At 32.6% G+C, this 461,373-nt stretch carries 424 protein-coding genes, 2 tRNA genes and 1 riboswitch (2 of these 427 cut by a window edge); of the genes, 224 read left to right on the forward strand and 202 right to left on the reverse strand.

What is annotated here, in order from left to right:
• Positions 1–130 carry the 3' portion of a CHAT domain-containing protein gene (locus Q0975_RS07695; protein ID WP_299435011.1) on the forward strand. It extends 2,639 nt beyond the left edge of the window, so the window shows 130 of its 2,769 coding nt (coding positions 2,640–2,769); its start codon lies beyond the left edge, outside the window; it ends in the stop codon at positions 128–130.
• 3 nt (positions 131–133) lie between these two features.
• On the opposite strand, the gene Q0975_RS07700 is transcribed toward Q0975_RS07695, so the two are convergent.
• The 3 genes from Q0975_RS07700 to Q0975_RS07710 form a co-directional block, all read right to left on the reverse strand.
• Positions 134–1,252 carry a hypothetical protein gene (locus Q0975_RS07700; RefSeq protein ID WP_299435013.1) on the reverse strand — a complete coding sequence of 373 codons (1,119 nt, stop codon included), beginning with the start codon at positions 1,250–1,252 and terminating at the stop codon, positions 134–136.
• A gap of 126 nt (positions 1,253–1,378) precedes the next feature.
• The gene (locus tag Q0975_RS07705; RefSeq protein ID WP_299435015.1) at positions 1,379–1,861 is read right to left on the reverse strand and encodes a hypothetical protein; all 483 of its coding nucleotides are present in this window, start codon (positions 1,859–1,861) and stop codon (positions 1,379–1,381) included.
• 167 nt (positions 1,862–2,028) lie between these two features.
• On the reverse strand, positions 2,029–3,525 hold the full coding sequence (locus Q0975_RS07710; RefSeq protein ID WP_299435017.1) for a hypothetical protein: 1,497 nt from the start codon (positions 3,523–3,525) through the stop codon (positions 2,029–2,031).
• Positions 3,526–3,911: 386 nt separating this feature from the next.
• On the opposite strand from Q0975_RS07710, the gene Q0975_RS07715 reads away from it, so the two are divergent.
• The 3 genes from Q0975_RS07715 to Q0975_RS07725 all read left to right on the forward strand — a co-directional run bounded on the left by Q0975_RS07715 (position 3,912) and on the right by Q0975_RS07725 (position 7,236).
• Positions 3,912–4,808 (forward strand): metallophosphoesterase family protein, encoded by an 897-nt coding sequence (locus Q0975_RS07715; RefSeq protein WP_299435019.1) that lies wholly within the window; start codon positions 3,912–3,914, stop codon positions 4,806–4,808.
• A 9-nt stretch (positions 4,809–4,817) separates the two neighbouring features.
• On the forward strand, positions 4,818–5,996 hold the full coding sequence (locus tag Q0975_RS07720; RefSeq protein WP_299435021.1) for a helix-turn-helix domain-containing protein: 1,179 nt from the start codon (positions 4,818–4,820) through the stop codon (positions 5,994–5,996).
• A 109-nt stretch (positions 5,997–6,105) separates the two neighbouring features.
• On the forward strand, positions 6,106–7,236 hold the full coding sequence (locus tag Q0975_RS07725) for an acyltransferase family protein (RefSeq protein ID WP_299435023.1): 1,131 nt from the start codon (positions 6,106–6,108) through the stop codon (positions 7,234–7,236).
• Here Q0975_RS07725 and Q0975_RS07730 read toward each other — a convergent pair.
• The 3 genes from Q0975_RS07730 to Q0975_RS07740 form a co-directional block, all read right to left on the reverse strand.
• Positions 7,233–7,784, reverse strand: a complete 552-nt coding sequence (locus Q0975_RS07730) for a hypothetical protein (RefSeq protein ID WP_299435025.1) — start codon at positions 7,782–7,784, stop codon at positions 7,233–7,235. The genes Q0975_RS07725 and Q0975_RS07730 overlap by 4 nt on opposite strands.
• Positions 7,785–7,870: 86 nt before the next feature.
• Positions 7,871–8,110, reverse strand: coding sequence for a NifU family protein (locus Q0975_RS07735; protein ID WP_299218812.1), 240 nt, complete (start codon positions 8,108–8,110; stop codon positions 7,871–7,873).
• A 3-nt stretch (positions 8,111–8,113) separates the two neighbouring features.
• Complete coding sequence (locus tag Q0975_RS07740) at positions 8,114–9,256, reverse strand: Mrp/NBP35 family ATP-binding protein (protein ID WP_299435028.1); 1,143 nt, start codon at positions 9,254–9,256, stop codon at positions 8,114–8,116.
• Between the two features lie 195 nt (positions 9,257–9,451).
• On the opposite strand from Q0975_RS07740, the gene Q0975_RS07745 reads away from it, so the two are divergent.
• A complete protein-coding gene (locus Q0975_RS07745; RefSeq protein WP_299435030.1) occupies positions 9,452–10,282 on the forward strand; it encodes a hypothetical protein in 831 nt (276 codons plus the stop codon).
• 12 nt (positions 10,283–10,294) lie between these two features.
• Here the strand turns inward: Q0975_RS07745 and Q0975_RS07750 are convergent, their stop codons facing one another.
• Genes Q0975_RS07750 through trmB form a run of 3 tightly spaced genes read right to left on the reverse strand, consistent with a single transcriptional unit; the run spans position 10,295 to position 11,946 of the window.
• Positions 10,295–10,633, reverse strand: coding sequence for an MGMT family protein (locus Q0975_RS07750; protein WP_299435032.1), 339 nt, complete (start codon positions 10,631–10,633; stop codon positions 10,295–10,297).
• Entirely contained in the window at positions 10,623–11,258 is a 636-nt protein-coding gene (locus Q0975_RS07755; protein WP_299435034.1) for a LysE family transporter, read from the reverse strand. Before Q0975_RS07755 ends, Q0975_RS07750 begins: the two co-directional genes overlap by 11 nt.
• Before the next feature lie 13 nt (positions 11,259–11,271).
• On the reverse strand, positions 11,272–11,946 hold the full coding sequence (gene trmB, locus Q0975_RS07760) for a tRNA (guanosine(46)-N7)-methyltransferase TrmB (RefSeq protein WP_299435036.1): 675 nt from the start codon (positions 11,944–11,946) through the stop codon (positions 11,272–11,274).
• Positions 11,947–12,255: 309 nt separating this feature from the next.
• On the opposite strand from trmB, the gene Q0975_RS07765 reads away from it, so the two are divergent.
• Positions 12,256–13,311, forward strand: a complete 1,056-nt coding sequence (locus tag Q0975_RS07765) for a glycosyltransferase (RefSeq protein ID WP_299435038.1) — start codon at positions 12,256–12,258, stop codon at positions 13,309–13,311.
• Here Q0975_RS07765 and Q0975_RS07770 read toward each other — a convergent pair.
• The 5 genes from Q0975_RS07770 to chrA form a co-directional block, all read right to left on the reverse strand.
• Positions 13,249–14,328: an ATP-binding protein gene (locus Q0975_RS07770; protein WP_299435040.1), complete on the reverse strand. Its 1,080-nt coding sequence runs from the start codon at positions 14,326–14,328 to the stop codon at positions 13,249–13,251. The genes Q0975_RS07765 and Q0975_RS07770 overlap by 63 nt on opposite strands.
• Entirely contained in the window at positions 14,328–15,011 is a 684-nt protein-coding gene (locus Q0975_RS07775; protein WP_299435042.1) for a response regulator transcription factor, read from the reverse strand. The genes Q0975_RS07770 and Q0975_RS07775 overlap by 1 nt, the downstream gene beginning before the upstream one ends.
• A 219-nt stretch (positions 15,012–15,230) precedes the next feature.
• Positions 15,231–17,624, reverse strand: a complete 2,394-nt coding sequence (locus Q0975_RS07780; protein WP_299435044.1) for an inorganic phosphate transporter — start codon at positions 17,622–17,624, stop codon at positions 15,231–15,233.
• Between the two features lie 80 nt (positions 17,625–17,704).
• Positions 17,705–18,904, reverse strand: coding sequence for a porin (locus tag Q0975_RS07785; RefSeq protein WP_299435046.1), 1,200 nt, complete (start codon positions 18,902–18,904; stop codon positions 17,705–17,707).
• A gap of 281 nt (positions 18,905–19,185) precedes the next feature.
• The gene (chrA, locus tag Q0975_RS07790; RefSeq protein WP_299435048.1) at positions 19,186–20,316 is read right to left on the reverse strand and encodes a chromate efflux transporter; all 1,131 of its coding nucleotides are present in this window, start codon (positions 20,314–20,316) and stop codon (positions 19,186–19,188) included.
• A gap of 269 nt (positions 20,317–20,585) precedes the next feature.
• Here chrA and Q0975_RS07795 point away from each other — a divergent pair, with 269 nt between their 5' ends.
• From Q0975_RS07795 to Q0975_RS07815, 5 genes are all read left to right on the forward strand, one after another.
• Positions 20,586–20,948: a nicotinic acid mononucleotide adenyltransferase gene (locus tag Q0975_RS07795; protein ID WP_299435050.1), complete on the forward strand. Its 363-nt coding sequence runs from the start codon at positions 20,586–20,588 to the stop codon at positions 20,946–20,948.
• 382 nt (positions 20,949–21,330) lie between these two features.
• On the forward strand, positions 21,331–24,138 hold the full coding sequence (locus tag Q0975_RS07800) for a TonB-dependent receptor (protein WP_299435052.1): 2,808 nt from the start codon (positions 21,331–21,333) through the stop codon (positions 24,136–24,138).
• 28 nt (positions 24,139–24,166) lie between these two features.
• Entirely contained in the window at positions 24,167–25,495 is a 1,329-nt protein-coding gene (locus Q0975_RS07805; RefSeq protein ID WP_299435054.1) for a hypothetical protein, read from the forward strand.
• 986 nt (positions 25,496–26,481) lie between these two features.
• Positions 26,482–29,331 (forward strand): TonB-dependent receptor, encoded by a 2,850-nt coding sequence (locus tag Q0975_RS07810; protein WP_299435056.1) that lies wholly within the window; start codon positions 26,482–26,484, stop codon positions 29,329–29,331.
• A 26-nt stretch (positions 29,332–29,357) separates the two neighbouring features.
• The gene (locus tag Q0975_RS07815; RefSeq protein ID WP_299435058.1) at positions 29,358–31,277 is read left to right on the forward strand and encodes a hypothetical protein; all 1,920 of its coding nucleotides are present in this window, start codon (positions 29,358–29,360) and stop codon (positions 31,275–31,277) included.
• Between the two features lie 82 nt (positions 31,278–31,359).
• Here the strand turns inward: Q0975_RS07815 and Q0975_RS07820 are convergent, their stop codons facing one another.
• On the reverse strand, positions 31,360–32,766 hold the full coding sequence (locus Q0975_RS07820; RefSeq protein WP_299435060.1) for an MATE family efflux transporter: 1,407 nt from the start codon (positions 32,764–32,766) through the stop codon (positions 31,360–31,362).
• Positions 32,767–33,074: 308 nt separating this feature from the next.
• On the opposite strand from Q0975_RS07820, the gene Q0975_RS07825 reads away from it, so the two are divergent.
• The 5 genes from Q0975_RS07825 to Q0975_RS07845 all read left to right on the forward strand — a co-directional run bounded on the left by Q0975_RS07825 (position 33,075) and on the right by Q0975_RS07845 (position 36,846).
• The gene (locus Q0975_RS07825) at positions 33,075–33,401 is read left to right on the forward strand and encodes a T9SS type A sorting domain-containing protein (protein WP_299435062.1); all 327 of its coding nucleotides are present in this window, start codon (positions 33,075–33,077) and stop codon (positions 33,399–33,401) included.
• Between the two features lie 123 nt (positions 33,402–33,524).
• Entirely contained in the window at positions 33,525–34,505 is a 981-nt protein-coding gene (locus Q0975_RS07830; protein WP_299435064.1) for an acyl transferase, read from the forward strand.
• A 103-nt stretch (positions 34,506–34,608) separates the two neighbouring features.
• Entirely contained in the window at positions 34,609–35,058 is a 450-nt protein-coding gene (locus Q0975_RS07835; RefSeq protein ID WP_299435066.1) for a YHS domain-containing (seleno)protein, read from the forward strand.
• A 270-nt stretch (positions 35,059–35,328) separates the two neighbouring features.
• Positions 35,329–35,778 carry a YHS domain-containing (seleno)protein gene (locus tag Q0975_RS07840; RefSeq protein ID WP_299435068.1) on the forward strand — a complete coding sequence of 150 codons (450 nt, stop codon included), beginning with the start codon at positions 35,329–35,331 and terminating at the stop codon, positions 35,776–35,778.
• 216 nt (positions 35,779–35,994) lie between these two features.
• The gene (locus tag Q0975_RS07845) at positions 35,995–36,846 is read left to right on the forward strand and encodes a M12 family metallopeptidase (RefSeq protein WP_299435070.1); all 852 of its coding nucleotides are present in this window, start codon (positions 35,995–35,997) and stop codon (positions 36,844–36,846) included.
• 85 nt (positions 36,847–36,931) lie between these two features.
• On the opposite strand, the gene tyrS is transcribed toward Q0975_RS07845, so the two are convergent.
• From tyrS to Q0975_RS07860, 3 genes are all read right to left on the reverse strand, one after another.
• Positions 36,932–38,230, reverse strand: a complete 1,299-nt coding sequence (gene tyrS, locus Q0975_RS07850; RefSeq protein ID WP_299435072.1) for a tyrosine--tRNA ligase — start codon at positions 38,228–38,230, stop codon at positions 36,932–36,934.
• A gap of 93 nt (positions 38,231–38,323) precedes the next feature.
• The gene (locus Q0975_RS07855; protein ID WP_299435074.1) at positions 38,324–39,070 is read right to left on the reverse strand and encodes a hypothetical protein; all 747 of its coding nucleotides are present in this window, start codon (positions 39,068–39,070) and stop codon (positions 38,324–38,326) included.
• 4 nt (positions 39,071–39,074) lie between these two features.
• The gene (locus Q0975_RS07860; protein ID WP_299435076.1) at positions 39,075–39,656 is read right to left on the reverse strand and encodes a sigma-70 family RNA polymerase sigma factor; all 582 of its coding nucleotides are present in this window, start codon (positions 39,654–39,656) and stop codon (positions 39,075–39,077) included.
• Between the two features lie 206 nt (positions 39,657–39,862).
• On the opposite strand from Q0975_RS07860, the gene Q0975_RS07865 reads away from it, so the two are divergent.
• Positions 39,863–40,876, forward strand: a complete 1,014-nt coding sequence (locus Q0975_RS07865) for an NAD-dependent epimerase/dehydratase family protein (RefSeq protein ID WP_299435078.1) — start codon at positions 39,863–39,865, stop codon at positions 40,874–40,876.
• Here the strand turns inward: Q0975_RS07865 and Q0975_RS07870 are convergent.
• From Q0975_RS07870 to Q0975_RS07880, 3 genes are read right to left on the reverse strand one after another with little or no spacing between them, the layout of a single operon-like run.
• The gene (locus Q0975_RS07870) at positions 40,833–41,387 is read right to left on the reverse strand and encodes a DUF4296 domain-containing protein (protein WP_299435080.1); all 555 of its coding nucleotides are present in this window, start codon (positions 41,385–41,387) and stop codon (positions 40,833–40,835) included. The two genes, Q0975_RS07865 and Q0975_RS07870, sit on opposite strands and share 44 nt — an antisense overlap.
• Positions 41,384–42,724, reverse strand: a complete 1,341-nt coding sequence (locus tag Q0975_RS07875; protein ID WP_299435082.1) for a dihydroorotase — start codon at positions 42,722–42,724, stop codon at positions 41,384–41,386. The genes Q0975_RS07870 and Q0975_RS07875 overlap by 4 nt, the downstream gene beginning before the upstream one ends.
• A 2-nt stretch (positions 42,725–42,726) precedes the next feature.
• Positions 42,727–43,458 (reverse strand): polyprenol monophosphomannose synthase, encoded by a 732-nt coding sequence (locus Q0975_RS07880; protein ID WP_299435084.1) that lies wholly within the window; start codon positions 43,456–43,458, stop codon positions 42,727–42,729.
• Between the two features lie 175 nt (positions 43,459–43,633).
• Between Q0975_RS07880 and Q0975_RS28495 the strand changes: the two genes are divergently transcribed.
• Both Q0975_RS28495 and Q0975_RS07885 read left to right on the forward strand, forming a co-directional pair.
• Positions 43,634–44,287, forward strand: coding sequence for a DUF4271 domain-containing protein (locus tag Q0975_RS28495; RefSeq protein WP_366888379.1), 654 nt, complete (start codon positions 43,634–43,636; stop codon positions 44,285–44,287).
• A 32-nt stretch (positions 44,288–44,319) separates the two neighbouring features.
• Complete coding sequence (locus Q0975_RS07885; RefSeq protein ID WP_299435086.1) at positions 44,320–45,066, forward strand: uroporphyrinogen-III synthase; 747 nt, start codon at positions 44,320–44,322, stop codon at positions 45,064–45,066.
• A gap of 83 nt (positions 45,067–45,149) precedes the next feature.
• Here Q0975_RS07885 and pckA read toward each other — a convergent pair whose 3' ends face one another.
• Both pckA and Q0975_RS07895 read right to left on the reverse strand, forming a co-directional pair.
• On the reverse strand, positions 45,150–46,766 hold the full coding sequence (gene pckA, locus Q0975_RS07890; protein ID WP_299435088.1) for a phosphoenolpyruvate carboxykinase (ATP): 1,617 nt from the start codon (positions 46,764–46,766) through the stop codon (positions 45,150–45,152).
• A gap of 67 nt (positions 46,767–46,833) precedes the next feature.
• A complete protein-coding gene (locus tag Q0975_RS07895) occupies positions 46,834–47,217 on the reverse strand; it encodes a DUF423 domain-containing protein (RefSeq protein WP_299435090.1) in 384 nt (127 codons plus the stop codon).
• Between the two features lie 153 nt (positions 47,218–47,370).
• Here Q0975_RS07895 and Q0975_RS07900 point away from each other — a divergent pair, with 153 nt between their 5' ends.
• The 3 genes from Q0975_RS07900 to Q0975_RS07910 all read left to right on the forward strand — a co-directional run bounded on the left by Q0975_RS07900 (position 47,371) and on the right by Q0975_RS07910 (position 50,625).
• Positions 47,371–48,741 (forward strand): saccharopine dehydrogenase family protein, encoded by a 1,371-nt coding sequence (locus Q0975_RS07900; RefSeq protein WP_299435092.1) that lies wholly within the window; start codon positions 47,371–47,373, stop codon positions 48,739–48,741.
• Between the two features lie 68 nt (positions 48,742–48,809).
• Positions 48,810–49,280 (forward strand): Lrp/AsnC ligand binding domain-containing protein, encoded by a 471-nt coding sequence (locus Q0975_RS07905; RefSeq protein ID WP_299435094.1) that lies wholly within the window; start codon positions 48,810–48,812, stop codon positions 49,278–49,280.
• A 706-nt stretch (positions 49,281–49,986) separates the two neighbouring features.
• Entirely contained in the window at positions 49,987–50,625 is a 639-nt protein-coding gene (locus tag Q0975_RS07910; protein WP_299435096.1) for a hypothetical protein, read from the forward strand.
• On the opposite strand, the gene Q0975_RS07915 is transcribed toward Q0975_RS07910, so the two are convergent.
• From Q0975_RS07915 to Q0975_RS07940, 6 genes are all read right to left on the reverse strand, one after another.
• On the reverse strand, positions 50,614–52,032 hold the full coding sequence (locus Q0975_RS07915; RefSeq protein WP_299435098.1) for an NAD(P)/FAD-dependent oxidoreductase: 1,419 nt from the start codon (positions 52,030–52,032) through the stop codon (positions 50,614–50,616). The genes Q0975_RS07910 and Q0975_RS07915 overlap by 12 nt on opposite strands.
• 118 nt (positions 52,033–52,150) lie before the next feature.
• Entirely contained in the window at positions 52,151–52,843 is a 693-nt protein-coding gene (locus tag Q0975_RS07920; protein ID WP_299435100.1) for a zinc metallopeptidase, read from the reverse strand.
• 126 nt (positions 52,844–52,969) lie between these two features.
• The gene (gene ald, locus Q0975_RS07925; protein ID WP_299435102.1) at positions 52,970–54,085 is read right to left on the reverse strand and encodes an alanine dehydrogenase; all 1,116 of its coding nucleotides are present in this window, start codon (positions 54,083–54,085) and stop codon (positions 52,970–52,972) included.
• A gap of 133 nt (positions 54,086–54,218) precedes the next feature.
• On the reverse strand, positions 54,219–54,479 hold the full coding sequence (locus tag Q0975_RS07930) for a SemiSWEET transporter (protein WP_299435104.1): 261 nt from the start codon (positions 54,477–54,479) through the stop codon (positions 54,219–54,221).
• Positions 54,480–54,595: 116 nt separating this feature from the next.
• Positions 54,596–57,616: a class I tRNA ligase family protein gene (locus Q0975_RS07935; RefSeq protein ID WP_299435106.1), complete on the reverse strand. Its 3,021-nt coding sequence runs from the start codon at positions 57,614–57,616 to the stop codon at positions 54,596–54,598.
• A 59-nt stretch (positions 57,617–57,675) separates the two neighbouring features.
• Positions 57,676–58,608: a 2-dehydropantoate 2-reductase gene (locus tag Q0975_RS07940; RefSeq protein WP_299435108.1), complete on the reverse strand. Its 933-nt coding sequence runs from the start codon at positions 58,606–58,608 to the stop codon at positions 57,676–57,678.
• A gap of 230 nt (positions 58,609–58,838) precedes the next feature.
• Here Q0975_RS07940 and Q0975_RS07945 point away from each other — a divergent pair, with 230 nt between their 5' ends.
• The 6 genes from Q0975_RS07945 to Q0975_RS07970 all read left to right on the forward strand — a co-directional run bounded on the left by Q0975_RS07945 (position 58,839) and on the right by Q0975_RS07970 (position 62,699).
• A complete protein-coding gene (locus Q0975_RS07945) occupies positions 58,839–59,717 on the forward strand; it encodes a permease-like cell division protein FtsX (RefSeq protein WP_299435110.1) in 879 nt (292 codons plus the stop codon).
• A gap of 14 nt (positions 59,718–59,731) precedes the next feature.
• On the forward strand, positions 59,732–60,139 hold the full coding sequence (locus tag Q0975_RS07950; RefSeq protein ID WP_299435112.1) for a hypothetical protein: 408 nt from the start codon (positions 59,732–59,734) through the stop codon (positions 60,137–60,139).
• Entirely contained in the window at positions 60,120–60,383 is a 264-nt protein-coding gene (locus Q0975_RS07955) for a DUF3098 domain-containing protein (protein WP_299435114.1), read from the forward strand. Before Q0975_RS07950 ends, Q0975_RS07955 begins: the two co-directional genes overlap by 20 nt.
• 63 nt (positions 60,384–60,446) lie before the next feature.
• Complete coding sequence (locus Q0975_RS07960; protein WP_299435116.1) at positions 60,447–61,241, forward strand: undecaprenyl-diphosphate phosphatase; 795 nt, start codon at positions 60,447–60,449, stop codon at positions 61,239–61,241.
• A gap of 9 nt (positions 61,242–61,250) precedes the next feature.
• Positions 61,251–61,958: a tRNA pseudouridine(55) synthase TruB gene (truB, locus tag Q0975_RS07965; protein ID WP_299435118.1), complete on the forward strand. Its 708-nt coding sequence runs from the start codon at positions 61,251–61,253 to the stop codon at positions 61,956–61,958.
• A gap of 33 nt (positions 61,959–61,991) precedes the next feature.
• The gene (locus tag Q0975_RS07970; protein ID WP_299435120.1) at positions 61,992–62,699 is read left to right on the forward strand and encodes a hypothetical protein; all 708 of its coding nucleotides are present in this window, start codon (positions 61,992–61,994) and stop codon (positions 62,697–62,699) included.
• 2 nt (positions 62,700–62,701) lie between these two features.
• Here Q0975_RS07970 and Q0975_RS07975 read toward each other — a convergent pair whose 3' ends face one another.
• Positions 62,702–63,313 carry a thioredoxin family protein gene (locus Q0975_RS07975; protein WP_299435121.1) on the reverse strand — a complete coding sequence of 204 codons (612 nt, stop codon included), beginning with the start codon at positions 63,311–63,313 and terminating at the stop codon, positions 62,702–62,704.
• Between the two features lie 104 nt (positions 63,314–63,417).
• On the opposite strand from Q0975_RS07975, the gene Q0975_RS07980 reads away from it, so the two are divergent.
• A complete protein-coding gene (locus Q0975_RS07980) occupies positions 63,418–63,981 on the forward strand; it encodes a DNA-3-methyladenine glycosylase I (protein WP_299435123.1) in 564 nt (187 codons plus the stop codon).
• A gap of 2 nt (positions 63,982–63,983) precedes the next feature.
• A complete protein-coding gene (locus tag Q0975_RS07985) occupies positions 63,984–64,388 on the forward strand; it encodes an ACT domain-containing protein (RefSeq protein ID WP_299435125.1) in 405 nt (134 codons plus the stop codon).
• A gap of 9 nt (positions 64,389–64,397) precedes the next feature.
• Here Q0975_RS07985 and upp read toward each other — a convergent pair whose 3' ends face one another.
• The 4 genes from upp to Q0975_RS08005 all read right to left on the reverse strand — a co-directional run bounded on the left by upp (position 64,398) and on the right by Q0975_RS08005 (position 67,231).
• Positions 64,398–65,051: a uracil phosphoribosyltransferase gene (upp, locus tag Q0975_RS07990; RefSeq protein WP_299435127.1), complete on the reverse strand. Its 654-nt coding sequence runs from the start codon at positions 65,049–65,051 to the stop codon at positions 64,398–64,400.
• Between the two features lie 27 nt (positions 65,052–65,078).
• Complete coding sequence (aat, locus tag Q0975_RS07995; protein ID WP_299435129.1) at positions 65,079–65,717, reverse strand: leucyl/phenylalanyl-tRNA--protein transferase; 639 nt, start codon at positions 65,715–65,717, stop codon at positions 65,079–65,081.
• A 254-nt stretch (positions 65,718–65,971) separates the two neighbouring features.
• A complete protein-coding gene (locus tag Q0975_RS08000; protein ID WP_299435130.1) occupies positions 65,972–66,346 on the reverse strand; it encodes a DUF3127 domain-containing protein in 375 nt (124 codons plus the stop codon).
• Between the two features lie 9 nt (positions 66,347–66,355).
• Complete coding sequence (locus Q0975_RS08005) at positions 66,356–67,231, reverse strand: flavin reductase family protein (protein ID WP_299435132.1); 876 nt, start codon at positions 67,229–67,231, stop codon at positions 66,356–66,358.
• A 135-nt stretch (positions 67,232–67,366) separates the two neighbouring features.
• On the opposite strand from Q0975_RS08005, the gene Q0975_RS08010 reads away from it, so the two are divergent.
• Positions 67,367–68,584 (forward strand): HAMP domain-containing sensor histidine kinase, encoded by a 1,218-nt coding sequence (locus tag Q0975_RS08010; protein ID WP_299435134.1) that lies wholly within the window; start codon positions 67,367–67,369, stop codon positions 68,582–68,584.
• A 37-nt stretch (positions 68,585–68,621) separates the two neighbouring features.
• A complete protein-coding gene (locus Q0975_RS08015; protein WP_299435136.1) occupies positions 68,622–68,981 on the forward strand; it encodes a hypothetical protein in 360 nt (119 codons plus the stop codon).
• Between the two features lie 104 nt (positions 68,982–69,085).
• Here the strand turns inward: Q0975_RS08015 and Q0975_RS08020 are convergent, their stop codons facing one another.
• The 3 genes from Q0975_RS08020 to greA all read right to left on the reverse strand — a co-directional run bounded on the left by Q0975_RS08020 (position 69,086) and on the right by greA (position 70,491).
• Entirely contained in the window at positions 69,086–69,502 is a 417-nt protein-coding gene (locus Q0975_RS08020; RefSeq protein WP_299435138.1) for an acyl-CoA thioesterase, read from the reverse strand.
• A 2-nt stretch (positions 69,503–69,504) separates the two neighbouring features.
• A complete protein-coding gene (locus Q0975_RS08025) occupies positions 69,505–69,894 on the reverse strand; it encodes an HIT family protein (RefSeq protein ID WP_299435139.1) in 390 nt (129 codons plus the stop codon).
• Positions 69,895–70,014: 120 nt separating this feature from the next.
• The gene (gene greA / locus Q0975_RS08030; RefSeq protein WP_299435141.1) at positions 70,015–70,491 is read right to left on the reverse strand and encodes a transcription elongation factor GreA; all 477 of its coding nucleotides are present in this window, start codon (positions 70,489–70,491) and stop codon (positions 70,015–70,017) included.
• Positions 70,492–70,657: 166 nt separating this feature from the next.
• Between greA and Q0975_RS08035 the strand changes: the two genes are divergently transcribed.
• Complete coding sequence (locus Q0975_RS08035; protein ID WP_299435142.1) at positions 70,658–71,092, forward strand: hypothetical protein; 435 nt, start codon at positions 70,658–70,660, stop codon at positions 71,090–71,092.
• On the opposite strand, the gene Q0975_RS08040 is transcribed toward Q0975_RS08035, so the two are convergent.
• The 10 genes from Q0975_RS08040 to Q0975_RS08085 all read right to left on the reverse strand — a co-directional run bounded on the left by Q0975_RS08040 (position 71,089) and on the right by Q0975_RS08085 (position 81,081).
• A complete protein-coding gene (locus Q0975_RS08040) occupies positions 71,089–72,150 on the reverse strand; it encodes a HesA/MoeB/ThiF family protein (RefSeq protein WP_299435143.1) in 1,062 nt (353 codons plus the stop codon). The two genes, Q0975_RS08035 and Q0975_RS08040, sit on opposite strands and share 4 nt — an antisense overlap.
• 32 nt (positions 72,151–72,182) lie before the next feature.
• Positions 72,183–73,322 carry a 2-iminoacetate synthase ThiH gene (thiH, locus tag Q0975_RS08045; RefSeq protein ID WP_299435144.1) on the reverse strand — a complete coding sequence of 380 codons (1,140 nt, stop codon included), beginning with the start codon at positions 73,320–73,322 and terminating at the stop codon, positions 72,183–72,185.
• A complete protein-coding gene (locus Q0975_RS08050) occupies positions 73,322–73,672 on the reverse strand; it encodes a four helix bundle protein (protein ID WP_299435145.1) in 351 nt (116 codons plus the stop codon). The genes thiH and Q0975_RS08050 overlap by 1 nt, the downstream gene beginning before the upstream one ends.
• A gap of 61 nt (positions 73,673–73,733) precedes the next feature.
• Entirely contained in the window at positions 73,734–74,507 is a 774-nt protein-coding gene (locus Q0975_RS08055) for a thiazole synthase (protein WP_299435146.1), read from the reverse strand.
• A gap of 8 nt (positions 74,508–74,515) precedes the next feature.
• Positions 74,516–75,094 carry a thiamine phosphate synthase gene (locus Q0975_RS08060; RefSeq protein WP_299435147.1) on the reverse strand — a complete coding sequence of 193 codons (579 nt, stop codon included), beginning with the start codon at positions 75,092–75,094 and terminating at the stop codon, positions 74,516–74,518.
• 8 nt (positions 75,095–75,102) lie between these two features.
• Complete coding sequence (locus Q0975_RS08065) at positions 75,103–75,891, reverse strand: bifunctional hydroxymethylpyrimidine kinase/phosphomethylpyrimidine kinase (RefSeq protein WP_299435149.1); 789 nt, start codon at positions 75,889–75,891, stop codon at positions 75,103–75,105.
• 7 nt (positions 75,892–75,898) lie between these two features.
• Complete coding sequence (locus Q0975_RS08070; protein ID WP_299435150.1) at positions 75,899–76,507, reverse strand: thiamine phosphate synthase; 609 nt, start codon at positions 76,505–76,507, stop codon at positions 75,899–75,901.
• Positions 76,508–76,532: 25 nt separating this feature from the next.
• Positions 76,533–78,392, reverse strand: coding sequence for a phosphomethylpyrimidine synthase ThiC (gene thiC, locus Q0975_RS08075; RefSeq protein WP_299435151.1), 1,860 nt, complete (start codon positions 78,390–78,392; stop codon positions 76,533–76,535).
• A gap of 68 nt (positions 78,393–78,460) precedes the next feature.
• Entirely contained in the window at positions 78,461–78,661 is a 201-nt protein-coding gene (gene thiS, locus Q0975_RS08080; protein ID WP_299435153.1) for a sulfur carrier protein ThiS, read from the reverse strand.
• A gap of 78 nt (positions 78,662–78,739) precedes the next feature.
• Positions 78,740–78,835: riboswitch (TPP riboswitch) on the reverse strand.
• Positions 78,836–78,897: 62 nt separating this feature from the next.
• Positions 78,898–81,081, reverse strand: a complete 2,184-nt coding sequence (locus Q0975_RS08085; protein WP_299435155.1) for a TonB-dependent receptor — start codon at positions 81,079–81,081, stop codon at positions 78,898–78,900.
• A gap of 324 nt (positions 81,082–81,405) precedes the next feature.
• Between Q0975_RS08085 and Q0975_RS08090 the strand changes: the two genes are divergently transcribed.
• On the forward strand, positions 81,406–83,847 hold the full coding sequence (locus Q0975_RS08090) for a hybrid sensor histidine kinase/response regulator (protein WP_299435156.1): 2,442 nt from the start codon (positions 81,406–81,408) through the stop codon (positions 83,845–83,847).
• Here Q0975_RS08090 and Q0975_RS08095 read toward each other — a convergent pair.
• The 9 genes from Q0975_RS08095 to Q0975_RS08135 all read right to left on the reverse strand — a co-directional run bounded on the left by Q0975_RS08095 (position 83,844) and on the right by Q0975_RS08135 (position 90,415).
• Positions 83,844–85,196, reverse strand: coding sequence for a sigma-54 dependent transcriptional regulator (locus Q0975_RS08095; protein ID WP_299435158.1), 1,353 nt, complete (start codon positions 85,194–85,196; stop codon positions 83,844–83,846). The genes Q0975_RS08090 and Q0975_RS08095 overlap by 4 nt on opposite strands.
• 184 nt (positions 85,197–85,380) lie before the next feature.
• On the reverse strand, positions 85,381–85,695 hold the full coding sequence (locus Q0975_RS08100) for a hypothetical protein (protein ID WP_299435159.1): 315 nt from the start codon (positions 85,693–85,695) through the stop codon (positions 85,381–85,383).
• A gap of 212 nt (positions 85,696–85,907) precedes the next feature.
• Complete coding sequence (gene arfB / locus Q0975_RS08105; RefSeq protein ID WP_299435160.1) at positions 85,908–86,309, reverse strand: alternative ribosome rescue aminoacyl-tRNA hydrolase ArfB; 402 nt, start codon at positions 86,307–86,309, stop codon at positions 85,908–85,910.
• The gene (locus Q0975_RS08110; protein ID WP_299435162.1) at positions 86,306–87,871 is read right to left on the reverse strand and encodes a DUF4301 family protein; all 1,566 of its coding nucleotides are present in this window, start codon (positions 87,869–87,871) and stop codon (positions 86,306–86,308) included. The genes arfB and Q0975_RS08110 overlap by 4 nt, the downstream gene beginning before the upstream one ends.
• 1 nt (position 87,872) lies before the next feature.
• Positions 87,873–88,436 carry an ATP-binding protein gene (locus Q0975_RS08115; protein ID WP_299435163.1) on the reverse strand — a complete coding sequence of 188 codons (564 nt, stop codon included), beginning with the start codon at positions 88,434–88,436 and terminating at the stop codon, positions 87,873–87,875.
• On the reverse strand, positions 88,397–89,029 hold the full coding sequence (pnuC, locus tag Q0975_RS08120) for a nicotinamide riboside transporter PnuC (RefSeq protein WP_299435165.1): 633 nt from the start codon (positions 89,027–89,029) through the stop codon (positions 88,397–88,399). Before pnuC ends, Q0975_RS08115 begins: the two co-directional genes overlap by 40 nt.
• Positions 89,013–89,273 carry a thiamine-binding protein gene (locus Q0975_RS08125; RefSeq protein ID WP_299435166.1) on the reverse strand — a complete coding sequence of 87 codons (261 nt, stop codon included), beginning with the start codon at positions 89,271–89,273 and terminating at the stop codon, positions 89,013–89,015. The genes pnuC and Q0975_RS08125 overlap by 17 nt, the downstream gene beginning before the upstream one ends.
• 100 nt (positions 89,274–89,373) lie before the next feature.
• Entirely contained in the window at positions 89,374–89,658 is a 285-nt protein-coding gene (locus Q0975_RS08130; RefSeq protein WP_366888531.1) for a GxxExxY protein, read from the reverse strand.
• 124 nt (positions 89,659–89,782) lie between these two features.
• A complete protein-coding gene (locus Q0975_RS08135) occupies positions 89,783–90,415 on the reverse strand; it encodes a 4'-phosphopantetheinyl transferase superfamily protein (RefSeq protein ID WP_299435168.1) in 633 nt (210 codons plus the stop codon).
• A gap of 137 nt (positions 90,416–90,552) precedes the next feature.
• Here Q0975_RS08135 and ahcY point away from each other — a divergent pair, with 137 nt between their 5' ends.
• Positions 90,553–91,869 (forward strand): adenosylhomocysteinase, encoded by a 1,317-nt coding sequence (gene ahcY, locus Q0975_RS08140; RefSeq protein WP_299435169.1) that lies wholly within the window; start codon positions 90,553–90,555, stop codon positions 91,867–91,869.
• Between the two features lie 94 nt (positions 91,870–91,963).
• On the opposite strand, the gene Q0975_RS08145 is transcribed toward ahcY, so the two are convergent.
• From Q0975_RS08145 to Q0975_RS08160, 4 genes are all read right to left on the reverse strand, one after another.
• Positions 91,964–92,251: a hypothetical protein gene (locus Q0975_RS08145; RefSeq protein WP_299435170.1), complete on the reverse strand. Its 288-nt coding sequence runs from the start codon at positions 92,249–92,251 to the stop codon at positions 91,964–91,966.
• A gap of 135 nt (positions 92,252–92,386) precedes the next feature.
• Positions 92,387–92,647 (reverse strand): 50S ribosomal protein L27, encoded by a 261-nt coding sequence (gene rpmA, locus Q0975_RS08150; protein ID WP_299435171.1) that lies wholly within the window; start codon positions 92,645–92,647, stop codon positions 92,387–92,389.
• Between the two features lie 35 nt (positions 92,648–92,682).
• Positions 92,683–93,375: a 50S ribosomal protein L21 gene (gene rplU / locus Q0975_RS08155; protein ID WP_299435173.1), complete on the reverse strand. Its 693-nt coding sequence runs from the start codon at positions 93,373–93,375 to the stop codon at positions 92,683–92,685.
• A gap of 99 nt (positions 93,376–93,474) precedes the next feature.
• On the reverse strand, positions 93,475–93,948 hold the full coding sequence (locus Q0975_RS08160; RefSeq protein ID WP_299435175.1) for a DUF4199 domain-containing protein: 474 nt from the start codon (positions 93,946–93,948) through the stop codon (positions 93,475–93,477).
• 172 nt (positions 93,949–94,120) lie between these two features.
• Here Q0975_RS08160 and Q0975_RS08165 point away from each other — a divergent pair, with 172 nt between their 5' ends.
• Together Q0975_RS08165 and Q0975_RS08170 are read left to right on the forward strand one after the other, a co-directional pair.
• Positions 94,121–95,440: a pitrilysin family protein gene (locus Q0975_RS08165; protein WP_299435177.1), complete on the forward strand. Its 1,320-nt coding sequence runs from the start codon at positions 94,121–94,123 to the stop codon at positions 95,438–95,440.
• 17 nt (positions 95,441–95,457) lie between these two features.
• A complete protein-coding gene (locus Q0975_RS08170) occupies positions 95,458–97,524 on the forward strand; it encodes a pitrilysin family protein (RefSeq protein ID WP_299435179.1) in 2,067 nt (688 codons plus the stop codon).
• Between the two features lie 54 nt (positions 97,525–97,578).
• On the opposite strand, the gene Q0975_RS08175 is transcribed toward Q0975_RS08170, so the two are convergent.
• From Q0975_RS08175 to mutY, 5 genes are all read right to left on the reverse strand, one after another.
• On the reverse strand, positions 97,579–98,454 hold the full coding sequence (locus Q0975_RS08175; RefSeq protein WP_299435181.1) for an EamA family transporter: 876 nt from the start codon (positions 98,452–98,454) through the stop codon (positions 97,579–97,581).
• Between the two features lie 82 nt (positions 98,455–98,536).
• Positions 98,537–99,109 carry a gliding motility lipoprotein GldD gene (gldD, locus tag Q0975_RS08180; RefSeq protein WP_299435183.1) on the reverse strand — a complete coding sequence of 191 codons (573 nt, stop codon included), beginning with the start codon at positions 99,107–99,109 and terminating at the stop codon, positions 98,537–98,539.
• Positions 99,099–100,433: a gliding motility-associated protein GldE gene (locus Q0975_RS08185; protein ID WP_299435184.1), complete on the reverse strand. Its 1,335-nt coding sequence runs from the start codon at positions 100,431–100,433 to the stop codon at positions 99,099–99,101. The genes gldD and Q0975_RS08185 overlap by 11 nt, the downstream gene beginning before the upstream one ends.
• 23 nt (positions 100,434–100,456) lie before the next feature.
• Positions 100,457–100,918 (reverse strand): single-stranded DNA-binding protein, encoded by a 462-nt coding sequence (gene ssb, locus Q0975_RS08190; protein ID WP_299435186.1) that lies wholly within the window; start codon positions 100,916–100,918, stop codon positions 100,457–100,459.
• A gap of 43 nt (positions 100,919–100,961) precedes the next feature.
• Positions 100,962–102,014, reverse strand: coding sequence for an A/G-specific adenine glycosylase (gene mutY / locus Q0975_RS08195; protein WP_299435187.1), 1,053 nt, complete (start codon positions 102,012–102,014; stop codon positions 100,962–100,964).
• 131 nt (positions 102,015–102,145) lie between these two features.
• On the opposite strand from mutY, the gene Q0975_RS08200 reads away from it, so the two are divergent.
• The 3 genes from Q0975_RS08200 to Q0975_RS08210 all read left to right on the forward strand — a co-directional run bounded on the left by Q0975_RS08200 (position 102,146) and on the right by Q0975_RS08210 (position 104,805).
• Positions 102,146–102,436 (forward strand): HU family DNA-binding protein, encoded by a 291-nt coding sequence (locus tag Q0975_RS08200; RefSeq protein ID WP_024768281.1) that lies wholly within the window; start codon positions 102,146–102,148, stop codon positions 102,434–102,436.
• Positions 102,437–102,728: 292 nt separating this feature from the next.
• The gene (locus tag Q0975_RS08205; RefSeq protein WP_299435188.1) at positions 102,729–104,267 is read left to right on the forward strand and encodes an Rne/Rng family ribonuclease; all 1,539 of its coding nucleotides are present in this window, start codon (positions 102,729–102,731) and stop codon (positions 104,265–104,267) included.
• 58 nt (positions 104,268–104,325) lie between these two features.
• A complete protein-coding gene (locus tag Q0975_RS08210; RefSeq protein ID WP_299435190.1) occupies positions 104,326–104,805 on the forward strand; it encodes a regulatory protein RecX in 480 nt (159 codons plus the stop codon).
• Positions 104,806–104,813: 8 nt separating this feature from the next.
• Here Q0975_RS08210 and Q0975_RS08215 read toward each other — a convergent pair whose 3' ends face one another.
• The 5 genes from Q0975_RS08215 to Q0975_RS08235 all read right to left on the reverse strand — a co-directional run bounded on the left by Q0975_RS08215 (position 104,814) and on the right by Q0975_RS08235 (position 110,962).
• Entirely contained in the window at positions 104,814–106,199 is a 1,386-nt protein-coding gene (locus Q0975_RS08215; RefSeq protein WP_299435191.1) for a S41 family peptidase, read from the reverse strand.
• A gap of 162 nt (positions 106,200–106,361) precedes the next feature.
• Positions 106,362–107,498: a helix-turn-helix domain-containing protein gene (locus Q0975_RS08220; protein ID WP_299435193.1), complete on the reverse strand. Its 1,137-nt coding sequence runs from the start codon at positions 107,496–107,498 to the stop codon at positions 106,362–106,364.
• A 70-nt stretch (positions 107,499–107,568) separates the two neighbouring features.
• Positions 107,569–108,435, reverse strand: coding sequence for a cupin-like domain-containing protein (locus tag Q0975_RS08225; protein ID WP_299435195.1), 867 nt, complete (start codon positions 108,433–108,435; stop codon positions 107,569–107,571).
• A 145-nt stretch (positions 108,436–108,580) separates the two neighbouring features.
• Positions 108,581–109,687, reverse strand: a complete 1,107-nt coding sequence (bioB, locus tag Q0975_RS08230; RefSeq protein ID WP_299435197.1) for a biotin synthase BioB — start codon at positions 109,685–109,687, stop codon at positions 108,581–108,583.
• A 105-nt stretch (positions 109,688–109,792) separates the two neighbouring features.
• On the reverse strand, positions 109,793–110,962 hold the full coding sequence (locus Q0975_RS08235) for a beta-ketoacyl synthase N-terminal-like domain-containing protein (RefSeq protein WP_299435198.1): 1,170 nt from the start codon (positions 110,960–110,962) through the stop codon (positions 109,793–109,795).
• 187 nt (positions 110,963–111,149) lie between these two features.
• Between Q0975_RS08235 and Q0975_RS08240 the strand changes: the two genes are divergently transcribed.
• Positions 111,150–111,587: a cytochrome c oxidase assembly factor Coa1 family protein gene (locus tag Q0975_RS08240; RefSeq protein WP_299435199.1), complete on the forward strand. Its 438-nt coding sequence runs from the start codon at positions 111,150–111,152 to the stop codon at positions 111,585–111,587.
• A gap of 26 nt (positions 111,588–111,613) precedes the next feature.
• A complete protein-coding gene (locus tag Q0975_RS08245; RefSeq protein ID WP_299435201.1) occupies positions 111,614–112,636 on the forward strand; it encodes a hypothetical protein in 1,023 nt (340 codons plus the stop codon).
• Between the two features lie 60 nt (positions 112,637–112,696).
• Here Q0975_RS08245 and Q0975_RS08250 read toward each other — a convergent pair whose 3' ends face one another.
• The 4 genes from Q0975_RS08250 to Q0975_RS08265 form a co-directional block, all read right to left on the reverse strand.
• On the reverse strand, positions 112,697–113,458 hold the full coding sequence (locus Q0975_RS08250; protein WP_299435203.1) for a hypothetical protein: 762 nt from the start codon (positions 113,456–113,458) through the stop codon (positions 112,697–112,699).
• A 132-nt stretch (positions 113,459–113,590) separates the two neighbouring features.
• The gene (gene bioA / locus Q0975_RS08255) at positions 113,591–114,856 is read right to left on the reverse strand and encodes an adenosylmethionine--8-amino-7-oxononanoate transaminase (protein WP_299435204.1); all 1,266 of its coding nucleotides are present in this window, start codon (positions 114,854–114,856) and stop codon (positions 113,591–113,593) included.
• A complete protein-coding gene (gene bioD, locus Q0975_RS08260; protein ID WP_299435205.1) occupies positions 114,853–115,494 on the reverse strand; it encodes a dethiobiotin synthase in 642 nt (213 codons plus the stop codon). The genes bioA and bioD overlap by 4 nt, the downstream gene beginning before the upstream one ends.
• Positions 115,495–115,508: 14 nt before the next feature.
• Entirely contained in the window at positions 115,509–116,663 is a 1,155-nt protein-coding gene (locus tag Q0975_RS08265) for a pyridoxal phosphate-dependent aminotransferase family protein (RefSeq protein WP_299435207.1), read from the reverse strand.
• A gap of 150 nt (positions 116,664–116,813) precedes the next feature.
• Here Q0975_RS08265 and Q0975_RS08270 point away from each other — a divergent pair, with 150 nt between their 5' ends.
• The 4 genes from Q0975_RS08270 to Q0975_RS08285 all read left to right on the forward strand — a co-directional run bounded on the left by Q0975_RS08270 (position 116,814) and on the right by Q0975_RS08285 (position 119,549).
• Complete coding sequence (locus Q0975_RS08270) at positions 116,814–117,323, forward strand: hypothetical protein (RefSeq protein WP_299435208.1); 510 nt, start codon at positions 116,814–116,816, stop codon at positions 117,321–117,323.
• Between the two features lie 3 nt (positions 117,324–117,326).
• The gene (locus Q0975_RS08275; protein WP_299435210.1) at positions 117,327–117,845 is read left to right on the forward strand and encodes a DUF2975 domain-containing protein; all 519 of its coding nucleotides are present in this window, start codon (positions 117,327–117,329) and stop codon (positions 117,843–117,845) included.
• 2 nt (positions 117,846–117,847) lie between these two features.
• On the forward strand, positions 117,848–118,051 hold the full coding sequence (locus Q0975_RS08280; RefSeq protein WP_299435212.1) for a helix-turn-helix transcriptional regulator: 204 nt from the start codon (positions 117,848–117,850) through the stop codon (positions 118,049–118,051).
• Between the two features lie 184 nt (positions 118,052–118,235).
• Positions 118,236–119,549 (forward strand): metallophosphoesterase, encoded by a 1,314-nt coding sequence (locus Q0975_RS08285; RefSeq protein WP_299435214.1) that lies wholly within the window; start codon positions 118,236–118,238, stop codon positions 119,547–119,549.
• Between the two features lie 125 nt (positions 119,550–119,674).
• Here Q0975_RS08285 and Q0975_RS08290 read toward each other — a convergent pair whose 3' ends face one another.
• Together Q0975_RS08290 and Q0975_RS08295 are read right to left on the reverse strand one after the other, a co-directional pair.
• Positions 119,675–120,124, reverse strand: a complete 450-nt coding sequence (locus Q0975_RS08290) for a KTSC domain-containing protein (RefSeq protein WP_299435215.1) — start codon at positions 120,122–120,124, stop codon at positions 119,675–119,677.
• A gap of 118 nt (positions 120,125–120,242) precedes the next feature.
• Positions 120,243–121,583: a DEAD/DEAH box helicase gene (locus Q0975_RS08295; protein WP_299435217.1), complete on the reverse strand. Its 1,341-nt coding sequence runs from the start codon at positions 121,581–121,583 to the stop codon at positions 120,243–120,245.
• Between the two features lie 66 nt (positions 121,584–121,649).
• Between Q0975_RS08295 and Q0975_RS08300 the strand changes: the two genes are divergently transcribed.
• Complete coding sequence (locus tag Q0975_RS08300) at positions 121,650–122,198, forward strand: GNAT family N-acetyltransferase (protein WP_299435219.1); 549 nt, start codon at positions 121,650–121,652, stop codon at positions 122,196–122,198.
• A gap of 107 nt (positions 122,199–122,305) precedes the next feature.
• Here Q0975_RS08300 and Q0975_RS08305 read toward each other — a convergent pair whose 3' ends face one another.
• Positions 122,306–123,001 carry a LytTR family DNA-binding domain-containing protein gene (locus tag Q0975_RS08305; protein WP_299435220.1) on the reverse strand — a complete coding sequence of 232 codons (696 nt, stop codon included), beginning with the start codon at positions 122,999–123,001 and terminating at the stop codon, positions 122,306–122,308.
• A 2-nt stretch (positions 123,002–123,003) separates the two neighbouring features.
• A complete protein-coding gene (locus Q0975_RS08310; protein ID WP_299435222.1) occupies positions 123,004–124,314 on the reverse strand; it encodes a histidine kinase in 1,311 nt (436 codons plus the stop codon).
• Between the two features lie 206 nt (positions 124,315–124,520).
• Between Q0975_RS08310 and Q0975_RS08315 the strand changes: the two genes are divergently transcribed.
• Together Q0975_RS08315 and Q0975_RS08320 are read left to right on the forward strand one after the other, a co-directional pair.
• Entirely contained in the window at positions 124,521–125,390 is an 870-nt protein-coding gene (locus Q0975_RS08315) for an ABC transporter ATP-binding protein (protein ID WP_299435223.1), read from the forward strand.
• A 26-nt stretch (positions 125,391–125,416) separates the two neighbouring features.
• Positions 125,417–128,989, forward strand: coding sequence for a M1 family aminopeptidase (locus tag Q0975_RS08320; protein WP_299435225.1), 3,573 nt, complete (start codon positions 125,417–125,419; stop codon positions 128,987–128,989).
• Positions 128,990–129,069: 80 nt separating this feature from the next.
• Here the strand turns inward: Q0975_RS08320 and Q0975_RS08325 are convergent, their stop codons facing one another.
• From Q0975_RS08325 to atpD, 4 genes are all read right to left on the reverse strand, one after another.
• Entirely contained in the window at positions 129,070–129,930 is an 861-nt protein-coding gene (locus tag Q0975_RS08325) for an alpha/beta fold hydrolase (RefSeq protein ID WP_299435226.1), read from the reverse strand.
• 130 nt (positions 129,931–130,060) lie between these two features.
• Positions 130,061–130,654, reverse strand: a complete 594-nt coding sequence (locus Q0975_RS08330; RefSeq protein ID WP_299435227.1) for a LytTR family DNA-binding domain-containing protein — start codon at positions 130,652–130,654, stop codon at positions 130,061–130,063.
• A gap of 284 nt (positions 130,655–130,938) precedes the next feature.
• A complete protein-coding gene (locus tag Q0975_RS08335; RefSeq protein ID WP_280933543.1) occupies positions 130,939–131,214 on the reverse strand; it encodes a F0F1 ATP synthase subunit epsilon in 276 nt (91 codons plus the stop codon).
• Between the two features lie 95 nt (positions 131,215–131,309).
• On the reverse strand, positions 131,310–132,818 hold the full coding sequence (gene atpD, locus Q0975_RS08340; protein ID WP_299435229.1) for a F0F1 ATP synthase subunit beta: 1,509 nt from the start codon (positions 132,816–132,818) through the stop codon (positions 131,310–131,312).
• 263 nt (positions 132,819–133,081) lie between these two features.
• On the opposite strand from atpD, the gene Q0975_RS08345 reads away from it, so the two are divergent.
• Positions 133,082–134,356: a sterol desaturase family protein gene (locus Q0975_RS08345; protein WP_299435230.1), complete on the forward strand. Its 1,275-nt coding sequence runs from the start codon at positions 133,082–133,084 to the stop codon at positions 134,354–134,356.
• Between the two features lie 57 nt (positions 134,357–134,413).
• On the opposite strand, the gene Q0975_RS08350 is transcribed toward Q0975_RS08345, so the two are convergent.
• The 7 genes from Q0975_RS08350 to Q0975_RS08380 form a co-directional block, all read right to left on the reverse strand.
• The gene (locus tag Q0975_RS08350; protein WP_299435232.1) at positions 134,414–136,000 is read right to left on the reverse strand and encodes a G-D-S-L family lipolytic protein; all 1,587 of its coding nucleotides are present in this window, start codon (positions 135,998–136,000) and stop codon (positions 134,414–134,416) included.
• Between the two features lie 33 nt (positions 136,001–136,033).
• Positions 136,034–138,796 carry a TonB-dependent receptor gene (locus Q0975_RS08355; RefSeq protein ID WP_299435234.1) on the reverse strand — a complete coding sequence of 921 codons (2,763 nt, stop codon included), beginning with the start codon at positions 138,794–138,796 and terminating at the stop codon, positions 136,034–136,036.
• Positions 138,797–139,110: 314 nt separating this feature from the next.
• Complete coding sequence (locus tag Q0975_RS08360; protein WP_299435235.1) at positions 139,111–139,308, reverse strand: hypothetical protein; 198 nt, start codon at positions 139,306–139,308, stop codon at positions 139,111–139,113.
• A gap of 151 nt (positions 139,309–139,459) precedes the next feature.
• Positions 139,460–142,135 (reverse strand): TonB-dependent receptor, encoded by a 2,676-nt coding sequence (locus Q0975_RS08365; protein WP_299435236.1) that lies wholly within the window; start codon positions 142,133–142,135, stop codon positions 139,460–139,462.
• Between the two features lie 200 nt (positions 142,136–142,335).
• Entirely contained in the window at positions 142,336–144,183 is a 1,848-nt protein-coding gene (gene glmS / locus Q0975_RS08370) for a glutamine--fructose-6-phosphate transaminase (isomerizing) (RefSeq protein ID WP_299435238.1), read from the reverse strand.
• Between the two features lie 20 nt (positions 144,184–144,203).
• Entirely contained in the window at positions 144,204–145,940 is a 1,737-nt protein-coding gene (locus Q0975_RS08375) for a DUF4270 domain-containing protein (RefSeq protein WP_299435239.1), read from the reverse strand.
• A 14-nt stretch (positions 145,941–145,954) separates the two neighbouring features.
• Positions 145,955–146,764, reverse strand: coding sequence for a glycogen/starch synthase (locus Q0975_RS08380; RefSeq protein ID WP_299435240.1), 810 nt, complete (start codon positions 146,762–146,764; stop codon positions 145,955–145,957).
• Positions 146,765–146,872: 108 nt separating this feature from the next.
• Between Q0975_RS08380 and panC the strand changes: the two genes are divergently transcribed.
• The 5 genes from panC to radA all read left to right on the forward strand — a co-directional run bounded on the left by panC (position 146,873) and on the right by radA (position 151,830).
• Positions 146,873–147,721, forward strand: coding sequence for a pantoate--beta-alanine ligase (gene panC / locus Q0975_RS08385; RefSeq protein WP_299435241.1), 849 nt, complete (start codon positions 146,873–146,875; stop codon positions 147,719–147,721).
• Between the two features lie 19 nt (positions 147,722–147,740).
• Positions 147,741–148,091, forward strand: coding sequence for an aspartate 1-decarboxylase (gene panD / locus Q0975_RS08390; protein WP_118388009.1), 351 nt, complete (start codon positions 147,741–147,743; stop codon positions 148,089–148,091).
• Positions 148,092–148,095: 4 nt separating this feature from the next.
• On the forward strand, positions 148,096–149,109 hold the full coding sequence (locus tag Q0975_RS08395; protein WP_299435244.1) for a lysylphosphatidylglycerol synthase transmembrane domain-containing protein: 1,014 nt from the start codon (positions 148,096–148,098) through the stop codon (positions 149,107–149,109).
• Positions 149,110–149,194: 85 nt separating this feature from the next.
• Positions 149,195–150,343 carry an alpha/beta hydrolase-fold protein gene (locus tag Q0975_RS08400; RefSeq protein ID WP_299435245.1) on the forward strand — a complete coding sequence of 383 codons (1,149 nt, stop codon included), beginning with the start codon at positions 149,195–149,197 and terminating at the stop codon, positions 150,341–150,343.
• A 119-nt stretch (positions 150,344–150,462) separates the two neighbouring features.
• Positions 150,463–151,830, forward strand: coding sequence for a DNA repair protein RadA (gene radA / locus Q0975_RS08405; RefSeq protein WP_299435246.1), 1,368 nt, complete (start codon positions 150,463–150,465; stop codon positions 151,828–151,830).
• 3 nt (positions 151,831–151,833) lie between these two features.
• Here radA and Q0975_RS08410 read toward each other — a convergent pair whose 3' ends face one another.
• Complete coding sequence (locus Q0975_RS08410; RefSeq protein WP_299435247.1) at positions 151,834–152,865, reverse strand: aldo/keto reductase; 1,032 nt, start codon at positions 152,863–152,865, stop codon at positions 151,834–151,836.
• 517 nt (positions 152,866–153,382) lie between these two features.
• On the opposite strand from Q0975_RS08410, the gene Q0975_RS08415 reads away from it, so the two are divergent.
• Complete coding sequence (locus Q0975_RS08415) at positions 153,383–153,601, forward strand: hypothetical protein (RefSeq protein WP_299435249.1); 219 nt, start codon at positions 153,383–153,385, stop codon at positions 153,599–153,601.
• Positions 153,602–154,060: 459 nt separating this feature from the next.
• On the opposite strand, the gene Q0975_RS08420 is transcribed toward Q0975_RS08415, so the two are convergent.
• From Q0975_RS08420 to Q0975_RS08430, 3 genes are all read right to left on the reverse strand, one after another.
• Positions 154,061–154,357, reverse strand: coding sequence for a hypothetical protein (locus tag Q0975_RS08420; RefSeq protein WP_299435250.1), 297 nt, complete (start codon positions 154,355–154,357; stop codon positions 154,061–154,063).
• Between the two features lie 209 nt (positions 154,358–154,566).
• A complete protein-coding gene (locus Q0975_RS08425) occupies positions 154,567–155,280 on the reverse strand; it encodes a DUF434 domain-containing protein (RefSeq protein WP_299435253.1) in 714 nt (237 codons plus the stop codon).
• Positions 155,281–155,312: 32 nt separating this feature from the next.
• On the reverse strand, positions 155,313–155,822 hold the full coding sequence (locus tag Q0975_RS08430) for a hypothetical protein (protein ID WP_299435255.1): 510 nt from the start codon (positions 155,820–155,822) through the stop codon (positions 155,313–155,315).
• Positions 155,823–156,104: 282 nt separating this feature from the next.
• Between Q0975_RS08430 and Q0975_RS08435 the strand changes: the two genes are divergently transcribed.
• The gene (locus Q0975_RS08435; RefSeq protein WP_299221500.1) at positions 156,105–156,506 is read left to right on the forward strand and encodes a hypothetical protein; all 402 of its coding nucleotides are present in this window, start codon (positions 156,105–156,107) and stop codon (positions 156,504–156,506) included.
• 65 nt (positions 156,507–156,571) lie between these two features.
• On the opposite strand, the gene Q0975_RS08440 is transcribed toward Q0975_RS08435, so the two are convergent.
• The 5 genes from Q0975_RS08440 to Q0975_RS08460 all read right to left on the reverse strand — a co-directional run bounded on the left by Q0975_RS08440 (position 156,572) and on the right by Q0975_RS08460 (position 165,815).
• Complete coding sequence (locus Q0975_RS08440; protein ID WP_299435257.1) at positions 156,572–157,531, reverse strand: OmpA family protein; 960 nt, start codon at positions 157,529–157,531, stop codon at positions 156,572–156,574.
• 80 nt (positions 157,532–157,611) lie between these two features.
• Entirely contained in the window at positions 157,612–158,376 is a 765-nt protein-coding gene (locus tag Q0975_RS08445) for an exodeoxyribonuclease III (RefSeq protein ID WP_299435259.1), read from the reverse strand.
• A gap of 265 nt (positions 158,377–158,641) precedes the next feature.
• On the reverse strand, positions 158,642–162,004 hold the full coding sequence (locus tag Q0975_RS08450; protein ID WP_299435261.1) for a CHAT domain-containing protein: 3,363 nt from the start codon (positions 162,002–162,004) through the stop codon (positions 158,642–158,644).
• 45 nt (positions 162,005–162,049) lie between these two features.
• Positions 162,050–165,319 (reverse strand): CHAT domain-containing protein, encoded by a 3,270-nt coding sequence (locus Q0975_RS08455; protein WP_299435263.1) that lies wholly within the window; start codon positions 165,317–165,319, stop codon positions 162,050–162,052.
• A gap of 67 nt (positions 165,320–165,386) precedes the next feature.
• A complete protein-coding gene (locus Q0975_RS08460) occupies positions 165,387–165,815 on the reverse strand; it encodes a cytochrome c oxidase assembly factor Coa1 family protein (RefSeq protein WP_299435265.1) in 429 nt (142 codons plus the stop codon).
• Positions 165,816–165,926: 111 nt separating this feature from the next.
• On the opposite strand from Q0975_RS08460, the gene Q0975_RS08465 reads away from it, so the two are divergent.
• Complete coding sequence (locus tag Q0975_RS08465) at positions 165,927–169,391, forward strand: hypothetical protein (RefSeq protein ID WP_299435267.1); 3,465 nt, start codon at positions 165,927–165,929, stop codon at positions 169,389–169,391.
• Between the two features lie 70 nt (positions 169,392–169,461).
• A complete protein-coding gene (locus Q0975_RS08470) occupies positions 169,462–169,830 on the forward strand; it encodes a hypothetical protein (RefSeq protein WP_299435269.1) in 369 nt (122 codons plus the stop codon).
• On the opposite strand, the gene Q0975_RS08475 is transcribed toward Q0975_RS08470, so the two are convergent.
• The 4 genes from Q0975_RS08475 to Q0975_RS08485 all read right to left on the reverse strand — a co-directional run bounded on the left by Q0975_RS08475 (position 169,827) and on the right by Q0975_RS08485 (position 175,798).
• Positions 169,827–172,838: a GEVED domain-containing protein gene (locus Q0975_RS08475; RefSeq protein ID WP_299435271.1), complete on the reverse strand. Its 3,012-nt coding sequence runs from the start codon at positions 172,836–172,838 to the stop codon at positions 169,827–169,829. The two genes, Q0975_RS08470 and Q0975_RS08475, sit on opposite strands and share 4 nt — an antisense overlap.
• Positions 172,839–173,015: 177 nt before the next feature.
• The gene (locus Q0975_RS28500; RefSeq protein WP_366888533.1) at positions 173,016–173,159 is read right to left on the reverse strand and encodes a T9SS type A sorting domain-containing protein; all 144 of its coding nucleotides are present in this window, start codon (positions 173,157–173,159) and stop codon (positions 173,016–173,018) included.
• A 78-nt stretch (positions 173,160–173,237) separates the two neighbouring features.
• On the reverse strand, positions 173,238–174,773 hold the full coding sequence (locus tag Q0975_RS08480) for a glycine--tRNA ligase (RefSeq protein WP_299435273.1): 1,536 nt from the start codon (positions 174,771–174,773) through the stop codon (positions 173,238–173,240).
• Between the two features lie 143 nt (positions 174,774–174,916).
• A complete protein-coding gene (locus Q0975_RS08485; protein ID WP_299435276.1) occupies positions 174,917–175,798 on the reverse strand; it encodes a hypothetical protein in 882 nt (293 codons plus the stop codon).
• 159 nt (positions 175,799–175,957) lie between these two features.
• On the opposite strand from Q0975_RS08485, the gene Q0975_RS08490 reads away from it, so the two are divergent.
• Together Q0975_RS08490 and Q0975_RS08495 are read left to right on the forward strand one after the other, a co-directional pair.
• Positions 175,958–176,557 (forward strand): ComF family protein, encoded by a 600-nt coding sequence (locus Q0975_RS08490; RefSeq protein ID WP_366888425.1) that lies wholly within the window; start codon positions 175,958–175,960, stop codon positions 176,555–176,557.
• Between the two features lie 59 nt (positions 176,558–176,616).
• A complete protein-coding gene (locus tag Q0975_RS08495; protein WP_299435280.1) occupies positions 176,617–178,230 on the forward strand; it encodes an Ig-like domain-containing protein in 1,614 nt (537 codons plus the stop codon).
• Here Q0975_RS08495 and Q0975_RS08500 read toward each other — a convergent pair.
• The 3 genes from Q0975_RS08500 to Q0975_RS08510 form a co-directional block, all read right to left on the reverse strand.
• A complete protein-coding gene (locus Q0975_RS08500) occupies positions 178,217–179,005 on the reverse strand; it encodes an amidohydrolase (protein WP_299435282.1) in 789 nt (262 codons plus the stop codon). The genes Q0975_RS08495 and Q0975_RS08500 overlap by 14 nt on opposite strands.
• Positions 179,006–179,061: 56 nt before the next feature.
• Positions 179,062–180,270, reverse strand: coding sequence for a tRNA modification GTPase (locus Q0975_RS08505; protein WP_299435285.1), 1,209 nt, complete (start codon positions 180,268–180,270; stop codon positions 179,062–179,064).
• A gap of 281 nt (positions 180,271–180,551) precedes the next feature.
• Positions 180,552–181,004, reverse strand: a complete 453-nt coding sequence (locus tag Q0975_RS08510; RefSeq protein ID WP_299435287.1) for a hypothetical protein — start codon at positions 181,002–181,004, stop codon at positions 180,552–180,554.
• 232 nt (positions 181,005–181,236) lie between these two features.
• On the opposite strand from Q0975_RS08510, the gene ileS reads away from it, so the two are divergent.
• From ileS to Q0975_RS08550, 8 genes are all read left to right on the forward strand, one after another.
• The gene (gene ileS, locus Q0975_RS08515; protein WP_299435289.1) at positions 181,237–184,641 is read left to right on the forward strand and encodes an isoleucine--tRNA ligase; all 3,405 of its coding nucleotides are present in this window, start codon (positions 181,237–181,239) and stop codon (positions 184,639–184,641) included.
• Between the two features lie 4 nt (positions 184,642–184,645).
• Positions 184,646–185,029, forward strand: coding sequence for a TraR/DksA C4-type zinc finger protein (locus Q0975_RS08520; protein WP_299435291.1), 384 nt, complete (start codon positions 184,646–184,648; stop codon positions 185,027–185,029).
• A 128-nt stretch (positions 185,030–185,157) separates the two neighbouring features.
• Positions 185,158–185,691 carry an RNA polymerase sigma factor gene (locus Q0975_RS08525; RefSeq protein WP_299435293.1) on the forward strand — a complete coding sequence of 178 codons (534 nt, stop codon included), beginning with the start codon at positions 185,158–185,160 and terminating at the stop codon, positions 185,689–185,691.
• Between the two features lie 4 nt (positions 185,692–185,695).
• On the forward strand, positions 185,696–186,487 hold the full coding sequence (locus Q0975_RS08530) for a HEAT repeat domain-containing protein (RefSeq protein ID WP_299435295.1): 792 nt from the start codon (positions 185,696–185,698) through the stop codon (positions 186,485–186,487).
• Between the two features lie 32 nt (positions 186,488–186,519).
• Positions 186,520–187,278, forward strand: a complete 759-nt coding sequence (locus Q0975_RS08535; protein ID WP_299435297.1) for a DUF4097 family beta strand repeat-containing protein — start codon at positions 186,520–186,522, stop codon at positions 187,276–187,278.
• Between the two features lie 32 nt (positions 187,279–187,310).
• Positions 187,311–188,024 (forward strand): DUF4097 family beta strand repeat-containing protein, encoded by a 714-nt coding sequence (locus tag Q0975_RS08540; protein ID WP_299435299.1) that lies wholly within the window; start codon positions 187,311–187,313, stop codon positions 188,022–188,024.
• An 82-nt stretch (positions 188,025–188,106) separates the two neighbouring features.
• Entirely contained in the window at positions 188,107–188,727 is a 621-nt protein-coding gene (locus tag Q0975_RS08545) for a hypothetical protein (protein WP_299435301.1), read from the forward strand.
• 42 nt (positions 188,728–188,769) lie between these two features.
• Positions 188,770–189,381, forward strand: a complete 612-nt coding sequence (locus Q0975_RS08550) for a lipoprotein signal peptidase (RefSeq protein ID WP_299435303.1) — start codon at positions 188,770–188,772, stop codon at positions 189,379–189,381.
• A gap of 4 nt (positions 189,382–189,385) precedes the next feature.
• Here the strand turns inward: Q0975_RS08550 and Q0975_RS08555 are convergent, their stop codons facing one another.
• From Q0975_RS08555 to Q0975_RS08575, 5 genes are all read right to left on the reverse strand, one after another.
• Positions 189,386–189,775, reverse strand: a complete 390-nt coding sequence (locus Q0975_RS08555; protein ID WP_299435305.1) for a response regulator — start codon at positions 189,773–189,775, stop codon at positions 189,386–189,388.
• A gap of 75 nt (positions 189,776–189,850) precedes the next feature.
• Complete coding sequence (locus Q0975_RS08560; protein ID WP_299435307.1) at positions 189,851–190,417, reverse strand: 5-formyltetrahydrofolate cyclo-ligase; 567 nt, start codon at positions 190,415–190,417, stop codon at positions 189,851–189,853.
• 3 nt (positions 190,418–190,420) lie between these two features.
• On the reverse strand, positions 190,421–191,398 hold the full coding sequence (locus Q0975_RS08565; RefSeq protein WP_299435309.1) for a succinylglutamate desuccinylase/aspartoacylase family protein: 978 nt from the start codon (positions 191,396–191,398) through the stop codon (positions 190,421–190,423).
• A gap of 5 nt (positions 191,399–191,403) precedes the next feature.
• Positions 191,404–192,276, reverse strand: a complete 873-nt coding sequence (gene rimK, locus Q0975_RS08570) for a 30S ribosomal protein S6--L-glutamate ligase (RefSeq protein WP_299435311.1) — start codon at positions 192,274–192,276, stop codon at positions 191,404–191,406.
• Positions 192,273–192,704 carry a RimK/LysX family protein gene (locus tag Q0975_RS08575; protein ID WP_299435313.1) on the reverse strand — a complete coding sequence of 144 codons (432 nt, stop codon included), beginning with the start codon at positions 192,702–192,704 and terminating at the stop codon, positions 192,273–192,275. The genes rimK and Q0975_RS08575 overlap by 4 nt, the downstream gene beginning before the upstream one ends.
• A 163-nt stretch (positions 192,705–192,867) precedes the next feature.
• Between Q0975_RS08575 and uvrC the strand changes: the two genes are divergently transcribed.
• From uvrC to Q0975_RS08625, 10 genes are all read left to right on the forward strand, one after another.
• Positions 192,868–194,667: an excinuclease ABC subunit UvrC gene (gene uvrC / locus Q0975_RS08580; RefSeq protein WP_299435316.1), complete on the forward strand. Its 1,800-nt coding sequence runs from the start codon at positions 192,868–192,870 to the stop codon at positions 194,665–194,667.
• 7 nt (positions 194,668–194,674) lie between these two features.
• A complete protein-coding gene (locus Q0975_RS08585; RefSeq protein ID WP_299435318.1) occupies positions 194,675–196,954 on the forward strand; it encodes a patatin-like phospholipase family protein in 2,280 nt (759 codons plus the stop codon).
• A 179-nt stretch (positions 196,955–197,133) separates the two neighbouring features.
• Entirely contained in the window at positions 197,134–198,291 is a 1,158-nt protein-coding gene (locus Q0975_RS08590) for a homogentisate 1,2-dioxygenase (protein WP_299435320.1), read from the forward strand.
• A 142-nt stretch (positions 198,292–198,433) separates the two neighbouring features.
• The gene (gene hppD / locus Q0975_RS08595) at positions 198,434–199,573 is read left to right on the forward strand and encodes a 4-hydroxyphenylpyruvate dioxygenase (RefSeq protein ID WP_299435322.1); all 1,140 of its coding nucleotides are present in this window, start codon (positions 198,434–198,436) and stop codon (positions 199,571–199,573) included.
• 401 nt (positions 199,574–199,974) lie between these two features.
• Positions 199,975–200,751 (forward strand): DUF3108 domain-containing protein, encoded by a 777-nt coding sequence (locus Q0975_RS08600; RefSeq protein WP_299435324.1) that lies wholly within the window; start codon positions 199,975–199,977, stop codon positions 200,749–200,751.
• Positions 200,751–201,716 carry a tryptophan 2,3-dioxygenase family protein gene (locus Q0975_RS08605; protein ID WP_299435326.1) on the forward strand — a complete coding sequence of 322 codons (966 nt, stop codon included), beginning with the start codon at positions 200,751–200,753 and terminating at the stop codon, positions 201,714–201,716. The genes Q0975_RS08600 and Q0975_RS08605 overlap by 1 nt, the downstream gene beginning before the upstream one ends.
• Before the next feature lie 6 nt (positions 201,717–201,722).
• Entirely contained in the window at positions 201,723–202,979 is a 1,257-nt protein-coding gene (locus Q0975_RS08610; protein WP_299435328.1) for a peptidoglycan DD-metalloendopeptidase family protein, read from the forward strand.
• 4 nt (positions 202,980–202,983) lie between these two features.
• Positions 202,984–204,621, forward strand: a complete 1,638-nt coding sequence (pgi, locus tag Q0975_RS08615; RefSeq protein ID WP_299435330.1) for a glucose-6-phosphate isomerase — start codon at positions 202,984–202,986, stop codon at positions 204,619–204,621.
• A 175-nt stretch (positions 204,622–204,796) separates the two neighbouring features.
• On the forward strand, positions 204,797–207,400 hold the full coding sequence (locus Q0975_RS08620; RefSeq protein WP_299435332.1) for a TonB-dependent receptor: 2,604 nt from the start codon (positions 204,797–204,799) through the stop codon (positions 207,398–207,400).
• Between the two features lie 98 nt (positions 207,401–207,498).
• Positions 207,499–207,939, forward strand: coding sequence for a hypothetical protein (locus Q0975_RS08625; protein ID WP_299435334.1), 441 nt, complete (start codon positions 207,499–207,501; stop codon positions 207,937–207,939).
• On the opposite strand, the gene Q0975_RS08630 is transcribed toward Q0975_RS08625, so the two are convergent.
• The 3 genes from Q0975_RS08630 to Q0975_RS08640 all read right to left on the reverse strand — a co-directional run bounded on the left by Q0975_RS08630 (position 207,936) and on the right by Q0975_RS08640 (position 209,989).
• Complete coding sequence (locus Q0975_RS08630; protein WP_299435336.1) at positions 207,936–208,358, reverse strand: secondary thiamine-phosphate synthase enzyme YjbQ; 423 nt, start codon at positions 208,356–208,358, stop codon at positions 207,936–207,938. The genes Q0975_RS08625 and Q0975_RS08630 overlap by 4 nt on opposite strands.
• On the reverse strand, positions 208,355–209,686 hold the full coding sequence (locus Q0975_RS08635) for a hypothetical protein (RefSeq protein ID WP_299435338.1): 1,332 nt from the start codon (positions 209,684–209,686) through the stop codon (positions 208,355–208,357). Before Q0975_RS08635 ends, Q0975_RS08630 begins: the two co-directional genes overlap by 4 nt.
• Positions 209,687–209,767: 81 nt before the next feature.
• Positions 209,768–209,989 carry a hypothetical protein gene (locus Q0975_RS08640; RefSeq protein ID WP_299435340.1) on the reverse strand — a complete coding sequence of 74 codons (222 nt, stop codon included), beginning with the start codon at positions 209,987–209,989 and terminating at the stop codon, positions 209,768–209,770.
• 272 nt (positions 209,990–210,261) lie between these two features.
• Between Q0975_RS08640 and Q0975_RS08645 the strand changes: the two genes are divergently transcribed.
• Entirely contained in the window at positions 210,262–211,080 is an 819-nt protein-coding gene (locus tag Q0975_RS08645; RefSeq protein WP_299435342.1) for an HAD family hydrolase, read from the forward strand.
• A 316-nt stretch (positions 211,081–211,396) separates the two neighbouring features.
• Here the strand turns inward: Q0975_RS08645 and Q0975_RS08650 are convergent, their stop codons facing one another.
• Together Q0975_RS08650 and lepA are read right to left on the reverse strand one after the other, a co-directional pair.
• Positions 211,397–212,755 (reverse strand): carboxypeptidase-like regulatory domain-containing protein, encoded by a 1,359-nt coding sequence (locus Q0975_RS08650; protein WP_299435343.1) that lies wholly within the window; start codon positions 212,753–212,755, stop codon positions 211,397–211,399.
• Positions 212,756–212,855: 100 nt separating this feature from the next.
• Positions 212,856–214,652, reverse strand: a complete 1,797-nt coding sequence (lepA, locus tag Q0975_RS08655) for a translation elongation factor 4 (protein ID WP_299435344.1) — start codon at positions 214,650–214,652, stop codon at positions 212,856–212,858.
• A 275-nt stretch (positions 214,653–214,927) separates the two neighbouring features.
• Here lepA and dusB point away from each other — a divergent pair, with 275 nt between their 5' ends.
• A complete protein-coding gene (gene dusB, locus Q0975_RS08660; protein ID WP_299435346.1) occupies positions 214,928–215,920 on the forward strand; it encodes a tRNA dihydrouridine synthase DusB in 993 nt (330 codons plus the stop codon).
• Positions 215,921–215,932: 12 nt separating this feature from the next.
• Here the strand turns inward: dusB and Q0975_RS08665 are convergent, their stop codons facing one another.
• Both Q0975_RS08665 and rbfA read right to left on the reverse strand, forming a co-directional pair.
• Positions 215,933–217,138 (reverse strand): FtsX-like permease family protein, encoded by a 1,206-nt coding sequence (locus Q0975_RS08665; protein ID WP_299435348.1) that lies wholly within the window; start codon positions 217,136–217,138, stop codon positions 215,933–215,935.
• A 99-nt stretch (positions 217,139–217,237) separates the two neighbouring features.
• A complete protein-coding gene (rbfA, locus tag Q0975_RS08670; RefSeq protein WP_299435350.1) occupies positions 217,238–217,630 on the reverse strand; it encodes a 30S ribosome-binding factor RbfA in 393 nt (130 codons plus the stop codon).
• A gap of 309 nt (positions 217,631–217,939) precedes the next feature.
• Between rbfA and mce the strand changes: the two genes are divergently transcribed.
• The 3 genes from mce (at position 217,940) to Q0975_RS08685 (ending at position 218,813) form a co-directional block, all read left to right on the forward strand.
• Positions 217,940–218,341, forward strand: coding sequence for a methylmalonyl-CoA epimerase (mce, locus tag Q0975_RS08675; RefSeq protein WP_299435903.1), 402 nt, complete (start codon positions 217,940–217,942; stop codon positions 218,339–218,341).
• A 162-nt stretch (positions 218,342–218,503) separates the two neighbouring features.
• Positions 218,504–218,740 (forward strand): GIY-YIG nuclease family protein, encoded by a 237-nt coding sequence (locus tag Q0975_RS08680; protein WP_299435352.1) that lies wholly within the window; start codon positions 218,504–218,506, stop codon positions 218,738–218,740.
• Positions 218,740–218,813, forward strand: a tRNA-Ile gene (locus tag Q0975_RS08685). Before Q0975_RS08680 ends, Q0975_RS08685 begins: the two co-directional genes overlap by 1 nt.
• A 60-nt stretch (positions 218,814–218,873) precedes the next feature.
• On the opposite strand, the gene Q0975_RS08690 is transcribed toward Q0975_RS08685, so the two are convergent.
• A complete protein-coding gene (locus Q0975_RS08690) occupies positions 218,874–219,617 on the reverse strand; it encodes a LytTR family DNA-binding domain-containing protein (protein ID WP_299435354.1) in 744 nt (247 codons plus the stop codon).
• Positions 219,617–220,642 carry a sensor histidine kinase gene (locus Q0975_RS08695; RefSeq protein ID WP_299435356.1) on the reverse strand — a complete coding sequence of 342 codons (1,026 nt, stop codon included), beginning with the start codon at positions 220,640–220,642 and terminating at the stop codon, positions 219,617–219,619. Before Q0975_RS08695 ends, Q0975_RS08690 begins: the two co-directional genes overlap by 1 nt.
• Before the next feature lie 208 nt (positions 220,643–220,850).
• On the opposite strand from Q0975_RS08695, the gene Q0975_RS08700 reads away from it, so the two are divergent.
• Complete coding sequence (locus Q0975_RS08700; protein WP_299435358.1) at positions 220,851–221,726, forward strand: ABC transporter ATP-binding protein; 876 nt, start codon at positions 220,851–220,853, stop codon at positions 221,724–221,726.
• Positions 221,727–221,739: 13 nt separating this feature from the next.
• Positions 221,740–225,369 (forward strand): M1 family aminopeptidase, encoded by a 3,630-nt coding sequence (locus Q0975_RS08705; protein WP_299435360.1) that lies wholly within the window; start codon positions 221,740–221,742, stop codon positions 225,367–225,369.
• 223 nt (positions 225,370–225,592) lie between these two features.
• On the opposite strand, the gene Q0975_RS08710 is transcribed toward Q0975_RS08705, so the two are convergent.
• From Q0975_RS08710 to Q0975_RS08720, 3 genes are all read right to left on the reverse strand, one after another.
• Complete coding sequence (locus tag Q0975_RS08710) at positions 225,593–227,764, reverse strand: prolyl oligopeptidase family serine peptidase (protein WP_299435362.1); 2,172 nt, start codon at positions 227,762–227,764, stop codon at positions 225,593–225,595.
• Between the two features lie 67 nt (positions 227,765–227,831).
• A complete protein-coding gene (locus Q0975_RS08715; protein WP_299435364.1) occupies positions 227,832–227,984 on the reverse strand; it encodes a hypothetical protein in 153 nt (50 codons plus the stop codon).
• A gap of 130 nt (positions 227,985–228,114) precedes the next feature.
• Complete coding sequence (locus Q0975_RS08720; RefSeq protein ID WP_299435366.1) at positions 228,115–229,851, reverse strand: helix-turn-helix domain-containing protein; 1,737 nt, start codon at positions 229,849–229,851, stop codon at positions 228,115–228,117.
• Positions 229,852–230,470: 619 nt separating this feature from the next.
• Between Q0975_RS08720 and Q0975_RS08725 the strand changes: the two genes are divergently transcribed.
• The 22 genes from Q0975_RS08725 to Q0975_RS08825 all read left to right on the forward strand — a co-directional run bounded on the left by Q0975_RS08725 (position 230,471) and on the right by Q0975_RS08825 (position 253,175).
• Positions 230,471–231,160, forward strand: a complete 690-nt coding sequence (locus tag Q0975_RS08725) for an AraC family transcriptional regulator (RefSeq protein ID WP_299435368.1) — start codon at positions 230,471–230,473, stop codon at positions 231,158–231,160.
• A gap of 229 nt (positions 231,161–231,389) precedes the next feature.
• Positions 231,390–231,902, forward strand: coding sequence for a cyclic nucleotide-binding domain-containing protein (locus Q0975_RS08730; RefSeq protein ID WP_299435370.1), 513 nt, complete (start codon positions 231,390–231,392; stop codon positions 231,900–231,902).
• An 11-nt stretch (positions 231,903–231,913) separates the two neighbouring features.
• On the forward strand, positions 231,914–233,482 hold the full coding sequence (locus Q0975_RS08735; protein ID WP_299435372.1) for a TolC family protein: 1,569 nt from the start codon (positions 231,914–231,916) through the stop codon (positions 233,480–233,482).
• 24 nt (positions 233,483–233,506) lie between these two features.
• Positions 233,507–234,769: an NHLP bacteriocin system secretion protein gene (locus Q0975_RS08740; RefSeq protein ID WP_299435374.1), complete on the forward strand. Its 1,263-nt coding sequence runs from the start codon at positions 233,507–233,509 to the stop codon at positions 234,767–234,769.
• A 12-nt stretch (positions 234,770–234,781) separates the two neighbouring features.
• Positions 234,782–237,022, forward strand: a complete 2,241-nt coding sequence (locus Q0975_RS08745) for an NHLP family bacteriocin export ABC transporter peptidase/permease/ATPase subunit (protein ID WP_299435376.1) — start codon at positions 234,782–234,784, stop codon at positions 237,020–237,022.
• A gap of 9 nt (positions 237,023–237,031) precedes the next feature.
• A complete protein-coding gene (locus Q0975_RS08750; RefSeq protein ID WP_299435378.1) occupies positions 237,032–239,944 on the forward strand; it encodes an NHLP bacteriocin export ABC transporter permease/ATPase subunit in 2,913 nt (970 codons plus the stop codon).
• A 12-nt stretch (positions 239,945–239,956) separates the two neighbouring features.
• On the forward strand, positions 239,957–241,129 hold the full coding sequence (locus Q0975_RS08755) for a hypothetical protein (RefSeq protein ID WP_299435380.1): 1,173 nt from the start codon (positions 239,957–239,959) through the stop codon (positions 241,127–241,129).
• Positions 241,123–243,270 (forward strand): adenylate/guanylate cyclase domain-containing protein, encoded by a 2,148-nt coding sequence (locus Q0975_RS08760; protein ID WP_299435382.1) that lies wholly within the window; start codon positions 241,123–241,125, stop codon positions 243,268–243,270. Before Q0975_RS08755 ends, Q0975_RS08760 begins: the two co-directional genes overlap by 7 nt.
• Before the next feature lie 114 nt (positions 243,271–243,384).
• A complete protein-coding gene (locus Q0975_RS08765) occupies positions 243,385–244,233 on the forward strand; it encodes a hypothetical protein (RefSeq protein ID WP_299435384.1) in 849 nt (282 codons plus the stop codon).
• A 167-nt stretch (positions 244,234–244,400) separates the two neighbouring features.
• Positions 244,401–244,739 (forward strand): NHLP leader peptide family RiPP precursor, encoded by a 339-nt coding sequence (locus Q0975_RS08770; protein WP_299435387.1) that lies wholly within the window; start codon positions 244,401–244,403, stop codon positions 244,737–244,739.
• A gap of 16 nt (positions 244,740–244,755) precedes the next feature.
• Positions 244,756–246,738, forward strand: coding sequence for an adenylate/guanylate cyclase domain-containing protein (locus Q0975_RS08775; RefSeq protein ID WP_299435389.1), 1,983 nt, complete (start codon positions 244,756–244,758; stop codon positions 246,736–246,738).
• A gap of 104 nt (positions 246,739–246,842) precedes the next feature.
• A complete protein-coding gene (locus Q0975_RS08780; RefSeq protein WP_299435391.1) occupies positions 246,843–247,181 on the forward strand; it encodes an NHLP leader peptide family RiPP precursor in 339 nt (112 codons plus the stop codon).
• Positions 247,182–247,280: 99 nt separating this feature from the next.
• On the forward strand, positions 247,281–247,622 hold the full coding sequence (locus Q0975_RS08785) for an NHLP leader peptide family RiPP precursor (protein WP_299435393.1): 342 nt from the start codon (positions 247,281–247,283) through the stop codon (positions 247,620–247,622).
• A 50-nt stretch (positions 247,623–247,672) separates the two neighbouring features.
• Positions 247,673–247,990 (forward strand): NHLP leader peptide family RiPP precursor, encoded by a 318-nt coding sequence (locus Q0975_RS08790; protein ID WP_299435395.1) that lies wholly within the window; start codon positions 247,673–247,675, stop codon positions 247,988–247,990.
• 65 nt (positions 247,991–248,055) lie between these two features.
• On the forward strand, positions 248,056–249,966 hold the full coding sequence (lanM, locus tag Q0975_RS08795; RefSeq protein ID WP_299435397.1) for a type 2 lanthipeptide synthetase LanM: 1,911 nt from the start codon (positions 248,056–248,058) through the stop codon (positions 249,964–249,966).
• Between the two features lie 117 nt (positions 249,967–250,083).
• Positions 250,084–250,254 carry a class I lanthipeptide gene (locus tag Q0975_RS28505; RefSeq protein ID WP_366888445.1) on the forward strand — a complete coding sequence of 57 codons (171 nt, stop codon included), beginning with the start codon at positions 250,084–250,086 and terminating at the stop codon, positions 250,252–250,254.
• Between the two features lie 91 nt (positions 250,255–250,345).
• Complete coding sequence (locus Q0975_RS08800; protein ID WP_299435399.1) at positions 250,346–250,507, forward strand: class I lanthipeptide; 162 nt, start codon at positions 250,346–250,348, stop codon at positions 250,505–250,507.
• 274 nt (positions 250,508–250,781) lie between these two features.
• The gene (locus Q0975_RS08805; RefSeq protein ID WP_299435401.1) at positions 250,782–251,519 is read left to right on the forward strand and encodes a DUF3667 domain-containing protein; all 738 of its coding nucleotides are present in this window, start codon (positions 250,782–250,784) and stop codon (positions 251,517–251,519) included.
• A gap of 144 nt (positions 251,520–251,663) precedes the next feature.
• Entirely contained in the window at positions 251,664–251,816 is a 153-nt protein-coding gene (locus Q0975_RS08810) for a class I lanthipeptide (RefSeq protein WP_299435403.1), read from the forward strand.
• Between the two features lie 284 nt (positions 251,817–252,100).
• Positions 252,101–252,277: a class I lanthipeptide gene (locus Q0975_RS08815; RefSeq protein ID WP_299435405.1), complete on the forward strand. Its 177-nt coding sequence runs from the start codon at positions 252,101–252,103 to the stop codon at positions 252,275–252,277.
• Between the two features lie 290 nt (positions 252,278–252,567).
• Entirely contained in the window at positions 252,568–252,726 is a 159-nt protein-coding gene (locus Q0975_RS08820) for a class I lanthipeptide (RefSeq protein ID WP_299435407.1), read from the forward strand.
• A gap of 275 nt (positions 252,727–253,001) precedes the next feature.
• A complete protein-coding gene (locus Q0975_RS08825; RefSeq protein WP_155839739.1) occupies positions 253,002–253,175 on the forward strand; it encodes a hypothetical protein in 174 nt (57 codons plus the stop codon).
• Positions 253,176–253,244: 69 nt separating this feature from the next.
• On the opposite strand, the gene Q0975_RS08830 is transcribed toward Q0975_RS08825, so the two are convergent.
• Together Q0975_RS08830 and Q0975_RS08835 are read right to left on the reverse strand one after the other, a co-directional pair.
• A complete protein-coding gene (locus Q0975_RS08830; RefSeq protein ID WP_299435409.1) occupies positions 253,245–253,949 on the reverse strand; it encodes a hypothetical protein in 705 nt (234 codons plus the stop codon).
• Positions 253,950–253,996: 47 nt separating this feature from the next.
• On the reverse strand, positions 253,997–254,584 hold the full coding sequence (locus Q0975_RS08835) for a riboflavin synthase (RefSeq protein WP_299435411.1): 588 nt from the start codon (positions 254,582–254,584) through the stop codon (positions 253,997–253,999).
• An 86-nt stretch (positions 254,585–254,670) separates the two neighbouring features.
• Between Q0975_RS08835 and pdxA the strand changes: the two genes are divergently transcribed.
• From pdxA to Q0975_RS08895, 12 genes are all read left to right on the forward strand, one after another.
• Positions 254,671–255,738 carry a 4-hydroxythreonine-4-phosphate dehydrogenase PdxA gene (gene pdxA / locus Q0975_RS08840; protein WP_299435413.1) on the forward strand — a complete coding sequence of 356 codons (1,068 nt, stop codon included), beginning with the start codon at positions 254,671–254,673 and terminating at the stop codon, positions 255,736–255,738.
• A gap of 329 nt (positions 255,739–256,067) precedes the next feature.
• The gene (locus tag Q0975_RS08845) at positions 256,068–256,343 is read left to right on the forward strand and encodes a hypothetical protein (RefSeq protein WP_299435415.1); all 276 of its coding nucleotides are present in this window, start codon (positions 256,068–256,070) and stop codon (positions 256,341–256,343) included.
• 172 nt (positions 256,344–256,515) lie between these two features.
• Positions 256,516–257,055, forward strand: a complete 540-nt coding sequence (locus Q0975_RS08850; RefSeq protein WP_299435417.1) for a DUF177 domain-containing protein — start codon at positions 256,516–256,518, stop codon at positions 257,053–257,055.
• Between the two features lie 10 nt (positions 257,056–257,065).
• Positions 257,066–257,263, forward strand: coding sequence for a 50S ribosomal protein L32 (gene rpmF / locus Q0975_RS08855; protein ID WP_027394691.1), 198 nt, complete (start codon positions 257,066–257,068; stop codon positions 257,261–257,263).
• A gap of 272 nt (positions 257,264–257,535) precedes the next feature.
• A complete protein-coding gene (locus Q0975_RS08860) occupies positions 257,536–258,531 on the forward strand; it encodes a beta-ketoacyl-ACP synthase III (RefSeq protein WP_299435419.1) in 996 nt (331 codons plus the stop codon).
• Between the two features lie 28 nt (positions 258,532–258,559).
• Positions 258,560–259,054, forward strand: a complete 495-nt coding sequence (accB, locus tag Q0975_RS08865) for an acetyl-CoA carboxylase biotin carboxyl carrier protein (RefSeq protein WP_299435421.1) — start codon at positions 258,560–258,562, stop codon at positions 259,052–259,054.
• Between the two features lie 90 nt (positions 259,055–259,144).
• On the forward strand, positions 259,145–260,497 hold the full coding sequence (gene accC / locus Q0975_RS08870) for an acetyl-CoA carboxylase biotin carboxylase subunit (protein WP_299435423.1): 1,353 nt from the start codon (positions 259,145–259,147) through the stop codon (positions 260,495–260,497).
• Positions 260,498–260,545: 48 nt separating this feature from the next.
• A complete protein-coding gene (locus Q0975_RS08875) occupies positions 260,546–261,658 on the forward strand; it encodes an FAD-dependent oxidoreductase (protein ID WP_299435425.1) in 1,113 nt (370 codons plus the stop codon).
• A gap of 22 nt (positions 261,659–261,680) precedes the next feature.
• Positions 261,681–262,355, forward strand: a complete 675-nt coding sequence (gene mtgA / locus Q0975_RS08880; RefSeq protein WP_299435427.1) for a monofunctional biosynthetic peptidoglycan transglycosylase — start codon at positions 261,681–261,683, stop codon at positions 262,353–262,355.
• 86 nt (positions 262,356–262,441) lie between these two features.
• The gene (locus Q0975_RS08885) at positions 262,442–263,014 is read left to right on the forward strand and encodes a hypothetical protein (protein ID WP_299435429.1); all 573 of its coding nucleotides are present in this window, start codon (positions 262,442–262,444) and stop codon (positions 263,012–263,014) included.
• 132 nt (positions 263,015–263,146) lie between these two features.
• Entirely contained in the window at positions 263,147–263,599 is a 453-nt protein-coding gene (locus Q0975_RS08890; protein ID WP_299435431.1) for a 3-oxoacyl-ACP synthase, read from the forward strand.
• Positions 263,600–263,733: 134 nt separating this feature from the next.
• A complete protein-coding gene (locus tag Q0975_RS08895) occupies positions 263,734–264,666 on the forward strand; it encodes an alpha/beta hydrolase (RefSeq protein WP_299435433.1) in 933 nt (310 codons plus the stop codon).
• Between the two features lie 6 nt (positions 264,667–264,672).
• Here the strand turns inward: Q0975_RS08895 and Q0975_RS08900 are convergent, their stop codons facing one another.
• Both Q0975_RS08900 and recJ read right to left on the reverse strand, forming a co-directional pair.
• A complete protein-coding gene (locus tag Q0975_RS08900) occupies positions 264,673–265,026 on the reverse strand; it encodes a hypothetical protein (RefSeq protein WP_299435435.1) in 354 nt (117 codons plus the stop codon).
• 61 nt (positions 265,027–265,087) lie between these two features.
• Positions 265,088–266,773: a single-stranded-DNA-specific exonuclease RecJ gene (gene recJ / locus Q0975_RS08905; RefSeq protein WP_299435437.1), complete on the reverse strand. Its 1,686-nt coding sequence runs from the start codon at positions 266,771–266,773 to the stop codon at positions 265,088–265,090.
• A gap of 290 nt (positions 266,774–267,063) precedes the next feature.
• On the opposite strand from recJ, the gene Q0975_RS08910 reads away from it, so the two are divergent.
• Positions 267,064–267,654: a carboxymuconolactone decarboxylase family protein gene (locus Q0975_RS08910; RefSeq protein ID WP_299435439.1), complete on the forward strand. Its 591-nt coding sequence runs from the start codon at positions 267,064–267,066 to the stop codon at positions 267,652–267,654.
• Positions 267,655–267,765: 111 nt separating this feature from the next.
• Here Q0975_RS08910 and Q0975_RS08915 read toward each other — a convergent pair whose 3' ends face one another.
• Together Q0975_RS08915 and Q0975_RS08920 are read right to left on the reverse strand one after the other, a co-directional pair.
• Positions 267,766–267,951, reverse strand: a complete 186-nt coding sequence (locus tag Q0975_RS08915) for a hypothetical protein (RefSeq protein WP_299435441.1) — start codon at positions 267,949–267,951, stop codon at positions 267,766–267,768.
• A gap of 35 nt (positions 267,952–267,986) precedes the next feature.
• On the reverse strand, positions 267,987–268,856 hold the full coding sequence (locus Q0975_RS08920) for an AraC family transcriptional regulator (RefSeq protein WP_299435443.1): 870 nt from the start codon (positions 268,854–268,856) through the stop codon (positions 267,987–267,989).
• Between the two features lie 486 nt (positions 268,857–269,342).
• Between Q0975_RS08920 and Q0975_RS08925 the strand changes: the two genes are divergently transcribed.
• Positions 269,343–270,215, forward strand: coding sequence for an AraC family transcriptional regulator (locus tag Q0975_RS08925; RefSeq protein WP_299435445.1), 873 nt, complete (start codon positions 269,343–269,345; stop codon positions 270,213–270,215).
• Positions 270,216–270,420: 205 nt separating this feature from the next.
• Here Q0975_RS08925 and Q0975_RS08930 read toward each other — a convergent pair whose 3' ends face one another.
• The 4 genes from Q0975_RS08930 to Q0975_RS08945 are packed head-to-tail and all read right to left on the reverse strand — an operon-like array spanning position 270,421 to position 273,319.
• On the reverse strand, positions 270,421–271,074 hold the full coding sequence (locus Q0975_RS08930; RefSeq protein ID WP_299435447.1) for a response regulator transcription factor: 654 nt from the start codon (positions 271,072–271,074) through the stop codon (positions 270,421–270,423).
• Between the two features lie 42 nt (positions 271,075–271,116).
• Positions 271,117–271,896: an ATP-binding protein gene (locus Q0975_RS08935; RefSeq protein WP_299435449.1), complete on the reverse strand. Its 780-nt coding sequence runs from the start codon at positions 271,894–271,896 to the stop codon at positions 271,117–271,119.
• Complete coding sequence (locus Q0975_RS08940; protein WP_299435451.1) at positions 271,872–272,522, reverse strand: hypothetical protein; 651 nt, start codon at positions 272,520–272,522, stop codon at positions 271,872–271,874. Before Q0975_RS08940 ends, Q0975_RS08935 begins: the two co-directional genes overlap by 25 nt.
• Before the next feature lie 20 nt (positions 272,523–272,542).
• Entirely contained in the window at positions 272,543–273,319 is a 777-nt protein-coding gene (locus Q0975_RS08945) for a hypothetical protein (RefSeq protein WP_299435453.1), read from the reverse strand.
• Between the two features lie 394 nt (positions 273,320–273,713).
• Here Q0975_RS08945 and Q0975_RS08950 point away from each other — a divergent pair, with 394 nt between their 5' ends.
• The gene (locus tag Q0975_RS08950) at positions 273,714–274,046 is read left to right on the forward strand and encodes a hypothetical protein (RefSeq protein ID WP_299435455.1); all 333 of its coding nucleotides are present in this window, start codon (positions 273,714–273,716) and stop codon (positions 274,044–274,046) included.
• A 47-nt stretch (positions 274,047–274,093) separates the two neighbouring features.
• On the opposite strand, the gene Q0975_RS08955 is transcribed toward Q0975_RS08950, so the two are convergent.
• A complete protein-coding gene (locus tag Q0975_RS08955; RefSeq protein ID WP_366888535.1) occupies positions 274,094–274,813 on the reverse strand; it encodes a M50 family metallopeptidase in 720 nt (239 codons plus the stop codon).
• 53 nt (positions 274,814–274,866) lie between these two features.
• Between Q0975_RS08955 and Q0975_RS08960 the strand changes: the two genes are divergently transcribed.
• Positions 274,867–275,223, forward strand: a complete 357-nt coding sequence (locus Q0975_RS08960) for a hypothetical protein (RefSeq protein WP_299435457.1) — start codon at positions 274,867–274,869, stop codon at positions 275,221–275,223.
• Positions 275,224–275,235: 12 nt separating this feature from the next.
• Here Q0975_RS08960 and Q0975_RS08965 read toward each other — a convergent pair whose 3' ends face one another.
• Genes Q0975_RS08965 through Q0975_RS08980 form a run of 4 tightly spaced genes read right to left on the reverse strand, consistent with a single transcriptional unit; the run spans position 275,236 to position 277,459 of the window.
• Positions 275,236–275,577, reverse strand: a complete 342-nt coding sequence (locus tag Q0975_RS08965; protein ID WP_299435459.1) for a HopJ type III effector protein — start codon at positions 275,575–275,577, stop codon at positions 275,236–275,238.
• Between the two features lie 3 nt (positions 275,578–275,580).
• Positions 275,581–276,252, reverse strand: a complete 672-nt coding sequence (gene rsmI, locus Q0975_RS08970) for a 16S rRNA (cytidine(1402)-2'-O)-methyltransferase (protein WP_299435461.1) — start codon at positions 276,250–276,252, stop codon at positions 275,581–275,583.
• 3 nt (positions 276,253–276,255) lie between these two features.
• A complete protein-coding gene (locus Q0975_RS08975) occupies positions 276,256–276,603 on the reverse strand; it encodes a DoxX family protein (protein ID WP_366888458.1) in 348 nt (115 codons plus the stop codon).
• 55 nt (positions 276,604–276,658) lie between these two features.
• Complete coding sequence (locus tag Q0975_RS08980) at positions 276,659–277,459, reverse strand: hypothetical protein (RefSeq protein ID WP_299435463.1); 801 nt, start codon at positions 277,457–277,459, stop codon at positions 276,659–276,661.
• Positions 277,460–277,629: 170 nt separating this feature from the next.
• Between Q0975_RS08980 and Q0975_RS08985 the strand changes: the two genes are divergently transcribed.
• The 4 genes from Q0975_RS08985 (at position 277,630) to Q0975_RS09000 (ending at position 281,130) form a co-directional block, all read left to right on the forward strand.
• Positions 277,630–278,277 (forward strand): thymidine kinase, encoded by a 648-nt coding sequence (locus Q0975_RS08985; protein WP_299435465.1) that lies wholly within the window; start codon positions 277,630–277,632, stop codon positions 278,275–278,277.
• Complete coding sequence (gene alr / locus Q0975_RS08990; RefSeq protein WP_299435467.1) at positions 278,270–279,382, forward strand: alanine racemase; 1,113 nt, start codon at positions 278,270–278,272, stop codon at positions 279,380–279,382. Before Q0975_RS08985 ends, alr begins: the two co-directional genes overlap by 8 nt.
• A 100-nt stretch (positions 279,383–279,482) precedes the next feature.
• Complete coding sequence (gene mscL, locus Q0975_RS08995) at positions 279,483–279,902, forward strand: large conductance mechanosensitive channel protein MscL (RefSeq protein WP_299435469.1); 420 nt, start codon at positions 279,483–279,485, stop codon at positions 279,900–279,902.
• Positions 279,903–280,137: 235 nt separating this feature from the next.
• Entirely contained in the window at positions 280,138–281,130 is a 993-nt protein-coding gene (locus Q0975_RS09000; RefSeq protein ID WP_299435471.1) for an aspartate-semialdehyde dehydrogenase, read from the forward strand.
• A gap of 84 nt (positions 281,131–281,214) precedes the next feature.
• Here Q0975_RS09000 and Q0975_RS09005 read toward each other — a convergent pair whose 3' ends face one another.
• Positions 281,215–283,761, reverse strand: coding sequence for a M14 family zinc carboxypeptidase (locus Q0975_RS09005; protein WP_299435473.1), 2,547 nt, complete (start codon positions 283,759–283,761; stop codon positions 281,215–281,217).
• A 142-nt stretch (positions 283,762–283,903) separates the two neighbouring features.
• Between Q0975_RS09005 and Q0975_RS09010 the strand changes: the two genes are divergently transcribed.
• From Q0975_RS09010 to Q0975_RS09025, 4 genes are all read left to right on the forward strand, one after another.
• Positions 283,904–284,275 carry a DoxX family membrane protein gene (locus Q0975_RS09010; RefSeq protein ID WP_299435475.1) on the forward strand — a complete coding sequence of 124 codons (372 nt, stop codon included), beginning with the start codon at positions 283,904–283,906 and terminating at the stop codon, positions 284,273–284,275.
• Between the two features lie 264 nt (positions 284,276–284,539).
• Positions 284,540–286,708: a prolyl oligopeptidase family serine peptidase gene (locus Q0975_RS09015; protein ID WP_299435477.1), complete on the forward strand. Its 2,169-nt coding sequence runs from the start codon at positions 284,540–284,542 to the stop codon at positions 286,706–286,708.
• Between the two features lie 80 nt (positions 286,709–286,788).
• On the forward strand, positions 286,789–287,766 hold the full coding sequence (locus Q0975_RS09020) for an ABC transporter ATP-binding protein (protein WP_299435479.1): 978 nt from the start codon (positions 286,789–286,791) through the stop codon (positions 287,764–287,766).
• 211 nt (positions 287,767–287,977) lie between these two features.
• Positions 287,978–289,516: an Ig-like domain-containing protein gene (locus Q0975_RS09025; RefSeq protein WP_299435481.1), complete on the forward strand. Its 1,539-nt coding sequence runs from the start codon at positions 287,978–287,980 to the stop codon at positions 289,514–289,516.
• 57 nt (positions 289,517–289,573) lie between these two features.
• Here Q0975_RS09025 and Q0975_RS09030 read toward each other — a convergent pair whose 3' ends face one another.
• The 7 genes from Q0975_RS09030 to Q0975_RS09060 form a co-directional block, all read right to left on the reverse strand.
• Positions 289,574–290,335: a UDP-2,3-diacylglucosamine diphosphatase gene (locus Q0975_RS09030; protein WP_299435912.1), complete on the reverse strand. Its 762-nt coding sequence runs from the start codon at positions 290,333–290,335 to the stop codon at positions 289,574–289,576.
• Between the two features lie 83 nt (positions 290,336–290,418).
• Positions 290,419–291,027, reverse strand: a complete 609-nt coding sequence (locus Q0975_RS09035) for a response regulator transcription factor (RefSeq protein ID WP_299435483.1) — start codon at positions 291,025–291,027, stop codon at positions 290,419–290,421.
• Between the two features lie 72 nt (positions 291,028–291,099).
• Positions 291,100–293,961 carry a two-component regulator propeller domain-containing protein gene (locus Q0975_RS09040; protein ID WP_299435485.1) on the reverse strand — a complete coding sequence of 954 codons (2,862 nt, stop codon included), beginning with the start codon at positions 293,959–293,961 and terminating at the stop codon, positions 291,100–291,102.
• Between the two features lie 254 nt (positions 293,962–294,215).
• Positions 294,216–294,668, reverse strand: coding sequence for a 6-carboxytetrahydropterin synthase (locus tag Q0975_RS09045; RefSeq protein ID WP_299435487.1), 453 nt, complete (start codon positions 294,666–294,668; stop codon positions 294,216–294,218).
• A 138-nt stretch (positions 294,669–294,806) separates the two neighbouring features.
• Positions 294,807–295,574 carry an enoyl-CoA hydratase/isomerase family protein gene (locus Q0975_RS09050; RefSeq protein WP_299435489.1) on the reverse strand — a complete coding sequence of 256 codons (768 nt, stop codon included), beginning with the start codon at positions 295,572–295,574 and terminating at the stop codon, positions 294,807–294,809.
• A 214-nt stretch (positions 295,575–295,788) separates the two neighbouring features.
• Positions 295,789–297,120: an MATE family efflux transporter gene (locus tag Q0975_RS09055; protein WP_299435491.1), complete on the reverse strand. Its 1,332-nt coding sequence runs from the start codon at positions 297,118–297,120 to the stop codon at positions 295,789–295,791.
• Positions 297,117–297,617: a GNAT family N-acetyltransferase gene (locus tag Q0975_RS09060; RefSeq protein WP_299435493.1), complete on the reverse strand. Its 501-nt coding sequence runs from the start codon at positions 297,615–297,617 to the stop codon at positions 297,117–297,119. Before Q0975_RS09060 ends, Q0975_RS09055 begins: the two co-directional genes overlap by 4 nt.
• Before the next feature lie 188 nt (positions 297,618–297,805).
• On the opposite strand from Q0975_RS09060, the gene Q0975_RS09065 reads away from it, so the two are divergent.
• Together Q0975_RS09065 and Q0975_RS09070 are read left to right on the forward strand one after the other, a co-directional pair.
• Positions 297,806–298,612 (forward strand): universal stress protein, encoded by an 807-nt coding sequence (locus Q0975_RS09065; protein WP_299435495.1) that lies wholly within the window; start codon positions 297,806–297,808, stop codon positions 298,610–298,612.
• A gap of 77 nt (positions 298,613–298,689) precedes the next feature.
• Positions 298,690–298,766: transfer RNA gene (locus tag Q0975_RS09070), tRNA-Ala, on the forward strand.
• 61 nt (positions 298,767–298,827) lie between these two features.
• On the opposite strand, the gene Q0975_RS09075 is transcribed toward Q0975_RS09070, so the two are convergent.
• From Q0975_RS09075 to Q0975_RS09150, 16 genes are all read right to left on the reverse strand, one after another.
• Positions 298,828–301,893, reverse strand: a complete 3,066-nt coding sequence (locus Q0975_RS09075) for a glycosyl hydrolase family 8 (RefSeq protein ID WP_299435497.1) — start codon at positions 301,891–301,893, stop codon at positions 298,828–298,830.
• Between the two features lie 530 nt (positions 301,894–302,423).
• The gene (locus Q0975_RS09080) at positions 302,424–303,404 is read right to left on the reverse strand and encodes a glycoside hydrolase family 16 protein (protein ID WP_299435499.1); all 981 of its coding nucleotides are present in this window, start codon (positions 303,402–303,404) and stop codon (positions 302,424–302,426) included.
• Complete coding sequence (locus tag Q0975_RS09085) at positions 303,404–305,071, reverse strand: glycoside hydrolase family 43 protein (protein WP_299435501.1); 1,668 nt, start codon at positions 305,069–305,071, stop codon at positions 303,404–303,406. Before Q0975_RS09085 ends, Q0975_RS09080 begins: the two co-directional genes overlap by 1 nt.
• Before the next feature lie 23 nt (positions 305,072–305,094).
• Positions 305,095–306,162 (reverse strand): endo-1,4-beta-xylanase, encoded by a 1,068-nt coding sequence (locus tag Q0975_RS09090; RefSeq protein WP_299435503.1) that lies wholly within the window; start codon positions 306,160–306,162, stop codon positions 305,095–305,097.
• A 145-nt stretch (positions 306,163–306,307) separates the two neighbouring features.
• Positions 306,308–307,666, reverse strand: a complete 1,359-nt coding sequence (locus tag Q0975_RS09095; RefSeq protein ID WP_299435505.1) for an endo-1,4-beta-xylanase — start codon at positions 307,664–307,666, stop codon at positions 306,308–306,310.
• Between the two features lie 51 nt (positions 307,667–307,717).
• Positions 307,718–308,986, reverse strand: a complete 1,269-nt coding sequence (locus Q0975_RS09100; protein ID WP_299435507.1) for a carbohydrate binding domain-containing protein — start codon at positions 308,984–308,986, stop codon at positions 307,718–307,720.
• A gap of 295 nt (positions 308,987–309,281) precedes the next feature.
• The gene (locus tag Q0975_RS09105; RefSeq protein WP_299435509.1) at positions 309,282–310,571 is read right to left on the reverse strand and encodes a TIM barrel protein; all 1,290 of its coding nucleotides are present in this window, start codon (positions 310,569–310,571) and stop codon (positions 309,282–309,284) included.
• On the reverse strand, positions 310,564–313,908 hold the full coding sequence (locus Q0975_RS09110; RefSeq protein ID WP_299435511.1) for a VCBS repeat-containing protein: 3,345 nt from the start codon (positions 313,906–313,908) through the stop codon (positions 310,564–310,566). The genes Q0975_RS09105 and Q0975_RS09110 overlap by 8 nt, the downstream gene beginning before the upstream one ends.
• 232 nt (positions 313,909–314,140) lie before the next feature.
• Positions 314,141–315,625, reverse strand: a complete 1,485-nt coding sequence (locus Q0975_RS09115; protein ID WP_299435513.1) for a RagB/SusD family nutrient uptake outer membrane protein — start codon at positions 315,623–315,625, stop codon at positions 314,141–314,143.
• Positions 315,626–315,635: 10 nt separating this feature from the next.
• A complete protein-coding gene (locus Q0975_RS09120) occupies positions 315,636–318,638 on the reverse strand; it encodes a TonB-dependent receptor (protein WP_299435515.1) in 3,003 nt (1,000 codons plus the stop codon).
• 124 nt (positions 318,639–318,762) lie between these two features.
• A complete protein-coding gene (locus Q0975_RS09125) occupies positions 318,763–321,438 on the reverse strand; it encodes a glycoside hydrolase family 3 protein (RefSeq protein ID WP_299435517.1) in 2,676 nt (891 codons plus the stop codon).
• A gap of 556 nt (positions 321,439–321,994) precedes the next feature.
• Positions 321,995–326,161 carry a hybrid sensor histidine kinase/response regulator transcription factor gene (locus Q0975_RS09130; protein WP_299435518.1) on the reverse strand — a complete coding sequence of 1,389 codons (4,167 nt, stop codon included), beginning with the start codon at positions 326,159–326,161 and terminating at the stop codon, positions 321,995–321,997.
• Between the two features lie 14 nt (positions 326,162–326,175).
• Complete coding sequence (locus Q0975_RS09135) at positions 326,176–329,010, reverse strand: DUF5060 domain-containing protein (protein ID WP_299435520.1); 2,835 nt, start codon at positions 329,008–329,010, stop codon at positions 326,176–326,178.
• Between the two features lie 55 nt (positions 329,011–329,065).
• The gene (locus Q0975_RS09140; protein ID WP_299435522.1) at positions 329,066–330,682 is read right to left on the reverse strand and encodes a sodium:solute symporter; all 1,617 of its coding nucleotides are present in this window, start codon (positions 330,680–330,682) and stop codon (positions 329,066–329,068) included.
• A 371-nt stretch (positions 330,683–331,053) separates the two neighbouring features.
• Positions 331,054–331,902 carry a formylglycine-generating enzyme family protein gene (locus Q0975_RS09145; protein WP_299435524.1) on the reverse strand — a complete coding sequence of 283 codons (849 nt, stop codon included), beginning with the start codon at positions 331,900–331,902 and terminating at the stop codon, positions 331,054–331,056.
• A gap of 83 nt (positions 331,903–331,985) precedes the next feature.
• Complete coding sequence (locus Q0975_RS09150; protein WP_299435526.1) at positions 331,986–332,708, reverse strand: glycoside hydrolase family 11 protein; 723 nt, start codon at positions 332,706–332,708, stop codon at positions 331,986–331,988.
• A 562-nt stretch (positions 332,709–333,270) separates the two neighbouring features.
• On the opposite strand from Q0975_RS09150, the gene Q0975_RS09155 reads away from it, so the two are divergent.
• A complete protein-coding gene (locus Q0975_RS09155) occupies positions 333,271–334,299 on the forward strand; it encodes a LacI family DNA-binding transcriptional regulator (protein ID WP_299435528.1) in 1,029 nt (342 codons plus the stop codon).
• Between the two features lie 15 nt (positions 334,300–334,314).
• Here Q0975_RS09155 and Q0975_RS09160 read toward each other — a convergent pair whose 3' ends face one another.
• The 10 genes from Q0975_RS09160 to Q0975_RS09205 all read right to left on the reverse strand — a co-directional run bounded on the left by Q0975_RS09160 (position 334,315) and on the right by Q0975_RS09205 (position 346,505).
• Positions 334,315–336,438: a thioredoxin domain-containing protein gene (locus Q0975_RS09160; protein ID WP_299435530.1), complete on the reverse strand. Its 2,124-nt coding sequence runs from the start codon at positions 336,436–336,438 to the stop codon at positions 334,315–334,317.
• A 178-nt stretch (positions 336,439–336,616) separates the two neighbouring features.
• A complete protein-coding gene (fsa, locus tag Q0975_RS09165; RefSeq protein WP_299435532.1) occupies positions 336,617–337,270 on the reverse strand; it encodes a fructose-6-phosphate aldolase in 654 nt (217 codons plus the stop codon).
• A gap of 43 nt (positions 337,271–337,313) precedes the next feature.
• Positions 337,314–338,639 (reverse strand): xylose isomerase, encoded by a 1,326-nt coding sequence (gene xylA / locus Q0975_RS09170; protein WP_299435534.1) that lies wholly within the window; start codon positions 338,637–338,639, stop codon positions 337,314–337,316.
• 500 nt (positions 338,640–339,139) lie between these two features.
• Entirely contained in the window at positions 339,140–339,829 is a 690-nt protein-coding gene (locus Q0975_RS09175; RefSeq protein WP_299435536.1) for an SDR family NAD(P)-dependent oxidoreductase, read from the reverse strand.
• A gap of 107 nt (positions 339,830–339,936) precedes the next feature.
• Complete coding sequence (locus Q0975_RS09180; protein WP_299435538.1) at positions 339,937–340,947, reverse strand: XdhC/CoxI family protein; 1,011 nt, start codon at positions 340,945–340,947, stop codon at positions 339,937–339,939.
• 74 nt (positions 340,948–341,021) lie between these two features.
• The gene (locus tag Q0975_RS09185; RefSeq protein WP_299435540.1) at positions 341,022–341,489 is read right to left on the reverse strand and encodes a (2Fe-2S)-binding protein; all 468 of its coding nucleotides are present in this window, start codon (positions 341,487–341,489) and stop codon (positions 341,022–341,024) included.
• Entirely contained in the window at positions 341,486–343,753 is a 2,268-nt protein-coding gene (locus tag Q0975_RS09190; RefSeq protein ID WP_299435542.1) for a molybdopterin cofactor-binding domain-containing protein, read from the reverse strand. The genes Q0975_RS09185 and Q0975_RS09190 overlap by 4 nt, the downstream gene beginning before the upstream one ends.
• Before the next feature lie 5 nt (positions 343,754–343,758).
• Entirely contained in the window at positions 343,759–344,424 is a 666-nt protein-coding gene (locus tag Q0975_RS09195; RefSeq protein WP_299435544.1) for a hypothetical protein, read from the reverse strand.
• A gap of 2 nt (positions 344,425–344,426) precedes the next feature.
• Complete coding sequence (locus tag Q0975_RS09200; RefSeq protein ID WP_299435546.1) at positions 344,427–345,233, reverse strand: DUF481 domain-containing protein; 807 nt, start codon at positions 345,231–345,233, stop codon at positions 344,427–344,429.
• A 27-nt stretch (positions 345,234–345,260) separates the two neighbouring features.
• Positions 345,261–346,505 (reverse strand): epoxide hydrolase family protein, encoded by a 1,245-nt coding sequence (locus Q0975_RS09205; protein WP_299435548.1) that lies wholly within the window; start codon positions 346,503–346,505, stop codon positions 345,261–345,263.
• Positions 346,506–347,076: 571 nt separating this feature from the next.
• Between Q0975_RS09205 and Q0975_RS09210 the strand changes: the two genes are divergently transcribed.
• The 67 genes from Q0975_RS09210 to Q0975_RS09540 all read left to right on the forward strand — a co-directional run bounded on the left by Q0975_RS09210 (position 347,077) and on the right by Q0975_RS09540 (position 395,336).
• Positions 347,077–349,740, forward strand: coding sequence for a sigma 54-interacting transcriptional regulator (locus tag Q0975_RS09210; RefSeq protein WP_299435550.1), 2,664 nt, complete (start codon positions 347,077–347,079; stop codon positions 349,738–349,740).
• 425 nt (positions 349,741–350,165) lie between these two features.
• Entirely contained in the window at positions 350,166–352,358 is a 2,193-nt protein-coding gene (locus Q0975_RS09215; protein WP_299435552.1) for a tetratricopeptide repeat protein, read from the forward strand.
• Complete coding sequence (locus tag Q0975_RS09220; RefSeq protein ID WP_299435554.1) at positions 352,358–353,095, forward strand: LytTR family DNA-binding domain-containing protein; 738 nt, start codon at positions 352,358–352,360, stop codon at positions 353,093–353,095. The genes Q0975_RS09215 and Q0975_RS09220 overlap by 1 nt, the downstream gene beginning before the upstream one ends.
• A 170-nt stretch (positions 353,096–353,265) precedes the next feature.
• The gene (locus Q0975_RS09225) at positions 353,266–353,835 is read left to right on the forward strand and encodes a hypothetical protein (protein ID WP_299435556.1); all 570 of its coding nucleotides are present in this window, start codon (positions 353,266–353,268) and stop codon (positions 353,833–353,835) included.
• 153 nt (positions 353,836–353,988) lie between these two features.
• Entirely contained in the window at positions 353,989–355,470 is a 1,482-nt protein-coding gene (locus tag Q0975_RS09230; RefSeq protein WP_299435558.1) for a T9SS type A sorting domain-containing protein, read from the forward strand.
• Positions 355,471–355,562: 92 nt separating this feature from the next.
• Positions 355,563–355,949 (forward strand): hypothetical protein, encoded by a 387-nt coding sequence (locus tag Q0975_RS09235; protein ID WP_299435560.1) that lies wholly within the window; start codon positions 355,563–355,565, stop codon positions 355,947–355,949.
• Positions 355,949–356,326 (forward strand): DUF3592 domain-containing protein, encoded by a 378-nt coding sequence (locus Q0975_RS09240; RefSeq protein WP_299435562.1) that lies wholly within the window; start codon positions 355,949–355,951, stop codon positions 356,324–356,326. The genes Q0975_RS09235 and Q0975_RS09240 overlap by 1 nt, the downstream gene beginning before the upstream one ends.
• A gap of 72 nt (positions 356,327–356,398) precedes the next feature.
• Positions 356,399–357,685, forward strand: a complete 1,287-nt coding sequence (locus tag Q0975_RS09245; protein ID WP_299435564.1) for a hypothetical protein — start codon at positions 356,399–356,401, stop codon at positions 357,683–357,685.
• An 18-nt stretch (positions 357,686–357,703) separates the two neighbouring features.
• Positions 357,704–358,063, forward strand: a complete 360-nt coding sequence (locus Q0975_RS09250) for a hypothetical protein (RefSeq protein WP_299435566.1) — start codon at positions 357,704–357,706, stop codon at positions 358,061–358,063.
• A complete protein-coding gene (locus tag Q0975_RS09255; RefSeq protein ID WP_299435568.1) occupies positions 358,057–358,599 on the forward strand; it encodes a hypothetical protein in 543 nt (180 codons plus the stop codon). The genes Q0975_RS09250 and Q0975_RS09255 overlap by 7 nt, the downstream gene beginning before the upstream one ends.
• The gene (locus tag Q0975_RS09260) at positions 358,596–358,940 is read left to right on the forward strand and encodes a hypothetical protein (RefSeq protein ID WP_299435570.1); all 345 of its coding nucleotides are present in this window, start codon (positions 358,596–358,598) and stop codon (positions 358,938–358,940) included. The genes Q0975_RS09255 and Q0975_RS09260 overlap by 4 nt, the downstream gene beginning before the upstream one ends.
• Positions 358,941–359,202: 262 nt before the next feature.
• Positions 359,203–359,862 (forward strand): hypothetical protein, encoded by a 660-nt coding sequence (locus Q0975_RS09265; protein ID WP_299435572.1) that lies wholly within the window; start codon positions 359,203–359,205, stop codon positions 359,860–359,862.
• A 10-nt stretch (positions 359,863–359,872) separates the two neighbouring features.
• Positions 359,873–360,229, forward strand: a complete 357-nt coding sequence (locus tag Q0975_RS09270) for a hypothetical protein (RefSeq protein WP_299435574.1) — start codon at positions 359,873–359,875, stop codon at positions 360,227–360,229.
• A 6-nt stretch (positions 360,230–360,235) separates the two neighbouring features.
• Positions 360,236–360,814, forward strand: coding sequence for a hypothetical protein (locus Q0975_RS09275; protein ID WP_299435576.1), 579 nt, complete (start codon positions 360,236–360,238; stop codon positions 360,812–360,814).
• On the forward strand, positions 360,811–362,769 hold the full coding sequence (locus tag Q0975_RS09280; protein ID WP_299435578.1) for a hypothetical protein: 1,959 nt from the start codon (positions 360,811–360,813) through the stop codon (positions 362,767–362,769). The genes Q0975_RS09275 and Q0975_RS09280 overlap by 4 nt, the downstream gene beginning before the upstream one ends.
• Entirely contained in the window at positions 362,762–363,490 is a 729-nt protein-coding gene (locus Q0975_RS09285; protein ID WP_299435580.1) for a hypothetical protein, read from the forward strand. The genes Q0975_RS09280 and Q0975_RS09285 overlap by 8 nt, the downstream gene beginning before the upstream one ends.
• Before the next feature lie 5 nt (positions 363,491–363,495).
• Positions 363,496–363,819, forward strand: coding sequence for a hypothetical protein (locus tag Q0975_RS09290; RefSeq protein WP_299435582.1), 324 nt, complete (start codon positions 363,496–363,498; stop codon positions 363,817–363,819).
• A gap of 41 nt (positions 363,820–363,860) precedes the next feature.
• Positions 363,861–364,193, forward strand: coding sequence for a hypothetical protein (locus Q0975_RS09295; protein WP_299435584.1), 333 nt, complete (start codon positions 363,861–363,863; stop codon positions 364,191–364,193).
• A gap of 17 nt (positions 364,194–364,210) precedes the next feature.
• On the forward strand, positions 364,211–364,504 hold the full coding sequence (locus Q0975_RS09300; RefSeq protein WP_299435586.1) for a hypothetical protein: 294 nt from the start codon (positions 364,211–364,213) through the stop codon (positions 364,502–364,504).
• A 138-nt stretch (positions 364,505–364,642) separates the two neighbouring features.
• Positions 364,643–365,446, forward strand: coding sequence for a hypothetical protein (locus Q0975_RS09305; protein ID WP_299435588.1), 804 nt, complete (start codon positions 364,643–364,645; stop codon positions 365,444–365,446).
• Positions 365,447–365,534: 88 nt separating this feature from the next.
• The gene (locus Q0975_RS09310) at positions 365,535–365,780 is read left to right on the forward strand and encodes a hypothetical protein (protein WP_299435590.1); all 246 of its coding nucleotides are present in this window, start codon (positions 365,535–365,537) and stop codon (positions 365,778–365,780) included.
• Positions 365,781–365,782: 2 nt separating this feature from the next.
• Complete coding sequence (locus tag Q0975_RS09315; RefSeq protein ID WP_299435592.1) at positions 365,783–366,262, forward strand: hypothetical protein; 480 nt, start codon at positions 365,783–365,785, stop codon at positions 366,260–366,262.
• Position 366,263: 1 nt separating this feature from the next.
• Entirely contained in the window at positions 366,264–366,683 is a 420-nt protein-coding gene (locus tag Q0975_RS09320; protein WP_299435593.1) for a hypothetical protein, read from the forward strand.
• A 13-nt stretch (positions 366,684–366,696) separates the two neighbouring features.
• Positions 366,697–367,149 carry a hypothetical protein gene (locus Q0975_RS09325; protein WP_299435595.1) on the forward strand — a complete coding sequence of 151 codons (453 nt, stop codon included), beginning with the start codon at positions 366,697–366,699 and terminating at the stop codon, positions 367,147–367,149.
• Between the two features lie 9 nt (positions 367,150–367,158).
• A complete protein-coding gene (locus tag Q0975_RS09330) occupies positions 367,159–367,608 on the forward strand; it encodes a DUF6756 family protein (protein WP_299435597.1) in 450 nt (149 codons plus the stop codon).
• An 8-nt stretch (positions 367,609–367,616) separates the two neighbouring features.
• The gene (locus Q0975_RS09335; RefSeq protein WP_299435599.1) at positions 367,617–368,036 is read left to right on the forward strand and encodes a DUF6678 family protein; all 420 of its coding nucleotides are present in this window, start codon (positions 367,617–367,619) and stop codon (positions 368,034–368,036) included.
• Between the two features lie 30 nt (positions 368,037–368,066).
• Positions 368,067–369,383, forward strand: a complete 1,317-nt coding sequence (locus tag Q0975_RS09340) for a hypothetical protein (protein WP_299435601.1) — start codon at positions 368,067–368,069, stop codon at positions 369,381–369,383.
• Between the two features lie 19 nt (positions 369,384–369,402).
• Positions 369,403–370,032, forward strand: coding sequence for a hypothetical protein (locus Q0975_RS09345; protein ID WP_299435603.1), 630 nt, complete (start codon positions 369,403–369,405; stop codon positions 370,030–370,032).
• 204 nt (positions 370,033–370,236) lie between these two features.
• Positions 370,237–370,725: a phosphate ABC transporter permease gene (locus tag Q0975_RS09350; RefSeq protein ID WP_299435605.1), complete on the forward strand. Its 489-nt coding sequence runs from the start codon at positions 370,237–370,239 to the stop codon at positions 370,723–370,725.
• A gap of 172 nt (positions 370,726–370,897) precedes the next feature.
• Complete coding sequence (locus Q0975_RS09355; protein ID WP_299435607.1) at positions 370,898–371,371, forward strand: hypothetical protein; 474 nt, start codon at positions 370,898–370,900, stop codon at positions 371,369–371,371.
• On the forward strand, positions 371,364–372,743 hold the full coding sequence (locus Q0975_RS09360) for an SH3 domain-containing protein (protein WP_299435609.1): 1,380 nt from the start codon (positions 371,364–371,366) through the stop codon (positions 372,741–372,743). Before Q0975_RS09355 ends, Q0975_RS09360 begins: the two co-directional genes overlap by 8 nt.
• A gap of 148 nt (positions 372,744–372,891) precedes the next feature.
• On the forward strand, positions 372,892–373,380 hold the full coding sequence (locus Q0975_RS09365; RefSeq protein WP_299435611.1) for a hypothetical protein: 489 nt from the start codon (positions 372,892–372,894) through the stop codon (positions 373,378–373,380).
• 47 nt (positions 373,381–373,427) lie between these two features.
• Positions 373,428–373,880, forward strand: coding sequence for a hypothetical protein (locus Q0975_RS09370; RefSeq protein WP_299435612.1), 453 nt, complete (start codon positions 373,428–373,430; stop codon positions 373,878–373,880).
• 36 nt (positions 373,881–373,916) lie between these two features.
• A complete protein-coding gene (locus Q0975_RS09375; protein ID WP_299435614.1) occupies positions 373,917–374,270 on the forward strand; it encodes a hypothetical protein in 354 nt (117 codons plus the stop codon).
• Positions 374,271–374,301: 31 nt separating this feature from the next.
• A complete protein-coding gene (locus Q0975_RS09380; RefSeq protein ID WP_299435616.1) occupies positions 374,302–374,811 on the forward strand; it encodes a hypothetical protein in 510 nt (169 codons plus the stop codon).
• A gap of 38 nt (positions 374,812–374,849) precedes the next feature.
• A complete protein-coding gene (locus tag Q0975_RS09385) occupies positions 374,850–375,185 on the forward strand; it encodes a hypothetical protein (protein ID WP_299435618.1) in 336 nt (111 codons plus the stop codon).
• 80 nt (positions 375,186–375,265) lie between these two features.
• A complete protein-coding gene (locus Q0975_RS09390) occupies positions 375,266–375,469 on the forward strand; it encodes a hypothetical protein (RefSeq protein ID WP_299435620.1) in 204 nt (67 codons plus the stop codon).
• Between the two features lie 23 nt (positions 375,470–375,492).
• Positions 375,493–376,053, forward strand: coding sequence for a hypothetical protein (locus Q0975_RS09395; RefSeq protein WP_299435622.1), 561 nt, complete (start codon positions 375,493–375,495; stop codon positions 376,051–376,053).
• 27 nt (positions 376,054–376,080) lie between these two features.
• On the forward strand, positions 376,081–378,123 hold the full coding sequence (locus Q0975_RS09400) for a leucine-rich repeat domain-containing protein (RefSeq protein ID WP_299435624.1): 2,043 nt from the start codon (positions 376,081–376,083) through the stop codon (positions 378,121–378,123).
• A gap of 24 nt (positions 378,124–378,147) precedes the next feature.
• Positions 378,148–378,408: a hypothetical protein gene (locus Q0975_RS09405; protein WP_299435626.1), complete on the forward strand. Its 261-nt coding sequence runs from the start codon at positions 378,148–378,150 to the stop codon at positions 378,406–378,408.
• A gap of 2 nt (positions 378,409–378,410) precedes the next feature.
• Positions 378,411–380,468: a leucine-rich repeat domain-containing protein gene (locus Q0975_RS09410; protein WP_299435628.1), complete on the forward strand. Its 2,058-nt coding sequence runs from the start codon at positions 378,411–378,413 to the stop codon at positions 380,466–380,468.
• Positions 380,469–380,509: 41 nt separating this feature from the next.
• Positions 380,510–380,713, forward strand: coding sequence for a hypothetical protein (locus Q0975_RS09415; protein ID WP_299435630.1), 204 nt, complete (start codon positions 380,510–380,512; stop codon positions 380,711–380,713).
• Between the two features lie 60 nt (positions 380,714–380,773).
• On the forward strand, positions 380,774–381,571 hold the full coding sequence (locus tag Q0975_RS09420) for a hypothetical protein (protein WP_299435632.1): 798 nt from the start codon (positions 380,774–380,776) through the stop codon (positions 381,569–381,571).
• 96 nt (positions 381,572–381,667) lie between these two features.
• Positions 381,668–381,979 (forward strand): hypothetical protein, encoded by a 312-nt coding sequence (locus tag Q0975_RS09425; RefSeq protein WP_299435634.1) that lies wholly within the window; start codon positions 381,668–381,670, stop codon positions 381,977–381,979.
• The gene (locus Q0975_RS09430; RefSeq protein WP_299435636.1) at positions 381,976–382,455 is read left to right on the forward strand and encodes an imm68 putative immunity domain-containing protein; all 480 of its coding nucleotides are present in this window, start codon (positions 381,976–381,978) and stop codon (positions 382,453–382,455) included. Before Q0975_RS09425 ends, Q0975_RS09430 begins: the two co-directional genes overlap by 4 nt.
• A gap of 1 nt (position 382,456) precedes the next feature.
• Positions 382,457–382,891, forward strand: a complete 435-nt coding sequence (locus tag Q0975_RS09435; protein ID WP_299435637.1) for a hypothetical protein — start codon at positions 382,457–382,459, stop codon at positions 382,889–382,891.
• Between the two features lie 18 nt (positions 382,892–382,909).
• The gene (locus Q0975_RS09440) at positions 382,910–383,404 is read left to right on the forward strand and encodes a hypothetical protein (protein WP_299435638.1); all 495 of its coding nucleotides are present in this window, start codon (positions 382,910–382,912) and stop codon (positions 383,402–383,404) included.
• A gap of 316 nt (positions 383,405–383,720) precedes the next feature.
• Positions 383,721–384,437 (forward strand): hypothetical protein, encoded by a 717-nt coding sequence (locus Q0975_RS09445; protein WP_299435640.1) that lies wholly within the window; start codon positions 383,721–383,723, stop codon positions 384,435–384,437.
• A gap of 5 nt (positions 384,438–384,442) precedes the next feature.
• On the forward strand, positions 384,443–385,054 hold the full coding sequence (locus tag Q0975_RS09450) for a DUF6714 family protein (protein WP_299435642.1): 612 nt from the start codon (positions 384,443–384,445) through the stop codon (positions 385,052–385,054).
• A 2-nt stretch (positions 385,055–385,056) separates the two neighbouring features.
• Positions 385,057–386,091 (forward strand): hypothetical protein, encoded by a 1,035-nt coding sequence (locus Q0975_RS09455; RefSeq protein WP_299435644.1) that lies wholly within the window; start codon positions 385,057–385,059, stop codon positions 386,089–386,091.
• A gap of 39 nt (positions 386,092–386,130) precedes the next feature.
• Positions 386,131–386,781 carry an ElyC/SanA/YdcF family protein gene (locus tag Q0975_RS09460; RefSeq protein WP_366888487.1) on the forward strand — a complete coding sequence of 217 codons (651 nt, stop codon included), beginning with the start codon at positions 386,131–386,133 and terminating at the stop codon, positions 386,779–386,781.
• A gap of 4 nt (positions 386,782–386,785) precedes the next feature.
• Positions 386,786–387,010: a hypothetical protein gene (locus Q0975_RS09465; RefSeq protein ID WP_299435646.1), complete on the forward strand. Its 225-nt coding sequence runs from the start codon at positions 386,786–386,788 to the stop codon at positions 387,008–387,010.
• A gap of 31 nt (positions 387,011–387,041) precedes the next feature.
• Positions 387,042–387,353, forward strand: coding sequence for a hypothetical protein (locus tag Q0975_RS09470; protein WP_299435648.1), 312 nt, complete (start codon positions 387,042–387,044; stop codon positions 387,351–387,353).
• A gap of 10 nt (positions 387,354–387,363) precedes the next feature.
• Positions 387,364–388,065 (forward strand): hypothetical protein, encoded by a 702-nt coding sequence (locus Q0975_RS09475; RefSeq protein ID WP_299435650.1) that lies wholly within the window; start codon positions 387,364–387,366, stop codon positions 388,063–388,065.
• A 15-nt stretch (positions 388,066–388,080) separates the two neighbouring features.
• Positions 388,081–388,617 carry a hypothetical protein gene (locus tag Q0975_RS09480; protein ID WP_299435653.1) on the forward strand — a complete coding sequence of 179 codons (537 nt, stop codon included), beginning with the start codon at positions 388,081–388,083 and terminating at the stop codon, positions 388,615–388,617.
• A gap of 17 nt (positions 388,618–388,634) precedes the next feature.
• A complete protein-coding gene (locus Q0975_RS09485; protein WP_299435655.1) occupies positions 388,635–389,087 on the forward strand; it encodes a hypothetical protein in 453 nt (150 codons plus the stop codon).
• Positions 389,088–389,123: 36 nt separating this feature from the next.
• Complete coding sequence (locus tag Q0975_RS09490) at positions 389,124–389,429, forward strand: hypothetical protein (protein ID WP_299435657.1); 306 nt, start codon at positions 389,124–389,126, stop codon at positions 389,427–389,429.
• Positions 389,430–389,490: 61 nt separating this feature from the next.
• A complete protein-coding gene (locus Q0975_RS09495) occupies positions 389,491–390,117 on the forward strand; it encodes a hypothetical protein (RefSeq protein ID WP_299435659.1) in 627 nt (208 codons plus the stop codon).
• A 35-nt stretch (positions 390,118–390,152) separates the two neighbouring features.
• Positions 390,153–390,605: a DUF6210 family protein gene (locus tag Q0975_RS09500; RefSeq protein WP_299435661.1), complete on the forward strand. Its 453-nt coding sequence runs from the start codon at positions 390,153–390,155 to the stop codon at positions 390,603–390,605.
• Positions 390,606–390,712: 107 nt separating this feature from the next.
• The gene (locus Q0975_RS09505; RefSeq protein WP_299435663.1) at positions 390,713–391,069 is read left to right on the forward strand and encodes a hypothetical protein; all 357 of its coding nucleotides are present in this window, start codon (positions 390,713–390,715) and stop codon (positions 391,067–391,069) included.
• Positions 391,070–391,074: 5 nt separating this feature from the next.
• Positions 391,075–391,464, forward strand: coding sequence for a hypothetical protein (locus Q0975_RS09510; protein ID WP_299435664.1), 390 nt, complete (start codon positions 391,075–391,077; stop codon positions 391,462–391,464).
• On the forward strand, positions 391,461–391,967 hold the full coding sequence (locus tag Q0975_RS09515) for a DUF6678 family protein (protein WP_299435665.1): 507 nt from the start codon (positions 391,461–391,463) through the stop codon (positions 391,965–391,967). The genes Q0975_RS09510 and Q0975_RS09515 overlap by 4 nt, the downstream gene beginning before the upstream one ends.
• 9 nt (positions 391,968–391,976) lie before the next feature.
• Positions 391,977–392,480, forward strand: coding sequence for a hypothetical protein (locus Q0975_RS09520; RefSeq protein ID WP_299435666.1), 504 nt, complete (start codon positions 391,977–391,979; stop codon positions 392,478–392,480).
• 20 nt (positions 392,481–392,500) lie between these two features.
• A complete protein-coding gene (locus tag Q0975_RS09525; RefSeq protein WP_299435668.1) occupies positions 392,501–393,028 on the forward strand; it encodes a DUF4303 domain-containing protein in 528 nt (175 codons plus the stop codon).
• 14 nt (positions 393,029–393,042) lie between these two features.
• Positions 393,043–393,603, forward strand: a complete 561-nt coding sequence (locus tag Q0975_RS09530) for a hypothetical protein (RefSeq protein ID WP_299435670.1) — start codon at positions 393,043–393,045, stop codon at positions 393,601–393,603.
• 8 nt (positions 393,604–393,611) lie between these two features.
• A complete protein-coding gene (locus Q0975_RS09535; protein ID WP_299435671.1) occupies positions 393,612–394,310 on the forward strand; it encodes a DUF6304 family protein in 699 nt (232 codons plus the stop codon).
• Positions 394,311–394,313: 3 nt separating this feature from the next.
• Positions 394,314–395,336 carry a hypothetical protein gene (locus tag Q0975_RS09540; RefSeq protein ID WP_299435673.1) on the forward strand — a complete coding sequence of 341 codons (1,023 nt, stop codon included), beginning with the start codon at positions 394,314–394,316 and terminating at the stop codon, positions 395,334–395,336.
• Positions 395,337–396,074: 738 nt separating this feature from the next.
• Here Q0975_RS09540 and Q0975_RS09545 read toward each other — a convergent pair.
• From Q0975_RS09545 to Q0975_RS09575, 7 genes are all read right to left on the reverse strand, one after another.
• Positions 396,075–396,620, reverse strand: a complete 546-nt coding sequence (locus Q0975_RS09545; RefSeq protein WP_299435675.1) for a type 1 periplasmic binding fold superfamily protein — start codon at positions 396,618–396,620, stop codon at positions 396,075–396,077.
• Positions 396,621–396,623: 3 nt separating this feature from the next.
• On the reverse strand, positions 396,624–399,023 hold the full coding sequence (locus Q0975_RS09550; RefSeq protein WP_299435677.1) for a TonB-dependent receptor: 2,400 nt from the start codon (positions 399,021–399,023) through the stop codon (positions 396,624–396,626).
• A 74-nt stretch (positions 399,024–399,097) separates the two neighbouring features.
• On the reverse strand, positions 399,098–399,382 hold the full coding sequence (locus Q0975_RS09555) for a hypothetical protein (RefSeq protein WP_299435679.1): 285 nt from the start codon (positions 399,380–399,382) through the stop codon (positions 399,098–399,100).
• 57 nt (positions 399,383–399,439) lie between these two features.
• Positions 399,440–400,288, reverse strand: a complete 849-nt coding sequence (locus Q0975_RS09560) for an alpha/beta hydrolase (RefSeq protein ID WP_299435681.1) — start codon at positions 400,286–400,288, stop codon at positions 399,440–399,442.
• 1 nt (position 400,289) lies between these two features.
• Positions 400,290–403,025 (reverse strand): PD-(D/E)XK nuclease family protein, encoded by a 2,736-nt coding sequence (locus Q0975_RS09565; RefSeq protein ID WP_299435683.1) that lies wholly within the window; start codon positions 403,023–403,025, stop codon positions 400,290–400,292.
• A 73-nt stretch (positions 403,026–403,098) separates the two neighbouring features.
• A complete protein-coding gene (locus tag Q0975_RS09570) occupies positions 403,099–404,493 on the reverse strand; it encodes an OmpA family protein (RefSeq protein ID WP_299435685.1) in 1,395 nt (464 codons plus the stop codon).
• Between the two features lie 284 nt (positions 404,494–404,777).
• Positions 404,778–407,930, reverse strand: a complete 3,153-nt coding sequence (locus Q0975_RS09575; protein WP_299435687.1) for an exodeoxyribonuclease V subunit beta — start codon at positions 407,928–407,930, stop codon at positions 404,778–404,780.
• A 201-nt stretch (positions 407,931–408,131) separates the two neighbouring features.
• Between Q0975_RS09575 and Q0975_RS09580 the strand changes: the two genes are divergently transcribed.
• Positions 408,132–408,740: a superoxide dismutase gene (locus Q0975_RS09580; RefSeq protein WP_299435689.1), complete on the forward strand. Its 609-nt coding sequence runs from the start codon at positions 408,132–408,134 to the stop codon at positions 408,738–408,740.
• Positions 408,741–409,017: 277 nt separating this feature from the next.
• Here the strand turns inward: Q0975_RS09580 and Q0975_RS09585 are convergent, their stop codons facing one another.
• Positions 409,018–410,916, reverse strand: a complete 1,899-nt coding sequence (locus tag Q0975_RS09585; RefSeq protein ID WP_299435691.1) for an amidophosphoribosyltransferase — start codon at positions 410,914–410,916, stop codon at positions 409,018–409,020.
• A 92-nt stretch (positions 410,917–411,008) separates the two neighbouring features.
• On the reverse strand, positions 411,009–411,935 hold the full coding sequence (locus Q0975_RS09590) for a PfkB family carbohydrate kinase (RefSeq protein ID WP_299435693.1): 927 nt from the start codon (positions 411,933–411,935) through the stop codon (positions 411,009–411,011).
• Positions 411,936–412,231: 296 nt separating this feature from the next.
• Here Q0975_RS09590 and Q0975_RS09595 point away from each other — a divergent pair, with 296 nt between their 5' ends.
• On the forward strand, positions 412,232–413,305 hold the full coding sequence (locus tag Q0975_RS09595) for a carbohydrate-binding protein (protein ID WP_299435695.1): 1,074 nt from the start codon (positions 412,232–412,234) through the stop codon (positions 413,303–413,305).
• A gap of 243 nt (positions 413,306–413,548) precedes the next feature.
• Entirely contained in the window at positions 413,549–414,619 is a 1,071-nt protein-coding gene (locus Q0975_RS09600; protein ID WP_299435697.1) for a matrixin family metalloprotease, read from the forward strand.
• Between the two features lie 106 nt (positions 414,620–414,725).
• Here the strand turns inward: Q0975_RS09600 and Q0975_RS09605 are convergent, their stop codons facing one another.
• Both Q0975_RS09605 and purN read right to left on the reverse strand, forming a co-directional pair.
• On the reverse strand, positions 414,726–415,361 hold the full coding sequence (locus Q0975_RS09605; protein ID WP_299435699.1) for a ribonuclease H family protein: 636 nt from the start codon (positions 415,359–415,361) through the stop codon (positions 414,726–414,728).
• A gap of 231 nt (positions 415,362–415,592) precedes the next feature.
• Positions 415,593–416,171 (reverse strand): phosphoribosylglycinamide formyltransferase, encoded by a 579-nt coding sequence (gene purN / locus Q0975_RS09610; RefSeq protein WP_299435701.1) that lies wholly within the window; start codon positions 416,169–416,171, stop codon positions 415,593–415,595.
• Positions 416,172–416,352: 181 nt separating this feature from the next.
• On the opposite strand from purN, the gene Q0975_RS09615 reads away from it, so the two are divergent.
• The 5 genes from Q0975_RS09615 to pyk all read left to right on the forward strand — a co-directional run bounded on the left by Q0975_RS09615 (position 416,353) and on the right by pyk (position 420,717).
• Positions 416,353–416,586, forward strand: coding sequence for an acyl carrier protein (locus Q0975_RS09615; RefSeq protein ID WP_027394586.1), 234 nt, complete (start codon positions 416,353–416,355; stop codon positions 416,584–416,586).
• Positions 416,587–416,603: 17 nt separating this feature from the next.
• On the forward strand, positions 416,604–417,857 hold the full coding sequence (fabF, locus tag Q0975_RS09620) for a beta-ketoacyl-ACP synthase II (RefSeq protein WP_299435704.1): 1,254 nt from the start codon (positions 416,604–416,606) through the stop codon (positions 417,855–417,857).
• Between the two features lie 2 nt (positions 417,858–417,859).
• Positions 417,860–418,597 (forward strand): ribonuclease III, encoded by a 738-nt coding sequence (rnc, locus tag Q0975_RS09625; protein WP_299435706.1) that lies wholly within the window; start codon positions 417,860–417,862, stop codon positions 418,595–418,597.
• Between the two features lie 198 nt (positions 418,598–418,795).
• On the forward strand, positions 418,796–419,290 hold the full coding sequence (locus Q0975_RS09630) for an IPExxxVDY family protein (RefSeq protein WP_299435708.1): 495 nt from the start codon (positions 418,796–418,798) through the stop codon (positions 419,288–419,290).
• Positions 419,290–420,717: a pyruvate kinase gene (pyk, locus tag Q0975_RS09635; protein ID WP_299435710.1), complete on the forward strand. Its 1,428-nt coding sequence runs from the start codon at positions 419,290–419,292 to the stop codon at positions 420,715–420,717. The genes Q0975_RS09630 and pyk overlap by 1 nt, the downstream gene beginning before the upstream one ends.
• 234 nt (positions 420,718–420,951) lie before the next feature.
• On the opposite strand, the gene Q0975_RS09640 is transcribed toward pyk, so the two are convergent.
• From Q0975_RS09640 to Q0975_RS09720, 17 genes are all read right to left on the reverse strand, one after another.
• Entirely contained in the window at positions 420,952–421,359 is a 408-nt protein-coding gene (locus Q0975_RS09640) for a response regulator (protein ID WP_299435712.1), read from the reverse strand.
• A 21-nt stretch (positions 421,360–421,380) separates the two neighbouring features.
• Complete coding sequence (locus tag Q0975_RS09645) at positions 421,381–422,832, reverse strand: PAS domain-containing protein (protein WP_299435714.1); 1,452 nt, start codon at positions 422,830–422,832, stop codon at positions 421,381–421,383.
• Positions 422,833–422,876: 44 nt separating this feature from the next.
• A complete protein-coding gene (locus Q0975_RS09650; protein WP_299435716.1) occupies positions 422,877–423,272 on the reverse strand; it encodes a DUF2721 domain-containing protein in 396 nt (131 codons plus the stop codon).
• A gap of 181 nt (positions 423,273–423,453) precedes the next feature.
• Positions 423,454–424,008, reverse strand: coding sequence for a hypothetical protein (locus tag Q0975_RS09655; protein WP_299435718.1), 555 nt, complete (start codon positions 424,006–424,008; stop codon positions 423,454–423,456).
• 183 nt (positions 424,009–424,191) lie between these two features.
• On the reverse strand, positions 424,192–424,893 hold the full coding sequence (locus Q0975_RS09660; protein WP_299435720.1) for a hypothetical protein: 702 nt from the start codon (positions 424,891–424,893) through the stop codon (positions 424,192–424,194).
• A gap of 118 nt (positions 424,894–425,011) precedes the next feature.
• Positions 425,012–425,734 (reverse strand): hypothetical protein, encoded by a 723-nt coding sequence (locus tag Q0975_RS09665; protein ID WP_299435723.1) that lies wholly within the window; start codon positions 425,732–425,734, stop codon positions 425,012–425,014.
• A gap of 129 nt (positions 425,735–425,863) precedes the next feature.
• A complete protein-coding gene (locus tag Q0975_RS09670; protein WP_299435725.1) occupies positions 425,864–426,466 on the reverse strand; it encodes a zinc-ribbon domain-containing protein in 603 nt (200 codons plus the stop codon).
• A 139-nt stretch (positions 426,467–426,605) separates the two neighbouring features.
• Positions 426,606–427,190: a hypothetical protein gene (locus tag Q0975_RS09675; RefSeq protein WP_299435727.1), complete on the reverse strand. Its 585-nt coding sequence runs from the start codon at positions 427,188–427,190 to the stop codon at positions 426,606–426,608.
• Between the two features lie 123 nt (positions 427,191–427,313).
• Complete coding sequence (locus Q0975_RS09680) at positions 427,314–427,460, reverse strand: hypothetical protein (RefSeq protein WP_299435729.1); 147 nt, start codon at positions 427,458–427,460, stop codon at positions 427,314–427,316.
• A 37-nt stretch (positions 427,461–427,497) separates the two neighbouring features.
• Entirely contained in the window at positions 427,498–428,133 is a 636-nt protein-coding gene (locus Q0975_RS09685) for a hypothetical protein (protein ID WP_299435731.1), read from the reverse strand.
• Positions 428,134–428,153: 20 nt separating this feature from the next.
• The gene (locus Q0975_RS09690; protein ID WP_299435733.1) at positions 428,154–428,738 is read right to left on the reverse strand and encodes a hypothetical protein; all 585 of its coding nucleotides are present in this window, start codon (positions 428,736–428,738) and stop codon (positions 428,154–428,156) included.
• Positions 428,739–429,083: 345 nt separating this feature from the next.
• A complete protein-coding gene (locus Q0975_RS09695) occupies positions 429,084–430,394 on the reverse strand; it encodes a hypothetical protein (RefSeq protein ID WP_299435735.1) in 1,311 nt (436 codons plus the stop codon).
• 112 nt (positions 430,395–430,506) lie between these two features.
• On the reverse strand, positions 430,507–432,069 hold the full coding sequence (locus tag Q0975_RS09700; RefSeq protein WP_299435737.1) for a fibronectin type III domain-containing protein: 1,563 nt from the start codon (positions 432,067–432,069) through the stop codon (positions 430,507–430,509).
• Between the two features lie 164 nt (positions 432,070–432,233).
• Positions 432,234–433,502, reverse strand: a complete 1,269-nt coding sequence (locus Q0975_RS09705) for a helix-turn-helix domain-containing protein (RefSeq protein WP_299435739.1) — start codon at positions 433,500–433,502, stop codon at positions 432,234–432,236.
• A gap of 202 nt (positions 433,503–433,704) precedes the next feature.
• Entirely contained in the window at positions 433,705–437,583 is a 3,879-nt protein-coding gene (locus Q0975_RS09710; RefSeq protein WP_299435741.1) for a two-component regulator propeller domain-containing protein, read from the reverse strand.
• Positions 437,584–437,708: 125 nt separating this feature from the next.
• Positions 437,709–439,400 carry a helix-turn-helix domain-containing protein gene (locus Q0975_RS09715; RefSeq protein WP_299435743.1) on the reverse strand — a complete coding sequence of 564 codons (1,692 nt, stop codon included), beginning with the start codon at positions 439,398–439,400 and terminating at the stop codon, positions 437,709–437,711.
• 103 nt (positions 439,401–439,503) lie between these two features.
• A complete protein-coding gene (locus tag Q0975_RS09720) occupies positions 439,504–442,356 on the reverse strand; it encodes a glycosyl hydrolase (RefSeq protein WP_299435745.1) in 2,853 nt (950 codons plus the stop codon).
• Between the two features lie 182 nt (positions 442,357–442,538).
• Here Q0975_RS09720 and Q0975_RS09725 point away from each other — a divergent pair, with 182 nt between their 5' ends.
• The 3 genes from Q0975_RS09725 (at position 442,539) to Q0975_RS09735 (ending at position 444,774) form a co-directional block, all read left to right on the forward strand.
• Complete coding sequence (locus tag Q0975_RS09725; RefSeq protein WP_299435747.1) at positions 442,539–442,820, forward strand: hypothetical protein; 282 nt, start codon at positions 442,539–442,541, stop codon at positions 442,818–442,820.
• Positions 442,821–442,955: 135 nt separating this feature from the next.
• A complete protein-coding gene (locus Q0975_RS09730) occupies positions 442,956–444,248 on the forward strand; it encodes an aminopeptidase P N-terminal domain-containing protein (RefSeq protein ID WP_299435749.1) in 1,293 nt (430 codons plus the stop codon).
• Positions 444,249–444,399: 151 nt separating this feature from the next.
• Positions 444,400–444,774: a VOC family protein gene (locus Q0975_RS09735; RefSeq protein ID WP_299435751.1), complete on the forward strand. Its 375-nt coding sequence runs from the start codon at positions 444,400–444,402 to the stop codon at positions 444,772–444,774.
• On the opposite strand, the gene Q0975_RS09740 is transcribed toward Q0975_RS09735, so the two are convergent.
• Both Q0975_RS09740 and brnQ read right to left on the reverse strand, forming a co-directional pair.
• Positions 444,771–446,111: a cytochrome c peroxidase gene (locus tag Q0975_RS09740; RefSeq protein ID WP_299435753.1), complete on the reverse strand. Its 1,341-nt coding sequence runs from the start codon at positions 446,109–446,111 to the stop codon at positions 444,771–444,773. The genes Q0975_RS09735 and Q0975_RS09740 overlap by 4 nt on opposite strands.
• A gap of 124 nt (positions 446,112–446,235) precedes the next feature.
• Positions 446,236–447,513, reverse strand: coding sequence for a branched-chain amino acid transport system II carrier protein (gene brnQ, locus Q0975_RS09745; protein WP_299435755.1), 1,278 nt, complete (start codon positions 447,511–447,513; stop codon positions 446,236–446,238).
• A 62-nt stretch (positions 447,514–447,575) separates the two neighbouring features.
• On the opposite strand from brnQ, the gene Q0975_RS09750 reads away from it, so the two are divergent.
• The gene (locus Q0975_RS09750; protein ID WP_299435757.1) at positions 447,576–448,355 is read left to right on the forward strand and encodes an alpha/beta hydrolase; all 780 of its coding nucleotides are present in this window, start codon (positions 447,576–447,578) and stop codon (positions 448,353–448,355) included.
• A 218-nt stretch (positions 448,356–448,573) separates the two neighbouring features.
• Positions 448,574–448,843, forward strand: coding sequence for a hypothetical protein (locus Q0975_RS09755; protein ID WP_299435759.1), 270 nt, complete (start codon positions 448,574–448,576; stop codon positions 448,841–448,843).
• Position 448,844: 1 nt separating this feature from the next.
• On the opposite strand, the gene thiL is transcribed toward Q0975_RS09755, so the two are convergent.
• Positions 448,845–449,891 carry a thiamine-phosphate kinase gene (thiL, locus tag Q0975_RS09760; protein WP_299435761.1) on the reverse strand — a complete coding sequence of 349 codons (1,047 nt, stop codon included), beginning with the start codon at positions 449,889–449,891 and terminating at the stop codon, positions 448,845–448,847.
• A gap of 293 nt (positions 449,892–450,184) precedes the next feature.
• Here thiL and Q0975_RS09765 point away from each other — a divergent pair, with 293 nt between their 5' ends.
• The 9 genes from Q0975_RS09765 to Q0975_RS09810 all read left to right on the forward strand — a co-directional run.
• On the forward strand, positions 450,185–451,399 hold the full coding sequence (locus tag Q0975_RS09765) for a choice-of-anchor B family protein (RefSeq protein WP_299435763.1): 1,215 nt from the start codon (positions 450,185–450,187) through the stop codon (positions 451,397–451,399).
• 58 nt (positions 451,400–451,457) lie between these two features.
• Positions 451,458–452,891 carry a choice-of-anchor B family protein gene (locus Q0975_RS09770; RefSeq protein WP_299435765.1) on the forward strand — a complete coding sequence of 478 codons (1,434 nt, stop codon included), beginning with the start codon at positions 451,458–451,460 and terminating at the stop codon, positions 452,889–452,891.
• A gap of 229 nt (positions 452,892–453,120) precedes the next feature.
• Entirely contained in the window at positions 453,121–455,607 is a 2,487-nt protein-coding gene (locus tag Q0975_RS28510; RefSeq protein ID WP_366888506.1) for a choice-of-anchor B family protein, read from the forward strand.
• 21 nt (positions 455,608–455,628) lie between these two features.
• Positions 455,629–456,984, forward strand: a complete 1,356-nt coding sequence (locus Q0975_RS09785) for a hypothetical protein (RefSeq protein WP_299435767.1) — start codon at positions 455,629–455,631, stop codon at positions 456,982–456,984.
• Positions 456,985–456,986: 2 nt separating this feature from the next.
• Entirely contained in the window at positions 456,987–457,742 is a 756-nt protein-coding gene (locus tag Q0975_RS09790; RefSeq protein ID WP_299435769.1) for an MbnP family protein, read from the forward strand.
• Complete coding sequence (locus Q0975_RS09795) at positions 457,743–458,795, forward strand: cytochrome c peroxidase (protein WP_299435771.1); 1,053 nt, start codon at positions 457,743–457,745, stop codon at positions 458,793–458,795.
• Between the two features lie 132 nt (positions 458,796–458,927).
• A complete protein-coding gene (locus Q0975_RS09800; protein ID WP_299435773.1) occupies positions 458,928–459,257 on the forward strand; it encodes an iron-sulfur cluster assembly accessory protein in 330 nt (109 codons plus the stop codon).
• A gap of 44 nt (positions 459,258–459,301) precedes the next feature.
• On the forward strand, positions 459,302–460,747 hold the full coding sequence (gene sufB, locus Q0975_RS09805) for a Fe-S cluster assembly protein SufB (RefSeq protein ID WP_299435775.1): 1,446 nt from the start codon (positions 459,302–459,304) through the stop codon (positions 460,745–460,747).
• Positions 460,748–460,787: 40 nt separating this feature from the next.
• Positions 460,788–461,373 carry the 5' portion of an N-acyl homoserine lactonase family protein gene (locus Q0975_RS09810; protein ID WP_299435776.1) on the forward strand. Its footprint extends 293 nt past the window's final position, so the window shows 586 of its 879 coding nt (coding positions 1–586); it begins with the start codon at positions 460,788–460,790; its stop codon lies beyond the right edge, outside the window.

The raw sequence follows: 461,373 nt of genomic DNA on the forward strand, positions 1-461,373 counted from the left end.
TCTTGTTTTACACGGAAATACCGATACCTTACTACTATCCAATAATTCACAGATGAATCTTTGGATATACCCTTTTCTATTCATTTTGTTATTTTTTATAATCTTCTTTGTAAAAAAGAAGTTTTTTTAAATCTCATTCAAAATCATATAATGCGTAGGTGTTTTTATCATAGGTCGCCACATCTCTTAATGTCTCATAATAGTTAGAAATCAATAAGCCCTTGGAAGAAATAAGTCCATAATATGCGTATTTAGAATCATCCATCAGATACTCATCTATTTTATTAAAATCATTATCCAAAATAATGACTGACCAACTAGTCCGCAATTCTTTGGGTTTATGAGAAACAAAAACAAGATAGACTTTCTCATCATTATCATATTTAACGCTTCTGATCTGACCATTAGTTGTAAAATTTTGATTTACTAAATTAGGATTTTGAGCTTGTTGTTTATTCGCAATAGGATCAATATATATCCGAGAATAATCTGATGAGATTTTTATTTTTTGTTTTATTCTCAGATGATCCGGATCTATAATATACAATGAATCACTATATGCAGTATTAAATACTATCTGATCATTTATAAATGCAAAATTATTTCCCTCTATATTAGCATGGTTTGCATCAGAAAAGTGATTATATAAATTTCTTAATCCAAACTGTACATCAAGAGTATCTTCAAAAATATCTTCAATTTTTAATAGTATTGGAGCAGCATTTCGCTTTTTTCGATAATCATAGACATCGTATGCTATTTCTGTATCCATTAGGTATTCTAATGAAAATATGAGTGAATTATTATTGTAATGGAATGGTGTTGCGGATCGCTTTAACTCGAACCTTCCTTCCTTTTCTAAATATGGATTTAAATCAATTGTCTTCCAGACATCACCTTTTTGATTCATGCAATAAAGAATGTTTGAATAATAAGGTAATACTAAAATTGTATCTAAGCTTAAAATCTCGAAGGCAAGAACACGCTCATTAAAAAGATCTAATCGACTGATATCTATAAAAATTGATTCCTTACCATCCAATGGATGTAGCGCAATTCTTTTTTCTTTTTGATACTCCCCAATACAAAGAAACTCTTTCCCATTAATAAATTCAATTTGAGCATTTCCACTTTTAAACCCAGAGTCAAAAGTCATATTTTTCACATATTTAAACTGAGCATCTTTATTATTTTTCTTGTCTTGACATGAAAAAAGAATAATAAAAATAATCGCTCCTAATATTGATTTCATATTTAAATTGATTCTTAAAATTCTTTGTAATTCTTCTATAATGAAGTCTACCTTAGCCTTAGTAATCCTATATAGTCTATAATTGGTTTACGACAAGCTTAGGTAGACAACAACTTTTCCTAGAATTTATTTTCTCAATGGAATTACGCTTTTAGTATTTCCTCTTCTATCATTAAAGTTAAGATAGACTATTTCATTTTTTTCAAAAGTTCCTTTATTAGAAACTTGTAGTTCTCCTCCTATTACACCTTCTATTAAATTTGCAGGTATTACCTCAGATAACTCTCTTCCATAGTGCTTAAAAATATCTATTACTGCTCCTGTATTACCAGATCCAACAGTATCAACAAGATCTCCTGCTATTTCAGGACTTGCCATAGAAGCGGTAACAACCACAGTATCTAAACAATTTCCTCCAGATCCTTTACATCCATAGTCTACACCATCTTGTCCAGGTTGGTTTCCATTATCATACCACACTCTATATGATCCCGCAGCTTTTTCGATATCTACTGTGATTACAGATTCTTCTATAGTTTCAATTTCTTCTTTATTGCAAGATGTTAGTATTAAACCAAGTGCCAAAGCACCAACTATTAAATATTTCATTGTTTTTAGTTTTAAGAATTCACCTACTCTATTAAATAATACCAAGAAATCTTCCTGAAGTTTTTAGAATTCATCCAAAAAAAATCAGGATGATTTCAAGTATTATATATCCCACAAAGGCATTTTCGGTAAACTACCTTTGTGTTTTATTATAAACCCTCTATTCTTTAAGGTTCCATTCTGTAGTAGAAATTGATATTTCCGGTATTATACTGATAACCTGAACCATCAGCTTCATCACAGTACTGTACTAAAGAACCTCCTAAAGGATCATTTTCATTGGCAAAAGGAATCGTAAAACTAATAGGAATACTTACTGGACCTAACGTAAATGTAACTCCCAGTGATAATGAAGCTGTAGTATCTGGATTATCTTCTTCATACCAATACACATAAGCTTGTTCTCCATATGTACAATAATCCCAAGTAAATGTTTCCCAATTTACGGTTACCCAATTCGTAGATTGGCAAGTACCCCAAAAATTAGCATCTCTTAATGTATTTTTAGAAAAACTCCCTGCTTTCAGAATTGTAGATGTTTCTGCAACTCCTGTTAACGTATTTAAAGATGCATAGGTAACAGATGCTCTCATCTCTCTATCTCCTTCGAATAAGTTTGTAGTTGATTGATATGCGTCACAACTAGAGAACTTAAATTTATAGATTTCATCTTTATCATTACGATTTGTTCTATCACATCCAGCTGGTGCAACACAACCCGGAGCTTCTGGACAACCATTATTAGATGCTGGCCCTACTTCATTAGGACAATCATCTTCATTATCAGGAATACCATCACCATCCGTATCAGGATCATCGCAGTCACCTAAACAGATGCATTGGTATAATTCATTTAGCTCCATCACTTGGATGATTAAGAAATCATTACCTGTAATTACTGCGGTAGTAAAAAGAGCTACAATGGCATTTAAAAGATCATCACAAGGATCTGTTGGAGGAGGAAAAAACAAAATACTATTGATACTATTTCCATTAATAGTTCTTAATGTCTTCTTATTTACTAATACAATTCTCTCATTTTCTTTAATACCAAAAATTGCATCTTCTCTTGTATACTCAGTTACTTTAACCTCTTGTCCTTTAGAATTATATCCTTTATAAAACTCAATCTTTGTATCATCAATCTCTGCTGCTTCAAAAGCTACAGTTACCGGATTAGATAGTAATTCTGGGCTTCTAAAGTAGATTTCATCAATATATATCGTCATATAAGGATCTGCCTTTAATACTTCCTCTGAGAAGAAATCTCTTGGAATTTCTTCTCTAAAATTCTGCATGTAACTTTTTTGTAATACATCAGAGAGTTTACCTCCTTTTACTTCTGCATCTTTTACCATAAGGTATAAGATTTCGTAATCACCATTGAATTTCTTACCAGCTTCTTTAACTAGTAATTCTTTTACACTTGGATTAGATGCTATGGCGGTTGCCATGGCTTTAGAAAAAATGTTTCTTGCAGCAGACTTAGAATATTTAGAACCCAAAGCAGAATATACTGATCCTCCTTCATTGGATTCATTTCCTCTTTTTAGAAGAATTTCTTCGTCTTGAGAAGTCTGATCAGACAACTCATCGTGATCACAAGACCACACGAATAAGCCCAGTGCTAACAACATTGTTAATTTAATAAGATTTGTTTTCATTGTGAATTGGTTTTAAGAATACCTACTCTATTTAAGGCTTTTCGGTTTCCGCCTCTTTAGTGATTCTATACTAAAGGGGGAGAAAAAAGAATTCATTACCCATTTTTTTGAAAAAAAATAATTTTATTTTCCCTTTTCTTCGTTAACTCCTTAATTCATTGATGAAATTCTGTATTAAAAACAAAAACATTATACCAGTTCTTATATGAAATTACTGAAATACTAAATTGAAATATTTTGATTTCAGATAAAGAAGAAAATTTATGGATAGCCTGAGCTATCGGTCAATTTTGTAACGCAGTATGAGATTAAAAGAAATAATTTTATCCGGTAATTTTATATAGGAAATGGTATTAGCTATATTTATACCTAAAACAAACACTAATATGTCATCCCAATTCCGACTGGATCGCGCTTATAAGAATGCAAAAGTCATTTCTTTTGATGACAGTTCTAAGTTTATCTTATTTAGTGATTGTCACAGAGGAGATAATAGTTTTGCAGATGAATTTGCCAACAATCGGAATATTTACTTTCATGCATTAAAGCATTATTATAATGAAAATTTTACGTATTGCGAATTAGGAGATGGAGATGAACTATGGGAGAACCTACATTTCGAAACTATACTGAAAGCTCATAAAAATGTCTACGAATTGCTTCAACAATTCTATTTTGAAAATAGATTGGAGATGATTTGGGGAAATCATGATATGGTCTATCGCGATCCTAAATATGTAAAAAAACACTTGAGCACTTATTTTGATCCAAAGACAGATAGTGATGTACCTCTTTTTCCAGAAATAAAGTTCCAAGAAGCAATTATCCTAAGACATCAGGCTTCTAAGCAAGATATCTTCTTATTACACGGGCATCAAGCAGATTTCATGAATTATGTAGGATGGAGAATCAATAGATTTTTGGTACGTGTATTATGGAAACCACTACAAGTTGTTGGTATTGCCGATCCAACAAGTCCTGCCAAAAACTACAAAGAAACTATCAAAGTAGAACGGAGAATCAAAAAATGGATTGCTAATCATAAAAATCAATTTACCATTATTGGTCATACACATCGTCCTCGTTTTCCTGAAGCAGGTGAGTTAGCACTGTTTAATGATGGAAGCTGTGTACATCCAAGATCAATTACTGGAATCGAAATCGAAAATGGTAATATTACCCTAATCAAATGGCAAATCGCAACTACTGAAGATGGTACTTTAAAAATTATAAGAGTCCCTCTCGAAGGACCACAAAAACTAACAGACTTTATTACAGAATAATAGATCGGTATGGAAAATGTTTATGAGATAATAGATCAAATTCCTATACGCCATAATTTTGTGTCTTATTTTATCAGTCTGGGTATTTTCATAGGATTATTAGTAAGTTTGGTTATTTTATTTAGGACATCAAAAAAAAGTAACTCATTTAAAATCTATGGCTGGTCATTATTGATACAATCAATTATTGCTACAGATATTTTCTTATGCTACACGGGTCTTATAAAATATATTCCACATTTTAATGATAGTACAGAACCACTTGTATTACTGTTAGCACCATCCATATATCTTTTCGTAAATACCTTACTCACTCGAACACCAATTACCATAAAAAAACATTGGTTACATTGTGTACCAGCTACCTTATATTTTCTAACCCAAATACAATACTATCTTCAGCCTATAGCTGTTAAGGTCAATGCATATTTAGGGGCGTATTATCCAGATGTTCCTAGAGCGTTTGTTCCTGATGATATGGATTATAGTTATCAATGGGTCAAAGATGAATTTAGGTGGTTGATTTTATTAAGTTTTGTTTTTTACATCACATTATCTATTCGTCTTATTGTAATAAATAAAACAAAAAAGAAAATTGTTAGCGCAGAAAGTACAAGAATTAACAAATTTGATTTTTCTAAAAACACCTCTATAGGACTTCTTCTACTTTTCTTACTTATATTCATTGTATATCTAAATTTTGAAGACGATGGTGGGGATCATTACATTTTCATTTTTAATACAATTATAGTTAGTATCACCTGTATTGTATTATTATCAGAATCTCGTTTTTTTGAAAATTCTTGGATTGCCGATAAATATGAAACTTCTAGTTTTAGAGATCAAGGAATCTCAATAAATAAAATTACGGAGTTTGTAGAAACAAATAAATTTTACCTTCTTAATACTGCCTCATTAAAAATTCTAGCTGAAGAGTTAGATTCAAGCTCTAATTATATCTCTCAAATCATTAATACATCCACAGGACTCAATTTTAATGATTTCATCAATCAATATCGAATTGAAGTTTCTAAAATACGTTTAATAGATCCTAACTATAATCATCTAACGATAGAGGCTATTGGAAACTCCGTTGGTTTCAACTCTAAATCAACATTTTACAGTGCATTCAAGAAACACGTAGCAATGTCTCCAAAAGCATTTATTGAGCTTCAAAAATCTTCTTAGATCCATACTAAAGAGTTCAAAATTACAATTCTGGACGTAATTGGGGTCATTTTTTATCTAATTAGAATGGAATTATTACACTTTTGACAAAACAATTATTTCAAAAGTTATGGATAAAAAAATTCGCCGTTATGATTTAGATTGGTTACGTGTAATCGTATTTGGATTACTAATTTTTTATCACGTAGGCATGTTTTTTGTTCCTTGGGGATGGCATATTAAGAACAACATAATTTATGATTGGATTCGTTGGCCAATGTTATTTCTAAATCAATGGCGTTTACCTATTCTTTTTGTCATTTCGGGCATGGGAACTTTTTACGCCTTATCACATAGAAATCTTTGGCAATTTAATTGGGAACGCATCAAAAGACTTTTGATTCCTTTATTATTTGGTATGTTATTCATTGTGCCTCCACAAGTTTATTTTGAAAGATTAGTTACTAATGAATTCATCGGGTCTTATTTTTCTTATATCAGAACTGAAGCCTTTATTGGAATATATCCTGAAGGAAACGTTAGCTGGCATCATCTATGGTTTTTGCCTTACTTACTTATCTTTTCTATTATTTTATCTCCTCTATTTATACAGATCAAAAGAAAAACATCAAGTTTTACGAATTGGACACAGCAACAAGTTCAAAAAACATATGGATTGTACTTATTCATTATACCATTATATTTTATAGAAGTTTTAATAGAACCTTTTTTCGATATTACGCATGCTTTGATTGATGATTGGTTTAATTTTATAAATTCTTTAACCTTCTTTCTATTTGGTTTTATACTTATCGCTGCAGGTAAGGTATTCTGGAAAAGTCTTGACTTTATAAAATCCAAAGCTCTGATAATAGGAATTATTGCTTTTTCCGTTCAACTTTTTATATGGATACAAGGAGAAGATAGCCTTCTTATTCATTGTACTGAAGCATTCATAAAAGTAACTAATCTATGGTCTTGGATTCTGGTCATCCTTGGATATGGTGCTAAATTTCTAAATATAAAAAGTAAAATACTTGCTTATTGCAATAGAGCTGTCTATCCTTTTTATATTTTACATCAAACAATTACCATTACCATCGGATATTATATCATGAGTCTTGATTGGGGGTTGTTACCAAAATTCATCATACTGGTTCTAGGTACTTTTGGTGGTAGTTGGATGATCTATCACTGGATTATTCTAAAGATTCCAATATTGCATCCGTTCTTTGGTTTAAAAAAAACAAATAGTTATTAATCTATTATCGTATTAGGTATTGATAACTCATTGTCATTTGGAATGCTATATTCAGTACAAGATTCTTTTTGAAGGTTATATTTTTCAGATGAAACCTCTGCCCAATAATCATCTCCAAAGAATTTAAAAAAGTAACGCTTATCGATATAGACTTCGAATACATCCTGAACCACATAATAACCATCTTTTTCAACTATATTTCCAATTGAATCTTTAGATTTTACTGAAATGTATTTTTCTTTGAGATAATGAATATAAATAGAATCCTTACAAAAAAGAAGATGTTTCGGTTCTGCTGTGCCTCCGTCCCAATTTATATCTCCATTATTCACTGTAAGTTTATAGCTATAACTATGACTTGTTCCATAATCAGAGTTTGTTATAATACCTTTATGAGTTGTGCTTTTATTCGTTTTTTCGACTTCCAGATGTTTGTCATTTCCTAATAGCGTATTTGTTATATCGATACGTTCCGTAGTTTTTGATCTACAACTAGTAAATAAAAAAACGAAACTAAGAATCGGTAGATAAATTAATTTTTTCATCATTCTATTAGAATTGGAATTAAAAAACATATGCTCAAGAAAAACATTTTTCTTGAGCATATAGTTTATAAAATTTAATAAAAACGATATTATTCGATATTTAATACCTCTTCAATTTGAGGAGCATACTTCTTGATTGTCATCTCCACTCCTGATTTTAGTGTCATTTGATTTACACTACAACCTACACAAGCACCTTCAAGTTGTACCTTGACTCTCTTATCATCTTCTATGCCTACCAATGAAATATTTCCTCCATCACTTTCTAAGAAAGGACGAATTTCATCTAGCGCTTTTTCTACATTAATTCTTAATTCTTCAGAAGTCATTTACTATTTTTTTACAGCAGAACATCCTGCCATTGTTGTTATTTTAATCGCCTCAGTAGGTGGTAAATTTTCGTTTCTATCTACTACTTCCTGTACAACATTCCTTGTTAATTCTTCAAAGGCCTTTTCAATAGGAGTTGCTGTTTGCAATGCAGCTGGACGACCTACATCTCCTGCCTCACGTATACTTTGTATTAAAGGTATTTCTCCTAAAAACGGAACATCAATATCCTCTGCAAGATGTTTAGCGCCTTCTTTACCAAAGATATAATATTTATTGTTAGGAAGTTCTTCTGGAGTAAAATATGCCATATTTTCTATGATCCCTAGCACAGGCACGCTAATACTTTCCTGTTGAAACATCGCTACTCCTTTTCTAGCATCAGCAAGTGCTACATTCTGCGGTGTACTAACTACAACGGCTCCTGTTATCGGTAAAGATTGCATAATCGATAAGTGAATATCACCCGTTCCTGGAGGTAAATCCAATAGTAAGAAATCCAATTCTCCCCAAGCTGCATCAAAAATCATCTGATTTAATGCTTTTGCAGCCATAGGACCTCTCCAAACTACTGCTTGGTTAGGTTGCGTAAAAAATCCTATGGACAATATTTTAACCCCATAATTTTCTACGGGTTTCATTTTAGATTTATCGCCTACTTTAACAGATAATGGTCTCTCTCTTTCTACATCAAACATAATAGGTGCAGAAGGTCCGTAGATATCTGCATCCAATAGCCCAACACTAAAACCCATTTTTGCTAAAGTAACGGCTAAGTTAGAAGTCACAGTAGATTTACCAACTCCTCCTTTTCCAGAAGCAACCGCAATAATATTTTTAATTCCAGGAATCGGCTTCCCTTTAATTACATTTTTTTCAGGTTGTTTAGCTACAGGAGCTTCTACTTTAACATTCACCTTTACTTTCGCCTTTTCATACACTTTATCATGAATAGCTTTCATGACATCAACTTCTGCTCTCTTTTTGATATGTAATGCAGGTGTAGATAACTCCAAATCAACAATTACTTCATCTCCAAAAGTAATCACATTTTTCACTGCACCACTCTCCACCATGTTCTTTCCTTCTCCGGCAACCGTAATAGTCTCCAAAGCCTTAATTATATCAGATTTTTCTAACTTCATGAGTATTATTTCTTTTTCTAAAGAATAGTCGTAACGGCTATTCTATTCTTGCAAAGATACTCTGAAAAGTTAACAATCTAAAACCTACAAATTGAAATACTTTATACAGCTATCGGTATACACAATGAAGTAATTTTCTTAAAGCGGTACGATTTGTGATCACTAAGAATTTCTATAATAAATCAATCATCCATTATGAAACGAACAGTATTTGTTGTCTTATTATTTCTAATCATATCCTCTGCAGGTTTTAGTCAGGGCAAACTAGAAAAAGCTGAGAAAGGTTTATCTAAGAACAACAATTATAGTTCATCAAGATCAAGCTCCAGAAGTGCTAGAAACTCCTCATTTGATAATGATCCTCTTTGGGGTGATCTCGCCATGGTTTTTATTGAAATCGGGCTATATGCTACATATTATGGTTTAATAGAAAGTCCTGAAGAACAGGGAAGAAGTGCTAGCAAAGCTTTTATTACCAAATATCCTTATTATAATTCTAACAAAGGTAATTACGCATATGAATGGGGAGGAGACACTAACCATTCTAGAATTACATTAACCAATCGCTTTATTGCAGAAAACAAGGAACTCTATGGTAATCACGTCAATGCAGATTTTAGGTTTTTCAAGAGAGTAAGTATCGAGGCAGATTATCTACAGCTATGGGAGAATAATACTTTTTTTGGAGATAACTCTTTGGCTACTTTTACATTTTTAGCAAAGTATCATAGAGTACGCACAGAGAAATTTAATGCTTATTGGGGTATGGGTGCTACTTATATCGCAGGAGATGTAGATGAATTAGGTTTTACCTATGGTATCGGAGCAGAATACTTCTTTGCTAAACCTATGAGTCTGGAGCTTAATTATAATCAGACATTAATAAACACACGATCTTCTGACAAATTAAACGTACTGTTAAATTACCACGTTAATAGGTTAAAGATAAATGGTGGATATGAATACCTAAGAATCGGAGGTGTTAGTTTTTCTACTTTTTCTGTTGGTATTGGAGTTTTCCTGTAAGCTCATCAAAAATTACAATTCCTTCATTGGATCCCAGAATAATTTCTCAAAATCTTGTATCTGATTATCAATCACTTCTACGCCTTCGTTTTCGAGTAGTTGTTGCATTAAATTTGTTCCATCAAAATGATGTTTCCCGGTTAGGATCCCTTTTCTGTTCACAACACGATGAGCAGGTACATCTTCTTGTTTACCAGAAGCATTCATGGCCCAACCAACCATTCGAGCACTTCTTGCTGCTCCAAGGTATTTGGCAATAGCTCCATATGAAGTTATTCTACCATATGGAATAAGTTTTGCTACTTGATAAACTCTATCAAAAAAATTTTCGTCTGTATTCTTATCCTTCATCCCAAGTATAAATTATTCTAGCCAAAGTTAACATTACTAAAATCAACATCAATATTCCCATAAAATAGTTAGAATATTTAGTTATAGACGCCGTTTTCTTTTCGATCTTAAGAAAAGAGAATACATAAAAATATAAGGTTACAAAAGTTCCTATTCCCGCAGCAATACCAAATATTATAATCCTTGGTGCATCATACTCTATTTTTCCACTTACACTCATAGCTGCAGCAATCGTACAAAAATAAGGTATAGGTAGTACATTAATTGCAGACATCATCATCCCTTTAAAAAGACTCCGAGAACCTGCATGTTTATATACCTTAATTTTCGTTCTTCTTTGTTTTGCTTTAACAAAAAAGTAAATAGCCATTAGAAAAAATATAACTGCTCCTGTTCTGAGTAGCATATTTTTCACAAAAGGATTAAAAAATATATATTTTGCCAGTAAAATAGCGAATAATGCTTGGATAAAAACAACAACCGAAGCTCCTATTGCCACTAAGATTCCGTTTTTCTTTCCTCGTTCCAGACAGGTCTTAGCTACAGTCATATTAATTAATCCTGGCGGGATTACTCCAACTAAGGATGCAAAAAAAGTGACGAGAAAGAGTTTAGTTGTTTCCAAATCGATGACGCAATTAGGTAATTTTAAACTGAATGTAAGTTATAGGTTTATTTTTTTCTAAATATTGTTTTTCATAAAAAGTCTGGATGGTTGTCACCTCCTCAGGCGAACCTTCTTGATGATACACATTATGGTTAGCATAAAGTACCTCATGTCCTTCTCCATGTAACAACCCTAATGTATATCCATGCATAAATTCACTGTCTGTTTTAAGATGCATGATCCCATCTGGTTTAAGAACTTTCTTATAGCGTTGCAAGAACTCATGGTTAGTCATTCTATGCTTTGTTCGCTTGTATTTGATCTGAGGATCTGGAAATGTTATCCATATCTCATCAATTTCGTTTGTATCGAATATATGATCTACTAATTCTATCTGTGTTCGAATAAAACCTACATTGTTCATTTCTTTCTCTATAGCCGTCTTAGCACCACGCCAGAAACGAGCTCCCTTTATATCAATTCCTATAAAATTCTTATCAGGATACTTTTCTGCTAATCCTATGGTATATTCCCCCTTACCGCATCCTAATTCCAATACAATCGGGTTTTCATTTTTGAAAAACTTCTCTCTCCATTTTCCTTTAAATCCTAAGGAGTTATTTAGCACCTCTTCTCGAGTAGGTTCTACTACATTCTGAAAGGTTTTGTTCTCGTTAAAACGTTTTAATTTATTCTTGCTTCCCACGTACTATATACTTCTATATCTATTCGACTCTTTAATCCATTTTATGTTACATCTAGCGTTTAGATTTTTTACCTATAACAGAAATTTACAATCCTAAGCTCCAAAAACATAACTACAATGCGAATCCCGTTCTGTAACGGGATTAGTTCAGCTAATACATTCAATGTGTTTCACTTTTAAATATAAGCTTCACTAACCTAAACATAATTTTTTGGTAAAATTAAGGAAATATATAGACAGAAGAATACTATTAATTTTAAAATACAGAGAATACACTTATGGATCTCTATTTATTAAAACTAATTAATTGTGGGTAAAAAAGTATTGATAGCACCGTTAAATTGGGGATTAGGTCATGCGACTCGTTGTATCCCTATAATCAACGCATTAAAAGATCAAGGTTTTGAACCAGTGATCGCTTCTGACGGTATTGCTCTGGCCTTATTAAAAAAAGAATTTCCACGTTTAAAAACGGAAGAACTTCCATCCTACAATGTAGAATACGCTAAAAAAGGTAGTAACTTCAAATTAAAGATGTTACTCAATAGTCCTAAAATAGCACACGCAATTTCTGCCGAAAAGAAAGTAACCAAACGCATTCTGGAATCTGATGATTTTTATGGTATTATCTCTGATAATAGAATGGGAGTAAGACATAAAAGTATTCCTTCTGTATTCATTACACATCAGCTCACGGTTCTTAGCGGAAAAACAACATCTATTAGTACAAAACTCCATAAAAAATATATAAAGAAATTTGATGTATGCTGGGTACCTGATATGGCGGATGATCCTAATTTAAGTGGTGAACTTGGCCATCCCAAAAGAAATAATATTCCTGTTACTTATCTTGGACCTTTAAGCAGGTTTACCTATCAAAACCTACCAAAAAAGTATGATATCATGGTATTACTCTCGGGTCCTGAACCCCAAAGAACCATGTTGGAAAAAAAGCTTTTTCAAGAATTCGAACGGAGTGATAAAAAAATAGTATTTGTTAGAGGTATTATTGAGGAAACGCAAAAAACATATGTAAAGAATAACATAATCGTTCATAATTATCTCACTGGTAATGCACTACAGGATACTATTAACAGTAGTAATGTCATTATTTCCAGATCAGGATATACTACGGTAATGGATCTTGCAAAACTTAAGAAAAAAGCATTTTTTATACCTACTCCAGGTCAATTCGAGCAAGAATATTTAGCGGAACGCCTTACGATTAATAAATTAGTGCCAAGTTGTAAACAGCATGAATTTACATTAAAAAAATTATATGATCTTAATACTTATAAAGGATTAAGCAGTTTTAGTACTGACATCGACTACGGGGAACTTTTTCACTTTTTCCAAAGTAAATGAAAATTCACTTCCTATTCGATAATCACTTTCTACATAAATACGTTCGTGATGAGCTTCTATAATGTGTTTAACGATTGCCAACCCAAGACCTGAACCTCCTTCTTTACGTGATCCGCTTTTATCTACTCGATAAAAACGTTCAAATAATCTAGGGATATGAGCTTGTGCAATCCCTTCTCCATTATCGGTAACTCTAACAATCACTTTATTTCTTATTAAGTTCTCTATACTAACTTCTGTGGTACCATCTTCTTTTCCGTACTTAATAGAATTTACTACCAAATTTGATAGTACCTGTTGAATTCTCTCCTTATCTGCGTGAACCATAACAGCTTCCTGGTAGTTCATATCAAAAGTCAACGCTATATTCTTTTTTGACGCTTTCATTTCGAATAGATCAAAAACACTTTGTATTACTTCTATAATATCAAAATTGGTATAATTAAGATTCAGATCTCCTACTTCTAGTTTAGTAATCATGTCAAGATCTTTCACAATATAAATCAGACGTTCAACACCCTTATTAGCGCGATTAAGATATTTATCCAGAATTGCCGGATCACTCATAGCTCCATCGAGAAGGGTAAGAATATATCCTTGTACTGTAAATAATGGAGTCTTTAATTCATGAGAAACATTTCCCATGAATTCTTTACGATAGTCTTCTCTAATCTTTAGAGTTTCTATCTCAGTCTTCCGTTTCTGGGCGAATCTTTCAACTTCTTTAATTAACGTCCTCATATCGGTAGTTACTGGACTATCACCTATAGTATCCATATCCAGCATTTCAATATCATCATATATTTTCCGAACTCTACGATAAATAAATCTCTGAACCCGATACTGTATGATTAAAAAACAAACCGCGTAACATACAATAATGAAACCTGCTATAACTAGAAAGTTGAATTGAGATTGAACATATAAAAAAACGCTCAATAAGAGCGTTAATACTAACGTTATATATAAAGACGACAGGTATGCAAACCTATACGATCTCTTAAAATTTTCTGCCATTATACAACAAACTTATAGCCAACTCCTTTAATAGTTTTAAAACTATCATCGCCAAGTTTTTCTCTTAACTTTCTGATATGCACATCAATGGTACGACCTCCGACGATAACTTCATTACCCCAAACCTTGTCCAAAATATCTTCTCGTTTGAATACTTTGCCCGGTTTAGAAGCTAATAAAGATAATAATTCGAACTCTTTTCTTGGTAATATAATTTCTTTTTTATCCTTAATGATCTTATATTCATCCCTATTAATAACAAGGTTTCCGATCTTCACTACCTCGTCAGAAGAATCATCCTCTTTTAATCTACGTAATAAAGCTTTCACCTTGCTTACCAACACTTTAGGACGAATGGGCTTTGTAATATAATCATCTGCTCCTGCATCAAAACCTGCTACTTGTGAGTAATCTTCTCCACGTGCAGTTAAAAAGGTGATAATCGTGTTTTGTAAATCTGGTATTTTACGAATTTGCTCGCAAGCTTCAATACCATCCATCTCTGGCATCATTACATCCAATATGATTAAATGAGGCTTTTTCTTTTTAGCAATTTTCACAGCTTCTAAACCATTTTCTGCTGTTAAAACACTATAACCTTCTGCCGTAAGATTATATCCAACGATTTCCAAAATATCTGGTTCATCATCTACTAGTAGAATTGTAATATCTTTTTTATTCATTATAATTTAGAATTATATAACAATAAAGGTAAATATACTACATAATACGAAGTATCCATATTACACAGTGCTTGGTAACAATAAGCTAACATTAAAAGCGTATGATCATAACATTGATTTAACTTTACTAAGATACAATACATAGTTATGTATCAATTAGAATCAAAAAAGGCTGAATATGATATCCAGCCTTTAAAGTCTTATATGTATAAATATTTATTATTTATGATCTCTATATGTTTCTAACAAGTTCATGGTTGCGGTTATCAAATCCTTAGTTTCTAATAACAACCCAAAATACAAGGTAGTATTTTTAGGACTACTTTCTTCTGTTCTGGTTCTTGCAACCTGTTTGTCAATTTTCTCATTAACTCTATTGAATAATTCCTGCTTTTCACTAAGAATAGTATCAATTTGATCAAATTCTCTATCACTAAATGCCTTTTTTATTTGTCCGAACAGCTCATTTAATTGCTCTTCGATTTCCTTCAGATCTTTAATTTGATTAAATCGAAGTTTCTTATGATTGTTGTTTACATGCTTATGACTTGCCTTAGAGATATAATCTAATGATTGAGACATGTCCTGCAAATATCCTAAGATATTAATATAAAAGTTACTCGCACCTACACTGGATTCATCCAGATTCTTAATAAAATAAAAGATATTATCTCTTAAATCCTCTACCTCAGCTTCTAGCTTAGCGATTCCTTTTTTAGTTTTCTTTAAGGCTGGCAAATCATATTTCACAAGACTTTCTATGGTACTTGTATAAATCTTAGTTCCTCTACTTACAAAGGATTTGATATTATCCGCACTTTCTTCGATCACTCCTTGAACAGAACTACTCTCAGAATTTTTAAGGCTATCTTCTGCCTTCTCTGCTTTAACTTTTTTCCTATAACTTATGGTATTTCTTGCTAAAAGCAATATCGCGACTAACAGAAGTACTGCTATCATCGGAGCACCACCAAGGTTAATCAAAAATGCTACTGCTCCTGCAGCAATAAAAGCACTAATCGCAGTCATAAACCATCCGCCTATTACATTAAGTACTCCAGCCACACGATATACAGCACTCTCAGTTCCCCAAGCTCTATCAGCTAATGAGGTACCCATTGCTACCATAAAGGTCACATAGGTAGTAGAAAGTGGTAATCCCATAGATGTGGCAATAGAAATCAGAATTCCTGCTACTACCAGATTTACTGCTGCCCGCACCATATCAAAGGCTGGCATCTCATAGGTCTTATCTTTTGGTAATTCTATTACAGGCTTTGTGAATCTTTTTTCTATAAAATCCATCGCAGGTTTTGGTGTAATCGCTCCTAATCCTTGTGATATTAGTACCGTACCTCTTACAACACCTCTAGATAAAAAATTAGGTTTAAAACGTTCTTTAGCTTCTCCTTCTCTCGAAAGGTTTATTTCGGTTTCAGCAACATAACGTGCCTTTTTAGATAACCATAATGTAAGAACCATGATAGCTCCTGCTGCAAACAATAATAATACCGGAGTCTCACTTTTCTTAGCTAAGCCATCCATAGCAAATTCTGCCGCCGGAATACCCGAAGCTATCCAAGCCTCATAGGATTGCCAACCAGCAATAGGTACTCCAATAAAATTTACCAAATCGTTACCTGAAAAAGCCAACGCTAATCCAAATGTACCTACGACAATAATAAGTTTATAAATATTTACTTTAACGAAGTTAATAAGGACATAAGATAGGGATGAAAATATCACAAAACCAGCTGCAACAATTTCGAGTACATGAGTTTCTAATAACCCTCTTAATGTCATTTTAATAGTTCCTGCATCTCCATCAATCTTAAACAAATCTTTCTGATCTTTTGCTAATTCTTTTACAGTCTCATATGAAGTTCCAAAATACTCCTTCGCAGCAGCTAACAATCCTTCTGAACCTCCACTATAAATAACATCAACTACTGATTTAGCATATGCGGTCCCTTTAATACCTTTCATAAAAATGAAATACAACAAAGCTGTTAATGCAATCCCCCCAAATAAGGCACCAACCCACTTAGCTTTCTTTTCAAAATTATAGGATAATAATAATCGGGTAATAAACTGTACGACGGCTCCAACTGAAAAGGCTATCACAACCGAGAGTAAAATCCCACTAATAATCTTTTTTGCAGTCTTAGTATTAATATAATTTTCTAAATCAGCAAATGTTTGTCCCTGATCTGCTCCTATTTTAATTAATGCAACACATACTGCAGCTCCCAAAAGGTTAAATACAATAGACACTGTTGTAGAAGTAGGCATCCCAAGCGTATTAAAAAAATCGAGCAGTAATATATCGGTAATCATAACCGCCATAAAAATGATCATGATTTCATCAAAATAAAATTCACCAGGATTAAATATTCCTTTACGAGCTACTTCCATCAATCCACTAGAAAAAATGGCACCAGCCGCAATACCAATACTGGCAACAATCATAATCGTTCTAAAAGAGACGGCTTTAGAACCAATAGCTGAGTTTAAGAAGTTAACTGCATCGTTACTAACTCCCACCACAAGATCCGCAATTGCTAATACTGCAAGAGCAACCACCATTAATAAATAAATAGTATTCGTATCCATTATTTTTTTTGTTTAAAGTGCAAATATTAAAATCAATTCCCAGTCCAATGTTACCATACTGTTATGTATTAGCACATTACTTAGAAATGTATATCAAATTGTAATCGGTACATTAATCCACTTGCTTCTCCTGCCTCTGTAGTATAACTTATATCTGACTGGACTTTTAGGTTATGTCCAGCAACATATTTTGAAACCCCTAAAGTATATTGTTGTTCTAAGTCTCTCCCAACTACAGCGTCATAATTAAGATTAGTATATCTTCCTGCAATTTCCCAATTATTTTTGAATAAATAGCCCGCTTGTAAGTTTAAAGCATTACCTACCTGAACAATATCTCCTGTAGGTGTTCCATCCTCTTCTACTGCAATCGCTTCATCTGCGTCTCTATCAGCAAATTCTCCCATAAAAGAGAAACCTTTATATTTAAATACTGCATCAACAAAAAGCGTAGAGATATTAGTTTCGTAAAAACCGGTGCTAGTGGTCATATATGACCCTTGGTTACTTCTGTTTTTAACAGCATCTGCATTAAAATCATAAGTAGCTGCAAGCATTAACTTAGGAGTTTGCTCTCTCTTAAGATCTCCTCCTTTATAATCTCCTTTACTTTTAAATTTTCCAAAAGGCAACAATTCTACTCTACCAGTATATTGATGACCTCCTAGGTTACCACTAGTAATATTTCTTCCTTCTCCCTGAGAAACCGCAAATGCTTCTCTTACTAGAAATTTTTCTGACAGCTTAAAGTGATGTCTTAATTGTACACCAAGATCACGATCAATATTAAATCTACTATTTAATCTGGAACGGTCAACTAACTGTAAATTTGCAGAAGAAATAACACGCTCTACGTTACCGGGTAGTTTTGTTTGTCCAGCCCAAAGTGTGAAGTTTTTATAGAAATTCCATTTGATAACCGCATCCAAAATATAACGTGGTGCATTATTAGTGAATTCTGAAGCTCCGGATATATCTCTGTTAGATAAACCAAGTTCTATTTTATATTTAAGTTTTGGACTATAAGCAAAACCGTCAAACTTTAAACGTGCTCTTCTTACTAAAAATGAAGTTTCGGGTTTGCTATAATCTCCATCATTGATACCCCATTCTGACGTACCAAGTAATTGGAATCTTGTTGCAAATCGCATGCTCCATGAGCTATCTTTTGCAACTACATTTAGGATTCCTTTTCCGAATTTAGTCTCAGTTGTTTCCTGAGCTTTTACAGAACAAAGCGTAAATATAGCAACCGCTATAAGGGTAATCTTTAATTTCATGATCGATATTAATTTTTGTCGCTGCAAAGAACCAATATCAATGTTAAGTTAATGTTATCTTAATGTTTTAAAATAATTATTTTAAAACATCCTTTTTTTTGAGTACTTATGTAAAATCAAAAAAGGCTGACCAGATTGGTCAGCCCAGTATTTCAAAAATCTAAGTCGACAAAAACTAATACGATTTTTTGAAATTACTATGTGTCTTCCGACTCGTCAAAAATATTTTTTTTGGCGAGTTTTTATGTTATCAGAACTTTAAGCTATTGTTAAAAATTACACTAAATAAGATTCAGTAAGTACCCCAATATTGATCCACCCAATATTATCCACATCACATTCACCTTTTTAATCCCAAAAATCAGGAATGCACTTAGCAAAGCGATAAGTATTGCTCTCCAATCTATTAGCGTATCTACAGACATCACATATAATACTGAAAGCATAATAGCCACCGCCGCAATATTAACAGAGTCTAAGAAATAACCCAATACTTTAGATTTTCGCATTTTAGGAACCAATGGATTTAGAACTAAGACAAAAAGAAAAGAGGGAAGGAAAATCCCTAATGTTGCACCAACAGCTCCCCAAAATCCGGCTAATTGATACCCTATAAAGGTGGCTGTTGATAATACGGGACCTGGTGTAAATTGTCCAACCGCAATAGCATCTATCAGTTCAAGTCTTGTCAACCATCCTTTAGTTACTAATTCTGCATCAAGATACGCAAACAACACATAACCGCTACCATATAGTATAGCGCCCACCTTTAGAAAAGTCCAAAACACTTTTATAGAAGATAGTTTAATAAAAGTAGCTGTCGAAATCTTGAATATAAAAAAAGGAGCAATAGATTTAGGAGTAGTTGCGAATTTAGATTTGGAATAAAAATATAGTACTCCTAAAACACCTGCGCTTAATAACGCTATAATTTCATTAACCCCTAAAAGGCTAACAATTAGTACTAAAAAACCTATAGCACCAATCTCCCGGCTTTTTAAAGCTTTTTTACCTAATTTTAGAATAGCAGATGCAATTATAGCCAATACAGCCGGCTTAATCCCAAAAATAAAAGGAGCAACTTCTGGCAATTGTCCATATGAAGTATAAAACCACGCCAAAACTCCTGTAATAACAACTGCTGGAAAAACAAAACAAGCGCCCGCGACAAATAAACCTGCAATTCCAGCTCGTTCATGACCACAATGCATGGTCATTTCAGTAGAGTTAGGGCCAGGAATTAAATTAGTTACACCAATAAGATCTAAAAAGTGTTCTCTGTCCATCCATTTCCTTTTATGAACCACTTCTTCTTCCATCATAGCGATATGAGCAGCTGGGCCTCCAAAAGCAAAACAGCCCAATCTAAAAAAAACCATTGCAACCTCTATAAGTCTTTCCTTTTTATTCATTCAAATAGTAATGTTTTAGGATTATGTTTAAAAACAAGATGATCAAAAATATGAATATAATAGTAACTTTTAGTGTCTAAAATTATAAGAAACTAGGGCGCTCGTTTTAAAGAGTAAGTTAAATTTATTGTTTTACAAAAACCTGAAAAACAATATTTTACAGATTCAATGTTAATTTAATGTTATGCAAATGTTGTTTAAATGTAAAATAAATAGTACTTTTATACTATAGGTCGACATCCCAAAATAATTTTAAAGTATTTAGAATCATGAAAAACATATTAGTAGCAATAGCCATTTTATTTTCAGGAACTATGATGGCTCAGGATGTAAAACCTACTTTCGAAAAACAAGGAGATGTAATAAAAGGAACCTTCTTTCACGACAATGGAGAAATCCGTCAACAAGGATTCTATAATAAGGAAGGGAAATTACAAGGAGAATGGAAATCATATGATGTTACCGGTAAGAAAATTGCCATGGGACAATATAAAAATGGAGTAAAAACTGGTAAATGGTTCTTCTGGAATAATGAGAAGTTATCAGAAGTAAACTATACTGATAATACAATCGCATCGGTAACAACATGGTCTAATAAAGATGATGTTGTGGTAAATTATCCAAAAAATTAAGTATATCAACATAAAATAATTATGGCGCTTCGAGAATTCGAAGCGTTTTTTTATGTGAACAATTCAAAAAAAAAAGATCCTCTTTTATTCAATTTAGAATATAAAGAGATCACTGCATTAATATTTATTTTACATACTTAATACGCTAAAACATTTTCTTAACATAGAAAACAATATACTAAATACAATTACTACTCTTCTTCATCCTTTTAAAATCAATTATTTCGAGATTTTATTCCTCTATTTTTCTTTCACTAAAAAGGAATCTCTTATTCAATTCTGATAACAATTACCTAACATTAATATCATTCTTATTTAATTTTTCAGTAACACACAGGTAACAATTGCTATCGTTATTTGCCTCAAAATTAGAACACGTTACATGAGAAAAATTGTAATTCTCTGTGCACTATTCGTTGTTGGAATAGTTAGTGCGCAGGAAACCGGCTCCATAGCTGGTACTTTGCTTGACAAAGAAGCAAATGATCAACCTTTACCCTTTGCCAATGTATTGATAAAGGGAACTAGTAAAGGAACAACCACAGATTTTGATGGATTATATACCATCGAAAATTTAGAACCAGGAACCTATACCATAGAGTTTAGTTTTGTTGGTTATGAAACCTTAGATAAAGAAGTTGTCGTTACCGCTAATCAAACTACTACGCTAAATGCATCTTTAGGAGCAAGTGCTGCTGCATTAGACGAGGTTATTATTAAAACCACTGTTAAGAAAGAATCTGAAGCTGCTATCCTACTTGAACAAAAGAATGCGGTAACTATTCAGCAAAAAATTGGAGCACAAGAGCTTTCTAAAAAAGGAGTAAGTGATGTAGCCACAGGTTTAACCAAAGCAACCGGTATTTCTAAACAAAGTGACAAATTATATGTTCGTGGTTTAGGAGATCGTTATAACAATGCATACTTAAATGGTTTACCCATACCTTCATTAAATCCTAAGTTAAAATTGATCGATTTAGGAATCTTCCCAACTGATATTGTGGAAAACTTAGGTATCTATAAAACCTACTCTCCTAATATCTACGGTGATTTTGCAGGAGCAAGTGTAAATATCGACACCAAAGATCGTCCTGGAAAAGGTTTCTTAGAAATTGGTTTCAGTTCTGGCGCTAACACAAATGCTATCAGTAATGATTTCTTTTTATTAAATGGAGGTCAGTATGATCAATGGGGAATTGATGACGGATCCAGAAGAGTACCAATCTTTTTAGATATCCCTAATTATAATTACAATAGTACCGAAATTGACTATTACCCTTTTGACACTTCCTTTAACCCAAAAAAGAGATTTAACGGTCCAGATGGAGGAGTTAGTGTTACAGGCGGAAAAACGTTTACATTTGGAGAGGATAGTCCTCATAAATTAGATTTTCTTTTTACAGGATCCTTTAGTCAAGAACATAAAACTGCTTTAGATGGTGTAGAAGCAGCCTATAATTCACAAGGTGAATCCGTAGTTGGTATTGGTTTCTTTGAAGATGTAGATCGCTACAGATATACAACAAATACTACTATACTTGGTAGCTTAGGATACCGATGGAATAGTAATAACAAAATTCTTTCTACTACACTATATGTAAATGACACACAAGACGAGCTAAGAGAATTAAGAGGTCTTAGTAGTGAAGATACTGATGTATTTATCAGAATTAGAAGAGGAACTTATGAGCAGAATAACCTATTTACGCAACAGTTCACGGGTGACCATAAGTTTAATGAAGACAAATATTCATTAGGTTGGGGAGTTGCTTATAACAAGGCACAAGGTTTAATCCCAGACAGACGTCAATTAATTTTCACCGAAGTGTCTAATGGAAACTTAATCCTTGGTGATGCAACGAGTCCTGATTTTGCTAATAACCAACGTTTTTATCAAGAATTAAACGAAAATGATTATTCTGGTAAAGTAGATTTTGATATCAATTTTGGAAAAGACGAAGATGATAACTTCAAAAATAAAGTTACGATAGGTACTTTCTTTAGATCAAAAGATAGAGATTTTGAAGCAAATCAGTTAAACTACAACCTAAACAACCTTAATAACCTTAATGTAGATTTTAATAATCCAGATGCACTGCTTAACGAGGAAAACTTCCTTGCTGGTGAGTATATCGTATTAGAAAACTTAAACTCTACCCGTATTTACGAAGCAGATTTTACAAATTTCGGAGGATATGCTAATTTACAATATGCTCTAGGTGAAAAATTAATCTTCAATGGAGGCGTAAGAACCGAAATATTCGAACAAAATATAAACTTTAGGCTTCAGCAAGATTTAGAAACGAGTCCATTTAGAAACAGTGTATTAGATGAAACTTTTATCTTACCAAGTCTTAGTCTAAAATATTCACTTAACGAAAGATCAAACCTTCGATTTGCTGCAAGTAAGACTGTAACCTTACCAAAGTTTACAGAGGTTGCTCCTTTCTTAGATGAAGATGTAACCGAATCTACGGTAGGTAATCCAGAACTTAAGAACTCAGACAACTACAATGTAGATATTAAATGGGAGTATTTCCCTGAACAATCAGGAGAATTATTAAGTGCAACAGTATTTGGTAAGTATATAGATAAACCAATTGAAAAAATAGGACTAGCATCTGCATCTAACTTTGTTTCTTTTGGTAATACATCTAACGCTACTGTTTTTGGTTTAGAATTAGAATATAGAAAGAATCTTGGTAATCTTTTTGAATTAGAAGAAACCGTTTGGAACGATCTTAATTTCGGGGTGAATACTACCCTTATGTATTCTAAAGTAGAAATAGATGAAAATCTTCAGATCAATGGAGTAAATATTGCACCTACTAATAATGATCGTCAGCTACAAGGAGCTTCTCCATTCTTAATCAATGCAGATATAGCATATACCAAAGAAATCAAGAATCATAAAATTACTTCGGCATTAGACTTCAATATTTTTGGAGATCGAATCTATGCAGCAGGTAGTAATGGTAGAGGAGACATTTTTGAAAAAGGATACGGAACCTTAAACTTTAATTTTAAAGATGAAATCGGAAAAAATATTGAAATCAGCTTTAAAGCTAAAAACTTATTAAATCCTTCTATTACCAGATTTCAAGATCAAGAAAACTTAAACCAAGAATTTACAACATACAATTTTGATAATGGTATCAACTTCAGTCTTGGAGTAACATTTAAACTTTAAAAAAAAACGAACACAAATAATATTAAAGATGAAAACTAAAAATTTATTTACGGGAATATTACTTGGGACGGCAGTATTGTTTTCTGCCTGTACTATTCAAGAAGACAATATTGGTGATGTAATTATCAACCAAGGTGGTAATGGAGATACTGATGGGAGCATTCTTCTTGAAGGTCAAATTACAGAAGATATCACACTAACAGCAAACGAAGTGTATGAATTACGTGGTGGTGTATCTGTCGTTGATGGAGTTACTATGACTATTGAAGCAGGAACAAGAATAATAGCAGGTGACGTTGGCGGAGTATTCTCTTACTTAGCTATCGAGCAAGGAGCAACTATTATGGCAGAAGGAACTGCAAACCAACCTATAGTGTTTACTTCTAACAAATCCACTCCTAATGCTGGAGATTGGGGAGGGTTGTTATTAGCAGGAAAAGCTCCTATCAATAGAGGAACTACAGCTACCACAGAGGTTGCTAATCTCACCTATGGTGGTACTGATGCTACAGATAACTCAGGAATATTGCGTTATGTGCGTTTAGAATATACCGGTGGAAAAATTAACGATGATGCTGAATATAATGGCCTTTCTTTATACGGAGTTGGTAGTGGAACTACAATAGAATACATCCAGGCTTTTAACGGTAACGATGATGGTATTGAGTTTTTTGGTGGAACTGTAAACCTAAAATATGCCATAGTAACTGGTGCTGGAGATGATTCTTTTGACTGGACAGATGGATGGATTGGAAATGGTCAATTCTGGATCGCACAACAAACTTCCGTTGCTGGCGATAAAGGTATCGAAGCAGATAATTTCTCTGATAACCCAGGTGCTGCGCCTTTCTCTAACCCAACATTGTCTAATATTACTTTAATCGGTGCAGAAGATGGTGATGGTGAGAATAAAGGAATCGAGTTTAGAGCAGGTACCAAAGTATCTATGTATAACACAATCATCAAAGCTTTTCCAGGAAAAGGAATCGAAGTAGATGATGACCAAACCTTAGTAAACCTAAATAACAATGAAGTAATCGTGAGAAACTCTATCATCGATAACGTAAACTCTTTTGATTTAGATCACGAAGATGTTGCAACGGTAGATTTAGCTGACTTTGCTACATTTAACAACTTTACTGTAGATGGCTCTGGAAACCCGTTTAATAGTATGGGAGCTGCAATCCCTTCTGGGTTCGAAATTAATGGTTTCAGAGGAACTTACCAGTATACAACTGCTATTGATGGAGTAGATAATTTTGATCCTTCTACGTTAGATCCTTTCTTTACTGCTGCTAACTATGCAGGAGCTTTACAAGAGAGTGATACTTGGACATCTGGCTGGACAAGACTATAAGTTATAGTAAATTCATATAAAGAAAAGCACCTTGATTATTTACAAGGTGCTTTTTTTATCCCATATCTGTTTTAAAAAATTGTAAACAGTTTTTTGAGTTTTAATCCTTTTTAACTTTGAGGCAATATTTTTTTAATACTTCAAAAACAAAAGAAACTAAAAACAAAAATTATAACAATCACCAAAACTCTTTTATAAACAACAATTTACTAACTATTATAGTATCATAGCGTATTCAAACTACTATCATTAGCCTAAACTAAACCGTAAATCTTACTCGATAAAGAAGTTACAGTTCCTTAATCCAAGAATAATAATAGGTTAAAACTAATGACGGTGAAACTTTATTTATTTGCAATAAGATTTTGAAATAATACTCTATTAAAATACAGAATACTACGCGTGATACTTTCTTGAATATTTTGAGTTAGCTATTAGACATAAAGAAACGTGTTCGTAGAAGGCTGGAAGATCATTATTATCCAACAACAATAATGTTTCTCTTCAGCCTTCTCTTTTTTATAAAATCTTAAAAATGAATATTTTTAAGATTTTAGCTGCGAAGTAATTGTTGTCTAATGCAAATTCTCGTATGATTCTTAAAAAAACACAAAAACATTACAACTATTCGTATTGTAAGTTTATCCAATTGTTAAGACAGATATATGCATTTTCACCCGTTTAACGTTGTCATAATGTTTATGTAATATCTTATAAAACTACCAAAACCTAAGGTTGCTCTTTTTCTGAAACAAATTCCCAATTTAGTACAGCAGAAAGGAAAAATCAAAACTTACGGTAAACAAAGGGTTTACAAGGACTAGTATCCTGTAACAATACAACAAAGAAGGTTAAAAAAATCATCAAAAACTCCTCTTCTCTTTATTTTCTCCAAAATTACAATCCCTTAAACTAAGGATAATAGTAGGATAAGATTCCTTACTGTAAAACCGTATTTATTTGTAACAGAATTTTACGAATACGAAATGAGAAAAATTTTCACAGTAATTGCACTGTTTTATCTTGGATTAAATTTTGCACAAGAAACCGGATCAATCTACGGAACACTTCTAGATAAAGAAGTAAACAATCAACCACTACCTTTTGCTAATATTGTAATCGTTGGAACCACCTTAGGTACTTCGACAGATTTCGATGGAAAGTATGAAATAAATAATATTCCTACAGGAACCTACACCTTAGAGTTTAGCTTTACCGGTTATGAAATCATACGTATACCAGAAGTTGTCGTAGCGCCTGATAAAGTAACCGTAATTGACACAGCATTAGGTGCTACTGCTGCTGCACTGGAAGAAGTAGTTATAAAAGTTCAAACCAATAGAGAGAGAGAAGAAGCTTTATTACTGGAACAAAAGAATGCTGTTCAAATAAAAGAGAGTATAGGTGCAGAACAATTAACAAGACTTGGAGTTTCTAACGCCTCCGCTGCTACCACAAAAATATCTGGTGTATCTAAAGCAGAAGGATCCGGAGATATTTATGTACGTGGTTTAGGTGATCGTTATCTAAGCACTACTCTTAATGGATTACCAATACCATCAGACAATATCGATAAAAAAAATATAGACTTAGAATTATTCCCAACAAGATTTATTGGAAATGTTTCAATAAGTAAAACCTTTGCTCCTTCTAACTCGGCCGATCTTGCTTCTGGAAATATAGATATCGTTTCTAAACAGGTTACAAAAACCAAAGATATTGGTGTAAGTGTTAGTGCAGGAGTTAATTCTAATGTAGCCGATAACGATATTTTTAGCAATTTTAAAGTCACAGCGAATAATGATGATATTTCTTTAGGAATATATAGTCGTGAATTTGAAGCCAGCAACCTTGTAAATGCCATAACTCAGCAATCGTGGAACACCGCAGAGATATCTACTCCTATCAGCTATGGATTTGGGTTTAATATTGGAGGAATATTAGGTGAAGCTAGAAATTTTAAACTTTATTTCAGTGGAGGTCAATCAGTTGATCACGAATATAGAGAAGGTTTGTTTAGAGAATATGATCAGGGGAACCTAAGAGACGTAGTACCAGAAGATGATTTAAAACGTTGGTTACGTACTGTTAACTCCACAGCAATGTTACACAGTCAATATAAGATTAGTGATGATCATAAATTATCTTTTAACAGTTTTGTCATTAACAAAGTTTTTGAAGAAACCTTAGAAGCTGGACGTGAACGTACTACAGAATTTTTCGAAGAACTAGATAATATTGAAGAAGGATCTCAGTTTCTTAGAGATCAAAATATAAAGAATACTTTTCTATCCGCAACACAGCTTATAGGAGAACATAAACTTTCTGAAAAGAATAACTTAGAATGGGCAGCGGGATTTAATTATTTAGTGGCTAATGAACCTAATAGAATTCGTAATGAAGTAAATATTCTTAACGATAATTCAAATACACCTGAGAACGAAGATGGGGCTATAGAACTTGGATTTACTGGAGGATTTCAACAAAGAAAATCTGTTCAAGAAATTACCGATCAAGAAATTAATGCTAGAATCTCTGATAAATGGGTTCTTAAGCAAAATGAGGATGAAGAAGATATTTTTGTCTTAAATGTAGGTGGAGATTTTAGAAATAAAACCAGAGATTTTTTATCACAATTTTTTGGAGTTGAAGAAGGTAATGTAGCAATCAACCCCACATCAATAGATGCTATAGGTGATATCTTCACTCAACAAAATTTTGACACTGGCGCACTGCAACTTAATACACAGCCAATAGATACTTATGACGCAGAACTTCTTTCTTACTCTGGAAACGCAAACTTTACAGGAACATTTAACAAGTTCACAGCGCAAGTTGGTGTTCGTTATCAGAAAGATGAAATCGATGTTAACTTTGATGTAGGAAACTTTGTAAATCCTCTTACAGGACAAGCAAGAATTGGATCTTCGAATAAAGAATACGATAATTTCTACCCGTACTTGAACCTAAAGTATTCAGTAAACGAAAAATTAGCATTACGTCTTTCAGGAAGTTTAGGGCAAACATTACCTGAATTTAAGGAAATTGCACCTTTTCAATATGTATCTCAAGTTGGGCAAGTATTTCAAGGAAATCCTAATGTAGAAAGATCTCAGAACTACAACGTAGATTTTAAAATAGAATTTTTTCCGAAAAACGATGAGTTAATATCTTTCAGTGCCTTCTATAAGAGAATAGAAGATCCAATAAACCGTGGTTTACAAAGAGGAGGAGAAGATATCTTCTCTTACTTCAATACAGGTGATAGAGCTCGTATTTTAGGATTCGAACTAGAAGGAAGAGTTTATATAATTAAGAAACGAGAATCAAATCCTAATTTAAGGCTTAGTGGGAACATATCTTATTTAGATCACGTGCAGGATTTAAAAGATGTTATTAGAGAAGATGGAACACTTCAACAAACTTTCAAGTATGGAGACAGAACTGAAATTGGATTAGAAGGTGCATCTGATTGGATCTCTAATCTATCATTAACTTTTAACTCTGGTGAAAAATTTCCATATGAACTTACGCTTATAGGAAACTATACATCAGATAAGATTTTTGCTTTAGGAGCTCCTAGAAATCAACAGCAACCAGATACTTTCTTCAATGGCGAAATTATAGAAAAGGGGTTTGTTACGTTAGATTTTATCGCTAACAAACAGATAAATGACAATTGGAGCATTGGATTAACTGCTAAAAACTTATTAAATCCTACAATAGAAAGAACACAATTTATTCAAGAAGTTGTAAGTGGAGATCAATTTGAAGATACCATCTTATCATATTCTACAGGAATAAACACCTCTTTAAGTGTTAGTTACAAGTTTTAAAACTTTATTTTAATTAAATATAAACAATGATGAAAACGTTAAGTAAATTATTAAGCTTTGCACTAATTACAGGGTTACTTTCAGTTTCCTGTGGTAGTGATGATGACAATGGTGGACCAATAACACCTATTGATGATTCTATTTTAAATGGTCTTATCAGTGAAGATCTTACATTAGACGCTAGTGTTGAATACTCAATTACAGGAACTGTAACTGTTGCATCAGGAGTTACTCTTACTATACCTGCAGGTACTGAAATCGTATCAGAACCAGGAGTAGATAATTACCTGGCAATATTAAAAGGAGCTGATATTGATATTCAAGGAACAGCAGCTAATCCTGTAATTATGCGTTCTAATGGCCAAGCAGGAGCTTGGGGTGGTTTAGTTATTTGTGGTGATGCTACGACTACGGAAGGAGCAGATGCGATAGCGGAAGTTGGAGGGCTTATCTATGGTGGAAATAATGACACCGATAGTTCTGGTAATATCGATTACTTAATCGTTAGAGATGCTGGTGCACAAATTACTACAACTTCACAATTCAATGGTCTTACACTATATGCTGTAGGTTCTGGAACTACAATCGACAATGTAGGTATCATTAATGGTACGGATGATGGTGTTGAATTTTTCGGAGGAACCGTAAATGTAAATAACTTATACCTACAAAACAATGAAGATGATGCTGTAGACTGGACAGAAGGTTGGAATGGAACACTTACTAACGGATATGTTTTAAACACTATCCCAAATTTCTCCACTGCTATTGAGGCTGATGGTGTAAATAATAACCCAACACTTGTTAACTTTACTGCAATCTCTTCTACTGGAGGAACTGCAATCCAAATCAAAAATGATTCTGGTGCTACTATCAACGGTTTAACTTTAACTGGATTTGATACATCTTTCGATTTTAGAGATAACGCTCCAGCTTCTAACTTACAAATTGACGGTGCTGATGCGGACACTGCTGCTGATGCTGTATTTAGCACATCTTCTACAAATGCAAGTTTATTTGCGTGGGTAATTGATGCAGGAACTGGTTCTGGTAACGTACTTCCAGCTACTATTTCTAGCGATCTTACACTTGATGCTTCTGTAGCATACGAAATAAGTGGACCTGTTTTAGTAAGTAATGGTGCTACTTTAACAATTCCAGCTGGAACTACAATTGTTTCTGAATCTGGAACTGCAAACTACTTAGCTGTATTAAAAGGAGCTTCTATCGATATCCAAGGTACTATGACTAATCCAGTAGTAATGGAATCAAATGATGGTGAAGCTTGGGGAGGATTACTTATTTGTGGTGACGCCACTACCACCGAAGGTGTAGATGCTATCGCTGAAGTAGGTGGTCTTGTTTACGGTGGTACTAATGATACAGATAATTCTGGTACTATCAACTACTTAGTTCTTAAAAATACTGGTGCTCAGATCAATGCTGATTCTCAGTTCAATGGCCTAACTTTATATGCAGTAGGTAATGGAACTACAATTACCAACGTAGCAGTAATTGGAGGTTCTGATGACGGAGTTGAATTCTTCGGAGGCACTGTAAATATGACGAATTTCTACGCAGAAAACCTTGAAGATGATGCTGTAGATTGGACTGAAGGATGGAACGGTACACTTACGAACACATTCGTAAACATAACAATCGCTAATTTCTCTACTGCTATCGAAGCTGATGGTGTAAACAACAACCCAACACTTGTTAACTATACTGCCGTTTCTACGATGGGAGGGACAGGAATCCAAATCAAAAACAATTCTGGAGCAACTATCACTGGTATTTCTTTAACTGGATTCGACACACAGTTTGATTTTAGAGATAGCGCACCTGCTTCGAACTTACAAACAGATGGTGCTGACGCGGTAGAGACCTCAACCTATAATACTTCTACAACGATAGCTGCTGATTTTTCCTGGGCTACTTCCCTATAAAGTCAGATCATAAAAGATAAAGATAAAAATCTCATTTTATATAGAAAACACCCTCAATTGAGGGTGTTTTTATATATCATAGCTACACTTTCACCGATTTCCAAGTACCTTTTCTAAACCATATAATTCCAACTACGGCTATTAATATTTCGGCAAAAGTAATTGCTAAAAACACTCCCATTGCTCCCCAATCAAAAACAATTGCGGCCAAATAAGCAAACGGAAGTTGAAATACCCAGAAGCAGAAAAAGTTAATAATAGTTGGTGTTTTAGTATCTCCAGCACCATTAAATGATTGAATCACCACCATGCCGTATGCATAGAATACGTATCCAGCAGCAATTACACGCAGACTTAATGCCCCGTATTTTACGACTTCAGGTTCTACGCTAAAAATTCTGATAATAACCTCAGCAAAGATTAAGTAAAGTACGGATACTAATATCATAAAATAAGCATTGTACTTTCCTGTTTTCCATACGGATTGTTCTGCCCGTTCAGGTTTACCAGCTCCAAGATTCTGACCTACAAGTGTTGCTGCGGCATTACTCATTCCCCAAGAAGGCATGAGTGTAAACATCAATACTCTGATAGCAATGGTATATCCCGCCAAAACTTCACTACCAAATTCTGCCATGATCCTCATCAAAAACACCCAACTAGAGGTTCCAATAATAAACTGTCCAATCCCTCCAAGAGATACTTTGATCAAGTTAATCATTACTTTAGATCGCAAAACAACATCCTTAAAAGTTACCTTAATGGTACTCCATCCAAAGAAAAGAATCATCAGTTGCAATAGCACTGCACTACCTCTACCAATTGTGGTAGCAATTGCAGCTCCCTGTACTCCGAAACCTGGAATTGGTCCAAATCCAAAAATAAAAAGTGGATCCAAAATGATATTTAGAAGATTTGAAACTATTAATACTTTCATAGCAACCGACGCATCACCCGCTCCTCTGAAAACTGCATTAATCAAAAACAATAACATAATTGTAATGTTTCCGCCTAATAAAATTTGTGTATATCCATATCCATCAGCTATTAAATCCGGTTCAGCTCCCATAAGAGCTAAAATTTCTTTCGGGAAAAGTATTCCAATTATACTTATAATAATTGCAACAGAAATACCTAAAAATATAGATTGTATGGCTGCCTGTGAAGCTCCATCAATATCTTTCTCACCAACCCTTCGTGCTACAATAGCAGTAACCCCCATACTAAGACCAATTGCAACAGCATAGATTAATGTGATTACCGATTCTGTTAATCCAACTGTAGCTATAGCATTAGCTCCAAGACTGGAAACCCAATACGCATCTACTAATGCAAAAATGGATTCCATCATCATTTCTAAGATCATAGGGATAGCAAGCATGAAAACCGCTTTTCGAATACTACCAGATGTGAACTGTTGTTCTTTGCCAGTAACTGCTATTTTAAAATAAGAGAATAGTTTAGTAAGGGTAAGTTTATTTTGTCTCATGAATAAGAAGAATTACGTTTAAAAAAAGAAAAAAAATGGAGTTAGCTAAAGAGATTTCTCTAGCTAAATAATACCCAGGTCGGTATTTCCAAAAAGACGTACATAATTCCTTATAACTTCATAATGAAACAAATATCCGTTTTTTTTATGAAACAACAAAACAAATGATAAACCCTGCCTACAAAATTACAATTCCTTAAATAGGAAAAGAAATTTGCTTTTTTGTAGAGATTTAACATATAAAAACGAACAGCCTAACTCAATTATTAATAAAATATTGTATTTTTATAGTCCCAAAATAAAGTTTTATGAAAAAAATCTACTTACTACTCATACTTATTGGTGTTTTTGTCCTCTCCTTTTCTACTGGAGCTAAGGCACAATCTACTTTTGATAGAAACAATGAAAAAGAGTTTCAGGTATTTCCTAATCCTGTCTCTGGCAACACCCTGAATATTACCTCTAAATCAGGTAAATCAATAACCTGTAGAGTTTTTAATGTTTTAGGTAAAACGGTATTATTTAAAGTAATCACAACTAAAGAACTAGACATTTCTTCACTACCTACTGGAGTTTATGTCCTTAGAATTAAAAGTGGTGAACACCAGACTGTAAGAAAACTGCTTAGACAATAATAGTTTTATTTTAAATTAAACAAATTTTTGGCAAAGCCAAGATTTACAATATACAAACACTCTATTAATAATACAGAGTGTTTTTTTATACCTTTGCTTTAAACAAAACACCTATCCATTTATATGCTTGCTGAGACAATTTTTACAATTGAGAATGATCAGGATTTTGAAAAGGCAGCATTAAGAGTTTTTCATCACCAGTATATAAACTGTAACGTTTATCAACGATTTTGCAACCTTTTAGGAGTTATTAAAAGTTCCATAAGAAATAGCAGTGAAATTCCGTTTCTACCTATTGAGTTTTTTAAACAAGAAAAAATTGTTAGTTCTCCATCTAATATACAGCAAGTTTTTACCAGTAGCGGAACCACCGGAAGTATTACCAGTAAACATTATGTAACGAATTTGAGTATTTACGAAAATAGCTTCAGAAAAGGGTTTCAATGTTTTTATGGAGACATCAAAGATTATACAGTATTAGCACTTTTGCCATCTTATTTAGAACGCGATGGCTCTTCTTTGGTTTATATGGCTGATAAATTAATTACAGAAAGTCAGCAATTAGATAGTGGGTTTTATCTTGATGAAACTAAAAAACTGATAACAACTCTAAAACGACTTACTGAACAAAACAAAAAAATAATACTTATTGGCGTTTCTTTTGCCTTATTGGATCTTGTAGAACACAATCATATTCAGTTGAATAACGATACCATAATCATGGAAACGGGCGGTATGAAGGGTAGACGAAAAGAAATGATACGTGAGGAATTACATAAAGTTCTAAAAGGCGGGTTTGGAGTATCACAAATTCATAGCGAATATGGTATGACTGAGTTATTATCTCAAGCTTATTCTAAAGGTAATGGGATTTTTCAATGTCCTCCATGGATGAAGGTTTCAACACGTGACCCTGAAGATGCCCTAACTTCTCTGGAGGATGGTAAAACAGGAGGGATAAACATTATTGATTTGGCTAACATAAATTCATGCTCTTTTATTGCAACACAAGATCTTGGCAAAATCTATGATCATGGCAGTTTTGAAATCTTAGGTAGGTTTGACCATAGCGATATTAGAGGATGTAATCTAATGGCATTATAGATATACTTTCTTTCACAATTATTCTATCTTAATTTATCAATTTCGTAAGGTCTTCTTCTTTTCACGATCTAATACCCCATACTAACAATACATAATTATAACAATGAAAAATTTAATAACAACGCTGTTACTCGCATTTACAATAACCCTAAGTGCACAACAAATAGATTATAATACGGATGACGGATATATTGCAGAGGGATATGATGTTACTGAATATTTCAATAACAAAGCGATAGAAGGAAAAAGCAACTATGTTGCTACTCACGACAATGTAAAATTCAAATTCGCAAGTCAGGCGAATCTGGAAAAATTCAAAAGTAATCCAGGAAAATTTACTCCTAAGTATGGAGGATATTGTTCTTATGCCCTTGCAACCAAAGCAGATAAAGTAGATATAGATCCAGAGACTTTCGAAATTAACGATGGCAAATTGTATTTATTCTATAATTCCTGGGGAACTAACACACATAAGAAATGGAAAGCTGAAGGTGCAGCAAAGCTAAAGCCAAAGGCTGATGCTAATTGGGAAAAAATAAAAACGAAAAAATAATCGAGCATATCGATACTCATATATAAGATTACGTTTTTTTCAATAATTGATTGATTGATAAAGTCTGCAAAGAATAAATTCTGGCAGACTTTATTTTTTTTATGCAACTTTTACTTTTAGAACACGTATTTATAAGTGTAAGTGATTTTAGCTTAAAAGAGTGTTCGATTTCACATCTGTTTTTCTAAAAACTTATAATTATGTTAAAGTTGTAATGTTCTGATTTTTTCACGACTGAATTGATGTAACAAAAAAACAATTACATACAAAATGAAAAAGTTCTTTGTCTTACTGTTTTTAGGATTAACAATTGGTATAAGTGCTCAGCAAATTGATTATAACCTTAAAAAAGGATTTGTAGCTCAAGGATATGATGTTACAGAATACTTTAATAATAAAACTATAAAAGGAGAAAGCAAATTCATTGCTACTCATGATAATGTGAAATATAAATTTGCAAGTCAGGCAAATCTGGAAAAATTTAAAAATAACCCAGAAAAATTTGCACCGCAATATGGAGGTTACTGCGCCTATGCTGTTGGAGCCAAAGCAGAAAAAGTAGATATTGATCCTGAAACATACGAAATAAGAAATGGCAAATTGTATTTATTCTATAATTCTTGGGGAATAAACACTTTAACCAAGTGGAATGATGAAGGTGCTGTAACATTAAAAAATAAAGCTGATGTAAATTGGCAAAAAATTAAAATAAAAAAATAATCGAGTATATCGATGAACATATAGAACGCTAAGTTTTTTTCAATAATTGATTGGTTAGTTGACAAAGCCTACTAAGAAGAGATTCTGGTAGGCTTTGTTTTTTTCGTTACTATAGAATATTATAACCTGATAAAATCCCTTTACAAACTAATTCATTTATTTAAAATATTAAGTCCAAATTATTCGTTATAAATATCCAACTTAAATTTTAACACAATGAAAATCAACAAGTTTTTAAGCGTAACTGCTTTAGGAGTATCTGTACTATTATTTGTGAATTGCCAAAACGATTCAATATCAGAAGAGGTCGTACAAGAATTACCAAAATCCAACACCTCATTAGAAAAGTATCCATTAACTTCGAATGAACAAACGGTTATCAAACCTTTTTTTGGTACTGAAACCGAATTTAACAAAATAGACGGTAACTTAGTTTTAGGAGATATGATTCTATCTCCAGAACAAGTAGAAGAAACTAATGATTTCCAGAAAGGAACTATCCTTAACAATTCTTCCAGAAGATGGCCAAAATCTGGAAACACCTATGTAGTACCTTATGTAATAGATAGTCGTTTACCGAATAAAGGTCGCGTAACCAATGCCATGAATCATTGGAAAAACAAAACTAAAATTCGTTTTGTGAAGAGAACTAATCAACGTAATTACGTTTATTTCACAGATGATGGCGGTTGTTATTCTTATATTGGCAAAATCGGAGGACGTCAGATCATATCTCTTGCTAGTGGATGCACCACAGGAAATACAATTCATGAAATTGGACATGCTGTAGGGATGTTCCACGAGCAATCCCATCCAAAACGTGATCAAAATGTTACTATTAACTTCCAGAACATACAAACTGGTAGAGAGGGTAATTTCAGAAAAGAATCTTCCTCTAATGTAAAAACTACTAATTTTGATCTAGGATCAGTGATGATGTACGGCTCTTTCTTTTTCTCTAAAAACGGAAGACCAACCATTGTAAGAAAAAATGGTAGCACATTTAATGTACAAAGAAATGGTCTTAGTAATAGAGATGTGAGAGTTGTAAACAAGATTTATAAGTAACAACCATTATTCGGCACTAGCCAAATAACAAAAAGGCGTATGTATTATGATAGTACATACGCCTTTTTGTTATTTAATAGCTGTCTTAACCTTTAATTCTGATCACAAAATAGTTTTTCTTTCCTCTCTGTAATAAAATGAATTGGTCATTAATTAAATCTTCTGAAGTGATAACATATCCTTCTTTTACTTTTTCCTTATTTACCGATATAGAATTCTCTTTAAGAGCTCTTCTTGCCTCTCCATTAGATTTCAGAAATCCTGTATGTTCTGCTAATGCTCCAATAACATCTAATCCTTCATTAATTAGGTCCTTAGAAATTTCAGCTTGAGGTACTCCTTCAAAAATATCCAGAAACGTAGCTTCATCCAAACCTTTTAAATCTTCAGAAGTAGATTTTCCAAATAATATATTTGATGCCTTGATTGCATTATCTAGATCTTCCTGAGAATGTACCATAATGGTAATTTCATCAGCTAATTTTTTCTGAAGAATTCTTTGATGGGGAGCTTCAGCATGCGCTGCGACCAAACTTTCGATTTCGTCTTTAGTCAAAAATGTAAAAATCTTAATATACTTCTCTGCATCCTCATCACTCGTATTTAACCAGTATTGGTAAAATTTATATGGTGATGTTCTTTTAGCATCTAACCAAACATTTCCTCCCTCTGATTTACCGAACTTAGATCCATCTGATTTTGTAATTAATGGACAGGTCAATGCATATCCTTTTCCTCCGCCAATACGTCTAATCAGCTCTGTTCCTGTAGTAATATTTCCCCATTGATCACTACCACCCATCTGCAGCGTACACTGGTGTTCTTTATATAAATGTAAGAAATCATACCCTTGTACCAATTGATATGTAAACTCAGTAAAAGACATCCCATCAGAAGATTCAGAAGAAATTCTATTCTTTACGGAATCCTTGGCCATCATATAGTTTACGGTTATATGCTTCCCTACATCTCTGATAAAATCCAGGAATGAAAAGTCTTTCATCCAATCATAATTATTAACGAGAACAGCAGCATTAGCAGCAGCACTTTCAAAATCTAAAAACTGTGCTAACTGTGATTTAATAGCGTCTTGATTATGGCGTAAGGTTTTTTCGTCTAAAAGATTACGCTCGGATGATTTACCAGAAGGATCTCCAATCATTCCCGTTGCACCACCAACTAATGCAAAAGGTTTATGACCTGCTCGTTGATAATGTGCCAATAACATAATTGGTACTAGATTACCTATGTGTAAAGAATCTGCAGTAGGATCAAACCCTACGTAGGCAGCTCTCATTTGTTCCATTAGATATTCTTCTGTGCCAGGCATAGCATCGTGCAACATTCCTCTCCAGCGTAGTTCTTCTATAAAGTTTACAGCCATTTTAATATAATTCAATTTAGATGCGGCAAAGATAAAAATATGGATTATATAGCACTATGAATAATGGAGAAATCGTTTTATCAACTTAGCCAGTTACAATTCCTTAAATTTCTCCATCAATTGAACTGCTTTTTCTTTGTAGATTCCATCATATTGAATGATTACCGTAAGGAGTTCCGAAGATTTTTTAATTTCTCCTAACTTAAGATATGTAAGTGCGCTATACCAAATAGCATCTTCGTAATATTTGCTGGTATCACTTATTTTTTTAAACTGCAATAATGCTTCCTGTTCTTTTCCTATATTAAGATAACTATTCCCCAGATATAATGTAAATTGTTCTGATGCAACAAGGGAGGTAGTTTTGGTAAGTTCAGAAATCACCTTCTCATAATTACCTTGAGTATAGTTTTTCATGATCTCACTCAGTTCATTTGCAGTATCCCCTCTGGTAACATCTTCTAATGGATACGGCTCATAATAAAAAGCATAGAGCTCAGAAAAATCATCTGTCTTATTAATATTATTCCATAATAAAGTTCCTATTCCTAATATTACAATAATTGAGGCAACTATTTTCCAATATGAGAATTGAGAAATTTTCGTATTACTAACAGATCGTTCTTGTTTTACTTCTGCACTAATTTTTTGTAACTTTTCCTTAAAGTTTAGTGTGTCCGTGTCACTTAACACGTGATGTAGCTCGCGTTGTTTTTCAACTTCATGAATAAGTTCTGAATTAGTCTCCATTTCTTTCTCAAAAGCCAGCAACTCTTCTTTGGATAATGTCTTAGCAAGATACCCCTCTATTTTTTCAAATAATTCCTGAGTTCTCTCCATAATACTATTGTTTTTCAGAAGTTAATTTTAGCTCCTGATACATAGGATCCTTTTCTATTTTTTCTAGTAGCGTTTTTTTACACTCAAACTTTTTTTTTCGTGTATATCCCTCTGAATATCCAGTAATACCAGCAATTTCTTTCATATTCTTACCCGCAAAAACAAGGTTTAACACTTCTCTACAAGTGCCACTTAATGTAAGAAAATATCTACGATATACATCTTCACGTTCATTGTTTTCTATTTCTTCTGCAATAGATGCTTCTACCTCTTCATTAATTACTACCACTTCATTATCTATAATTAATTTTCTTTTCTTTCGTAGTCGAGTTCTCCACTTATTCTTACATATAGCATAAAAATAAGTTAGCACCGAGACATTTATATCCAGTGTATCTGATTTTAATTTCTGATAAATCACAATCAAAGCATCCTGAAATACGTCCTCCGCATCTTCCTCCTCACCAGAATTCTGAAGAATATAACTTCGTATATAATTAAAATTATTTTCATAGAAAGTTTTTATAACTGCAGTATCCCCTGCTGCAATTCCTTCTAAAATTTTACGGTCTTCGAGGTCACTCATAAGTTAATGTCATACGGCAGCAATCTGTTACCTTAAAATTGTAAATTTTATTTCGCAATGTAAAAGTAACATTTTTACGTTCTTTGTTCTTAATAAATATCCTTTTAAGCTATGAAACGATTGAAATATCTTTTTAATATAAAGGCATTAAGTTTTTCTTACAAATATCTTCGAATTGTTTACATTAGTATCACAGAACAAAAGCTATGATATTAGTTACTGGAGCGACAGGTTTAGTAGGGACACATTTATTAATAAAACTGGTAAAAGAAAAACATCAGGTACGTGCCTTATACAGAACAGAAAATAAAAAAGAATATGCAAAAAGTATTTTCTTACAATGCTGTTCTTCTGAAGACCAGAAGACTTTTAATACTATCGAATGGGTGCTAGGTGATCTAAACGATATCCCTGCACTTACGATTGCCTTTAGAGGAGTAACTCATGTATACCATTGCGCTGCAATGATATCTTTTAATCCATCACATTACAAAAAATTACGAAAGACTAATATAAAAGGAACCGCTAACATTGTGAATTTATCCTTAATCAATAAGGTACAAAAACTGTGTTACGTAAGTTCTATAGCAACATTAAGCGAAAATACTTCGCAAAACCCAATAAATGAAACTGCAGAATGGAATCCTGAAGTCTCTGATTCTGTTTATGCCATTACAAAATATGGTGCGGAGATGGAAGTATGGCGTGGTACTCAAGAAGGACTTAACGCAGTAATTGTAAATCCAGGAATTATTATTGGTCGTGGTTTTTATAATTCCGGAAGTGGATATCTATTTAAGAAAATCTACAAAGGAATGAAATACTACACCACCGGAACTACGGGATATGTTGCTGTTGATAATGTTACTGAGATTATGTTTCGTCTTATGAATAGTGAAATAAAAAATGAAAGATACATCTTAGTCGGTGAAAACCTGAGTTTTAAAAATGCCTTTGCGCTAATTGCTGAAGCACTAAACAAATCTATCCCAAAGAAGAAAGTTTCTACATTTTTAATGAAAATCGCGTATTATGGACAAAAGTTTAGCCACATCTTTTTCCGAACTAAACGAACCATATTTAAATCTTCAATAAAAAGTGCTTTCTCCAATTCATTTTATGAAAACGAAAAAATAAAAAAAGAACTCACCTATAGTTTTACTCCTATTAAAAAGGCTATTGAGGAGACTGCTTCTTTTTTTTTGAAACAAGAGGAATAGATTTACTTCTTTTATTAATTGCACTTTCAATCTCTTCTTCAATTGACTCTTCATTAATTGTTTCTAGTTCTTCTAAACTAGCAGGTATTAATTTTTCACCTTTATAACCATCTTTTGCTTTTCTGATTGAATCTTCTATCTTTTTAATAGAATCTTCTTCTTTTTTAAGCTTTTCAAATTTCGTTTTTGACACCTCTAGGTTATTTTTTACCTTATTAAAAATCTTCTCGTATTCATCTAATTGGTTAGCATACCAACTATTATTTTCCGAAAACACTAAACTATCAATCCCATGTTTTTGTAAAATATACGCTTCTGGATTTATTTTTTCAATATCAAAAACCTTCTTATAACTTCCTTTTGCCGCTTTTACAAAAGCAATATCCGTAAGTATCTCAACCATTTTATCCTCTGCTATTAGATTCTCGGGTCTAGATGTCTTATCCAACTTTTGGCAAGAAAAAACGATAAGAACTAAAGCAAAAAAACTACATACTATTCTTTTTTTCATCGGTTAAAAGTTAATCGTTGCGCATTCTTAACGTCATAGAATTTAAAATTCTTATATACTAAGCTACCGTTTACAAAAGTATGAGTAATCCTTGATTTAAAAGTAGTCCCTTCAAACGGAGACCATCCACATTTATATGCAATATTATCAGCATTAACAGTCCAAGGCGCATTAAGATCAACTAAAACAGCATCAGCAGCATATCCTTCTTTTATATAACCTCTCTTCTCAATTCGGAACAAGATGGCAGGATTATGACACATTTTTTCTACAATCTTTTCTAATGAAATCTTATCCTTATGATAAAATTCTAGCATTGCAGGTAATGCGTGCTGAACTAATGGTCCTCCAGAAGGTGCTTTGGTATACACATTATCTTTTTCTTCTTTCGTATGTGGTGCATGATCCGTAGCAATTACATCCAATTTATCTTGGAGCAAAGCCTTAAATAAAGCATCTCTGTCTTTTGCTGTTTTTACAGCTGGATTCCATTTTATTAAGGTTCCTTTTTCTTTATAATTTTCTTCAGAAAACCAAAGATGATGTATACAAACTTCTGCTGTAATTTTTTTATCCTTTAACGGAATCTTATTTGTAAATAATTTTAGTTCCTTTGCTGTAGAAAGATGAAAAACATGCAATCTTGCACCCGTTTTTTTAGCAAGAGCTACTGCGTTAGAAGAAGATATGTAACAGGCCTCTTCGCTTCTAATTATAGGATGCATCTCAATAGGTATATCATCTCCATACTGCTCTTTATATTTTGCAGTATTATTTTTTATTGTCTCTTCATCCTCACAATGTACCGATATTAGTAAATCTGTGGAAGAGAAAATCTTTTCTAATACTTCAGGGTTATCTACCAACATGTTTCCTGTGGAGGAACCCAAAAAAAGTTTAAGCCCTGCAACCTTACTAGGATCTACCTTCAAAATCTCTTCAAGGTTATCATTAGTTCCTCCAAACATAAAGGAATAGTTCGCATAGCTAGTTTTTTCAGCTATTTCAAACTTTTCTTCTAACTTTTCTATAGTTGTGGTTTGAGGATTTGTATTCGGCATTTCAATAAAAGAAGTAATTCCTCCGGCTATTGCTGCCCTTGATTCAGTTTCTATGGTAGCTTTATGTGTTAACCCTGGTTCTCTAAAATGAACTTGATCATCAATAACACCTGGCAAAAGATACTTGCCTTCTGCATCAAAAACTTGCACGTCAGGAGATTTCGCACTAATCTGTGCAGCGATTTCTTTAAAAAAACCATTCTCTATATATACATCACCATTAAAAATCTTTCCCTCATTAACAATGTTGGCATTCTTAATCAATACACTATTCATGATCATATTTCATAACTATTAAACAAACTCTTTAATTTCATCCTTAACACCCCAAAAACTGCTTCAGAGATTATTCCTTTACTCATTTTAGAAGTTCCTCGCGTTCTATCCGTAAACACTACTGGAACTTCTTTTATTTTAAATTTTAACAGGTATGCTTTAAATTTCATTTCAATTTGAAAAGCATATCCTACAAATTTGATTTTATCAAGATTAATCTTTTCTAAGACTTCTCTTTTATAACAGATAAAACCTGCTGTAGTATCATGAATATCCATTCCTGTAATAAAGCGAACATACTTTGACGCCAACCAGGATAATAATACTCGACTCATTGGCCAATTTACCACATTAACTCCTGTAACATATCTTGATCCAATTGCCACCTGTGATGTACCTTTAGCACAGGCATTATATAATCTTATCAGGTCATTAGGATTATGAGAGAAATCAGCATCCATTTCAAAAACATACTCATAAGTTCGCTCTAATGCCCACTTAAATCCTTTAATATATGCTGTTCCTAATCCTAACTTTCCTTTTCGTTCTACTAAAAAAAGACGTTCTGGATACTCCTCTTGTAGTTCTTTAATCTTTGATGCTGTACCATCTGGAGAGTTATCATCTACAACCAGAATATCAAAATCACGCTGAAGTGCAAGCACATTTTTAACGATACGCTCTACATTTTCAATCTCATTATAGGTAGGTATAATTACTAAGGCGTCTACCATTTAGGGTATTTTCAGGCAAATATAACTAAATAATCACTAGATTATTTTCAGTTTTTTGCTCTAATATTATAGTTTTCATAAATAACTATGTATTTAAATAAGTGTTGCATCCTTATTTACTGTGCTTTATTTTCTTATGTAATAAGTATGACTTAATTTTAGCCCTTTGCAGTATATGGAAATTATTACAAGAGAAATCATAGCAACCGACTGGATCACAATCATAATTATGGTGTGTCTAACATTATTAGCGACCGCTAAGCTGATGAACTCAGCTCGGTTTTCTGAATTTGTAATGCTTTTTAACACGAACAAATATGTCGTTCTAAATCAAAAAGGAAACAAATTATCTACGCTTTTTAATGGAATTCTAATTTTGGTTCAGGTATTATCGGTATCATTATTCATATATCTATGTGTAGATGTATTACAATGGCAATCAGGCACTATTGACATGATGTTCTATTTTAAGATAGTATCACTGTATTTGTTTGTTCTAATATGTAAAATCTTAATTGAAAAAATCATCTCGACCATTTTTTCAATAGAAACTTTAATAGAGGATTATTTATTCTATAAAGTATCATATCGCAATTTTTTGGGTGTAATTTTATTACCTCTTAACTTATTATTCGTTTATACTGCGAAACCTTCAAAAATTGTTTTGATTGTGTTAGTAGTTTCTTTACTGATTCTGAACTTAATCATACTTTTTTCTATTTACAAGAAAAACGAAAACATCATTTTAAACCATATGTTTTATTTTATTTTGTATCTTTGCGCTCTTGAAATCGCACCCTATTTTATGCTATACAAGCTTATTATATAATTTAGGAAGACGTTTACAAATAAAGACTATATATGAAAGTGAAAACGATTTTGGTCTCACAGCCAGAGCCTAAAGTAGAAAATTCACCTTATTTCGAACTTGAGGAGAAAGAAAAGGTAAAAATTGACTTTATACCGTTTATTCACGTAGAGGGCGTAGATGCTAAGGAAGTGAGACAACAAAAAGTGGATTTATCACAATACACTGCCATAATTCTTACAAGTAGAAATTCTGTGGATCATTTTTTTAGAATCGCTGAGGAAATGCGTTTCAAAGTTCCGGATTCTCTTAAATATTTTTGTCAAAGTGAAGCTGTAGCTTATTACTTGCAAAAGTATGTTGTATACAGAAAAAGGAAAATATATGTTGGTAAACGTACTTTTCAGGAGTTGATGCCATTGGTTAAGAAGTATAAAAACGAAAAGTTTTTATTACCCTCTTCCGATAAATTAAAACCAGAGATACCAGATACGTTAAACACCTTAAAAGTAGAATGGAAGCAAGCAATTTTCTATAGAACTGTTGTTAGTGATCTTTCTAATTTAAGAAATGTATTTTATGATATTTTAGTGTTTTTTAGTCCTTCTGGAATAAAATCATTATTTGAAAACTTTCCTGATTTTAAACAAAAAGACACTCGTATTGCTGTTTTTGGAAATTCTACGGTAAAAGCTGCAGAAGAACATGATTTGGTAGTAAATATTCAAGCTCCAACTCCCGAAACTCCTTCGATGACAATGGCGCTTCAAAAATACATTAAGGAAGCGAACAAAAAATAATCTAATCTTCTTTTAGAATAGAGCAAAAAAAAATCCTGAAATTAAATTTCAGGATTTTTTTTACTCTATAATAATCTTATTCACTAAAAAGCATAACGTTGTGGTCCTCCTCTACGAATTTCCTCATTGGCATACGATTCGAATTTTTTGAAATTCTCTCTGAATGCATTCGTTAACTTAAATGCTGTTTTATAATATTCTTCATCATTATTCCAAGTTGTTCTAGGACTCAGTACACTTGAAGGAACTCCAGGGCACTCCCTTGGTTGTGCCACTCCAAATACTGAATGAATATGATAGTTATCATAAGAATATAATCCTAAATCACCATTAAGCACTGCTTGGATCATTGCACGAGTATATTTTAATTTGATTCTGGTTCCTACTCCATAAGGACCTCCAGTCCATCCGGTATTCACTAACCAAACATTTACTCCAGTATCCTTCATCTTTTTGACCAACATCTCAGCATACTTAGCCGGATGTAATGGCATAAAAGGAGCTCCAAAACAAGCCGAAAACGAAGGAGTTGGCTCTACTACACCAGCTTCTGTACCAGCAACCTTAGCAGTATATCCCGACATAAAATGATACGCCGCCTGACTTGGAGTCAATTTAGAAATAGGTGGCATTACACCAAAAGCATCCGCTGTTAAAAAGAAAATATTCTTTGGATTTTTACCTATAGAAGGCTCCTGAATATTTTCAATATGATAAATTGGATAACTTACTCGTGTATTCTGAGTAATTGATGTATCGGCATAATCCACCTCACCATCGTCTCCAAAAATTACATTTTCAAGAATTGCTCCTTTTTTAATAGCTCCGTATATCTCTGGTTCTTTTTCTGCAGACAGATCAATTACCTTTGCATAGCAACCTCCTTCAAAATTGAAAATAGTATTTTCTTTTGTCCAACCGTGCTCATCATCTCCGATTAATTTACGATTAGGATCTGTAGATAATGTGGTTTTTCCTGTACCTGAAAGTCCAAAAAATATTGCTGTATCTCCTTCTTCTCCCACATTGGCAGAGCAATGCATCGGAAGCGTCTCTTTATACACTGGTAATATAAAATTCAATGCAGAAAAAATACCTTTTTTAATTTCACCCGTATATCCGGTTCCACCAATAAGTGCTATTTTTTTAGTAAAATTTAATATTGCAAAATTATGTTGACGTGTACCATCCACTTCAGGATCTGCCATAAAACCAGGAGCATTGACAACAGTCCATTCCGGATCAAAACCTTTTAACTCTTCTTCAGTTGGTCTTAAGAACATATTATAAGCAAACATGTTAGACCAAGGATATTCATTGATCACTCGTATGTTTAATTTATAATCAGGATCTGCACAAGCATAACTATCTCGTACAAATATCTCTTTACCCGAAAGATACGCAGTAACCTTATCGTATAATGCATCAAATGCATTCGACTCAAAAGGAATGTTGATATCACCCCACCATACTTTATCAGTGGTAATTTGATCCTTTACAATAAAACGATCCATTGGAGAACGCCCTGTAAACTCACCTGTATTTACTGCAAGTGTTCCTGATTTCGTGATTTTTCCTTGTCCTTTTTGCACTGTTTCCTCCTGAAGATCATCTGGAGTTAACTGGTAGCGTATTGTAGCATTTTCAATACCGTAATGCTTTAACGAAATCGTTTTCGTAATTGGATACAGTGGTTCCATAAAAATATGTTGTGTTTGTTATGTCTGGCAAAATTATAAATAAAAACTAAACCAACCGTCAAAAAAATCACTTAATCTTAACCAATGAAATTACAAAGAAAATCCATCCTAAAATTAACATAAACCCTCCTAAAGGTGTAATAAAACCAATACTTGACAAAGAAATTCCTAAAACTTCGTCAATCACCAAAAGATAAATTGACCCCGAAAAAAGGATCATTCCACCCAGAAAGAAATAAAAAATTCGTTTTTTGACAACATCCTTAATAACGGCCATATTTCCCAAAATAATGCAAACGATTGCATGATACATCTGATATCTAACCCCAGTCTGAAAAGAATCAATACTTGTCTTATCCACAAGTTTCTCTAAACCATGTGCTCCAAATGCACCTAATAATACAGCTAATAACGCTGTAACTGTTCCGGTAATCAAAATTGTTTTATTCATTCCTCTTTTAGTAATAATTGATCATTTTTTTAAACAAAAAATGAATTTTATACATATTTTATTTCAAAATGTAACGAATACGTCAAAATTGAGAACTTACTTTTTGATGTATTTACTACATTCGCATCAAAGTTATCAAAATAATTATTAGGTATGCAAAAGATACTGGTCATCGGTGCAGGTAAATCAACAGCTGTTTTAATCAAATATTTTCAGGATAAATCCAAATCCGAAAATTTACACATCACTATAGGAGACATTTCCATCCAAAATGCTAAATCATTAGCTGGAAATCATCCTAATACTAATGCTATTGCATTAGATGTTTTTGACAAAAACTCTAGAGAAGAAGCTATCAAAAAAGCGGACATTATAGTATCTATGCTTCCTGCCAGATTTCATATCGAAGTAGCTAAAGATTGTCTTAGACTTGAAAAATCAATGGTTACCGCCTCTTACGTAAGCGAAGAAATGCAAGAGCTTCATGAAGAAGTTAAGAATAAGGGACTCATTTTTATGAATGAAATTGGTGTAGATCCTGGTATTGATCACATGAGTGCTATGCAGGTTATTGATAGAATACGTAATCAAGGAGGAAAAGTTATCTTATTCGAATCCTTTACCGGAGGACTTGTAGCTCCAGAAAGCGACACCAATCTTTGGAATTATAAATTTACCTGGAACCCCCGAAATGTAGTAGTAGCAGGGCAAGGAAGTGCCGCAGAATTCCTACAAGAAGGAACCTATAAATACATTCCTTATCATAAACTATTCAGAAGAACCGAATTTTTAGAAGTAGAGGGATATGGTCGTTTTGAAGCATATGCTAATAGAAATTCTCTAAAATACCAAAGTATCTATGGACTAGAAGATATTTTAACCCTTTATCGGGGAACCATCAGAAGGGTAGGGTTTTCTAAAGCCTGGAACATTTTTGTACAATTAGGTATGACTGCTGATGATTATACGCTAGCAAATTCAGAACATATGAGTTACCGTGATTTTACAAACTCATTTCTTGCTTATTCTCCTACAGATTCAGTAGAATTAAAGCTTCGACATTATCTAAAAATTGATCAAGATGATATTATATGGGATAAATTATTAGAACTAGATGTCTTTAACACGGATAAAAAAATAGGCATTCCAAATGCCACTCCTGCACAAGCACTACAGAAGATCTTAATGGACAACTGGACACTTGATCAAGGAGACAAAGATATGATCGTCATGTATCATAAATTTGGATATGAACTGGATGGAAAGCGAAAACAGATAGATGCAACTATGGTATGCACAGGTAAAGATCAAAAGTACACAGCAATGGCAAGAACCGTTGGATTACCTGTTGCCATGGCTACATTACGAATTCTGAATAATGAAATCACATCAACTGGGGTACAAATACCGATTCAGGAAGAAATATACACTCCAATTCTAAAAGAACTAGAGGAATACGGAATTATATTTAAAGAAAAAGAACAGGAATATCTAGGCTACAATCCTGACGGTGTAAAAGGATAATTCTCTAAAAAGTTTCGATTTTAAATCTTTACCGCTATTTTTGATTATTAATTGTAACTTATCTCTTTATGAAAGGGCAATATGGTAGTTTAAAAATAGATGGTATTGATAAGGAAATTCTTCGAAACCTCATGGAGGACGCTCGAAGACCCATCTTAGAAATTGCAAGAAAGATCGGAATTTCTGGTGCTGCTATTCATCAAAGATTAAGAAAACTAGAAGCTTCTGGTTTAATTGCAGGCTCTAAATTCATTATTGATCCAAAAGTATTAGGATACAAAACCATGGCGTTTGTTGGCGTGTATTTAGACAAAGCAGTTAGTAATCCTAAAGCAGTTAGACAATTAAAAGATATCCCTGAGGTAATTGAATGTCATTACACCACAGGAAACTGGTCTATTTTCATTAAGATTCTTTGTAGAGATAATGAACATTTAATGAATGTCCTAAACAAAGAAATTCAAGCTATTGAGGGAGTTTCTAGGACAGAGACTTTTATTTCATTGGATCAACAAATTAATAGACAGATTAAGATATAAGCCAATGCAAAACAAACATCGCACCTTTATTCTTTGCCTTATAGCTATCCACATTTTATTCTTTGTAACAAAAATTATAATTGGAGATTTTTTTATTCTAGACTCATATGAATACTATCAATTGGCTGAAAACATTCTGCATAAGTTTCAATTCTATTGCGGAGATTTAAATGCTGATATAGATTTTCGAAACTACACTAGGCGACCTCCCTTATACGCTATTTTTATTATTATTTCTTCTGGTTTTCTTAATTCCACTATAGGAATATTACTATTTCAAAATACCATTTCAATTATATCACTGCTTTTGGTTAAAAAAATTTTTGAAGAGAATTTTTTTAAAATAAACTATCTATGGTTTTTCATTTTTATTGGAACTTCCATAAATCAATTTGTTTACAGCAATATGATAATGAGTGAAATATTCTTTCAGTTCTTGATTGTTCTTTTATTTTACAACCTTCACAAAGTAATTAAGTTACACTCCTGGAAGTATCTGGTCTTTTTTCAAATAAACATTATCTTATTATTTCTAACAAAACCGGTATTCTATCTATTTATAATACCAAATATCATACTAACAGTATTGATATACAGAAAAACTAAGATAAAATATGGGTTCCTAAGCTCCATATTACCTATATTAATCTTCTTATTATATAGCAATTGGAATCTTAATAGGACTGGTAGTTACGACTTTTCTAGCATGCAAAATTTCAACTTATTAGAATGGAATCTTAAGTATTTTCATCAAAATAAATATGGATATAAAAAATCAAAAAATATAAATGACCAAATTTTATCAGAAGCAGCGAAAATCAAAAATTACAATGAAAATCAAAGCTATATAAAAAACGAAATATTCACATACTTAAAAAAAGATCCTATTGGATATGGAATTTTTCATTTAAAAGGATGCTTAAGAATTTTTATAGATCCAGGAAGATTTGATTTGGTAAATTTCTTTAAGATAAAAGATGATAATAATGAAGGTATTTTACATCATATTAATGAAGAAGGTATTAGGGGTGTGATTAAATTTCTACGAACTCAACCAACTATTATACTCTTATCTCTTTTTATAATTCTGATATTTAACTTTCTTAAACTAACAGGGTTTATTTGGTTTTGGATAAAAAATTACAAAAGGTCAAATTTATTAATATTATCTTTTTTGTTTGTGATTCTCTACATTGTAGCCTTAACAGGACCGTTAGGTGCTTCTCGATTTTTTGTTCCAATACTACCAACATACCTTATGTTTTCTGTATTAGGCTTTACTGATTTAATACACAAACTAAAACATTTCAGGTTTTACAAAAAAGATAAAACCCTACTGAACTAAAACGTCCTTAACTTCTCCATCTTCTTGATATTCAGTGTCCGTATTAATCTTCCAAAGATCAACGTTAGTTCCATTAATAATATTTTCTGCAGCAAGAATTCCCATCAATATAGAATGATCTTGATTATTGTATTTAAAAGCACCATATCTACCAATAGGAATCAACTTGTCAATATTGGTAAGATAATTTTCTATAATATCTAGATGCTCACGATACCCTATTTCATAAACCGGATAACATTTCGGGACTCTTACTATTTTATAATTCTCTACAATTTCATTAGAGTCAATAAGGTTTAATGTTTTAAGCTCTTTAATTGCCAAATCATTAAGATACGCGTCATCAGCTTCCCAAATTTTATCAGTATCAAATGCCCAAAATTCCATACATAAAATTGTACTGGTTTTTCCTTTATTTATACTTGAACACCAGTTCCTAAAATTAGTTATTCTTCCGTGTTGCACTTCGGGGGAATGAACATAAATCCAATTATCTTCAAACAGATTTTCTTTATTTATTTCTAGGTATACTAAAATCGTATTTCTGAAGTATAACTTTTTACTAGCTTCCAAAACAGCAATAGGAGTAGTGTCAATTCCCTTAATTAAAGATGTTAAAGGCATAGATGATATAACATAATCTGCATAATGCTCGATACCATCAGTTGTAATTACACCTTTGCATATGTTATTCTCAGTAATAATTTTTTTTATTGGCGTCTGCATATGAACAATCCCGCCTTTACCTATCACAAAATCTTGCGCCTTTTCATACAAAGTTCCAGTTCCGTTTTTAGGGTATGCAAATTGATCTACAAGGGTTTTATGCTTATTCCCCTTATTGCTCTTTAATGCGCTAATCACTGCTTCAAACAACGACAACCCTTTTATTCTTTGTGCCGCCCAATCTGCATCAATTCTAGAACAAGGAATACCCCAGAGTTTTTCCGTATAATATTTAAAGAAAATAGTGTATAATTTTTCTCCAAATCTATTTGTGACCCATTTCTCAAAGGTTTCAGGGTTTTTTATTGGAAACAAACGTTGTTTTCCATAATAAAATAAAATACTAAAAATGGTTGCAATCGATAGGTTACCTAGTACATTCAATAATTTAAGCGGGTAATCAAAAAATCTTTTCTTGTAATATATTCGAGTAAGACGATTTACTAATGTATAATCCTCTTTAATTATTTCATCAAAAAAATTATTAATTTTTGGCTCTTTTGAAAAGAATCTATGTGGTCCCAAATCTACTCTTTGACCCCATAAATCAAAACTTCTGGACATACCTCCTACATGCGGAGATGCTTCAAAAATTTCTACATTTATATCATTCTTGCTAAGAGTATAAGCTGCACTTAAGCCCGCAGGTCCGGCACCAATGATAATTACCTTCTTTACCAATTTATTTTATATCTAAAATTAGTGCCAAAAGATACAGAAATAAAAACAAGACAAAGCTTAATACTTTATCATATTAGTTAATATTTTTAATTCAATCCATCTTAGGGTATTTTATTAACTAATCTCTTCTTCCTAAAAACATTGAAATAAAGTATAGCAACGTAGCTAAAGAACCTAATGCAGCTACCAAATAAGTTCTTGCTGCCCATTTTAACGCATCTTTTGCTCCATCATACTCATTACTTGTTACCATATTAGCATTTTCTAGCCAAGCTAAAGCCCTATTACTGGCATCGTATTCCACAGGAAGTGTTATAAAAGTAAATAAAGTTGTAACAGCAAATAGTATTATCCCAACCAAGAAAACTAAATTTCCAAATACACTACCTGCTACTGATAACCCTAAGCCCACCATTATTACGATATTGGACAATTTACTAGAAATCCCCACTGCGGGAACAATCTTAGACCTAAGAGTTAACCAGTTATAAGCTGTAGCATGTTGAACCGCATGACCTACTTCATGGGCTGCTACTGCAGCTGCAGCTGCATTTCTTTGATTGTATACCCCTTCACTAAGGTTAACCGTTTTATCTCTTGGATTATAGTGATCCGTTAGCATTCCTGGTGTAGAAATTACTTTTACATCTCGTATCCCATTATCATTCAACATTTTTATAGCAATCTCTGCTCCACTCATTCCATTCTGTAAACGCACATTAGAATAATGCTTGAATTTGCTTTTTAGTTTGTTACTCACAAATGAACTTACTAAAAAGATAATTCCCGCTATGACATAATATCCCATCATAATTAAAATCTTTTTTGTTATTAAACTCTACTCGAGCTCATTAAATTTACAATAATAAAAGCAAAAACCTCGCCATAAAGACGAGGTTTTCAGTTAAATAAACTTGAGTTAGCCAATAAGTCGAGTTTAACTTAAATAGTTATTTACATCTTCCAAAGGAAGGTTAAATGCTTCTGAAATAGCAGGATAGACCACATCTCCATTGATTACATTCAATCCTTTTTTCAGTGGTTCGTTATCTGCACAAGCCGCTTTCCAACCTTTATTTGCTAATTGGATCGCATATGACAAAGTAACATTCGTAAGTGCCAAAGTTGACGTATATGGCACTGCTCCTGGCATATTTGCCACAGAATAATGTACAACATCATCGATTATGTATACCGGATCTTGATGCGTAGTTGGTTTTGTTGTCTCAAAACAACCTCCTTGATCCACTGCAACATCTACCAATACCGTTCCTGTGCGCATATCCTTTAGCATATCACGAGTAATAAGTTTTGGCGCTTTTGCTCCCGGTATTAAAACACCTCCGATAATTAAATCAGATGTCTTTATATGTTTACGAACTGTATATTCGTTAGAGAATTCTGTATTTACATTAGCTGGCATTACATCATCAAGATAACGTAATCTCTTCATACTAATATCAAGAATTGTTACATCAGCTCCCATTCCTGCTGCCATTTTTGCTGCTTGAGTACCAACAACACCACCACCAAGTACTAATACTTTAGCAGGAGCAACTCCAGGTACACCACCAAGAAGAATTCCTCTTCCCTTTAATGGTTTCTCTAAATATTTAGCTCCTTGTTGGATTGACATACGCCCAGCCACTTCACTCATTGGAGTTAATAATGGTAAGCTGCGATCAGGATCTTCTACAGTTTCATATGAAATACAAACTGATCCACTTTCGATCATTGCTTTAGTCAACGGCTCACTAGAGGCAAAGTGAAAATAAGTGAACAACAATTGATCCTTCTTAATCAATTTATATTCAGGCTCTATAGGTTCTTTTACCTTAATGATCATTTCTCCTATCTCATATACCTCTTCTATAGTAGGTAAAATCTTTCCTCCAGCATCTATATATTCTTCATCACTAAAACCACTCTGAAGACCAGCATTTTGCTGAATGAAAACAGTGTGACCATGTCTAACGAGCGCCATTGTTCCTGCAGGGGTAACACCCACTCGGTTTTCGTTATTCTTGATTTCCTTAGGAACACCAATTATCATATTCTTATTTTTTGGTCGAAAATAAATGTTTTCTTGAAATAAAACAATAAAATGATCCTAAAAAATATCTTATCCGTAATTTAGGGAAATTCAATGAAAGTTGTTAAAAAACAATCAGAATTAGCATTTTATACTAGTTTTTGTAACGAAATTTAAAATAAAGCAATAAAAAACCAGATACTAAAGTAATCAGGTTGCATAAAATTATCGGTAAACTATTTATCAAAAAGCCATAACCCAACCAACAAGACACTCCAATCACAAAAATTAACAACATTGACATCGATAAACTTTCTGCAGATTTTGTTTTCCAGGTTTTATAAACTTGTGGTAAAAAAGCAGCCGTAGTTAATGTGGCTGCTACAAATCCAAGAATTTCTATTGGGTTAATCATATATTATTATTTTGAAAAGAAAATAGAATAAGAAAGTTAGTGTGAAATCCCCTCATCCTAACCTTCTCCCCAAGGAGAAGGAACTCTCATGGTTAATCCTTATAAAAATCGATAAATTACCCAACCACATTCACAATCTTACCAGGTACTACGATCACTTTTTTGGGCTCTCGTCCTGCTAGTTGTTGTTGTGTTTTTTCGTGTGCCATAACCGCAGTTTCAATATCCTCCTTACTCATATCTAATGGAAGTTCCATCATAAAACGCATCTTACCATTAAAGGATATAGGATATTGTTTTGTGCTCTCGATCAAATGCTTTTCATCAAAAATTGGAAATGCAGCCGTTGCAATTGAAGTTTCATGCCCTAATTTACTCCATAATTCTTCTGCAATATGTGGAGCATAAGGTGAAACTAATATTAATAACGGTTCTAAAATTCCTCTAGCATTACATTGCTGATCTTTTAATTCATTAACTGCAATCATAAAAGTACTTACAGAAGTATTAAAAGAAAAGTTCTCTATATCTTCTTCTACCTTTTTGATCGTTTTATGTAATGTTTTTAGATTATCCGTAGAAGGTTCTGTATCGGCCACACCAAACACATCTCCATTATGGTATAGTTTCCATAATTTCTTTAGAAAAGAATGCACACCCGTAATTCCAGCAGTATTCCATGGCTTAGCTTGCTCTAATGGGCCTAAAAACATTTCGTATAATCGTAAACTATCTGCTCCATATTGATCACAGATACCATCTGGGTTTAATACATTGTATTTGGACTTAGACATTTTTTCCACTTCCCTGGAAGCTAAAAACTTACCATCATCCTCAAAAAAGAACTTCGCATTTTTAAACTCTCTTCTCCATTCTTTTAGTTTCTCAATATCGATTTCCTCTTGACCTTTAAGAATACTTATATCAATATGAATCTCTGTTTCTGAATACCTTACTTCTTTAATTACCTCATCGGACAATCCGTAATTTCTTAGAAATTCATAAAATTCATTCCAATGCTTAGGGTTTTCAGTATTATCTTGGTGAAATAATTTAGCTGAAATATAAATATTCGGAATATTCTTGTCTTCAAGCACAGCCTCATAAACAATAGCACTTGTTCCCAAAATCATTCCTTGGTTGATCAACTTCTTTGCAAATTCATTGACAGGCACAATACCTTTATCAAATAAGAACTTTTGCCAAAAACGTGCATACAATAAATGACCAGTTGCATGTTCACTTCCTCCTATATATAAATCTACATCTTTCCAATACTTAATAGCATCCTGAGAGAATACCTCATCATCATTATTAGGATCCATATACCTATTAAAGTAATAAGAACTTCCCGCCCAACCTGGCATGGTATTTAATTCTAATGGAAAAACAGTAGCATGGTCTATCAAATCATTAGATACAACTTCATTTTTAGTAGTATCCCAAGCCCAAACATCGGCGCGACCTAATGGCGGTTCACCGGTTTCGGTTGGTAGATACTTTTCTACTTCAGGCAGTTCAATTGGCAAATGTTTTAGATCAATCATTTGCGGCATTCCGTCTACATAATATACCGGGAACGGTTCTCCCCAATATCGCTGACGACTAAATACTGCATCACGTAATCTATAATTGATCTTACCTTTTCCTTGACCTAATTTCTCTAATTCATAGATAGCAGTTTTAACTGCTTTTTTATATTTCAAACCATTTAAAAAGTCTGAATTAGCTATAATCGTATTGTCTTTATCTGCAAAGGCTTCTTCAGAAATATCGATTCCTTCAAAAATATTAGGAATATCAATCCCAAAATGTTTTGCAAAATCATAATCACGTTGATCTCCGCAAGGCACAGCCATGACAGCTCCGGTACCATATCCTGCTAGCACATAGTCTCCAATCCAGATTGGAACTGGCTCTTTAGTAAACGGATGCTCTGCATAAGCTCCTGTAAATACACCACTAATGGTTTTTACGTCAGCCATACGATCGCGTTCACTACGTTTTGCAGTTGCTTCTATATATGTATTTATTGCTTCTTTTTGTTCTGGAATAGTAATTTTAGACACCAATTCATGTTCTGGAGCCAATGTCATAAAACTTACTCCAAAAATAGTATCAGGACGTGTAGTAAACACATCGATAACCTCATCATGATCTTTCACATTAAAAATCACGCTTGCCCCTTCAGAACGACCAATCCAATTGGTTTGGGAATCTTTTAATGGCTGCGGCCAATCAATAGTATTTAATCCATCAATTAAACGTTGCGCATATGCAGAAATACGCATACTCCATTGTGTCATCTTTTTACGAATCACTGGATAACCGCCACGTTCAGAAACTCCGTTTACGATTTCATCATTGGCTAATACCGTTCCTAATTGTGGACACCAGTTTACCTCTGTTTCTGCTAAATACGTTAATCTATACTTTAATAATACTTCTTGTTTTTCTTTAGATGAATACCCATTCCAATCAGCAGCAGTAAATTGAGCTATATCTTCATCACAAACAGCATTGATATTTGCATTTCCTGTTTCAGAAAACAACTGCTCTAATTCACTAATAGACCTTGCCTTATCAGCATCATTATCATACCAAGAATTAAAAAGCTCTGTAAATATCCATTGTGTCCATTTATAAAATGTAGGATCACTAGTACGCACTTCACGGCTCCAATCAAAAGAGAAGCCTATTTTATCCATTTGCTTCCTGTACCCCGCAATAATATTTCCTTCAGAATTATAAGCTTCCTTCTTTATATCTCCCTTTTCGTCGATGAATTCTGGTCTAATTTTTCCTTCATCATCAAAACACCCTTCAATATTGATATAGGTTGTTCTGCTTGGATGCTGACCTGTTTGGATCGCATATTGTTCTGCTGGCAAGCCGAATGAGTCATATCCTTGTGGATGCAATACATTAAAACCTTTGTGACGTTTATATCTTGCATAAATATCACTGGCAATATATCCTAATGGATGCCCAACGTGTAGTCCTGCTCCAGAAGGATAAGGAAACATGTCCAGTACATAATATTTTGGTTTATCGCTGTTATTTTCAGCTTTAAACGTTCCATTCTCTGCCCAATAGGCTTGCCATCTGGCTTCAATCGCATTAAAATCGTAACTCATCATCTGAAATTAAGACCGCAAATTTACGATTTTATGCGAGTTTAGTGCACTTTTTTACTTTAGTTTTTAGGCATTCTAGCTTTTGCTTCCATCGGCTGTAAACAACTATAAATAAATGCGTTCACAGGAGTATCTATACTAAGTTTTTCTCCTTCTTTCACAATAAAACCATTAAAATTATCTAATTCAGAAGGTCTGCCTTCCATAATATCTCTTTGTGTAGAAGCAGTTGCGGTATAAGGTTGCTTCCCTATTAAAATCATTATTCCATCTACAATGGCTGAAGGCATTTCAACACCTTTGGCTATGGCTATTTTATAAATCTCAGTAGCTGTTGCTCTAAGCATCTTATTTAATTCAGGATGCTCACACATTTCTCCAATAGTTGCCCTTGTGAGTGCTCCTAATCCACTTACTGTAGCAATGAACATAAATTTACTCCAGATATCAACTTGGATATTTTCAGAGATTTTATTCTTAAATCCAGCTTTATCAAAAATTAACTTTACCTTTTGTAAACGATCCGATTTACTCTTATCCAACTCCCCAAAAATGACTTCAGGTGTATGACCAAAATGCGAGATAATTCCAGGAACCTCTATTTTACTATAAATCTTACACAAACCACCAAGCACACGTTTTTTATCAATCACTGACATTACATTTTCTGCATTATCTGCGCCATTCTGCAATGGAATCACAATAGTATCATCTTTCAGGATTGGTCTTATAAGTTCTGCTGCATCTTGTACTTGCCAAGATTTGGTGCAAATCAAAACTAAATCTGCTTTATCAACTTTGTGTATATCATCAGTAGCTAAAAAAGGTCTCGTAACGAAATCCCCATCAATACTTTTAACTTGCAATCCATTCTGAAGTATCGCTGCAAGGTGTTTTCCTCTAGCGATCATAGTTACTTTTTGCCCTGAACGAGCAATTTTTCCTCCAAAATATCCTCCAACACCACCAATACCAATAATTACTATATGCATATTCTTTTTAGATAAATTAGATTTTTAGATCATTAGATCACTCTGCTCTTAGAAACTTAGGTAATTCCAAAATTCCTTTTACGAAATATAATCTTTATTGTGATTTCAAAAAATTTTAATCCTTATTAGACGTTACCTGTATAGATCAAAGTTAATTAAAACATCATAATCCTGCGATCTTCTTTTGCAACAGGATTAATTTATTATTTTTACCTGCAAAACAAACTTCTATGAGTTCATCTTTTGAAAAATATCAGAAACGTAGACTAATTTCCTCGTACTTCTCTGTGGTCATTAGTATTTCTCTGGTACTTTTTTTATTAGGCTTATTGGGACTTTTAGTATTGAATACAAAAAAAGTTGCAGATCATTTTAAAGAAAAAATTGCGCTCACTATCTATTTAAAGGACACTGCAAAAGAAGTGGAGATCAAACAAATGGAGAAAAGCTTAGCACTAGCAGAATACACAAAATCCACTACTTATATCTCCAAAGATGAAGCAGCAGAAGAACATAGCAAAGATATTGGAGAAAATTTTATGGATTTTCTAGGCTATAATCCACTACAAAACTCTATTGATGTATATCTAAAAGCAGATTTTGTAGATCAGGTAAAAATTGATGAAATCACTACATCTATTACTAAAAAGGATTTTGTTGACGAAGTAACATATGACAAGCCTTTGATATCTCTATTAAATGATAATATCAAAAAAATAAGTTTTTGGGTTTTGCTAATTAGTGGAATTTTTACATTCATAGCAGTACTTCTGATTAATAGTTCTATTCGACTATCTGTTTATTCTAAACGTTTTATTATTAAAACTATGCAGATGGTAGGTGCTACAAAAAAGTTTATTCGCAGACCTTTTGTGTGGAAGAGTGTTCGGCTAGGGATGATTGGTGCTTTTGTAGCGCTTATTGGAGTTGCCATAGTATTGTTTTATTTAGACAAGGCATTCCCTGAATTAGCTTTACTTAGTGATGAAATACTATTGATAGGATTATTTGTAGGTGTTTTTGGGATTGGAATACTAATTACCTGGATTAGTACGTTCTTTGCTACTCAGCGTTTTCTGAATCTCAGAACTGATGAATTGTATTATTAAAGTAAGTTTGTAAAATGCAAAAAACAGGTAAAATATTCTTTTCTATATCTTTCGTATTGTTTGTGATTTTTATGTGGATAATGATTCAAACATTTAAACCTATACGTAATGTACAACCAGATGAAGTAATAGAAATTACTGGAAAAGTTACCCAAATAAAAGATGGAGGTGGTTTTGACATTGCCATTACCTTAGAAAATGATGACCATTATTATTATATTAATAGAGGTTTAGAGCAAGGGTTAACCATAGAGGAATTACAAAAGGAACTACTGAACAAAAAAGTTACTTTGTATCCTATTCATAGATGGACTATATTTACACGTGATAAAATTATGGGACACATCTCTAAATTGATGATCGAAGATCGCGTGATTTTTAATGAACTTAATAACGATATTCATGAGCAAACAATCCAATAATAATGTGCAACACAAACCAGATTTCGTTTTTGGGAAAAAGAACTATGTCATGATGGCGATCGGTATTGCTGTAATCGCACTTGGATTTATTCTTATGGCAGGAGGAGGAAGTGATGACCCTAATGTCTTTAATCCCGATATCTACAATTTTAGAAGAATTCGACTTGCGCCTACAATTGTTTTAATTGGTTTTGGGATTGAGGTATATGCTATTTTATTAAATCCTGACAAGAAGAAAAACTAGTAATTAATCAATTTATCTTCTGGTAATTATATATTTGCATCGAATTTTTAGAAACCTTTTTCTATGGAAATCATTGATGCAATTATTTTAGGTATTATTCAAGGGCTTACAGAATTTCTTCCTGTTTCTTCTAGTGGCCATTTAGAAATAGGAAAAGCTATTCTTGGTAGCGAAAGTGTTCCTGAAGAATCACTGCTTTTTACGGTAGTTCTACATTTTGCAACAGCGCTTAGTACCATTGTAGTATTTAGAAAGGACATTCTGCAAATTATAAAAGGACTTCTCCAATTCAAGAAAAATGAAGAAACAATGTTCTCTCTAAGAATAATAGTTTCTATGATTCCTGCAGTTATGATAGGATTATTTTTCGAGGAACAATTAGAACAACTTTTCGGAGGAAATATCATGTTTGTTGGTTTTATGTTGATCATCACGGCTATACTTCTATGGCTAGCAGATAAAGCAAAGGATACGGCAAAAATAGTTACCACTTCTAATGCGTTTATTATAGGAATTGCTCAGGCAATAGCCATGTTACCAGGAATTTCGAGAAGTGGAGCTACGATATCCACTTCAGTATTACTTGGTAATGACAAGACAAAAGCGGCTAGATTTTCATTCTTAATGGTAATTCCATTAATTTTTGGCAAGATTGGTAAAGATCTTTTAAGTGGAGATCTTACTATTTCTGCAGAAAGTAGTACTCCTTTGATTTTAGGCTTTATAGCTGCCTTTATTTCTGGTCTTTTTGCTTGTACCTGGATGATTTCTTTGGTAAAAAAGAGTAAATTATCATATTTTGCCTTATATTGTATTGTTGTTGGCGTTGTAGCCATCATCTTTGGTTTTATTAAATAGTCCCCAATAATGCTAACCGAACAAGATTATAAAGACGGTCAAGTTCTTTTGATCGATAAGCCTCTACAATGGACATCCTTTCAGGTTGTTAATAAACTACGATGGCTAATTCGTAAGAATTTTGGAATAAAAAAAATAAAAGTAGGACATGCAGGAACATTAGATCCTCTTGCTTCTGGATTACTTATTATATGTACTGGTAAGTTCACAAAGCGCATACAAGAGTTTATGGGACAAACCAAGGAATACACAGGAACCATTACACTAGGAGCAACTACTCCTTCATACGACTTAGAAACTGAGGTAGATCAGACTTTTGCGATTGATCATATTTCTGAAGATATTATAAAAGCAACCACCAAACAATTTATTGGTGAAATAGATCAATATCCTCCTGTTTTTTCTGCTTTAAAAAAAGATGGAAAACGCTTATACGAATATGCTCGGGAAGGTGAAAAAGTAGAAATAGCGGCAAGAAAGATTACTATTAACGAATTCGAAATTACTAGAGTTCAATTACCAGAAGTAGATTTTAGAGTTGTCTGTGGTAAAGGAACGTATATTAGATCCTTGGCACATGATTTTGGTAAAGCATTACAAAGCGGAGGTCATTTAAGTGTTTTAAGAAGAACCAAAATAGGAGAATTCTCAGTAGCCAATGCCATTAGCCCAGAAGTGTTTGAAAATCAGATGAAAACAGAAATTGAAACAGCATAAAATATTATAGAAGAAAAGGAGTTATAGATACCTATGGAATTTATAGAAAAACATAAAGCTTTGATTATCACCTCCATGTTGATGGGGATTTTTGTGTTGACGCTCTATAACATTAATATGGTTAATAGAAAAAAGCAGCAGTCTGAAATCATGATGGAAATTCCAGAGGAATTGATGGAAGAACTTACCAAAGAAGAAGAACCGGAGACCGCACCCGAAGAAGACAGACAATTAATAGCATCTAAGAGAACTCATGATGCTTTTAATGAGGATTTTGAAGATTCAGAAGATTTTGAGGAAAGAATAAAATCTTTAACCGAGACAGAAGAAGCTACAGAAGAAACTTCTGATAAAACTCAGCTAGCAGAAGGTCAAGAAACTATCAATGAAGACATCATTAATGAAGAAGTTGCTGAAGCTAAGAAAAATGAAAAACCTATTAGCGAAGAAACTAATAACAAATACAGCTCGTCAAGTTGGAGTCTAAAAGGTCGTGATATTATTGGCAAAGTACCTAATCCTGTATACACTTGCAATGGAAGCGGAAAAGTTGTTGTCAAAATTGAGGTAAACCAAAATGGTTATGTCATTGACGCCAAAATAGACAAAAAGAAATCTACCACCAGAAACGAGTGTCTTTTTGATAACGCATTAGATTATGCGCAGGATGCATTATTCTCATCTTCGCAAACAAAAGAGCAAAAAGGTTTTATTACTTACTATTTTAATTACGGAGGTTAGATTTAAAGCAGCTTTAACAAATCTTCAGCTATATTGCTTCCTTTATCTTTATTATACCAAACTTGCAGGTCTTCTTTAAATTGTGGATCTAAACTACCGTGTGCTATCTTATAATCATCTACCATTTTGGTAGCAACTGATGGTCTTGGACCCCAAGTATCAACTACTTCCTTAGTTTCTGTATTATATGCTATTAATTTTGGAATTGACTTTCCTCCATTAGTTAGAAAATTATTCATTAACTCATCATGTTCATCTCTAGATATAACTCTCAAATCAATTCCTTCATTCATTTCAGAAAGCTTATTGATAACTGGCAGTGATTGCGCAGCGTCACCACACCAACCTTCTGTTAGCACTAACCACGTAATATTTGTTTTAGCTTCAGAAAACGTCTCGGCTACAACACCATTAATTTTTAGTGTTTTATCCAGACGCTTCATTCTTCTATCATTAAGCATACTATAATTAGTAAGCGCTTCTGATTGCTCATTACCTGTAGATTCACCCTTAGCTAATAAATCACTTACTATGCCTCTATATTCTTGATAGGAATATGAATTGCTTATTCCTTCTTCTATTAATTCATTTATTGTCATTGTGGTCGTCTCCATAATTTTATCTATATATTACCATATAGGACGATATAGATATCTAAAACTTACAAAATCGAAATTTGCCGCTAATGTAATATCTTTATGCATTAAAAAATATTTTTATGGAAAAACATAGATGTGGTTGGTGTGCTGGTGATTCTTTATATGAGTCTTATCACGACAACGAATGGGGAGTGCCATTACACGATGAACAACTTTTATTTGAATTCCTTATTTTAGAAACCTTTCAGGCTGGATTAAGCTGGATTACTATTCTAAAAAAAAGAGAGAATTTCAGGCTTGCTTTTGATAATTTCGATTATAAAATTGTTGCCCAATATAATGATGTTAAGAAAGACGAATTACTCCAGAATGCAGGCATAATTCGTAATAAACTTAAGGTTAATTCGGCTGTTACCAATGCCCAAAACTTTATGAAGATCCAAGAAGAATTTGGCAGCTTTGACTCTTATATATGGAGCTTTGTAGATAAAAAACCTATTGTAAATACCTGGAAACATCATAAAGAATGTCCTGCTAATACAGAAATTTCTGATCAAATTAGTAAAGATCTAAAAAAACGAGGTTTTAAATTTGTAGGTTCTACTGTGATCTATGCTTTTATGCAGGCTATCGGAATGGTAAATGATCACACTATTCATTGCTTTAGATATAAAGAAGTTTAGAAATGGCTGGCGAAAAGAATTTAATAACTCTGATCCAAAAAATGACTCCAGAGCTACAGCCTGGAGAATATGTTTTTGCTACAGTAAAAACAATAGATACGATCCCAAGAAAAGATACAATTTGTGAATTCAAAGAAAAAGAGGGTATTACAATTGTTCTAGAACGTAAAAAAGCCGACAACCTTAACTTGGACTATAAATTTGTTGCCTCGTGGATAACTTTAAAAATACATTCTTCACTAGATGCGATTGGTCTTACCGCTGCATTTTCAGCAGAATTAGCAGCCCATCAAATAAGTTGTAATGTGATTGCAGGTTATTATCATGATCACATTTTTGTTAATAAACGTGATGGCAAAAAAACAATTGAAGTTCTTAAAAACTTATCTAAAACCTATAAAGGTTAGTTATTAGTCTCACAGCTTTACTCCAAAAGACAAATCTCCTGCATCTCCCAATCCAGGAGTTATATAACCTCTATTACTTAATTCCTCATCTATTGCAGCGATCCATAAATGTGTATTTTTCGGAAAAACATCTTTAATGTACTCAACCCCTTCTCTAGAACCAATAACAGATATGATATGAATCTGTTTAGGTTCTCCATGGTTCTTCATAGCCTTAATAGTATTCTCTAAGGTTTTCCCGGTAGCCAGCATTGGATCGGCTAACAATAATGTCTTATTTTCTAAAGATGGTGATGCTAAATAATTAACTACAACATCAAAATCATCTGTGCCTTCACGATGATCTCTATATGCTGATATAAATGCGTTCTCTGCAGTATCAAAATAATTAAGAAGCCCCTGATGTAATGGCAAACCTGCTCTCAAAATAGAACATAATACTAGTTCCTTTTCTGGAATTGAAATTTCCTTGGCACCTAAGGGAGTTTGAACAATTTCTAGGGTATATGCTAATGTTTTACTTAATTCATACCCTAAAACCTCGCCGATACGTTCTATATTCTTTCTAAAGCGCATAGTATCTTTTTGTATGGTACTATCTCTAATTTCGCTAATAAATTGATTTAAAATAGAGTTTTCAGTTTCAAGGTTATGAACAATCATACAGGATAAAATTTAATTTGCATAAAACTACTTTAAAAATTCCATAAACGTATCTCTAGGAACTTCTTTTGCTCCTAAACTAGCTAAATGATCTGTATACACCTGGCAATCTATTAATCGTACCCCTTTTTGTTTTAAAAGTTCAATCAACTTAATAAAACCATATTTCGAAGCATTACTTACCTTGGCAAACATACTCTCTCCACAAAACACTTTTTTTTCTTCTAACCATATTCCATATAAGCCTCCTACTAATTTCTCATGCTGCCATACTTCTACAGAAATAGCACACCCTATTTCATGCAATTGTATATAAGCCGTTTGCATGTCTGATGTAATCCAGGTTCCAAATTGTTCAGGGCGGCTTATCGTCGCACAATTATCAATTACTTGTTTAAAATCCTTATTAAAAGTAATCTCGAAACAATTTTTACGTATCAATTGTCTCATGCTTTTACTTATTTTGATGTCTTCAGGATAAAGCACCATTCTGGGATCAGGACTAAACCATAAAATAGGTTGATCCTCATCATACCAAGGAAAAATTCCATTATGATATGCATTTAACAATCTAGGTATGGAAAGATCTCCTCCTATGGCCAATAAACCATCTTCATTAGCAGCAGATACCGTGGGAAAATCTATGGAATCATTAAGTATATACAAAACAGAATTCTAAATGTTTCTACAACGTTAAATATCAAATAGTTGTTTGAATTGACCAAAAAAATCGCAATATTTGTTAGAACCTTTTAAGATAAATTTTGTTCATCATTGCTTTTTTGAGTTTTATTAAAAGGTTAACCTAAAACCACAATATGAAAAGTCCGATACTTATGTATCGGACTTTTCGCTTTTATATTTCGACAAACCTGCCTTACTGGCTGGGTTCCGTATAATATCTATAGGTATTGATTTATCTAAAAAGGTAAATCATCATGATCTTCTTCTTTAAGATCTGTTGCAGGTTCAAATGCATCTGCTGGTGGTACTGCAGAAGGAGCAGAAGGAGCTGCTGCTTGTGCACTTTCTATTCTCCATCCCTGGATCGAGTTAAAATATTTAGTCTCTCCCTGAGGATTTACCCATTCGCGACCACGTAAATTAATACTTATCTTTACATCCTGACCTACCTGAAAGCTGTTTAATAAATCACATTTATCCTGAACAAACTCTACCATTATATGCTGTGGATATTGTTCCTCTGTAGTAACCACTACCTCACGTTTTCTGAAACCATTGTTTCCAAAAGTTTGTGTCTCACCGACCATCTTTACTTTACCTTGTACTTCCATCTTTGTTAATTATTGTATTGCTACTAAAATATTCCAGGCAGTATTAATATCATCCTTATCTAAATACTGCTGTGCAAATTTATGAATTTCTATTAGGTTAGCATCCTGAATTTTATCCTTAATATCACTATTGTTATTAACAAATTCGTCTACCTCTATGTTTGTGGGTATTCTTTCCACATTTGCTAACTTACCAAGGTCATTACCAGTTAACACCTTGCTGTTTTTTACGCTTTTTGGTAACATATCTATACCAATACCTATAGTACTTAAGGGTTTTGGCACTTCGAACATCCCCATATTAGCTCTTGAATACCAGTTACCTCCCATACGAGCGACCTGATCAATTTTATGTTGATCAATTTTACCATCACTATCCAATATATCTTTTTTAACGTGCATCAGCAATACCTCGCAAATAATAAGATTTCCTGCTCCTCCTTCATCGCCCATTGGCAGTATCTGATTCACCTTACATTCGAATTGCACTGGAGCTTCACCAACTCTAAGAGCTTTTACTTTCTCTGAAGCTACCATCGTTAAACCAGCTTTCTCAAACTCATTTACTCCTTCAGGATACTCTGTACTTGATAAAGACATTTGCTGCACTATATCATAATTAACAATATTTATCACAACCTCTTTGGTAGCTATTGCATTGTCCAACGTATGTTTAGTAGTATTATCCCTAACTCTCCGTGCTGGTGAAAAAATAAGAATCGGCGGATTGGCACTAAAAACATTAAAAAAGCTAAAAGGAGAAAGGTTCGGATTACCTTCTTTATCAATAGTACTTGCAAAAGCGATGGGCCTTGGCCCAATTGCTCCTAGCATCATTCCGTGTAATTTTCCGGTGGAAACTTCTAAGGGATCTATACGTAACATAAACAAATCTATTGCACAAAGATAATTAAAGTTTGGAGCTCTTAACACACTATTGTTTGGTTTTACTTACCTTGTATTAAAACAATAAATTAGTTTTAAAACGTTTATATTTAAGATTTAGTAACACAACTTTTTATGAATTTTTCTGATGAGCGTAATCTAGCTAGTTATTTTATAATATTCGCGGTTCTTGTGATTACTGGTCTTGTATTATGGAATACCTCTTTATTTCTTCAGCGATTAAAAAAAGATGAAACCATCAAAACGCAAGTTTGGGCGCAATCATTTAAAGCGTTAAGCAGTTCGGGCATAGATGGATCAAGTGATATTAGCTTAGATGATTATCTAGAGCTATCTAATCTAATTAACAGCACCAATACTACAATTCCTACGATTATAACAAATTCTGATGGTAAACCCAGAAGAGATCCATCTTCTGGCAAAATAGATATTTTAGGATCTACACTTAATATACCTGATGATATTACAGAAAAAGAATTAATAAATTATTTAGAACGGATGAAATCCGAAAATGAGCCCATTGCTCTGGACCTAAAAGGTTCGGTTCAATATGTGTATTACGGAAATTCTTCTATTCTAAATAAATTGAAATACTATCCGATAGCTATTGCATTAATTATTTTTCTATTAATTGGTGTTATCTATTTCTTTTTTACCACCTCTAAAGCTAGTGAACAGAATAAACTGTGGGCAGGTATGGCAAAAGAAACTGCTCATCAGATTGGAACACCTCTTTCTTCCTTAGTCGGATGGAATGAAATACTAAAGGTAGAAAACGTGAATCCAGAATACATAGTGGAAATAGAAAAAGACATTTCCAGATTAAAAGTAATTACCGAACGTTTTTCTAAAATAGGATCTATTCCTAAATTAGAAGAAGTAGATATTGTGCAAGAAACCAGAGAAGCATATACTTATTTGCAATCCAGAAGTTCTAAATTAATTAATTTCTCTATCAACTTACCTGAAGAATCTATTCCTGTGCATCTAAATTCTCAACTGTATAGTTGGACCATAGAAAATCTAGTGAAAAATGCAATTGATGCCATGCGTGGTAAAGGAGATTTAAATGTTGATCTATCTTATGATTCAAAACGTGTTTTTATAAGAATTAAAGATACCGGAAAAGGGCTTCCTAAAAGTAAGTTTACTAAAGTTTTTGAACCTGGCTACACCTCTAAAACTAGAGGCTGGGGACTTGGACTTTCGTTAGCCAAAAGAATCATTGAAGATTATCATTCCGGAAAAATTAAAGTGCTTAGATCTGAAATAGGTAAGGGTACTACTTTTCAGATTACATTAATCAAATCTGATACTCCTATTATAACATAATTCTCTTCTAAACGTTATATATTCTAAATTAAGAAAAGTGAAAACCGAGTATATCATTTTAAAAGAAGCTGTGCTTAACAACAACTGCCCTGAATGTTATTCTAAGGAAAGTTTATTACTATCATTTAAACAAAGAAGACAGTTTTCCAAGTTTTTTAGTAAAACTAGAGGAGAGATTATCGAAAGTATGGATTGCAAAAAATGTGAAACCACAATTTTTCCTGGACGCTGGACTGATGATATTGAAAGGGTTTATAATTATCATAAAAAAACAATAAACTCTATACCTTCTGGTATTCGTTTTACCAGATCATTCTATCTTTTAATACTTATAGCTATTATCCTAACAGCGGCATTATATATCTTCCTAAATCATCCTGAACTTTTTCAACAATAGCGTATTCTTATAACCCGAGTTTGGCGTAAGAAAATTTATGTCAGTCAGATTTCTATGACGTAGCCAAACGATTTTGATAAAAAGTCTCTAGATCAGACTGAAGTTTATAAATATTGACCCATTACTTTTCGTAATTCATCAGAAATTTTAAAAGTTTTATCTATATTAAAATCAAAACAAACCGCTACATCGTGACCAATGGCGCATAATGTACCATCATCATTGTACAATTCGTGATACAAGCCAAAACTAGAGTTCTTTATGAATTCCACTTTTGTTTTAATCAATACATTTCCCGGAAAAAATAATGGATTCTTAAAATCACATTTGGTTGATACTAACATAGGTCCTTTTTTAGTTTCGGCATGTAATTTAGCCAATCCAGACACCTCCCAGAACTGAACACGAGCACTTTGCATGTATTTCATGAAATTCACGTTATTCACATGCTGATATGTGTCCATCTCGCTCCAATCAATTCTTAGCTGTAAGGACAATTTAAACTCTGATGTAGTATTCATTTTTATAAATTCGATTGAATCTTTGCCGCTAATTCCTCAAACTCATCTCTCGTCATCGATACTTTATGCTGAAATGTCATTTCCTTCATATCATTAAGTGGTATGAGATGCACATGGACATGAGGAACTTCAAGACCTACTACAGCAATACCAACACGCTTACACGATATTGATTTTTCTATAGCCTTAGCTACTTTACGAGAAAAACGCATTAGCTCGATATACGTTTCTTCATCGAGATCAAATATTTTATTCTCCTCTTTTTTAGGAATACATAGGGTATGTCCTTTGGCATTAGGATTTATATCCAAAAAGGCATAAAAACTATCATCTTCGGCAACTTTATAAGAGGGGATCTCGCCATTAATGATTTTAGTGAACAGGGTAGACATTCGTTAAAATTTTAGTCGGTTTATCAACACGAAATATAGGGTATTTCCGTCAAAATAAAGGCCGTAAAAAAACCTTTCTCATTTTTTTAAGAAAGGTTTTTCGTAATAATAAGCTATATTTTACTTTCTTGTAATTTCTACTATATCGAATTTCATAATTCCATTAGGAACTTGAATTTCGGCTACGTCACCCACACTCTTACCTAAAAGTCCTTTACCGATAGGTGAGTCTACGGATATTTTACCTGTTTTAAGATCGGCCTCACTTTGTGCTACCAATTTATAGGTCATCTGCGCTCCATTCGTTTGGTTTTTAATTTTAACCGTTGAATGTATCAATGCTTTTGAGGTGTCTAATTGAGACTCATCTATTAAGCGTGCTCCCGACAAGGTTTCTTCTAATTTAGAAATTCTCATCTCTAATAATCCTTGTGCCTCTTTTGCTGCATCATACTCAGCATTTTCACTTAAATCACCTTTATCACGAGCTTCCGCGATATCCTGTGATGCCTTTGGCCGCTCTACGTCTTTAAGGTTATTTAATTCGTCTCTTAATTTTTTTAGCCCCTCTGCAGTGTAATAAGATACTTTGCTCATAACTTCATCGTTTATATAAATACAAAAAATCCCATGGCCATGGGACTTTAACTATAAACAAATATAATAAAAAATAATACCGAATCACATTTTTACCTAATTTGGTCGTTTAAAAAAAATACGCATAGATTCATAAAGAATATTTTTATTTTTAATTCAACAAAAAATGAAAAAAATAATAGTAATAGTTTGCTTTTCAATACTTATAATTTCTTGTAGCAATGATGATGGTCGTTCTAACAATCCTAATCTTCCATCTATCAGTTTTAATCATACTATAAATCTAGATTTACCTCAATTTAATAGTCTTAAATTCCCTGGCAACTCTGAAGTGATTCGGATTGACGGCGTAGGCATAAAGGGAGTCATCATTTATAACGTGGACAATACGCTATATTCTGCTTTTGAGTTAAGTGATCCTAATATGATCCCTAGCAGTTGCTCTGCACTAAATATAAATGGAATTCGAGCAGAATCAAATTGTGGGAATGATAACGCTTACGAAATCATAAATGGTCAGCAGTTAGAAGGAGAAGGCGGGTTTCCTCTTCTAAGATATCGAATCAGTAGAGAAGGAAATACTTTATTTATATCTAACTAATAGGAAGACAATCCATTTTTCAGATTAATAAGGTGAAGATCTTTTCTTTGCTCAGTAATAATTTGGATCGCCTTTTTGCTTCTCAGACCAGATTGGCAGCAAACTACAATTGGTTTGTGATTATTTAATTCTAACACTCTTTCTGAAAGAGTGTTTAGTGAAATATGTATTCCTCCAATATTAAAATTTTCATGTTCCTTTGATGTTCTAACATCTAAAACTTGATAATTTTCAGGATTTTGTTTAAGTTCCGTATTGGAAATTTCTTCAATAATATTTGAATTTATCCCACAGAAGAAGTCGTAATCATCTTCTAATTTACTAACTTCTATATCTTTATTTTTTTTGAAGTTTAGAATTTGCTGTTGCATTGTTAAGGTATCGAAATACAGTAGTTTCCCACGTAGTACCTCACCTAAACCGGTAATCATTTTAATCACTTCATTTGCTTGCAAACTTCCAATAATTCCTGGTAGCACTCCTAAAACTCCTATATCTGAACAATTAGGAACTGCTCCTGGCGCTGGTGGATCTGGAAACAAACAACGATACGTAGGACCATCGTTATAATTAAGTACAGAGACTTGCCCTTGAAACTTAAAAATTGATCCAAAAACCAATGGTCTCTCGGTTAGAACGCAGGCATCATTTACTAAATATCGTGTTGGAAAATTATCGCTTCCATCTACGATAATATCATATGCTTCGAAAAGGCCTAATGCATTATCAACATCTAATTTCTCTTCATATACCTTGAAAAAAACAAAAGGGTTTAACCTGGATAGTTTTTCTGAAGCTACTTTAGCTTTGGATTTACCAATGTCATCAATTGTATATAATATTTGCCTTTGAAGATTGGTTTGATCTACCTCATCATCATCAATAATTCCAATCGTACCAATCCCAGCTGCTGTAAGGTACTGTAAAATGGGGCAACCCAACCCACCAGCACCAATAACTAATACCTTAGCTGATGCTAGTTTATTTTGTCCTTCTTCTCCTATTTCATCAAGGATGAGATGACGGTTGTATTGTATTTTTTCTTCTTTGCTCAGCATATTACAAAACTAGCCTATAAAGATATTACAATTTATTGCCAATTATTAGCCCAATCTTTCCAAACCACCTCTAATCCTTTAGATTTTAACATGGTCACAACCTCTTCTGTAGAACGTTCATCAGAAATCTCAAATTGTTCTAAAGATTTTGGTTCAACTATGTATCCTCCAGGGTTTGTTTTTGATTCTGCACTAATAGATGTGATCCCTAGGTTTACAACATTTTCTCTAAACACTTCACTCTCTCTAGTAGACATGGATAATTCTACATCTTCATCTAACAATCGAAAAGCACAGATTAACTGAACCAAATCAGAATCGGTCATTTCCACTTTTGGTTCTAAACCACCACTATGCGGTCTTAATCTTGGAAATGATATAGAATACTTTGTTTTCCAATACGTTTTCTGTAAATATTGAAGGTGTAATGCTGTAAAAAAACTATCTGCTCTCCAGTCTTCCAATCCAAAAAGTGCTCCCAATCCTATTTTATGAATCCCCGCACGTCCTAATCGATCCGGTGTTTCTAATCGATAATCAAAATTGGATTTTCTTCCTTTAGGGTGATGTTTCTTATATTCTCCTTTATGATATGTTTCTTGATATACTAATACTGCATACAAACCATTATCGATTAATAATTCATACTCCAATTGATCCATTGGCTGGACTTCTATGGTAATATTAGCGAACTTAGATCTAATTAAACTGATGGCATTATTAATATAATCTACTCCAACGGTTCGATTTGCTTCTCCCGTAACCAATAAAATATGATCATATCCTTTAGTTTTCAAAAAACCTACTTCTAGTAAAATTTCTTCATCTGATAAAGTTCTTCTTGGGATTTTATTAGTCATACTAAATCCACAATACGTACAAATGTTTTGGCATTCATTACTTAAATACATCGGAGCATACATCTGAATAGTATTGCCGAAACGTTTCTTAGTAATCTCAGAGCTTATTTGAGCCATCTGCTCCAAATACGGTTTAGCTGCAGGAGAAATCAAAGCTTTAAAATCTTCCATCTCTCTTTTAGAAGTATTTAATGCGCTTAGAACATCTTGATCAGTTTTACCTAGTATATCAAATAGCGTATTATCCCAATTATATTGATCAAATATGTGTTTAAAACTGGTATCCGGTATGAGGTATTTGGTATCAAACATTATACAATTGCTTTTACTAAGTTGAACAACATTTTTCTTATTTGTATTGCCTGATTTAGCAAATCTGAAGCTTGTTTTTCATTTATATAATTTAGATCTTTCGATAAAATCAAGAGGTATTCTACTTCTGAAATTGATCCAGAAGCGATTCTCAAGTACCTCGCAAATTCTTTACTAGAATCGTATCCGCAACCTTCGGAAATATTTGTTGGAACAGAGGAAGAAGCTCTTCTAATTTGTGATATAACTCCAAACTTTTCTTCATTGGGAAACCCATTAGTAACATCATAAATTGACAAACATAGCTTGTGACTTTTCTCCCAAACTTTTAATTCTTTAAAATTCCTCATTCCTAAGCTCTTACTTTTTTCATAACTACACAGCTACTCAAAGCTGATACCCGTAACCTTTTTAACCTTCAATTAAAAAACTTGTTAAAGGACTGCTTGCTTCTGCATATCGTTTTACTGGTGCTAACTTTGCATTATAAGCAATTCTACCAGCTTCTACAGCCATTCTAAATGCATTTGCCATCTCCACCGGTTGCTGGGATACTGCTATAGCAGTATTCACTAACACAGCATCCGCACCTATTTCCATTGCATGCGATGCGTGAGATGGACTACCGATACCAGCATCAACAATTACAGGAACATTACTCTGATCTATGATTATCTCTAGGAAATCTATTGTTTTTAAACCTTTATTACTTCCTATTGGTGCTCCTAAAGGCATTACGCATTGCGCACCTACCTCTTCTAATCGTTTACACAAAACAGGATCAGCATGTATGTACGGCATCACTACAAAACCAAGTTTTACAAGTTCCGAAGCAGCTTTTAAGGTTTCAATCGGATCTGGCAATAAATATTTAGGGTCTGGATGAATCTCTAATTTAATCCAATTTGTTTCTAGAGCTTCTCTAGCTAATTGAGCTGCAAAAACAGCTTCCTTAGCATCTCTCACACCCGAAGTATTGGGTAATAAATTAATTCTAGGGTGATCTAAATGATTTAAAATATCATCATTCTCATTCTCTACATCAACACGCTTAAGTGCCACAGTAATCAACTCACTCTCAGAAACAATTAATGCTTCTTTCATTACCTTAGATGAACTAAATTTTCCTGTTCCCGTAAACAATCTAGAGGAAAACTCTCTATCTGCAATTTTTAATATATCCATTGTTCTTTTTAGCTTTCAGTTACAGCTATAAGCTTTGTTATATCGCTTATTCTTTTTTCTAAGTCATCGTGATCCGTTAACATTTCAGATACTGCAATTCCATTAATCCCTTTTTCCAAAATTTGGGGGATATCGTTTTTCTCTATTCCACCAACCACAACTATCGGAATACTAATATTATTAATATTCAATTCTGAAATAACTTTCTGATATCCTTCTAATCCTATATAATCAACTCCATTCTCTATATGTTTTAAACAATCTTGAATTGTATTAGCTGTTCCACCTATAATAAAATTATCGCCCAAAATAGCTCTAGCTTCTTTAGAGCTTATATCGCTTAACTCTAAATGAACGCCATCTGCTTGAGATGCTTGCGCAATACTTACTTGATCATTTACAATCATAATAGCACCATACTGATCGCAAACTTCTCTACATTTTATTGCTGTTTCTAAATAAACAGCTAAGTCAACATCTTTAAGTCTTAGCTGAATCCATCTACAACCAGCTTCGCAGACCTCTCCGATATTTATCAAATGTTCTTCAGGAGTGTTTCCTTGTGATATATATTGTAATCGCATCATATTCTTAATTATATTCTATGATATCCCAACAGAGTTTTATTAGAGCTTAAAACTTTCTCAGTATATCGCTTTGCTCTATAGCAAGCTTTTAATATAGGAAATCCTAGTGCTAATTGAGCAGTTATGGCTGATGATAATACACAACCGCTTCCGTGCTTTTCTGTTATATTTTTATTTTTTGGATTCAACACAAAATATCCTCCTTCTCTGGTAAATAATTCATCTTTCCCTACCTTTTTCTTTCGGTGTCCTCCTTTTAACAAAAGATTAGTTTTACTACCAACATGCCTAATTGTTTCTTCTATGGTTTTATCTGTATAAAGCTTCTCTATTTCATCATAATTGGGAGTTAATAAGTAGATTTTCTTCAATACTCCCTCAAAGTGGTTTTCGATATTAACTCGATTTAAATCGGGATCATTCGAACTGGTATTTGAAGAATGGAAATCAAAATTAGAACTCGATTTTAACACAGGATCCAAAATTATTTTAACAGTTGAATTTTGCTCAATCAAAAAGCCTACAATTTCTTCTAAAGCTTTCCAATCCTTGACAATTCCAATTTTCACATAATCAATAGAGAACTTTTTAAACAAAATTTTTATTTGCTTTTTTATAATCTCTATATCGATCCAATGACACTCCTCAAAATCTGTATCATTCTGAATTGTATTTCCTGTACAGACAGCAAACCCATAACATGTTAAAGCTTCAAAAGTTTTAACATCAGCTGTTACTCCAGCTCCAGAAGATGGATCAAAACCTGCTATTGTGAGTATATAGGGGCGATTTTGCATTTACACGTTAGTTTAAACCTTTTACTACTTGATTATTGGTTTCCTTTATTTTTAAAAAGCTATCTATAGGATCTTCAGTATTCCAAACACCTCCTAAAACCCCAACTCCTTTAAATCCTAAATCATAGGTTTTTTGTAATGTAGACTCATTAATCCCTCCCATTCCAATAACAATATGATTCAGATCATTTACATCGAATCCTTTCCCTTCATAACCCGCTTTAGAAATTGACCCAAAAACAGGACTTAATAAAACATATTCAAAATCAGCAGGGCACTCTATAATAGCTGATTTAGAATGAAAAGAACTTGTCACCGAGAAACCCTTATTCCTATAGATCTGAATAGTTACTTCTAATGCATCTTCTAAATCTATTCGAGCTTGTTCTTGTAAATGTATTCCTCGCAATCCATATTCCTGAGTCAGTTCCGGAAATTCGTGTATCATGATTCTATTATGATACTTTGTTTCTATTTGATCCAATAACGAACGATATCCATCGATCGTAAATGTTGGTTTACGAAGATGTAATATTTGTAAACCAGCACTGAACAATTCATTAATCTGATCTGCTTCATCGGATACTAGTTTTTCTGAGGTAAGTACAATTATCATTTTTTCAATATCTAATGTTTAATTGCTAAAGATACACTTCACTTCCTTTTTCTTTAAACTCTTCCGCTTTTTCTTGCATACCTTCTTCTATAGCTTTTTGATCTTCGATTTCTTTCTTCGCTGCATAATCACGCACCTCTTGCGAAATCTTCATTGAACAAAATTTTGGGCCACACATACTACAAAAATGCGCTATTTTTGCCCCCTCAGCTGGTAACGTTTCATCATGATATTCTCTAGCTCTTTCAGGATCCAATGCCAAATTGAATTGATCTTGCCAACGAAATTCAAACCTGGCCTTACTCAATGCATCATCTCTATGTTGTGCTCCTGGATGTCCTTTTGCCAAATCCGCAGCATGTGCTGCCAATTTATAAGTAATTACACCAACGCGAACATCTTCTTTGTTTGGTAATCCCAAATGTTCTTTTGGCGTCACATAACACAGCATAGCAGTACCATACCAACCAATCATTGCAGCACCAATTCCTGAAGTAATATGATCATATCCTGGAGCAATATCTGTTGTTAAGGGTCCTAACGTATAAAAAGGAGCCTCTCCGCAAGCCTCTAATTGCTTGTCCATATTAGCCTTAATCATATGCATCGGTACATGACCTGGTCCCTCTATAAAAGTTTGCACATCATGTTTCCAAGCGATTTTCGTTAATTCACCCAAGGTTTCTAATTCTGCAAACTGTGCTTCATCATTAGCATCTGCAATACATCCTGGACGTAATCCGTCTCCTAAAGAAAATGCTACATCATAAGATTTCATAATCTCACAAATATCCTCGAAATGTGTATACAAGAAACTTTCTTTATGATGCGCTAAACACCATTTTGCCATAATGGATCCTCCTCTAGAAACAATTCCGGTAATTCTTTTTGCAGTCATAGGAACATACGCTAAGCGTACTCCTGCATGAATTGTGAAATAATCTACTCCTTGCTCTGCTTGTTCTATTAATGTATCTCTAAATATTTCCCATGTTAGATCTTCTGCTTTACCATTTACTTTTTCTAATGCTTGGTAAATAGGAACGGTCCCGATTGGTACTGGAGAATTACGGATAATCCACTCTCGGGTTTCATGAATATTCTTTCCCGTTGATAGATCCATAATATTATCTGCTCCCCAACGACAGGCCCAAACTGCTTTTTCTACTTCTTCTTCTATACTTGAAGTAGTTGCTGAATTACCAATATTGGCATTTATTTTCACTAAAAAATTACGCCCCAAAATCATGGGTTCAGCTTCAGGGTGATTAATATTAGATGGTATTACGGCTCTTCCTCTAGCTACTTCTTCTCTTACAAACTCTGCTGTAATTACTTCAGGTATACTAGCTCCAAAATCTTGACCTGGATGTTGCTTAGCTAATCGCTTTGCTTCTTGTATTTTTTGATTTTCTCGGATTGCAACATATTCCATTTCTGGAGTAATAATTCCTTGTTTCGCATAATACATTTGTGAAACATTTTTTCCTGATTTTGCTCTCTTTGGTTTACGCAAATGGTTAAATCGCAAATGATCTAGGGAAGTATCATTTAATCGTTGGTTACAATATTCTGAAGAAAAACTATCCAACTCCTCCACATCACCACGATCTAACACCCATTGTTCTCTAATAGGTTCTATACCATTATGAACATTTATTGTTTTAGCGGGATCGGTATAAGGCCCGCTCGTATCATAAACTGTTATAGGCTGATTCGGTATTTTCTTGCCCGTAAAACTATCCAGTGTATCATCCAATGCTATTTCTCTCATTGCCACATTAAGCTGTGGATGAATCGTTCCTGATACGTATATTTTTTTAGAACTAGGAAATGGTTTTGTTGTAATTGTATTTCCTTGTGGCGCAGTATCTTTTTTCTTCATAGATAGTAAATTTTGAAAGACTCTTTGTTATCTTGATTTTTATTTTGTGAATTTTAAATAATCATATTTTAACCTCCTTGTGTAGCTTGTATAATTGTAACAATATCATGTTCTCTAACGACCTTCTGATTCCAATTTTCTTTAGTAATAATTTCATTATTAATAGCTATTGCAATTCCGTTAGTAACAATACCTAATTGCTCCAATAGTTTTTCTATTGAACAATTTTCTGAAATAGAGTAAATTTGATTATTAACGTTTATGGTCATCTATTTAGATTTAAATCCATAAACTTTAGGTAAAGACCTATTTTGAGAAGAAACATCAAATTCTTATAACTTATATAAGAAATGATATTAACTTTTCCCTTCGTCAGTATTAACTGCATCAGGTTCAAAGGGTATTTCTCAGACTCCTTTTTGGAGACACCCCTAAAGTTTATGTTATAAAGGTAATGAAACTCATAAAAACTGCAGAAAATACTACAGTTTTTATGAGATATTTACTAAAATTTTAACGTCGCTCCAATTAAGAAGTTAATTCCTGCTTGTGGGTAAAAACCTGCTCCTTCAACTGTAGTTACTGTTCCTGGGTTTGTAAAATCATCATCAAAGGTGAAAAAATACCCATTCGACACATATTTCGTGTCAAAAATGTTATTTACCAAACCGGTTAGTACAATAGATTTAAAAACAGGAATATTTTTAATTTCATAAACTACATTCAAATCATTGATAAAGAAACTATCTAATTTAGATGTTTCACTATCTATATTCCCCATATATTGCTCTCCCACAAATTTAGAAAGAAATCCTAGTTGAAGATTTTTAACGGGTTGATAAATAAACATATTACCTGCTACAATATTCGGAGAATAGGAAATATTTGTATTTCCCAGATTTACTAAGCTACCATCTCTAGAAGTAACAAAATCTTTATTTTTATTAGTACTTATTGCTATATTAGGTTTTACTATAAATTTATCTGTGATTGTAATATCTGCATCAATTTCAACCCCAAGACGAAAGCTTTCTCCACTAGTAGCTCTTATGGGTGCTCCTACATCATCCAATGCTCCAGTAAGTACTAACTGATCCTTATACCACATATAGTATACATTAGCATTTACAATGGTTCTTTTTTTATTAAATCTCCAACCTAATTCTATATCATTTAATCTTTCTGCGGTATTAATGCCATTTTCAAAATCACTCCTTCTTGGCTCTCTATTAGCTCTTGCATATGATGCATACAATTGATGCGCGTTATTGATCTGATAGGTCGCTCCTAATTTTGGATTAAAAAAATCATAGCTCTCATCAACTTCTAAAGGAACACGGTCTGATGTTAATCCTGAAGTTTCATAACCTACAAAACGGCCTTGTAGATCTAGAAATGCATTCCATTTATCATTAACTCTATAGGTAGTTTTTCCAAAAATTGTGAATTCGTTTTTCTGTCCGTTACCAAAATAATAATTATCTCTAATCTCTGATCCTCCAGCATTTTGAGCCCAAATCACTTCTCCAAAATGATCTCCATCATAATGGCTATAAAATGCACCAAAATCTACATCTAGATTGTTGTTTTTGTAATTCGCAGAAGCATTTACCACGTAAAAATCATTATCCAACCATCTACGACGAATTAAGTCTGTAGTATTAATTGTCTCTCCACCCAAAACAATTGGAGTAAAATCATAATCCGCAAAATCTTCATCTTCTTTATACTGCTCAAAAAACCCTCTACCATAGGTATAGTTAAGTCCCAAGTTTGTAGACCAATTGTTGTTATACTTTTGGTTCCAATGCAATTGATAGTGATCCTGCTTATAATTATCTACTTCATTATCATAAAAACGAGTATCTCCATTCTCATCAGTATATTGACCTGCAGGATTAAAAGTACGATCACTATCTAAAGTTGCTTGATCAATCCCAAACCAAGATTGATACGTAATTTCATGTCCTCCAAAAGCTACTGCTTTAATCAATGTATTATCATCCACATAAGAACCTTGTAAAAAATAAGATTTAAGGTCAGACGAAGCTCTGTCGATATATCCATCTGATGCAATCGCAGATAAACGACCTGCAATCTCTATATGGTCGTTTAGCAATCCTGTACTAAATTTAAGATTATGTCTTCTTGTTCCAAAGGAACCAAATGAATTAGAAATTTCTCCATTTGCTGTTTCTGAAACAGCATCAGTCAATAAATTCAAACTTGCTCCGAAGGCTCCAGAACCATTGGTTGAAGTTCCAACTCCTCGCTGAAGCTGTAAATTCTCTATTGAAGATGCAAAATCCGGTAAATTTACCCAAAACGTTCCCTGACTCTCTGCATCATTAAATGGAATACCATTTAAAGTCACATTAACTCTAGAAGCATCACTTCCTCTTACACGAATGTAGGTATATCCAACTCCTGCTCCTGCATCGGTAGTAGTCACAACTCCTGGCAAATAATTTAATAAAATCGGAATGTCTTGCCCTAAATTACGAGTAGCTAATTCTTTTTTAGATAGATTGGAATGAGTAATTGGTGAATCTGCTTCTACACGAACAGATTTTACTAGAACTTCGTCCAGTTTTTCGATTCCATCAGTTATAGAATCTTTTTGCTTTTCTTGAGCAGATACGCTTATACTCAACAAAAAAATAGTAAAACAAAATAATACGTTTTTCATTCGTAAAAAATTATTACGAATAAAAGGGGTAATTACTCTAATGTTAAAAATTAAATTTATAAAATGTACTGACTATACACAATACTACTTACTATTCCCCTATAGTAACTAATACATCAAAATAGAGATATTAGCTTTCGGCTGTCCCTTGGCAGCATTACCTGCCCAGGTTCATCGGGTATGATCTCAGCTTCGCCCTAAAAATAATTTTCAGGTTTCGGCACCCCTTTGAGATTTTGCCCCAAAAATACTATGTTTAATTCATTTATCGTAACTTTATTCTGTTTAAAAACAATGCTTCAGTTTTTTTGAAGTTAGTATACTATGAAAAACACAAAACGTTCTATTACGTTAAAAATAATTGCCGGCTATACTTTGGCAATTGTTCTTGCGGTTATTGCCTTCTGGATTATCTATAGACAGTTTCGTAATTACTCTGAAATTACGAAAATCAAAAATGATAATAATGAAAAGTTAGTACTTGTCGGAGAAGCAATAACTGGACTATATGAGACGGAAAGTTTAACCAGGAATATAATTCAGACTTCAGATACCGAAAAATTTGAAGCATACAAAATAAAGATTGATTCTATCATCACAACCATTGACCAGGTGGGAGGAATGTCTTTCGATGAATTTCAATCTAATAAAATAGATAGCATCAAAATACTTATTGATAGTAAGAACAAAAATTTCGAGAAACTTATTGCTATATACGAACAGCGAAAACAAAAAGGTTTAAAAGAAAATGTAATTGATCAACTTAAGAAATCTAGTAAAGAATATGGTAATTATCTTGATCTAGATAAACGGATTAAAAATATTAAAAAACAGAATCCTGCTACAAAAAGACTTGTTAAAAAACTAATTGACTGGTCTAAAGAAGACAACCAAGAAAGACTTACCAATCAAACACTAGATTCCGTTGCCAATCATTTTTACAAAGTATTAATAGAGGTAGAAGAAAAAGACAGGAGATACGAGCGTCAGATTACAGCTCGAGAGAATAAGCTCTTAAAAAACGATCAAATTATCACCAAGCAACTTCGTGATTTAATGGCCGCAATAGAGGATAGTGAAAGAAAAGAATATGTAGCAAAACTAGAACGATCCAATAATATTCTTGACGGAACTGCTAGGTTCATCATTATTATCACTGCTATAAGCTTATTAATTGCAATCCTATTTCTCTTTCTAATTACTAAAGATGTATCCAAGAGTCAAAAGTACAGAAACGAATTAGAAGCGGAAAAAACGTACAAAGAATCCCTTTTAAAAACCAGAGAATCCCTAATTAATACTGTAACGCACGATCTACGTTCCCCTTTAAATACTGTAATCGGATATTCTGATTTGTTAGAAAAAACAGGCTTAAATAACAAGCAAAAACATTATTTGGGTCATCTTAAAAAATCATCCGATTATATTCTACATTTAGTAAACGACCTCCTCGATTTATCTAAACTTGAAGCGGGTAGAATGGTGATTGAAGAATTACCGTTTTCTCCTAAAAAACTAATCGAGAATACTATTACAAGTGTTATTCCTGTAAATGATAATAAGAATTTAGAAATCTTTACAAATTCAGACAAAGAGCTTAACAAGAGGTATTTAGGAGATCCTTTTAGAATTAAACAAGTACTCACTAATTTATTGAATAACGCTTACAAATTTACGGATCAAGGATCCATAACAATTGATAGTAAAATTACACAGAATGGTCTTGCCGAAAAGGAGCTTATCATTTCTGTAAAGGACACTGGTATTGGAATAACAAAAGAGCAACAGAAATATATTTTTGAAGAATTCTCTCAAGGAGATGATGATACTGAAAAAAAGTATGGTGGTTTTGGCCTAGGATTAGCTATTACTAAAAAAATAATCAAGCTTCTTGATGGTAAAATCAAGCTAGAAAGTGAACTTGAAAAAGGAAGTGATTTTAGTTTTTGTATTCCTATTAAGCTTGCCAAAACGCAAATTCCTGAGGAAGAAAATGAACCCGTAGAAATTCAACATTTCACCAATAAAAAAGCTCTTATTGTGGATGACGACCTTAGCCAATTAGATTTAACCAGTGAAGTTGTATCCTTGATCAGCTTATCATATGATATCTGCGAAAATGGTTTAGACGCTTTAGAGCTTTTAAAGAAAAACAATTATGATCTAATTCTTACGGACATACAAATGCCCAAAATGGATGGATTTGAACTTCTAAAGAACATTCAAAATAATCCAAGTTATTCAGACTTGCCAATTATTGCCTTATCAGGTAGAACAGATACCTCTGCATCAGAGTACGAAAAAGCTGGTTTTTCAGGAAGTCTCCGAAAACCGTATGCTCCACAGGCTTTGATTGATTTGATCGCAAGTATTTTAAAAATCGATGCTGTCGATCTTGATCAAGAAAACGCTATATCTGATCACGATAAAGAAGCTAACTACTCTTTAAGTGACCTGATGCTTTTTGCTCAAGGAGACACAGAATCGCTTTATGCTATTTTAGAAACTTTTTGTAATAGTACAGTTGATCATATAGCGGAGCTAAAATCCGCCATTAATAATCAAGATTTCGAACAGATTAAAAGGCTTGCTCATAAAATGCTGCCGATGTTTAAGCAAATAAAAGCAAAAGAGATTGTACCAATTTTGGATACCTTAGAACATCAGGATAATTACGAACTGAACTCTAAAGAAATCCTTGCACTTACAGAAGAAGGAGTGTATAAAATAGAAGATTTAATAGATAAGCTAAAAGTTAAAAACTAAAGACTTATGTCATATTGTTTTAACTTATTATAAAGTGTCTTTCGATCTATATCTAGCATCCGCGCCGCCTTTGCCTTATTACCGTTTGCTTTCTCTAAAGCATCCAAAATTAATTCTTGTTCGTTTTGATTCTTAAATAAACCATAAGTTTGTTTAGCATTATGAGAAGCATAGGCAACATCATTAGGCAACACATCCATAGTAATCATATCATTCTGGGAAAGCAATACCGATCTTTTTACAATATTTTTTAACTCTCTTAGATTTCCTGGCCAATCGTATTTCTTAAATGTATCTAATACTTCATCAGCAAAACCAACCACATGCTTATCCAACTCCTCATTAGATTCTTCTAAAAAATAATTTGCAAACAACATCAAATCTTCAATTCTATCCTTTAGTGGTGGTACTTTTATTGAAAACTCATTTAGCCTATGGTATAAATCCTCTCTAAACTCTCCTTCTTTTACTGCATTACTGAGATCTTCGTTTGTAGCTGCAATAACACGGATATCAACTTCTATTTCTTTATTACTACCTACGGGTTTAATTTTTCTTTCTTGCAATGCTCTCAGTAGTTGAACTTGCAATTCATAACTAAGATTACCTATTTCATCCAAAAACAACGTTCCACCATTAGCAGCTTCAAAATGACCTACTTTATCGTTTACTGCTCCAGTAAAAGATCCTTTAATATGACCAAAAAACTCACTTGATGCAATTTCTTTAGGAATCGCTCCGCAATCAACCGGAACAAAAGGTTTATCTGCTCTTTTGCTAGTCTTATGGATACTACTAGCCACATACTCTTTTCCCGTACCGCTATCACCAATAACAAGCACGGACATTCTAGTCGGAGCCACTAAAGCAACATATTCATTCAATTTTTTAGAAGCATCGCTTATGCCCTTTACAAAAGAATTGTTTGAAGGAGTAATCTCTTCATCTTTCCTAGCTACTTTCTTCTGATTTGGTTCAGGTTCATCAACATGAACTTTTAACGCTTTTTCGATAATCTGAAGTATCCTATCAGGATTAAATGGTTTAGAAACATAGTCAAAAGCACCTTGTTTGATAGCGCTAACGGCCATATTTATCTCTGCATAACCCGTCATAATTACTACTTGGGTCTTAGGATTTTTGACTCTAATATCTTCTAACAAAGTGATACCATCTCTATCTGGTAATCTTACATCTGTAAGTACAATATCAAATATATTCTCTTGGATCTGTAAAACGGCTTCATTACCAGAAAACGAAGTAGACACCTCATATCCTTTTTTTTGCAAAAAAGTCTTAAGCATCGTGCAGAAAGCTACATCATCTTCAACTATTAGTAATTTGGACATATTGATATCATTTAATTCTAAATGTATTCTATAAAATTAAACATTAAAAACATTTAATTATTCTCTAACATCAAAGAAACGTAAAAAATAAAAAAGAGACCCTTGGGATTGGGTCTCTTTTTAGCACTAAACAACTTTATATCGTCTTTTGGTTGCAAAACGATATCCTTTTCTACCCCTAGATTTAAGATTTGTCGTCTGGCTTTATCCATTCGCCATTAGCGCTTGCAAATACAACTTTTGTATAGTTATCTTTACCTTTAAGAATAATTTTATAAGTATTATCCTTTGAAATATATGCTTTGTATATACGTAAGTTTTCAAAATCTCTTGCTGCCGCATCTTGAATACTCATCGGCAATTCTACAATTTCAATCTGAGTATATTCCTGTAGTTCATATTCATAATCCATAAACTCCCATCCATCATTTTCAGCCAGCTCATCTTGTGCAATCACTCCTTGTGCTGATATAATACTAACTACTATAGCGATGATCATTTGTAAATTTTTCATTTGATTATAATTGTAAAAACTATTTTACGATTATATATAGAGGAATAATTGTTCCAAAAAACAAAACTGTCTAAAAAAAAATTAAACACTTGATTTTAAGCGTTTTAAATACAGTCCCAAGGATTCAAAAACTGTAGAAAGCTGTAGAATCCACACAAAAGTGTAGAAATTTTACACACTTATGTTTACAGAAATGGTTACTCTAGAGGTTTTTTGCGATTGGATTTTTTTAATGCCTGTCTTTTTTTACTATCTAATCGTTTTCTAATAGAAGATTTAGAGGGTTTAGACGCTTTTCTTGGCTTAGGAATATACAGGCTTGCTTTTAAGATATCCAAAAACCTACTAATTACAAACTCTTTATTTTTGTGTTGACTTCTTGTATCACCGCATTGTAAAATGAGTTCTCCTGATTTAGTAATTCGTGACTTCAACTTATTGCTAATTCGTAACCTTTCTTCATCAGTAATTCCTTGAGAATCGGTTAGATTAAAACTAAGTTCCACTTTAGATGATACTTTATTTACATGCTGTCCTCCAGCGCCTGAACTTCGAATCGCTTTGAATTTTAATTCACTTATAATAACAGAAATATTCATGAAAAAAGTCTTACTTGATGCGCGGACTTTAATAAATCATTGACTGTTTTTACTGGATTAAATGTGGTCAACGGAACTTCTACAAAAACACTAATCCAATTTGCCATTGCCCCATTCCACAATCCTGGTAACTCTAAAGCTTTAAGCACTTGACCATTAAGAGACTTTGTTGTTATAAAACCTGCATCAGGATCAACAAAATCAAGTAAATTAAATTTATTCCCTTTGTAATCACGAACACCGCAAACGAGATCTACAGGGTTAAAATGAGTGGCACTTTTCAAAATATCTCGTTGTCTATTATCCTTTATATTTATCTGTGGTGTTTCTATTATCTGTAAAATCAATCTTCCATTTTCTCTTTTTATCCAAAAAGGACCTCCTCCAGGTTCTCCTTCATTGATTACCATACCACACACTCTAATAGGCCTGTTTAATGATTCTTTTAAAAATTGAAGTTTATACTTTTCTGAAAACTTATCAAAATCCAAAGGCAATCTCACATTAAGCTGTTCTACCAAAAACTTCTTAATATCCTTTAATTCTGCTTCCGTTGGAACCTTTTTATCAATAGCGTTTAAAACCCTAAACGCTTCATCCTGAATCTCAATTAATTTACCTGCCAATATCTTTTTATATCCAGATACCTCATCCTGATATTTACGCACTACTACATTATCAATATTTTTAATATATATAATGTCTGAATCTAGATCATTTAAATTTTGAATTAACGCACCATGTCCACCTGGTCTAAATAATAGTGATCCATCTTCTGTTCTAAATGGATCATTATTTTTATCCACAGCTATAGTATCTGTTTCTGGTTTCTGAAAAGAATATGTAATTATGAAATTAGTATTTGTTTCTGCTTCTACTTTTTTCTTTATTCTTTCAAATTCATCTTTAAATGCATCCAAATGCTCTTTAGAAATAGTAAAATGTAGTTTGGAATCACCTTTGACATTTTTATTATACCCAGCCGCCTCAAACAAATGTTCTTCAAAAGAAGTCGATATACTATTGGTATACTTATGAAAAGGTAATAATCCTTTTGGGTATGCTCCAAAATTCAATCCCTTTTCTTTCAGCATCATTTCTACAAAAATATGAAGTTGCCTTCCTTCTGACAAAGATTCGAAATTAGGATATGAGCTTTTAACTTTTTGCATTACAATATCATAAAAAGGAAATTTTTCTAGCCCGATCAAAAAGAGCCTTATTGCATTTGCCTTTTCGTGATTCGTATATGAATTCAAACTTTCTTTTTGATATTCATAATTATCCAAAAATTTAAATAATTCTTTGAACATCCTAGTAGCGGCTCCAGAAGCTGGAACAAACTTAGTGGTATCTAGATCCGAAGATCTCGATTCATACAGCTTTGTTAACTCGGTTTGATAATGCTCAGAAAATCTTAAAATTCCATTATCCAAAGTAGCTGGACTTCTTAAAGCCACAAAAGGAATTTCATTTTTAAATGTTTCTATCTGAGATAATATTTTCTCAACAGTTAATCCTTTTGATGTAATCAGTTTAATATCTTTATCCGTAATATTCACTTTACTCCTGTATTAGTTGGTCAATGATATTTTTAGCTTTTTTAAAACGAGATTCTGAATCTCCTTTTAGGGTAATATAATTACAATTATATTTTTCCAGAGATTCTTTAAAACGCAAAAACATTTCTTCTCTCTGATGTGGTTTATCTCTTAGGTCATCAGGAACCCAAGGTGTGTCAATATAAGTCAAAAGATACAAATCATAGGTGTTTTCTAATGAAAATTTACGTATCACTTCCGGTACCGATCCATTATAATATGCTTCAGAATACACTTCTATTTCAAGAAGATTAGTGTCGCAAAATAGTATTTTATCTGATTTTTTAGCAAATTCGTTTTCTAACTTCATTTGTCCTTCAGCGATTGGGATCAAATCTTCATAAGTACAAACTTCTTTGGTAACATCCCACTTTGACTGAAGGTATTCCCGCATATATTCTGGTACCCAAGAGCCTTCATAGTGTTCTGCCAATTGCTTAGACAATGTTGTTTTACCTGTTGATTCCGGACCAAACAATACTATTTTTATGCAATTACTAGGGGTTTGTTTAAGCTTTTCTTCCATGCTAAATATCCAAAAATTGCCATAATTGTAAAGATTAAATACTGAAAACTGGTAAATGTAAATCCTTTATAAAAGTACAAGGGAATTGAAATAATATCACCTATTATCCAAAAAATCCAATTTTCAATTTTCCTTCTCGCCATCAACCACATACCAACAAAAAATACTGCAGTGGTGAACGTATCTACATAAGCAGTCCAATCATTCCATTTATCAAAAGTTTTATAAACGATATAAACAAAAATTAATGTTCCTACAAAAATCATTAATTCAATTATCTTTTCTTTAGAATTTGTTCTAGAAATAGGAGTTGTATGCGTTTCATCAACTTTTCTAGTCCAAACATACCAACCATAGATACTCATTATAAAATAATACGCATTGATCATCATATCCCCTAACAAGGACCATTTTAAAAGTAAATACACATAAATCGATGTGCTTACTATACCAGTGGGATACACCCATATTTTATTAAACCAGGCAAAAAAAACGCTTGTTATTCCAAACAATACAGCAATAATTTCTAAAGAAATATCAAGTGTAGAATATTCTGCATACTGTCCAAACAAAAAATCAAAAATTTGGCTCATAATCACTTCTATTGCTTTTTACCATTTTCATGTACACTAAGACATGCTCCATATCTCCGAAAGCTTGCTTAATTTCTTCTGTCAGAAACGGCATCACCTTATCATACTCTCCATATACCTGAGTACTTAATGGATTTTCTAAAATCTCAAACTCTGAAGCACGTAACCTTTTAATAAATCTAATTATGTGCTCTTCGAAATCACTTTGTAAAGGTGTAAGTGTTAATTCTACTGATATTTGCATATTTATTTATTTGCCACGAATACACGAATGTTTTTTATAACTTTATTATTGTTTGCATAATTAGTTCTTATATAACATCCAAAAACTAAGTTTCAGATTGTCATAAAACAATCCTTTGATAATCTAATCTTTCAGATTCGAAATTAGCAAGAATCGCTAATTTATTTCCTGAAACTTTTAAATAATTTAGACATTGCGCTATATGAGCTTCATGTGTGTATTTCACAGATTTAATTTCCAGAATAATTTTGTCATAAACCACAAAATCAGCATAAAAATGATGTTTCAAAACAATATCTTTATAGTTAACATCATATCTCTTTTCTCTTTCAAAGGGAATGCCTCTTGCATTAAATTCGTACTCTAATGCATCTCCATAAACAATTTCTAAAAATCTCCTCCCAAATTGTTATGAACCTCAAACAAAGCACCTAACACCTCATAGCTTTCTTTTTTGTGTATTATAATCCCCATAAAATATTCGTGCATTCGTGGCTTAAAAATTATCACTATTCATACGGTAAAGCATATACACAGGTAAAGCCATCAAACTCTGTAAATGTAATATCATAATGACTAATCTTATCCTTATGATGAATACTTCCCGCTGTAAATGGCATATTAAGATCAAAAGGCATAATATGAATATTTTGTTCAAAACTTAATCCTGCTGTTCCATATAATTTATACAAAGACTCTTTTGCTCCCCAAATGATGGTCAATACACGTGTTTTTTCTTCTTTTTGTTGATCGACAAATTCTTGCTCTGACTCCACAAACTTATGAGCGATTCTATGAATTTTTTCACGTTGTTTTTCGATATCAATCCCCACCAATTTATCACTAATAATGACTCCTGCATATTCATAAGAATGTGTTATAGAAATTTGTTTTCCATCTTTTAGGTGAGGTTTCCCAAAATCATCATAATATAAATCATGGTCTGTATATCCAAAAATTGCCAATAAATGTCTAATACTCATAAAACCGCGTTTATGCATATCAGACTTCATATTATCTACCCTTTTCTGACAATGATCAGTTAACTTGATTCCTTCAGACAGAAGTTCAAAAGATTCTTCTATCTTCCAAATCAATATATTAGTACTATCATCTACTGTTATAGTTTTGTAAAGAGGCATGTGAATTATTAAAGTTATTATGTACCTTTGCAAACCGAAAATCAAGAACCAGTGTCTTGATTTTCAGGAGACGAATTTAGAATAATTTAGTGCGAAATACTAAAAATATTGCACTTCATAAACATAAAATAGATACTATGAGTACCAAAACAATGCCTTATGTTCCTTACAAGGTTAAAGACATTTCATTAGCTGCCTGGGGAAGAAAAGAAATCGAACTAGCAGAAGCTGAAATGCCAGGTCTAATGTCACTTAGAGAAGAGTATAAAGATGAACAACCACTGCAAGGTACGCGTATTGCTGGTTGTCTTCATATGACTATCCAGACGGCAGTGTTAATAGAAACTTTACAAGCCCTTGGAGCAGAAGTTACTTGGAGTTCTTGTAACATTTTTTCTACACAAGATCAAGCAGCTGCAGCTATTGCCGACGCAGGAACAGCTGTTTACGCTTGGAAAGATATGACAGAAGAAGAATTTGACTGGTGTATAGAACAAACATTATTTTTTGGTGAAGACAGAAAGCCATTAAATATGATTCTTGATGATGGTGGAGATTTAACAAATATGGTTTTAGATCGTTATCCAGAATTATCTGCTGGGATCAAAGGATTGTCAGAAGAAACAACTACAGGTGTTCACCGTTTATATGAGCGTGTAAAAAATGGAACTTTAACTATGCCTGCTATCAATGTTAATGATTCTGTTACTAAATCTAAATTTGATAACAAATACGGATGTAAAGAAAGTGCAGTGGATGCTATTCGTCGTGCAACAGATCTTATGCTAGCTGGAAAACGTGTAACCGTTTGTGGTTATGGTGATGTTGGTAAAGGTACTGCTGCTTCTTTTAAAGGTGCAGGAAGTATCGTTACTGTAACAGAAATTGATCCTATTTGTGCTTTACAAGCAGCTATGGATGGTTTTGAAGTAAAAAAACTAGAAACTGTTATTGGAAATAGTGATATCGTTATTACTACAACCGGAAACAAAGATATTGTTCAAGGACATCATTTTGAAGCTTTAAAAGACAAAGCCATTGTATGTAATATTGGACATTTTGACAATGAAATCGATATGGCCTGGTTAAATAAAAAATACGGTCATACTAAAGATACTATCAAACCTCAAGTAGACAAATACAATGTAAACGGAAATGATGTAATCATTCTTGCTGAAGGTCGTTTAGTAAATTTAGGTTGTGCAACAGGTCACCCAAGTTTTGTAATGAGTAATTCATTTACAAATCAAACTTTAGCACAAATTGAGCTTTGGAAAAACAGTGAAAAATATGATAATGATGTTTATATGCTACCAAAACATCTAGATGAAAAAGTAGCAAAATTACATCTAGCCAAGATTGGTGTTGAACTTACTGAATTACGTACTGATCAAGCTGAATATATTGGCGTAACTGTAGAAGGTCCATTTAAGCCAGAACATTACAGATACTAAATTAAACTGTCGGCGTTTCTAGATATTCAGATCGCTGTGCTTTTAGAAAATAGATATAGCCCTTACCTTTTTTTGGTAAGGGCTATTTTTTTACCTATTTATTTTTTCTAAATATATAACTCATCCATACAGGATCATTTTCTTCAGATACTACAGATTGACGATCTACGAACTCCCAATTGGCAGCGTTCATATAATTTAATAAATCCGAAGTTCCCTTTAGATCCTCCAGCTGCTTAATCGTTATCTGTTTTCCTTCTAATGATTTTTGCTCCTGAACTTTTATTCTTTTTACTCTCCCGCTGTTATTTGCTTTCTGTATTACGATAACTTCTAGATAATCATACTTAGGGATATCCTGAGAGATTACAGCTGTTGTCATCAACAAAAAGGTTAAACAACATGAAATTTTTATAATTTTACTCATGAAAAAATAATTTTATTTGTTTAATTTAAACAAAAAACCCTTTCCAAGCTAACTTGAAAAGGGTTAATCTTTATTACAAAGGAAATATCCTTATGCTTCAAAAGGAACTATTGAAACATACGATTTATTATCTTTTTTCTTAGTAAATTTAACTAAGCCGTCAATTTTAGCGTGTAATGTATGGTCTTTACCAGCGTATACATTTTCACCCGGCTTGTGTGCTGTACCTCTTTGTCTTACAATGATGTTACCAGCGATGGCAGCTTGTCCACCAAAAATCTTAACACCTAAACGTTTCGATTCTGATTCTCTACCATTCTTAGAACTACCAACTCCTTTTTTATGAGCCATTTTCTTAAGGTTTTATATCGTTAATAATAACGCGATTATTTTACAATCCCGCCGTCTAATTTATCTTGCCATTCTTTTAACTCGTCCCACTTACCTTCAGCAGCCATTTCAGCTTGCTTTGGCCAAGTATCAGGAACGTGATTTCCACGAACATCTTTAATAAACTCAGCAATTTCTTTTGGATCAGCTTTTGCAAGATCAGCAAAAGTAACAATACCATTAGCTTTTAGAGTTTCAGCGATTTTCGGTCCAATACCTTCAATCTTTTTAAGATCATCCGCTTTAGCTGATTTTTTAGGAGCAGCTTTCTTTGGAGCTTCTTCCTTTTTAGGAGCAGCAGCCTTAGCTTCTACTTTCTTTTCAGCTTTTGGCGCAGCTTTTTTAGTTTCCTTCTTAGGAGCAGCTTTCTTAGCTCCAGAGGCTACTATACTTTCGATTATGATTTCAGTCAGAGATTGACGGTGACCATTTTTAACACGGTATCCTTTACGTCTCTTTTTCTTGAAAACAATAACTTTATCACCTTTAAGGTGTCTCGTGATTTTTGCTCCTACTTGAGCTCCATCTATAGCCGGGGCGCCTAAAGTAACTTTATCTCCGTCTGCAGTAAGAAGAACTTTGTCAAAAGAAACTTTGTCTCCTTCTTCTCCTGCTAAACGATGAACAAAAACTTTTTGGTCTTTTGCAACTTTAAATTGCTGCCCTGCTATCTCTACAATTGCGTACATAGCGTAACGTTTAATTAATTTGTTATATCTAAAGAACTGTCGCTCATCCGAAAATAAGCGGGTGCAAATATACTCCTAATTAATTAACTAACAAATATTTTACGCCTTTATGGGATGTGAATTATGTTTTTTTTTAATATTCCAACTATCTTTAAATAACTGCATAAAAGATAGGGTCAATACAAATGTCGTTGCAAAACCCATAATAGCTGCCACAAATACCACTATTCCTACTCCTACATGATAATGAGAACTCCAGTTAGCAAGCATTTCTGGGAGAAAGTTAGTATTGATATTGGTAACATAAATAGCAAAGAAAATAATAAATATAAGAGTAGCATTAAACCCCGTAAACAATCCAGCCATAAAGCCTTTTTGGTATTCAAAAGTGTTTCCTTTTTCCTGTTTATAATCCTTCATCGCTTTATACAATCCGAATGCTACTATAATTCCATTACCCAAGCTAAAAACAGGATTAGTTTGCACCCCAATTAATGATAAAATTAAGAAATACGCAATTAGCCCAATTGCAATAAGAACACCATATTTAACAGGGATTGTAGACTTTTTCATAATTTCTCTTATTTGGATTTAACAGAAATTTATGGATTATTAGCGGTTTTCAGGCTTAAAAAACTGTTAATTTATTACAAATAAGACATTTAGCGCATTATAATTCTTTTCCGTCAAAATCGTAACAAAATGCGATCTTTGCACACATATTCAACAAACAAAATTATTACTAATGAAAAATAAACTTTACACAATCGCTTGTGGACTCCTGATAGCAGCATCTGGTAGTGCACAAGAAGTAGAATTTACAGAATATGATCTAGATAATGGTCTACATGTAATTCTACACCAAGAAAACAAAGCTCCAGTAGTAACTGTAGGTGTTATGTATCATGTAGGCGCAAAGGACGAAGAAGCAGGAAGAACAGGTTTTGCTCACTTTTTTGAACATCTTTTATTTGAAGGAACAAAAAACATAGAAAGAGGAAAATGGTTTGATATCGTTTCTGCTAATGGTGGAAGAAATAACGCTAATACCACTCAGGACAGAACCTATTACTACGAGACATTACCCTCTAATAATCTAGAACTAGGATTATGGATGGAATCTGAGCGTATGCTTCATCCCGTTATTAATAAAATAGGAGTTGACACTCAGAATGAGGTTGTAAAAGAAGAAAAGAGACAAAGTTACGACAATCGACCATACGGAAAAGTTCAAGCGACTACCGCAAAACTCATGTTTAAAAAACATCCTTATAATCATACAACTATAGGCGAAATGAAGGATCTAGATGCAGCTAAACTCGAAGAGTTTATTGCATTTAATAAAAAATTCTATAACCCCAATAATGCAACCCTAGTTGTAGCTGGTGATATAAACATTGAAAGCGCAAAAAAAATGATTTCAGATTATTTTGGAAGTATCAAAAACAACAATGAGAAAACAACGCGACCAGTTATAAAAGAAGAACCTATTACCGAAGAGTTTTTTGCTAAAGAAACTGATGCGAACATTCAAATTCCTGCAAAAATTTTGGTTTATAGAACTCCTAAGAGAACTGATAAAGAATCATATGTCCTAGATTACATTTCTACAATCCTAACCGGAGGCAATAGCTCTAGAATGTATAAAAGCATGGTAGAAGATAAAAAAATTGCGTTACAAGTTTTCGCCTTTGCAAGTTCTCAAGAAGATTACGGAACCTATCTTATGGCAGCATTACCTCTTGGAGATGTAGGTTTAGACAAACTTCAGGCTGAGATGGATGCTGAAATCGAAAAACTACAAAATGAATTAATTTCTGAACGTGAATTCAACAAACTTCAGAATCAATTCGAAAATAACTTTGTGAACTCTAACTCCAGTATAGAAGGTATTGCAAATTCTTTAGCAAGATATAACATGTTACTTGGTGACACTAATCTTATTAATAAAGAAATAGAAATCTACAGATCAATCACCAGAGAAGACATCCAAAATGTAGCTAAGAAGTATCTGAACAAAAACCAACGTCTTAATCTTGACTATTTACCTGAGTCAAGTAAATAATAAAAAAGAATATCGTAATGAAAAAAAATATAACCTTTATAATAGCATTTTTACTGATTGCAATTAGTGCTCAGGCGCAAATAGATCGATCAAAAATGCCAAAATCTGGACCCACTCCTGTTATTAACTTAGGAGAACCTTTTACATTTAAAATGGGTAATGGACTTACTGTTCTTGTGGTAGAAAACAAAAAACTACCAAGAATTACGGTTAGCTTATCATTGGATAACCCACCAAATACAGAAGGAGATAAAGCAGGAATAGAAGGAGTAGTATCTCAAATGATGGGAAAAGGAACCAAAAGCATCAGCAAAGATGCTTTTAATGAAGAAGTTGATTTTCTAGGTGCTTTTATTAACACAGGAGTATCTGGTGGATTTGCGCAATCACTATCTAAGTATTCTGACCGTATCATTGAACTTTTTGCCAAAGCTTCATTAAATCCAAACTTTACACAAGAGGAATTGGATCTTGAAAAGAAAAAATTAATTGAAGGCATCAAATCTGGAGAAAGTAGCGCAGAAGCAGTTGCCAATAGAGTAAGAAGTGTTCTTGCTTATGGAAAAAATCATCCCGCCGGAGAGTACACATCAGAAGAAACAGTAAATAACATTACGCTTGCTGATGTAGAAAAATACTACAGAAACAACTTTGTACCTGCAAATGCCTATATGGTAATTAGTGGTGATATAACAGCCGAAAAAGCTCAGAAATTAGTAGAAAAACATTTCACCCCATGGAAAGCTGGAAAAGCACCATCATTTGGAATTCCTGAGGTAAAAGATGCACAATACAGACAAATCAATTTTGTTGATATGCCTAACGCTGTGCAGACGGAAATGGCTGTAATGAATATTTCTGACCTAAAAATGGCTGATGAAGATCATCATGCAGCACTTGTGGCAAATTATATCCTAGGTGGTTCATTTGGTAGTTATATCAATATGAATCTAAGGGAAGCGCATGGATACACCTATGGAGGAAGATCTACACTCCCTAGAAACAAAAACTTTAAAACTGCGTTTAGAGCTACTGCCAAAGTAAGAAACATGGTAACCGACAGTGCAGTAGTAGAAACGCTGAAAGAGATTAAAAGAATCCGAACTGAGGAAGTAGATGATGAAATGCTTAAAAATGCAAAAGCTAAATTCTTAGGGGATTTCATTTTAGCTTCAGAAAACGATAGAACAATTGCATCAAGAAGCATCAATATTAAAACTCAAAATCTTCCAAAAGATTTTTACGAAACTTTTATTGCTAAAATCAATGCAGTAAGCAAGGCTGATATCAAAAGAGTAGCTAACAAATACTTTAACTTAGATAAAGCCAGAATTGTATTAGTCGGTAAGGGAAGTGATGTTATTAAAAACCTTGAAAAAATTAGTTTCGATGGAAAGAAAATTCCTGTTTTATATTTTGACAAATACGGAAATAGAGTAGAAAAACCGGATTATAATGCTGCCACACCAGAAGGCGTAACTGCTCAATCCGTTTTAGATAACTATTTTAAAGTAATTGGAGGTAAAGATAAACTGGAAGCTGTTCAGTCAATATACTCCACTTCAGAAGCATCTATGAATGGCATGACACTAGTAATGGATATGAAAGTCACTTCTAAAAACCAAACGATGACCGATGTTAAAATGAATGGTCAATCAATGAGTAAAAATGTTTTTGATAGTAATAAAGGCTATTTTATGCAGCAAGGTCAAAGATTAGATTATACTGAAAAACAAATTACAAATGCTAAAAATGAAGTATTCCCTTTTCCAGAACTTAAGAATACTACTGCAATTTTAGAAGGCGTTGAACCTTATGAAGGTGGTAAAGCTTATAAATTAAAAATGAGTGAGCAGAAAACCACTTTTTTTGACACAGAAACTGGGTTAAAAATTAAGGATATAATTGTTCAGGAAATGGCTGGACAAACAATATCCTCTGCAATGATGTACAGCAATTATAAAGAGATTAATGGAATTCAGTTCCCACAGGTTACATCGATATCTTTTGGACCTCAAAAAATAGATTTCAACTTAAAAGAAGTAAAAATCAATGAAGGTATTACAGAAGAAGATTTTAAATAAAATCTAATCCAAAAAATGACATAATGAAGGTTCGTTCTTTTTTAGATCGGACCTTTATTTTTTACGATTTGCAATGTATACACCAAGAATAATAATCCCTGCAGCGATTACCTGATAAAAAGAAAACTCTTCTCCATCTAATAATCCCCACATCAAAGCCACTATCGGAATTGTATAAGTAACAGAAGTAGCAAAAACAGGACTACTCATCTGCACTAATTTATTAAATAACACTTTAGCAATTCCAGTTCCTACCACAGCAAGTACAGATATATACATCAAACTCGTATGCATAGAAGCATTGTCTATTATTTTTTCATCAAAGAAATCCGAATAATACAATACAATCAAGGAAGGGATAACAAGTACAATAAAGTTACCATTAGCAATTGCCATAGGTGAAATTTGCTGCATATATCGTTTTATAATATTCACATTTGTTGCATAACAAACAGAAGCACATAACACTAAAGCTGCATACCAATAATTCTGATTTGGGTTTACTGAAGCTCCTTCCCATATTAATGCTAAACACCCTATTAAACCTACAAAAACCCCTATTAATTGATTTTTATTAAACCGTATGGAAAAAACTAATACTCCTAAAATTAAAGTGACCAAGGGAGTTGTAGAATTAAGGACAGAAGCTATGCCGCTATCAATTTCAGTTTCTGCAAAAGCAAATAAAAATGCTGGAATAAATGTGCCTAAAAAACCAGAAATAACAATCCATTTCCATTCTTTTTTCTTGATAGTCCTCATGCTCCTAAAACCTATAAGAAACAAAAAAACAGCTGCAAATAGTGTTCTTAAGGCTCCTAATTGCATTGGTGTTAGACCTATCAAAGATTTTTTAATCAGAATAAATGAACTACCCCATACCAGCGATAGTATGGCTAAATATATCCATTTTAGTTTTGCGTTTTGCATTGCCCATTTAATAAGCTGCAAAAATCACTAAAATTATGAGAGTAGCGATATAGTAAGTAGAAAAATTAACTAAGGTTTAGCGTTATTCCTTCCACTGAACAGTCTCCATAAAATGAATAATATCATTTCGCAAGTACTTTGCTGCCGGAAGGATAGAATCATAGTTTGGTTTCACCTTAAAATAAACAGAACCTGATACAAAATTCCGTATACTATCCGTTAAATAAAACTGACAAGTAGAAGCGGCATTTCCTGTCACTTCATATATCCTACCGTAAACTTTTTTCTCTGGATAAACAAAATCCTTTGGTTGAATAGCATCCGCTTTTATAAAATGTTCTTGTGTTAGGTTTTGCGCATCTCTTAATAAAGAATCTAGATTCTTATTGATATTATAATAAGATATATATACAGTAGCATTTAGTTTTGGGTACTCTATATTATACCAACATTTTTTATTATTCTTTGCTCTTTCAAACTTAGCAGCATTGTTTTTTTCAAAAGTATAAGAGCAATCTATTAAGGCCTGCTCATAGCTTGGAGTAGGATAAGCCAATCTCAACATTCCTTTGGGTTTTGGCAATGTATCGCCTCCACAAGAACACAAAGCACATAGAATAATACCTACTAAAAATTTACTCAGTCTACACTTCATTAATCGTTAATTTTATCCTTTTTATACGTTTATTATCTAAGGATTCTATCTTAAAGGAGTATTGTTCTAATGTAATTACATCTCCTCTTTTTGGAAAACTACCAGAAATCTCTAATAACAAACCAGCAATGGTTTCTGCATCTCCTTTTTTGCTTTCAAAAACAGAATGATCTTCTAACTTAACTACTTTATAAAAATCTTTTAATGAAGTTCTTCCTTCAAAAACATAGTTATTATCATCTAACTTAGAAAATATCAAATCTTCATCATCAAACTCATCACTAATATCACCAACAATTTCTTCAATGATGTCTTCTAGTGAAATCAAACCACTCGTTCCTCCATACTCATCTACCACAATTGCCAAATGATTCTTTTTATCCTTAAAATCATTCAGTAAATCATCTAACTTCTTGTTCTCTGGAACAAAATAAGGTTCCCTGACCAAAACGACCCAATCAAAATTTTTATGATTAATATAAGGTAATAAATCTTTGACATAAAGAATCCCTATTACCTTATCAATACTATCTTCATATACCGGAATACGAGAATATCCATTCTCAATAACTTCCGGGATAATTTCTGAATATTCCAAGTCTTGATTAAGCGCAAAAATATCAATCCTTGGCTTCATAACTTGTTTGGTATCCGTATTACCAAAAGACACTATACCTTCCAAGATTTTTTTCTCTTCAGAAGTTGTATCAGTATCAGAAGTCAACTCTAGAGCTTGTGATAACTGATCAACGCTTATATTTGATTTTTGTTTCCCTAATCTATTATGAATACGTATGGTAACACTTCGCATAGGCAAACTAATTGGAGTAATAATCCAATCCAAAACTCTTAATGGTCGCGCCATAAAACTGGCAAATTTTACCTTGTTCCTACTTGCATATATCTTTGGTAATATTTCTCCAAACAACAAGATAAGAAAGGCAACTAAACCTACTTCGACAACAAATCTAACGCTTAACCATTCTAAACTTGGAACGACTATATCATCAAGACCCTTAAAATAGATCTCACCGAGTGTGTCGAAAAGCAAAACTATAGCAATATTTATAAAGTTATTCGCCACTAGTATTGTAGCTAATAACTTCTTTGGTTTACTCAATAATTTTGAAATTATCTTTTGATTGATCGTTGCTTCTTCCCCTTCTATCTTTAGATCAGAAGGAGTCAGCGAAAACAAAGAAACCTCGCTTCCTGAAATTAAAGCAGAACAAATCAATAGTAATATAAGGACAAGCCAATTAATTGCCTGCATAGAATCAAAAGCAACGAATAATATAAATAACGGTTCGGGATCAGGGTCCAAATTATAGCTGTTTAGTTAACATATTAAAACGGAAGATCATCCTCTTCTTTCTCTGTTGGCGAAGATGAAACCGACTGCGAATTATCAACAGATGACTCACTTACTGTTGGTTGTTTTTGTGCAACTATTTCAGCTTGCTGACCATCAGTCTTTGGAGTTAAGAATGTAAAATCGACACACTGTATTTCAGTATTATATCGATCTTTTCCTTGTTCATCTTGCCACTTTCTTGTTTTAAGACGACCCTCAATATACACTTTATCACCTTTTTTCAGGTATTTCTCACAAATTTCAGCGGCTTTATTTCGCACCACAATATTATGCCATTCTGTAGAAGTAACTCTTTCTCCTGTAGCTTTATTTACATAAGAATCATTAGTTGCCAACGGAAATCTACCGATACAGTTCCCTCCTTCAAAATAATGCATCTTTACTTCATCACCAGTGTGGCCAATAAGCATTACCTTATTTAACGTTCCAGACATACTCTTTATTATTTATAGTAAATGTAATAAAAAAGCATCATACCTAAAAAAAGCTATCTATAAAATTACCCAATAATATAGGGACTGGATATTCGCTGATTTTCTGTATTTCTACTAAGTCTAATTCTCCATTAATTTCAGGTTTTTTATCTGTTTTTATAATATAAAAACGGGTATACAGATGCTGATGAGAAAGCTTATGAATTTTAAATTTATCTTCAAAAAGCGTAATCTCATAATCCATGTTATTCAATAAACTTTTAAAATCAGCATGTCCCTTTATGTATATAAGGTCTACATCTTTATCACTTTCTATCAACGGAAACTCATATAAATTTTGCCAAATCCCTTTACCCGTTCGTTGCCTTATAATAGTTTGCTGATCATTTACGGAAAATATCAAATAATTAAAGTATCGTTTTTTTACTTTTAATTTTTTAATCTTCACTGGCAAGGAGGCAACCGTACCCTTTTTTAATGACTCGCAACTATCATTTAGCGGACAAACGATACAATACGGATTTTGTGGCTTACATTGTAAAGCACCGAATTCCATGATTGCCTGGTTATAAGTTGCTGGTTGTTCCGGATCAATGAATTCAAAAGCAATTTTTTTAAACTCTCTAATTCCTTGAGTACTATTAATAGGAGTATCGATATTAAAATACCTAGACAAAACCCTATATACATTACCATCCACTACAGGAACCACCTCTCCATAACATATAGAAGCTATAGCACTTGCAGTATAATCTCCTACACCTTTTAATTTTAATAAGTCATTATAGTTATCCGGAAAAACACCCTTAAGATCAGTTGCTATATATTTTGCAGTAGCATGCAAGTTTCTGGCTCTAGAATAATAACCTAAACCCTGCCATAGTTTTAGCACTTGCTCTTCTTCTGCTTTTGCTAAATCAAAAACTGTTGGATACTGACTGGTAAATGACAAATAATAAGGTAATCCTTGGGCAACTCTGGTCTGTTGAAGTATAATTTCACTTAACCAAATGCGGTAAGGATCGGAAGTTTCTCTCCATGGCATCGATCTTTTGTTTTGTAAGTACCACGAAATGAGTTTTTTAGGGAAAATCATAACAAAATCATAAGTTTTGTAAAATTAAACCTTTAAAAGATGATAATTTCATCTTAAGTATTGATATTTTGGATTTTAAATTGCTATATTTGCCCCCTTGAAAATTTAAAAACCCCTAAATAGGTAATATAATGACTAAAGCAGATATTGTAGCAAAAATTTCAGAAAAACTAGGAATTGAAAAAGGAGATGTTCAGGCAACTGTTGAAACCTTTATGGAAGAAGTAAAAAGTTCTTTAGAGAGCGGAGATAACGTATACCTAAGAGGTTTTGGTAGCTTTATCATCAAAACTAGAGCTGAAAAAACTGGCCGTAACATTTCTAAAAACACTACAATCAAAATCCCTGCACATAATATCCCTGCATTTAAGCCGGCAAAAGTATTTGTGGAAGGTGTAAAAACTAACGTAGAAGTTAAGTAAAAAATTAATAATCAATAAATAAGATCGCACTATGCCAAGTGGTAAAAAACGTAAAAGACACAAGGTAGCTACGCACAAGCGTAAAAAAAGAAGAAGAGCTAATCGCCATAAGAAAAAGTAGTTTTCTAACTACTTTTTCTATTTAAGAATGTTCTTTGAAATCGAAATAGAGTACCTTATATCTCTACCTTTATAAGACTTTGTTTCAACGGAATTATTAAAATTCCTGTGAATAAAATTTGTTTAATCCATCTGTCTCGAAAATATCGAGGTGGATAAAAATCTAATTAGAGTGAACAAAGAATTGATCATTAGATCTGGTTCCTCTACTGATTTTGCCTTATTAAAAGATGGAAAACTAGTTGAATTACATAAGGAAGAAGACGACAGTAATTTTGCAGTGGGTGATATTTTTATTGCCAAAATCCGCAAAGCTGTCCCAGGTCTTAATGCCGCATTTGTTAATGTAGGCTATGAGAAAGATGCATTTTTGCATTATCATGACCTAGGTCCTCAAGTATCTTCTTTACTTAAATTCATTAAACGTGTAAGCACAGGTAAATTAAGAGATTATTCTTTAAAGGATTTTCCTTTTGAGAACGATATTGATAAACACGGTGTTATTACAGATGTGTTAAAATCAAATCAATCGCTATTAGTACAAATAGTAAAAGAACCTATTTCTACAAAAGGCCCTCGAATTAGCTCAGAGCTTTCGATTGCCGGTAGATATATTGTTTTAGTACCTTTTTCCAACAGAGTTTCTATTTCACAGAAAATAGAATCTTCAGAAGAAAAAGAACGTCTAAAAAGACTTGTAAAAAGTATTAAACCAAAAGGTTTTGGAATTATTGTTCGTACTGTAGCAGAAGGCAAAAAAGTAGCAGAACTAGATAGAGATTTGCAAAACTTGGTGGATCGTTGGGAGTCTATGTGTAAAAAATTATATAAAGCACCCCATCCATCAAAAATTTTAGGTGAAATGAATAGAGCGTCCTCCATATTGAGAGATGTTTTTAATGACACCTTCACTTCGATCGTTGTAGACGAACACGATCTCTGCAACCAAATCAAAGATTATCTGCAAGAAATTGCACCAAAAAAAGAATCAATCGTAAAGTTACACACGTCTAACGTACCGATTTTTGAAAAACACGGTATCGAACGACAAATCAAAACAAGTTTTGGTAAAACAGTATCCATGAGTAAGGGTGCCTATCTTGTAATCGAACACACTGAAGCAATGCATGTTGTTGATGTAAATAGTGGTAATCGATCAAACAAGGCCAAAAATCAAGAAGACACTGCTCTAGAGGTCAACCTAATCAGTGCATCCGAAGTAGCCCGCCAACTACGTCTTAGAGATATGGGAGGTATTATTGTAGTCGATTTTATTGACATGAATAATGCTGATAACCGCAGAACACTCTTCAATCACTTACGTGAAGAGATGAAAGACGACAGGGCGAAGCACAAAATTTTACCACCAAGTAAGTTTGGTTTGATTCAGATCACGCGTCAACGCGTGCGACCAGAAATGAATATTAAAACCCGTGAGGAAAATCCTAACGGAGGAAATGGCGAAATTGAGGCGCCAATAGGTTTAATAGACAAAATAAAGGTTGATTTAGAAAAGTTAATTAAAAAAGAACATAAAAAGCTAACGCTTAGCGCGCACCCTTTTATTGCAGCTTTTTTAACTAAAGGATTTCCATCCGCCCGATCTAAATGGTTTATAGACCATAAAAGATGGGTAAAAATTATACCTAGAGACGCTTACACGTATTTAGAATATCATTTCCATGATAAAGATGGAGAAATGATACAATAAAAATAAAACCCAGCTTACTGATGTAGGCTGGGTTTTTTTGTTTACTATATTTGCGTTTATGTATCAAAAAATACCTGAATCTATTACAGTAACCGAGGCTATAAAAAAAATGGAACATTATTGCGCCTATCAGGAACGTTGTCATAAAGATATAAATGACAAGCTATATACTATGAAACTTATTCCAGAAGCAAAAGAAAAAATCATTTTACATCTTTTAGAACATAATTTCCTAAATGAAGAACGTTTTGCTAAAAGTTTTGCAAGAGGAAAATTCAGGATCAAGAAATGGGGCAAACAACGAATTGTTAGAGAATTAAAATTCCGACAGATTTCTGAGTACTGCATAAAATCTGCATTAAAAGAAATTCCAGAGAACGAATATCTCAGCATATTTCATGAACTTGCAGAAAAAAAATTCGCTTCTATCTCAGAAACAGATATGTATAAAAAAAGAAAAAAACTAATTGATTATCTTCTCTATAGAGGATGGGAAAACCAATTAGTTTTTGAGAAGGCTAAAGATTTATCAGAATAAAACGTTGCCTAATTGTTAGCGCTCAATAATTCAATGGCTTTATCTATTCCACTATCTTTTTCTTCTACAAAATCAGCATTAGAAAATAATGGAACTCTATTCTCTTCAATTGGACCAACCCCGACAGCTTCATAAACCACGCCTTGAGCATCACTATAGACTTCATTAGACAATCCGATTAATGCTCCATTTGGCAATACATGAACCAGAATATCAGAAAAAACACCATTTGTATTATCTCCTACTATTGTTACATAAGGCAAATCCTTCAGACACAATGTAAAAATCTCTGCAGCACTTGCAGTTAATGGGCTTGTCAATAATACGATATCACCTGTAAACTGAAAATCTCCCTTAGGAGTTACAGATATAGAAGTACTCTCTGTAAAACCATTTCCTAATCTTGCCTTTTTAGAAAAAGCAGGTTGTCCTTGCTCAACAAATCGCGATGCTATCTCTACAGATACCATATCATATCCTCCTCCATTAAAACGAGTATCTATAATCAATTTAGAAATCTCTGCATTCCTAAAATCATCCATCATTTTATCTAAAACAATATTCAACGTTTGCAACTCTGTACTCTCATCAGCGCTATAACCTTCCATACCAAGAATATTAACATACCCAATAGTACTACCCATTAAACCCCAAGCAATATTTTCACTTTGATCTATTTCAAATTCTCCTCCAAAATACTTTAATGCTATCACTTCTAATCGTTGATTATAAAGCCTATCATAATCTTCTCCTGAATCAATTATTAAATCTCCGCTTAGACTAGCATTTAATCGCTCTAATAAACCCCGTAAGCCCGCATCTATTCCAATGTTATTTTCTTCATCATCGATTGCAACATGACCATCATTTAATAAAAGTACTAACTCTCCAATAATTTCATAAAAATTCTCAGAAGTTACTTGTTCCCGTAAACTTTGATATTGCGACCAATCCACATTTCTAGTTTCGAAAAAAGCATAATAATCATTGAAGATATTCCAGAAATGATCAAAATTCACTTTCGGATCTTCAGTCTTCGAGATTTGATCCGGTAAACAAAACTCATTTTGATTTTCTAACCTTGTAAATTTAATATCCGAAGCTATTAATTCTGAAGTACCTATCAACTCATTAGTATTTACCATATCTAATGTAAGACCGGCGAATTCTTCTGCTTTAAAGTCTTCATCAAGAATTGAACACCCAAAAGCATTCACATTATACATAACATCTTGACCATCTTTAAATTCAATAATATATCCTTTATCGGCAGCTAACCAAAATCCATTTATCGTTTCCTCTACAACTATTGGTGTGTCATCGTCCGATTGACATCCAATTAAACCAACCAAAATTAACCACAAAAAACACCTCTTTAAAAAATCTAAAATCATACTATTACGTTTTAAGAATTACATCACTATTGACAATGAAAAAATCAATCAGTTGCACACAAAAACCCTTTTCAAGAAAACTAAGGGCAAAGATCAATTAACTTCTGATTGAGTTCAAAACTAGGAAGTAAACAAAGAATCAGTGTTCCGAATTATTAAGATTTAAAAAATCAGCACCTTTTTATGATTCGTTTTAAACTGGTTTGGAGTTAATCCAGTTTCTTTTTTGAAAGAAGTATAAAATGTAGTTTTAGACTTGAAACCTGCTTCTAATCCTATTGCTAATAGACTATATTTATCAAATTCCTCATCAAGTATCATATCTTTTACCTCTTTTACGCGATAAGAGTTGATATATGCTGTAAAATTCTTTTTAGTTACATCATTTACAATCTGAGAAAGATAACCAGAACTAATATTTAAAGCCTCACTAATCATTTCTTGATTCAAATTAGGATCGCGATAAATACAATCCTTTCGTAATAAATTTTCTAATTTTTGGAAATACACATTGTTTTCAGAAAATGAATTTTCAGAAATTGAAAGCTCTGTTTTTTTATCCATTGCATCATTATCAGAAACACTGACAACATTCTTTTTATTTGTAAGTTTCAATGAATAAATTCCGTTATATACAATCCAAAAAATAAACAAGGACGTTTCAGAACATATTATAGAGATCCCAATATGATAACCAATATCAAAAATCATGTCAGCGATATCTATCAAAATCCAAGAAGTAACCAATAAAAATTCCCAAATACATAATCTTTTTAACCACTTACTATTTTGGTGATTTATATACTTTTCTCCATTGAGAATTCTATATGCCCAGATTCCAATCACAAAATTAAAGGAATAATAACCAAATTCTTGAATGTCAAAAATCCAATCATAAACAAATGCTTTATACTCCCATGAATACCTATACCATTCATAGACATATTCTAGATTAAAAATAACATTTATTATTACCGAGAATAAAAACGGGATGTATAATAGAAGAAGTTTCCGATCTCCTATTAGATTATGATCAATTGATTTTAGTATGTAGTGAAAGAAAAAAACTGGAAATAAAAAAATCCACTCTATATCGTATAAAATTAAAAATTTGGGATATTCCTTATATATTTCTAATGCATCGAGATACACATTAAGCATCAGGAAAGACAATATCAAGATTGAATATCCTAAATATTTATTCGTTTGGCTTTTAAAATATGGAGAAAATATAATCGCAAAACCAAAAAGAAATCCTTGAGAAGCACTTATTACCAATATAATATTCACAAATTCCATGCATAGAGATTATATGACCTTCTGCTAATAAAGACAAAAACTAATCAAAAAAGTTGCACGGTTTCCCTACTTATGAATTATACCTCCTATTAGTTCTCTTGACAGCCACTTCATTTTTATAATCCATCCATTTCTGACCACCAATCCTACGCATAACATTATCGAAATAACGCATAAAGAAAATATTGTATGCTGCTTTATTCATATTCCCGAATCTAGTAGCCATTGCACGAATACTCATTGAAAATCCAGGAGTAAGATAGGTCATCTGATGCCAATATCCTTCTGGCATATACAGTGTCTCTCCATGTGTAAGATTTGCTATATATCCTTTAGCTTTTTTAAGAGCAGGCCATTTTTCCATATCAGGATTTGTAAAATCAATCTCCTGATGTGCAATTAATGCATGGGGCACTTTATATAGATATTTTGTTTCTGATGGAGGAAATAATATACATTGTTTCTCTCCATGAAAATGAAAATGGAGAATATTACCCAAATCAATATCATAGTGCATGAATACCTTAGACCCTTCGCCACCAAAAAAAAGGTAAGGCATTTTTTTTAGTAATCTTAAACCGATTTCGGGGTACTTATAATCTTCCCTAAGCCTTGGTACTTCCTTTAATAAGTTATATAGAAAGATTCTATAATTAGTAGGTTTTGAATTTAGCAAATTTACATACTCGCTCATTTTCATGCTTGTATGCGGTTCATTAAACTTAAATTCAGAATTTATGGGTCTATCATCAAATAATGGCACGGTTTTATCGCCAGCAACCTCATTAATATATTCTAGGTTCCATTTTTTATAAGCTGGCCAATCCTCTATTAGTTTCTTAATTACCACAGGTTTCTGTGGTATAAAATATTCTTTAAGAAATTCTTCTTTGGTAATTGACTCAACTCTTGGTATTTGCTCTAAATTTAATTCCACTGATTATGAAAGCCCATAATGGGCGCTTATTAAAAAATTAATTAATACCATTTGGTATAAAAAATAGTTAACATCATGGTTTGTTAAATTTGAAGTTCGCAAAACAACATCAAGATTTTGAGTTATCAAAAATTTCTATTATTGTTTATTGATCTTTATAAACAGTTTCTTTAGCTTTCTGCTTGGCAAGTTCATTTTTTTCAATGGTATGATCTGGTCGTGACCATTTAGGCTTTTCTCCTTTAGCTTCAAACATAGAATCTTCTGCTTCTACAGTATCTGGTTGTGCCTTCTTAACGAATGGTTTTTGAGGGTTCAATCCTAATTTTTTGAACATTTCCATATCCTCATTTACATCAGGATTAGGAGTTGTCAATAATTTATCTCCTGCAAAAATCGAATTTGCACCAGCAAAAAAGCACATGGCTTGTCCTTCTCTACTCATTTCTGTTCTTCCTGCTGATAATCTTACCTGTGTTTGTGGCATTACAATTCTGGTTGTTGCTACCATTCTTATCATATCCCAAATTTCTACAGGTGTTTGATCTTCCATTGGTGTACCATCTACAGCAACTAGTGCATTAATTGGCACCGACTCTGGTTGTGGATTTAATTTTGCCAAAGCAACTAACATTCCTGCTCGATCTTCTGATTTCTCACCCATCCCTATAATACCTCCACTACAAACAGTAACGTTAGTTTTACGAACATTATCTATTGTTTCTAAACGATCTTCATAACCTCTAGTAGAGATTACTTCTTTATAATATTCTTCTGATGTATCTAAATTATGATTGTAAGCATATAACCCAGCTTCTGCAAGGCGTTGCGCCTGATTTTCAGTAATCATTCCTAGCGTACAACAAACTTCCATTTCCAACTTATTGATAGTACGTACCATTTCTAACACATCATCAAACTCTGGACCGTCTTTTACATTACGCCAAGCTGCTCCCATACAAACTCTAGAGCTTCCAGAAGCTTTAGCACGTAATGCCTGTGCTTTTACTTGTTGAACACTCATTAAATCATTTCCTTCTACATCCGTATGATATCGTGCAGCCTGAGGACAATAGCCACAATCTTCAGGACATCCTCCTGTTTTAATGGATAATAAAGTAGAAACTTGTACCGTGTTAGGATCGTGATATTCTCTATGAATTGTTGCTGCTTCAAACAGCAATTCCATTAATGGTTTATTATAGATATCAAGTATTTCCTGCGATGTCCAATCGTGTCTAATAACGCTCATAAATTAATGGTATGTGAATTTTCAAAAGTAATTGTTTAAAATCAAAAAACACAAATTAGCTTTATCAAATTCGATAGTTTTAATAACAATCTATTTTTTATTCATTTACATTTTAGAAAATGACTCTAATAAAATACTAACGGCATTTCCTCCAAATCCTACAGCATTCACAATAATTTTATCCATTTTTTCAGGAATTCTTTTATGTTCTATAAAAGGGACTGGAATAAATTCCTGATGTTTCATCATCAAAATTGCCAGCTCCATACTCAGAATTCCACTCGCTCCAAAGGTGTGACCAATTTTCCACTTATTAGTGGTTAATGCGGGAAGTTCTTTACCAAAAACGGCCTTAATAGCATTATACTCTGCTTCATCACCTTTTACTGTTCCGGGAGCGTGTAAAACTATTGCATCGATTTCATCTAAACTAGTGGTCCCTATAGCCATTTTCATAGATCTCTGAAAACAATCTGCATCAGTAGATATTGATATATTATGTATTAAAGATTCTGTTGCATATCCAATACCTGTTATTAACGCCAAAGCATTCTCTTTGACACCATTTTCTAAACAAGCAATACCCGCTCCTTCCCCTAAAAACATAGAGTTTCTGGTTTTATCAAAGTTCATTGCCTGACAAGGGTAAGCTTCCTTATCAGCAGAAGCATATATCTTTAAAGCTTTCATCTGAGCAATCGTAAATGGAGTCAATGGGGCTTCACTTCCTCCAACTAAAAACTTATCACTTAAACCAGATTGAAGCCATGCAATACCATTCAGCACAGCATGCAAGGCTGTGGAGCATGTAATAGAATGACTAATGTCTGGGCCTTTAGATCTTAAATCTTGAGCAATCCAAGAGGATATATTACCCAAAGTAGTGGTAGGCGAGCTCAATGTAGAAGATTGGTTTGTCTGTAAAAATTCTTTATGATATTTCTCAAAAAGACTTGTTGCTCCTCTAGAAGAACCAACATTAATCCCAAAATTAAATTCCCCTTCCCAATTTGCTTCTTTTATGGCATTTCTAGCAGTAAAAACTGCAAATAAAACAGAATCATCTAAAGAAGCATACAGTGAATTTTCCTTTTTAAGTTTTTCAATTTCTTCCTTTGCTACCGAATTTAATTTAGCCACAGGAGCCAAATCGCCCTTAAAATCTTCAAAAGTAATCTTATGAGATGATTCTTTATATAATCTCCAAATCTCTTTAGAAGTAATTCCTAACGGAGAAATAGATGAAATACCGGTTATAGATACAGGGTTTTGCAACACTTAATTTTTCAGCAAATGTAGGGGTTTGTTCTGGTATGTTCAACTGTAAATTTACAATAGATAAAAAGAATATGAGTAAAAGAATAGTATTCCCAAATTACTTCTTAATTTCTAAATTAGCATATCCATTGTAACAAAAAAAGGGAAATCCATACCTATATAGTAATAAAAAGCACTACATCTTATGGAAGAACACGCACCAAAAAAAAGTTGGTTTAGCAGAAATTGGCCTTGGGCAGTGCCTTTAGGGGGTTGTCTTACATTAATCATCATATTTTTTGTCTTTTTAGGCTCTGTTATATTCGGTGTTTCTAAAGCATTTACAAATTCGACACCTTATCAAGACGCACTTATTAAAGCACAAGAGGATGAATATATTGTTCAAACACTAGGAGAGCCCATAGAAACTAATGGTATTATGCAGGGTGAACTTAATTTTAAGAACAATACCGGAATGGCAGACATTTCTATCCCAATAAAAGGCCCAGAAGGAGAAGCCAGAATCTATGTTGTAGGTACTAAACAAAATGATAAATGGACTTATTCCGAACTCTATGTAATTATAGAGGAAACCAACGAACAAGTTGATTTGTTATGGGGAGAAGGTCAAAACAATGAATAAACTTTTTTAATTAAAAAAAGTAATTTATGATTAAAAGATTAAACATCACTAATTCAATTATTACATTTGGATTTCCCTTATTGATCATAATTTTGATGATTGCAATTACGAAATCAAGATTATTTGAATTAAATCCAGGAGCTTTATCAATAGGAATTACTGCTGATCTTCTTTTTACGGTTCCTTTTATTTATTTTCTATTGATCAGAAAAAAGAACATCCCAAAAATCACAGTCTTATCATTATTCGTCTTAGGAATTGTAATAACAACTTTTATTATCCCTAAAGAAAATCAATTGTTTTTGGATCAAATTAAAACTTGGTTCCTGCCTTTTTTAGAAATTGGTGTTTTTACATTTATCTTATTTAAAGTAAGAAAAGGTCTAAAATCATATAGGGTAAATAAAAACGAGAACAGTGATTTTTTCTCTACTCTAAAAGTTACTTGCGAAGAAATATTGCCAGAAAAGATTGCCATGTTACTTGCTATGGAAATAGCTATTTTCTATTATGGTTTTATCTCCTGGAAGAAAACCAAACTCCAAAATAACGAATTCTCTTATCATAAGAACAGCGGCACGATCTCTATTTTAATTGCACTAATTCCAATAATTGCAATAGAAACATATGTGTTACATATTCTTCTTATGAAATGGAGTGTAGTAGCTGCTTGGATAGTAAGTGGATTAAGTATTTATTCTGGAATTCAGATTTTTGGATTTTTAAAATCAATGTTTAAAAGACCTTTTTCTATTGAAACGAATACAATTCATCTACGATATGGAATCTTAAGTGAGGCTAATATAGACATCAACAACATAAAATCTATCGAGATTTCTTCAAAACCAATTGAATTTAATGATACTACTCGAAAACTATCTCCGCTAGGTGAATTAGAAAGTCATAATGTAGTAATTAATGTAAAGAATGAAAATGCTATGATTGGTCTCTATGGAGTTAAAAGAAAATTTAAGACTTTAGCTTTTTACATTGACAATAAAGAAGAATTCAAAGCTGAATTAGATAAAAAAATTTCATTATCAGAATAAAAAAAAGGGATTAATAACTTATTAATCCCTTTTTCTAATATTTTTAAAACTACCAGACTATTATTGCTTATAGTTATAATCTGCTCTGAATATTGATGTTGGCTCACCGTCTGCTGTAACAGTCATTGTAGCAGAAGATGGGTAGTTATCCGCATCATATACATAATCAATTGCTACTTGTCCTACTGTTTCACCATCTTCATCTTTATAAACAATAGACTTGATATTGTTTAAAGGAAATAAAGCACGTGCTCTAACAATTTCAGGGCTTTGTGGCATCATACTAAAGTTTAATTGAACTCTATCTAACACTTCGATCAAACCAGCTGCTTCAAATGTGTAAAAATATGGGTTTGGTGTAGCATCATATGTTATTGTAGCTATATACTCTTCAATCACCTCTTCTCCAGTTCCGGTAGTTGGATCATACACATAATCCTCTTCAAACACTCTAATAGAAATTGGGTTTCCGCTTTGATCATACTCTAAAACATCACCAGATTCAAAAGCATCGTAAGGATCTTGGTAAAGCTCGCTAATGCTAAAAGGTTCCTCTCCACCACTAACAGTAGATAAATCATCATTGCTGTATACTAAAACACCCGTATCTACACCATTAGAAACACTCGTAACTCTATTATTTGCATCATATTCAACTATAAAGTCATAGTCTTCTTCATCAATCTGAGCTGAGTCATACTCAATCTTTTCGATAAGCTTTTTAGCGGTATCTCCATTTGAATTATTAAACTCGTCTGTTACAGAATCACTGTCACAGCTTGCAAAAATGGTAATCACGGATAAAAATAAAAGTTTTTTCATTGTAAATTAAATTGGGTTTTATTGATATTATTAACTTGATAATAGACCTAGTCTATTCTTAATAGTATCAAAAACACCACATTTGTTACCTTATAATTCCCTGTATTTTTAAATTATCTCATAACTTTTTGTTTATAAAGAAGATAGAAGTACCAAGATTGCGTCATAAATTTTATTCAATTGATCCTTCGTTATCACGTAAGGTGGCAATATATAGATGGTTTTACCCAAAGGACGAAGACAAACCCCATGTTCCATGAAGTGATTAAAGATCTCATACCTTTTTTTACCATAACGATCCATTTCTATATTGAGATCTAAAGCATAAATAACTCCTTGTTGTCGTGTAGTTTTTATTTTTGGATGTTTCTTTATTTTAGAATCAAACTCTTTATGCGATTTAATAATAGTTTCAATATTTTTCTGAATTTCTTCAGAAGCTAAAAGTTCTATTCCCGCAATTGCCACAGAACAGGCTATTGGATTAGCAGAATAGGTATGTGCATGGAAAAAGGCTTTACCAACAGAATCATCTAAAAATGCATCATATATTTCTTGTGTACAACTTGTAATCGCCATTGGAACAAAACCAGCCGTTAATGCTTTAGACATTGAAATAATATCTGGTTTGTTTTCTATATATTCTGACGCAAAATTTTTCCCGGTCTTACCAAAACCCGTCATTACCTCATCTGCAATAGTGATGATATGATTAGCGGTACAGATTTGAAGAATTTCATTTAAATATTCTGCCTCAAACATATGCATCACATTAGCTCCTTGAACCAATGGTTCATAAATAAATGCTGCTACATTATACGTAGAAATGATTTCTGACAATTCCTTTATAACTTCTTCAAAATTCTCCTTATTCGGAGTTGGAATTCGTTGTACATCGATAAAAAAATCTTCAAAAGGACCATTATACACAGATAATCCTGATGCAGACATTGCTCCAAAAGTATCTCCATGGAAACCATCATTAAAAGCAATGATTGTATTCCTTTTTTCACCTCTATTAAAATGGTATTGTAATGCCATTTTAATTCCTACCTCATTTGCTGTAGAACCATTATCAGAGAAGAATATCTTTTCTTGATTATTCGGTAATATTTTGATCAATTCTTCAGAAAGTCGTACTGCTGGTTCATGAGTAAATCCCGCAAACACAATTTGATCCAGTGTACGCATTTGTTCATTAACCTTTTCAATAATATAAGGATTACAATGTCCATACATCGCTGTATACCATGAAGCTATTCCATCAATATATTCTTTTCCCTCATCGTCATACAACAAAGCTCCTTCCGCTTTAACTATTGGCAATGCATCCGGATGTAATTTATGTTGCGTAAGTGGATGCCAAATATGTTTTTTATCTCTTTCTTTTAGACTCATAAGACTTCTAATGTATCTCTAAATAATGCTGCATATTCTTTAACCACCATCGTATCAAAATAAGGTTCATTATCAATTCTACCAATAACTTTAACTCCTGTCATTTTTTTTATAATATCCTCAGTAGTTACATGTTCATCTCCACTAAAAACAATAACCGGATCGAAGCCTTTATCTTTCAACAATTGCACCGTCATTAACGTATGATTAATACTACCCAAATAATGCCTAGAAACAACAATCACCTTATAATCAGAATCTATAAGATCAAAAATCGTATTTTTTTCATTGAGAGGCACCAATAATCCGCCAGCACCTTCAATCACAATGCTGTTCTTGGTTCTTGGTAATTCCACTGTTTTTACATCTATTGTAATTCCATCAATTTCTGCAGCTGCATGTGGACTCATTGGAGTTTGCAGAGCATAGCTGTTTGGATGAAATTTTGATGTAGTATTAGACACTAACTCCTTTACTTTATCTGTATCGGAATATGTTAGATCTCCCGCTTGAACAGGTTTAAAATAGTCCGCTTCTAATGCTTCTACTACTATTGCAGATACAATCGTTTTACCTACATCTGTTCCGATACCTGTAATAAATATTTTTTTTGAATTTGTCTCAATTCCGTTCGACATGATAGTGTCTGTTTTTAATTTTGAACAAAGGTAGCTAACAACTCTAACACTTCTGCAATTTCTTCTTTTGTATTATATGAATGTAAACAAAAACGCAATCGTTCTTTACCTTCAGAAACGGTAGGAGAAAGAATTGGTTTTACATCAAAACCATTTTCCTGAAGATTTTGAGCTATTTTTTTCACCTTTTCATTACCAGGGATTATACAACAATGTATTGCAGAACTACTATCTATAAATAGAGATTTCAGATTGACAGCTTCTAGTTTTTGCTTAAAAAAATGAATGTTTTTATGAAGTTCATCAATTTCTACTGTAAATTCCAATTCTTTATAGGCAGATTGGATAGCTGCTAAAGAATGTGGTGGTAATCCAGTGGTATAAATAAAGCTTCGAGCAAAGTTCACTAGGTAACTTTTTAATGCTGTAGATCCTAGAATTACTGCTCCATGACAACCTAACCCTTTTCCGAATGTGTTTACTCTTGCAAATACTTGATTCTCCAATCCTAACTCCTGAAGAAGGCCAACACCTTTGGCACCAAATACTCCCGTTGCATGTGCTTCATCTACAATGAGGTGATAATTATTCTCATTACAAAATTTAGCAAACCCCTTTAAATCTGGCACATCTCCATCCATAGAGAATACCGACTCGGTAACTATATAGGTTTCTGCATTATCACCGTTTACTTTTCGAGTACGTTCTATGTTACGGCGAAGGTCTTCTATATTATTATGAGCAAACTTATAGGATTTAGCATTACTCATTGTTATTCCATCACGAATGGACGCATGGATAAATTCATCATAAAAAATGATATCACCTCTTTGTGGTACTGATGAAAAAAGACCAACATTAGCATCGTATCCAGAATTAAATATCAATGCCGATTCTGCATTATGAAAATTTGCTAATATCTCTTCTGTATTGGAATATAATTGATGATTTCCAGATAATAATCGAGAACCTGTAGCTCCTGTTTTATGAATTTTTTTCTCTATTAATATCTTATGAGCATTATCAAAAATTCCTTTGGACGAGGAAAAACCTATATAATCATTTGATGAAAAATCTATCAAATCATTTTGCTCCGGAAGTTTCCGTAATGCATTATTTTCTTTTCTATTCTCTAGTTTTTTTTGAAGTTTTTTTGGAAAACCATTCATGCTGTAAAAATACAATAAAATGATACTACTGTATACTCTTTACTGGTCATTATAGAACCTGAAAAACAACAACTAAATATTCTTTTTTGATAATAAATTATTGTTTTTCAATAATTTTTGTATATTTGTTATCGTAAAACGATAATAAATATGAAAAAAATACAAACTATTACCATCTCATTATTAGGAATATTTTACTTAATTGCTATTACCGCTATCTTCAACTTATACAAAAGTCCTATTTCTATTTTTAAAGATTTCCGAGAAATTCTAAATGTAGATATCTCTATAGGGGTCTATGTGGTAGTTAAACTTCTTTGGGTCATTTCTATTGTAATAGTAATTGGAATTCTATTTTCGGCTTACAAACTAAGTAAGACTATAGACAAATGGTCAAAAAGCAAAGAACGTGAATCGAGTTTCATTATAAAAGATTTCAAAACTATTGGAAAGACATTAATAATTACAGGAGCTATAGCTACTAGTCTGATGGGTTTTCGTTTATTGGAAGACTATGCTTTTATTAAAGAACATCTTATTTTAGGTATGAATCTTTTAGGAAGTCTTTTCATTTTATCATGTGGTTTACTCTTCACTTTATTTTCGGAAATACTAAAAGTCAATCAGTTATTAAAAGAAGAAAACGAATTAACAATATAGATTATGAAACTAAAAATGTTTGGAAAAAAATCATTATCGACTGTATTATTTCACAGTACTCGATTAATTATGATTGGATATGGAATTTTTCTGTTATTCATTATCATCTCCTTAATAATGAATAATTTTGTCATCACAGAAGCAAATGATCTTCAGATACACATTCCTTTTACAAATTCTATTATCAAAGGTGATTATAATCCAATTACATTTATTGGTATCTCTTGTTTCTTAGTGTTTTATACTTCCTTTTTCTTTGTACTATCTTTAATTTTTAAAACGTTTAGTGCTGAAAAACTTTTTACAGAAGAAGCTATAAAATACCTGAGATGGTTTACCATATTAAATCTAATTTTACCAATAGCTTATGCAGTAGCAGGAATTCTAATTAATAACGGAATCACGCTTGACGACATAATTCCTGGACTATTACACGTTGGTTTAGGTGTTTTTGCAGCATTTATCGCTACCATATTCAAATTAGGATTTACATTACAAGAAGAAAACGAATTAACAATATAATTATGCCAATAATCATAAACCTTGATGTTATGCTCGCTAAGCGAAAAATGAAGAGTAAAGACTTGGCAGAAAAAATAGGCATCACCACTGCAAACCTCTCAATTCTTAAATCAGGAAAAGCAAAAGCCATACGATTCTCTACGCTAGAAGCAATTTGTGAATCATTAGAATGTCAACCCTCTGATATTTTAGAATACCAACCTTAATCCATCTATAACTATCATTAAAAATCAATCACTTCTTTTCAATTCAATAATTACTTTGTTTAAAATTGTTTCTACAAATAGGGTTTTATAGAACCTCCTAGATTCTAATTATCAACTTCAATCTGTTGAGCTTACAAAAAGTTTCGACCGGCTATTCCCTTGTCTTATTTTAAAAGTTATCATTATGAAAAAATTAAAAAAAATCCGTGTATTTGTTTTATATCCAATCTTAGTAATATTGCTCATCCTACTTACTCTTATCATTTATAAACTCAATCAAAGCACAGTTACTTTATCTGAAAACGGAATATACACCTTACTTCAAGTTCCTATCAAATCAAAATTTATAGACGTAAATATCAACTTATCTGGTGCTGCTGATTCCACAAGTTTTACTAAAGACTTCCTTGAAGGACCGATTGTTACTTATGATAATAACCAAGAAATTTTAGTAGACTGGTTTTATAATGGTAAAGTATACCATAAAAATCATAATAGTACCATCAAAGGTTTCAGTATAAATAAAGGCGATAAACAACTTGATTTCATCTTACCAAAAATCAGCAAACCTACTATTGAAATCAGTAATGTCCCAAATAAAATTGCTTTTATTAGTGATATTCATGGAGATTACGAGTATATGGATTGTATTTTGAAGAATCTAAATATTATTGATTTTGATGGAAATTGGAATTTTAATAAAAATCACTTAGTCATTGCTGGAGATATGGTGGACCGTGGTAATGAAGTTAGCAGTGTTCTATGGAAAATAGTCGAACTATCAGAGCAAGCAAGAAAGGCTGGTGGTATGATTCATTATATTATTGGTAATCACGAGCAATATATACTAAGAGGGAATTTTAGCCGAGTAGATCCGGTTAACCTTTACGCAATACAACAAATGATGTCTTTTAAAGATGCTTTTTCTGATAAAACTTATTTAGGAAAATGGTTAAGAACTCGACCAGTTGTCATTAAAATTGGCGATATAATCATTACCCACGGAGGAATAAGTTCTGATACTGCTTCCAAAAACTTTAGCTTACAACAACTTAATCAAGCTATGTGGGATTACTGGGCAAATAAATCGGTTGACGATAATATGAAAGAAGCTATTTTAGGAAAAACAGGGGTCACTAAATACAGAGGTTATATAAGACAAAATGACGAAGTCAAGAAAACAACTCCACAAGAGATGAACACTATTCTTAAAACTTATGATGCATCTCATATCATAGTTGGGCATACAAATGTTCCTAAGATTGAGCCTCTTTATGATGGAAAAGTATATGATATAAATGCTATTGAAACATCTTCTCAAGCTTTGGTTTTTGAAAATAACACGTTAAAAATTGTAGATATTGGTATAATTAAGAAAGAGAATACTCATACTATGTATCAGAGAGATTTTTCTTTTGGCAACATAAATGATTGGAAAATGATATTCTTTACCTTAAAAAATATCGCCAAACTATCAAGTATCCCTCATCCTTATTAAAAATTAATAACCTTATAATACAATGAAACTGGTATTGACATTCTAAAAACAGTAAACAAAAAACTGTAATTGTTACAGAAGATAATCTAGTTACAATTACAGTTTTTTTGTTCTATTCTTATTTGTTAAGCCATTTCCAAATCTTTCTTTGATTTCCTATATAGGTAAGAGTTAAAAATGCTTCTTTTTGCAAATCTAAATTGTCTATCAGAGTTAATCAGTTTTACATAGATGTTTTTAGGAACACCAAAGTATTCATAAGTGGTACCATCTAAAAATGAAATTTCTAACAACAATCCTTTATGTTGGAAATCTGCTATACCTGATTCAGATATAGTTCGATTATATGCTTCTTGATTAGCTGCCTTTGTTTCTGGTGCAATACTTACCAAAAAATGATACCCATCAATGATCTGTCTGCTTTTTTCTTCAGCTTCCTCTTTCATCGGGTTTCCCTCAAGAAATTTATCCGGATGCCATTCCTTTACTAAATTTCTATAGGTAGTTTTTAATGTTTTAAGGTCTATTTCTTTTTCAACAGAAAACAACTTCTTGTATTCATTAACACGCTTCATAAACAGGGTTTTTCTAAATCAGGCGCGAAACTACGTGTTTTAATTTTAAAATAGCCGTTTTTCCTTATAAAGACCTTTATATTCTTATAAGTCTCAATGAGATATCTAAAAAAGAGGGTTATCTCTTTTTCTTTTTAGGAATTTCTGTTTTAGAAACCTTAGTATCTGTATTTTCTATAATATAGCTGGCTAATATTTTCTCAATCAATTCTTCTTTTGTGAGGTGATGAAAAACAGTTTTAATTTTTTCTTTAAACTCAGCTGACAGATCATGATTAGGCTTTGTTTTAAATATTTTCTTAGCCCATAAAAGTCCATTATTTTCTTCTATACTCTGAGCATCTGCTTTTTTAAATTCCTTAAAAGTGATTCCTAATTCTTCTGTGAACTCTTTTAAATCTTCAGTTTCTTCTTTTTGTAATACGGTTAACGATAACCCTTTAGCTCCAGCTCTTGCTGTCCTTCCGCTACGATGCACATAGGTCTCATAAACATCTGGTAAATGATAATTAACTACATACGATATTTCTTTTACATCAATTCCTCTGGCAGCTAAATCTGTGGCAACAAGGATATGTATATGACCTTCTCTAAATTGCCCCATTATTCTATCACGTATAGGTTGTGATAAACTTCCGTGAAGTGCCCCAGAAGAGAATTTATTGATGGCCAGATTTTTTGCTAATTTATTAACCGCTGCTTTTGTTTTACAAAAAATAATACCTCGTTCACCTTCTCTAGCGCTAAGAAAATGCATTAGAACTTCTAATTTCTCTATCGGCTCTACAACCACATACTGATGATCAATTCCTTGATGTCCCACAGTATCCATATCTGCACTAACCTGAATTACATGTTTAGACATATAATTCTGGATCAATTGCTTTATAGTTCCTGGCATTGTAGCGGTGAACAAAATCGTTCTTCTTTTCTTTGGCAGCACCGCAACGATTTCATCTAACCCTTCTTTTAGAGAACTAATCATTTCATCAGCCTCATCAAGAATTAAGTAATCCGCACTTTTTATATCGATCTTATCTCGTTTTATTAAATCAATTAAACGTCCTGGAGTTGCAACCACAATATGAGTAGTATTTGACAAACGTTCTATCTGTGGTTTAATAGGAATTCCTCCACATATTGAAGCTATCGAAATAGTGGGTAAATATGTAGAAAAAGACAGTAAGTTATCATAAATCTGTTGCCCTAATTCTCTTGTAGGAGCAAGGATTACTGCCTGTATTTTTGGAGTATCCAAATCAATCAACTGCAGTAAAGGCAATCCAAAAGCTGCAGTTTTTCCAGTTCCAGTCTTTGCTAATCCGACAAAATCATCTTTCTTTTGTAATAAAATAGGAATTGATTTTTCTTGAATATCTGTAGGAGTAGAAAAGTTTAGGTCCGCTAAACTCTTTTGCAAAGGAGCAGCAACTCCTAAATTAAGAAACTGATTTGACATAAAAATATTTTCGGCAAAGATAGGTGTATAATCCTATCTTTATATCTAAATCTTAAAGTTAAAAAGATGGCTATTCAACATCTAAAATATACCACAGTCACATCTCATAAAGAGTTGGAACAGATCCTTCTACTTCAACAAAAAAACCTAGCTGCTTCAATCTCTGAAAGTGAAAAAGAAAAAGAAGGTTTTGTTACAGTAGAACATGATTTTGATCTCTTAATGAGCATGAATAACCAAGAACCCCATATCATTGCTAAAGATCAAGATATTGTTATTGGCTATACATTATGTATGACTTCGGATTTCGGGAATGATATTCCTGTACTTAAACCGATGTTTAGGCAAATAGAGAGTTCATTAGATCAAGATAAAATGTATATCGTTATGGGTCAAGTATGCATTGATAAAGACTATCGTGGTCAAGGAATATTTAGAGGTTTATACCGAAAAATGAAGCTAGAATTACAGGGAAAATACGATCTCCTTATCACAGAAGTAGCTGCAAACAATGTACGTTCTTTAAACGCACATTATGCTATCGGTTTTAAAACACTAGTGATTTATGAAGCTGACCAGATAGCCTGGCATCTTATCTATTGGGATTGGAAATAAAAAGAGAATTAATGTTTCTACTACAGAATAGTATACAACTGCATTTTCTTTTCTAGAGAAGAAAACTTGTCTAAACAGTTATTAATATCCGCTATCGTACATATTTCTTAAAAAAGCCTACTCTTAATGATCCCCTTATAAGATTGACCAATGGGAATAGTAACATCTGTGAGTTTGATTTGATTACCAACAATACTTTTTATTGCTATTACGCTAACCATAAAAGAACGATGCACTCTTATAAACAATTCGGCAGGTAATACAGTTTCAAAATGAGATATGGATTCATGAATTAATAGCATTTCTGTTTGCAAATACAATTTCACATAGCTCCCGTAACTTTCTAAATACTTAATTTGGTCTAATTGAATATGGTGTGTTTCCTTATCTCCCTTAAGAAAAATACTGGTATTGGTAGCTTCAGCAACCGTTTTGCTTTTTTGTGGAGATTGTTCTTTTACTTTAATTACCTTGGTATATGCTTTTAGAAACCGCTCAAACGAAAATGGTTTTAACAAGTAATCACAAACTTCTAATTCATAACTTTCTACTGCAAACTCTGAATAGGCAGATGTAATGACTATTAATGGTGGATTAGTAAGTGTCCGTAAAAAATCCAACCCTTTTAATTTTGGCATTTCGATATCCAGAAAGATTAAATCTACCTGATTCTTTTGTAAAAATGCTAACGCATCGATCGCGTTATAACAGTTAGCAACTAAACTTAAATCGCTTAGCGAAGCTGCATAATCCTCGATTATGTCGTGGGCTATAGGTTCATCATCAACGATGATATAATTCATAATTAGATAGTAATGGTTAATTGAGCTTTATAAACATCTCCTTCTGTTATAAAATTTAATGAATAGGAAGTATCATATATAATCTCAAGTCGTTTTCTCAGGTTTTCTAATCCTATTCCTTTTAGTTCGTTTACGGAAGATACATCATAATTATTGATAACCTCAAATATAATTTTACCATCCTTAACTTCGAGATTGATATGTACAAAAGCGTTATGCATCAAGGAGTCTACACCATGCTTAAAAGCATTTTCTAATAAAATGATGAATAGCAATGGAGGAATCATAATGTCTTTTTGCTGTACCTGCTTAACAAATTGAATATCAACTTCTTGATGATGTCTTATTTGCTGAAGTTCGATATAATTTTCTAAGTATTCGATCTCCTCTTCCAGATGCACTTCCGTTTCTTTTCCTTTATAGATAACATAACGCATAATATCCGATAGCTTTAAAATAAGCTCTGGAGCTAGATCAGATTTTCGTTTTGCCAACCCATATAGATTATTCAATGTATTGAAAAAAAAATGCGGATTGACTTGCTGTTTTAATAGTGCCAACTCGGCTTTGGCTTTATCTGCCTTTAAGTTTTGAAACCATTTCCATTGATCATAGATCCATAATAATACAAACAATGGTAAGGGAAATAAAAACAATAAAAATATATCCATGTTTTCTTCATGTGTTCTATACCGAAAAAAAGCTATGAATAAAAAGAAAAAAGTGAACAACAAGGTATAAAGGCCTATAATCAAGAGCCTATATCTCTGAAAAAACTTTGGTGCCAAAATATAAAATACACCTAACCAAAATAGAGTGAGTAGTATAAAAGTAATAGGGTTATCAGGTACATTCATATAATGATCGATCGTAAACATAATGATAAACACTATTGAAAGTAGTATTAGCTTTATCAAAAAAAAAGTACGCTCCTTTAGAAATGAAACTGCATTTCTTTTCTTATACCTTTGCATATACCAAGACCATAGAATATAACTACTCGTAATAAAAAACAGAAAAACACAGCTAACAGCTACTACTCTATACTCCAGTGGCTTCCCAAATATAAAGCCTAATAGAGAAATCACCCAACTCGCCACCATCCAATAAAAAACCTTCTCTTTTCTATGAAAAAGCATCGCATTTGTAATTAAAGAAATCACAAGACCCCAAAATATAAACCCTATTATATTTACCAAGATCTCCTCTGGATCTATCCTAATAAAGTCAATATACTCTAGCGCTTTTATTAACACAAAAAGTATACTAAATCCATATAGAATCGCTCTATATTTTCTTAAAAATGAAATCATAAATCCAAAAGTAACAAACCTATACATATCTCCATAGTTATATGAACCGATGCCTTTAAAATTACCACGAATACGTTATTTTTTGTAATGAATGAGATTCATACTCTTTTTTGAGGCTTCCATTCAACATAAACAGTGTCTATACAAATTATTGGATTTCTTTTCTAACTCATTTTATGTTCGTATCAGAATCAAAACTAATTTTTATGAACACACTACAGATAAACGATATATCAAAGACATATGCCAATGGTGTAAACGCATTAGATACCATTTCATTGACTATCAAAAACGGTCTATTTGGATTATTAGGTCCTAATGGGGCAGGAAAATCTTCTTTAATGCGTACCATAGCCACATTGCAAGAACCAAGCTCAGGAAATATTACATTCAATGGTATTGACATTCTGAAACACCCTCAAAAATTGAGAAGTCAACTGGGATATCTACCACAAGAATTTGGAGTATACCCAAAGATTTCTGCACAAAAACTATTGGATCACCTTGCTATACTCAAAGGAATCCTGAACAAAAAAGAACGTAATGAACAAGTAGATTCTTTATTACAACAAACTAATCTATATCAAGATCGTAAAAAAGCAGTACATACTTTTTCAGGAGGAATGCGTCAGCGATTTGGTATTGCGCAAGCTTTATTAGGAAATCCCCGATTAATCATTGTAGATGAACCAACGGCAGGGTTGGATCCTGAGGAACGCAATCGTTTCTTGAATTTATTGAGCGAAATAGGAGAGCATATCATTGTTATTTTATCAACACATATTGTAGAAGATGTAAAAGATCTGTGTACTAATATGGCTATTATGAATAAGGGAAAAATCATTACTCAAGGAATCCCTACTAAATTAACTGAACAACTAGAAGACAAGGTTTGGTATAAGATTATTGAAAAACAAGACCTGAAGAGTTATCAATCTGCATTTCAGGTTATTTCTACTCGTTTATTTTCAGGAAAAACACAACTTCATGTGTTATCTGACGAAAGACCTGAAGCTGGATTCGAACGTATCAATCCAGGATTAGAAGATGTGTACTTCAGCACACTACAACAATAAAACCACCCTCAAAAAATATATCCGTCATGTTTATACAACTTATCAAGTTTGAATGGAGATACCATTCTAAACAATTATCATTCTATATGTTTTCGATTATCTTTTTCCTCTTAGGATTTTATATGTCTTCTGGAGGAAGGTTAGGGGCAACAGAATTGGTAAAAACTAACTCCCCATATCAAATTAGTTTTTTTATTGGAATATTTAGTCTCGTATCAGTTTTTGCTACTATGTTTTATTGTATAAACGCTATGGTTAGGGATCGGCAATACAATGCGGAAGAAATTATTCATAGTACATCCGTAAAAAAACAACATTTTTACTGGAGTCGCTTTTCAGGAGGGTTTTTGGTCAGTCTATTAGTTTATACGCTTATGCTTTTAGGTTTTGCATTAGGCACTTTTTTTTCAAACAATCCCGATGGTATTGCGCCTTTTGTATTGCACCATTATATTTATATATGGAGTACAATGGTGTTACCTAATTTGTTTATTCTAACCGCACTATTATTCTGTTTTGCGGCACTTTCCAGAAAAGCATTACTCGTATACATCGGAGCTGTTTTTATCTACGCATTATACTGGGGATGTTCTATATTTTTAAACTCTCCTATGCTAGCCCAAGCTGTTCCACCATCGCCAGAAAATATGGTCATTGCAGCATTAATGGATCCGTTTGGCTTGTCCGCTTTTTTTGAACAAACCATGTACTGGACTCCTTTTCAAAAAAATAATCAGTTAGTATCTTTTTCAGGATTTTTCCTTTGGAATAGAATTGTTTGGCTGTCTTTTTCCATAATACTATTAACCATTACCTATAAATTATTTTCTTTTCGAAAAGGAATTCGAAAAATAAAAAAAACAAAAAATGCGGCACAGGAAGTCATTCAGAAAAAAGAATATATTCCTGTTTTGACCTATTCAGAAACTACTAAAGCGCAGTTATTAGGATTCCTATCACTAACAAAATTAGAATTGAAAGCTATTTTTACAAGCCTACCATTTATCGCTATACTTTTAATATGGATTTTGATAGCTTTTACAGAAATTTATAGTAAAGTTTATGAAGGAGGAGCCTATCGCGATAGTCTGTATCCAGCAACCTATCTTTTGATTGAACAAATAAGTGATCCTTTGCCTATCATGGGATTGATTTTGATCATTTTTTATAGTGGAGAGTTGGTGTGGCGAGAACGCAGTTTGCATTTTAATTCTATAACAGATGTTACTCCCGCATCCAATAATATCTTCTTCTTTTCAAAATATGTAGCGCTATTATTACTACCAATCCTACTAATTTTTATTGGAATTTTGATGTGTATTGGCTTTCAAATTGCAGGAAATTATTATCAATTCGAATGGACACAATACATCCATCTATTTTATTTTGAAGGAATCGGATTGATTTTTTACGGGATTGTTGCATTGTTTATTCAAAGTTTAGTATCCAATAAATATCTTGGAATGTTCCTTTCAGGAATCTTAATTTTTTTATTAGGTAGTTCTTTAAGTAATTACATAGGAATCGAACATATGTTACTGCAATTAGGAAAAACTTCGCCGATAGTATATATCGATATGAATGGCTATGGAACTTATCTAGAACCTTTTCATTGGTATGCTTTATATTGGATGGCTTTTGCAGGAATTTTAGTGCTGCTAGCTTTTAAATTATGGAGGCGAGGCATTATTTCAAATTTTAAATTTCGAATACAACAATTGTTTTCTAATTGGAAAAAATCAGAAAGAAGTATTGTTTTTGGGTTTCTTATTGTTTTCATCGGTGCGGGAAGTGTTATTTTTTATAACACGAATATTATAAACGAATATATTCCTTCTAATAAACAATTAGATTTAGCTGAAGAATATGAACGCAAGTTTAAACAATATGATGTACTAAAAGAATTGTATCCTGTCACTATCAAAACAACAGTAGATATTTATCCCGATGCCCAAAAATATACTGTAAAAGCCGATTACATACTAAAAAACAAGAGCAATTCTACAGTTGATCTTGTTTTTATCTCACCTAGAGAACCGCTACAATCTGTTTTTTTAGAAAATGCGACATTAATTGAATACGACACTATTTTCAAGACCTATTTATTCAAATTAAAGGATCCGCTATTACCAAAAGAGCAGCTAAAATTTAGATATGAACTTATTGTACAGAATGATGGTTTTGAAAGACGAGGTGCTATTGTCGAGAATGGTAGCTATATAACCCATTCCTCTTTTGAACCTTCATTAGGCTATCGAAATAGTAGAGAAATCCGAAATTCTTCAGAACGAAAAAAAAGAGGTTTACCTGAATTGAAAGAAGAGATCATTCAGCCTAACGATCTCCATAGTATACCGGATAATCTTATTGGCAAACTTCCTTTCGAAACTATCGTGTCTACGCAATCAGATCAAATTGCTATTGCACCAGGAAATTTAATTAAAGAATGGAAAGAAGACAATAGAAACTTTTACCATTATAAAGTGGATGGTAAAATATCTCCATTATTAGGATATTTTTCTGCCAAATATGAGATAGAAAAAGAAATATATCAAGGAGTTAGTATAGAACAATACTTTCATCCGGATCATGACATGAATATTGCCTCAACTATGAAGGCTAGTAAAGAAGCTCTGGATTATTGTATTAAAAATTTTGGAGATTATCCGTATGATCATCTTCGTATAGCAGAAATACCGGCATATTGGCCATTTGGAGGGCAAGCTTTACCAGGAACTATTAGTGTGGTTGAAGATCGATTTTACTTATTAGATCAACGGAACACTGATGTCTTTAATCTAGTTGCTAAACGTACTATTCATGAGGTAGCACATCAATGGTGGGGGCATATCTTAACGCCTAAGATGACTGCGGGAAGTGGATTTTTTATAGAAGGACTCGCCAAATACACAGAAATTGCTGTGATGGAAAAACATTATGGTAAAGGTGCATTATGGAACTTATCAGAATATTCTAATAATCGATATTTTACGGGACGTTCTTACGCTTCTAAGATGGAACCACCTATATATCTATCCGATGGAGAAAACCACCTGCTTTATGGTAAAGATTATACGACTATGTTAGCCCTCAAAGAATTAATAGGAACAGAAAAAATAGATCATATTCTACAAAAAATCGTATCGGAATACGGAAACAAAGAAGAATTCGAAGTAATCACATTAGATTTTTTGGAAGAAGTATATCAGGTTACACCTGTGGAATATCATAATTTGATTGATGATTGGTTTAAACGAGTTATCACATATGATCTAAAAGTGGACAATGCTTCTTATAAAGAATTACCAACAGGTAAATTTGAAATTATTCTAGACGTAACCACCAAAAGGTTCGAAACAAAAAATCAAGGCAAAGATCTAGCTATATCTATCAATGAACCTATCCAAATAGGACTGTTCACCAAACACCCTAAAAAAATTGAAGTAGGAGATGAGATTCTATATTTAGAAGCACATCAATTCGATAAAAAACATTCTAAAGTTAAGGTAATTGTTGACGAATTACCGACATATATCTCTATTGACCCCTATGGAACGCGACTGGACAAGAATAGAATTGACAACATAATTCGTTTATAATTTTCTTAAATAAACGATATAACCATATATAACTCCTAATTCTAATGGATAAGAATTAGGAGTTATACTTATTAAACTACCTACAAGTTTATCATTTCTTCGAACCGCTCTATATATTCTTCTTCATACTCAAATATTGCCTTAATATGTTTTCCTTCAATTTCCCAAAATTGTGTATTGGATTCATCAGAGACTTCATATAGTTTCTCTCCTAATTCAAAAGGAACCTGTTGATCAATAACACTATGAATAATCAATATGGGTTTGCTGATCTTTTTTATCTCCTTTTCAGCAGAAAAATCATTATTCATTAACAAAGGTATCAACCATTTAAAATTCTCTAGACCTAGTGCACCTGCATACACCTTTCCTATATCCGGAAATGAATTAAATGTACCTTCTAAAATTACTCCCGTTATCTTATCATTGCGTTCTGCCGCATTCATGGTAGCAAAGGCTCCTCCTAGCGATTGCCCCCATATAAGTATTGGAGTGTCTTTTACATTTTTATCAGTCACTATTTTATCAAATACATACAAGCTATCTTCTTTCAGTGTTAACGAATTATTTGCCACCCCAGTAGATTTACCAAAATTTCTGCGCTCAAAACTAAACACCTGAAATCCTTTTTTGACTAATATTTCATAATATTTTTGAGATGTCATTAAATGCATCCCTTTACCTGGATAATGTATAATAGTTGCTCTTGGTTTCTGAAAATCGGGTTTAAAAAGCACACCATGCAATACAGTATTCTCATCGATGTCAAAATAATATTCCTTATGATTTATTCTGGATTCAAAATTATCATAAGCTATACCATTAGTTTGATAAATCATTTTATCTGTATACCTAGAAAATCTTATATAAACTACAGTTCCTACTACAATGAAAATCATTATTATGATAATCACTTTCAATGTTCTTATAAATTTCTTCATTCTTAATATTTCTAATTGTTTATTACATCAAATAAACATGCTATGCTCCACACGAAAAAAAGAATGTTATGATTACATACTTTTCGTGGTAAAGAAATATTTTTTGTGGCGAAATTTTATTGTTATGTGGTCAACTTATATGAGATTTCACATTATCAAAGTAGGTTTTAGATACAGGAACAGCATCTTTTATATATTGTAAATAAACACTTCCATTCTGAGCATTACCTTCTAAAGAGATTATGTAGTTAGGATTAACAATGTATGATCTGTGTACTCTTATCATATCTTCTAATTGTTTAGATACCGATGAAAGCGTATTGCGCATTACTTTTTTCTTCACTTCTGATCCTTCGTGATAATAAATATTTATGTAATTATCTTCTGACTTAATATAAATAATATGCCCTAATACGACTAAAAACGATTCCTTTTTCAAAGAACTTTTTAGCAGCACAGCCTTTTCTGATTCTGAACTAATTTCCTTTTCATTCTCTTTAATTTTACCATAATAACGTCTTAAAAAAATGGACAATGTGGATAAGATTATTCCAAAACCTAGAAACATCAATCGAAACCAGTTCATAAAAAAACTAAGATATATATGTTCAGGTTTCTTATTTATGAATAGTTCTGTATAAAAAAAAGCAATAACAATGGCTATTGAAACGTATAGAAAAGAGAATATCAACTCTTCGCTCCATTTCCATATTTTAAAATTCACATAATACCATCTTGATAAGGAATAAAGAGAAGTGTAAACTACCAAAGAAATAATGCCGTATCCTATAAAATAAAGGTCCTTATGAGGATGATTAAAATTACTCGAACCGAAAGGTTGTAAAAAGATTAGTATAAAAACTACCAGGAAACTTAAAATAACGGAAATCAACACATGATTTCTGAAAGATGTTGTATATGGAAAAGCTTTGTTTAAAAACATAAAAAATCCCTATTAAATTATAATAGGGATTAAATATAATCATCTGAAATTGTAAATACTATTACTTAATCAGCAAGTACAATAACTTTATTATCTTTCATTTCGATAGTTCCAGAATTTATAGGAAGTAGTGTCACTCCATTCTCTTTAGTGAATTTCTCAGCCACTTCTTCTTCTAAATTCATATCTCCGTAAACCTTTACATTTCCTTTAGCAAGCAAAGAAACAATAGGTGCGTGATTATCCAACATCTGAAACTCTCCATTTACTCCTGGCACTGCAACTGAGGTTACTTCACCACTAAATAAAACTGCTTCTGGAGTTACTATTTCTAAATACATATTTTTAAAGTATTGAGTATTGAGTAATTAGTATTAAGATAGTGATAAGCAAAACAAATTATTCTCACTACTCATTACGAACTTCTCAGTACTATTTATGCTTCAGCTAACATTTTCTCACCAGCTTCGATAGCTTCTTCGATCGTACCTTTAAGGTTAAACGCTGCTTCTGGTAAGTGATCTAATTCACCATCCATAATCATAGTAAATGCCTTAATTGTATCTTTAATATCTACTAAACATCCTGGGATACCAGTAAACTGCTCCGCTACGTGGAATGGCTGAGATAAGAAACGTTGTACACGACGTGCACGTCCTACCGCTAATTTATCTTCTTCTGATAATTCTTCCATACCAAGAATAGCAATAATATCTTGTAATTCTTTATAACGTTGTAAAAGCTCTTTTACTCTTTGTGCACAGTTGTAGTGCTCATCTCCTAAAATATCAGCAGTAAGAATTCTTGATGTAGAATCTAATGGATCTACGGCAGGATAAATACCAAGCTCAGCAATCTTACGAGATAATACTGTTGTTGCATCTAAGTGAGCAAATGTTGTTGCTGGTGCTGGATCCGTTAAATCATCCGCAGGTACATAAACCGCCTGTACAGATGTAATAGATCCTTTCTTAGTAGAAGTAATACGTTCCTGCATCACACCCATCTCTGTTGCCAATGTTGGTTGGTAACCTACCGCTGATGGCATACGTCCTAGAAGTGCTGACACCTCAGAACCTGCTTGTGTAAAACGGAAGATATTATCTACGAAGAAAAGTACATCTTTTCCTTGTCCATCTCCAGCTCCATCACGGAAATATTCCGCAATCGTAAGACCCGATAAAGCAACACGAGCACGTGCTCCTGGTGGCTCATTCATCTGACCGAATACGAAAGTAGCTTTAGATTCTTTCATTACTTTTTTATCAACTTTAGAAAGATCCCATCCTCCTTCTTCCATAGAGTGCATAAAGTCATCACCATACTTGATAATTCCTGACTCTAACATCTCACGAAGTAAATCATTTCCTTCACGAGTTCTTTCTCCTACTCCTGCGAATACAGAAAGACCACCGTGACCTTTTGCAATATTGTTAATCAACTCCTGAATCAATACTGTTTTACCTACTCCAGCACCTCCAAATAATCCAATCTTACCACCTTTTGCATAAGGCTCAATAAGATCAATTACTTTAATACCTGTAAATAAAACTTCAGTAGAAGTTGATAAATCTTCAAATTTAGGTGCTTGACGGTGAATAGAAAGACCATCATCTCCTGCTTTAGGAAGATCTCCAAGACCATCAATCGCATCACCGATCACATTAAATAGACGTCCGTACACATCTCCTCCGATTGGCATCTGGATAGTAGATCCTGTTGCTACAGCTTCTACACCTCTGCTTAATCCATCACTGGAATCCATCGCAATGGTACGCACAGTATCCTCACCAATGTGAGACTGAATCTCTAACACCAACTTGGTACCGTCTGCTCTATTAATTTCTAACGAATCGTAAATTTTTGGTAATTCAGTACCGGCAGCGAATGCTACGTCTATAACCGGACCTACAATTTGTGATACTTTACCCGTAACTTGAGACATTATATAACTATTTAATGTTTAGTATTTAACTATTTCAAAAGATCTTAATTTTTGTAATACAAAATACGACCTTTTTTCAGGCTGCAAATATAGGCTTTTAAAATGAAAAAAATAGCGTCTTTTATTTTGTTTTTTTAATGCACAAATCCAAAGCTCATTTACAATCCAAGAACTATTGATTTTACAAGGCTTTTATTTGATTTTGAAATCATTAAATTGTACTTTTCCTACAAACAAAATCTTACTTTTTAATTTTTTACACTATGGAAACTTATGCCGAAGCTTTAACTTATGCCATACCAGGATTCATAATTCTCATACTTATGGAATATCTGGTAAGTAGATGGAAGGGAATCCCAGTTAACCAGGCCATGGATACCATTTCCAGTATTAGCTCTGGCATTACGGACTCCTTAAGAAGTTTAACCGGACTTGCCATAATTATCATTAGTTATGATTGGATGGTAGCTCAAATCGCTTTGATTGAAATCAAGTCTTCTGTTTTAGTGTATGTATTAACGTTTATAGGATTGGATTTTGTAGGATATTGGTCTCATCGTTTCAATCATACTATAAACTTATTTTGGAATAGACATATTATTCATCATAGTAGTGAAGAGTTTAATCTAGCATGTGCATTGCGTCAAAGCATTTCGGCGATAGTCTCCATTTATTTCTTTCTCTACATACCTTTAGCATTATTAGGAATACCTGCTAATGTGGTTGCTCTAGTTGCCCCTATACATTTATTCGCTCAATTCTGGTATCATACAAGATTAGTTAACAAAATGGGAGTTTTAGAGCATATTATTGTAACCCCTTCTCATCATAGAGTTCATCACGCTATAAATGATGAATACCTTGACAAGAACTATTCTCAAATTTTTATTTTTTGGGATAAACTTTTTGGAACATTTCAGGAAGAAATACCTGAAAAACCACCTGTATACGGAGTAAAAAAACCAGTAAACACCTGGAATCCATTCTTTATTAATTTCATGCACGCATGGGGTATTCTTAAAGATGCTTGGAGAACTAAACGTATTATGGATAAAATCAGAATATGGTTTATGCCAACTGGATGGAGACCTGAAGATGTTAAAGAGAAGTATCCTATCCAAATTATAACAGATCCATATACCCGAGAAAAATATAAAACAGAAAGTTCCTTATTCCTTAAGTTATGGTCTTGGTTGCAATTAACAGCTACAATAGCATTATTATATTATTTATTAATAAGTTTTGGTGATCTAACATTTATACAAATTATAGAATACGCTATCTTTTTATTAGTTTCCATATTTGCGTATACCTCTTTAATGGATAGACATGTTATTTCTATTTATGCTGAAATAGCAAAGCTAGCTTTAGGAATATATTTTATAAGTCAGGAAAACGGTTGGTTTGGAATAGATCAACTTTTATCCGGAGCGACCTATATAGTATTAGCATATATGATTCTGTCCTTCATAATGTCTGTTTATTTTCAATTTTTGGAAAGAAAACATATTACTGGGACACATAAGCAAATCGCATAAAAAAAGCCAGCAAGAAAATATTTTCTTGCTGGCTTCACATTCTTTATATATAACTAATTATTGTAATAATGGTGAATAAAAAGTTGGGTAATCCGCTGCTTTTACCATAGGAAGATTCGATCCATACGTAGTATTAATCGCTTCCATCGTTTTATTTGCTATAAATGCATAACCACGAGCAGTAGGATGTACTCCATCCAATGAAAATGCCCCTCCAAATACTAAATCACCTTGTAAAAGAAATTCATCGAAAGAGACCCCTGTAGAAGCGACTTCTACAAGCAATGCATTTGCATCTACAAAAGCCAATCCAGCTTGTTGTGCTGCAGCAGAAATCGTAGTATTAAATGCTGCAGTTGCCACAGCTATTTCTTCTTGTTCTTCTGGTGTTAACACCCATTTATCAGCTAAAGGAATCGCAACTCCGTTTACCGTTTGTGGATTCCCAGGAATAGCTTCTGTACCAATAAAACTACTAGATGGCAATACTAAAAGATCTTCGGCTGTAGCCTGTCTCATACTAACTAGAGCAGCATTAATAGCTGTCAAATCAGTTAAATCCTCATCAAATATAACCACAGCATTTCCTTCTCCTTCACTAAAAGTTATTTTTCTTCTAGCCATTTCAGTTGTTGCTAATTGTAATGAAGTCATATCTGATGTAGCTGGGAAAAGAGCTCCTAAAGTTCCTGGATTAGCAGTTAAAAAAGCCAATGCAGCATCTAACCCACCATTATATGCCCCATAAGCACTAGCACTATTTAAAAAGCCAGCAGTAGCTGCATCTAATGGAACCGGATTATGAGGTACCGTAGTAAAATGAGCGATGGAAGTTACATCAGGAATATTTGCTATTACCCCTTTTGCGCCACCAGATGTTAAGGTAGCTACTAACGCATTGTATGCCCCGTTAAATGTCCCTGTATCTGTAATTGGATCAGTCCCATCACCTCCGGATAATGCATATCCTAACACATCATTATTTCCAATCCAAAGAGAGAAAAATGTAGGGTTTTGATCCATCGCATCTTCTATTACAGATGCATTTGGATCAGAAGCCATACGCACAAAATACGGATTCGCAAGTGGTGGGTTTAAAGCTAAACCAGCTGCATTACCATATCCATTAGCTAGTAAATGAAAACTTTTAGCACCAGGGACTCCCATATTATTAAAGCTTGAGCCAAGATTTGTTGTAGCCTCAGTTCCTGGCGTTTCTGGTGTAAAGTCCAAAATATCCGGAACTATACCCAAAGGATAAGGGCCAGAACCAAAGTCATCATCTGGATTAACATCACTATAAAAATATAATCTAGGTCCAAAACTACCATTCGCCATTGGCATACCACCAAAAAGGAAGCCACCAATATTATCACTCATCAGAGGTTGTGTAAATGTTCCTCCTCCTGCTAATGCAAATTGTTGTGCCAAAATATTAGGCATTGAATTTTCTTGTCCAGCAATGAATAGTGCATTATCAGTAAATCCTGCTGTTAAGGAATTCCCTAATGCAACATATTTAGAAAAATCCGCTGTCCCCGAAGTAATTACTACTTCTTCTACTACCGGAGCATCATCGTCCGATTCACACGCTATAAATCCAAAAACCAGTAAGATTAATAGCCATTTATATTGAATATTCATATGTATATTTCTTAAAATCATTTTTTATATTAATTACAAGTTGTTTATAGATAAACCTATATAGTATTGAGAACCTATAAAACCAGTTCCAAAAGCAGTAAAATACTCATCTCCTCCTATATTGGTAGCTCCAGCTTTTATGATAGTTTTCAATGCTGGTATTCTATAATTTATTTGCGCATCAACTACAGAGAATGAAGGAACAGTTCCATCACCAAATGTTGCTTCCCAGAAGTATTCATCACTCCATCTGTAACTAACATTAAAACCAAAGTTTTTAACTAGATTGGTGTGACCCAAACTTGCTTTTATCTTATGTTTCGGTGTATTAAAACTAGTTCGGAAATCAGAATCTTGATTTCTGTCAAAATCTTGTTCTGAATAGGTATAGTTGGCTCCTAGATCAAAACCATGAATTTTTTTAGTAATTCCGACTGTTGCTCCGAAAGAATTTATATCTACGGCAGAATTAGTGTACGTCTGGTACACCTTAGTATCGCCATTTTGTAAAGCTAATAAAGATAGTGTACCATCACCAACTTCTCCATATAATGGAACTAACACATTCTCATTAGAAATAAAATCTTCATAAGAATTGTAATATGCACTCATATCTATTATAAATCCTTTTATCTTCCCTCTATATCCTAACTCAAATGCAGTAACTTTTTCTGGTTGTACTATTCCGGCATCAGCTTCAGTAGGAGTTCCATTAAGTACAGAGTTTAAAGAAAATGAATTTTCATATGCTGCTCTACCAGTAACCGATGCTGTTGCTGATCCGGTAATATTTTGACCATTTCCACTTAAGGTAAAACTTCTAACATCTCGATCCAAATTCTCTGGAGCAGATCCTACTAGAATTGCTCGACCTACATCCAATCCAATAAATAAATCCTGAGTAGTCGGATTTCTAAAACCTGTTTGCGCAGACAAACGAATATTATGATTTCTTTCTTGACCTGCTGTATATCCAAAAGATAACCTTGGCGAAAAATTACCATCAAACAATTCAGACTTATCATAACGTACAGAACCCGTTATCTTTAAGCGATCATCCATCAATTTCTTTTGAATCTGTGTATATACACCATATTCAGAATAACGAATTGGACCATCAAAATCTGTAAAAATAGTTCCCGAAGAATTTAACTTATACTCTCTAAATGATCCTCCAACTTGTATATCGGCAATGTCACTAGTTATATGACTAAAATTATAGTTTACATCTGCATGTCTTAACTGGGTAGCATCCTGAAATTTAGATCCTGTAGCCAAATCCGGATCCGAGATCACTTGTCTAAAAGCACTTTCGAATCCTGGAGTACCTGGAATCAAACGACCAGTATCGGCTGTTTGCCTACCTATCAAATGCGCTTGTTCTGGTAGCACACCAGCTAATGAAGCTTGTACAAAAGCACCAGCATATTCTCCAAACCACGTTTGATCATCTTTCCAGGATCTATTAATATTAATTCCTGTAAATCTTGTATCATAAGAATCTCCAGCACTTTCGTCCGTTATATATCCTCTTACAAAAAAGTTATTGTTCTTAAACTCTAATTTATGTTGTTGTAAGAAAAAATTACGAATAGAATACCTATTAGCACCTTGATAAATAGTTGTTCCTCTACCTATTTTTGCTTGGTAAATAACCTCAAAATCATTAGCAAAAGGCCTGTAATGCAAAGCAGCATCAAATTTTATACTTTCCGCTTTGTAATCATTAAGATCGCTTTCTAGATACCCCGTTCTACTAACATTTTCGTTTGGCAACAGGTTTTCTGCTCCAGCAGGCAATACACCTAAATTAACCAGCGCTACTCCAACCCCTCTAATATTAGTACTTACTTCATCTCCATACACATTTAATCCATCATAATCTGGATCTAACCTAGTACCTGTAACAGGATTTGCAGAAACATCTACTTCGCTCTGTGCAAACCAATCTGTACCTCTTAGGTAAGAAAAATTAACTTTACCTGCAAACTTATCAGAAAATGCATGTGCAACTCGTATACCATAATCATAAAACTCATTATCTCCTGCAGCATCCTGAGAAGTAATTCCTCCTTTACCATAAGCACTTATACCTTGATGATCAAATGGATTTTTACTGGTCATAAATAAAATACCATTAAAAGCGTTTGCTCCATAAAGAGCAGAAGAAGCTCCAGGCAGCAATTCCACACTATTCACATCTAATTCTGTCATCCCCAGAAGATTTCCCAACACAAAATTCAATGCCGGTGAAGCATTGTCCATTCCATCTACTAATTGTACAAATCGAGTATTAGCAAACGAAGCAAAACCTCTAGTGTTTACAGATTTAAATGTTAAACTATTCGTATTAATATCTACCCCTTTTAAGTTCTCTAACCCATCATAGAAATCAACCGCTGGAGTATTTTTGATTTCCTTAATTCCAAAACGTTCCACACTTACTGGTGATTCAAAAACTCTTTCTGGTGTTCTAGAAGCCGAAATAATAACCTCATCTAACTCTGTTCCTTCTTTTAAAGTAATTGTTAAGTTACTTACACTAGCGGTAATATTTACCGAATTAGCCTCAAAACCAACGCTACTTACTATAATAGTAAATGGTGGTGCTTGGTCTAATGTCAATGTAAATAATCCATCAAAATCTGTAACTGTCCCTACAGCCGCTCCCTGTAATGAGATATTAGCCCCTGGAATTGGTTGATTATTATTATCAACAACAGTCCCACTAATAGTTGTTTGTGCAGTAGAAATAATGCCCATAAAAAGCATCATTACCAACGTAATTGTCCTCATATCCTAAATTAGTTTTTATGTTATGACAACAATATACGCTTTTTTAGTAATTCTATAAAAAAAGTTAAAATCTTGTGTTTTCCTTAAGAATAGCATTATTCAATTATTAATTTCACCTTATTTCCGGTTAAACAGTAATTTTATTTGATACTATTCACGCATAATAAAGTGCAGGTTTACAACATGTTTTATAGTTTTCACACCTAGAAAAAACAACACTTAAATTTCCAATAAATCGCATCAATAAAACAAAAAAACCTGTCTGAAATATTTTCTCAAACAGGTTTTTTAAAAGCTTATTTATATTGATTCTACTATAAATTGTTTATAGACAACCCAATATAATACTGAGAACCAACAAATCCTGTACCAAAAGCAGCAAAGTATTCGTCTCCTCTGATATTTGTTGCTCCCACTTTAAGAACTGATTTTAGTTTTGGTATTTTATAATTCATTTGTGCATCAATTACAGTGAAAGAAGGAATCTCTGAAGAACCAAAAACAGCATTCATCTCAAAAATAACACGATAAACACGTAATATCCCTACATTTTCATCAACTATCCTAGATGTTGAGAATAAAAAATCCCTGTTTAGAAGACTAAACAGGGACTATATTAAAGATAATAAATGTATTACCTAAAATACCATCTATTTTCAGGTATTAGAAATTATTAATTGTCAATCCAAAATAATACTGAGAACCTATTGAAGCGGTTCCAACTGCCGTGAAGTACTCACTACCACCAATATTAGTTCCACCAAGTTTAAGTGTGGTTTTTAAAGTTGGTATTCTATAATTAACCTGAGCGTCAAAAACTGTAAATGAAGGAACATCTCCCACAGCAAAAGTGGATTCCCAAACATACTCATCACTCCATTTAACAGCGGTATTGAAACCAAAGTTTCTAAATAGGTTATCATGTCCAAAACTTGCCTTAGCCTTATGCTCTGGAGTATTGAAGTTCGTTCTAAAACCTGGATCTTCATTCTGGTCAAAATCTTGCTTAGAATAAGTATAACTGGCATTAAGATCAAAATCTCCAAACACTTTAGCACTTACTCCTAAAATTGCACCATACGAATTAATATCAACATCAGAATTGGTAACTGCCTGAAAACCTGTGAAATTTCCTATTCCAATCGCTCCTTGAGCTTCAGGAGTCCCAACGTTACCGCTCAATGGGCTTACTACATCAATTGTAGAAATAAAATCTTCATACATATTATAGTAACCACTTAGATCAAGCAATAGTTTCCCAAAATCTGCTCTATATCCAATCTCAATAGCCGTTACTCTTTCTGGTTGTACAATATCCGGATTCGCTATTTCCAGCGAAGCTGTTCCTCCTGATCTTATAAAAGCTTCTACTGATTGTGCTGTATAAGAATTTTCATAAGCTGCGCGACCAGTAATCGCGGTACCATTAATAGTTCTTGCATAACGATCTAAATTATCTGGAGCAGAACCTACAATAGCTCCTTCACCTATATCAAGACCCAAATATAAATCCTGAGTAGTAGGGTTTCTAAAACCAGTTTGGATAGAAGCACGAAGATTACGGTTTCTATTTTCACCTAGTGTATATCCCACAGAGAATCTTGGCGAAAAATTACCGTCAAACAATTGAGATTTATCATAACGAACTGATCCCGTAAGCTTTAGTCTTTCGTCTAGTATTTTTTTCTGAATTTGTGAATAAACACCTATTTCGGAATAATTAATTGCACCATCAAAATCCGTGTAGAAAGTACCTTCGGAATTTAAAGAATACTCTCTAAAAGATCCTCCAACCTGAATATCTGCAAAATCATTAGTAACATGACCGAAATTATAATTTGCGTCCACATGTCTTAATTCTGTTTTAGAAATAAATTTTGATCCCGTTTGAAAATCAGGAGTGCTCGTAACTTCATTAAAAGCATTTTCAAAACCAACAGAACCGGGTTCTAATCTATCTCTATCTGCAAACGCTCTCGCTGCATTATGTCTCTCTATATCTGTACCTAAAGTAGTTGCAAATGTAGTTCCATATTCCTGAAACCATAGTTCATCACTTTTCCATCTTCTGTTAATATTGATTCCTGTAAAACGCATATCATACGTGTCACCAGCATCTTCTGCAGATATATATCCTCTTACAAAAAAGTTATTGTTTTTTACTTCCAATTTATGTTGCTGAAAAAAGAAATCCTTCAAAGAAAATCTATTAGAATCCTGAAAGATTGTCTGACCTTTACCTAATTTACCCGCATAAATAATTTCAAAATCATTGCTAAAAGGTCTGTAATGAATTGCTCCATCAAACTTAATACTCTCTGCATTATAATCCGTCAAGTCTGATTCATCATACCCTGTTCTAGTTACCACTCCAGCACCTGGAAGCAGTGTTCTAACCTCATCTCCATATACATTTAAACCATTGTATGCAGGATCTAATTCACGACTTTCGCCTGGGTTTTCAATATTTTCCTTACTAACAGCAAACCAATCTGTACCATTCATATAAGAGAAGTTTACTTTAGCAGCAAAATTATCTGTAAAGCCATGAGCCATTCGGATTCCAAAATCATAGAATTCATTAGTACCAGCTGCATCTTGAGAAGTAACACCTCCTTTGGCATAAGCACTAATACCTTGCTTTTCGAATGGGCTTTTACTATTCATAAATAATATCCCATTAAATGCATTGGCACCATATAAAGCAGAAGATGCTCCAGGAAGCAATTCTATGTTTGCTACATCAAGTTCGTTCATTCCAATAAGATTACCCAAAGCAAAATTCAACGATGGTGAAGTATTATCCATTCCATCTATTAACTGAACAAAACGATTATTAGTAAACGAAGCAAAACCTCTAGTGTTAATAGATTTAAACGTTAAACTATTAGTATTCACATCTACGCCTTTCAAATTTTCTAAACCATCATAGAAATCTACAGAAGGTGTATTTTTAATTTCTTTAACACCAAATCTTTCAATACTTACAGGTGATTCAAATAAACGTTCTGGTGCTCTAGAAGCTGATATTACTATTAAATCGAGAACATTACCTTCTGAAAGAATAATAGTTATTTCTCCTGATTCTGAAGTTACCTCTGCGGAATTGGATTCGTATCCAATACTACTCGCAGTAATCGTAAAGGGTGGTTTTGTAGTTACTGTCAACGAAAAAAGACCGTCAAAATCAGTAACTGTTCCTATAGCATCTCCTTTCAAAGAGATATTAGCTCCAGGAATTGGTTGATTAAAGTCATCGACTACTCTACCACTTATTGTAGTTTGAGCATTACAAATAACGCATACCAATAGCGTTACTATAAAAGTAATTTTTTTCATAAATAGGTTATTTTAAAGTTTAAGTTTGTTTGGGGAACTTAAATTTGTTAAAACGGCGTTTATCCGTTTTCGGCCGCGAAACTACTAAAAAAATAGTAGTAAAAAAGAATTTTTGTTGATTTTTTATCGATTAAACACAAAAAAGGACGATGTATCGTCCTTTTTTGTGTTTAAATAAGTAATTTTATGTATTTTAATTGCTATTCCACCGTTACTGATTTTGCCAAATTTCTTGGTTGATCCACATTTTTATCCAACATAACAGCAATATGGTAAGATAACAATTGAAGTGGTATTGTTGTTAAAAGTGGCGTAAGGAATTCTATAGTTTCTGGTATCTCGATAACATGGTCAGCAAGTGCTTTTACTGTTTCATCTCCTTCAGTAACGATCCCAATAATCTTTCCTTTTCTGGATTTAATTTCTTGGATATTACTAACTACTTTTTCATAATGTCCTTTTTTGGTGGCAATTACCACAACAGGCATATGCTCATCTATCAAAGCGATAGGACCATGTTTCATCTCCGCTGCAGGATATCCCTCAGCGTGGATATATGAAATTTCTTTTAACTTCAAGGCACCTTCTAAGGCTACAGGAAAGTTATACCCTCTTCCTAAATACAAGAAATTCTTTGCGTCCTTATATGTGTCAGCAATTTGTTTTATATGCTCATTAGATTCTAAAGCAAGTTTTACTTTTTCTGGAATACGTTCTAATTCCTGAAGATAGTAATGGAAATCACTATTAGAAATTGTACCTTTTCTTTCTGCTAGCTTTAAAGCAATTAATGAAAGTACTGTAATCTGTGTTGTAAAAGCTTTCGTAGAAGCTACACCAATCTCTGGTCCTGCATGTGTATAAGCTCCTGCATGTGTTTCTCTAGAAATAGAGGATCCAACAACATTACATACCCCAAAAACAAATGCTCCTCTTTCTTTTGCTAATTTAATAGCTGCCATTGTATCGGCTGTTTCTCCACTTTGTGATATAGCTATCACCACATCATCCTGATGAATTACCGGATTTCTATATCTAAACTCTGAAGCGTACTCTACCTCAACAGGAATTCGTACCAACTCTTCAAAAATATATTCAGCTACAAGACCGGCATGCCAAGAGGTTCCACAAGCAATAATTAGAATACGTTTAGCATTCAGTAATTTTGCCAAGTTATCATCAATACCTGCCATTTTTATGATCCCTTCGGCTACTCTCATTCTACCTCTATAAGTATCACTAATAGCGCTTGGTTGCTCATAAATTTCCTTAAGCATAAAGTGGTCATATCCACCTTTTTCAATCTGCTCTAAATTAATTTGTAATTCCTGAACATAAGGATCTACAAGACTATCGTCTTTTATATTTCTTACTTTTATACCTTTTTTACGGCGAACAATAGCCATTTCGCCATCTTCAAGATATATTGCATTATTAGTATACTCTATAAATGGAGAAGCATCAGAAGCGATGAAAAATTCATTTTCTCCTACTCCTATAGCCAGAGGGCTTCCTAATCTAGCCACAACAATTTCATCAGGTTTTTGCCTATCAAAAACTGCAATAGCGTATGCTCCGATCGTTTGATTTAAGGCTATCTGTACAGCCTTTCCTAATTTTACATTCTCTTTAGTCTTTACATCTTCAATCAGATTAACCAGTACTTCGGTATCTGTTTCAGACGTAAAAGTATATCCTCTATTAATTAGTTCTTTTCTAAGTGATTCATAATTTTCTATGATCCCATTATGAATAATCACTAGGTCACCAGAATTAGAATAATGAGGATGGGAGTTTACATCATTCGGCACTCCATGAGTGGCCCATCTTGTGTGTCCAATCCCAACGCTACCATCTGTAGAAATTTCTTTTACTAATCTTTCTTCTAAATCTGCTACTTTACCCTTAGTTTTCGATAACTTAATATCCTGACCGTCATAAAGAGCTATACCAGCAGAATCATATCCTCTGTATTCTAATCTTTTCAATCCCTTTAATACGATTGGATAGGCCTCCCTATGACCTATATATCCTACTATTCCACACATGGCTTTATTTTGTTTGTCGGTTAATTACTTTTTGATTCTGTATAAAAAATATCAAGCTTTAAGCGTTTTTCTTCTGGAACATTGGTTCCATTTCCATAAAGAATTGTTCCTTCATGAGATATTATAGATGAAAAGGGGATGATTTCTTCATCTGTATTAGCGGGGATAAATCCTTCAGCATTTGCTGAAATATTAACATTTTGGGATACTGATAATCCTAGTTTTACATTGTCTGTATCATCATTTAAAATATTGATGATATGCTGCGTCAATCTAATTTTATAAAACTCTCCTTTTTCATCACTATCTCTACTAATCCTTCCTAAGTGATTAGTAACAGATTGCACTGGGTTTGTGGTATTAGAGCTTGAGTCAACCAAATAATCAATAAGAACCACTCCAGTTTCAAGATTAAAAACATACACTCTTTCTGGTTCTGCATCTCCAGAAACCACTTCATCCTGATTTATATAAATTTTCATGCTGGCCTCATTAATCAACCAATCTTGTCTTTTTAGAAAGTCTAATTCATTTTCCGATTCGCCATTTTCGTTAGTAACATTACCATTAAAAAAATCTAATACAGCATAAGATCCTTCTCCTCCTTTGAGATAAAGGTTTTCTTCTCCATTGACCATATCTTGATCATCTAATTCACCAGAGATAGTAGTACTAAAATCAAAATCAATCCCGTTTACAATATTATTTAAAAAAGTAAGTGGCAAATTTCCTTCATCCCTAACAGTAATTAACTCTGTTGTATCCCCATCATCATCTATATCATCTGTATCCGCTACTTCTGTATCAAAGGAATAATGCAATGTAATATTTGCACTGGTTATATCAAAAAAGATAAGACTTCCGTCTTGGGTTATAGCTTCGGTTTTAAAATAAATACCTCTAAAGTAATTATTAAAGTTATTCGCATTACTTAATTCTATACTTCCTTCTTTATCTAAGAATAATCCTGTAAAATAATCTATAAGTTCCTGATTACCTGTTCTTGTATTATCGGTACTAGGGTCATTATCTGGATCTGGATTCAATGCTGTTGCTTCAGCTGCAGCATCATCAGAGATTAAAGCTAATCTCAAACCAGGAGCTAATCTTGTAACTTGGGGATCATCATTACCGTCTGAATCATCATCCTCACTAACTAATCGTAGTTCATTCGCTGAAGGTGCATAATTATCGACTGAGAATAATAACTTATTTTCTATAATAGGTCCAAAACTTTCGATATCATTAGAATAATATATTTGCCTTTCTTCTGCTTCATCACCCACACCAAAATTCCTCAAGAAATAATCTGACTGATAAACAGACAATCGTATGTTCTGTGATCCATACACAGAGTCTAATTCATAAGTATTTGTAACTTCTCCTTCATCATCTGTATTCGTTTCCGTAAGTTCACTAAAATACGGCAAACTTAGTACGACACTATCCAAAACTGGATTATCACCAAAAACGGGATCCAATCTACTAGGCAATACCTGAGATAAAACATTATACGTTGATTGACCATAAACTGGGTCATTGTAAACTCCGATTAAATAATTTGGCAAATTACTGGTTTGTACTTTTTCAAATCTTTTACTATACCCTAAAGGAATAGCAGCATATTGATTATCCTCAAAATTTACATCTCCGATTACCTCGCTTCCAACTGAATTAAAATCATCATCACACGATACAACAGTAAAAACAACAGCTACTATAGCTGTTATTTTGATCAAAACATTTTTCAAATTCATAATAGTTCCTTTTGCTATACCAATACTTCTGTCTGATAGAAGGCTTCATAGGCATCCGCAAATTCATCTGGTTTTTTATATTCTAGTACAGGTTGATCTATGGTTTTTAAATGCTTAGAAAGTTCTGCAGGGATTTCTTCTGACCCAACTATTATAGCATCAGAATTATCGATTGCTACTTTCATCACATTATTATAGGTTGGTTTAGCTAAATCAGTGATTTTTTCTTCATCTATCCCATCAAACTTAACCTTCTCTAACATATTCTTATCTAATGTTCCCTTATACCCGTGATCGTATACCGAAGTTACAATCTTACTATGGTTAAACAACGGTTCATTAGCATAATAATTTCTAAGATATAGCGGCAACATAGATGCCAACCATCCATGAACATGAATTACATCTGGAGACCAGTTCAATTTCTTAACAGTCTCAATAACTCCTTTTGCAAAAAATATTGCTCGTTCATCATTATCTGGAAATAAATTTCCTTCTTCATCAGTCAGAGTCGCCTTTCTCTTGAAATAATCTTCATTATCAATAAAATAAACTTGCATCCTTTCTTTCGGGATGGAAGCTACCTTAATAATCAATGGCATATCCAAATCATTAATAACAAGATTCATACCTGACAAACGAATTACTTCATGCAGTTGATGTCTCCTTTCATTAATATTTCCATATCTCGGCATAAAAATTCTAATTTGCCCGCCTTTACTGTTTACCATTCTAGGTGCTTCAAAAGACATTGATGAAATCTCTGTCTCTGGTAGGTAAGGTATTACTTCTGATGATACGTACAATATCCTCTTATCTTTCATATGATCTACTTTTCTCGTCTCCTTCGGAATAAATTTTTGCAAAATTACGAAAATTTATGTAGTCTGCCAGTAATATCTTATTTTTGCACGCCTTTAACTTTTAGATAAATGCGGGTATACGAGAAAAGACTGGACATTGAACAGGATGTTGCAGACTTACATAAACAAAATAAAAGCATTGGTTTTGTCCCAACAATGGGAGCTTTACACAATGGTCATCTGGCATTAGTGCAAAAAGCAATCGATGAAAATCAAGTTGTCATCGTGAGTATATTTGTTAATCCTACTCAATTTAATAACTCAGAAGATTTAGTTAATTATCCACGCACACTAGAGTCAGATATAGAACTTTTATCCAAATTATCTAACGATATTATCGTTTTTGCTCCACAACCAAAAGAAATATATGGATCAGAAACAAATTCTTTTAAGTATAACTTTAATGGATTGGAACATGAAATGGAAGGCAAATTTCGTCCAGGCCATTTTGATGGAGTAGGAACAGTTCTGAAACTTTTATTTACTATTGTTTCTCCAAACAACGCTTATTTTGGTGAAAAAGATTTTCAACAACTTCAAATTGTCAAAAAATTAGTTGAGATTGAAAAAATGTCAGTAACAATTATTGGCTGCCCTATTTATAGAGAAGAGAGCGGTTTAGCATTAAGTTCTCGGAACAAAAGATTAAACAAAGAACAACTTGAAGAGTCTCCTTTGATTTATAAAATTTTAAAACAAGTCAAAGAAGATTTTGGCACAAAAAGTGTTCTAGACTTAACAGATTGGGTTTCAGAACAATTTAAAAACAACGACACGCTATCGCTGGAATATTTTGAAATTGCTAAAGTTTCTGATCTAAAATCGATAAAAAGAAAACGAAAGAACTCCAAGTATCGAGCTTTTATTGCAGTTTTTGCTGGAGAAGTTAGACTTATTGATAACATTGCCCTAAATTAAAAATAACTAAATTTGTAACATGTTTGTACACGTTGTAAAATCAAAAATTCATCGCGTTAAAGTAACCGGTGCCGACCTAAATTATATAGGAAGCATAACTATTGACGAAGATTTAATGGATGCTGCTAATATCGTAGAAGGTGAGAAAGTGCAGATCGTTAATAATAATAATGGTGAACGTCTGGAAACCTATGCCATTCCAGGACCTAGAAACAGTGGAGAAATCACGCTAAATGGAGCAGCTGCCCGAAAAGTAGCTAAAGGAGATATACTCATTCTTATCACCTATGCAATGATGGATATTGAAGAAGCTAAAAAATTTAAACCATCACTTTTATTTCCTAATGAAGAAAATAATTTACTAAAGTAAAAGAGTGAACCCTAAACTTATAAAATTCCTGAAAATAATACTCCCATTTATGTTGGGAGTTTTTTTAATATGGTATTTCCTTAGTTCTGCAACTCCAGAATACAGAACCCAATTATTACAAAACATTAAAAATGCTGATCCAATTTGGGTACTAATATCGTTAAGTTTAGGTATTATTTCTCATCTCTCGAGAGCATATCGCTGGAAATTTTTGCTAAATCCTCTGGGCTACAATCCTAAATTATACAACAGCTTTATGGCAGTAATGGTAGGTTACTTAGCCAATCTGGGAGTTCCTAGATCCGGAGAAGTATTAAGAGGTTTTACGGCATCTACTTACGAAAAGATTCCTTTTGAAAAGGCTTTTGGAACTATAGTTTCTGAGAGAATAATAGATCTAATTATGCTTATTCTGATAACCACTATGGCTGGAATTATACAGACGGAGTATTTACTTAACTTTCTTGAAGAAAAAAACATTAATCCTTTACTTACACTAGGGATAGTTCTATCACTAATTTTTATTGGTTTTTTAGGCCTTCAGGTTCTTAAAAAATCTTCTAATAAATGGATTGTGAAAATTAGAGATTTTGGGATGGGTTTATTAGATGGAATGAAAAGCATTTTCTCCATGAAGCAAAAATGGGCTTTTCTTTTTCACACTATCTTGATTTGGTTCTTGTATGTACTTATGTTTTATGTTGTGAAATTTGCCGTTCCTAATTTGGATAATGCTTCTATTGGAGTAATCTTAGTAGCATTTGTTGTGGGATCTTTTTCTATGTCCACAACTAATGGAGGTATTGGAATTTTACCATTCCCAATTGTTGTTGGAGCAGTTTTTGTGTTTTTCGGTTTTGAAAAAAGTAATGGCGAAGCTTTTGGTTGGATTCTATGGGGTTCGCAAACTGCAATAAATATTATCGTCGGGGCGTTATCATTTTTATTCCTCCCAATTTTAAATAGAGGGAAAAAACATAATCAAAAAAAAATAAACCCCTTAGAAACAATAGATTGATTATTTTTTATCAACTAGTCATAAAATTTTAAAGGTTTAAAATAATTTATATATTGTCGCTTGCTTAACCTTAATCTTACTACTTATGAAGAAAAGTATATTTTTAATTCTTATATCCTTACTTACCACTATCTCTTATGGTCAGGTAAAATACGAAACATTTAGATCTATTAAATTAGATCAAAACAGAGATTTAAAAATCCAACTTCCTCGTAATTACGAAAAAAATGAGGATCAAACATACCCAGTAATTATCGTATTAGATGGGGATCACTTATTTGAGCCTGTAGCGGGTAATGTAGATTATTTCTCCTATTGGGAAGATATGCCTGAATCAATTGTGGTTGGTGTTTTGCAAAGAAAAACAAGAGAAGAAGATTGCAGATATGATTTAGCTAGTTATTTACCTGAAGGTAAAGGTGCTGAGTTTTTTGAATTTATTGGCCAAGAATTATTGCCATACATTAATGAAACTTATAGAACTGCTCAACTAAAAATGATTGTTGGTCACGATTACACTTCTAATTTCATTAATTATTTCCTGTTTAAAGAAAATCCAATTTTCCAGGCTTATATTAATCTAAGTCCAGAATTAACACCTCCTATGGAGGAGCGTATTTTTAATGTACTTAGCGGAGCAAAAACGGATGTGTGGTATTATTTAGCAACCGCTACGAATGATGCTGAAAATATCAAGAAAAACTTGATCACTGTAAACGAAAAACTATCTACTATAGAAAACCCTGAGGTTAATTATTTCTTTGACAATTTTGATGAATCTTCTCATTACACTCTTGTTGGTCGCGCAATTCCGAAGGCGCTAGAGACTATTTTCGAAATGTATCGACCTATAAGTAAAAAAACTTACAAAGAAGATATTCTTACTTTAGAGACATCTTTATACGACTACTTAGTAGATATCTACGATACTACTGAGAAATTATATGGATTTAAACGCCAGATCAGAGTCAATGATTTTATAGCTATTTCTACTGCAATAGAAAAAAAGGAATTATGGGAAGAGTTAGAACCTCTTGGAAAATTAGCGATCAAGGAACATCCAGAAACTATGTTAGGACATTATTATCTTGGTTTAGGTTACGAACAACTTGGAGAACCTAAAAAGGCTATGAGAGCATATGAAAATGGATTCTTATTAAGTGAGATTGCATTTCTGACCAAAGATTATATGTTGGAAAAAGTTAATAAAATCAAAGAGGATTTTGGTTACTAATAAACGTTTCTCCTTTTTGAAATATAAAATAAAAGATCCCAAAATTGGGATCTTTTTGTTTTCACATCCATAAGAAAATCAACTTAAATAATAGTATTTTTACGATCAATTTATAAGCTATGGCCAAAACTAAAACCGTTTTTTTCTGCCAGAATTGTGGCGCTCAATATGCTAAATGGCAAGGACAATGTACTTCTTGTAAAGAATGGAACACCATAGCCGAAGAAGTTGTTCAGAAAGCTTCAAAAAGCGACTGGAAAGACCCTAAAACCTCATCAAAAGAACGCAGACTCTCGAAACCACTAAAAATCTCTGAAATTGATACAAGCCACGAAGCTCGATACAATACAGATGACGCAGAACTAAATAGAGTTCTTGGTGGAGGATTAGTTCCAGGATCACTTACCCTATTAGGAGGAGAACCTGGTATAGGAAAAAGTACACTATTATTACAGATTAGCTTAAAACTACCTTATAAAACATTATACGTTTCTGGCGAAGAAAGTCAAAAACAAATTAAAATGCGCGCAGAGCGCATACAATCCAAAACAGATAATTGTCTAATTCTCACAGAAACCAAAACCCAAAATATTTTTAGGCAAATAGAAACAACTGAACCGGATATTGTTATTATTGACTCTATACAAACGTTACATAGCGATTATATAGAAAGTAGTCCTGGAAGTATTTCGCAAATTAGAGAGTGTACCACAGAACTAATTAAATTTGCTAAAGAGACTGCAACACCAGTTATTCTTATTGGTCATATCACAAAAGATGGAAATATAGCAGGGCCTAAAATTCTGGAGCATATGGTAGATACAGTACTTCAGTTCGAAGGAGATCGTAACCATGTTTATAGAATTTTGAGGGCATTAAAAAATCGTTTTGGTTCCACATCAGAATTAGGAATTTATGAAATGCTTGGTAATGGGCTAAGAGAAGTAAGTAATCCGAGTGAAATTCTTATCTCTAAAAAAGAAGAAGAGTTGAGCGGAACAGCTATTTCGGCAACTGTAGAAGGTATGCGACCATTGATGATAGAGATACAAGCATTGGTTAGTACAGCAGTTTATGGAACACCTCAGCGAAGCGCTACTGGATATAACTTAAAACGACTCAATATGATCCTAGCGGTCTTAGAAAAACGCGCTGGTTTTAGATTAGGAGCAAAAGACGTATTCTTAAATATAACAGGTGGTATTTCTGTGGATGATCCAGCAATTGATCTTGCCGTAGTCTCGGCTATCTTATCTTCAAATGAGGATATCCCAATCCCAAAAGATTACTGTTTTGCAGCTGAAGTTGGGCTTGCAGGAGAGATTAGACCTATCAACAAGGTAGAACAAAGAATTCAAGAAGCAGAAAAGCTAGGTTTCTCGACTATTTTTGTTTCTAAATACAACAAAATCCCACAGAAAAACACTCAGATTAATATTCAGCTTGTAGCCAAAATAGAAGATGTGATAGCCTACTTATTTGGTTAATGTTTACGGTGCAGGATTAGGTATCTGTGCATGAACATCATTTATTTCGTTTATAATCTCATCAGATAATAGTACATTAATACTGCCTATATTTTCTGTAAGTTGCTCTATAGAAGTAGCACCAATAATATTACTGGTTACAAAAGGTTGTTGATTTATAAATGCTAATGACAACTGAGTTAAGCTAATATTGTGCTTTTTAGCTATTTCATTATATAATCTGGTAGCTTTATAGCTATTCTCATTCATATACCGATTGTAATTAGGAAATAGATCTACTCTTGAATTTTTCGGAATTTCCTCCAGGTATTTACCCGTAAGCATGCCAAATCCTAATGGAGAATACGGTAAATGACCCATATTTTCGCGATGTAAAACCTCTGCAAGACCAACTTCATCTTTTCGGTTTAATAAATTATATGGGTTTTGTACTGTAATCATCTTGGGCGCTCCGTTTCTAGCTTCTTCTGTGTATCTCATCAACCCATATGCCGTTTCATTAGAAACTCCGATCTGTCTTATCTTTCCTTCTTTTACAAAACCATCTAGATGTTCCAATACTTCCGAAAAATTATCCTTCCAATCATCATTTTCATCATGAGTATATCCAAGTTTACCAAAATAGTTAGTTTGTCTTTCAGGCCAATGCAATTGATATAAATCTATATAATCAGTTTGTAATCTTCGTAAACTTTTGTGGATAGCATCTTCAATCTCTTTTTTGTCAAAACCTCCTTTTCTTATGTGCGCAGAAAACTCAGCTGGTCCCACAATTTTAGAAGCAATTACTACTTCATCTCTTTTTCCAGATTTTTGTAACCAACTTCCTATTATTCGTTCTGTACTTCCTTGAGTTTCTTTTCTAGCTGGCACTGAATAAAGCTCTGCTGTATCTATAAAATTAACACCTTCACTAATTGCATATTCTATTTGCTCATGACCTTCGGATTCTGTGTTTTGCTCTCCCCAAGTCATAGAGCCCAAGCATATTTTACTAACTTTTATATCAGTATTTGGTAATGTGGTATACTTCATTCTTTAATCTGTTAATTTTCTAGATACACGAAGGTCAAAAGTAAAAACTCTCCTTTTAGTTATTCAAAAAATTATCATAATAAAACTCCCAAAGTGAGAACTTTATCCACATTAGTGATCGAAAAATCTACATATAAATTAACTGCCAAGCGCCAATAAAAACTATTAAACATCTGATTATCAGACACCTGTGTTTGTTTTGAAATTTTCGGAACAATTTTTTCAATAATATAGGTATACGTAGAATTTATACCAACCAAAAAAAAAGAGGTGCTATTATAACCTTAATTAAAGGGTTTGTTTTTCCCAAACCCTTACCTTTTTAACCTGAAAAAGAGCTTCTGAAAATAAGGAGCTCTTTTTTTTTATAAAACTATTCTGTAAAAGTAAATAGTTAAGACAATCTTGTTTACAAAAATGAATTTATATATTATTATATACAATTTAGTCAATTTTATGTATATTTTTATATCTTTAGTTCGTATTTAACTTCATACCAAAATATTGATACGAATCTATGCTAACTACATATTACAAAGACCTAACCCCAGAGAAAAAGCAATTTGCTATACATAGAATAGCTTCTAAGACTGATTTTACTGAAGAGATTGTTAAAAAAGTATTACAGCGTTATAATCCTTTAATGGAAATACAAAAAAACAGAATCGTAATTAATCGCAACTCTTATCAAAAACTTATTCGAGAAATACATAAGGAATACTCACTTTCTGGATAAAAAAAACGGATGCAGTTACCCCATTACCACATCCGTTTTACAACTAACCAACCTAAAAATTAATTCCTCACTCAACCAACACTTATTATTTCTTAGATTGATATAAAAGTATAGCAGTTATACCATTTATAAAACTACGAATGAGGGAAGCAAGGTTTTGAATGAGGGAAATAGTCAATTTTCTTATGCAGTAATATACATTGCGATGTAGAGATGATGTTTTATAGCCTTAATAATTCAGAAAAAATAGGGAAACTATTACTTGTCTACGAGTAATATGAGAAGATTTCTTCTCTTGAACGAGAGTTAGGATGGGTACTTTACGTAAAACATCTCCCTTAATCCCTCTTCGAAAGAGAGCAGTATTATATGAACTAAAAATCAAACAGATTATGTGGTCACATTTTTTTGATTGATCTATCATTTTTATAAACAAAAAAAGCGCTTATCGCGCTAACATTATGACATTGGTAATATTTCTATTACTTTACCATATACATTTTTGGTCCACCCATTGATGCGACCTCGGTTGTTACCGATTAGTAATCCTCGTTTTACATTTTTGCCCTTGACTAAATGTGTAAAACAGTTTCCTCTTACTTTACAAAAGACAATATCTCCTGCTTTGCAATCTTCCCAATTTACGGGTTTCAATACCACAGGTTGTTTTGATTGTAAGATTGGTAACATAGAATTACCGGGTTCTTTGGAGACAATTGTCTCACCATTCAATAGTTTTTGAATTTTCCAATTCATCATCATAGTTTTAAAAATTAATATTTAATTCAAGAACTATGGAGTATGGTTTTACAAAGAACGTGTACGTGAGTACGCTGCAAAGATAGATGTTTTTTTAATAATCCTACTTTAATACGAGTTAGAGAGAATGATTTGTATTTCTAAAAATCTACTTTCGATAGTTCAGCAGAATTCACAGAAGTACAATTTCTATATAAAAAACATCGCTATATAGCAGTAACAATAGAAGCTTCTGGGATTAACTTTTCTATTAAATAAGCTCCTAAATTAAAATTTTGATTTGCTCTGTCTAATACCCAGGCATCAGAGCTTATAACGATATCATCCGAATCTGCTAATACTGTATCCGGGTTATTATCTAAATATATAGTCCACGGAAATTGATATTTCTCTGCCAACTCTTTAAGCTTTGTTTTCAATCTACCACTATTAGATACTGGAGTATCAAAATACCAAACTATAGTAGTTACATTTAATTCTTTTAAAGTATTCCCAATCAATAAGAGGGCTTCTTCGGTTTTTTTCACTCTTTTATACGAACCGTGTACTCCTGAAACATCTCTGTAACATCCATCTAATCCTTTAAAAACATATGCTCCAGACATGGCGTTTTCTATAATAATGAGTAGATTAAACCCATCAATTGCAACGGTTCTATCCTTCAGATTACTTATAGCTGTGCTTCTCTCTCTTCGTAATACAGTCTGTTCTTCACTAGCACTCATGCCTTGTAATGCTCTTTGCTGCCTAGCATTAAGTCTGTATCGATTGCCTACTAATTGTAATGATGATTTTTCTGCAAATCCTCTGCTAAGTAAGTAACACATATCTTTTGCCGCCTCTCTTAGCTTTTCTTGCATTTTTGGATCACCGAACAAACGATCATCACTAGCTTCTTTTCCCCGGTTTCTGACAGGCATTTTTATTTGGAATATGGTTAATAGGTATACTATTACTCATTCACTTTTTTGGTGACACCGCATTTTCTGCGAACAGTTCTTTCAGAGAGCGCTGCCGCATTTCTTGCTTGTTCCTCAGAGCGACCGTCTTTAATTATAGCATCATACACTGTTTTATTTTCCATAAGACCTTGTATGATACAATTAAAACCCGGACTGTCTTTACCCTTATAAGGACTCTTTTTTTTGGGCTTTGTAATCAACTCCCTGAACAATCTATCTTTTAACACTTTATCCTGTTGAACCTCTACCACAAATTTATATAGTATCTCTTCTTCATCTGAATTCATATCACTCACTTTATCCAAGACATTGGAATACTGATCATTCGTGAAATCAAAATATTTATAAAAATCGAAGTAGTTGCTTTGACCTTCCTCATCCTCCTGTACCTCTTCTTCACTTTGTGTTTCTTCTTCGTTTTGGTACTCTTCTTCGCTTTCTTGGCTCACTCCTTTAATTACAGATAATAGTAATATTACAAAAATGGATAACCTCTTCATTTGCTTTATAGTTTTAAATTAATTGGGTATTATAAACGTCTGGTAATGTCCTTTTGTTATCTGTCCTCTTTATTTTCACGCTTTTTACTACATGCATAATTAAGGATTTTATTTTTGTTTACTAAATTCGTGGCATACTTTTTGGAATCTTCAAATTAAATTGGTTATTTTAAAGCGATTTTTTAAGATAACTTTAATACTAAATTTATATTTATTCCGTTTTGGAATACGTGAAATCAAATACGTAGTTTTGATACTAAATTATATTAACACCCAAATATTATGAAAAAATTATTTCTACTTTTACTTATGGTAGGCGCAGGATTAACTAGTCAGGCTCAAGAAGATTGGACTAAAATGACTGAAATTTTTGATCAGGTATATAGTCTTGCAACAGATCTGAATGTACAAACGGATAAAGTAACCGCACAAGGAAGTGTCATCTCAATTGTTACAGGAAAAGGTACGGTATCTGTTGAAAGAAAACTAGATCCTAAAAAAGCTAAAGAATTGAAGCATTATCAATATAACTTACTAACTTCTGCTGGAAAAGTTGTCGTTTTAGACAAAATGAATGCCGAAAGAGTTATTGAAACTTTTCAATCAAAACTTTTAAAACTGAAAGAAGAGTTAAGAGTGAATCAAGATGCAGATGTAGAAGATATTCTTAAGAGTTTATTCTAATAAATATATCTTACAACATAAAAAAAGCGGTCGATTGACCGCTTTTTTTATGCTCTATAGTTACATTATATATCGTTCAATAGCTTGGAGATTTCGTCTAATTTAGGTGTTAGAATTACTTCTATTCTACGATTTTTAGCTTTGCCCGTTGATGTATCATTAGAAGCAATCGGAGAGTGTTCTCCTCTTCCCGCAGCTGTAAGGTTCTGCGCATCTATTTGCTGATTTTCTAATAATAAATTCACAATCGCTGTAGCTCTTTTGGTAGATAAATCCCAGTTTCCTTTTAACTGACCATTTCCGGTATACGGCACATTATCTGTATGCCCTTCAATCAATACTGCGATATCAGGATTTTCTGCTAATACAGATGCTAATTGTTTTACAGCCTGACGGCCTTGCGTTCCTACTGCCCAACTACCAGAGTCAAACAATAATTTATTCTCCATAGAGATATATACCTTACCATTTCGCTCTTCAACCGTTAATCCTTTTCCTTCAAAGTTTCGTAAGGCTTTAGAAATAGCAGTCTTTAATGCTTGCATTTTAGCATCTTTTGCTGCAATCAATCCTTCTAGTTCATCTACTCGTTTAGAACGACTAGCTAAATCCCTTTGTAATTTCTCCAGTCTATTTCGCTCTGCAGCCAGTGTTCTTTCTTTTTCTTCTAACTGAGATAGTAATTCCCTATTTCTCTTGTTATTTGCATTAAGCGCATCCGCACTATTTCTACCTAATGCATCGTAAGAATTTTTTAGGTTTTCATAATTAGCAGAAAGTGCATCATACTTGGATTGTAACGCATCCCTTTCTGTTCTAGTTTTTTCGTATTCATCGTTAAGCTGATCCATAGCTAACTTATCAGCTTCGCTGGTCCTTTGTAAAGCTCTAAACTTGTCCTCCAGCTTACGATTATCACGTTTTAACCGTGCATATTTACCTTCTAATTCTTTATGTACTTTAGAAGAAACACAGGAGGTAGCAAACACTCCTAAAAATAATATTATTGCAATTCTTTTTATCATATTTTTTATATATTTTTAATTTTAACAGGTTACAAATTCCCTCACCCCAACCCTCTCCCACAGGAGAGGGAGTTATAGTTTTACATATTCAATTCCACCATTATTGGACAGTGGTCACTATGTTTTGCCTCTGATAAGATAACGGCTCTTTCCAATTTATCTTGTAGTGGCTGAGCCACCATTCCATAATCCAAACGCCAACCTTTATTATTTGCTCTAGAATTAGCTCTGTAACTCCACCAAGAATAATTATGTGGTTCTGAATTAAAATGCCTAAAAGAATCTATAAACCCACTATCAATAAAACTTCCAATCCATTCTCGTTCTACTGGCAAAAATCCTGATACATTTTTATTACGTACTGGATCATGAATATCAATTGCTTCATGACAGATATTATAATCTCCTAGAATTACTAAATTAGGATGAGATTTCTTTAGATCATTTATATAGGTCTGAAAATCATCCATAAACTTTAATTTATGCTCTACACGTTCTATATTAGAGCCACTTGGCAGATATAGACTCATAATAGAAACCCCATTAAAATCGACTCTAAGGTTACGGCCTTCGTGATCCATATAATCGATTCCAGTACCGTATTCTATATGATCTGGCTCCGTTTTAGATAAAATAGCTACGCCACTATATCCTTTTTTCTGAGCACTATACCAATAGTTATAGGAGTATCCTGCTTCTGCAAAAACATCTAATTCTAGTTGTTCTTTATTAGCTTTGATCTCTTGTAAACAGATCACATCTGGATCGGCTTGTATCAACCAGTCTATAAATCCTTTTTTTAATGCCGCTCTTATTCCGTTTACGTTGTATGATATTATTTTCACTTGTTTATTGTTTAAACCTTTAATTACTTTTTATTTTAAATTTCCCTCTTGAGAGGGATAGCATTTCAGCTTGCGCCGAAGGCAAAAGCTAGAAATTCTTGGGTGTGTTGGGAAAAAGCTCATTTACTAATTCTAAAAAAACACACCACTAACCCCTACTTCGACTATGCTCAGCACAAGTCTCAAGAGGGGAAATTGCTTTTCTTATTCTATTCTATACTTTTCTCATTATAAACCTTATTTCGATCTAGCTCAATACTATTATCTAGAGGGAATGTTTTTTTCTATACCAAAACAAACTTAGTAAGATCAGTGCTAAAATACCAAATCCAATTAACCAATATGCATAATTATTATCTTGAAATTGAATTGCAGTAGTATCTCCTAACAAATAGAATCCTCCCCAATAATATGGGTGATTCGTTTCTTCGTTTGTGGTTGTAAGAAATTGTAATTTTGCTTGTTGTAATGCTTCCGCCTTGTTTTTCCCTTCTTTAAGATAGGTATAAAAATATTCCATGATTTTAGGAGTCGTTTCATCAGATATTTCCCAGTTAGTAAGCAATAAACTTTTGGTTCCTGCATACTGAAATGCATTACCCAAACTCATAATCCCCTCACCTTTGGCGATTTTACCAGTTCCAGTATTGCACGCACTCAACACAGTAAGTTCTGCAGGGATATCTAATGCAAACAATTCGTGACTATACAGATAGCTATCTTCTAATGTATCCTTACTTTTTGTAAAATAGAGTTTAGAATTTTCCGGGCGTTCATTATCCACATCTCCATGTAATGCTAAGTGCAAAATATTATATGATCCTGCATGTTTTTTAAAGTTTTGTTCTGTTGCTTCAGATCCATAAAAATACTGTCCATCTACAATATTTGCTATCGCTTTAATCTCTTCACGAGTTCCTGGTAAATCCATGCTCGAACTGCGGAAAGCTTTTAGGCTTACGTTTCGAGTACTTGAAATAGTATCTCCACTAGAAAAAGAAAAGGCTAAGCATTCTCGTAACTCATTAGAAACAGACTCTTCCTTTATTTCATTATCAAACAACAATGTAGCCGAATTAGCATACGAAATAGCATATTCTTTAAGAAGATATGGCCAGTCTTTGGGGTTATTAGAAGCATTTTCTTGTGTTAGCAATAAATCAAAATTAAGATGCCAGAGAGGACCATCAGGAACTATGATTAATTGATTACCTACGAACTGATCTTTTAGAGGAACAATCAATTTTTTATATAGTACATGTGAACTATCTTTATACTCCTCATAGTTTTTAGTCATTGAAGCCCTAAATTGTTCTATTCGCTCTGTAAGTTTTGGAGTTGATAATTCTTGTACGGCAATCTTATTTTTTGAAATTGTAAAAGCATACGTAGTACTATCGGCAGTAAAAAACTCTAACAAGGTAGTTTTATCATTTAGTCTTTTCTGAACATCCGTAACCGAAATCACCTCATTCTGATACTTTAATTGATGATATTTAGGATAGTTTTTCTCCAAGACCTCAGTCAATGAATCTTGTTTTCTGAAGATATCGAAGAGTTTGTTTTCGTAGCTAAACAATTTTGCAGAATCTGTTTCTTCATTGAATAGCTCTTCGTTAACCTTAGATTGATAATAAGCTTTATTAATCTTTAGGTTTTTTTCCAGTTCAATCAAACTTGAGGATAAGCCTGAAAAGATTTTGGCATCAGAATCAAGTAAAAGGTCTTTTAAGCTATTATATTTACTTTTTTCCGAATTGTAGTATGCTTCTCGTAATAAGCTTTTATCACTATTATCAGAATATAAAAGTAAACCTGCTCGTATTGCTCCTTCAGATACATTTTTCGCCGTTTCGGAAATAAGTAATTTCTCTTTATAATCGAACAAATAATTTCTTATGATACCGACCAATGTGTCTGCTTCTTTGTACTGCTTAATACTTTTTTTAAGATAAATAGTATCCTTTTTTTTAAAATAAAGATCTTTATAAATCCCTGCTTTACCTTCACAAGCATATAAAAAGGTTTTAAAGGTTTTGAAATCAGTGTTCTCAATTATTTCGAAACGAGATTTATGATCTTTAATATCTAAAACCTTATTATAATATGAAATCGCCTGTTGATATTCTTTTTTTCCTCGATAAGAATTTCCAAGATGATTATAAGCCATTAAAATTCGATAGTCTATTTCTGATACTTTCTTTCTATAAATTTTTAATGCTTTGCTTTGATAATATAAAGCTGAGTCGTATTGTTTATTTGTAAAAAATAATTCTCCAATATTCAAATAATCCCCTCCGAGGTCTATGTCTATGTGGTCACCTCCAAAGATATTAACCCTAATCTTTTCAGATTTTTTGTAATAGTTCAGAGCTTGCTTAATATCTCCATTTAAGAAGCTAATTTGACCTAAGTTTTTATAGGAATTAGCAATATTAGGGTGATTTTCACCAAGCGATTCTTCCCAAATATTCTTTGCTTTATTTGAGTAAAACAATGCTTTTTCATACTGATTGAAAACCATATAAATGCCCGCTATACTATGATAAGTTTTTGCAAGTATGTCACTATTTTTCTCAATTTTTAAAGAAATTTCAAGAGTCTTTTTTGCGTAAAAAAAGGCCTTCTGAAAGCTTCCCTTATCTTTATATTTATAGGACAAGTTGGTATAATAAATCATAAGTTGAGGATTATATTCCCCGTGTACATTTTTGGCGATTTTTATTGCTTTTTCTGAAAATTCTATTGACCCATCCAGGTCACTTTTTTTATATAATACATTTGAAATATTGTTATAGAAAGAAGCTATGTTACTGTGATTTTCTCCCGAAACTTTTAACTGAATTACCAAAGCACTCTTATAATAGGATAAAGCTTCATCATCTTCTCCTAATCTTTCATAAATGGTTCCTATATTATTATAATACCTTGCAATTTGTGGATGTTCTTTTCCTAGTCTTTTTTCTTCTAATGATATTGCTTTTTTCATAAAATCGATAGAAACATAATAATCTGCCTGTATGTAATAAATCCTTGCCAAATTATTGTATGAAAAAGCAAGATGAGGATTATTTTTAGTACTATCTACCTTTATTGCACTCTTAAATTGTTCTGTAGCTCTACCAAATTCATTCTTTCTTGTATACACTTGACCTAAATTATTATAAGACTTAGAAATTCCAAAATCATTCTCATTAGAAATCTGTATTTCTAAGGCTTCCTCAAAGAAACTTTGTGCTTTACTAAGCTTTACATTCTTTAAATAATATTGGCCCATATTGTCATAAGCTTTCGCTTTTTCAAGGTTATTTTGATCAAGGTATTTATTAGAAATTACCTTTGCTGATTTTGCAAAACTCAACGATTTTTTATATTCCGAATACTCAAAATAACTTTCAGAAACCCCATTAAAACATCCGGCAACTCGTTCCCAAGCCTTTACTTTTTCATATATGGGCAATGCTTTTTTAAAATATACAATAGCACTATCCAGTTTACGATCAGTTAATAGAGAATCTGCCTTCTTAAAATATTGATAAGCTAGAAGAGTATCATTTGTTGTTTTTGACTGAGAAAAAGTAATACCAGTAAAAAATAAAAAAAGGGCGATGGTTTTTAGTGAGTTCATGCGGGTATGTTTATAGAAACAAAGATACTACAAACAATAAACCCCTTAACCCCTCTCAAGAGGGGAATTTCTTCTCCTATACCAAAACAAACTTAGTAAGATCAGCGCCAAAACACCAAATCCAATTAACCAATATATATAATCATTGTTATGGAACTGGATCGGAGTCCTATCTCCAACTAAATAAAATCCTCCCCAATAAAACGGTTGAGTTCTGTTTAGGTTTGCGTTACTCAAATATTGTAATTTTGCTTGCTGGAGTGCTTTCGCTTTACTCATTCCTTCTTTTAGATTGGTATAAAAGTATTTCATCAACTCTGGAGTGGTTTGATCAGATACTTCCCAACTACTTAACAACAAACTCTTCGTTCCTGCATACTGAAAAGCAGTTCCTAAACTCATAATTCCTTCTCCTTTGGCTATTTTACCCGTTCCCGTATTACACGCACTAAGGACGGTAAGTTTTGCAGGAATATCTAATGCAAACAGTTCATGGCTGTATAATAAATTATCTTCTATAGTATCCTTATTTTTTGTGAAAAAGAGTTTAGAATTCTCCGGCCGTTCATTATCTACTTCTCCATGTAAAGCGAGATGCAAAATATTATACTGACTTGCATGTTGCTTAAAATTTGCCTCTACAGCTTCTGATCCATAAAAATAATTTCCATCGATGATATCGGCAATGGCTTTGATCTCTTTACGAGTTCCTGGTAAATCGTCTCCTGTATCTCTTAGGGTTGCTAAACTCATTGTTTTGCTATCCAATACATTCGTGCTATCAGAAAAAGAGAATGCCAAACATTCTTCTTGGTTTTCTGACGTTTCTATAAGGTTTTTATCTTCTGAAAATAATAGTGTAGCAGAATTAGCATAAGAAATCACATACTCTTTTAGTAGGTAAGATAACTCCTTTGGATTATTAGAACCATCTTTCTGACTCAATAACAAATCAAAATTAAGATGCCACAGCGGCCCATCCGGAACGATAATCAACTCATCACCTGCAATCTGATCTTTTAAAGACATTATTAATTGTTGATGAAGTTGGAAAGCCAATTCTTTGTATGCTCTAATATTCTTATCAATAATTGTTGCTCTTAATTTTTCTACTTGCTCTGTAAGTTTTGGGGTTACAAGTTCTTTTACTGCAATCGTATTCTTCGAAATCGCAAACGCATAAGTGAAGCTATCCGCAGTAAAAAACTCTAATAATGTTGTTTTATCATCCAGTTTTTGTTGAATCTTATCTAGTGAAACGACATCATTATCATATTTTAATTGATGGTACTTAGGATACTTACTTTCTACAACCTCGGATAAAGAATCTTGCCTTCTATCAATTTTAAACAATTCGTTTTTATAGTCTTCAATTTTTACAGAATCTATTGCAGTTTTAGATTGTTCTTCGGCAATCTTTGATCGATAAAAAGCACGGAGAGACTTTAGAGATTTTTCTAATTCTAATGTTTTTTCCGGTAAGCCCATAAAACCCTTCGCATTGGCATCACTAAGAAGTTCTTTAAGTATGTTGGACTTACTTTTTTCAGTATAGTAAAGTGCTTTTTCTATAGCTAGATCATCCTTCGTTTTTTGATAAAACAATATTTGCGTCTCGATAGCATCTCTATAAACTTCTTTGGCTTCCTTGGCAAAAAAAACCTTGTCTTCATATTTCTGAAATGATTGTCGCACTCTGTCAACAAGAATATCTATATCTTGGTATAGGAGAATACTTCTCTTAAGGTCTAGTTCCTTATTATTCTGTTGATATCGTAATTGTAAAGTTTTAGCTTTTCCCTTTAAGCTTTTTAACAACAATTGCCAATTATAATAATTATTAGGGTCATAAGAGTCTTGAGTACTGTTTTGATAGTTCTTTTTAGAACTTGCATCTAATGCTTTGTCATAATTAACAATCGCCTTATTATATTCCTTTTGATTTTGATAAACCTCCGCAATAAGATTATAAGAATCAGCTGTCAATAAATGATTCTCTCCATAAGAACTCTGTAAAATCTCTAACCCTTTCTGGTGGTATACTAATGCATCATCATTCTTTTTATTCGAATAATATAGATCCGCAATATTCTTATATACACTTACAATTTTAGGATTATCTTTTTCAAGACTTGCACTGTATATGTCTATGGCTTTCTTATAATATTCTAATGCAGTATCATAGTCCTTAATTTTCTTATGATAATTACCAATGTTTTGATATCCCTCGGCAACTAAATAATGATTCTCCCCAAATGCTGTTTTATAGATCTCTATAGCCGTATTATGGTATTCTACTCCATTTTCTAATTCATTCTTTTTACTATAAATAGTACCAATATTGCTATACAAACTTGCTACATTGACATGCTGTTCTCCATAAATTTTTACTGCAATATCCAATCCTTTTTTACTGTACTGTAACGATTTCTCATAGGCTCCTTTTTCAAAATAAGCGACACCCATACTTTCATAAAAGAATGTCAATTCGTACAATTTGTTTTTATTCGTAAAAATTGGTTCTGCTTTTAGATAGTAGCTAATTGCCTTGTCATATTGATTAAGGTTGGCATAAGTTATGCCTATATTAATGTAGCTATATCCAACATATAGATGATCTTTTCCTGAGCGATTGATGGTAACTTCCAAAAACTTTTGATAGTATTCTAGCGCCTTGTCAAGCTTGCCCATATCATCATAAACCATCCCAATATTATTATAAGACCCTCCAGTATTGGAGTGATTAGGATCCAACGTTTTAAGGTTAATTTCCAAGGATTTTTTGTGATATTCAAGCGCTTTTTGAAATTTACCTAGTTTTCTATGAATCAAGCCCAGATTACTATAGGATATCGCAATGTCCGAATGGTTTTCTGGTAACAGCTTTTTTCGAACATCCAATGCTTTCTTGTAATACACAAAAGACTTTTCGTAGTTGGGCGTTTTCTCATAATAAATAGCAATATTATCATACGCATTCGCAACCATTTTACTATCTTTTTTAAGATACGTATTACTTATTTCCAGTGCTTTTTGTGAGTTTTGAAATGACTTTTCCAGCTCGTGATTACGCCATTGATTTTCGGCAATTTCATTATAACAAGACATTACTCTTTCCCATGTTTTCGATTTCTTATATATGGCTAAAGCTTTATTGAAATAAACAGTGGAACTATCTAAGTCTCGATCTACTTGTAAAGAATCTGCTTTTGTTAAATATTGATACGCTAAAATGGTATCATTTGTTGTTTTAGTTTGTGAAAAAGTAATACTAGTAAAAAAAACAAAAACTATGATAGTTTTAATAAGATTCATCTTTGATATGGTTAAAATCAATTGCAAAGATATTCCAAAATTGTAAAAACATAGTGCAGCTTTATCTTTATTTATCATCCAAAACCTCAATAGTTTTCTTTGGTTTTTTTGTTCGGATTCTGATAGTCTCATATTTCCAGGTTGCATCCTTTTTATTTGCTATAATATCCATTTTCCCTTTTTGCTTTGATCCTTTGATACCTACTGTTATAATTGCTTTATCATTCACCGTATACCTAACCTCTCCTTCCAGAAGTTCGAAAAAACCAATAGGCTGCACCTCTCCTAATAATGCAAGTACACGCTCATCATCCTCTACCAAATCAAATGCATTGTCATAAACAGATGAATCTACCATTGTTTTAGTAAAATCTCCAATTGGTTTTCCTAAAATAATCAATACGGTTATCACGAATCCAGATACCATCATACAAATTCCTAATATCCAATTTCGGTTTTTACGCCACCAACTTTTTTTATATATGTATTCGGTCATAAATTTTTGTTTAAATTATTACAGACAGATAAAACTTAATGCTATTTTTATCGTTATTCATACTACAAAAACCTTTCCAATCAATAGTTGTTGCATAAATCATAGTAATTTATGGGGTTTACACGACCTCTATACCTGAAAAACTTTAGTTTTGTATCGATGCGCATTTTTACCGTTTTAGGTTTTTTATTTTTCTTCAGTACTAGTACTTTACTTGGACAAGATACTTCTGGAAATTTTAGAAGTAAAAAAGTCCGAGCTAGTGATACTATTCGTATTGATTCTGTAAGTATCAATCCTTTTGGTTTTAAATTACTTTCAAAACAAGGTATTGCTATAGATAGCACCCTATATAAGGTTAGTTTTAAGAGAGCATCCATTATTATTTCTTCACAGATACAGTCACAAAACGATTCGATCACCGTACAATACTATCGTTATCCAGATTTTTTAACTAAAAAATATTTTGAATTTGATCCTGCTATCATTGTTGAAGAAAGTGGTGATCTACAGAAACTGTATAGTTTATCAGAAGCTAATAATAAAAAAGAGTTTAAACCTTTTGATGGACTTACTACCAATGGAAGTATCTCCAGAGGAGTAACTGTAGGTAGCAATCAAAATACCGTATTAAATTCTGAATTGGATCTACAGATTTCAGGCAAAATAAGTGATAATATATCGCTACGAGCATCTATACAAGACGCTAATGTACCTGTACAGCAAAGCGGTTATTCTCAGAACTTGGATGAATTTGATCAAGTTTTTATAGAATTGTATAGTAAAAACTGGAATATTAGAGCCGGTGATGTTCAATTACAAAATACCACGAGTTACTTTAACAGGTTTACCAAAAACGTGCAAGGAATATCTATCAATGGAACCTTAAACCACCCAGATTCCAAAACAGATTTATTTGCTTCAGGAGCTCTGGTAAGAGGCGTATTTACCAGAAGCCAGTTTACCGGACAAGAAGGAAATCAGGGGCCTTATAAACTAACTGGTCCTAACGGAGAATTGTTTATCCTCATTGTTTCAGGTAGTGAACGTGTGTATATAAATGGCTTACTTTTGGAAAGAGGAGAGAACAAGGACTATATCATTGATTACAATGCCGGAGAAGTACGTTTTAATCCAACCTATCCAATTACATCGGATATGAGAATATCCATAGAATATCAAACTACAGAACGTAATTATTCGAGAATCATCGTCTATGGTGGTGGTGAACATACTAGTGAAAAATTAAAAATAGGTGCATTTGTATATTCAGAAAATGATGCAAAAAACCAACCTTTACAACAGAATCTAAGCGATCCACAAAAAGAGATTCTATCCAATGCTGGGGATGATACTACTCAGATGATTTCTCCATCAGCTGTTCCTGATGTATTTAGTGAAAACAAAATCCTCTATCGTAGAGATATTATTGATGGTCAAGAAGCATTCGTGTTTTCTAATAATCCGGAAGATGAACTGTTTAACGTTCGCTTTTCACTAGTAGGCGATAATCAAGGTGATTATATTGTGGGGGACGTAACTACGATTAGCCGTGTTTTTGAGTATGTAGCTCCCATTAATGGGATTCCTCAAGGTAATTTTGCTCCGGTTATTCAATTAGTAGCACCTACCAAACTTCAGACAGCAGTGATTCAGGGTTCTTATATCCCCAACGAAAAAACATCTGTTGGATTCGAAATTTCGGGAAGTAAAAACGACCTAAACCTATTTTCTGACTTAGATGATACTAATAATGACGGTGTAGCTGGAAGACTTCAATTTAAACAACGTATTTTTTCTAGAGACAGCAGTTGGACAATGAATACATTTGCCAATGGCGATTATATTCAAAAAGAATTTAAAAGTATTGAAAGAATTTATAATGTAGAATTTAATAGAGATTGGAATCTAAATAATCCTATTGGAGATCAACAGTTTTTTACTTCAGGTGTAGAAATTCTTCACCCAAAAAAAGGATTTACCAGGTATTCCTTTCAACATCTTAATTTTTCAGAAAGCTATAATGGTAATCGACACTTGTTAAACACAGAACTTAAGCTAAACAAATTAAGTGTTTCTTTGCACTCAAGCTTGCTGAATAGTAAAAATGCTGAGTTAGATTCCAGATTCTTCAGAATGTACAGTAACCTAACCTATAGTTTCCCTAAAAACTGGATTGGAGCTAAAATAGCAACAGAAGAAAATAAAGAAATCAACCTCAGCGATCAAACCTTTACCTTAAACACGCAACGGTTTAAATCTTATGAAATCTATAGTGGGGTAGGTGATAGCACAAAAATTTATGCGGAAGTTGGATATAGACATCGTATCAATGACAGTGTTAGAAACAATCTTTTGGATAAAGTGAGCACCTCTAACACCTATTTTTTAAAATCTAATTTACTTAGTACTAACAATACACAATTATCACTTTTTCTGAACTATAGAACACTAAACAATGAAGATCAAAATCGTGAAGATGAACAATCTTTGAATTCTAGATTGTTATACAATCAAAAATTCTTTGCTGGTAAAATTAATTGGAATACTGTTTTTGAAACCAATAGCGGAACATTACCACAGCAAGAATTCACCTATGTGCAAGTAGATCCAGGGCAAGGAACCTATACTTGGAATGATTACAATGACAATGGAATACAGGAATTAGAAGAGTTTGAAATCGCTCAATTTACAGATGAAGCTATCTACCTAAGAGTGTTATTACCAAACCAACTTTTTGTAAAAACACATCAAAATCGATTAAGTCAAATTATTACATTAAATCCTCTTTCTTGGTCCGGTTCAGAAAACAAAACAAAAAAAATATTGTCACATTTTTATAATCAAACTTCTTACATAGTAGATCGAAAAAACCTGCGTGATGACAGTTCTTTTGACATCAATCCATTCCGAAAAGATGATGATGAATTAGCACTTAATCTAAGTTTTAGAAATACACTGTTCTTTAATCGAGGAAAGCAACGATACACTACCTCATACACCTTTCTTTCTTCTAAAAACACTAATTTACAAGTTACAGGGCTTCAAGAAAATATTATAGATAGTCATCAATTAACATTTGCTCATAAAATGGCAAAAACTTGGCTTTTTGACTTAAAAAATGAACTTATCAAAACTGAAAGTATTTCCGAAAACTTTAGCAATAGAAATTACATATTAGAAGGCTATAAAATTGAACCTAAATTATCTTATTTACTTTCTCCCCAAACACAATTTAGTGTCTTTTACCTCTTAAATGATCAAGATAATATTTCAGGAGAAGAAGCTTTGTCCCAGCAGAAACTAGGGGTTTCTTTTGCTTATGCTAATAAACAACAAGTATCGATTACAGGCGAGTTTAATTATTTTAATAATGATTTTACAGGAAATGCTTTTTCTCCTGTAGGATATCAATTACTTAATGGTTTACAACCTGGTGATAATTATACCTGGTCCGTTTTAGCACAAAAAAAATTAACCAAATATCTGGATCTTAATATTTCATATTTAGGTAGAAAAAGTGAAACTACAAGTACTATTCATACAGGTAGCGTGCAGCTTAGAGCATATTTCTAATTTTTTTTCTCATCTTTATATAAAAAAACTAAATATACATTACAACTCTTAAACCTAAATCAATACAACAATGAAAAAAAATCTCAAAATTTGCATCATACTGGTTTCCTTATTTTTATATAGCTGTATCACTACTCAAGGAACTGACGGAAAAAAGGGTGAAGATGGAAAAGATAGTTCTCAACTTATAGATTCTAAAGAAATGATAGAAAAAGGGTTTATCAAAGGAACATTATCCATTAGCAAATCCGAAGGTTGCTCATATATTCTTACAGTAGAGAAATATACAGATAAGTTAGATCCTATAAACATTCAAGATTTTTTTAAGGTCGATGTGCCCGAAAAAGTATGGGTGAAATACAGTGATTTAAGAATGAATAGTAGATGTAGCGAAGCAAGACCAGTCTCGATAACAGAAGTAAACAAGCGTACTGATTAATTTACAGAAAACTTAACTGATTTTCCAGTTTTACTACTACCTAATCTAACAAAGTAAATCCCAGAACTTACGTAAGACATATCAAGCAAATATGTAAACCTGCTATTTGCATCTTTCTCGACAAAATTGGAAACTATTGTTTGTCCTGTAATAGTGAATATGCTTAATCTGAGAATGTTGTCTGCATTTGCATCACTCATAGTGATCAAAAACCGATCATTAGGCTGACTAATTACCGTAAGATCAGAATTCGGACTTGTATTCTCGCCTATTTCTACGGTATAATCATGAGTAGTCCCAAACTGCATAGAACCACAAGGATCATTAAGATCTGCACCATTATTTGTATTTGTATCTCCAGCCCTAACTCTTAGTAAATGAGTTCCCAAAGGCGCATCAGCATCTAATGAAAAAAGAAAAGTCTGACCAACATTTTCTTCAGCAATTACTTGATTACCTATAATCATTTCTTCATCTTCAAAAATAGTATCATCATCATAATCTATCCATAGGGATAATTGTTCTGAATCGCCCTCCGCAAAACCTACCTGAACAGTTAATGCGTACACTCCTATTGATCTATCAAGATTGATTACCATATCCGTAAAATCTTCATAACCACTTCCACATTCAATATTTTGATTAGAGATATTTGACAATTCAAAAGAGGATAATCCATCACCAAATCTTTGACAATCTGAGCTTGGAGAACATAATCGATGTTCAATTACCCTTGTTATTACATCATTATTAGTGTCCTCATCTATAGCCAAAGCAGTTCCTATCTCAAATGTATAGCTTGCAAATTCTGATAAGTCTGCAGTTCCTGTAAAGGTGTATTCTGCAGATTCTCCAACTGCTATGGTTCCTGTATATATTTCATTGACAGGAGTTCCTCCATCCAGTGTATAAAAAACTGGAATATTAGACTGAGGAAATCCTCCATAATTTCTAATTACAATCGTAACAATTTCAGTAGAAGAAAGACCTCCTCCTGATACTGGAGACACCAAACTGATTACTCCTACATCATTAGGAAATAGATTAGTAACTTCTTTCGTAGCACAATCATTCTCTGGTGTTACATCTCCAACTTGGTTTGTTTCTGCTGAAATAAAAACATTGTTCCCAGCTGTTAAATCCGCAGTCGTATTAAACGTAAATGAAGCTGTTTGTCCAGCTGTAATAGATCCTGTGAAAATCTCGTTCACAGCCGTTCCACCATTAACAGAATAACTTACAGGAATATTACTTTGTGTTGTGGTACCAAAATTTTTGATAGTAACCGTTATAACTTCAGAAGTAGTAAAAGTAGCATCTTCTGGAGTATCAATACTAATAACACCTACATCATTTGCTACATTCTCTGCAATTTTAAATACCCCAACAATATTTCGAGCATTATTTCCAAAATTCTCGAAATATTCTGCAATATGCCAGAATGTTTGATCATCAATAGGGTCTACCGTAATCTGCGCATAATCACCATAACGATTTCGAGTAGTCCTATCCACATCAGTACCCACAGCGATTGTTTGTTCTGCAAAAGTCATGGTTCCTAAAGGGTCATCCGCCAATCGCCCAGTATATCTTACGGAAGCAAAACTATCAGTATTAGCACCGTCATCTATAGTTCCCATGGTTGTATACCCCATTCCGATATTACCAAAAATATCCATAGCCATACTTGCACACCAAGCACTTTTACCTCCTGGAGAAGTATATGTTCCTTCCTGAAAAACAGCCCATGGCTGACCATCTCCATTTTGTCTAAGTTCATACCATCTAATTGCAGATATATTATCCGTGTCTGGACGATCATCGATATCTACCGGAAAGTTAAGTACAACAGCATTATAATCACAAAACCTTCTGTAGTTAGTAGCATACATTACAGTCCCTTGAAGCACATCAATATCTTGACCATCAGTTCCGGGTTGCGGAAGATTAGCAAAAGAACCACCATCAAATGTAGAATCAAAAGGAGTTATATTTCCATTACCTACCGTTAATTCCTCTGCTTCAGTTATTGTAGATTGTTGTGGGTTAATCCAATCAATACTAATTGTCCATAATTTTAATGCATCTTCATTAACTCCTTCCCAAGCATCATCCTGAAAATAAATAATCTTAGCATCTCCTTTAGGTGGAAGCGTGCTACCAATTGCATTAAATGACGCTGGGCTATAAAACCCTCCCACTCTTGCTCCTGGTAGAGGAAATCCTATCATTTGAGCAGTGTCAACACCTGCTAGCATTTGCTCTCTATCAATAACATATACCACTTCACTCGTCATTTGCTGTCCCTGATCTTTATTAGCAGTTATATAATAACCATCTGACCATATAGAGAATTTTGGATAATCCGGAAAAGTATTTCCTGTTCTGAATCTATATGTAAACCAACCGTCATTTACAGGATCCGGTCCCATACTTATAGCTATTAAAAATCCGTTATCCGGATTACGAGTACCACCGACTCCATCAAACTGTGTTATCACAAATCGATCAGCAAAACTATCATAAAATACTATTGGATCTCCAGTTGTTTCTCCCGGCCATATATTTGCCAAAGAGGTAGAGGGTACTAAAACATTTCCGTTTCTGTCATGTATCGCGAATGCAGAGTTTTTAGCACTTATATAATGATTAGGACCTATTGCCCCTGTTGGATCTGATGGAGAAGTTGAACTAGAATTAGATTCAAAAACTAATGAAGGTGTTCTATTAATCCTTGTATTACTTGCATTTTTTTGTTTTCGTAATAAAGGGTCTCTTCCTTTTGGTAACCCTTTGCCTGGTACAATTTTATTAGCATCTGCTCTCTTAGGATTCACTTCTCCTTCTCGAACCACTTCAGGAATCAATTTCTTACCAATCAATGATCTCACTTCTTGCATATAATCGGAAGAAGTAACCAATGTAGCAGTAGCGGTTTTTTTATCTTGAGAAAAACCAACTATACAGAAAAACAAAAAAGAAAAGAAAGCTATCCTTTTCAGTAACATAAGAGAATTTTTAAGATGAGAATTATCTCGATTTTTGGTCTAAAATACAATTAAACTTCAAAATATGGCAAAAACTAAACACTTAATCCATACTTGTAATAGGAAACAAAGGAGATTTCTTACAAATGAAACCTCCCTTGTTTAAATAAAATAAATTATGACGAGTGTTAAATTAGCTTATCTAACAATTATTTTCTCAGTTATTCTATTAGAGTTATCTCCAATATTTACTATATAAACACCAGAAGCTACGCATAAGATATCTACATCGTACTTATACACTCCTTCTTCATTCTTAACTATATAATTAAACAGGTAAATCCCTTAAAACCCTAAAAAATTAATAATTGAACAAAAAAAAGCCGCTCAAAAAGCGGCTTCTTTTTTATTATTGGTAGTTTATTTTAACCAAAATTCAGGATCTACTTTTTCTGATATAATAGATTTTAGTTCTGAAATCGGAACACGCTTCTGTTCCATAGTATCTCGATCTCTTACAGTAACCGATTGATCATTTAATGTATCATGATCTATGGTAATACATATTGGAGTTCCAGCAGCATCTTGTCTTCTATAACGACGACCAATAGCATCTTTCTCATCATAAGCTACATTAAATTTCCATTTAAGATCTTCTACAATCTTTTCCGCAACCTCTGGTAATCCATCTTTTTTAACTAATGGTAGAATTGCTGCTTTTACTGGCGCTACCACAGCAGGCAGTTTCAATACGACTCTGCTAGATCCATCTTCTAATTGTTCTTCTTGTAATGCTGTAGCAAATACGGCAAGGAACATTCTGTCTAACCCTACAGATGTCTCTACAACATAAGGCACATAGCTTTCTTTTAACTCTGGATCAAAAAATTGTAATTTTTTACCAGAAAATTCTTCGTGTGCTTTTAGATCAAAATCTGTTCTGGAATGAATCCCTTCTAATTCTTTAAATCCAAAAGGGAAATTAAATTCTATATCAGCAGCTGCGTTTGCATAATGAGCTAATTTATCATGATCGTGGAAACGATAATTTTCTTTTCCTAAACCTAAAGATAAATGCCAGTTTAAACGTGTTTCTTTCCAGTACTCATACCATTTCATTTCTTCTCCTGGGCGTACAAAAAATTGCATCTCCATCTGTTCAAACTCACGCATCCTGAATATAAACTGTCTTGCTACAATCTCATTTCTAAATGCTTTACCTGTCTGAGCAATTCCAAAAGGAATCTTCATTCTACCAGTTTTTTGAACATTTGAGAAATTAACAAAAATACCTTGCGCTGTTTCTGGTCTTAAAAACAAATCTGTAGCGGACTCCGCAGAAGCTCCCAGTTTAGTACCAAACATTAAATTAAACTGTCTAACATCTGTCCAGTTTTTTGATCCTGTATCTGGATCTGCAATACCTAATTCTTCTATCAGAGCTTTCACATCAGCTAAATCTTCATTTTCTAAAGATTTTGCCATACGCTTCAATACTCTCTGTTGTTCCGAAAGATATTTTACCACTCTTGGATTTGTAGCAACATATTGTTCTTCATCAAAAGAGTCTCCAAAACGTTTTTTAGCTTTTGCTATCTCTTTTTGAGCCTTTTGATATTGTTTTTCGGCATAATCCTCTAACAATACATCGGCTCTATATCTTTTTTTAGAATCTTTGTTATCAATAAGCGGATCATTAAAGGCATCCACGTGACCGGATGCTTTCCAAGTAGTAGGGTGCATAAATATTGCAGCATCTAGTCCTACAATATTCTGATGCATATACACCATACTTTTCCACCAATACTCTCGTATGTTCTTTTTTAGTTCTGCTCCATTCTGTCCGTAATCATATACCGCACTCAATCCATCGTAGATCTCACTAGAACCAAAAATATACCCGTACTCCTTAGCATGGGCTATAACCTTCTTAAATTTATCTTCTTGATTTGCCATGGCGCAAAAATAACTGAATTTACATGAATTGAAAACGAATTTATTTAATTAATGATGGGATAAAGGAATTTCTGACAAAAACATAAAAAAACCACCGTATTACTAATAACATGGTGGTTCGTATATATATTTTGAAAACTCTTCTATTTCAATTCAAACTGCGTATTATCAATCATTCTAGGACCAGAGAATAAGTTTACTACATAATTTCCTTTTACTAACTCTCCTTCAGCAGCATCTACCAAAACACAAACATCTAAAGCATCATTTTCATAAAAAACTTTATTACGTCCACTATAAGTAAGTACAGCATCATCAAAGTTTACAGAAACTTTATCTCCAATTAAATTATTTTCAGGATTAATTACCTGAACAAATAAATCTTTATCGCCTTTTTCTGTTAATTTATTAGGTGAAAGCGTAAAACATACTCTAACTTTTTCTGCTCTACTCGATCTAGCTGTTGTAGTAATTTTACCACTATTACGAACTCTAACACCTTCTGCTTTGATACCTGAAGCCTGTAATGCAGATCCTCTTTCTACAATTTCTGCCAATTTATTATTCTGTGTTGCCAAAGAATCAGAGAACACAATTCTTTCGGATAAAGCTGTATTAGTACTATCTAAATCAGTCGCTAACTGAGCATTAGCTGTTGTTAAACTATCTGCAAGTTTAAATAATCTTTCACGCTCTTTTTTCAGCTTGCTTACTTCTCTTCTGTATCGTGCTATCAATGCTACATTTGCATCATAGTCCTTTAAGCTATCCAGTAAAACAACAACACGTTGCTTTTCTTTAAGTAAATGATCATCCATTACTTCATTTAAAGCAATAGCATTATCATACTTTGTTATCAATTCCCCTAATTCGCTTTCAATTAAATCCTTTTCTTGTTGCAAAATTGCTTTTTCTCTCTTTTCTTCGTTGTAAAACTTATACGTGAAGATCCCCAGAATTAATAATAGAGCTCCAAGAACACCAATTAGTATCTTAAGGGTCAAGTTATTGTTTTGAGTTGTCATAATAAATTTCTAATTTTTGATGGTTACGTTAAATAGTAAATTTAGTTAAATATAGTAATTAATGTTAATTGACCTAATATGCTAAGCGACTTGGCTTATTTATTTTATCCTATATATTGTGCTGCTTGTGACAACCCCCTACATAAAAACGAAAGGATCTTGTGCACTTCCTGCAGACACAAGCTCCCATTAGGTAATTTTCATAAAGTAAACGCTAAAAAGATCGAAAAAGTATTTTATGGGCGAGTCAAAATAGAAAACGCCACCTCTTTATTGGTGTTTGAAAAGGATGGTTTAGTGCAAAACCTCATCCATAATCTTAAGTATAGAGGTAGAGAAGAAATAGGAAAAGAACTGGGTATCTGGCTAGGCCAAGAATTAGCTCAATCCACTGTTTATCAAAATATTGACACAATAATACCTGTACCTCTTCACCCTCGAAGATTAAAAGAAAGAGGGTTTAATCAAGTAGAGGAATTTGGAAAGGAAATCGCTAAAAAACTTAACGCAGAATACATTGATTTTGTTTTGAAAAAAAATTCCTACAATCAAAAACAATCAAAAAATAGTCGTTTAACACGTTGGAAAAACACTTCTGAAACATTTGGAGTACAGAATGAGTCCTTATTGATAAACAAACATATTTTAATTGTTGATGACATTGTAACCACAGGCTCTACTATTGAAGCGTGTATACAGGTTCTTCAATCAATTCCTGGTATCAAAATAAGTATTGCAACCATGGCTATCACCGTGTAGATTTTTTGTTTGTTATAAATAGTCGTTTCTTTGTGTTTTTTAAAATTGTAATGGAGCATATGTATAAAAAATCCTATACGTTATTATTAACTGCTTTTTTCTTATTCTTGATTGTTAGTTGTGCCAAAAAAGGTACTATAACTGGTGGAGAAAAGGATGAAATTCCTCCAAAATTTGTGAAGGCAACTCCTCCTAACTTTTCAACAAATTTTGATAAAAACGAAATTCGGATATATTTTGATGAATATATAAAATTAAATGATCCTCAGAAACAGATCATTATATCTCCTCCAATGGATCCCAAACCAGAGATAACACCATTAGGAGGTGCTAGTAAATACATAAAAGTTAAATTTATAGATACCTTATTAGAAAACACCACATACAGCATCAATTTTGGTCAGAGTGTAGTAGACAATAATGAAGGCAATCCTAATCCTTTTTTTAGGTATGTTTTCTCTACAGGAAATTCTCTGGATTCTCTAAGAATACAAGGAGTTGTTGGTGATGCCTTAGAGAAAAAAGCAGATCCTTTTATAACCGTTGCTTTATATGAGGTTGATGAAAACTACACCGATTCTTTAGTGTTTCATGAAGTCCCGAGATATGTAACAAGTACATTGGATAGTATTAGTTTTGACCTTGACAATTTAAAAGAAGGGAAATATAAATTGATTGCTTTAAAAGACGCTGCAACCAATTATACATACCAACCAAAGCAAGATAAAATTGGTTTTTATGAAGAAATAGTAACGCTTCCTGCAGATACAGCAAAAGCTTTTAAAATAGATTTATTTAAAGAGATTTTAGACTTTAAAGCCCTAAAACCAAAGCAAGTATCTAAAAATGAAATTATTTTTGGGTATGAAGGTCTTGTAGATTCGATGAAAATCCATTTAGTAAGTAAAGCTCCGGAAAATTTTGAAACCAGAATTCTACCTGATAAAGCAAAAGACACATTACACTATTGGTTTAAACCTTTTTTTGAAGCAGATTCTTTAATTTTCGAAGTAACCAATGCAAAAAATTACAGAGATACTTTAGTAACAAGGTTTAAGGATCAATACAAAGACTCCATAAAATTAACTAATAATGTAAAAGGAAGTTTAACTTTTAATCAGGATTTTACACTTTTTTCAAACACCCCAATTGAAGCTATTGATGAAAAATTCATCTCATTAATAGACAAAGACACTTTAGAAATTCCTTTTTCTGTACAATTGGACAAAATCAAAAATGAAGCAGTATTCACTTTCGAAAGAACAGAAAGTAATGCATATAAAGTACAATTACTACCTGAAGCTATTACCGATTTTATTGGCAATGTAAATGATACTATTAATATCAATTTCAGAACTAAAAAACTAGCAGATTACGGCACTATCTTTTTTACACTTCAAAATGTTAAACAATATCCGGTTATAATTCAGGCAACCGATGAACAAGGAAAATTTATTGACGAAAAAGTAGTAACTAAAGAAGAAACTACTGTCTTTGACAACTTAGATCCAGGTAAATACAATTTACGTATCATTTTGGACGCCAATAAAAATGGAATATGGGATACGGGTAATTTTCTAAAAGGGATTCAGGCAGAGCAAGTAGTGTACTATCCTCAGCCAATCGAGGTTAGAGCCAATTGGGAATTAAAACAAACTTTTATTTTGGAATAATCCGAAAGCTATCGGCATCTTCCAAAAAAGGTAACTTTTTGCGAATAGTATCGATGCGAGATTTATCTAACGTTACAGGTAAGATAGCTTCTTTTTCAATTGGATTTTCTTCTAAAACAGAATTTCCTAATACATCATAGACTGCAGAATGACCATTGTATTCATATCCTTTACCGTCTAATCCCACTCTATTGACCCCAATGCAATACGACATATTTTCTATAGCCCTGGCTTTTAGCAGAGTATCCCAAGCATTTATTCTTGGTTTTGGCCAACTAGCAACATAGATAAGTAAATCATATCCAGATGTATTTCTTGCCCATACAGGAAATCTAAGGTCATAACAAACTTGCGGTTTAATTTTCCATCCTTTATAATGAATAATCACCTCTTCATTTCCTGCTGTAAATACTTCCTCTTCCTTAGCTAAGGTAAATAATTGATGCTTATCATATTTCTGAATTGTACCATCAGGTTTCACAAAAAGAAAACGATTATAAAATTTTCCGGAATCCTGGATAATAATACTTCCCGCAATAGCACACTCTTTTTCTTTAGCTAATTTTTGTAACCAACTAATAGTTTCACCATCCATGGTTTCAGCAACTTCAGCGGCATTCATGGTAAATCCAGTATTGAACATCTCTGGCAAAATAATCAGATCTATATCATTATGTATGGATTTGATCTTTTCTGTAAAAACCGCCCTATTCTGAATCGGATTTTCCCAGGCTATATGAGATTGGATTAAGGCAATGTTTAAGGTAGTGTTCATAGTCTAAAAATAATGAAATTTGCCTTTTTCATCTAACATTTTTTAAACCATCTTAATTAAAATATAGTATAACCAAAAGCAATAGAAAAAGAACTGTAATTAGAAGACCAAAATGTATATCTCTTAAAAAGATCTCTATTAAATCCATATCGAGCTTCAACACTGTACTTATTTTTATATCTATATCCAAAACCAAAAAACAAATTATTCCAAACATCCGCACTCTTCACGGATTCAACATTATTTGACCTATTATTTTTGAACTCTAAAATATCCGAATTAAGATTAAAATCTAAAGTAACACCTCCTAAATTTGCAAACAATGCAGATTTATCGTTTAAAAAAAAATAACGCCTAACTCCAATAGGAATTTCTATAGAACTATAACTCGCTTCTACTTCTCTCTCAGAATCTAATTCATCAGAATGGTATGATTGAAACGTAGGTTCAAAAATAAGAGACCACCTATTGTTTTTAAAAGGAAAAATATATTCAACTTCAAGACCGATCCTCGGCCCTAGTTTTCTTCCAAAATCAAATTCCTCAAAGCCTGCCTCAGGATTACTGGCTTTAAAGGAAGCAAAAGAAACTCCTGGTCTAATACTTATATTTAACCCCCCTTTATTTTCTTTTCTTTTAACTATTATATAATTTGGATCAACACAACTGTTATACTTTTCAAAATATTTAATTAAATCATTTCTTTTGTATTCTAAATTTGACAACTCCTCATACTTGGTTTTATCGCATCTTACATTCGTCCATAGTGTTCGTTTATACTCATCATTTTTAGTGACTTCTGAGCCTTTTAAATACATCTTATAGACAAGCTGATTAATTTCAACTTCTTTTATCTCATAAAAAAACCTTACTAAATTACTTTCCTTGTACGAATACAGGTTTGCTTCACCTGTTACCAAAACCTTTAAGAAAAGAGTTTCTTTCTTAAAATCAGGGTTCATTTTGCCATCCAAAAAACTTAATTTATCACTTGAACGGCCCATCTTAACAGTAAATCTTTGGTATTTAGTTTTATCAGTAATGACGAATTCCGAAACATTTGCAATACTATTATCTAAGGACTCCGAATCAAGTGATAATTTATATTTAAAAGATGTAGGGTTATTTTTCCAATCCGAATTCCTTATAAAGCAATCAGTTTTTGTTCCATCATTAGATATAAAATATCCTTTTTCATATCTAGTCTGGCCGTAGCTGTTAAATGTAAAAATTGTTATAAAAGCAAGAAGTAAAAATTTATTCATAAGTAAGTATGAGAGTCTATGCTCTCAAATTATTTTAAGGTTAAATACACAAGGGTCTTAAAAATTTCGAGCGCAAATTTATATTAAAAATCTATTTCTAATCACTAAAAACAGGATTCATTAAGATCCTTCTTAATACAACTGTTGATTTCGTTATAAGTATGTGTCAAGACAGAGCAAAATGTTACCCTGTTATTGGCAAATCTTCTCTGGAGTTTGATTTTTTAACCTTGTATTTAACTGGTATGACACTATAGGACTTAATGTTATGAATAGTTCTCTTAGTCAACAATAACCTCATCAAAATGAGCTACCTTCTTTTTTGAAGAAATTGAAATTGTATCAATTTGTGACCTCTCTATTTTATTTATATTATTTTCTTCAATAATGAAATCTATTTGAGTGATACTTTTATTCGATACATTAGAAAAGTCGGATTCTATTTCCTGCATATCCGAAACTAAATTCAATTCAAAATTCTGGCCAGCAATCAAAAGATTTGCTCCCTTCCATGTTTTAATATGAAAACTCCCTATAACAATTGTTTTTACATAGTAATAACCTGCTAACTCAACAACATCCATATAGATCTCATTCAATTGAGATTTAGCAAATAGCGTCCCTTCTACTTTAATTATAACATCTTCAGTATAGGTATCGACGTGCAATTTTTCCATAGCTTTTACATTACCAAGAGCTGCTTGCACTTTTAATATAGAACGTTTTAAACCCATAATTCTCATTTAGACTCCAAAAATAACTTTTCATTTAAAATAGCTGCCATTCTAACTTACATTTTATATCCTATTTTATTTACAAGTTTTAGATTGAATTAAAACAATGATAAATATGTTATTTGATAATCAAAATTTCATAACCTAATAATCATCAATATTTGAACTGTTTCCTCTCGTCATTTTTCCAGAAAATCCTTATTTTCGCACACTTAATAGAAAGAACGATCAAATGAGCACGAAGTTTCCTGAGTATAAAGGACTTGACTTGCCAAAAGTGGCAGATGATATACTAGAATTCTGGCAGCAGAATAATATTTTCGAAAAGAGTATTTCTGAGCGTGAGGATGCGACTCCTTTTGTATTTTTTGAAGGACCACCATCCGCGAATGGATTACCGGGAATCCACCACGTAATGGCTCGTGCGATTAAAGATATTTTTTGTCGTTATAAAACCCAAAAAGGATTTCAGGTAAAACGTAAAGCTGGTTGGGACACCCATGGACTTCCTGTAGAATTAGGAGTTGAGAAAGAATTAGGTATCACTAAAGAAGATATCGGTAAAAAAATCACTGTAGAAGAATATAATGAAGCTTGTAAAAAAGCGGTAATGCGTTATACTGATATCTGGAACAATCTTACCGAAAAAATTGGATATTGGGTAGATATGGAAGATCCATACATAACCTACAAGTCCAAGTATATGGAAACAGTATGGTGGTTACTTTCGGAAATTTATAAAAAAGGGTTACTGTACAAAGGATACACTATTCAGCCATATTCACCAAAGGCAGGAACAGGATTAAGTTCACATGAACTTAATCAACCAGGAACATATCAAGATGTAACTGACACAACTGTGGTGGCTCAGTTTAAAGCTAAAAAAGAAACACTACCTTCATTCTTAACAGATGTGGCAGGTGATATTCATTTCTTAGCCTGGACAACTACTCCTTGGACATTACCATCGAATACCGCATTAACTGTTGGGCCAAAGATTGATTATGTCGTTGTAAAAACTTTCAATCAATATACTTTTGAACCGATTAATGTGATTCTGGCTAAAAATCTAGTTGGAAAACAATTTGCTGGAAAATTTATCTTAGCAGAAAATGAAGAAGATTTAAACTCATTTAAAGAAGGTGACAAGAAGATTCCATATTTCTTACTAAAAGAATTTAAAGGAGCTGATCTAGTTGAAATCCGTTATGAACAACTGTTAGACTACGCAACACCTCATGACAATCCTGAGAACGCTTTTAGAGTGATTTCTGGAGATTTTGTAACTACGGAAGATGGTACAGGAATTGTGCATACTGCACCTACTTTTGGTGCAGATGATGCTATGGTAGCTAAACAAGCTACACCAGAAGTTCCACCACTACTGGTAAAAGATGATAATGATAATCTTGTACCACTAGTAGATTTACAAGGTAAATTCACAAAACATATGGGTGAATTTGGTGGTAAATATGTAAAAAATGAATATTACACTGATGGTGAAGCTCCAGAGAAATCTGTAGATGTAGAGATTGCTATCAAACTAAAAATAGAAAATAAAGCCTTTAAGGTTGAAAAATACGTGCACAGTTATCCCAACTGCTGGCGTACAGATAAACCTATTCTATATTATCCATTAGATTCTTGGTTTATAAAAGTAACCGATTTTAAGGATCGTATGCACGAATTGAATCTAGGCATCAACTGGAAACCAAAAGCAACTGGCGAAGGACGTTTCGGAAACTGGTTAGCAAATGCTAATGACTGGAATTTATCTCGATCTCGTTTCTGGGGAATCCCATTACCGATCTGGCGCACAGAGGATGGTAAAGAAGAAATAATGATCGGTTCTGTAGAAGAATTGAAAACTGAAATGCAAAAAGCTGTAGATGCAGGTGTTCTGGAAGCCGATATTTTTGCAGATTTTGTTATTGGAGATATGAGTGAAGACAACTATAATAAAGTCGATCTTCATAAAAATGTAGTAGATAAAATCACCTTGGTTTCTCCATCGGGAAAACCAATGAATCGAGAAAGTGATTTGATCGATGTATGGTTTGATTCTGGATCTATGCCGTATGCACAATGGCATTATCCTTTTGAGAATAAAGAAAAAGTAGAGTCTGGCGAAAGAAAAGCAGATTTTATTGCAGAAGGTGTCGATCAAACTCGTGGATGGTTCTATACACTTCACGCTATAGGAACTATGATTTTTGACGATGTAGCCTATAAAAATGTAGTCTCTAATGGTTTAGTCCTAGACAAGAATGGCCAGAAAATGTCCAAACGATTAGGGAATGCTGTAGATCCTTTTGATACATTAAAAGCTTATGGTCCTGATGCTACCAGGTGGTACATGATCAGTAACGCTAATCCTTGGGATAATCTAAAGTTTGATTCTGAAGGAATTGCAGAAGTACGTCGTAAGTTTTTCGGTACTTTATACAATACATATTCGTTCTTTACACTATATGCAAATATTGATAATTTTACTTATGCTGAAGCTGATATTCCATTAGCAGAACGTCCAGAAATTGATCGATGGATTCTTAGTGAATTGCATACGTTAATCAAAAGTGTAGACGAGTATTACAATGAATATGAGCCTACAAAGGCTGCCAGAGCTATTTCGGATTTTGTTCAAGAAAACTTGAGTAACTGGTTTGTTCGTTTAAGCAGAAGAAGATACTGGAAGGGTGATTATCAGAAAGATAAAATCTCTGCATACCAGACTTTATATACCTGTATGCTTACCGTAGCAAAACTGGGAGCACCAATCGCACCATTTTTTATGGATCGCTTATACAAGGATCTTGTTTCTAATTCAGCACAAGAATCTTCTGAAAGTGTTCATTTGGCACATTTCCCAGAATATGATAGTTCATTTGTTGATAAAGCTTTAGAACATAAAATGCAAAAGGCACAATCTGTATGCTCTTTGGTTCTTTCTTTACGACAGAAAGAAAAAATCAAAGTGCGTCAGCCACTACAAAGAATTATGATTCCTGTACTAAATGATGAGGATAAAGCTGAAATCAATGACATTGCTGGTCTCATAAAAAGTGAAGTAAATGTTAAAGAAATAGAGTTACTCGATGATGCTTCCGGTATATTAGTGAAGCAAATAAAGCCGAATTTTAAAAATTTAGGCCCTCGTTTTGGAAAAGATATGAAATTGATTGCCAATAAGATACAATCTTTTGATCAGGAAACAATCAAAATTCTTGAACAAACTGGAAGTTTTGACATAGAAATTAATAATAAAATTATTACATTAGGAACCGATGATGTAGAAATCAGTTCTCAGGATATTGAGGGTTGGCTAGTTGCAAATTCAGGATCTCTTACAGTAGCCTTGGATATAACCATAACTCCAGAGCTCAAAAAAGAAGGGATTGCCAGAGAACTTGTAAACAGAATCCAAAATATTCGTAAGGATAGTGGATTAGAAGTGACTGATCGTATAGAAGTTATAATAAAAGAGAATAAATCTATACAAGATGCCGTTGCAACTAATGAAGCATACATCAAGAATGAAACCTTAACCGAGACAATTGAATTTGCAACAAATGTAATAAATGGTACAGAAATTGCGTTTGACGACATTGCAACCCAATTGGTAATTAAAAAACAATAAGAGTATGGCAGCAGATGTAAAAGTAAGGTATAGTGACGCCGATTTAGCGATGTTCAAGGAAATCATCGTTGACAAAATGGAAAAAGCGCAGAAAGATTTAGAATTACTTCAGAGCGCTTACAAAAATGATGGTAATAATGGTACGGATGATACTTCTCCGACATTTAAAGCTTTTGAAGAAGGAAGTGAAACCATGTCTAAAGAAGCAAATACACAATTAGCAATTAGACAGGAGAAATTCGTACGTGATTTAAGAAATGCAATTCTACGTATTGAAAATAAAACATATGGAATCTGCCGTGTAACCGGAAAACTTATTAATCCAGAACGATTAAAGCTTGTTCCGCACGCAACACTTAGTATAGAAGCTAAGAATATGCAGAGCTAACAAACCATAAAATATCGTAAATTTAAAGTGCTTTCTAAATTAGGAAGCACTTTTTTTTATTCCCATATGTAACCTTTTTAAAAAACTAAGGTATTACTAATAGAAGCTAACCAAAAAAGAGTGACATCTTGAAAAATTTAACTGACGAAGAATTAATGGTTCTGGTATCTAATGGCAATTTAGATATGATGAGTATCCTTTTCGAACGATATCATATAAGAATTTTTAATTTTTTATTAAAAATGACAAGAGATCGAGATATCAGTCAGGATATTACTCAAGAAGTTTTCTATAAAGCCATAAAATATAGAACTTCTTATAAAAAAGGTAAGTTTTCCTCTTGGATCTATACTATCGCCAGAAATATCTTTTCTGATCATTATCAAAGTCAGAAAAATAAGGAGCAACGATTAGATGAAATTGAATACAAAATAGAACGAGAAGAAACTGATGGTATAGAAAAAGGTGAAATTAAAGAGCAATTAAACAAAGCATTAGGACGATTAAATCAGAATGATCGAGAATTGGTCATCATGAGCAGATATCAAGGTATCAAATATCAAGAAATTGCGGAAATAACAGGATCGACAGCAGGAGCTGTAAAAACCAAAGTACATCGAGCAATTCATAAACTAAAAGATCATTACCTACAAAATGTATAAAGACATGAACTGTAAACAAATAGAAGAACTACTCATCGATCATCTAGATGGTAATTTAGACCAGAAAGAGCATCAAGTAATTACAGCTCACCTTACAACTTGTAATAGTTGTAAAGAATCATTGCAAGAACTACAATTAGTTTTTGATGAAATTGATAATGATCCGGAGGAATTACCAGATGCAAGTATGAAGGTGAATTTTGAAGAAATGCTTGAAAAAGAAAAAGGCAAATTAAACACACCTACAGTAGTTACATTAGATCAATCGTCCAAAAACTACTGGAGAACAGCATTACAAATAGCCGCTACAATAGCCTTAGTTTTTTCAGCATATTTCTATGGAAAACAACAAAACAATGATTCCTTTTCGCAGGAAATGGCAGTATTAGAAAAAGAAAAAGTACAATTAAAGCAGGAAGTAACCATTTCTCTTATTGAAAATGAATCCGCCAGTATGCGTTTAAAAGCAGTAAACTATGCGGAAGAATTTGAAAAACCTGGAAATGAGATATTAAGAGCTCTAATTAATAAAATGTTTTACGATGATCATATTAGTGTGCGACTAGCTGCAGCAGAAGCACTTATTAAATTTTCGGATTTAGAAATGGTACGTAAAGCACTAATCGATGCTTTGGAAATGGAACAAGATCCAGGCATGCAAATTGAATTAATTCAAATACTAGTGTCTATGCAGGAAAAACGCGCAATTCCTTCTATGGAAAAGTTGCTTCAGAACGAAGAAACACCTAGTTATGTAAAAGATCAAGTAACTATTGGTCTACCAAGTTTAATTTAAAATTTCAATCAAAAATCAATAAAAAAGAACAGATGAAAAATATAGCAATTGCAATAGTGCTTTTTATAACTATTGGACACATACAAGCACAAGGGGATTATACACAATCCTTACAAGGAATTAAAAACGTGACAATCGGATCAGAATCTGGAGTAAAAATAAAAGCCCACGATAAAAATGAATTGTTGATTATAGGGAATGGTCGCAAGATGCCTGAAAAAGCAAAAGGACTAAAAGCTGTATATGCTGGAGGAAGTGACAATACAGGTTTTGGAGTATATGTACAAAAAGAAGGAGGAACACTGATCGTTAGAAACCTAAAAAATATGCATAGCAAAACACTAGAAATATTTCTTCCTAAGAGCATCAACATTAAAGTAGAAAGAAGCAATTTGGGTAGCTTGGTTGTAAATGGCTTTTCATCAGAAATCGAAGCTACAACTAATGTCGGTAGTATGACATTTAGAGATGTTACCGGTCCTATAGTTGCCAAAACAGCTACTGGAGAAATTAATATTGTATTCAACAAAGTAAGTCAGAACTCACCAATTTCTTTGATTTCCGCAACTGGAGCCATTGATGTTAGCCTTCCTAATAACACCTCAGCAAATCTAGAAATGAAAACAACAATGGGTGAAATCTTTACAGATTTCGATATTAAATTTCCAGTTCCAGAAAGTGGTTTGAAAGTAGTCGGTGGCAAGAGAACTATAAAAACAGAATTAAATAATGGCGGAGTAGAAATCAGCCTAAGATCATCAACAGGTAATATTTATCTGAGAAAACAATAAAGAGGTCATACATCAATCAAAAACAAAAAATCATGAAAATTTTAGTAAATCTTATCGCATTATGCTGTATAACATTTCAATTAAATGCGCAAAAAGTAATTGAAAAAGAAATCACTACTTCTGCCGATCGAATTAACATAGAGTTCAAATTTGCTGAAGATATTGTCATCAAGACCTGGGACAAAAGTAATGTCTACCTTAAGGCCGAAGTAAGTATCAATGATGGAGAATTTGATAATTATTTTGATCTGAAAATAGACAACTCTTCTTCCGTTTTAGACATAGAATCTAGTTATGGTGATTTATTCAAAAAATGGAATAAAGAACGAGGATCTAATAATAAGAATAATTGGGGCCCTTGCAATAACTTAGATATGGAATCTAATTACACACTTTACATTCCTAAAAATGTTAGTTTGAGAATAAAAAGTATATCTGGGAATGTTATCTCAGAAAACTATCAAGGAGAGCTAGAAATTGATATTATTAGTGGAAATATCGATATCAAAAAGTATGGTGGAGAATTAACTCTAAAAACCATTAGTGGCGATATTGATATTAATATTTCTCAATCCAAGTTATTGGCAGAAACTATTACCGGTCTTATCTATTCTGATAAAGAAATGGAGTTTGATCAGGGAAAAAATAGAGTGGTAGGCAGTAAGGTAACGGGAACCTTTGGCAACGTTAAAAGCAATTTACATCTTAAGACAATTAGCGGAGATATCTTTTTGAGAAAACAATAGTTTCTAACCAAATACATCCAATCTTAAAGCATTAAATTTCACCATGTGGATAAAACAAGGAAAAAAGCTACCTTCGAAAAATATGAAGAAGCTTTTTTTCTTTTTTCTTTTTATTCAGCTGTCGGTATCGATACAATCTCAATCAAGTTTTAACAAAAGCATTGACGCGACTGACCTGACGGAAGTTTTTATTATGTTAGATAATACATTTGAGGTAGAAGTAACCAATACCTCTGAAAACAAAATCATAGTAAGTGCTTTATCAGAAGGAGAATATCAAAATAATGTATTGATAAATGTAAAGCGGAAGGAAAACGCTCTTACCATTCTTGATGACATTCAACCGTTTTCTGAAAATCACAATGACAAGTTAAGTGCTCATAAAGTAATTGTATTGAAAGTAAAAATACAAGTACCTCAACATCTTAGCGTAACTATTACATCCAGACTTGCTTCTCTGGAGTTAAAAGCCAAAATAAAATCATTGTTTGTAGAGCTTAACTCTGGAGATTGTCTACTACATGATTTTATAGGTAATGCCATCGTTAATACCTTGGAAGGAGATATTACAGTATATACTAAAAATGCAATAATTAATGCATCAACCAAATCAGGAGTGATTAACTCCGATAAAATTTTTGGAGAACATCAAATCAAATTAAAATCCATTACTGGAAATATTAGTGTTTACAAAACAAAATAAAACACTATTTTTGTCCGTCAATGTATGAAATAAGAGAAATTTATGTCCCTAAAGAAGTCTATTTTAGTTATAATCTTAGTTCTGCTAATAGATCAGATTTCCAAAATATATATCAAGACTAGTTTTACACTACATGAAGAAGTACCTGTTTTTAGTTGGTTCCGAATTGTATTTGTAGAAAACAAAGGAATGGCTTGGGGATTTGAACTTCCTGGAAATTACGGAAAACTTGTGCTTACATTATTCAGATTGGTTGCGATTACCGGTATTGGATATTGGCTATATGACTCTGTTCGTAAAAACAGTTCCAGAATCCTAACATTTTGTATTGCTTTAATTTTTGCTGGGGCTTTTGGGAATATTATAGACTCAATACTTTATGGAGTTATTTTTAATGCGAGCACTATGACTCAAATAGCTGAATTTATGCCAGAAGGTGGTGGATATGAAAGTGTGTTTTACGGGAAAGTAGTAGATATGATCCAATTTACTTTTTATGATGATATTTTACCAGAATGGATTCCGTTCTTTGGTGGCAAACCTTTCTCCTTCTTTGACCCTGTATTTAATGTTGCAGATTCTGCTATTAGTATTGGTGTGTTCTTACTCTTAGTTTTTAACAAAAGAGCTTTCCCAAAGAAAGAAGAAGCATAATCACTTAAACTAAGATTTTTTCAAAATCATCTAATTTAATCGGTTTAGTTAGATAATCTGAAACCACTTCAATAGATTTTGCTCTATCAATATCTCTGCTGTCAATAGAGGAACTTACTACATACAACGCTATTTTTTCGCTGATTTCATGCTTGATTTTTGTGAATTCTCTTAAAAATTCCCATCCATCCATAATGGGCATATTAAGATCAAGGAATACAACCTGAGGAACAATCTTTTCTTTTGTATCTTCTATAGAATCAATAAAAAAATCTAATGCTTCCTTACCATTATTAAATACGATTACCTTTTCCGACAATCTCTTTATTTCAATAATTTTACTAACTAAATTAACGTACATGTTGTCATCATCTATGATGCAAACACTCTTCATAATATGGGGCATGCTGGGGTAAAATTAAAATCTTAATACACTATAACTACACATGACATTAAAAATTGCGCATCATTAGTTAAAAGTATATATGTCTGATGGTGTCACACAATAATCAAGTTGAATATCTGTGGTCAAAACTTCGTTAATCCCTTCTTCAGAAGCAAAAAAAGAAAGTCCAATTTTAAGAGTTTTAGGATCACACTTGGCTAAAAATTTATCATAAAAACCTTTGCCATAACCCACACGATTTCCTCTATGATCAAAAGCTAATAATGGAATAAAAACTATTTCTATTTTATCTTCAGGAATTGGGATTCCATCCATTGGCTCAGGAATGCCCCAAGAATTTACCTTTAGTACTGTGGAATCAGTAAGTAAGATATGCTCTAATGTATTATTCTTAAAATTACTCTTAGACACGACTACATTTTTATCTTTTCCTTGTAAGATATGAAGTATAAATTCCGTGTTAATTTCTTTATGTTTCTGGATAGATAGAAAAATATGATAAAACGATTGCTCCCAAATTGGTAACTTCAGTAAATTATTTGCAATATCCATGCTTAAATCATCAATCTCTTGTTCACCGAGTTGGGATCGCATTTCTTTATACTTAATCCTTAGTTCTTTCTTATCCATTTGTTATGAAGCTAATTCTCTTGTAATCCTAAAAATAGCATCTCCTTTATACACGATAGGAGACTCATTCACATTAATTATATATCCAGGGTTTGTAGCTTTTACTACATGTCTCATTTTACCATATGGATCTGTAATTGTAGCTAGTATTTCTCCTTTATCTACATGTTTGCCAATTGGAATTTTAATATGTAATAATCCACTATATTTCGCTCGTATCCAAAAGCTTTTTTTAATAACGATGCTGCTTTCTGCTTTACTGGGTATGACAAACTCCGGTTTCAACATTTCCAGATGCTTTAATATCCTCATAGTACCAAGTACGCCTTCTACAGCAATATCTCTGTTACTGTTTTGAGATTTTCCACCTTCAAACAATAAAATATCTACCTCTTTTTTTGCACATGCAGAACGATAAGATCCGTCCAGATTTTTGGACAAAAGAATAAATGAAGTATCAAATACTTTGGCCAAAGCCACAAGTTTCTCGTTTTTAGGATCAACTCTAATATGTGGCGCATTAAATCTACTTGCTCCTCCTGTATGAAAATCCAAACAAAAATCTGCTACTGGTAAAATTTCATTGACAAACTGATATGCAAAACGACTAGCTAATGAACCATTTTTAGTTCCTGGAAATACTCTATTAAGATCCCTTCCATCAGGAAAAAAACGGTTCATGCTTAAAAAACCAAATACATTAAGAACAGGAATACATATAACAGTTCCTTTTGCAGGTTTGTTAATTTTTTTGGCGATAATCTGACGCACAACCTCTACTCCATTAATCTCATCTCCATGAATTCCAGCTGTAATTAATATTGTTGGTCCCGATTTTTTTGATCGTTCAATAATGATAGGAATTTCTACTTTTGTAGAAGTGTATAGGTTAGCTATATTAAAATTGATTGTTTTGCTAGTACCAAGCGGAATATTTTCTCCTAAAATACTCAGGATATCGTTTTCTTCAGTTGCTGTCATATTGTTTATACACTTCTTTCTATAAAACGAATAATTGATTTCGCGATATCTTTTCCAGTCGCTGTTTGAATGCCCTCTAAACCTGGGGAAGAATTTACTTCTAATATAAGCGGTCCTCTTTCACTCTGCAGCATATCAACACCTGCCACACCAAGTTTTAAGGACTTAGCGGCCTTTATTGCAGCATTTTCTTCCTCATCTGATAATTCGATAATTTTTGCACTACCTCCTCTATGTAAATTTGATCTAAACTCACCCTCTTTCCCCTGTCTTTTCATAGCACCAACCACCTGTCCATCAACAACTAATGCTCTGATATCAGAGCCCTTAGCTTCTTTAATATATTCCTGAACGATTACTCTTGCTTGTAATCCATTAAATGCTTCTAATACAGATTCTGCTGCTGTTTTAGTTTCTGCCAATACAACTCCCAACCCTTGCGTACCTTCTAACAACTTGATAATAAGCGGCGCGCCTCCTACATGAGATATAACTTCAGAAACATCTTTAGAATAATTTGTAAATACAGTCTTGGGCAATCCCAAACCAGCTTTAGAAAGAATCTGGAGACTTCTTAACTTATCTCTAGAATTTACAAGTGCCTGAGATTGTATGGTAGTAAAAACATTCATCATCTCGAACTGTCTTACTACCGCAGTTCCATAAAAAGTAATAGAAGAACCAATTCTAGGAATTACCGCATCTACATGATCCAATTTTTTCCCTTTATAATAAATTTCAGGTTTTTTCTTTTCAATCACAATATCACAACTTAATGGATCAATTACCTGAACATTATGTTTACGCTTTACCGCTGCTTGAACTAGGGCATTGGTAGAATACAAACTCGCACTGCGAGATAATATTTTTATATTCATTCGGATTTTAAATTATAAGATTGGTCTTCTAACTGCGGATCTACCAAAAATTTTCCACTGAGAAATTTACGACCAATTAACAAAGGAAAACGCATATCATCACGAGAAGATAATGTTAATGTTATAGCATGTGTTTTGCCAAATAAAGTGATTTTTGTTCTAATAGCATATCTAATTTCCACTTTTCCATTACTACTTTTAACTGCAGTAATATCATAGTTCTTAAAAGTGAATTTTTTGCCATTATACTCGGGATGAGTAGGGTCAAGAAAACGACACTCTAATATATGACCAACCTCTTTGATTTCTTTACAATGTATTGAAGATGTATAAGCACCTGTATCAACTTTCGCATCAATACCTTCTAAAGCCAAAAGGGGAAAATCTACTTTATCTGTCCTTCCAATTATTTTTTTCTGATCCTTCAAAAAAATACCTTTAAAATAATATAATTACTAAAGTAATAAAAAACCAGAAGCATTCTATATGATAATTCTTTTTAATAGTTAAATTGAACTTTAGTTTTTAACATAATATTCCTATTAAGTGTGTTTAATAATTCCAGTAAAGCGCTAAATTTACGCTTAGTTTATGCAAAAAGCTTCATTAGAAATACAAGTCAAAATATTGCCAACAGGTCCTGGTGTCTATCAGTATTACGATAAAGATGATAAATTACTGTATGTAGGCAAAGCTAAAAACCTAAAAAAAAGAGTTACTTCATATTTCACAAAAAATCACGATAATTATAAGACTAAAGTGTTAGTTAAAAAAATCAACTCCATAAGACATATAGTGGTTGAAACAGAAACAGATGCATTACTATTAGAAAACAATCTTATCAAAAAGCATCAACCACGTTTTAACGTGATGCTTAAGGATGATAAAACATATCCATGGATTTGTATTAAGAAAGAACGTTTTCCCAGAATTTTTCCCACTCGCAATTTAATAAAAGATGGCTCTGAATACTTTGGCCCTTATACTAATTTCAAAACAGTAAATACTCTTCTGGATCTTATTAAAGGTTTATACCAACTAAGAACCTGCAACTATGACTTATCACAAGAAAAAATAGATAGCGGTAAATATAAAGTTTGCCTGGAATATCATTTAGGCAATTGTAAAGGAGGTTGCGAGGGTCTGCAAGAAGAACAAGAGTATCGTCAAAATATAGAAGCAATTCGTCAAATTGTAAAGGGTAACTTTAAAGATTCTCTGAATAGATTTCGAAAGCAAATGTCAGATTATGCTGAAAAAATGGAGTTTGAAGATGCCCAGAGAATAAAAGAAAAAATTGAAGTACTAGAAAAATATCAGGCAAAATCTACTGTTGTTAATCCTAAAATAAGTAATGTAGATGTATTCTCTATAATTTCTGATGAATCATACGGCTACGTTAATTTTCTCCAACTTTCTTATGGTGCAATTATACGGTCTCATACCACAGAAATTAAAAAGAAATTAGAAGAAACCGACAAAGAACTATTAGAACTAGCAATCATCGAATTAAGACAACGATTTGGATCTATGTCCAAAGAAATATTTGCACCTATTAACGTTGATGTTGGGGAGAATATAAAAATTACGGTTCCGCAACTTGGAGATAAAAAGAAAATAGTAGACTTGTCGTTGCGAAACGCAAAATATTATCGTCAGGAACGATTCAAACAAATCAAAATTATTGATCCAGACAGACATATAAAAAGGCTGATGGCCCAGATGAAAAAAGATTTAAGGTTGCCGGAAGAACCCAGACATATAGAATGTTTTGATAATTCTAATATCCAAGGAACCAATCCTGTTGCAGCTTGTGTGGTATTTAAAAATGGCAAACCAAGTAAAAAAGAATATCGTAAATTCAATATTAAAACAGTAGAAGGCGCCAATGACTTTGCTTCTATGGAAGAAGTTGTATATCGTCGATACAAACGATTGTTAGATGAAGAGCAGCCATTACCACAATTAGTAATTGTGGATGGAGGAAAAGGTCAGCTCTCTTCTGGATTAAAAGCTTTAGACGATCTTAATCTAAGAGGTAAAATAACTATTATCGGAATTGCAAAACGTTTAGAAGAAATCTACTATCCAGGAGACTCAATACCTTTGTATCTTGACAAAAAATCCGAATCCCTAAAAATAATACAACATCTTAGAAACGAAGCCCATCGCTTTGGTATTACTTTTCATAGACAAAAAAGAAGCAAGGAAGCTTTGAATACTGAATTGGATACTATTCCCGGAATAGGAGAAAAAACAGTCGTAGAATTATTGAAACATTTTAGGTCTGTAAAAAGAATTAGTGAAGCCACAAAAAAAGAACTTAGCGAAGTAGTGGGAGATTCGCGCGCAACCAAAGTGTATAATTACTATCTTACTAAAAAAGAATAAACCCCTTATGCAAATTACCTCAAAAAAAATATTAAATATTTTATTAGTGACTATGGTATTCTTTGCATTTAACACCTTGTTTTCTCAAAATAAAAGTACTTCTGAAATTCAGATAAATCCTAACGAAGAAGATATTAAGGTTGGATTGGTTTTAAGTGGTGGTGGTGCAAAAGGTTTGGCTCATATTGGGGCTCTAAAAATTATTGAGGAATCTGGTATTAGAATAGATTATATCGGAGGAACCAGTATGGGAGCAATTGTAGGATCATTATATGCTTCTGGATACACTGCCAAAGAGCTAGATTCTATTTTCAGAATTGTAGATTTTGATGTGTTGATACAGGATGATTTGCCTAGAAGAGCTAAAACTTTTTATGAACGTGAAGATTCTGAAAAATATGCACTCACCCTTCCTTTTGATCATTTTAAAATAGGACTACCACAAGGCTTATCAAAAGGACAGAACTTTTTTAATGAATTCTCCCGTTTAACTTCTCACGTGCACGATATTAATGACTTTAGCAAGCTACCGATTCCTTTTTTCTGTATGTCTACCAATATTGCAACAGGAGAACAAATTCTACTCGATAAAGGATACTTACCAGAGGCAGTTTCTGCCAGTGGAGCACTACCTTCTATTTTTAGTCCTATAGAATTAGATGGTATTCTAATGACCGATGGCGGTGTTGCTAATAATTATCCTATTGAAGAAATACGTAAAAAAGGAGCAGAAATCATAATCGGAATTGATGTGCAAGACAGCTTAATACCAAGAGAGCAACTAAATTCTGTAACCAATATTATGTTACAAATAAGTAATTTCCGGACAATTAAAGCGATGAAAAATAAAATGCCGCAAACTGATGTATACATAAAACCATCTATTTCTGATTTTTCATTAATAGCCTTTGATCAAGTAGATAAAATTATTGCTAATGGAGAAAAAGCTGCTTTTGCCAGTTATGAAAAATTGAGAGCCATAAAAAGACGTCAAAAAACTTCTCCTCCCAAAGTAACAGTTCCAAAAAAATCAGATACGCTATTCATTAACAGCTTGGTAATATCAGGAAATGAAAGATATACAAGATCCTATATCAAAGGAAAACTAAAACTAAAAACACCCAAAACTACTACCTATAAAAAATTATATGAAGGTATTAATAATCTGTCTGCAACAGGTAATTTTGACAGGGTAAGTCATCGATTAACCGATACAGAAGCTGGCAAAGAATTAGTTCTTAATGTAAAAGAATCTAAAAACACTATGCTATTACGTTTCGCATTACATTATGATGACTTATATAAAACAGCTGCCTTGGTAAATTTTACCAAAAAAAGCTTACTTTTTAATAATGATGTCCTCTCATTCGACATAGCTTTGGGAGATAATATTAGATATGATTTTGATTATTATATAGATAAGGGGTTCTACTGGAGCATCGGATTGAAGAATAGCTTTAATCGTTTTAACAGAAATGTCGAGTATGATTTGGTACGAGAAGATTTTAATTTACCTGATATTGAAGTCAATAAGATTAATTTAGATTTTTTAGATTTTAAAACCCAGTTCTATTTAGAAACTTTATTAAATCAAACTTTTTCATTAGGAGTTGGAGCAGAGTATAGAAGATTTAGACTTATTTCTGAAACCATAGGAGAAGATGAAGATCAATTACCACGGTTTGTTTTTGATAATAGTGATTATGGAAGTGCTTTTGGTTATCTAAGGTTTGACAGTTATAATAACAAATATTTTCCTAGTTCAGGTTTTTTATTCGAAGGAGATGCTAATTATTATTTATTAGATAACAATCCCAATAGTGAAGACAGTAATTTTGTAGTTGCTAAAGCTAATTTTGGCTATGCTTTTAATCTTTTTAATAAAACATCGGTTAATTTAGAATTAAGTGCTGGCGGAAGATTTGGAGAAGAAAACCTTAGAAGTCTTAACTTCTTTGTTGGTGGTTTTGGAGCAAAAACAATTAATAATAATGTTCCATTTTATGGATATAATTTTTTGAATATCGTAGGAGATAGTTATGCCAAAGCGGCCATTACTTTTGATTATGAAATTTTTTCAAAAAACCATATCAATGCTTCTGCTAATTACGCAAATGTTGGTAATAATTTATTTGATAATGGTCAATGGCTGGAATCTCCTGAATATTCTGGATATGCTTTGGGTTATGGCTTAGAAACTTTTGCCGGGCCTATACAAATAAAATATTCATATTCTCCAGAACTAAAGGAAGGAGAATGGTATTTTAGTGTTGGTTTTTGGTTTTAAAACAAATTACCTAAAAAAGACGGAAATATTTCCGATATTTGTAGTATTATGAGTCTGTACTGGCACGATTTACTATTGCTACTACACTACCTTATCAAGCGAAATCCGGAATAAGGCAGAGGTTTACTATTGCATTACTTTTTTTAAAACATAATAGTTAATACCATAATCTTAAAAACATGCCTTTTTATCATTCTTTAGGTAAAATACCTCCTAAGCGTCATACCATCTTCAGAAAACCTGACGGTAACCTTTACTATGAACAATTATTTGGAACTATTGGTTTTGATGGAATGTCCACTAATTCATACCACAATCATCGTCCTACTCAAGTAAAAGAAATAAAAGGAAGCTATAGTGTAGCTCCCGAAATTGCTATTAAAAATAATATTAAATCCTATCGATTACACGGGTTTAAAATTAATCCAGAAAAAGATTATTTACAAAGCAGAAAAAATGTACTTACTAATAGTGATGTAAGTATTATTTTATCCGCTCCTCAGGAATCTACTTCGGATTACTTTTATAAAAACACGGATGCTGATGAATTAATTTTCATACATCGTGGAAGTGGTAAGTTTAGAAGTCATTTAGGAAATCTGGATTTTAAATATGGGGACTATATTTTGATCCCTAGAGGCACTATTTACAAATTAGATTTTGACACAACTGATAATCGATTATTTATAGTAGAGTCCAGAAGACCCATTTATACTCCAAAAAGATATAGAAACTGGTTCGGGCAGTTGCTAGAGCACTCCCCTTTTTGTGAAAGAGATCTAAGGACTCCATATGAATTAGAAAGCAATGATGAAAAAGGAGATTTCTTAATCAAAGTAAAAAAACAAGATGAAATCTTTGACATGATCTATGCCACGCATCCTTTTGATGTAGTAGGTTATGATGGATATAGTTTTCCTTACGCGTTCTCAATTCATGATTTTGAACCCATAACCGGAAGGATACATCAACCACCTCCAGTACATCAAACTTTTGAGACAGATGCCTTTGTGGTTTGTTCATTTGTTCCTCGATTATACGATTATCATCCAGAAAGCATTCCTGCTCCATACAATCATAGCAATATTGATAGTGACGAAGTGCTCTACTATGTAGACGGTGATTTTATGAGCAGAAACGATATTGATGCTGGTCATATCTCATTGCATCCTGCTGGAATTCCACACGGACCTCATCCTGGAGCTGTAGAAAGAAGTATTGGTAAAACTAAGACAGATGAACTAGCTGTAATGGTAGATACCTTTAAACCTCTTATGGTAACAAAGGAAGCGATGGAAATAGCTGATGATGACTATCACAAATCTTGGTTAGATTAAGTATAAAAAATATAAATATTGATCAATGTTGAATTATAGAAAAGATATTACCGCTCACCTTAGAGCAATGTGGTAGGTTTAATAGAAATATCCTAAGAGTTTCAGAAACAAACACATTTACTAATTATCAAATTAAAATATTATGTCAACAAATATAACACCTCAAGATTTAGAAAAAACCGTTCCACAAGCTGAAGATTTTTTACCTCTTTTAGGAACCGATTATGTAGAATTATATGTAGGTAATGCCAAACAAGCAGCATACTATTATCAAACTGCTTGGGGATTTCAACCGATTGCATATGCCGGATTGGAAACTGGCCTTAAGGATCGTGTGTCTTATGTTTTACGCCAGGACAAAATAACGTTAATTCTTACTTCCCCTTTACAACCTGATGGAGATATCAATAAACATATCAACGCTCATGGAGATGGAGTCAAAGTTGTTGCGCTATGGGTTGATGATGCTACAAAAAGTTACGAAGAAACAGTCAAGCGTGGTGCTGAATCCTATATGGAACCAACCACAAAAGAAGATAAGCATGGAAAAGTAGTATTCTCAGGAATACATACTTATGGAGAAACGGTTCATATTTTTGTAGAAAGGAAAAATTATAACGGAGTATTCTTGCCCGGTTATATGCCTTGGAACAAACCCTTTAAAACAGAAGATACTGGTCTAAAATTTATCGATCATATGGTAGGTAATGTGGGTTGGAATGAAATGAATAAATGGTGTGAGTTTTATGCCAAGGTAATGGGGTTTGCTCAATTAGTATCTTTTGATGATAAAGACATTTCTACAGAGTATACCGCTTTAATGAGTAAAGTAATGAGTAACGGGAATGGAAGAATAAAATTCCCTATAAATGAACCAGCTGAAGGAAGAAAAAAATCTCAGATCGAAGAATATATCGATTTTTATAATGGTGCCGGTGTACAACACATGGCATTAGCTACAGATAACATTATAGAAACAGTTTCTGCTCTTCAAAATCGTGGAGTAGAATTTCTTACAGTACCTGCCAGTTATTATGAAACTGTTCTGGATAGAGTTGGTGAAATTGACGAAGATCTTGAGCCCTTAAAAGAACTAGGGATTCTTATTGACCGTGATGATGAAGGATATCTTCTTCAGATTTTTACCAAACCAGTGCTAGATCGACCAACCATGTTTTTCGAAATAATCCAAAGAAAAGGAGCGCAATCATTTGGTAAAGGAAATTTTAAAGCATTATTTGAGGCTATAGAAAGAGAACAAGAACAAAGGGGAACTCTATAAAGTTAGAGACTCATTTAAATCCTTTGAATAATCAAAGTAACCTTTGTTAATAAATTGCGATTATTGAAAAATAATCGGTTTCTGCCTAAATTTTTGTTAAATATGATAATAAAAAAACGTTTTCGTTTGATAATTATGCAAAAAAAGCTGATGTTTGTATTATAAGCGGAGTGGTTACTGCTTATACCAAAAACAATAATTATTCTCATAATTTAAGTTTTTAGTTGGTTAATAAAAGTAAAAGAGAGCTGTGGTGGCTCTCTTTTTTTATTACTTTTTTTAGGAATTAAGTAATACTCCCTATTTTTATCTGTTTATATTATATAGTACTTTTGGAATAGATATTGTAAATACCAGTAATAATCGTATTTATGTTAAATAAAACAACACCCAAAATAGTTATGAAAAGATGCTTACTTTTGTTTTTAATCTTGATTGCAACTTCTTCTATTGCTCAAGAAAACCATAGCTCTTTTGATACTGGAGAATGGTTTAAATTCAGAATTCACTATGGATGGTTTACAGCTAGTTATGCTACCTTAGAGATTAAGGAAGAAACTCTTAATAATATGCCTGTTTATCACATTGTTGGCACAGGTAAATCTTCAGGTCTTTTAAGCGCCTTCTTTAAAGTAGAAGATTATTATGAAACCTACATAGATAAAAACGAAGTCAAACCTTATCGTTTTATTCGTAAGATTAACGAGGGAGGGCATACTAAAGATATTGAGATCAATTTTGATCACGAAAACAAAAAAGCCCTGGTTTTTAATAAAAAATATAACAAAAAAGAAACATTTACTACCAACGATAATATCCAAGACATGATGTCTTCGTTTTATTACCTAAGAAATAATATTGATGTATCTTCGCTAAAGAAAGGAGACGAGCAATTCGTTAATATGTTTTTTGACAATGAAAACTATTTATTCAAATTAAAATTTCTTGGTAGAGAAACTATTAAAACCAAAGTCGGAAAAATTCGTTGCCTTAAATTTCGTCCTTATGTACAAGCAGAAAGAGTATTTAAGGAAGAAGAAAGTTTAACAGTCTGGGTAAGCGACGATGATAATCGTATGCCTGTAAAAATTAAGGCTGATATTGTTGTTGGTTCCATTCAGGCGGATTTGGATGCTTTTAAAGGACTTAAGCATCCCTTTAAAATTGTTATAGATTAATGGACGAATCCATAAAACCCGAGATTGCCGAAAAAATAAAGCAACTCGAGAAAAAATTTAAAAATTCCGGTCAGGATCTAGGATCCTATTTAGACGGTTTACTACACGATCGATACCTTACCTATTGGGATTATATTCATTTGGACACTTTACTTAGTTTACAAATCCCGAGAACACATTTTCCTGATGAGGAAATCTTTATTATGTATCATCAGATCACCGAACTTTATTTTAAGCTAATTATTCATGAGCTAAAACAAATCATTGATGATAAACTTCAGACAGCAGAATTTTTTACTAAAAAATTAGATCGAATCAATAGATACTTCAAAGTGCTGATAGATTCCTTTGATGTTATGATAAAAGGAATGGATAAAGATCAATTCCTAAAATACAGAATGTCTTTATTGCCTGCTAGTGGATTTCAATCCGTTCAATTCAGAATGATTGAAATATATGCTACTCCTTTAGCAAATCTAGTCAATAGCAAGGAAAGAGATCAATTTTCTGAGGAAGATCCTCTGGAAGAGACCTATGAACATTTATACTGGAAATCTGGAGCAACGGATATTAAAACTGGTGAAAAAACGCTTACGCTTAAGCAATTCGAATATCGATATACTCCAAGAATGATGCGTATTGCACATCAGGTAAAACAAAGTACAATTTATCATAGATATCTGGAACTTCCGGAAAAAGAGCAAAATAATGTGCAGCTTATTAATGCATTGCGTACTTTTGACACCAATGTGAATATTAACTGGTTATTAATGCATATGGGTGCCGCCTATAGATATCTCAACAGAGATAAAGGCCAAGTATTGGCTACTGGAGGAACCAACTGGAAAAAGTTTTTACCCCCTAGTTTTCAAAGGATTATATTTTTCCCTAATCTTTGGAGCGCAGAAGAAAAAGAAAATTGGGGACAGCAATGGGTTACCCATCAATTTAATACCACAAAATAAAGTCAGTTGAAGAATTTAGGTTACATGCTACTTATTGCAGTAGTATTGATTTCATGTCAGCAAGAAAAAAAAGAAGAAACTGTTATTGTTCCGGAAGTAATTAAAGAAGAAAAAGCACCTCCGATTATCAAAGAATTTGGCTACAATCTTAATGATTTTAATGTAGTTAGAGATACCGTTCGACCGGGCGATAGTTTTGGAGCTATTTTAGACAGTCATGGAATTACCAGAGCAAAAGTTTTTGAAATTTCAAACAAAATCAAAGACACTTTTAATGTAGCAAGAATCACTGCAGGAAAAGCATACACACTACTTAAATCTAAAGATACTACCGAAAAAGCACAGGTTTTTGTGTATCAAAATGGACTTATAGACTATACAGTTGTTGACTTTAGAGATAGCATTATTGCCAGAAAAAGTGCTAAGCCAGTAAAAATAGTAGAAAGAATAGCCTCTGGAACTATAGAAAGCAACCTATCTCAGACCTTTGATGATATGGACCTTAGTTTTCTGGTTGCCTATAAAATGGCGGATATCTACGCATGGACTATTGACTTCACTCGACTTCAGGCGGGAGATCAATTTAAAGTTATTTATACAGAGAAATACATAAATGACACAATACCAGCAGGAATTGGTGAAATCAAAGCATCTTATTTTGAACACAGAAGCAAACCCATATATGCTTTTCAGTTCGAAGATGATACTATCAATAACACATCAGATTATTTCGATCAGGATGCAAATAACTTACGTAGAGCATTTTTACGAGCACCTGTTCAGTTTAGTAGGATTTCATCAAGATATAATCTTAAACGAAGAATACGATATTACGGAAACAAAATAAGACCACATCGTGGAACAGACTTTGCTGCACCGGTTGGAACTCCCATCTTGGCAACTGCCGATGGTACTATTACCAAGTCAGAACGAAAAGGAGGAAATGGTAAATATGTGAAAATTAGACATAATGCCACTTATGACACTCAATACCTACATATGAGCAGACGTGCTGTAAAAGTAGGAGAATTCGTAAGACAAGGAGATGTTATTGGATACATCGGAATGACAGGAAATACAAGCGGACCACACGTATGTTACCGTTTCTGGAAAAATGGTAAAGAAGTAGATCCTTTTAGAGAAGATTTGCCTGCATCAAAACCTCTTAATGATAGTTTACGACCTGCTTATTTTAAGCATATAGAACCAATGAAAACAAAATTAGATAGTATTATATTCAAACCGAAACAAGAAATTTTATAACCACATGGCATTACCAACTATAAATCCCACCACCACAAAAGCTTGGGAAGCACTGCAAAACCATTATGAGCATATAAAAAATTCCCATTTAAAAGATCTTTTTGCACAATCTCCAGATAGAGCTGAAAAATTCTCAATGGAATGGAATGATTTTTATGTAGACTATTCTAAGAACAGAATTGATGAAACTACCAAAAAACTTTTAGTAGATCTTGCTAAAGAAGTACAGCTTGACAAAGCAATACAAAGTTATTTTGAAGGAGAGATCATAAATGAAACTGAAGAAAGGGCAGTACTTCATACTGCTTTAAGAACTCCCTCAAACAAAACTGTTAATGTCGACGGCAAAAATGTAGTACCGGAAGTATCTAACATAAAAAACAAAATTGAAACATTCTGTGATAAGGTTATTAATGGTGAATTAAAAGGGTACACAAACAAACCATTTACAGACATAGTAAATATAGGTATTGGCGGTTCAGATCTTGGGCCAGCAATGATCACTGAATCTTTAGAATATTACAAAAATCACCTAAAAGTACATTTTATATCAAATGTAGATGGAGATCACGTACACCAAAACATAAAAGATCTTAATCCCGAAACTACATTATTTGTAGTAGTTTCCAAGACTTTCTCTACTCAAGAAACATTATCAAACGCTACTACCGCCAGAAGCTGGTTTACAAAAAAAGCTTCTCAAGAAGCAGTAAGTAAGCATTTTGTCGCGGTATCAAGCAATATCCCTAATGTAACTGAATTTGGTATTACTGAAGACAATATTTTCCCATTGTGGGATTGGGTTGGAGGTCGTTTTTCGCTTTGGAGTGCAGTAGGATTATCCATAAGTCTATCCGTAGGATACAAAAACTTTGAGTCCTTATTAGAAGGTGCACATGAAATGGATGAGCATTTCAGAACTGCGAATTTCGAAGAAAATATACCCGTTATTTTAGGAATGCTTAGTATCTGGTACAACAATTTCTTCGGTGCAGAAAGCGAAGCCATCATACCATATTCTCAGTATTTACATAGATTACCAGCCTATCTACAACAAGGGATTATGGAAAGTAATGGAAAAAGTGTAGATCGTAATGGAAATCTTATTGACTACCAGACAGGTACTATCATTTGGGGTGAACCAGGAACAAATGCCCAACATGCATTCTTTCAGTTAATTCATCAAGGCACGAAACTTATTCCGGCAGAATTCATAGGTTTTAAACATCCCTTATTCGGAGATAAAGATCATCAGGATAAATTAATGGCTAATTTCTTTGCTCAAACCGAAGCTTTAATGAACGGAAAGACTGAAACCGAAGTTCTTGAAGAATTGAAATCCAAAAATCTTCCTGAAGCCAAACTAAAACAGTTAGTTCCGTTTAAAATTTTTGCAGGCAACAGACCTACCACCTCCATACTTATTAACAAATTAACCCCTAAAAGTTTAGGAGCATTGGTATCTATGTATGAGCAACGAATTTTTGTTCAAGGAGTCATCTGGAATATATTTAGTTATGATCAATGGGGTGTAGAACTAGGTAAGCAATTGGCTACAAAAATTTTAAATGAAATCGATAATTCGCAGATTTCTGACCATGATTCGTCAACAAAAACACTCCTAAAAAAGTATTTAAGTTAATTTTTTATTAGTTAATAACTTTTGAATATTTTCAACAATCTACAAATCAATTAAATACAAAATAGAGTTACCTTAAAACCGTTAAATTTTTATGTAAAAATTTTAACATTAAGATAAACTTAGATTGCGTAAAGATTTGTTCTTTTGCGCCAAACAATTAACTCAATTCATTATAATGAAAAAAATTACATTTTTATTTGTTGTAATTCTTTTGGCAACGGTCTCAGGAACCCTTGCACAAGGAACAGTAACGGGAACAGTATATGATGCTGAATCGAATGCTCCACTGCCTGGAGCAAATATTTTAGAAGTAAGAACTAATAATGGAACTTCATCTGATTTTGATGGTAAATTCTCATTAAAAGTTACTAATCAAACAGGGACGGTTAATGTCTCTTATGTTGGCTTTGGATCAAAAAATATTCAATATGACGTAACCAATGGAGATGTTGATTTAGGAATTATCACTTTATCACTAGATAACTCTCTAGAAGAAATCGTAATTGTAGGAACAGGAGTTGTCGATTTAGCAGAAAACAGAAAGACACCAATTGCTGTATCTACAATTAAAGGAGAGGATATTCAATTAAAAGCTGCAGGTAACGTAGAATTTACGGAGACAATTAAAAATACTCCTTCTGTATACGTTTCTAATCAAGCAGGAGGATTTGGTGATAGTCAGATTTTCTTAAGAGGTTTTGATAACACTAATACTGCAGTTTTATTAAATGGTCAACCTATTAACAGTCCAGAAGATGGTAGAATTTTCTGGTCAAATTGGGCTGGTATGTCTGATGTTGCAAATGCAGTTCAGGTTCAACGTGGTTTAGGATCTTCTAAACTAGCAATCTCCTCTGTTGGTGGTACCATCAATATTGTCTCCAAAACTACAGATCAAAGGAAAGGTGGTTTTGTTAGATTATTAGGAGGTAATGATAGTTACGGAAAAGCAACAATTAGTTATAACTCTGGTTTAACCAATAGTGGATGGGCATTTTCAGTTTTAGTGGACAACTGGCAAGCACACAGAAAGTATGCTGAAGGAACTGCCGGTGGAGGACAAAACTATTTGTTCTCGGTAGGGTATAAGCCTAATGACCGTAATACTTTTAATCTCTTGATTACTGGAGCGCCTCAGTGGCACGAACAAAATTTCTCTCAAGATTTAGAAGTATTTGAAGAATTTGGTGAGAAACATAATAGAAACTCAGGTTTCTTAAATGGAGAACGTTATACTGAAAGAAGAAACTATTATCATAAACCTGTTGCCAATCTTAACTGGGATTTTGATATTAATGATCAATTAGACTTGTCCACCGTATTGTATGCCTCTTGGGGACGTGGAGGTGGAACTGGAGGTCTTGGTAGAGGTAGAGTTCGAGTTAATGACAACAATAATGATAATATCGACTTTGATCGAATTGTTGAAAACAATATCGCAACCGCAGATAGTGATGGTTTTGGAAACTTTGGAAGTTCTTATATAAGAAGATCCTCTGTAAACAATCATAACTGGTATGGATTACTTTCTAACTTAAATATTGAATTAGAAGAAAACTGGGCATTTAATATTGGTTTTGATGGAAGATTATACCACGGAGATCACTTTAGACAAGTTAACGATTTATTAGGACTTAATGGTTTCGTAGATAACTTTAGAACTGATAGACCAAGTGACTATGTGTTTACGGAAGAATTCGAAGCAAATCCATGGTCTGCTTTATTTGATTTTGCAGACGAAGAAAATCGTACACAATTCGATTATTCTGAAGATATTAATTATTTAGGTGGGTTTGGTCAAGCTGAATATTCTACAGACAAGTTTTCTGTATTTGCTCAAGCAGCTGTATCTACTCAATCTTACCAAAGAGATGGTCGTTTTGTAGGAACTGGTAACGGTTTAGGTAAATCTGAAAAATTAAATAAAGTAGGCTACAACTTAAAAGGAGGAGCTTCTTATAACCTTACTGCACAGCACGCAATATATGCAAATGCTGGATTCTTTTCACGTCAGCCATTCCTTGACAATGTATTTGCTGATATTAGAAATTCAAATGACATAGTAGAACCAGAAATCGATAATGAAGAAATTACAGGTTTCGAAGCAGGATATCGATTTAGAGGATCAAACTTTGCCTTAAATATTGATGTTTACAGAACTGAATGGGCAAATCGTTTCTTAAACACTAATGGTCCAGAGCAATCAAATGGTGACTTCACTACTTATAGATTAACTGGAGTTGGGCAAATTCACCAAGGACTTGAATTCGATCTTGAATATAGACCAAAAGGTGGAAAATGGAGAGTGAAAGGATATGGTTCTATTGGTAACTGGAAATTTGAAGGAAATTCTCCTTTTACTCTTACTAATGATCAAACAGCAACTATCATAAATACTGGAAATATTGACTTAACTGGAACTAAGGTAGGTAATGCACCCCAGACTTCCTTTGGTGCCAGTGGATACTTTGATATTTTAACTAATTTATCGTTTGATGTTGATTACAACATATATACTGACTTATTCGGTTTTGTTGACCCAGAAGATGTTGTTCAGGCATCATTTAATGGAGAAATTTACCAAGCTGATAGATTACCTTCGTACGATCTTGTAGATGTAGGTATTACTTATAAATTTTATTTTGGTGATGATAAGCTGACATTTAGAGGAAATGTAAAGAATTTATTTAATTCTTCTTACATTAATCAATTAGACTCTTTCGGTTATTTCTTAGGAATTGGAAGAACTTGGAATGCTAGTTTAAGTTATAAGTTCTAATAAAATAAGTTATTAAAATTAAAAAACCTCGCTCAATTTGAGCGAGGTTTTTTTATACATTATGTTTACCTTTGGATAAACTAAACACATCATTCATTATGTACGAAGCAATACAAATCGTTCACTCTTATTGGGCATATCTAGTTGTTCTTATTGTAACTCTTGCCACAATTAATGCATTAATCGGTTTTTTTACTAAAAGAGAATATGCACCTAAAGATTTTAGAATATCACTTTTTGGCTTAATCGTGACACACCTACAGTTAGTAATTGGTATCATCATATTCTTTGTTTCCCCTACTATTGTTTGGTTTACTGAAGGTATTGGAATGGGTGAAATTATGAAAGACCCTTTATTAAGGCTATATAATGTAGAACACCCTCTTGTAATGATTTTAACGGTGGTTTTTATAACTATTGGATATTCTAAGCACAAAAAGAAGTTAACCTCTACTCCCAAGTTTAAAATGCTGGCAATTTTTTATACAATAGCTTGGATATTGATGCTCTCAAGAATTCCTTGGGCGAACTGGTTTTAAGAACCAAAAGCTGTTACTACCAGCTTTCTAGAGCCCCCATCATTTCGATGTTCGCATAAATAAATTCCTTGCCAGATTCCTAGATTCAATTTCCCACTGGTAATAGGTATTTGTATAGAAGTACCCATTAGTGAGGCCTTAATATGAGCAGGCATATCATCAGAACCCTCATAAGTATGCACATAATATGGAGCATTTTCGGGAACTATGCTATTCATATGACTTTCAAAATCCTGCCTCACAGTTGGATCAGCATTTTCGTTAATGGTTACACTAGCCGAAGTATGCTTTATAAACACCTGTAATTGTCCGATTTCAATCTTATTAATTTCTGGAATTTCAGAAAGCACCTCATCTGTAATCAGATGAAAACCTCTGGAATATCGTTTTAGCTTAATTTCTTTTTGGAAAAATTTCATAAATCAAGATCTTCAATGTTAATTCTAAGTGCCTTCATTATTCCGAAAAAAATGTAACCTATTTTAAGCTCTTTTTCTTTAGTAAAATCGCTAGGATTTATATACTTGAAAAGTGTGGAAAGTTCGTTCCCAATATTTTCAGATAAATCATTATCATGCTTTATAGAAGGAAGAACAATATCTAATTCTAACAACCATTCTTTAAAACCTTCTAAACCTATTAATACATTTTCTTTCGAGATTTCTTGAGAAGATTTTATTATTAATACTGCTTTCAAAGATGCTATAATTGTTTTTTCAAAACCTTCTTCTTCAAATCTATTAATAATTAAGCTCAGTAAATACTTTCTTTCGTTGATATTTGATGAAAAATATTTTTTAGATATTCTTGTTAAAAAAGAGTAATACACTTTTAATTGATCTTCTAAAAAACAAGGTACTATATTATTTAAATCAAGTAATTTATATGCCAATTTGTTTTTAAAAAATTCTTCCTCGGGTAGAAACATAACTATGGATTCGGAAATTAGATTGTCAAGTCCAAAATAAAAAGTAGTAATACTACCTGATAAAATTTCTTTTTCTAATGATGAAGAATATTCTATTGCTTTATACTTAGTTCTGGTAACCGGAGAAAACTTATTGATATAATATAGGACTAGTGAATCTTGCATAGCCATAAAATCTTTGGTTTTTAGAAGTAGCTGCTCTTCAAGATCATCAATATACTGTTTGAAAATTTTTCCTCTATAAGATCCACTTGTATGAAAAGGGTATATTAATTTCGAAATGTAATCAAACAAATGGTTGGATAATCTATTATAGGCAAAAAATGATTCCGAAGGATTTTGTTTTCGAGTATCAGTAAGGTTTGCAGCTATATTATGTAAAAAAATATGATTCGCATTATAATTTGGTAAACACGCTTGGGTAAAAATAGAATAGATTTTTTGTATAACCTCAACAAAAGAAATCCCTACCCCTTTTTTATCAATTATGATCCTATAAGAACTAATAGAAGAAAATACTTTACCTGCCATAGGTGAACCATTAAAAGCTGCCAGAACCAAATTAATAGTATCATTTAGATTAACAATGCATATGTCAAATTTTACCCCCTTATGTTCTGTATGAATTTGAAAAGAATCTACTTCTGATAAAACAATAATATCTATATCGGAATTTTTATTATAAACTTCTCTTACATCTTTAATATTATAATTACTTCCAACAAGAAATACTGTATTTAATTCAATAGATTTAGTTGCATTGGCCTCGATAAGAAATGCTATATCATTAAGTAGATGATTGGAAATTTCTTCTTTCATTTAGTGATAATCCAATTTAAAACAAAATACGACCTATTTTTGTAGATCGTATTTACTAAATTAATATGTTTTATTTAATTTCTAACTTTCATAACAATCCCAATCTCCTTGTCCAGTAGGTTCGCATTTTCCGCTACCAGAATAATAGCCCCAGCCACCATCAGTCCCTCCACAATTTTCATAACATTCTTCCAGAGTATCAAATTGCCCTCCATTAATTGCTTTTCTTTCCTCTGCCGTCAATTCTCTGCTTCCTTGTTTTTTGGACGATAACGACTCCTTTAAAGATTTTAAGTTTTTCATATTAATAGGTTTTTTTAAGAGTTAACAATGATATTTAAAACTATTTTCTCCCTTAAAATTACTGTAAAATCAACCATTTATAAGATTAACAACTGTTATATTGTTCGTAAAAAAGTGTTATACTTTGTTAAGTTTATCTTCAAGGGAGTTTTAATAAGAAAATTTAGTTCCTTAAAGGCTAAGGTCATTTTTCTTATTTAATACAAATATTACAATTACAATGTAGTCTCTTATTTTAAACTACTATACCTTTGCCTCTTAAATTTTAAGCTATGGATTTGTCTCAAATAAAACTGGTTGCAACAGATATGGATGGTACACTTCTCAATTCAAGAGGAGAAGTTAGTCAATCTTTCTATTACCTATTCGATGAACTAAGAGATTTGGGAGTCACTTTTGTTGCGGCAAGTGGGAGACAATATTATAGTATAATACATAAACTAGATACCATCAAAAATGATATGATTGTTATTGCGGAGAATGGTGCCTTAACAATGCATAAAGATCAAGAATTACAAACCACAGAAATTGATCGTCAAACATATTTAGATTTACTAGACGTTACCAAAGATCTAAAAGGGTCGCAAGTAATATTATGTGGCCGTAAAAAAGCGTATATCGAAAATTATGGGCAGGACTTTGTAAATATGCTTAATGAGTTTTACGGTAGGTATGAAATCGTAGAGGATTTATCCCAAGTAGTGGATGATCAATATCTAAAAATTGCTATCTGCAACGAAAAAGGGGCAGAAAAATATCTATATCCATCTCTTAAACACTTAGAAAGCAAACTAAAAGTAAAAGTTTCTGGCAAAGTCTGGCTTGACTTATCTCACAACGACGCCAATAAAGGTCATGCACTCAAAAACCTTCAAAAAAGTCTTAATATCTCACCTCAAGAGACTATGGTATTCGGAGACTATAATAATGATCTGGAAATGATGTCTCAGGCTACCTATAGTTTTGCGATGCAAAATGCGCACCCTAATGTAAAAGCCGTTGCAAATTACACTACTAAAAGTAATGATGAGAATGGCGTAGAATATATGCTAACCAAGATGATCGAAGCAAAAAAGACAAAACTTATTTGATACTAATTTTTACTACAACATTAACTATTCTTAGATTGACATTTTAATTATGAAATGCAAGCTAATACAATAGAAATGATAAAAAAGTAAACGTATATCGGTTGCTTTGTAAAAAAATTCTGCATAGCGAGTTGCGTTATAGTTATTTGTTAAGTTTTGACATAGAAGTTAATCTAGGGATCTATATCAAGTACAAATATATATAAAATAACGAAAAAACAACACTTAATCTGCTAAAAGTGCATTTTAATCATCATAAGTGTAGTTGAATATAATCTTTTTCCTACTTTTTTAAACACCTCTTTTTTCAATTAAATCACAATTGACTATACAAATTGATTCTTGTTCCATCAATTTGATTTACATCAATACTAAATAATCTTGAAGATGGTATTTTAGAAATCCGACTCTCTTCATATCCTCCTAAGATCAAAAGCTTTTCCTTATGATGATACATCTTGGCACCTTGCAAATATAAATTAATAAGGTATTCATTAAAGATGTTAGTAGTAGTATCCAGAGTATAAATTTTTCCATTTTCAAAAAAGTAAATCACGTGGTCGCTACTTGTTATAGCTGGATTCTTAATATTCTTTGATAAAATTCCTATATTTTTCCACTTACCGGTAGTCAAATTGAACGTATGTAACTTTGACGGCATATTATGATTATTAGAAATTTCAATCGTATATATTTTATCATCTATAAGCACCCCTTGTATTTCGTTTAAAAAAGGAATATTACCTAATTCATACCAGAGACCGGTTTTCAGATTATAACTATGAATTTTATCGGAATAACTCTTTTTACCATTTTTATTTATTTTTACAGAACCACCCATAACGATAAGATGGTTATTATACAAAAAAGAAGCAAAATCAACTGCCTCATGTGGGTTGGTATGATCGACAGAAATTTTATTATTTTTAAGATCAAAAACTTCAATTTTAGAATCAAGATATTCGTATTTCCTACCAACAGATAATTGCTTCCCTCCTAAAACATATATTTTATCGTTATAAAAGTGGATATTATGATACGCCCTTTTTCTAAATTCCATACGAGATTCGTTCCAGACATCCGAATCAATATCATAAACCATAAGATCTCCTTTATAACCTTGCCAATTTCTACTTCGGAAAAAGGATTTTCTTATAAACTCAGAAAAAGGTGTAGTTGGATGTGTTAAACTGGGATCAAGATCGATAGCCTGAATTTGAGAATTTACATTTGAAGAAAAATCTCCTCCCAACACATAGATTTTGTTATCCTGCAACACCGAACCAAATGCATAAAGTGTTTCTTTCATATTTGAAAGAATCTCAAACTTTAAAACGGGTTTCAATTTTCGGTCAGCGTAAATTTCAACTTTGCCAAGCTCTTCAGGATCCGGAGTAAGATATATGGTTAGTCGCTTTTTTTTAATATCCGAATATGGTACTTCTTTTGTTTTATACCCCAAATAAGAAAAGTAAAGAGTATCATTATTTATGTCATTCAATGGTAAAACAAACTTACCTTTAAGATTAGTGACAGTTCCTCTTTTCTGATTTTTCACATAAACGTTCACACCGCCTAAGGGGGTTCCATTCTGAGTATCTAAAACAACCCCTTTAATATTCTGTGAAATTGACAAAAAAGGAATTAATAAAAGTATAACGATGAATTTTCTCATGATTAGATAATTTAACAGGTGGATAATTATCTAAATATAAGAAACTAACTAACAGTTAACCAAAAACTTAACTGCCTATTAACGATTGTAGAAGCTAACACTAGTCATTCAATTTCAGTACTGCCATAAATGCTTCCTGAGGGATTTCTACATTACCTACTTGACGCATACGTTTTTTACCTTTTTTCTGCTTTTCTAATAACTTACGCTTACGTGAGATATCACCACCATAACATTTCGCTGTAACATCTTTACGCAATGCTTTTACTGTTTCACGAGCAATAAACTTTGCACCAATCGCAGCTTGGATTGGAATATCAAATTGTTGTCTTGGGATCAGTTCTTTTAATTTTTCGCAGATCTTTTTACCAATACCGTAAGCGTTGTCCTTATGCAGTAAAGCAGATAATGCATCTACTATATTTCCATTAAGCAACATATCCACTTTTACTAGTTTTGAAGGACGCAATCCAATAGGCGTATAATCAAAAGAAGCATATCCTTTAGAAACTGTTTTAAGTCGATCATAAAAATCAAATACGATCTCCGCTAGTGGCATATCAAAGGTCAACTCCACCCTCTCAGTAGTTAGATAGGTCTGATTTGTAATCTCACCTCGTTTTTCAATACATAGAGACATTACTGAACCTACAAAATCTGACTTGGTAATAATAGTTGCTTTTATATAAGGTTCTTCTACACGATTCATAGAAGAAGGGTCTGGTAAATCAGTCGGATTATTTACAATGATAATATCATCAGGGTTCTTATTGGTAAAAGCATGATATGATACGTTTGGAACTGTTGTAATAACCGTCATATTAAACTCGCGTTCCAATCGTTCCTGGATGATTTCCATATGTAACATTCCTAAGAATCCACAACGGAAACCAAATCCTAATGCTGCAGAACTCTCTGGTACAAAAACCAAAGAAGCATCATTAAGCTGTAGTTTTTCCATAGAAGCTCTAAGCTCCTCATAATCTTCAGTATCTACCGGATAAATACCCGCAAATACCATAGGTTTTACATCCTCAAAACCTGCTATAGCATTCTGAGTAGGCGTTTTAGCATCTGTAATAGTATCACCTACTTTTACCTCACGTGCATCCTTAATACCTGTAATTAGATATCCTACATCTCCTGTTTTAATAGTCTTTCTCGGAACTTGATTTAGTTTCAATGTTCCTACCTCATCCGCAGAATAATCTTTTCCGGTAGCAACAAATTTAATCTGCTGACCTTTTTTAATTTCACCGTTAACCACCTTAAAATAGGTTTCAACACCTCTAAAAGAATTATAAACCGAATCAAAAATCAATGCCTGTAGTGGTTCATCAGGATTACCTTTTGGAGCGGGAACTCTTTCTATAATCGCCGTAAGAATTTCTTCAATACCAATCCCTGTTTTTGCACTCGCAGGAATTACTTCCTCTGCCTCGCACCCAAGTAAATCCACGATATCATCAGTTACTTCTTCAGGATTAGCACTTGGCAAATCTACTTTATTCAATACAGGAATAATCTCTAAATCATTTTCTAATGCTAAATACAAATTAGAAATTGTCTGAGCCTGGATACTTTGTGCAGCATCTACAATCAACAAAGCACCTTCACAAGCAGCTATAGAACGAGAAACTTCATAAGAGAAATCTACGTGTCCAGGAGTGTCGATAAGATTCAGAATATATTCCTCTCCTTTATACGTGTACTCCATCTGGATCGCGTGACTCTTGATCGTAATACCACGTTCACGCTCTAGATCCATACTATCCAATAATTGCGCTTGAGCCTCACGAGCTGTAACCGATCCTGTAAAATCCAACAATCGATCTGCTAACGTACTTTTACCGTGATCAATATGCGCAATAATGCAAAAGTTTCTTATGTTTTTCATGCTATCTCTTCAATTATTCTTTAGGGCGTGACCCACAAGGGTCGGGCTTTCCGTTTCAATTCCTCGCACTTCCTTTGTCAGGCTGCGGGATTTCCTCTACAATCCCTCACGCAGTTTCCACTACTGTAATGACTTGCAAATATAATCGATTTTAAAAGGTTTATATCATCTATCCAAGCATTTTTAGACCAGTTAGGTTTTAGAACGTGAAGATTCCTTATAATTCGTACTTTTGCCTCATCTTTAAATAACAAATAACCAAACAAACAGAGATTGTGGCAAAGATTGGAGACATAAATGTAGGAGAATTTCCATTGTTATTAGCACCTATGGAAGATGTGAGTGATCCACCTTTTCGTGCCCTGTGTAAAGAACAAGGTGCCGATGTTGTATATACAGAATTTATCTCCAGTGAAGGACTTATTCGGGATGCGGCAAAAAGTGTTATGAAGTTAGATATTTATGAAAAAGAACGGCCTGTAGGGATCCAAATTTTTGGTGCTAACCTAGATTCTATGCTAAAATCTGTAGAAATTGTAGAAGCATCTGGCCCTGATATTATCGATATAAATTTTGGTTGTCCGGTAAAAAAAGTAGTCAGTAAAGGTGCAGGAGCAGGTATTCTAAAAGATATCGATCTTATGGTTTCTTTGACCAAGGCCATGGTAGAACACACTAAATTGCCTGTAACTGTGAAAACCAGATTGGGTTGGGATGATAATTCTATAAAAATTGTGGAAGTTGCCGAACGATTACAGGATGTTGGTGCCAAAGCGATAGCTATTCATGGTCGTACACGAGCACAAATGTATAAAGGTAATGCCGATTGGAAACCTATCGCAGCTGTAAAAAATAATCAGAGAATGCATATTCCTGTTTTTGGCAATGGTGATGTAGACAGCCCTGAGCGTGCTATGGAAATGCGTGACGAATATGGTCTAGATGGTGCTATGATCGGACGTGCGAGTATTGGATATCCTTGGTTTTTTAAAGAAGTAAAACACTTTTTTGAAACGGGAGAACACCTACCACCTCCAACCATAGAAGAACGCGTTATTGCTGCACGTAGACACTTAGAAATGGCTATTGACTGGAAAGGAGAAAAACTTGGTGTTTTCGAAACACGTAGACATTACACCAATTACTTCAAAGGAATTCCTCACTTTAAAGAGTATCGCATGAAAATGGTAACAAGCGATCATTCTATAGATGTCTTTAGTACTTTTAATGAGATTCAGGAAAAGTTCAGTGGATTTGAATTTGTATAAATGCTACCCTGATTAATAGTTCACTAACTTCTGATTAATTCTACTGGACGCTAGCAAGGAAGCTACAATACCAATAACAGTAATTGTAAAAAACACTATCACAAAACTAGTTACGGTAATCTTAGTAGGATAAGGTAAAGAAGGGGTGATCATTAATAATCCAAACTGCTGTTGACATACAATCAGTATAAAACCTAAAAGAAGACCTAATAATGCTCCTAAAATGGTCATCAATGATCCCTGAAACAAAAATATTTTTCTAATTTTTGGTAAAGTCGCACCTAGATTATTTAGTGTTTTGATATTATTCTTTTTATCAATTATCATCATAATAATTGCTCCGGCTACATTAAACAATGCAATGATTGCTATCAATGTTATCACCAAGTAGGACGCTAAATTCTCGGTATTTAGCATTTTATATAAGGTGTCATTAAGCTGTATTCTATTTTTAATAATTACCTGATTCTCAAAAAGGGCTAGTATATCTTTCTCAACAGCTTTTTCATCTACACCTGGAGATAATTTAAGTTCTACATGAGTTATTTCATCCTTAGGTAATTTTAATAAATCCCTTGCTAATCCTATAGTCGAAAAGACATATTTTTTATCTAGATCTTCATTTACCGTATATATACCGGTATTAACCGCTGTTTTTTTCCTAAAAGCCTTGGAGGGATCTCTAGGAATTCCTTTTCCAGGTTTTGGAACATATATATTTAAGAAATTAGTGTAAATCTGTTCTACACCCATACCCAATTCTCTACTAATTCCATAACCAGCAACTACTTGAGCATCATTACCCGTCAACCATTCTCCTGCAAATACGATACTATCAGTTTGGATGACTTTTTTATAATTAGCATCTACACCTTTTATAAAACCTGTTTTTTGTTTGTCTTTAAATTCCAGAAATACACGTTCTTCTATAATTTCGGAAAAATTAACAACTCCTTCTATAGAAGATAATTTCTCTTTTTGAGCATCGGTAAAAACAAATGTTTTTCCACTTGAAGGAAAAATCTTTAGATCGGGATCAAAATAAGAAGAAAACTGAAGACTAAAGTCTTTTAACCCTGCAAAACCACATAACACTAAAAATAATGCCATCGCACCTATAACTACGCCAGCAGCTGCAATACCAGTAATAATGTTTATTGCATTACTGCTACCAGGAGAAAATAAATAACGCTTAGCGATGTAGTATGAAAATTTCAAATCGTTAAAATACCGAGTCTAAATAAATTTAATTTTTGAATAAAGATAATAGAATAAAGGTTTATGATCTCCTTATTATTTTTCAAACACTATAAAATCTTACTTCTTCTTGCGCTTTGGCAATAAATCAGGGTTTTCTAATGGGTTTTCTTTTCCTTTTATTGCCTTATCTATATTATCTATATACTCAAGAGAATCATCTATATAATAAGATAATTCAGGCATACGACGAAGTTGATTTCTAGTACGCTGCGCTACCTGATGTTTGATTTGCGACTTTACTGCATTTACCTCATTCAATACTTTTTCTCCTTCATTATGAGGAAAAACACTCATATATACTTTTGCTATTGACAAATCTGTAGTTACACTTACCTTGGTAACAGAAACCAAAATCCCCTGTACTCCCGCTTCACGCAATGCATGTTGTATTACATCCGCGACATCACGCTGCAATACTCCACCTATTTTTTTCTGTCTGTTTGTTTCCATGACTGCAAAAATAGGTAATTATGCGAGTTATACCATTTATCCTTAGCATTTACTAGGATAAAACATGCTTTTTTCGCTTTAGCGAAGAAGAAATAGTAATTTTCTTTTCCATTAAATTCAAATAACAAATGATATCATTATTTTCTTTTGTTATAAAAACCTTTACTTATCGCTATTTTGTACTTTTACTTCTCAGTTATAACAACATCTCATGAAATGAGCCATAGAAATTAGGTTTATACCTTCCAGAATGATTCATGGCAAATTACATCTGACAATAAAAAAGAATAAAACAAACAGATGAATCATATTAATAAAATAGAACACATAGGTATTGCCGTAAAAGATATTGATCAAGCCAATACATTATATGAACAACTACTAGGTATTCCTCCATACAAACAAGAAGTTGTAGAAAGTGAGTCAGTAATCACTTCATTTTTCAGGATAGGCGAGAATAAAATAGAACTGGTGGCCAGTACCAAAGAAGATGGTCCTATAGGAAAATTTATTTCAAAAAAAGGAGAAGGCATACATCATATTGCTTTTGATGTAGATGATATCGAAAAAGAATTAGAAAGATTAGAAAAAGAAGGTTTTCAATTGATCAACAAAACCCCTAAAAAAGGAGCTGATAATAAGCTGGTTGCATTTGTACATCCCAAAACTACGAATGGTGTTTTAGTAGAGCTTTGTCAGGAGATAAATTAAATCATAAAAATGTTTGGCGTGTTTGAAGCAATTACTTAAATTTGCCCTCCGTTTTAGGTCCCATAGCTCAGCTGGTTACCAGCCTACCTGGCGGTAATGGCAGGCAGGGAGCATCTGACTCATAATCAGGAATTGGATTTAGAGTAATAAAAACATATTTTTATGTATGTTTACGTTCTTAAAAGTTTAAAGGATAATCGTTTTTATGTAGGAATGTCTGAAGATATTGATAGGCGTTTATTAGAACATAATTCTAGAAAAACAAAAAGCACAAAAGGGTATCAACCTTGGATAATAATCCATAAAGAAACATACCCCGATAGGATCACTGCTCGTAAAAGAGAAAAATATCTAAAAAGTGGATATGGAAAACAGTGGTTAAAAAATAAATATAATTAGGTCCCATAGCTCAGCTGGTTAGAGCACCTGACTCATAATCAGGGGGTCCTTGGTTCGAGCCCAAGTGGGACCACCGAAAAGCCTTAGTGAAAACTAGGGCTTTTTTTGTTTAATACAACGAAACAAATCAAGTCTATTTTAAAAACTTGGTTAAATTTTGTTTATAAACACTCCCTACTGGAATATAGATATCATTAATTTTTATACGATTACCCTCGATAAAATCAATTTTTCTTGTAGCAATTATATAAGAACGATGAATTCTTATAAAAAGATTTTCAGGAAGTCTATTTTCAAAATTCGTCAACCTATCTAAGGAAACAATAGTTTTATCCTTTACATAAATTTTCACATAACTACCAATACTCTCCAAGTATAAAATAGCGTCTAATTTTACTTGATGTGTCTTCTTATCTCCTTTGATAAAAATACTTTCTTGATGATCACTAATAGACGAAGAGGTTTGGCTGGACGAAGATTTGGTTGCACTCTCCAGTTCTCTTCTATTTTTAGAAGCCTCCAGTAATTTTTTTTGTTGAACAGCTTTATTAACAGCTTTTAAAAACCGTTCAAAACTAAAAGGCTTAAGTAAATAATCCTGAATAGCTAGTTCATACCCTTCCATGGCATATTCTTGATATGCAGAAGTAATAATAATCAAAGGAGGATTATTTAAGGTTCTTAAAAATTCCAACCCTTTTAATTTTGGCATATTTATATCCAAAAATATTAAATCAACTTGATTTTCATTTAAATAATCAATGGCTTCAAAAGCCGAATAACATTCTTTTGCAATGTCTAAAAATGAAAGATTATCGCAGTAATTATTAATTACTCTATGAGCTAATGGTTCATCATCTACTATTAAACATTTCATTATAAATATAGTTTTAGGTCTACACTAAATAGTTTTTCGTTTTTAACAATTTTAAGCTCGTGAGTATTGGGATAGATTAATGCAAGCCTTCTCTTTACATTTTCAAGACCTATCCCCTTTTTTTGTTCTTCAATAGAATTATTAAAATTATTTTCGATGTAAAAATGAAGCGTATCATCATCATTTTTTAAGCTTACATTAATAAATGCTTTTTTATCCAATAAATCAAAACCGTGCTTAAAGGCATTTTCAACGAACACAATTAAGATCATGGGAGCAATCTTAATATTCGCATTACTAATTTGATTTTTTAAAGTAATTACTCCTCTTTTATGATGCCTCACTTTTTGTAAAGCAATAAAGTTTTCAATATAAGTTAGTTCTCCTCCTATAGAGACTTCTTGTTCTTTGCAATCATAAATTGTATAACGCATCATTTCTGACAACTTCAAAATAACAGAAGGTGTTTGATCTGATTTTTCTAAAGACAACGCATATAAATTATTCAGTGTATTAAAAAAGAAATGTGGATTAATTTGATTTTTTAAAGACGATAATTCTAAATGCAATTGATCATTCTCTATTTGTTTTATTGTAGACAATTGTATAAACCAGCGATAAGCGATATGTAATAATGTCGTAATGATTAACAATAAGACAGTACCTATAACACCTACTCCATAATTAGGTTTTTCATCAGCTTTATTAAACCAATTTCTATCTATCCAAGGCTCTCCAAAACCTAAAACATATCCCCAAACGACAACCAAAACGATAACTATAACTCCATAAACAAGGTATTTTTTCTTAACAAGAAAGTTAGGTATCAACCAATAAATATTGAAATAAATAGGAGGTGCTATCAAAAGAAAAATACTTGAAGAAGTTTGTAGAAAAAATTCTGGCAAAGAATCAAGTGAAAGATTTTCTTTCGAAAAGAAAACCATAATTATGGATAACACTATTGCAATACTCAATAATATAATGAGATGTATCACAAAACGCTTCTTATTTATCGTAATCATATAGCAAAAATAGAATTCATCAGATGAAGAACCTATTCAAATCAATGAAAAGCCAAAAACCATCAATGAATTTATAGCTTTCGTTAATGAACTCAGTTTATTGATGATTTATCGTCTTCTACCTACTTAAAAAGGTGAGTTCGATAAATTAAATAGTAAGACGTTAACAATTAGAATTTATTTGTTCCATAATTAAAATAGAACAAAAATGAATCTAATACTCAATGATTTAAATAAAACATATGCTAATGGAGTCAAAGCTTTAGATAATCTTTCACTGGAGATATCTACAGGTATGTTTGGTCTATTAGGCCCCAATGGAGCAGGAAAATCTTCACTAATGAGAACCCTATCTACATTACAAGAAGTTGATAGTGGTTCAGCTTTTTTAGGAGAAGTAGATATTATAAAAAACCCAATAGCACTAAGAAAAGTTTTAGGGTATTTGCCGCAAGAGTTTGGTGTTTATCCAAAAATTACAGCAAAACAGTTGTTGGATCATATGGCAATATTAAAAGGTATATCTATAAAAAAAGAACGAAAGGAACTAGTAAACTATTTATTACAAAAAGTAAATCTATATGATAAGCGTAATAAAGAAGTGAAAGGTTTTTCTGGAGGAATGAAGCAAAGAATAGGTATCGCTCAGGCATTAATTGGCACTCCAAAATTAATTATTGTTGATGAACCAACTGCTGGTTTGGATCCAGGAGAAAGAAATAGATTTCATAATCTTTTAGCAGATGTTGCCAATGATGTAATTGTTATACTATCCACTCATATTGTAGAAGACGTTAGAGAGTTATGCCAGAATATGGCAATAATGAATTATGGTAAAATAATTTGTAAAGGCAAACCTCAGCACGTTATAGACGAACTAAATAATAAGGTTTGGCAAAAGCTCATTAATCGCAATGAACTAGAAAGCTACAATAATACGCATACAGTGATTTCAAATAAAATGGTTGGAGGTAATCCCTTAATCCATGTATTGAGTGATGAAAAACCTTCTGAAGGTTTTCAGCAAGTAAACCCAACATTAGAGGATGTGTTTTTTGCAAAGATCAATTCCACCATTAACTAAAAATTCTACAATTATGTTTAGAACATTCTTTTTAAAGGAAATCGTAACAGGTCTTAAAAGACCTATGATTTATATATTTTTAGCAATTTTTACTATTATATCGGCTGCTGGTACAGTTAATTTAGATATTACTTTTGGCGGTGCTACGGGGAACGTTTTTAAAAATGCTCCATATGTCGTTAGTATGTATACCGCCAACTTATGTATTATAGCCCTACTAATTGCCACGGCATATTTTAACAATGCAGCCTTAAAAGATTATCAAAACAATTTCTCCGGGATCTTATTCAGCACATCCATAAATAAAGCAAGTTATTATTTTGGTAGATTTTTTGGCAGTTTGTTTTTAGCAACTACACCTTTATTAGGCGTGTTTTTAGGATTCTCTATAGGTACCGAAATAAGCCTGGAAGCAGGAATTGAAAACGCTAAAACAATTAGCGTCTTACAACCCAAAATATTTATCAATAACTTCTTGTTGTTTGTTTTACCTAATATGTTTGTTTCTGGTGCAATAATTTTTGCTATTGCTAACAAATGGAAAAGTACCATCATTTCATTTATTGCGACCATTATCATCATAGTTTTCTATTTAATCTCTGGTACATTCATAAATGATATTAGTACAGAAGGTTTAGCTGCATTAACCGATGTAATTGGATTAAGAGCCTATACGATAGATACCAAATACTTTACTCCAATTGAGAAAAATACTGAAGTGGTGTCTTTTTCTGGATGGTTACTCATTAATAGATTGCTTTGGGTAAGTATAGGAATAGGAACGCTAATGATTTCTTATTTTTCTTTTTCATTTGTTCAAAAACAACAAAAAATCAAAAAATCAAATAAGAGATCTACTAATAATGAATCAACACAAATATTTTACCTTCCTAAAATAAATAGCAGCTTTAATTTTAATACATCCTGGTTACAATTTGTTAGTTTTTTTAAGAGTAACCTTTACACCATTTTAAAAAGCAATACCTTCAAAATAGTACTCTTTTTTGGTGTGCTTATATTAATAAATAAACTAATAAACGGATTTGAATATTATGGATTACAATCCTATCATGTAACCAGCAAAATGTTGGCTTTCAATCGACCTATTAGTACAATAATGGGGATGATAATACTGGTCTTTTTTAGTGGTGAACTGGTCTGGAGAGAAAGAAAAAACAGTATTAATGAAGTAATTGATAGCACACCTCACATCTCATTAACCATTCTTTTAGCTAAAATTAGTTCACTAATTACGATTTGTCTTCTGTTCGATATCTTCCTAATTATAACCTCTATTGTATATCAACTATTCAATGGATACACAAATCCAGAAATAGGTATTTATCTACAAGATTTTTTATATGCCGGGTTACCAACATACGTTATTTGGTCATGCATACTAATAAGTCTTCAAATCTTTATAAACAGCAAGTATCTGGCGTATTTTGTATCCATATTACTCATTTTTTTAATTGAATTTTTAGTTATTGATATTCTCGGTATTAAATCCTACATGGTAAATCTTGGGTTTTCGCCAAGCTATACATATTCTGACATGAATGGATTTAGTAGGGTCTTAACCGCCACAAACTGGTTTAATATATATTGGATTCTGTTTGGACTCCTATTAGTTACCATTGCAAGCTTATTTTGGATCAGAGGCTCTATAAAAGGAATCAAAAACAGATTTACATCTGCTAAAAAACACATTACTAAAAAATACGCTCTTACATTCTTTATTTGCGCATTCTTATTTGGGCTAACAGCCAGTTTTACATATTACAACACCCAAGTTCTTAATACGTATCACACTTCTATTGAGATTAAAAAAATGCAAGAATCTTACGAAAAAAAATATAAAAAGTATGAACACGTCATGCAGCCAAAAACAGTGGCGATACAGTATAATGTTGATATTTATCCAAATGAAAGAAATATAATTTCTAAATCAATTGTAACGATCGAAAACAAAAGTAATTCTCCTATCGATTCTCTTCATTATTCATTGTTTTATTTCCTGAGAGAAGGAAATGAAAACGTCGGATTACAGAAGTCAAATTGGATAAAAAAAATTAGCATTCCTAATTCAAAACTAGTACTAAATGACGAAGAATTAGGGTATCAAATTTTTAAACTAGAGACTCCTCTAGCTCCAAATTCAACAATGGATATTATTGTGGATACAGAATATATAAGTCAAGGATTTGAGAATGAAATCTCTAATATCAGAGTTGTAGAAAACGGTACTTTCTTTGATTCTACGCATATATTACCATCCACAGGATACGAACCTTATAATGAGTTAATGAATGAAATAGATCGTAAAAAAGCTGGATTAAAACCACGAAAGCCAACAACTACATTAGAAGAAAAAGACGCTGAAAACCTAAAAGAAAACTATATCACCAGAAAAGCATCTGATTGGGTCGATATAGAAACCATTATTTCGACTGCGGATAATCAAATAGCTATTTCACCGGGTTCTTTACTTAAAAAATGGGCTACCGACAGAAGAGTATATTTTAAATATAAAAATGATCATCAATCCATAAATTTTACCAATTTTATGTCAGCAAGATATGAGGTTGCTAAGAAAAAATGGAATGATATTGATATAGAAGTATACTATCACAAAGCGCATCACTATAATGTTAGTATGATGCAAGATGCGGTAGAAAAATCATTGAATTATTACATCGAGAACTTCGGACCTTATTTTCATAAACAAGCAAGGATTGTTGAAATACCGAAATACTACAATTTTGCTCAAGCGTTTCCGGGAACAATGCCTTATACAGAAGGAGGAGGCTTTATTACTAATCTCACCAACAAAAACGACAATAATGTTATTTATTCAATTATTGCACATGAAATGGCACATCAGTATTGGGCACACCAAGTGATTGGCGCTAATGTAGAGGGAGCTACTATGTTATCCGAAAGTTTTTCGGAATATGCAGCGCTAATGGTGATGAAAAATGAGCTAAAAGATGATTTGAAAATGAAAAAACTTTTAGCGTACGATTTCGAAAGATATTTAACCGGCAGAAGTAATGAAACACAAAAAGAAGTACCACTGATAAAAGTTAAAGATCAAGGATATATTCATTACGGTAAAGGAAGTTTAGTTTTGTATGCATTGCAAGATTATATAGGCGAAGAAAAGGTAAATGAAGCTTTAAAGGAATTTTTAAATGCTTATAAATATAAAGAAGCACCTTATCCAACTACCTTAGATTTCATCACATATTTAAAACCAAAAATCCCAAATCATTTACAATTTCTTCTAACAGATTGGTTTAAAGAAATTACCTTATATGAGTATCGCATAAAAAAGGCTACTTATACAACCTTAGATACAGGGAACTATGAAGTAAACATATCCATCAATGCCTCAAAAATAAAAATTGATAGTCTGGGTAAAGAACATAAAGTCAATCCATATAACTGGGTAGATATAGGTTTGTTTTCTGAAGATAATAACAAGCTTTTAATTTCTAAACGCGTTTTGATTGATCAAGAAGAAATGAACTTTACTTTTGAAGTAGATCAGCTTCCTGTTGAAGCAGTAATAGACCCTAAGAGGTTATTAATTGAGCTAAATATTGATGATAATACATATCAGATAGAAGAAAGCAACTAAATTTCTCCATAAGGTATACCCTAATTTAAAAGTAATATACGATGTTCCCGCTCATATAAAAAACCAGAAAACCATATGATTGCACTGCTTAGTGCAATCATGTGGTTTTTAAGAGAAGATTCTATACATAATGATTTAAATACCATCAAAGCTTAATTTTTTTTTAAAATAAGCCTTATTGGTATGTATAAAATAATTAATCAGGTATTAAACCCGTTTTATACTATTCAGGCTGATAATCCGGATGTCCGGTCTGCCATAATAAAAAGGTCATCACTTTTGCGAGTTCTTTTTCTCTTTTATCTGGTGCAGTTTCAAAACCATGTCCGCCTTCAAAATCTGTATCAAATAAAATCAGGTTATCAGCATGACCTTCATTTACAATTTTTGCAGCAAATTTAGCGGGTTGAGACGGAGATACTCGAGAGTCCTTCATCCCCGCTGTAAGATACAATGATGGATATTGAACCTCATTTTTAATATGATGGTAGGCATCCATTGCTAATAAGCCCATGAATTCAATAGAATCTTTTACGGTTCCATATTCTTTTGTATTGCTCTTCCCATTAGGACCAAATTCACGACGCAAAGTGTTTAATATACCTGCTCTGATAAATGCAGTTTTAAAAAGATCCGGTCTTTCTGTAATGGCACGGCCAATAGTAACTCCTCCAGCGCTGGCTCCCCATAATGCTGTTTTATTGTTAGTCGTATATTTTTTATCGATTAAGAATTCAGTACACGCGATTAAGTCTTTCCAGGAATTAGGTTTGGTTGTTTTATATCCTCCTAAATGCCAATCGTTTCCTTTTTCTCCACCTCCACGCACATGTGCCGTGACATAGATCCCACCTTCTTGGAGCCAGTATAATAAATAATCATATAGATAAGGAGAGTTAGACCATTTATAAGCCCCATAGGCATTGATTAGCATTCGATTTTGCCCGTTCAATTGGGTTCTTTTTTTATAGATAATTGATAGAGGGACCATCACTCCATCGTGAGAAGGCACTTCTATTTCTTCGACAATGACATCATCTAAGAAATCATACTTGGTTATCGGTGCCAGGTTTCTGGAAGTAAATTCGTTCTTATTTAGATCAAACAAATAGGTTTCTTTATAATTAGTCCATCCTTCGATAGTCATCCATATAGCAGCGTATTCTTTTCCTTTAGAAGATATGTTGATATGTCCAGAGGCTCTAGGAAGCACTATTTCTCTATTTTCTTTATCGGTATGGCCTTGAAAATACAATTTGGCTTCAACCCCATTTTTAGTTTTAACAACATAAATACCATCACTTGTTACTGCAAAATCTGAGATGACCATGTCCTTGGTTTCATCCACCAATACTTCAGGATTATTAAAATCCGGGCTACTTAGATCCGTTTTACAGATTTTAAAATTAGAAGCGTCTTTTGAGGTACGATAATAAAAATCATTGCCAAACAGGAAAAATTGACGAATCTTATCTTCCTTCCCATAAAGTTTTTTCCAGCTTAACTTTTCATCAGATAGATTTTCAATTTTTTTATAATAGGTATCTCGATATGAGCTTACATTAGCAATAGCTAAAAGAACAAAAGGGTTATTTTTATTCGTAAAATAAGTGATGGGAGAATCTCCAGAGTTTATTTTTTCAGAGAAAAAAACCTCTTGATCTTTGGATTTTTTATTTAAACGATATGTTTTTATTTTTCGATTTAAACCATAATTTTCATTTTTTGGATCAATAACAGGAGTATGCGTATATATAAAGCCATTATTGTCTGGCAACCATTCTATACCTCCTAAACTGTTAGGTAATGCGTTTTTTGCTACACCAGAAATTATTTTTTTTGAAGCGATATCCAACACCACAAGTTCTGAATACTCTTCATCGTTTTTGGTCAAGCCAATTACCAATTTTTTTAAGTCCCAACTGGGTTGGATATAATTGATCACATACGATTGAGAAGAAGAAGAAGAAGAAGAAGATTGATAGGCTGCCGGATCGTATAACAGTTCTTCTACATCAGAAAATGTATTTCTTTTATATAGTTTCGCTATTTTTTCAATGGGTAATCGCTTTAGGTAAAAGTATTGATCCTGATCAGTTATTTTTATTTTGGAGATAAATGATTGCTCTTTTTTCTTATGGCTCTTAATAGCATTAAAAATGGTATCAAAACCAGGGTTTGCGGCAAAAGCTAGGTCAGCTACTTTTTTTTGATCTTTTAACCAGCTGATGGTTGTAGAATCCTCTAGGTTTTCGAGCCATCGATAAGGATCTTCAATTTTTTCACCAAAATAAGTATCCACCACTTGGGACATTTTCAAAGTATTTGCTTTTTCTGTTTGTTTACATTGGGTAGTAAGAATCAAAAGTATGAGTAGCCCTAATTTAGTTTTCATTAATATGATTAATTAAACACCATTTGTTTACTACTTTGTAAACAAATGGTGTATGTATAAATTATGATTATGCCATCTGTTTAGTTTGAGTATCTGATGAATTATCATCATCATCATCATCATCCATATAATAACTAGTACCACCAACAATGGATCTTAAATTATTTAGTTTGGTGATTTTAATCTTGTGTAATTGCAGTTTGTTGCTCTCTTTTTTCATTTGTTTAAGTTTTAAAAATTTAATGATTTGTGTAAGCCCAAAACTACAATTAAAATGAACAAAATAAATCTCATTATTGCTTGAATTTATAAATTCAAACCTATTTAAAACTATAAAAAACCTAGATAAATCAACCATTAAGATGCCTATGCAATTGTTTTAAAAAGAAGGATGGATATATACCTGTTTTCTTATAAAACGCGTTTGAAAAAGACTGTGCCGTATTAAAACCAAACTCATTGGCGATAGCTTTAATGGTATATGATCGTAACTTTGTATCTTCTTTAAGCTTTGTCACTGCATAATCAATTCTTAAATTATTCATATAGTGTGCAAATGAGGTTTTTCTCTTCGCATTGATAATTTTTGATAAATAGGCACTGTTGGTATTCAATTCTTTTGCCAAAGAACTTAATGTATATTGCTTTTGTACAAATTTTTTGGAAGCTTCAAAACGATCTAAACGAGTTAATATCGTATTGACTACATCATCAGGAAGGTCAATTGTTTTTTCGTCAGCATCTTTTATATCAATCTCTTTTATAACCGCACCCTTTTCGGGATCCACAATCGTATCAGCACTCTTTTCAGAAGTTTGATGGTTGGCCAATAATGCTTTAAAACGGTTTTTGTTTACAACATTTTTCCTCGCAAAATAAATAACGCCAAGTACTAAGCCTATGGAAAGCAATCCTAAAAAGACACTAGTGTATGTCCCCAAACTTTTTTCTTTCTCAAGTTCCTTAATTAATTTTTCTTTCTCATAGAGTAACTTAGGTGTGTCATAGTGTTCTACAATTTTTCTACTTAGATTTTGAGGGCGTTTTTTTATGATATTATTGACAGCTAATAATTTTTTAATTATTTCTAATTGTTTATCCGTATTTCCATCATCCTGATATTTTTTCAATAAAATCTCATAGGCATTTCTCACCTTATAAATCACTTGAGGTTCTTTTTTATAAATAGAATCCACCTTGTAAAGATATTGCAATGACTTTGATGTATTATTTAAAGAATCATAAACCTCACTTATATTCAAATATGTAGTGCAAAGAGATTTCTTTTTACTTAAAATCAAAGAGCTTCCTTTGATTAAGCTATCTAAAGCTTGGGGGTAATTCTTTTTCAACACTTCTGCACTTCCTGATGAAAATAAAAAATAAGGATATAAAAAATGATCTTCTGTTTTTAAACTAGCATTAATTCCTGTTTTGCTCCAAACTATAGCAGAATCAGGTTTATTTGAAAGAATATAAGCGTTTGAAAGTGCATATAATGATTTAAGGTATTGCTCTTTATGATTTTCTTGATTTCCTGTCTTTTCAAAAAACCTCATATTCTTTTTGAAAATCAAAAACGCCTCACCACTTTCATTAATATTATTCTTAAGCAGCCCGATATAGTGTTTTATCACTAGCTGCTTAAAGTCGTTTTTTTGTTTGCTATAGTATTCATTGGCTTTTAGATAATTTTCTAATGCGCCATCATGATCTGCGATATAATACAGCTGAATTCCCTTTTGCAGATAGCCTTCTGCTGGATATTTAATATCCTTTACATCTTTAGTGATCTGTATGATACTATCCGCGTAAGCAACAGCAGTTTCAGAATGTGTAAAAGATTCTGATAAAAAATGATAGGCATCAGCAAGCACTATTACATCATTAGTAGACTTAATCGTATCAATATAGGCATTGGCAAGATTTGTCTTTTTAATCTCATCGGATTCCTCCTTAATTTGTTGTTGATTTTGAGAAATCCCCCCCAAAGAATCCGTAAAAGTGTCTTGTTGCGCATACATAAACAAGCAAAAAAATGAAAATGTAAGCGAAAACAAAATTTTTATCTCGTTGTTAGTTTTCAAAGTGATATTGAGTTAATTAGATAAAAGCTTAAATACTATGTATGGTAGGATTGCTGCGAAAATACAACTTTTTAATGTTTTTAGAATTAATAGTTTTAAGGAACTTTAAATTTATAAATCTCAGCTCTAAATTTATAAATCTCAGCTATGAACATTTGCAATCAAGCATAAATACCCTATAAATTTGGAGTATCAAACAACGTACGATTATGTACTTTTAAAACACCGATTAACAATTACCTTTTTCCCAGTTGTTTTAAAATAACATTCCCTACGAACAAATCCTAAAGAGATATTGTATACGTATCCCTTGCTATATACCTGTATATAGTGACCCTGGATAGGTATGTACAAAAAAAACTGTCTACCCGCAGGATACATCAATGTTTATACTATTAAAATCAAATAATTATGAATACTGTAATAAACAAAAAACAGCCAATTACGGGAACAGGAGACCGCTATGGTCCAATAGCTTAAAAAGGGGGCTTACAATAAATCTGATCCATATGATCTATACCATTATAGACATTGAATAACTGGATAACGTATGGTAAAAAAAGGGGTATTACCATTAATTCATCACACATTTTTATACACATCATAAAACGACCTTATCATGGATATTAATAATCAAATCATCGACTGGAATTCGCCGGACATATTAATGCAAATAGCTAATCACATTAAGAATCCGCTGCGATCAATCTTAGAAGCTAGCAGTAAAATTGTTGGGCAAAAAAGAGGACAAGATACTACCGACGTAGCACTACAGAATCATAGTACAGAGATTATTATTTCTAACACAAAAGAATTGTCTAAACTGATTAATGAAGTGGTAAAAGCGGCACAATCCAAATCTGTAAATGTTGCGGATAAAGAGGTTCCAACAATTTTTAAAATATATCAATCAAATACCACTGTACAATCTAAGTGCAAGGTAACAATAGATGCATCGCATATCTCTAAATCAGATCATTCCTGGCTTTTTAATTTTGAAAACCTGGTTTTTAAGCAAATTAAAAACGGTCAAATGAATCTATATGATTTATCCTTTGCGTTGGCTATAAGTGAAAGGCAATTACATCGCAAAATCAAAAACCTGGTTGGCTTAACGCCTAATAAATACATTAGGGTGCTGAGACTGTACAAAGCCAAACAACTCATTGATCAATATATCTACGATACCATATCCGAGGTATCCTATGAGATCGGATATTTTGATACCCATTATTTTTCCAAACTTTTTTATCAACAGTATGGGACTTCACCAAAAGAATTACTAGCATCAAAAAGATTAATAGAGTAGGCATCAGTATTGTTATTCTCTTTTTTTCTAACAATGTATTTGTGTACTAACTGATGCTTGTGGCACACCCAATATTATTGGGTGTGTTTTTTTTATAAACAGCCTCATAAAAAAACTCTAATTGTCAGTCTCACCAGTATTCTTGTCAGTTTTACATCATTGTTACAAAATATCTTAGCATTCAAAAGAAATAGACATAAGCACTTAAAACTTAATTAAAGATAAAAGCATGAAAAAAGTACTTTTCTTATTAGGACAACTTAACGACCTGGACATAGAATGGATGATCCAAAATGGTAGCAAAAAAAGTCTAAAAACCAACGAAGAACTCATTAGTAAAGGCCAGGATATACGTAACATTTATATCATTTTATCTGGAGAATTAGCGATTACTGACGGAGATCATAAAATTGCCGCTATCGGTCCTGGTGAAATTGTGGGTGAAATGTCTTTTCTAGAATCACGTCCTCCCTCTGTATCTGTTCTTGCAGCAGATGAAAGTGTGGTTTACAGTATTTCTAGAGACCTAATGAATAAAAAATTAGACTCGGATATGGCGTTTAGATCCAACTTTTATTATTCGCTGGCACTATTTTTATCCAATAGACTTCGTAAAACCACTAATAAATTAGGGTACGAATCTCCCGAAGAAGAAGATATAATCGACACCAATGTATTAGATGGAGTAGCCCAGGCTGGTGCTAGATTTAGTCAAATACTAAACAAGTTCTCTGAGGTATAATTTAGAATTTTATGAATTACAAAGTAGTATTATATAATTTGGCGCTGTTATGTACAATAACATTCTATGGACAAACATCTCTGGAATGTGACCTTGTTCAATTAACAAAATGGACTTTGGATAAAAGTCCTGTAATTCAACAAAACGAACTGCTGATTCAGAATGCCGAAGGAAGCGTACGAATACAACGCAGTATTTTTGATTATCAATTAACTGCTGGATTTTCTCTAAGCAAGGATAAAAATTATTTGTTTGATGGAGATCCAAGAAATAGTGTCATTGATACTGATATTATAGAAACTAATACTACTGGGTTTTCCTTAGGATTACAACGTAGATTCAGAGTGGGTTTACTGGCAGCCGTAGAACTTGACTATGATCAACTGTCAGATGATTTTACATTGAATCAATTTGGTCAGCAGGTTAACCCGTTTCTATCCAACCATACAGTTTCTTCTACTCTTTCGTTAACTCAACCACTAATTAGAGGCAGAGGAACTAAAGTGACAACAGCTTTAGAAAAGGCATCATTATTACAGCTGAAAAGTAATGAAAACAATTATGAATTCACATCATCCTTAGAGTTAGCACAGATGGCTATCGCCTATTGGCAATACCTAGCAGCCTATAAAAACACTATCATTTTTAAGGAAAATGAAGAAAGAGTGCGTAATGTGCTGCAGATTACCGAAGAATTGGTAAAGGCAGATAAAAAACCAGCTGGAGATTTGATTCAGATTAAAGCAGACCTTGCTAATCAAGAACGACAAACTACTCTTGCAAAACAAGATCTACATAATACTCGGTTAAACTTGGGTAGAGTTATTGGGTTAAGCGATACTGACAGCGAATTGCTCGGAGTACCAAAAAACGGGTTTCCTACTATTGAGGAATCTGGATTCGAAACAGGTCTTATAACTAAATCAATGATCGAAATTGCTTCTAAGAATAGAAAAGACCTAGAGGCATTTGAAAAAAATAAAGAATCTGCGGAATTACAACTAAATCTTGCAAATAATAATTTGAAACCCCAATTAGATCTCACCGGATTTGCCACGTATGGTGGTATGAATATGGGTAATGGCCTGGATCAGGCTTTTAATACATTAAGTAATAGACAAGGTAGAAATTATGGGGTAGGATTAAGATTAAATTTTTCTTTTCCGCTAAACAACAACTTAGCCAAAGGAAACTATACACTTAGCAAAACCACACTGAGAGATCAGGAAATTGGCTACAATGATCTTCAGCGAAATATTGATCTAAATGTAAATATTGCGGTTAATAACCTCAAAAATTATGTGCTTGTTCTCGAGAAAGCAGCGGAAACTTTGAAACATTCGAAAGAAGTATTTAAAAATGAACAAATAAAGTTTCGAAATGGGCTTACAACCATCTTAAATCTGATCTTATTTCAGGAACGGTTAACATTTGCACAAAGAGATTATTTACTAGCAAAACAACAGTTTGCCGTTGCGATTGTCAATCTTAGATTCGAAACAGGAACATTAATTTCTATGACAGATAACACAGTGTCATCAGTAATTGATACTTCCATTTTTTATAGCATACCAAAATAACATAAATTAAAAACACATAGCATCATGGCAGCAGGTTTCTTTAGAAAAGCAGCATTAGAAAAATTGTCTACTCCAGAAAAACTAGATCAATTAATTAAAGTTTCTAGCCCTAAAGGTTGGATCGCTTTATGTACTATCGCACTAGCGCTAGGAATGGGTATAGCTTGGTCTTTTTTAGGCAATGTAAAAACAAAACTCAATGTAGTGGGCGTTTTATTAGGTGGAGAAATCCATGAAGTAGTTGCTACCTCACAAGGACAACTGATAAGCCTTAATATACAAATTGGAGACATAATCAAAGAAGGAGATGTTATTGCCACCATTGAACAACCTGAATTGTTTCAACAAGTCGAAGAAGCCAAGGCTTCTCTTAAAGAAAGAGAATTTGACTTACAACAATTACTTTCTTTTGGAAATCAAGATTCTCGCTTACAGGAAGAGCTAATAAAGCAAGAACATCATACGATCGAATTACAGATACAATCCGAAAACAAGACCTTAGATTTTTTAAGAAATCAATTAGAAACAGAAAAAGGATTACTTAAACTAGGTTTGATTACAAAACCTCAAGTTGTTAATACCGAACAACAAATGGCATCCACCGCAAATACAATAGAATTCCTTAAAGGTCAAAAAGTAATGACCGCTAGTCAACAGCTAAACATTGATTTTAATCTAGAGCAAAAAATAAACTTAAGTAAACAGCGAATTACAGAAACAGAAAGACGTTTAAAACATTTACAGGAACGTTATGACATACAAACAAATATAAGAAGTTCCTATGCAGGAGAAATTGTCGAATTATTGACAGATGCAGGCATAATGGTTAATCAGGGAACCCCTTTGTTTAAGTTAAAAAATCAAAGTAGTGTTACTGGAAACAAATTAAGAGGAGTACTATATATCCCTTCTCAGGACGGTAAAAAAATTAAAGAAGGTATGGAGGCTCTTATTGTACCTTCTACTGTACAGCCACAAGAGTACGGATTTATGAAAGCTAAAGTAACCTATGTTTCTGATTTTCCAATTACGCAAAAAGGAATGATGATGACCGTAAAAAACGATCAATTAGTAGCTGGTTTATTAGCAAAAGGAGCTCTTTTTGAAGTCTATGTCGAATTTGAAGAAGATCATGAAACATACAGTGGATTTAAATGGACATCAGCTAAAGGTCCAGAAATAGCAATAAACGAAGGTACTTCTTGCATGGGAAAAATAACAGTCAATACAGAACCTCCGGCAACCATGGTTGTTCCCGCTCTAAAGAAATTCTTTGATTTATACTAATACTTAGAAATTATGAGCAAGAAAAAAGAACCTAGTATAGAAAAGCAAGCGCACCCTGTTAAAACACCTACAGTCTTGCAAATGGAAGGGGTAGAGTGTGGAGCCGCTGCATTGAGTATAATTCTTGGGTATTATGGGAAATTTGTACCATTAGAAAAATTAAGAATCGCTTGTGGGGTATCCAGAGATGGATTAAAAGCTACTAATATCCTGAAAGCTGCAAGAGAATTTGGTTTAGAAGCAAAAGGGTACGCAAAATCAATTGAAAAATTGAAACAGCTAGAGATGCCTGCAATCATATTTTGGAATTTTAATCACTTTCTGGTAATCGAAGGATTCACAAAAAATAAGGTGTATTTAAGTGATCCTGCTCAAGGGCGATATCATGTAAGTCACCAAGAGTTCGATGATGCATTTACAGGAGTAGTAATGACTTTTAAACCTGGAGAGAATTTTGAAAAAGGTAATGAAAAAAAAGGATTACTCGGTTCTCTAGCTTCAAGAGTTGCGCATTCAAAAATGAGTATATCCTATATTGTTTTGGCGAGTCTTTTTTTGGTTATTCCAGGCCTGGTCATACCTTCTTTTACTAGAATATTTATCGACAAATATTTGATAAATGGAATTTCAGAATTCATTATGCCGCTACTTTTAGTTATGGGAGGTGTTTTGATTGTTAATACGCTGCTAGTTTATCTTCAGCAATATTACTTATTACGATTAGAAACAAAACTAGCGCTTACAACATCTAGTAAATTTTTGTGGCATGTATTTCATTTACCGATAGCATTTTTTACACAACGATATAGTGGAGAAATAGGGAATAGAGTATCCCTAAATGATAAAGTTGCAAAATTATTAAGTGGAGACTTAGCTAATGCCGCTTTAAATACCATCGTAGTAGTATTTTATGCCATATTGATGTTTTCTTATGATGTAGTACTTACCATCATTGGTATCACCATGGCAACCTTAAATATTATTGCATTACAATTTGTCTCTAGGGCTCGTAAAGACAGTAATCGTCGTTATATGAATGAAAATGGTAAGCTTTTAGGAACAACAACTTCAGGAATAAGCATGATTGAAACCTTAAAAGCTTCTGGTAGAGAAAGTGATTTTTTTACAACCTGGACAGGATATCTGGCCAAAGTAATGAATGCACAACAAGAATTAGGTTGGTTAACAACACGTCTTAATATTATCCCTCCTTTACTAATGTCATTAACTACCACTATCGTATTGGGTACAGGTGCTGTGAGAGTAATGGATGGTCAAATGACTCTAGGAATGCTCGTTGCCTTTTTGTACTTAATGAACAATTTTATGGGACCTGTAAATCAGTTAGTGCGTGTAGCAAGCTTGCTTCAAGAAACAGAGGGAGATATGGGACGCATTGATGATGTGCTTAATTATGAGACCTCTGATGAATTTAATGTAGAGAAAGCAGTGGATGAACTCATCACAGAAGATAAAACACCTACCAGCGCAGCATTACACAACTTGGTAAATAAAGAAAAAATAAAGGGTAAACTGACTGGACATTTTGAAATGAGAAATATCACATTTGGATATAATACGACCATGCCAGCATTAATTGACGATTTCAGCCTAAGTCTAAAACCAGGTAGCAGAGTAGCACTAGTAGGAGGCTCTGGTAGTGGTAAATCTACAGTCGCCAAATTAGCCTCAGGATTATACGAACCCTGGAAAGGAGAAATACGTTTCGATGATGTATTAAGAAAAGACATTTCTAGACATATAATTACAGAATCTGTCGCAGTAATAGATCAAGAAGTTTTGATGTTTAAAGGTTCTATACAAGAGAATATAGCTTTTTGGGATACTAAAATTCCCGAAAAGCATATTATTCAATCTGCTCGTGATGCAGCAATTCATGATGTTGTAGCTGCAAGAGCAAACGCATATGATAGTGAAGTGACAGAACGAGGAGCCAACTTTAGCGGAGGGCAACGTCAGCGATTAGAGATCGCAAGAGCCTTAGCATTAAATCCTTCTATCCTAATTATGGATGAGGCTACTAGTGCTTTAGATCCCAAATCCGAAAAAATAGTCATGGATAATATTAAAAAGCGTGGCTGTACCTGTTTAATAGTAGCACATAGGTTAAGTACAATTATGGATTGCGACGAAATAATTGTTATGGAATTTGGAAAAATTGTAGAGCGAGGAACTCATCAAGAGTTAATGAATAAAAAAGGCACTTATGCCAAGTTAATTGACTCAAAATAATTGTCCGATATGTTAGAAAACGATAAAATAAAACTAGAAGTAAATCAATCATTTGTCCTAAAAGAGCATGATCGGTTTTGGATGATAATCTCAGGAAAAGTAGATGTTTTTTATGCTGATATTGATGAAAACGGAACGTACTTGAGTACGTTAAACTACCTTCATAGTGCCAAGTCTGGCGAGTTATTGTTTAGCTTAATATCATCAAAAAAACACGAAAAAAACATAAAGTTACTTCTTGTTAGCAAAGGAGCAACATTGCTCTCTATAAACAAAAATAGACTAGTAGATATCGATTCTTTTTTTCTAAAGAATATGATTGATAAATGGATTTTAAAAACTGCTCATCAAATACAACAAGTCAACGCTCCAAGATTATATACTCCTTTAACCTCATCAAAAACAGTTTCTCTAAAAAAAGAAGCAATTGTATATCCTACAAAAGGATTAGCTTGGTGCTCGATAAATAGTGGGAAAGTTGCCAAATATTCCCAAAATACCGTATTAGATTCAGAATTAGAATTCAATTACCCTTTTGCTGTATCCAATTCTCTATGGGCAACATCATTAGTTGATAACAGCGAATTAAAAGTAGTAAGCACTACCGAAGTACTCAAGGATGAAATATTCTTTATGTTATCTATAAATGATTTACAAAACCATTTATATACAAAACTGATTAAAAATCACAAATTAAAAATTCAAGAGGAACTACTTCGTATTACTGAAAAAGTAACTTCTGAAGAGTCTAATTTAACAAAAACATTAAGCCAATTGCGAACTATTGTAATGGGTGAAAAAGACAAGGAATCATTTTTATCTGTTGATAATGAAGGTCTCAATAGTACTTTATTTTCTACCTGTCAACTCATAGGGAATGCTGTTGGATTTCAGTTTGAAGCTCCAAAACATATAGAGTCTTACAAAAAAAGTACTACAAATCAGTTATATGCTATTGCACAATCATCAAAAGTAAGAGTTAGAAAAATAATTCTTCGAGGTACATGGTGGAAAGAAGAGAATGGTCACCTACTCGCTTTTGATAAAAAAGATCAGAAACCTGTAGCGCTGATTCAAGAGACACCAAAGAGTTATCTTCTAAAAGATGTCTCTACAGGAGAAACACAAAAAGTCACTCATGAAATTGCGAATCAATTAGAGCCTATTAGTTACATGTTTTTTTATGGTTTTAATGATGTGATGACTTCCGTAAAAAAAATCGGAAAATTTGCATCGCAAGGCATTAAAAAAGACGCTAAATACTTAATAATTGCAGCTTTTGCAGGTAGTTTAATTGGGCTATTAGTTCCCATTCTATCCGGGATCATGTTTGATGATGTTATCCCAGATGCAGATAAATCGCTACACTTCGAGATATTTGCCATCATGTTATTACTAGGACTGGTGACCGCAGGATTACAATTAGTCCAAGGTGTATTACAACTTAGAGTGGAAACCAAATCAAGTATAAATATGCAAGCCGGAGTTATGGATCATTTGTTAAGACTGCCAGTAACATTTTACAAGAAATTCTCGGCCGGAGATCTTACCAACAGAGCATTAAGTATTAATGGAATACAACAAATTCTATCCAGTACTGTAATGACAGCAGTGTTAAGCGGAACTTTTTCATTCGTAAATCTAATTCTTTTATTTTACTACGATTCTAGTCTTGCTTGGATTGGTATAGGTTTAGCTATTCTAGCTATAGCCTTTATGACAATTATAGGTTGGATGAAGCTTAAATATGATCGCCAAATTTCAGATATTCAAGGAGATTTACAGGGGTTCCTTTTTGAATTTTTATCCGGAATTTCTAAAATAAGAATCACAGGTGGAGAAAAAAGAGTTTTCACATTATGGGCAAATAAGTTTTCTAAACTAAAACAATTAGGGTTTAATTCAGGAAGCTATCAAAATTTTGTAGAAGTTTTCAATAGCTCTTATCCATTATTCACCAGTATTTTCTTTTTTGCCTTTATATATTACACCGTGAGTAACGCAAGTACGGCAGGCACTATAATTTCTGTTGGGGCATTTATGGCGTTTATTAGTGCGTTTAATCAATTTCTAAATGATTGCTTAAGAATGAGTATGGCACTCATAACATCTCTTAATATCGTTACACTATATGAGCGTGTTAAACCCATTCTAGAAGAAACACCTGAATCATCTGAAGGTACTACTGATCCAGGCGAACTATCAGGAGAGATAGAAATGAACTCAGTATCATTTAGATATCAACAAGAACAACCATTAGTTTTAAAAGATTTGTCATTTAAGATTAAGCAAGGAGAAATGGTAGCATTTGTAGGAACTTCTGGATCAGGAAAATCTACAATAATGAGATTGTTACTAGGGTTTGAAGAACCCGAAGCAGGCTCCATATATTACGATGGAGATGCATTTGACTCTATGAATAAAGATCTAGTACGTAAACAAATTGGAGTTGTACTTCAAAATGGGGCCTTAATGCCTGGAAGTATTTATAAAAACATCGTTGGAAATTCTGAGTTGACACTAGAAGATGCTTGGGAAGCAGCACGTATGGCAGGTATGGAAGATGATATTAAGCAAATGCCTATGGAATTACATACCGTGATTAGTGAAGGGGCTGGGACATTTTCTGGTGGGCAACGACAACGTTTAATGATCGCTCGTGCTATTGTACATAAACCAAGATTGTTATTTATGGATGAAGCGACAAGCGCCTTAGACAATAGAACTCAAAATATAGTTTCAGAAAGTTTAGATAAGCTACAAGCCACAAGAATTGTGATTGCACATAGATTAAGTACTATAAAAAATGCGGATCGCATCTATGTTTTAGACAAGGGAAGCATTATAGAATCTGGTACTTATGATGAGTTAATAGAAAGAAATGGGGTGTTTACAGGCTTAGCAAAAAGACAAATAGCATAGAAAGATTTTGAGATGAATGAAAAAGCAAAACGTTTATTTTTAAAAGATTTTGTCAAAAGCGAAAGTGCTATTGATGAATTAATTATATATTCTAAAAATAAATTCATTAATACAAACAAAAAGCATTCTCCTTTAAATGATGAATTCATTAAAACTTGGGAATCGTATTATAATGAATCAAAAAAAATCGGAGCTTTTGAAACTTTGAAAAAGCACTTTGTTCAATTACAATACCCAGTGAAAACTGGAATTTCACAAACAGAGGATTATACCAATACGACATTAAAGGGGAAACAAAAACTAAATAAAGATAGTTTAAAACTCAATCATCCGGATCTCATTTCATTAAAAGTATATGAGAGTACCATGGGCGATAAAATTCCTGTAATTATTGTCCCTAACGACGACGATTTCAATACTATTATTTGTGCATTGTCTAACAAAAATGAACCTAAAGAATTACCAAATTCTATGGGTGCCTTATTTATTAACGGAATTAATAATTGGCATAGAATAACTAAGTTAAAAACCAATTGGTTAAAAAGTAATCTATTAGGAAATTGGAATGAAGAATTTAAAAAAAACATACTTCCTAATCCAGATTTATTTAAAGATAAACTCATTGTATTAAGCACCAAAGCATATAGCGGTGTTAAAAGTGAATGTATTGGAGTACCTACAAGCACTTGGAAATCTTTATCCCTAATAATTAGACAAGAACATGAATGTACTCATTTGTTTACATTACAACAGTATGGTTGTATGGCTAATAACATTCATGATGAAATTGTGGCAGATTATGCCGGAATCACAAAAATATTGGGTCAATTCAATAAGAAATGGTTTTTACACTTCATGGGTTTAGAAAGTTACCCCAATTATAGAGAAGGAGGTCGTTTACAAAATTATCAAGCTCCTTTAAAGCTCTCCCAAGAAGCCTTTGATGGTTTAAAAATAATTGTGAAAAAAGTGACCGATACCATTTTTAGTTTCGATACTGCTTTAGGAAGAATTGCAAATGATCACGATGGACTGGAGAGAATTATGAGCATTTGTGAAGTAGATATAATTACTATGGCGTCTCCTAAAGGAGTTGAAAAACTATTAGATAGATATCACGGTAAAAAAGAAGTCAAAGAAGTCAAAGAAGTTAAAGAAGTTAAAGAAATTACTGTATCATGTTAAAAAAGAGCGAAAAAATATTAGGAGAAGTGAATTCGCTTTTACTGCAGGTATCTAAAGTAATGAAGGTAGAGAGAAGCTCTCTTTTTTTGTTAAATAAAGATACTTCTACTTTAGAAAGCCTTGTAGCACAAGGTGTGAAAAATATCATTATTTCTGTACCTGTCGGAAGAGGGATCGTAGGAACGACGTTCAAAAAAGAGCATCCAATTATTGAAAATAACACGCAAGAAAGTGCCTTATTTGATGGTTCTTATGATAGACAACTACATTTTACAACAAAATCAGTCATATGTGTTCCGGTTTTTAATGAAAACGGAGTTGCTATAGGTGCACTTCAATGTCTCAATAAAAATGAAGGTGTTTTCACAAAAAAAGATATTAAAGTCATAAACAGTTTTGCAGCAGCCGTTGCACTTATTATAAAAAATAGTGAGTTATATCTAGCCAGTGAACATATCAAAAACAATTTTTCAACCTTATTGGATGTTTTTAAGGCAGTTTCTTCAGAACTAAATTTAAATAAGCTTATTCAGGTTGTTATGAATAAAGCAGCTGAGATTACGAATGCAGACAGAAGTTCTCTTTTCTTAGTAGATGAAGAAACAGGCGAATTATGGACAGTTTTTGCAAAAGGTCTAGAGGACAAGACCGTTAGAACAAAAAAAGGAATTGTAGCTCAAGTTGCAAAAAGTAAAAAAGCAAGTATCGTTAATGATCCTTATAATCATCCACATTTTGATATTTCTGTTGACAAGAAAACAAAATACATAACTAAATCTATAGTAAGCGTTCCTGTTTTTAATACCCAAAATAAGGTTTTGGGAGTTATACAGGCTATTAATAAACATAAAGATGCTTTTAACGAAAATGATTTAGAAATTTTAACAGGATTTGCTAGTCAAATACGTATTGCTATAGAAAATGCAAAGCTATTTGATCAAATTCAAGGGATAAAAAACCATCTAGATATTTTGGTTCAAAATCTAGATAATGGCATTGTTACAGTAGACAAATCCCTTAAAATAAACACAGTCAATGACACCTTTATCCGAATGTTTGGTTTGAAAAAAGCACAAGACTTAACAGACATACATATTAACGCTTTAAAAACTGAATTAAGATCATTATTTACATATTGCGAAGAAACCATCTGCACAGGGAAAAAAAATTATCACGAAGAACTAGAAGTAAAAATCAACAGCGAGAAATCAGTGACTGTAAATTTAAGTGTCTTACCCATGCAAGATGCTAAAGAGAATATTATAGGCGCTATTGTTGTTTTTAATGATATTTCCCAAGAAAAACGAATACAATCTAACTTAAGCAGATATATTCCTAAGCACCTGGTTAAAGAGGTAATGAATCACGATAATTTATCTTTATTAAATGGGAATTTTTCTAAATGCAGTATTTTGTTTTCGGATATCAGAAATTTCACAACCTTAACCGAAGAATTTGGTGCCATACAGATTGTAGAATTACTGAACAAATATTTTGAAGCAATGATCACTTCAGTATACAAATACAATGGAATCTTAGACAAATATATTGGAGATGCAATTATGACCGTTTTTGGAGTGCCATATGCTAATATTTCTGACGCAAAAAATGCTGTTAATTGTGCATTGGATATGTTTTCTATGCTTGCCAAATTAAATAAAGAAAATACAAAATTACCCATCTTAAATATTGGTATTGGTATTAGCACTGGAAATGTGGTTTCTGGGAATATTGGATCCAAAACACGTTTTGAATATACAGTTATTGGTGATTCTGTTAATCTGGCAGCCAGACTAGAAAGTGCCACAAAAATATATGGAATCAACCTCTTAATTTGTGAAAACACATTCAATGAAATAAAAGATGCTTTTCACTGTAGAGAAATTGATACCTTACTGGTAAAAGGGAAGCAAATACCAGTGAAGATTTTTTCTGTACTAGATCAAAAGAATAAACCCCTTACTCAAAAACAACAGGAGTTTAATGTAAAATATTCAAAAGGATTGGCTCACTTTAGAGACAATAAATATCAAAAGGCTAAACAATTTTTTAAAGAAGCAGATGCTCTAATGCCTAATGATTCTCCTACTAAAGTTCTTCTAAAAAAGTGTAACGAATTTCTTTTAAATACTGTTGAATAGTTAAAATAATTCCTAATTTCTAAACAGAAAAAAGTAGGTTTTATCAGTTATTTTGGCGCTTTTATACTTCATCTAGCGGATATCTTTATATCCTAATCAGTAAACTATATTAGTATGGAGGGTAATCGTGAAGAAATTATGAAGTTACTTGAAGAAATGGCTATTGCAAATTCAAGTAAACAGGACATTTTAAAAATTAAAAATCTACTCCTAAAATATAACAAAGGATTCCGTTTAGCTAAGGAAAAAGAATTTAATAAAGCACAAAGTGTTTTCCTTAACGCAGATATTGTCCTGCATTATCAATTCAAGGAAGGTAGTTTTGAATATTATTTTATCCAATTGTTCGCAATATCATCAAAATCATATTTAGAATTTAAGATGAATAACAAAGAGCAAGCAATTGTACTCACTAAAAAAGGTATAGAATACTCAATTCTCTTACAAGAGTATCAGTCATCTCATAATATAATGGGAGTATTTATATCACAAATGTTAGAGAACTTAGCTAAAATCCATTTGTTAAGTAAAGAAACTAAAGATTGGTATGATATAACATTAGAGAATATTCATTTCCTCTTGAATTTTTCTAGACCTAGAAATTGTCAAGATTTTGATATCTCAAGGTTCAAAAAAACACCGCTGCAGTTAAGGTATTCAAAACTTATATCAGTTTTAAATGATGTATTAATCAACATTACCAAGTTTAAAGTAACAAATGGTCAAAAGTTGATAGAATCAATAATCATTAACGATAAGTCAGACCCTATTATTACTCTAATTGATTCCTGGGTCGAATTAAACGTTTGTATAAACAAGCAACATACACAAACGGATGTATTTAATACAACGTATAACAATTTTTTAGAATCAGAACATAACAATTATGATTTACAAAATCTAAAACTATTTTTAGAATACAGAATTAAGGAAGAAGGAATACAACTTTATGAAGTGGTTTAAAAATGTTTGGCCCATTTCGATTATTAGTTTACTCTTAAAACCGCAATCAATTGTCCACAAACATTAAAACATCAGAGTTGTTAATAGGTTTTTTGTCAGTTCTTTTGACATTTTTATCATTCATATCAAAAGTATCTTTACACTAAGTCAATAATAAAACAAGCGTCATGGAACTTACTAAAGAACAAAAATTATTTCAAACCATTATACACAAGTCTTGGGAGGATGAGACTTTTAAGCAAGAGTTAATTACAAATCCAATACCTACAATAGAAAATCTGGGTAATGTATCTTTAAAAGTACCTGAAGGTAAAACTATTATTGTTTGTGATCAGACAGACGAATCTATTGTATATATAAACATTCCCGTTAGACAAACAATAGATGATATGGAACTCACTGAGGAACAATTAGAAATTATTGCAGGTGGAGGTGATCCTAGTGCAGTTCTACAAAACTCAGCAAACCCTAATCCTCTTCCTGGTGTTGGTATAGTTGGAGGTTAGGATAAGATATCAAATAATGCGCAAAGCAAACAGCACATATTACCCTAAAAAAGAGAAACAAAAATTAAGAATGTTTCTCTTTTTTGTTTCAATATCATTTTTTCTAATAGGCCAAGCTCAGTCTAAAGTCGATGGAAGAAAGAGTATTGCAGACAGTTTATTAACGATTAGTAAGCAAGAAGTAAAAAAAGGTGATTTTGATAAAGCGCTTACTTCCGTTGAAAATGGGTTGACGATTTTCAAAGAAATAGAAAATGATAAATCTATAGGCGATTGCTATAATCAAATTGCCACTATTCATTATTATCAAGGAGAATTTTATAAAGCACTAACAAACTTTGAGCATAGCAAGTCATATTTTAAAAAGGCCAATTTTGAAAACGGAATTGCTTCTTCTACAAACAATAAAGGCGCTATTCACTATTATTTAGGAAATTATTCTAAAGCCTTAGATCATTATAAAATAGCCGTAAAACTTCACGAACAACTAAACAATGAAGCCCAAGTTGCTGGAACCACTCAAAATATAGGTAATATCTATTTAATACTTAAGGATTATACAACTGCTAAAAAGTATTACAAAATTGCCGAAAAAATATATAGAAAAACAGCTAATGAAAAGGCACTTTCTTTAGTGTTAAGTAGTATCGGAGATATTGATCTAAAAGAAGAAAACTACGACGCTGCCTTACTTAACTTTGAAACTTCTTTAGAGTTAGCAACTAAAAACGAAGCAAAACAAACCCAGGCCGAAGTTCTTTTCAACATCGGAAAATTATATGAAGTAAAAAATGAACTTGAAAAATCATTAATACACTACAATCAATCCCTAAAAATCTCCATAGAAACAAAAAGCAGTCTTCACGAAAGCTCCGCTCTTATAGCCTTAGGAAGTATTAAACATAAGCTTGGTAAAAAAATCGAGGCTATAAAAAAGTGCGAAAGTGGTTTAGAAATAGCAAAAAAAGTAAATTCAGTTTCCATACAAGAAGAAGCCTGTAAATGTTTATATGATGCGTATAAATCAGTAAACAATTCTTCCAAAGCATTGCTATACAATGAGCAAATGTATCAGTTAAGAGATAGTTTAAATTTAAAACAAACTTCAGATAAAATCTTAAACATGGAATTTGAAAAGAAAACCATTCTAGATAGTATCTCTAATGTTGAAAAAGAAAGAGTTTTAAAACGTAAACATAAGGAAGAAGTAAAAAAGAAAGAGAAGCAACGTAACATATTTGTTGTAGCTGTTTGTTTTGCAATCATCATTGCTTTTGCCATCCTGAGTAGGCTTAATTATGTAAGGAAATCGAAAGCCAGATTGCAGGTTGAGAAGGACCGATCAGAACATTTATTACATAATATCTTACCGGAAGAGGTAGCCGAAGAATTAAAAGAAAAAGGATATGTAGATGCTCAGGATTTTGAGACCGCTTCTGTACTCTTTACCGATTTTAAATCATTTACCGAAACGGCCTCTCGCCTAACACCTCAAGAATTAGTTGAAGAAATAAATGTCTGTTTCAAGGCTTTTGACGAAATCATGGAACAGTATCAGATCGAAAAAATCAAAACTATTGGTGATGCCTATATGGCGGCAGGTGGAATACCTAAGCCAGATGTCAATGCTGTTAAAAATACAGTTCTGGCGGCAATCGAAATGCAAATATTCGTCGCAAAAAGAAAGCTAGAAAATGAAGCTAAAAACAAACCAGCTTTTGATATGCGGGTTGGTATTCACGTAGGGCCAATAGTAGCTGGAATAGTAGGAGTTAAAAAATTTCAATACGATGTTTGGGGAGACACTGTAAATATTGCAAGTCGTATGGAAAGCAATGGAGCTATAGGAAAAGTAAATATCAGCCATAAAACTTACCTCTTAATAAAAGATCAAAAAGACTTGGTTTTTGACTATCGTGGTGAAATTACTGCTAAAGGAAAGGGTAAACTAGCAATGTACTTTGTTACACTACATCATTTGATGTCGGATCAGACGTAACCTAAATTATAAGAAACAGTTTTGTCAGTTCTTTTGGCATTTTTACACCTAAATAGACAGATATCTTTACACCATCATTAACAAAGAACATAAAGTATTTGAATATGAAACTTACAGATAAACAAAAAAAGTCTCAAGAATTATTACAAAAAATAATAAACAAGGCTTGGGAAAATACTGAATTTAAAGAGGAGTTAATAGCGAATCCTATTGCAGCTATAGAAAAAGCAACTGGAGAGCGAGTTCGTTTACCTGAAGGAAAAACATTGGTTGTAAAAGACCAAACAAATGAATCTACGATTTATATCAACATTCCTGCAGAACCTAAAATGGAAGATATGGAGTTGAATGAAGAGCAGTTAGAAACTATAGCAGGAGGAGGTAGTATCTGGCCGATATCCATACCTACGTTGCCAACCGATCCTGATCAAGATGGGTATTAACACAATCATTTTTGTCAGATCTTTTGGCATTTTTAACAAGAATTAAAGAACTTATTTTACATCGAGTTAGATCAGTAATAACAATTAAAATTTTACATTATGGAACAAACAAAAAATCAAAGATTACTTCAAGAAGTAGTTGTTAAAGCTTGGGAAGATACTGCATTTAAAAAAGAATTTGTATCAAATCCTTTAGAAGCTGTAAAAAAACTAACAGGAGAAACTTTAGAGCTACCTAAAGGAAAAGAATTAGTAGTTATAGATAGTTCGGATGAAAACAAAGTCTATGTAAACATTCCAACAAAAAGTGTTCCCTTAGAAGATGTCGAATTAAGTGATGAAGAACTAGAAAAAGTGGCTGGTGGTACTATGACGGATGATACTATTATAGATTCTTGTTTCGGGCCTTGTGGAGATGATTTCCCTTGGTTGACCTATTAAAAAAGTAACAAATCAAAATCAAATATACATTAACATTAAATTTTAAAATTATGAGCTTACAAGAAAGTCAAGAAAAAACAAATGAATTTACACAACAATTAATCAACTTATGTTGGGCAGATGAAAACTTCAAGCAAGAATTAATTTCTAACCCAAGAAAAACGATTGAAAAAATGGGAGCTAACGTTGCTGGTGATGTAAAAATCGCTGTTAACGATCAAACAGATGCATCTGTATTTAACATTAACATACCTCCTACACCTGAGAGTGTTGAGCTATCAGAAAAGGAATTAGAAGCTGTTTCTGGAGGAAGTGATTACTTTAGTTCTTGGTTTTGTAATAATGATGTTACTATTATCAACAATTAAGAATTACAACTTTAAAAGGCGCAGAAACTTCTGCGCCTTTTAAATTAATTAAACATTACTTTTTGATGCAAAACCTTGATTTCTTCAGAGAATTAAATACTGCTACTTTATTTCCATATGAAAAACTAACTCATAATCGGAAATATACTTCTATAGAAGAAAAAGAGAATTTTTTCTATATCGATCTACTAAAAAAAAGTATCTGTAAAAATAATTCTGAAGAATCCTTCAAGAAATATTGTGTTTTAAATAATTTCAGTCAAAAGGACTTACAGGTATTAGTTTCTGAAAACTTACATCAAGACAAGAAACTTGCTGACTGGATATACGTATTAGAAGAATCTTTAGAATACATAGATATTAGTACAATTTCGTTTTCAAAAGAAACACAAGAGGTTCCCTTTCATCAATTACTATCTCCATTTGTTGAGTTATGCTTTTTCAATCTTAGAAAAAATTTAATCGATAAGGGAGTAAAGGAACCTACCTCTAAAGTAATCAACCGTTTAAAAAAAACATTATATAAGGAGTTATTTATTCTTTCTAACGCAGTTTTTTTTGAAGAATTTTCAGATTTTTTAAACGACAGTAAAAAAAGCACCTTTAATCCAAATACTGAGGAGGATTATTGTTATAAGAAATTTATAGAAAAAAATATAGAAGATAAACTCCAAACCATCTTCGTCAAATTTCCTGTATTAGCCAGGTTAATTGCAACGAAAGTTCATCGATACACTCTTTTTGTCACTAATTTATTTGAAAGATTTGCTAAAGATACATTAGAAATTGAAAGTCATTTCAAAGTAAAGCTAGGGGATATCAAAGAAATCCATCTGAACGCTGGGGATCAGCATAATGGAGAAACTACAGCTATATTAGAGTTTCCAAATTCATTTAAATTAGTTTACAAACCCACTAACCTTTCCATAACATTAGCATACAATCAATTTTTAGATTGGATTAATCAAAGTTTAAATGAAAATTTAAAAAGTTTTAAAATTTTAGATAAATCAGATTATGGTTGGATAGAATTTGTAAAGGCTTTAGAATGCAAAACTACCAAAGACGTTAAAACCTATTACAAAAGAACAGGAATTTTGTCCGGTATGGCATATTTCTTAAATTCTAGAGATTATCATTATGAAAATGTAATTGCTTCAGGGAATTCTCCGGTCTTGATTGACCACGAAACTATAATTGGCCCTGAATTAAAATCTAACCTATATGATAAAGCAAACAAGTCTGATAAAACCATTTTAGAAAGCATGTTACTCCCTAGTTATGAGGAAGATATAACTAAGAAATGTGGTTTCGGATCCATTAAACAAAAGAATAATGGAAACTTTGTGTTTTACAAAATAATAAATTGTAACAAAGATAACATGAAGAAAGCACCTCAATTTGGTGCTCAAAGAAATGATTTAGTCCATATTCCAAAAAAAGATAATGAGTTACAATTTCTGGAAAACTACAAATCAGATTTTTTTGAAGGATTAAATTCCTTTTATAATTTAATCTTAGAAAACAAAGAATTTTTAATCTCTAAAGAATCACCTTTAGAACATTTTGAAAATAAAAAAATAAGACACATTATTAGACCAACAAAGGTTTATGCAAAACTATTACTACTATTGAACAATCCGAAGTATCTAAAAGATGCAACGGCCTATGGTTTAAAATTAGAATTATTAGCAAGAACTTACCTAATGTATGATCTTTTAAGTATTGATATATTAGGATCCGAAAGAGAGCAAATAACCTTAGGAGACATTCCTGTATTTTACACTATTTCTTCATCTGACCATATAACCTTGCCAAATGGAAAAACTGCGAATCTATTTGAAAAAAGCGCGGTGGCAAGTGTAAAAGAAAACATCAAAAATGCTTGTATAGAAGATTTAGAGCATCAGATAAGTCTCATAAATGAAGTGCTGTCTTTATCTCAAGGTGCCAAAAAAGTAGCCCAGACCATTTAATAATAAGCACGCACTTCCTAAAATTGATTCTCGAAGACACTTTTCACAAGTTGTTTTGTCATTTTTAACATTAAATCCAAAACTATCTTTAAGTTATAATTTAAACTTATAATTATTATGAAGACTAAAAATCTGAAGACTACGAAAAAAATTAATTTGAACAAAATGAAAATCGCTACGCTTTCAAAGGCTGAAAAAAATCAAGTTAATGGAGGAGGGGGCATCTACTTCTTTCATTCTTGGATCTGCTGGGAAACTGAAGAAGAAGAGGAACAAGAACAATGTTAACACGTTGATAATTAAGGGGAATATTGTTCTCTCTACCTTGATTTTCGGGTAAAACTTAAACTTTTATGTATAACTTTAAATGATAAATATTATGAAAACTAAAAATGAGAACTTTGCAAAAAAAATTAACTTGAGTAAAATGAAGATTGCTTCTCTTTCTAGAGCTGAAAAAAATCAAGTTTTAGGAGGAGCAAGTTGGGCTCCCATGCCAAGCTGGTTCTGCGAAAAAGAAGAAGAAGAAGAAGAGTGTTAATAAGCTGCATAAGTTTCAAGTAAATTTATTGCGTAGATATAATTTAGGTGGGCTTTAAAACCTACCTAAATTTTTTCGTTTAATCTTAATAGCATCCTTCTCCATAGAAGATTTAAATTAATAGTCTTTAGAAAGCTCTTCCTTAAAAACTATTATAACTGGAATGTATCTCGAAATTAAAGTATTTGATATCGGATAATGAAAGAGTTTATAACTTGTTGCTATCAATATAAAAAAGACTTTACAATTTCAAATACAATTGTATTTTTGTGAAATGCCTGAGAAAAAGTGTTTAAACTGTAATTACGATATAGAAAATAATTTTTGTTCACATTGTGGACAAAAAACATCTACTCATCAATTTTCTTGGAAATACTTTCTTATAAATGACTTCATTTACGGAGCTTTTAAGCTTGAAAAAGGATTTTTTTTTACAATTAAAGAACTTTTTACAAGACCTGGGCATAGCATAAGAGAGTATGTTAAAGGTAAGAGAGTGCATCACTTTAATTATTTTAGTTTACTACTTGTAATCCTTGCAATAAACCATTTTATTGGGAATTATTCTTCTGTAAGAGCAGTAGATTTATACGGAGCAGATGAAGTAACAGGGTATCTAAAAATTTCCAGAGATTATAATGCAATTATAAAAATATTGTATATCCCCTTTTGGTCCGTGGTAACTTTTTTATTCTTCCGGAAAAGCAAACAAAAATATATTGAAAACATTGTAATGAATATGTATATGATGTGCGGATTGTTAACCATATACCTTTTATTTTCTTTACTTACTGTATTTTATGCTAACGTTGAAGGTTTAAAAACAATTAAAAGTTTTATACCTCTATTTACATTACTGTATTTCACGTATTTTTTGTATCAATATTTTTCTGTTTTTCAGTATAACAAATTTCTTCTTCTATTCAGAATTTTACTAGTAGCTCTCATACTAATGTTTATTCAATCATCAGTAATTAAAACAATTAACGAAATTGGAGAACTATTTTTTTAATGAATGAAATTTTTACTTCAGATTCTTTTAGATAATCAACTCCTCTAATAAGTTTGATTAACTTCTAATCCTTTTTAACAGCTTCTTTGGCAACTTTGACCTTAAAATCTAAACTATCTTTAGTTAAAACTTTAAATAAGTACTATGAAAACTAAAGATGAAAATTTTGTCCAAAAAATCAAATTAAACAAAATAAAAATTGCCACGCTTTCCAGAGATGCAAAAAAACATGTTTTAGGAGGAAGTATGGATTTTCCGAGCTTTTTCTGTGAAGAAAAAGAAAAAGAAATATGTTAAAACGCTTCAAGTAAATTTATTGTGCAGTTAGAATTCAGGTAGGTCTTAAAACCTACCTGAAATTTTCATTTAATTATAAGAGCATCGTTCTGAATGGAAAATTTTAAACAATAAACAAAATTGGAGAGCTATTTTTTTAATGAATTAAATTTTTACTTCAGATTCTTTTAGATAATCAACTCCTCTAATAAGTTTGATTAACTCCTAATCCTTTTTAACAGCTTCTTTGGCAACTTTGACCTTAAAACCTAAACTATCTTTAGTTAAAACTTTAAATAAGTATTATGAAAACTAAAGATAAAGGATTTGCAAAAAAAATTAAATTGGACAAAATGAAAATTGCTACTCTTTCCAGAGATCAGAAAAGACAAGTTTCAGGGGGGTGCGAATTAGAACTTACCTGGACGTGGGTACTTTGTTGTGTAGACCCAATAGAAGAACTTAATTCTGTTTCATGTTAACTTTTCAAATAAATAAGAACACTGTTTGTTTATCAATCTTCTAAACACAACAGTGTTTCTTAAATTCTATTAAAAATAGAATATGGCCTATAATTGATGTGCTCTTAACCCGAGAATTTTATGGAATTCACGCAAGATTTTTTTTAATGTATCCTACTAAGATTCAAAATAGATTCTAATTATTGAAACGACACAATAAAATCTATTTACTATTTTTTTATCAGTCTTTTTGTCATTTTTATCAGGAAAACAAAAGATATCTTTAATTAGAATTCAAACTGATAATTATTATGAAAACTAAAGATGAAAATTTTGCCAAAAAAATTAAATTGGATAAAATGAAAATTGCCACGCTTTCTAGAGATGAAAAAAGGCAAGTTTCAGGAGGATTGCTATGGACATGGCTAGCTTGCCCAATGGATCCTACTGATGAGAACATAGCTAATTAGTTACTTTCTTGAAAACTGTCATCTATAGAGAGAATTTTACGTTTTTCAATCCTATAAAAACCTTATCCACTGTCAAAATTAAAGTAAACAGAAACAGGCTAACCAAATGAAAAGCAATTGATTAAACATGTTTTGTTAATAAAACATAATAAAATAATTTTTAAAATAGAATCATCCACTATACATTTACTTTTTTAGATCACTACATTCTGGCATGTTTTTTGGGGAAAGAACATCAGTAATGATAAAGGGAATACAAATCAAAACTTGTGATTATGCAGTATAAAGTAATTGATACCAAAAGCCAACATTTTGGCAAAGTATTGGATTTTAAGTCGTGTGCAGATGTTAAAGATTTAGGTGGCGTAATTTTAAAAATAGATGAAGAAACATTTTCTCTCTTTCGATTTAATGAAGTAGAAAAAATAGACACGATTCTTGCTAGCTAAAGAAGTATCTTCTATCTATTCTTCAGATTTTAAACGAATTGAAGTAACCTAATTTTTCTTATTGTACTACTACTGGATTATCTTTTCTAAAGAGATGATCACATCATCAATCCATATATTACGTGTTCCACCACCGGTTTGATAATCTACCCAACCTACTAGTAAATTTTCCATAACAGGAAACTTCCATCGACCATTAGTGCCATTTTCTACACAACCTTCTCCACTGCCAACTACAGTAATAGATCCTATTGATGCGCTATCCAACCATAATTGCATAGTATCTTTGTTTCCATTAAAATACCATTGCAGTGTAAACCATTTACCTTCTGGTATTTTTGTTTCAGCATGTTTCCAGCAGTCACTTTTTACACCTTGTGTTTCATAATTAGCCATCAACTTTTTATTATGTTGACCACCATAACGAATTTCTGAAAAATAATCTACACCTTTTACTTTACCAGAACTTTGGATCATCGTCCAATGGATTCCATCAGGAGAAGCTTCTTCTACATACATTTTTAGACTCCCATAATATGCATTATCCTTTAGCGGAAAAATATGATCAATACCCAAAAAAGCACGATTTTGATAACCTTCACCAGTAACAAAATGCACGGACTTGCTACCACTAAATGATTTTGTATCATCAACAACTGCAATACCTTTACCTGTTTTCTTCCAAGGTTCTTCTGGTGTTTTACCAACCGTATATTCTTCGAAGCTATCTATATAAAGAACGTTATTAGTTTCATTACAGGAAAGGAATGACATGAAAATTATTAATATTAAAAATCTTTCCTTCGTTTTCATAGATATATCTACCCTAATTCTGTAATTCTTTTTACATATTTACCAATAACATCAAACTCTAAGTTTACAATAGTACCTATTTTAAATGTACTGAAATTGGTATGCTCGTACGTAAACGGAATAATTGCTACGCTAAATTCATTCTTTTTAGAATTCACAACTGTTAGGCTTACCCCATTAACAGTAACCGAACCCTTTTCTATGGTAATATTACTCAAAGAAGGATCATACTCAAAAGTAAAATACCAACTCCCATCTGCCTCTTTAATATCTGTACAGACAGCAGTTTGATCTACATGACCCTGCACAATATGACCATCCAAACGAGCACCCAGTTTCATACCTCGTTCTAAATTTACAACCTGTCCTTCTATAAGATCACTAAGGTTTGTCTTGTCTAATGTCTCTTTAATTGCAGTAACAGTGTACATATCGTCTTCAATTGACACTACTGTTAGACACACTCCATTATGCGCAACGCTTTGATCAATTTTTAACTCAGAAGTGAAATTCGCACGAACAGTAATATCTAAATTTTCCTGATCCGTTTTTAGATTAGTAACTGTTCCTAATTCTTCGATGATTCCTGTAAACATAAATGCGAATTATTTAGTTAAATTTGTGACCTCAAAATTTGTGGTCTGTTTTTCAGATTTCAAAAATACTTATAAAGTAGATTATAATGAAGAAAGAAGAAAAAATAAGATTAGGTATATCTATAGGTGACCTAAATGGTATCGGAAGTGAAGTAGCGCTCAAAACTTTTGAAGATCCGCGAATGCTGGATTTCTGTACTCCCGTAATTTTTGCATCTGTTAAGATTCTTTCTTTTCTAAAAAAGCAATACAGCCTTAATGTGAATCTTCATGGCATTGATAAAACTTCTCAAATTCTGGATGGCAAAATAAATGTGCTCAATGTATGGAAAGAAGGAGTTGATATTAATTTTGGCCAAGAGGATGAAAAAATTGGAACATACGCTATTAAATCATTAAAATCAGCCACTACTGCACTAAAAAATGATGAAATAGATGTACTGGTAACTGCACCCATTAATAAACACAGCATCCAATCTGAAGATTTTAATTTTCCAGGACATACGGATTACTTAGATCAAGAACTTGATGGAAACAGCTTGATGTTTATGATCACCGATACATTAAAAGTAGGATTACTTACTGACCACGTTGCTGTAAAAGATATTGCGGACACCATCACCCCAGAACTTATAGAACAAAAAATAGACACCATTTATAATGCCTTAAAGCAAGATTTTGGGATCAGCAAACCAAAAATAGCAGTTTTAGGGATCAATCCTCACAGTGGAGATAACGGTGTAATTGGCAAAGAAGATGAAGAAATACTAAAACCTACCATTAACAAGATTAATGAATCTGGTAAATTGGTATATGGCCCATATGCTGCAGATAGCTTTTTTGGTTCGGATAGTTATAAAGCATTTGATGCAATTGTAGCTTCATATCATGATCAAGGGCTAATTCCTTTTAAAACATTATCCTTCGGAAAAGGTGTTAATTATACTGCTGGATTAAATAAAGTACGTACTTCCCCTGATCACGGGACTGCTTTTGAAATTGCAGGAAAAAACAAAGCGGATAACGGATCTTTCAAAGAAGCTGTTTTTGCCTCTTTGAAAATTTTCAAAAACAGGCAAGAATATAGTGAACTGACTAAGAACCCATTAAAAAAACAGCCTCGAAAACCTCAATTTAAAGGAAACAAAGAATAAGAATGTGAGTATTGGAGAGATGAGTCTCTAAGGAATTAACTAGAATAAGATCTAAAAACACGAAAAATATAAAACTTAATATCTTGCCAACAGATTCTCTTTATAAATTCTTATCTATTTTTGGGTTAGTTTCGATGCTTTACTGCTTCTCGTATCCTATTGATATATTCTTTCAATTACACAAAGATATTAACGTTAATGACGATGAATTTTTTACTAAAGAAATCAAGTAGAATTATATTCTTTAACTAAGAAAGATTCTTTGGGTAATGGAATAATTTAGACGTTTAAATAATATTTCTGAAGAAATACCTGTTATTTATTTACAGATGCGCTTAATTGCGAAAAAAGAAAAATGGCAAACAAGAAATTCAAATAATACGATTACTGGGTTTCAAATACTAGGGATTTTATCAATGATTGTTATGGTATTTGGTGTAATTCTATGGTATAAAAAAGATAAATTATTTAAGGATAAGATTACCAAGAAAAATTATGAAGATGCATTGGAAAAACCCAAAATAAAAGAAAATTCTAAACAAGAATTTGTCGAAACCGGAGATGATAATGAACATAAAAATTTAGACTCAGATACAAATCTTTGATCCAGTAATTTGTACTAAAAAGCGATCTCACAAACTCAAATACTCATCTCCTAACTAGCTAAATACTAACTTTCTGATATAATTTTATTTACAAAAATGATTTCATAACGATTTTTTGTTATCTTTGCACCCGCCTTTGCCGAATTGGCAGAGACTCGAAACTGACGATGAAATGAAACCACTAAAAGAGTTTAATATCCCTTTTGTTGGACTGAAGCAAGGATTACACAAGTTTGAGTATCAAATTGGCAATACGTTCTTCGAACATTTTGAGTATGACGAATTTAATGCATCTGCAATAAAAGTCGATCTGGAGTTTAACAAGAAAACAACTATGTTAGAACTTCAGTTTGTAGCTAATGGCACAATAAATGTCAATTGCGATGTCACCAATGAACCTTTTGATTTACCTATTAAAAATGAATTCTTTTTAGTAGTTAAATTCGGAGAAGAATATAACAATGAGAACGAAGAGATTCTTATTATTCCTTACGGAGAATATGAAATCAACGTTCAGCATTATATATATGAGCTTATTGTTTTAGGAGTACCTTCTAAACGAGTTCATCCTGGTGTCGAAGATGGAACATTAGAATCTGATATACTAGAAAAATTAGATGAATTAAGCCCAAAAGAGGAAACATTAGAAAATAATAACGAGGAAATTGATCCTCGTTGGGATAAATTAAAAAACTTATTAAACGATAAATAATAGCTAAGCAATGGCACATCCTAAGAGAAAAATCTCCAAAACAAGAAGAGATAAGAGAAGAACACATTATAAAGCTACTGTACCGCAAATAGCTACAGATCCTACAACAGGAGAAGCACATTTATACCACAGAGCACATTGGTTCGAAGGTAAATTATACTACCGTGGTCAAGTAATTATTGACAACACGGAAGAAGAAGTAGCATAAGCATACTGTTAAAATTCTAAAGAGAACTCTCACAAAAGTGAGAGTTTTTTTGTTTTTAGTTGAATATGTGTCAAAATCCCGTTATTTTGCGCCATATTTGCATGTAATTTAGTAATTTCAACCACTTTTTACGCACTTTGTGTGACAAGTACTGAAACGAGCTAAGTAATTTATTGATGCTAATTCCTGCGATGCAGGCACGCAACGGAGTTATTAGCGAATTCTATCTGAAACTAATATAAGAGAGATTCAGATGAAACTAAAATCAAGATATGAGTAAAATCACAGCCGCTATCACAGCTGTAGGCGCTTATGTGCCGGACTATGTGTTATCTAATGATATATTAGCAACCATGGTCGATACAAACGATGAATGGATCACTTCTCGTACTGGTATTAAAGAACGTAGATTACTAAAAGAAGAAGGTAAAGGAAGTTCTTTCTTAGGTATAAAAGCAGCAGAAGATTTAATCGCTAAAAAGAATCTCGACCCCAAAGAGATTGACATGGTTATCTTCGCAACTGCTACTCCTGATCTTCCCGTAGCTGCAACCGCAGCATACGCCGCTTCAGAAATAGGAGCAACCAATGCATTTTCTTATGACTTACAAGCAGCCTGTTCCAGTTTTCTATATGGGATGTCGACTGCAGCAAGTTATATTGAAGCAGGAAGATATAAAAAGATTTTGTTGATTGGAGCAGATAAAATGTCTTCAATTATCGATTATACTGATCGTACTACTTGTATCATTTTTGGTGATGGTGGTGGAGCAGTTCTTTTTGAACCTAATGAAGAAGGATTAGGACTACAAGACGAATATTTGCGTACGGATGGTGTAGGACGACAATTTCTTAAAATTGAAGCTGGTGGTTCTATTTTACCTCCATCAGAAGAAACGGTAGCAAATAGACAGCATTTTGTTCAACAAGATGGAAAATCAGTATTTAAATATGCTGTTTCTAATATGGCAGATGCAAGTACCAAAATCATGGAACGTAATAATATCAGTGGCGAAGATGTAGATTGGCTTATTGCACATCAAGCGAATAAACGTATTATCGATGCTACTGCAAATAGAATGAATCTGGACCCTAACAAAGTTCTTATGAACATTCATAGATATGGTAATACAACCTCAGCAACATTACCATTGTTATTAAGTGATTACGAAAAACAACTCAAAAAAGGAGACAACATAGTATTTGCCTCATTCGGTGGAGGCTTTACTTGGGGTTCTATTTTCTTAAAATGGGCCTATAATTCCTAAACAACTAAAACACACAATACCCAACATTATGGATTTAAAAGAAATTCAGAATTTAATCAAATTCGTAGCCAAATCTGGGGCTAGCGAAGTGAAGTTAGAGATGGAAGATGTAAAAATTACTATCAGAACAACTTCAGAAGAAAACAAAGAAACAACAATTGTACAGCAAATGCCTCTAGGTAATGCAGTCCCTGCTGCTCAACCAGTAGCACAAGTACAACAAACTGCAGCACCTGTTGCTGCTGAAACTTCAGCTGCAAGTAGTGAAGAAGACAATTCTAAATACATCACTATAAAATCTCCTATCATAGGAACACTTTATAGAAAGCCATCTCCAGACAAGTCAAATTTTATAGAAGTAGGAGATAGTATCAAAGAAGGAGATGTACTTTGTATTATCGAAGCGATGAAGCTTTTCAATGAAATTGAAAGTGAAGTTTCAGGTAAAATCGTTAAAGTTTTAGCTGATGATAATTCTCCTGTAGAATTTGATCAACCATTATTCTTAGTAGACCCATCATAACCCAATTTTAAAATTCCAATTGACAAATCCCAAAATCCAATAATATGGAATTTGGAACATGGAATTTGAGATTTTTAAATTTAGAACGTTATGTTTAAAAAAATTCTAATTGCCAATAGAGGTGAGATTGCAATGCGTGTAATCAGAACCTGTAAAGAAATGGGTATAAAATCTGTAGCAGTATATTCTACTGCTGATGCAGAAAGTTTACATGTTCGTTTTGCTGATGAAGCTGTTTGTATTGGTCCAGCGCCTAGTAGCGAATCATACCTTAAAATGTCTAACATTATAGCAGCTGCAGAAATTACAAATGCAGATGCTATACACCCAGGATACGGATTCTTATCGGAAAACGCCAAATTCTCTAAAATTTGTGAAGAGCACGAAATAAAGTTTATTGGTGCTAGTGCTGAGATGATTGACAGAATGGGAGACAAAGCATCCGCTAAATCAACTATGATCGAAGCTGGAGTTCCTTGTGTACCAGGAAGTGAAGGTGTTATCCCTGACTTCGAAACATGTATAAAAGTAGCTAAAGAAACTGGTTACCCAGTAATGCTTAAAGCTAGTGCTGGAGGTGGAGGAAAAGGGATGCGTGCTGTTTGGAAAAAAGAAGACCTGCAAAATGCTTGGGAATCTGCTAGACAAGAAAGTAAAGCTGCCTTTGGTAATGATGATATGTACATGGAGAAACTTATTGAGGAACCTCGTCATATCGAAATCCAAATTGTAGGTGATAGTAATGGTAGAGCATGCCACTTATCTGAAAGAGATTGTTCTGTACAACGAAGACATCAAAAACTTACTGAAGAAACTCCTTCTCCATTCATGACAGATGAATTAAGAGAAGAAATGGGAAAGGCAGCCGTAAAAGCGGCAGAATATATCAAATATGAAGGAGCCGGAACTGTAGAATTCTTAGTAGATAAACATCGTAATTTCTACTTTATGGAGATGAATACTCGTATTCAGGTAGAACACCCCATAACTGAGCAAGTAGTAGATTATGACTTAATCAGAGAACAAATATTAGTAGCAGCTGGAGTGCCAATTTCTGGTAAAAATTATTATCCGCAGTTACACTCTATAGAATGTAGAATCAACGCCGAAGATCCTTACAAGGATTTCCGTCCTTCTCCTGGTAAAATAACTAATTTACACCTTCCTGGAGGACACGGAGTTCGTATTGATACTCATGTATATAGTGGATATACTATCCCACCAAATTATGACTCTATGATTGCTAAATTGATTACGACCGCGCAGACTCGTGAGGAAGCAATCAATAAAATGAAAAGAGCTCTTGATGAATTTGTGGTAGAAGGAATAAAAACCACGGTTCCTTTTCATAGACAATTGATGGATCATCCGGATTATGTTTCTGGAGATTATACAACCAAGTTTATGGAGGATTTTGAAATGGAAGAACCAAAAGACGACTAATCAACATTTAAGCCTCAGCAATGAGGCTTTTTTTATGAACTTATACGAATGGATTTTAGCTATTGGGAATATAAAACATGGATATCTAATGTAGATTTTACCATCATAGGTAGCGGAATTGTTGGACTTACAAGCGCACTTTGCCTAAGAGAAAAGTTCCCAAAAGCTAAAATTCTTGTTCTCGAAAGAGGAATTCTTCCTAATGGCGCGAGTACAAAAAATGCAGGCTTTGCTTGTTTTGGAAGCTTATCAGAAATTCTTGATGATCTCAACACACATTCTGAAGAAGAAGTTCTACAACTCGTGCAAAAAAGATATCAAGGACTTAAATTGTTACGTAAAAACCTTGGAGACTCAATTATTGATTATACTCCCAATGGAGGTTATGAACTTTTTACTGCATCAGACTACAATTTATATGAAACCTGTCTTTCTAAAATTGAAGATATCAACGCTTTATTAAAGCCTATTTTTAATAACAATGTGTTTCACAAAAAAAGTAATGTTTTTAATTTTAAAAACATTCAATCTCAATATATCGTAAATCAATTCGAAGGACAAATTGATACAGGTAAAATGATGGAAGCACTATTACACAAGGTTCAATCGTCTGGTATCAAAATACTAAACAATTGTACTGTAGAGGCTGTCACCGAAACTAATAGTTTTGCAGAAATAAAAACGAATCATTTTACGTTTTCATCTAATAAGGTATTAATTGCGACTAATGGTTTTGCTTCTCAATTAGGACTTAAAGGTGTCAAACCAGCTCGTGCACAGGTACTAATTACCAAACCAATAGTAGATTTACATATCAAAGGTACTTTTCATCTGGATAAAGGCTATTACTATTTCAGAAATATTGACAATAGAATCCTTTTTGGTGGAGGAAGAAACCTAGATTTCGCAGCTGAAGAGACTACAAAATTAGGGCAAACCGAATTAGTACAACAAAAGTTAGAAGATATTTTACAACACGTAATCTTACCCAATATAGATTTCGAAATTGATCATCGATGGAGCGGAATTATGGGAGTAGGAAATCAAAAAAAATCCATTGTTAAACAAGTTTCTAATAATGTCTTCTGTGGAGTGCGACTTGGTGGAATGGGTATAGCCATTGGTAGTCTTGTTGGCACGGAATTAGCTGATCTTTTATAGACAGTTACTTTATTAGTTAGCTATGAAAAAGATCATTCGTTTTATCTTTAAAGGTTTTTTAACCTTCTTTATCCTTAGTATACTATGGGTACTTGTATATAAATGGATTGATGTTCCAGGAACTCCGTTAATGAGTATTCGACATTTTCAATCCGAAAATAAGACTTCAATAAAGCACCAATGGGTTCCATTAAATGATATTTCTAAAAACCTACAACTTGCAGTTATCTGTAGCGAAGATCAACGATTTATAGAACACCGAGGTTTTGATACTAAAGCAATCCAAAAAGCAATTGAAGCACATAAAGCAGGTAAACGACTGCGAGGCGCTAGTACAATCTCACAACAAACCGCAAAAAATGTTTTCTTATGGCCACAGCGCAGTTGGATCCGTAAGGGACTAGAAAGTTATTTTACTTTTTTAATCGAAACCTTCTGGAGTAAAGAACGTATTCTAGAAATATATCTAAACAGCATAGAAATGGGAGATGAAATTTATGGTGCTGAAGCTGCTGCAAAATTCTGGTTTAACAAATCCTCAAAAGATTTAAACCTTAATGAAGCAGCTGCAATAGCTGCTATCCTTCCTAATCCTAGAAAATATTTAGCTGACCCACCATCTACGTATGTTCAGAAAAGGAAAAATTGGATCATACTGCAAATGCGTAATTATGGCTCCTTTTCTTTTTCAAAATAAAGCAACATTAAAAAAAGATTATTTCTAATGGGTAGGGTAAAACCTTAGTGATCTGTTCTATAATAAAGCCCCTAAAATTCTTTATTATGGAAAACGATTTGAGCAATAATCCCTTTTTACAACAATCTAATGGGATAAAAAACAGCCTTTTAATTCCTTATTATCTAGGGAATCAAATCAATAAGCAGGCGTCTAGTTACCTCAACACTTCTCAGATAATAAACCTGAATACTAAAAACCTTCCAGGAATTCCAACTGTTATTTCGGGAAAAATCTATACTAAAGACAAAGAACCAGTACCAAATGCAAAAATTGAAATTTGGCACGCAGATGATGCAGGTGCTTATCATAATGAAGGAAGTTTTTATTTCCCTTCACAAACAACATTATCCGGATGTATTACCACAAATGAATCCGGAGTTTATAAAATAAAAACCATCCGTCCTGGGGTTTATGGATATAGAGCAAGGCATTTTCATTATAGAATTTCTGCAAAAGGACATAGAACATTAGAAACTCAAATTTATTTTAAGGATGATCCCAGAGTTCTAATCGATGAAATTGCATTGGTAGCAGAAAATTGTAGAATCATAGATTTTAAATTTAATAGCATAGGCTATCTAGAAGCTAACGTTTCTATTTTTTTGCCCAGAATTTAGTTTGAATTATTTTTTATACGGTAGAGAGGTAGTCCAATTATGGGCTGCTTCTCTTTTTTTCGATATAATACGCTACAATAATATTTGTACAATTATCGAGGTTATTCTATATTGAAATTTAAACCCATTTTTTTGAAAAAAATAAAAGAAGAACTATACGATCATTGTGAGCAATTTGTGCAAGATCGCCATAACCGCATTCAAAATAGGATTTCCAATATACAGGAATCATTGACCTCTGAAACAAAAAGTAGCGCTGGTGACAAACATGAAACCGGAAGAGCTATGCTTCAGTTAGAAAGAGAAAAAGCAGGGGCGCAATTAGCCCAAGTACAGCAGTTACAGGAGATTTTAGCTAAAATCGACACACACTCATCTTCTAAGGTTATGCGATTAGGAAACATTGCAAAAACCTCCAAAGGAAATTATTATTTAAGTATTTCAGTAGGAGAAATCACTATTGATAATGCCGCCTATTTTGCAATAGCTGCCAATACTCCTATTGGGAAATTGTTGTTAGGAAAAACAATTGGAGATCATTTTAGTTTCAATGGAAATGAGATAACAATAGAAAATATACTTTAAAAGAAGTCTAAAAAACAGGATCATATTCCTGACATTAATATATCCCTGAAAAGTAAGTAGTATAAATTTGTTAAATGTGATAGCATAAAAAAATGATTTTAAGTAAATTGCTGCCTCACAAATTATCATTCTAAATGAAGAAGCTTTCTTTATTACTTCTAATCGTAGTAATCGTTTTTGGGTGCAAACCGTATCAAGATACCAAAATCAGAAAAGGTCAGATGACTTATGAAGAATTTAGGGCTCAACAACGATCTTTCCCCAGTAAAGATGGTATCATAAAATATATCGATAAAGGAAGTGGTCCTGTAATTGTGCTACTTCATGGAGTTCCTACTTCTGGTTGGTTATATCGTAAAATGATCGATCCACTAGTAGCAGGAGGTTACCGTGTTATTGTTCCGGATATGTTAGGCTATGGCGCTAGTGATTCTCCTGAAGGATATAAAATTTATAGTGAAAAAGAGCACGCAAAAAGGCTTCTTGCGCTCATGGATGGATTAGGTATCGAATATTGGTCGCACGTTATGCACGATGTAGGTGGTGTATGGACCTGGGAACTTTTTAATCAGGCTCCAAAAAGAATTGAAGAACTTATCGTACTAAATACGCTACTGTATGAAGAAGGTTTTTATCCACCTATACGATTTAGTCCAGGTCCCGCAGCTAAAGCTGCCATGTGGTCTTATCGTAATGGAGTTACCACTAATACGCTATTGAAAACACTCTTTAAGGAAGGTCTTAAAGAAAACACATTAAATGAAATAGATGTAGAAGGCTACAAAACTCCATTGTTAGAGGGTAAAACTGATGGGATGTACTATTTCTTTACTAGAACTTGTAATTACTTCCCTGACTACTCCTTAGTTTTCGAAAGTATAGATATTCCTGTCGCTGTAATTTGGGGGATTCATGATACTATGTTGCAATGGACTCCACAGCAAACCAAAGTGGCGAATGCTCTTAAAATAGATGAAGCAGATATTCATTTTATTGATGAAAAACATTTCATCCAAGAGACAAAAGCAGAAGAGATCTCCTATAAAATTCTGGATTTTCTTAGATAGTACTAGTTAGTTAAGACCAGCATTCGTTACCCAATGCTGTAATTCTATTCTAAAAACAGTGCCATTTATTAGTTCCTGTACCTGCTCAAGCTCATCTTTACTTATAGCTAAGTCAATTTTATCAGATGGTGTTCTAAGTAACAATGACCTACAATTTTGATTTCCTTCGCATTGGTCACAACACTGAGACTCTTCAGTAATTCTGCATGCTTCCGAAAAATCCTTTAGCTCATTTAGCGTAAGTAAAAATCCAATATCTCTAAATACCAATTGAACTTTTGGTGAACTGGTAGCTTGTTGCTTTTTCCAAAAAAAAGAAATACCAACTTTGTTACTGTAAATTTTATCAATAGCACTCATCCTGAATCGTATTTGATTCAAAAATATTAAATTATTTAGAATTAATCTAAATAAAAATAAATTAAATTATATCTTTAAGTTTCAATTGTAATGATACAGTTCCATTCCATTCATTTTCATCAATCGTATAGGCAACTTTAAATTTTTGGCTTTCTGTGATTGTATTATATTTTGGCCCAAGATTAAAACCAATGGCTCCAATAGCTAATCCGTTTTTCTGTACTTTACACTTTAGATGTTTCTCATCAGCTCCAACACATTTTGCATATCCAGTATCCTTTACATTTTCAGTCATAAAAACTGGCGTCATATTTCCTGGTCCAAATGGTGCGAATTGTTTTAGAATCCTAAAAAACTTAGGAGAGATCTGGTCGAATTCCATTATCCCATCTATCAGAATTTCTGGAGTCAATAATTTTTTATCAATAGTAGTTGATACCACCTGTTCAAATTTTTGTTTGAACCCTTCGTATTGCTCTTCTCTAAGTGTCAATCCAGCAGCGTATTTATGACCTCCAAACTGTTCTATGTGTTCCGAACAAGCATCCAAAGCATTGTAAACATCAAATCCTTTTACGGATCGAGCAGAGGCAGCAAGTTTATCCCCACTTTTAGTAAAAACCAACGTAGGACGATAATAGGTTTCTATTAATCTGGATGCAACGATTCCGATAACACCTTTATGCCAATTTTCATCATATACAACGGTAGTGAATCTCTCTTCCTCAGTATTTTGGATTATTTGCTCTAAAGCTTCCTCTGTAATACTTTTATCCGCATCTTTTCGATCACTATTATACGTTTCTATTTCTGAAGCATACTGCATTGCTATTTCAGGATCTTCTTCCTTAAGTAGGTTTACAGCATGTAATCCATGTTTCATTCTTCCTGCTGCATTAATTCTAGGAGCTAAGGTAAATACTACATCTGTAATCGTTAAAACCTCTTTTTTAACTTGAGAAAGCATTGCTTTAAAACCTGTTCTTGGATTTTGATTAATCACTGTCAAACCAAAATATGCCAATGCTCTATTTTCTCCAGTTATCGGAACAATATCTGCAGCTATTGCAGTGGCAACCAGATCCAAATATAATAACAAATCCTCTATAGACTGTCCTTGTCCAAAAGCAATTGCCTGGATTAATTTAAACCCTACTCCGCAACCGCATAACTCTTTATAAGGGTATTCACAATCTTCTCTTTTAGGATCTAATACTGCAGCCGCAGCCGGAATTGTAGTTCCTGGTCGGTGATGATCACAGATAATAAAATCGATGCCCTTTGATTTTGCATATGCTACTTTTTCTATAGCTTTAATTCCACAATCTAATGCTATAATTAAAGAGATATCATTATCAGAAGCGTAATCAATTCCTTGATAAGAGACTCCATATCCCTCTGCATAACGATCTGGAATATATGTAGTCACCTGAGATGATATCGTTTCCAAATAAGAAGACATTAATGCTACAGAAGTGGTTCCATCTACATCATAATCTCCATATACCATAATATTTTCTTGATCTGATATTGCTTCCCCAATTCGGGAAACAGCCTTATCCATATCTTTCATTAAAAAAGGATCGTGTAAATCTTCTAATGATGGTCGAAAAAATCTTTTGGCTTCATCATAGGTTTCAATACCTCTCTGGACTAATAATGAAGCAATTATTGTATCTACATTTAGTTCTTTTGCTAAGTTATTGGTTATTGTGGTGTCAGTTTTTGGTTTTAGGGTCCATCTCATTGGTATTATCGTTCCGAAATTATTTAAAAATCCAAAGTACGAAAAACATCCCTACTCCTTTCGGTTTCATATTAGTTTTGTATTTTGGTTTGCTAAAAATTATTAATACCGCTTCTCAAATGAATTAACCATATAAAATTGTTTCTTTTGAACTCATACTTCGTTACAAAATTGATCGATAACTAAGGTTATCCATAAATTTTCTTCCTTGTCTGAAACCAAAATAATCTAATTTAGTATTTCGGCAACTCCATTTGAGAATCGATATAAACTCAAAAATACATATACACATGCCATTAGTAACACCTTTATCAGCTGATCACGATCAGGAAACCAAAGAATTGGCTGAATTCTTTAATGAAACACTTGGGTTTTGTCCTAATTCTGTATTAACCATGCAGCGAAGACCTGCCATCTCTAAAGCTTTTATCAATCTAAACAAAGCAGTTATGGCCAATGAAGGTCGTGTAACTTCAGCTTTAAAACGAATGATCGCTTGGGTTAGCAGTAATGCTACAGGTTGTAGATATTGTCAGGCTCATGCAATTCGTGCTGCAGAACGTTATGGTGCAGAGCAAGAACAATTAGACAATATCTGGGAGTACAAAACACATGCTGCTTTTAGTGATGCTGAGCGTGCTGCACTTGATTTTTCCCTTGCTGCAACTCTAGTCCCCAATAATGTTGATGAAGCTATCAAAACGGAGCTTTATAAATATTGGGATGAAGGTGAGATTGTAGAAATGCTTGGTGTTATCTCTTTATTTGGTTACTTAAATAGATGGAATGATTCTATGGGAACCACCGTAGAAGAAGGGGCCATCGAATCAGGTGAGCAATATCTTGGGAAACATGGTTGGGAAAAAGGAAAACACGTATAGAGTTTGTTAGATGATTGGATTCTTAGATCATTAGACAATTAGAATATTTGATCAGACCTCACAGTCCGCCTCGGCGGACTGTGAGGTCTTTTTAACTTTAACTATTTGGTTTTATAAATAATGTGCAATTAAATTCCCTCCATATTCAAAAAAAACATAATCAATATCTTCTTTTAAACCAGATTCTTTATAAGTGTTTAACCATTTAGATATATACTTTCGGTCTGTTGGTTCTTCAACCCATATGGAAGAATTTGCGATCAGTACTGAAGAGCTTGTAACACCTAATAAATCCAAAGTCTCTTTAGAAGGTTTTATATTAGTTTTTATTATTAACCTTTAGCATTAAGTGAGTAAGGGTTTTTCTTATACCTAGAGGGAGTTACTCCTTTTATTTCTTTAAATTTTCTATTAAAATTAGAAAGATTTTTAAAACCGCTATGATGCGAAGCTTCTAATATGGTCATATCTGAGTCACTTGACAATAACTTACATGAATTCTCAATACGTACTTCTAACAAAAACTGAAGGAAAGTTTTACTTGTTCGTTGTTTAAAATAGCGACAAAAAGCATTTGGAGTCATATTTGCTATACCTGCTGCTTCGGTCAGCGAAAAATCTCTATTAAATTCAGTCATAATTGATTCAAACACTTTTGCCATACGTTTTCCTTCATAATTTGTATAAATTTGTTTAGAAACAAATGACGATATGGTTTTAGTTTCGGCCATATTAAGAATTTTTAGGATTTTAAGAAAAATCGTAAAACGTTCTAATTTATTATCTGTTTCAATAATCTTAAGAAATTGTTTTTTTAATTTATCCTTCTTAGACAGTACTTTAAGTCCATATGATACCTCTTTAAAAAAAACCGATAACCCTTCAAATTCACATAGTTCAAAAAAGGAGTCACCAAATGATTCTTTAGTAAAGTAGATTGAAATTCTATGAGATTTTTCATCAGAAAAAGTGCTTTTAAATACATGGGGAGTGTTACTTCCCAAAATTAAAATATCACCTGCCTCATACTTGGTTACCTTATCTCTAACTATCAATTCTCCTTCTCCTGAAACTATAATTGATATTTGTATTTCTTTATGCAGATGTAATCTATCATATAGAACCATTTCTTTATCCTCCAGAACTATTAAAGTACCTATCGAGGAATTTGGCACTTTAAAGGGTAATGCTTTTGTTTTCATTTTTAGTCAAAAAAATCATTAGAATCGTTTAATATTCTTTTCAAATAAAATAACAGAGTTGCCTATTTAGCTTTTCCATAACTTTTGTTTGAAATAAAAGCTCCATATTTATCCGGACTCATGAGAAAAAGTTGAGTTTTTCTAGAATCATTTCAAAATACTGAATACACCAGTCTTTGAATAAATAAATATCGTGTTTACAGTTTTCTGCCAAAAACATATTTCAAAACTAGGCCAATACCTTAATAACTGCTAATATTTTTACATCAAGATATGATACTATTTTATCAATATATTGTTTATCTATCAGGCAATTTATTGACTTAACAAAAAATAACATTAGTTATTAAGCCTAATAAAACACTACCTAAAAGTCATTTATTGTCTAATAATTATAACGTTTAATTCAGCTTAAATACATACAATAAACATATATTATTCAATCATTTAAATTGTATCTTTATATTCAAATTAAAGTATTTATTGATGGGTGTCCATAGAGAAATTACACCACTAAAAGAGAATGATTGTTTTTTAGTATTAGATAGAAAGCTTAAAAAATTTAATTTTCCTATTCACTTTCACCCCGAATATGAGATTAATTTTATACGAAACGCTAAAGGCGCAAAAAGAATAGTTGGGGATCATATTGGAGAAATAGAAGAATATGAACTTGTTATGCTCGGCCCTAATGTATACCACGGATGGGAAAATTATAAAAATGATACGACCCAAGTATTGCACGAAATCACCATCCAATTTCCTAGATACTTATTTAATTCTCAGGTTCTTAATAAAAACATTTTTAAACCCATTAAAGAGTTATTTAAAAATGCAAATCAGGGCATTTTATTTTCTGATGAGACTGCAAGAAATGTTGAAAGTAAACTTAAACTTATTAGCATAAAAAGTGGTTTTGATAATTTTCTGGATTTTCAATCTCTGCTATACGATTTAGCTATCTCCAGAAATAAAAAAATGCTAACTAACATCTCTTTTGAGGACCAAAATGATTTTCACAACAGTAAACGCATTGAAAAAGTTTATAATTATATAAAAGAGAATTATGATCAAAAAATTAAAGTTGAAAATGCTGCATCCGTAATAAATATGACTGTAATATCGTTTAGTAGACTAATCAAGCAACGTACTGGCAAAACGTTTATTGAATTTGTAAATGATTTACGTCTAAGCTTTGCCACTAGAAAATTAATAGAAACAAACGAGAGTATTTCTGAAATTTGTTTTAGTTGTGGGTTTAATAATATTTCTAACTTCAACCGTATATTTAAAAAGAAGAAGAATTGTACACCCTCAGAATTTAGACAAAACTTTATAGGTACAAGAAATTTTTTCTAATACCACTTGTATTTTGAATTTACTGTAATCAAAGTATATATGGTATAAATCATTTTCGAGATATTTTACTACTGATATTTCTAATTATGAATTGATTCCTTTTTTGGGATGTACAATTACATATTGTTTGATCAACTCCTAAAAAGTGCTCTGAGTGGTGAATATTTTAAAATTTCATGTTTTAATGAGATATGAAAAAAAATATCTAAACAGAAATAATCTTTTCCCTTACTGCTTTTATGATCAATCCAGCGGTATTTTTTACTTCTAACTTGGTCATTAAGTTTTTACGATGTCCTTCTATAGTACGTACACTCAGAAATAATTCTTCTGCAATTTCCGCAGTTGTATATTCTTTGGTAATTAATTCCAACACCTCTAACTCTCTTGTGGTAAGATGATAGTCTTTACCAATTACTGGCGGCTTAGCCGATTTGTTTTTAAGCCCTTTTAATAATGCCTGAGACACAAAAGGATTAAAATAAAAGCCTTTTTCGCATACGGATCGTATCGCATCTTCCAATTCTTGCTGATTCGTGTCTTTTAATAAGTATCCATTAGCACCCACCTCCATCAGATAAGATATCATTCGTTCTTCCTTATGCATAGTGAGTATGATTACTTTCATATCAGGATACAACTCTCTAATTTTTAAAGTTGCATCTACTCCATTCATTTCCTCCATTTCTAGATCTAGCAATATCACATCAGGAACGATATTATTTAATTTTGCTAATAAATCCTTCCCACTCACAGCTTCTAGAACCAGCTCTATATTATTCATTTTATCCAGCAATGACTTGATTCCTTCCCGGAATAAATTATGATCATCTATTAATCCTAGTTTAATAATTTCCATGGGTATTTATTTAGGTTGTTAAGAGTGCTTATAACATTTATACTATGGTATTTCCAGCCGAACTTTCATTCCTGATTTTTCTTCCAGAAAACTAATCGTTCCGGACAAAACGGATAACCTACTTTCTATATTTTTTAGTCCCAATCCCTTTCTGAATTGAAGTTGTTTTTCATCCAATCCTTTTCCATTATCTTCATAGACTATAATCAATACATTATTTTGATTCTTCATTTCAATCTTTATACTTGAGGCTTCTGCATGTTTTAATGTATTGGTAATCAACTCTTGTATAATTCTATAAAGATTTAACTCCTTTGTTTTGGCTACACTAGAAGTTGTATTATTAGTAAATGAAATTTTAATCTTTCCTGAGTCTCGTACTGTTTGTACCAAGCTATCAATAGCCTCGATAAATCCCAACTTCTCCAATACTACAGGTCTTAAATCTTGAGAAATCCCTCTAACACTTCTAATCATGTCATCAAAAAAACCTCCGATTTTATGAGCTATTCCTGTTAGCTCTTCTGGCGCTAACTCTGGTGTTATCTGCCCAATATATAATTTGGTGGTTGTGAGCATCGCTCCTACATCATCGTGCAGTTCTTTGGCTATTCTGGTTCGTTCAGCCTCCTGGCTTTGGATAGATGTTTTAAGCAATTCCTTCTGATAATCTGATTCTGCTTTTTGATACCTTTTTTGCTGAGCCAGTAACCTACGTTGGTATATAATAAAAAACACAATCACCGATAGTGATAATAAAAAAATCACTACCATACCGATGATGATGATCTTTAACGTTATTGCTTCTTCGGGTTCACCCATAGCGCAGTAATATAAAATAACATTAGTACTATGTTTACAATTGCATGAAGCCCCCAAACAAGATAACTTGCCTCTGTAGACCCCTTAAACATATTATTATTAATAAAAAACAGTATTAAGTTACTGGAAAAATAAATCAAAAATCCAGAATTGATCCAAAACATAGGATTTGTTTCTAACGCACTATATTTTACTTCTTTCAATAAAGTATAAAAATAACTTAACGCAAGAAATATTACGATTACTCCCAAAAGTGTTGTAACGTTAGAATTAAATGTCTTTAGATCCTGAAAAAACAAGGTGTTAACAACCGCAAATATTGTAAAAGCAGTAGCTAAAATGATGAAAAACTGTTTTGAAAATGTTTTTGATAATACGGTTCTATATATGTTAATGATCAACAAAAACTCTATGATTGAGTAAAAATGATACAACGGTAAGTTATTTATTTTTTGATACCATAATATGTTAGCAATAAATTCAACTACAAAAACAACTACAAGTAAGTAAACTAGTTTTAGTTGTATTTTATGTAATGACTTATACTTAAATATGGATAATACTAACGGTATAACAACTATAAAAGATGAAATTAGGCGTAAACTATCAAAAAGCTCTTTACTCATTAGTATTTTATTTTTATATACTATTCTTTAGGACAAGTAGGTGGACAAGGACTAGAATACTCTATAAAAACTTCTTCATCTCCAAATTCTGCTAATCCATGTCTTGATATAATTTCTGTTTTTACTTTTTTCTTAGGAATAACTCCCAATACAGGTGTAAATGAAATCATATTACGATTCTGAAATTTATTCATATCAATCCCAGGATACATTATAAATCTTTTAATATTATTACGAAATGTACCATTAAAAAGCTCTAATACTAGATCACTACTAACATCAAAAAAATTAACGCGCATTAACAATCTTGTTCTCTCATCTTTTGCCACAAAAAGATCGTCAATTAGATTATCCTCTACATTATTCCAGTTTGCTACAATCATTTCTTTAAAAATACCCGGAACTAACCTTCCTCCGCCGTCCGCACTTTTATTATTCATATGTAATGGTTCCGATTCATAAAATTCGGGTATAAGAGAAAAACAAAAAGGATGCTTTCTGGTAGTAGTTGTTATTTCTATGATGGGACAAAACGTGAATTTGGTTTTATCCTCCTTTTCCAAACTCATAAAAATTCGAATACTTGTAATATCTTTTAATTTATTTAAGCATTTCAAATCACTATCACTCATCATAAAACGATTCGTACGAGTATAGTAACTACTTGATGATTTAGTGTCATTATTTAATCGCTGAAAATGTCTTGCTAGTAACAAAACCTCTTCTTGTTCCCATCGTTTTATATTATCCGATTGTTGCTTAGTCAGTGTCTGATCTAGTTCTATTGCTTGTTCCATTTGTGTGAAAATTTATTACGTTAAATTGGTTTATCCCTTTAAAACTACATAAAAAACAAGATTGTAACTAATAATGATCTAATTAACGGGTAATAACCATTAAAAAACACGTATTTACCACGTGCTTATAATTTCTGTTTCACACGTATGTATGTATCAAAATTCATTTATACGTACTATTCCTTGTTTTTAGAATCTGTAATTCTACTGTGCGATTACGGCAAATACCCGTTTTAAAAAACGGAAACTTCTACGCTCTTGAGAAACAAATAGTTGCAATAATTTTGAATGTGATTAAAAACAAAACATTAAAAGAGTAGCTATTTTTTTTGATTACAACGGCGGATTCGAAAAGCCAAATTATAAATAGAGTAGAAGTATAAAAAAACAAATCATGGAATTAAAAGAAGCGGTATTATCTCACTTAGACGCAAAACAAACAGGATCTATTCTTATACGATGCGAAGGAGGATATGTGGCACGATTTACACTTTCATACCAATTAAATGGTAAAGAGTTTAGCAAACACTCAGGAGACATCTCACTAGGCGTAAATAAGTCAGAAACTATTCCAGAAGGAGCGACTTCTATCCACCTAAAAGTGGAAGAAAACTGGGCGTTTGGTTGGTCTACAATTTTCACAAAAAACTATGACAAACCGGTAACAGAATGTTATAAAGTTTATGGAACAACATTAGATCCTAAATATGCAAAAATCTCTTGCTAATAGCATATGCATTTTCAAAAACAACCTGAATCTATCGATTCGGGTTGTTACTTTTTAAAATAATACAGAAAGCTTTTCCAAAGTAGGTATGCGCTCATCAAAATGATCAATATCGCCCATATCCAATAGGTCCCGATTGTATTTTCAGCAATAGCTTGTGTATCAGAAATCTGAATTACGCCTTCTCTTTCGAATTGTTTGGTAAATAAGTAATCTAATTGAAGATAAGTACTTAACACAGACTGTAAGCCTAAAAACAGAATTACAACTACTTCTAACTTTCTACTTTTGAATAACGTAATAATAAATAAAAGCACAGCAAAACTACTCATTACTGCAACTCCCCAAAAAGACCTGATCCATATAAGCAATGAAAGTATCATGACACCTATCAATATTCTAAGAGCGATCATGGAACTTCTATGTGATTTTGCTGATGCAATTAATAACGCTCCAACAACTGCTGGGCCCAATAATCCACCGGCAGCCACCAATGCATTACCAATAAAAGGTGCTAAATAGCTTCCTCCTAAGTGATAGTAGGCAACACCACCACCGTTTTCGTAAATCTCTAAATACTCAAAACTTCCACCTACTAACAATGCGGTAAGTCCGTGACCCATCTCATGAAACCATGTTCCTAATAATCGAAAAGGATATTGAACCCATCCGAAATATGGTAACTGCCATAATACAATAACGACTATGGCAACAATAATGATGGTATAATCAAAACGTTTAGAGATACTTGTAATTTTTAAATTTATTTACTGTCTTTAAAACAAAATATGTAATTTTATATTTCACAAAATTATTCATTATGAATTCTTCTATTCTTACATATCTGTTTCTAATTTCGGCTTGCTTTCTAACTATTGGTGTTCATAGTCAAGAAAAAGTTACAAAAGAAAAGAATAACTTTATAGATACACAAAGCCTTACTAATTATAATCAGATGCCTGTTTATACTCCTGAATCTAAATCCAAAATGCCCGTTCATAATCCCAATTATGAATTAGACAAACAAATTAATTTGGCGTTGATTGAGGATGCAAAAAAAGAAGAGGTCCTGATCGCTGCTACTCTAAATACTGATCCTTTTTCTTCCTTACTAATAAATCCTGAACAACAACTATCATTAGGGGAGATTGCTAAAAAACTTAAAGGAAGTAACTAGGTGAAATTGAATTTACTTCTCTATTAATGGCGATGTATTAAAAGAAATCCCTTCCCAACCAGATTTCATAAAATTGCGAATGTTTTGATGATCATTTCCTTCTGGATGCTCTATAACATTTTGATAATGCTCTCCAAAACAATATAATGTTTCTTCCTTAGTTAGATTTTGAAGTTTCGCAAAAGAAAATAGTTTACAAGAACCCGAATTTTGTCCAGCTTCGTTGATTACTTCTCCATTAGTAAATGATACCTTTTCAAAAATATAGTGTGCATCTATGACACTCATTGTCTCCTGAAAAAGAATTTCTTTTGGAGTACTTCTAAGTTTTTTAATAAATTCTGATATAGTCATATATTATTTATTACCTGCAACAACAATAACAATTTCTCCTTTGGGAGGTTTATTTTCAAAATGAGAAAGTACTTCTTTTGCAGTTCCTCGAACTGTTTCTTCGTGGAGTTTACTTAATTCTCTTGATACTGAAACTAATCTACCTGCTCCAAAGTATTCTACAAAACTCCCAAGTGTTTTTATGAGTTTATGAGGGGATTCATAAAAAATCATGGTTCGGGTTTCTTCAACCAATACCTTCATTCTGGTTTGTCTTCCTTTTTTTACCGGAAGGAATCCTTCAAAAACAAACTTATCATTAGGCAAACCACTATTAACCAAAGCAGGAACAAATGCAGTTGCTCCAGGCAAACATTCTACTTCAATTTTATTTTCTACACAAGCTCTGGTCAATAAAAAACCAGGATCACTAATTGCTGGTGTTCCTGCATCACTTATTAGTGCAATATTTTCACCGCTTTGTAATCTTCGGATAATGCTTTCTGTGGTTTTGTGTTCATTATGCATATGATGACTTTGCATGTGTGTCATGATTTCATAATGCTTTAGCAGTTTTCCACTGGTGCGAGTATCTTCGGCTAGGATTAGATCAACTTCTTTTAGTACTTTAATAGCTCTAAAAGTCATGTCTTCGAGATTGCCGATAGGAGTCGGGACTAAGAATAATTTAGACATGTATCAGGGCCTTACTTTTTTTCCGGTTACATAGGATATAATAAGGAATATCAATCCCAAAGTAGCAAATAACCCTTGTCCATCATCTTTCATATAATGTGCAGTATACGCTAGTACCATATCAAAAAAGAATCCTGCATACGCCCATTCTTTTAACCATTTTATTTTATTAGTAAGAATAGTAATAATTCCTAATATTTTAGCAATCGCAAGTGGAATCACTATATAAGTAGGATATCCTAGGGTTTCAAAAAAACCACGTACCATTTCTGTATTTCTAAAATACATTTGTGCAGAAAATAGCATAATTCCACACATCGCAACAGTAGCAATCCAGTAGATAATTTTCATATAAATTATTTTTATTTTTTTGAGAATCTTAGTTACTAAAAAGAATAATACCTATCTAAAATTCATATTTGTTGGTTACAATCTCGATAAAACGCTCTTCATATTCCTCTTTCCCTTTCCAATTATTATAATCCGGCTTCACCATGTTTTTAATAAATTGTCGCGCTCCACTCTTACTGTTTAGTGTGTTAAGTTGGGAAAGTACTCGGTTATAATCAGTAGAACTACCATCAAATAAATGTTTTATAAAAGCCAATCGATCATTTAATCCAATGTTAATTCCTTTTTTTAATTGATCATTTAATGATTTAGGTTTTTCGTCTATGTCATTTACTTTATCTAAAATAGGCATGCTCTGCGGAGCCATTCCTATCTCTTCTTTATCGTTTTTCTCAAATACAGGCTCAGATAATGAAACATTTTCTTCGGTAAATTTAGGCACAGGTACAAAAAGATCCTCAGTCACTTTTTCATTAATCTTTTCGATAATAATTTCAGGTTTTTGTTCCTCAATTTCTTCTACAAATCCTTCAATTGTATTATTCCCAAGATTAAACATGGTTTCTGAAGTATCCTCTAACTCGGGTTCTTCATGAAGGCTTATAATCGGTTTAGGCGCTACCTCTTTTATAATTTCTTCTTGAATCTCTGACGTATTTTGCCCTTCTAAAACACTTTTGATCTGCCCTATTGTGGGTTGAACATCTTCAAAATGAGACTCAGTAAAGTTTAAAATACTCAGTTTTTCATATAGCTGTCTCGCCTCTTCTTGTAATTGAGGTAAGGTTGATCTGTCCTTAAGCTGTAATATCCTATGAGCAATGCTTATAAGTTCTGCTTCCAATTTCTTCTTCATAACTTTCTTGTTCGTTTGGGCTATGCTTTTTGTTTTTTAATAAATTTACCTCATCTTTAGAGCAATACCAAATAATAAAACGAAATGAAAAATTGTTTCAATTATGATTTCAAAATTCATTTGGTATTAAAGGAGTAGGGTTTCTTTTAATTGATGCTGAAAAATACAAAATGTTTCTCGAAAATACGGTAAATCATAAAGAGCAATTTGGCTGGATAGAAGTGATCTGTGGTTCGATGTTTTCGGGTAAGACCGAAGAATTGATCCGTAGACTGAAACGTGCGCAATTTGCCAAACAAAAAGTTGAAATTTTTAAACCAGCCATTGACGTCCGTTATGATGACGAAATGGTGGTTTCTCACGATGCTAACGAGATCCGTTCTACTCCAGTTCCTGCTGCAGCGAACATCAGAATTTTGGCAGATACTTGTGATGTAGTAGGAATCGATGAAGCTCAGTTTTTTGATGATGAAATTATAAGTGTCTGTAATGATTTAGCAAATAAAGGTATTCGGGTAATAGTTGCTGGGTTGGATATGGATTTTAAAGGAAATCCTTTTGGTCCTATGCCTGCACTTATGGCTACTGCAGAATATGTAACCAAAGTTCATGCTGTTTGTACTAGAACCGGTAATCTTGCTCAGTTCAGTTATAGAAAATCTAAAAAAGATGACTTGGTGTTACTAGGGGAAACTGATGAATATGAACCACTAAGTCGCGCAGCTTATTATAAAGCTTCTCTTAAAGAAAAAGTGAAAGAGATCGAAGTCACTGATCCTAAAGAATTGTTGAAAAACTCTGAAAAATCCAATGAGTAGTGTAAAAGAAACCATTCTGGAAATTAACCTGGCTCATCTTACTCATAATTATACCTATCTAAGAAGTAAGCTCACTCCAAAAGTTAAACTCTTGGCAGTAGTAAAAGCTGCTGGTTATGGCAGCGATGCCATAGTTATAGCCAAGCATTTAGAAAATATAGGTGCAGATTATTTTGCCGTTGCCTATGTTTCAGAAGGAATTGCGCTTCGAGATGCGGGGATACAAACTCCAATTCTGGTACTACACCCACAACCTGTAAATTTTTCTACATTAATAGAATATCAGCTAGAACCAAGTCTGTATAGTCCACGAATTTTAAGAGAATTCATTGCAATAGCTGAAGCTAAAGAACAAAAGGAATATCCAGTACATATTAAATTCAATACAGGATTAAACCGATTAGGTCTTTGGGAAAATGATGTGGATTATATCATGGATCGCTTAAACAAAACAAGCTCCATCAAAATAAAATCTCTATTCTCTCATCTCGCTGCAAGCGAAGATCATAATGAAAAAGAATTTACAATAAACCAGATCAATTCATTTAAGAAAACCGCTTCTGAAATGATTGATAAACTGGGCTATACTCCGATACTTCATCAATGCAACACTTCTGGAATATTAAATTATCCCGAAGCACATTTTGATATGGTACGCGCAGGAATAGGATTATATGGCTATGGAAACGAAGCTATTTATCGCGATCAATTAAAACCAGTAGCATCATTAAAATCTGTTATTTCTCAAATTCATATGCTAGAACCGGGAGAAACATTAGGTTATAATAGAGCTTTTATCGCTGATGGTTTTATCAAAACTGCTACCATCCCAATTGGACACGCCGATGGAATTGGGAGACAATACGGGAACAAAAAAGGTTTTGTAACCATAAACGGTAATAAAGCCTTCATCATTGGCAATGTTTGCATGGATATGATAATGATAGACATTACCAATATTGAGTGCAAAGAAGGGGATGAAGTTATTATTTTTGACAATGAATCTTCTGCTGCCTTAATAGCTGAAAGTGCAGGAACTATCTCTTATGAACTTCTTACTGCAATTTCTCCAAGGGTAAAACGTGTCATTATCGATAATAATTGAATTTCATCGAAAAAAGAGTTTTTTGAAGTTTCTACAATTCTTAATTTGTCTCTTAATTTTTGTTAAATTAGTAGCATACTAATTATCTAAATATAATAAAATGGGATTTTTTAAAGATTTTAAATCTTTCTTGTTAAAGGGAGATATCGTAGCATTAGCAACTGCTGTTGTTATTGGAGGAGCATTTAATAAAATTGTGGGTTCCGCCGTTGCTGACATTATTATGCCTATAGTGGGTGTGATAACAGGAGGAACTGATTTTACGCAAAAATTTATAGCCTTGGATGGAGGAGAATATGCGAGCCTGGCCGCAGCTAAAGAAGCTGGAGCAGCGATTATGACATATGGAAACCTTATTCAGGCAATTATCAACTTTATCATAGTTGGTCTTTTCATTTTTATTGTTCTGAAGGCTTATGAAAAATCTAAGAAAAAGGAAGAAGCTGCTGCTCCTGCGCCCCCAGCTGGTCCTACTCAAGAAGAGTTATTAGCTGAAATTAGAGATTTACTTAAAAAATAACATCTCATTATTTTATGAATTATCTATAGCTACCGCTATACTACATATTCTAACTAAACCACTCAAGAAATTGAGTGGTTCTTTTTTACACAATGTTACATAAATAACAAAATGTTTAAATTGATGTTATTTAAAGAAAAATAATTACCCTTATAGAAATAATTACCACATTTGCTGGAATTTAAAAACAAAGACCGATTTTTGTATCATTAAAAGTCATTAATAAATAAAACAGATGAAAGTAGCTGTTGTAGGTGCCACTGGATTAGTAGGTACTGTTATATTAAAAGTATTAGAAGAACGTAATTTTCCGGTAACGGAATTAATCCCTGTAGCTTCAGAAAGATCTATAGGTAAAAAGGTATCTTATAAAAATCAAGAATTTACAGTAGTTGGATTAGCTACCGCTGTGGAAATGAAACCTGATGTAGCATTGTTTTCTGCTGGTGGAAGTACTTCTCAGGAATGGGCTCCTAAATTCGCGGATGCTGGAATCACAGTTATTGATAACTCTTCTGCTTGGAGAATGGATCCAACTAAAAAGTTGGTGGTACCAGAAATAAACGCTAAAGATTTAACTAAAGAAGATAAAATTATTGCAAATCCTAATTGTTCAACTATACAATTAGTGATGGCATTAGGGCCATTACACCAGAAATATAAGATCAACCGTGCTGTCATTTCTACCTACCAATCCATTACAGGAACTGGAGTGAAAGCAGTTCAACAGTTAGAAAATGAGTATGCTGGTGAAAAAGGTGAAATGGCATATCCATATCCAATCCATCGTAATGCTATTCCACATTGTGATGTATTCCAGGAAAATGGATATACTAAGGAAGAAATGAAATTAGTCAATGAAACTCAGAAAATTCTTGACGATCGTACCATAGCAGTAACTGCTACTGCTATTCGAATTCCAGTAGTAGGAGGACATAGTGAGAGTGTAAACCTTGAATTCGATAATGAATTTCAGGAAAATGAGATTCGTCAGTTGTTAAACAACACTTCTGGAGTTACTGTACAGGACAATCCGGATACTAATACCTATCCAATGCCTATCTATGCAGAAGGAAAAAATGATGTTTTTGTAGGTAGAATCAGAAGAGATCACTCTAGAGAAAATGCTCTTAATATGTGGATTGTGTCGGATAATCTACGTAAAGGAGCTGCTACAAATGCAGTTCAAATTGGAGAATATCTTTTGGAAAATAATTTAATCGGCTAAATAACCAACCTTTATTATAAAACCCCTTGTTATTATTTATATAACAAGGGGTTTTATTTTGCTTTACTATTAGCTGTTCAAAAACTACTCTCTAACTCTAGGAACATATATATGTTTTCCAAAAAATAAGGCATTCAGAAAAAGACGATTAGTACCGTACCAAGAACCTCTAAAATTAGGGTTATCAGCAAATAGAATTACGCGACCACTTCCTATATTACTTACAATAAGGGAAGCCGATGGCTTTAAATAATTCTCGTAGTTAGCTGTAGATATATATCCATCAATATGGGCATTCTCTGTATATTTTGAAACGGTTGCATAAGGATTCTTACTTGGTACAATAAACACTTCATTGTTTTTATAAACTGGCAATGAAGTATCTCGATATCCAAAACCTAAAGGGTGAGTAATATCCAGATCAACTTCAAAAATTGCACCTCCTACTCGTTCTCGTCCAATATTTTCACCTGCATCCACATATGGTAACCGTTTTACAACTTTATTCTTTGTAGTGTCCTTTTCTTTTTTGGTTAGCTTCTCTTTCACGATTTTCTTATCAATAACCCATTTCGAAGCGTTTGCAATAGTAACTAACGTATTTCCATGAGACACCCAGTTTTGTATTTTTTTCTGTTGAAGAGAATCTAATTGCTGGTATCTTCCAGAAACCATAACTAATGTATTATATTCTTTTAAAGGAACTCTATTAAACATGTTCATTCTTAACTTAGTTATTGGCATATGAACTCGGGTATCCAATAAATGCCATACCTCTCCTGCTTCATAAGAATTTATTCCATCTCCAATCAGTAATAATGCTTTGGGAGTATCCAGCTTTCTAAAATTGCCACTTCCTAAATCAATTCCGGAGGTACTAAAACCAGTATTGGTACTAAAAATGGGAACATTAAACTTTTCTTGTGCTTCTTTTATTATTGTAAATACTTCATCACTATTTTTTTTCTGTTTGCTGACAGGAACCAAAATGCTTCCGTAATTAAAACTTTTGTTTCCATTGGAGGTTATAATACTAAAGGGTTTAAAGGCCGAAGCTACAAGTAATCCCTTTGATTGCATAAAGTATAAAGCGGCCGGTGCATTATAATCATCCCAATCCATTATATAGGCATAATTAGATTTTGAAACCTTCGAAACATTTACTATTTCTTCAATAGAAGTTACTTCTTCTCCTAATTTTATAGATTTCAACCCTATATATTTCATATTATAAAAATTGGCTATACTCCAGGCTGAAGCGTCATAAAACACACTATCACTATATTTATTATAGGTTTCAAAAACTGTCTGCACCATTCGTTTTTGGGGTTGCTTTACGGGTACTATATATCGTTCTCCTTTTTTATAAACCTTTATTTTATGAAGCAATAATTTATCAATAAAAGCCTTATTTCTATTGTGATCGTACGCATCTCCAAACTCATAACCCGCAATATTGTTCTTTGCTACATCTGTCACTGCAGATTTAAAAAAGTCCTGTTGATACTTACGCAGTGTTCCTTTATTTTCTACGGCAGCTTTGATAGTAGCCATACTAGAAGTATACTGATTACGGATTGTAAAAGGAAAGGAGATGGTTCCATACTCGGTATCCTGCAAATGTCCTCTGGAACTAGCTTGTTCGAATAACAATGCCAATGCACCTTGTAAATCAGGATAAGACGAGCCATAACCTGGATATGTCCCATCAAAGGCTTCTTTTGTAAAATAAAAAGATCCTATATTATCCAAAGCACTAGAAAAATAAGGAGCAAATAGATTATTTAGATTTTCGTAGTTCTCTTTTGGCATAATAGGATCTAAAGAACCTATTGGCTTCATTGGTTCAAAAAAATAGGTGCTATTCGTTCCCATTTCGTGAAAATCAGTTACCACATTTGGATACCATTCATGATACCAGCTTAATTTTCCACGACTTTCAGGATTGATACCTAATAGCCAATCTCGATTAAGATCAAACCAATAGTGATTGGTTCTACCACGAGGCCATCCTTCATTATGCTCAGTATCATATTGATCACTTACCAATGGATTTCCTTTAAACTGATTCGCCCATTGAGTATGTCTATCACGTCCATCTGGATTAATCGTAGGATCAATAAATACGATAGCATTTTCTAGATATGTTTTTATTTCAGAACTATTAGATGCGACCAAAGTATATGCAGTTAACATGGCTGCTTCCGAACTAGAAGGTTCATTACCATGAACATTATATCCTAATTGAACGAAAATTGGCACATCATTATAATTTGTTGGATTAATAGAGGTTTTCGTAAAGGCTAAATGTTGTTCTTTGAGTTTTGGCAGATTATTTAAATTTTCGGGTGTAGAAACTGTCAGTATGATTAATTTTCTATTCTCATGAGATTTTCCATAGCTTTTAACAGATGCTCTTTCTGATAATTCGGCAAGTTTTGTAAGATACCCTACAATTTGATCATGACGTGTATGTTGTTCACCTATTGGATACCCCAGAAATTCTTCGGGTGTGGGGATTTTAGTATCAAAAGGAGCTTTATCTTTTAAAAAATAGTCTTGTCCAGTGATGGGCAATGTAAATAGCAAACAAGCTAAAAAAGAGAGTATTACAATATGTTTGAGCTTCATTATTTTAAAAATTAAAATTATGATAATTTGTTAGGTTTCAGTAGGTGTAAGATATTTTTTTAACTCCGGTTTCTAACAACATTTGTAAGGTTTTTAACATTTCTCCTTCTAATACACCACTTAATAACAAAAAAATAAAACAATGAATACTAAAATAATTTTAGCCTTAAGAATCGTATTAGGAATCTTATTAATCATTTTTGGAAGTAATAAATTTATCGGGTTTTTGCCTGATTTTGAATTTGCCAATCCAGATGCAGGAATTTTGTTTGGAGCATTAGCGGGTAGTTATATTCTTAAAACTGTCGGACTTATTGAAGTAATCGTCGGCCTTTTATTAGTAAGTAATAAAGCAGTACCATTTGCTTTAGTACTAATGGCGCCTATTTCGGTAAATATAGTTCTGTTTCATGGAACTCTTGACCCTGCAAATATAGCGCCCGGAGCATTTGTTTTTCTAGTAAATGCATTCCTAATTTATACAAATTGGAACACATTTAAAAACCTATTCTAACAGGTTACTTGCATAATTTTACTGGTATAAAAGTAAAATTTTTCGTTTCTTAGAGGACGTAAAATTCCGACTGCTCTACATAAATGATCAGAAGAGTTGCTAAACCCCAAAGCAACGCTACAAATGTGTAATAACTATATGATCATTATTAGAGCAGTCTTTTTTTATATTTTATTTAGCATTTAGAGTAAGTAGTTTTAATAGTTTTGTGAATCGGACTACATTGATGCTAAAAATTATTTACATCTAAAAATCTAGCTTATCATGAAAAAAACACTTTTAATGTTATTTTTGATCGCATCTATCATAGGATGTAAAAAAGAGACAAAAATAGAAACTGCTAAAACTATTATTCCATTGAACTATCCCGAAACTAAAAAAGTAGATACGGTAAATACTTACTTTGATACTGAGGTCAAAGATCCTTATCGCTGGTTAGAAGATGATCGTAGCGAAGAAACTGAAAATTGGGTTACGGAACAAAACAAAGTTACTTTCGGGTACCTAGATAGTATTCCTTTTAGAGATCAACTAAAAAAGCGATTATCTAGCTTATGGAACTATGAAAAGGTTGGAGCCCCTTTTAAAGAAGGAGACTATACCTATTTCTATAAGAATGATGGTTTACAAAATCAATATGTGATCTATAGATTTAAAAATGAAGGTGACGAACCTGAAGTATTTCTAGATCCTAATACCTTTAGTGAAGACGGAACAACTTCTTTAGGAGGCGCAAGTTTTTCTAAAAACGGTAAACTCTTAGCCTATGCTATTTCTGAAGGTGGTAGTGACTGGCGAAAAGTGATTGTTAAGAATGCAGAAACCAAAGAAATTATCGAAGACACTTTAGTAGATATTAAATTTTCAGGAATGTCCTGGAAAGGAAATGAAGGCTTCTACTATTCTAGTTATGATAAACCTAAAGGAAGCGAACTATCTGCAAAAACAGATCAACATAAAGTATATTATCATAAACTGGGAACGCCACAAAAAGATGATCAGTTAATTTTTGGAGGTACTCCTGAAGAAAAACACAGATATATAGGCGGTCGTGTTACAGAAGATGACAAATACTTACTTATTTCGGCAAGCACCTCTACATCAGGAAATAAACTATTTATTAAGGATCTTACTAAACCTAATAACAAACTGACCACTATTTTGGATAACACAGATAGTGATACTTATGTTATTGACAATGTAGGTTCTAAACTATATCTGGTTACAAACCTAAATGCTCCGAATCAAAAAATTGTAACTGTAGATGCTGCTAATCCAACACCAGAGCACTGGAAAGATTTTATTCCTGAAACCGAAAATGTATTAAGTCCTAATACTGGAGGTGGTTATTTCTTTGCAGAATATATGGTAGATGCAGTATCCAAAGTATTACAGTATGATTATGATGGAAAATTAGTACGTGATGTAGCATTACCTGGTGTGGGAACCATAAGTGGTTTTGGCACTAAAAAAGAGGAAAAAGAATTGTACTTCTCATTTACTAATTATAAAACTCCAGGAAGTATCTATAAGTATAATATAGCTGAAGGTACTTCAGAATTATACCGTAAGCCTAAAATAGACTTTAATCCAGAGGATTATGAAAGCAAACAGGTTTTCTATAACTCTAAGGATGGTACTAAAATTCCAATGATTATTACTCATAAAAAAGGAGTAGAACTTACTGGTAAAAACCCAACCATACTGTATGCTTATGGTGGATTTAATATCAGTCTTACTCCTTCTTTTAGTATTACTAATGCCGTATGGATGGAGCAAGGCGGAATTTATGCTGTTCCTAACCTAAGAGGTGGTGGTGAGTATGGTAAAAAATGGCACGATGCAGGAACCAAAATGCAAAAACAAAATGTTTTCGACGACTTTATTGCCGCAGCTGAATACCTTATCGAAAACAAGTATACTTCTAGTGAATATCTCGCTGTAAGAGGAGGCTCTAATGGAGGATTATTGGTAGGCGCAACGATGACACAACGTCCGGATTTAATGAAAGTAGCATTACCTGCTGTTGGTGTCTTGGATATGTTACGTTATCATACTTTTACTGCCGGTGCAGGTTGGGCATATGATTATGGAACTGCTGAAGATGACAAACAAATGTTTGAATACCTAAAAGGATATTCTCCTGTACATAATGTAAAAGAAGGTGTGAAATATCCAGCCACTCTAGTTACCACGGGAGATCATGATGATCGTGTTGTGCCGGCACACTCTTTTAAATTTGCAGCAGAATTGCAAGCAAAACAAACAGGAACAAACCCTACATTGATAAGAATTGAGACCAATGCAGGTCATGGAGCTGGTACACCAGTAGCTAAAACAATTGAGCAATATGCAGATATTTTTAGCTTTACACTTTACAATATGGGATATGAAGTCTTACCAGAACAAGTAAAAGATGAAATAAAAGGATAATGTTTTTTATCTACAAAATTAAAAGATCCGTTTTCTGAAAAGAAGCGGATTTTTTTGTTGAAGTTATTTATATTTGAAATATGCTTACAGTCCAAAACGTTTCTTTCGCTTATGATACCGTTCCGGTTTTAAAAAACATCAATTTTACAATTGAAAAAGGGCAACATATCGCACTCATTGGAGCCAGTGGTTGTGGAAAAAGTACGTTATTAAAAATAATTTATGGGCTTTTAGATGTAGATCAGGGAACGCTGTTTTGGGATGATCAAAAAATATTAGGCCCTGCCTATAATTTAGTTCCTGGACAAGAAAACATGAAATATCTTTCTCAGGGATTCGAGCTGCAATCGTATCGTACAGTTGTTGAAAATATTGGTCAACATCTATCTAATTTCGAACCAGAATTAAAGATTGGTCGTGTCAATGAATTATTAGAAATAGTAGAAATGACTCCATTTGCTAACACTAAAGTGGAAAACTTAAGTGGGGGACAAAAACAAAGAGTCGCACTAGCAAAATCATTAGCTAAAAGGCCTCAATTACTACTATTAGATGAACCATTCGGAAATATTGATAATTTCAGACGTAGTTCTCTGCGTAGAAATCTATTTGCATACTTAAAAAGAAATAAGATTACCAGTATTACCGCAACTCACGATAAAACTGATATACTATCCTTTGCCGAAGAAACCATTGTAATTCATAAAGGTGAGATTGTAAACAAAGGGAACACACATAACATCTATAATAACCCAAAAAACTATTATATAGCATCGCTTTTCGGCGAAGTAAATCAATTAACAATTACTACTTTTTTACCAAATTCCAGTAATGATGATACAATTCTATTATACCCTCACGAGATACAAATAGTAGAAAATTCCGATCTAAAAGCCAGCGTAAAAAAATCTTATTTTAATGGAAATCATTTTTTGATTGAAGCTGTATTTAAGAATCAAGTCATTTTTATTGAACATTCAATTGCCATAGGAGATTCAAAGAAAATTGGAATCTCCGTCTCCAAAGAAATACTTAGCGCTAGAATTAATAATAATTAACCCTTCTACTTGCATCTTAAAAAGAAAAGAAAAATCATATTATTTTTTTTGGTCAACCAATTTTAACGAAGACTAATTTATCCTCTACGGATTCTATTTCTTACGATTCTAATTCACTTTATTAAAATACTTTTACAGTTGGTAGATTTCATACATCTCTCCAATAATTATTGTTACCTTTTAAACTATTAACTCTTAAAACCAACAAACCATGAAACGTAAATTATTTTTTTTAAAAACTTTAGCATTCTTGTTTATTGCTAATATCGCAATTGCACAACAATCAAATCTAACCGATAGTTCTATTGCCAAAGCCAATGTCCCAGATATAGGTTGCACTGGTGAGGATACTTATGACCAAGGTGTAAGAATTGTTCCTAATGCAAATTCGTGGAAGGATAGCTATCAAGCAAATGGCTTTTGTTTCTGTAAATCTTCTTTTGATCACGGTGTTGGTAATTTCAAAATCAATATCAACGGGCAAGAGATAAATATTAAAGATATCTGTGATGAACTTAAAAAACATCCTAGTTTCCGAGATATAGCAAATGGGGATCCCAGATATAATACCATACAATGTGGTAACGAACCTGGACATGACGACGCCATTACCATACAAGGTAAAAGAATTAAAGATGAGAAAGTTTGTCCTGGTCGTGTAGACCAAGGTAGTCAAGGGTGCCAATGTAAAGGACCTAAATTCGATATGAACTGGTTAAGTTCCAGGCCTCGATTTGGCGGAGATGGTGACGGAAACAATACAGGACCAAATACCTCATTTACAACTCCATCAAACAATGCCTCTTTTTCGGCTCCTGCAACAATAGAAGTAATTATCACAGCAACTGATAGTGATGGTGTTAGCAACGTACGCTTATATCTTAATAACTCATTAGTTCGCCAAGAAAATGTCGCTCCATATACATGGAATAATAACAATCAGGACAATGCTCTAAAAAATCTAGGAGAAGGAAATTATACATTAAAAGCTGAAGCTACTGACAGTAAAGGAGCTAAAACAACAAAAACTATCACATTTACCGTTGGAGATGATAATGGAACAGATGGTTTCGTAACAATACTTGGACAAAGTATTAATAAATATGTTAGCTCTGAAGGCGGTACAAGAACGATGCAAGCTAACCGAAACTCTGCTGGTGCTGATGAACAATTTATTGTTGAATCCGCAGGAAATGGTACTGTAAGTTTTAAAGGCAGCAATGGTAAATATGTGGCTTCTGAAAATGGTAACCAACCAATGAACTGTAATAGAAATGCCGTTGGATCGTGGGAAAGATTTACATTAGAGTCTCTAGGAGGTGATCTTTATGCCATTAAAGGAAATAATGGTAAATATGTAAGTCACGAAAATGGTAATAAAGCCATTAATTGTAACAGAAATGCAATTGGCGCTTGGGAAAAATTTATTATCACTGGCTTAAACGCAAATAGATTAAATGAATTAGTTAAAGAAGATATAACACCATATTCCATTAGTGTATATCCAATTCCTATGACCTCTGATGATATTAATTTAGTCATCTCATTACCTAAAAAAGTAACCTATTCTTCCGTTGAGATTATAGATCTAAAAGGAAACAGGGTTGCTAAAAAGAACATGGGTGCTATGGAATCCGGCACCAGATCTATTTCATTAAATGAAATGAAACAACGTATGCTTTCGAGTGGACTTTATATTATAAAGGTACGATTGGATGATACTGTGATTACTAAAAAAATAACAAAGTAATACATCAGTCTTTAGATTTTTTGAAGCGGATGGTCATTTTTTGATCATTCGCTTTTATTATTCTTTGTTATAGTGTTCCAACTTCATTTCTCTACCATCAAACACTGCATATGTATAATGTACAATCCAATCCCCAAGATTGGTGTATTTGGAGTTTTCTTTTAATTCAATTTCCATAGGAAGATGTCTATGACCAAAAACAAAGTAATCTGTATGTTTAGTTTCTAGTTTTCGCTTACAATATTGTACTAACCATTCATTGTCTTCTCCAAGAAATGTAACATCTTCATCACCGGAGATCAATTTATTTTTTACAGAAAGGTATTGTGCAAGTTTCACCCCTAAATCTGGATGCAACCATCTAAAAAACCATTTGGCAATTGGATTGGTAAACACTTTTTTCATGCGTTTGTACCCCTTATCTCCAGGTCCCAAACCATCTCCATGACCTATTACAAATGTGGTATTATTAAAAATGAATTCTTGTGGTTTATGAAATACCGGGATGTTTAATTCTTCTTCAAAATAACCATCCATCCAAAGATCATGATTCCCTACAAAATAATATACCGGAATTCCTGAATCCGTAATTTCTGCAAGCTTCCCTAATGTTCTTGTAAATCCTTTGGGAACCACTGTCTTGTATTCAAACCAAAAATCAAAAAGATCTCCCAGCAAAAATATAGCTGCTGCATCCTTTTTAACTTCATCTAGCCATCTTACGAACTTTTGCTCTCTCGGAAAACTCTTCTCTGTCGTAGGAGCTCCTAAATGATTATCCGATGCAAAGTATATCTTTTTACCTTCTAGGAATTGAATATGGTGGGAATTAGCTTGCTTCATCTAAGAAACAAATATAGTAGTTTTACTTTAGGATTTGCCAGAAATAAAACAGCGAACCTTTATTTCTTATTATGCAACTTAATAGCTTCTTCCTTGCTTGTTACGTGGAGTTTTTCATAAATATTACGCACATGATATTTTATGGTGTTAAGACTCACTTTAAGATCTTCACCAATACCTGCATAACTTTTTCCCTCTGCCAATAATGTCAATACTTCATTTTCTCTATCTGTTAGCTGATCAAATTTCTTTTCCCGAAAAGATTCTACCACCATACGTGCAATATTGATACTCATAGGAGCACCACCATCATTTGCCTGATACAGCGCTTGTAATAACCTTTCTTCTCCGCTACTTTTGGTTAAATACCCTACAGCACCAGAGCACAAAGCGTCAAACACATATTTAGAATTCTCATGTACGGTAACAACAATAATAGCAACTTCTGGAAGAATCATTTTTATTTCCTTTATCCCTTCTATTCCAGTCATTCCTGGTAAAGTAATATCAATCATTATGAAATCAGGACATAATGCCTCTATCTTAGATAGTGCATCTTCGCAATTGGTAAAAGCTCCAATTACAGTGAAATCATCAGAATTATTAATGATTTTGGTATACGATTGCAATACAATCTCATAATCTTCTATAAGAACAACTTTCTTCAATTCTTGGTCTTTTTATTGTTTTGCAAAGGTCGATGATTATTTCCGGATTCTTCTCACCCTAAACGGGTAGTACTATCTAAATTTTCCTCTAAACAATATTTCGGTTTTATTTTCTGAATGTATGACTAATTCTCCATTAATTTTAAAAGCTCTCTTCCTCATATTAATCAAACCATTCTTTCGTTTTAATTCTGATGAATGAAAACCTACTCCGTTATCAGAAAAACTGATTTTTAGTATATTATTATGTACATAAAACCCTAAAACCACTTCAGTCGCCTTTGCATGTTTTAAACTATTTGTCATTGCTTCTTTAAAAAGCAGCAGTAATTGTCGACTCCAATAATATGGGAGTTTTATATTTTCTTCACTTAAATGTTTTTCTACCTTAAAAATAATACCCTTATTCTGAAATAACTCTTCTCCAAAATCTGTAAGATAAATCATCAATTCTTTTAGATCATCACTATTGGCATCAATAGACCACACAAAATCTTTTATCCCAAAGTACAAATCCTTAGCATCTTTTCTTACCTGAGATATCATATCTATAGATTTAGTTTGTTTCAGTTCTTCATCCTTCATCATAAGCTCAGACATCACTGTAATTCCGGCTAATTTATTACCAAGTTCATCATGAAAATCTTGTGCAACATTTTCTCTAACTGTTCTTAATTCTTGTTCAAGTCTTAGCGATTGTGCTATGGTATCTTGTAATAATTTATTCCTATTATTTACTCTTCTTAACTGAAGGAATATAATAGAAGAAATCAATATTGTACTTAATGAAGAAAGTAAAAGAATAAACCATAATTTCTTAAACCATAATTGTTCTATAGAAAATGGATATTCATTAGAATACACCCAATTACTGTTTGGATTTCTAGATCTAAATTGAATATTATAATCTCCTACTCCATAATTATTTATGTCCAAAACCTTATTTTCAAAAGGTCTCCAATCTTCTGTAGAATTCGTTCTATACGCCGTCGTAACTTGTTTTCCTGAATAATCAATTACATCAACAATAAACTCATTATCCATTTTATTAACAATCAAGTTTGGCGGCGTAATAGGTTTAAAAGCTTCTGTGTTATCTATTCTTACTGCTCTTTTATTACCAGCAATCCATATTTGGTGATCATCATCTTCTATTATCTTAGAAACGTAAGAAGATTGCAACCCTTCTTTCTTTCCAAAATTGTAAAACATCTCATCCTTGTATATAGAAAACCCTCTTTGCGTAGCTATCCAAACCGCCCCGCGATGATCTATATAAATATCATTAATCTTAGTATTATCTAATCCATCTTTTTCATCCAAGTATTTAATATTTCCATTCCAATTGATTCTAGAAAGGCCCGCATTTGTAGCAACCCAGATTCCTGCTTCTTTGGTATATCTGATTTTTTTTATATTTAATGTTTCTTCTCCCAGGCTCGCTGTTATTGTTCTTTTATGCTGATGCGAAACAAGATCATAAACTCTAATTCCAAGATTTGTTGCTACCCACGCCTCTTTATTTATTACCGCTAAATCATTAATTATAATATTGTCATTTTCCAAAGAAACTCTAGTTCTTTGTTGATTCTTATCACTTGAAGAAAAAAGCATACTAACATTGGATATGGCAACACCTTTTTCTTCTTTTATATGGCCTTCTCCATTTACCATTTCATGATTATCAAAACTATTATCAACAGACGTGCTTCTAATTAATTGAATATGTATTTTGTTATTTTTTACCTTCTCATTTCTAAACCCAATAGCTTCAGAACTAAGTTCTTTAGAGGTTAGTTTTTTTGTTATTTTATCGTAACCATAAATGCGATTTAATCCTAAGAAGAAAATTTTTCCATCCTTAGTAGCAATATCAAAAATATCATTGTCATCAATTACTTTTTCTGACAGGACACGGTCTTCTTTTGATAATTGGTATAACCCATCAGATTTAGAAGTAATCCATATATTTTCATCCTTATCTACATAGATATCGCTTACATTAATCTGATAGTCAGGCTTTCCAGTAATATTTTGAAATGTTTTATTTTTAAAATCACGAACATAGATTTTATCTTCTCCAGAAGAAGAATTTTTAATGACAAAAACCTCACAATAAGAAGTTTTAATAAATCTATGAATTAAGTTATCATCAAAATCGTGTTTATCTACTCTTATAACGCCATTAATATTGAAAATATACAAATCATCATGAGATGTAGCGTAATAATGCGTTGCGTCATATTTCCCGAAATCATGAATGTACTTATCTTTCATAAATGGAAATACCAATTCAATTTCCTTCTCCGATTTATATCGATAAATCCCTTTTAGGAGTTTTTTATCTGTTCCAGAATATACGCCTCGATAGAAATAAACTTGATCATCCACAAAAGCTGTCCAACTGTTTGATATTTCTTTATTGCCAAGGTCGAACTTATCTAGTATGGCATCACCATTTCGATCAATATAAATTGCCAGATTTTTTTTTATGAATTTTAATCCCTCTTCTCTCTTATAAAGAATATAACGCCCAAAATTAGCTCCTAAAACATCCTTGCCTATCCGATAAACTCTATTTATCTTCTGAATATTATCGTTTTCTATCTCTGGTATAAGTATAGAATCATTTTTTATAAAATGAAGCCCTCCTTTCCAGGTGGCTATAGCTAATGTATCAGTCGCATATTTTTTTATATCAATAATGTAGTTAGATCTAAACCCTTTAGAACCATCCAATACTTTAAATCTATTACCATTAAACTTAGCTAGTCCATCATCTGTTCCAATCCAGATATATCCATCATCATCCTGAAATAGCTGATATGTAAAATCGTGTGGTAGCCCATTGTCCGTTGTATAATGTGTAAACTTCACCTGAGAACATACAAAAAACGGCACAAAACCTATTATGAATAATAAATGTCGGATCATTTAACCATTTAATAAGAAACTTAGTAAGCCCAAAACAATCCCATCTGGCTTGTTTTTACTGTAAAAATAGTCATTAATATTTTTAAAAAAACTACCCATTTCGGGTGGGAAATAGTTACAACTCGTATCTTATTTTTGAGAAGTTAGTTACTAAAAAGTATCAATCAAAAACAGAATAGTTCAATACTACTAATAACTATTCATTATTAATTATGTTGAGGAAAAGACTGTCTTTTTAAGGGTGGTCTTTTTTATTATATGTTATCACTAGCATACCATTCTGCAAAAGAAGTTTCTGTCTCCTGAAGTTTTAAGGAATGTAGCTTTATATTTTCTGGTAACCTAGCGCTTATCTTACTTGCAAAATCAATTACCATATTTTCACTAGTAGGTTGATAATCCACTAAAATAACATTGTGATCTCTTTGCTCTAATTCTTTTGCTAACTCTATATGAGGAGTGTTCTTGTTAAAAACGGTAGCGTGATCAAACACATCTTCAATGTCTTCTTTTACAATTTTCTTAAGATCTCCAAAATCAATCACCATTCCCAATTTTACATGAGATGTATCAGTGATAGGGCTTCCGATAACAGTAACACTTAATTTATAACTATGTCCGTGAACATTTTTACACTTCCCGTCATAACCATATAATGCATGACCGGTTTCAAAAGAAAATTGTTTGGTGATTCTGATCTTACTCATTTCTTGCTTTGTAACTTTTTGCAAAGTTAGTGAAGATTATCTTCTCTTTCTTTTATTATAAAAGTAAACCACTACTAAAATAATCCCCATTAGTAAGAATAATCCATTACCTCCTAAAAAACTTAGTATATCCATATTTTATTTTTTGAATTTTTTTAACGCTTTCTTAGTAAATTCTGAAAGTACCAATTCACCAGAAACTGCAGCTCTTTCAATCAATAATTCATTCCAATGATTAGTCCCTTTCCAATTTACCACTTTCATTTGCTGAATAGCTTGCGGATTATAGTTTGCTAATTTCTCGGCAAACAACTGAACTTCTTTATCAAGTTCTCCAATAGTTTCAAATACTCTAGTGAATAATCCTTGCTCTTTTGCCCAATAGGCATTTTTCCATTGAGAAGCATCCCATGCCAATGCTTCAAAAGCTGCTAATCCTATTTTTCTAGATACTGCGGGTTCAATTACAAAAGGCCCGATCCCAATAGTTAGTTCGCTTAGTTTTATCGAAGCTGCTTCTGTTGCCATACAATAATCACAAGCTGAAGCTAATCCTACTCCTCCACCAACTGTTTTTCCCTGTATTCTACCAATAATAGGTTGTCTACATCTTCGCATTGCATTAATCACATTAGCAAATCCTGAAAAGAACTTTTTCCCTTCCTCTAGATTTGTAATTGATACTAGTTCGTCAAAAGAAGCTCCTGCACAAAATGCTTTTTCTCCTTCTGATTTTAAAATAATTACATGAACAACAGGGTCATTAGACAAAGTATCAATCGCTTTAGTCAACCTATCTAATAATTCAGATGGAAAAGAATTACTTGCTGGATGTCCAAATTCCAGTGTCGCAATATGATTTTCTATATGTGTATATAAACTTCCGTTGGTTCGTTCAGTAGTCATAGTGTTAGATTTTTGATAAAAATAGACAATATTTTAAATTCTGAAACCAAGTAGTATCGTTGAGTTTAAAACACGTATTTCCACGTATTTATACTTTTCATCCCTAAGCTTAACTTTGTTCTATGAAGAAAAAGTATATAGAAAAATTCAGATTAGTTGCTGTGCTGGTTTGTCTTTATGTAATTATTGCTATGGTATTCTTAAAACTTACTTTCTAGGTAGCGGCCAATCGATAATATTTTTTTCTGAATTTTATTACTAACGCTACCCCTCTTATTAACATCCAGACAGAAATTGCGATCCAAATTCCATAAAGTTTCCAGTCAAAATATCTAGCAATTAATAAGGTAGGAATAAAACCAAGAAAAGTGGATCCCAACAATACATTACGCAAAAAGCCAGTTTCACCGAGTCCTTTAAATATTCCATCCCCAACAAAGGCCAATGCATTTATTGGCAATGCAATTACTACTAAATAAAAGAAACCAGTAAATATAGCTAGTACTTCTAGGTCTTTAGTGAAAATCAATCCTAACTGTTCTGGAATTAACAAAGCAAGTCCGCCTAGCAAACAAGCTACTATGATTCCATATATATTCACTTTCTTAGCCATTGTAACGAGATTTTTATAATCTCCAGCCCCCAATAATCTACCTCCTAAGATATTACCCGCACCACCATATCCGTCAATAAAAAAAGCAAAGAACAACCATAATTGTATTGCAATACTATGTGCCGCAATATAATTAGTGCCTAAGCTTGTTGCTTCTCGCACCGCCAAAAGCAATGTTGTATTTAATGCCAATGAACGAATAAAAAGATTTCCGCTCATTACTAAAAAACGTTTCATTTCTGGATGCCATAGTTTTTCCAATCGAAGCGACACTTCTGTCTTTTTAAGGAGTAATATAAGTGATAAAACGGCCATTAGAACTTGCGAAAATAAACTTGCCCATGCCGCACCTTCTAGGTACATTGGTTCTAAAATACCTTGTATTCCATACACCAACGCAAAATCCAATATAATATTAGCTACAACTCCAATAAGTGCTATAATCATAGGCCAAAACGTGTTCTGTAACCCTCTGAAAATTCCAAAAACAGCAAATACAAACAAGGATAAAGGAAACCCCCAAACTCTAATACTATAATAAGAAATACAATAATCTAATACTAGACCTTCGGCTTTTAGAAGTATAAAAATTTCTTTAATAAAAGGAACTGTAGCAAGAAGAATAGTAACGCTCAAACCTAGATTAAAAAGAATTGCCTGTGCGGGTAATGTCTTTACCTCATCCAATTTTCCTGCCCCTAAATACTGTGAAATGATTGCTGAAATAGCAGCACGAGTTTGCGCCAACACCCATATCAACATAGATAAAAATGATCCCACAATCCCGACTGCAGCAAGAGATTCTGTGCCATTTACGGGTATATTACCCACAATCGCAGTATCTGTTGCTGATAATACGGGTTCCGCAATTCCTGCAATTATAGCAGGAATTGCAAGTCGGTTTATATTTTTAAAACTTATGACACTGCTCACAATACTAGTTCGTAACAATAAAAAGGATGCTCACTTTGCTTAGGGAAGAAAATATCCCCTAACTTCTTATATCCTCTGGTTTCGTAAAAACTTTGATTTCTTTTATTCTGGCTAAAGGTATCCAAACGAATGGATTGATATTCTTTCTCTTCTGCATACGATTCTGCCCAACTCATTAATTTTTGCGCATATCCTTTACCCCAATACTCCGGATCCACTGCCAATCGATGAATATATAGATTCCCTTGATTATCTGTTAACCATTTAATCGGAATATATTCATCATCCATCAATTCAGTAAGCACAATAATACCTTTAATCCGATTGTCTTCCTCCAAAACATATAATTCTTGTAATTCTATATCTTTCTCAAAACGAGATCGGGTAGGGTAGTGTTCATTCCATTGATAAATTTCTCTAGCTATCATTGCTTTAGCACAGGACTGTGTTAGTTTATAAATAGCATCTAGATCAGAAGGTATAGCTTTACGAATCATACTTTTTTACAAACGGCAAAAATACAAACTATTCTTCCGCAGAAAGAGATTTGAAACATATCTAGCCATCATTTTATATAAACTTTAAGAAAAGAAATCATACCAAACCTATCTTCAGCTTCTGAAAATAGAGTTTTGCTGGTCAAAAATTGTAATTTTGTAACCCAAAACACAAATCAAGTTTAGAAATGAAAAATATTCTTGTCCCTTTAGGGCTATCTGAAAACTCGGTTAGTATAGCTCGACTTCAATATGTAATTGATTTTGCAAAAGAACTTGGAGGAACAGTATATGCTGTTCAAGTTTTCAAAGAATTACCTAGATCAGGTAGTCTTCCTTCCGTAAATAAAACCCTTAAAGGGATTTCTGTGAATACGATAGAAGAAAAACTCAATGCGGTTGATAAAAAAGGTGTTACTATTATTCCATTACCATTAGAAAATGATTTGTTAGAAGCTATTCCGGAGTTTAATCTTAAACATTCTATTGATTTAATTGTTTTAGGTCCGGAAAGCAGTGATATTAAGAATCCATATTTTCTTGGTGAAACTTCTGGGAGCTTATTAAAAAAGACAGAAATACCGGTATTAATAATTCCTGAAAATTATGCGTTCAAACCAATAACTAAAGTTTTAATGGCTATCAAATCGGGAATCATTAAAAAACAAAATACGTTATCTCCCATTATAGAAATTTTGAATACATTTAATGCTGAAATGAAATTGCTTCAGGTAAAAACATCAGAATTCTTGCCAGAAGATGCCGAGTTTCAAAAGGATCTAGCTAAACTTATTAGTTCATTTAAATCCTCAGAAAATGGAACTTTATTTCAAGGAGTTCTGGAGCATCTCAATGAAAATTACCCTGATCTATTATGTGTATTTAGACGTAAAAGAGGGTTCTTTGCAAAACTTTGGGAAGAGAATACAGTACTGAAAAAAGATTTTGAAAGCAGAATCCCTTTATTAGTTCTTAAGGGTGCTCTGCGTGATTAATAAACTTTGGAGATGTAGCTTCCTCCTACGCTACGCTTCGGCGGACAAGCACTTCGCTACATCACAGCAAGAAAAATGGGGATGTAGCTCAGCTGGCTAGAGCGCTTGACTGGCAGTCAAGAGGTCGTGGGTTCGACTCCCATCTTCTCCACCAAAAAAAACAAACGGTTATGAAGATACCTTCATAACCGTTTGAATATAAATCATTCTTCTTATCAATTCACAATCAATTTCTTTACTATTGATTTTTTGACTTTATATATCTTCAGAAGATAGACTCCTTTACTAAGACCACTTAAATTGTGCTCTTTTTGTTTAATATTATTAATACTTTTTATCTGTCTTCCGGACAAATCAACTAAAACAATTCTTCTTGTATCACTATAGTCCGACACTATTATATTTACAGAACCATTACTCGGATTAGGAAAAACTTGAATATTTTCTGTTTCATCTCCCAATGTATCCTCTTCAAAAAATCGCTGTTCACAATCAGAGTTAAAGCTTATCCAATCTAACTGAATATTTCTACTCGCATCATGAAAATATAGATAGACCACATGGTTTCCTGATCCAGATACATTAACCGTTTTCTCTACATAATTATCCCATCCTCCTGTATTTTCAGGGTAAATTTCAGCAATATTATTACTATCCTGATTGTTATCAATTCTCACCTTCATATAACCGTTTTCATTATTTCCTTTAGAGTATCTAAACGTAAATTTACCTCCCGATATATCAACATTGTCAAATTTCATCCAATGAGAATAACTAATATTCGTTACAACTCCATTTTCATTATTCAATTGATAAAAATTAGCTGTATTATTTTCTGCCTGAATTGTATCGCAATTTGAGCCATCCGGATTACTATCGGATTGTTCAAATCTCATCCAATTAATATTGTAAAGTCCGCCAGAAATATCTAATCGTAATACCTGATTCGTATTTTCGCTTGTAATTTGAACATTTTCTATTAGTACATTTTGCCATGATTGCCACCCATTCGTATTAGGAATAGCTACTGAACCTAAATCTGCTGTTCCTAACTTTAGAGCTAAAGATTTCGAATTATTTTGAGTACTTGCCACTCTTAAAACTATATCATATGTTCCAGGAGTAACATCTCCTATAGTATACTCTAACCATTCTCCATTAGCTGTCCATCCTACATTAGTGCCACCGCCATTATCGGTCGTATTTTGTAGATCTACACCCTCATTTGCTCTTCCCTGACCTCCATTATTACTTGAATCAGAATCATTATACGCAACTCCTTGACCTCCATCATCATAATCTTCTGCCTCTATTGTTCCAGGAATAGTATGACTTCTAAATGGTGATTGCGTAGGATCAGGATCCACCGCGTCTCCTTCATTTATAACCACGTTACCCAAACTTGTAGGACAATCGTTATTTCCCCAACGCACCCATACGTTATAGGTTCCAGGAGCAATGTTATTAAATGTCGCAGAACCAACATTATCATTCACACTTAAAGGATACGTTATACCACTATCGATACTAAACTCGATACCAGTTCTTCCTGAAATATCAGAAAAGGTAAAAGTGATTTTTCCATCATTAGCTCCTTGCGTAGTTTCGTCAGTAGTACTTACAGTTGCAGTGGGAAAAGGTGTTCCATTGCAATCTGGAGTATCTACATTATCTGTAATTGCTTTAAAATTTCCCGACAAGTGCATAAAACTCATCATATATAACAATCCATCGTAATATCTAAATTGACCTGAAGGAATTGGAGTATCAAAAAACTCATCTACAAATGGCCATACTTTTGAATCTTCAAGAGCCAAAGCTCCAACTGCATTACAAGCCACCAAACCAGGTGAATGATCACTATTTCTACTAAAAGAACCATCCAATGTCCATAAGGTACTATATCCAGGTTTATCTTTAAAAAAATTGATCTGCTTGTCAATTATCGGTTGTATACTATTTTCATTTTTTTGAAACCAAGCAAAATCAAATCCCATATTCATAATATTTCGCCAAGCATCAAACTCAAAATTACCGTGATTTCCTTGATTTACCGGTCTTCCATCAAACTCTGAATAATCCGGCATTAATCCAGTCTGAGGATGCGCTGCCCTTGGAAGTAAATAGGTGCGACTTACTGTTGCCATCTCTGCCCATAATTGATTATTACTAGCTGCTTCTCTAGCCCATATTTCATAAAAAGCTGGAAGATGGTACGATGGGTCAGTAAAACTTGCAGAATTACCACAAATTCCAAATACTATCTGTTTTTCATCTTGATCTACCAAACCTGTAGGACATGCTCCTGAACTAGGAGTTGGTTTATTAAGCATACTATCAAGAATATAGTTCGCCTCGGCTCTATAGTTTATAGCACCGTTACTTCCCCATAGTGCATCAGCAAAGAATAAAGCTGTTACAAAATACTCTTCTCCATCTGGTGCTGAATTTTGATCAATCATAGAAAAGTTAGATCGATTTAATTGCCATGAGAATAATCCTTCTCTATCTGTCCCCACAGGATGTTGACTATATTGTTCTGCAAAACGCCATAACTTATCAAATTGGGTTTTCTTACCCAATTGAACACAAATCATCATTCCATAAGACATGCCCTCTGATCTTATATCATTATTTCCTGTGTCCAAAATATAAGCCATATCACTACCCACTTCATAATACAGCCTTTCATTAGTACTGTCCCCATTTACAAAATATTGATTCCAAATCGCGTTTACTTTTTGTTGCACTTCGGTTTCCGATTTTCCAGACTCTACAAACATGTTTCTATATACTCCAGATTCAAATGAAGGCACTGAAGGAATAACTGGAGCTGGTCTAGGTGGAGGAGGAGATCCCAAAAACGTAAAACTAATTCGATCTAAAAATGTATCATTGGATCCAGTATCTGTTAGTAATTCTAGTGCGAAACTAAGAGGATTAGTCCCTGAGATAGTCACTTCTCTTGTACTATTAGAAGCAGTAGTTCCAGAAAAACCAAACGCACCTAAGCTATTGCCATCTACCGTTAAGTTAATCTTGGCTTCACTATTGTCAGAAGAAGCTCCTCTTATTTCTACTCTATATAAACCAGGTAATGTTGCTAAACTAACAGTACCTTGCGCTTTATCTCCATTGCCATAAAAACCTACGCCATTAAAAGGTGAATCAATTGCTCCCGCATAAGGCCCACTTATTGTCATATTCTCAACCTGCAATGTCTGTGCAGATATTAATGAAGTAAATAATACCATCATTAAGATATTAGTAATCGTTTTCATACTTGTTTGTGTTTATGAGTTTATTAAATTTTGTTTGTCTTACTTATGATCAGATATTGTATTAGTTTTTATGTGTATGATTTTAAATAACTAATACTTCATATTGAAAATAAGACGATGTATTTCTCCTTATTGAGCATCCCTATAATCTGTGTTTTTTGATAGATTATATATAATTAACCTATCAAATTTTTGACTGTAAAGCGTTATAGAGCTCCTATTAGATTTATAACTAATCTATGGTTCAAGAAGATTAAACATAATATTCAACTGTGCTAAAGAGAGGTGAGATAAAAGAAACAGCATAAAGAATATTTAATGTCAGATTTCTATCTACAATAGCTATGTAGATAAGCATACGATATAGTATGCTTTAAATTAAAAGGTATACGATAGTTTTCATAAATGTTTGTGTTTTAGTTATTTCAATTTTAGTTAGTCTCTAAAGGAGTGCACTCCCTTATTTAATTCAAAATGAAAATAGTCTGACAAAATATATAATGTCAATTCTCCTATTTTCAAAAAATATTTTATCCATTCTTTTGATATACTCGAACATAATCTATTATTAAAAATGTTGGATATTCTGAAGGAATAGGTGCCTCTGAAGGTAAATTACCTCCTACTGATAAGTTCATTAGTAAAAAGAATTCATCATTAAACGGATACGGTTGTCCAAAAGTCTGTGATGGTGTTATAGAATGGTATGGAACATCATTAACGAGCCAGGTAATCTTATCCTCTTCCCAAATAATAGAAAACACGTGATAAACTTTATCATAAGTTTCGGCTGGAGCTTTGTATTTAACTGAGTTAAATCTATGATTACTTAGATTACTTCCATAGTGTGCCGTTCCTAAAATTTCTGTTTTATCTTCTCCTAGATATTCCATAATATCTATTTCTCCACCTCTAGGCCACCATTCTGCAGGATTTTGAACTTCATAATCTTTATTAAGTAACCATAACGCTACCCAAGTTCCTGTAGCAGAGGGCATACTAGCACGGATATCAATTCTACCATATCTAAACTCAAATTTATTATCTGTATGTATTCTTGCTGAGGAATAATCTTTCCCTCCTATATTTTCTTTTTTAGCTTCAATAATCAAATTATCATCTTTCACATAGACGTTGTCTTCATCATTGGTGTAATATTGAAACTCATTATTACCCCAACCACATAAATTAGGACAACCGTCTCCTATATGAAAACTCCATTTCTCAGCTGATATATTTTCTGAACTAAATTCATCATTCCACACTAGTGTATATTCATCGTAATTATCAGAAGCATCATACCCTGAATCCGGAATTACTAAAGATCCTGTAGAGCAACTTGCGCAAGAATTCCCTCCACAATCTACTCCTGTTTCGCTTCCATTCATAATTCCATCATTACAAGTTATATCAGGAATTGGTTCGTCTATAATAACCGCCACTTCTTCTTTTGGAGTAGAACAAGAAATCAACAAGCTAAAAATCAAATAAGTACATATTGTTTTATTCATCATTTCTTTTTTTTATACATCTCATCATTACCCTTATATTCAAACCAATCAAAAACAGCGCTATTATTACTTTTGTTCCCTAAAGAAGTAGTATACATGCCATAAATTGCACCTACAAATCCTCCTGCTACTTTCGTGCTTACAAATTTTGCGTCTATTCCTGATTTCAACAGCTTCCAATCTTCTTGATCTTCTGCATATAGGAAATCATAGGTGTCATTATTGGCTACAATTTTAAGTCTTACATAATTTTCCGAAAAAATAGGCGTCGAAACTATTTCTTCCATAGTAATCTCTGAAGACCTAAATAATTGAAGAACCGGTATTTTGTTTTTAACAGATTTGCATAAATAATAATAATGAGATTCATTCTGAAAAATCACCAATCCAGACTTCTCGTTTTCTTTTTCAGCCGTAAATTTCATGAGTACAGTTACGCTTCCCTTACTATGCTGTTGTCGGTGACCAATAAAACTAGGGTTTTCCTTTTCGGAACAGCTTTCTGGTCTGGTTTCTATTTCTATTAATCCTTTTTTTATTTCAAACCATTTGTCTTTTGGCGTTCTCAGAAAAAGCCAGTTATAGCCTAAATCCGTGTGATCAAAATCTTCCTTAAAAGAAAAATTACCACTGTATTGAAACCCTTTCGATTCATTAATCACATTTGAAGGAGTTGGATAATTATATTTCACAGAATCACCACCTAGATCAAACATTGGCCAATTATCCTTCCATTTAATTGGAGCCATAAATGTTTCTCTACCCGTATTATAATGATCATTATCATAAGGTCTACAACCTAAAAAAACTCCAAACCAATCACCATGATCTGTTTCTACAATATCAACATGGCCAATAGAGGTAACCGGAAATTCCCGATTCGGATTCAAATGTCTTTGGGTAAGAATTGGATTTTTATCATAGCTCTCATATGGACCTAATACATCTTTACTTCTGAACACTACTTCTGAATGCCCTTCCGCAGTTCCTCCTTCTGCAGCAATAAGATAGTAATATCCATTTTTCTTAAAAATATGAGGTCCTTCAATCCATATTGGTTTCTTAGAAAAATCTGCTCCTCCGTTTATCAAGATTTTCTGTTCACTTACAACTTTCAGTTTATGGATATCAAACTCATTTATTTTGATCGTTCGATGTCCATCATATAATGGTTTATTACTTGGTGCAGTACTATTATAAATTATATAAGCTTTTCCATCAGTATCAAAAAACATAGATGGATCAATTCCATTAACTTCTGGAATCCAAACGGGGTCAGACCAAGGACCACTTGGATCGGATGCAGTTACCACAAAATTGTTTTTTCCATCTACAACTGTGCCTGTTATATAATATAATCCATCTTTGAATCTTATTGCCGGTGCAAAAATGCCTCTTGAAACTCCTAGACCGTCTAAATCGAGTTGTTCTGGTCGATCTAATACGTTTCCTATTTGTTCCCAATTGACCAAGTCATCGCTTTTAAATATTGGAATCCCAGGGAAATAAGCAAATGTGGAAGTTATCATATAGTAAGAACCTTCAACTTTACAAATACTTGGATCTGGATAGAAGCCAGCCAATATTGGATTCGTATATGTATTTTGTGCTTGCCCCAAAGAGCTTACAAAAACAAAAAACAGTACATATAGGTTTCTAATATTCATTAATAAACTGATCATTTTAGACATTAATGCAATGCCTTTTTAAAACTATGATATGCAGGTTTTGCTTCTAAGTTATCATCAAAAAGACAGGGCCAATCATTAATCTTAAAGAAACTTTTCACCCAACTATCTCTATCCGTAAAACCCCAAAAAGTAATACCATATTGTTGCTCCTTTGGAACTACCCTTTTATAGATATCCACGAGGTTTTTATACTTTTCTGCTTGAGCTATTTTCATTTCTTCAGTTAACTCTTGATATTTTTGAACTCCTCCGTTTTTAGTATCATCATGCTTATTAAAAATAATGTCTACTTCGGATAAATGAATTAACAGACCTGTTTCTGCAGCCTTCTTTAGCGCATGTTCGATAACCTCACCAGGAATATCCATTCGAATATGCATTTGAAAACCAATACCAGAAATAGGAACATTTTCCGATTTTAAATCCTTCACCATATTCAATACTCCCTGAAGTTTTAAAGTATCTCTTTCTATATTGAAATCATTATAAAACAATTTTGCATTAGGGTCTGCCTCGTGAGCATATTTGAATGCTTTATGAATATAATTCTTACCTAAAACATTATACCATAACGTTTTCCTATAATCTCCACCTTCTGTTTCTAAAGCTTCATTTACTACATCCCATCCTTCTATTTTTCCTTTATATCTCCCTACATAATCCAAGATGTATTCTTTTAAAAAATTATCTAGCCATAAAGTATCTTTTCTGCCTTTTTCTTTAACCCAATCTGGTGTTCCACTATGCCAAACCAAGGTGTGTCCAAATACTCTTTGTTTATTCTTCTGAGCATAAGCCATCATTTGATCTACTTTATCCCAGTTATATTCTTTTTCATTAGGTTTCACATTGTACATTTTCATGTCGTTTTCTGCAGTAATACTGTTGAAATTCTCAATCTGAATCTTTTTTAATTTAGCATCTGCTTTAAGTTGATCAAAATTAATTGCGGTACCAATAGGAAAACTTGAAACATCCTTTAATCCTTGACTCTCCAAGAAATTAAATGAAAGAATAGTCACTAGGAATGTACATCCTATTAGCGTATAACAGAAATATCTTTTCATTATCAAAATTTAAAAATTCTTGTACTTATATTACCATCAGCATAGCTCTCGCATACTAATTAGCAATAAAAACCCTGTAAATGAACTTTTGAATTTTATTTACAGGGAATTATGACGATTGTAGTTAAATGAATAATTCAGGTATTTATTGAAATCCTTCTATAACACCTTCGTATGCTGGTTTTGGGTTGAAGTTATCATCAAAAAGCAAAGGAAAGTCTGGTACTCCCCAGAAATCTAACAACCATGATTCATTATCCTTTAATCCCCAAACAGTAAATGCGAATTTGTTTGCAGTTGGTATATCGGTATAAATTTCAGCCAGTTCCTTATATTTATCCTTCTGTAAAAGAGCTCTTTCAGAACTAAGCGCTGTTACACTACTGTTTCCTTCTGGATTAGTTCTAATATCAATTTCTGCAAAATGCATCAAAAGATCTCTTGACACCGTACCATCAACTACCGCTTGAATTTCACCTCTTGCCGGTCCGTTGTAAGAGATATGTAATTGTGCTCCGATACCGTCGATTAAATTTAATGTTTTCAATCTATCAGCAATTGCAAACATTGCTGCTCTTTTACCGCTATCTGATGCCATATTATAATCATTGTAGAATAAAAGCACATCTGGATCTACATCTCTAGCCATTTGATAGCATTTTTCGATAAAATCATCTCCCATTCTCTGTCTAAAAACACTATTACGAAGGGCATTACTACCATCTTCTATCGCCTCATTTACAACATCCCAAGAACGAACTTTACCTTTATATCTTTCTAAAACGGTTGTGATATAATCCCTAATCATAGCCTCAAACTCAGCATCTGTACCTGCAAAATTCTCCACCCAACTTGGCGTAGCATTATGCCAAATTAACGCGTGGCCGTGGACATCTATACCATTAGCTACACCATAATCTACTATAGCATCAGAAGGACCAAAATCATAAGTTCCTTGAGAAGGATACATAACATTCATTTTCATTTGATACTCAGACGTAATGTTATTAAAATCTCTTCTTATAACTTCATCATGCATTCCTGTTAATCTATTATCTCGAACAATGGTTCCAACAGAAAAGTTCTTAGCCGATCCCTTTAAAGTACTTGGATCTCCTCCGCCACATACGCTATTTGGACAAACACCATCTTCATCTACTCTTACAGTTTCTGATGCTTCCGTAAAACCAGCTGTATTTGTAACATATAGTTTTATTGTATAACTACCTACACCATCTAGTCTTAATTCTTCTAGTCCAGGTTCATCAGGAACCAGATCGCCTGTTCCAAAATCCCATTCACTGGTAAAATCTCCACTACCCTGAGTAGTATTGTTCAGTAAAATCACGTTCGGATCTGTTGTAGAAATACTATATGTAAAAGATGCTTGAACCAAATCTGTTCCTGATGGACTAACATAAATAACCTCATCATCACTATCGCAGGCAGAAATAACCAACATTATTAAAAAAGCTAAAAGCTTATATATTCTAAAATTTTTCATATTCAAAAACAATTATTTATTGAGTTTAGGACTTTTATTAAATTATCTAGGTTAGTCTTTAACTACCTTTATACTATCTACATAAAATGTACCACCTGTTGTACCCATATCTAAGGCTATTAAGGTAGTATCAGAATTGGCCGTAAAAGTCCAAGAATATTTTGTCCAATCGTCTGTTGCTGTATAATCTCCAGCATATTGATCTCCTGGACCTCCCGGATTGGTAGAGAATCTCACAACTGCGGGATCTCCTTTAATCCACAGTGAAACTGTATAACTATCTCCATTTACAGTATCGAATGCATCACAAACAAATTGTGTTTCCCAAGGATTGCCATCCGCTGGATTTACCACCTTAAGTCCTCTTGATCCTGCTCGTACTTCAACTGTTTCCTCTAGCAACCTCTCGGCACCATTAAACTTACCCCAATTCGTAAAGTCATCTCCACTTCCTTCTTCTAAACCTCCATTAAGTAATTCACTATCATTGGATGGTAATGGTAAGGCTTGATCTCCTGCAACCAGTTCTACTGCGTCAATAACAAAAGTACCTTCTGTAGTACCCATATCAAGTGCTATAAGGGTAGTTGCAGAATTTGCTGTAAATGTCCACGAATATTGTGACCAATCAGCTGTTACTGTGTAATCTGGGCCATATTGATCTCCTGGACCTCCCGGATTGGTAGAGAATCGAATCACTGAAGAATCATCTCCTTTTACCCACATAGAAACTGTATACATTTCTCCATCGGTTGTTGTAGCTGCATCCGGTACAAATTGAGTTTCCCAAGGGTTACCATCCGCTGAATTTGTAATTCTGGCTGCTCTAAAACCTACTAAAGCGCCAGTTGCTGGTTCTTGGGTTATTCTATCTCCTCCATTAAATTTTGACCAGTTATCAAAATCATCATCCGTTCCTTCGGCGAAATAACCGTTACTTAACAAATTCTCCGGATTGAACAAAAATCTGGTATCATCTGGAACAGGAAGTGTAACATTTATATCCTGTGTTGTAGCAGCGTTACCGTTAGCACTAACAACGGTAAGTATCACTCGTCTGAAACCATCTGAATCAAATTGATACTCTAAAGCTCCTTCTGCCGCATCAGCAACTTTTGGTCCATCCAAACCAAATTGCCAAAAATTGTAGAAATTTTCTTTTCCTGGGGTAGTATTTTCAAAAAAATACACGCTACTATCTTCAGAAGACTGTGTAAAGGTAAATGATGGTTCTAATACCACAATAGTAGTTTCGTCTTCATCACAAGACCACACCAAAACACAAAAGATAATTGCAAACAGAATTCTTATCCCTTTCATAATAATTTTATTAAAACAGTTAGTAATTATATCATTAGCTTTTTTTGAATATATTCATTTAACAACTCCTCCAATAGGTATTTCTAAAAGTGAGAATATTAAACAAAACTTCAATAAATTAACATTTCATTAATGTTTCCTTCAAAATTAATTTTTCAGAATTATGAATGATGTAATATATGTGTCGTTTAATGATAAAAATGAAGCTTTTTACCACATTTTGTTACTAATACCAATACTTAATGATAGTTTCTGAGAATAATACGTTTGGAAGTACTAACTACTAAGTATGTTTTTAATTATATGATTTGACATAAGGTTTGAATCTCATAAAATCAGCTGCCATTCTCACACTGATTAAAGGAGGATAATTGTATGATTCTACTTCTACAATATTATATTGTAATCCTGCTTTTCTTGCATATTTAAAAATTTCCTCAAAATCTATTTTTCCACTAGCTCCTAACTCTTTTTTATCTTTTACATGCCAGCTAATAAATCTCCCTGGGAAATTTTTGAAATAATATATTGGATCTATATTGGCTTCATGCATCCAAAAGAGGTCAGATTGAAAATAAACTAAACTTGGATCTGTATTTTCCAATATATAATCATATATGACTGTATCTCTTATTTTTTGAAATTCTTCTTTATGATTATGGTATAAAAATCGTATGCCTTTTTCTTTACATTTCTTACCTATTGTATTGAAATATGAAGCATATTTCTTCAATCCATCTTTCTTTCTTAATAATTCTAAATTAATATTTGTAGTGGTTATATATTTAACTCCAGCTTCTATTTGATCTTCTATACAATGATCCCACCACTTCATTGTTTCATCCGGATTTTTTGTGTCCAAATCCTTAAACACCATGGAGCCTTCTAATCGTAGATTGTTTTTCTTAAGTAAAAGTCTAAACTCTTTTGGAGTAAAACCATAAAAATGCCCTTGATCATATCTATGGGTTTCTACAAAACTATACCCCATTTTTCCAATCTTTTCTATCGTTCCAACAGGATCTTTTTTCATATCGACGTCAACTGAAACCAAATGTATTCCAAAGTTTTTACTGAGATTATTTTTTCTGAAATACACTCCTTCCCAGTCATTTTCTTTACCAGGAGCATCCCCTTTTAGAGATAGTCTTCCATCATCTTCAAAACAGAAAGTTACTTCTTGGACATAGTTTTCCTGAAAATCATAATCCGTCATAACCAAGTCTTTGTATGATGAAAAGTATCCTTTACCAATGAAGTTATCCGCAGAAGTATTAGTTCCTAAAGCTACAATTTGATCTTCATTAGCATCATAGCTTATTACTTCTGATAAAATTGAAACCCAATCTTCTTCTTTTTTCTGAAATACCTCAACAAATAAGGAGACACCATTCATCTTTGGAGTCACTAAAATCTTCATATTAGGATGATCGCTTACTTTTAACGAACTTAGACTATCGCCATTATACCACTCTCCAATATATTGCTGAAGTAAAAAATTTTGATTCTGAATTTTTATTTTTTCTTGTCCAAAAGAAAATTGAATCATCAATAAAAGAGGTATAATGATTATTCTTCTATTCATCTTGTTCATTTTTTTGTTTATTCAATATTTCCACATACTGCAGTTCGTCATTATTTTTGGCTATGATTAAAAACGATTTATCCTCCACTTTTACGACTTCCATATCCTTTACATCACCTGGTACATGGAAGCCGCTTTTTTTGGTATGAACAGGAATGAAATTTCCATTTCCATCACCACTTAAAAAAAGTCCATTTCCTGCATCATTCCTAGGAGTCTCTACTTCTGAAGAAAATAAATTCCCTACAATAAGAGCATCTAAATTTCCATCATTATCATAGTCGTTAACTAAAATCTGATTGATGCTAGATACTTGTGCTTCTATGGGTAACTGATGGATTATAAATTTTCCATCTATGTTTTCTAAATAGACACTTGCAAAAGATTTTACCTGGTAATGTAATCCTGATTTTAAAGATTTTTCTGGATAGATATCACTTAGTGTTGCATTAGAAAAGCTCTCATAGTCTTTAAATTTTTGTTTAATTCCTGGTATTTGTTGCGAAGAACATTCTCGCCCTCTTACAGGATATTGTTTCCCTTCATTATAATAACTTAAAACGATATCCTCATTTCGATCTCCATCAAAGTCATTAAAGAAAATATCGAACGTTTGATCATCGGTAGCTTTATACTTATAATTTAATCCATTATTACCTACTAAATAATCGATATCACCATCGTTATCAAAATCACCTTGTTTAATACTCCACCACCATCCTAAAGTATCATCGTTTAATCCAACATCTTTGGACACTTCTTTAAACCCATCTGATTTCATGTTTTTAAATACACGAATTGGCATCCACTCTCCAACAATAATAATATCCAACCAATCATCATTATTAAAGTCGGTAATCACAGCACTTGTTGCCATTCCTAAACCCTGAAAATCATCAGGTTGTATTTCGCTAAAAAAGTCAAATTTAACTTCCTTGTTGTCACTGTTGTTTTTAAGCAAATAACTAGTAGCCGGACTCGGGTAATTACCAGAAACCTGTCTTCCTAAAACCAACAAATCCTTCTTACCATCTTTATCAAAATCTGCAGTATAGACTTTGGATCCACTAGTTAACATTTTTGGTAAAGCACCTTGATCTTTTACAAAGTTTCCATTTCCATCATTTACATACAATCGATCCTGAAGGGCTTCAGAATCCGGCATAAATTCATAACCTCCGCTAACCACATACAAGTCATTATCTCCATCATTATCCGCATCAAAAATCAAGGCTCCAATATCTTCATGTAACTTATCATTTATCAATGCTGGAATTACTAATTCTTGAAATCCATTGTTTTTTTGAATAAAAACACTTCCTGAATAGCCTGAAGCTCCTCCAACGAAATAATCATCCAAGTCATCATTATTTATATCTCCAACAACTAACGCCGGCCCCAAAGTTGACATTTTATGAGGTAGTAAAACCTGTTTCGCAAAATCATCATAATTGTTTTCTTGATGTTTATGTTGTAAAAACAATTTTTCATTACTTACTGTTGTAAATAATTTTTCATTCTCTTTTATTGTTTTCGGAATATCCTTTACTATAGCTTCTGATTGCTTTAAGGTGATATGTTGATTCGTTTTTAAATCTTTTATATTTTGAACTTTCCCATCCGTCCAGATTACTTTTAATTCATCGATTTTTTCAAGATCGCCAACTCCAAAATGTATTTCTGGCGCAACAGATGATTGGAATCCTCTAGTTAGTGTAAGCTCCTGCATTTGTATTTCCTCACCAGTTTTTATGACCACTCTGTTCCCAATACCAAAAGTATTGTTTGAGCTACCTTCAAAACTTATCTTCAAATAGTTATTAAATTGAGTACTCCTATTTTCAAAAATCGTTGCTATATCGTCTATATTATTTGTGATTATCTCTAAATCACCATCATTATCCAAGTCAACATAAACGACACCATTAGAAAAACCTTTGTCTTCTATTCCCCATAGATCATTTACTTGTTCAAATCTTAAATCTCCTTTATTACTAAACAGAAAATTCTCAATTTTTTCCGAAGGAATTTTAAGGCTAAGGTTTAGTAAAGAATCTTTTGTGATTTTATTATAATCTATATTATTAAAATAGTCATTGTTATTGATTTCACGTCTTGTACCATTGGATATAAAAAGATCCTTATGACCATCATTATCAAAATCCGCAAACAACGGTCCCCAACTCCAATCTGTTGATGATGTGCCCGTTATTCTTGAAACATTAGAAAAATGAGGAACACCTTCTTTAGTAAATACTCCGGTATTGAGCTGTAAACTGTTTTGCATATATTGATAATGAAATCCAGCATTCACAACATCCCAAAATAACTTAATATTCATACTAGCCATGTTTGCTTTTTTTCTTCGATTAGTTTTAGCATCCATATCTACCTGAAAAATATCTAGATTCCCATCATTATTAAAATCAGCAATATCTACTCCCATACCATAAAAAGATGTTTGAGAAGTTGCTTCTTTTAGTACCTCTTTAAATGTTCCATCTTGGTTATTGAGATACATATAATCCGGAGAATTAAAATCATTTGAAACGTAAATATCTGGCCAAGAATCATTGTTCAAATCTCCAATAGTGGCACTTAATGAAAGTCCAAAACTCCTTAAACCTGATTCGTTAGTAATATCTATAAAAGCACCTTTTTCATTTTTATAGAGATGATCAGATTCATGATCCTTTACATTTTTCATTCTATTAGTATAAACAAACGTTGGTGAATTGAATTTAGTAGGAGGATAATTAGCTACATATAAATCGAGATCCCCATCTTTATCGTAGTCAAAAAATGTTCCTTGTACACTATTACCAATATCAGCAACTCCCATATCTCGGGCTTTTTCAGAAAAGGTTGCATCACCATTATTTATAAATAATTGATTCTCTTTAGTAGAAAATTTACCTCCTACAGAACAATAAATATCTAAAAATCCATCTCCATTTACATCGGCCATAGTAACACCCGTATACCATCGATCATCTCCTTCCAGACCCGCAGTTTTTGTAATATCCTCAAACTGTAAGTTTCCTTTATTTAGGTATAGCTTATTCTCGACTTGATTTCCGGTAAAATAAACATCTATAAGACCGTCATTATTAATATCTCCTGTAGCGATTCCTCCACCCATATACAGATACGAGTAAGTAAAGTAATTCAGAGAGTCATTTTCTGTAAGATGGTTTGCAAAAGAAATTCCTGTTTTATCCGGACTAATTTTATAAAACAGTTTAGTATCAGTTATAACTTCTTTTTTACTACAACCGTAAAAAAACACCAATAGAAATATCAAAAAAACATAGGGTATAATAGGGTTATATTTCATGTACTAAACAGTTTTTAATTGATAAGTGTTTATTCTTTTTTCTTCTGAAAAATAAGTCTTCTGGATATATGTATCTAATTTATCCTTTTGATGTTTTTTCACTAAATCACGATGATATCTTCGTCTTGTTTACCATTGACAAGCCTTTAACGTAATTAACCGCGAAAACAGCACATAATCGTGCTGTTTTCTTCCAATAACTATTTCAATTAACTCTAAATATGATACTAAATTAATATCCTGGATTCTGATCTTCTGATCCTAAACTAGCATTTGTGCTAATTTCTTGATCTGGAATTGGCCATAATTCGTGTTTACCAGTCTGAAATCCAAAACTTGATAACTCTGATCCAGCCATTCCCCATCTTAATAAATCATCAAAACGAACTTGCTCACCTGCAAGCTCAACTCTACGCTCATGAACAATTGCTTGAAAAACCTGTTCTTTAGATAAACCGGACGATAAACCAGATAACCCTGCTCTTGCTCTTACTTGATTTATTAAAGCAATTGCTCCAGCTTGAGTCCCAACCTCATTTTCGCATTCTGCCATCATCAATAAAACATCTGCATACCGAATTACTTTTGCATTAATCCCTGACTCCTGAACTTCTGAAGTTTGCTTATAATAGTTTTGATATTTTTTCCAGGCAGCTGGACGAACATTTCCTCCATTTTCTGCAAAATCTGATGCTACCAGCGTATTGTTTCCATTATTATATATATCGCCAACAACGTAAAAACTTCCTTGAAATCTATTATCTCCTGTTTCAAATTCTGCTCTTAAATCATCTGAAGGATATACGTTAAACCAGTCTAAAACTCCATAATCCTGACCTCTAAAGGTTGCATGGTTTGCTCCTTGTCCTACAACATTAGAATCCCATTTATTACCTGTTCCAAGATTTATATTATACGCTACTTCAAAAACTGATTCTATACCGTGTTCAGTTTCTTCTTTAAAGTTATCAAAATACTCTGTTTCTAATGCATAACCTGACATACTTCTAAAAGAAGTTAATGCATCTCCGTACTGTTCTTGATATAGCAAAACTTTACCAAGAAATGCCTGAGCTGCTCCTTTGGTTGCTCTTCCTCTTTCCTCTTCTGCTTTTGATAACAAATTAGCAGCGGCAAACCTAAGATCATCAATGATAAGATTAATAACATCTGATTTTGGGCTCTTTGGCAACCCTTCTGGACTAGAACCATCAATTCTTAGAGGTATATCTCCAAACCTATTAACCAATAACCAATAATAATGTGCTCGTAAAAACCTAGCCTCCCCTAAAAATTTATTTTTTACCTGATCTGTCAATACTGCCTCCGAAAGATTACTTATTCTTTCTTCATTATTAATTACAAAATTTGCTTTATTAATACCTCGATAAGAACTATCCCAATAATCTGTTATAAATTGATTGGTAGCGTTATAGGTATACTCTGCATACGTTCTTTTGTCACCTTCTTGCTGACCATTACCTGCATTTTCTTGAGACATATTATCCAACATATACCATATTAGACGTCCATATAAAGCAGGTGTCTGTAAGTTTGCGTAAGCTGCATTAACGGCGGATTGCACTTGCTCTTCAGTAGAAAAAAAAGTGTCTGGCGATAATGCATTCGGATTTACTAACCCAAGGTCTTCTTCTGAACAGGAATTTATTATTACTAATCCCAACAGAAATGTCATAATTAACTTAATTTTTTTCATAACCTACATTTTAAAATGAAACTTGAACTCCAAACAAAAAGGACTTAGGCTGAGGATACGTCCCTCGATCGATTCCTATATCTCCATCCAGTCTTAGTTCCGGATCCAAACCTGAGTATTCTGTTAATGTGTAAATATTTTGTCCACTGATATACAATCTGAGTTTTGAAAAATACTCATTGAATAAATCATTAGGTATTGTATATCCAAGCGTAACGTTTCTTAATCTTGTAAAACTACCATCTTCTACATAACGATCCGAAATAACATAATTAGACTCTGATCCATTGGTCCTAGGTTCTGTTCCATTTGTATTAGTTGGTGTCCAACGATTTTCGTAATAATCTGTACCTACGTTGAATGGACGTCTAGTTCCTCCTGTAAGATCCACAAGATTCGTATTAAAAATTTCGCTCCCATAAAAACCTGAAATCAATACAGATACATCAAAATTCTTATAGCTTGCATCTAATGATAATCCTGCGATTAAATCTGGATAAGGATTACCAATATCAACTCTATCATCTGGAGTAATTTCTCCATCTCCGTTATGATCAATATATCTCACATCTCCTGGTTCAAAACCAGAAAAGCCATCTGCATCCACTTCATCTTGATTGCTATATATACCATTACTTTCAAGCCCATAGAAATAAAACAATGGATCTCCCACACTAACTCTACTAATATTTCCACCAATTCCTCCACCTCTAATACCAAGTGAGTAAAATGGTACATCTTCTAATCCGGCAATAGAAATCATTTTATTCTTAGACGTAGAAAAATTAAGATTTGCTGACCATTTAAATTCTCCTTCATTATCATTATAGCCAAGTGTTACCTCAAAACCAGTAGCCTCTGATTCTCCAAGATTAACTGCTTGTGAATTATTTTGATTACCATTAGATAATGCTGTAGGAATATCGATCAATAAATCCTCACTATTATTCTTAAAATATTCAATAGTAGCGGTAAATTTTTCGCTGAAAATACCAAAATCAAGTCCTACATTTAGAATTTTCTTTGTCTCCCATTGTAAATCTGGATTTTCGTTACCTTCCTGAGTCACTCCTTCTCCTACAGTTCCTCCGATCGGATATTGAAAACCACCGACAAGTGCTGGTGCAAATCTATAGTCCCCAATTTTATCACTACCTGTTGTTCCATAACTACCTCTAAGTTTAAAGGTGCTTATTGAAGTATCCTCGAAAAAATTCTCTCTTGCAAGGTTCCAACCTAATGCTACTGAGTAAAAATTACCCCATCTTTTATTTTCACCAAATCTTGAAGAAGCATCTCTTCTATAAGATCCTGAAAAAAGATACTTACTATCGTAGTCATAATTGATTCTAGCTAGATAACCTAACTTATTAGTTTCTCCAGATCCACTGCCGGCACTCAAGAAATCATTATCTACAATCTGATCAACTTCATCTGTCACTAAATTTCTACTACCTGCTCCAAAATTCTCTGATTTAGATTCAAATTTCTCAGCAAGAACTAATAATTCAAGATTATGAACATCCGCAATCATTGTTTTATACTTCAGACTATTTGTAAACATTATGGTTTGTCCTTGTTGCGTAAATCTTCCTATCTGAGCAAAATTTTGAGCGTGCGTAGTACTTCCTGAAACACTGTCATCAGAATAAGAAGGAACAAACGATCTATTATTGAACTGAAAGTAATCTAAACTTACCTGAGATCTATAGGTCAACCCAGGCAGAAGCTCATACTCTCCATAAATATTTCCTATGACACCTAACGACTTATTAATAGATTGTCCTAATGTCTGTACTCTAACAGGGTTCTCTGCATCTTGACCATCTGCCGATGAAGAAGGTCCTTGAAATCCTCCAAGGTTATTAGAATTAAACACTGACAAATATGGTGCAGCCTTAATTGCATGTTCAATCAATGTCCTTCCGCCACCTTGACGTTCTGGTCTTTGCTTGGAAAAAGCTAAGGACATGGATTGACCCACTTTGAGTTTACCAAATTTTTTGGATCCACTACCTCTAAAAGAATACCTCTCAAAACCAGTTTCTATAATGATACCTTCCTGTTTTTGATATCCTCCGGAGAAAAAATAATCACCGGTTTCATTCCCTCCAGAATAACTAACATTATAATCTTGCATAAAAGCTGTTCTAAAAATCTCATCCTGCCAATCTGTATTGGTTCTAAAAGTCTCTACAGGACGATTCGGGAAAACACCAAATTCACCAACATAATTAAGATAATCTATAGTTTCTAAAACATCATAACGCTTTGCTATACTTTGAAAACCCGTATATGTATTAAAATCAAGTCTACCTCTTCCTTTTTTCCCTTTTTTTGTTGTTACCACGATTACACCATTAGATCCTTGAGCTCCATAAACAGCTGTTGTAGAGGCATCTTTTAAAATAGAAATAGATTCAATATCATTTGGGTTTAATCCTGATAAATTACCAGTAATTACACCATCTATGACAAATAAAGGTGTGTTATCTCCCAAGGTAGCTAACCCTCTTATAGAGACTGATGGAGTACTACCTGGCACACCTGCATTCGCTATTGTAAGACCTGCTGCTCTACCTTGTAATGCAGATTCTGCATTAGTTACTGGTGGTAGTTCATTGAGATCCGTTAATTCTACTGTAGAAATTGCTCCTGTTACATTAATCCTACTTTGGGTACCATAACCTACTACTACTATAGCATCTAGAGATTCTGCTTCTGGATCGAGAGAAACATCTATTTTTGTTTGATCACCGACTACTATTTCTACCGTTTGCATTCCTACATAAGAAAAGACAATTCTATCCGAAGGCTTTACATTACCTATTATATACATTCCGTCAAAATCTGTAGAAGCACCATTAGAGGTTCCTTTTACCACGACCGTTACCCCAGGAAGTGGCAAGCCTCTCTCATCTTTAACTGTTCCGCTTATACTATTTTCTTGCGAAAAAACCTGCTGCGTCCCAATTATAATCAAAGCAATAATTGCGAGTTTAAGCTTTATCATATGATATTGTTTTTGGTTGTTAATTATATTCGTATTACAATTTTGATTCCTACCTATAAGAACACCTTACAAGCTATTCGAATTCTGTTACTTGGTATAGAATCTTTCTTTTGTTTTCAATTTTCTATTTATCAATAATTGTGATTGTTTTTGTTAATACTTTTTTAGTCTCTGAATCTAGATCATTTGTATTATTGGGTTGTTTTCCTCCAACATAAAATTGAATTGACCCTGATTTAATATGTTCTTCTCCTTTGGTAGAAATCAATGCATACTGTTTTGGAGTAACTTCAAAGTTTATTTTTTTTGTTTCTCCCGCCGCCAAGTGAATTCTTTTGAACCCAATTAAAGAATGTCTAGGTCCTTCTTTATTTTCTTTTTTATTATGAGCTAAATACAGCTGAGCAACCTCATCTCCTTTTACATCTCCAGAGTTTGTTATTTGAACTGTTACTGAAATATTTTCATTGGATTTTATCGCATCATGTATTTCTAATTCTGAATATGTAAAACTAGTATATGACAATCCATGTCCAAACTGATATAAAGGATCTCCATTGAAGTATTTGTATGTTCGATTCGTCATATCATAGGATTTAAAATCTGGAAGGTCTTCGACTGATTTATAAAATGTAACAGGTAGTCTACCAGCTGGATTATAATCTCCAAAAAGAACATCTGCAATTGCGCTTCCTCCAAACTCTCCAGGATACCAAGCTTCAAGAATAGCAGGGACATTATCGTCTGCCCAATTAATGGCAAGAGCACTTCCGTTCATTAATACTAAAACTGTTGGTTTACCTAAAGCGTGTATTTCTTTCAATAAGTTTATCTGAGATTGTGGTAAAGAAATTTCTGATCTATCTCCTTTATCAAAACCATCTAAAACAACTGGCATTTCTTCTCCTTCTATATCAGGAGACAATCCCAAACAGAGCACTACAACCTCTGATTTTTTAGCTGCCTCAATTGCTGGAGACAAAAGATTTTCATCCAATTTAGACCATAACAATTGCGCTTGCGGATCTGTATGATAATTATAATATTCTATTTTAATATCATATGATTTTCCAACTTCTAGTCTCATGTCCAGATATTTCATTTTTGGCTCATGATCATCCTTAAAATCCACTTTAAGAGAATCATTTACATAAAGTTTACCAGCACTACTAGCTCTCAATCCTATACGATACTCTCCACTTTCTTCTGGAACTATTTTTCCCGTCCATTTAACTGAAAAATTATCTGAAACTGCATTCTCAAATGGTTTTTTTGAAACCCAAATAAAATCAATTATACTATCATTCCTTGTTACTTTTGGATCTCCTTTCCACTGTTTATTATCGAAATACTCTCCTTTTAACCCAACATTATCACCGTTTCGCAATGCTGATGATGGTATTGGTTGCAATAGTGGCCATCCTTTTGCAATATGGCTTCCTTTGGCATAATGTACTTTTGCATTAGGTAATTTTTCTTTAATCGCTTTAAGAGGTGTTATATTGTTAAACGGAGTTCCATGATAATTTCCTAACAACACTTGTTTTGCATTTGCATTAGGACCTATTACTGCAATAGATTTAATATCTTTTTTTAATGGAAGTAATTTACCTTCGTTCTTTAACAACACCATTGATTCTCTGGCAGTTTTTTCAGATAAGGCATAATGCTTATCGCTACATACTACATCATACGGTATTTTAGACCAGGATACGATTTCTTGTGGATCAAACATCCCAAGCTTAAATCGCGCTTCCATAAGTCTAGATAATGCTCGATCTACCTTATCTTCATCTACTAATCCTTTAAGAACGGCATCACTTAAGTTTGGATCGAAAACATTTCCACAATTTAAATCTGTACCTCTACTTACTGCTAATGCTGAAGCTTCAGCAGGGGTTTCGACTAATTCATGCTTATTTGGTTCCCAGAAATCGTTGATAGCCCAACAATCCGAAACCACATAACCATCAAACCCCCACTCTTTTCGAAGTATATCATTTAACAATAAATTACTTCCACAACAAGCTTCATCTCTATATCTATTATAGGCACACATTACTGACTGTACATTCGCTTCTTTAATAGCAGCTTCAAAAGCAGGTAAATATGTTTCTCTTAAATCTTTATCTGATGTATGATAATTATCTTCGTGTCTCGATTTTTCTGGTCCACTGTGGACAGCAAAGTGCTTTGCCGTAGCGACCACTTTAAGGTATTTTGGGTCATCTCCTTGTAATCCTTTTATAAAATTGACTCCCATTCTGCCAGTGAGATAAGGATCTTCTCCATAGGTTTCTTGACCTCTTCCCCATCTAGGGTCTCTGAAAATATTAATATTAGGTGTCCAAAAAGTAAGTCCTTGATATATTCCTCTTTTATTTTCCTTCACAAAGCGATGATGCTTTGCTCTTGCCTCATCAGAAATAACTGTGCCTACATCAAACAATAATGGAGCATTCCAAGTAGCTCCCATTCCAATAGCTTGCGGAAATACAGTAGCTTCTCCAGCTCTTGCTACACCGTGTAAGCATTCATTCCACCAATTGTATGCAGGTACTCCTAAACGTTCAATAGCTGGAGCATCATATCTCATCTGAGACACCTTTTCTGAAAGAGTCATATGACTTATTAGATCACTCACTCTTTCACTAGTAGGTAGTTCTGGATTCTTAAATTTGTATTCTGTTTCGTTTTTTGTTGCACATCCAATATTCAATTGAAGAATAATTGAAACAACAATCAGATTGTTAACCCTGAAAAGTTTTTTTAGTATTTTTTTAGATTCTTTTCTTATCATTATTATAAGTTAAAGCTGGTTCTTTTTATGACATTAGATCAAGTATAAAAACGAATAATCCGAGTACTACCAATATTAAAAATATCTCTCCCAAAATTTTAATTTTAGCGTATTTCCTCTTCATGTCTTTTGACTAATTCATAATTTTTTAACAATTTATATACAGGATTAAAAAAACAATGCCACGGATAAAGCATATGATAAGACATTTGTTGCATCTAGCCTTTATACAAGGCTTTTACAACATTTTAGTTAGTTGAAGCAACAATAGTTACAGTTGATTTTGGCTAATAAAAGACCTAATTAAGAAGAATATAGATATTTGTTCTTTTCATTGACATTTCTACAATTAATGTTATCGTACATTAAAAATATCTTAATGTGAATTAACTAGCTGTAAATTAATCCTCTTATAAAAAATACTAAGTAATACTTTGGGTATATTTAAGACAGAATAGGATGGAAGTATCAATTGTTAATGTGCTTTATCCCTTATCTTATAAAAAAATATGGAAGTACTCTAATCGGGTTATAACGATATAGAAATTACTTGATACTAAGGTTCAATTATCGTTACTTCTGTGGGTAATATTCCAAAATGCATTTTGAAACACTTTGTAAAATAGGAAGGTGAAGAAAATCCAACTTTATAGCAGACTTCACTAACATTTGTAGAACCGCTTTCTAAGATTTGTTTAGCTTTTTGCAATCTAATATTCCTTAAAAATTGATTAGCTGTTTGTCCCGTTAGTGTTTTTATCTTTCTATAAAATTGACTTCTACTCAGGTGAAGTTCTGATGATAATGATTCTACACTTAAATTGGGGTCACTTAAATTTTCATAAATATGATTCAATACTTTTTGGATAAATTCTTTATCAAGAGATGTGTTATTTTCATTAATTTCAGCATCACTAATATCACTAAAGTACTTGTTAAAAAGTATTTGTCTGATCGAAAGCATTTGGGTTAAGTAAGATTTTAAAACCCTCATATCAAAAGGCTTACTAAGATATACATCTGCTCCAGATTCAATTCCTTTTAATCGATCATCAGCCATCGTTTTTGCGGTAAGCATTAGAATAGGAATGTGGCTTGTTTTTAAATCTTTTTTAATATTCGAACAAAATTCAAAACCATCCATTTCTGGCATAATTACATCCGTAATAATTATATCCGGCACCTCTTTTTTGGCAATTTCAAGGCCTTCATTACCATTTTTGGCATCAAAAACTTTGTAATTGTTACTTAATTCAGTTTTCAGATAGTTTCGTAACTCAATATTATCCTCAACAATTAGTAACCTATTGGATTTTTGCTCTTCTTCTATTTTATTTTCTAAGTTTTGATTGTGAACATTACTTATAAATTTAGTTTTTAACAGAACATCTGAATCTTCATCATCTAATACGATTTCGCTTTCGCTGAAATGTTTTTTGCCTAAAGGTAATATTACCGAAAATGTTGTTCCTTCATCAACAATACTGTCAACTTCTACCTTTCCTTTGTGTAACTCTACAAAACTTCTAACAACCTCCAAACCAATTCCTGTACCTCCATAGTACCATTTGTTTAGGTTATCTACTTGATAAAATCGCTCAAATATCTTATCCAGTTGTTCTTTTTTAAGACCAGGACCAGTATCAGACACACTAATTTCGAATGAATGCGATAAAATGTGATCATTAGCTTTTTCTGAAAGAGTTTCTTCAGTTTTTTTTATTGAAACGGTGATCTGCCCTCCTTCTGGGGTAACTTTAAATGCATTAGATAATAAATTGAAAATAATTTTCTCTAGCATACCTATATCTACCCATACTTTTAGTTCTGGAATTTCATGGTTTATAGCCAGATCTATTCTTTTATTAGAAGCCTCCACAACAAAATGACTTACTACATCTCGTATAAAAGTGATGATATCAAGTTCTCTTGCTTTAATACTCAATTTATTAAGTTCAAGCTTTCTATAATCCATCAACTCATTAATTAATCTATATAATCTATCCGTATTTTTATGAATTATCAGATGTTTTTCATTCACCTCCTTTGGTAAGTTTAACTCTTCATTTTTGAGTATGTCTTCGAGAGGATTAATTATCAGTGTTAAAGGAGTTCTAAACTCATGAGATATGTTGGTAAAAAATTGTAGTTTTTTATTATGAAGTTCTTCTTCTTTAATTCTTTTTTCCCTTTCATATCGTATTAATTGCTTCTCTTTAATTCTATTTTGTGTTACTTTATTTAGAAGGTATATCCCAAGTAAAAACAATAAAACATATGACAATAATGCCCAATTCGTTTTCCACCAGGCTGGTAAAATCTTTATATGTAAATGCAGTGGTGTTTCGCTCCACTTGCCATCATTGTTGGCTACTTTTAATTTAAATATATAATTTCCCGGATCTAGATTGGTATATGTAGCACTTCTAGTATTCTCCACATAATTCCATGAATTCTCTAATCCTTCTAAATAGTAAGCATATTGATTTTTCTCAGGACGTGTATAATTAATACCTGTATATTCAATCGTAAAAACCGATTGCTCACTACTTAGTGAAATACTATCCGTCTCTGAAATTACTTTTTTTAAAGGAGAGCCTTCCTCATTAGGGTATACCTTTTTATTAAACAACTTAAAATCGGTAAGGTATAAACTAGTCGAGCTATTATTGGTTTTTATATCCTCTGGATTAAAGTAGTCAATCCCTTTGTAGTTTCCGAAATATATAGTTCCCTTTTTATCTAAAAATGTTGCATTAAAATTAAAATCATTTGATAATAAGCCGTCATTAATATTATAATCAATAATGCTTTCATTTTCAAGATCTAATTTATGAATCCCCGCATTACCACTTATCCAAATATTCTTATGTTCATCCTCGATAATTGCAGAAACATTTTCCTCCTCTAATCCTAATAATTCATTATACCAAATAAAACTATCTTTATCTAAGTCATACTTACATAAACCAGCTCCTCTAGTACCAATCCAAATGGATCCATCAGTGCTTTCATAGATTGATAGTATATGGTTTGTATTTGTTTCGTTTTGGTATTTACTGCTCATTTTCCCTCTTAGGTATTCGACAGAAAACTGATCAGTATTATTTTTACTTACTTTATACAATCCGATGGTAGTCCCAATCCACAAATTATTATTCGAGTCTACTAATACTTTACGAATATCACTAGTATGAATCCCGTACTTAGTGAATTCTTTTGAGGTATGATACGTAAAATCTTTTTTAACAGGATTATAAGACATTAATCCTCCAGAAAAAGTGCCTATCCAAATGATCCCATCAGCATCTTCGGCAAAGCTTAATATACTATTAGAAGCTAATGCTCCGTTAGTATTCTCTCTAGTATAATTAACAAAACTTGTTGTCCCTTTTTTAAGTAAAAAAACACCACTATTCCAACTTCCTCCCCAAACGTTGTCTTTACTATCTATAAATATGGTTTGTATATCATATGCAGAAAGATTTGAATAAGGTTTATTACTATTTTTATTAATATGAATGAACTTCTGTTTGTTTGGATCATAAACATCTATTCCTCCTCCATCTGTACTGATCCACAATACACCCGATTTATCTTGAACAATACCGGTAACAGAACCTGCTTCTAATGAATTAGGATTACTTGCGAGGCTTTCTATATTTTTAAACTTATCATATAGTTGGTCATATATTGCGATCCCGTTATTATAATATCCTATCCAAACACGTTCATTACTATCCATAAATAATGACCATATAGAATTAGATTGAATACTATTCTTATTGTTTTTATCAAAAAGATAATTTTTTATTAACGTTCCATTGGCTTTAAAATGAAACAACCCATCGTTTTCTGTACCACAGATTATAGATCCATCTGCATTAGAAATCAATGATAATATCCGTTTTGTTGAAAACCGAAGATTTTTAATAACATAAATATCATCAATTCCTTTGTCTATTTTATATGCTCCATCAGATATACTCCCTAACCAAATATTGTTGTTTTTATTAATTAGTAATGATTTAATAGGAGCAGAGACTGATTGCAAACCTTTTTCTGTAGTAAAAACCGAAAGACCTAATGTATTTGCTTTTGGATCATATGTTCTCAATCCATAATTGGTGGCTGCATATATTTTTCCTTGTTGATTTCTCTTTAGGTCATTTATGTCTATCAAACTTTGCTCGTCATCAATATCCACATTAGCAATCTGTTCTATTATCTGAGTTTCTAGATGAAACTTAAACAGCCCCTTTTCGAAAGTTCCTATAAAAATATTACCCGCATTATCCTCAGTTATACTACTAACCGCAATATTAGATCGATTAAAACTCTTTAATTGAGAAATAATATCAATTCTTTTAAATTGATCTAGTTCTCTATCATAGAGATCCAATCCATTTTCTGTTCCAACCCATAGTCTATTCTTTTTATCAACATATGAGCAATATATTAGACTACTGCTTAGAGAAGTTGTGTCTTTTAATTTATGTTTATAGGATATGTAATCTATCCCATCATATCTATGCAAACCGGCTCCATTGGTTCCAATCCAAATAAAGCCATAGTCATCCTGGATTATAGTAGATACAGCTATTTTGGAAATGCCATCTTTAATATTTACAAAATTAAAATTACCGAAGTTCTGTTGTGACCAAAGGCTAACTTGACAACTCCAGCAAAGCAATACGCATACTATAACTTTTCTAATATCCATAAATTTATATTCCTTTATCTAGGAATAAACTTGACATCTTGTGTCATTATCCATTTATCCATTTCAAATCCATCTTCTCTCATGGAGAATGTAATTATATGATCGCCTGTATTTTTAATATCAAGACTAATTGTGTGTTTTACTCCACAATGATTATCTGGAACTCGTTGCGCAGATGACCAGGTCCATTTGTCTTTTCCTTCGCACCATTGCATACGAGCTCCACTCTCTGGCCATGTGCCGTCTATGCCAACATGTACACCATTATCTTCTGTTCCGGTAGAAAAAGCTCTCGCCCAAATATAATATTTTCCTGGAGTCTTAACATTTATTTTATAAGCTACGATCGCTCCATTACCTGGTGTTGGAAAAAAGTTTTCTCCTATTTTTAAAGGATCTTGATGCGTAATTCGAGTATCTGGTAATGCCTCGATATAAGCGGTATTACTTGCTTCTATATAATGGTTGGTTATTCCTTTTTCAAATGGTAAAATGGTGTTTTCGGACCTCTTATACCAATCTCTTTTGGTTCCATTTGATGAACTATATTGATATTTTTCAGCTTCTATATCTAGAAAACCATTTTTTTCTAAAAACGGTTTTGCCTTCTTAAGTTGTTCTTCCATAGAAAGGTTTGCAGAAGTAAAAGTTATACTACGCCACCTTCCTCTTGACCACGCAGTCTCACCATTTTCCGGTATTTTTTTATTAGTAGTAGCAATAGAACTGATTTCGATAATATCATTTTCTGAAAGATACCATCTATCGATATTATGTCTAACACTTGCGAAACTTTTAGTTGTGCTAGGATTAGATATCGTATCTTTTATAGATCCATTTATACGCAATATATAAACCGATTCTCCATCATTCTCAGCCAGAGAAATAAAAGACACATCATACAACCCTTCTTTTCCTGGAAATATGGACTTTGCACTTGCAAACTTATTACGTTGATTTTTATCTTCTGTATTTATTGCCAAAGCTTTATTATCGATATCCTTATAATAAACAGCTTTATCCAAAGAGTTCTGAATAGTAAAATCATTCAATGCTTCCAATTTTATAATACCCTCTTTCAATAAAGAATCTGATCGCTTTGTTTTTTTGGTAGCATTAAGAATTGCTACCCAATCTTTTTCGCTATTAGGAGGATACCCAATAGAAACTGTTTTACCCCCTTTTACTTTTATTATTGAACCATTTTTCAGTTCTCCTCCTTTTCTTGGATTATACCACTTTATAGAAAACTCCTTTTCCACACCATATAAATCAATAATACTTTCAGTTACCTTAGGGAGATAAATCACATAGGTTTCTCCATTTTTTGCTAAAACATAATCATCTGGATTATTTGTTAGTTCATCAACAGATTTCATCTTATTAAAAGGGACATGGTTTTTAAAAAAATCCATTGCATACTTTGTCTGATCCCACAAATTACTCCTTGATCTCCAATCTTCACAGTTCAAATCATTGTGAGCAAATTTATATCCAAAATACCATTCTACACCTGCTCCTCCAGCCATTAGATTACCCCATAATACTTTAGAACGTATTTCATTATGTTCCTGATTATCTACATCTGGTTTTGCACCAGTATCTGCAGGACCTATTTCATCTATATTAACAACCCAATCCTTTTTTGACTTTCTGGATACTGATATCCATTTTTTTGTAATTTCATGCACCTCATCTGGATTATGAACTTGTAAAGACGATCCTTCAAGAAAATTATACCCTAATAATGGTTTTAGTATTTGATCTTGTTCTTTTTTAATGGAGTGAGTATGTAAAGTCACAAAGTTTTTATAGGGATCATTTTTTTTGATATATGCGGCCATTGTTTTACGATCAGCATCACTCTGTCCTTTAGGAGACCAATGCACTGGCCCATTTTCTTCACCTAAATTCCAGATTACTCCCAAGTGATGAGAAAATCTTGCTATTAATTCTCTGTAATATAATTTACGCTGAACCCCTAGTTCTCCAATATCCAAAAGAAGTTCATTTTCTGTTTCCTGAGTTATAAAATGTAGAGCTACACCTAGTTTTTCCATATGGTCAAAAACAATTTCCCATTGGTCCAGTTTACTACAATCAAAGCGATAACGTTCATTGACATTGTTCCAAGGCCATACATCTTTACCGTCTCCTTGTACATTCATTATTAAGAAATAAACAGAATTCATTCCTTTTGAAGCTAAATAATTTAATGCCCCAATAATATTTTTTCCTTTATCCTTTTGCCAGGTTGGATCTCCTTGGTTCCAATCATTCTCATGCGGTTGGTATTTATGAGAAGGAGGTGTTTGATCGAACTCATAAAATCCTAAAAAATTCTCTGGACTCCCAGCTCCTCCTTTTATAAAATATTCTTTACTTCCAGAAAATTGAAGATATCTTTCTCCTACATATTGGAGTCTACCTTTCCCTCTAAAATCAGTGTCTTTTTTATCAGTATCGGCAATAAGGAATTTTCCTTTTAATCCATCAAACATTACGGATTTTCCCGCATCTGGATTGTTATTTATTGCAATCTGATCGCCCTTTCTAAATGAAACTTGGTAACTCCATTCACCCACCTTATCAGGAGTAAATCTCACTTGCCAAACTTTACCTTTTTTTGCACTAGTATGAGCAGCTCTTCCATCAGCCGCAAAAAAACCTGGCACTGTATATACTTTTTTGCTATTTCTAAAAGTAACCGTAAGCCTATAATTTAAGAAAGGGTTTTCTTCATCATTTTCATTGAGCTCACTACCTTCAAAACTTAAAGTAACTTTATGCCATTTTTTTAATTCCCCTTCCATAGCTACTTTGTAATCCTGAGAAAACATAGAGTTCATTGTAAAAATTACAATCCCAATCCCCAAAATTATTTTATACAGATACCTCATGCTATCATCCAGTGAAATAGGTTAGTATTATAACGACAACCACGACTAATAGTACTGATAGGATAATATCCATCTTTGTGTAACTATTTTTTGTTTCATCCTTTTGCTCTTGAGATAACGTGCCAAATGCAAGGCCTTTAATGGTATTATAGTCAGGAGCTGTAGTTACTAAACTTGTTACTACACACACTATAATTGAAAAAATAAACATAAAGATTGCCATATGAGCAAAGTTAATTGTGGCAAACTCATATGTAAAACCGGATAAATCATCTTTTACAATTTCTGCTGTAATTCTTAGGGCAGCTATCAAAAGGCCCGAAAACAATGTGACAATAGCGGCTTTAGAGTTTACTCTTTTCCAAATAATTCCTAATATAAATACTGCTGTAATAGGAGGTGCGATATAAGACTGTACACTTTGAAGATATTGATACAAGACACCTCCACCTATTTTGTTCATAATAGGAATCCAAATAATTCCTAAAACAACTACTAATGCTGTCGCTACTCTTCCTATGTTTAATAACTCTTTTTCTGGTGTAGTAGGTCTTAATTTTTTGTAGATATCTATTGTAAATATGGTGGAACAAGAATTAAATACTGATGCTAAAGAACTCATTAATGCGGCCATTAATCCACCAGCAACTAACCCTTTCAATCCAGTTGGTAACAGCGTCTTAACTAGAACTGGAAATACTTCATCGGCTTTGTCATACGTTAAAACACCTTGTTTTGCCAACGCAAAAGCTATAATACCAGGAATCAGAAATATGAAAATTGGTAATATCTTAAGATATGCACCAAAAATGGCACCACGTCTACCTATTTTTATGTTATTTGCTGCTAATGTTCGTTGAACAATATATTGATCAGTACACCAATACCAAATACCTACAATAGTTCCACCAAACAACAAGCCTGTCCAAGGAAAATCCGGATCTGACATAGGTCTCCACATATTAAAATGATCAGAACCTACTGTAGTTTTTAGGTTTTCCCAACCTCCTACTTCTTGTAATCCTAGATAGGTGATAATTAGTGAACCTGCAATCAATACTACTGTTTGTAAAGTTTCTGTATAAATTACAGCTTTCATACCTCCAACTATTGTATATGCTCCCGTAAAAACAACAATTCCAATAGCTCCATACCAAAAAGGTATTCCCAATAATTCTGAAACTACAATTCCTCCTGCATATATAGTAACCGATACCTTAGTAATTACATATCCTACTAATGAAAAAATAGATAAAAACCAACGTGATCTACTATCGAATCTTTTTTCTAAGAATTCTGGCATCGTAAAAACTTTACTTCTCATGTAAAATGGTAAGAATAACCAACCTAATAATAGAACAATCCAGGCGTGTAATTCATAATGAGCCATGGGCATTCCTGATTCAGCTCCTGTACCGGCCAAGCCAACTACGTGTTCTGATCCTATATTAGAAGCAAATATTGATGCTCCAATTACAAACCAACCTACATTACGACCTGCTAAAAAATAATCTGCAGTATCTTTATTTCTTTGTAATATTACCCAGACTGCTACTCCGATAAGTGCTAAAAAGTAAACACCTAATACTATCCAATCTAATTGTTCTAAGACTGATTCCATAAATCCTTTTTGGTTAATTATATAATTTGTGTTGATTAATAATTCTAGTAATTCAATTCTAAATGAATGCCCACTTATGATACTACTGCAGAAAATATTTGCAAACTGATGTGTTATTGGCAGTTTTTAATAGCATCGTTTAACAAATCATTTAATTTTTACTTAAAATTTTACTAAAAGTCAAAACTATTGTGTGGTGCTTCAATTAAATGGAAGATTTGAAGCAAATACTATAAATCATGGTGCATGGAGGCTAATACCTATTTAAAAAAATCGATTTTGTTCTTATTAAGAATCTCAAATAGTAAAATTAAGAAGAGAAAAAATGTGCAAATAAGTAAAAAGAGAAATATCTGTTCTTTTATAAGTTTCTAAACTTTATTTCTACTTATACGAAAACCTTGATCAGGCCCAACACCATTTGCTTCAAAGTATCCTCTATCATTAGTTTTACAATGCTCCTCAACACCAATCCAACCTCCACCTCTCTGAGAACGAAACTGCCCTGGAACAATCTGATCATCTTCATACCAATCATCACACCATTCCCTTACATTACCTGTCATATCATACAAACCAAGTTCATTAGGTTGCTTGGTACAAACGAGATGTGTTCTACATTGATTTTTTTCTAAAAAATTATAGTCCCAATTCTGAGTTAAAATAGTATTACCACTATTTCTCCAATACCAAGCTATTTCATTAATATTATTACTTCCGCTATATGAATAATTTTCACTTAACTGACCTCCTCCTGAAGCATATTCCCATTCTATTTCTGTCGGTAGGCGATACCCATTTGCTTTGGGATTTTTCTTAACTAACCACTTTATTTTATCAAACTCAGATGTATTAAACTTATCTATAGAATCCTTGTAAATTTTATAATAAGGTAACAACCCTCTTTTTATGCTTTTTCTAATGCAAAACTCTACGCAATCATACCAACTTACCATTTCGACAGGTAGACTATCTCCTTTAAACCTAGAAGGGTTGTTCCCCATAATTTCTACCCACTCCTTTTGCGTAACTTCATTTTTGCTCAAATAAAAATCCTTTACGTGCGCATTTTTCTGATATAAATTAGATTCTTTATTTATAAACGTTCCTCCTTTAACCAAAATCAAATCATCATTAAATACTCTTTTCGTTTTTTCTTCATCGCAAGAATTAAACATATATAAAACTCCAACAAAAAAATAAAGCAAAATTCTTCTCATTAATAAATCACTCTTTTAATTACCACAAAAAAAAGAACATAAGACCGTTAATCATTACGATCTTATGTTCTTGTTTATATTTATTACCAAACAGTTGCATTAATTTTTCCCCAACCACCGCTATAAGATTCAATACCGAAAACTTGATAATCAAAATTTCTAAGATTACCCCATTGAGGTTTATGTCCACCGTGAGTATTCCAATGGTTTATGTGTGCCTGCATATTAACTTGTTGATTGGATCCAATGGGAGCACCTCCATTTTGACTTATGTATTGATAGAATGTTTTGGTTCCTAAAATTGATGGAGCATTTGATCTCAATTGTTTTTTAAATTGATAATTTTTTCCATTGGCATTAAAATTCTTATTTTGATTTTGACCAGGAATATTTCCTCTTTCTACTACATAATATTCTATAAGAGGAGTTCTTGTCCATCCATATACACCCACAAAATTGTACGATCCTTGCAGTAATCCAATATTATAGTTTATGCTTCTTCCACTACCTGTTGACCAACCTTTACCTCCTACAATATCTTGATTGTTTTTGTATTCGATTTCGAAGTTACCTCCATATTGATTTGCATATGGAAACCTGAGTCGACCCCATCCACCTTCTTTATAAATGGTCCAAAAATATCCTTTATTATTTCCATCAGTACGGCCATCACTGATGTAACCATTACCATCAATAGATTTTTCTTGAGTTTCTAAAGTTTCTGGAAGATTATCAGAATTTAAATCATCCGAACAACTCGTAAATAAGAACAAACAAAATAGCGAAATGCGTAAAAAATTTTTCATGATTAAATAATTTTAAATTAGAATAATTCAAAAATTTATATTCAACTATCATCAATAATGTTTAGAGACAGCGTAATTATGAATACAAATGAATTTGTGTTAAAAATTTAGTTAATACTCAAAATTAGAACTACATGATAAAACAGTTGATAATTTTACTAACTTAAAATTAAATTCTACGAAAAGTTTTCGTAACCACCTGACACCCTATACTCCAATCAGATACTTAGTTTATTTCCATACTAATTAACTAAGCTATTTCTATAAATAGTTTTTTTAGAATTCAAGAAAAAGCAATAGATAACGCTAACACTTTAAACCGCTCTAAAAAATTCTCCAATAAAATATTTGAAGCAATGTGTATTAATTATGTTGCAATTAGAATTTGGCATCCCTACAAATTGAATTATTAAGATTACTTTACAAAGAAGGTTGATTTACCTGGTTTTTACGAATACCTTATAAAAACCTTGTATAAAATTTTGATGCCTCAAAATATAAAACTGATAATCCCTATTTATCCAAAATTTATCCAAAAACAATTTTTATCAATACTTAGCGTATGAAAAAAAAGAGAATTACCTTAAAGGATATTGCAAAAGAATTCAATGTATCCATTGCGACCGTTTCGAAAGCTCTTAACGATAGTTATGAAATTAGTACTAGAACTAAGTCTATGATTCAAGAATATGCAAAAGAGCTTCAATATAAATCTCATAATAGTGTATTTGCCAATGAAAAGCAGAAAAACACCAAAACAATAGGAGTAATTATACCTAATATGCTTAATCATTTCTTTACCAAGGTTTTTGTTGGTATCGAAAAGATCGCAACGCAAAAAGGATATAATCTTATCACTTGTATTTCTAACGAATCCCGTGAAAAAGAAGTGACGGCTATGGAGCTTCTAAAAAATTCTAATTTAGATGGATTCATATTATCAATTGCCGAAGAAACTCAAATCAAAAAAGACTTTAGTCATTTTCAGAATGCAATTAATCAGGGTATTCCAATCGTAATGATAGATAGAATAACTGATGAAATAGAATGCGATAAAGTTATTGTAAATGATGAGGATGGTGCATATAACGCTATTAATTATTTCATCAAAACAGGTTGTGAAAATATCGCAATCGTGTCGAATATACATCAACTTAGTGTTGGAAAACTAAGACTAAAAGGCTATAAAAAGGCACTTTTAGAAGCAAATATGCCCATTGATGAAGATTTAATACTTAAGGTTGATGAATTCAATGATATTGACACTTTATTAAAAATACTGCTGGATTCAAAAAATGTAGATGCCATATTGTGTCTTGAAGAAGATTCTGCTATTAGCACATTAAAAATGGTTATATCTAAGGGATACAAAGTACCAAATGATATTTCTATAATTGGTTTTACTAATGGAATACTTCCTCGTCATGTAACACCACCTATAACTACCATAAGTCAGCACAGTACGTATCTTGGCGAAGCTGCAACAAAAATTCTAATCGATAAAATAGAAAATGAAAACATAGGAACTTCTTACACAACTAAGGTCATTAAGACAAATCTTATCGAAAGAGATACTACTAGAAGTCTATAAGTCAAGTTTCTTTATTCATAATTGTTCAATAGCATCTTTAACTTTATTTACTGGAAGTTTGCACATTCCTTCTTGACAAACGTACACATAGGTATCATCCTTTACGTATTTATTCTTAAATAGTGGGATTTGGCTTTCTTTTATTGCTCCGGCAATAATGATATTGGGGATATATATATTATCAAATTCCTTAATAAAACTATCAGCATCTTCTCCAATGATAGCAACCTCATAAAATGGATATACTGAGTGAAGTAGTAACGAATTCCAATTAGAATAGTTACTAGCATTTTCTTCTATATTTACCAACATCGAGGTTAGCATTTTCTTAGACTTTGCTAATAAATCTCGATCATAATACAAAAGTCCTAAACGAAATTTATTATGTGCTACAACTGAATTTGGAGAAGGTAATACACCATCATTTACCTTAACTATTTTAGAAATTAGCTCATCATTTGTACTAAATTTATACATCTCCGAAGAACTATCTTTAAATAGTTCTTCTGTTGTTCTATTTAATTGTATTGCTTTTTCCAGATATTTAATATTCATAGTAGCACTATACAAATCAATATATGCGCTTGTTAAATAAGAGTAATCTTCAATAAAACCATTCGTTTTTTTACTGTTTTTTTTATAAGAATGAATGAGGTTTCCCTCATTATAACCTTCTTTTTGAATAAAACCTGAAATTGCTTCAGCCTCTTCAAGAAATTCTTTATTTCCCAAAGCCATATAGGCATTAGTATACCCTTTTATAAGCAATGCGTTCCAAGAAATTATTATTTTATCATCAATACTAGGAACCATTCTTTGCTTTTTTGCTTCACTTAACCTTTTTATCCATTCATTCTTATAATCATTTAGATTCTTTAATGAAATCTGCTGTTCATTGGCAAAAGTGCTATCTGTTTTTGATCTATACAAAACATAATTCTTTGTGTCTAATTGATTCTCTTTTTTTATCCCAAAGTATTCTGAAAAAATAGCATAATCATCTTTTAATAATGATCGTAATTCTTTTTCATTCCAAGTATAGTATTTACCTTCTTCAGAATCAGTATCGGCATCCATAGCTGCATAAAACCCTCCTTCTTTATTTTTCATTTCTCGATGTAAAAAAGCAGTTGTCCCTAAAATTACTTCTTTAAATAACGGTTTTTTGTAAACTTTAAATGCTTTTGAATATAAACTAAGTAATTGAGCATTGGTATAAAGCATTTTTTCAAAATGAGCAACCTTCCAATATCTATCTGTACTGTATCTAAAAAAACCTCCGCCAACGTGATCATAAAGACCTCCCAAAGCCATTTTTTCTAAAGTGTTTTCAACATAGTCCAAAATTTCATTATCCTCTTCTAGTAACGCATAATCCAAAAGAAAATCTAGATTACTAGGCATAATAAACTTAGTTTCGGTTTTCTCTCCACCCCAAATAAGATCCCAGTTTTTTCTCCAATTTTCTATGCTATTTTGTACAACTGCTTTTGACAGTGAAGCATTTTGTTTTATTGGTTCAATTAAGTTAATTGTTTGTATTCCTGCAGTAACATTTTCTGCGTAATCTTTTAATTTTTGAGGGTTTTGTTTATATAACTTTACTATCTGTTGTAACGTATTGTTCCATTCCTCCTTGGTGTGGTATGTTCCTCCATAAATGGGTTTTCCATCTGGTAGTGTTATTACATTTAACGGCCAACCTCCACTTCCTTTCATCAATTGTAGTGCCGTCATATATACCTGATCGACATCAGGTCTTTCTTCTCTATCTACCTTTATATTTATAAAGTTTTCATTCATTACTTGTGCAATGGATTCATCTGTAAATGTTTCCTCTTCCATCACATGACACCAGTGACAAGACGAGTATCCTACACTTACCAAAACTAACTTATCCAATTGTTTTGCCTCTGAAAGAGCATCAGTACTCCAAGGTTTCCAATTCACAGGGTTATGAGCATGTTGCAAAAGGTATGGGCTAGTTTCTTCAATCAATTGATTAGTATACTTATGAGTATCTATCGCTACTTTTTTTTTGCAAGAACACAGCAGCAATAAAACCGAAAAGAATATTAATGAAAATCTATTCTCTTTATACTGGATATATCTTTTTATTTCTGTTACGGAAACCCTCATTAACATGCAATTTAGTGTTTTCAATAATATCTTAGATACAAGTAAAATTAAAACTAGTTTTGTTCTCATAATACTCTCCTGTCTTTAGTAATGATGAAGGGAAGTGACTATGATTAAGCGCATCGGGATAATTCTGGTTTTCAAGAATATTCAGGTGTGTTATTGTCTCATAGTTGTATTAATTTCCTTTCTCATAATCCTCCAAGAATTTTGCTAAACCTATATCAGTTAAAGGATGATTTAATAAACCTGTTATCGATGACAAAGGTCCAGTCATTACATCAGCTCCTATTTTAGCGCAATCTATTACGTGCATCGTATGTCTAATAGATGCTGCAAGAATTTTAGTTTCAAAACCATAATTATTATAGATGTGTCTTATCTCTGATATCAGATGGAGTCCATCCGTAGAAATATCATCTAATCTTCCAAGAAAAGGAGATACATACGTTGCACCTGCTTTTGCAGCAAGTATGGCTTGTCCAGCAGAAAACACTAAAGTAACATTGGTTCTTATACCTTTATCCGAAAAATATTTACACGCCTTTATACCATCCTTTATCATAGGAAGTTTTACCACAATCTGCGGATGTAAAGCTGCCAGTATTTCACCCTCCTTTATCATTCCTTCAAAATCAGTGGATATTACTTCTGCAGAGACATCTCCATCAACTATGTTACATATTTTTTTATAGTGATCAATTATGTTTTGTTTTCCTGTAATATCCTCTTTTGCCATTAGTGATGGATTCGTGGTTACTCCATCTAAAACCCCTAAAGACTGGGCTTCAGATATTTGATCCAAATTAGCTGTATCAATAAAAAATTTCATACTCTTTTTTTCTATATAAGATGTTATGAACTCAAACGGTTCATTAAATGTATTGATTAATAATATTCTCAAATAACTCCTGCTTTCCGCTTTGCAAAGAAAGCTCACCGTTATCCGATGCTATTTCATACAAGTCTTTCAAGTTTAATGCTCCATTTTCAAAATCTTTCCCTTTTCCTGTATCAAAAGAGCTATATCTATCTGTTCTTAATTTTTCGTACGATGACGAAGAAATTATCTTATCTGCCGTAATTAAACCTCGTGCAAAGGTATCTGCTCCTCCAATATGCGCTAAGAATACATCCTCCATATCAGTAGAGTTTCTTCTAATTTTTGCATCAAAATTAACTCCTCCTCCTTGAAGTCCACCTGCTTTTAAAAATACTAACATCGCTTCTGTTACTTCTAAAATATTATTAGGAAACTGATCTGTATCCCATCCATTTTGATAATCACCTCTGTTTGCATCTATACTTCCTAGCATTCCTGCACTTGAAGCAACTTCTATCTCATGCTGAAATGTATGCTGTGCTAAGGTCGCATGATTTACTTCTATATTTATCTTAAAATCTTTGTCTAATCCATGTTCTTTAAGAAACCCTATAGAAGTAGCCGTATCAAAATCATATTGATGTTTAGTAGGCTCCATTGGTTTAGGTTCAATGAAAAAAGTTCCTTTAAACCCTTGCGCTCTTGCATAATCTCTAGATATGGTTAAAAATTGAGCCAGATGATCTAATTCTCTCTTCATATCGGTGTTAAGCAAAGACATATAACCTTCTCTTCCTCCCCAAAACACATAATTCTCACCATCTAATGCTATCGTTGCATCAAGTGCTAATTTAACTTGTCCACCAGCTCTCGCCAATACATTAAAATCAGGATTGGTTGCAGCTCCATTCATATATCTAGGATTAGAAAAACAATTTGCAGTACCCCATAATAATTTAATCCCCGATTCCTTTTTCTTCTGTTTCAGGTAATCTGTTATAGTAGCTACTCTTTTTTCTGATTCAGAAAATGTAGGTCCCTCTTGTATCAAATCGAAATCGTGAAAGCAGAAATAATCAAATCCCATTTTAGTAATAAATTCGAATGCAGCATCTGCTTTGTCTTTTGCTGCTTGAATGGGATCTGAAGATTGATCCCAAGCAAAATTTTGCGTTCCCCATCCAAATGGATCCGCTCCTTGACCACAGAAGGTATGCCAATAAGCAATCGCAAATTTAAAATGTTCTCTCAACGTTTTTCCAGCAACAATTCTCTCTGGTTCATAATATTTATATGCTAAAGGATTGTCTGATTCTTTTCCTTCAAATTTAATTTCACCTATTCCCTTAAAATATTCCTTATCTCCTAGTAAAACCATTATTTATCTTTTAAAATTCTATTTAATTCATTTTTCCATCTTTGATAGGCCAACTGATAATCATAACTATTATGTAAAGGATGAGATGTCATTACCCTATCATTATTAGTTATCATACCTCCGATATCATCAAATGATCCTTTCGTTATTGGATATAAAAATCTAAAATCTATTATGATTACAATCAAGAAGTCTTATAGATGAACGAAAACTCTCAAGCAAATTTTCGTAAAAAGGAATAACAAAAGATCTCTCTGACACTTCAAGACAACCTTAAAAGTATCAGCAATAGAAAAAGAAAATAATACTTTTTAAGTATAGCTTTGTATATTTCTAATAAGCATATATTAAAATAAAGTTATTCACGTCATTGATTATTCAGGCTCATAAACAGAAGGTCGCCGGCTCGATTTCCGTTCCCTTCACTATCAAAGACAGAACTTTACATTTCTATTAAGCTTTTTTTAACCCTAGTACAGAATAAGATGGGTCTTAGAATATCATTTATCTTGTAGTAAATTACTTTTGTTCTCATGGTACAAAGTTTCAGTGTTCCAACTATCAGAATTTGTGTTGAAAAGATTCCAATACACTTCGGCAATTTTATCTGGATCATAAAAAGTTCCTACTGCTACGAAACCCATGATGGTTAAGGTTCCTATCTGGATTTTTTCTGATTGGACTTCTTGTGACAACAATTTTACTAAAGTCAACAACGCAGCTTTTCCAATACTAAGTGAAGCATAATCCTCATGCGGATAATGGGCAAGTCCACCACCTGTAAACAATAGCTTGCCTCCACCATTATTAATCATATTAGGTAGCGCAATTTTGGTGACCCTTAGAGCACCCATCACATTGATATCGAAATCTTTATGAAAATCATCAGTGCTATAGCTCAGTGCAGTTCCTCCTGAGGCCTTAAAAGCATTATACAATACCATTTTAGGTGCACCTTGTTTGATGACAGCCAGATTGATTTGATGCTCCAGCATTTTATAGTTACTACTATCTGCCTCGAAGACCGAATTACGGATTCCTAGCTTGTTCAGTTCTGCACTATATTGTATGAGCTTGTCAGCAGAACGTGAAATCAAAGAGATTACATAACCTTCCTTTCCGAATTTTTTAGCGACCGACATGCTGATTCCCGGACCCGCTCCTACTATGATAATATGTTTACTTTTCATACTTTTTCTATAGTCTTTTAATACATAGTTTTACTTCTAGTGTTTTTATATCTTCTGTTAGTGTACTTATACTTATTTACCATTTATTTTATTTATATGTGCTGAAATTATCCTACAAAACTTGTGTCCAGTGTTACTGAACCTTTGTTACTCATTATTGATGTTATTTCAGCTATTATTGAAACAGCGATTTCCTCTGGAGTTTCTGCGCCTATAGGTAGTCCTGCAGGACTATAAATGCAGTCCAAAAAAGACAATTCGGCATTTGGCAAAAAATCTAGTATCTGATTTTCTAATTGCATTTTCCGCTTGGTAGACCCCAATATACCTATATATTTAGGTGGAGCAGGAGCCAATTTTAATAAGTACTGAAAATCTTGAGAGAAACTATGTGTCATTAATACAACTGATGTATATGAATCAATAAAATTAAAATTGATCGTTTCAGGAGGTTCGAATTTTACGGCTTTTGCACCAAGGAAATTAATTCTGTTTTCAGGGTTTTTACTAGATGTTATAACGATAACATTCCAGCCTAAAAATGAAGCAGCTCTACAGAGTTTTATTGCATCGTGTTCAGAGCCGATAATTACAAGCTGAATATCAGGATTGATGGTCTGATTAAACTTTTCAAAATAATTTTCTTCAGGAAGAACAAAATATTGATTAATTGAAATTTCTATCCCTTTGATATAAAAGAGGGATCCGAAATTGCCCTCGATTTCATCCATTTTTCTATAAAAAGAGACGATTTCAAAAGATTCCCTTTTTTCAATTGTATTTAAAATTAATAAACAATCATTCTTATCTAAATGAAAAGGCTCAATCAAAATATATAAAAATCCTTCGCATCCTAATTTATATCTTCCATCATAGGAAATCACTTTAGATATATTTTTATCGAAAACACTAAGAGCACTGCGATATAACTGCTTTTCTACACAACCGCCGCTTATGGCTCCCATCATAGTACCATCTTGAGCGATTACCATTCTCACACCTTGTTTCCTGTAAGAAGAGCCATCTAATCCAACTAATGAGACCAAAACTGTTTTGATCCCCTTGTTTTCTGAATCTTGATAAAAGTTTAAGATGTTCTTTAGCTCAAATGATTTCATCGGGTCTTAAATAATTAGTTTTAGCAATCCAGAAAAAATAGATTATATATTCTAAGTTGGTTTGCTTTTCAATTTTAATTCCGTTCTTTTTTTATTAATTCTGCTGATTTGTGTATAGCCTTTCTTACTCTACTATAAGTTCCACATCTACATAGATTGGTTACAGAGTTATTAATATCTTCATCACTTGGGTTTGGTTTTTTTTCTAACAGTTTGACTGCAGACATTATAAAGCCGGATTGACAATACCCACATTGAGGTACCTGTTCTTCTATCCAAGCTTTTTGTACAGGATGCAATTTTTGTCCATCAGAAATTCCTTCGATAGTTGTAATTGATTTATTTGCTGCATACTTAAGAGGGAATGAACAGGACCGTACCACTTGGTCTTCTACATGCACTGAGCAAGCACCACAAAATGCTTTACCACAGCCAAATTTTGTTCCCTTGAGGCCTACACTATCTCTAATCACCCATAGTAACGGAGTTTCCGGATCATCTTGGACTTCTGTAATTGTACCATTTATTTTGAATTTTATCATAATGCTGTAAATTTTTTAATGGGTTTTTGCGAGATGGGAAGAAACTCTGAATAGTAACGGGTATAAATACCATGCTTTTTTAAAGGCAAACTTCTAAAGCGTTCTCCGGTTGCGGCGAATATGGCATTACAAAGTGCTGGAGCTGTACAGATAGGTCCTGACTCTGCGATACCACCTATTTTTTCTCCACTGTTTACAAAAATGGTTTCTATTTTAGGGTTAAATTCAGGCATTGCCAATATGGTATAATCGTTAAAATTACTTTCAGCTGTTCGACCATCTTTAAAATTTATTTCAGAAGTTAATGCTGCAGTCAACCCCCAAACAATACCACTCTCTATAGATGCTTTTGATATCCCTACATCCAGCACTGTACCACAATCTATAGCTGTAGTAACCTGATGTATATCCAGTATTCCGAAAGCATCTATTGAGATCTCCACCGTCTGTGCTACAAAGGATTCAAAAGAATGTGTAATAGCTACTCCGTGATAATGGCCTTTCCTTTTTGGACCATACCAGTTCGAGGCTTTAGCCACTGCATCCAGTACAGCTTTTGAGCGTTTCTCAGTCACTAAATTTTTCCGATATGTGATTGGATCAATATTGCTTTTTGAGGCCAATTCATCTATAAAACACTCTACAGCAAAAACATTTGGTCCATAGCCAGTAGTTCTCCAAACCGAGGCAGGAGGTGGAATTCGTAATAAATGTGTACGCATTCGATAATTAGGAAAATGATAAGGTGTTTCTTTGGCACCTTCTATAATTGAAAAATCTTCTCCTTCATATACATGGGCATAGGCCGTTGCCGCTTGGATTACAGAAGGTGATATAAGTTTTAAGTCCAATGCTGTCGGATATCCTTGCTCATTTAATGATGCTTTTAAACTTTGCATTACTCCAGGTCTATAGAAGTCATGCTGCATATCATCCTCTCTGGACCATAGTAATTTAACCGGTTTTTGGATTTTTTGCGCCACAAAAACAGCTTGATAGATATAATCTGCTAGCAATCTCCTCCCAAAACCTCCTCCTAAATACGTGCGATTGATAGTAATATTTTCTTTAACAAATCCTAATTCCTGAGATACTAAAATCTCTGCCATTTCTTGACCTTGGGTAGGTGCCCAAACCTCTACTTTGTCTCCTGTTACTTTAGCTGTAGCATTCATAGGTTCCATGGTAGCATGACTTTGCCATGCACTATAATATTGGGCTTCATGAGTGTTTTCCGTTCCATTTATGATAGCTTCAGAATTACCTTCGTTTAAGGTCTCGAACCATTCTGAGCCAGACATCTTTTTCTCATAGGTATTGTACAAAGAATCACTATCCATTTTACTATTTGGTCCTGAATCGTAAATAATGGTAATTGCATCTAATGCCTTTCTAGCTTGCCAGTAACTTTCTGCCACAACAACAACACCTTCTTTTTTTGGAAACCCAGGGCGGTATGCAACTACTGGATTAGCTACCGGCATTCTAATTAAGTCGACAAAACCTGGCATGTCTCGCATATTATTCTCCTTGATCTCTTTTATCTTTCCTCCAAAATATGGACACATTTCAATGACTGCATAAACCATTCCTGGACGTTCTACATCGATGCCAAATTCAGCCCTACCAGTCACTTTATCAGGTATATCTACTCTAGGCAACGATTTGTTTCCAACAAGTTTCCATTCGCTACGCTTTTTTAAAGTTGGGTTTTTAGGTGGTTTAAGTGTATTCGCTTTTTCAACAAAATCGCCATAAGGTGCTTTTTTAGTAGTTCCCTTAAGAAATATATAGCTCTTCTTAGTGATAAGGTCGTTAACTGATACTTTCCATTCTAAAGCAGCAGCTTCTTTCAACATCTCTCGTGCTGTAGCAGCGGTCATCCGTAACACATCGTGGAAGGCTCTAACGCTTTCTGCATTACCTGTAAACTGAAATTTGAACTTTGGATTTTGAAAAGCAGGATCTGTAAGGCCTCTTTCGATACTTACCTTGTCCCAATCCGCATCTAACTCGTCTGCAAGGATGGCGGGTAACGTAGTTCTTATTCCTTGCCCCATTTCTGCTTGGTGAGAAACAAGGGTAATCCCATTGTCTTTGTCAATTTTCACAAAAGCATTTAAAACAATTTGAGCTACGGGGTTATCTTCTCCTAGAGGTAAATAAAATCCTTGAAGCAAAAGACCGCCTGTCGCTAACCCAGTTGTTTTTAAAAAACCTCTACGAGAAACTTTTGTTACGTTTATCTTATTGTTTGATTTCATAATTATCAATCTTTATTTTTTGGTACTTCAGCTCCCGTTTCCAACCATTTTTCCAATATCTCTACAAATTCATCATGTGAAATTGGTATCGGTTCTCGACCTGGCCCAGGATTCCAACCCCATAATACCAGTGGGTCATCCCTCATGTGCTCTACCAGATCCTTTGGTGACATATTTCCGTTTTGTTTCTTATCTAGCAATCGAGCTCCCAGTTCAACATCGTTCAAACCTATCCAACCCATAGAAAGTGGAGCTAGGTGCCATCGTGATACCAAAGAATCATTAGGTTGAGGAGCTCCTGGTACTCCAGAAACCAGATTATTAGAAGCTTGATGACAGCTTGTGCATTTCATTCCAGTCATTCCACTATCCTCAGGTCCACGTTGCACATTAAAAAGATGCTTGTGCATATCATCTCCTTGTCTCGGATGGTTATCGTTTGGATGGCAATTGATACATCTAGGATGTCGCAATACCTTGGTTATTTCCTTAAAATACTGTAATGATTCTTCTTTTACTGAGTTTTCATCTATTGAGACATACCCATTATTGTTGTTTAATTTGCATCGTACCATGCTTACTAAAAGTACTAGGCACATTGTAGTCAATAAAACTAGTCTTTGCCATTTTGGATTTTTAACTAATACTATTTTTTTTAAAAATAAATTCATTCTTATATACCGTTTTTAAAGGTGAAACCAATATTGATAATAGAGTCAAACTTGGGACTAGAAGTTGTAACTATCGATTCATAGGTCATAATCCATCCAAGCCTCACAAAAAGTTTTTCGATTACAGGAATTAAGAGGGCAAAATTTCCATAGGCGTGATAATCATCGAATTTTTCCAAGGAGGGTTGTATCCAGCATTCGTATTCAAATCTTGGTCCTTTTGATAATTGAACCAAACCAAATAAGCGAGGGGTAATTCTCCAAGAATTTTCAGTGTCGTCAGTTATTCCATTTATACGATCATCAAAGGTTAAATCATAATTAGTTCTCTGATGTATGATGGTGGTTGTAAACTCTAGCTTGAAATTCTCTTTATCTATTAGATGTATACCACCACCGATACCTGAAAACCATCTAAAATCAATAGCTCTTGTGTTACTTAATTCGAATCCACCTATAGCCAGTGGGAAGTATTTGTCCGTAGGGTTTAATCTAAAAATGTTATATGTAAAAAAATCATTCTCTTTAATTTCTCTCCTTACTTTTCCTACCTGGTAGTTCATTACCACACGATCGGACCATGCGCTATTACCTACAGTAAAAACACCTAGATTATTGAATAATACCCGCTGATTACCATCATCACTAATAAATCCAGAAGCTGTTATGTCATATGTCCATGTTAAACTATCCCAAGCCACAGAGGTATTTTGCGCATTTAGATAACTAACATTCAGTAAAAAAAAGATCGCAACCAAAAATTGGATGTGATAGCATTTTCTCTTTAACCTTGCGACCTTTAAATTCATTCTTCGTTACATACAATTTAATTGTTGTTATTTTTTAATGTCCTTACTAAAAAATTCAAGTACGTCCTTAACAAAGAGCGCTGGTTTTTCTACGGCGGCAAAATGACCTCCGCCAGACATTTCGGTCCATCGTACAATTTGGTATTCGTCTTCCACCCAAGAACGTGGGGGCATGGCGTTTTTCAAATCCTTTGGAAAGTTGGCAAAGGCCGTGGGAACGTTTACCTTTTTTCCAGGGGTGGGATGAAATATCCCGTTGTTTTCTAAGAAAATTCCGTGATACCACCAAACTGAACTGTCTATGGTATCGGTAAGTGCATAAATCATCACGAAAGTGGCCAGGTCTTTCATCGAAATGGCCGTCGTAAGATCCCCTTTGTGGTCTGTCCATGAATAGGCCTTATCCAATATCCACCCGGCAATACCCACCGGATTATCATGAAGTGCAAAAGCAACCGTGGTAGGTTCTTGCGCCTGCATAAAAAAGTAATCGAATTGTGCCCTTTGAAATTTTTGACCATCATCGAACCATGCCTGTTCTTCCGAGGTGCGATTTTCGGGTTGTTTCCAATCCCATGGAATAATGTTCATATGAAGACCCACTACATTTTCCGGATATCTTGCTGCTAATTGCGAAACAATCAATGATCCAATATCGCCCCCTTGGGCACCAAATTTTTGATATCCTAGAACTTGGGTCATCAATTTGTGATATAGATCTGCCGTAGTTTTTGGTCCTATCACCTTATTCTTGGCTAATGTCGACCAGCCAAAACCTGGGACAGAAGGAATTACTACTGTAAGAGCATCTTCAGAGTTGCCTCCAAATTTGGAGGGTTGTGTCAACCTTTCAATAATGTGAAGAAATTCGAATACTGACCCAGGCCAGCCATGGGATAAGATTACAGGTCTAGGATTATCTCCCTCCCCTTTAACATGATAATAGTGAATATTATAGTCGTCTATGTTTACTCGAAATTGATCAAATTTGTTCAGAGCTTCCTCTTCTATGCGCCAATCGTACTCTTTCAGAACAAAGGTTCTAAAGGTTTCCATAAAATTGCTGCTAGTGCCTAGATCCCATTTGCCAGTAGCGAGTTTGTCGGGGAATTTTGTGTTTTCAAATTGTGTCAATACCCGGTTTAGCTTTTCTTGTGAAATATTAATTTTATAAGATTCCGGTTTTCCTACTTGGCTCAAAGCTGCTTCAGAAATCAGTAGTGATAAACACATAATTAGAAGTAGGAATTTGATTTTTAGTGTTGAATACATTGTGTGTGTTTTAAGTTTTAGTTTGATTTGTTTTTTTTGATATCTTCTGTATGATGTGCATCTTTATAAATAGATAAATAATTTATAACCATACATCTTAGCTTTATGTCTTTAATAATGAGTATGATAAGTCCAAATAAAAATGATATACTTTTTACACATAGCTTTTAAGGTTATAAAAAATGGTCACTTGATTAACTCTTGCGAAAAAGAGTATTGTTTATAATGAATTTATAAGCAAAAAAGAACAATGTCAAAACTAATCTACCAATAAGATAATTTCATCTACGAATTATAGAACTAAAAATACCTTATGCGCTTTCGTGGTCTATATTGTATCTGAGTTAATAATTTTCATTTCTAATACATTTCTATGTGTTCTCTGCTTTTCTAGAATCGTGCCATTAGTGAACAGTTATTTAAGAATTAATTTAAATTACTGACAGTCAAATCTTTGTGTTTGTTTTTTGATTAAATTTTAGTTAAGTTTTCTATTAATGAAAACATTTAAAAATCCAATTTTTTGGAGATTTTGTTATATTATTTAATAATTTTGTAAATAAAGTTTGAAATGGCCATGCCGAAGAAAAAAGAAAGTAGTGACAAATTATACTCTAAAGAGTTGCTTAAAATAAGCACCGCTTTACTTAATAATATCACTGGTAAAGATTTATTACGGACGATTTACGACACCATAAAGCCTATCTTCCCATTTGACAATGCAGGATTATTCCTAATTAATCACGAGTTGGATATTTTTTGGGAGATTTTGGAAGAAGGTGTATTATCTCAAAATGACTTACAGGATTCTTTGGCAACAAATGATCTATTAGGACCTTTTGCCTATACAGGAAACCATCCCGATACTTTTTTTTATGCCAAAACCCCAGGTATATATAATGTGGAGGCTCAGTCGAAAATTTATTCGAATCCCCAGTGGGAATTGATGAAAGCACATGGTCTAAAGGAAATGATTACAGGCTCACTTATCGTTAATGACAAGAAAATCGGTTTTTTCTGTTTTAACAGTAAAGAAGAAGGTTTTTACACAGAAAAAGATTTTGAGCTATTTGAGGCTATCGGAAACCAATTGGCTATAGCCGTAAGCAATATAATAGCCAATGAAGAAATATTACTACAGCAAAAACGAATAGAAGATCTGTTGAAAATCAGTAAAGCCGCAACTAAAATACAAGATCGAGGGGAATTACTTAAAGTGATTTTTGAAACGATCCAACCTATCTTTCGATTTGACTCTGCGGGTCTTTTTATCATTGATAAAGAACTAAACGAGCATTATGAGATACTGGATGATATCGATATCTTGGGAGATGAAGATACCTCGCAAAAAGAGCTCATAACAAGTAATCTACTAGGTCGGTTTACGCACAAAGACAGTGCTGTCGATTTTTTATCTTCCACTGACCATCCACAACTTTTTACTATTAAAAAGGATCAGAAAAAATGGCCCCATCCACAATTTGATATCATGTACGATGCTGGTCTGCGCCAAATCATAGGCATTGGACTGCGCAGTGGAAAAGAAACCTTCGGAATGCTTTGCTTTAATGCCAAACAAGAAGATTTTTTTTCGGAAAAGGACTTCCCGTTCTTTCAGGCAATATCCGAACAGGTTGCTTTGGCAGTCAGAGATTTACTTGCTAAGGAGCAAATATTGCTCGAAAAACAAAAAGTAGAGAACCTATTAAAAACCAGTGAGGCAATCAGCACCATTGCTACCGAGAGAGAACTGGTTGACACTCTATTTGGAATTATCAAAGAAGTATTTCCATTTGATGAGGCTGGTTTTTTTGCTCTAGATTTTAAAAATAAGCTGGAAAAAGATTATATCATAGATTATGGTTTAGTGAGTGATGTGAATAAGGATATAAAGAACGCTGGATTATCAGGCTGGAAACAAATGACGAAAGTAGTAGCTGATTTTGCTGAGAATACTCCTGTTATTTATGATGTTTCTGAATTGTATGAGCGCTTTGATCATCCTGATTTTGAGTTTACCAAAAAAGAGCCCTTTACGTCTATTATTGCAGGGCCATTAAAAAACTCGGAACGCACCATTGGGATGCTATGTTTTTGGACCAAGAACAAGGAAGGGTATCGGCAAAAGGATATTCCCCTGTTTAAATCCATTTCTGATCAGTTAGGTGTGGCTTTGGATAATTTGACCAAGAAACAGCAGATTGTAAAACTGAACCAGGAACTACAACTGGAGCGAGATTATCTTATTGAAGAGGTCAAGACCGAACATAACTTTGAGGAAATCATAGGAAACAGCCCTTTATTAAGGGAGATCTTTAAAAGCGTGGAAATGGTTGCGCATACTGATGCTACCGTACTGATCGAAGGGGAAACAGGTACAGGTAAGGAACTGATTGCTCGTGCTATACATAATAGATCTGATCGTAAAAAGAAACCTATTGTAAAGGTCAACTGTGCCACCTTGCCTAAGGAACTAATAGAATCCGAGCTCTTCGGGCATGAGAAAGGAAGTTTTACGGGAGCCTTTGAGCGGAGGATCGGTAAATTTGAACTCGCCAATAAGAGTACTTTATTTCTAGACGAGATCGGTGAAATGCCATTAGAACTACAAGCTAAATTACTACGTGCCATCCAAGAAAAAGAGATCGAACGGTTGGGAGGAAAAGAGACCATTAAAGTAGATGTTCGTATTATAGCTGCCACCAATAGGAATTTATTAAAAGAATCAGAAAAAGGCAAGTTCAGATCAGACCTTTACTATCGATTGAATGTTTTTCCTATTCGAATGCCAGCATTACGAGAACGCATGGAAGACATTCCCTTGTTAGCCACCTTTTTTGCGCAAAAGTATTGTAACAAGCTTAACACGAATTTTATAGGTATCAAAGAAAAAGCAATGCAAGAGTTATTAGTGTACCATTGGCCAGGAAACATACGCGAACTGGAGAATCTAGTGGAACAGGCCTGTATTTTAAATCAAGGAAAAGCCTTATCATGGGCTAGAGAATTGGTGCCTTTAAAATCGAAAAGAAGATTATCCAAAGAAAAACAGGGTTACGGAAACTTTGATATTAAAGCTATCAAGGAAGAACAAGAGAATAAAGAACGTGAAGCCATTTTAGAAACCCTCAAAAAGACAAATTGGCGTATACGCGGAGATAAGGGAGCGGCAAAACTATTGGGTATTAAGCCGACTACTTTGGAATACAGAATGGCTAAATTGGGATTGAAGTAGTCAATAATAAATACTAAAAATTAACAATAACACCTAGGGCTTCATCAGCATCTCTATGAATAAAATTGGCGGTAGTTTAATATAGTTTTCAAATCACTATGACGAGCAATGTGATTCAATAGGTTTTTCTCTATATCACTGTTGACTGAAATTATTTTTAAGTATTTGTTTAGCAACTTTATCACATTCCGGACCTTTCGGAATACTTCTTCGTAATTAGCAGCCATTATAATAATAACAAAATTATTATATATTCAAAATCTAGCAACCCTGCCAGGAACTCCCTCTTAATGTTGCTATCAAAACCTATAAAATAAGATTGAATAGCACGGTTTCATATTTGAAAATTTTAGTGTAATCAATAAGATTAGTGCAACAAACCCTTATTTTTGATTAGAAAGTTTTAACAACAGTTATTCTATTTTATGAAAATTATAAATACATCTATTGGCTGTTTATTATGTTTTTTGTTTTTTTCTACCACTATTTTATCCCAAAATAGAAAAATAGATAGCTTAAAAAATGAATTATCAATTCATCTTCAAAAAGATACTGTCCGAGTAAAAATTCTGAATCACTTAGCTTATTATCACTACAGGAACAATCCTTCTCAGTCATTAACGTATGCAGAACAGGCTGGACAACTTGCTGATGAGATAAAATCTATAAAAGGAAAAGCTCGTAGTTTTTATATGAAAGGGATTACTTATATGGAACAGTCAGATTTTGAAACAGCTACCGATTACTATAACAAAGCAATAACACTATATACTAGAATAGACGATTTAAAAGGACTAGCTGGTTGTTATAATGCTGTAGGAGTTCTAAATAAGTATACAGGTAATCTTAAACTTGCTCTCGAATATTATAAAAAAGCTTTAACTATAAATGAAGAACTTGGTGTAAAAAAGGGTATTCCTAATTATCTTTATAACATAGGTAGTATTTATGCTGATACAGGTAAAAACAAAGAAGCTTTAACTAATTTTGAAATAGCACTAGATTCATATAAAAAGGATGAAAATCAATATGGTATACTAAGTTGTTTAAACGCTATCGCTTTAGTGCATGAAGATCAAGGAAATTATCCTCTGGCTGTAGAATATCATAATAAGTCATTAGAAGTTGCCAAAAAATCTGGGGATTCCTTAGGTGTTTTTCAGTCTTTAAATAATGTTGGAAATGTTTATAGACAACAGAAATTGTATGATAAGGCATTGAGCTTTTATAATCAGGCGCTAAATATCCAACAGGCTAGTCGCAATATCAAAACCATTAATGCCATAAAAAATAATATGGCCGGAATTTATGTCGATAACAAAGAGTTTGCTATCGCTATTCCTTATTTTATCGAAGTAATTAAACTTAGCAGAAAAATTAAGAATACAGAACAGTTAGCTATCAGTCTTAATGGTTTAGGTCATGCCTATTTGGGAATCAAAAAATATCCAGAAGCTTTAACTAGTTTCCAAGAATCGAATAAAATTACTTCTACTAATCAAAAACAGTATGACTTGGTAGCATCTTATATTGGTATGTCGACTGTATATTTCTACATGAGAGATTATGAGTTAGCGTTGGTTAATGCAGAAAAAGGAGCTCAGTTATCAAAGAAATACAAGTTTTTAGCACACGAACGAGATTCTTATGAATTACTATTTAAAATAAATAATCAACTAAAGGAGCACAAAAAAGCTTTTGCGAGTAATCAACAATTAAAAGTATTAAATGACAGTCTTTTTAATAGGGAAAATATTCAGAAAATTACACAAATAGAATATGAGTATAAATACAAAAATGAACTAGAGTCTGCAGAGAAAAGAGAATTAAAGTTAACGAAAACGGTAAACACTACTTTTCAAAATTTAGAAAAATCTCGACAAAACTTATTACTTGGTGTAATTGCTTTTTTACTAACAATTTTAATTTTGGGAGCCATTATTTTCTTTTTAAAATTAAGAAATGAAAAATCTAAAACCCAAAATATAGCAATTGAACAAAAGTTGCTGCGCTCACAAATGACACCTCATTTTATTTTCAATTCGCTTTCAGTACTGCAAGGCATGATTCTAAATAAAGAAGAAAAAAAATCCGTTTCGTATTTATCAAAATTTTCCAAATTACTCCGTATTACTTTAGAAAACTCTAGAGATAAAACAGTGTCTCTTACTCAGGAATTAATTGCTGTAGAAAGCTATTTAGAGCTTCAGAATATGGAAGCAGAACAAGCTTATGAATATACTGTTTTAGTAGATGATATAATAGACAGTTCCTTATTTAAAATACCGCCAATGCTGATTCAACCGTTTATTGAAAATGCTATTGAGCACGGTTTTAAAAATCGAAAAGAGAATAGGGTAATTGATATACTTCTTACGTATGCAAATAAAGAGTTAAGGTGTATAATTAAGGATAATGGGATTGGAATTGATGCTAATCAAGAAAAAGAAAATAGACATAAAAAATCATTGGCAACAACGATAACTTCTGAACGATTAAAAATGTTGTCTAAAGATTTTAAAGTGAAAGGCTCTGTGACTGTCGAAGATAGAAAGAAATACAATAAGCAAGGAACAATAGTTACCTTAGTAATTCCTTATAAAATAGAAATGGTATAATGAAAGCATTAATCGTTGAAGACAAGGCATATATTAGAAAAGGCTTACTGAATTTGTTACAATTGTTAGAAACAGAAGTAGAAGTAATAGGTGAATGTGAGTCGGTAAAAGAAGCAGTGGTAGTTGCAAATGCTTGCAAACCCGATTTAATTTTTTTAGACATTAATCTTACGGACGGTACTGGTTTTGATTTTTTGGATGAAACCGAAAACCTCCATTTCAAAGTAATATTTATTACCGCTTACGAAGAATATGCGCTGAAAGCTTTAAAAATTGGAGCTGTTGACTACCTTTTGAAACCTGTAGATATAGAAGAGCTTAAAGATGCTTTAAACAAGGTAAGTAAACTGTCTGTTAATACTCAAAAGCAACAAATAAAGACAGCAAAACAAGTGTTTAGTAATGATTCAGACACATTAATACTATCGCTGCAAGATTCTTTTCAAATTATTGATTTAAAAGAGTTAATGTATTGTGAGTCAGATAAAGGATATACTACTTTTTACTTGAATAATGGTAAAAAACATCTAGCCTCAAAATCAATAAAAGAATTTGAGGAGCAACTGACGCAACACTCATTTACAAGACCACATCAATCATTTATTGTCAATCTGAAATTTATTGAGAAATATGATAAATCCGGGGTCATTTATTTAAAAAATGGTAAAAAAATTCCTGTTTCTACTCGCAAAAAGGAAAACTTTATAACACGCCTTTTTACTTGGAATAAAAAGTAAAACATACTTCTCTTTGTTTATGTAAAAACGCTTATCAACGTAAACACATCACTTATTACTTCAACGTATTTGAATATGGATTCCCTATTTAATAATAGGATATCACGCTATACTTTTATCTGAAATTATAAGGCATCGTATAATAATTTGGTGCTATAAAACAGATAAAAATGAAACTTGAAATTAAACTACTCGTATTAACGACAGCGATTTTCACATTGTTTTCATGTGGAATTGGAACAAGTGAGCAATCAGCGGATGCAAAAGGATTTGAAGCCATAGAAAAAGAAATTAAAAGCAAATTTGGTGATGATCCTTATTTAACGGATTTAACAATTACCTACAATAATTCAATCGGAAATATTATTGGAGTAACTATTACGGATGCACCAGAATCTTTAAAAATGGGACAATGGAATTTTACACAAGGTAATTGGATGCAGAATTCAGAAATATCTTTAGAAGTTCCAGAAGGAAGTAAAGCAGCAGATTTTATGTTTCAATTAAACGATGAAGTTAACCTTTCAAAATTAGGAGAATTAGTTGAGAAATCTAGAAAACAATTAAAGGATGAAAAAAAGATAGAAAATCCAATATTAAGCACTGCTCATATCTTTTTTCCAAAAAACGGGGATATCTCTAAAGCTGAATATTATGTTAATCTAAAACCAGAAAATGGAGGTACAAACTTTAGGTTTATTTATAAACTAAATGGAGAACTCATTAAAATGGATTATTAAAAAACAAAAACAATAATCGTTGTTGTTTGTATTTATTAGGAGAGAAAATTAGGATGTTTTATTCTAAAAACTAAAGTAAAAAGAACTAGTTATTCCCGTAAATAAAAATGTAAAAAGGTACAATTCAAACATTAACTTTTAAAATTAAAAATCATGAAAAAAATATTACAAAACTTAGGAATTACACTATTAATAATGAACTCGCTAGCGGCTCAAGACTGTGCTACTCAACCATTCTGGTACGAAGATTATGTAGTCTCGGGTAATTTTACTCAAAAAAACTCTGGAGATAAAGTGATTAATGATGTTGTGATGCTATGGAACAGGCAATTTATGGGAGATTTTAAAATTGATGTTTTGGTAAGCAACGGTAATGGAGAGCGCATTTTAAAAAACGGTACTAATTTCATTGATTATGATTTAGCAAATGTCAATGGGAGAATGCTTAGAGGGGATTTTGATAACGATGGTCATATAGATGATTTCATTTTAATCAATAAAACAGGTGTTTTCAGTATGCGTTTCGATCTTTTTAAGAGCGATGGACACAGTTCACACCCTACGTTTACTCAGAGTAGTGTGTATTCTTTGAACGGATATGATCCTGATAAAATAACAGGAAGAGTAGTTTCGGGTGATTTTGATAATGATGGATATTGGGATGATATAGCTGCTTTTTACGACTATGGGAATGGAGAAACTAGAATTCATACGTTTCGATCCAACGGAAGTACTTTTGTGTATTCCAGTAGTCAAGGATGGTGGAATAGTACTGGTTATACAGCTACTAGAGTTACAGATCGTGTGGTTTCTGGCGATTTTGATCGTGATGGTACTGTAGATGATATTGCAGCATTTTATGACTACGGTAATGGAGAAACCAGAATTCACGTATGGTTATCAGGAGGAACAGGTTTTGACTACCAAAGTTCTATTGGATGGTGGGGTGCAACAGGGTATACCGCCTCTAAAATATCTAAACGAGTTGTGTCACTTAATATAGATCGCGATGGGAAAAACTATGATGATATTGCTGTTTTTTATGATTATAATGGTATACCTACAATGCATGTTTTTGAATCGAATGGATCTTCTTTTGACTATTCAGGGCCTAGCGGATGGTGGACTGGTTCAGAAATAACTACATCATTTTTTCCGAATCCAATTCCAGATAAAGCAGACTATTTGAACGGCAAACTAGTAGATTATGATTCAAGAAGTTCAAGTCTAACCCAAGGGAAACCATCAGATATAATAGGTTTTCATACACATATGAATCTTAGATATCGATTTTGGAGAGCGAAAAAAGCATTATTACCCAAAAATAGAATTAGTCATTCTCAACTAAGATATTGTGAATCTAAAAACCTAAACGAAGAGTCAAATACTGATGAGATTTTGATTAGTGCATATCCGAATCCTACAAAATCATCGACTACCATAGAGGTGTCTGATTCATTAATTGGTAGTACTACTGAAATCCAAATACACAGTTTATTCGGAGAATTAATCTTTTCGTCAAAAGTAAATTCTTCCAAGATTAATGTAGACCTGTCTAATGAAAAACCTGGTGTTTATTTAGTGAAAGTAATAGGTACTAGAACAAACAGTGTGTTAAAAATTGTAAAAGAATAAAACATAAAAAACTAACATTAGAAACTGAAGTGGTTTAAACTATTTGAATCAAATCAAAAAAATAAATCACTTCATTCTAAAACTTTATACAAATGGAAAAAACAATCAAAATTAAGAACGAATATAATTCACTAGATGCGCTTCATGATTATTTAAAAACGGCATCTACTCTTGAGAGTAACAAGGAATATGATACTTGGGAACATAGAACAGATGAAAATGGACAAACAGCACAATGTCTTATTCTTAAAAAAAGCTCAATGCATGGAATGAAGGTGTATTTTCAAAATGAAAACACACTAAAAATGAATTACATTATACCTAATAAAATGATGAATGCTTATTTTGGAAAAAGCCAGAAAAGATATCAAAACATATTAGAAATAGTTACTGGAAAAATTAAAGATGTAATACTTGCTCCTGCTCAGAATAAAGCCTTTAAAGAAATGGAAAATGTATTTAGTAAAATCACTGCTTAATGAAATCTTTACTAATTTTTGCATTGCTATTATTGACTGCCAATTGTTTTTCACAAGAAGAAGAATGGATTAAAACAGAAGGAAAGATTACAGAAATTAATAAACACAGAGGCCGCTACATGAGAGAAACTGCTATTGTGAAATTTAATTTAGAGAATGGTAGAGAACAATTAGGAAATGTGCAACTTTCTATAATTCCGTACTTAGGAAGTACGAAATCAGTAGGAGATACTATTACAATTAATTATGATAGAAATAATCCTGTTATTTTAAAAACCAATTTTGGTAAATTACTGTCTAATTACGGAATGTACATATTAGTCTTTTTAGGAATTGTTTTTTCAATCAAACCGTTTCTTAAACAAAAGAAAAAATAAAATTTTGGAGTATCTTACTTAAAATAAAACAATGTTGCATTCGTAATTTCAACTTACTTATAACTAAAGTTTATGAATAAATTATTACTAAGTTTACTTCTATTCATTTTTGTATGTTGTAAAAATTGGTCTCAACATGAAGTTGATATTCTGAATTTACAACAGAGTTTCGTAACCAAGAATGAAACAAAATTTTTAAATCACTTCCCGAAAGATTTTAATCAATTTCACAGTTATTTTGGGTGGAATGCAGTCACTAATGAGCCTGAAAAATTATACGAAGCTTGTAATGATTACATTAATTATTGGTTTGATTTACTGAATAAGGCGAAATACAAAAAACACGAAAGCAATATCATTGGGGTTTGTACTAATGGAAAATGGGAAGCAGATGGAGTTAATTATTTTCGGGATAAGTCTATAAATTATATCAAAGAAAAACAGAAGTATTATTTAATAAATGACCTAAATGATCCTGAGGCTAAATCGGTCTTGTTTTTTCTTTTCGATTCACCACATCCGCAGTATGATGCTGATTTTGCTTCTAATTTAAGTACTGCAAAACAGCATATAGTATATAAGCTATTTAAAAACGATTTGTTTGATCATGATGATATAGATGGAGATGAAACATTTTTAAAGCAAAACAAACCTAAATTAGCTACCGTTGATTCTATAAGCATTGGTGAATTGAAACAATATATGGAGGAAGAGTTGCCCACTATTTTTGATTATTACAAACATGAGAAAATAGATGAAGTAGACGTATGGTCAAATAAAATGTTCGGAAGATGTTGCTCGAATACTGATCTAACTTTTAATGAAAATTTATTTTTTAAAATTAGCTCTAATTTTAATGATGAAAAATATCCATTTACAAATTTATCAGATACTCAATATTTATCAGCCTTTGTTTTTAAGCCGAATTCAAAAGTGAAGATTGATTTACTACTAGATTTAAGTGCAGATAAATCCTATTTAGAAGGCGAATATTCAAACAAGAACCTACTTAAACCTGATGAGATTATTATGAATCCCATAAAATTGAGTTTAATCAATGGGTATGTTAAATCAAAAGCACTGTTTTATGAAAATGGTAGAGTTAAAGAAATGAAAGTATATGTTAATGATACGTATGTAGAAACTATAATTTTACTAGATACACCATTAATTCAAGAGTTTACAGTGAATACTACTTTTAAAACAAATGATAACATCACTTTAGAGCCTAACACCTATTATAAAGGAACTAAATACGATGATATATGTATTTCAGAAGTGCAAACAAATCTAGGTGAAATAGCGCTTCCTGATCTAAATAAAAAATATAATCTTATGGAATTAATGAACAAAAAATAGAGCATGCCTTAAATAAAAATGAAGAAATCGATTTATACAATACTCGTAATACTACTTCTTACCGGATTAGGTTTTTATTTTTATGATGCACAAAAAGTGCTAGAAACTTATAACAGCCCAAATGGTGAATATGTCTTAGTCGTAAAAAGGGAAAATAGTGTTTTCTCAACAACAGCGATTGGAGATGGCGGCAAGAGCACTCCTGTAGAAATTATTCTGAAAAATAAGTACGGAAAAGTGATAGGTAAAAGTAGTAGTAATAAGAATTGTGGAGTTTTATGGTTCAGTATTGAAATAGATTGGGACATGGAAAACGAAGAGGTATGGTATGGAAAATCTAAAACCATACATCTAAAAACGGGTAAAGTAACATGTTAAAAGGGTATATCATAATCACCGTATTGCTGGCAATTGATTTTTGTCTGTATGTCTTTATAGGAGTTTCATTGTCAGGACAATTAAGTGATAAGATATTATTCTGGATTTGGTTGATAATGACCATAATCGTAGTAATAAAATTCTTTACATATAAAAAGTGGCTCAAATGGTATTTAGGAATCGTTGGTGCCTTCATTATTTTAAGTGTAATCCCTATGGGAATGCCTTTTTTCGCGTTAATCGAATTTGCTACCAATACCAGTTTTGAAAGACGTATTGAGGATTATAGATTAAGAGACGGTGAAGCTGGCTTAATTGATCAAACTTCAATTATAAAAGTTGTCAGAAATATGGGAATTATTGAAATTGAATTTGATGAAATTGAATTTGACAATGATACTAAGAACTATTCACTTTTTGATGTAGGTGGAATTCGCTTATTAAAAGAAAAGGATGATATGTTTTTTGAATTTGAAATAAGTAATGAAACAGTTACCAAAAAAATAGGAAACAACAGGTCTAATTATATGCTATGAATGTTTTAAAACAAGTTTTTAATTATTTGATTTGGATAGTAATATCATTCCTTTCTGCGTTTGGATATGTGCTACTAATTGTAGGGTCAAAACCAAATTCTTCAAATAGTACTATTGATGCAATAGGACTTGTGATTTATTATGTTACCATATATAAGCTAGTACCAATAATAGGAGCAATTATAGCTATGCTATATATACTTACTGATGTTTTTTATCTAAAAAGTAAACTCAAAAATAATCCTAAAAGAATAATCATTCGTTTTCTGGTTATCATATTCATAACGCTTTTGGTAGGAATAATTCATTATATCTTAGAGAAAGCAATTGATGTTATTTAGAAATTCGATAACAGTATGCGAACTCAAGTCTCTTTATTAAATGAAAAGATGATACAGAACTTAAAAAGAAATTAGAGAAAGCTAAAAAAGTAAAAACTGATATAAAAAGATGAAGCACAGATTGATTGAGATTATCCGGTTTATTTATTGTTTATTTTTAACTATTACTTTAATTAGTTTCTCTTCTTGTTATGCACAAAAAAATAAAAGGATACACACCGTTAAAGTTGGATTGTTAACAGATTCAATTTTAACTCCCTATATGTATTTTAATGAGATAGTAGTGACTTCTGAAAATAATAATCTTCTAAAAAACATTCAAAGTCTATCAGAAAATAAAAGTTTAAACTCTATAAAGCCTGAAGAGCGGATACGCAAAAAAATTGAATTATATAATTTCTGTAAAGAAGCCAATCTTTCAGATTGTAATTACACTCCAGAAAGTTATAAAGTTTTATCTAAAACATATAATATTCTAAATATCGAATATGCCTATAATGCATATAGTAATCCTGATGAATATTTTAAATATGCCACGTTTAATTTAATAACTGGTGAAAGGATAACCTATAATAAAATATTTAAAAACCCACCAAAAATTTTAAACGATTATAATAGTAAATATACTTCTGAAATTAAGAGTTACTTAAAAAAGTTAAACACAAATGATGAGGAAGAACTTGATGAATACAATTTGTATAAAGAACATTTAGAAACTAGAAACTCTTTTAAATTAGAAGATTTAAATAATCTTGAAATAATTTATGATCCTATCAAAGGAAAGGTTACGCAATTAAAATTTCATTATAACGGGCAAGGTGGTTACTATAGACAATACTTACAAAAAGGTTTTATAGATTTTAATATCGAAGAATTAAGACCATACCTAACAGATGAGTTTAAAAAACAATTAGAGATATGAAACAATTAAGATGAAATTACAAGCCTTAAGAATACCTTCAGGATGGAAAGTTAATTGGAATTTGTTTTGTGAACAAGACATCAACGAAGACAATTGTTTATATGAGTTTTCTAGTTCAACATTACTCTCTATTTCTAATACTCAAATTGGTAAATGTTTAGAGTTGATTTGGCATCCAAAAGGAGATTTGAATGGAAAATACATTTTAGAAGTTTTTAACCTTGTTGAAAAGTACAACTCAAAGAAAAAGATAGTAGAAAAAGTTCCCGAAATCCTTGAACCTGAAACCACGTTTGAAAGTCAAAATAGAATAGAAATAGTTAACAAAATTGAAGAATTAGTAATGGAGTCTAAACAAAACATCTAAAAACAAATGGGAATACTAATGATCATTTTCTTATTGGTGCTAACAATCACAGGTTTATTGCTGCTTTTTAAACTTCTTAAATGGGTTTTTCAGAGGAAAGCAAGGGTTATTTGGATGCTTTTTTTATTAGTAGGTATTGTTCTTAGTGTAACTATCCATAGGTTGTTTTTTGTAAAAATGGAGCTTATACAATCTAAAGTATATCCTGATTTATACCTCATAAAAAATCCTGTTAAAGATAAAAACGCTGTAAATAAAGTCATAAGAGAAAAGGTAATCCAGTTGAGCATTAACCAATTTAAGAGTACTGAAGCATCTAAAGAAAGTGAAACCTATACCTTACGTTTTTATGAATACAGCAAAGGTGACTGGGGAGAAAACGGCACTGCTTATTTTATCGAACACAAAGAAAAACCAGGTGGTATGTTGCCAGAACTATTAGAATATTACCCAGAATATCTAATGGCAAAATTCAGCATACAGCCATGTAAAGAAGATAGTTCAAGTTACTTTGGAAAACTAGATTACTATAATGAAACGAAACGAATCAAAATAGATACGTTATTAAATTCGTGTAAAAGATGAAAAACTTATATATCTTAATACTACTTACGCTTATCTCTTGTGCTAAAAACACAGAAGAAAAGAAAGACACTATTAAACAAGCTGCAGAATCATCAGCTGTTAAAGTAGAAAACGCAGTAGGTACTACTGCTGAACATACTATAGAAGATATTTCGGGAGTATATGAATTGATACAAGGTGAAAACCATATGATTGGTTCAGAAAACTTTGAAATGTATAAAGCAGCTATTGTTATAGATAGACTTTCTGAAACAGATTTCGGGTTCTATTCAGCCTATAAAGTAAAGGACATTTCTCCAATAGGAGATTTTGGAATCTTTAGAAGCTTTAAAAGTAATTTTTATAAACTAGCAATCTGTGATGAGAAAAAAGTTGAGGGATATACCAAAGATAATTTTACAAATGGATTGTATTTACATAATAAGGTATTTGTATACAAAAAAGGAGATTCATTAGGGATTGTTCAATACGGAAGTAATTTTAGAAATTATATGTTGTACAAGAAAAAGAAAAATGAATCTAAGTTTTATATTTCTTTGGTTAAGACAATTAAGAGTGCTAAACAGGATTATCAGAAATACCTTAAGGAATATGAAAAAGCAAAAAATTATGACACCGCTAAACTGCAAGTAAAACACAGTTTCAATGGTGAGGTTTGGAATACGAAACACCTTCACGATGAAGATTATACCAGTTTTGAACACACGTACTCATATCAAAACCCATATCAAGAAGGTACCTTTATACAACAAGATGCTGTTTTTAAAAGTCAATTTGAAAACTCAAGTTTTCACAGTGTAATCAATAAAATTAAAGCCAAATCAATTCCCTTAATCGATAACACAAATTTTGATGATTTTATAGAAAAAGAAGATTATAAAAAAGTAGACGAAAAAGGATTGAAACTAGAAGAAATATATCCCGATTTTTATAAAGAAGGCTACAATTATAGAGCAATCGCTTCATATAGAGTAGAAATATCCAAAGCATTCCATTCTGTTGTAGTAACAATTCTGAAAGGCGATCATGAGATGGAATCAGTATTGATTAACTATGATTTAGAAGGAAATATTACTGATTCTAAAATCATCTCTTATGATGAAATAGCAGAAGGTCAGTCAAGAATTGAATCGAAAATTGAGGAAAATAAACTAACAGTTAACAACATCCTTTGGGTAGATAAGAAACAGGAAACGACAGAAGTGTTTGAAATTGATACACTAGGCAAAATTAAACCTGTTACTTCAACCAATCCAAATGTTGACCCTAATGATACAAGTCTTGCTAACAGCGTTATACAGCAATTGAATTTAAACAAACAAAAAGTTAAATCAGATTTAATTGTTTCAAAAGTCCAACCAAATAACAGCAATGAAACCATTGTTGTTATTCCTGAAATTGTAGGAGAAGAAGATGAGCATTTTTTAGAGCTTAATAGTCACGTAGTATTAGTAAATAATACGACTAGGAAAATAACACACAAATACTTTGAAAGTTATAAAACAAACGGATGGACTTCAGATGCTATAGAGTTAAGAGAAATCACAATTGATACAGCGCCTTACAACATTACAGATGACAAAAGGGCTTTTGGGATACGAGTTTATTACGTAGGGTCATCTAGGGCAAATCCATACGCCAACAAAACCATTTCCTTGTTCGTAAAATCAGACGATACTTTGAAAAAAGTGTTACATAATTATCATGTAATGGACTACGGAGGAGAATGGGATACGAGTTGTTATGGTGAATTTATAGATGTTAAAAGCACATTAATTATTTCTGAAGAAAAGACGAATGGATACTTTGATATACTAATAAAAAGTAAAATTACCGAAACTAAAAATACTGAAGATGAACATGGAGAATGTGATTCTAAAGAAAAAATCAGTACCGAAAAAACTGTATTAAAATTTGATGGTTCAGTATATAAAAAATTACTAGATAATGATTAAAATATTATTTTTCAGCACATCATGTCTATTGACAACCCTATCTGGGTACGCTCAAAACAATAGTTTAAAAGCACAATTACAACTATTACAAACGCCTTTAGATTATGAGTTCCCTCTAGATAGCATTAGTTTTTCAGAAATTAAAAACGCTAATTTTTTAACTAAAAGTGGTGACACAGCTGTGTTTAATGCCAATAGCAAGAACATACATTTAGTAGATGTTAATAATGATGGTCAAAAAGATATTATCTACCAAGATAACAGACATTATCGAACCACTGTAGTATTGATAAAACAAGATGGTGATTTTGTCGAAATATGGAATAGATCAGGCGCATTAATTGACATAAAACAAGGAAAACAAACAACTATCTGTGTTTTAAGCAGTGCTATAGGTTGTTTAAACGAGACGTCGTTATTAGAATTAGCAATTAACAATGACAACACTGTTGCCGAGAACATTATTGCACTTCATACAGATACAAAATTAACAAAGTTAAATACCACATTCGAACAAAAAATAGTTTCAGGAATCTTAAGAACTCAGCCCATTATAGATGATATAAAGAAAAAAGATCCTTGTACAGGAGATCTAAAAAAAGGAAATCAACTAAGAGTCATAGAAAGCGAAGATGCAACAGTGATTAAAACAAAAGATGATTGGTGCTTATTAGTTTTTAAAGAAAAAGATCAAAGTAGTATTGGTTGGATGAAAATTTAATTTTTATGGCTCAATCAAATAAAAAAAGAGGGTTTAGGCCTATTAAAATTAAAAATATTGATTTTAATTGGCGTTTTCAAGGAACCATTGATGTGAGGCCTAATGGTCATAAAAATAACATTTTGACGATAGACTTTGGGTGGTACGATGTATGGGAATATGTGAACGACATAGAAAATGAACCACCTGAGTTTGAACCCAAGATTGTAACTCCAAAATTTGTAAGTGATTCGATAAAGTTTGCCTTAAATAATGGATGGAATAAAGAGCTGCCAAATAACAAGTTAAATATCATCTATAGAAACAAAAAACATAAAATTATTGATTGATTTTTTAAAGTGAATAAATGTAACTGAGTAAACAAACTAAAATGACTTATGCGCGTATAAATATTAGATTTGATTCAAAATACTCAGTCTATACTAAGACCAAAGAATTAATCGAATTTATTAAAACTATCCCTGAATTAATGCAAACCGATAAAATCCAGTTCGGAAATAAGGACAATTACCCTTGGGGAGTAATTTCATTAATAAAATGCGATGAACATGGATGTTTTAGTTTTGATAAAGGTGAGTACTTAGAGGAAGTAAACTTAGTAGAACTAATATTTGATAACAAAGAAGAATCACTAAATCATTATCTGGAAATTGGCACTAGAATAGCGAATAAAATGAATTGGGAAATAGTAGAAGATTATTAACCAAATAAAAAGAATATATGAAACTAAGCAATTCATTTAGTGGAGCATTAAGGACCTTTTCTTATTTTATGGCAAGTGGAACACACTATCAATTAAAAGGTATTGATTACTTAAAATTATATGGAGAAGAACCAAGTGCTATAGAACAAGTCTTTGCCATATTTGCCAACGTAATTGAGTTAGATGAACATGGAGAGGTACTCAATGCAAAGTATGCAGAAAAAAGAGCCGTTGACTTCCTCCGTTCCTATTGTGATCGAGAATTTAAAGTAGAACCTCCTTATGAAGATTGGGAAACAGAGTTGTATTGATGTCTAAGTAATCACATCTCATAATTCTCAAACCTCTTTAGTACAAAGCTAAGATCAAAAGATAATAAAAAAGACGTTTTGGGTAAATTTAAAACACGGAATATTAGTTAAATAATTCAACACTAGTCAAAATTGAAGATGAAACATAAACAAATTATAGATAAAATTGGTTTTGAACAGCTTGCTCAAGCAATAGAAGAAGATTTGGCAAGGTTAGTTAATTACGCAATGGCTTTTAAAAAGGGAGGAAGCATAGATGGTATATCGCTATATGTTTTACCGCTAATGTTAGCTCGCTGGAATTGTGTTCTATTAGCAGAAAATGGCATAGCTAAGCATTATAAAGAAAAGGTATTTCTGATGTTAGCAACATTACTTCATAAATTCGGGTTATCGGACAATAGCATAACTGAGGAAGCAATTAATGCAATAGATACTTTAAACAATGATATCGTTTTAAGTGATGATTTTCATAGAAAATCTCAGCAAATAAAAGATTTCCTACAAACAAAACCCTTAGAGTTAAAAAGAAAGCCACGTAAACCTGAAAATAGCACCTTTTTTAGAGCAAATGATATTGTTTCAATAAAAATAGATCATAGATACTACGCTGCTTACATCCATAAACTGACTGGAGTAAATGAAGCTCCTATTCTCGAATTTTATGACAAGATATTTGAAAAAATCCCCCAAATAGAAGAATTAAAGGATTTAAAAGCCAAAGGAGAGAAATTTAATGATGGAATAATTCGTATCTCTAATTTCGCAATTTATGGAATGAAATATCAACCTGATTTAGCAAATCAAATTCATCTAATAGGCTCAAGTAAAAACTTGGATATTGTACCTAACAATAACCATTTAAAGGAATCAATAGGTCTTTTTACAGTTAGTAATTTATTTTTTATACAAAAGACGATAAAAAAAATGTTTAATCAATAATAAAAACTATGTACAAATAAAGGTATAAACGGTATCAAACAGCTGGTTTGTACTATACATTACAATATAACTGTGTAAAATGTTAGAAATGGAAAAAAATGTTATTGATATCATAAATCGGGATTTTAAATCAGAAGAAGTAATGTTGGTCATCAATGAACTTTCTTCAATTACCTTAAATCACGTAATGGCAGCATCTGAATATAATCTAAAAAACACTAGAGTATCTATTCTGAAATTAGCAAAAGGAAATATCAATGAAGTTATTGAATTGACTAAAAGCGCTAAGATTGACTTTCGTGATGTCATTATGTGGGCTACTCAAGAAGAATAAGTATGAAAAAGAAGAACATAAAAGATAAAGGACAGTTATGCGATATAAAAAACACCAGAATGATAATCGCTTTATTTTGTATGCTGTTTTGTGTATCCTGTATATCATCTCAGGTACAAAAAATGAAAAATCATATGCATACAGAATTCATAGCAAAAGTTGGAGCTGTTTATGAAGAAACACCAGATGACAACCCTTGTGCAGGTAGTGAGATCTATCTAACATTGCTATTTGATAAAAAACAAGTGTATGTCGCTGAAAAAGAAATATCATCCTGTGACAAAGAAACTATACATGAAATAGGAACATTTGATTGGAAATTAAAAAATGGTAAAGAAATAAAGATAGATTTTATACCGCAAAAAATCCAAGGAACATACGCCGAAAACTTACTTTTAGAAGTACGGGATAAAAAAATAATAGGGCGCATAACACATTTAAATGGAAAAGTTATCGAGTATGTTTTCAAAGAGAAAAACTAAAATGAACATTATAGGAGAAATATTAGATACTAATAAATTGAAGACAGTTTACGCAGTTTTTGAAGATAAAAAAAGTGTCGAGAGGTATAACAAAACATCCCAAAACGAATATCATGTAATAACGATTGATACGGTATTTCCCTTCTTTCTTGTTGAAGAATTTAGTGGTGAAGAGAAGCATTATCAATATATTACTAAAGATGAATTAGAAAACAGAATTCAAAAAATCAAATCCTTAGATCATGCTACGTTTGTGTATTTTAATTTATGGCGAATAGATAAGAATATGTACAACAAAGATTTTCCCAACGAACCCATATTAAGAGGCATAGACTTTCACATTCATTTTACAGATATAGATATCAAAGAAATTGAAAACAAAGGTTTTGATGCCTATTGGGGCGATATTAGAATAGCTTAAACAAAGTAGAAAAATGAAAAATGGATGTACCATAGCAGATGCAATGAATACGTATAACACTGCATTAAAGATTATACTATCTAAAGGATATAAAATTTTTCTTATACCTGATAAAAGAGAAGAATATATGGGTGATTTCTGCGCAGTTAAAGGCAATCGTAAATTCATTGGAGGTGATCCACTAAGAGTATTAGGACTTGTTTCTATTTGGGAGAATACTGGTGATGATTGGCAAAACAGTCATTTTTCTAAGCAAAATATAAGTGAAGAATCTTTATATGATAAAATCCTTTCTAGAGCATATCCCGATAGTGTTGAAGATTATAACAATTTATCAGATAGAGAATTTACAGACTTTGTATTGGATTATAGCATTTTTTTTAAAGACGTTTTAGATGAAAAATTTCCTAAAAATCCATCAAGGAAAGAAATGTTTCAATTAGTTAGCACATTTTACTTAGAATAAAAATTAAAAATGGGAACAACAAAAACAGAAATAGAACAAGCCATAAAAACACTAAAACTAAAGCAAGGAGATATTTGCTTAGTTTCAGATGTTAAAAGCTTGTATTTAGAGCTGTTAATTCACTTCGTAAAATCAGGCGATAGAAGATGGTGGTGGGAAAGTTTTAAACAAGAATCGTTTCACTTTAAAGAATATGAATTTCCATTTCAGCAAATAATCAATATTATCCCCAAAGATGTAGATACTGTTTGGCTAATGGTTGAAGATGACGAAGAGAAATATTATCCAATATACCATTGCAAACCATCCGTAATTGCCCAGTTGATAGGAGAATGTTCGGCTTTCGAATATTATGTAATCGACAAAAATAAACAATGGTTGTTATGCGAAAATCATAGTGATCAATTGATAGGTGTTGGAGAGCAGTTAAGAATTATAAATAAAAATAAGTTGAAGTAACGCAAACTATGTCTAGAGCAGATAAATATCAACTAAAACTACAGCAAGAAATTGACAGCAGAGCTAGTTTTATGAACACTACAAAATGGAACTTGTTGTTTTCAATTATAAAAGGTTTAGACGCTCCTTATATTACTCAAGTAAAGCTTCTTTTAGATGATAAAGTACGTGAACTAAGCATATCCAATCTAGAGCATTTGATCAACCAGAAGTATATAGAAGAATACTGGGGAGTTTTTGAATTAAAAGAAATAGAATGGATCTTGATACCTTCTGAAATTATAGTTGAACGTAAGCATCGAGAAGAATTTTTAGCACCAAAAATTAAAACTCAAAACATTGAATTAATAGAAAGAACACTACAAACAGGAAAACAGTTTGAATATGAGCTATCAGAATTGGGATTAAAAATTTACGGTTATAAATAAAAAAACCACTAACAAACGAAGGCAATTAATATGAAAAATAAACTCAGATCATTTATACTACTTACTATTTCATTATGTTTTTGTCTCAGCGCTTGTAAAGACACACCTACAACTCTCGAAAAAACAGCGAGCGATACAGAGCTTAAATCAGAAAAGAAAAAAGAAGAGCCTATAAAATCTCAATTAGAGAAAAAAACGCCTACCTCAAGTAAATTGAGTAGCGCGTTAAAACCCAATGAAAGAATAGAATTCGGTAAAATGTATACAGATACCGTAAATTTTATACGATTTGATGATAATTCAGATTATTGGTATTTTTTAGTTCAAAAAAATAAAGATCCAATACAAATAATGTATCACGCCGATATACCCATAAATGAATTAATAAAAGGAGATAAAATACTAATAGAGTGGGAAATGAAATCTTTACAAGAAGCAGGAGACGAAAATATTACATATGTAAAACCCTATTTAGTTTCATTCAAAAAAATCACCTCTACAAAACCCAGCGATAAAAATATAAAAGTGTTATGGCGTGAAACACTTTATGATGAAAGTTTAAAAACAGATGTCAATACCATTGTGCTTAACAAAGACTATCAAAAAAGCATCGCTAAACCCGAAAGAGCAGCTTTGGGCTATGTAGCTACGTTTATAGGAAACGAATGTGAATGGGATGGAAAAACAAATGAAAACAGAAGTAACCTTAAATGCAAATTATTATCATATTTAGATTTGGGATATCAATGCTCTGATAAACACTTAAATTTTTTGAAAAAATCATTTTCAAAAGATACGGTAGCCCTAAAAAAACTTAAAAGGTGTCGCACAATACCCAATACCGCTACTGTACAATCAACATTTAATACAATATCGATGAAAACCAATACAAAAGAACAAACGATATTGATTAACTATGAGGTTACAGTAATAAATATGCGAGAAGATAATGTATCCAGTTACACCAAAATTGACACATTTAAATATGATCAAGATCAAATAATATTACTTAATTCAGAAAAGATAGACAACAACTCGTCGGCTAATGTCACCGATAAGAATAATAATTCGTTCGTAATATCCTGTGGATCTGGATGTGCTATGACTTATTCCGAAAGCAAAATTGTATCGGAGAACAATGTAAAAGAGGTAACATTTAAAGTTGAAATGTATATAAATGAAAAGTTATCTGAGAAATACGATCAAACCTATATATTCAATTGCGATGCCTCAAACGAAGGAATACAATTACAATTAAAAGGAGATACAAATTATAAGATAGAAGACGAACATCCGGAAATTCAAGAAAAACTAAAATCGTACATAAGCAAGTTATGTAACCAATAGCCTTAAGAGATTATTATTAATGAAACTAATACTCACAGATAAAAACAACGAGCATAAAGCCGAAGTGCTTGTAGAAAGTTTCGAGGAGAATTTGGTACAAGGCATTATTGTGTCTCATACATTTGATACGAATTTGATTCAAAAAATTACAGAGTTTGAAGATCTGGTAAACAGTTTTGTTATCGGAGAATTATTAGACGAAATAACCGATCAATTAGACGCCTATGGATGGGAGGTAACTGGCAAAGATTGGACGATTTATGCTTTTCAAGTATTTGAGCTGAAACACATTTCATTCAGAATTAAAAAAAACAATAGTAATGTTTTTTCTAGTGTAGATTTTATAGCAGAACTGTCATTTTTAACTACTAAGCTAGGTGGCAGAAAAAACCCTGTAGCATCTGGTTATCGACCACATATAGAATTCGAAGAATATCCAGAATATCTAACTTCTGGGCAGCAAACGTATTTAGGGCAAGAAACCGTTGCTCCTGGAGCAACGGTACTAGCCGAAATCTCGATCTTGAGCAAAAATTATTTTGCCAATAAGTTGTATGAAAATATGACATTTAAATTTTGCGAAGGGCCGCATACAATGGGATATGGAAAAATATTGGAGGTTGTGAATTTGAGTTTGAAAATTAAATAGTCCATTTTTTTACAGATTTGAATAAATTATTTGTAGTAAATTAACACATATAGATTGCAACGCTACGAATATGGATTGACTATAGATTTATAAAACAATTGTATTTAATATAGTAGAGTGTTATTATTCATATACTATCAAATTAGATGTATAAAAGGAATAAAGGTATTTATACAAACAAGTTAGCCACCATACAGAAACGAAATGAAAATAAACCTAATTAATATCTTATTTCTAACAATCACTTTATTTGAGTTATATAATACAGTGTATTCTCAAAATACGGATATCTGGTCTGGTAATTTCATTTTGAAATCTTCAAAATCTGAAACTATCGACTCTATAAGAATAAGAAGAACTAATGATGTAAACAAAGATGATGTCGCTAGTAGATTTGAATCTGATTTAAGTCGGTGGAAAATAACTTCGAAAAACGACAACCATCAAAATGAAGTAATAGCAAGACGATTCCTTTTTGATATAGAAAATGATGAAAATGAATATGAACAATTTGATTGGACTGAAATGTATTTAAAAAGAGAAATAGAATGTTTAGATGCAGGTCATTTTTTTATTTGTCAAACAAAACCAAATAGTAACGTCAAAATTGAAAATGAATCCTTTTTTACCAAAACAGGTATTTTCGGAATAAGGCTGCATTATGGATTATTTGAATTAGAAAAATATGAATAAGCTTAAAAAGTACACTAGTAAACATTAGCTATAGCTCATTGCGGCTAAATCCCTTAATTGAAATTCATAGCAATTTTGCAATCTTATGGATGCATTGTAATGTTTCCTTAGGGAAATTCTGGAACAAGTCATACGTAAATCGTTAGTCACAAATAAAAAAAATCTCTAATAGATGGATTATAAAGAAATTGAAAACTGGATAAGAGAGAATATAACAAAGAATGGAAACGTATCACTACATATTTTTTCTAAAGAAGAGAAGATTTTTGAAAGTCCGTTTGGTTTTTCTCAAGAACAATCTGAATTGATTAATCTCAATGGATTTCTAAAAAAAATCGGAAAATCTTTAACTAAAGTTAGACAAATTAAAGCTGTTTTCTGGTTCAAAATAAATCTAATTGACAATGCTGTTTCAGATCTAGTTGGATTAGGAAAAATAACCGATTTGAAGGATTTAGAGTTAATGTCAAGCTTAATTATGTATGATAAAGCTGACCAAAACGGAGATGTAGTTGTTGGGATATTTGATACATCAAAAGAATGGTTAATAAAACTAACAAATGACCAAGACGAAAATAGAGTTTATATACGGTTGTATGGGAAAGGTAAAATAATTGAATTGTTGAAAAACAAAGCCAATGGCTAACCATAGCCGAGACGTTAGCAGTAATTACCTAAATAAATATCATTTATTAATGAAAAAAGCAATTATACTTCTATTAGTATTTCAATTTCAATCCGTTATCAGTCAAAAAACTTTTGAACAAATCATTGGTGAAATTCCTTTTTATCCAGACTTTGGTTATTATGATAGTGCCGAAAAAAAACAAGGGTTTTCTATACAAAATGAAACTCAACTTTTAAAAAGATTAAAACTTCCTCCTTTAAAAAATAGAGAATATTATATTACAGGTAAATATGAAATAAACAATTTAATTGTTCTGTTCTTTTCAGAATATTCGGTTTACGAAAATATTCATTTTGCTATACTTCTTGATACATCATTAAACATAATAGATAGGTTAGAAGAAACTGCTTATAGTAATGAAGAAGGTTTTTATGGAGTAAACTCATGGATAGACTATAATATGTTAACTGTCAATATTCATAATATATATAACAATCCAGAATACGTAACAAAACAATATTCGATTACAGATAGAGGTTTCATCCCTATAAAAAATCAGGTTATTATAAAAACACCATCAGGAATTAGAATACGTAATAAACCAACAACAAATAGTGCTGTAATAGCTACTGCACCCAATCTAGAAGTTTTTGATTACTTATCTCACGATTCAGAAGTAGACTCAACATCTGTGTTTGATAACGGAAAATATTTAAAAAATAGGTGGTTAAAAATTGCTACAAAAGATTCTACACAACAATTGGGATATGTTTTTGGTGCGTTTGCAAAGAGGCATATTGAGGTAACTACTAATGAATATAAGGTGATTCTTGATGAAATATCGGAAGAAGAATTTCATAAAGAAAAAGATAAAAACAAGAGTACTCCATCTATCGAAAAAATAACAGCTGTTAAAAAAATAAAAAGTATTTTAAAAAATCAATTAATCGGAGCGTATGATGAAGATAATAGTTTTATTATAAAAAAAATAGTGGCTGACAACGGTAAGGAATTCAGTGGCCTTTATGAAGAAGAATGTGAGATTATGGCATACTATCCTAAATATCATTATTTGTTATTAGAATGTGGTCATTCTTCTGACTATTTAATACATCTAAAAAATGGAGAAGATGATATTAATCGAATAGGAAATCCGGATTATTACCTATCATCTCCACAATATACATTTCGTTTAAATGGCTATTATAGTGGACAATCGCACGTTCATTTTTTAGAAAAAAATAATAAAAATGCCGCTCCAGAGTATATGTTCAGTATTTCAAGTCTTATTCAGTCAGATTACCTAGAAGCATATTTTTGGAAAAACAATAATACGATTTTATTAAAAGCTGAAAATATGTATTATAAAATACGATTACAAAAGCTTTAATTACTTGGTCTACATTGTTTGCTCAGAGCGTGATGCATAATTAAAAGATGAATATATCACAAAACGACAAGTAATTATATCCGCGCTATCAAATTAGAAGTATGAAATGAATAAGAGGTCTGACAACTTGTTGAAATAGTAAATGCGTATGAAAAATAATTTTGAGATAAGAGCAGTAAAAAAGGAGGATAAAAAAATAAGCTTCGATTTTTTTATAGATGGAAAAGCACTGTCCGAATGGTTACATATTAGTCGTTTTGATTTAGCATATTCTGATTTTGATTTAGATACACTTGAGGTTGATACATCTAAGTTTCTGAATTACGATAGAACAAAAATCAACAAAAATGCTGTTGCTCAGTTCTTAGGAAATAACCAACCATCCAATCAATTTGATACAAACCGAATTGTGTTATATAGATGTCATTGTGGTAGTGATTATTGCGGTGTTATTTCATTTATTTTGGATAAACAAGATGATTTGATAATCTGGAAAGAGATCACCTACGAGAATGATGATTTTGAATATGATAAAGAGATGGAAAACAGAGGAATACAACCAATAAAGGAACTGAAATTTTCCAGAAAGGAATATGAATTAGAATTTGAAAACTATTTAGGAAAATACTGTGTCTGATATGGTATAAATAATAGAGATGAAATGAACCTAAAATATAAAATACAATGGCTAAAAAAATAGTATTAAATCTTAATATACTAACTATTATAATCTTGTTTTTTAGTTCTCATGGAAAAGCACAAGAAATGACGAATATTTATAAGACAGAACTAGAAAGTGAAACTTGGATAACTGACAAAATATTAGGGTTAGACCCTAACATTAAACAATACAACTTAACAAAGTTTATTGAAAGAAAATTTGCAGGGAATCTGACTAGTTTTGGAGATAAAATGGTTTTTAATAGTAGTTATGTTGCACCTTGTGCGAATGACAATTTTACAACAGCAATTGGAAAATATGAATTCTTTGACAAAGAAAAAATAATCATTTCTGTTGACACTGTTACGTATTCTGGTGAATGGAAAAAACCAACGGAGCTCAGAAAACCAAAAAAAATAATTTTTTTAATCTCTAAAGTTGATGAGACAATAATCTTTACAAAACAAAGTGATTAGAAAAACGGACCAATAACTTAATCAATCAAATGATACATGGCGTATACAATTAAAAAAACTGAAATTATTGACTATTCACCAGCATCTTTAAAGGATTTCGAATTATTGATGTATGAATATATAGACAACCTACATTTTACTTTAAACCCCAAAGAATGTTTGAAAAATGCGGATGAATATATTGCGATTGCCAAAGAAAGATTTCTAAAATCTGGTTGGGCAGGAGACGGCAATATAGAATTAATTTGGGTACCACCTTTTATGCTAAAAGATCAAAATGGGAAAACTTTATATTGGGAAAAAACAAAAGGGATTATTGTCTGGCATGTGAAACAAGAAAGTGATGGAATTTCTTGGTTGTTAATTCCAAGTGAATTAAAACTAACGTAAAAAACCTCATCTTCAATCGTAGATAACAATAATGAAAATTAATAATCCAGTACATATTAGTCTAAAAGACTTTTTTCTAAAAGAACAATTTGACATTATAAAAGTTGGACAAACAAAAGAGTGGATTTTAAATAATTTTCCTGAACCTGACGATGATACTGATATGGGAAATGGCTTTAGTATTATCAGATATGGATGGATTGAACTTCATTTTGACCTTGATAAATTATTTCTAATATGGTGTGATAGCCTTCCTTATATAGAAGACAGTGATCAAATTAAATATGATAAATGGATGCTTGCAAACCTAGATGAAATGACATTAGAACACATTCAAAAAAGCCTTAATTCAGAAAGCGTTAATTATTTAGTAAAGTTTAACACTGAAGAACAGCATGTTATTGTCAAAATAAAATATAGTGGTGTCAATCTTTGGTTTCATCCCGAAACCGAAAAAATGAGTAAAGAACTTAATAAATATAAACTATTTGCATTTGGGAAAAGTGAAGAAGATTATGATAACTTTAATAGAGGTTTCTAATATAGAAATTATGATAACAGGATTTGAAAAATAGAGAAATGGAAATTAATTACAATAACATACTCAAACTTTTAAATGCTGAGTCAAAAAAAATAATAGAAGAATTACGAATAAATAGGACTCAAGATTTAGTAGCTAGAAAAAAAGAAGTTGATAATGCCATTACATGGTTAAAAAAAGGAATGGATCATCAAATTCATCCAGATTTGAATATTGTTATGATACCCGAAAAAACGACAAAAACACCATCTTCTGAATATCGGTTAATAGAGGATCATGAATCTGACGAAAGAAAATACTGGACAGAAGTTAAACTCGATGATCAGGAATTAAGACCGATGCCTGGGAGTTTTTTAATGATCAAATATAAATGAATCTACTAGAAAAAACCATACATAATTTGGGGTTCATAAGAACCATACATCATAACGAGCAAATATTTAAACTAGTTTGTTTGATACGTACAGAAGACAGACGTCCTTTTCAGGCAGATTGGTATAAAGGAAAAGAGTCTTATCTAGTAGCAGTAGATGAAAATGGACATTTTTTCCTTAGACATTCTGGAGGTTATATTTTTAAGTTAGATCCAAGTACTAAAAAAGAACAACAGATTGCTAAAAGTGAAAATGAATTTATCAATATAATAGCGTGGGATTAAAGGACTAACCCGATTGAAGGAACATGAAATTCTATAAAGAAAAAATATACATAGAAAAAGAAGGTAAAAAGGTATATGGTGAAAGATTACCCGTAATTATTCATAATAATGGATACTACTTGTCAAACATAACTGTATTTGAAGATGGATTCATCGATTGTTGGGGACTTAAAGATTTAGCCCAAATCGAAAGTGAAATCAAGTCAGGAAGACTGTTGCAAAATATTCCAGATGATGTCGAATTAGAATGTAGTTTGGGAACTATAAAAAGCTCAAAGTTTATTCCTAAAAAAAGCAATGAGGATTTCATTAAAGAAATTGAAGATCTCATAAATGCTCTTAATAATCGGGGTACCAGAAGAATAACTTGTGAGAATTCATTTAAAAATTATCTGATCGAGCCATCAGAACTCAATTTAAAAAGCCTAACAGATGCATATAATGATTTGCCCTCTCATCAAAAGGTAATATTCGAATATATTGACCAGAAAGACCCTTTGTGTAATTTAATGAATGGAAGAGAAGAATTCACATTAGCATATAGAAAATCTATATTAAAACATTATTTCAAGATAGAATTGTAAAAGTAATGGCACTCATCTAGAATCAATATGGAAGATCAAATACTACAAATAGAAAAACTACTAAACATAAAACTTCAAAAGCACGATTATAAAAAAGAACATCAAGTAAATACGTATAGTACCTGGACACAATTAGAAGGTATAAGAGAGTTAAAGTTAGAAAATTGTAGCATTGATGATATTAAGTTATTATTACCATTCTCAAAAAACTTACATACTCTAAAATTGATAAATTGTACCATTGGTAGTATTTGTGATTTGTTTTATTTTGAAAATTTATGTAATCTAACGCTAGACAATATTGACATTCAAGATTTAGAGAAAAGCTATACAAATAAAGATTGTAGCATTAATTATCAAGGATGTTTGATGGAAATAAACTTAGAAAACATGAGCATCAAGCATTTAGGTGTTTTAGAACCTATGGCCGCAAATTTGGTTCATGTTTTTGTTACCAATTGTACTATTCATAATTTTTATGAGGTAAATCTATTTCCTAAACTCTATGACTTACGACTAGATGGTGTAATTATCAAACAATCTGCTGAAGATGTAATTTATGAGTCCGATTCTGAAAGAAATTTTACTTGGTTATCTCTTTTCAACATGGAGTTCGAAGATATTAATTATTTTATTCCAATATCAAAAGGTTTGCATGGGATTACAATCAATAATTGTACTATTGGTAGTATCAGAAAATTAATTGAATTTACTAGTTTACAAGAATTTGAAATAGATGCCTCAACGATAATTAAAGATATAGCATCATTTCGGCTTAAAGAATGTATCATTTCGGCAAACGAAGATGATGATGATTCAAAAGCATTAGATTTTAATTTAGAAAAACTAGGAGCTATAGCTAATAGTATAAAAACAATCACTTTTAAAAACGATACGATATCTAATCTGTCATATCTTACAAATTTTGGTGCATTGACAGCACTAAAATTCGATCGAGTTACGGCAAGATTAGGTGATTTTTTACCCATAGCAGCGCAAATTAGTTCTTTAGATTTTTCAGAAACAACTATTAAAAATAGATCACAAATACAGCAGTTTAAGAATCTAGAAGTTTTAAAAATAAATGCCGATACTGCGGAGCAGAGTTTTGTAGATTTCAAAACACTTTTGCCTTTAAAACATCAATTAAAGAAATTAGAGCTTTGGGAATTTTTAGATGGCGGTATTAAGAACTTAGAGCTAATAGAAGAGTTTACAGCACTAGAATCTGTTTTTATGTTATATGCTTCAAAAAAAGTGGCAAAAAGTGTTTTTACATTACCTAGTTTAAAAAAGTTATCGATCAATATTCGAGCAAAAAAAACGCAAACATTTAATCTAAAAACTCTTAAGAATATAGAAGAACTCTATATAGAAAATAAAAATCCAATTGCACTCAAAAGTCTTGCAACTCTTCAGCATTTAAAAGTATTAAGTCTAAAAGATTTTTGTAGTGCAAAAGGGATCCATAAAATTAAAAAACTTCAGTATTTAAAGATAAATGAAGCAATAGATATAAGTGAGCTACCTGCAATAGAAACACTTACAAAATTAGAAATTGATGTAGATGAGACATATCAAATTTCAGATCTAGAGCAGTTCCCTAATGTAACAGATCTTTCAATAAAAGGAACGAACAAAATAAAACTAGGTTATTTGCCCAATTTAAAAGTGTTAGATATTTCCAGCACATTCCCAAAAGAGATTGATTTTTTAGAAAGTTTACCCAATCTGGAAAAACTGTCTTTAGAAAATAACTGTCTAACTGAGGTAAAAGGCTTAGATAAACTTACTAGTTTAAAAATGTTGAATCTTTCAGAAAACACAATTCAAAATATAAATGGTTTAGCAAATTTAAAAAGTTTAGAGTATTTGAATCTATATGAAAACAAAATCTCTGATATACGTATATTAAATAACCTGCCTAGTTTAAAGCAAGTTAATATAGCAGGAAACCTTATTGAAAAACCAGAGGTTTATAAACAATTGAACAAGCCCGAAGTAGCTATTTTCTATGGGTTACCCAAAGTACCTTTTTGGATATGGGAAGACCAAGATTTTGAATTGTAATAGCTGTACAAAACAATACATAAAATGAACTTAGAAGAAATAAAAAAAGAAGCAACACAGTGCAAATTTGATGATATAGCATCACTATCCATAAAAATTGCTGAACTCAAGGATAAAGGGGTTGCATTTTTAGGTTGTGTAGCTTTTGTTCAGGTAAACCAAAGTATTTCTTTAAAAGAAGCTCAAGAATTAACCTTGATGCTAGAAGCATACACCAAAGGCGAAAAGAGAAGGATCGAAGAGGGAATTGACGTAATGTTAAGTGATTTTAAAGAAGAAGAATAGTTATGGACAAACTTAAAAACATAGAAAAAGCACTCAATATAACGTTTGAAAAACACGACTATAACAAAGAACAAACCAATGTATACGAAACTTTTGGAGAAAACAATAGAGTAGCTACTTTAAAGGTTTATGATATAAGTATAGATAATCTAGATCTCTTTTTGCATTTGGTTAAAGAAGTATCCAGGTTAACCTTTGTCAATTGTACAATTAAGGATATTAGTGACTTAATTAAGTTCGAGAAGTTGTACGAATTTACATTAGACAATGTTACAATTACAAACATCGATGAGTTGTATCATACTAAAAGTTGTACTACAGCATACGATGGAAACTTAAAGCATATCTACTTTAATAATATGACCATAAGTCATTTAGCAGTATTGCAACCTATGGCAAAAAAAATAGATCATATTTTTATTACAGATTGTATAGTTCATAATTTTTACGAGGTCAATCTGTTTCCAAAACTATATGATTTACGCCTCAATGGCGTGACCATTAAACAATCAGATAATGATATCATTCATAAAGCAAATCCCGATAGGAATTTTATACGCATACGTTTAGCTGATATGACCTTTGATACTATAGATCTGTTTTTACCAATATCAGAAAATGTAAAACATATTGACGTAAATGGATGTACTATCAATACAATTAGAAATATCGATCAATTTTCTAAGCTAGAGCGTTTAGAGATTGATTCTAGTACAGGTATTAAAGATCAGGTACTATCTAAAGATAAAGCAACGACGTTTACCATAAATTACTGTATAGTAGGTGAAGAAAGGTCTTATCCAAAGGCAAAAGTCAACTTGCAAAACTTAGCGTCTATAGCACATTATATCAAAAGTTTAGAATTTCATCAATACGTACCTGATGATATGCTTTTTTTAACACATTTTACCCAACTCGAAAAATTAGAATTTACATATAGTGCTGTTACCATTAGTAATTTTATACCCATAGCACATAAAATAAAAGAAATTCATTTTAATCAATCTGAGTTAAAAGAATCAGATCAGCTTGCAAATTTCAAACAATTAGAAAAAATTACATTTTATACCAATCCGCATGAAAAAGGATTGATAGATTTTAAAAAACTATTACCACTAAAACATCAGCTTAAAAAATTAAGAATAAATGAGGATGAAGTTGCTAATATGGAAGCTATTAAAGAGTTTACGGCCTTAGCATCTTTAGACGTAACAGTAGAATCAATAGAAGCAGCAAAAAGTATTTTAGCATTTAAAACCCTTAAAAAATTACACATCTATGTAGATATTGAACCTGAACCAAAAGATGCTGTCGTATTAGATGTAAGTGCTTTGAAAAAATTAGAATCCTTAGAGTTTATGTTTTATTACGCTATCGATTTTAGAGGTCTGGAGAATTTACAGAAGCTAAAGTATTTTAAATTTTATGGGGATTTAAAAAACACGAACTTAGATACCTTACAGAACCTAAAGTACTTACGGTTAGATGAAGATACTGATATAAACAAAATACCTAAAATCGAGTCGCTTACTACCTTAGAACTTGATATTTCAGAAGAATCTAAAATTGATACTTTAGAACAGTTTCCTAACTTAGAGAATCTAAAAATACAAGGAGGTAATAAAATTAATTTAGGCAAACTGAGTAAACTTAAGGTATTGAAAATACAATTGGACTTTAATTTTGCCGACACAATATGCTTTGATAATCTAACCAGTCTTGAAAAACTAGACTTAAGTTGCAGTAATATAACTCAAGTAAATAATTTAGAAAAGTTTACGAATTTAAAGGTATTAGACTTATCAGAAAATGGCGGGATAGAAAATATAGATGGATTAAGAAATCTCAAAAAATTAGAGGAACTCAATTTATATGATAATAAAATTTCGGATATCAGTGTGTTAAATACATTGCCATGCTTAACAGAAGTCAATTTAGAAAGTAATGAATTAGACAAAAAAGAATTTTTACAACAACTAAATAAACCAGAAATAGCCATTTTTTATGGGTTGCCATATGTGCCCTTTAGGATATGGGACGATCAATATTTTAAATTGTAAAAATGAAAAAATTGAAGGTATTTATCTTTTAGGATACTAGTATGAAATATGAACTTAATAAAGGGGATTTTGTAAAAATTGGTAATGATACAGGAGTAATCGTTTCTCTTGCAGGAGAAAAAGATACGCCTGCAGAACATGTAGGGGTTTGGTTTGGAGAAACAAACGAAAAAGAAAAACCTAAATATAGAACAGTGCCGATAGATTATTGCAAGAAATTAAATTCAATAGATGTTTATCATTGATTAAAACCCAAATCGTTGGGAAGAATATATAATAGACAAAACACTTACGATACATAAACAATGATACGATTAGATGAATCACATATTTGGAAAAAATTAAGCAGTCCATATGGGAACTCAGAAGTAATTCCATCACTAATTCACGAACTTTCAAAAACGTTGAATAAAAAAATTGCAGATGAATTAATCTGGGAACATATTTATCACCAAGGATCGGTATATGAAAATACACTTGCTACGATACCTCATCTATTAAAAATAATTGAAGAGTCCGATGATATCGAATTTAATATTGATGTATTAGCTTCTCTAGGAGTCGTTTTAATTTACCTTGACAATGTATCAGAATTAGAACAAATATTTGAAGAGGATCATCTTAATGAAAAAGAAAAAAATAGAATTCAGATTTCATTTATAGATTCAATAGAAAAGTTTAGAAGCCTTGTAAATAAATATTCACACAATACTGAGATTTTGGATGAAGACTCCAAAAGGTTTTATTTAATCGCATTTTTAGTTTCCATAAAAAGACATAAAGAAGCTGAAATATTTAAGACCTTTAATATCAATGACGAATATATTTTTGTGTGCCCTAATTGTGAAGAAGAAACTTTTTTATGGAATGAAGAAAATGTTTTAAACGCATATAGCAGAGATCCCACGTTAAATAAAAATCAGGAAAAATTAAGAATTGATGTAAATAAGTCAAACACAAATCTAGAGTGGTTAGAAAAACCAATTAATCTAATGAATATAAATTCACTAAAACCATTAATCCCCTATTTTAAAGGAGATACAAATTGTCATAGTTGTAATAAAAAACATAACGTATTCACAGGAATAATGAATAGTATATAAAAACTATATTCAAATTACTAAAAAATGTTTTTCAGAATGGGGATTGTATGGAGATGGAGAAATTAGAATGAATTATAGCAATAATGTAGATATAGAATGAAAGATAAATTAATCCCATTAGAAATGATAAAAGATGATCACGAATTCTGGAGAGGAACACGTTTTCGGCACTATGGAGTCGGTTTAAATGTAGAAAGTAAAGAAGATGATTTTTATGAATATATGCTTGCCGAAATTCCTGGAGAAAGGGATTTTATGTTATTAACTTGTGTTGAAGGATATAAATCCGGTTGCGCATTGTCTTTGGTTAAAATACTAGATGATAAAAGTAAAATTGTGGTAACCGGAAAAGCTATTAAATATTCGATGGGTACTAAAAACACATATCTAAAAACAGAACAACTATGATAGAAAATTGGAAAGACACTGCATTTGGTTCTGATTTTGGAGGTGATTTCTTAGAGCTAGTTGAAAATATAACTAGTGATACACTTACTATGAATTTGATATATACCAACACCGATGTAAAAAAGTATATTGATAATCCAGATTTACTTAAAGAACGAACTGATAATAATGTGCAATTCACAAATTCAAAATTCGAACAATACATTCATTTCGAAGATTTGATTATTGCACTTTCAGTAATGATTGTAGAAGCTGAACTGAATGGAGAAATTGATTTAACGAAAGCATACGGTAATAAAGTACTGAAATTTCAAGCCGAAAAAGAGGAAATCAAATCAATACACAGCGCTTTACAAACAATTTATAATAGTCCAGACAGCTATGTTATGTTCGAAATGTGTATGGAAGAAGAACGAGAAGAAACACTCACCGATATAAAAAATATACTAGCAGCTTTTGAAAAAATAATGAACTAAAATGGAGATAAATTTTGACCTTATTGGAGAAAAAAGCACTCCGAATATTGACTTAATAAAGAATATGATCAGTTTTTCTATACCAAAATCATACTTAGAATTTATTGAAAATCATGGTTTCGGAGTTGTTTCAGAAAATGTTGAATACCTGAACATAATAGCACCAGATAAAAACTTCTTTGAAAATAATTTTAAAGAAGATATTGATTTATGGGAATGGAAAGACAATTCACAAAAAGACAAAATACATAATAGTCTATTAATCGCTCACACCTTTGATGGCCAACATGTATACTGTACTGAATCTTCTTTTTTGATACTTCCTAGATTCGAAACTCCAATTGAGTTCTATACTTTTAATGAAGTAATAGAATATTACACGAAAATTTATAATATGGTTAATACAATCAAATATAGAAGTCATAAGGGATATTGAAAAAATGAAAAAAATTAGATGAGTTTAAAAATAATTGCAGAAAAAATAGTCGGGAGAAGCCTTTTTTCAGAAGAAGGGATAAAGAAATCTGGTATTCTCGAACAAGAAAAGCTATTGAATATCAAAATCCCATCTGCACTCCAAGAACTGTATCTTACCTTAGGAAACAATGCATTATTTATTGATGGATTTCATCATTTTTCCAAAATTACAACACTATTTGTTAAAGATAATAAGTTAGTATTTCTTCAAGAAAATCAGTCTGTAGTGTATTGGGCTGTTGATTTAACCGATTCAAAAACAGTGTATCAAACTACCGATCAAAATTTTGATCAGCATGTTGAATGGTATAGTGAAGAACTACGTTTAGATCAATTTATTGAAATGATCTTATATATTCAATGTGTTATGTCTGATGAAAGTTTTCATGCAAAGGCAAAAGCGGATTTCAATATTTTGCATCTCTCGATATTAGTGAATATTATAACAATGAAAAGTCTAAGAATTTTATAGATAATCTAAACAATGATTTTAGAGAAATAATAAATGGTAATGGATTGACGATCTATTGGAACCCTGAAACAATACTCATGTATTTTCTCAATAGAGAAAATAAAATAAGTGATATGATATTGACATGTACAAAAAATGAAGATGTACTTGATAGACTGATTGATGAATATGGATTTGGTGAACTATAAAGCGAATATAAATTGTCGCTCTACGGATATAGATTCGTTATTGTATTAAAACAGTAAGATGTTTACTATTACAATAATATTAGCAAACAAACAGATGCACAGTTTGCTAAAAACAAATTAAAAATATTTTGAACATAAGAGATCGATATCAAGAAATAATCAAAGGAATGGAGTCTGAGGACAGACTTATTCAGTGGGATACTATGGTTACATGGTGTAAAATATGGATCGATGTTGAAAAAAAGGAATTAAAACCACTTCTTGATTTGATAATCGATATAAAGGAAATTGGTTTTTGGGATAGTTTTTATCCTAGCCAATCTCACCGTGCTTTAGGGATTTGTTTAGGTAAAAACTATACAGAAAGGTATGAATTACCAATGGTATACATTAGTTATAATCCTACAGAAAAAAACTTTGCAATTCAGTATCAAAAAGGTCAAGGCGGAGAGACTATCAGAACAGAATGTGGAACTAAGGTTTCTAAAAACGAGTTTAAAGAAATACATGAGTGGTTGAATAACAAAACCTGTACTCGTGTAAATTATAATAAAAAGGAAGAGTCTAAAATATATATAGATTTTAATGCTATGATAGAGCGCGATTTGATTCTGTTATCAAAAACTGATTTCAAAAAAGACGCTAATGGTAATACAATTCAATTAAAAGAAGGTATGAAAATCAAAGTATATATGGATGATAGAGATGAATTTGATAAACGAGATGATTTAATAGCTTACGGAACAGTAGAACAAAATAACAGTGGAGTATTTACAACCTGTAAATGGAATTTTCGTGTAGATACAAATGGTATTCGTCATGAATCAGAGTTATCCCAAGATTAGTGAATATGATTACAAAAAGTGAATTAATCAATGATGTATATATAGCATTTATAAATGTAAAACTTGAAGATGGTATTGGATTATGGGAAGCGCAAGGACATGACGATAGATTAAGTCTTGCAGCATGTAAAAAACTAGGAGCTAAAGATGAAACAAACGACTGGAAAAAAATTCCTTTGATTCATTTATATCAATGTAGTAGTTCTTTGTCATTTCTTGATGCTAAAGGTATGCTATTTCATTTTCCAATGTATTTATTGTTCGCTTTGGGAGTTTTTAAAAAAGAACAGGAAGAACTAGTATTGAAAGGACTTACAAAAGGTTGCTCAGAATCTGATATTGAAGGAACGTTAATATCTATTACAGATTATAAAAATGATATAAACGACATTCAATACAAGCATTTCTATACGGAACGTTTTTCGTTATTTAATAGTGAACAATTAAGATGTATAACGAAATATCTAGAATACAGAATGCTCGAATTAGAAGTATACTATAAAACGGATGCTGCTAAAAAGTTTGGTGTATTACCTACATCTATTAAGTATGACAAAGATTATATACAATTGCAGGAAGCTATATCTTGTTGGGTTAATAAATTTAAAATCAAATAAGTATGATGAATTTTATAGCTAACAAAAAGAGTCTTGTTATTGTGTTCTTATTATTTTCAATATTAAATAGTAACGCACAGCAAGATGACATCGTGTACTTTGCGAATAATGCAATTGCAGTAAAAAAACAAAACGATTCTATTTATTTTTATAACAATTTAGGAGCAATAAGAAAGATAATTAGCCTTAAAAATAACAAATCAACCCCTTTTGGATTGCCAAAAGAAGTTCAAGAGATTATCTACAATGGAGAAATTCCTGAAAGAATAGGAATTTCTGGAGAAACATTCCCTACGTATTTATATACGCAACGGTATTCTGATGCAGGAATTGTACTTTGTTCTCTACGTATTTACTACAATGAATTAGGTTTAAAAACAGGATATGAAGAAATCTGTCCTGACGATACTGGCGGTTCTGATTATCATTTTGGAGGTAAAAACCTATACAAATACAATAAATATGGGTTTCAAACAGAAACGGAGAACATTGTATATATATACAATGATAACGGACAATTAGTTGAAAAAAATAATAGAAATAGTGCTTCCAAAAAAGTGTATCGCAGTACCAAATATGAGTATAAAAAGGGTAAACTATTAGCCTGTGTAATACATAAAATAAACTCAAACCCAGTTTATAATAAAACAGTGAACCTGAAATATATGTACAATACTAAAGGCTTGTTATCAGAAATTATAAAAAATAACAGACAAAAAATTGTAATCGAATATAACAATCATAATAAAGTAACTAAGGTAAATGAAGTGAAAACTTGGAAAGACAAAAAAAAAGAACACACCTATCTAACCTACTATTATAACGCAAACAAAAAAATTGAAAGAATTCAAATTGACCATCAATATAGTTACCCTGATCAAGATCTGCGTTTTATGTATGATGACGATGAGAATTTAGTTCAAAAAACTTTGAATGGGAAAATAATTGAGAGCTTCGGTTATGATAAAAAAGGAACCTTAATTTACACAGGAAGTAATGAAAGATGGGGAAAGGATAAAGTTTATGTAAAATACTAACCTAAGATAATCCGGGAGAATTTAACAAAATGCTATCAAATGAGAATGAGAAAAAGAAAGAAAAAGATAATATTAGGAAGTACACTGATTTTTATAACTCTAATTATTTTAGTTCTTACAGCAAATTATTCCATTGAAAAAAATGCTAAAAACAAAACATTCTCAAACGTATCCAATATTAAAAAGAATAAGGTAGGACTTGTACTTGGAACTTCCAAAATTCTTAAAAATGGCCGAATAAATTTGTACTTTACCTATAGAATAAACGCTACAGTCGAACTATATAAAAAAGGCAAAATTGATTTTGTTTTAGTAAGTGGAGATAATGGTACTAAAAATTATGATGAACCCACCGATTTTAAAAATGAATTAATAAAAAAAGGAATCCCTGCTAATAAAATCTTTCTAGATTATGCTGGATTTAGAACATTAGACTCTGTGGTAAGAGCAAAAGAGATTTTTGGCCAAATAAGTCTAACTATTATTTCACAAAAATTTCATAATGAACGAGCAATATATCTTGCAGAAAAAAATGGAATTTCAGCAATAGGATTTAATGCAAGAGATTTGAGTGGGAAATATGGATTAAAAACTAGAATTAGAGAATATTTTGCCAGAACAAAGGCTTTCTTAGATATCACATTTAAAGTAAAGCCTAAGTTTTTAGGAGAGAAAATTCAAATAAAATAAGAAGATGAAAAATAAACGCAACCTCATAATATTGCTTATTGGATTAATCACTTTTTTCTTTATTTGGATGTACATTCAAAGAGTAAACTTTGATTACAATACAGAAAGCAAATTTTTTTCTCCTGAAAACGGAGTTGTTTATCAAGAACAGGCCAAAGATGTATATGGTATTCTTGCTCTTATCGGATTGATTTTAACAGGAGTACTTATTTATAAAAGAAAAACATAGATAGGTAAAATTACTTAGATAATCATAGCACATGAACATAACTGAAGCTAAAAAATTGGTACATAAAGAATATACTTCTGATACAGGATTGGACCTGCTTTTTAGAATGAGTGCAGATGTAGAAGAAGAACGAATAACAGCTTTTTTAGATGCATTAAAATGTATTGAACAATATTATGCAGATAAAAAAACTATCGAAAAAAAGTTAGTATACCAGCTCTTTAGTATAAACCAAACTTTACGAGCCAGTATGGGACATTGGAAAGTAAGTAGACCCAAAGGACTGGATCAAGATACTTGTTTGAAAATTTTTGACGGTATACGCAGCATTTTTTCAAAATAAATAACATAAAATGAATCATAATCTAATATCCATTTTCGAAAGAATAGCAGAAGCAACAGCTGATGAAGAAGATTGTAGTTTCTCAGTCAAAGAACTATGGAAATGGGTAGTTTTTGATTCCGAAAATATAGAATTAAATGATTCTCTGACGATACATGAACCTTCAGGGATCGCCATTAAAGGAAGAGAATCAGCGCTAGATAAAACGATTTGTATACAAGGAGAATATTTTCTTTTTGATTTTATCGGTCATGCACCTTCATATAGGCTGATCACTGCAGAAAGCCCTCAGGATATAGTCAATCTGGTGCTGTCTGATTCAGGTATTTTTAATTCATTTACAACCCTACAAATGCCCATTATCAAAGGTGAGATTTGTAGCCTGAAAGAAGTAATAGAATTGATTCATCAAAATGAATTAGAAGAAGAGATATACTTTCAGGAATTGATAAACGATTTTCAACAAATAATACCTACAGAAATAACCAATAACACATTTTATAGTGCTTCACAAGAAGCTGGAAATTGCATTGTTAAATACAAAAACAAAGGGATATCTCAACAAAAAGCCTACGATATCGTATTTGCAATTAAGCTAGTATATCGTGCTATAGGAATTGATCAGGTAGATGATTTTATAGATGAAGTTTTAGATTATATATGTGGTTATATAGGAAACAAAGAACTGTGGATTTGGGATAAAAAGTTGTAATTAGATTTAAAAAAAATGAATAAAATAATTTTAATACTTATAGTTTTAATTTCTTCTTGCACTACCAGTGTAAAAACAGAGGAGACTAAAAATGAGCAAAATACTCAGGCAAAATTTAAATTAGCAAAATCAGACTATACAATACTTACATATACACCCCAATGGCATTGGACATTTAATAATGTGAAACCGTCTCAATTACAAGAATCTGAGTTAATTGAAATAGAAGAGATTTTAAAATCTGCTATCCAAAAACATAATCAAACGCAGAAAAACCAACTCATCGAACACAATAAAAATAATCCAGATGATACAATTACTCAGACCTATTATGAAGTGCAATTACAAGGATATATGAGGCAATATGTACCTGTCATAAATAATAAAAATCAAAAAGAAGTTTTTATTAATTTCTTTTGTGATGCTACAGATGAAAAAAATTGGCAAACAGAATTAGTACAAATAGAAGACGGCGGAAATTGTTACTACAATGTAAAGATTAACCTGGTAACAAAAGAATATTATGAATTTGAAGTAAATTATAGTATATAAAACTGAAACGAAAATAAATGATAACAGTTGGATCCGTAACAAGAGAAGAAGCAACAGCTATTTTTCCGTTTTTACAAGAAAAATATAGAGGAAGAAGAAAAGAAATTAAAGAGTATACACATACGTATCCAGAGTTTGTTTTTTGGATATATCCAGATGGTAAATTATTTGATGCTAAAGAAGCTCATAAAAAAAATACACCTAAAGGTTTTGACTATATTTTGCAAGATGAACCTAATTATGGTGGTTTTTTAAGAGGCAGATTAGCCCGACAATTCGAAGAACAAATTATTGTTATCTACTGTGATCCTGAAGTATTGCATATGAATACAGAAAAAATAAATCAGTTTCTAACCGGAATAAAAGAAATCCCATTACCTATAGCAGATACAACATTGGTTATTTCTGATAATGGAGATATATATGGTACCATAACCGATATAGAAGAACGATTAGAAGTTATTGATTGAAAATTTGATATTATTTTACAAAAACAACATTGTCATATGGCTTTAGATTTTCACAGATTTGATAACAACGAACATTTATTTGGTTTGGATGATAAGCAATATGCTCATCTAGAAAACCTGTTTGTAGAGTTTAAGCAAAAGACAGGCATATATATTGATCCATATAGAGATTCAAGGTTATCCGTGGATCATCAAAAAACAATGCTGAAAATAATAGATGCTTGGATTGATGTAGCGGATCTTAACAAAGACAAACCAAAGACAGTAACTGTTATCTGGTTTAGAACATGGATGGATTATTTTTCTAATAAAGGTATTGATATAAAGATATTAGGAGACTGAATACATTTTTAAAAATAAACAGAAAAAGTTTCAACAAATTGATTTTTATAAACCATAAATAGTGAAAGAAAAAGAAGCACTTCAAAAAATAAAAACACTAAGAGAAAAATTGTCCATTCCTTTGGACGTTGCAATGCAATTGATGAAGGAAAATAATGGTGATATATTAATGTGCGAACAAGAATTTCATAGAAACAATATTAATACTATTTGTAGACTTGCTGAATGCAATGAAATAGTTGCAGAAAAATATTATCAAATTTGCAATTTTGATATAGAAAAATCTATTAAAAAGATTCACCAACAACTATTTTTTCTTACTACAACACCAAAAGAAGCTGTTGATAAAATAGGGTTCATACTATGGGCAGAAAATGAAAATCTTGATACATATGTAACTTCAAGAGACAGAAGCCTGTTTATTCAGACTAAAGATTTTGACTATGTTATGGATGTTTTTAAATCCGTTTTCCCAATTAAAGATCAAAAAGGGAATATAATTGACAATCATTTTAGTACGACAAGCAGTAACTTTTTTGACAACAAAACAAGTCGAATTATTGTAAACCGAATAGCAAAAATCAATACCAAAAACGCTAATGTAGAATCTTTTTTGAGAGATCTAATCAAATGGTTTAATATTCAATTAAGATACGCAGATACTATAGTTGTTTATGGGAATTTATAAAGATTGTATACAATAATAAAAATAGAATTTTAAAAATGAACAAGCCTCTAGTTGCAATATGGGATACTGTAGGGTTCGGGATTATTATAGGATTTCCAACAGGAGTTTTGATAACGAATCAAACAGGAGGAATTGCCTGTTTACACCCTAAAATGGAAGGTGTTTATGTACCATTTGCAAATGATTATAAAGAAGCATCCAAAGAATTTTTAAGCCCAGAAATTGCGCTAACAGATTATTTTAAAGGCGTCAAATATAAAGGAAGTGGTGCTATAAAAGGTATTGATCTAGAAGACGTAGCCATCATAAACGAAATACTCACACAGTTTAGTTTACATAAAATGATAACTATAGATCTAGAAAAACTACACGAATCTCACGAAGCCTGGGTTCATATAAAAATTAGTTATGATAGTGATCTAGATATACTAAAAGGATTTTCTGAACATGTTTTAAAAGGAGTATTAACTTGGTCTAATAGTGATTAATACCTGTTGTTGTTTGAATTTATTGGAAAAGAAAATAGAGTTTTTTTTGTTTCAATGAAGAAGGAAAATCAAGCATAGCTGGGCTACGGTTTATTTTTATCCTAAAATTGAGGCATAAAAAAGAACATTTTATTACGGTAAATTCAAATGATAAATGGTATAAAATGGGGTTTGAATATAAAATAATAGCAAAGTTTACTGAGAAAGAGATTTCAGAGATTAAAAATGTATTAGAAACAAGTAAAGATTTTGATAAAAAATACGAGTTTAATACTAAAGTCTTCTGGGATTTTAGGCAACTTGATAACAAAGGTAAGATGCCAAATATTAGTGTATGTTTTGAAAAAGATGGAATTTACGTTTGTAGGTATGATGGAGGTTATTTGTGGAAAAATCTAATTCCTTTAAAAAATTATATAGAAAGCAAAAAAAATAAATACACAATACTTGACTACCAAGAATAGCAAATATGATGAAGCCATTAAAAATAGATAATATAAGTCTCTCTGATTTTGGAATTAAAGAAATGTCACTTGGAGAAAATTATGATGAAATAAATATTGTTTCAGATGGTTCCATTAGAATTAGTGATTTAGAAAAATACAATGAAACACGAATAACAATAAAAAAATGGAAAAAATTAAGTGTAAGTAAATACATAACAAAAAACCCATCTACCGATGGGTATTATTTGAAAATAGATTGGATAAATAGCATTGAAACATTTGACTGCATTCAAGAAATTCTTCTTAAAGAAGAAACAACATTAGTATTAAATGGGTTTAGTAAAGAAAGTGATGGTTGGCTGACTTATGAATTTTTCGAGTTTGAGTATGAAATAACAATAGTATCAAAGTGAAAAGTCAAAGCAAATACAACATATACACCTCTAGTGATCTAAAAGAGATGACTTTGTTTGAGCAATACAAATACCTTACAGAAAACGATGTCGATATAGTAAAACTCAAGCAACAAATAAGAGACATTGTAATGCGTAAAAAACTATCATCCGTAATGAATGATACAAAATGGCTTGAATTGCAGCAAGGAATAGAAGATTTACCCTTTCCTCCAGCCTATAACGAAAAATTGGTACAATGGGATAAGGCTACATTTAGTTTTAAAGATATAGAAAAAGAGCCCGCTTATTTTGGTGATTGGTCTATTTACTGGGAAGAAGGACTTCCTATATTCTTTACTATCGAATGGCTTGAGATACGACCTAAGCATCGAAAAGACCAAGGGCGTTTAGTTCCACCAAAAATAATAGATGAGACAAAAGAAGTAATTAGTTTACTTAAGAAACTAAACATACCTTTTGAAGAAGAAAATGGAACTATCACTATATATGGTTATAAATAGAATGTGCACATGAAGTTAAAAACACCTATTGAAATAGACCTATTAGAGTTTTTTAAAACAGGAAAGTTTGATTACCTAAAACTAGGACAAACCAAAGAATGGATTATAAATAATTTCCCAGACCCGGATTGTTATAGTCCTGATTTTTTAACTGAAGAAGTCAATATTTGGACGTATGGTGGAATTGAACTTTTTTTTGAAAATGAAAAACTCTATTTAATCTATTCTGATTATTGGTATGAAGGAAAGTTAGAAAGCAGTAATCAAATAAAGCTTAACAAATGGATTTTTGAAGATATAGACAAGCTAAATCTAGCATTTGTATTAAAAGTATTAAACACCCATAACATTGATTACAAGAAAAAAACAGATAAACTAGGTGTTCTTTTAAGATTGAATAGTGGAATCGAATTAACTTTTGAAAATATAAATGATATTGAGGATATAGATACAAACGACTTTCATCTAAGTTCATTTGGATTAGTAGCCGAAAACCCAAACCGATGGAAATAATATCATGTAAACAATAACCTATGAATTTTGACTCTTTAAAAAAACAAATAAAAACAGTAACCAAAGCTGCTTTTTTAGAAAATGTATCTAACTACGGTAAAGACATCTGTGCATTCGCTTTGGTTAGTGATGATGGTGCTATGACAGTAGTTCCTTTCACCAATACCGCTACCCATTTACAAAAAACACAAAAAGAAGATCCTGTATATAAAGAAGTATATGAATTTGAACCTGCCGAATGGTATACATCAGATGGAGCAAATGAGGAAATAAATGCTATCTGCAAGATTCTAAATCAAGAAGTTTTAAGTGACAATATAGATTTTGAGAGTTTTAAAAACCAATTATTTGAGACCTGTGTAGAAGTTCTAGAAGAGTTACAACAAGATAATTTTTTCAAGGACAGCTTACAGAAAGACATTTTAGTGTTGTTTAGTATCTCTGATACAGATGAACCAGAAGAAAAACTAACAAAATGGGCAAAACGAACCAATACCAAAACTCGTGGAGAGGCGTATGAAGCGTATCAAAATAAAGTATGGGAATAAAAAGCAGATAAGGAATGATAAAATTTACTGAATGCCTAAACGATACCTGGGATTATTTCTTCTTAACAGATCCTGCTAATTTATTACAGTTCAAACAAGAGAATAACTTATCAGATGATTTAATGAACGAATTTACAACCAATGAAAGTGCTGAATTGGCTACCCAAAATGGCGTAATAATTCCTATGAGTTCCATTAGTAATCAACCATACACCATTTTCTTCAATACTAATAACCAAACTTCCGAATTTGAGAAAGACACAAGTAATTTATTGTTTAAAAAGAGTGGATATGTATTGAATGTAATCAATAAAGAAGTTTGTTTGATCACTGTACCCTATCTAAAAAACTGGACGCTAGAAAATGGAATAAATCGTTTAAAAGAAGCAATAAAAATAGGAGTAAGACAAAGTGTTACGCTTCAAAACGGTTGTTACACTGTTACTATTTTGGGAGGTTTTACAATACAAGATACCATTGAAGAAGCTACATTTGAGTTTCAAATCAATCCAATAGCAAAAGGAACACAAAGTAAGGTTACGGATCTTGGGTTTCCTTTTATAATAGAAAAGTAAAAAATACAATGAGAGAATATTTAGCAACATATCAAGATAGAAGAGGGACAGAAGAGGTTATTATAAAATCCGATGGTAGTGATATGCGCTTTACACTAAGAGGGATTAATTTTGAAGGACAAGATTTTGAAATGTTGGAAGCAGAAAAGATCGATGATGCAAAATTTGATTATGAAATGTTTCAGGATGGATCAGGAGATTTAACCAACTTCAAGATAACAGTAACAATTCCTATTTTACTTTTTGACTCAATCAAAAAAAATAAGCTTACAGCACCACTAACAGTCCATGTAGAAGTTGGTGAAACCACAACTATTAAAGGTTTGGATAGTGAACTTACCTGTTTAGCGTTAACTACAACCTTCGGAGAATTTACTGTTGAAAAGAAATTAGAATGGATGGAAGATGCATTGATAGCAATACAAAATCAATTACCAGAGCATATCTATTTGAACACCTGTTTGAGTTGTAAATACAGTAATTATAGTCCTTATGGTAATGGAATGTTTGGTCATATATATTGTTTTAAAAATTTAAAGAAAGAATTAAAACAAGTGAAACACAAACACGATTTACTTCATATGTGGACCGCTGAAGCTGCTGATAGAGGAGATATATTTTCGGTACAAGAAACCTTTGATTGCCCAGAACATCAATTACCTACAAAAGAGGACTGGTATTACAAAGACTGGAGAAAAACAATATAGATTATGGATACTATAGAAATCGTAAAACAAAGTAAATTTTATACCGAACTCAACTCGTTGTTACGAGAACAATTCGACACTATAAAACGAGATATAGATCCAGTATATGAACAACTATTAGAAGAACGAAAGTTTCCATATCCATTGCCGATAATTTGTCAATTTGAATATAAAGGCTGGGAAAGAAATGTACAATGGCGATTAGAGTTAGATTTTGATGAGTACCAATGGTCAAGTAAAACAATAAAACCTCATTTTCTAAATGCACTCGTGTTTTTAGAAATAGGAACAGAATTACTACATTTTAAATACCAACTATGTAGTTCTTTTAATGATTTTCTAGAACCAAAAGAAACTGAAAAAATAGAATTAGAAAAGCTTAATGATACTAAATATGTCTCAGAGAAAATAAATGAAGTACAACAATTTTTGGATGGTCTATCTAGGCTTTTTATACAGGAATTAGAACAGATAAATTTTTATGAACTAGAATATATGGAAGATGACGTACGAATGAATAAAAAAATACAAGACAAATGGAAAGAAGGAGCAGTTGTCGGATATGATTGTATCACGTATGGAGATGGTTATATGGTAATGGCAAATACATATTGTGTAGAAGATAGTGAGACAAATGAAGTTAAAAGACATTGGTTCCCTTTATGCGATACTACACTTACAGGTATCGAAAGATATGATGAAGATATTTGGAGTGAAATAGATATCTTTCACGGTTCTTTTACACATAAAGATAAGACAATCGTATTTGGAGACGGAGCAATGGGTAATGAAGGCTATGTAGCTTCTCTTAATGAAGATAAAACATTAGACTGGAGCATATTTTTCACATTTTCCAATCCAATCATAAAAGCAAAAGTAGCTGTTAATTATTTAATATGTTATGGAGACACAGGATGTGTAATAAAAATAAACTTAGATAACCTAACTGAAATTAATGTTAGCTATGAAGATCCTGATGACCTATTAGATGCTATAAACAGAGAGTTTCAAAATAGAAACATATAAATCTCAAAAAAACACAAATTAAATTTGCTAGTTGATCATTGTATAAAAAAAACAACCCTCAGGCTAACTACTTCCTGAGGGTCTGAATTGAAACTAAATTATAATATTTAACACAAACTCAACTTATACATAATTATGATTGTTTCAATTTTGCTATATTTTCTTGGTTAGGTTTTACGCCGCGAATATAAGAGCTAATCTTTAAATTTCTTAACGAAATTTGAGTGGTAATGAACATTTAACAATGCCATAATATCTCATTAAAATTATTGAGATTAAATCACTAAAAACCAACCATTTCTATATATTAGTGTCTTTTCTCACCAATTTGTTACCATATTCTTAGCGATTTTTCAACTAAAAATGGATACACAGGTAAATATTTGATATAAATCAATCAAAGTTCATACCAAATCTCGAAAGTAAGGGTTAAAATTTTAGGATAAATAAAAGAACCCTCAGGTTAACTACTTCCTGAGGGTTAGATTGAAACAAATCTGTACTAATAATAAAAATACACAAACTCAACTTATTATTATACTATGATTTTATAGTTGTTTCAATTTTACTATTTATTTTGATAATTAAAATACAAGACTCTTAAGGTAACTACATCTCAAGAGTCTTGAGGATGAAACTATATCGCAGTTTAATCACAAACTCAACTTATTGGCATAACTGGACTTAGGTTTCATTTTTTTGCAATCTTAATTTTATAAGTTTTCTAATAGTTCTATTTTATTGAACAGTTACCGAAAAGGAAACTTCAATGTCTGTTTCTCCTCCAAAATCATCTCTTGAATCTCCCTCTTTTGTAGTTGGTTCATGAATTAAAAAAGCTCTTACAATTCCCGTAGTCGCATCTGTAGAAGACCAATCTGTAGAAATATTAATTCCAATATTATTAGAATCTATGGTGTCATCAGAAGCATTTGTAAATGATAATCCACTAACTGTAGTTTCATAGAAAACAAAGTGCTCATCTTTTTCTGCGATAACTTCTTCAGTGATATTATCTACATCACTCGGATTAGATTCATCTAAAAATTCAATTTTAAAATTATAAGTCGTATTTGCAGATAAGGTAATCGCATCTTGGGTACTTTCTGTCCACGTATATACTTCAGGAGCAGTTGTTCCCGATTCTAAAACTGTTAATCTAACTGTTGTGATCGTCTCTTCTTCATTAATCACTGCCGGATTATCATCATCACTACTACAAGAAGTAAATACTATCGTAGATAAAAATAATAATGCTGCTAATTTGTTAATTGTTGTTTTCATTTGTTAAAATTTAAAATTTAAGTTAAGTGTAAAGTTTCTTCCAACGTTATCTGCATAATAACGCTGTCTATTAAGGTAATCTCTATAATTTGTATCAAATATATTTGTGACACTCATTCCTAGGGTTAGATCTTTTGGGTTCCATATATTAAATGTATAAGTCCCAGAAAGATCAAAAACGGTATAGCTTGGTGGAGGTGTAGAAATATCCACTAATGCTGTTTGCTCGACTCCATTTTCAATAAAGTCAATATCAAAATTATTATTGGGAAATCTGGTTTGCTCCAAAACTGTATTATTCCTCAATTTTAAATTCCATTTTTCTTTTTCATAGACCAATTCTGATCTAAAATTTGGAGCAGGCATATTTATGAGAGGCTCATCGGCTGTGGTATCTTGACCATAAATGTATGAGAATGCAGTATTGAATTTAAGATTCTCCATGATGTTCACACCATAGTCAATATCTATTCCATACAGTAAAGCATTGGTTTGCTTATATTCCCATACAGGGAAAGATCCTCTTATAGTAAACTCTATACCTGTTGGTTCTAATAAGATAAAATCATTAATACTACTTATATAAGGAGAAACAGTCAAGCTTCCTAAACCGAAGACGTCCTGATGTTCACTACTTATGGAAAACTTCAATGCTTTTTCCTGATCAAAACGTAAATCACCTAATTCTATAATAGCTGCACTATGATGTAATCCATCACTAAACAGCTCTACCGGATTTGGAGCTCGATTGGCATAAGAAGCATTGAACAAAAATGAGTTTTGATTCCCATAAGAATAGTTTATTCCTGCAGAGGCAGAAACACTACTATAATCAAAGTTAGGGTTCGTTAACCATTGATCACCGGCATCTTCAATAATTAGATTTGCAAACTCTGTATTATATCCTCGCTCATCCCAAACATCTTTTTCATAAAACTTTTTAGCATCAATATTTACAAAATCATATCGTACTCCAGCATCTGCGATAAGATTTTCATTTATCTTAAATTCTGTAATAGCAAAAATTCCTGCGTTTGTTTTCTTATAATCCGGGATCAATCTCCTCACACCTGTATCTGGATTAGGAGTATTGATTTGATATGAATACTGAAACCCAATATTCTTTGTAAAATTATCATTAGAATCAAATAAGAAAGAACCTTCAAGACTATGTGTTAAAAGTTCCAAATCCAAACTTGCTTTATCTCTATCATCTCCTCTTCTTATATCAAACTCTTTTCTATTATTAAACTGAAATGAGTATTGGAGGTTTAAACGTCCTAAATTTTTAAAACGATTATACACTTTTAGTTTTGCCAGATGATGCTGCGTCTCTTGTTTTGGCGCATTAATATCATAAGTAAAATCATTAATAACCAACGGCTGAGAACTATTAATAGCTCTAACTAAATCTCCCGTATTTCCAATATGCGATGCCCTTAATATTCCTTGTGTTGCATTATAAAAACTATAATACCCTTCAAAACCATACGTAAAACTTGAGTAACCAAAGCCAGTAGAAAAACTTTGTTCTCTGTGTCCTGTATTACTAAGTATGTAGTCTGGAGCTTCACTATCACCAAAATGTTTTAAAGTACCTTGAAACTTAGCTCCCCACCCTTCTTTAAAACCAAGATTAAGTGCTGTATTAAGTCCACCACCTCTTCCATTACTACTTAGAGCTAGTTGTGCTTTTCCGAAGATAGTATCTTGTAATGTGGTTAATTTATTTTCAGCAATAATAACTCCTCCTATTGCATTTCCTCCGTACTGTAGTGCACCAGCACCCTTTATAACCTTTAGTTCATTAAAAGCATTGATGTCTAGATTAGGTGAATGTTCCTCTCCCCATTCCTGATCTTCCTGACGAACTCCATTATTAATCATAATAATCCTACTACTATGCAATCCTTGTATCACTGGTTTCACAATAGTATTACCAGAGCTTAAGCTATTTACTCCCGATATTTCTTGCAAAGCATCACCAATAGATAGACTACTATATTGATCTAGTTGTTTTCTATTTAGCTTGTCTTCCGTCTGGCTATTTGTTGTTTTCTTTTGGGCAGAAGATTCTACATCCACTTCTTCCAAATTTGTATAGTGATGCTCTAAATAAAAATCTTTCTTTGATACATCATTTAAATCAATAGTAACGACCTGAGAATTACAATCTACGTGAGAAATAGTGAAAGCATAAGAAGTACCACAAAGTCCTATAATTTTATAGGCTCCATTACTATCCGTTTTTATAGTTGTACTATTATATGTTATTGTTGCTCCTTCTAGAGATACACCATCGTGAAAATCAATTACACGACCAGAAAGTGTTTTATCACATTCTTGAGCGAATAAAAAATTAACTCCTAGAAGAAACACTAACATTAGCGTGTTTCTTTTCATTACTTAAAATAAAAGTGAATATTATTGCTGTTCGCAATAGTAAGTTTGGTTCAATCGAAAAAATAAATAGAAATCTACGCTGCTGGAGGCGCTTTGTTTAAAAAAGAGAACTTAGTAGATGAATCAACATATTGTTTCTGATAATAATTTTTAACAACATCAGAAGGGATAATTATTGATTTAGGAAGTTCTATAATATCAGTAGAAGTAAAATCGTCATCAATATTTTCTGAAGCAAGTTGACATATCTTACAATCCATATCATTAGCATCGTGACCTACTGCATGTAAATCCGCTAATTGTATAAAACTGAAAAAGATCAGAAATACAGAAGCAATGATATGTTTATTAAACTTCATATTAGCAAATAAACAAAAAAAAATCAAACTGCTTATGAATTCTCTAACCAAAGTCTGTTAAAGTATTGCAAATTCTGTAGATTTTTTAACGATTATAGCTAAATCCAAAGATAAATGTTTCTCATTCCATGGGTGTTTAGCGCCAAAAACGTGATCCGCTCCCTTCACTAAAAACAACTCGCTTTTAGGGTTCCAACTATGTAAACTTTCAGCTTCTTTTACATTAACCGTAGAGTCTTCCGTTCCATGAATGATTAAATGTGGAACTTCTATTTTGTTTGCCGCTTTAGAAATAGTTAGCCTTTCTTTATTTTCCGCAAAAGATGTATAAAACTGAAAATAATGTGGCATTTGTTGTTTCGTTCTACCATTCTGAACATAAAATATTCCATCATTTTTCCAGGTTTGGAATGCTGCTCCAATCGGAAATCTATTTTCATAATCAGAAACGCTTGCCCAAGTAATTAGTTTAGTAACTCTAGAATCCTCTGATGTTTTAATGGTAGTAATACCTCCAGCTCTTGAATGCCCTATCAACGTTATGTTATTAGGAGTTATAAATGGTTTGTATTCAGAATCAGAAGCTGTAGCCCAATCCATAACAGATTCCAAATCATCTAATTCTATTATATAATTATTATGTCCAAACGCCTCTAAGTCCGGAAAATCTATTGGATGCTGTATAGTTCCTCCATTATGAGAAAAATTAAATTTTATAAAGAAAAATCCGGCTTCTGCAAATGCATTTGCCACTAAATCCCAAGCTCCCCAATCCTTAAACCCCTTATATCCGTGGCAAAAAATAACAACTGGTTGTTCTTGTTTCTTATTGTCGTAAAAAACATCAGTCAAAATTGGTCTTTGATGTTTCCCATTTATAATTATATTCTTTCTCTTTGTAATCATTTTACACTTCTTTCTCTGTAAAAGGAACTTCTAAGGTAGAAATTTCCGTAATTAGTTTCTTAAGCTGTAACAAATATTCATCGAATACTTCAGTAGTAATTTCATAATCAACTTTTCCTCTTACAGATGCTTTTGTTCCGAATTTCAGAAACCCTTCTTTAAGATTTTTAAAAGAAATAATTCCTGCCTGAAAAGACCTTGATAGTGATTTTTCATTATGTTGCATATAGGCATATGCTAGTATTTGTATTGCTTTACTATACTTATAATCTTCAGTAATTACATCCCAATCCATTAAAACTACATCACTTTTATTGACTTTACCTGTTTTATAATCAATGATTCTTAATTGTCCATCTAATTCATCTATTCGATCTACTTTCCCTTTAATACATACAGGAAAATCAAGCTCAGGAATATTTAATTGAGTTTTTAGATTACTTTCAATCGCTATAATTTTTATTTGAGATCCTGATTTTATAATCTTCTCTTCAGCTTTCAAGAAGTTATAAATATATCTTTTAGCTACTTCAAAAATAAGCAGGTTTTTACCTTGAGTTATATCTAATTTGGAATACTCTTTTCGGAACTGATATTTGATTTCAGCGTCAATCTGAGTAATCATTGTTGCAATATCCGCTACCGATACAAACCTGTTTTCTAAAGGTTTATATAGATTTTCCAGCGTATTATGAATGACAGTTCCTAAAGTATTCGCCGCAATAGTTTCTTCGACCTGATCGCTTTCTCCGATTCCTAATACATATTTATAATAAAAATCAATTGGGTTTCTAATATAGCTTGTTAATGCAGAAGGAGATAATCCATTGACAGCTAATTCCTTTATTTTTTTTAGAATTATATTGTCTTTTGCTATAACTAATGGTGCTCGGTTTAGTTTTGGTATTTCTGAAGATGCTATGTATTTAGATAACTTATGCTCCTTTATTTTATCAATTTCTAACTGGTATAAAAACCTGCTTTTTTCTCCTCCACCAACACCTTCATCTTCAGTATTATATATAAGATATACTGTTTTTGCTCTTTGAATTAAACGATAAAAGTGATATGTGTATATCGCGTCTTTTTCTTTATATGTCGGAAGATTATAAGCCCTTTTAAGATCGTACGGTATAAAAGAATTCATGCTTTTCCCTGCAGGCAAAACCCCTTCATTAACTGAAGTAATAATTACTGTTTCAAAATCCAAACAACGGGATTCTAGCATCCCCATTAATTGTAGTCCACTAAATGGCTCTCCTCTAAAATCCAGTGTCTCGGAATTAATGATATCTTTATATAAATTATATAAGGAGGATATTGTTGTGATATATTTATAGGTCTCACACAGCGTTAATAATCTATTAAATACAAGATGAAAATGATACACATACTCTAGTTCTAGAGGATCTTTCTCTTTATCTAAACCTTGTTTTAATAATTGAACTATTTTTCTGCATTGTTTTATTGCTTTTAACGCATTATCCCAAGGAGAAAATAATATTTCTAATATCCCTTTTTCCGAATCTCCTGTTTCATTTTGTAATTTTTCTATCGTAACAAATACCAAATTTTCTCTAGAGATCTTACTGATCAATTGATTAGCTAAAGAACCTAATAACCAATGTGCAGGCTGACTATTTAGAATCTCCAGAACAGACTTGTAGTATAACCCTTTAGGATGAACTGTTTTGTGCAACGCGAACAATAATTCAAAAAAAGACGCCACAGGAACTTCTCTAAGCGGTAATCCCATTGTTATATTCAATGTATTGATGGAATCTGGTAACGAGTTAAGTACAGGCAGCAACAATGATTCATCAGCCAATACCAATGCTGTTTTTTCCAAATCAACAGAAGGAATAGAAGTAAGTATCTGACCCGCCAATTTGGCTTGACCAATATTTTTGGGGACACCTATTAGTTTAATATCTTTTGAAGAAGAAAAATTATCTCGGATCCATTTAAAAGGTTTTTCCTTATAATAATCCCACTTATTTTTATAATCCCTTAGAAACAAAGAAGCCTCGTGATATTTGTTTTCTAAAAAGAATGTATCAGCATCCCAATACACCTCAGCAATATCAGATTCTAATAATGACTGAAAAATAATTTGCTCTGCATTATTGAGTGCATTAAATCCAACTAAAATATGTTTTTGATCATTTTCTTTAATATAATCAGTTATGTTTTCTGAAGCTTTTCTATATAACAATCCCTGATAACCAACCTTTTTTTCTAGTAGCTTATTCTTAAAATTAGTATAATACTCAGATAAATTGTTCCAGAAACTTATATACTTCTGTATTAGTTCTGTTTTTTCCTTTTGAAGATACCAATGATTTAAATCTTGTATGCCTGATAGGTATGAAAAAAAACTCTCATTATCGATGCAGTATCGATCAATTTCATTAAAATCATATATTAAGGTCTGTGCCCAGCTACTGAATGTCTCAAGGTTTTCTTTTTCTAAATGCGTATGTGTGTTAAGATAGGTTTCATAAAACTCAAACAAGGTTTGAGTTCCATCAATCTGACGTAAACCAGATAGTTGAGTAATAAATTCTTCTATACTAAGAATAATTGGGGCGAGAAAAGTTTGATCAGCATATTTCTGAAGCAACTCTCTTTTAAGAAAAAGCCCTGCTCTCTTGCTAGGAAGTATAAAAATAAGCTCACTTATGTTGTGATCTTTTTTGTGTACTTCTGATATAACTTCTTTTAAAAAACTATCCACCCTTTAAAAATAAAAAACGTCCCGAATAATCGGGACGTTTTATCAATGTATTATATTATTTAGTGAAAAATAATTACTTCACTAAGTTGATCTCTACACGTCTGTTTTGTGCTCTACCAGCTCTAGTTTTGTTAGATGCAACTGGTCTTGATTCTCCATAACCAACAGCAGATAATCTGAACTGATCGATACCATTACTAGTTAAGAAAGTCTTAACAGCATTTGCTCTAGAATCAGAAAGTTTTTGATTATTTGCTTCTCTACCTTGACTATCTGTATGCCCTTCAATAACGAATTTAGCAGTTGGATATTCTTTAAGGATAGCGATGATATCATTCAATACTTTAGTAGACTGATCTTTGATAGTTGACTTACCTGAGTCAAATAATACTTGAGCAGCATACTCATTTAAAGTTTTCTGGATTTCTTCAGTTACTTCAGGACAACCATTGTTAGCAACAGTACCAGCAACATCAGGACAGTTATCGTCTTTGTCTAATACTCCGTCACCATCTTTATCTTGGTAAGGACATCCGTTGTTAGCAGCAGGACCAGCTTCGTTAGGACAACCATCTTTAGCGTCAGTGATTCCATCACCGTCAGCATCAGGACATCCATTTAAGTTAGCTAAACCAGCAACTGTAGGACAATCATCTTTAGGATCAGCAATTCCGTCACCATCAGTATCAGGACATCCATTAAATTCTGCAGTACCTGCAGTATCAGGACAGTCATCTTTAGCATCAGTGATTCCATCACCATCAGTATCAGGACATCCGTTAAATTCAGCTAAACCAGGAACGTCGATACATTCGTCATCTTTATCAAATACACCGTCACCATCAGTATCCTTACCTCCGAATGCGAAAGTAATTCCTGCAGAGTGTTGGAAGTGAGTTGGAGGATAGTTACTAACCTCATAGTCTTCAAATACGTGCTTATAAGTAGTTTGTAAATTGAAAGCTAAATTTTCAGTTAACCAAAGATTAACCCCTAAAGAACCATTTAAAGTTCCAGCACCAATCTCATCAAGCCAAGTGTATCCACCACCTACTCCTAGGTAAGGATCAAACCATTTTGTTTTTAGAGCATTTTTAAAGCTGTAGCTTATTGTTCCATCCGCTGCATAATAAGATAAGTCATCTACTGTCTGATCTACTCCTGCTTCATTTTCGCCATATTTGTCGATTTTGTTAACTGTACCTGCAACGGTAAAAGTAAACCCATCTCCTATATATCTACCAATCGATAATTTAGATACAGATGGAAGAATGTTCCAGTGGTCACTAACGTTAAAATACTCGTCAAAGATTTCTCCCTGTACAGGTAAATCTCCTCCGGTAGGAAAGATATCAACAGCATTAACGCCAATCGATACTGCCCAAGGGTTGTTTTGATCTTGTGCATTCGCAGTACTAAACCCAAGTACTAATAACGAAGCCACTAAAAATCTGCTAAGATGTTTCATATTCAATAATTTAATTTTTAAGTGTTAATTAGAGCAAATGTAATATGTTAAAAATTACTGTCAAAGACAAAACTAATAAATTTTTCTTAATAGGCCAGTGTATATCGACCTTTGCGAAGTTTTTAAAGCTTTATTTTAAATCTTTAAGTGCCCCTCAAATGTGAAAAAAACGGCTTATTTAGGTGAAATTTATGCTTGTAATTTCCTCAATTACGCTACAATTATAAGATAAAAATATTTTTTATCAGTAAATTTCTACTAGTAATTACGAAAATAATTATTATTTATATATATTTTAAAGTGATCTCATCATTAAAATATACCAGTATCTTATCACTTAACCTGTACCCTATTTCTTGTAGAAGTGAACCGTATTTTTCCAATTGCTTAGCATGAGAACTACTGTACTCACCTGTTTTATAGTCAATTACAGTTGCCGCCCCATGTATATCGATGGTAACTCTATCTGGTCTATATATCTTTCCATTTGATATGATATCCCTTTCGTTTAGCACTATATTGTCCTCAGAAAAATATTTAGAGAGTGACGGATGGTCTAATACCATTTTTAACTCGTTATAAACGGTTTCTTTATCTAAAAGACTAATCATACCTGTTTCAAAAGCATTTTCTACAACGCTTTCCAAATCTTGATGCGTATGTACAAATGACATCATATCATGTATTAGATTACCTTTTTCTATAGCAGTTTCTTGTAAAGTATCCCATAGTTTACCTGAATTTGTAACAACATTCACTTTATATTTCTTACTAGAGTTTTCTAATTTGGTAAGCTTTATACTTTTTACTTTAGAACTACTGGATATAATTTCCTTATCCGGCTTCTGGGGAGCACCAAAATTATATACTAACTGTTCATCGTTCCATCTGCCAATATGTTTCAAATAATTAATAAGTTTTCCCGAAAACTTATTTGGATTACTTTCTCCTCTACTATTTATCTCTGCTTTAGAAATAACATATAATTGTTCTTCTGCTCTTGTTAGAGCAACGTATAAAAGATTAAAAGCATCTAACTCTAATCGGGACTGATGTTTTTGAACAATGTTTTCTGCTTGAGAACCATATTCAGAAAGCTCTTTATTATAATTGACAAATACCTCTTCGAAACCATTGAAATCTTTTTTTGAAACCGGCAACCAGGATTTGGGCTCTATTTCTCTGTAAATATCAATATTGGCATACGGATAAATAACACAAGGAAACTCTAGGCCTTTAGATTTATGTATTGTCATTATTTGAATTGCCTCTTCACCTTCTGGCGCAATTATACTTAGTTTATCTTTTTTGTGCTCCCAGTACGTTAAAAACCCAATAATTCCTTCCGCATGTTTTTGGGTATAACCAAATATTACATCTAAAAGAAATTGAACATATGCAGGTGATATCGATGTAAGTTTAAAACAGTTTATAATATATTCTACCGCTTCATAAAAAGGTTTTACATCCAATTGATGAAAGTTAAATTCTATTCCAAATGATTTAATTGCATTACAGAATGCTTTTTTGTCTGTAAATACCAACTTCTTTAAAAAGGAGTGTTTATTTGGTATAGAAAACTGTTCCGTTATAAAATGTATTACGTTTGTTTTGGCAGCAAGCTCATCAGGTCGTATGAACCAAGTAAGCATATCTATAACAAAACATACTCTCGGATCATTTTTGAGCAATAACGTTTCTGACGAAATAATAGAAAACCCTTTTTCAGTAAGAAAATCTGCAATCAAAGCTCCTTCTTTTTGCTTTCTTGTTAGAATACAGATTTCATTAAGTAAATATCCTTTTTCTTTAAGTTTCACTACTGATTCATATACTTTTTCGGGATATATTTCATTTTCTTCTGCTGCATTTTTAGCCTTGATAAAAGAAAGTTCTACATACCCTTCTTTTTTCTCATTGTACTCCTGATTATTTCCTAATAGGTATAATTTTTTATGTAAATCATCGCTAAAATCATTTGATAAAAAAGTAAACAAATCATTATTAAACTTAATTATCTCTTTATGACTACGATAATTTTTAGGTAAATTAAGAACTCTTTTTTCTTCAATAGAAAATGGGTTTTGGTCTAAAGAAAGATTAATGAACTGTTCTGCTTTCCCACCGCGCCACCTGTAAATTGCCTGTTTAGCATCTCCTACTATAGTCAGTTGCCCTCTTTTACCGCTTAGCGTCTCTGATGAAATTGCATTATCAATCAAAGGCACAATATTATTCCATTGTAACTCTGATGTATCTTGAAACTCGTCTATAAAATAATCACGATAACGCTCTCCTAATCTTTCATATATAAAAGGAGCCGGTTGATCTTGAATAGCTTCACTAATAATTCTATTAAACTCCGATATTAATAAAATACTCCTTTCCTTTTTTATTTTTTGAAGCTCCTTATTAATAACATTCAAAACGGAAAGAGGAGTAAGGTTATTAATTATATTTTCATATAACTTTATATAAAGTATTTGTTGTTTTGTGTCTAAAAACCCTTCTTCGATTAAAGGACGAATGCTATCTATCGATTCTTTTTTATGGTCATCTAGCTTAGCTCCGTAGAATGAAGCTGTTTGTATATTCTGTTTCCATGCAGCTTTAAAATCTAATTTGGTTTCTCCTTCTGCAAGCTTCTGAAAATGATTAGGAATTGATCCACGTGTGAAATCTTTATATTCGATTCCAGCATTTTCTATTTTATTCAGAATTTCTTTTGAATTAGAAATAATTTCTCTCTTAGTTACTAAGACTTTATGTTTTAAGCTTGTTTTTAGGTTATCAAAATCATCTGCTGTCTTATCCGAAAGATTATCTAGATGTGCGCGATCATTTTCGCTAAACAACAGACGAGCTGCTTTATTAAGTTCAACCGTAATATCCCAACTTTTATCATCCTCTAATTTACTTAAAGCAAAATCTATAATTGTTTCAGTAAGTACCGTGTCGTCGCCTACTTTTGCTATAACTGCATCTACTGATTCTTCAATTAATGATTCCGTATCCATTTCAATTTCAAAATTCATTGGAATTCCTAAATCACGTGCAAAAGTTCGAATTATTCGATGAGTAAAAGTATCTATCGTTACTATATCAAAAGCAGCATAATTATGTAGAATACTTTTAAGAACCCGATCAGCTTTTTGCTTAACTACTTGTTCCTCTAGCCCAGTTTCTTGAATTATATCATTTAATAAAGACTCATACTTTGGTGATAATTTTGCATTCCGAATACCAACGAGATTTTCCAAAACTCTGGTTTTCATCTCTGCAACTGCTTTATTAGTAAAAGTAATTGCTAAAATATTCTTATAAGCATCCTTAAATTCTCCTGTTAAAAGCGCTATTAAGTAAGCTTTTACCAAGGTATACGTTTTCCCCGCACCTGCGGCGGCATTATAAATAGTAAAAGGATATTGAGAATTCAAGTTTGTTTTTTTACTAAAGTATCAAAAAAGACTAGTTTTTGGCTAGTAATAATCACTAAAAATAAATTGAACACAAGTATAGCATAGAAAGGGGTTAGGAAAACTTTTAATTTAATTAATTTATAACAAATATTAATTTTTATTCATCACTCTTATTCCTAAATTTGGTTTCATTTTTTCTTATTAACTAAAAAATAGATTATGTCATTCGAATTACCAAAATTAAACTATGCCTTTGATGCATTAGAACCTAATATAGATGCCCGTACTATGGAAATTCATCATGATAAACATCATGCTGGTTATACTAATAAATTAAACGCAGCTATTGCTGGATCTGATTTAGAAGGTAAGACTATAGAGAATATTCTTATTAATTTAGATATGTCTAATGGCGCAGTTAGAAACAATGGTGGTGGTTACTATAACCATGGTTTGTTCTGGGAAATTATGTCTCCTAATGGAGGAGGTGCTCCATCTGGCGAACTTGCAGAAGCTATCAATAATTCTTTTGGTTCTTTTGATGCGTTTAAAGACTCTTTTTCTAAAGCAGCTGCAACTCAATTCGGTTCTGGATGGGCGTGGTTATGTGTTCAAGAAGGTGGTAAATTAGAGGTATGCGCTACTCCAAATCAAGATAACCCATTAATGCCAGGTATTGGTTGTGGAGGAACTCCTGTTCTAGGATTAGATGTATGGGAACATGCATATTACTTAAATTATCAAAATCGTAGACCTGATTATATCAATGCATTTTTTAATGTGATTAACTGGGATGAAGTTTCTACAAGATATGCTCAAGGAAAGTAATATCCTATAGAACAACAGTAAATAAAAAGAAAAGAGTCATATAATAATTATATGACTCTTTTTATATATGATTATTTTACAAAATGTTCTAAAATAAAAAAAGGTGGAAAGTCCACCTTTTTTTGCCCCAAATCTACCATGAACTTAACCTACTTATGCTATGGCTCTGCTAATATATAGCGTTATTTCGTTGCGTAAAAATGTTTTAGATGAAAGGTCGAAATATTTGTTGAACTACACAAATTAACTGATTTTAACAACGAGGTTTTTCATTTTTTTAGTAAGCACGCTCATTTTTACCTTCAAAGAAGTTTATAAAAGCCTTATTTACAACTCGATTCCCACCTATAGTTGGATAGTCCCCTGTAAAATACCAATCACCAAGGTTCTTAGGACAAGCCATATGGAGGTTATCTACTGTTTGATAAATGATCTTTATTTCTGCATTAACAGTCTTATCAGAAAGTAATTCAGCTATTTTATCACTTATTTCCTGATCAGAAAAACCTTCATAAATTTCCTTTACAAAATTCTGAACCTCTTTATCCTCTAAGTTTTCTTGAGCTTTACATTTCTCATATACCTGCTCTACTAAATCGTAATTTCCATTTTCTTTCAATAGTTCTAAGGCCGCCTTAAATGCTATAAGACCTTCGAGTCTTGCCATATCGATTCCATAACAATCAGGATAACGAATTTGTGGAGCTGAAGAAACAACAATAATCTTCTTCGGTTTCAATCTATCGAGCATTTTAAGAATACTCTTCTTCAAGGTTGTACCTCTTACAATACTATCATCTATAATTACCAGATTATCTTCAGGTCTTACTACTCCATAAGTAACATCGTATACGTGAGCTACTAGATCATCCCTACTACTGTCTTCTGTAATAAATGTACGTAATTTAGCATCTTTAATTGCTAATTTCTCTGTTCTTAATCTAGGAGAAAGTATTTCCTTTAATCGTTCATCTGTTAATGAATCTTTTTCAGAAAGTATCGTCTCGTTTTTTTGTTTATTTAATTCATCCTGCGCTGCTTCCACCATACCATAGAATGATGTTTCGGCAGTGTTAGGGATAAAAGAAAAAACTGTATTAACCGTGTCATGATCAATTTGCTTTAACACTTGCGGCATGATTAGTTTACCCAGTTTCTTTCGTTCCTCATAAATTTCGGCATCACTTCCTCTAGAAAAATAAATACGTTCAAAAGAACAGGCTTTTCTTTCTAACGGTTCAATAATTTTACTTATTGATGTTGTTCCATCCTTCTTAACGATAATAGCTTTTCCTGGATCTAATTCTATCACCTTATCAAAAGGAACATTAAACACTGTTTGAATCACAGGTCTTTCAGAAGCTACTACCACAATCTCATCATCCTTATAATAATAGGCAGGTCTTATTCCAGCTGGATCTCTAAGAACAAAAGCGTCTCCATGGCCTAGCATTCCTGCCATCGCATATCCTCCATCCCAGTCTCTTGAAGATTTCTTAAGGATTTTAGCAACATTTAATCTTTCCACAATTTGTGGAGATGCATCTACTTTGCTGTATCCTTCTTTTTTAAGTTTCTTATATAATTTGGCCACTTCAGAATCCAAAAAGTGTCCAATTTTTTCCATCACAGTTACCGTATCCACATGATCTTTAGGATGCTGACCTAATCGTACTAGATTATCAAATAGTACATTATTATTAGTCATATTAAAATTCCCAGCAACGATAAGGTTACGATGCATCCAATTGTTTTGTCTTAAAAATGGATGTACACTTTCTACACTATTTTTACCAAAGGTACCATAACGAACATGTCCTAAAAGCACTTCTCCTATATATGGAATGTTTTGTTTCTGTAGTTCTACATCATCTGTATACTCTGGATGTTCAACTAACTCCTTATTAATCCTATCATTAATCTGCGAAAAAATATCCTGAATTGGTTGAGATTCACTGGAGCGAACTCTACTTATATATCTTTCTCCTGGCGGTGTATCTAATTTAATACTAGCAAATCCTGCTCCGTCTTGTCCACGATTATGTTGCTTTTCCATCATCAGATACATTTTATTTACTCCATAAAATGCACTTCCGTATTTTTCCTTATAATACTCTAATGGTTTTAATAGTCTAATAAATGCTATTCCGCATTCATGTTTTAAGGCATCACTCATTGTATTCCAAAAATTCTATTGTTGTGTTATAGTAGGTATCTCCCAAATTAAAAAAGCCCTTACACAAAATGAGCAGGGCTGATTATTTATCATCAAGACAATTCTATTTCGAATTGTGTTAGTTCCCTAAATTGTTGAAGTCGCTTCTGAACTTCTTCTCGCTGTAAGCTCTCCATTCTTTCTGTACCAAATTTCTCTACACAAAAAGAAGCTAAATTAGAGGCATGGATAATTGCTTTTTTCATATTCTCAAAAGAAATATCTCCAGTTTTAGCAATATACCCGGTAAAACCTCCTGCAAAGGTATCTCCGGCACCAGTAGGATCAAAAACTTCTTCTAATGGTAACGCTGGAGCAAAGAAAATTTGTTCATTATGGAATAATAACGCTCCGTGCTCTCCCTTTTTAATAACTACATACTTAGGTCCCATCTTCGCTATTGCCCTTGCAGCCTTTACAAGTGAATACTCTCCGCTTAACTGTCTTGCCTCTTCATCATTAATGGTAATAACATCTACTTCTGCAATAACTTTCATTAAATCCTCTAATGCATTATCCATCCAAAAGTTCATCGTGTCCAAAACCGCTAGCTTTGGCTTAGATGACATTTGCTTTAAAACGCTCAATTGAACTAAAGGATGTAAATTTCCTAGCATGACAATTTCAGCATCTTTATAATCATTAGGAACGACTGGATTAAAATCGGCTAGTACATTAAGCTGAGTATCTAAGGTATCTCTAGAATTCAGATCATTATGATATCTTCCGCTCCAGAAAAAAGTTTTACCTCCTTTTACAACTTCTATCGCAGAGGTGTCAATATTTTTCTTTTGAAGCATTGTTAGATATTCCTCCGGAAAATCTTCTCCTACGACAGAAACAATTGCTGAAGGTATATTAAAATTAGCTGCAGAAAGACCAATATAAGTTGCGGCTCCGCCTAAGATTTTGTCTGTTTTACCAAAAGGTGTTTCAATAGCATCAAAGGCTACAGTACCTACAATAAGTAATTTGCTCATAAAATAGCGTAATATTTTTTTGCAAATATACGCTTTACTTTTGAGTAGTAAAGAGATTGAAGTAAACTTACTTTATACTAAATCTATATGTGTTTTAGCTACCTCATATCCATTAATTTCTATTTATATTATCTATAAATAATGAGCAATCTTTCCTAAAAATGTAATTCATACAACGAAAAACACCCCTAATACAATCAAAATGTCATTTTACACAAGGATATATAGCTTTCACCTAAAACTCAACTACTTTAACTTAGATTTTAACTTAAACACAAACTAACATTAAAACAATTATGAAAAATCACAAATTAACAGCACTCGTCTTGTCTGTTTTAGTATCATTTTCATTACTTAACTGTGAAAAAGATTCTGAAGAGATTTTTGAAACAAATCAAGTTATAACTGAAAAAGCCGCCCATGTATGTATCGAAAAATGGGATGCTACCGACGGTTCCAAAGCTGCCAGTCTTAAAGCAAAAGAATGGCAAACCGGCCAAACTATCCGAGTGAAATTTTTAAATGGAAATAATTTTGTTCAATCCAAAGTAAGACAATACGCTGTAGCTTGGGAAAGTTATGCGAATATTAAATTCGAATGGGTATCTTCAAATAGCAGTGCAAACATCAAAATCGGTTTTAGAGAAGGACAATTTGCTGATGATGGCGGGTCTTGGTCTTATTTAGGAACGGATTCTAACAATCAAGCCCATAGTATGCATTTCGGATGGTTTAACAATAACACTTCTGATACAGAATTTAGAAGAACTACAATTCATGAATTTGGACATGCTCTTGGATTAATCCATGAACATCAAAACCCTGTAGCGGGAATTAACTGGGATAAAGAGGCAGTATATGCATACTATGCTGGACCTCCTAACAATTGGAGTAGAGCGCAAGTAGATAATAACCTATTTAGACGTTACGAAGCAAATATTTCTAACTACAGCGCATATGATCCACAATCTATAATGCACTATCCTATTCCTGCAGAACATACTACAGATGGGGTTGCTGTGGGAAGTAATACTCAATTGTCAGCAACGGATAAATCTTTTATTGCTACTATATATCCAGGTACTACCACTGGTGGTGGTAATTGTGATGGTGTAGCAGCATATAATAGTAATGCTTCTTATGCTGTTGGAGATCAAGTAACATATCAAGGAAATTTATACCAAAGAACAGCTAGTGGATGGAATAATCTAGGAGCATGTGAAAGCGCTCCTAGTGCTGACATATGCGATGGCGTAGCAGCATATAATGGTAATGCTTCTTATGCTGTTGGAGATCAAGTAACATATCAAGGAACTTTATATGAAAGAACCGCCAGCGGATGGAATAACCTTGGAGCATGTGGTAGCTAAATAAAGGTTAATTTGTTAACCAATAGCTATTTATATTAAAAATAGAAATGCCCTGTTGTATATTTACTTCAGGGTATTTTTTGTGTGATTTATTACTATAATGTTACTTTTTAGAATCTGTATTTTTTTACGTTTTTCACGTAATAAATTTATGTTTTTTTTATACTTTCTTTCAAATATGTTTGGATTCCTATTAAATTTTTGTTAATTTTATAAGATATTTAACAAAAACTCAACTTTATTATGAAAAAAAATAAACTGGCTAGACTTGCCCTAGCTACCCTAGTTTCATTTTCTCTGTTTAATTGTGAAAAAGATGCCGAAGATGTATTCGAAGAAAATCAGATTGACAACGCAAAATTAGCCCATGTCTGCATCGACAAATGGGATTCATCTGATGGTGCCAAAGCGACCAGTGTTAAAGCAAAACAATGGGAAACAGGTCAAACTATCCGTGTAAAGTTTTTAAATGGAAGCAACTTTGTTCAATCCAAAGTTAGACAATATGCTGTACAATGGGAAAGCTATGCAAATCTAAAATTTGAATGGGTTTCTTCTAGCAGTAGTGCTAACATCAAAATTGCTTTTAGAGAAGGGCAATATGCTAATGAAGCAGGTTCATGGTCTTATTTAGGAACTGATTCTAACAGCTATGCACATAGTATGCATTTTGGATGGTTCGATAATAATACAACTGATGCAGAATTCAGAAGAACAACAATTCACGAATTTGGACATGCTCTTGGATTAATCCATGAGCATCAGAATCCTGTAGCTGGAATAAACTGGGATAAAGAAACTGTTTATGCATATTACGCTGGACCTCCAAATAACTGGTCTAGAGCTCAGGTTGACAATAATCTTTTTAGACGCTATGAAGCAAATATTTCTAACTACAGTACATATGATCCATTATCAATTATGCACTATCCTGTTCCTGCAGAACATACATTAGATGGAGTTGGAGTAGGTTCAAATAACCAATTATCTGCAACCGACAAAACTTTTATTGGCTCTATTTATCCATTTCCTGATACAGGAGGTGATCCATGTGCGGGTGTAGCTCCATATAGCGGTAGTACTTCATATTCTACCGGAGATCAAGTTACCTATAACGGAGATTTATATCAAAGAACTGCTAGTGGATGGTCGAATCTTGGAGCCTGTGGCCCTGTTAGTACTGATCCTTGTGATGGTGTAGCCGCATATAATGGCAACGCTTCATATTCTACTGGAGATCAAGTTACTTACAATGGAGATTTATATCAAAGAACTGCTAGTGGATGGTCGAATCTTGGACCGTGCGGTGGTTAAAAAATATTATTATAATTAAGATAGATTAAAAAAACAGAAATGCCCTAGATAAAAATCTAGGGCATTTTTTTGTAAACAAAGTCATCATACTATAGTAAGCATAATTTTACTTCCTACCAAAATCAGCTGGAATCTCACCCCATGCTTTGGTTTCCCATTTAACTATTGTAGTAGTGTACTTATTTTCTTTAAGCCAAGATATTGCGCGATCCACCAAATCAAACATCTCCTTGTTTTTAGAATTGCGTTCTAGTTTTGTTTTGCAGGTTTTTCGTTGTACCCAACCCATGGCAATTCTAGAATCTGTGTATAAAATTCGATCACTACCCTTCTTTTTTAAGTACGCTAATCCATGCACTAAAGCTAGAAACTCTCCTATATTATTTGTTCCTTGTGGAAATGGTCCTTGATGAAAAAGCTGTTTTTCTGTCTGTGTATCCACACCTCTATATTCCATTTTACCAGGATTCCCACTAGAAGCGGCATCTACCGCAATAGAATACAGATTAGGCTCTCCTATTTTTTTTAGCTGTTCAGCAGTAAGTGAAGATTTTGATTTACTCTTTCCTTTATAATCTTCATAATCGCCATTATACGCTTTCTTTGCTGCATCAAAAGATTCAAATGACTTGTATTTTGCACTAGCATATCCTTTGACAGCTGCTTTGCAATCATCCCATTTGGTGTAAATTCCAGGTCTATGACCTTCCCACACCACATAAAACTTTTCTTTCTTGCCCATATTTAGTTGACAGTTACTAGTTAATTGTTATTAGTTGTGCGTTAAGGATAACAGTGGCATCCTTTTTATTGGTTTTCTTAGGTGTCACACTGAGCCTGTCGAAATGTTATCGAAAGCCACCAATAAAAAGATACAATGTACCTGCCTGCTTACCGCTGGTAGGCAGGTAGCCCGCTCGAACGCCAACATAATTCTTATTATTTTCAATCTCTCAAATACTCACAAACTACCTCAAGCCTCATCCCTTAATCCTAGTACCTTCTCTATAACGACAGGAAAATGTTTATATTCTAATGTATGGATTGCCTTAGCCACATCCTCGGCAGAGTAATTAGGCGCTACAGGAGTTTTTGCCTGAAAAACAATAGCACCTTCATCATAATGTTCGTTTACATAATGAATAGTGATACCACTTTCTTTTTCCTTATTTCTCACTACCGCTTCGTGAACATGATGCCCATACATTCCTTTTCCTCCATATTTAGGAAGTAATGCTGGATGAATATTAATTACCTTATTAGGGAAAGCATCAATGATCTTTTTTGGGAAAATCCATAAAAATCCTGCCAGCACAATAATGTCAGGTTGTGCGTCCATAAGTATGTTTAACACCTCATTTGTGTCATAAAATGACTGTTTGTCAAAATGTAACGCCTTTACATTCAGGTCATGAGCACGTTTCAAGACTTTGGCACGCAGGTTGTTAGAGAACACATGTGTAATCTCAGCATTTTTTCGTTCCTGAAAGTATTTAATAATATTTTCGGCATTGGAACCAGAGCCGGAAGCAAAAATGATAATACGCTTCATAGTATGATATAGTTGTTGATTAGAGAGCACAAAAAAAATAATTATTATCCATTTTTAGGTAGCAAAAAGCCAATACTTCCATATATTTGATAAAATACAAATACATTTTTATAGGATTGTGGGGTTTTAAAATAAAGTTTTTTATTTTTGCCACCTAATTAAAAAATTAAAATTAAACATTATGTCAGACATTGCATCAAGAGTAAAAGCGATAATCGTTGACAAATTAGGAGTAGACGAAAATGAGGTTGTAACTGAAGCTAGCTTCACAAACGATCTAGGCGCTGATTCGTTAGACACTGTAGAATTGATTATGGAATTCGAAAAAGAATTCGATATTCAGATTCCAGATGATCAAGCTGAAAACATTGCAACAGTTGGTCAAGCAATATCTTATATTGAAGACGCAAAGTAATAACTTCACAACACAATATGGATCTTAAGCGAGTTGTAGTCACAGGACTAGGGGCATTGACGCCCATCGGTAACAATATTGAAGAATATTGGGATGGATTAGTACATGGTAAGAGCGGTTGCGCACCCATTACATATTTCGATACCGAACATTTCAAGACTAAATTTGCTTGCGAACTCAAAAACTATAATCCTACGGATCATTTCGAAAGAAAAGAAGCACGTAAGCTTGATAAATTCGCGCAGTACGCAATCGTTTCTTCAGAAGAAGCAATAAAAGATGCTGCTATCGACCTTGAGAAGGTAGATAAATTTAGAGTTGGTGTTATCTGGGGTGCTGGTATTGGTGGATTAGAAACTTTTCAGGAAGAAGTAATTGGTTATGCCAATGGGAATGGAACACCTCGTTTCAATCCTTTCTTCATCCCAAAAATGATCGCTGATATTGCTCCAGGACATATTTCTATCAGAAATGGTTTTATGGGGCCTAACTATACTACGGTTTCGGCTTGTGCCTCTTCTGCCAATTCAATGATTGATGCTTTAAACTATATTCGTTTAGGGCACTGTGATATCATTGTCACTGGAGGAAGTGAAGCTGCTGTTACCATTGCTGGTATGGGAGGGTTTAATGCTATGCATGCTTTATCAACAAGAAATGAGAGCCCAGAAACTGCCTCTAGACCTTTTGATGCTACCAGAGATGGTTTTGTATTAGGAGAAGGTGGTGGAGCACTTATTCTTGAGGAGTATGAACACGCTAAAGCACGTGGTGCTAAAATCTATGCAGAGGTTGTAGGTGGTGGAATGTCTAGTGATGCTTATCACATGACAGCCCCTCATCCAGATGGGATTGGAGTAGAACGTGTAATGCTTAACTGTTTAAAAGATGCAGGTGTAAAACCAGAACAAGTAGATGCTATAAACACTCATGGTACATCCACTCCTTTAGGAGATGTAGCAGAATTGAAAGCAATTACTAAAGTTTTTGGTGATCACGCACCTAGTATGAATATAAATTCAACAAAATCTATGACTGGACATTTACTTGGTGCAGCTGGAGCTATAGAATCAATTGCTTCTATACTTGCTATGCAACATGGTATAATTCCTCCAACAATCAATCACACTACTGTGGATGAAAACATAGATAACAGGTTAAATTTAACTTTAAACAAAGCACAAAAACGTGAGATTACGTATGCAATGAGCAATACATTTGGCTTCGGAGGTCATAATGCTTGTGTATTATTTAAAAAACTAGACGAATAATAATGAGTGTTATTCGCAACATATTAAATTCCCGCTCTGACAAGAACGGGAATTTTTTTTCAAAAATTCAAAACATTCTAGGATTCAAACCTAAGAATATAGGTCCTTATGAAAAGGCTTTTACTCACCGTTCTCTAAATTTAAAAGATAAAAAAGGGAATGCTGTTAACTACGAAAGGCTAGAGTTTCTGGGAGATGCTATGCTGAGTAGTGTTATTGCTGCTCACTTATTCAAAGAAGTTCCTGAAGGTAATGAAGGGTATCTTACTAAGATGAGAGCTAAAGTGGTAAGTAGAAAACACCTGAACGAACTAGGAAAAGATCTCAAATTAATTGATTTGGTTCGCACAAATATTCCAAAATCTCAGTTTGGCATCAATATTCATGGTAATTTATTTGAAGCTTTGATTGGTGCGATTTACCTCGATAGAGGATTTGTTTATTGTGAACGTTTTATACATGAAGCTGTTATCAATCCTTATGTTGACATAGAAAGCCTAGAAGGGCAAATTATTAGTTATAAAAGTTTATTGATAGAATGGTGTCAAAAAGTAAAAAAGAACTTTAACTATGAAATCTATGAAGACACCGGAAAAGACGAAATGAAACATTTTGCAGTAAAACTGTGGATCGATGAAAAAGTAGTAGCAAAAGCAAGAGCGACTTCTAAGAAAAAAGCAGAAGAAAAAGCTTCAAAAAGAGCATATTTTGCATTCCAGTCAAAAACCAATTTTCCATAAAACTGAACCTTTATTTTATTTCTTTTCTAAAAAGGTGTTAATTGATTATAAAATTGGCATTTTACCTTCTCTTTACACCAAGCTAAGCTAAAAGATACTAACTCAATCGTTTTCGTATAATATCTTTATGTTTTATTAAACTTCTACGGAGATTTTATTTGTATATTTCTCGATAATTCTTTTAAAAGATAAATTCTGATGGCAATCCAACGGTTAATTTTAGACACCATTGTGGATGATGATTATGATCTAATTGCTATTCATTGTTCGTTAGCATCATATCGGTTAGCTTTCGCGTTAAATAAATATATGGATCTTCGGCTTTTCCGAAAAAACCAAGATATCAAATTTGAATATGATTCGCATTCAGCAAATTTTCCGCTGTTTCAATATGAGGATCATTTTCAATACAATACCTATAGCCTTTTGGGAAATAAATTTAGAACAAAGATTGAATCAAGTACTTCTGCTGTAGAAGGCTTATTTTCTTCAACAGAGGAGGATAACTATGTTATTAAACATCTAATTCCAGAATTAAAAAATGTGGATTACTTTCTAAAAATTGAAACTGAAACTTCTCAATTTTCAAGTAAATCATTAACAGCTAAATTACTTTCTATTCCACAAATCATAACAGCGTATGTTGTGGATTATACTGAACTAAAATCAAAGAACAATTTAATATTTGAATAATGCCAAAAACAAAAAAAACTAAAATAGTGGCAACACTTGGACCTGCTACCAGTACCAAGGATGTGTTGAAAAACATGCTCGATGCAGGTGTTAATGTTTTTAGAATAAACTTTTCTCATGCTGACTATGAAGATGTAAAAGAACGCGTAAAAATGATACGTGATTTAAATTCAGAACACGGTTATAATGCATCTATATTAGCGGATTTACAAGGGCCTAAATTAAGAGTAGGTGTTATGAAAGGTGATATCATTGTTAATGATGGTGATCTTATTAATTTTGTTACAGGAAAACCTTTTGAAGGTACTGCGGAAAGTGTTTATATGAACTATTCTAATTTTCCTAAAGACGTAAAATCGGGAGAGCGAATTTTACTAGATGATGGAAAATTGATTTTTGAAGTGGTTTCGGCCAATAACAAGGACACTGTTAAAGCTAAAGTAATCCAAGGTGGGCCTTTAAGATCCAAAAAAGGTGTAAATCTCCCAAATACTGATATTTCCTTGCCAGCGCTTACGGAAAAAGATATAAAGGATGCCATTTTTGCTTGTAACTTGGAAGTTGACTGGATAGCATTATCTTTTGTTCGCCATGCCCAGGATCTTATTGGACTACAAGATTTAATAAAGGAACATAGTGAACACAAAATTCCTATTGTAGCAAAAATCGAAAAACCAGAAGGTGTAGAAAACATCGATAAAATCGTTGCGTATTGTGATGGTCTAATGGTAGCTAGAGGAGACCTTGGAGTAGAAATTCCTGCTCAAGAGGTTCCATTGATTCAAAAGAAACTAGTTTTAAAGGCTAAAACAGCTAGAATACCTGTGATTATAGCTACACAGATGATGGAAACCATGATTGATAGCTTAACACCTACTCGTGCTGAGGTTAATGACGTAGCTAACTCTGTAATGGATGGTGCTGATGCTGTTATGTTATCTGGAGAAACATCGGTAGGTAAGTATCCTGTGCAGGTTATAGAAACTATGACCAAAATAATTAATAGTGTAGAGAATTCTGATCTGATAAAAGTTCCTCAAAACCCGCCACATATAAGAACAAACAGATTTATTACAAAATCTATCTGTTATCATGCGGCACATATGGCTAATGATATTGATGCTAAAGCGATCTGTACATTAACCAATAGTGGATATACTGCTTTTCAGATCTCTGCGTGGAGACCAGGAGCACACATCCTAGTATTTACTAGTAATAGACGTATACTTTCTCAGCTTAGTCTTCTTTGGGGAGTAAAAGCATTTTATTACGACAAGTATGTGAGTACTGATGAAACCGTACAAGATGTAAATAAGTTAGCCTTAGAACGTGGCTTTGTTGAAAAAGGTGATATGTTAATTAATCTTGCTGCTATGCCAGTAGTGGAAAAAGGAATGGTAAATACATTAAGAGTTTCGCAAACATAAAAAACACCTTTTCTACTAATATATTAAACAAAAAAGGCTTCATATATGAAGCCTTTTTTGTTTTAATCCAGATTATGCATTAGAACTTTGTAATGAGAATTGAAATTACCATAAAATATGACATTTTCTAAGTTTTAGCATAGCATCGATATGGTTACACTTAAAAATGTAGTGAAACAGTATATTTTGCAGTGATTTCAAGGGGTAATAAATTTTCTAATGTATAATGCTGGTTTAAGCTGCACTAAAAATGGATTCTAACTCTCCAATAGTAACAGGTTTAATTAGATAATCTTTTATACCATTAATGCTTTTTGCTTTTTTAATATCCAGTGGATTAATAGAAGAACTCACAATATATAGTGTTATTACTTTTCCAAAATTGTTTTTTATAGCAATAAATTTTTCTAAAAACTCCCATCCATCCATTACTGGCATATTGAGATCTAAAAAAATTATTTCAGGAATACTTTCTTCATTCATATTACATAGAATGGCTTCAAAATAACCTAAAGCTTCCTTTCCATTTTCAAAAACCAATAAATTCTGACAAAGATGTTTTGCCTCAATAATTCGTTTAACTAAATTCACATAAACAGTATCATCATCGATAATGCATGCTACTTCTATTTTATCGCCCATTATATAAGAATTGTGTGTATTTTAAAATTCAATAGTAAAAGTCGTTCCAATATCAACTTCGCTTTCTACATCTATAGTCCCATCCAGAGATTCCACTTGATTCTTTGTTAAGAACAACCCAATACCAACTGCGTCTTTGTTATAATGAAAGGTTTTATACATCCCAAACACTTTATCTTTAAAAAGTGCCATATCAATCCCCATTCCATTATCTGAAACTTTTAGATACTTATTTCCTTTATCAATATATGTTTTTATAATGATAATAGGGTCTCTATCAGGGTGTTTATATTTAATAGCATTAGTCAATAAATTCAGCAAAATACTTTCCAGATACGCAGGTATATAATCGATCTCTTCGACCCCACTAAAATCAGAACGTATTTGACAATTACTATTACTAATCACATGGCTGATTCCATTAATTACTAGTTTTAATGCGTCTTTAAATTTTACAGGTACTCTTTCTTGTTTATTATTGGTTTGTACAGTTACAATTTCATTAAGGTGTTCTATCGTTGTATTTAGATTGGATGAAATAGTCTTTACCTCTTTTATCAATTCTTCTTTTTCTTTAGGATCATCAATATCCTCTATTAGCTGAACTAAAAGAGATAAGTTACTCGTGTGAGATCTAAGGTTATGAGATACAATATGCGCAAAATTGAATAATCTAGAATTCTGAGCTGCTATAATATCTACAGATTTTTGCAGACTAATTTCTTTTCTTTTTATATCATCAATATCTTGAAAAACTCCACGGATACCAATGATTTCTTTACTCTCATTATACATTGGTTTGCCAATTGCTCTTGCCCAAAACTCTCTCTTATTAGCAGTAACCATTTTTATTTCGGTATTAAACGGTGTTCCCACCATAGCACAATTAAAAAAACAATCTGCTGCCAATTGTCTACAGTCCTCTGTATAATAGTTTGCGGAGTCTTTTAAAGAAGGCCTATAATCCTCAGGATATTCTAATATTCTATACGTTTCAAAATCCCAAGAACTTTCTTTTTTATGAAAATCTACATACCAACTACCTGTAGCAGTCATTTGGGCAGTCTCTTTATAGTAGAAATTATCTTTTTTGATCGTTTGATCCGGTTCAAGCTTTATTTCAAAGAAAAACACGAAACTGGTTTCAGCTTTTATATTTACCGGCAAAGCATCATTGGTAACACATCGAAATAATTGATATTTTCCTTCTGTATTCAGTATCTTAATATGTTGCTTAAAGTTTATAGTGTTTATTCGATAATTTAGAAAATTATCCCTGAAAACATCTACATCTTCTTTATGAATAAGATGTTCTAAAAAATAATCAAAGTTCGACTGAACATCATTCTTAGAATACCCAAGGATTTCATAAAATCTATCAGACCAATTTTCTCTATACGGATCGCGAAGTAACTCCCAATAACCCGTATTGAAATCTTGCATTACATTGTTAAAAAGTTCATTCTGGAGCATTTAAAGTCGGTTAAAAAATAATGATTCTAACAATATAAGAATTTCTAATTGTTTTCTTCAATTCTGTCTAACCTTATAGACAATGCTTTAGTGGAAATCTGAACCTCAATAAATGATAATAAAAGTGAAATCATCAAGGCAAATAAACTTATCCCAAATATTAAATTGGCTAAACTATTTTTTTCTACATATAATAAAAACATAGTGATTACACTGGTAAGAAAACTAACAATAGCAATGGCTTGCATGTTTCTTATCAGCCACAATCGCTTTCTGAGGTTTTTAATTTGCAATACTGTGTTTTTTGATGGCGAGGTCAAATACTCTTTATGTAGCTGACGTATCAGAGCCGCTATCGCCAGATATCTGGCGTTATACGCTAACATTGTTAAAGATATTGCTGGAAAAAGTAATGCCGGAATACTCATAGTAAGTGTCATAGAAAACTTTTTTATTGACACTAATGTACTTCAAAACTTATATTTCACTTGCTTTTTACCTAATAAATGATCTTTTACCAGATTAAAAACTTCATCACCATATATTAGAAAACAAAGTAGTGAACAAGTCTGGCTTGTTCACTACTACAAATCCTAAATAACAAATATTAAAGTCTAAAGGTTATTCTGGAATATTAAGTATTGCCGTTATGTCTTCATAGGACATATTTTTGAAATCTTCTAACGACTTGGAATTATTTATAGTCGCTCCTCCAGGAATAATTATGTATCTGAAAACATCATTAAGAAAGGGTTCTCCTATATCGTTGATACCTATTCCCTCCACACCAATGTTAAGTGTTCCAGCGGTTATAACCCGGAAGAAATAGTTTTCGTTTAAAAAACCATGAAATGTAACCGGAACCTGATAGATTGTGTTGGTTGTACTTCTTGCATATACCAGAATAGTACCTGTATCTAAAATCTCTTGTGTAATTTCTGGAGCGTCAATATTAAACGCGTCAAAACCATCTGTAATATCATTTTCAAAACCAGAATCTATCCAATCAGAATACATTACGTTTGCCGTTCCTGGTTCTCCTTGATCACCTTGTGGACCTTGTTCGCCCTGTTCTCCTTGTGGTCCAATAGCACCATCTTCTCCTTCACAGGAAAAAATCAATGCAGATAAAATCACTACAGGAATAAGCCTCACTAAATTTGTCATTGCTTTCATTTTTTTACGATTTAAAAATTAATACAACAAACCTAGTAATGGAAAGAAATCCAAATGTCCGAAAAATTTGAAATTCAAAGAATTTGGACAATATTTAGGGGGTTTCCCTATATTCTTTGAGTGAAATGCCCCTATGTTTTTAATATTAATCTTAGCAAGTTTCTTTATCGTTTGACTACATTATTATTGTGTAAACCTAAATGCTCCCCTAACGTTTTCAATAGCATTATTTTGATCTAATCCTTCTCCCCATTGCCCAGTAAACGTAGCAGCTGGCGAACCATTTCTAGCATTCATAATACCCTTCAGTACTCGATTATTAGCATTAAAATTAATTGTTATCAGTGATTCATCTATAGTCCAAGTTCCGTCCATAGAAATTATATCACCATCACTAGTTCCTAATAACCCTACTGTACCTTCTTTTGTGAAGCTTATAGAATTATTGGAATCAATCATAGATGTATCTGGATTATCAGATATGTCGTCATTGAAACCACCATAAAACAAACCTTCAATAAAAGTGTTATTTATTGTGACCGATATTGTTGTGCTTTCTAATGAATTGGATGCTGTTATAAAAACCTCTGTCTCACCTAGAGGGATTGATCTATCCCAAGAAAGCACACCTGTTTCTTCATCAATAGATAAATTTCTATTAAATAAATCATCTGGTGCTGTAATTGGTAATGTCGTAGCAGAAAATGTTCCCTTTTCTCCTGACCAATTTACTACTGGAGGTGCAGTTTCTCCTGCTTCTAAAAATAAGGTTTCAATAAAATTGTTTTCATATACGATTCTTAAATCATTAGAATCATCATCATTATTGCAAGCATGTATGATTATAAAAAATAGTAGTCCTCCTATATATTTAATTGTTTTCATCTGTTCTTCAGTTAAAAAATTAGTGTTAATTTTATAATAGAACAGCAAACTTTTGGGTACTAAAGTTTACTGTTCTTTTAATAGGGATGATAGCAGGTAAAAAAGTTTTTAAATCATTTTAATCGTTTTCAAATCTGAATATTCCCATCAAATTTTCAATATTATTATTTTGATTTAACTCTTTCCCCCATTTCCCACTAAACAAAGCTGCTGGCAAACTATTTCTTCCATTCAAAAAACCTTTCATCACTAAGTTTTCTCCGGGACTATTTGTAGTTATATAGTTAATAGTTATGTCCCCATCATCTGCTGTCCAGGTTCCTGTTCCGATAAAACTCACATCGCTATCACTAGTAGATGATAATGCAGCAGTACCATCTTTAGATAGTATCAAAAAAGTATCATTTTCTATGGTAAAAAAGTTAGGCTCATCCGATGTATCGTTATTGAATCCACCAACAAAAAGACCTTCAATAAAAGTGTTATTTATTGTGACCGATATTGTTGTGCTTTCTAATGAATTGGATGCTGTTATAAAAACCTCTGTCTCACCTAGAGGAATCGATCTGTCCCAAGAAAGCGCACCTGTTTCTTCATCAATAGATAAATTTCTATTAAATAAATCATCTGGTGCTGTAATTGGTAATGTCGTAGCAGAAAATGTTCCCTTTTCTCCTGACCAATTTACTACTGGAGGTGCAGTTTCTCCTGCTTCTAAAAATAAGGTTTCAATAAAACTGTTTTCATATTCGATTCTTAAACCATTAGAATCATCATCACTAGTACAAGCATGTATGATTACAAAAAACACTAATACTCCTATATACCTAATTGTCTTCATTTCTAAAATTTTAAAAATTACATAACAAACATAGATATAGGCTGCTTTTTGAATATCCCATATATTTGATATTCAAAGAATTCGGACGTATTTACGGCAATTATCGTATAAAACAATCGTTTAAAATCGTCATCTATTTATATCAAAAATTTCTCCCGAATCGTACATCTCCTTTAGCTTTTCTATTGATATTCCATATGAGAATTCAGAATAATTTTCGGGCTTATTGATTTTGAATATTCTACTCTTTTTACTTATTTCATATTCATTGGGAGACACAAACACACTATCCCTTGAAACCGCAATTACTTTTAAAGTAGAATAACTTCTTGTTTCAATTTTGTATTCATAAATATCACCGTTCATAGGAGATGCTATGTACTCTCCTGCTAACTTTTTATTTTCCGCACTTGCATAACTGCCCCAAGCAATCAAAACTATAAGTATACCCAATCCTGCAAATTGCCATATCGGTCCTTTAGTTTTATTTTTTAAGATATCGTACTCCCTTCTAATGGGTTCTGGCATCTCTTTAGTTTTAAGAACATTTTTACAATGCTGACACTGAGAAATTCCTTTTTTACCAATTGGAAATAGTGGAATCCAGAAAATATGAGCATGTCTTCTGAATACACTTAATGTCAAAGAGCCTTGCGTACTACAACTTGGACAAATAGCTGTTTTAGATTGTTCCGATTTTATATGAACTGCTCTACTTCCATAAATTATCATATTCTTTTATTTTAATGGTTTACAACAAAATGAAAACAATAATGTTTTTTTAGAAAGGCAATGCAAACCTTACGTTTTAAAAAATAATTAAATCCCCGAGACTAGATCTTGGGGATTTTTAGATTACTATTCCAAGTGATTATTGGATATTAAAAAGGGTTGCAATTTCTTCGTAAGACATGTTTTTATAATCATTAACTGATTTTCCTGCAGCTACTCCACCAGGGATTATTACATATTTGAAACCCTGAAAGAATGCAAATGCACTAGTGGTACCATCCAATGTCGCCACCTTAATCCTTAAGGTAAAACCTCCATTAAAACTAGCAACCTCAAAACCATAAAAATCATTTTCCGAAACATGTATGTAAGGAAGTTGGTTTATCTCAGTGACTATAGCACTAATCTCTCGTCTACCATAAACTAATAGTATATCTTGAGTAAGGTCAAAATCGCCAAGACCTAATGTAGCCAACAATTGTTCATTGGTCTCTTCTGCTAATCCGCCGCTGTTGTCATAGTCTCTAGCTATCCAATCAGAATAAATCACATTCGCTGTTCCTGGATCACCTTGATCTCCCTGATCCCCATCAAGACCTTGATCTCCTTGCTCTCCTTGTTCGCCTTGTTCGCCTTGTGGCCCAACTGCTCCATCTTCTCCTTCACATGAGATAATACCTACTGATAGTAATAAAACCACTACACATCCAATTAAATTTTTCATTGCTTTCATTTTATAAAAGTTTTTTATGTTAATGAAGCAAACTTAAAAAGAGAGTGTATTTCAAATATCCGAAAAGCTTGAATTTCAATGAATTCGGACGTTTTAAATAGATGTATGCAAAATTTAAAACAGTCTAGTTAATTTTGATTTCTCATGAATAATTCCATTTTCTATCTCAAACTGAGACATTTCAATGGTCGCTTTAGTATTTTGAATTAATTTACGCTTGTTTAAATCATACTTTTTTGAATCTTCGAATTTTGCTCCCATTTACTGTTTTTTTCATATCCAGAAAATTCTTCTATCACTATAATTTACTTTTAGATACTAGTTTTTTACAAGAAATGATTTGTGTCAGTTCTGATCCAAGTCCTATTTCCTCCCAAAGATGAAGATCTTCTTCAATCGAAAGAGGGTTTTGATCTGATTGAATGTATTTCTTAATAGATTGAATCTTAGGGTCGGACCGTCCATTGATTTTTAATATTGATTTACCGCCTGGAATACTGATACTACCTTCATATTCATAAAAAAACACAATCACTTTGTCTCCTTTTTTAACATCTACCTGATTAAAACAATCTGAAGCAATGAATTCTTCTTCTTGATAGGTTTTGTTTTCAAGGTTACCTGCTATAAGTACTTCATCTATTTTTATGATTCCTGTCTGGGATACATATCGTTCTTGCTCTGTTTTTTTATAAATCTCATCAATTGTTCCTAGAACAACCAAACTATATTTTTCACCACAATTACCAATAAATGGTCCTGATTGTAGCCACCAGTACGTATAACCTATAGTAAGGGTATCTCTTAATTTGGTTTCTATACTAGAAATCTTTTCTGATTCCGAATTCCTTGATTTATTATAGTTACAGCTTAAACTAAAAAAACATAGTAAGCATCCTAATAAAACCTTATTCTTTTTTACAATTGAGTTCATTTGAACTATTTTCATCATAATTACTCTAGTGAAAAAGTAACCTTAACATAATATTTTGTTGGTTCTTTTACAGCAACTACATTATAATATTTGTATTTATTATTCAGGTTTTCAATTTGGATAATCTCACCAACCTTTTTCCCAATATTGACAGCTATTTGGTTAGCTGTATTTCTTGCATCATTCACTGCTTCTTTACTTAGTGTTCCTATTTGTTCGTTAGTCATCTGTTTAGCTATAATGTCTACTTTTGTATTGGTAACACCTTCTATTTTTTTACTTATAATTTTCTTCACTTCATCTAACGAAGTTGTTTTATAAAAATAGAAAGCAGAAGTGGTATAAGCATATGAAGAAATACGATACATTATATTCTCTTTACTTAAAGCAGCGGCAAATTCCTTTTCTAATTCGCTCACTGTTTTTCCTTTTATATTTCTATAAGTATCACCTATAACATCTCTAAACTCTACATTAACAATATAGGTCTCAATTTCATTAATTTTATCCGCTTCGCCAAAAACCGAAATAGAATGTTCTTGTTGTGCATATAAAAAACCGTGGCAAAGTATGAAGACTAAAAGTATTTTTTTTATGAAGCTCATCGCGTATTTTTTTTAATGTTTATTATAAATATTTAGTTGTTGATCTAATTAAAGAGAATTTTTTATTCTACTTGAACATGTTTTTTCACTATCCAAACTCGTTGTCCTTAAGATAGTAAGGGTGTTCTAAAAACTCACAAAAATCAAGATGATTATACTTTTTATTATAATCTATTCCATTAAATCATGTTCATACGTTTTTTCGTAAATCCGAATTGAAGGTAAGCAGCAGTATTTACCTAAATGTCCGAAAAGTTTGAATTTCAAAGAATTAGGATATTATAAAGATTTAAGTAATGGATAAATTTATAGACAGATAACTAATTGTTTTAAGGTTTAATGTTACTAAAACTTTGTTCCGCGAACTTTAATAGCATATACCAGAATGATAATAAAGACAAGGATTAAAAAGAAAACTACTGTAGGTATATTGGTCTGGTTTTCATCTATTTTCTCTTGTTCTTTTACTAGCGTTGTATCAGTTTCGGTTTCTAAATTATCCTTCAAAAAAATAGTGTCCTTAGGCAAGAGTTTTAGATTAATAGTATCATTTGGTTTGTTTTTTCGATACTTATTTTCAACCATCTCAATTGAAGTATTTGTTTCCTGAATTCGAGCTCCAAGTGATGGTTCTTGATAATATTTTTTAGAAAATTCCTCTTCCGGGTTTTGACCAAGTTGTATCCATTCTATTTCATCGTTACGAATCCTTTGATAAAAATCATTTCCTTCTGCTATTTCCTGTTTCAAAAGTTCTTCTAACTCTTGTGTGGTAAACCTTTTTCCTCCTTTTTTTGTGTATTGATGATACAGGGCAAATGCTACTTTTTGTTCATAAATACTTTTTGTTTCTGGTTGTTTACTATGATAAGAAGCTTTAAAATAAGCTCTTGATGCTAATTGCCTGGCTCCATTTTTCCAACCGTTAGCAACTAATAAATCTCCTAATGCTTCTAATAAAACTGGCGAATCATAATTGCCAAATTTCATCATTCCCATAATACCTTTAATAGCTCTATCAAGCTCTTCTTTAGGTAATATGTTATTTTCTAAAGGAGTTTCTGTTTTGCTACTATATTTATTAGTTAAAAAAGTATAAAAATTATCTAATTTATGCCTCGGGAAACGCTCAAAACTAGGACTGAAATCTACAGACAAAGGCAGTACTACTTTTCCATTCTTCATCCTACTTAATACATATTCTACTAGATGTCGTTGATATATTTCTCTTCCGAAATGAGCATTAGGATTGATCGCAATTGCTTTATCTATATAGGTTAACCCTTTAGAAAATTGGCCGTCATGGATATAAAAAGTTCCTAAATTGGCGTATGTTTTATAGTTTTTTGGAGCAATACTATCTTTTTTCAGAATAACCTGAATCGCCTTTGAGTCATTACCGATTTTTGAATATGCAACCGCAAGATCATCGTATAGTTCTAAACTATCAGGAAACTTCTGAAGCTTTAAAGTTCTATCTTGTATTCTCCATTGATAGAACTCAGGTGAGTGCCTCAAAAACTTTCCTGATATTAATTCAATTACATCTGGAAATTGTATTCTTTCCATCTCTATAGTGTCATAATCCCAAAAACAAGAATACCCAAAAAAACAAGTAGAAAAGGTACATACTAAAAATAGTGCAAGTCGTTTCATATCATAAATTTAAAAAAAGGATCCTCATCACTGTCGATTAGGTTAGATAATGAGGACCCACTAGTAATGAAAAGCAATTGGACAAAAACCTAATCATTACACACTCCTGCTATTATTCTAACTTAATAACCCAATAGTCAAAATCTCCTGTAGTTCCTTCTCCGCTTCCGGTAATATTAGTATACCAAGTACCCGTTGCGATAAAACCATCATCTGATGTTTGCTGAATAGAAAAAGCATAATCATCTCCTTCATCACCTAAGTTTTTTTGCCATACAATAGCTCCATTAGGTTCTAATCGTATAATCCAAAAGTCTGAAGCTCCATTATTATCTGCTACATCTTCATCATTAGAACTAGAATTTCCTATAGCAATATATCCTCCATCATTGGTTTGGTGTATATCACTTATGCCCTCTGATCGAGAACCACCAAAGGTTTGTTTCCATTGTATATTCCCAGCTATATCAGTTTTGATGATTATAGCATCATTACCTCCTTTATTTTCTCCGATATCTCCATCGTTAGATTCAGAATATCCCGCAATTATGTAACCTCCATCTGACGTTTGTTCTATGGATTCTGCTTCTTCATTTTCAGTACCTACAAATGATTTCTCCCAACTAAGATCTCCTGTAGCATCTAGTTTTGCGATCCACATATCTCTTTTGTTATCGTTAGTTTCTGTATAGCCTGCTATAATATATCCTTGATCGGTAGTCTGATCCACAGAAAAGGCAATATCTCTTTGTGAACCTCCTAAATTGGTTTCCCATTGAAAAACTCCTGATGCATTCAGTTTTATAACCCAAGCATCAGATTGACCACTTACATCAAACTGATCCGAACTTGAAAACCCGACTGCTACATATCCTCCATCTGATGATTGAATAATCGACTCAAGAATATCATCACTAGAACCGCCCACATTGTTTTCCCATTCTATTGATCCTGATGCATTCAATTTTACAATCCAAAAATCACGCATGCCATTATTCGCTGATACATCTCCATCACTAGAGGAAGAAAAAGCTCCTACAATAAATCCGCCATCTGTGGTTTGTTTTATATCATGTACTGTATCATTATTGGAGCCACCTATATTTGTTTCCCATTGTATGGTGCCTTGACTATCTAGTTTTACAATCCAACAATCTTTATTCCCGTTATTTCCTGAAACATTACCATCATCAGATTCTGAGGAACCAGCTACAATATAGCCTTGATCATTTGTTTGCCAAATACTATATGCTTCATCATTACTTGTACCTCCTAAGGATTTTTGCCAAGCAATAGATACCATCGTGTCTATTGTTTCATTTGTTGTAAATGTAAAAGTACTTTCGAAAACACCATTATTACCATCAGAAGCGATAACGGATCCGTTATAATTAATATTGGGCGAAAGTTCCTCTAATAAATACTCTGTATCCGTAATAGAGGAGGCGATTTCAGTTCCATTTAACATAATCTCATATGAAACGACATCACCATCTGGATCGATAGCAGAATTCCAGGTTAATAATGCGCTATTATCAGTAATTTCAGTGGCTTCTACAGAAAAATCTTCTGGGTTTTGATTTTGAAGTGAGGTAATTGTTTCATCATCATTTTTGCAACTAATGATTGCTAGACCCATTAGCATAAATAGGTGTAAAAAATTATTCTTTTTCATCATATTTATTTTTATTATCTGAAGTAATTAAATCACTCATAAGGATGTCTCAAACATCTTTATGAGAATCGTATTTGATTATTGAGTTACTCTTGTAATAAATTTAAATAGGATTGAGGCGAGAAGTATCCAGAAAGTTTGAATTTCAAAGAATCAGGACATTTTCAACCAGTTTTTCTATAACTACTTGGTGAAATTCCTGTCATTTTTTTAAATGAACTATAAAATGTGGACTTGGAATTAAATCCTGATTCTAAAGCAATACCAACAATAGTATAATTTATAAAATTGATATTCCTTAATTTTAACTTAGCGTCTTCTACTCTAAATGTATTTATATAATCTGCGAAATTTTTGCCGGTTAGTTTATTGACTAATTGGGATAAATAATTGCTGCTAATTTTGAGTTTACCCGCCACACTATCTAATCCTAAATTAGGATCTCTATATAATTTTGCTTCCTTCATTAAGAACTCTAATTCTTTATAATATGTATTATCATTTGTAATATGACAAGTTGCGCTATTACTGCATATCTGTTTTAGCTTTTTTTCTGTAAGTTTTGCTATTAAATGAAATAAGAATACATGATCATTGGTGAAAAAATTCTTTTCTGAATGTTCAGAATCTAATACACCTATAATCGTGCCTTCAATACATATTGGTACTGATAACTCTGACATTCTAGAAGCATCATCAATAATATATGCTTTATTTTTACGTACATCATTGATACGTTGATATCTTTTTGATTTGGCAACATTCCCAACAATACCATCTCCCATTTCTATTTTTATTGGACTTACAATCTTTTTCTCTCCATTATTTTTATTCCCAAAAGCAGCTTTTTGGATTAAATACTGTTTTTCTTTATCAAGCATATAGATAACACAATCTTCTAAGTGAAGGTGAGAAATACAATTTTCTACAATATCCCAGAGTACATCATTAACATTGTTCTTTTCAAAAAGTGACGTCGCAAAATAACTTAGTATAGAAATTGTCTGAATAGGTGCATTATGTAAATAATCTTCATCGAATTCCTGAAAAACCTCATCAAGATAAGGTATGGATAAAGTAGTTTTTTTATGTGCAGATGGTTCTTCCTTTTTAGTATCTGTTCCTCTCTTATGCTGCTTTAGATTTAAAGAAGTTTTTTCTGGAATATTATTCTGATCAAACGAAATATAAAAATAATTGTCTAGTAACAACAAGTTTGATTTTTCTATGAACACATAAAAAAGGAAAATAGATAAAGTCACAGGAATAACCCAAAAGTTTATTCCCATACGTATATCACTATTTAATAAAGGTTCATAATTTTTTAATGTATAAAGTATACTTGTAATAGTTACAAATAGCATACAAGGTTTAAAAAGTTTATGAATTGTTTCTGAGGCATTTTTATTGCCTGATTTTTTCTGAATGTCCATTTTGATTTTTTTTGTCCTTACCAAAAACTATTCGTATTAAATCTCAAAAGAGAGACTATAAAATTCAAATCGTTTTTGATTGCTTTCAATTATAAAAGCAAGGTAAAACAAGAATCAAATGTTGTGTTGTACTATCGTTACCATTACTTGTACTACAGTTACATGAATGTATTATCTACTGTAAATAGAGCGATTATATCCGTTATTTTCTAGATTCAGAAGGAGGTTTTCCGAATTCTTCCACATATACTCGAGAGAAATATGCTGGATCCTTAAACCCTGTTTGATATGCGATCTCTGCAATAGAATATTCTTTATTATTCAATAAATCACGCGCATGTTGTAATCTAATTTTACGAATAAATTTTGTTGGAGACATGCCTGTTAGGTTTTTAATCTTTCTGAATAAATGGACTCTACTCATATGTAATTGTTCTGCCAATACAGGTATACTAAACTCATCATTATCCATATGGTCTTTTACAATATCGATAACAGACTGCATAAAGCCGTCTATAACTTTATTTTCTGAAACGTTCCCTACGTCCTCTTGATCATACTTTTCTCGAAGTTTCGTTCTGGTATGAATTAAGTGATTTACTCTAATCAACAATTCTTCTCTATCAAAAGGCTTTGCCAAATACGCATCTGCTCCAATTTTTAAGCCTTCGATTTGACTATGTTGGCTCGCCTTAGCAGTTAAGAAAATAAGAGGAATATGATCTGTGGCAATATGACTCCTAATCATTGAACCTAATTTAATACCATCCCATTTAGGCATCATAATATCAGAAATCACAAGATCTGGAAGATGTTCTTGACATAACTCCCACGCTTCCTGACCATTATTGGCTAATACCACCGTATAACTTGATGCCAAACAAAATTGAATATACTCTTGTACTTCTTTATGATCTTCTGCTACTAAAACTATTGGTAAAGATGAATCCTGCAGGATCAAATCTTCTTCCGAATTCAGAAAATCTGAAGATACGATCACAGGCGTACTTATTGTAAATGTAGTTCCTAATTCTTCTTTACTTTCTACTCTAATATTCCCTTTCATTAGTTCCACAAGTTCTTTGGTCAATGTTAAACCTAAACCTACTCCGTTTTCATTTTCGGTTTGTGATCTTGTAAAAGGGTCATATAGAATTTTCATGAAATCAGAAGAAATTCCAATACCCGAGTCCTTAACAATAACATTTATCCTAGAACTATCTTCATCTTCTACATAGTTTATTTTTAAAGACACTTTTCCTCCAACTACATTATATTTAATAGCATTAGAAACTAAATTTGTAGTAATTTTTCTCCATTTATCTTCATCATAATACATATGTAATTCTTCTTGATCACTAGAAAACGTAAGTGAAATTTCTTTTTCCTCGGCAAGGGATTTAAATGAATACAATAGATACCGCTGAAAAGAAACAAAATCCCCAAGCTGCTCATTCATCTCCAATTGATCTTCTTGCATCTGTGCTATTTCCAAAATTTGATGTACTTGATTGGATAAATGATTTGCTTGGTTTTCGATCTGATGTAAATACTTATCTTCTTTGTTCGAAGTATCTTTAACAGATCTATTTCTTATCTGATCTACAGCTCCTAAAATAACTGTAAGAGGAGTTCTAAACTCATGAGCAATCTGATTAAACCATCGTGTTTTAACTTCTGCTAAACTAGAAACATGTTCTTTCTCGGTTTCAGCTATTTTTCTTCTTAATTGAATTTTATAAAAAGTATAAATTAATAACAATAAAAATAGGCTATATGCCAAATACGCAACATTGGTTTTATACCAAGGAGGTAATACTAAAACTGATATTGGTTCATGTAGTACTTCCCATTTATTTTCCGAACTAGATGCTCTAACATGCAATTTGTATTTTCCTTTGGGTAAATATGATAATGTAATTAATCCTTTTTCCTGTACTGGCAACCAATCGTTATGAAACCCTTGTAACCAAAACTGATATCTAACATTTTCTGGTTCTTTAAAGGTTAATGCTAAAAATTGAAAACTAACATTCTGATCTTCAGAACGCACCCTAATTACATCATTTAATTTATTAGGAAAATGATTGGTTATGATTGTATCCTTACGATGCTTTACATATGATGACCAAATCAAATTAGGTTTGTAATCTGAAGCGACACTCAATTCTTCTGGATGAAAATAGTTCACGCCTCTTTCACTTCCTGTCCAGATATATCCGTCTGCGGCTCGATAAATAGAACTCAACAACATGGAGTTATCGTATAAACCATCCTCGACCGTATACGTATTGAATTCATTTGTTGTAGGATTAAATGATGTAATCCCATGACTTATGGTACTTAACCATAATACTCCATTCTTATCACTGGTAATATTTAATACTTTATCATCTGGCATCTTATCATCCCTCATATATCTCGTAAATTTCTCTTCTTCGATATCCATACGATTTAAGCCACCATCAGTTCCTATCCATAATTTGCCATCATTTGTTTGGTGTAAAGACATCACCAAATTAGAACTAACACTACTATCATCATTCTTATCATGTACAAAGCGTTTAAAATTAGAATCAGAAGATGCTACAAATTTACTAGCATTAGAAAGTTTAACAAGACCTCCACTTATAGTGGCTAACCATAAATTGTCTTTTTTATCTAAAAATAAATCAACAATTGCTATGTTCTTCTTAGTTACCTTAAGTCTAAAATAACTTCCATCAGTCGTATCATAGACCATCATATGATTCCAGTGTGTAATCCACAAACGCTTATTTGCATCTTCAATTATTCTCCAAGGACTACTTGGCATTTTTTCAGATTCAAAAATTTGCTCAACTACACTCTCATTTTTAGCGTCTATTTTTAAAATTCCAACAAATTCATTTTTAAACAACCCATAAACAGCACCATTAGAAGCACAAGCTAAGGATGTCATTCTATAATCAGAGATTTTTTTTAATGGTGTTCCTTTAATTTTATCCCAAGTATATAATCCATCAGGTAGGGTAAACCACATTTTACCTTCACATTCTACAATTTCTCTAGCATTTCCAACAGCCCCTAGAATTGGATGTCTAAACGGTTTGTTCTCTATAAGCTGAAAAGCACCTGCATTTGTTCCTATCCAAAAATCATTATCTCTATCCTGAAAAATACAAAGTAACCTTAAGCGTTTTGAAAAATCATATCCTAATAAATCCTGCGCATCAAATACTATTTGCGTTTTAAAATCTGGAGAAAATTTCCATATTTTTTTCCCGGCAGCTAGCCAGATCCAATCTCGATTATCCTGAAAGAAAAATGACTTATCGGTTGCATTACTAATATAAGAGCTATCAAAATCTAACCTCTCTTTTACCCATCGATCATTTTTTTCCTCTATACTATATAACTCATTAGCTATATATACTAATGTCTTATTATTAGATAGTGTGAGAATATTAGAAATGATTCTTCCTTTAAATAGATCTAACTTTTTGGTAATAGTATCCTTTACCTCGAATAATCCTTCATTACTTGCAATTAATGATCTTCCATCATTAAGAACTGAAATATTTGATGATCTTTTATTATAAACTCGTTTTAATGTCTGACTTTTAGGAGTATACTTATAAGCACCACTTGTAGAAGATATCCAAAGATTTTCTTTTCCATATTTGGTCAAATTATTGACCATCAATATATCTTTTTCACTCTCTAATTCCTCAAGATTTTCGAATACTCCGCTATGTGGATCCAAAATGTCGATTCCTCCTCCTAGAGTACCTATATATAGTTTACCATCACTTAGCTGAAGAATTGATCTCACCCAATTACCCGTTAGGCTTTTTGGGTTTTTTGATGTATATGTGTATTTTTCATACGATTGCCCATCAAATCTATTAAGGCCATATTGAGTGGCAAACCACATAAAACCATCTTCGTCCTGAAATATATCAGAAACCCAATTATTAGACAACCCATTAAAAACATTATATGATTTAATGTTATAAGTAACCTCCGCTTGTCCAGAAACATCCAAACACAATACTATAAAGCACGCAACAAATACTACTAATTTATGAATGCACTTCATGGATTTTTATAAGTCTAATAAAAATTAATTGGGTTTATTCCTTATTGTAAAAGAACAACTTTTTTTACAATATCTAGTTTTAAGATAATGGTATAAAGAGTTTTGAGTCAATGGATAGTTTTGGATTATTTCATTTCTAAAGAAGTTTCTCTATACTCTTTTGGGGAAATACCTGTATGTTTTTTAAACGCATTATAAAAGGTTGATTTAGAGTTAAAACCGGATTCCAAAGCTATAGCTAATACTGTGTAATTCGCAAAATTTGGATCTTTAAGCTTAGCTTTAGCATCTTCAATACGAAAACTATTCACATAATCTGAAAAATTAGATCCACTTAATTTATTTACCATTTGCGACAAATAATTACTGCTGATTTTTAACATTTTCGAAATACTTTCTAATCCCAAACTAGAATCTCTATATATTTTGGCCTCCTTCATCAAAAAATGAAGTTCTTTAAAATACAAATTGTCATCGGTGATGTTGGTAGTATTCTTGATATTAATCTGAGCAAGCTTTTTTGCAGTAAGCTTCGCAATTAATTGAAATAAAAGGATATGGTTTTCGTTAAAAAATCCTTCCTGAGAATGTTCTGAATCTAAGACTCCAACCACTTCATCATCAACAACAATTGGAACAGCTAATTCTGATCTACGACTAATATCATCCACAACATATCTGCTATCATAGGTTACATTATAAACACATTCATATTCTCCTGATAACGCAACTTGTCCTACGATTCCTTCACCTAAAGAAATTTCTATTGGGCTTAGTATTTTACGCTCCCCCTGATTTTTATTACCAAATGCAGCTTTCTGAACCAGTACCTTTTTTGATCCATCTAATATATAGATGATGCAATCTTCTAACTGCAGATATGCGATACAATTCTCTACAATATCCCACAACACATCTTCAAGCTTATTTTTATCGAATAAAGATGTAGAAAAATAGCTTAGTATTCCCGTAATCTGAGATGGTTTGTCATAATGAATCAATTCTAACTCTTCTTCCGAAAACATATGATTAAGTCCAGACATTCTAAAATTCTGAATTGCCTTTTGCACTGCTTCTTCCTCCGATTCATTTTTTTCAGAGACTTCATAAATATGCTTTGACCCTAAATATAAAAATGTATAATAAAACAACATATATAAAATCCAATACGGATAATATGGAACATGGCCACTTATATCTTCTCTTATAAAAAATAGAACAATAGTTAGTAACCAAATAACATTGAATGTAATAAGTATGGCAACAATGGTTTTAATCCATTGCGTTTTTTTCTTTACTTGATTAAAAGATAATTTCCCAATTTTATTTTCATACTTGTGAATAATCAGAAGGTTCCAAATACTAATAATAATATTGAACGTCAGTGCTGTGTTTTCATCAACTTCGGTATGGATTATTGTAAAAACCTCTTTCGAAATCCAAGCATAATCTAAAAAAACGTTAATCTTAAGTACTGTATATAACGCAAAAAAACCTATAAACGGAAGAAATAAATAGTTTCGATTCCTTTTATATAACTCTTCTTTTTTTAGATAGTAACAAATAAACGCAGTAAAATATACTGGTGATAAATATTGAAACGGCACAAAAAAAGCCAATATCCATGGATATGATTTATGAAGTCCAAAATCCATGAGTAATACCTGTATAATTACAAGATTAGAAGTAATCAAGAATCCATAAAAATACCTTAAGGTCTTATCTTTTTTCCAATACTGAACGAGTTTCCACAGTGCGAGAACAACAAGTACGAGGCATCCTAAAAAGATAACCGTATTGTAGGGGTTTACTTTCATTACGTTGGTTAATAAACTTTTATAAAAGGTAACAAAAAAGATTGATTGTCTTTATATAATTGTCCAAATAAATTCTAAACGTAATAAATTTATATATCTGTTTTTATTTTATCTCAAAAGGAACTTTTTCTGTTTGTTTTCCATCAGAAATAACTACTTCGTATTTTCCAACAGGAAGGTAATACTTTCCATTTTTCTTTTTAGAGATCTCTTCATCAGGAAATTCTTTTAACAATGCTTTCCTTCCTTTATCAGAAATTGTAAGGTCATACTTGGTATAATTCAATCCTTTATCAGAATCAGACGAAAACTCCTGAAGTGTTTTACCGCTTTCTGTTATAATCTTAACAGATATGGTTCCAGTTTTATTTGCATAATATTTTAGCGTGGTAGAAGGTTCATAAGCATCTAACCACTTGCTCCAAGAACTTCCCCAACGAGGTGAAGCCTTTACTGTACTGGCTGGATACAAATGTAAAGCCGAAACAAGAACTTCTTCATTTAGATTTTGAAGCGGTTCTATATTTGTTTTATAGATGCTTCTACCATGAGTTCCTAATAAAAGATCATTAGCTTCTGGCTGCACAACAATATCATGAACTGCAACATTTGGTATTCCTTTAGAAAATACTTGCCAGGTACTCCCTTTATCTAATGAAACATAAGCACCATTATCGGACCCAACATATAATACATTTTCATTTTTAGGATCTTCTTTGATTACATTAACTGCTGATATTGGTAAGTTTCTCCCAATATTAGCCCAAGTTTGTCCATAATCATCACTCATATAAACATATGGTGTAAAGTCATCCCATCGATATCCATTTAAACTTACATAAACACGTTCTTTTTTATGAGCAGAAGCTACAACTCTAGATACCCACAAGTCTTTTGGAAAACTATCAGAAATCTTACTCCAGTTTCCTCCTGCGTTTTTGGTAACATAAACCAATCCATCATCACTACCCGTATATATCAACCCAAACTGAAATATTGATTCTGCAATTGATGTTAATGTACCATAAGCAACATTTCCTTTTTTACCACCATTGGTAAGGTCATCAGAGATTGCAGTCCACTCATCACCTTGATTCATGGACCTCATCAATTTATTTCCACCTAAATACAAAATATCTTGATTGTGTGGAGATAATAAAATAGGTGTTTGCCAATTAAACCGGTATGGAGATTCTCCTAATTCATGTTTTGGTTGAATATAAACCTGATCCTTTGTTGAACGATCTAATCTAAAATAATTTCCAAACTGAAACCCGGTATACACAATATTACTATCTCGATTATCAATCTGCACTTGCATACCATCACCGCCCATAATACTTTTCCAAGGGTAATGTCCGCTTTGATGCCATGAAGCATCTTCTCCTGCATTCACAGAACCAACCCATACCCCATTATCCTGTAGTCCTCCATATACATTATATGGTTTCTCATGATCCACATTAATTGCATAAAACTGACCAACACTCGGTTGATTAGCTTTGATCCAATTCTCTCCATCATCATAGGTAATATTTACACCTCCATCATTACCATTTACTAGGTGATTTGGGTTTTTAGGATTTATCCAAAGGGAATGATGATCCGCATGAACGTTTTCTGCGCTAATACTTTTGTATGTTTTTCCTCCATCCTTAGATTTTAGAATAGGTACTCCTGAGATATAAATGTGATCTTTATTAGATGGATTTACCTGTATTTGAGCAAAATAATAGCCATAGCTATAGAAAATATCATCCAGATACTCTTTATGTGTTTTTTTCCAACTCTTTCCTCCATCATCACTTCTGTATACTTCTGCTCCAATCACTGGAGTATCAAAAAGAGCCGCGTTTGCGTTTTCTAAATACTTTGCCAGGTCTATAGGTTTTACAGAACCACTACGAACCATTTGCTTCACATTTTCTGCACGATATTTTTCCTGAAATCCATTAGTTTTCAAGTAACGATTCAGCTTTTTATCTTCTAAACTTAAAAAAGCATCTACAGACATTGTTTTAAAATCATCCTTAGTTAATCCAGAATCTTTTTCTGTTTTATCACTTTCATCTCTTCTAAATTGACTATCGTGAACTGCATACACAGTGTTTTCATCAAAAACCGCTAATCCTATCCTTCCTACACCATCTCCTGTAGGGAAACCGCTTCCTTCTATTGAGATTTTATTCCAAGTATTCCCTGCATCCATACTTTTATAAATATCAGAACTAGATCCATTTCCTTCAAAATTCCATGCCTTACGATCCTTATCCCATGCTGCAGCATACATAACATTAAAATTGTCCGGAGCATAAGCAAGATCAATAATTCCTGTCTCATTATTAATAAACAATGTTTTTTTCCAAGTAGTTCCTCCATCGGTTGTTTTATATATTCCTCTTTCTTCATTATTAGAATATAGATGACCTGTAGCTCCTATAACTACCTCATCTGGATTTTTAGGATTTATTACTATACGCCCAATATGATGAGAATCTATAAGTCCAACATTCTTCCATGTTTTCCCTGCATCCTTAGATTTTAGAATTCCTACTCCAGCATACGATGATCTAGACGAATTATTCTCTCCTGTTCCAACCCAAATGGTTCCATTTTTCCAATCAACAGCAATATCACCTACATTGATGGTTTCGGCATTATCCAGAACAGGTTCGAAAGTCGTTCCGTTGTTTATAGTATACCATAATCCACCAGAAGCATAAGCAACATAAAATTCTGTTGTATTTTCTGGATTTACATCAACGTCTACTACACGTCCACTCATTACAGATGGTCCTATGTTTTCAAAAGGAACATTCTTAACAAGAGAAGATTTTTCCAGTTCTTTTTTCTGTAATAATGCTTTTTGAATCTCGACAGCCTGCGTTGCTGGTTGTTGTGAAAAAATAGAAATACTAATAAATAATAGTAAAAAAGTTGAAATGTATGTTTTCATTATGATGGAAGTTTAGTTGGCTGAAAGTATAGAATGCTACTATAGTGTCAAAATTTTTAGATATTGTTTAACAATACATCGAAAATAATTCTTCAAAAAGAAATTCTCAAATCACTTGTTTTTTGCGTTTGTCGTTGTTTTTTTGTTAATTTATTGACAACTAATCAATAAACTAAATAACCATGGAAGAATACTTGCCATTAATTATTCAATTAATCAGTGGAGCCGTAGGCGGAAATATTGCTGGCTCATTATTAAAAAATGCTTCTTTCGGAAGAATTGGAAATTCAATTCTGGGAATTCTGGGAGGAGGAATAGGAGGTTATTTACTTAGTTATCTAGGAATCGATACTTCTGGCGGAATGGATATAGCAGGAATACTAGGTAGTGTTGCTGGCGGTGGAGTTGGTGGTGGAGTTTTAATGGCAATTATAGGTTTTGTTAAAAAAGCGATAAGCAAATAAAATACTAGTTTTAGCTAAAAAAACACTAGGTATTTAGATACTTTAAAAAAGGAACTCAAATCTTATGAGTTCCTTTTTTATTACGTAAATAATTATTCTATTTTTGAAAACACATCTTTTTTAAAAATAGACATCATGAAATATCATCAAATAGATAAAAACCTCTTTATAAAAAACAGGAAGAATTTTGCGGCTAAAATGAAACCAAATAGTATTGCTGTTTTTAATAGTAATGATATTTATCCGATTAGTGCAGATAGTACAATCCCTTTTGAACAGCATAGAGATATTTTTTATCTAAGTGGAGTAGATCAGGAGGAAAGTATTTTAGTCCTTTTTCCTGATGCACCAAATGAAAAGCATCGTGAAATCTTATTCTTAAAAGAAACCAGTGAATTAATCGCTATCTGGGAAGGTGAAAAGTTAACCAAAGAAAAAGCTTTTGAAACTTCTGGAGTAACAACAGTATATTGGTTACAAGATTTGGAGAAAATATTCTTCGAGATTATGACACAATGTGACACAGTCTATGTCAATACTAATGAACATTATAGAGCAAATGTAGAGACTGAAACCAGAGAAGATCGTTTTACAAAATGGTGGAAAGCTAAATACCCTGCTCATACTGTTGCCAAAAGTAATCCCATTTTACAACGCTTACGTTCTGTAAAAGATCCAATAGAAATTGATCTCATGCAAACCGCTTGTAATATCACCGAAAAAGGATTTAGAAGATTGCTTGGTTTTGTAAAACCTGGAGTGTGGGAATATAATATTGAAGCGGAGTTATTACATGAATTTATAAATCACCGATCTAAAGGTTTTGCATATACTCCAATTATAGCTAGTGGTAACAATGCCAATGTTTTGCATTACATAGAGAATAACCAACAGTGTAAGGAAGGAGAGCTAATCTTAATGGATGTAGCAGCAGAATATGCTAATTATTCTAGTGATTTAACTCGTACCATTCCTGTTTCAGGTAAGTTTACAGATCGTCAAAGAGCAGTATACGATGCGGTTTTACGAGTAAAAAATGAAGCTACTAAGATGCTAGTTCCTGGAACAATCTGGGCTGATTATCATGTGGAAGTGGGCAAAATTATGACTTCAGAATTATTAGGTCTTGGACTTATCGATAAAGCTGATGTTCAAAATGAAGATCCTGATTGGCCAGCTTATAAAAAGTATTTTATGCACGGCACCTCTCACCATATTGGATTGGATACCCATGATTACGGAATCTTAACAGAACCTATGCAAGCTAATATGGTTTTTACTGTAGAACCAGGTATTTATATTCCTGATGAAGGTTTTGGAGTACGATTAGAAGATGATGTTGTGATAAAAGAAAAGGGGGAACCTTTTAATTTAATGGGGAACATTCCTATCGAAGCAAAAGAAATTGAAGAATTGATGAATCAGTAAGAAACTAGATTCATTCTTTTCTAATGAAAAAAAACCAGATTACTTTTAAAAGTAATCTGGTTTTTTTATGACTATTTTTTAACATTTTGTAGAATATTTATGATTGTTTTATCGTTGCATACCAAAACGTTAAAGAATTACAATGCAACGAATGAAAATTACAGCAGGTCATCAACAGGCAATGCCTTATTTGGTAGTTAATAATGCAGATGATTTTATAGATTTTATCAGAAAAATATTCAATGCTCAGGAAATGATTCGCAAGGTGGATACTGCCTATAAAATCGAACATTCTGAGGTTATGATAGGAGATGCTACAATAATGATTACTGAAGCATCTACAACCTATCCCGCTCAACATACCTCCATGTATGTATATGTAAAGGATACAGATCAAACCTATTACAATGCAATAGATGCAGGCGCCATATCCTTAATGCAACCTATGGAAGAAGATTATGGAGCCCGCGGAGCCGGTTTCAAAGATCCTTATGGTAATACCTGGTGGATCGCTACTCTAAATTAATCACATCCTAAATCTGCTCTGGATGTGTCATCATTATTTGGAAAACAATTTCCAGAATTAATTGATTCAGGAACATATCTGTTCAATTCAGGATCTCTCAAGCTATTCGAAATAAAAGAAGTCATATCATCGATTTCTTCTTCCGTAAGATTTATAGTTCCAAATTGAGATGCTAAGTTCTCTGCTGGAACCTCTGTATTTTGCGGAGTTCCATCATTTTTATAAGATATCACATCTTTTACAGAAGTAAAAGTTCCTCCGTGACCATAGAAACCATTGTCTACTAAATTGTATAATGTTGGTGTTTTAAATTTATAATCATCACTTGGGTTATTCGTAAAATTACCTCTTCCTCTTTTTACATTCTCGATATTCACGTCATATAATAGTAATGCATCATTAGAGTTCTCAAAATCCCCCATACCAAAAGAATGAAAACTTTTATCATTAAGTGCTGGTCCCGTATGACATTCATAACATTTCCCATTTCCAAAAAAAGCAATAGCTCCTCTCTTCTCTGTATCGCTTAAAGCATCACTATTCCCTTTTAACCAATCCTGCCAAGGAGATCTATTTGCTAACAATGTTCTTTCATACGCTGCAATAGCCAAAGCTGCATTATCTTTCGTATATCTTTCACTTTCTGCTACATCTGGAAAAGCAGCATCAAAAAGGTTTTTGTACCCAAAAGTATTTACAAAATCTACATCAATTTGTAGTCTATGTACTTTTTGTCCTTTGATTGCCTGCACTTCTACTCCTTGAAATCCTAAAAAATTTTCTTGAATTTCTGTCCAACTAGCTTCGGTACCAGCATTAGTACCTGTTCCTCCGAACTGTCCATTCCAAAGCATAACATCCTGATACGCTACATTAAGCAATGTTGGCGATCGCAAAGGTTGTATATCTACAGAATCTCGAGGAACGTTAGTATTAACAACTCTATCTTCTCCTCTTATACCAAAACCTACTCCACATTCACCGATTCCTTGTCTTAATCCTGCACTAAATCCAGCCGAAGCCTGGTGACAAGACGCACAAGAATAAGTCCCTTTCATCTCGTCAATTTTTGGGTTTCCTCCAGTAGCCGTTTCATGAAGTAATAATCTACCTAAGGCAACTTTCTCACTAGTAATTGGATTTAAAGGATCTTGTGGGATACTGGCATAGTCATTACTCTCAGGTAATATAAAAAAAGCAGCTCCCTCTCCATTTGATGCAATATCCAGCGTACTTAATAACTCCGTATCTAAATTCGATACGATAGGGATGTAATCGTCTTTGGTACAAGAGGAAATTAGTAAAACAATTGCTCCTAGAATCGGTAATTTTTTCATTTGATATTATGTTTCCCTTTTAGATTAACTTTTTGATTTTAACTTTCTTAAAAAAGTGTTAAAACGCAAATTTAATAAAAAAGGCAATACCGTATGCTATTTACTTTTTAAAAATACTGCACATTTACTTTGAAGATTTTTCTTTAATAAAAACGTTACTAATGATAAGACAAAATATAGCAGGCATTAGCCAAGCTAAACTATATCGCCCAAGTGGAATTAATTCCAAAATGGCTTGTACTTGATCTTTAAGCCCAATAGATCCCAAAAAATCCGGCAAACTAAATATAATAGTAACAATAACAACTGCTCTGAATACAATTGAAGAAGTAAATTTATCTGGTAATACATTTAGTAGTATTAATACAATAGTAATTGGGTAAATAAACATTAAAGCAGGAATGGCTACTACTATTATGTCATGTACATCCAACTGTCCCATTACCACACCTAAAATACACCCTATAACAGCAGTTATAATATATGCTTGATGAGATTCTCCAAATATTCCTTTTATAAAATCTGCTGTCCCTGTTACAATTCCAACGGCAGTCGTAAAACAAGCAAGAGAAACCAGAACACTTAGGAAAGTGCTTCCTATATTGCCTAAGGTTTTTAGACTAAGGCCTGATAATAATTCTGTACGACTGATTTCCTGTTCGAAAGCTCCATTAAACAGAGCTCCATTAAATATTAACCCTGCATATACTATAAAAAGGCCTATTCCGGCGATTATCCCTGAATTACGTATTAACAATCGATTTTCTTCAAAACTTTTTCTTCCCTTTAACTGAAGTGAAATTATAATTACTCCACCAACCACAACAGCTCCGATTGCATCAAATGTTTGATATCCTTCTAATAACCCTTCTACAACAGGAGTTTCAAAAACCGAACTATTCATAGGAGGATGTGTAGAAAAAATTCCAATGAAAATAATACTCAGAATTACAATAAAAATAACAGGAGTAAGAAACTTACCGAGTATGTTCAGAATCTTTGAACGGTTTAATACAAAAAACAGTACAATGCAAAAATAGACACTACTTGTTAACAAAGAACTTGTTCCAAAAAAAGGTTGAATAGCCATCTCATGAGTTACCGATGCCGTTCTTGGTGACGGTAAAGCGATGGAAATAGCGTATACTATAAAACAATAAACAAGGCTAAAAGTAGGAGAAACTTTTTTTCCAAAATCCAACATAGTTCCTTGTAGTTTTGCATGTGCAAAAATACCAAATAGCGGAAGTACAACTGCAGAAATAACAAACCCAATAGTAACCCAAAACCACATGTCTCCCGCCTTAAAGCCAAGATTGGGAGGTAAAATTAAATTTCCTGCCCCAAAAAACATGGAGAACAATGCAAATCCTGTTATAAAAGTTTCTTTATTAAATCGCATTTGGTTAGGTTTATGTCGCTTTAACGAATATTGATAAAAAAGTTGAAATATAAAATTTCAAAATGACATTAGCATATAAAGGGATTGAAATTAATTATCACATCTCAGGAAAAGGTACTCCCTTGGTTTTTTTACACGGTTTTTTAGAAAATTCAACTATGTGGAATGATGTTGTTTCTTATTTTTCTGAAACACACGCCTGTATCACAATTGACTTATTAGGTCACGGAAAAACAGATTGCCTGGGTTATATTCATAGGATGGAAGATATGGCAGAGGCTGTAAAAGCTGTTTTAGACATTACTATAACAGATAAACCAATACTTATTGGTCATTCTATGGGTGGGTATGTTTCATTAGCATATCTAGATCTGTTTCCAGAGATGATATCCGGAATCGTCTTGCTAAACTCTACTTCTTTCCCCGATAATGAAGAAAGAAAGATAAATCGTAGCCGTGCCATTGATATCGTAAAGAAAAACCCCAATGCATATACTAGCATGGCGATTGCTAATCTTTTTGCAGAGGAAAACCGTTCTAAATTTAGTGATCAAATTGAGACTATAAAGAATGAAGCCTCTAAAACTCCTCTTCAAGGAATTATTTCTGCTCTGGAAGGCATGAAGATTAGAAAAGATCACACGAAGACCTTGTTAAATTTTAAAAAACAAAAAATAATTTTTGCAGGAGAAAAAGATCCAGTATTACCATATCAACAAAATCTGAAAGAATCAAAGCACTCTAAAACGGATGTAATCTCCTTTAAAGGGGGGCACATGTCTTACATCGAAAACAAAGAGGAGCTTTTAAAATCTTTACATCAATTTCTAAAAAAAAGCTGATATATTCCCGTCTTCTCTAGAGAGACATCTCTTTGAAAAAAAATCAAAATCCAGCATGATTTATCCGACGAAATACAATTTTACAAGCCAAAAACACTATAAAATACATTTTCCAAGCAAAATTTCAAGTTTTTTTAAAATTTTTTCTTACAAATTGTTGTTAATAACTAAAAAAACATTATTATTGTATTGATAATGAACTTTTAACCCCCACAAAGATGAAGAAATCTACCCCCAATTCGTCATTCTCCATATCAAAAATATATTGCGCTTTATTCGGCCATGATTATGTTACTTCAAAACAGGTAACTCATCACATAAAAGAATATACCTGTTCTCATTGTCGCGAACAAGCAACTACTAATAGTAGAGGAAGATTAGAAGTAATGACTCCAAAGCTTAAAGAAATTAATGATGTATTAGCATCTGTTCATGCTAAGAAAACTGCACGAAACAAAAGTAAATTAAACCTTCAAGCTGCTTCTTAAATTATTCTTTTATAGGATTCCATCCTTGCGCAGTTAATTGAATTTTCTCATTAGCTCTTGTAACTAATCCAATTCCACTTTTCTCATCGGTCATATGACCTATTACTGTTAGATTAGGGTTTGCCTTAATCTTTGGAAAATCCTCTTGTTTAATAGTAAAGAGTAATTCATAATCCTCGCCTCCACTAAGTGCCACAGTTGTACTGTTCAACTTAAACTCTTCACAAGTAGAAATCACCGCAGGATCTAAAGGTATCTTTTCTTCGTATAGATTTACACCAACTTTTGATTTAGTACATAAATGTATAACCTCTGAAGATAAACCATCGCTTATATCAATCATACTTGTCGGTTGTACTTCTAATGCTTTAAGAAGTTCAAGAATATCTTTACGCGCTTCGGGTTTTAATTGTCGTTCTATTAAATATGAATACTGATCTAAATCTGGTTGAGAATTAGGATTTGCTTTATATACCTGTTTTTCTCTTTCTAAAATCTGCAGGCCTAGATATGCCGCTCCTAAATCACCTGTAACTACTAAGAGATCTTTTTCTCCAGCGCCATCGCGATATACTATGCTTTCTTCATCTGCATGACCAACAGCAGTAATACTAATCATTAACCCAGTAGTAGAAGAGGTAGTATCTCCACCTACTACATCTACATTATATATTTTAGCCGCAGTTTGAATTCCAGCATATAATTCCTCTAATGCTTCTAAAGGAAACCTATTAGATACGGCAATAGATACAGTGATCTGTGTTGCAGTTGCATTCATAGCATACACATCAGAAAGATTTACTATCACTGCCTTATAACCTAAATGTTTTAATGGCACATAGGATAAGTCAAAGTGTACTCCCTCAATCAACAGATCTGTAGTTAATACACATTTTTTGTTTTTAAAATCCATAACAGCTGCATCATCTCCAATACCACGAATAGTAGATTCTTGTTTTATTTCAAAACTATTTGTCAAATGATCTATCAGTCCAAATTCTCCTAATTCAGAAAGGGATGTTCTTGATGTATTTTTATCTTCAATCATAATTGCAAAGGTAGGGAACAACCTGAATTCATTATATAAAAAAATCCGGAATTAATCTGTTTGTTTTAGGCTTTAGTGTCAACAGTCATAATTTTTTGTTACCTTTTTAAACAAAGTTTATCAAAACCGAATAATCTAATCCAAATAATTAATTCTAATAATTTTAAGTTTTTATAACGTATTTAAACCTTAACTATAGTTTTGATAAACTATGGATTTTTAGGGTATTCCCTAGGTTAACTGTTATATATATGTATTCTTACAACCTAATAATTAATTCAAATACACCAAGCATGAAAAAATATCTTAGTACTATAATATGTGTTTTGATCTGTTTGTCTATTATTAGTTGTAGTAATGATGACGAAAACAATAACAACAATCCCATCAGCGAATGTACTACTGTAATTTCAGGAGGGATTTATCCTAGTTGTGGAATTGACTTCGTATCTTCTATATCCCTTGCAGAAATGGGAGCCACAGGAGGAAATGATAGCTGGGGATGGACAGACAGTGATGGTAAAGAGTATGTCATTATGTGTCTTAATAACGGAACAGCTTTTATTGATATTTCTAATCCCGAAACTCCAATATATTTAGGAAAACTTCCTACTGCTACACAAAATAGCTCTTGGCGTGATGCTAAAGTATATGAAAATCATGCTTTTATAGTTAGTGAAGCTGTTGGTCATGGAATGCAAGTTTTTGATTTAACTCGATTAAGAAACGTTAGTAATCCACCTGAAACATTTACCGCAGATGCACGGTATACAGGTTTTGGTAATGCACATAATATTGTAATTAATGAAGATACCGGTTTTGCATATGGTGTAGGAACGTCTACATTTGGTGGCGGACCACATTTTGTAAATATCCAAGACCCTCTGAACCCTATAGCAGCTGGTGGCTTTATTTCTGATGGTGGTGATGACTATAGTCACGATGCTCAAGTTGTTACTTATAATGGACCTGATACTGATTATACCGGCAAAGAAATATTAATAGGAAGTAATCAGATAGAAATTGTAATCGCGGATATCACTGATAAAAACGATCCAAAAACAATCTCCACTATCAATTACGCTAATGTTGGATACACTCATCAAGGTTGGTTTACAGAAGATCAACGATTTTTCTTGTTGGGAGATGAACTTGATGAACAACGTATAGGTTTTAATACCAGAACGATTGTCTTTGATTTTGAAGACCTTGACAATCCAAAGTTTCACATGAACTATACCGGTCCAACCCCATCGATTGACCATAATGGATATGTAAAAGGGAATAAATTTTACTTAGCCAACTATAGAGCAGGTATTAGAATTATTGATATCTCTGATATTGCCTCTAGCACTATGAGTGAAGTTGCCTTTTTTGATACTTTCCCTTCTAATGATGATGCTGGTTTTAGTGGTGCCTGGAACGTTTACCCTTATTTTGAAAGTGGGAATATAGTGATCAGTGATATTGGCTCTGGATTCATATTAGTAAAAGAAAGTACTCCTTAACAAACCATACAATTATTACATAAATCCCTATTAACTATATTCTTAAAAAACTCAACCAATGAAAAAAATAATTCTACTTAGCTTAATTTTTTCGTCATTTATTTTGCAATCTCAAACATTGTGTGATAATGGAATGGCAGCTTCATTTCCTTGTAATGACTACGATCTTTTATCCCAGATTTCTTTAGCAACTATGGGGGCTGGATCTGCTAATGACAGTTGGGGTTGGACCGATCCTACAAATGGAAAAGAATATGCAATTATTGCTTTGAATAATGGAACTGCTTTTATTGATGTTTCTAATTCTATTAATCCTATATACTTAGGAAAAGTACCAACAGCCACATCTAGTAGTTCTTGGAGAGACGTAAAAGTATATGAAAACCACGCATTTATAGTAAGTGAAGCATCTAATCATGGTATGCAGGTGTTTGATTTAACCCGATTACGAAATGTAACCAACACTCCTGAAACATTTACAGCCGATAATAGATATACTGGTTTTGGTAGTGCTCATAATATCGTTATTAATGAAGATTCTGGATTCGCGTATGCTGTAGGTACCAGCAGATCCGGAACATATCAAGGAGGGCCTTTATTCATCGATATTCGCGATCCTAAAAACCCGGTTGATGCAGGTGGTTTTCTCTCCACAGGAGGGGAAGCTTATAGTCATGATGCACAAGCTATAATCTATAACGGCCCAGACACAGATTATACAGGTCGTGAAATTTTAATAGGAAGTAATGAAATTGAAGTAGTGATTGCCGATATTACAGATAAAGCAAACCCAGTGACAATAGCTACTATTAGTTATTCTGATGTGGCTTATACACATCAAGGTTGGTTTACTGAAGATCAACGGTATTTTTTACTAGGTGATGAAGGTGATGAAAGTGCAGTAGGCTTTAATACTAGAACAATTATTTTTGATTTTAATGATCTTGACAATCCAATATTTCATATGAATTATACTGGTCCTACGGCTGCAATAGATCATAATGGATACGTAAAAGGAAATAAGTTCTATATGGCTAATTATAGAGCTGGGTTACGTGTTATTGACATTTCAGATATTGCAAATAAAAATATTTCGGAAATAGGGTATTTCGACAGCTTTCCTTCAAGTAATAATGCTGGTGGTGGTGGTGCTTGGAATGTATATCCATATTTTGATAGTGGAAATATTGTAATCAGTGATATTAACTCAGGTTTTTTACTCGTTAGACAAAGTAATACATTAAGTGTAAATGATTTTACAAACAAATCTGATTTTGCCATGTTTCCTAACCCTACAAAATCAAGCGTTACAGTTAACTCGGGAAACGAGTCTCCTTTAGAAAAAATAGAAGTATTTAATATTCTTGGAAAGAAAATGAGAGAAATTACCAAATTTGACAATGCTAATAACATAACTATTAATTTAGAATATGCGCCTGGAATTTATTTAATTAGAATAAACGATGCAACAAAAAAATTAGTTATAAACTGATGTCTAATTTTTGTTGAAAGTTAGACCTTAATTGTATCCCTGGTTTAATGACTCAACAATTATTAATAGAATATATATCAAAAAACAATTAAATATTGATTATAAGGCGGTTAAACCAGCAAAAGAGTGCGGAAAGTTAGGAATGAGTTTGGGATTTTTTAAACTAATTTTGTGTAATACGCTAGTTTTCAAGAACTAGTTTAAACTAACTACAAAATTACACAAACTCATGAAAAAACTAGCCTTAGCTTTTTGCTTTTTGGTATTTACAATTATTTGCCAAAGTCAAACACCTTGTACAAACGGATTTGCCGGGTCTTATCCATGTAAAGATTACGATCTTATGTCTAGAATCTCACTTTCTCAAATGAACGCTGGCGCTGGAAATGACAGTTGGGGATGGACAGATCCTCAAACATCTAAAGAGTATGCAATTATTGGTTTAAATAATGGTACCGCATTTATAGATATATCTAACCCTACCAACCCTATCTATCTTGGTAAATTACCAACTGCAACTAGCAATAGTTCTTGGAGAGATGTAAAAGTCTATAGTGATCATGCTTTTATCGTAAGTGAAGCTTCAGGTCATGGAATGCAAGTCTTTGACCTTACTAGATTGCGTAATGTTTCTAATCCTCCTGCAACTTTTACAGCAGATACTCGATATACTGAGTTTGGTAATGCACATAATATTGTAATAAACGAAGATACTGGTTATGCCTATGTTGTTGGAGCTCAGAGAAACTCTGGAACCTATAGAGGAGGTCCTCTTTTTATAAATATCCAAGACCCTAAAAACCCGGTAAATGCTGGTGGATTTCTATCAGGTGGACAACGTGCGTACACTCACGATGCTCAAGTAGTAACATATAGTGGACCAGATACTGATTATACTGGAAGAGAAATTCTTATCGGTAGTAATGAAATCGAAGTCGTAATTGCGGATATAACGAATAAATCTAATCCTACTACAATAGCAACTATAAAATATTCTGATATCGGATATACACATCAAGGTTGGTTTACAGAAGATCAACGATATTTTATACTAGGCGATGAAACCGATGAACAGGGAGTAGGTTTTAATACAAGGACTATAATATTTGATTTTCAGAATTTAGATAACCCGCAGCAACATATGATATATAATGGACCTACACCTGCTATAGATCATAATGGGTATGTAAAAGATAATCTTTTTTATCTCGCTAATTATCGTGCAGGTATTAGGGTGATAGATATTTCTGATATAGGAAACAAAAACATGACCGAAGTAGGTTTCTTTGATACATATTCTTCAAGTAATAGTGCTTCATTTAATGGTGTTTGGAATGTATATCCTTATTTTGATAGTGGAAATATAGTAATAAGCGATATAGAGGGAGGTTTTTTCTTAGTTAGGAAAAGTGAGCCTGGAGATGGCGGAGGCGATGATTGCGCATCAGTAGTGGCTTCTTTTCCGTTCAATGAAAGTTTTGAATCTGGTTTTGGATCTTGGCAAAATGCATCTGGCGACGACCTTAATTGGACTAGAAATTCGGGAAGTACTCCTTCAAGTGGAACAGGACCAGCATCTGCTGCGGATGGCAATACCTATATATATGTAGAAGCTTCCGGTAATGGAACAGGCTTCCCAAACAAAAATGCGATTTTAAATTCTCCTTGTTTAGATTTCACGAATCTTGCATCCCCAAGTTTTACATTTCAGTATCACATGTTAGGAAGTGCTATTAACAGTTTAACAGTTGAAGCAAGAACTAGTAGTCAAGGAAATTGGTCATCTGTTTTTAGCAGGAATGGGGCTCAAGGAAGTAACTGGAATACTGAAACAATAGATTTATCCTCCTATTCAGGAGAAGCAAGTGTACAATTACGGTTTAGTGTAGTAACAGGAAGTGGTTCTCAAGGGTGGCAAAGTGATATTGCCATAGACAATGTTAATATTGCAGATGGCGATACTCCTCCTCCTACATGTGATGGTATCGATTTTAGAGATTTTCAGATCACTCCGTTCTCCAATCAGGACTCAGCTGGTGATTTTGTTGTAAATAATACTGGAACAACGCTATCTTTAACCAATAATACTTGGAAATATATTCCTTATAACTATACGGTTACTCCCAATACTGTAATTGAATTTGAATTCAGAAGCTCATCTCAAGGAGAAATTCACGCTGTTGGTTTTGAAAATGATAATAGCCTGACTTCCACAAGATATTTCAAAGTACATGGTACACAGAATTACGGTATTATCAATTATGACAACTATTCTGGCAATAATTTTATAAAGTATGTAATCCCTGTAGGAAGTTTCTACACCGGAACAATGGATCGATTGGTATTTATCAATGATAATGATAGTGGTTCTGGTAATAACTCAGATTTCTCTTCTGTAAAAATCTATGAAGGCTCTTGCGGAAGATCCGATAATGTACAGTTAGTAACCTCTAATATCATTCCTGTTTTTGGGGATGAAGATGAAGATATAATGGCGTTGAAAATATATCCCAATCCAGTATTTGGACAAGTCTTAGAAGTATTTTTAAATATGGATCAAACAGCATCCTATGAGATTATATCTATTACTGGACAATTGATAAGTAAAGGAAACGTTACCAAAACAATAGACGTCTCAAGTTTGAATCCTGGAATTTACCTTCTAAAGGTATTTAATAATGATAATCAGATTACCAAACGTTTAATAAAAAGATAGTTTAATATTGAATAATAAAAAATGTGCAAATCAAAGTTTTTTTACAAATCCTTATTAATTTTTATTGTTCTAAGTATTGTAGCTTGTAGCAGTGATGATAACACAACTTCTCCCTCTCCTACCAACCCTGAAGAAGGGTTCCAGGGCGAAGTTGATTGGATCAAAACCTTTGGTGGTAGTGGAGAAGACGACGCTTTATCCATCGTAGAATCCGAAGATGGAGGGTATGTTGTTTTTGGTTATACCCAAAGTACCGATGGCGATATTACCGATAAAACAGCCACTGATAGTGACTTTTGGGTAGTAAAGATGTCTGATAATGGAACTATTATCTGGAGTAAAACCTATGGAGGTACAGGAGACGATAGAGGTCAGAAAATAATTAAAACCAATGATGGAGGCTATGCTTTGGTTGGATACAGCAGAAGTAATGATGGAGATGTTAGTACTAATGAAGGCTTGCAAGATTATTGGATTGTAAAAATTAACGCGGTTGGAGAAATACAGTGGGAAAAATCTTTTGGATTTCCTGGACTTGATCGTGCTTTTTCAATTGTTCAAACCAATGACAATGGATATTTTATAACTGGATTTCTGGATGTATCCGCTAGTAATGGAGAAGGTAATGATGATTTTCAAAAACATGGAGTTGGAGAGTTTTGGGGAATTAAATTAAATGCTGCAGGCGAAAAAGAATGGAGGCGTTATTTTGGTGGAACGAACAACGATCGAAGCTATGATGTTGTACAAACTGAGGATAATGGGTTTCTAATGATCGGGTCTTCAGAAAGTGATGACTTTGATATCACAAATAGTAATGGAAGTTATGATTTTTGGGTAGTAAAGGTAAATACCGAAGGAACCAAAGTTTGGGAAAAATCTTATGGAGGTTCAGAAATTGATGTCGGATATGCTATAGCAACCACAGGCAATGGAAAATATGTTATTGTAGGAGACTCCAGAAGTAATGATGGAGATATTTCTGAAGCTAAAGGAAATGCGGACCTCTGGATGATCCAAATTGATGGCAATGGGAATCTCATTTGGGAAAAATCATTAGGTGGAACCGAGTTCGATACCGGAAGAGGTATTCATAAAACGCAAGATGGAGGTTTTATTATCACTGGTAACTCCAGAAGTAATACTGGAGATGTGAATGAAAATCAAGGTCAAAGTGATATCTGGAATATTATAATAGATAATAATGGAGATGTCACCTGGAAATCAACCGCAGGAGGAAGCTTGTCTGAATTCGCAGTAGGATGTATAGAAACTAGAGATAAAAAAATCATTGTTGCTGGTAGTTCTGAGAGTAATGATATAGATGTTCCTAATAATCGAGGAGGTAAAGACGTTATAATTATAAAATATAAATAAGCATGAAAAAGTTCTTAATATTACTAATCACACTAATAGTGATAACATCTTGTAAAGATGATGATGATGCTAAATTTGGAGCATTAAATGTCGATTTCATTAACAAGGCAGGTTCAGATCTTATAACCCTAAATGCTGGATTCTATACTAATATGAGTAACGAAACTTATACTGTTTCTGAATTAAAATATATCATTAGTAATATTGTTTTGATAAAAGAAAACGGCGAAGAGTTTATATATCCAGTTGCAGATAGTTACTTTTTGATTAATGAAGAAGTTTCTTCTAGCAAACAAATTACTTTAGATGATATAGACGCAGGTGTTTATACTAAAATTAGATTTGGAGTTGGAGTGGATCAATCTAACTACCCTCTTAATGGAGTAACAAATTTCATTCCTACTGCAGAAGAAAGTGGCATGCTTTGGTCATGGTCTGCTGGATATAAATTTGTAAAGTTCGAAGGCTCTTTTACTCCTCAAGGAGGTACCAGTAGTGATTTTCTATTACATATAGGAAGTCACGGAACAGTATTAGATAACTATAAAGAAATTACATTAGATATATCCAATACACTTACAATTGGTGATCAAACTACATCCAACCTGTCCATTGAAACGGATGTTGCTAAAATTTTTGACAGCACAAATACATATTCATTAGAGCAAAAAAGTGATGTTCAGGTGGATCCGGTAAATGCCCCAATATTGGCAGAAAATATAAGTACTATGTTTGCAATAAATAATGCTTCTAATTAAATGGTAAAAAATATAGGTTACATAGTCTTAATTATTTTCGGAGTCGCGTGTGGTTCCGACAAAGAAGATTATGTACCTATTTCTCAAAATCCAGAATTAGCCTTTACTATACCCTCTAATTTCCCAGAGCCGAGCTATAACGTAACCCTTAACCCACCTACAGAAAAAGGTTTTGAATTAGGTAAAAAACTATTCTATGACGGTCGTTTATCTTCTGACGGTGTGATTTCTTGTGGGTTCTGTCATATTCAGGATTTCGCTTTTACGCATCATACACATATCGTAAGTCATGGAGTAGACGGAGCGCTTGGCACACGGAATGCACAACCGCTTCATAATCTAGCCTTTATGAATGAGTTTACCTGGGATGGCGCTGCGATACACTTAGATTTACAACCAATTATACCGATCACCGCAGAAGTAGAAATGAATGAATCTTTTAGTAGTATTCTTAAAAAACTTGAAGAACAACCAGAATATGTAACACTATTTAGAGAAGCATTTGAAGATCAGAAAATCAATTCTGAAAATCTACTTAAAGCATTATCACAGTTTATGATCATGATGATTTCGTCTAACTCTAAGTATGACAAAATTGAAAGAAACGAAGGTTCTGTTTTTACCGCGAATGAAGCAGCGGGATTTGAGTTGTTTACATCTAAATGTGCGTCTTGTCACGCAGGAACATTATTTACCGATCAATCGTATCGAAATAATGGGTTAGCTATTGATCCAGAATATAACGATATCGGCCGAAACCGAGTAACTGGTCTAACTTCTGATCTATACAAATTCAAGGTTCCTACACTTAGAAATATCGAATTAACCTTTCCATATATGCATGATGGAAGATTAAAAACACTACAAGATGTGTTGGATCATTACAGTGATGGCATGGTAGATTCTGAAACATTAGATCCTGTTTTCAAAAATACCGATGGTACTATTCTGGGAATTTCTATGACTGAAGAAGAAAAACAACAAATTATCTCCTTTTTAAAAACACTTACAGACGATGATTTTGTGAATGATACTCGTTTTTCTGAATTCTAACATTCTTTTCCAAAATTCATCATAGTTTATCCCTATTCTAATATATGTTAGATAAATGTTAGGTTATGTAATTAAAACCTACATATGTAGTATATTTGCATTCAATTTAGAATTAATCTATTTTATATTAGTATGATTAAAGTATCAGACACAGCTAAAAAGAAAGTCGTAGAATTGATGAGTGATGACGGTTATGACGCTACTTTAGACTACGTTCGTGTAGGTGTTAAAAGTGGAGGTTGTTCCGGTTTATCATATGACTTAAAATTTGATAAAGCTCAGGAAGACGGAGATAAAGTTTTTGAAGACAATGGTGTAAAAATAATTGTCGATAAGAAAAGTTTTTTATATCTAATTGGTACTACCTTAGAATATTCTGGTGGACTTAATGGAACCGGTTTCGTTTTTAATAACCCCAACGCTAATAGAACCTGCGGTTGCGGAGAAAGTTTTTCCCTTTAAAAAATTAAAAAAAGATCCTAAAGTCAAACGTAGGATTTAGTGATATGGCATATACTGAAGACGACTTAAAAAAAGAATTAGAAACCAAGGAATATGAGTATGGATTTTATACTGATATAGAATCTGATACGTTTCCTGTTGGCCTAAATGAAGATATTGTTCGTGCGATTTCTAAGAAAAAAAATGAACCAAAATGGATGACAGACTGGAGACTCGAGGCATTCCGTATTTGGGAACAGATGGAAGAACCAGAATGGGCAAATGTAAATTATGAAAAACCCAGTTTTCAAGATATCGCCTATTATTCTGCTCCTAGTAGCAAACCAAAATATGACAGCCTTGATGAAGTAGATCCAGAATTATTGGATACATTCAAAAGGCTTGGGATATCTCTGGATGAACAAAAAAAATTAGCTGGTGTAGCTGTGGACATTGTTATGGACTCTGTTTCTGTAGCAACTACCTTTAAAGAAACGCTTGGTGAAAAAGGTATTATTTTTTGCCCTATTTCTGAAGCAATACAAGAACACCCTGAACTTGTAAAAAAATATATCGGTTCTGTTGTTCCGCAAAAAGATAATTTTTACGCAGCCTTAAACTCAGCCGTGTTTAGTGATGGTTCTTTTTGCTATATTCCAAAGGGTGTAAGATGTCCCATGGAATTATCTACATATTTTAGGATTAACCAAGCTGGTACAGGTCAATTCGAGCGTACTTTGGTAATTGCTGATGAAGGCAGTTATGTAAGTTATCTAGAAGGATGTACAGCCCCATCAAGAGATGAAAATCAATTACACGCTGCAGTTGTAGAATTAATAGCGCTGGATGATTCTGAAATTAAATATTCTACTGTACAAAACTGGTATCCTGGTAATGCAGAAGGAAAAGGTGGTGTATTCAATTTTGTTACCAAGCGAGGTATTTGCGAATCTAATGCAAAAATTTCTTGGACACAAGTAGAAACAGGTTCTGCCGTAACATGGAAATATCCTTCCTGTATACTTAAAGGAGATAATTCTGTAGGTGAATTTTACTCTATTGCTGTTACTAATAATTATCAGCAAGCGGATACGGGAACTAAAATGATTCACCTTGGTAAGAATACTAAAAGTACAATTATATCCAAAGGTATTTCTGCAGGAAAATCCCAAAATAGTTATCGCGGATTAGTACAAATTAATAGCAGAGCAACTAACGCAAGAAATTTTTCTCAATGTGATTCTTTACTTATGGGCAATGAATGTGGCGCACACACGTTTCCATATATTGAAGCAAAGAATAAAACTGCTCAGATAGAACACGAGGCTACCACAAGCAAGATCGGAGAAGATCAAATCTTTTACTGTAATCAAAGAGGTATTGATACAGAAAAAGCGATCGCTTTAATCGTTAACGGTTTTAGTAAAGAAGTATTAAATAAATTACCAATGGAATTTGCTGTAGAGGCTCAAAAGCTTTTAGAAATTTCTTTGGAAGGTTCTGTAGGATAGTTTTATGATTACTAACGACTCATTAAAACCTAAAACATTAATGAAAAAACTAATTTTCTCCATACTTGTTGCTACTAGCATACTTTCTTGTAAAGAAGCTAAAAAACAAGAAGTAACTGAAGAATCATCAGAAATTGAAACTGTTACTAAACCAGAAATTAAATTATATACCTTTGATGGAGGAGATATCGGTGTAAATAATCTAAATCTTTTCGCGCAAGGAGATACATATAAAGGCGATTCTCTTCAATTAGGAAATGCTTTTTATTTAGTTAAGCACCCTAAAGGAATTTTGCTATGGGACACTGGATTACCAGAAGGTCTTATTGGTAATCCCGCGTATACAACTCCTGATGGTGCATTTACAATTTCCAGAAAAGATTCAATTACTAATCAATTAACATCCATTGGTGTATCTAATGATCAAGTAAACTATATTGCTTTTTCGCATATACATTTTGATCACACTGGTGCAGCTAATAACTTTTCTGATGCGCTTTGGCTAGTACAAACTCCAGAATATGATTACGCTCAAGGAGAAGAAATTAAAACCAATGGTTTTTATGCTCCCGATTCATTTAATACGCTTGCCAATGTAAAAAAACTAAATGGTGATCACGATGTAT

It is taken from the genome of uncultured Aquimarina sp. (assembly GCF_947500065.1).
GTDB lineage: Bacteria > Bacteroidota > Bacteroidia > Flavobacteriales > Flavobacteriaceae > Aquimarina.

Excerpts from the sequence above, each read along its gene's own strand:
- Q0975_RS08545 (WP_299435301.1), top strand. The coding sequence starts at position 188,107 with ATGAAGAAGCTTTTTTTCTTTTTTCTTTTTATTCAGCTGTCGGTATCG.
- Q0975_RS08535 (WP_299435297.1), top strand. The coding sequence starts at position 186,520 with ATGAAAAATATAGCAATTGCAATAGTGCTTTTTATAACTATTGGACAC.
- Q0975_RS09250 (WP_299435566.1), top strand. The coding sequence starts at position 357,704 with ATGAAGAAATCGATTTATACAATACTCGTAATACTACTTCTTACCGGA.
- Q0975_RS07815 (WP_299435058.1), top strand. The coding sequence starts at position 29,358 with ATGATGAAAACGTTAAGTAAATTATTAAGCTTTGCACTAATTACAGGG.
- uvrC (WP_299435316.1), top strand. The coding sequence starts at position 192,868 with ATGCAAAAAGCTTCATTAGAAATACAAGTCAAAATATTGCCAACAGGT.
- rpmA (WP_299435171.1), bottom strand. The coding sequence starts at position 92,647 with ATGGCTCATAAAAAAGGAGTTGGTAGTTCTAAGAATGGTAGAGAATCA.
- glmS (WP_299435238.1), bottom strand. The coding sequence starts at position 144,183 with ATGTGTGGAATAGTAGGATATATAGGTCATAGGGAGGCCTATCCAATC.
- Q0975_RS08510 (WP_299435287.1), bottom strand. The coding sequence starts at position 181,004 with ATGGGTTTAAAACGTTCTATATTAAAAGTGCAAGCAGCTCTTGGTAAT.
- Q0975_RS08305 (WP_299435220.1), bottom strand. The coding sequence starts at position 123,001 with ATGAATTATATCATCGTTGATGATGAACCTATAGCCCACGACATAATC.
- Q0975_RS08055 (WP_299435146.1), bottom strand. The coding sequence starts at position 74,507 with ATGGATATATTAAAAATTGCAGATAGAGAGTTTTCCTCTAGATTGTTT.
- Q0975_RS09725 (WP_299435747.1), top strand. The coding sequence starts at position 442,539 with ATGGAAGAATACTTGCCATTAATTATTCAATTAATCAGTGGAGCCGTA.
- Q0975_RS09455 (WP_299435644.1), top strand. The coding sequence starts at position 385,057 with ATGATGAATTTTATAGCTAACAAAAAGAGTCTTGTTATTGTGTTCTTA.
- Q0975_RS07795 (WP_299435050.1), top strand. The coding sequence starts at position 20,586 with ATGAAAAACATATTAGTAGCAATAGCCATTTTATTTTCAGGAACTATG.
- Q0975_RS08065 (WP_299435149.1), bottom strand. The coding sequence starts at position 75,891 with ATGCAAAATCGCCCCTATATACTCACAATAGCAGGTTTTGATCCATCT.
- Q0975_RS08845 (WP_299435415.1), top strand. The coding sequence starts at position 256,068 with ATGCGCTTAATTGCGAAAAAAGAAAAATGGCAAACAAGAAATTCAAAT.
- Q0975_RS08320 (WP_299435225.1), top strand. The coding sequence starts at position 125,417 with ATGTTTATACAACTTATCAAGTTTGAATGGAGATACCATTCTAAACAA.
- Q0975_RS08760 (WP_299435382.1), top strand. The coding sequence starts at position 241,123 with ATGTTAAAAAAGAGCGAAAAAATATTAGGAGAAGTGAATTCGCTTTTA.
- Q0975_RS08090 (WP_299435156.1), top strand. The coding sequence starts at position 81,406 with ATGAAAAACACAAAACGTTCTATTACGTTAAAAATAATTGCCGGCTAT.
- Q0975_RS09440 (WP_299435638.1), top strand. The coding sequence starts at position 382,910 with ATGAGTTTAAAAATAATTGCAGAAAAAATAGTCGGGAGAAGCCTTTTT.
- Q0975_RS09095 (WP_299435505.1), bottom strand. The coding sequence starts at position 307,666 with ATGAAAAATTTTAGAATATATAAGCTTTTAGCTTTTTTAATAATGTTG.
- Q0975_RS09545 (WP_299435675.1), bottom strand. The coding sequence starts at position 396,620 with ATGAAAACAACAATTAACAAATTAGCAGCATTATTATTTTTATCTACG.
- Q0975_RS07835 (WP_299435066.1), top strand. The coding sequence starts at position 34,609 with ATGAAAAATTTAATAACAACGCTGTTACTCGCATTTACAATAACCCTA.
- Q0975_RS08980 (WP_299435463.1), bottom strand. The coding sequence starts at position 277,459 with ATGAAGAAGAAATTGGAAGCAGAACTTATAAGCATTGCTCATAGGATA.
- pckA (WP_299435088.1), bottom strand. The coding sequence starts at position 46,766 with ATGGAACCACTGTATCCAATTACGAAAACGATTTCGTTAAAGCATTAC.
- mscL (WP_299435469.1), top strand. The coding sequence starts at position 279,483 with ATGGGATTTTTTAAAGATTTTAAATCTTTCTTGTTAAAGGGAGATATC.
- Q0975_RS09140 (WP_299435522.1), bottom strand. The coding sequence starts at position 330,682 with ATGGAATCAGTCTTAGAACAATTAGATTGGATAGTATTAGGTGTTTAC.
- Q0975_RS07700 (WP_299435013.1), bottom strand. The coding sequence starts at position 1,252 with ATGAAATCAATATTAGGAGCGATTATTTTTATTATTCTTTTTTCATGT.
- Q0975_RS09215 (WP_299435552.1), top strand. The coding sequence starts at position 350,166 with ATGAAAATTATAAATACATCTATTGGCTGTTTATTATGTTTTTTGTTT.
- ileS (WP_299435289.1), top strand. The coding sequence starts at position 181,237 with ATGAGCACGAAGTTTCCTGAGTATAAAGGACTTGACTTGCCAAAAGTG.
- Q0975_RS08745 (WP_299435376.1), top strand. The coding sequence starts at position 234,782 with ATGAGCAAGAAAAAAGAACCTAGTATAGAAAAGCAAGCGCACCCTGTT.
- Q0975_RS08475 (WP_299435271.1), bottom strand. The coding sequence starts at position 172,838 with ATGTTACTGAAAAGGATAGCTTTCTTTTCTTTTTTGTTTTTCTGTATA.
- Q0975_RS09380 (WP_299435616.1), top strand. The coding sequence starts at position 374,302 with ATGAAAATTAATAATCCAGTACATATTAGTCTAAAAGACTTTTTTCTA.
- Q0975_RS07935 (WP_299435106.1), bottom strand. The coding sequence starts at position 57,616 with ATGAGTTACGATTTTAATGCGATTGAAGCCAGATGGCAAGCCTATTGG.
- Q0975_RS08725 (WP_299435368.1), top strand. The coding sequence starts at position 230,471 with ATGGATATTAATAATCAAATCATCGACTGGAATTCGCCGGACATATTA.
- Q0975_RS09370 (WP_299435612.1), top strand. The coding sequence starts at position 373,428 with ATGGCTAAAAAAATAGTATTAAATCTTAATATACTAACTATTATAATC.
- Q0975_RS08540 (WP_299435299.1), top strand. The coding sequence starts at position 187,311 with ATGAAAATTTTAGTAAATCTTATCGCATTATGCTGTATAACATTTCAA.
- Q0975_RS09630 (WP_299435708.1), top strand. The coding sequence starts at position 418,796 with ATGGCAATCCAACGGTTAATTTTAGACACCATTGTGGATGATGATTAT.
- Q0975_RS09415 (WP_299435630.1), top strand. The coding sequence starts at position 380,510 with ATGAAATATGAACTTAATAAAGGGGATTTTGTAAAAATTGGTAATGAT.
- ssb (WP_299435186.1), bottom strand. The coding sequence starts at position 100,918 with ATGTCTGGAACGTTAAATAAGGTAATGCTTATTGGCCACACTGGTGAT.
- Q0975_RS08500 (WP_299435282.1), bottom strand. The coding sequence starts at position 179,005 with ATGAACACTACCTTAAACATTGCCTTAATCCAATCTCATATAGCCTGG.
- Q0975_RS09530 (WP_299435670.1), top strand. The coding sequence starts at position 393,043 with ATGATAAAATTTACTGAATGCCTAAACGATACCTGGGATTATTTCTTC.
- Q0975_RS09670 (WP_299435725.1), bottom strand. The coding sequence starts at position 426,466 with ATGATAATTTATGGAAGTAGAGCAGTTCATATAAAATCGGAACAATCT.
- Q0975_RS09360 (WP_299435609.1), top strand. The coding sequence starts at position 371,364 with ATGGCTAACCATAGCCGAGACGTTAGCAGTAATTACCTAAATAAATAT.
- Q0975_RS08560 (WP_299435307.1), bottom strand. The coding sequence starts at position 190,417 with ATGGATAAGAAAGAACTAAGGATTAAGTATAAAGAAATGCGATCCCAA.
- Q0975_RS08125 (WP_299435166.1), bottom strand. The coding sequence starts at position 89,273 with ATGCAAATATCAGTAGAATTAACACTTACACCTTTACAAAGTGATTTC.
- Q0975_RS08295 (WP_299435217.1), bottom strand. The coding sequence starts at position 121,583 with ATGTCAAATCAGTTTCTTAATTTAGGAGTTGCTGCTCCTTTGCAAAAG.
- Q0975_RS08850 (WP_299435417.1), top strand. The coding sequence starts at position 256,516 with ATGAAACCACTAAAAGAGTTTAATATCCCTTTTGTTGGACTGAAGCAA.
- Q0975_RS09315 (WP_299435592.1), top strand. The coding sequence starts at position 365,783 with ATGAAAAAGAAGAACATAAAAGATAAAGGACAGTTATGCGATATAAAA.
- Q0975_RS09500 (WP_299435661.1), top strand. The coding sequence starts at position 390,153 with ATGAACAAGCCTCTAGTTGCAATATGGGATACTGTAGGGTTCGGGATT.
- Q0975_RS08040 (WP_299435143.1), bottom strand. The coding sequence starts at position 72,150 with ATGCTGAGCAAAGAAGAAAAAATACAATACAACCGTCATCTCATCCTT.
- Q0975_RS09490 (WP_299435657.1), top strand. The coding sequence starts at position 389,124 with ATGGCTTTAGATTTTCACAGATTTGATAACAACGAACATTTATTTGGT.
- Q0975_RS07840 (WP_299435068.1), top strand. The coding sequence starts at position 35,329 with ATGAAAAAGTTCTTTGTCTTACTGTTTTTAGGATTAACAATTGGTATA.
- Q0975_RS09665 (WP_299435723.1), bottom strand. The coding sequence starts at position 425,734 with ATGAAGACAATTAGGTATATAGGAGTATTAGTGTTTTTTGTAATCATA.
- Q0975_RS08085 (WP_299435155.1), bottom strand. The coding sequence starts at position 81,081 with ATGAAAAACGTATTATTTTGTTTTACTATTTTTTTGTTGAGTATAAGC.
- Q0975_RS09555 (WP_299435679.1), bottom strand. The coding sequence starts at position 399,382 with ATGAAGTTTAATAAACATATCATTGCTTCTGTATTTCTGATCTTTTTC.
- Q0975_RS09590 (WP_299435693.1), bottom strand. The coding sequence starts at position 411,935 with ATGAGCAAATTACTTATTGTAGGTACTGTAGCCTTTGATGCTATTGAA.
- Q0975_RS08705 (WP_299435360.1), top strand. The coding sequence starts at position 221,740 with ATGTTTAGAACATTCTTTTTAAAGGAAATCGTAACAGGTCTTAAAAGA.
- Q0975_RS08310 (WP_299435222.1), bottom strand. The coding sequence starts at position 124,314 with ATGATTTCATTTTTAAGAAAATATAGAGCGATTCTATATGGATTTAGT.
- Q0975_RS07855 (WP_299435074.1), bottom strand. The coding sequence starts at position 39,070 with ATGGAGAGAACTCAGGAATTATTTGAAAAAATAGAGGGGTATCTTGCT.
- Q0975_RS09260 (WP_299435570.1), top strand. The coding sequence starts at position 358,596 with ATGAATGTTTTAAAACAAGTTTTTAATTATTTGATTTGGATAGTAATA.
- Q0975_RS09450 (WP_299435642.1), top strand. The coding sequence starts at position 384,443 with ATGATTACAAAAAGTGAATTAATCAATGATGTATATATAGCATTTATA.
- Q0975_RS09270 (WP_299435574.1), top strand. The coding sequence starts at position 359,873 with ATGAAATTACAAGCCTTAAGAATACCTTCAGGATGGAAAGTTAATTGG.
- Q0975_RS08345 (WP_299435230.1), top strand. The coding sequence starts at position 133,082 with ATGGAAACTTATGCCGAAGCTTTAACTTATGCCATACCAGGATTCATA.
- Q0975_RS08290 (WP_299435215.1), bottom strand. The coding sequence starts at position 120,124 with ATGAAGCGTGTTAATGAATACAAGAAGTTGTTTTCTGTTGAAAAAGAA.
- Q0975_RS09110 (WP_299435511.1), bottom strand. The coding sequence starts at position 313,908 with ATGAAATATAACCCTATTATACCCTATGTTTTTTTGATATTTCTATTG.
- lanM (WP_299435397.1), top strand. The coding sequence starts at position 248,056 with ATGCAAAACCTTGATTTCTTCAGAGAATTAAATACTGCTACTTTATTT.
- Q0975_RS08175 (WP_299435181.1), bottom strand. The coding sequence starts at position 98,454 with ATGCAAAACGCAAAACTAAAATGGATATATTTAGCCATACTATCGCTG.
- Q0975_RS07770 (WP_299435040.1), bottom strand. The coding sequence starts at position 14,328 with ATGGCAGAAAATTTTAAGAGATCGTATAGGTTTGCATACCTGTCGTCT.
- Q0975_RS09205 (WP_299435548.1), bottom strand. The coding sequence starts at position 346,505 with ATGTATTCAACACTAAAAATCAAATTCCTACTTCTAATTATGTGTTTA.
- arfB (WP_299435160.1), bottom strand. The coding sequence starts at position 86,309 with ATGAATATTTCTGTTATTATAAGTGAATTAAAATTCAAAGCGATTCGA.
- Q0975_RS09340 (WP_299435601.1), top strand. The coding sequence starts at position 368,067 with ATGAAAAATAAACTCAGATCATTTATACTACTTACTATTTCATTATGT.
- Q0975_RS09425 (WP_299435634.1), top strand. The coding sequence starts at position 381,668 with ATGAAAGATAAATTAATCCCATTAGAAATGATAAAAGATGATCACGAA.
- Q0975_RS07945 (WP_299435110.1), top strand. The coding sequence starts at position 58,839 with ATGAGTTCATCTTTTGAAAAATATCAGAAACGTAGACTAATTTCCTCG.
- Q0975_RS09680 (WP_299435729.1), bottom strand. The coding sequence starts at position 427,460 with ATGGGAGCAAAATTCGAAGATTCAAAAAAGTATGATTTAAACAAGCGT.
- Q0975_RS08115 (WP_299435163.1), bottom strand. The coding sequence starts at position 88,436 with ATGGAAGAAAAGCTTAAACAAACCCCTAGTAATTGCATAAAAATAGTA.
- Q0975_RS08460 (WP_299435265.1), bottom strand. The coding sequence starts at position 165,815 with ATGACCGAATACATATATAAAAAAAGTTGGTGGCGTAAAAACCGAAAT.
- Q0975_RS08630 (WP_299435336.1), bottom strand. The coding sequence starts at position 208,358 with ATGAAATTTTTCCAAAAAGAAATTAAGCTAAAACGATATTCCAGAGGT.
- Q0975_RS08455 (WP_299435263.1), bottom strand. The coding sequence starts at position 165,319 with ATGAATCTTATTAAAACTATCATAGTTTTTGTTTTTTTTACTAGTATT.
- Q0975_RS08415 (WP_299435249.1), top strand. The coding sequence starts at position 153,383 with ATGCTAACTACATATTACAAAGACCTAACCCCAGAGAAAAAGCAATTT.
- Q0975_RS09295 (WP_299435584.1), top strand. The coding sequence starts at position 363,861 with ATGACTTATGCGCGTATAAATATTAGATTTGATTCAAAATACTCAGTC.
- Q0975_RS09000 (WP_299435471.1), top strand. The coding sequence starts at position 280,138 with ATGAAAGTAGCTGTTGTAGGTGCCACTGGATTAGTAGGTACTGTTATA.
- Q0975_RS09735 (WP_299435751.1), top strand. The coding sequence starts at position 444,400 with ATGAAAATTACAGCAGGTCATCAACAGGCAATGCCTTATTTGGTAGTT.
- Q0975_RS07780 (WP_299435044.1), bottom strand. The coding sequence starts at position 17,624 with ATGGATACGAATACTATTTATTTATTAATGGTGGTTGCTCTTGCAGTA.
- greA (WP_299435141.1), bottom strand. The coding sequence starts at position 70,491 with ATGAGCAAAGTATCTTATTACACTGCAGAGGGGCTAAAAAAATTAAGA.
- Q0975_RS08400 (WP_299435245.1), top strand. The coding sequence starts at position 149,195 with ATGAAGAAAAGTATATTTTTAATTCTTATATCCTTACTTACCACTATC.
- Q0975_RS09155 (WP_299435528.1), top strand. The coding sequence starts at position 333,271 with ATGAAAAAAAAGAGAATTACCTTAAAGGATATTGCAAAAGAATTCAAT.
- Q0975_RS08645 (WP_299435342.1), top strand. The coding sequence starts at position 210,262 with ATGGATTTGTCTCAAATAAAACTGGTTGCAACAGATATGGATGGTACA.
- Q0975_RS09160 (WP_299435530.1), bottom strand. The coding sequence starts at position 336,438 with ATGAGGGTTTCCGTAACAGAAATAAAAAGATATATCCAGTATAAAGAG.
- pyk (WP_299435710.1), top strand. The coding sequence starts at position 419,290 with ATGCCAAAAACAAAAAAAACTAAAATAGTGGCAACACTTGGACCTGCT.
- Q0975_RS09245 (WP_299435564.1), top strand. The coding sequence starts at position 356,399 with ATGAATAAATTATTACTAAGTTTACTTCTATTCATTTTTGTATGTTGT.
- Q0975_RS09750 (WP_299435757.1), top strand. The coding sequence starts at position 447,576 with ATGACATTAGCATATAAAGGGATTGAAATTAATTATCACATCTCAGGA.
- Q0975_RS08425 (WP_299435253.1), bottom strand. The coding sequence starts at position 155,280 with ATGCCTGTCAGAAACCGGGGAAAAGAAGCTAGTGATGATCGTTTGTTC.
- accC (WP_299435423.1), top strand. The coding sequence starts at position 259,145 with ATGTTTAAAAAAATTCTAATTGCCAATAGAGGTGAGATTGCAATGCGT.
- Q0975_RS07885 (WP_299435086.1), top strand. The coding sequence starts at position 44,320 with ATGAAAGTGAAAACGATTTTGGTCTCACAGCCAGAGCCTAAAGTAGAA.
- Q0975_RS08100 (WP_299435159.1), bottom strand. The coding sequence starts at position 85,695 with ATGATCATCGCTATAGTAGTTAGTATTATATCAGCACAAGGAGTGATT.
- Q0975_RS09790 (WP_299435769.1), top strand. The coding sequence starts at position 456,987 with ATGAAAAAGTTCTTAATATTACTAATCACACTAATAGTGATAACATCT.
- sufB (WP_299435775.1), top strand. The coding sequence starts at position 459,302 with ATGGCATATACTGAAGACGACTTAAAAAAAGAATTAGAAACCAAGGAA.
- alr (WP_299435467.1), top strand. The coding sequence starts at position 278,270 with ATGAGTAGTGTAAAAGAAACCATTCTGGAAATTAACCTGGCTCATCTT.
- Q0975_RS09025 (WP_299435481.1), top strand. The coding sequence starts at position 287,978 with ATGAAACGTAAATTATTTTTTTTAAAAACTTTAGCATTCTTGTTTATT.
- Q0975_RS09300 (WP_299435586.1), top strand. The coding sequence starts at position 364,211 with ATGAAACTAAGCAATTCATTTAGTGGAGCATTAAGGACCTTTTCTTAT.
- Q0975_RS08250 (WP_299435203.1), bottom strand. The coding sequence starts at position 113,458 with ATGAAAAAACTTTTATTTTTATCCGTGATTACCATTTTTGCAAGCTGT.
- Q0975_RS09400 (WP_299435624.1), top strand. The coding sequence starts at position 376,081 with ATGGAAGATCAAATACTACAAATAGAAAAACTACTAAACATAAAACTT.
- Q0975_RS08765 (WP_299435384.1), top strand. The coding sequence starts at position 243,385 with ATGGAGGGTAATCGTGAAGAAATTATGAAGTTACTTGAAGAAATGGCT.
- Q0975_RS09220 (WP_299435554.1), top strand. The coding sequence starts at position 352,358 with ATGAAAGCATTAATCGTTGAAGACAAGGCATATATTAGAAAAGGCTTA.
- Q0975_RS07810 (WP_299435056.1), top strand. The coding sequence starts at position 26,482 with ATGAGAAAAATTTTCACAGTAATTGCACTGTTTTATCTTGGATTAAAT.
- rpmF (WP_027394691.1), top strand. The coding sequence starts at position 257,066 with ATGGCACATCCTAAGAGAAAAATCTCCAAAACAAGAAGAGATAAGAGA.
- Q0975_RS09640 (WP_299435712.1), bottom strand. The coding sequence starts at position 421,359 with ATGGGCGATAAAATAGAAGTAGCATGCATTATCGATGATGATACTGTT.
- Q0975_RS09235 (WP_299435560.1), top strand. The coding sequence starts at position 355,563 with ATGGAAAAAACAATCAAAATTAAGAACGAATATAATTCACTAGATGCG.
- Q0975_RS08740 (WP_299435374.1), top strand. The coding sequence starts at position 233,507 with ATGGCAGCAGGTTTCTTTAGAAAAGCAGCATTAGAAAAATTGTCTACT.
- Q0975_RS09040 (WP_299435485.1), bottom strand. The coding sequence starts at position 293,961 with ATGATCCGACATTTATTATTCATAATAGGTTTTGTGCCGTTTTTTGTA.
- Q0975_RS08695 (WP_299435356.1), bottom strand. The coding sequence starts at position 220,642 with ATGATTACGATAAATAAGAAGCGTTTTGTGATACATCTCATTATATTA.
- Q0975_RS08680 (WP_299435352.1), top strand. The coding sequence starts at position 218,504 with ATGTATGTTTACGTTCTTAAAAGTTTAAAGGATAATCGTTTTTATGTA.
- rbfA (WP_299435350.1), bottom strand. The coding sequence starts at position 217,630 with ATGGAAACAAACAGACAGAAAAAAATAGGTGGAGTATTGCAGCGTGAT.
- Q0975_RS09100 (WP_299435507.1), bottom strand. The coding sequence starts at position 308,986 with ATGAAAGGGATAAGAATTCTGTTTGCAATTATCTTTTGTGTTTTGGTG.
- Q0975_RS09795 (WP_299435771.1), top strand. The coding sequence starts at position 457,743 with ATGGTAAAAAATATAGGTTACATAGTCTTAATTATTTTCGGAGTCGCG.
- Q0975_RS08465 (WP_299435267.1), top strand. The coding sequence starts at position 165,927 with ATGGGGTTTACACGACCTCTATACCTGAAAAACTTTAGTTTTGTATCG.
- Q0975_RS08300 (WP_299435219.1), top strand. The coding sequence starts at position 121,650 with ATGGCTATTCAACATCTAAAATATACCACAGTCACATCTCATAAAGAG.
- Q0975_RS08285 (WP_299435214.1), top strand. The coding sequence starts at position 118,236 with ATGAAAAAATTAAAAAAAATCCGTGTATTTGTTTTATATCCAATCTTA.
- Q0975_RS09700 (WP_299435737.1), bottom strand. The coding sequence starts at position 432,069 with ATGAAAAAGAATAATTTTTTACACCTATTTATGCTAATGGGTCTAGCA.
- Q0975_RS09060 (WP_299435493.1), bottom strand. The coding sequence starts at position 297,617 with ATGATTCGTAAAGCTATACCTTCTGATCTAGATGCTATTTATAAACTA.
- xylA (WP_299435534.1), bottom strand. The coding sequence starts at position 338,639 with ATGGTTTTACTAGGAGATAAGGAATATTTTAAGGGAATAGGTGAAATT.
- Q0975_RS09195 (WP_299435544.1), bottom strand. The coding sequence starts at position 344,424 with ATGAATTTATTTTTAAAAAAAATAGTATTAGTTAAAAATCCAAAATGG.
- Q0975_RS07870 (WP_299435080.1), bottom strand. The coding sequence starts at position 41,387 with ATGAAAAAAAGAATAGTATGTAGTTTTTTTGCTTTAGTTCTTATCGTT.
- Q0975_RS07730 (WP_299435025.1), bottom strand. The coding sequence starts at position 7,784 with ATGATGAAAAAATTAATTTATCTACCGATTCTTAGTTTCGTTTTTTTA.
- Q0975_RS08925 (WP_299435445.1), top strand. The coding sequence starts at position 269,343 with ATGGGTGTCCATAGAGAAATTACACCACTAAAAGAGAATGATTGTTTT.
- Q0975_RS08830 (WP_299435409.1), bottom strand. The coding sequence starts at position 253,949 with ATGTCATTCCTTTCCTGTAATGAAACTAATAACGTTCTTTATATAGAT.
- Q0975_RS09005 (WP_299435473.1), bottom strand. The coding sequence starts at position 283,761 with ATGAAGCTCAAACATATTGTAATACTCTCTTTTTTAGCTTGTTTGCTA.
- Q0975_RS08550 (WP_299435303.1), top strand. The coding sequence starts at position 188,770 with ATGTCCCTAAAGAAGTCTATTTTAGTTATAATCTTAGTTCTGCTAATA.
- gldD (WP_299435183.1), bottom strand. The coding sequence starts at position 99,109 with ATGAAGTGTAGACTGAGTAAATTTTTAGTAGGTATTATTCTATGTGCT.
- Q0975_RS09560 (WP_299435681.1), bottom strand. The coding sequence starts at position 400,288 with ATGATTACAAAGAGAAAGAATATAATTATAAATGGGAAACATCAAAGA.
- Q0975_RS08730 (WP_299435370.1), top strand. The coding sequence starts at position 231,390 with ATGAAAAAAGTACTTTTCTTATTAGGACAACTTAACGACCTGGACATA.
- Q0975_RS09460 (WP_366888487.1), top strand. The coding sequence starts at position 386,131 with ATGAGAATGAGAAAAAGAAAGAAAAAGATAATATTAGGAAGTACACTG.
- Q0975_RS09465 (WP_299435646.1), top strand. The coding sequence starts at position 386,786 with ATGAAAAATAAACGCAACCTCATAATATTGCTTATTGGATTAATCACT.
- Q0975_RS09065 (WP_299435495.1), top strand. The coding sequence starts at position 297,806 with ATGAAAAATATTCTTGTCCCTTTAGGGCTATCTGAAAACTCGGTTAGT.
- Q0975_RS08910 (WP_299435439.1), top strand. The coding sequence starts at position 267,064 with ATGCCATTAGTAACACCTTTATCAGCTGATCACGATCAGGAAACCAAA.
- Q0975_RS08555 (WP_299435305.1), bottom strand. The coding sequence starts at position 189,775 with ATGAAGAGTGTTTGCATCATAGATGATGACAACATGTACGTTAATTTA.
- Q0975_RS09710 (WP_299435741.1), bottom strand. The coding sequence starts at position 437,583 with ATGAAGTGCATTCATAAATTAGTAGTATTTGTTGCGTGCTTTATAGTA.
- Q0975_RS09310 (WP_299435590.1), top strand. The coding sequence starts at position 365,535 with ATGGAAAAAAATGTTATTGATATCATAAATCGGGATTTTAAATCAGAA.
- upp (WP_299435127.1), bottom strand. The coding sequence starts at position 65,051 with ATGATTGTTCATAACCTTGAAACTGAAAACTCTATTTTAAATCAATTT.
- panC (WP_299435241.1), top strand. The coding sequence starts at position 146,873 with ATGCGGGTATACGAGAAAAGACTGGACATTGAACAGGATGTTGCAGAC.
- Q0975_RS09550 (WP_299435677.1), bottom strand. The coding sequence starts at position 399,023 with ATGAAAAGAAACACGCTAATGTTAGTGTTTCTTCTAGGAGTTAATTTT.
- Q0975_RS09660 (WP_299435720.1), bottom strand. The coding sequence starts at position 424,893 with ATGAAAACAATTAAATATATAGGAGGACTACTATTTTTTATAATCATA.
- Q0975_RS08220 (WP_299435193.1), bottom strand. The coding sequence starts at position 107,498 with ATGGAATTTGTGAATATTATATTGGTAATAAGTGCTTCTCAAGGATTT.
- bioD (WP_299435205.1), bottom strand. The coding sequence starts at position 115,494 with ATGTCGAACGGAATTGAGACAAATTCAAAAAAAATATTTATTACAGGT.
- Q0975_RS28505 (WP_366888445.1), top strand. The coding sequence starts at position 250,084 with ATGAAGACTAAAAATCTGAAGACTACGAAAAAAATTAATTTGAACAAA.
- ahcY (WP_299435169.1), top strand. The coding sequence starts at position 90,553 with ATGAGTACCAAAACAATGCCTTATGTTCCTTACAAGGTTAAAGACATT.
- Q0975_RS08780 (WP_299435391.1), top strand. The coding sequence starts at position 246,843 with ATGAAACTTACAGATAAACAAAAAAAGTCTCAAGAATTATTACAAAAA.
- Q0975_RS07960 (WP_299435116.1), top strand. The coding sequence starts at position 60,447 with ATGGAAATCATTGATGCAATTATTTTAGGTATTATTCAAGGGCTTACA.
- Q0975_RS09770 (WP_299435765.1), top strand. The coding sequence starts at position 451,458 with ATGAAAAAAATAATTCTACTTAGCTTAATTTTTTCGTCATTTATTTTG.
- Q0975_RS09150 (WP_299435526.1), bottom strand. The coding sequence starts at position 332,708 with ATGAAAAATTTTTTACGCATTTCGCTATTTTGTTTGTTCTTATTTACG.
- Q0975_RS09600 (WP_299435697.1), top strand. The coding sequence starts at position 413,549 with ATGAAAAAAAATAAACTGGCTAGACTTGCCCTAGCTACCCTAGTTTCA.
- tyrS (WP_299435072.1), bottom strand. The coding sequence starts at position 38,230 with ATGGCTGTAAACTTTATAGAAGAACTACGCTGGAGAGGAATGTTGCAC.
- Q0975_RS09595 (WP_299435695.1), top strand. The coding sequence starts at position 412,232 with ATGAAAAATCACAAATTAACAGCACTCGTCTTGTCTGTTTTAGTATCA.
- Q0975_RS08945 (WP_299435453.1), bottom strand. The coding sequence starts at position 273,319 with ATGGAACAAGCAATAGAACTAGATCAGACACTGACTAAGCAACAATCG.
- Q0975_RS09675 (WP_299435727.1), bottom strand. The coding sequence starts at position 427,190 with ATGAAAAATTTAATTGGATGTGTAGTGGTTTTATTACTATCAGTAGGT.
- Q0975_RS08810 (WP_299435403.1), top strand. The coding sequence starts at position 251,664 with ATGAAAACTAAAGATGAAAATTTTGTCCAAAAAATCAAATTAAACAAA.
- Q0975_RS08410 (WP_299435247.1), bottom strand. The coding sequence starts at position 152,865 with ATGAAGTATACCACATTACCAAATACTGATATAAAAGTTAGTAAAATA.
- Q0975_RS07775 (WP_299435042.1), bottom strand. The coding sequence starts at position 15,011 with ATGAATAAAAAAGATATTACAATTCTACTAGTAGATGATGAACCAGAT.
- Q0975_RS08355 (WP_299435234.1), bottom strand. The coding sequence starts at position 138,796 with ATGAGGACAATTACGTTGGTAATGATGCTTTTTATGGGCATTATTTCT.
- Q0975_RS09615 (WP_027394586.1), top strand. The coding sequence starts at position 416,353 with ATGTCAGACATTGCATCAAGAGTAAAAGCGATAATCGTTGACAAATTA.
- Q0975_RS07980 (WP_299435123.1), top strand. The coding sequence starts at position 63,418 with ATGGAAAAACATAGATGTGGTTGGTGTGCTGGTGATTCTTTATATGAG.
- Q0975_RS07860 (WP_299435076.1), bottom strand. The coding sequence starts at position 39,656 with ATGAGTGACCTCGAAGACCGTAAAATTTTAGAAGGAATTGCAGCAGGG.
- Q0975_RS09075 (WP_299435497.1), bottom strand. The coding sequence starts at position 301,893 with ATGAAAACGATTACTAATATCTTAATGATGGTATTATTTACTTCATTA.
- bioB (WP_299435197.1), bottom strand. The coding sequence starts at position 109,687 with ATGAGCGTTATTAGACACGATTGGACATCGCAGGAAATACTTGATATC.
- Q0975_RS08875 (WP_299435425.1), top strand. The coding sequence starts at position 260,546 with ATGGATTTTAGCTATTGGGAATATAAAACATGGATATCTAATGTAGAT.
- Q0975_RS08060 (WP_299435147.1), bottom strand. The coding sequence starts at position 75,094 with ATGATGCGATTACAATATATATCACAAGGAAACACTCCTGAAGAACAT.
- Q0975_RS09800 (WP_299435773.1), top strand. The coding sequence starts at position 458,928 with ATGATTAAAGTATCAGACACAGCTAAAAAGAAAGTCGTAGAATTGATG.
- Q0975_RS09655 (WP_299435718.1), bottom strand. The coding sequence starts at position 424,008 with ATGAAAGCAATGACAAATTTAGTGAGGCTTATTCCTGTAGTGATTTTA.
- Q0975_RS09120 (WP_299435515.1), bottom strand. The coding sequence starts at position 318,638 with ATGATAAAGCTTAAACTCGCAATTATTGCTTTGATTATAATTGGGACG.
- Q0975_RS08270 (WP_299435208.1), top strand. The coding sequence starts at position 116,814 with ATGAAAAAAATACAAACTATTACCATCTCATTATTAGGAATATTTTAC.
- Q0975_RS08240 (WP_299435199.1), top strand. The coding sequence starts at position 111,150 with ATGGAAGAACACGCACCAAAAAAAAGTTGGTTTAGCAGAAATTGGCCT.
- Q0975_RS08620 (WP_299435332.1), top strand. The coding sequence starts at position 204,797 with ATGAAAAAAATTACATTTTTATTTGTTGTAATTCTTTTGGCAACGGTC.
- Q0975_RS09385 (WP_299435618.1), top strand. The coding sequence starts at position 374,850 with ATGGAAATTAATTACAATAACATACTCAAACTTTTAAATGCTGAGTCA.
- Q0975_RS08135 (WP_299435168.1), bottom strand. The coding sequence starts at position 90,415 with ATGCCTCTTTACAAAACTATAACAGTAGATGATAGTACTAATATATTG.
- Q0975_RS08940 (WP_299435451.1), bottom strand. The coding sequence starts at position 272,522 with ATGAGTAAAGAGCTTTTTGATAGTTTACGCCTAATTTCATCTTTTATA.
- Q0975_RS07725 (WP_299435023.1), top strand. The coding sequence starts at position 6,106 with ATGGATAAAAAAATTCGCCGTTATGATTTAGATTGGTTACGTGTAATC.
- Q0975_RS08280 (WP_299435212.1), top strand. The coding sequence starts at position 117,848 with ATGCCAATAATCATAAACCTTGATGTTATGCTCGCTAAGCGAAAAATG.
- Q0975_RS08825 (WP_155839739.1), top strand. The coding sequence starts at position 253,002 with ATGCAGTATAAAGTAATTGATACCAAAAGCCAACATTTTGGCAAAGTA.
- Q0975_RS08625 (WP_299435334.1), top strand. The coding sequence starts at position 207,499 with ATGTACGAAGCAATACAAATCGTTCACTCTTATTGGGCATATCTAGTT.
- Q0975_RS08430 (WP_299435255.1), bottom strand. The coding sequence starts at position 155,822 with ATGAAGAGGTTATCCATTTTTGTAATATTACTATTATCTGTAATTAAA.
- Q0975_RS09050 (WP_299435489.1), bottom strand. The coding sequence starts at position 295,574 with ATGACTACTGAACGAACCAACGGAAGTTTATATACACATATAGAAAAT.
- Q0975_RS07975 (WP_299435121.1), bottom strand. The coding sequence starts at position 63,313 with ATGGAGACGACCACAATGACAATAAATGAATTAATAGAAGAAGGAATA.
- Q0975_RS07845 (WP_299435070.1), top strand. The coding sequence starts at position 35,995 with ATGAAAATCAACAAGTTTTTAAGCGTAACTGCTTTAGGAGTATCTGTA.
- rsmI (WP_299435461.1), bottom strand. The coding sequence starts at position 276,252 with ATGTCTAAATTATTCTTAGTCCCGACTCCTATCGGCAATCTCGAAGAC.
- brnQ (WP_299435755.1), bottom strand. The coding sequence starts at position 447,513 with ATGCGATTTAATAAAGAAACTTTTATAACAGGATTTGCATTGTTCTCC.
- Q0975_RS08450 (WP_299435261.1), bottom strand. The coding sequence starts at position 162,004 with ATGAACTCACTAAAAACCATCGCCCTTTTTTTATTTTTTACTGGTATT.
- Q0975_RS09085 (WP_299435501.1), bottom strand. The coding sequence starts at position 305,071 with ATGAATATTAGAAACCTATATGTACTGTTTTTTGTTTTTGTAAGCTCT.
- Q0975_RS09605 (WP_299435699.1), bottom strand. The coding sequence starts at position 415,361 with ATGGGCAAGAAAGAAAAGTTTTATGTGGTGTGGGAAGGTCATAGACCT.
- Q0975_RS09320 (WP_299435593.1), top strand. The coding sequence starts at position 366,264 with ATGAACATTATAGGAGAAATATTAGATACTAATAAATTGAAGACAGTT.
- Q0975_RS09255 (WP_299435568.1), top strand. The coding sequence starts at position 358,057 with ATGTTAAAAGGGTATATCATAATCACCGTATTGCTGGCAATTGATTTT.
- rplU (WP_299435173.1), bottom strand. The coding sequence starts at position 93,375 with ATGTACGCAATTGTAGAGATAGCAGGGCAGCAATTTAAAGTTGCAAAA.
- Q0975_RS09695 (WP_299435735.1), bottom strand. The coding sequence starts at position 430,394 with ATGAAACGACTTGCACTATTTTTAGTATGTACCTTTTCTACTTGTTTT.
- Q0975_RS08590 (WP_299435320.1), top strand. The coding sequence starts at position 197,134 with ATGCCTTTTTATCATTCTTTAGGTAAAATACCTCCTAAGCGTCATACC.
- Q0975_RS09335 (WP_299435599.1), top strand. The coding sequence starts at position 367,617 with ATGTCTAGAGCAGATAAATATCAACTAAAACTACAGCAAGAAATTGAC.
- Q0975_RS09330 (WP_299435597.1), top strand. The coding sequence starts at position 367,159 with ATGGGAACAACAAAAACAGAAATAGAACAAGCCATAAAAACACTAAAA.
- pnuC (WP_299435165.1), bottom strand. The coding sequence starts at position 89,029 with ATGAGCCAAATTTTTGATTTTTTGTTTGGACAGTATGCAGAATATTCT.
- thiC (WP_299435151.1), bottom strand. The coding sequence starts at position 78,392 with ATGAAGAAAAAAGATACTGCGCCACAAGGAAATACAATTACAACAAAA.
- mtgA (WP_299435427.1), top strand. The coding sequence starts at position 261,681 with ATGAAAAAGATCATTCGTTTTATCTTTAAAGGTTTTTTAACCTTCTTT.
- Q0975_RS09650 (WP_299435716.1), bottom strand. The coding sequence starts at position 423,272 with ATGACACTTACTATGAGTATTCCGGCATTACTTTTTCCAGCAATATCT.
- Q0975_RS08895 (WP_299435433.1), top strand. The coding sequence starts at position 263,734 with ATGAAGAAGCTTTCTTTATTACTTCTAATCGTAGTAATCGTTTTTGGG.
- Q0975_RS07710 (WP_299435017.1), bottom strand. The coding sequence starts at position 3,525 with ATGAAAACAAATCTTATTAAATTAACAATGTTGTTAGCACTGGGCTTA.
- Q0975_RS07785 (WP_299435046.1), bottom strand. The coding sequence starts at position 18,904 with ATGAAATTAAAGATTACCCTTATAGCGGTTGCTATATTTACGCTTTGT.
- Q0975_RS07830 (WP_299435064.1), top strand. The coding sequence starts at position 33,525 with ATGCTTGCTGAGACAATTTTTACAATTGAGAATGATCAGGATTTTGAA.
- Q0975_RS09645 (WP_299435714.1), bottom strand. The coding sequence starts at position 422,832 with ATGCTCCAGAATGAACTTTTTAACAATGTAATGCAAGATTTCAATACG.
- Q0975_RS09435 (WP_299435637.1), top strand. The coding sequence starts at position 382,457 with ATGGAGATAAATTTTGACCTTATTGGAGAAAAAAGCACTCCGAATATT.
- Q0975_RS09785 (WP_299435767.1), top strand. The coding sequence starts at position 455,629 with ATGTGCAAATCAAAGTTTTTTTACAAATCCTTATTAATTTTTATTGTT.
- Q0975_RS08470 (WP_299435269.1), top strand. The coding sequence starts at position 169,462 with ATGAAAAAAAATCTCAAAATTTGCATCATACTGGTTTCCTTATTTTTA.
- Q0975_RS08035 (WP_299435142.1), top strand. The coding sequence starts at position 70,658 with ATGAAAAAAATAATAGTAATAGTTTGCTTTTCAATACTTATAATTTCT.
- Q0975_RS09720 (WP_299435745.1), bottom strand. The coding sequence starts at position 442,356 with ATGAAAACATACATTTCAACTTTTTTACTATTATTTATTAGTATTTCT.
- Q0975_RS09285 (WP_299435580.1), top strand. The coding sequence starts at position 362,762 with ATGATTAAAATATTATTTTTCAGCACATCATGTCTATTGACAACCCTA.
- Q0975_RS08200 (WP_024768281.1), top strand. The coding sequence starts at position 102,146 with ATGACTAAAGCAGATATTGTAGCAAAAATTTCAGAAAAACTAGGAATT.
- Q0975_RS09185 (WP_299435540.1), bottom strand. The coding sequence starts at position 341,489 with ATGATAAAATTCAAAATAAATGGTACAATTACAGAAGTCCAAGATGAT.
- Q0975_RS09275 (WP_299435576.1), top strand. The coding sequence starts at position 360,236 with ATGGGAATACTAATGATCATTTTCTTATTGGTGCTAACAATCACAGGT.
- Q0975_RS09350 (WP_299435605.1), top strand. The coding sequence starts at position 370,237 with ATGAAAATAAACCTAATTAATATCTTATTTCTAACAATCACTTTATTT.
- Q0975_RS08650 (WP_299435343.1), bottom strand. The coding sequence starts at position 212,755 with ATGAGAAAATTCATCGTTATACTTTTATTAATTCCTTTTTTGTCAATT.
- Q0975_RS08245 (WP_299435201.1), top strand. The coding sequence starts at position 111,614 with ATGATTAAAAGATTAAACATCACTAATTCAATTATTACATTTGGATTT.
- Q0975_RS08530 (WP_299435295.1), top strand. The coding sequence starts at position 185,696 with ATGAACTGTAAACAAATAGAAGAACTACTCATCGATCATCTAGATGGT.
- Q0975_RS09175 (WP_299435536.1), bottom strand. The coding sequence starts at position 339,829 with ATGAAAAGTAAACATATTATCATAGTAGGAGCGGGTCCGGGAATCAGC.
- Q0975_RS07985 (WP_299435125.1), top strand. The coding sequence starts at position 63,984 with ATGGCTGGCGAAAAGAATTTAATAACTCTGATCCAAAAAATGACTCCA.
- Q0975_RS08435 (WP_299221500.1), top strand. The coding sequence starts at position 156,105 with ATGAAAAAATTATTTCTACTTTTACTTATGGTAGGCGCAGGATTAACT.
- Q0975_RS09395 (WP_299435622.1), top strand. The coding sequence starts at position 375,493 with ATGAAATTCTATAAAGAAAAAATATACATAGAAAAAGAAGGTAAAAAG.
- fsa (WP_299435532.1), bottom strand. The coding sequence starts at position 337,270 with ATGAAATTTTTTATTGATACAGCTAATTTGGATCAAATATCTGAAGCC.
- Q0975_RS09520 (WP_299435666.1), top strand. The coding sequence starts at position 391,977 with ATGAAGTTAAAAACACCTATTGAAATAGACCTATTAGAGTTTTTTAAA.
- Q0975_RS07865 (WP_299435078.1), top strand. The coding sequence starts at position 39,863 with ATGATATTAGTTACTGGAGCGACAGGTTTAGTAGGGACACATTTATTA.
- Q0975_RS08965 (WP_299435459.1), bottom strand. The coding sequence starts at position 275,577 with ATGACTATATCAGAATTTATTAAAAAACTTAGAAGTACTCCAAAAGAA.
- Q0975_RS08325 (WP_299435226.1), bottom strand. The coding sequence starts at position 129,930 with ATGAAGAAATTTATAAGAACATTGAAAGTGATTATCATAATAATGATT.
- Q0975_RS09280 (WP_299435578.1), top strand. The coding sequence starts at position 360,811 with ATGAAAAACTTATATATCTTAATACTACTTACGCTTATCTCTTGTGCT.
- Q0975_RS09010 (WP_299435475.1), top strand. The coding sequence starts at position 283,904 with ATGAATACTAAAATAATTTTAGCCTTAAGAATCGTATTAGGAATCTTA.
- Q0975_RS09130 (WP_299435518.1), bottom strand. The coding sequence starts at position 326,161 with ATGGATATTAGAAAAGTTATAGTATGCGTATTGCTTTGCTGGAGTTGT.
- Q0975_RS08025 (WP_299435139.1), bottom strand. The coding sequence starts at position 69,894 with ATGTCTACCCTGTTCACTAAAATCATTAATGGCGAGATCCCCTCTTAT.
- Q0975_RS09705 (WP_299435739.1), bottom strand. The coding sequence starts at position 433,502 with ATGGACATTCAGAAAAAATCAGGCAATAAAAATGCCTCAGAAACAATT.
- Q0975_RS08635 (WP_299435338.1), bottom strand. The coding sequence starts at position 209,686 with ATGAAAGAAGAAATTTCCAATCATCTACTTAATGATATAGCATTTCTT.
- Q0975_RS09475 (WP_299435650.1), top strand. The coding sequence starts at position 387,364 with ATGAATCATAATCTAATATCCATTTTCGAAAGAATAGCAGAAGCAACA.
- Q0975_RS08640 (WP_299435340.1), bottom strand. The coding sequence starts at position 209,989 with ATGAAAAACTTAAAATCTTTAAAGGAGTCGTTATCGTCCAAAAAACAA.
- Q0975_RS08920 (WP_299435443.1), bottom strand. The coding sequence starts at position 268,856 with ATGAAAACAAAAGCATTACCCTTTAAAGTGCCAAATTCCTCGATAGGT.
- Q0975_RS07715 (WP_299435019.1), top strand. The coding sequence starts at position 3,912 with ATGTCATCCCAATTCCGACTGGATCGCGCTTATAAGAATGCAAAAGTC.
- Q0975_RS09430 (WP_299435636.1), top strand. The coding sequence starts at position 381,976 with ATGATAGAAAATTGGAAAGACACTGCATTTGGTTCTGATTTTGGAGGT.
- chrA (WP_299435048.1), bottom strand. The coding sequence starts at position 20,316 with ATGAATAAAAAGGAAAGACTTATAGAGGTTGCAATGGTTTTTTTTAGA.
- truB (WP_299435118.1), top strand. The coding sequence starts at position 61,251 with ATGCTAACCGAACAAGATTATAAAGACGGTCAAGTTCTTTTGATCGAT.
- Q0975_RS08160 (WP_299435175.1), bottom strand. The coding sequence starts at position 93,948 with ATGAAAAAGTCTACAATCCCTGTTAAATATGGTGTTCTTATTGCAATT.
- Q0975_RS09540 (WP_299435673.1), top strand. The coding sequence starts at position 394,314 with ATGGATACTATAGAAATCGTAAAACAAAGTAAATTTTATACCGAACTC.
- Q0975_RS08020 (WP_299435138.1), bottom strand. The coding sequence starts at position 69,502 with ATGAATACTACATCAGAGTTTAAATTGTCCTTACAGCTAAGAATTGAT.
- Q0975_RS08690 (WP_299435354.1), bottom strand. The coding sequence starts at position 219,617 with ATGAAATGTTTAATAGTAGATGATGAACCATTAGCTCATAGAGTAATT.
- Q0975_RS09525 (WP_299435668.1), top strand. The coding sequence starts at position 392,501 with ATGAATTTTGACTCTTTAAAAAAACAAATAAAAACAGTAACCAAAGCT.
- Q0975_RS08600 (WP_299435324.1), top strand. The coding sequence starts at position 199,975 with ATGAAAAGATGCTTACTTTTGTTTTTAATCTTGATTGCAACTTCTTCT.
- Q0975_RS09080 (WP_299435499.1), bottom strand. The coding sequence starts at position 303,404 with ATGAATAAAACAATATGTACTTATTTGATTTTTAGCTTGTTGATTTCT.
- Q0975_RS07735 (WP_299218812.1), bottom strand. The coding sequence starts at position 8,110 with ATGACTTCTGAAGAATTAAGAATTAATGTAGAAAAAGCGCTAGATGAA.
- Q0975_RS09135 (WP_299435520.1), bottom strand. The coding sequence starts at position 329,010 with ATGAACTCTATGTTTTCTCAGGATTACAAAGTAGCTATGGAAGGGGAA.
- Q0975_RS07950 (WP_299435112.1), top strand. The coding sequence starts at position 59,732 with ATGCAAAAAACAGGTAAAATATTCTTTTCTATATCTTTCGTATTGTTT.
- Q0975_RS08485 (WP_299435276.1), bottom strand. The coding sequence starts at position 175,798 with ATGACAACTCAAAACAATAACTTGACCCTTAAGATACTAATTGGTGTT.
- atpD (WP_299435229.1), bottom strand. The coding sequence starts at position 132,818 with ATGTCTCAAGTTACGGGTAAAGTATCACAAATTGTAGGTCCGGTTATA.
- Q0975_RS08735 (WP_299435372.1), top strand. The coding sequence starts at position 231,914 with ATGAATTACAAAGTAGTATTATATAATTTGGCGCTGTTATGTACAATA.
- Q0975_RS07820 (WP_299435060.1), bottom strand. The coding sequence starts at position 32,766 with ATGAGACAAAATAAACTTACCCTTACTAAACTATTCTCTTATTTTAAA.
- Q0975_RS08215 (WP_299435191.1), bottom strand. The coding sequence starts at position 106,199 with ATGATTTTAGATTTTTTAAAGAGGTGTTTTTTGTGGTTAATTTTGGTT.
- Q0975_RS07720 (WP_299435021.1), top strand. The coding sequence starts at position 4,818 with ATGGAAAATGTTTATGAGATAATAGATCAAATTCCTATACGCCATAAT.
- Q0975_RS09365 (WP_299435611.1), top strand. The coding sequence starts at position 372,892 with ATGAAAAATAATTTTGAGATAAGAGCAGTAAAAAAGGAGGATAAAAAA.
- Q0975_RS09115 (WP_299435513.1), bottom strand. The coding sequence starts at position 315,625 with ATGAAAAAAATTAAGTTAATTATGACATTTCTGTTGGGATTAGTAATA.
- Q0975_RS08165 (WP_299435177.1), top strand. The coding sequence starts at position 94,121 with ATGAAAAATAAACTTTACACAATCGCTTGTGGACTCCTGATAGCAGCA.
- Q0975_RS08815 (WP_299435405.1), top strand. The coding sequence starts at position 252,101 with ATGAAAACTAAAGATAAAGGATTTGCAAAAAAAATTAAATTGGACAAA.
- Q0975_RS07750 (WP_299435032.1), bottom strand. The coding sequence starts at position 10,633 with ATGAAGGATAAGAATACAGACGAAAATTTTTTTGATAGAGTTTATCAA.
- Q0975_RS07905 (WP_299435094.1), top strand. The coding sequence starts at position 48,810 with ATGAAAGGGCAATATGGTAGTTTAAAAATAGATGGTATTGATAAGGAA.
- thiL (WP_299435761.1), bottom strand. The coding sequence starts at position 449,891 with ATGATTGAAGATAAAAATACATCAAGAACATCCCTTTCTGAATTAGGA.
- Q0975_RS28510 (WP_366888506.1), top strand. The coding sequence starts at position 453,121 with ATGAAAAAACTAGCCTTAGCTTTTTGCTTTTTGGTATTTACAATTATT.
- Q0975_RS07895 (WP_299435090.1), bottom strand. The coding sequence starts at position 47,217 with ATGAATAAAACAATTTTGATTACCGGAACAGTTACAGCGTTATTAGCT.
- Q0975_RS08350 (WP_299435232.1), bottom strand. The coding sequence starts at position 136,000 with ATGAATATTCAATATAAATGGCTATTAATCTTACTGGTTTTTGGATTT.
- hppD (WP_299435322.1), top strand. The coding sequence starts at position 198,434 with ATGTCAACAAATATAACACCTCAAGATTTAGAAAAAACCGTTCCACAA.
- Q0975_RS08315 (WP_299435223.1), top strand. The coding sequence starts at position 124,521 with ATGAACACACTACAGATAAACGATATATCAAAGACATATGCCAATGGT.
- Q0975_RS08050 (WP_299435145.1), bottom strand. The coding sequence starts at position 73,672 with ATGAGGAATTTTAAAGAATTAAAAGTTTGGGAGAAAAGTCACAAGCTA.
- Q0975_RS08170 (WP_299435179.1), top strand. The coding sequence starts at position 95,458 with ATGAAAAAAAATATAACCTTTATAATAGCATTTTTACTGATTGCAATT.
- Q0975_RS28495 (WP_366888379.1), top strand. The coding sequence starts at position 43,634 with ATGGAAATTATTACAAGAGAAATCATAGCAACCGACTGGATCACAATC.
- Q0975_RS08440 (WP_299435257.1), bottom strand. The coding sequence starts at position 157,531 with ATGATAAAAAGAATTGCAATAATATTATTTTTAGGAGTGTTTGCTACC.
- Q0975_RS08885 (WP_299435429.1), top strand. The coding sequence starts at position 262,442 with ATGGAAAACGATTTGAGCAATAATCCCTTTTTACAACAATCTAATGGG.
- Q0975_RS08750 (WP_299435378.1), top strand. The coding sequence starts at position 237,032 with ATGTTAGAAAACGATAAAATAAAACTAGAAGTAAATCAATCATTTGTC.
- Q0975_RS08935 (WP_299435449.1), bottom strand. The coding sequence starts at position 271,896 with ATGGGTGAACCCGAAGAAGCAATAACGTTAAAGATCATCATCATCGGT.
- Q0975_RS08420 (WP_299435250.1), bottom strand. The coding sequence starts at position 154,357 with ATGAATTGGAAAATTCAAAAACTATTGAATGGTGAGACAATTGTCTCC.
- Q0975_RS08505 (WP_299435285.1), bottom strand. The coding sequence starts at position 180,270 with ATGAATAAATTTTTACTTCTTGCTTTTATAACAATTTTTACATTTAAC.
- Q0975_RS07970 (WP_299435120.1), top strand. The coding sequence starts at position 61,992 with ATGGAATTTATAGAAAAACATAAAGCTTTGATTATCACCTCCATGTTG.
- thiH (WP_299435144.1), bottom strand. The coding sequence starts at position 73,322 with ATGTTTGATACCAAATACCTCATACCGGATACCAGTTTTAAACACATA.
- Q0975_RS07800 (WP_299435052.1), top strand. The coding sequence starts at position 21,331 with ATGAGAAAAATTGTAATTCTCTGTGCACTATTCGTTGTTGGAATAGTT.
- Q0975_RS09020 (WP_299435479.1), top strand. The coding sequence starts at position 286,789 with ATGCTTACAGTCCAAAACGTTTCTTTCGCTTATGATACCGTTCCGGTT.
- bioA (WP_299435204.1), bottom strand. The coding sequence starts at position 114,856 with ATGAGTCTAAAAGAAAGAGATAAAAAACATATTTGGCATCCACTTACG.
- Q0975_RS09480 (WP_299435653.1), top strand. The coding sequence starts at position 388,081 with ATGAATAAAATAATTTTAATACTTATAGTTTTAATTTCTTCTTGCACT.
- Q0975_RS09420 (WP_299435632.1), top strand. The coding sequence starts at position 380,774 with ATGATACGATTAGATGAATCACATATTTGGAAAAAATTAAGCAGTCCA.
- Q0975_RS07955 (WP_299435114.1), top strand. The coding sequence starts at position 60,120 with ATGAGCAAACAATCCAATAATAATGTGCAACACAAACCAGATTTCGTT.
- Q0975_RS09510 (WP_299435664.1), top strand. The coding sequence starts at position 391,075 with ATGATGAAGCCATTAAAAATAGATAATATAAGTCTCTCTGATTTTGGA.
- Q0975_RS08755 (WP_299435380.1), top strand. The coding sequence starts at position 239,957 with ATGAATGAAAAAGCAAAACGTTTATTTTTAAAAGATTTTGTCAAAAGC.
- Q0975_RS08380 (WP_299435240.1), bottom strand. The coding sequence starts at position 146,764 with ATGAAAGATAAGAGGATATTGTACGTATCATCAGAAGTAATACCTTAC.
- accB (WP_299435421.1), top strand. The coding sequence starts at position 258,560 with ATGGATTTAAAAGAAATTCAGAATTTAATCAAATTCGTAGCCAAATCT.
- Q0975_RS08800 (WP_299435399.1), top strand. The coding sequence starts at position 250,346 with ATGAAAACTAAAAATGAGAACTTTGCAAAAAAAATTAACTTGAGTAAA.
- Q0975_RS09105 (WP_299435509.1), bottom strand. The coding sequence starts at position 310,571 with ATGAATAGAAGAATAATCATTATACCTCTTTTATTGATGATTCAATTT.
- Q0975_RS09580 (WP_299435689.1), top strand. The coding sequence starts at position 408,132 with ATGTCATTCGAATTACCAAAATTAAACTATGCCTTTGATGCATTAGAA.
- Q0975_RS08095 (WP_299435158.1), bottom strand. The coding sequence starts at position 85,196 with ATGTCCAAATTACTAATAGTTGAAGATGATGTAGCTTTCTGCACGATG.
- Q0975_RS09570 (WP_299435685.1), bottom strand. The coding sequence starts at position 404,493 with ATGAAACATCTTAGCAGATTTTTAGTGGCTTCGTTATTAGTACTTGGG.
- Q0975_RS09290 (WP_299435582.1), top strand. The coding sequence starts at position 363,496 with ATGGCTCAATCAAATAAAAAAAGAGGGTTTAGGCCTATTAAAATTAAA.
- radA (WP_299435246.1), top strand. The coding sequence starts at position 150,463 with ATGGCCAAAACTAAAACCGTTTTTTTCTGCCAGAATTGTGGCGCTCAA.
- Q0975_RS08145 (WP_299435170.1), bottom strand. The coding sequence starts at position 92,251 with ATGACAACAGCTGTAATCTCTCAGGATATCCCTAAGTATGATTATCTA.
- Q0975_RS09190 (WP_299435542.1), bottom strand. The coding sequence starts at position 343,753 with ATGAAATCAAACAATAAGATAAACGTAACAAAAGTTTCTCGTAGAGGT.
- Q0975_RS08950 (WP_299435455.1), top strand. The coding sequence starts at position 273,714 with ATGGAATTAAAAGAAGCGGTATTATCTCACTTAGACGCAAAACAAACA.
- purN (WP_299435701.1), bottom strand. The coding sequence starts at position 416,171 with ATGAAGCGTATTATCATTTTTGCTTCCGGCTCTGGTTCCAATGCCGAA.
- Q0975_RS09755 (WP_299435759.1), top strand. The coding sequence starts at position 448,574 with ATGAAGAAATCTACCCCCAATTCGTCATTCTCCATATCAAAAATATAT.
- Q0975_RS08770 (WP_299435387.1), top strand. The coding sequence starts at position 244,401 with ATGGAACTTACTAAAGAACAAAAATTATTTCAAACCATTATACACAAG.
- Q0975_RS09765 (WP_299435763.1), top strand. The coding sequence starts at position 450,185 with ATGAAAAAATATCTTAGTACTATAATATGTGTTTTGATCTGTTTGTCT.
- Q0975_RS09740 (WP_299435753.1), bottom strand. The coding sequence starts at position 446,111 with ATGAAAAAATTACCGATTCTAGGAGCAATTGTTTTACTAATTTCCTCT.
- Q0975_RS08960 (WP_299435457.1), top strand. The coding sequence starts at position 274,867 with ATGAATTCTTCTATTCTTACATATCTGTTTCTAATTTCGGCTTGCTTT.
- Q0975_RS08335 (WP_280933543.1), bottom strand. The coding sequence starts at position 131,214 with ATGTATTTAGAAATAGTAACTCCAGAAGCAGTTTTATTTAGTGGTGAA.
- Q0975_RS09730 (WP_299435749.1), top strand. The coding sequence starts at position 442,956 with ATGAAATATCATCAAATAGATAAAAACCTCTTTATAAAAAACAGGAAG.
- pdxA (WP_299435413.1), top strand. The coding sequence starts at position 254,671 with ATGAAGAAAGAAGAAAAAATAAGATTAGGTATATCTATAGGTGACCTA.
- Q0975_RS08605 (WP_299435326.1), top strand. The coding sequence starts at position 200,751 with ATGGACGAATCCATAAAACCCGAGATTGCCGAAAAAATAAAGCAACTC.
- Q0975_RS09230 (WP_299435558.1), top strand. The coding sequence starts at position 353,989 with ATGAAAAAAATATTACAAAACTTAGGAATTACACTATTAATAATGAAC.
- Q0975_RS09225 (WP_299435556.1), top strand. The coding sequence starts at position 353,266 with ATGAAACTTGAAATTAAACTACTCGTATTAACGACAGCGATTTTCACA.
- rnc (WP_299435706.1), top strand. The coding sequence starts at position 417,860 with ATGAGTGTTATTCGCAACATATTAAATTCCCGCTCTGACAAGAACGGG.
- Q0975_RS09045 (WP_299435487.1), bottom strand. The coding sequence starts at position 294,668 with ATGAGTAAGATCAGAATCACCAAACAATTTTCTTTTGAAACCGGTCAT.
- Q0975_RS09210 (WP_299435550.1), top strand. The coding sequence starts at position 347,077 with ATGGCCATGCCGAAGAAAAAAGAAAGTAGTGACAAATTATACTCTAAA.
- Q0975_RS08070 (WP_299435150.1), bottom strand. The coding sequence starts at position 76,507 with ATGATAATTGTACTTACCTCAGAAAAACTAGTATCCGATGAAGCAGAT.
- recJ (WP_299435437.1), bottom strand. The coding sequence starts at position 266,773 with ATGAGATGGACCCTAAAACCAAAAACTGACACCACAATAACCAATAAC.
- Q0975_RS07825 (WP_299435062.1), top strand. The coding sequence starts at position 33,075 with ATGAAAAAAATCTACTTACTACTCATACTTATTGGTGTTTTTGTCCTC.
- Q0975_RS08860 (WP_299435419.1), top strand. The coding sequence starts at position 257,536 with ATGAGTAAAATCACAGCCGCTATCACAGCTGTAGGCGCTTATGTGCCG.
- Q0975_RS09690 (WP_299435733.1), bottom strand. The coding sequence starts at position 428,738 with ATGAGCTTCATAAAAAAAATACTTTTAGTCTTCATACTTTGCCACGGT.
- Q0975_RS08000 (WP_299435130.1), bottom strand. The coding sequence starts at position 66,346 with ATGGAAGTACAAGGTAAAGTAAAGATGGTCGGTGAGACACAAACTTTT.
- Q0975_RS09325 (WP_299435595.1), top strand. The coding sequence starts at position 366,697 with ATGAAAAATGGATGTACCATAGCAGATGCAATGAATACGTATAACACT.
- Q0975_RS08710 (WP_299435362.1), bottom strand. The coding sequence starts at position 227,764 with ATGAAAACTAAATTAGGGCTACTCATACTTTTGATTCTTACTACCCAA.
- Q0975_RS07745 (WP_299435030.1), top strand. The coding sequence starts at position 9,452 with ATGAAACGAACAGTATTTGTTGTCTTATTATTTCTAATCATATCCTCT.
- Q0975_RS08930 (WP_299435447.1), bottom strand. The coding sequence starts at position 271,074 with ATGGAAATTATTAAACTAGGATTAATAGATGATCATAATTTATTCCGG.
- Q0975_RS08365 (WP_299435236.1), bottom strand. The coding sequence starts at position 142,135 with ATGAAAAAAATTACTTTTATAGTAACGCTATTGGTATGCGTTATTTGT.
- Q0975_RS07705 (WP_299435015.1), bottom strand. The coding sequence starts at position 1,861 with ATGAAATATTTAATAGTTGGTGCTTTGGCACTTGGTTTAATACTAACA.
- panD (WP_118388009.1), top strand. The coding sequence starts at position 147,741 with ATGTTTGTACACGTTGTAAAATCAAAAATTCATCGCGTTAAAGTAACC.
- Q0975_RS09240 (WP_299435562.1), top strand. The coding sequence starts at position 355,949 with ATGAAATCTTTACTAATTTTTGCATTGCTATTATTGACTGCCAATTGT.
- Q0975_RS09685 (WP_299435731.1), bottom strand. The coding sequence starts at position 428,133 with ATGAACTCAATTGTAAAAAAGAATAAGGTTTTATTAGGATGCTTACTA.
- Q0975_RS08010 (WP_299435134.1), top strand. The coding sequence starts at position 67,367 with ATGAATTTTTCTGATGAGCGTAATCTAGCTAGTTATTTTATAATATTC.
- Q0975_RS08985 (WP_299435465.1), top strand. The coding sequence starts at position 277,630 with ATGTTTCTCGAAAATACGGTAAATCATAAAGAGCAATTTGGCTGGATA.
- Q0975_RS08835 (WP_299435411.1), bottom strand. The coding sequence starts at position 254,584 with ATGTTTACAGGAATCATCGAAGAATTAGGAACAGTTACTAATCTAAAA.
- Q0975_RS07930 (WP_299435104.1), bottom strand. The coding sequence starts at position 54,479 with ATGATTAACCCAATAGAAATTCTTGGATTTGTAGCAGCCACATTAACT.
- Q0975_RS08700 (WP_299435358.1), top strand. The coding sequence starts at position 220,851 with ATGAATCTAATACTCAATGATTTAAATAAAACATATGCTAATGGAGTC.
- Q0975_RS08565 (WP_299435309.1), bottom strand. The coding sequence starts at position 191,398 with ATGACAGCAACTGAAGAAAACGATATCCTGAGTATTTTAGGAGAAAAT.
- Q0975_RS07740 (WP_299435028.1), bottom strand. The coding sequence starts at position 9,256 with ATGAAGTTAGAAAAATCTGATATAATTAAGGCTTTGGAGACTATTACG.
- Q0975_RS09585 (WP_299435691.1), bottom strand. The coding sequence starts at position 410,916 with ATGAGTGATGCCTTAAAACATGAATGCGGAATAGCATTTATTAGACTA.
- Q0975_RS07940 (WP_299435108.1), bottom strand. The coding sequence starts at position 58,608 with ATGCATATAGTAATTATTGGTATTGGTGGTGTTGGAGGATATTTTGGA.
- Q0975_RS09180 (WP_299435538.1), bottom strand. The coding sequence starts at position 340,947 with ATGAAATCATTTGAGCTAAAGAACATCTTAAACTTTTATCAAGATTCA.
- Q0975_RS08820 (WP_299435407.1), top strand. The coding sequence starts at position 252,568 with ATGAAAACTAAAGATGAAAATTTTGCCAAAAAAATTAAATTGGATAAA.
- Q0975_RS09125 (WP_299435517.1), bottom strand. The coding sequence starts at position 321,438 with ATGATAAGAAAAGAATCTAAAAAAATACTAAAAAAACTTTTCAGGGTT.
- Q0975_RS08805 (WP_299435401.1), top strand. The coding sequence starts at position 250,782 with ATGCCTGAGAAAAAGTGTTTAAACTGTAATTACGATATAGAAAATAAT.
- Q0975_RS08005 (WP_299435132.1), bottom strand. The coding sequence starts at position 67,231 with ATGTTACGTATAGATCCCTTAGAAGTTTCCACCGGAAAATTACACGGA.
- Q0975_RS09375 (WP_299435614.1), top strand. The coding sequence starts at position 373,917 with ATGGCGTATACAATTAAAAAAACTGAAATTATTGACTATTCACCAGCA.
- Q0975_RS08265 (WP_299435207.1), bottom strand. The coding sequence starts at position 116,663 with ATGAATGGTTTTCCAAAAAAACTTCAAAAAAAACTAGAGAATAGAAAA.
- Q0975_RS08495 (WP_299435280.1), top strand. The coding sequence starts at position 176,617 with ATGTATAAAAAATCCTATACGTTATTATTAACTGCTTTTTTCTTATTC.
- mutY (WP_299435187.1), bottom strand. The coding sequence starts at position 102,014 with ATGATTTTCCCTAAAAAACTCATTTCGTGGTACTTACAAAACAAAAGA.
- Q0975_RS08520 (WP_299435291.1), top strand. The coding sequence starts at position 184,646 with ATGGCAGCAGATGTAAAAGTAAGGTATAGTGACGCCGATTTAGCGATG.
- Q0975_RS09410 (WP_299435628.1), top strand. The coding sequence starts at position 378,411 with ATGGACAAACTTAAAAACATAGAAAAAGCACTCAATATAACGTTTGAA.
- Q0975_RS08275 (WP_299435210.1), top strand. The coding sequence starts at position 117,327 with ATGAAACTAAAAATGTTTGGAAAAAAATCATTATCGACTGTATTATTT.
- lepA (WP_299435344.1), bottom strand. The coding sequence starts at position 214,652 with ATGAAAAACATAAGAAACTTTTGCATTATTGCGCATATTGATCACGGT.
- Q0975_RS09715 (WP_299435743.1), bottom strand. The coding sequence starts at position 439,400 with ATGAAAGTAAACCCCTACAATACGGTTATCTTTTTAGGATGCCTCGTA.
- fabF (WP_299435704.1), top strand. The coding sequence starts at position 416,604 with ATGGATCTTAAGCGAGTTGTAGTCACAGGACTAGGGGCATTGACGCCC.
- Q0975_RS09485 (WP_299435655.1), top strand. The coding sequence starts at position 388,635 with ATGATAACAGTTGGATCCGTAACAAGAGAAGAAGCAACAGCTATTTTT.
- Q0975_RS07880 (WP_299435084.1), bottom strand. The coding sequence starts at position 43,458 with ATGGTAGACGCCTTAGTAATTATACCTACCTATAATGAGATTGAAAAT.
- Q0975_RS09090 (WP_299435503.1), bottom strand. The coding sequence starts at position 306,162 with ATGAAAAGATATTTCTGTTATACGCTAATAGGATGTACATTCCTAGTG.
- Q0975_RS09355 (WP_299435607.1), top strand. The coding sequence starts at position 370,898 with ATGGATTATAAAGAAATTGAAAACTGGATAAGAGAGAATATAACAAAG.
- Q0975_RS07875 (WP_299435082.1), bottom strand. The coding sequence starts at position 42,724 with ATGAATAGTGTATTGATTAAGAATGCCAACATTGTTAATGAGGGAAAG.
- Q0975_RS09015 (WP_299435477.1), top strand. The coding sequence starts at position 284,540 with ATGAAAAAAACACTTTTAATGTTATTTTTGATCGCATCTATCATAGGA.
- Q0975_RS08480 (WP_299435273.1), bottom strand. The coding sequence starts at position 174,773 with ATGGCAAATCAAGAAGATAAATTTAAGAAGGTTATAGCCCATGCTAAG.
- Q0975_RS08900 (WP_299435435.1), bottom strand. The coding sequence starts at position 265,026 with ATGAGTGCTATTGATAAAATTTACAGTAACAAAGTTGGTATTTCTTTT.
- pgi (WP_299435330.1), top strand. The coding sequence starts at position 202,984 with ATGGCATTACCAACTATAAATCCCACCACCACAAAAGCTTGGGAAGCA.
- thiS (WP_299435153.1), bottom strand. The coding sequence starts at position 78,661 with ATGACCATAAACGTTAATAATCAAATTTACTCTATTTCAGAAAATTGT.
- Q0975_RS08585 (WP_299435318.1), top strand. The coding sequence starts at position 194,675 with ATGCAAATTACCTCAAAAAAAATATTAAATATTTTATTAGTGACTATG.
- Q0975_RS08715 (WP_299435364.1), bottom strand. The coding sequence starts at position 227,984 with ATGAAAAAAGAGAGCAACAAACTGCAATTACACAAGATTAAAATCACC.
- Q0975_RS08360 (WP_299435235.1), bottom strand. The coding sequence starts at position 139,308 with ATGAATGCTGTTTTTGGTTCTTCAGAGATTCCTTCTTTCACTGTAATT.
- Q0975_RS08975 (WP_366888458.1), bottom strand. The coding sequence starts at position 276,603 with ATGAAAATTATCTACTGGATTGCTACTGTTGCGATGTGTGGAATTATG.
- ald (WP_299435102.1), bottom strand. The coding sequence starts at position 54,085 with ATGATAATTGGTGTTCCTAAGGAAATCAAGAATAACGAAAACCGAGTG.
- Q0975_RS09305 (WP_299435588.1), top strand. The coding sequence starts at position 364,643 with ATGAAACATAAACAAATTATAGATAAAATTGGTTTTGAACAGCTTGCT.
- Q0975_RS09145 (WP_299435524.1), bottom strand. The coding sequence starts at position 331,902 with ATGAGAAGAATTTTGCTTTATTTTTTTGTTGGAGTTTTATATATGTTT.
- Q0975_RS09265 (WP_299435572.1), top strand. The coding sequence starts at position 359,203 with ATGTATTTTAATGAGATAGTAGTGACTTCTGAAAATAATAATCTTCTA.
- Q0975_RS08790 (WP_299435395.1), top strand. The coding sequence starts at position 247,673 with ATGAGCTTACAAGAAAGTCAAGAAAAAACAAATGAATTTACACAACAA.
- Q0975_RS07910 (WP_299435096.1), top strand. The coding sequence starts at position 49,987 with ATGCAAAATTTCAACTTATTAGAATGGAATCTTAAGTATTTTCATCAA.
- Q0975_RS09345 (WP_299435603.1), top strand. The coding sequence starts at position 369,403 with ATGAAACTAATACTCACAGATAAAAACAACGAGCATAAAGCCGAAGTG.
- Q0975_RS08775 (WP_299435389.1), top strand. The coding sequence starts at position 244,756 with ATGCGCAAAGCAAACAGCACATATTACCCTAAAAAAGAGAAACAAAAA.
- Q0975_RS08375 (WP_299435239.1), bottom strand. The coding sequence starts at position 145,940 with ATGAATTTGAAAAATGTTTTGATCAAAATAACAGCTATAGTAGCTGTT.
- Q0975_RS08210 (WP_299435190.1), top strand. The coding sequence starts at position 104,326 with ATGTATCAAAAAATACCTGAATCTATTACAGTAACCGAGGCTATAAAA.
- Q0975_RS09470 (WP_299435648.1), top strand. The coding sequence starts at position 387,042 with ATGAACATAACTGAAGCTAAAAAATTGGTACATAAAGAATATACTTCT.
- Q0975_RS09200 (WP_299435546.1), bottom strand. The coding sequence starts at position 345,233 with ATGAATTTAAAGGTCGCAAGGTTAAAGAGAAAATGCTATCACATCCAA.
- Q0975_RS08785 (WP_299435393.1), top strand. The coding sequence starts at position 247,281 with ATGGAACAAACAAAAAATCAAAGATTACTTCAAGAAGTAGTTGTTAAA.
- Q0975_RS09405 (WP_299435626.1), top strand. The coding sequence starts at position 378,148 with ATGAACTTAGAAGAAATAAAAAAAGAAGCAACACAGTGCAAATTTGAT.
- Q0975_RS09535 (WP_299435671.1), top strand. The coding sequence starts at position 393,612 with ATGAGAGAATATTTAGCAACATATCAAGATAGAAGAGGGACAGAAGAG.
- Q0975_RS07900 (WP_299435092.1), top strand. The coding sequence starts at position 47,371 with ATGCAAAAGATACTGGTCATCGGTGCAGGTAAATCAACAGCTGTTTTA.
- Q0975_RS07920 (WP_299435100.1), bottom strand. The coding sequence starts at position 52,843 with ATGATGGGATATTATGTCATAGCGGGAATTATCTTTTTAGTAAGTTCA.
- rimK (WP_299435311.1), bottom strand. The coding sequence starts at position 192,276 with ATGAATATAAAAATATTATCTCGCAGTGCGAGTTTGTATTCTACCAAT.
- Q0975_RS07805 (WP_299435054.1), top strand. The coding sequence starts at position 24,167 with ATGAAAACTAAAAATTTATTTACGGGAATATTACTTGGGACGGCAGTA.